Source organism: Pseudocitrobacter sp. CD920760, from assembly GCF_057782505.1.
Genome location: NZ_CM173490.1, coordinates 3376157 through 3837529 on the forward strand (window position 1 = coordinate 3376157; position 461373 = coordinate 3837529).

The following is a 461373-nucleotide window of genomic DNA, read 5'->3' on the forward strand; positions in this document are numbered from 1 at the left end:
TAACGCCAGAGCGAAGAATGCCGGTTCGAAATAAAGTGCGGTGGTACGCTTACCGCCGAACTTGATAAAATTCAGAACATAGCTGTTACTGTATATAAGATATTTCGAAATTGTCTCCATCAGGCTACTGCCACCGGAGACAATAATTTGCAGCATCTCGATGGCCGCCAGCATGACGATGACGCCAATCACCATATAAAAGCCACGTAAAATTTTGCGGTGGTTATGCGGCGAGATAACCTTAAAGCGAATACTCCACACCATGCCGACAATAATCACAATGTAGACAAACAGCATCGTCGAGGTGACGTACTTGCTGGCATCGTAAGACTGGCCGAACAGATAGTTAAACAGCGTCAGCCCGCCCCCTGCGCCGAGCGCAATCATCAGCTTTTTCAGGTTAATCAGGTCAACGTAGAGTAAAAGCAGCAGCGGCAAAAAGGTAACGATGGTTATCGGAAAGCTCTCGCCGAGCTGGGCGATTTTGACGTTAACCAGCAGGTAGATTAACGGTAGCAGCAGATAGCTACAGATTCTGATAGAACGAGACATACTCCTCCAGCATCTGTTGACCACTGTAGGCCTGACGGCTGCGGGCGCTGAATTGCGCAAGCGTGGTACCGAAAATAGCCTGCGCGATTTCCGCTTTCGGTAACTGCGCGAGACGCAGAACGTCTCTGTCATCGACCGTGCGCCCGCCCGATTTGCTCAACACTTCCTGCGCGGCATCGCTGTGGGTCGCAATCACCGGCACGCCAATCGACAGCGCCTCGCACAGGATCAGTGGATAGTTATCCACGCGTGAGCTGAACAGCAGCGCATCCATCCCGTTGAGTTTGCTCATCAACTGACGTTTATCGGTGAGGAAACCGTGATTCACCACGTTATCCGCGCTGAAGGGTGAGAATTTACCGAAGGTATGTACTTCCACGTTATCGCCGAGGGCAATCAGCGCCTGCACCAGTTGCTGATTGGTTTTCCCGTCGTAACGCAGGTCATGCGCCACCACGGCGATTTTCGGACGCTGCGCGTTTGCCGCTTTGGGCTGGAGATCGGCCAGAATGGTTTCCGTCGCCACATCGATACCGTTGTTAATCACCAGACAACGACCCGCGCCGTAAAGGCTGTTGAAGGCATCGGCCACGTGATGGCTGGGCGAAATAAAGTTGCAGCCCAGCACCAGCATCTGGCGAAACAGCGCACGTTTTTCATCAACCTGCTGATGGGCGCGATCGACCTTCACCGGCGGGTAGTTACTGAGGGTCGGACATTGCGCGCAGCCGCGCTGCCAGCCTTCACAGCCGTCGAGAAACGCGCAGCGACCGGTAACGCTCCAGTGATCGTGCAACGTCCAGACGAAAGTGACGTCGGGTTTATCCGCTTTTACACGCTGGCAGAATTTCACCACCTCTGCCAGATTCAGCCAGTAGCTGTGCAGCACATGAAAATGCAACACCACCGGTCCGGTAGTGCGCGTCACCGTGCGATACAGCCCGTTCAGATTACCGAACAGATCGCGGTTAAACAGACGAAACAGCGCCAGGTTGGCTATCGAGGTGGCGCGCGCCGTATGTTTAATCACATTCGGATAACGGTCATGGCTTTCGCTTTTTTTACCACCTTTGCCATAGCCGTAGATAAACTGCGAGTTCATTCCCAGCTGTAGCGCGCGCTGATGGAGATCCAGCGCCACGCCTGCCGCGCCGCCTTCAGCCAGGCGGACGTTAAATTGCATAATATTCATTTCAGTACCTTCACCCGTGCTTTCTCACCCACCACCAGCGCATGGTCGGGGATGTTATCCAGTACCACGCTGCCTGCGCCGATGGTGACATGATTACCAATGGTGATATTGCCGATGATCACTACGTTAGCCCCGAGTTCAACACCGTTGCCGAGAACAGGACACGCCAGGCTGTTCGGGCCACGATTACCGATAGTGACGCCGTGGCGAATGGTAAAATCATCCCCCGCCACCACGTTTTTATTGATGACTACGGCATAACCGTGGTGAATGGTGAAACGACGACCAATCGTCGCAGCGGCCTGAATTTCGTAGCCAAACAGGCACTCGGTAACGAAGCGATAGAGCAGCAACATCGGGGCGGCCCACAGATTGTTGAGCACATTTTTCTTGCGCCACACAGAGCAAAAATGCGCGATGCGATACGCCATCACCATGCAGCACGGGCGCAGGCTCCAGCTATTGGCGCGTAAATCTTCCAGCATGATTATTTCCCCCGCAGCCCGTCAGCAAGGCGTTTGCCGTTGCGGACAGAGAACAGCGTCCACAGCGTGCGCCAGTTCATGCGTTTATTGCGGATCTGATACAGCGTGAAGAGCTGGTACTTCTTACTCGCCCGGTCAAATTTGTCTTTGTGCTTGCGGTAAAAATGGAAGTAGCCGGAAAACTTTTTCGGCGAGTTGGTGATTTGCATTTCGCCGTGGTTGATGTGCAGGATCTGCGTGGCTTCTTCGATTTTCCACGGTTCGCCGTAGGCCACCACCATGCGCAGGAAGATGTCGTAATCCTGCGCCGCTTTCAGTTGCGTATCGAACAGGCACTCTTTAAAACGCCACGCCGAGCTAAACACCTGGTTGCCGACAATATTGCGTTTGTAGAACAACTTGCGGGAAAACGGCGATTTCGGGTACAGCGGCAGGCTCGCCGGCTGTGAGTAGACCTCGCCCTGGCAAAGATAGTCGTTGGCATAAAGAAAGGCGTGGGTCACCAGCTGGTGCTTTTGTTCGAGAAACACCGATAAACGGTTTGGCGTCCATTCATCGTCATCATCAATACCGGTAATAAACTGGCCTTTCGACTGCATAATGGCCTGGTTACGCACCGCGCACGCGCCGGAATTCACGTCGTTATGGATGTAGCACACACGGGGGTCGTTCAGGTCGGTGACAAACTGCTGAAGCTGTTCGTAGGATTCGGAGCAATCATCGACGATGATCATCTCCCAGTTCGGGTAATCCTGGCGCAGCACCGATTTGATGGCGCGGATTGCCAACTGCTGGCGATTCCAGGTCGGCATATAGATAGAGATCAATGGATTTTCTGTAGTCATGAGGATCCCCCGGAGAAGCAAAGTCATGGCTGACATGCCGGATGGCGACGCATTCGCGTCTTATCCGGCCTACGGGTCGAATCGTAGGCCGGGTAAGCGCAGCGCCACCCGGCACGCTGCACGTTATTTAGAATCAGATTTATATTCGTATTCGTAGTAACCGTAATCCTGATAGCCCGTCGCGCGACGGAAGATGGAGTTCAGGATCACCCCTTTCACGTCGATGCCGTTTTGCTCGAAGCGGCTGAGGCTGGTTTCCACTTCTTTCAGGGTATTTACTGCGTAGCGCGCTACCATCAGCGTGGTGCCCGCGTGGCGGCCGACAATCGCCGCATCGGTGACGGCCAGGATTGGCGGCGTATCGATAAGGATCAGGTCATAGTTAGCGCTGGCCCAGCTCATCAGTTCGCTGAATCGCTCGCTCATCAGCAGCTCCGACGGATTCGGCGGTACCTGACCGCGCGGTACCAGATCGAAGTTGTTAATCGAGGTGCGTTTCGCGCAGGACGCAATATCTGCTTTCCCCACCAGCACTTCCGACAGACCGTTATCGTTGCTGGTCCCCAGCAGTTCGTGGGTATAGCCTTTACGCATATCACAGTCGATCATCAGCACGCGCTTGCCGGTCTGGCTTATCACCGCCGCGAGGTTGGCGCAGACAAAGGTTTTACCGATTGACGGGCTCACACCGGTCATCATCAGCACCTTGTTACCTGCCTGCATCATCGCAAAGTGCAGGCTGGTACGCAGGCTACGCACCGCTTCAATCGCCAGATCCGTTGGATTACCGACTGCCAGCAGTTGGCTCTGTTTATAGCGCTTCACGCCTTTCACCGTTTTCACGCTGTCACGCGCTTTCTGCCACTCGGACAGCGGAATGCTGGCATAAACATTAATGCCGTGCTCTTCCAGCACCTGCGGGCTTTCGATACCGCGGTTAAACAGCGAGCGCAGCAGCACGCCAACGATAGAGAGCATCAGGCCAAGGATCAGACTGCCAAGAATAATCAGCGCTTTCTTCGGCTTCACCACGCCCGGCTGAGCGATCGCCGGGTCGACGATACGCACATCGCCCACGGTGCTGGCTTCGGTGATTTTCAGCTCCTGTTGTTTATTCAGCAGTTGCATGTACACCTGCTGGCCGGATTCCACATCACGCGTTAAACGCACAATTTCCTGCTGCGTTTTCGGCATCGCGGTCACCCGTTTTGACAGGCGCGCTTTCTCTTCTTCCAGCGCCCGACGTTTTTCCAGCAACGTGCGATAGGCCGGGTGAATGCGGGTGTACAGCTTAGAGATTTCCGCTTCTTTGAAGGTCAGTTCATTAAGCTGCGCGTCAATGTTGACCATCGAGTCGAGCACAGATTTCGCTTCCAGCGGCAGGTCGACAGAGTCTTTCTGCTGGCGATAGGCGTTGAGGTTGTTTTCCGCGACGTCCAGATTGTGGCGCACCACCGGCAGCTGTTTATCGAGGAAGGCGAGGCTTTTCGCCGCCTCTTCAGATTTTCGCGCCACGTTCTGTTCGAGGTAGTTACGCGCAATGCTGTCGAGGATCTTGCGGATCTGCTCTTTATCTTCCCCGGTAATGCTGAGGGTCAGCACGCCGGAATCTTTACCATCTTCCGTGACGCTCAGGCTATTTTGCAGCGAATTGATCATGCCGAGCGTGGAGAATCGCATCAGGGTAAACGAGGCGCCTTCATGGGCGGCAATCGCCGTTACCAACAGCGACACGCCGCCTTTCTCCAGCGGTTTGCCTACTTCGCCCTGAGCGCTGAAACCGTCATCATTGCTCAGCTGATAGCGTGTCGGGCTCAGCACTTCCAGCGTAAAGGTGCTTTCCGCCATCGACTGCGGGCGATTAAAGGTGGTGACTTTGACCGTTTCGTTTTTACGCCCCATCAGACGATCCCACCCCGCGCCAATCAGCGGGAAGGTGTTTTTCTCAACCGAAATATCGAGGTCAAGGTCGTCAACGGTTTTGCCCAGCACCAGGCGCGAGGTGATCATTCTGATCTCCGCGTCAGATGCCGGCGGCTTGTTGCTCAGGGCGCTGCTGATATCCTGCACCAGCGCGCTGCCCTGATTTTGTTCAATGCGCACCAGCGCATCGGCGCTGTAAATCGGCGTCGCAAAAAGGGTGTAGATGATGCCCACCAGCGTAAACACGCCGGTAATACCGAGCACCCACCATTTTGCTTCGATGACCGTGCCCACCAGGCGACCAATATCAATTTCATCACTGCCCGTGGCCTGCGGGGCTATCTGTTTTACTTTTTCTGTCATTGTTATCCCTGCTGAGCTTTCAGTGCCTGCGCCCACTGTTGAGCAGACCGGTCGAGTAACTGATATACCGCTTCAAAGGCTTCGCGGCTTTTGCGATAGGGATCGGGAATGTCGCGTTCATCATCCCAGTGCCCAAACAGCATCACCTTGCCGCGCATTTCCGGCGCGATGTCATGCAGTTTCGAGATGTGGCGGCGTTCCATTGCCAGAATCAGGTCATACTCCCGGCACATCGCGCCGGAAATTTGGCGGGCGCAATGCCCGTCAAGAGAGAGCTGATGGTCTGCTGCCACGCTCACCGCGCTGGCATCTGCCCCCTTCCCCACCAGCGCGCCCAAACCTGCGGACGCAATGGTTACCGACGGCAAATGGCTTTTCAGCAGACGCTCCCCCGTTGGGGAACGGCAAATGTTCCCCACACATACCACCAGAATTTTGTTAAACATGGCCGCTTACCAGGTGTGAATGTCTTTCGCCGTGTCCGTCATGTAGCGAACGCCACTGATGGTCGGCAACAGTTGGTTGATCAGACGGTTCCAGCGCGTCACCGGCGCGGTCGTCACGTACACAACGTCATACGGCTGCAGCACGAAGTTGGTCGCCATCACCAGAGAGGTGGCATCGGACATATCCAGCTGATAAACGTTCGCCATCTTGCCGTTGTTGCCCTCTTTGGTCGGACGGATCACGAAGATGCCGCTGGCGTTCGAGGAGGTGAGATCCAACCCTTCCGCCTGGCCCAGCGCTTCGGTGAGCGTCATGCCGCTGAAGTCCATTTTGAGGGTGCTCTGTTTCTTCACTTCGCCCATCACGAACACTTTCAGATCGTCGTTGCGTGGCACAAACAAAATGTCGCCCGGATACAGCAGTCGGTTCTGCTTCAGATCGCCGTTTTGCATCAACGCCTGAATCGAGATCCGCTCTTCACGCCCGTTATGCGTCAGCACCACGTTGCGCCAGTCGGCGACATCCGTCAGACCGCCGGCGGCATTAATCGCATCGAGGATTGTCAGCGGTACGTTGGTGATAGCCTGCTGGCCGGACTTATTCACCTGACCCGAAACATAGGTTTTCTGTGAGCGGAAAGCGGCAACATTGACATCAACCTGCGGGTCGGTGATGTAAGCGGCCAGGCGCTGGCTGACAATCTGGCGAATCTCCGAGAGCGTTTTGCCCTTCACGTCCACCTTGCCAATGTAGGGGTAGAAAATCGTGCCATCAGGCTGCACCCAGTTCCCGGTGTCGCTGGAGCTGCGGTACTGGCCTGCCGGAGTGGTGAGTTCCGGGTGATCCCAGACGGTGACGTTCAGTACGTCGCCCGGCCCCACGCGATACTGGTAATTGCTTAACTCCTGATCCAGCGATGTGTTCGGTTGCGCGACATTCGGTCGCGGGCGCAATTGTTCAATCAGTCGCGGGGTCAGCGGATAAACATTCACCATCTGGTCGATATCAAAGTCAGCGTCTTGCTGCTTAATGACATCTTTTCCGTAGGTAGACATATTGCTGCCGGGAAGGACGGTGCAACCACTCATAAAGGTTACCGACACCAATAATGGCATCAATTTTAGTTTGGATTTCATCATTGATTATTTATCACTTTGGCAGAGAAATTATCCTGTGCGAATTAAATAAACCCGAACATCTCCATTACCTGAGCATTCAGAATGCATTTAATCGTGCGTGAATATAAATGGCATATATCCTAAAAAAGATCGTATTCATCCGCAGGCTATTGACAGAATAATCGAGGCTGATTATCTCGCCTTCAGGCACGCTACCGCCCTTGGCTTTAAGCTACCAAATCACCTAAAATTCAGAATGTTAGAAATAAGTCTACATTTTCGGCAATGAATAAAGATTATTCCTGGCATAAAACTTTTCGGCTAATAAATATCTAGCGGATACGTTCCCATGCCCTTTATCATTCAATGCCGGAAGAATTGTTACAGCAATGCAAACAGCAGGCAAGGTAACGACGGCTTAAAAATAGTTTTTAAGAATAATATTAAGCGCCACAAAAACGATTTTTTAGGATTTTATTTATATTGACATAAAGTAATTATCCGCACCGCCGGAACACTATTCTCAGCTGATATTGGTTATTGTTATAATAAACTGGAGTAACAATAAGGTTTTATTACTCCCCGTTACGCAATTTTAGTCGGACAAATCTCAGGGAAACATTGCAATTTGCTCCGGCTTTATCCATGATCGAAGTGTGACAAATGTCATATGACTTAAGGTATTAAACAACGTATGGAATGGATTGCCGATCCCTCAATCTGGGCGGGTCTTATCACGCTTGTCGTCATCGAGCTCGTTCTCGGGATTGATAACCTTGTGTTTATCGCCATCCTGGCAGAAAAACTGCCTCCGGCGCAGCGCGACCGCGCACGCGTCACCGGCCTGATTCTGGCAATGCTGATGCGTCTGGTACTGCTGGCCTCGATTTCCTGGCTGGTTACGCTCACCAAACCGCTTTTTGTGTTCCGCGATTTAAGCTTCAGCGCGCGTGACCTCATTATGCTGTTCGGCGGCCTCTTCCTTCTCTTTAAAGCCACCGTCGAACTCAACGAACGGCTGGAAGGTAAAGACAGCGATAATCCCACCCAGCGGCGCGGTGCACGTTTCTGGGGCGTCGTCGCGCAAATTGTGGTGCTGGACGCGGTCTTCTCGCTCGACTCGGTCATTACGGCGGTCGGGATGGTGGATCATCTGGCGGTCATGATGGCGGCGGTGATTATTGCCATCAGCCTGATGCTGCTCGCCAGTAAAGCCCTCACCCGCTTCGTGAACAGCCACCCGACTATCGTTATTCTCTGTCTCAGCTTCCTGCTGATGATTGGTTTCAGCCTGGTCGCAGAAGGTTTTGGCTTCGCCATTCCGAAAGGCTATCTGTACGCGGCGATTGGCTTCTCGGTGATGATCGAATCCCTGAATCAGCTGGCCATCTTCAACCGCCGTCGCTTCCTGACGGCAAACCTGACGATGCGTCAGCGCACGACCGAAACGGTGATGCGCCTGCTGAGCGGGCGAAAAGAGGACGCTGAGCTGGATGCCGATAGCGCATCCATGATTGCCGACCACCGGGACGATCCTATCTTCGAGCCGCAGGAACGGATGATGATTGAGCGCGTGCTCAACCTCAACCAACGTACCGTCAGCAGTATTATGACCTCGCGCCACGATATCGAGCATATCGACCTCAGCGCCCCGGAAAGCGAAATCCGCGCGCTGCTGGAGAAAAACCAGCACACGCGTCTGGTTATCACCGGCGGCGATGATGAAGAAGAGCTGTTAGGCGTGGTACACGTGATTGATCTGCTGCAACAGTCGCTACGCAATGAGCCGCTGGACCTGCGTGCGCTTATCCGCCAGCCGCTGGTATTCCCGGAAACGCTGCCGCTGCTCTCCGCACTGGAACAGTTCCGTAGCGCCCGCACCCACTTCGCTTTCGTGGTCGATGAATTTGGTTCGGTGGAAGGCATTGTGACGCTCAGTGACGTCATGGAAACCATCGCCGGGAATCTACCAAACGAAGTGGAAGAGATTGACGCCCGCCACGATATCCAGCGCAACCCGGATGGAACCTGGACGGCGAACGGTCATATGCCGCTGGAAGATTTGGTGCAGTACATTCCGCTGCCGCTGGATGACAAACGTGAGTATCACACCATCGCCGGGCTGCTGATGGAACATTTGCAACGCGTACCAAAAGCGGGTGAAGAGGTGCAAATTGGCCCCTTCACGCTGAAAACGTTGCAGGTCGAAAGCCACCGAGTGCAAAAGGTACAGATAATCCCACCGCCGCAGGAAGAGGATGAACTGAACTACGAGGTGTAAAGTACATAAGGGCTGATTATTAATCAGCCCTTTACTCTTCTTGTCTTCTATCAATTTTCCCACACATTTCTTCTGCCCCACCGCGCACATTTGCCCTACGCTTATACACGAGCCCTTTTTCAGGTGGGCCATGACCACCGCATTCATTAATGAGATAACATTATGGAATTAAAGGATTATTATGCGATTCTGGGGGTTAAACCAACGGACGATCTGAAGACTATCAAGACCGCCTACCGCCGCCTGGCGCGCAAATACCACCCCGATGTCAGCAAAGAAAACGATGCCGAAGCCCGCTTTAAAGATCTCGCCGAAGCCTGGGAAGTGTTGAAAGACGAGCAGAAGCGCGCCGAATATGACGAGCTCTGGGCGCATCGTAACGATCCGCAGTTTGGCCGCCAGCAGCAGGGCCACGAGCAGAGCTACAACCAGCAGGATTTTGACGATATCTTCTCTTCGATGTTCGGTCAGCAGGCGCATCACGCCCGCCGCCAGCGCGCCTCGCGCGGCCAGGACCTGGAAATTGAAGTAGCGGTGTTCCTCGAAGAGACGCTGGCCGAGCAGCAGCGTACCATCAGCTATAAGGTGCCGGTGTATAACGTCTTCGGCATGGTTGAGCAGGAACTGCCGAAAACGCTGAATGTGAAAATCCCTGCGGGGGTCAGCGACGGGCAACGTATTCGCCTCAAAGGCCAGGGCACGCCGGGCGAAAATGGCGGGCCAAACGGCGACCTGTGGATGATTATTCACATCGCACCGCACCCGCTGTTTGATATCGTCGGTCACAATCTGGAGATCGTACTCCCGCTAGCGCCATGGGAAGCTGCGCTGGGTACCAAAGTCGAAGTGCCAACGCTGAAAGAGAGCATTCTGCTGACCATTCCACCGGGCAGTCAGGCCGGACAACGGCTGCGTATTAAGGGCAAAGGCCTGGTGAGTAAAACCGTCACCGGCGATCTGTTTGCGGTGATTAAAATCGTGATGCCGCCGAAACCAGATGAGAAAACGAGCGCGCTGTGGCAACAACTGGCCGAGAGTCAGGCCAGCTTCGACCCGCGTAAAACCTGGGGGAAAGCATAATGACTACCGTTACCGTAACCTTAACCGTCACTGAGTTTTGTCTGCGCACGGGGGTGTCGTCTGAAGAGCTGGATGAAATTGTCGGGCTGGGGATGATTGAACCGAACGTCTCGCAAACGCAGGAGTGGTTGTTTGATGATCATGCGGCGGTGGTGGTACATCGCGCCGTACGGCTGCGTCATGAGCTGGAACTGGACTGGCCGGGGATCGCCGTGGCGTTGACGCTGCTGGATGAGAATGCGCGACTGGCGCGGGAAAATGCACTGCTGAGGCAAAGGCTGGAGCGGTGGTAGAACGCCCCCCTCGCCCTAACCCTCTCCCACAGGGAGAGGGGACAGAGTGTGCTAATCTACATGTTCTGCGCGGGTTTTCGCCCTCTCCCTGTGGGAGAGGGCGGGGTGAGGGGTGTATGTCTTAATGACTCTCTAAAAACTGCTTCACATCCTTCCCTGACTGGCGATCTTTATTCTTATCCGCCCAGTCGCTCAGACGTCGGCGTGCTTCGCTTTGCAGATGCTTACGCAGCGCCTGATCCACCTGAAGGCTGTAATTAAGTGCCTGCCACTTGCCGTAAACACGCAGCGGAATGGCGGTCTCTTTAAGGATCTGAATCAGCGAGCTTTGTCCCTGCCAGCCGTCAACTACGCGGACGTTAAACTGCATGTCGCCCTCTTCTTTGACCAGATCCAGCGCACCCTTGCCATCAACCGCCAGCAGCGGCGATTCGCCCTGCATATCGCTCAGGGTCAGTTTGCCATGATCCAGGCTGAACGCCGTCGTCAGGTTATCAAGACGCGTGGCGCTGTCGTAGCTTTCCTGCGCTTTGACATCCGTGCTGCGCTCAACCGCCTGCTGTACCAGTTGCTGGAAGTTCAGCCCCTCCGCACGCACGTCTTTCAGAGAGATATCTGCCTTCCCTTCCCAGTTGCGACGGAAGCTCTCCGCGTCAATCGCCGTACCGGCAAACTCGCCGTCCAGCGTTAAGCGCCCGGTCAGTTCGATAGGATAATTAAAGGCTTTCAGCAAGCTGCCGATCTGGACGTTTTCAAGCTGCGGGTGGAATTCCGCCGCAGGCGTTAATTCCCGGGCATCCAGTTGGCCAGGCAGAGAGAGTTTTCCGCCGTCCAGCGTGCCTTCAAGCTGGGTAATATCCAGCAGACCACGCTTGTTGGTCGCCTGATGTGCCACATTGGTGAAGTTCATCCCGCGCCAGGTCACCTGTTTTGCTACCAGCGAAATAGCGCCATCAAAGCTTTTCAGGCCGCTGTATTGCGGAACGCTGTCGCTGTCGGCAATGACCGGGCGAGCCTGTTTTGGCGTGCTCTGAGCCTGCTGGCCACCGTTGGCGTCGGTCATGGCCGCGCTACGAGTTAACAGATTATCGAGATTGAGCTTGTCAGACTGCAGATCGAGCGTCCAAAGCGGATGGTCGCTCAATACCACGCTGCCAGAGCCGCGCAGAGAGCTGTCGTTCGCCGTAAAGTTGATGTCGCTGAAGCTCAGCGTTTTCTGCTCTTCCTGCCAGCGCGCGTTCACACTACCGGCGCCGCTGATGCCTTGAGAAGGCAGGTCGGCACCCTGAAGTTGCCAGGTAATTTGCGAGAGCTGCGCGTCCAGACGATGCGGATAATCGCCAGCTTCAATGCGCGCGGTCAGCGCCAGCGCTAAATCGCGCTGATCGCGATTGATGCGGCCAGAAAAATCGAGCGTTGCCAGATGATGTTCGTCCTGCTCCATCTCCAGACGAATATCGCGCACCGTAACCTGTTCATCATCGGCATGCTGGAACACCAGCACGCTATCGGCCACTTTGAGGCGAGAAATATCAAAAGACCAGCCGCGATCTTCCGGCACCAGCGGTAAGGTATTTTCTTTCGGTACAACGGGGGCATGTTCAGCCGGCGCGGCTTCACTTTGCGGCGTTAACTGAATCACCCCGCCCTTGAGCATCACCTGCTTGACCTGCAACTGATGCGAAAGCAGCGGCAACAGCGCCACGTCCAGACGCATGTTATCGGCGCGAACCAGCGGCTCCGTTGCTCCCGGCGCGGTGAGACGCATTCTGCCGGACAGAATGCTGAGCTGCGGCCAGACGTGCCAACGCAGCGGGCCATCCAGCTGAAGCTGATAGCCGCTGCGTGCTTCGACTTGCCGCACCATATAGCTGCGGAAGTCGTTCGGGTTGACCAAAAGAACTAACGCCGAGAGGCCGGCGATGAGCACCACCAGCAGAATCATCAGCGTCGTTAAAATACGTCTCATTGCATCCTCACCAGACCAGCTTCAACTCAGTCTTTATCGATACGACTGGCGACCGCGCCCTGCTGGTCACGGTACTTCGCATCTTCACGACGGTTGTAGGGGCGTGCAGCCGGGCCGGAAAGCGGCTCGAAGCTCAGCGCACCAATCAGCATCCCAGGGCGCAGCGCCAGCGGCAATTTACCGGAGTTATAGAATTCAAGAACGATACAACCGGACCAGCCCGGATCGATACGGTGCGCGGTCACGTGAACCATCAGGCCAAGACGCGCAAGGGAGGAACGCCCGTCAAGCCAGCCAACTAAATCCGCAGGCAGCGTGACAGATTCCAGCGTCACTGCCAGCGCCAGCTCACCCGGATGTAAATAAAACGCATCACCTTCTGCGAGAACGATCTCTTCGCTCATCACGCGATCGAGCGCCGCGCTCACTTCCGCTTTCGGGCCACTTAAATCAATATAGGCGGCAGTATGACCGCTGAAGGTACGAAATTTATTGCCCAGGCGCACATCAACCGTCGCGCCATTAATACGCTCAACGGGGGGACGCGGGTTAATCGCCAGTCGGCCGTCATCCAGCCAGGCCTCTATATCTCGGTCACACAGACGCATGCCATTCTCCTTTGGTACAACCAGCCCCCATGATGAGATGCGCGGGGGCGATTACTGCACGTTACACAATTCGCGTGAGTTATTCAAAAAACTGACTAATTTTCGCTTTCAGAATATCAATTGCAATGCGGTTTTTCCCGCCACGCGGCACGATGATATCGGCATACTGTTTGGAGGGGTCGATAAACTGCAGGAACATCGGGCGAACGGTTTTCTGATACTGCGCCATCACCGAGTCCATTGAACGGCCACGCTCGTTAACGTCGCGCTTAATACGGCGCATCAGGCAGATATCCAGCGGCGTATCGACGAAAATAGAGAAGCTCATCTCTTCACGCAGACGCGCTTCCGTCAGCAGCAGAATACCTTCAAGAATAATGACTTTTTTGGGTTCGACGTGAACCGTCTCGGCGGTGCGGGTATGTTCTACATAGCTGTAGACCGGTAATTCGATAGGTTCGCCGCGTTTAAGCATTTGCAGATGCTGCAATAAAAGGCTGTGATCCATCGCGTTAGGATGGTCATAGTTGGTCTTAACACGCTCTTCCATCGACAAATGACTTTGGTCTTTGTAGTAGCTGTCTTCGGGAATAACGCCAATATGTTCATCACCAACCTGTTCACGCAATTCGCGATACAGCGTGCTGGCGATAAGACTTTTACCCGAAGCCGATGCGCCGGCGATGCCTATGATGACGCACTGATGAGACTTATCAGTCATAAATTTTTGCGACCTGATTAACCTGGATGATAAGGAAGGACGACGCCAGAGCGTCAAACGCGGCAATTATAGGGATTTCGCGCCCGCGATACCAGTCGAATGCGCGGGATTGCGCGGGCCGACAGCGAAAAGTTCCTCTGCCGCGCGCGCAGTCGGGGTGAAAGCGTGCGTTTTCCGTTCCGTCAGGTTGCGCAAGCCCTGTCTCGGTGCTATCAATTTATGTGCTACCACCGTATAAATTATTAATGCTTTGTACTAGCATGGCGTCATCCACTATCAGATAAATCTGAAACCCGCCCAACGGCACTCTTCGCGAAAATGGTAATGAATAAAGTATCCCGGCCAGTATTCGTTGTTCCCTCTCACCCTGTGCTTCGTCTGGCCAGTCTGGGGCTGGTGACGTTTATTTTCACCCTTTTTTCGCTTGAGCTGACGCAACTTGGCACGCTTCTGGCACCGCTCTGGTTCCCAACGTCGGTCATGATGGTGGCGTTTTATCGCCACCGCCGCAGATTATGGCCCGCCATTGCCATTGCCTGTACGCTGGGTAATGTGGCGGCCTCGCTGGTGCTCTTCCCCCTGCACGAGCTAAACCTGATTTACTCCGGTATTAACATCGCGGAAGCCGCCGTGGGCGGCCTGCTGCTGCGTAAGCTGTTACCGCGCTATAACCCGCTGCAAAATCTGCATGACTGGATCCGCCTCGCCATCGGCAGCGCGCTGATCCCGCCGCTGGTCGGCGGATTGTTGGTCTATCTGCTGGTGCCGAGCGATAACCCGCTGCAATCGTTTATTGTCTGGACGCTTTCCGAAGCCATTGGCGCGCTGGCGCTGGTGCCATTAGGGCTGCTGTTTAAGCCGCATTACCTGCTGCGTCACCGCAACCCGCGCCTGCTGCTGGAAACGCTGCTAACGCTGGCCGTGACCCTCGCGCTGAGCGCGCTGTCGATGATTTATATGCCATGGCCTTATACCTGCATCATCGTATTACTGATGTGGAGCGCCGTGCGCTTACCGCGTATGGAAGCGTTTATGGTTTTTCTGTGCACGGTGATGCTGGTGTCGCTGATTATGTCGGACTCCACGCTCTCGCAGCACGTTTCCGTCGTCTATACCGTTACCAATGCGTCGTGGATGCCGTTTGTGATGATTCTGCTTCCGGCGAACGTCATGACCATGGTGATGTACGCCTTTCGCGCCGAAAGTAAGCATATCGTTGAAAGCGAAGAACGTTTTCGCAATGCGATGGAACATTCGGCCATTGGTATGGCGCTGGTGGGAACCGAAGGCCAGTGGCTACAGGTGAATAAATCCCTGTGCCATTTCCTGGGATACAGCCCGGAAGAGCTGCGCGAGATGACGTTTCAGGAACTGACTCTGCCGGAAGATTTAAATTCTGACCTGCACCAGCGCGACAGTCTGGTACGGGGTGACATCAACACCTACACCATGGAGAAGCGCTATTACACCCGTCAGGGCGAAGTGGTCTGGGCGCTGCTCGCCGTATCGTTAGTACGTAACCCGGACAGCACGCCGCTATACTTTATTGCGCAGATTGAAGACATTAACGAACTGAAAAAAACTGAGCAGATCAATCAGCGACTGATGGAACGCATTACGCTTGCCAATGAAGCGGGCGGCGTGGGTATCTGGGAATGGGATCTCAAGCCGAACAAAATCAGCTGGGATAAACGGATGTTTGAACTCTACGGTGTCCCTTCACATGTGAAACCCACCTGGCAGGTTTGGGAATCCTGCCTGGTTGAAGAAGATCGCGAAAACGCGACCCGCAAAGTGTTGAACTCGCTCAAATCCAGCTCGCCGCTGATGCTGGAGTTTCGCGTTAAGCTGAAGGGTAAAGTTCGTCATATTCGATCGCTGGCGAACCGTGTGCTGAATAAACAGGGTGAAGTGGAACGCCTGCTCGGCATTAATATTGATATGACCGAAGTGAAAGAGCTGAACGAAGCGCTGTTCCAGGAGAAAGAGCGGTTACATATCACGCTCGACTCCATCGGCGAAGCCGTCGTGTGTACCGATATCAACATGAATATCACCTTTATGAACCCGGTGGCGGAGAAAATGAGCGGCTGGACTCAGCAGGAAGCGCTAAACAAACCGCTGCTTTCTGTTCTGCATATCAGCGTCGGCGATCATGGTCCATTGATGGGGAATTTCCATACGGGCGACCTCTACCGCAGCGACATTGACGACGATTTAGTCCTGCATAGCCGACACGGCGGTAGCTTCGATATTCAGTACAGCATTACCCCCCTGAGTACCCTGAATGGCGAAAACATCGGTTCAGTGCTGGTGATTCAGGATGTCACCGAATCACGCGAGATGCTGCGTCAGCTCAGCTACAGCGCGTCACATGATGTGCTGACCCATCTGGCGAACCGGGCTAGTTTTGAAAGCCACCTTAAGCGGCATCTGCTCAACATTGATAACGCGCAGGAGCGTCATGCGCTGGTGTTTATTGACCTCGACCGCTTTAAGTCTGTGAACGATAATGCCGGTCATGCCGCCGGCGATGCCCTGCTACGCGAGATTTCAGCGCTGATGCTCAGCCTGTTACGCAAAGGCGATATTCTTGCCCGCCTTGGCGGCGATGAGTTCGGCCTGCTGCTGCCGGAGTGTAAAGAAGAGGACGCGCATGATATTGCGCAGCGCATTGTCGAAGGCGTGAATAACTACCACTTTACCTGGGAAGGCCGCGGGCACCACATCGGCGCCAGCGCGGGGATCACCTTCATCGACCGGCATAACACCAATCTAACCGACCTGCTTTCGCAGGCCGACATCGCGTGCTATGCCTCGAAAAACAATGGCCGCGGGCGCGTGACAATCTACGGTGCGCACCCGGACGCCATGCCGCGCGTCCATAACCGCTTCTCACAAAAAGAGTAACTCTTTACGGGGCCCAGCCTTCCGTATGCCAGATATGCAGCAAGGCATAAGAGCGCCAGGGGTGCCAGCGCTCGGCATAGCGGCGGATCTGCGCGGGCGTCATGCCGGGGAAACGCTGCTTGATCAAATAATCATCCGGCAAAAATACATCGCTGGCCTGCCAGCCGCGCAGGGCGAAATAGTTTGCCGTCCAGCGACCAATCCCGGGGAAGCTTTGCAGTGTTTTCATTCCCAGCTCAATATCCTCAGGCGGGTTGAGCGGCAGCTCGCCGGATAACGCAGCGCTTGCCAGATAGATAAGCGATTCTGCCCGCTTGAGCGGCATGCCCAGCGCTTTAAGCTGCTGCGGATCGGCATTCATCAACTGTTCCGGACGTGGGAAAAGGTAAAAGCCGGGAAAATCGGGCAAGGGCTCCCCCAACGCGGCGACCACTTTGCCGGTTAATTTTGCCGCCATCGCTACGCTGACCAGTTGGCCAAGTATCGCCCTGACGCCCTGCTCGAACGCATCCATCGCGCCCGGTAAGCGCAACCCTGGTCGCGCGCTCGCCAGCGTGCCAAGCGTGTCATTAATTATCTGAGTCGCACATTTAAGATCCAGCAAGTGAGAAATTCGCGTCAGGCAATGATTCGCTACCGGCAATAAGCCCTCCGAAAGCGTGACGCACAGTACCTGCCGCGTTTCATCCGGCATCATGGTGATGACGCCGCGATGCCCGTCGTATTCAAAACTGCGCGTGTAGCGACCCGCCTCAAAACGCTCAATGCCTGCCACCGCACGCGCCTGTAAAAACCCCCACATCCACGGCCAGTCGTAAGGTGCCTGCCACGATAATTCGAACATAATTTCTCCCTGGTTTGCGCCTACAGCATAGCGGCAAACCGGCTTTTGTTCCTTGCTTTCATATTCCGACTTGTCGTCAGGAAAAAATGCAAGTAAAGTCGCCCCCCTTCTTCACCGGCATGGGGATTTAAAGGTGTTTATTGGTTTTGACTACGGTACGGCAAACTGTTCAGTGGCGGTGATGCAGGAGGGAAAACCTCGCCTGTTGACCATGGAAAACGGCAGCACGCTGCTTCCTTCGATGCTCTGTGCCCCCACCCGCGAAGCGGTCAGCGAATGGCTCTACCGCCATCATCAGGTACCCGCTACCGGCGATGAAACCCAGGCGCTGCTACGCCGGGCGGTCAACTACAATCGCGATGAAGATATCGATGTACTGAGCAACAGCGTGCAGTTCGGCCTCGCCTCATTGCGCCAGTACATCGATGACCCGGAAGAGGTCTACTTCGTCAAATCGCCAAAATCCTTCCTCGGTGCAAACGGGCTAAAGCCGCAGCAGGTCGCGGTATTCGAAGATCTCGTGTGCGCGATGATACTGCATATTCGCCAGCAAGCGCAGGGTCAACTGCCGGAAAGCATTGATCAGGCGGTTATTGGCCGACCGATTAACTTCCAGGGGCTGGGCGGCGATGACGCCAACGCGCAGGCGCAGGGCATTCTGGAACGCGCGGCGAAACGCGCCGGTTTTCGCGATGTGGTATTTCAGTATGAACCCGTGGCCGCCGGGCTTGATTTTGAAGCGACGCTGGATAAAGAACAGCGCGTGCTGGTTGTCGATATTGGCGGCGGAACTACTGACTGCTCCGTATTGCTGATGGGCCCGCAGTGGCGCGAGAAACTCGACCGCGAACAAAGCCTGCTCGGCCACAGTGGTTGCCGCGTCGGCGGGAACGACCTCGACATCGCGCTGGCCTTCAAAAGCCTGATGCCGTTACTCGGTATGGGGGGCGAAACCGAAAAAGGCATCGCCCTGCCGATTCTGCCCTGGTGGAATGCCGTAGCGATTAACGACGTTCCGGCGCAGACCGATTTCTACAGCAGCGCCAATGGCCGCATGCTGCGCGACCTGGCGCGTGACGCTCGCGATGCCGAGAAAGTCGCCCTGCTCTATAAAGTGTGGCAACAGCGCCTGAGCTACCGCCTGGTGCGCTGCGCGGAAGAGAGCAAAATTGCGCTTTCTGACCGTCCGGAAGTGGCGACGACCTTACCGTTTATCAGCGATGAGCTCGCCACCGCCATCAGCCAGCAGGGGCTGGAAACGGCGCTGGACCAGCCGCTGACGCGCATTATGGAGCAGGTGCATCTGGCGCTGAACGAAAGTGCAGAGAAGCCGGATATCATCTACCTGACCGGCGGCAGCGCCCGTTCTCCGCTGATCAAAAAAGCGCTGGCGGAGCAACTGCCGGGAATTCCGATTGCCGGTGGCGATGATTTTGGCTCGGTCACCGCCGGTCTGGCCCGCTGGGCGCAGGTGGTGTTTGGTTAAGCCTTACCAGGCCATTGACTTCTTCGGGATGCAATCCTAAATTAAGGAGTGAGGGTTAGGGAGAGGTTTCCCCCTCCCCCTGGTGTCTTAGTATGCTGGGTAGCTAATCACTAAGAGAATCACCAGTATGATGACCAGTTTCATCATAACCCTTTCCTTTTTAAGGCCCCTTCTTCGGGAGGGGCTTTCCCTTTTCAGCCCCCTGCTGAACACCTTTTCTGCAATGCAGCGATTCAGGATGCACTCTAACGCAGCCTCCTTCTGCTGTGCTTCCTGCGTGTCAATTCCCCGAGCGGCCTCGCAAAGCGGTCGTGATTCGGACGATTCGTCCCGGTGTTTCATATTTCCTCCATTTTTTCCGACCATCCGGTAACTAAACTAGTATCATTCCGCGAAATGCTTCAGGACGAGAAACTCATTAAAATGAAAGGCAGTAACAAATCCCGCTGGCTGGTTGTGCTGGCATTGCTGATTGTGGCCGGCGCAGTGACAGGCTACTGGCTGATGAATCGCACACCAGAATCCGCAGGCCCGGCAGCCGCCGCTCAGGGAGAGCGTCCGGCGAGTGGCGGACGTCATGGTGGCCGCTTCGGCGCAACGCTTGCGCCGGTTCAGGCCGCGACCGCCACCCAGGAAGCCGTACCGCGTTATTTGAGCGGATTAGGTACCATCACCGCCGCCAACACCGTGACGGTGCGCAGCCGCGTGGACGGCCAGTTGATGGCGCTGCACTTTCAGGAAGGACAGCAGGTAAAAGCCGGCGATCTGCTGGCGGAAATCGACCCGAGCCAGTTTAAAGTTGCCCTCGCCCAGGCGCAGGGGCAACTGGCGAAAGACAAAGCGACGCTGGCTAACGCCCGTCGCGATCTTGCCCGTTATCAACAACTGGTGAAAACCAATCTGGTTTCGCGCCAGGAGCTCGATACACAACAGTCGCTGGTCAGCGAAACGCAGGGCACCATCAAAGCCGATGAAGCCGCCGTTGCCAGCGCGCAGCTCCAGCTCGACTGGAGCCGTATCACCGCGCCGGTAGACGGGCGCGTGGGTCTGAAACAGGTTGATATCGGCAACCAGATTTCCAGCGGCGATACCACCGGCATTGTCGTGCTCACCCAGACACACCCCATCGACCTGGTGTTCACCCTGCCGGAGAATGACATTGCGACGGTAGTCAACGCGCAGAAATCCGGTAAACCGCTGACCGTCGAAGCGTGGGATCGCACCAACAAACAGAAACTGAGCGACGGCGTATTGCTGAGCCTCGACAACCAGATTGATGCCACCACTGGCACCATCAAGCTGAAAGCGCGTTTCACCAACCAGGATGACGCCCTCTTCCCAAATCAGTTCGTTAACGCGCGGATGCTGGTGGATACCCAACAGGATGCGGTGGTGATTCCGGCTGCGGCCCTGCAAATGGGCAATGATGGACATTTCGTTTGGGTACTGAACAGCGAGAATAAAGTCAGCAAGCACACCGTGGTTCCAGGTATTCAGGACAGCCAGAAAGTGGTGATCAGCGCCGGGCTCTCCGCCGGCGATCGCGTGGTGACGGACGGTATTGACCGTCTGACCGAAGGCGCGAAAGTTGAAGTGGTGGAAGCGCACAGCGCCGCCAACGATGCAAAAGCCGCTGAACCCGCGACTGCCGCGGGCCATAAAGGAGCGCGCTCCTGATGCAAGTTTTACCGCCGAGCAATACGGGCGGCCCATCCCGCCTGTTTATCATGCGCCCGGTCGCCACCACCCTGTTGATGGTGGCGATCCTGATTGCCGGGATCATCGGCTATCGCTTCCTGCCCGTCTCGGCGTTGCCGGAAGTGGATTACCCCACCATTCAGGTGGTCACGCTCTACCCCGGCGCCAGCCCGGACGTGATGACGTCGGCCGTCACCGCGCCGCTGGAGCGCCAGTTTGGCCAGATGTCCGGCCTGAAACAGATGTCCTCCCAGAGTTCCGGCGGGGCGTCAGTGGTGACCCTTCAGTTCCAGTTAACGTTACCGCTGGATGTTGCCGAGCAGGAAGTGCAGGCCGCCATCAATGCCGCCACTAACCTGCTGCCGGATGACCTGCCTAACCCGCCGGTCTACAGCAAAGTGAACCCGGCGGACCCGCCGATTATGACGCTCGCCGTCACCTCTTCCGCCATGCCAATGACCCAGGTGGAAGACATGGTGGAAACGCGCGTGGCGCAGAAAATTTCCCAGGTTTCCGGTGTCGGGCTGGTGACGCTGGCGGGCGGTCAGCGCCCTGCCGTGCGTGTGAAACTGAACGCTCAGGCCCTTGCAGCATTAGGATTAACCAGTGAAACCGTACGCACCGCAATCACCAGCGCGAACGTTAACTCGGCCAAAGGGAGCCTCGATGGCCCGACCCGCGCGGTAACGTTATCCGCGAACGACCAGATGCAGTCAGCGGAAGAGTATCGCAAGCTGATTATCGCTTATCAGAACGGCTCCCCGGTGCGTCTGGGCGATGTTGCTACCATTGAGCAGGGTGCGGAAAACACCTGGCTTGGCGCGTGGGCCAATAATCAACACGCGATTGTGATGAACGTCCAGCGTCAGCCTGGCGCCAACATTATCTCTACCGCCGACAGCATTCGTCAGATGCTGCCGCAACTCACTGAAAGCCTGCCGAAATCAGTAAAAGTTGAAGTGTTGTCCGATCGCACCACCAATATCCGCGCCTCGGTTACCGATACTCAGTTTGAACTGATGCTCGCCATTGCGCTGGTGGTGATGATCATCTACCTGTTCCTGCGTAACGTTCCGGCGACCATCATTCCCGGCGTAGCGGTGCCGCTGTCGTTGATTGGTACCTTTGCGGTGATGGTGTTCCTTGATTTTTCCATCAACAACCTGACGCTGATGGCGCTCACCATCGCCACCGGTTTCGTGGTCGATGACGCCATTGTGGTCATCGAAAACATCTCGCGCTATATCGAGAAAGGCGAAAAACCGCTGACCGCCGCGCTGAAAGGCGCGGGCGAAATCGGCTTCACCATTATCTCCCTCACCTTCTCGCTGATTGCGGTGCTGATCCCACTGCTGTTTATGGGCGATATTGTCGGTCGTCTGTTCCGCGAATTTGCCGTGACGCTGGCGGTGGCGATACTGATTTCCGCCGTGGTTTCACTGACCCTAACGCCGATGATGTGCGCGCGCATGCTTAGCCATGAATCACTGCGCAAACAGAACCGTTTTTCCCGCGCCAGCGAACGTTTCTTTGACCGCGTCATTGCGGGTTACGGGCATATGCTGGCCCGCGTCCTGAAGCATCCGTGGCTGACGCTTAGCGTGGCGCTGGGCACCCTGGCGTTGTCGATTATTCTGTGGGTGGTTATTCCGAAAGGCTTCTTCCCGATTCAGGACAACGGCATTATTCAGGGCACACTTCAGGCTCCTCAGTCTGTCTCCTTCGCCAGCATGACGCAGCGCCAGCAGCAGGTTTCTGAAATCATTCTGAAGGACCCGGCGGTTGAAAGCCTGACGTCATACGTCGGTGTGGACGGCACCAACCCGGCGCTGAACAGCGCGCGTTTGCAAATCAACCTGAAGCCGCTGGATGAGCGTGATGACCGCGTACAGAAAGTGATTAAGCGCCTGCAACAGAATGTCGATCGCGTACCGGGTATCTCACTCTACCTGCAACCGACGCAGGATCTCACTATCGATACCACCGTGAGCCGCACGCAATACCAGTTCACGCTTCAGGCGAACTCGCTCGATGCCCTGAGCCTGTGGGTACCGCAGTTGGTCGAGCAACTGCAAACCCTGCCGCAGCTTTCGGACGTCAGCAGTGACTGGCAGGATCAGGGGCTGGTGGCATACGTTAACGTTGATCGCGATAGCGCCAGCCGTTTGGGGATTTCCATGGCGGACGTGGACAACGCGCTGTATAACGCCTTCGGCCAGCGCCTTATTTCCACTATTTATACCCAGGCCAATCAGTACCGCGTAGTGCTGGAACATGACACACAAGCCACGCCGGGGCTCGCGGCGCTGGATAACGTGCGCCTGACCAGCAGCGACGGCGGTGTGGTGCCTTTAACAGCCATCGCCAAAGTCGAGCAGCGTTTTGCCCCGCTCTCCATCAACCATCTGGACCAGTTCCCGGTCACCACCATTTCGTTCAACGTGGCGGGCGACTATTCATTGGGCGATGCCGTCGATGCGATTATGAACGCTGAAAAGACGCTCAGTTTCCCGACGGATATTCGTACCGAATTCCAGGGCAGTTCATTGGCCTTCCAGTCTGCGCTCAGCAGCACCGTCTGGCTGGTCGTCGCGGCAGTCGTGGCGATGTATATCGTGCTTGGCGTGCTGTATGAAAGCTTTATTCACCCGATTACCATCCTCTCTACCCTGCCGACCGCAGGCGTAGGGGCGTTGCTGGCGCTGATGATTGCCGGCAGCGAACTGGATGTGATCGCTATTATCGGCATTATTTTGCTAATCGGGATCGTGAAGAAAAACGCCATCATGATGATCGACTTCGCGCTGGCGGCAGAGCGTGAACAGGGCATGCCGCCGCATGAAGCTATTTATCAGGCGTGTCTGCTGCGTTTCCGTCCGATACTGATGACCACGCTCGCCGCTCTGCTCGGCGCGCTGCCGCTGATGCTGAGTACCGGCGTCGGCGCGGAACTGCGTCGCCCGTTAGGGATTGGCATGGTGGGCGGCCTGCTGGTCAGCCAGGTGCTGACGCTGTTTACCACGCCGGTCATTTATCTGCTGTTTGACCGCCTGGCGCTACATCTGAAAAAACGCTTCCCGCGACATGAGGAGGAGGCGTAAATGAAGTTTTTCGCTCTCTTCATTTACCGCCCGGTGGCGACGATTTTAATCTCTATCGCCATCACCCTCTGTGGCGTGCTGGGCTTCCGACTGCTGCCGGTGGCCCCGCTGCCGCAGGTTGATTTCCCGGTCATTATGGTCAGCGCCTCGCTGCCTGGCGCGTCGCCTGAAACCATGGCGTCGTCGGTCGCCACGCCGCTGGAGCGTTCGCTCGGGCGCATTGCCGGGGTCAGCGAAATGACCTCCAGCAGCTCGCTCGGCAGTACACGCATCATTTTGCAGTTTAATTTTGATCGCGATATCAACGGCGCCGCGCGTGATGTGCAGGCCGCAATCAATGCTGCGCAAAGCCTGTTGCCAAGCGGCATGCCCAGCCGTCCGACCTATCGTAAAGCCAACCCGTCCGATGCGCCGATCATGATCCTGACGCTGACCTCGGAGACCTACTCCCAGGGTGAGCTGTATGATTTCGCCTCGACGCAGCTGGCGCAAAGCATTGCGCAGATCGACGGCGTGGGCGATGTCGATGTCGGCGGCAGTTCTCTGCCAGCCGTGCGCGTGGGGCTAAACCCACAGGCGCTGTTTAATCAGGGCGTGTCGCTGGATGATGTGCGCACCGCCATCAGCAATGCCAACGTGCGCAAACCGCAGGGGGCGCTGGAAGATAACGCCCATCGCTGGCAGATTCAGACTAACGACGAACTGAAGACGGCGGCGGAATACCAGCCGTTAATCATCCATTACAATAACGGCGCGGCGGTGCGTCTGGGCGATGTCGCGACCGTCATCGACTCGGTGCAGGACGTGCGTAACGCCGGGATGACCAACGCTAAGCCGGCGATTTTGTTGATGATCCGCAAACTTCCGGAAGCCAACATTATCGAAACGGTGGACGCCATCCGCGCCGAACTGCCGGAGCTTCAGCAGACCATTCCGGCGGCGATTGACCTGCAAATTGCGCAGGATCGCTCGCCAACCATTCGCGCCTCTCTCGAAGAGGTCGAGCAGACGCTGGTGATTTCCGTCGCGCTGGTGATCCTGGTGGTATTCCTTTTCCTGCGATCCGGTCGCGCGACGCTGATCCCCGCCGTCGCCGTTCCCGTCTCGCTGATCGGCACCTTTGCCGCCATGTATCTGTGCGGCTTCAGCCTGAATAACCTGTCGCTGATGGCGCTCACTATCGCCACCGGATTCGTGGTGGATGACGCCATTGTGGTGCTGGAAAACATTTCGCGGCATATCGAAGCCGGGATGAAACCGATGCAGGCCGCCCTTCAGGGGAGCCGGGAAGTCGGGTTTACGGTGCTGTCGATGAGCGTGTCGCTGGTGGCCGTTTTCCTGCCGCTGTTGCTGATGGACGGGCTTCCGGGCCGCCTGTTGCGCGAGTTTGCGGTGACGTTGTCGGTGGCAATTGGTATTTCGCTGGCGGTATCGTTGACCTTAACGCCGATGATGTGCGGCTGGATGCTCAAGCGCCAGCCTGCCCATACGCCAACCCGTAATAAGGGGCTGGGGCGTTTGCTGGTTGGCCTGCAACAGGGTTATGGCAAATCCCTGCACTGGGTGCTGAAACACTCGCGAATGGTTGGTCTGGTTTTCCTCGCCACCGTTGCGCTGAACGTTTGGCTCTATATCGCCATCCCAAAAACCTTCTTCCCGGAGCAGGATACCGGCGTGCTGATGGGCGGCATTCAGGCTGACCAGAGCATCTCTTTCCAGGCGATGCGCGGAAAATTACAGGACTTCATGAAAATTATCCGTGAAGATCCGGCGGTGGACAACGTGACCGGCTTTACCGGTGGCTCGCGCGTGAACAGCGGGATGATGTTTATCACCCTGAAATCACGTGGTGAACGGCATGATTCAGCACAACAGGTTATCGACCGCCTGCGTAAGAAGCTGGCGAAAGAGCCAGGTGCTAACCTGTTTCTGGTGGCGGTGCAGGACATCCGCGTCGGCGGGCGTCAGTCCAACGCCAGCTATCAGTATACGCTGCTATCTGACGACCTGAGCGCCCTGCGCGAGTGGGAACCGAAAATTCGCAAAGCGCTGGCCGCCTTGCCGGAACTGGCGGACGTGAACTCGGATCAGGAAGACAATGGTGCAGAGATGGATCTGGTTTATGACCGGGAAACCATGTCGCGCCTCGGTATCAGCGTTCAGGCAGCCAACAGTCTGTTGAACAACGCCTTTGGTCAGCGGCAGATTTCAACCATCTATCAACCGCTTAACCAGTACAAAGTGGTGATGGAAGTCGATCCGGTCTACACCCAGGACGTCAGCGCGCTGGATAAAATGTTCGTCATTAACAACGAAGGTAAAGCCATTCCGCTTTCCTACTTCGCCAAATGGCAACCGGCTAACGCGCCGCTGTCGGTGAACCATCAGGGATTATCGGCCGCCTCGACGGTGTCGTTTAACCTGCCAACCGGGAAATCGTTGTCGGAAGCGAGCGAGGCGATTGACCGTGCGATGACTCAGCTTGGCGTGCCGTCTACGGTGCGCGGCTCGTTCGCCGGTACCGCACAGGTGTTCCAGGAAACCATGAACTCGCAGATAATTTTGATTATCGCCGCTATCGCCACCGTCTACATTGTGCTGGGGATGCTGTACGAGAGCTACGTTCACCCGCTGACTATTCTCTCCACGCTGCCCTCAGCGGGTGTCGGCGCGCTGCTGGCGCTGGAGCTGTTCAATGCCCCATTCAGCCTAATCGCGCTTATTGGGATCATGCTATTAATTGGCATCGTGAAGAAAAACGCCATTATGATGGTCGATTTTGCGCTGGACGCGCAGCGAAACGGCAATCTGTCGCCTGAAGAAGCGATTTTCCAGGCCTGCCTGCTGCGTTTTCGCCCAATTATGATGACCACTCTGGCGGCGCTGTTTGGCGCCTTACCGCTGGTGGTTTCCAGCGGCGATGGCTCGGAACTGCGCCAGCCGCTGGGGATTACCATTGTTGGTGGCCTGGTGGTCAGCCAGTTGCTGACGCTGTACACCACCCCGGTGGTTTATCTGTTTTTCGATCGTCTGCGCCTGCGTTTTTCGCGTCAATCCCGACAATCGGTGATCGAGTAAATGACAGAACTTCCCGCCAGCGTGCGCTGGCAACTGTGGATAGTGGCATTCGGCTTCTTTATGCAGTCGCTGGACACCACTATCGTCAATACCGCCCTCCCCTCTATGGCAGCAAGTCTGGGGGAGAGCCCGCTGCATATGCATATGGTGGTGGTCTCTTACGTGCTGACCGTCGCGGTAATGCTTCCCGCCTCCGGCTGGCTGGCGGACAGAGTGGGCGTGCGCAATATCTTCTTCACCGCCATTGTTCTGTTCACCGCCGGGTCGCTGTTTTGCTCACTGGCGGGTACGCTCAATGAGCTGGTAATGGCGCGCGTATTACAGGGCGTGGGCGGCGCGATGATGGTCCCCGTAGGAAGGCTCACGGTGATGAAAATCGTCCCTCGCTCACAGTATATGGCGGCGATGACCTTCGTCACTCTGCCCGGTCAGGTCGGCCCGCTGCTGGGTCCGGCGCTCGGCGGCGTTCTGGTCGAATACGCCTCCTGGCACTGGATCTTCCTGATCAACATTCCGGTCGGCATTATCGGCGGCATCGCCACCCTGATGCTGATGCCCAACTACACGCTGCAAACCCGCCGCTTTGACCTGAGCGGTTTCATTGTGCTGGCGCTGGGCATGGCGGTGCTGACGCTGGCGCTCGATGGTCAGAAAGGGCTCGGCATCTCAAGCCTGACGCTGGGGATTCTGGTCGCCGTCGGTGTTGCCTCGATTCTGTTTTATCTCTGGCACGCCAAAGGCAATGACAACGCGCTGTTTAGCCTGAAGCTATTTAATACGCCGACGTTTTCCCTTGGCCTTGCGGGTAGTTTCGCCGGGCGCATCGGTAGCGGCATGCTGCCCTTTATGACGCCGGTCTTTTTGCAGATCGGCCTTGGATTTTCGCCGTTCCACGCCGGGCTGATGATGATCCCGATGGTGCTCGGCAGCATGGGGATGAAACGTATTGTGGTACAGGTGGTTAACCGTTTTGGCTATCGCCATGTACTGGTCACCACCACGATTGGCCTCGCGCTGGTCAGCCTGTTGTTAATGGCGACAGCGCTGGCGGGCTGGTACTACGCGCTGCCGCTGGTGCTGTTTATTCAGGGGATGGTCAACTCCAGCCGCTTCTCGTCGATGAACACGCTGACGCTGAAAGATTTGCCCGATGAACATGCCAGTAGCGGCAATAGCCTGCTGTCGATGATCATGCAGCTCTCGATGAGTATCGGCGTCACCGTGGCGGGCTTACTGCTGGGGATGTTCGGCCAGCAGCATGTTGCCGCCGACAGCGCCGCCACGCACCAGGTCTTTATGTACACCTATCTGTGCATGGCGCTGATTATCGCCCTGCCCGCCCTGATTTTTGCCCGCGTACCTGACGACGTCACCAAAAACGTGGTTATCGCCCGACGAAAAAGGAGTGAACAGTGAAACTATGGCGTCCGGGGATCACCGGAAAACTTTTCCTCGCCATCTTCGCCACCTGTATCGTGCTGTTAATCACGATGCACTGGGCGGTACGCGTCAGTTTTGAACGCGGGTTTATTGATTACATCAAACACGGCAACGAGCAGCGCCTTGAACTACTGAGTGACGCGCTGGCGGAGCAGTACGCCCAGCACGGTAACTGGCGTTTTCTGCGTAATAACGATCGCTTCATCTTCCAGATTTTGCGCTCATTCGAGCATGATAATAATGATGAGCATCGCCCACCGGGCCCGCCAGGGCCCCCGGGGCCTTCCATGCCACCGCACGGCTGGCGAACACAGTTTTGGGTCGTCGATCAACGCGAACGCGTTTTGGTAGGCCCTCGTGAGCCCGTTCCGCCAGATGGCACGCGCCGTGCTATCGTTGTCGATGGTCTGGAAGTGGGCGCGGTGATTGCCTCACCAGTGGAACGCCTGACGCGTAACACGGATATTAATTTCGACGAACAGCAGCGCCGCACCAGTTGGCTGATTGTCGCGCTCTCGACGCTACTCGCCGCGCTGGCGACCTTCCCGCTGGCGCGCGGTTTGCTGGCTCCGGTGAAACGGCTGGTGGAAGGCACGCATAAACTGGCGGCGGGTGATTTCTCAACGCGCGTTGACGCGCGCGGCAGCGATGAACTCGGCAGGCTGGCGCAGGACTTCAACCAGCTCGCCAGCACGCTCGATCGCAATCAGCAGATGCGCCGCGATTTTATGGCGGATATCTCTCATGAATTGCGCACCCCGCTGGCGGTGCTGCGCGGAGAGCTGGAAGCGATTCAGGATGGCGTGCGTAAGTTCACCCCGGAATCCGTCGCCTCGTTACAGGCAGAGGTCGCCACGCTCACCAAACTGGTGAACGATCTCCATCAGTTATCGATGTCCGACGAAGGCGCGCTGGCCTACCAGAAAGCGCCTGTCGATTTGGTCTCCCTGCTGGAAATTGCCGCAGGCGCCTTCCGCGAACGTTTAGCCAGCCGCGGCTTAACGCTGCATCTCTCTTTGCCGGATAGCGCGATGGTCTTTGGCGATCGCGACCGCCTGATGCAGCTTTTCAATAACGTGCTGGAAAACAGCCTGCGCTACACCGACAGCGGCGGCGATGTGCATATTCGCGCGACGAAAACGCTACAAAACGTCGCGGTAGAGTTTGCCGACAGCGGCCCCGGCGTCAGCGATGAACAGCTCGCCATGCTGTGCGAGCGTTTTTACCGTACGGAAGGATCGCGCAACCGTGCCAGCGGCGGCTCCGGCCTGGGGCTGGCGATTTGCGTAAATATTGTTACCGCCCACGGCGGCAGGCTTGATGCCGCCCATTCGCCTTTTGGCGGGGTAAGCATTAAAGTAGAATTACCGCTGGATCGCGACACATCGAGAGAGTTATGACTGAGTTACCGATAGATGAAAACACCCCGCGCATTTTGATTGTCGAGGACGAACCCAAGCTCGGGCAGTTGCTGATTGATTATCTGTTGGCGGCCAACTACGCGCCAACGCTTATCAGCCACGGTGATCAGGTTCTGCCTTTTGTGCACGATACGCCGCCGGATCTAATCCTGCTGGATCTCATGCTGCCGGGTACCGATGGCCTGACGCTGTGCCGCGAAATCCGTCGCTTCTCAGAAGTGCCGATTGTGATGGTCACCGCCAAAATCGAAGAGATTGATCGCCTGCTGGGGCTGGAAATCGGTGCGGATGATTACATCTGCAAACCTTACAGCCCGCGTGAAGTGGTGGCGCGTGTGAAAACCATCCTGCGCCGCTGCAAACCGCGCCGCGATGTGCAGGCGCTGGACGCGCAAAGCCCGCTGATTGTCGATGAAAACCGTTTTCAGGCCTCCTGGCGCGATCGTCTGCTGGACTTAACCCCCGCAGAATTCCGCCTGCTGAAAACCCTGTCGCAGGAACCGGGAAAAGTCTTCTCGCGCGAACAGCTGCTTAACCACCTTTACGACGACTATCGCGTAGTGACTGACCGCACCATCGACAGCCATATTAAAAACCTGCGCCGCAAGCTGGAAGCGCTCGACGCCGAACAGTCGTTTATCCGCGCGGTGTATGGCGTAGGATATCGCTGGGAAGCGGATGCGTGCCGGATGGCTTAACATTTATCGCTACGCCGGGCGCAGGTGTGTTGCGTCCGGCTTTATTTCCCAATTCCACCGCGCTACTATCCCCACTAGAATTATTTGCTTTAAATGGATTTAGCATGCAATTACCCTTTGTCATATCTTTGATTTTGCTACTGTCGGCTAATGCCTATGCTGAAATAACTGATGAGCAAATTCACGCTGACTGCGCAAAAATCGACAACTATGCAAGCCAAGGGCAGGCATTGTATAAAGCGAAAAACTACCCTGCGGCGCGCAAATACTTCGAACAGCAAGCCGCATGGAGTGAAGGCTGTAAAGCTGATGATGAGAAAGCGATCGCCACGGCTTATAACAATGTCGCGCTAACCTGGATGCGCGAGAATCAATGGCGCAAAGCCCGTGCCTGGCTCATGCTTATACCGCAAGATCCCAAATCCATCTACAATTTGCATCTTATCAAAGATAAGTTTGCGGCTTTACCCTCTGATTTTTCAGCAATCAATGAATACTGGAGCTACGCGGGGAAAGCGACATGGAATACGTTCACCTTTAAACCCGCGCGGTTAACAGGCACGACGCAGGTAGATTTTCAGGGTTATTACTTTGGCATAATGGGTATTTACGTTGGGCCAAATATCGGTGAGTTTTCTGAATCTGTAACGCTGAACAATGGCACAGGCGTAATCGCATTGCGCGATGATGCAGACAATATGATTCACTGTAATAATGCTCTCAAACTTACTACAGAAACGCTTAATGTAAGCACCGATACGCCGAACGGCTGCGGCTTCGGGGCCAACGTTAGTGCAGACGGGCCTTACCTTCGTGTCGATTGAGCAGACCGGGATGGTTATGATTAAAAAACTGGTTTCCTTTTTCTGGCGCAAAGACGACGTACCGACATTAACACTAAAACGGCCAGTGGATGAAGTCGTGGAACAACTCCAGGTGATGATTGCCGATCCAGGCAATTATTTAGCGCATGATTGTGATATCAACGATACCCAGGTTCTTTGCCAGCTCACCCATCACCACAATGGATATATACGAGAAAAGGCCGTGCAATGTCTGAGGCACAAAGAGGATATTGCGGCTATAGAAGAACTATTACTTGCTGCCAATGACTGGGCAAAAGGAGTACATATCGCTGCTGCTTCCGCGTTACTTCATTTAATGAAGGATAAGAATGCAGCTGCATTTGCCGTTAATCTTCCCATGATACGTAACCTTCTCCAATGCCAGCGTTACGATCACCGTGTATTTGTAGACGAGATACTTAGATTTTTATTAACAAAAAATAACCGGCCACAATTAACGTGTTGGCTTACTTGCCCTGATAAAAAGCTCTCTCGCGCGGTATTACAAACGCTGATTGAATATGGTTACTTTAATGATGAATATTCGCTGCTTTTAATACTCGAGCAGCCCGACGTGGGTTTACGGATGCTGGCGGTCACCCACTGGCTGCAACAACAATTACCATTAAGCGAAGCAGTATTAACACGACTGTTAAAAGATCGCTGGCCGCGTATTCGACAAGCAACGTTGTTTAGCCTTAATGATCGAGCCATTGAAATTCCTCCTGCATTGCACAGCGCATTACTGCTGGATAACAATCTGTTGATCCGCCTGCGCGCTAAAAATATGCTGCAAGAAGTCATGAATGTTCCGCAATTCTGGCGTCATGCTGTCACTTCTGCGGAATATACTCCCTCACAGCAACGGGCCGCTTTATACGGACTGGATTCCATTCATGATCCCAATATTTTAAAACTGGCAGAATGGGGATTATCACAGAATGTATTTCCACTGCGTTTAGCCGCTATGCACATTCTTGCGAAAGCTAATCCTCGTTGTGGCGTCAAAGAGGCTATTCTGATCACACTGGCTAACCCGGACGCCGCCGGGCTGCGATTTATGGTTAACATCTGTGTATGGTGTCGCGTTCCGCTCACGTTCGAGGAAATACGGCAGTTGCAGGAAAACGCGCCGTCAGTTAAACATGCTTGCGCATATTGTCGGTTGTATCATAATTTGAACAAATGGGACGGTTTAATTCTTCTTCTGCAATCGCAGCACAAGCTAACTGAAGAATTTGCAGGTAAACAGCTCGCGATATGGCAACGCAATTTCAATCTTTCGGGCATTCAACCGAATGCTCCCCAGCGTCAGCAACTTCAGGCGCTTTTTACCCGCAATCCGGAACTTCACAACAGATTATGGGGTTACATTCCCTTTAAATAACATCACTGCTTGCGGGCGGATAACTCTTTATCATGCCCCGCAATCAACAATCTGATCCACCACCGTCAGATACCAGCCACGGTCATAACCGTATAGTTTGCTTAAATAAAACACCAGTCCATCGCTACCCCCTTCTGGCGCAGCTACCACACGCACGGCCCCGTACTCCATTCGACGCGCTGCGGCAATCTGCGCATCAGAAATAGTGTTTCGCGGTGAACCAAACATCTGCGTGAAGACCAAATTACGGCTGACTTTATGGTGTGTATCGCTGCTGCTAATAAAATATCCGTGCTTATTCCAGCCACGTTCACAGTCAAATTCCGGGATAGTTTTCTTATCAAACTCTTCATCTCGCGGAATATGTTCCCCTGCCGAAGGCCACGGCAAATACTCGGGAACAGGCTTTTTAAAATCAATTGACTTAAGATTTTTGACATCCATCGAAGCGCCACGCTGGAAGAGAACATACAGCCCCGTTTTTTTATCAATTTACGAGTTGATTAATTGAGCATCTTCTTGCTGAAAGCCGATAATCACCTTGCGAGCCGTCTCCTCCAGCGAAAGGCTGGCAGTAGCGGGCAGAGAAAACAGAACTAACAGACCCAGCGAGATCCCCTTCTTTAACATCCACATGTTTTAATTCCTTAGCATTCACGGTCATAAACATACTCGATTCTGATGTCAATCATACGCCAGACATCGAAAAGCTGATCACATTTACGCTGGAGCCAACCCCGCCGATTGCGCTACAATGCCCGCCCTTAAAGTGGGGGCACTCCCCCAACCGCTTCATCAGGTGACGCGGATCTGACCTGTCATCAGAACGAGAAAATCATGTTTAAACCGGAACTCCTTTCCCCGGCGGGAACGCTGAAAAATATGCGTTACGCTTTCGCTTATGGCGCAGATGCTGTTTATGCGGGCCAGCCGCGTTACTCCCTGCGCGTGCGCAACAACGAATTCAACCACGAAAATCTTCAGCTCGGCATTAACGAAGCCCACGCGCTGGGGAAAAAGTTTTATGTCGTGGTCAACATTGCACCGCATAACGCTAAGCTGAAAACCTTTATCCGTGACCTGAAGCCGGTGGTGGATATGGGGCCGGATGCGCTGATTATGTCCGATCCGGGTCTTATCATGCTGGTGCGTGAGAATTTCCCGGATATGCAGATTCACCTCTCCGTACAGGCTAACGCCGTCAACTGGGCGACGGTGAAATTCTGGCAGCAGATGGGACTTTCCCGCGTCATTCTTTCCCGCGAACTGTCGCTGGAAGAGATTGAAGAAATCCGCACCCAGGTGCCGGAAATGGAGATTGAGATCTTCGTACACGGCGCACTGTGCATGGCTTATTCTGGCCGCTGCCTGCTTTCTGGCTACATCAACAAACGCGATCCAAACCAGGGCACCTGCACCAACGCTTGTCGTTGGGAATACAACGTGCGGGAAGGCAAAGAAGATGTAGTCGGCAATATCGTGCACAAATATGAGCCGATTCCGGTGCAGAACGTTGAGCCGACGCTGGGTATCGGCGAGCCAACCGATAAAGTGTTTATGATTGAAGAAGCGCAGCGTCCGGGCGAGTACATGACCGCCTTCGAAGACGAGCACGGCACTTACATCATGAACTCGAAAGATCTGCGCGCCATCGCCCACGTTGAACGTTTGACGCAAATGGGCGTGCATTCGCTGAAAATCGAAGGCCGTACCAAATCTTATTACTACTGCGCACGTACCGCGCAGGTCTACCGTAAAGCCATCGACGATGCCGCAGCGGGTAAACCGTTCGACACCAGCCTGCTGGAAACTCTGGAAGGTCTGGCCCATCGCGGGTACACCGAAGGCTTCCTGCGTCGTCATACGCATGATGATTACCAGAATTATGAATACGGTTTCTCCGTTTCTGAACGTCAGCAGTTTGTTGGTGAATTTACCGGTCAGCGCAAAGGCGCACTGGCGGAAGTGGCGGTGAAAAACAAATTCGCTGTCGGCGATAGCCTGGAGCTGATGACCCCACAGGGCAACGTCAACTTTACGCTGGAACAGATGGTGGATGCCAAAGGTGCAGACAAACCGGTCGCACCTGGCGACGGCCACATTGTCTGGCTGCCGGTGCCGGAAGATATCGCTCTGGAGTACGCGCTGCTGATGCGCAACTTCAACGGCGAATCGACGCGTAACCCGCACAGCAAGTAGTCCATAGTGGGTAATTTCGCAAGCGAGAAGAATCTTAGAATTGGATCACATACCTAATTGTTTATTCCGGGTATTATCGCTTCGCTGAAAAACATAACCCATAAATGCTAGCTGTACCAGGAACCACCTCCTTGGCCTGCGTAATCTCCCTTACGCAGGCTAATTTTTTATCTGTCCCCTTCCTTTTCTGAAAATCAGTTCGTTCTTATCCCGCTATACTTTTTCTGCCATATACTTTTATTACGTTGATTAACGAGGAAAAAGGATGACCAACTTTCCCGCCAGCTTATTGATCCTCAACGGCAAGAGCACGGATAATCCGCAGTTGCGTCAGGCGGTTGATACCCTGCGCAAAGAAGGCGCTGAACTTCATGTTCGCGTCACCTGGGAGAAAGGCGATGCGCCGCGCTATATCCAGGAAGCGCTGCAACTTGGCGTCGCGACGGTGATTTCCGGCGGCGGCGACGGCACCATTAATGAAATCGCTACCGCGCTGATTGAGCTGAAAGACGCCAATTCTCCGGCGTTGGGGATTCTGCCCCTCGGCACCGCCAATGATTTCGCCACCAGCGTCGGTATTCCAATGGATCTGGAGAAAGCCCTGCGTCTGGCAATTTCCGGGCGCGATGTGCCGATTGATACTGCGCGCGTAAACGATAAAACCTGCTTTATTAATATGGCGACGGGGGGGTTTGGTACGCGCATTACGACCGAAACCCCGGAAAAACTGAAAGCGGCGCTGGGCGGGGTATCGTATTTGATTCACGGCTTAATGCGGATGGATACCCTCAAACCCGACCGCTGTGAAATTCGTGGTGAAAATTTCCACTGGCAGGGAGATGCGCTGGTCATTGGTATTGGGAACGGGCGTCAGGCAGGCGGCGGACAGCCACTCTGCCCTGACGCGCTGATTAATGACGGGCTGCTGGATTTACTGGTGATTACCGGGGAAGAGCTGCTGCCTGCCATTTTCACCACCATTACGCAGCAGGAAGAGAACCCGCACCTGGTGCGCGGGCGCTCTGGCTGGATAGAAATCACCTCGCCGCATTCGATGACCTTTAACCTTGACGGTGAGCCGCTTAGCGGGCAGACGTTTCGCATCGATATTTTATCGGATGCGCTCCGCGCGCGCCTGCCACCAGATTGTCAGCTGTTGCGCTAGCCTGCAAGAATGCCGGATGGCGGCTTCGCCCCCGGCATGGCTCAATACGCCGCCACCTCCCGCGCCATCTCGCGGGTGTACTGCTGGCTGGCATTAACCAACATCCGGGTATAATCCGTTTGCGCTTTCCCGGCAACCAACTCGTCAACGGTGAGCGTTTCAAGAATTTTGCCGTACTGCATCACCGCCACTTTCTGACATAAATGGGCAATGACGCCGAGGTCGTGCGTCACCATCAAATAGGTCAGCCCCGATTCCTGTTGCAGTTCCGCCAGCAGGTTCAAAATTTCCGCCTGCACCGACACATCCAGCGCCGAGGTTGGCTCATCCAGCAGTAACACCTGCGGCTCCAGAATCAACGCGCGGGCAATCGCCACGCGCTGACGTTGCCCGCCGGAGAGCTGATGCGGGTAGCGATCGCGAAAGGCGCGGTTTAACCCCACGCGATCCAGCAGCGTGTTGATTCGTCGATCGCGATCGGCGATGCCGTGGATTTGCAGCGGCTCCTCCAGAATATCGCCAATGGTATGGCGCGGATGCAGCGAACCGTACGGGTCCTGAAACACCATTTGCACCTGGCGACAACGGGTGCGGCTGATGCTGTGATCCAGCGGCTGACCGTTAATCGCCAGCGCCCCCTGCCAGTGGGTAAACAGCCCGGCGAGACACTTCAGTACCGTGGTTTTGCCCGAGCCCGACTCCCCCACCAGCCCGTAAATCTCACCCGGCCTGACGTGGAAATTGACGTCATACAGCACCTGGTTACGCTTCTCACCTTCACCAAACACCAGATTCAGGTTATTCACTTCAATCATGACGCGCTCCTTATTCCGTCAGCCAGCTGGCCTGGCGCTGCAACACCGGCAGTACCGGGCGGCGCTGATGCATATCCGGCAGCGAGTTAATCAACCCCTGCGTATAGGGATGCTGCGCCTTATCGAGATCTTTCGCGGCAATCGATTCCACCACCCGCCCGGCATACATCACCAGCACGCGGTCGCAAAAACTGCGCACCAGATTGATATCGTGGCTGATAAAAATCAGCCCTAACCCGCGTGATTTCACCAGATCGTCGAGCAATCCCAGCACCTGCAAACGCACCGAGACGTCCAGCGCCGAGGTCGGTTCATCGGCGATCACCAGTTCCGGATCGGTTATCAGCATCATGGCAATCATCACGCGCTGCCCTTGCCCGCCAGAAATTTCATGGGGATAGAGCGCGTAAACACGCTCCGGCTGGCGAATACGCACCACCTCCAGCATCTCCATCGCTTTGGCTTTCGCCTCGGCTTTACGCCCAGGATGGTGCGTCAGCCAGGCTTCAGCAATCTGATCACCCACGCACACCACCGGGTTGAGCGAATATTTCGGGTCCTGCATGATCATCGAAATTCGCTTACCGCGAATGCCGCGCATCTGCGCTTCCGTGGCATGCTGCAAATCGATATCACCAAACTGCATCCGCGCGGAGGTGATGCGGGATTTTTTCGGGTGCAGATGCAACAGCGCGCGCCCGACCGTTGATTTACCGGAACCCGATTCGCCGACAATCGCCAGCTTTTCGCGTCCCAGTTGAAAGGAGACGCCGCGCACCGCGTGGGTCACCGCCTGGCCGTTAACAAACTCGACGTGCAGGTCGCGCACATCAAGCAACGGCGTATTACATGCTGCGAGGATCGAGGATGTCACGTAAGCCATCTCCTAAGAAATTGAATGCCAGACTGTTAATCAGAATCGCCAGCCCCGGAATGGTGACTACCCACCAGCACTCCATCATGTAAGTGCGACCGCTGGAGATCATCGCCCCCCACTCCGGTTCCGGCGGTTGCGCGCCAAGGCCGAGGAAGCCGAGCCCGGCGGCGGTCAGGATAATCCCCGCCATATTCATGGTGATACGGATAATCACCGACGGCAGGCACAGCGGCACAATATGTCGCCACAGCACACGTACCGGTGAAGCGCCCTGCAAACGGACTGCCGAAATAAAATCAGCCTTACGTAGCGAGAGCGTTTCCGCACGCGCCAGGCGCGCAATCGGCGGCCAGGCGGTTAACGTTATCGCGATAACCACATGCTCCAGCCCAGGCCCCAAGGCAGCGACAAACGCCAGCGCCAGCACCAGGCTTGGGAAGGAGATAAAAATGTCGGTGACGCGCATCAGCACCATATCGACCTTGCCGCCAAAATAACCTGCCGTGACGCCGAGCAGCAGCCCCAGCGGGCCGACGGTAACCGACACCAGCAGTACGATGTAAAGCGTAATGCGCGAGCCGTACACCAGGCGACTGAAGATATCGCGGCCAAACTCGTCGGTACCAAACCAGTGCTGCGCATTGGGTGCGGTGAGCGCGTTGTTGAGATCCTGCACCAGCGGGTTGTACGGCGCGATAAGCGGCGCGAAAATCGCCACCACCAGCAGCAGGAAAATAATCCCGCCGCCAATAGCGGTCAGCGGATTACGCGCCATCTTGCCGATAAAACCACCCGTACGCTGTAACGCGCGTTTGATACGCGCCGCACCTTCACCGCCGCCTGAGCCGACGGGCGTATCCAGAGAAACGGTCATGATTTTGTCCTCGGATCAAAGAGTTGATAAAGCATGTCGGAAAGCAGGTTGAGCATCACGAAGATCACCCCGACCACCAGCACGCAGCCCATCACCGCGTTCATATCGCCCAGCAGCAGGCTGCCGGTAAGATAGGAGCCAAAACCCGGCCATGAGAAAACGGTTTCAATCAGCACTGCACCTTCCAGCAGTGAGCCGTAAGCCAGCGCGACGACGGTCAGCAGCTGTACCAGAATGTTGCGAAACGCGTGATTCCAGATGACCTGACGTTCGGTCAGCCCTTTCACACGGGCGGTGATGATGAACTCCTGCGACAATTGCGCGAGCATAAAGCTGCGGGTCATCCGGCTGATGTAGGCCAACGAGTGAAAACCGAGCAGTGCGGCGGGCAGGATCAGGTGGTTTATCGCGTTCCAGAACACCGTGCCGTTCCCCGCCAGTAACGCATCGACGGTCATTAACCCGGTACGACGCGGCACGAGACCGTCCAGACCTAAATCCACACGCCCCGCGCCGCCCACCCAGCCGAGCCAGGCATAAAACACCAGCAGTCCCATCATCCCCACCCAGAAGATAGGCGTGGAGTAGCCTGCCAGGCTGATAATTCTCACCACATAGTCGGAAACGCTGTTACGACGCGCCGCCGCCAGTACGCCCAGCGGGATGCCGAGCCCCGCGCCGACAATAATCGCCATCGTCGCCAGCTCCATGGTGGCCGGGAAGACGCGGATAATATCGTCGAGCACTGGCTTCCCGGTTAGCAATGCGTTGCCTAAATCCCCGTGCAGCAGATTGCTGAAATAGATACCAAACTGCGCCGCCAGTGACTTATCAAAGCCCAGTTGCTGATAAACCTGCTGATAGGTGCTTTGGTCCGCATCCGGTCCGACAATCGCCAGCACCGGGTCGATGGGCATCACGCGCCCGATAAAAAACGTGAGTAACAGCAGGCCGAACAGCGTAATCGCAACCTGCATCAACCGCTTAGAGAATCGCCGGGCGCGCGAGCCTGGCGCAAGTATGACCATACTCATCCTTTATCTCCTTCGCTGACTTTATAGACTTCCCGCAGAAACGTGGTGGCTGACGGGTGCGACTGGAAATCTTTGACTTCGTTACGAACCACTACCGAATCGACCATTTGCGACAGCGGTTGCAGCGCCGGGATGAGCAGATCGTAACGGGTCTGGATCGCCTGATAGTCAGCCAGCTGTTTTTGCGGGTCGCGCTCAAGCAGCGCGGTATCGATCATCTCGTTCAGCTGTTTGTCGTAAAAGCCGGTGCGCCATCCCTGGAAATTGGTCAACCGCGCTTCATCGCTGTTATCCGGGTTGTACACCAGCGCACGCAGGCTGGAGTGCGGGTGCGGTTCCATCCCACTGCCGCCGCGCCCCACCAGCAGGTCAAATTTGCGTTCGCGCATCGCGCCGTAAATCTGGTTACCGGTGCCGGTAATGATTTTGGCGTTAATACCCGCCTGCATCAGCGTGGACTGAACGGCAATCGCAATATTGAGGAATGGCTGATCGGCCAGCACGCGCAGCGTGGTGTCAAACCCCTCAGGATAACCGGCTTCCGCCAGCAGCTTTTTCGCCCGCGGGATATCAAGCTGATAGCCAGGGTCCGGCAGCGTTGATGGCATTCCGGCTTTGATGGGGCGTTGGTGCAGCACACCGTAGCCCGGCATCAACGCTTTGTTGATACCCTGATAATCAATCAGATAGCGCACCGCTTCACGCACTTTCGGGTTGGCGAAATGGGCCTCTTTCATGCTCATCGCCACGTAATACACCGTGCCTTTCTGCACAGCTTCCACCGTCAGATTGGGGTCTTTACGCAGGGCGTTGATATCGGACACGGCCATATTATTGGCAACGTCCAGATCGCCCTTTTCAATCATCAGACGCAGGGTTTGCGACTCCTGAAAATGGCGCAGCACCACCCGGCTCATCCTGGCCTCTTCGCGCCAGTAGTGCGGGTTGCGCTTCATGCGCAGCACATCTTTCGCCTGCCAGGTTTCCAGCATAAAAGGGCCTGAACCGGCTTCATTGGTAGTCAGCCAGCGATTGCCCCAATCGTTATTGGCTTCATGCTGCTGAACGGTTTTGCTATCGAGCACGCCCAGGTTGCCCAGCGCGCCGAGGGAGTAGATAACCAGCTGCGGATCGTTGGCCTTCGGCAGCGTGATTTGCACCGTGTAGGGATCGGGCGCGCTCACCTGGTTATCGATATTTTTCTTACTGAAGCCATAGGATTTCCACACCGACGCTTGCGCAAGGTTCAGGTGCAAAATTCGGCGCATCGACCACACCACATCGTCAGCCGTAAGCGGATTGCCAGAGTGGAACGTTACGCCATCCCGCAGGTGGAACGTCAGCACTTTGCCGTCCGGGCTAATATCCCAGGATTTCGCCAGCGCCGGTTTCACGTTGGTCAGCTGATTGGCATCCAGCTCCACCAGCGAGTCGTAAAGGTTAACGACAATACCCACCACCTCGTTCCCGGTCATCGCCGCCGGGTCGAGCGTCAGCAGGTTGTTCATATTCATACCAATGATGAGCTGATCGGGGGGCGTTTTCGCCAACGCCGCCCCGCTCCCCATCATCAGCGACAGCGCGAGTAAACACGCGCCCGCGAGGGAAGATTTTTTCATCTGTGTATACCGTTTGTAGGGTTGAAGTATTTTTATCTGTCAGTCGTGGCTGACGGTATTGGCTTCGATATACGCAAAATTAATGTCTTCCCCGAGACCCGGCCCCTGCGGCAGATGCACAAAGCCATCGGCGTCCATCGGATCAACAATGGCGTTCAGGTAAGCCGCTGGCTGATCGTAATCCAGGAACGGATGCAGCAGGCCGCGCTCGTACCAGCGACAGTTGCGAATCGCCCCGACCACCGCCAGGCTCGCCGCACCGTTGCCATGCACTTCGCAATCCATGCCAAAGGATTCTGCCAGCGCCGCGACCTTCATGGTTGGCGTGATGCCGCCGACGCCGTTAGCGCCCGCGCGCAAAATGTCGCAGGCTCCGGCTTTCACCCAGTCGGCGCGGCTGTGGTGCTTCCCGCCAAAGCTTTCCGGGCCAATCACCGGAATAGAGAGATTTTCCGCAAGCCAGGCATAAGACGACATGCTGTCCTCTTCCATCGGTTCTTCAAACCAGGCGAAGTTGAGTTTTTCCAGCTCTTTACCGATCCACAGCGCTTCAGTGCGGCTGTACCAGTGATAACCGTCGATCATCAGGTCAATGTCCGGACCGACGGCTTCACGCACGGCGGCGCAGGCTTTGATATCCATTTTCGGGTTCGGCGCAAAAGAAACCGGCGGCATCCAGGTGTGCAGTTTGATGGCCTTATACCCACGCGCCACCAGCGTTTCGGCAAACGCAGCGTACTCTTCCGGCGTGGAGAGCCCGCCTTTCAGATCGTCGCCGCACATGGTGCTGCCGTAGGCCGGTACTTTGTCGCGAAAGCCGCCCAGCAGTTTATACACCGGCATATTGAGTTTGCGGCCCATTAAATCCCACAGCGCCTGCTCGACAAACGACAGCGCGCGCTCGGTCAGTTGATGTGCGCTCCCGCGCTGCCAGTGCACTAAATCCTGCCAGATACGCTCGCGGTTAAACGGGTCCTGCCCGACCAACACTTTGCGGAAAAAAGTATTCACCACAAACGGGCGCACCACTTCCGGCGGCGCAAAGGAGTAGCCTTTTGTGCCGTCGTCAGCAGTAATGGTTAACATCGCCATTTTTGCCAGACTTTCCGCACCGGGGTGCGAGTGGCCTGCGCTGTCGGAAACTCGACGTGTAGGGTATTGAAATACAGTGACGTTTACAGATTCAATTTTCATTATGTGTCCTTAGTACAACAAAAAGTGGGCATTGCGGATGCCACAACCCTGTGACTTACACTTCCCGGCAAGCCGGTTTTAAGTAATTGAAAAAGCGTTTCACTGGATAATCTAAGCACAAAATATGAGACCTGCCTCGGACAAATCCCGCTAACGATTGACTGTTTTTTGGGCATAAGCACGAGGGGACGTGACTGTTTTCACAAAAGGAGGGAGAAATGTGAGGGGGATCGTTACGAGAAAAGGTAAACCCGGCGAGGCAAAAACTCGCCGGGAAAGGCATTATGCGATGGTGACTTTACCGTCCAGATATACATCCTGAACCGCGTTGATCAACTGTACGCCATCGGCCATTGATTTTTTGAAGGCTTTACGCCCCAGAATCAGACCCATACCGCCCGCGCGTTTATTGATAACCGCGGTACGCACCGCGTCGGAAAGGTCGGTTTCACCGCCCGCCGCACCGCCGGAGTTAATCAACCCGGCACGGCCCATATAGCAGTTCGCCAGTTGGTAGCGCACCAGGTCAATCGGATTCTCGCTGGTGAGTTTGCTGTAGACGCGTTCGTCCGTATAGCCAAAGTTCACCGCTTTATAGCCGCCGTTATTCTCGGCCATTTTCTGCTTCACGATATCTGCGCCGATGGTTGCTGCCAGATGATTGGCCTGACCGGTCAGGTCGGCAGAAACGTGGTAGTCCACGCCATCTTTCTTGAACGCCGGGTTACGCAGGTAGGCCCACAGCACGGTGACCATTCCCAGTTCATGGGCGCGTTCAAAGGCGGCAGAGATCTCTTCAATCTGGCGGCGAGACTCTTCGGAGCCGAAGTAGATGGTGGCGCCCACTGCAACGGCGCCCAGGTTGAATGCCTGCTCGACGCTGGCATACAGCGTCTGGTCGAAGGTGTTCGGGTAGCTCAGGGTTTCGTTGTGATTGAGCTTAACGAGGAATGGAATGCGGTGCGCGTAACGACGTGAGACAGAAGCCAGCACGCCATAGGTTGACGCCACGCAGTTACAGCCTGCTTCAATCGCCAGTTCAACGATGTTTTTCGGATCAAAATAGAGCGGGTTAGCGGCAAACGACGCACCCGCAGAGTGCTCCACGCCCTGGTCAACGGGCAGAATCGATAAGTAGCCGGTTCCGGCCAGACGTCCGGTATTATAAAGCGTCTGCATGTTTCGCAGTACAGCAGGCGGACGGTTGTTGTCCATCATCACCCGGTCAACGTAATCGTGACCCGGCAGGTAGAGTTGATCGGCTGGAATGGTCATACAACGATGCTGTAAAAGGCTGTCGGCGTCTTTGCCAAGCAATTGCGTAATATCAGTCATGGCGATGCTCCCGTAATGCCAACGTCGTGTCGGCGTGAATTTCCTGCCCGGAATTTTTGGGCAGCAATAAGTCTGGTCGTGGATACGGGAATTTTCCATTGCGCGAGCATATTTAAGCGCAATCTGCTGGCACGATTCATGGACGGTAAAGTGTTACAGAGGTCAAAGTTTCACCTTAAAGGTATTTAAAAGGTATTACATGATGGTATTGTTTCTACGTACCTTACCTGTCATGAAGGATTTAAAGATGAAAACTACAGTAAAGCTGTCGTTCATGATGTTCATTGAGTGGTTTATCTGGGGAGCATGGTTTGTTCCCCTGTGGCTATGGCTGAATAAGAGCGGATTTACAGCAGGCGAAATTGGCTGGTCTTATGCCTGTACGGCGATTGCGGCAATCCTCTCGCCGATTCTGGTCGGCTCGCTGACGGACCGTTTTTTCTCGGCACAAAAGGTTCTCGCGGTGCTGATGTTCGTTGGCGCGGTGTTGATGTATTTTGCCGCACAGCAAACCACGTTTGCCGGATTTTTCCCGCTGCTGCTCGCTTACTCACTCACCTATATGCCGACCATTGCACTGACCAACAGCATTGCCTTTGCCAACGTGCCGGACGTCGAGCGAGACTTCCCGCGCATTCGCGTCATGGGCACCATTGGCTGGATAGCCTCCGGTCTGGTTTGCGGCTTCCTGCCGCAAATGATGGGCTATAACGATATTTCACCGACCAACGTTCCTCTGTTGATCACGGCGGGTAGTTCGCTGCTGCTGGGGGTTTTCGCCTTCATGCTCCCGGACACCCCACCGAAAAGTACGGGAAAACTGGACCTCAAAGTGATGCTGGGCCTGGATGCGCTGATCCTGCTGCGCGATAAAAACTTCCTCGTCTTTTTCTTCTGCTCGTTCCTGTTCGCGATGCCGCTGGCGTTCTACTACATCTTCGCCAACGGGTATCTCACCGAAGTGGGTATGCAAAATGCGACCGGCTGGATGACGCTGGGGCAGTTCTCTGAAATCTTCTTTATGCTGGCGTTGCCGTTCTTCACCAAACGCTTTGGCATTAAAAAGGTATTATTACTTGGTCTTATCACTGCGGCAATTCGCTATGGATTCTTCGTCTACGGCGGCGCAGAGCAATACTTCACTTATGCCCTGCTGTTCCTCGGCATTTTGCTCCACGGCGTCAGCTACGATTTCTACTACGTAACCGCCTATATTTATGTCGATAAAAAAGCGCCGGTGCATATGCGCACGGCGGCGCAGGGGCTTATCACGCTCTGCTGCCAGGGTTTCGGCAGCCTGCTTGGCTATCGCCTGGGCGGCGTGATGATGGAAAAAATGTTTGCGTATAAAGAGCCGGTGAATGGGTTGACCTTCAACTGGGCGGGCATGTGGGGCTTCGGCGCCATCATGATCGCCATTATCGCCGTGCTGTTTATGATTTTCTTTCGCGAGTCGGACAAAGAGATCACCGCCATTAAGGTGCAAAACGACCCACGCGACACTGCACTGACACAAGGGGAAGTGAAATGAAAACAGAACGTATTCTTGGCGCGCTGTACGGCCAGGCATTGGGCGATGCGATGGGAATGCCTTCAGAGCTTTGGCCTCGCTCACGCGTGAAGGCGCATTTTGGCTGGATCGACCGTTTCCTGCCGGGACCCGCCGAGAACAATGCGGCCTGCTACTTTAACCGCGCGGAATTCACTGACGATACGTCGATGGCTTTGTGCCTCGCCGATGCCATTCTTGAGCGTCAGGGGAAGATCGATCCGGATCTTATTGGCCGTAATATTCTGGCCTGGGCGGAGGGCTTCGACGCGTTCAACAAAAACGTGCTGGGCCCAACCTCCAAAATTGCGCTGAACGCGATTCGTGAGGGTAAGCCTGTTAGCGAACTGGAAAACAACGGCGTCACCAACGGCGCGGCAATGCGCGTTTCGCCGCTGGGTTGCCTGCTGCCGCCGGGTAATCTCGATGATTTCATTGATGACGTGGCGCTCGCCTCCAGCCCGACGCATAAGTCCGATCTTGCGGTCGCCGGTGCGGTGGTGGTGGCCTGGGCCATCTCCCGCGCCATCGACGGCGAACGCTGGCAAACCATCGTCGATTCGCTGCCTGCCGTCGCCCGCCACGCGCAAGAAAAACGCGTGACCACCTTCAGCGCATCACTCGCCGCGCGCCTGGAGCTGGCCTTAAATATTGTCCGCAGTGCAAGCGGGACGGAATCCGCCAGCGAACAGCTTTATCAGGTGGTCGGTGCGGGAACCAGTACCATTGAATCCGTTCCGTGCGCCATCGCAATGGTCGAACTGGCGCAAGGCTGCCCCAACCGTTGTGCCATTTTATGCGCTAATCTCGGGGGTGACACCGATACGATTGGGGCAATGGCTACCGCAATTTGCGGGGCGTTAGGCGGTATATCGTCGATCGACCCGGCGCTGAAGCAGCAGCTCGACGAAGTCAATCAACTCGATTTTTCCCGCTATGCAACCGCGCTGGCGCAGTATCGCGAGCAACGGGAGGCGTTATGAATGTCGCGTCGCGTTTAACCACCTTAGGTAATCGACGTCCGATAACCGTCGTCGGCGCGGCGGTGATTGACGTGATTGCCGACGCTTATGCCCTTCCCTGGCGCGGCTGCGATATCGAACTGCAACAGCAAAGCGTCAATATTGGCGGCTGTGCGTTGAATATTGCCGTGGCACTCAAACGCCTCGGTATGCATGCCGACAATGCGCTCCCCATCGGACAGGGCGTTTGGGCCGATATCATCCGCCACAATCTGGCCCGTGAAGGTCTCACCAGCTGTATTGATGGCGTGCAGGGGGATAACGGCTGGTGTCTGGCGCTGGTTGAGCCAGACGGCGAGCGCACCTTTATGTCTTTCAGCGGTGTCGAAAATCAGTGGAATACTGACTGGCTGGAGGCGTTATCCGTGGCACCTAAAAGCCTGGTGTCGCTTTCAGGTTATCAGCTTGCGTCGCCGTGCGGCGAGTTGCTTGTCAACTGGCTTGAAAGTCTGCGAGACGTCACGCCATTTATCGATTTTGGCCCGCGCATTGCCGATATTCCTGATGCATTGATGACGCGCATTTTGGCCTGCAAGCCTGTTATTTCGCTTAATCGCCAGGAAGCCGAAATCGCCGCCGCACGCTTTAACTTACCGACGGAAACCCGGCAATTAGGTAGTGCATGGCTTGCGACGTTTGGCACACCGCTTATCGTGCGACATGATAAAGAGGGAGCATGGTATTTCAGCCACCAGGAACAGGGGCTGGCAGCACCGTTTCCTGTGACGGTCGTCGACACCATCGGCGCGGGTGACAGCCACGCAGGCGGCACGCTGGCCGGACTGGCGTCCGGCTGGACGCTCGGCGAATCCGTGTTGCTCGGAAACGCCGTCGCCTCCTGGGTGGTCGGTCACCGGGGCGGCGACTGTAGCCCAACGCGCGAAGAACTACTCCTCGCACACAAAGACATATAAATCACTGCGGCAGTGGCTGATGCTGTACTCAATCGGCCGCTGCTGCTGGTCAAGCGCAACCTGTTTAATCACCAACACCGGGATTTTTTCATCCATTCTGATATGCGACTGAAATTCAGCATCCGGCATCCGGGCGCTGACTCTTGAGCGCGTGCGCTGCGGAAAGATATGCTGGCTGCGGAAATAGTCATACAGGGAAACGCCAATCTCATCCACATCATGAATCAACTGGGCGGGAACCCAGGACTCTTCAATTGATACGGCCTCTTCATCCACATACCGAATACGCTTGAGCAGAAAAACGTCGCTTTCCGGTGCAACGGCCAGCTGTGAAGCCACCTCTTCCGGGCAAGGAACAATACGCTTATTCACCCACAGGGTATCCGGCTTTTTCCCCCGCAGCACAACCTGTTGCGAAAATCCCCGCGCTTCCTTCAGGGAATATTCGAAAATATTATTAATTTGCGTGCCGTAACCGCGGGCACGCGTGACCACGCCCTCATCTTCCAGCGTCTGCATTGCTTTGCGCACCGTGATACGCGACACGCCCGTTAACTGGCTCAGGTCACGTTCGCCCGGCAGGATATTGCCATGCTCGAGTATTCCGCTGCGTACGGCATTTTTCACCGTTTCAGCGAACTTCAGATAGAGCGGCGTGTTATCCGCCGCGGCGATACGCTCAGTAATTTGCGCAATTAGACGTGTATGTGATTGTTCCATTTATCTTTCCCTGCAATGGGCCCCGAGCCAGTATAGGTGGCACCACGTCGGAAAACTACACCTGATGCGCAAAGGAGATTCATTCGTGGCGTACCGCCCGCTGTAGCAGTGTGAAGGCCTGTTCTACCTGCGGTGGCAGCGGTGCTGCGTTGCGCATCAACGCGACGGTACGCGTGAGTTCCGGCTGCTGAAGCTGTAGCACCCTCAACTGCGGGTCGCAGAGGTGCGCAGTATAAAGCTGCGGCAAAATTGCCGCCGCCAGCCGAGAGCGTACCAGGCCGTACAGGGTTTCAATGTAATCCACGTGATAGCGAATATGCAGGTTGAGACGCTGACTCTCGTCCAGTGCCCCCACCAGCCGCTGAATATTGCCTTTGGAAAAGACGGCCACATCGCGGCCAGCAAGCTGCTGCCACGGAAGATGTGCCGATTGGGCAAGCGGATCGTCGGCATGCAGGACAGCGACAAAGGGGTCCTCCAGCACCGGGAAAACCTGTAATGCCGGAGAGACAGAACTGTCCAGCGCGCCAATGCCGAAATCCAGCTGCCCGTTCACTATCTGCGTCACTAACGCATCGTTAGTGAGATCGTGAAACTCCACCTTCAGCCGGGGAAATGCCTGCGCCAGCCGTTCAGCCACGGTCGGGAACAACAGCGAACTCACCGAGGGCACCAGGCCAATACGCAAGGTGCCGTCGCCCCCGGATTCGACAATTTGCCGCATATCGCTGAACGCCTGCTGGGCGACGTTCAGCACCCGTTCGGCATGAGGAAGAATGGCAACGCCCAGTTCCGTCAACGTCACGGCGGCGGCGGTCCGGTTAACCAGCTTACCGCCCAGCACCGTTTCAATTTGCCGCAGCGCGCTACTCAGTGCGGGCTGACTTATTGCAAGCTTACTGGCGGTGTCGGTGAAGTGGCGCAACCGGGCCAGGGTAACAAAATACTGAAGCTGCTTTAAAGAGAGTGCGGGAAGCCGTTGCCAGGGTTCAGTCATGATGGGTTTCGCATTGTTCGTTTGTCGCAGAATAACCTTTTCTTATCAGGTGATAAATTTTTTCAGCGAGGCAAACGTTTGCTATCACCTTTCACACTTCGTAAAGTAGCCCCCATATTGAATGACCGAACGATATCTATGCTTACCACTGCCTCCCCTCGCCGCCGGGCGATAGACGCCGCAAAAGGCGACGCGCCTTTCGATCTCCTGCTTACCGATGCCCGCATTGTGGATATGGTCACCGGCGAAATTCGCGAAGCGGATGTGGGTATCGTCGGTGACATGATTGCCAGCGTGCATCCGCGCGGTAGCCGAAGCGACGCCGCCGAGACGCACTCGCTGGCAGGCGCTTACCTCTCTCCAGGTTTTATCGACACCCACGTACACCTGGAAAGTTCACATCTCCTCCCCGCCCGTTACGCGGAGATTGTGCTGGCGCAGGGCACGACTGCGGTGTTTTGGGACCCCCACGAGCTGGCGAACGTGCTGGGCGTGGAAGGCGTGCGTTTTGCCATCGATGCCAGCCGCAATCTTCCGCTGCACGTGATGATTGCTGCACCGTCCAGCGTACCCTCCACGCCGGGGCTGGAGATGTCCGGGGCCGATTTCGCCGGCGCGGAGATGGAAACCATGCTCAACTGGCCGGAAGTGTGTGGCGTCGCGGAAGTAATGGATATGCACGGCGTGCTGAATGGCAGCGCGCGGATGCAGGAGATTCTTAGCTGCGGCTTACAAAGCGGTAAGCTGATTGAAGGCCACGCACGCGGGCTGAGCGGGGCCGGGTTACAGGCTTACCTCGCGGCGGGCGTGACGTCGGATCATGAACTCACCTCCGCCGAAGATGCGCTGGAAAAACTGCGCGCCGGGCTGACGCTGGAAATTCGGGGTTCGCATCCTTATCTGCTGCCGGATATCGTGGCGGCGCTGAAGACGCTCCCGCATCTCTCCTCGCAGATTACCCTCTGCACCGATGATGTGCCCCCGGATATGCTACTGGAAAAAGGCGGTATCGTGGCGCTGCTGAATCTGTTGATTGAGCATGGTTTACCCGCCGTCGATGCGCTGCGTTTCGCGACATTCAACGGTGCTTTGAGGCTTAAGCGCGATGATTTAGGGCTGATTGCCGCCGGCCGCCGCGCGGATTTGGTGGTGCTGGATTCCCTGCAAACGATTCGACCACACCAGGTCTACGTCGGCGGGAAACGTATCGCCCGCGATGGCGCAATGCTTGAACCGTTGGCGGCGGCGAGTCACCCTGCGTTGCCAGATACCATGCATCTTGCGCCGCTCAGCCCGGACGATTTCGCCCTGCGCATCGCCGACGTTGAGCATGGCGACGCGCGGCTAAAACATATTCGCGGCGCGCGTTTTACCGAATGGGGTGAAGTCGATGTGCAAATCCGCGAAGGCCGCGTCGTGCTCCCTACCGGGTTCAGTCTGATTTGGGTTCAGCATCGCCATGGTCGCCACGAGGCAAAACCGCAAATCGCCCTGCTGGAAGGATGGGGTGAACTTCAGGGGGCGATCGCCACCAGTTACTCACACGATTCGCATAACCTGGTGGTGCTGGGGCGCTGCTCGCAAGAAATGGCGCTGGCAGCCAATACCCTGATTGCCAGCGGCGGCGGGATGGCGCTGTCACAGCATGGCGAGATAGTCGCCCACGTGGCGATGCCGATTGCCGGAATGCTCTCTGACCTTCCAGCCCCTGAACTGGCGGCCGCATTCCGCAATCTGCGCGAGCGTAGCGGTGACATTGCCGACTGGCAGCCGCCGTATCGGGTATTTAAGGCCATTGAAGGCACCTGCCTTGCCTGTAACGCCGGGCCACATCTGACGGATTTGGGGCTCACCGATGGCGCAACGCGTCAGATTATCGACCCGGTTATTCACTATTCGCATCAGCAAAGGAGCGCCCACTAAATGGCCGACCACTCAATCAATACGCCTGCCTCTGAGAGCTGGCTGGAACGTTGTTTTGCCCTACGCGCTCGCGGAAGCTCTGCACGCACCGAATGTCTGGCGGGTATCACGGGGTTTCTCGCCGCCGCTTATCTGCTGGTGGTGATCCCCGGTTTGCTGGCTGCGGGCGGGATGGATAAAGGCGCGGCGACTACCGGCACCATTTTAGTGTTTGTTGTCGGCACGCTGTTGATGGCGTTTTATGCCAATCTGCCGTTTATTGTTGGCCCGGGAATTGGCGGCTCGGTATTAGTCGGTGTGTCGCTGGCCGGAAACGCCGGAATTGGCTGGCCGATTGGGCTGGGGATTGCCTGCTGGTCTGGCGTACTGTTCTTCCTGCTCACCCGTTTTGGCCTGCGTGAAGTGGTCACCCGCTCGGTGCCGCAATCCATCAAACTGGGGCTGACGGCGTCTATCGGTATTTTTGTTGCCCTGCTCGGTTTTCGTAATGCCGGATTGGTGCTGGCAAGCGCCAAAAATAACGCCTTGATGCTGGGGGATTTTCTTTCGCCGGGCGCGCTGGTGGCGCTGTGCGGGCTGTTTCTGGCGATTGCCCTGCAGGCGCGTCGTATTCCTGGCGCTATCCTGTGGGCAATTCTGTGTGCGACGCTGGTGGGTATCCCGGCGGGCGTCACGCACCTGCCATCAAGCTTTATCGCCCTGCCCCACTCATTAACTCCGGTGTTTGCGCAGGTGGATATCATTGGCGCGCTGAATATCGCTTTCCTGCCTTATCTGTTTGTCTTTTTTGCCTCAGAGTTTTTCTCAACCATGGGCACCACGCTTGCCGTCGGCGGTGAAGCGGGCCTGCTGGATGAAGAAGGCAATATGCCGCACATCAACCGCCCGTTTATGGTTGACTCCATTGCCGCCGCGCTGGGCCCGTGGGTCGGTATTCCGGCCGCGACGGCGCTGATTGAGTCTTCAGCCTCGGCGGAAGCAGGCGGTAAAACCGGCATGACTGCGCTTGCCGCCGCCATCATGTTCTTGCTGATGCTGCTGTTCACCCCCGTTGCGCTGATGATCCCCAAAGAAGCCACAGCCCCGGCGTTGATCCTGATTGGCCTGAATATGTTTAGCGGCCTGCGTAAGGTGGATTTGGCGAATTTCACCGACGGCTTACCGGTACTGATGATGGTGATGATTACGCTTATCGCCAATAGCTTCGGGACGGGTATCGCGGGTGGGTTGCTGTTCTATGTGATGATTAAAACCATTGCCGGGAAGTGGCGGGAAATCCCTCTCGGCTTATGGATTCTGGCAGTGCCGCTGGTGTATTACTTTGCCACGCTGGTGCGCCATTAATCAGGAATTCATCAAGCGCGTTTTGGTGGCGTGGTGCTGATATTTGCCGGATGCGGCGTAAACGCCTTATCCGGCCTACAAAACTTCACAAATTCAATATATTGCACACTCTCTGTAGGCCTGATAAGCGCAACGCCATCAGGCAATTTTGCATTTGTCATCCATCCAAATGCAGGTGATCACCACCAGGCGTGAAAATGGTGCACCGGGCCAATTCCACTGCCGACTTCCAGCGTATCGGCCTGCGCCAGCGCGGCAGAAAGCCAGGTTTTCGCTTCCAGCACCGTGTCGCCCCAGCAGCTATGGCGCGGACGCAGTGCTGCCAGCGCAGCCGACAGCGTACAACCCGTGCCGTGGGTGTTTTTGGTCATGACGCGTGGTGCGGTAAAACGCTGCTCGCCGTCGCGGGTGAACAGCCAGTCGGGGCTTTCCGCATCGTCAAGATGGCCGCCTTTCATAAGGACCGCGCCGCAGCCCATCGCCAGCAGCGCGCGCCCTTGTTCCAGCATTTCACGCTCATTCCGCGCATGCGGCGCATCCAGCAATGCCGCCGCTTCCGGCAGATTCGGCGTAATTAACGAGACCTGTGGCAGCAGGCGTTGACGCAGCGTTTCTACCGCCGCGGGCGATAGCAGCGCATCGCCGCTTTTGGCCAACATGACCGTATCCAGCACCACATTTTCCACCCGATGGCGCTGTAATCGCTCCGCCACGGCTTCAACGATATCAGTTTCCGCCAGCATACCGATTTTGGTGGTATCGATGCGCACATCGTTAAACACGGAATCCAGCTGCGCAGCGACAAAATCCGGTTCAATACGATAGACCGACTGCACGCCATGGGTGTTCTGCGCCACCAGCGCGGTGATCACCGAACAGCCGTATGCGCCCAATGCTGAGAAGGTTTTCAGATCCGCCTGAATGCCCGCGCCACCGCTTGGATCGGTACCGGCAATGGTTAATGCGTTAATCCGTTTCATGCCAGTGCCTCCCCATTCAGTGCATACAGCGCATCTAAAAATGCGGGGACAAAACTGCCCGGTCCGTTATCGACCGCCGCACGACCACCGGCCAGTTTCATAAAGGCGCAGGCAGAGGCAACGTTATCCAGCCTGTCGCCCGGCAGCGCACAGCTTGCCGCGACGACCGCAGACAATGCACAGCCCGTCCCCACTACCCGGGTCATCAACGGGTCGCCGCCCGTTACCGCGACAACGCGTTGTCCATCGGTGATGTAATCCACTTCGCCCGTCACCGCCACAATGGTATTGATCTGACGCGCCAGAGCCTGCGCCGCCGGTAGCGCAGCAGCGGCGGTATCGGTGGTATCCACGCCGCGCCCGCCCGCGCTCATTCCCGCCAGCGCCATAATTTCGGAGGCATTTCCCCGAATGGCGGCAGGTTTTAAGGTCAACAGGTCGTGGCAAAACTCGGTGCGCAGCGTTAACGCGCCCACGGCGACAGGGTCGAGAGTCCAGGGTTTACCCGCAGCGTTCGCACTCAACACGGCGGCTTTCATCGCCTGCGCGCGCGGCTGCGTTAGCGTGCCGACGTTTATCAATAACGCATCGGCAATGGCAGAGAACTGCGCGGCTTCCTGCGCATCAATCACCATCGCGGGGGATGCACCGAGCGCCAGCAATACGTTGGCGGTAAAGGTCTGCACGACGTCGTTAGTCATACAGTGAACAAGGGGGGCGTGATGACGAAAAAGATGTAACGAATGCGCGATTTGCGCGGGACTAAGCGGCTCTGCTTGCATGGTTTGCTCCTGCCAGAACGTCCAGAAGCAATGACCTGACGGTCTCTGACTTCCCTACGCTGGCATTATCCAGATCAGGTGGTACGGGTTTTTCTCAGCCTTCACGAAGGAAGGGCACCCCGAGTCATCAATACAACAAATTCGTGTATCGCAGCAGGTTACGGCAAGTGCCGGGTGGAAGCAAGCCGCACAAACCATTTGCATTCCCCCCCTCATCGGCCCACAATTATTCATAAAGGTGATGGCGTTCCACCTTTCCCAACCGCCCTGCTGGGGCTGATGACGCCTGGTATACCCTCTTAACATGGAGGTATGTCAGGCTGTCTGTCGTTTAAAGACCCGCTCATACCTCGCAACCTGACGAGGTTTTTTTATGCCTGTTTACAACCATGCGCTGGTGCTGATTAACAACAGTCTTGATGGCATTCCCCTGCTCGATCACGCCGCAAAAATGGCGCAGGAGAACGCGATGACGATAACCATCGCGCATATCAGCACCGATTATCGCGCCCTCAATTATGTCTCCGACAGCCTGATGGATGACGTGGTTTCGCAGGAAGTCATTCAGGCCAAAGCCCTGTTGAGCGAGCTGGCGGAATCCGTTTCCTTACCGGTACAAACGCTGGAACTGGTCACGACCCGTCGCTTTGAAGATGTCGAATCCTGTATCCGCGATCGCCGTATCGATCTGGTCATCGCCGGACATCACAATCGCCTGCTGGGCGTGCTCGCCTCCCACTCCCTTGAGTACATCAATCATCTGACGGTGGATGTGCTGATCAAACATTTAGCATAAGGATTTACGCGCGTGATGTATCGTTCATTACTGGCCGTTATTATTGGCGGCTCTACCGGGTGTGTCATTCGTTGGTGGCTGTCGATGAAACTGAACAGCCTTTTCCCCAGCCTGCCACCAGGAACGCTGGTGGTTAATCTGGTCGGTGGTTTTATTATTGGCGCGGCGCTGGCGTTCTTTTTGCGCCAGCCGCAGTTGGACCCGGCATGGAAGTTACTGATTACCACCGGGCTTTGCGGCGGGATGACGACCTTTTCCACCTTTTCGGCGGAGATCGTCACCCTTTTGCAAAATGGCAACTATCTGTGGGCGATGATTTCGGTGATGACTCACGTGGTGGGATCGCTCCTGATGACCGCTGCCGGATTCTTTTTGATGACGCTGGTTTAGCGCGCCAGCGACGCCGCCATTCTCACCCAGGTGTGGCGGCGACCGCGAACGGCCATCGAAAACGCATACAGCGCTTGCGGGTCAGCCATTCCGGCGACACCGGCATCGCCGAAGTTGTACATATCGGCGCCGCAGCGCTTACTGGCGAGTGCAATTTGCCGCACCGTTTCTTCATCTGCGCCCTCCTGGCTGCTGCTGAGCGTGGTGATGCCCACGCCACCGACGGCCTGAACCGCCGCCAGCGCAAAGGCCACCTTCTCCTCTGAGGCGCCGCGACAGCTGGCTGGCGCGGGAATCATCACGCCATCGGCACCTTCCAGAACATAGCGGGCGTACTCCTGCGGTTCGGCAAGGCCTGACGCATAAAACTTCGCCACCAGGATCATTTTATCGGTCATCGCGCGAATCTGGCGCAGTGCGTCAATGACGCGCTCAGCGGTGACGCCCGGTTTGTCATACGCCGTCAGGCAGTAAAAATCTGCCTCCTGCAGCAGCGCAAGATTATTCAGGTTACAGGCGCGAGGATCGTCCAGCGACGGATCTGCCAGCACTTCCATGCTGACGCCAATCAGTCGCCCCGTCAGCGCTTTGAAGTGGGCAAGGTTTTCACATCCCTGAATCGCCTGAGTGCGGCAATTCATTCCTTTTACCAGCAGCAGATCGCAGCCAAACGCGCAAAGCAGCTCGCCATTGGTCACTTCGCCGTACAGCGGGCTCGCCCCTGCCGCGACTTCCGCCATAATCACGCGTCCTTCAGAAGCGACAATGGCCTGCACCAGCTCGCTTGCAGCAGCCGGTTTGGCAAAATCACGGGTGCGGCAATTTAAAATCCGTTGCATATATTCTCCTTAAGATAACGCGATCAGTGACGGCGATGGCTGCTGGAACGCGCGTTCCAGAATCTCCAGATTAGTCAGCGCTTCCAGCTCGCTGACGTAGTTTGCGCATCCAGTGGTTAATGTTTCATACAGCGCGTCATAGACCCGACCATAGTCACCTTTAACCGCCGGAATAAACGCTTGCTGGCTGTTGCCCTGCTCGTCGATATAGTCAAGTACGCTAGGGTGTTCATCTGCGGCGAATAAGGGATTATCCGGCATAATATTGGCTTTCAGGCTGGTTTCCTGCTGGTCTATTTCATCGCGAATAAAGGTTCCGCGCGTACCGTGGACCAGGAATTTAGGATACGGCTTTTTCACCAGATGGCTGGTTTTAATAATGGCTTTCATATCGCCATAAATGAGCTGCGCTTCGAACGTGTCATCCGGGTTATCCGGCTGGCGCAAATGGCGCAGATGATAATAAACCTGCTGCGGGCGGCCAAATAATGCCAGCATTTGATCAAGGGTATGTACGCCAAGGCCATAAAACGCGCCGTCAAAATGCCCTCCCGGCTGGCGGTCGGCCTGCGGGCGGAAATAGTCGAAGTGGCTCTCCACCTCCACAATTGTGCCAAGCTTGCCGCTTTCAATAACCTGTTTCATGGTCAGGAAACAGCTATCAAAACGACGATTCTGGAAAGGGGTCACCAGTAGCCCTTTTTCACGCGCCAGGGCGAAGAGTGTCTTCGCTTCTTCGAGCGTGGTCGTGAACGGTTTCTCGACCAGCACATTTTTACCATGCTCAAGACAGAGTTTGGCATAGTGAAAATGGCTATCCGGATGCGTACACACCGTCACCAGGGATAGGGTTGGGTCGTTCAAAATATCTTCAACTTGTGAGGTAAACTGAATACCGGCATATTCAGGCTGCTGTTCGCGCGCGGGTACTCTGACACGGTCAAATATTCTGCTGACGTTAAACTTGTCCTTGCGCACCAGCACATAGGGCAGATGATAACGGGTTGCGCTTTTTCCAAAGCCAATAAAGGCGCTATTAATCACAATTAACCTCCTGTTAATGCTGTGTTCTGTTATTCAAAATAACAACAGCGTCCTCGATGGCGGACTTACCATCCAGCTTGCTGAAGTACTCTGCATTGATCGCCACCACCGGGCAGGCGTTGTCGATGTTCTTCATAATGGATTCCCTCATGTACACCACCTGCGGGCCTAACAGAATGAGATCGGCTTTCTGATACTCCTCTTCTATTCGGCCAATATTGATGGCGTACACGTTGAGTGCATAGCCACACGCTTCGGCATATTTGCGCATTTTGTTCGCCATGATTGAGGTGGACATCCCTTCATTGCAGGTCAAAATAATGGTTTTATTGCTCAGTACGCTTAATTCGCGGGTGTCCTCTGCGGGTGTGGGTTGTTCAGTGGATAATGAATCGACCAGCGTTTTAACTTTGGCTTCAACAATCGTTTTTTCATAGGCCATCAGGAACGGCAGATAAATCACCACGCCTAGCGCCAGTAAGGCGACCTGTAAAATAACGTTGCGGAAATCGCCGCCGGAACCTAACCAGCCGGAGAGCAGCGGCGGTACCGACCACGGCACGAAGGCCACTATTTTGGAGACCATACCCAACTGAGTGGCGAAATAGGCAATCACAAAGTTAATTTGCGGGTAGATGATGAAAGGGATCATGATCAGCGGGTTATACAACACCGGGAAACCAAAAATAACCGGCTCATTAATGTTGAATAATCCCGGCGCCAGCACCGTGCGCCCCAGTTTTTGATGGCTGGAGACTTTACTGCGCAGAAATATCGCCAGCAGCAGCGCAAGCGTGGTGCCCGTACCGCCCATATGGCCGTAGAGATCGCGAAACGGCAGCACAATAATGTGCGGCGGAATATCACCATGCGCAAACGCGGCCATATTTTCCTGCATCGCGACCAACAGCGGCGGCTCCAGAATCGGGTTAATAATGCCCGACGGGTGAATACCGAGCGAGAACAGGAAATTGGTGAGCGTCGTCAGCACCAGGAAACCCGGCAAATTGGTGGTGAGATGCACCAGCGGCGCCTGAATCAATGCCTGAATAATCTCGTGCACCTCTTTTCCCGTTCCAGCTTTAACACCCGCCGCCAGCAGCGCAAAGGCCAGCACCACCAGTATTATCGAAAACATCGACTGGAAGGACTGCGTCACCATCGGCGGCACTTCATCCCCCATGCGAATTTGCAGCCAGCGGGTTTTGGCCACCCACAGGAAAAGGTCGGTGGCGACGATAGCAGTCAAAATCGCCATAAAGATGCCGCCCGCGTTGGTCAGCGCCAGCGATATCACGCCGCTGACGGCAACCGCCGTTGTGCTGTTAACCGGTGTTAACAGCACCTGTTGCGGCATCAGCACCAGAAATGCCGCCAGGGAAACCATGGCCGGAATCATCGGCGCGGCGAATTTACGCTTGCTGGCAATACTCCAGGCGATAAGCACCACCAGCATCAGCGCCAGAATACTCATCGTTCCGTTCAGAATACGGTCGCCAATACTTCTGGCCGCCAGAAGCGCCTCACTGGAAAACCACTTTCCCATCATGCCATTAGGGTCAAGGAAAACGTAATTGACCATAATGAACAGACCCGCCAGTACCAAAAACGGCACGGTGATAATAAAGCTGTCACGCAGGCTTCGCAGGTGAACCTCGGACGCCATCTTTTGCGACACGTCCGTGATGCGCGTTAAGAGAGTCGTCGTGCTCATGACGCCGCCTGTTTGTCAGTAAGCGAAAGCGCGTGATCCAGCACCGCTTTGGCGTTAATTCGCCCGAAATCCACCGGGTTAATCGCCCCAACCGGAATTTCGTTATTGACGCGCTGGCGAATGGAGTCAAGCAGATAACTAATTTGCGGGCCCACCATAATCACATCCGCCGTGCGATAATGCCCTTCGAGCGCCGATTCAGGGATAGCCCAGGCTTTTGCATCAATATTTTCTGTTTGTGCCACTTCGTTCATTTTGTTGCACAAATAGCCAGTAGACATACCTTCATTGCAGATAAGCAGAATACTTTTCATCATTCATCCTTGTTTTCATTTATTAATGCGCCGGATTATCCTGTGCATTCAGGACTTTTTCATAAAGCATCAGGAATGGCATGTAGAGTAATACCCCCAGCACCAGAAGAATAAATTGCAAAATCACGTTACGGTAATCGCCACCGCTTGCCAGATAACCCGAAATTAAAGGTGGAACGGACCACGGTACGAAAACGACAATTTTTGATACCCAGCCCCATGCCGTCGCATAATAGGCGATGATATATAAGATGGACGGAATAAAGGTAAACGGAATCATCAGAATGGGGTTAAAAATAATCGGAAAGCCGAAGATAACCGGTTCATTAATATTAAACAGCGTGGTTGGCATCACCGTCCTCGAAAATGAACGTAGTTCTTTACGTTTACTGCGAATAAACACGGCGATAATCAGACACAACGTGATCCCCGTTCCCCCCATACGGCCATACAGATCGCTGAAGGGGCGCACAATAATATTCGGTATTTCTCGTCCTGTCGCCCACGCGTCCATATTTTGCTGCATCGCGACTAACATCGGCGCTTCCAGAATTGCACCGGTGATCCCGCCGGGGTTGATGCCCAAAGAGAAGACGAAGTTGTTGATGATATCGATAAGAATATAGGCCGGAAGGCTGGTTGCCAGGCCCAGCAACGGTTTCTGAATCCCCATGTTAATCAGCTCATGGAGTTCAACACCTGCGACAACCACCATCAGATAAGAGACAAAAGCAAACAGCAGCACGGTAATCATCACCGCAAACAGCGTGTTAAAAGATTGAATGACCGCTGGCGGTACGTTGCCTTCTATTCGAATTTGCAGATGCTTATTCTTGCTGATGCGGATAAATAATTCCGTTGCCAGCCCGCCGCAAACCAGCGCCACGAAGGTTCCGCTGGTGCCCAAAAGCGCGTAAGGGGCCGCGCTTTTAATCATCACCTCCGCCGTTGCGCCCTCGGGTGTAAAGGCGTTCACCACAGGCATAAGCACGAACAAACAACTGACGGCAACCAGCGCGGCCATCAGCGGGTTAGCAAACTGCCGGTTGCGGGCCAGGTTGTAGCTGAAGACCAGGCCAATCAGCATGCCGAGAATATTCATGGTTCCATTAACCACTTTATAACCGACCGCTTGCCAGGAGGATAACGTTGTATCGGCAACGATTCCCGATAAAATCCCGCCAGGATTAATAACCACGTTATTAATCAGAATCATCATCCCGGACAGCACTAAAAAAGGTATTAACATTATGAATGCATCGCGCATGGTGCGCAGATGTATTTGTGAACCCATCCACTGAGCTAATGAAAGTGTTTTCTTCAATAAGATATCTTTCATGGCATGTTCCTGTGTAAATGACTTAATAAATCACAACAATGAATACGCAAATCTAATTATCCATATGAATATTTTATTTATTCATTACAACTAACAGGAGCAAGAATGTCGCCGGGATAGATTCAAGTCAATGCCTTTATTTTAAAAGTAGACTACTTTTAAAATAAATGAGATCTGGATAAAAATTTAGCATCTGCGATATACTGCCGCTGACATAAAAGGAGAGATGCGTTGCGCCGATATATTGAAATATCAAATATAATCAGAGAAAGAATTAAGGATAAATTATATTTACCGGGTGAAAAGATCCCGTACGGACATCAGCTTTGCGTGGAATTCAGTTGCAGCAAAATCACGCTGAGCAACGCGCTGGATATTCTGGTCAATGAAGGTTTTATTACGCGTCAGCGCGGGCTCGGTACCGTGGTGAAAACCGCAACGCCACAGCCATTGCCGCTCGCAGGGGAAAGAAACCCGCCTATTCTCGGCGTGAGTACCATTAACGCCGCGCAGGGACATAATGTCAGCAGCCTCCTACTGGCGTTTGAAACGGCAAACCCACCACCGGATATCGCTAACCACCTGGCAATAAGCGTCGATCAGTTCGCCTGGCATTTTCGCCGCGTACGCTACATTGACGAACTGCCGCTCTCGATTGAAGAAACCTGGATACCGCTACGCATTCTGCCGGAGTTTACCCGTCAGGACGCGCAAGGCTCTGTGTATCAATACGTTGAAAAGACGCTGAAAAAAATCCCGGCCAGCAGTCATACCCAGTTTTCTTCGCTACCCAGCAATGAGGACGCACAAACCTGGCTCCGACTCACGCCAACGGAGCCGGTCAGCGTGACGCGCTCCGTGACCTATCTTAACGATGGTCAGCCGTTTGAATTCTGCGTGAGCCATTATCACTATCAGCGGTTTAACTATAACTCAGTCGTCCAGCGCCAGGGGAATTAGCCCCTGCGCTGCACCAGCGCTTCACAGCGTTCCTTCACTGCCTCATACAACAACCGCACCGCAGGCGAGAGCTGCTTGCGATGCGGACAAATCATGTTCAGCGGCACGCAGTCGCCTTCATAGTCCGGCAGCAGCAATTTCAGTCGTCCCTGAAAGACATCTTCACTGACGTCGAGCCAGGACTTATTGGCAATGCCTTCCCCGGCAATCGCCAGTCGGCGTATAACCTCCGCGTCATCGCTGATAATCGTGCCATTGACCTGCACTTCGTGGGTTTCTCCCCCGGCGGTAAGCGTCCAGCGATCGAACAATCGACCTCGCAGGACATAGGTCAGCGCATCACACTTTTCTAAATCAGCGGGCGTTGCCGGTTCGCCATTTTTGGCGATCCACTCTGGCGATGCGACCAGCACGCGGCGATTATCCGGTGCGATGGGCAGCGCGACGTACGATGCATCCTCATTGGTACCGTAGCGAAAGGCGACATCAACCGGATCTTTAAAAACATCCGTCACCTGGTCAGAGAAAAGAATGCGCAGCTTAAGCGCCGGGTGGCGCTGGCGGAACTGGCGGAAAATACCGAGCAGCAGATTTCGTCCCAAATCAGAAGGCACCGCAATTTGCAGCGTACCGCGAATTTCATCGTCGGGCGTTTGAATCTGCTGGAGCCCGGCCTGCATCGTTTCCAGCATTTGCGTGGCGTAGGGCAGCCAGGTTTCGCCCTCTGGCGTCAAGCGCAGGCTGCGCGTTGAGCGGGCGAACAGACGGATATTAAGCGCCGTCTCAAGACGCTTAATGGCGGAACTCACCTGCGCAGGCGGCAGACCGGCCTCGCGCGCCGCTTCGCTGAAACTGCTTAATGCCGCCGCGCGCACGAACAGGGTTAAATCTTCCAGCCTGAGCATTTTCACTCCTCAACGATAAGTCCTGTCACCGCGAATGGATTTTTCCGGCAAATATCACCGGATAATATCATTCTTAGAGTTTACCCAACATCACAGAGGTGGTTATGAAAGCGATTGCGATTACTCAGGCGGCTGGCGCGCACGGCAACATTGAAGCATTAGAAGAAATTACCCTGCCCGTTCCCGTAGCGGCGGGCCACGATTTGCTGGTAGAAGTAAAAGCCATCTCCGTTAACCCGGTCGATACCAAAGTGCGTGCCGGTTTTAGCGGCGACACGCCGCGCGTACTGGGCTGGGACGCCGTCGGTGTGGTGAAATCCGTTGGCGAGAACGTCACACTGTTTAAAGCTGGCGACGAAGTCTGGTACGCGGGGGCGTTAACGCGTCCTGGCAGCAACAGCGAGTTCCAGCTGGTCGATGAGCGCATTGTCGCCCTCAAGCCACGTTCGCTGGATAACGTTTCTGCTGCCGCCCTGCCATTGACCTCCATCACTGCGTGGGAACTGTTGTTCGATCGTTTAGGCATTCAGGAAAACGGAAATGAAGGCGACGTGCTGCTGATTGTCGGTGCAGCGGGCGGTGTCGGTTCCATCCTGACTCAACTGGCGCGTAAGCTCACGAAAATGATGGTGATCGGCACCGCATCGCGCCCGGAAACGCAGAAATGGGTAGCGGATGCCGGGGCGCATTACGTTATCGACCACAGCAAACCGATCGCCGAAGAACTTACCCGCATCGGTATTCCGGCAGTGACGCATGTCGCCAGCCTGACGCACACGGATAAGCACTATTTGCAGCTGATAGAAGCGCTCGCCCCACAGGGGAAACTGGCGCTGATTGACGATCCTGAAACCCTGGATGCGCGCCCGTTAAAAACCAAAAGCATCTCGATGCACTGGGAATTTATGTATACCCGCTCGATGTTTGAAACGCCGGATATGATCGCTCAGCATCAGTTACTGACCCGCGTGGCCTCGCTGATTGATAACGGAACGATCAAAACTACGCTGGGCGAGAAGTTAGGGGCAATTAACGCTGAGAATATTCGCCAGGCGCATCGCCAGCTTGAGATCGGGAAAACCATGGGCAAACTGGTGCTGGAAGGCTTCTGAGGCGGCTCTGTTACATTTTTTACTAAAAAACCTATTCTGTGATACAAAAGAGCGTCGATCTGCCTGTCAATTTTAAGAGAAAAAGGCAGACTCTACACCCTTGAGCATTCTGGTTATCGTTGGAGAAAGAATGGGTAAATATAAATTATGGCTTCTGGCTGGCCTGATGGCCGCCGGATCCGCCTTCGCCGCACCAGGTACGGGCATTCAGAAGTATGAACTAAAAGAGTTTGTCGCTGATTTCACCCACTTTAACATCGGGGACGCCGTTCCTGAGATGTACCGTACTGACCAGTACAACATCAAGCAGTGGCAGCAGCGCAATCTGCCTGCGCCAGACGCGGGAACGCACTGGACATATATGGGCGGCAACTACGTGCTGATTTCTGACACGGACGGGAAAATCAGTAAAGTTTACGACGGCGAAATCTTCTATCACCGTTAATGAAAGGGGCGCATAACCCGCCTGGGTTATGCGCCTGAACGCTTATACCGCGCGGAAGGCAATTTCGCCAGGGATCACTTCACCCTGCCAGTAGAGCTGGGCAGCGGTTAAATCCGCCAGTTGACGATAAATCAGGGTAAATTCGCTATCCGGACGATTCACCACCGTTGGCGTACCTTTATCCAGATCTTCACGCAGGCTGATGTGCAGCGGCATCTGACCCAGCAACTGGGTATGGTATTTCTCCGCCAGTTTCTCTGCGCCGCCGGTACCGAAGATAGGTTCGTGGTGACCACACTGGCTGCAAATATGCATGCTCATGTTTTCCACGATACCCAGCACCGGCACTTCCACTTTCTCGAACATCACGATGCCTTTTTTGGCGTCAATCAGCGCGATGTCCTGCGGCGTAGTGACCACTACCGCGCCGGTGACCGGAATGTTCTGTGCCAGCGTCAGCTGAATGTCACCGGTGCCCGGCGGCATATCCAGCACCAGATAATCGAGATCCGGCCATAAGGTTTCCTGCAACATCTGCATCAGCGCCTTGCTGGCCATTGGGCCGCGCCACACCATCGCGTTATCGTCGGTGACCAGATAACCAATGGAATTCGTTGCCAGACCGTGAGCCATAATCGGCGCCATATGGGTGCCGTCTGGTGAGGTCGGACGCTGATTTTCCGCGCCCAGCATGGTCGGAATTGACGGGCCGTAGATGTCAGCATCCAGAATACCGACTTTCGCCCCTTCCGCAGCCAGCGCCAGCGCCAGGTTGACGGCAGTAGACGATTTCCCAACCCCACCCTTACCGGAACTCACGGCAATGATGTTCTTCACGCCATTCACGCCCGGCTGATTTTTAACGCGCTTCAGGGTGGCGATATTGTGGGTCAGTTTCCAGTCAATGGCATTCGCACCGGTGATGCGAAGCAGGTCAGCACTGCATTGCTCTTTCAGTTCTTCAAACGCGCTGTTCCAGACAAACGGCATTTGCAGCTCAATGTGCACGGTGCCATCCAGCAGCGCCACATGATGCAGCGCCTTCAGCGTAGTGAGATTATGCTTCAATGTTGGGTGCTGAAAATTAGCCAGCGTCCCGGCAACCATCGCGCGCAGGCGCTCGGGGGATGTGGCCTGGGATTGAGAACTCATCCCGACTCCTTTGTTCTTGTGAGTAAACCTTCGTAAGCCTAGTTTACCTGAAAGGTGGTCATTCCCCCACTACAAGCGCATTTCGCGATAAAAAAGCGTGCACCGGGTATTACTCATAGTTAACGAAAATCAGTGCCGTCGCCTTAAGCGCACCCGGTTTAACCGCTTTGCGCGCATACACATAGTAGCTGGCTTCGACCGGAATCGTCATTCCCTGAGTTGAAAGCGATGTACCCCTCGCCGCAGACCACAAGTTATCGGCGCTCTCTTTTACCCCTTTCACTGTCGACATCTGGATCTGCTTTTTCCCTCCGCCCGACACGACAAAGCCCACACCGTTATCCTGGCTCCCCTGCAACACGGTTCGGCTTCCGGCTATCAGATCAGCACTGTAAAGATAAACCGACATTGCCTGCGTCGCCTGCTGATTTACCCCCACCATATTGCTGCAATACAGCGAGATATCGCCCTTGCTGCTTTTATCCATCATGCCCGAATCAGGCAGTTCAGGCAGCGACACATCGGGCAACGTGAGCGTTAAATCGCCTGCCCGACAGGTGGTCTTTTTCGGGCGATAGATAACCGTCAGGTTTTCAATATAGGAATCACCCTTCAGACTATTGGTGATGTAATTCACGCATCCGGACAAACTTAAGGATTTACAGAACCCCAGAATGATATCTATAAAGCCATTTGAATTTCCGCCGGTATTGGCCACCAACACGCCGGGAACTGAAATGGATTCTCCGCCGCTTCCCGCACTTCCCGTCGTCGCGGGCGTTAGCGTAACGGTATAAAGCAGGCTCTTCTCCGTGGTATTTGTGGTGCCAACCGCCTCAGACGTTTTATCCAGCACAATATTTAGCTTTAACGATTGTCCATTACTGAACGGGCCAATAACGCTCTCTTTCACCAGCGGAATATAGCTAATTTTATCATTCGCTGAATCACACTTAATACCCGCAAAGTGAACCGTCACCGCAGAAGTATGTTTCTGTGTAACCGGGAAAACCTCATCGACCACCACTTCCGTGGTGTGGTTGTTGGTCACTCCCGATGATTTACAGGTGGCCCAGCTCGTCTCGCTCAATAAACACAATGACATTACCGCAAATAACATTAACTTCATGGCGCGCTCCCTGCTTCAGTGACAAATATAGGTTTGGTTTTCATCCAGCGGCGGTGCAATCTTCAGCGTACAGGTGCGCCCTTGTTGTGGGTCGAGCACCACAGAGACTCCATAAGGAACCTCATTGCTGCGAATAAATAAGCGGCTTCCCTGGCCCACCAGCCCAATGTTGTGCCCGTGGCTGTCCACCACGTCATAACCGAAGGTTAACGGGGAACCATCTGCCAGCCGCGCTTTAATAAACCACGGCTTGCGCGAGTCGGTTTCAAAACGCAGCAGTGTTACCGCACCTCGCACCGGCGCCACGCGCTGGCGATTACCCAGCAGCTCGGTTTGCGTTTCACTGTCAGAGACATCCAGCATTAAATGGTTTTCACGCCAGGGCGATAAACCGTCATACACCACCGTGCCGTTGCGGTTAGTGGTACGATATTTCTGCCCATTGACGTAAGCGCCCTCAAGCCCAGGCGCGTCCAGAATGGCGACAGTTTCTGATAACCTGTTAGCCAGATTAACGCCGCCCGACCACGCCACGATGCCACCGGAAAGCGTGCCGCTGGTTTGCCGATACTGCGCAGACTGGCTGTAACTTCCGCTGACGGTCGCCACCGGGGTATTCCAGGTCAGATTCACCCCGGCAGTCGTTTCATCAGACTGACGTTGATGACTCAGGTTCGCGCTGTAACTCAGCTGATCGCGGTCGCCCGCCATTCCCGAGATCCCCGTGTTATCAGCAGCATAACCATGATTATCAAAGGTCGTCGATTGGGAAACCGACAGCTGACGGCGTGGCGTACTCACGCCATCTCCCCAGTCGAAGGGAATCGAAATAAACAGGTTAAAGCGCTTATCCGCCACATGATCCTCAGACCAGGTTCTGCTGGCCGAAAAGGTGTACGAGATCCGTTGCCAGCTATTGCTGTAGCTGAGCTGATAATCCTGGCTGCTGCCGTTACGCCCCCAATAATCACGCCACAACAGGTTCAGTGACAGGGTTCCCGCATTTTGTGGCAGCATCTGGTTAATGTTGGCGGAGAAATTATTTTTCCGACCAAAGTCGCTCTGGTAGTAATCAGCGATGTCATAGACGTCATGGCGATCGCGCGAATATGTGTCCTTGTTATTGGCCCATACGTGATCGTTAAAGGTCCTGAAGTTATAAGAAGAGTAGCGGTATGCTGCCAGACCAAAACGCGTCGCCGTTTGATTGATATATTTGTTGTACGCTATCTGATAGCTCTGCCCATTAAACTCGCCGTTATCCTGTAAACTGCGCGACTGAATCATATCCAGCGAAATTGCCCCCAGCCGCGTATTCCAGCCGGTCCCTAATGTGAACGCCTGATATTTTTGCGCCAGCATCGTGCCGCCATACAGGGTTAACACGTTGTTCAGACCATACTGATAGTTGAGCTGGATAAAATCGCTTTGCCGACTCGCGCCCTCTATTTGGCTGCGACCGGCGACAAAATCATATTTTGTCACGCCTGGCTGCAACATATTCGGCACCGCCGCGTACGGCACCAGATAATGGCTCACGGAACCATCGGCTTCTTTTACCGTCACGTCGAGATCTGCGCCGCCACCCGCCGTTTGCAAATCAGTAATCGCAAACGGGCCCGGCGGAACTTCTTTCTGGTAAACCACGAAACCATTCTGCTCGACCGTCACCAGCGCGTTACTCTGCGCAATACCCTGTACCAGAGGCGTGAAATTTTGTTTGGCGCTCGGCAGCATCTGCATGTCGCGGTAGACGCGCACGCCGCGAAAGCGCACCGCGTCGAACATGTCTGACGCGGTATACATCTCCCCGGCGCACAAAACACCGAGCACAGAAGGCAGACTGCGTTCCAGATAGAGCGTGTTACTTTTCCACTCCCCACGTGAGTCATTTACCTGGCTGTAGCTGGCATCTGAATGTAATTGCCAGCCCAGGACATTCATGCCGCTATTAAAGCGCGCGTACAGATTTTTACTGTGACCGCCATTTTTATAATCGCTATAGTACTGGCTGACATACCAGGAACTGTAAAGCGCATTAATTCCGCGATCCCAGCTATCGGGTGAAACATAACCTTGTTCACGGGCATCAATAAATGCCTGCGGAACGGTTAAGTCCAGACGAAATGTACCGATATCAAATTTATATTCACCGCCCTGCACCGCCTGTTTTATCGTGATGCACTGTGCTACAGGATTTTCTTGCTGGCTGGAAAACTTAATGCCCAGTTGTGCAAGCTGATTCAACGTTAAACAGGTGTCATCGGTTTTTTCTTGCACTGCCAGAGTATATTTTCCCTGCCACTGTTTATTAATATACACATCCAGTTCATATTCACCCGGCATCGGTTTATCGCTATTGACCTGGAAATTTGTGGTTTTCACACCCTGCATACCCCCCATCATAAAGTGGGTATCAAACGTTTCTTCGGCCTGGAGTCTGGCAGTGAATAACGAAGAGACGATGGCCAGGGCAAGCGGGGCCATCCTTAACATAACCAGCTCCTTTTAATTTATTGTTATTTTCTCAGTAAGGTAATTACCGTAATCATCTATCATCGTCAGTGTTAACACGCTGACATTTTTTATTGTCGTGGGAATGGCCTGCTGAGCTCGCGGTGCCAGCATCAGGCTCTCTTTATTTATCTTCTGATTATTCCCTGATACTTCCGTAATCGTTATCCAGTTAGCATTGTTATTTTTAATGATGATGCCCTGCGTGGTTCTCGATAACTGCAACTGCCGAAAACTGGCTTTATTCACCGGTGCAATACCTGCGGGTCGCCAGAACAGTTTGATTCTGTTTTGTGTGGCGAATTTAATGACGTTTTTCCCGGCGCTCTGCACATCGTTTGGTGGAATATCCAGCACATTGAGGAAAAAAAGGCTCTCGACATCACCCGGTAAATTCCCCTTCATTTTTTTGATTTTTAACTGTTGCCCTGATTTTGCCGCCACGCGCGACACCGGCGGTGTCAGTAAGAAAGGCACATCGATATGCTCAGGAGACTGCGCGGTGTCGCCATCGTCGATCCACGCCTGTACCAGCGACGTGCGGTCGCCCTGATTCATTATCTGTACCACGACTTCTTTTTTGTCTGCCGGATAAATCACGCGTGTGCCATAAATCACCACACCCGCCTGCACGGCCCCGCTCACCACGAATAACATCAGGACAAGTAATTTTTTCATAGAGACTCATTTTTAGCTGAGAAAGACGCGGCGGAAGATACCGCCGCGTATGATATTAATCAGAGAACACCTGCATGGTGATGCTGGAATTTACCTCACCACTTTTTACATCACCGCTGGTACGGGCATAAAACGCAGAGAAATCCAGGGTGTAAATACCGCTACTGTCTTTCACTAAGGTCATCGATTTCTGCGGGCTGATCGCCTTCGTTTCATTATTCATATGTACTTTGAAACCGACGCCGTTATCACCGCTGGTATTTTTGGTGACATCGCTGCCGCTACCGTTAAAGCCATCGACGCTGAAGGAAATTCGCGGCGCGACATTCTGGTCGCATTTGAATTTAATTTGCCCGACGGCTGAACTGGAATATGCCTTCAACTCTTCCCCGGCATTCAGCCCGGAAAAAGCCTCAACGCTGACGTCTGGCATCGTAATGGTGGCCTGATTTTTCCCGTCTTCAATTTTACAGGTCGAACCCAGTACTTTACCGTTAATCTGCAACACGCCTTCGTCGTCCGCTGCAAATACCGCAGAGCTCGCCAACAGAGAAGAGAATACGGCTATCGTCAGAATAGAATGTTTCATCATTGCGTCCTTATTTGAAATTGTGATTCTAGTGTTAAGAGGAAATTAACTCTTGAAACAAAATTCTCACATCAAAAAGGTTACAGCAATGTAATACTTTTGTTTTATTGATTTAAAACAATTTACATATAGCAATATAATTTCAACAAATAAATTAAACTAAAAAGTATTTGTAGCGTAAATTAATAAAGTTTAAAAAACAGACACTCAGATCACTCATAAAAATATAATTACAATTATCATTCATTTAAATGATCTTTATTTTTTATGATCGTGCCATTTTTTAGAGAAAGATCGCGATAATTTAAAAAATATGTTCGCAACCCACGACAAAAAAATCGGTTTAAAGAAGAGGAAATCGGAACTCTGCAACCTGCGATAGGCAGCACGCTCGCCAGGAAGCGCCGTTTTTTTAGGCAATTTTGTGCGATGCATTGATTTAGCAGGGCCTGAGACGTGCTTTGGGCTTACCAAAGGAACGCCTTTCAGGTAACATCAAAAGCCCTTTTCACTACATAAGAAGTAATGTTCATTATGACTCAAGTCGCGAAGAAAATTCTGGTAACGTGCGCTCTGCCGTACGCCAACGGCTCAATCCACCTCGGCCACATGCTGGAGCATATCCAGGCTGATGTCTGGGTCCGTTACCAGCGAATGCGCGGCCACCAGGTAAACTTCATCTGCGCGGACGATGCACACGGCACGCCGATCATGCTGAAAGCTCAGCAGCTCGGGATCACCCCAGAGCAGATGATTGCCGAAATGAGTCAGGAACATCAGACCGATTTTGCTGGCTTCAACATTAGCTACGACAACTACCACTCGACGCACAGCGACGAAAACCGCGAGCTGTCGGAGCTTATCTATGGTCGCCTGAAAGAGAACGGTTTTATCAAAAACCGCACCATCTCTCAGCTTTACGATCCGGAAAAAGGCATGTTCCTGCCGGACCGTTTTGTGAAAGGCACCTGCCCGAAATGTAAATCACCGGACCAGTACGGCGATAACTGCGAAGTGTGCGGCGCGACCTACAGCCCAACCGAGCTTATCGAGCCGAAATCGGTGGTTTCCGGTGCGACGCCGGTGATGCGTGAATCCGAACACTTCTTCTTTGATCTGCCTTCCTTCAGCGAAATGCTACAGGCGTGGACCCGCAGCGGCGCGTTGCAGGAGCAGGTGGCGAACAAAATGCAGGAGTGGTTTGAATCCGGCCTGCAACAGTGGGATATCTCCCGCGATGCGCCGTACTTCGGTTTTGAAATCCCGAATGCGCCGGGCAAATATTTCTACGTCTGGCTGGATGCGCCAATCGGCTACATGGGTTCTTTCAAAAACCTGTGTGATAAACGCGGTGACACCGTAAGCTTTGATGACTACTGGAAGAAAGACTCCGACGCCGAGCTGTATCACTTCATCGGTAAAGACATCGTTTACTTCCACAGCCTGTTCTGGCCTGCCATGCTGGAAGGCAGTAATTTCCGTAAGCCAACTAACCTGTTCGTGCACGGTTATGTGACGGTGAACGGTGCGAAGATGTCAAAATCGCGCGGCACCTTCATTAAAGCCAGCACCTGGCTGAACCACTTCGATGCCGACAGCCTGCGCTACTACTACACCGCCAAGCTCTCTTCACGCATCGATGATATTGACCTCAACCTGGAAGATTTCATCCAGCGCGTGAACGCCGATATCGTCAACAAAGTGGTTAACCTGGCATCGCGTAACGCTGGCTTTATCAGCAAGCGTTTCGATGGCGTGCTGTCTGCTGAACTGGCCGATCCTGAACTGTATAAAACCTTCACCGACGCGGCTGCCGCGATTGGCGAAGCCTGGGATAGCCGCGAGTTTGGTAAAGCGATTCGCGAAATCATGGCGCTGGCCGACGTGGCTAACCGCTACGTTGACGAGCAAGCTCCGTGGGTGGTCGCGAAACAGGAAGGCCGCGATGCCGACCTGCAGGCTATCTGCACTATGGGTCTGAACATGTTCCGCGTGCTGATGACCTGGCTGAAACCGGTGCTGCCTTCGCTGACCGAGCGCGCCGAAGCGTTCCTCAACACCACGCTTGAGTGGGATGCTATCGCCCAGCCACTGCTGTCGCACAAGGTGAACACCTTCAAAGCGCTCTACAACCGTATCGAAACCAAACAGGTTGAAGCGCTGGTTGAAGCGTCGAAAGAAGAAGTGAAAGCCGCTGCGGCACCGGTCACCGGGCCACTGGCGGACGATCCGATTCAGGAAACCATCACCTTTGACGATTTCGCCAAAGTGGATATGCGCGTGGCGCTGATTGAAAACGCGGAGTTCGTAGACGGCTCCGATAAACTGCTGCGTCTGACGCTGGATCTCGGCGGCGAGAAACGCAATGTCTTCTCCGGCATTCGTTCCGCGTACCCGGAACCTGAGGCGCTGATTGGCCGCCTGACGGTGATGGTCGCCAACCTGGCCCCACGTAAAATGCGCTTCGGCATCTCTGAAGGAATGGTGATGGCCGCAGGCCCTGGCGGGAAAGATATCTTCCTGTTAAGCCCGGACAGCGGCGCGAAACCAGGCCAGCAGGTGAAATAACCTTCCGCATAAAGCGCTGCTCCGGCAGCGCCCGGATTGCTGACAAAGTGCGCGTTGTTCTTGCCGGATGCGGCATAAACGCCTTATCCGGCCTACAAAACATCGCAAATTCAATATATTGCAGAAACCTTGTAGGCCTGATAAGCGCAGCGCATCAGGCAATGTTGCGTTTGCCATCAATCTCAGCGCTGCTCCGGCAGCGCTTTTTTTATGTATTCTGAAAAATGCCGTACTGCTATGCTTTTTTCTTTTAGCCTATATGATAATAGTTTGCATTTGCTAAAAGGAACTCTCATGCGCAAACTCCGCCCCACTCTAACACTGATTAGCCTCTGCCTTATGGGTAGCCTTATCGGCTGCGATAACAAAGACACACCCAAAGAGCCGCAGACCTATGTCCAGAGCATCGCCGCCAGCAACACGCCGGAGGAAAAAGCCACGTTCTTTAATGCCGCAAATGGCGTTGAGGTGAAAGTGACCTATTACTACAAAGGGGATGTCGTCCTGCGTCAGGACGTCGATAACAAAATGACCTACGCCAGCGCAGGCGTGAGCAACAAAGAAGAAGCGCAGCGGCGATTTGAGCAGATCAGTAACGCGTATAAGAACACGGCAGGAGTGACAGAGACCATTAATTACCAGGACGATTATGTTACAGAGAACATCACCGTTGATTACACCAAAGCGAATATTAGCGAGCTGTGTAAACTCCCGGGCACATCGTTGACCGATTGCAATGCGCAGTATCTTTCGATGCTGTTGTCCGAGAAGATGGTGCTAAAACAGGGATTTAAGAAGCAGGAGTAGGCAGGTAACGGTATTTACTATTTTATCGATTATTCGACTCAAAAAATGAGTCGAATAATCGCCGTAATCACCTCAGCAAGCGTAATTAGCTTTTCGCCGCGTGCTCACGTACCGCCAGGCCGCGCAGGAAATAACGCAGGAACTGGTCGCCGCATTCGCGGAAGTTTTTGTGGTCTGGCGCGCGCATCATGGCGGTGATTTCCGGCATCGAGACGCGGAATTTCTGCTCGGTCAGAATGGCGAGGATATCATCCGTTTTCAGGGAAAACGCGATGCGCAGCTTTTTGAGCATGATGTTGTTATTTACGCGACGTTCAACCGCCAGCGCGGGCGCGGATTCATCGCGACCGCGTTTTTCGTAAATCAGCCCGTTCAGGAAGCAGGACAGCATAATATCCGGGCAGCGTACAAACCCCTCTTCATCTTCTTTGCGCAACCAGGGTGCCAGCTGCTCGGCGGTGACCACGGTGTCGCCCAGCGCAAAAATACGCAGCAGATCTTGATTGTTCATTTTCAGGATGTAGCGCACGCTACGTAAAATATCGTTACTGACCATAGTGCCTTCGGTAATGAAAAATGCGGTCGGCTAGTTTAACACGATTTACAGGCCCAACGCCTCTTTCAGGCTTTTTAAGTAGCGGCGGCTGACCGGTACGGTTTGTCCGTTGCGCAGCAGCAGTTCGGCCTGGCCGTTGTCCTCCAGGCGAATCTCCTGCAGATGCGCCATGTTGACGAGATACTGTCGATGACAACGCAGCAGCGGTGTGCGCTGCTCCAGCGTTCTTAACGTCAGCTCGGTGAACCCCTCTTTCCCTTCGTGATTGGTGACGTAAACGCCGCTCATTCGGCTGCTGACAAACGCCACATCATCCATTTGCAACAGCCAGATGCGGCTATGCCCGGAACAGGGAATGAATTTCAGCGCCTCCTGATTCTCGGTGAGCGCGGAGATATCCTGCACATTACGTTCCTGACGCAAACGCGTGAGAGTTTTCTCCAGCCGTTTTTCTTCTATCGGCTTAAGGAGGTAATCAAACGCATGCTCTTCAAAAGCTTTAACCGCGTACTCGTCAAACGCGGTCAGAAAAACGATGTATGGACGATGTTCCGGGTCGAGCATACCGACCATCTCCAGCCCGCTGATGCGCGGCATCTGGATATCAAGGAACAGTACGTCGGGATGAAGCTTATGCACCGCGCCAATCGCTTCCACCGCGTTACCGCACTCGCCGACAATCTCGACATCCGGCTGCGCCTGCAACAGCACCCGCAGATTCTCCCGCGCCAACGGTTCATCATCGACAATCAGCACTTTAATCATGCGTTCTCCTCCAGAGGCAGCCTTAGGGTGATACGGGTGAAAATATCGGGTTCGCAGGCGACGTTGATCCCGCAGTCATCACCAAAACGCGTGCGCAGGCGCTTATCCACCAGGCTCATGCCCAGCCCACTGGCCTGCGCATCCGGTTGATACAGCCCGGCGTTGTCTTCAATCGCCAGCAAGAGGTGTTGCCCGTCACGGCTGGCGTTGATACGAATTTCGCCCACGCTCAACAACTGCGATGTGCCGTGTTTAATGGCATTCTCAACAATCGGTTGCAGCGTGAAGGCCGGAAGCCGGACATGCGCCAGCTCTTCGGGGACATGCAGTTGAACCTGCAAATTTTCCTGGAACCGCGCTTTCTCAATTTGCAGATACGCATTCACATGCTCAATTTCATCGGCCAGCGTCACAATCTCCGACGGACGTTTCAGGTTCTTGCGGAAAAAAGTCGAGAGATATTGCACCAGCTGGCTTGCCTGTTCGCTGTCGCGGCGAATCACCGCTTTCAGGGTGTTAAGCGCGTTAAACAGGAAGTGCGGGTTCACCTGCGCATGCAGCAGTTTGATTTCCGACTGGGTGAGCAGCGCTTTTTGCCGCTCATACTGCCCTGCCAGGATTTGCGCCGACAGCAGTTGGGCTATCCCCTCGCCCAGGGTGCGGTTGATGGAACTGAACAGGCGATTTTTGGCTTCATACAATTTAATGGTGCCAATAATGCGCTGGTTCTCGCCGCGCAGTGGGATCACCAGCGTTGAGCCAAGCTTACACTGCGGATGAATCGAGCAGCGATACGGCACTTCGTTACCGTCCGCATACACCACCTCGCCGGTTTCAATCGCTTTTTGGGTATAACTGGAAGAGATAGGTTTGCCGGGAAGATGGTGATCTTCCCCTATCCCGGTAAAGGCCAACAGGCGCTCACGATCGGTAATTGCCACCGCGCCAATATCCAGTTCCTTGATCAGCACCTGCGCCACCTTCATGCTGTTCTCTTCGTTAAACCCCTGGCGCAAAATCCCTTCCGTCGATGCCGCCACTTTCAGCGCAGTGGCGGAAAATGCCGAGGTGTATTTTTCAAACATTGCACGCTTGTCGAGCAGAATACGCATAAACAGCGCTGCCCCGACGGTGTTGGTCACCATCATCGGCGCGGCAATGCTTTGCACGAGGTGGAAGGCGTCCTGGAACGGACGCGCAATCAACAGAATGATCAGCATCTGTACCAGTTCGGCGAAGAAGGTGATCGCCCCGGCGGTCCACGGGCTGAAAACTTTGTCCGGGCGGCCTCGTTTCACCAGCATGCTGTGAACCAGCCCGCCCAGAAGGCCTTCAACGATGGTGGAGATCATACAGCTCAACGCTGTCATTCCACCCATTGAGTAGCGATGCAAGCCTCCGGTTAGCCCCACTAAGCCCCCTACCACCGGCCCGCCAAGCAGGCCGCCCATCACGGCGCCGATGGCGCGCGTGTTAGCGATAGAGTCTTCAATATGCAGGCCAAAATAGGTGCCGAGGATGCAGAAAATCGAGAAGGTCACGTAGCACAGCAGTTTATGCGGCAGGCGCACGGTCACCTGCATGAGCGGGATGAACAGGCGCGTTTTGCTCATCAGCCACGCTATGACCAGAAACACACACATCTGCTGAAGCAGCAGCAACACCAGATCAAATTCGTACATACCCGAAAACCACAAGACCCATGAAGCTGCGTAACATACACCGAGTGAACATAACTTTCTTTGAAGCTATGCAAAAAAAGCTGAAATAGCGGCCAAAATCACATTTTTAATCTATCCGTCGGTTAAGTAATGCCTAAAAAACCATCACCACAGGGCAAGGAGGAAAACCCGACCTACAGTTAAAAGGATATATTCATCCAGGGAGTTATCATGGCGTGGTATACGATTGGCGAGGTGGCGCAGCTGTGTGACATCAACCCGGTGACGCTCCGCGCGTGGCAGCGTCGCTATGATCTGCTTAAGCCCCAGCGTACCGACGGCGGGCACCGTTTGTTCACCGAGTCCGATATTGAACGCATCCGCGAAATTAAACGCTGGGTGGATACGGGCGTGCAGGTCAGTAAAGTCAAAAAGCTGTTGATTGATGGCAGTAAGGAGCAGCAACAGGACTGGCGGGAGCGCCAGGAGGAAGTGCTGCGCTATCTGCAAAGCGGACGCATCGATCGGTTACGCCAGTGGCTGAAAGAGAGCACGCGTCACTATCCGGCACGCACGCTGGTGAATCAACTCATCACCCCATTACGCCAGCGTCTGGCCGGTTCGCAATCGACGTTCTGCGCCATGCTGGGCATTCTGGATGGCGTGCTGATCAATACTATTGCGCTTATCCTTGCCGCATCGCGTAAAAAAACGGGCCATGATGCACTGGTGGTCGGCTGGAACGTTAACGATATCACGCCATTATGGCTGGAGGGGTGGGTCGCCTGCGAGCAGGGCTGGCGGGTTGACGTGCTGGCGCATTCTCTGCCGCAGCTGCAACCAGGCCTTTTTCCTGAGCAGACGTTGCTGGTGTGGTGCGGCGCCGTTTCCGCTCCGCAGCAGACCTTGCAGATTCAGCGCTGGCAGGAACAGGGCTACGCGATTCGTTTATGTACAAATTAATGGTTCATTAACAAGCATGCTTCGCAGTATAATCCTTTAATTAACATAAGGAGCACACTATGAAGCCAGCTAAACTTGCCGTCGTGGCGCTATTTCTGTTCATGGCCGTCAGCGGAATTGGCGGCGTGATGCTCGCCGGCTACTCATTTATTGTTCGCGGCGGTATCGGCTAAGCCTGCGGCTCACGCGTTCAAACGCGCGGTCAACGATGACCGCAGCCAGCGCCACCAGTACCGCGCCCTGCAACACATAGGCGGTATTAAAGCCGCTTAGCCCAATGATAATCGGCGTACCCAACGTGTTTGCGCCGACGGTCGAGGCGATCGTCGCCGTGCCGATGTTAATGATGACCGACGTGCGAATACCCGCCAGCATCACCGGCGCGGCCAACGGGAGTTCAACTTTCAGCAACCGCTGAACGCTGCTCATCCCCATCCCTTGCGCTACGCTGCTTACCCCGACGGGAACGGATGCCAGCCCGGCAAGTGTTCCCTGAAGAATCGGTAAAACCCCGTAGAGAATTAATGCAATAATTGCTGGCTGCTGGCCAAAACCCATCACCGGAACGGCAATCGCCAGTACGGCAACGGGCGGGAATGTTTGGCCCATTGCGGCAATGGTCTCGACCAGCGGGCGAAACTCTTTGCCCGCGTCACGCGTCACCGCAATGCCTGCGCCGGTGCCCAACACAATCGCTACCAGGCTTGAGACGCCCACCAGCCAGAAATGCGCCAACGTCAACGAGACAAAGCTTTCCTGCTGATAGAGGGGGCGTGACTGTTCCGGGAATAGCGCATGAAAAAAGGGCTCGCTGTGCGGCAAGCCGATTAAGAGCGCAAGGAAAAACAGCACAAGCCAGAGCAAAGGGTCACGCAGAAATCTCACCGTCGCCCTCCTCGCGCAGCAGATCGGCGAAGTGCAGCGCACCGCAAATCTCATCGTTTTCATTCATCACAGGAAGCACCAGACGCCGCTGTGCCACAAACTGTGATAACGCTTCACGCAGCGACATGGATACCCGCAGAGCGTCACCCGGCACCCGTTCGCCGCGACGCTGATAATCCCCGACCTGACGCAGCGAAAGCAGACGTACGCCCAGCTCGCTTTGGCCAAAGAAGGTTCGTACAAACGCATTGGCTGGCTGCGTGAGCATCTCCAGCGGCGTCCCCTGCTGTACGACTTCGCCGTTATCCATCAAAATCAGATGGTCCGCCAGGCGCAGGGCTTCATCGATATCGTGGGTCACCAGTACAATCGTGCGCCCCAGTAACTGGTGGATGCGACGCATCTCCTGCTGGAGAGCGCCACGCGTCACCGGGTCCAACGCGCCGAAGGGTTCGTCCATCAGCAACACTTCCGGATCTGCCGCCAGCGCGCGCGCCACACCGACGCGTTGCTGCTGCCCACCGGAAAGCTGATGCGGATAGCGATCGCGTAGCTCGGGCTCAAGCCCCAGCAACGCCATCAATTCATCAATACGCGCCTGGGTACGCGCTTTCGGCCACTTCAACAGCTGCGGCACGGTGGCGATGTTCTGCGCCACCGTCCAGTGAGGAAACAGGCCGATAGACTGGATGGCATAGCCCATTCGCCGCCGCAGCGCCAGCAGCGGCTGCTGGCGAATATCTTCACCGGCGAAACGGATGGTGCCGCTATCGTGAGATTCCAGGCGATTAATCATCTTCAGGGTGGTCGATTTCCCGGAGCCGGAGGTACCAATCAGCACCGTGAAGGCGCCCTCTTTGACATGCAGAGTGAGATCTTTTACCGCTGCCCGGTCGCCAAAATATTTACTGACCTGCTGAAACTCAATCACCCTGCTCTCCTTTCACTAACGCGATGCATAAACTAAACAGCGCGTCGGTAATAACCGCTAATGCCACCACCGGGATGACGCCCAGTAACACCAGATCCAGCGCACTACTGAGCAGCCCCTGAAAGACCAGGGCGCCGAAACCGCCCGCGCCAATCAACGCCGCCACAACGGCCATACCGACCGTTTGCACCGCCACCACCCGCAGGCTGCGTAATAAAACCGGCAATGCCAGCGGAAGCTGCACCTGCCAGAAACGCTGCCCGCGCCCCATGCCCATTGCCCGAGCGCTTTCCAGCACATCCTCTGGCACCTGCTGCATACCCGCCACCACGCCGCGAACCAGCGGCAACAGCGCGTAGAGCACCAGTGCAATTAAGGCAGGCGTCAGCCCGGTTCCCGCAACGCCAAGACGCGCAAGCCACGGAAACTGTTGCGCGAGGCCAGCCAGCGGCGCAATAAGCAGGCCAAACAAGGCCACGGAGGGAATGGTTTGAATGACATTAAGGATGGCAAAGACCCTGGTCTGACGCGCCGGGCGGCGCCAGCACCACAGTCCTACAGGAATGCCGATCAGAAGACCGGGCAGCAGCGTGCCAAACAACAGCACCAGGTGCTGCGAAAGCGCATCATTAAAGACATCCTGGCGATTGGCGTACTCTTTTAACAAAGAGAGATGGTCGAGCTGCCCCATCCACAGTAGCAGCAGCGGCAGTAGCCAAATCTGTATTTGCAGAATCCAGCGCCAGAGCGTGCTGAGCCGTAACCGGCGTAATGTGTCGCTACAGATAAGTAAAGCCAGCAACATCCAAAGCCAGAGCCCGCTTCCGGGTGAGGTTCGCGCAAGGGAACTTCCCGTCAACGCAAGAGAGTTTGCCACCTCTCCAACAGCCCACACCAGCAGGCTGAATAGCGCTTGCCCCAACACGAAACTTGAGATTATGGCACCACGCCCGGGTATAAAACTCAGGACAATCAGCAGCAGAGGAAATACAAACAGCCACAGAGGGCGAAACCCATCTGTCTGCCACAGCGCAAGGGATTCCCCTGAAACAAGGCGGTTAGGTGCATAGTTAACGAAAGGTAACAGCACAGCAACTGATATCAGCAGGACAAGCAGAAACTGCACGCGATTGTGGCAAGCAGGTATCGTCATCGACGCGTTCATATCCTTTTGCGGGTGGCAAGCGGCACCTTGTCTGACGGGCGTCGATCCCTCTGATGCTTATGTTCTCCCTTTATCGTCAAGCCAGCCTCCCGATCCTCTATACATGATGAGTTTTCAGTTTATACGCATTCTCAGATTTAACCTGACAAATTTGAATATTCTCTTGTCGGTGTAGTAGTTAAAATATACTAGATCTACCCAAATCCATGATTTATTAATTTACAAAACCCATAAATTAAAATCTTATCTCTGTTAGAAAAATCTTATTTTATCCGTAAAGCAGATTAACCTTTTCTTTTTTACCGCATAAAAATGTTAATTTTTCTCTACAAACAGTAAATACCGCCAACAAATGTTGCAGACGTGATATTTTTGTCTATCTAACGAACTTACCGAAACTTAAGATATCAACCGGGTACTTTACAATCTAAAATAAACAGCCAGACTTTTCACTGTTTTACCACCAAAAGGAGATGATTCTTCTTTGCATTAAGAAAAAACCTTTAATGAGTTCTAACTATGAGATTTTTATTTAACAAACAAGTAATCTTTGACGCAGATTCCGGCACCTTGTTTCTGGCTGATACCCCCGATGACGCGGTACAAATATCCAACCCAACTAAACGATTATTATTATTACTCGCATGTCATCAAGGGGAAGTTATTAATCGTGAGGTAATATTTAAAAAAGTCTGGGATGACTTTGGTATGGTTTCCAGTAATAACAACCTTAACCATTGCATCAGCAAACTGCGCCGAATACTCCGTAATCTTGGGCTGGAAGATGAGGTCATCACTACCGTACCCAAGATGGGTTTTATGTTCCATCAACAGGTCGCGGTTGAACTGCTTCCCGAACCTGAGACGAATACCCCCATTGAAATTTTTAATGATATTTCAATGAGTAAAAACAATGATTCTCCCGCAGAATCGTCTGTCGCGGCAAAAGCGCAACCCTCGTCAGGGAAAATTCAAACCCTCTCTATCATTACGCTTTTCTGCGCAATGCTTGCGCTTTGCGTGACGATTGCATTCTGGTATCAGCATCGCCCGGAAGACCGTCGGGAAATTTATATCGGCGAAGCGGGAAACTGTAATGTCCTGGTCTCCGTCCCTTTACCGAACAACACCGATACCGAGAGTTTAAAAAAGGGAATTCTGAATTACGCACAATCGTTAAACCCGCAATGTCGCAGCGATCAGTACGTATTGGTGATAAAAAGCAATACTTTCAGGGTCTACAGTAACGATCTTTCTCGCCTGTATATGATGTTATGCGGCTCACTTCGTGAGAATAAAGCGGAGGTATGCTGGAGTCTGAACGAACCCGCTTCCAGCACCAGCCATTAATTTCCCCGAAGGGCAGCACCTGGCTGCCCTTTCTTGTTTCACATCAAATTCACTACTTTCGAATCGAGAAGAGAAATGCGATCTCGATCCTGTCTGGTGCTTACCACCACAGATTTTACCTAAGTCACCTTTACTTACCGATAACATTACTTCTGGTAATCTCAGCGCATAACACCACCAGTAAGTACATTTACGCATGGTTAACAGAATATTAATCTTAATATTCACCTGTTAATAGTTAATGATTACACCACCTAGGAAATATCTTAACCTTTTAGTACATGTTACTGCCGGTTTGCAACACCTCGTTTACCCGCGTTTAAAGCTGCCCGCAGAAGCCATGGAACAAGCAATCAGGTCTACTCAGGATTAACAGGAAACGCATCATGTTGAAAAAATGTTACTTAGCTATGCTGTCAGGCTCTCTGCTGGTATCCGCCAATGCAATGGCTCTTTCAGATAACACCATCACTTTCCAGGGCGAAGTCACGGACGAAACCTGTTCTGTGGCCATTAACGGCAACCAGGCGACGCCCGTTGTACTGCTGCCAACGGTGAGCAGCGCCGATCTCGGCGCCAGTGGAGATACCGCAGGCCCGGTGACCTTTGATATCGGCCTTACCGGCTGCACCGGCGATGCCACCAACGCCACCAAGATTTCCACCGTATTCGTCGGAAACCAGGTGACCACTAACGGTAACCTGGGCAATACCGGCACCGCATCCAACGTTGAAGTACAAATTCTGGATACCAAAGGCACCGAAATTAACCTGACGGACGGGTTCACCGGTACCGGCGACCTGACGTTAGCAGCGGGCGAAAAAGAAGTGTCTGCAACCTATACCGCGCAGTACTACGCGAATGGTAAAGCGACCGCGGGTACCGTTGAAGCCACCATGCAGTACGCCGTCTCTTACCAGTAATTCTCTTCAGGGCACAGCCCAGGCTGTGCCTTTATCGACGGAAGGAATCCATGATTTCAATGCGCGTTTTTCATCGCAGTTTCCTGTGGCTGGTCGCCTTTAGCCTGAGCGGTCTTATCTCGGCCCATGCCAGCGTCACCATGCTGGGCAGCCGTATTATTTACAACGCGAAGTCTTCCTCCGTGGATGTTCAGCTCAAAAATAATGACACCTATCCCTACGTTGTGCAGACGTGGTTTGACGAAGGCAATGTCGATGCCAATCCGCAGAATAGCCATGCGGTGCCGTTTTTATCAACACCGCCGGTTTTCCGCATTCAGGCTAAGGCCGGGCAAATTGTGCGCATTGTTTACAGCGGTGCGAAACCGTTGCCGAAGGACAGAGAATCCGTCTTCTGGTTCAACTTCTTACAGGTTCCTCCGACTAACGTTGCGGGCGATCAAAAGCAAAACAAGATGCTGATCATGCTGCGTACCCGGGTGAAGCTGTTTTACCGCCCGGAAGGCCTCTCCGCGCCGGGAGATATCACCAAAAGCCTGCATGTTTCAGCCGTACGCGATGGCCGTAAAGGCTTTGGTATTCAGGTTAAAAATACATCGGCATGGTTTGCTTCAATTTCCAATATGACCGTCGAAGCAGGCGGTAGCAGGATCCCTGTCAACGTGGATATGGTCTCGCCCTTTTCCAGTGCAACATTCTGGCTGAACGGTAAAAACGCGCCTCAGCAGGGTCGGGGCAAAGTGATCCTTACTGCGATTAATGACCAGGGTGCAAGGATAAGCGAGCACTATGATGTCACGTACCCCTGATTTCCCCTTAAAGCGGCTCACATCGCTGATTGCCCTGATAGTTGCAGGCACAGCGCAGGCTGATGATTACTATTTTGATCCGGCGCTGTTTCAGGGCTCGGCGTATGGGCAAAATATCGGGCAGTTTAATCAGCAGCATATTTCTCCAGGGAATTACCTGGCGGATGTCTATGTGAATAACACGCTGGTGAAAACAGGTGTCAAAGTGACATTTGAAGATAAGGGTACCGACAGTGCGCCGGAACCCTGTCTGACGGCTTCATTGATGAAAAGCGCACAGCTCAAAACCGTGTCGGAAGACGACGAGCCCACAACTTGCAAACCGTTTACCGTCTGGGTGCCGGACGGAAGCTGGCAATTCGAGTCGTCCACTCTGCGGTTGCAGCTTGCCATTCCCATGACCGAACTGGTGCACAACCCGCGTGGCTATATCTCACCTGAAGAGTGGGATAGCGGCGCGTCAGCGATTTTTTTACGCCACAACACCAGCTATACGATTAATGAAAATACCGACAGCCACTATCGCTATCAATATTTATGGAGCGGCATTAACGCCGGCACCAATCTTGGCCTATGGCAAGTACGCCACCAGGGCAATTTTCGCTATGTCGATAATAATCAGACCGGCAGCGCCTGGCGCTATAACCGCGTGCGAACCTGGGTTCAACGCCCAATTGAGCAGCTTGAGAGCATCATGACGCTCGGTGATAGCTACACCGACAGCAGCCTGTTCGGCAGTCTGTCATTTAATGGGATTAAGCTCGCCACCGACGAAAGAATGTGGCCGCAGGGCAAACGCGGCTATGCACCAGAAGTGCGCGGTATTGCCGGCAGCAGCGCGCGAGTCATCGTCAGTCAGTTAGGCAAAACTATCTATGAAACAAATGTTCCTCCGGGGGCATTTGTCATTAACGATCTCTATAACACCCGCAATCAGGGCGATCTCCAGGTTGAAGTGATAGAAGCCAACGGCAAAACATCGACATTCACGGTGCCCTACTCAGCCGTACCCGACTCGGTTCGCCCCGGAAACTGGCACTATTCCCTCTCGATGGGGCGCGTGCGTCAGTATTACAGCGTGAATAACAACTTCTTTGAAGGCACGCTGCAACACGGCATCAATAACAACTTTACGCTCAACGCCGGGGCGCGTATCGCCAAAGAATATCAGGCATGGCTGGCTGGTGGCGTGTGGGCGACCGACCTTGGCGCATTTGGCATGAATGCCACCTGGTCAAACGCGCAGGTTGAAAATGGCGACCGTCAGCAAGGCTGGCGCAGCGAGTTAAGCTACAGCAAAACGTTTTCATCCGGCACGAATCTGGTGCTGGCGGCGTACCGCTATTCCACCAGCGGGTTTCGCGATCTCCAGGATGTGCTGGGTGTTCGTCGGGAAAACAAAAGTGGTGAAGATTACTACTCTGATACGTTGCATCAGCGCAACCGACTGTCGGCGACGGTAAGCCAGCCTTTATGGGGTTTTGGCACGCTCAACATGAGCGCCAGCACGGCGGATTATTACAATAATCAGTCGCGCATTACGCAGTTGCAGCTGGGCTACAGCAATCAGTGGCAGCGTATCAGCTACGGCTTCAACATTGCACGCCAGCGCACGTCGTGGGATTACGGGCGTTTTTATAGCAGCGTGAACGATCCCGATGACGCCAGTAGCCGGCAAAAATATACCGAAACCACCGTCTCGATGAACATTTCCATCCCACTCGACTGGGGGCAAAGCCGTTCGTCTGTCGCCATGAACTACAACCAGACGCGCCAAAGCCGCTCCTCCACCGTCTCGATGACCGGCTCCGCAGGGGAAGGCGGCGATTTTTCCTGGTCCATGTATGGCGGATATGAGCGTTATCGCGATGGCAGCACAGGCAGTTCCGCGACCTTCGGCGCGGGTGTTCAGGAAAATACCCGCATTGGCGCGCTGCGGGCCAATTATGACCAGGGGAACAACTACCGTCAGACCGGGCTGGGCGCTTCGGGCACGCTTGTGCTACATCCTGGCGGCATGACTCTCGGGCCGTACACCAGCGATACCTTTGCGCTTATTCATGCAGATGGCGCGCAGGGTGCACGCGTGCAAAACGGCCAGGGCGCGGTGGTCGACAGCTTCGGCTATGCCATTCTGCCTTCACTGGCACCGTATCGTGTCAATAACGTCAGCCTTGATACGCAACAAATGACCGCCGATGCCGAACTCACCGGCGGCAGTCAGCGCGTGGTGCCCTATTCCGGCGCTATCGCGCGGGTGAATTTCAATACTCTGAAAGGGAAAGCGGTGTTGATAAACCTTAACGCAAACAGCGGCGTTCTGCCCCCGATGGGGGCGGATGTGCTGGACAGCGAAGGCACATTGATAGGTATGGTCGGCCAGGGTGGACAAATTTACGCGCGTATTCCGGCGGCATCCGGCACGCTGCAGGTGCGCTGGGGCGATAACGTTCATCAGCGTTGCCGCGTGCCGTATCAACTCCCCGCCGATGACGAGAAACAGATAATCACCTTAAATCAACGCTGCGAGAAGGAATAACATCATGCGCGCCTGGCTTCAAATCCTGAGCATCCTCGTTGGCATTCTCTTCAGCACCTCGCTGTGGGCCACCTGCGCCCGCGTTACCAGCACAAGTTCACTCTCCGAAGCTGCCAAAAGCGCAGGCTATACGGCAGCTGACTGGACAGGGGCCTGCGATACCTGTAGCGGCAACGTGGGCCTTCCGGCAGTCATTAGCCTGAATAGCGGCAGCAACTTTCAACCGTCTGGCACACTGCTGGGTAGCGGTGTGGGGAGTTTCCTGACCGCCGCCACCAATAAGCCCTATACCGCGAATCAGATTCTGTTCCGCTGCGCCGTCGCGGATGCCGACAGTCTGTATGAGTTTTATGCCACCAACGGCGATTCTACTTATGCCGGGAAATATACCACCTCAGAGGTGGAGGGGGCCTACTACGATTATGTGAAAAACGTCGCGGTACGTATGACCAACCTCACCACCGGCGAGCCCTACAGCCGCTACTGGAAGTCGCGCAAATTCACCGCCAGCGACTGGTACAGTGACGGGACCTACATTTACATCCCGGCCAGCGCGTTCAGTAACGTGCTCTATGAGATGTTTAAAATCAACTCAACCACCTACGGCGCCGAAGGCTCTAAGCGTTATGTCGATCTCTTTACCCAACCGCGCGGTTATATCGCGTTCAAAGGGCCAGGTGTTTCAGACGCTCTGGCAAATGGCGCTGATAGCCTTTCAAATTACTCGGGCTGGCATTGGGGCTGGCCGGGCGCATGGGGCAGCTACGGCAGCGTCACCTATATTCGCGGGGCGATTTGCCAGGTCAGCGATTATCCCGCGCGCGTGCCTTTACCGACGATGAGCGTCGCTCAGCTGCAGGCCGGAAACGTCAGCCAGGCTCCGTTCAGCGTTAGCCTGCAGTGTGAATCCGGTGCGATTTCAAGTACCAGCGCCTCGACCGCCAGCGCTGCCAACGTAGCCATGGGCTTTCTGGTCAATCAGCCAGCCGCGGTGGCTGCCGCGCGAACGCTGAATCTGGTGACCTCCGGCGGTGGCCTGACATGGCTGCTGGATACCCAGTACGGCAGCAAAGGGGTCGCCTCAGGCGTGGGCATTAAGATTTATAACAGCAATGGCACGGCGCTCAATCTGCTGCCGGATCAATCCAGTATGGGCACCGGAAATACGCGGGGCTGGTACGCCTATAAAGATCTCACCACGCTGGTTTCCTCAGACACCGTGACAACGTATACCGGCGATTTCACCGCCTCTCTTGAGGCCATCAGCGGTCAAACGGTTACCGCAGGAACAGTCAATGCGCAATTACAAGTGGTGGTCAGTTTTCAGTAAGGTGGCGTTACTGCTGGCATTTTCGGCTCAGGCGATCGCCGCAGTAAACGTTGATCGCACGCGGATCGTTTTCGGCGGCAGCGACGTCGCTCGCTCGTTAAATCTCTCTAACGATGGAACGACGCCGATGGTGATTCAGGTATGGGCGGACGATGGCGATCCGGCCAGCACGCCGGATGTGAACCCTACGCCGGTGGTGGTTATTCCACCGGTCTTTAAGATGCTCCCGGGCGAGCTTCGGTCATTAAAGCTGATGCTCGCCTCTCGCCAGGGACTGGCTGAGGACAGGGAATCACTATTCTGGCTCAATATTTATCAGATTGCCCCGGATAACGCGGCAAGCGGCCGTGAAGGGCAAAAAGTGATTTTGCCGCTGCGGTTGCGCATGAAGGTATTCGTTCGCCCGGCGGGCTTGCAGCCGCCAGAAGATAAAAATGAGCGCGGGCTGCGCTTTAGCGTTAGCGGAGATACGTTACGGGTGGCGAACCCCTCCCCCTGGTATATGAGCTTATCGCTGCATCTTCCTGGCCAGCAGAAACCGACCAGTATGATGATTGCGCCTTACGGCGAAGAACAGATATCACGGCCTGCTTCCCTCCATTCAGGAAGCCATCTGGTTTATGATGTGATTTCCGATGACGGCAACTATCGCCGCTATCAGGCAAACCTTACCGCAGGCGGGTAAACGTTCAGGGCGTCATTGCAGACGCCCTGAAAAGTTATTTCACCAGCCCCTTCTCTTTCAGGTAATCCGCCGCCACTTTCTTCGCGTCGACACCCTCTACCGCAATGCGGGCGTTAAGCTGCTGAAGGGTTTTCTCATCCAGGCTTTCGAATACCGGTTTCAACCAGTTTTCCAGCTGCGGATATTCCTTCAACACCGCTTCGCGCACCACCGGCGCTGGCGCATAAATCGGCTGCACACCTTTCGGATCGCTCAGGGTAACTAATCCCAGCGCAGCCACCGGGCCATCGGTGCCGTAGGCCATCGCCGCATTCACGCCGGACGTTTGCTGGGCGGCGGCTTTAATCGTTACCGCGGTATCGCCGCCCGCCAGCGACAATAACTGTGGCTGGTTAAGTTTAAACGCGTAGGCTTTCTCAAAGGCCGGAAGCGCATCCGGGCGCTCGATAAACTCAGCGGACGCCGCAAGCTTAAAGCTTCCGCCCGTTTTCAGATAGCGGCTGAGGTCATCCAGTGAGGTGAGTTTGTTTTTATCCGCGAGATCCTGACGCACGGCAATGGTCCAGGTATTATTGGCAGGCGCAGGCGTCAGCCAGATAAGATGATTTTTCTCGCCATCGAGCTTTTTGACTTTCTCGTAACCCTGCTGAGCATTTTTCCATGCCGCATCGTTTTCATCTTTAAAGAAGAATGCGCCATTGCCGGTATATTCCGGGTAGATATCCAGCTCGCCGGAGGTGATCGCGCCGCGCACAACCGGCGTGGTGCCAAGCTGCACTTTGTTGACCGTTTTAACGTCGTGGCTTTCCAGCACCTGCAAAATGATATTTCCGAGCAGCGCCCCTTCGGTATCAATTTTCGAGCCGACTTTTACCGGAGACGCCGCCTGAAGCGGCAGGCTCACGGCTGCCAGAAATGCCAGTGAACCTGCCCAACGTTTTGTACCTGACATACTTATTCCTCATTATTTTCATGTTCCTGAGGAAAAAGCGTAGTCGATCAATCTTCTTGTGGCACCTTTAGCGGAATCGCCAGCACGCTGGCGGCGAAATAAAGTATCGCAATCACCCACAGCGTACCTTCCACGCCGAGCGGATCGACGCAGAGCGTGACGATCAGCGGCCCGGCGAAGTTGCTTAAGCCAGATCCTAAATTAAGGCAGGAAATCGCCGCGCCCTTGTTTTCCGGCAGCAGCGCGGGGATCAGCGCGCTCAGCGGGCCGAATGCGCCAAGGCCGATGGCGTAAATGGCCAGTGCGGCAAACAACGCCACCCCGCTATTACCGAACAGTACCGGGGCGTAGCATACCGCCAGCGACGCTGCGCCGCAGAGCGTGCCGGAGAAAAAGACCACGGTTTTACGCCAGCCAATGGTATCGCCCAGCCAACCGAAGAAGTATCCGGCAAAGATATTCAGCACATTAACCAGCCCCCAGATAGTCAGCCACTCCTGAATGCTGAAACCAAAGCGCGGCAGGTAAACCGGCATTAAAATTACCAACGAGAATTTACCGATATCGTTGATGGTTTTTACCAGCACTGCCAGGCGCATTTTCGGCTCGCGCGCCAGCACCATCAGCCCTTCGCCCAGCGCCGGTAAGATTTTACTATTTGACTCGCTTTCGGGCTGTGCCCGGTTAAGCACCAGCGCGCATCCGCTGCCCGCCAGCACAAAAACGAAGCCAATCAGCAAGGTGGTGGTTTCCCCACTGCGCGGGATCATAAAGCCCGAGAACCACGGCGCGACGATGGTCATGCCCACGCCAAAAGCAATCCAGAACCAGGAAACCGCCCGTCCCAGAATACGCGTTTCACAGCACTGGTTAATCCACACCAGAAACGAGTAGGCAAAAAGCGGATAAGCCACTCCGCGCAGCGCATAGCTGGCGACCATCAACGGATAGTTGCCGTTAGGCAGCGCCCAGAAGATAAACGGCACCGAGCCGATAAAATAAACCAGCGTCGCTGCCCACATCAGGCGACGAATCCCCAGCACGCCTGCGCCAATCCCGGAGAACCAGGAGACCAGCGCCACGCACAGGCCGAAGACCGACGACATCATGCTGATATCGCGCGCGTCAAAGCCGCGCTGTTGCAGCAGCGACGCCAGCCAGCTCTGCTCGATAGTCGCGCCGGTAATAAACAAAAAGACGCCAATAAAGCCCCACAGCAGCTGGCGAGGAAGGCCAATTCGCGCCCAGATGCCTTGTTGAATGTACACGCTATGTTCAGTCATAAATGCCAGTCAAAAAAGTAAGCCCGGCGCACAGTGCGCCGGGCGGGTCAATGATTACGCGTTCTTCAACTGCACCGCGTTTTCTTTCGCTTTCATCAGGCTGCGGTTTACACAGCCGACGGTGTTATCTCCCCAGCACTGCTCGTAAGGCATGCCGGTCAGCGACTCAATAACCTCTTTGGTTTCGGCGGTGACCGTCGCTTTGCTGCCACCCTGTTTCAGGCGCGCCACTTCATCGTTGAGAATCGCGTGGGTACGACCATTCACTTTGAACTGGAAGGCAGACCAGATACCCCATACGGTGAGGATCACCGGCAGGATTATCATGATGGCGAGGATCATGTTGATAGCCGATTGTGGCTGGCTTGCCTGACCGGTAACAAAGCCAGACATCTGCAACGCAACACCCACCAGGAAGATAGACAGCGCCTGAGAGGCTTTACGCAGCAGGCTCATAAAGCCCGCAAAAATCCCTTCACGACGGTTACAGGTGAGAATTTCATCCACATCCGCCACGAAGGTGTAGTTGTTCCACGGAATGGAGTAGATACCGCCGCGCGCCAGGCCCGCAATCCCCGCCGCCAGATAGAGCAGCGCCATGCTGGTTGAGCCACTGAGGTAGGTGAAGGTGAACAAGGCAAAGGCAATTAACGCCATGCTGGCCTGGGTGGCAAACGCGCGAGACGGCGAGTAGCGCAGGGTCAGCCAGGTGGCGACGCCGACGCCGAAGAATTGCAGACCATTAATCGCACTCAGCAGATTAGAGGCCACAATCGACGAGGTGGAGAGCGCAAACACCACAAAGTAGGTGAAGACGGAGTTAAAGATATCCTGCCCCACGGAACCGCCCAGATACATGCCCAGGTGAGAGCGGAATGTTTTGATTTTTAACGTAGAAACAAAGTCGTAGTAGATATTGAAAATACGCGTGGAAAGCGGCAGTTTCTCGGCGGCTTCGATGGTGCGCTCGCTCTGTTCAATCTCTTCGATAGAGCGTTCCCAGGTGCCGAAATAGACAAAGAACAACACGACCATGAACGACACGGTGAAAATCGCCCCGGCGTAGAAGAAGGAATCCGCCGAATCGGAACCAAAATAGTTAATCAGACGCCCCGGCAGAAACGCGGCGGTAAAGCCAGCAAACTGCGCGATATACATACGGGCGCTGGTCAGTTTCGACCGTTTGGTGAAATCAGAGGTCATTTCCGCCGACAGGGTATCGTACGGGATCAAAATCATCGAATAGACGATTTCAAACAGGATGTAGACCAGCAGATACATCCAGTAGTTAAAACCGTCCACCCACAGCAGGCTGTACACCGATACCAGCGGAATGCTGAGCAGCAGGAAGAAGCGGCGACGGCCGAAGCGGCGGCCCAGCCAGGTTTTGTGGAAGTTGTCGGAAATGTAGCCCATCAGCGGGCACATAATCACATCGACAATACGCGCGACCGCAAACAGCGACCCGGCCTCAATCGGCGTCAGGCCGCAGAAGGTGGTTAAGAAGAACAGCAACCAGGCGCTGACCAGCGTGAAGGCCCCCGAGCCAATCACATCCGCCAGGCCGTAACAGACATAGTTATGGAGTTTTATCTCCCTGACTTTTTTTATCATTTTTCCATCCCCTTAAACTGACATCCGGCGATAGCGGCCCCAGAGCCGCGCCGCCGCTCTGAATGCTTATTTCCCGTTCACTATCACCACGTTCTGCGAATGCCAGCCCGCCGGCAGCGGCGTCGGGCGCACAACGTTGAATTCACGCAGCACCAGCCCGGTAACGCCGTCGGCATACAGCGCCGGGAGCCCGCCAGGGTATGGCTCGACGCCCCACGCGCGCCTGGTTTCCGGGTTCACCAGGTAGGCGTTATCCAGCCCCATCCCGGTCGGTTTCGCCGGATTGCACGGTGGGCGAACATCAAAGCAGCCCTGCTCCTGCGCATCGCCCTGCACCTGCTGAAGCTGAACGCCGTTGAAAGTGATGTTGTGAATATCGCCTGCGGTTTCACTGTGCAGGTTGATTGCCCCTTCGCTGATACCGGAGAGGTTGCTGAAGGTGATGTGCTGAATCTGCCCGGCTGCAACCTGCGGGTCGCGACGGCGCGCGGAGAGGTACACCGGATCGGCTTTTCCCCAATGGCACGGATGACCGTGACGGCAATCAAACAGAATGTTGCTAAAGCTCATCTGGCTGAACGTGCCGCCATCGCGCGACACCAGACCGATGCCGCGATTAGACTCAAAAATGGTGCAGTTGCTGACGATGATGTGGCTGATATCCGCCGCCGTTTCAGTGCCCACTTTAATGGCGCAGCTTTTCGAACGAATGATGCAGTTGTTCACCACCACATGGCAGGTAGGCTGTTGCAGCGCAGACGCTTTACGGGTGGTTTTCAGGCAGATGCCGTCATCGGCAGCGCTGAAGTAACTGTCGCTGATGTGCACAAACTGGCAGCTATCGAGATCCAGCGCATCGGTATTGGAGAGCGCCAGATCGTTATCAATCGTTAAGCGATGAATGAAAATATGTTTGCAGCTCACCAGATGTGCGGTCCACATCGGCGAATCCGCCAGCGTGATATCGCACAGCCGCACCTGCTCACACCCTTCCAGCACCAGCAGACGCGGTCGCTGCGCGGCAGGCTGACGATAGCCCTGCGCATCCGCCTGCGGCGCAAACCAGGCAGCCGCATTGCCTTCCACGCGCCCTTCCCCGCTGAGGGTAATCTGTTGCTGATTGCGGGCGTACAACAGCGCCATATGTGACAACTCGGCCATAGACTGCGTCAGGTCTGCCGGGTAATCCGCCACGTTCGGGCTTGCGCGCAAGCAGGCCCCGGCTTCCAGGTGCAATGTAAAATGGGAAGGTAGCACCAGCGTGCCGGTCAACCAGATGCCGGGCGGGATGGTCAGCGTACCGCCGCCTGCCGCCGCCAGGGTATCAATCATCTGCTGCAACTGTGTCGTAACCGGACGCGTGCCGGTGTTATCGAGCCCGGCCTGTTCGAGGGAGAGTTTCATTGCGCTACCTGTTTGATTTTCGATAGCCGCATTTAACGAAGTTTTCGCCCTTCGCTCGCGCTCCGTTTCCAGGCTTTTTTACGTAATAGTGAAAATCATCACGTCCGCCGAACGGGGGAGAAATAGCTTTTGATGTCGCGCACAAAATCAACGCCACAGAGGAACGGGAAATGCGTTGAAGGTCACATTTTCATGTGCGATGAGGAATAAAAGAGCGAGCAAAATGGGGGTGACGGCAAAATGTTATTGCGGAAGGTGACGATGTTCACGGACGAGGAAAATTGACGGGAGATGGGGATTGATTTTTGGTTGATACGGTGGGTTTGCCCCTCTCCCGCTGGGAGAGGGGCAAACCCGCACAGAACAATCAGATTGGCACGATCTGTTCCCTCTCCCTACGGGAGTGTACGGTCCGGGGACATGGTAGACAGGTGTTCGGGGACATGGTGAACACTTTTTAACATCCTTTACCCATGGTGATCGACTTTTTCTTCAGGTCGATCACCCCCACTTTTGTACTGTACCACCACACTTCATAGCAGCCATCCTCCTGCGTCTCCTTCAGCCCGACCCGCTCTCCCCTGAACGCGTTGCCTGCCTTCAGACTGATACCTTTTATGCTCAGCTTCCCGCTGATATCGACCTTCCTCACCATCACCCCTTCATCATATTCCGGTGGCGTAATGCTGTCGCTGTACTGCCGCACAGACGGCTGATACCGCGAGGCCGGAACGGCCATACCCAGTGCTTCATGGGGCCGTTCAAGGTTATACACCGTACGCCAGTGGTCGAAAGCACGCTGCAGCTCACCGCTGTCTGTGAACCATTTACCCTGCAGCACTTCCGCCTTCAGGCTGCGGTGAAAACGTTCCAGCTTGCCCTGTGTCTGCGGATGATATGGCCGGGAATGCCCCACCCGGATGCCCTGGCGCATCAGCCACAACTCAAGTGCCGTCCAGGTACCGGTGTCGCCCCACGGCGAGCCGTTGTCCATCGTCATCCGGTCTGGCAGCCCGTAGCGTTCAAACACGCTGACCAGCTGCTGCTGCACGGTCTCACGGCGTTCATCGGTGCAGGGTGCCAGACACAGGGAGAAACGGGAGTGGTCATCCAGCAGGGTGAGCGGATGGCAGCGGCCCCCGCCGAAGGGGAAGTGACCCTTAAAATCCATCTGCCAGAGCCGGTTCGGCGCGTCATGTTCGAAGCGCCCTGTGGCCGGAATGCCCGGAGCCGTGCCCGGTAGCAGACCGTGACGGGCCATCAGGTTATGGACGGTGCTGAAGGCGGGCATACGGTGTCCCTGGTCTTCGAGCCAGCGCTTTATCTTGCGGGCGCCCCAGCGCTCATGACGGGCATGGGCGATGCGCAGCAGGTCAGTGATGTCGTCGGGCGAGCGGTTGGGAGAATAATGAGGCGTTCGGGGACGGTCCAGAAGACCGGATGTGCCTTCCTCAGCCCAGCGGCGAAGCCACTTGTAGCCAGTGGCGGGAGAAATGCCGTAGTGACGGCAGAGGGAACGGATGTTCGCCCCCTCTTGCGAGGCGAACAGAACAAACTCGGAACGTAATGACATGGTATCTCTCGCATCCCAGGGCATAAGCGACTCCATAAACGGGTTCTTATGCCTTAGTTGTAAGTGTCTACCATGTCCCCGAACAAGTGTTCACTATGTCCCCGGACTGTACAGGGAGAGGGTTAGGGTGAGGGCCTACTTCAGCTCAAACTCCCCCTGCTTCACGCGCGCCGAATCCACGCCGATAAAGACGTTGAATTTGCCCGGTTCTGCATCGTATTTCATGCTCTGATTCCAGAACTTCAGTGCCTCTACATCTATCGGGAAGCTGACGGTTTGCGTTTCACCCGGTTTCAGCGTCACTTTCTCAAAGCCTTTCAATTGTTTCACCGGGCGACTCATTGACGCTGTCACATCCTGCAAATACATCTGGATGACCGTCGCGCCTTCACGCTTACCGCTGTTGGTAACGTCTACGCTGGCGGTGACCTTGCCGTCGCGCGTCATTGACGGTGCTGACATTTTCACGTCAGAAACGGTGAAGGTGGTGTAGCTCAGGCCATAACCAAATGGATAAAGCGGGCCGTTGGCTTCATCGAAGTAGCGCGAGGTGTATTTGTTTGGTTTATCCGCGTTATACGGGCGACCGGTGTTGAGATGACTGTAGTAAACCGGGATCTGCCCCACTGAGCGCGGGAAGGACATCGGCAATTTACCGGACGGATTGTAATCGCCAAACAGCACGTCGGCGATGGCGTTGCCGCCTTCGGTACCGGCGAACCAGGTTTCCAGAATGGCATCAGCCTGCTGATCTTCTTTCACCAGCGCCAGCGGACGCCCGTTCATCAGCACCAGCACCAACGGTTTGCCGGTGGCTTTCAGCGCGGCAATCAGATCGCGCTGGCTTTGCGGGATTTCGATGTTGGTGCGGCTGGAGGCTTCATGCGCCATCCCCTGCGCTTCGCCCACCACGGCCACCACGACGTCGGATTGTTTCGCCGCCGCCACCGCTTCATCAATCATCGCCTGCGGGGAGCGCGGGTCAACTTTGACCGCTTCTTCATACAGGTTCAGGAAATCGACAATGCCTTTATCGTTGGTGGCGTTCGCGCCTTTGGCGTAAACCACTTTGCCCTTATCGCCCAGCGCGTTTTTAATCCCGGTGAGCACGGTCACCGACTGGTCTGCTACGCCTGCCGCCGACCAGCTACCCATCACATCGCGCTTACTGTCGGCCAGCGGGCCAACCACCGCCACGGTGCCCGATTTTTTCAGCGGCAGCGTCTCGAGACGGTTTTTCAGCAGCACCAGGCTTTCGCGCGCGACATCACGCGCATCTTTACGATGCAGACGGCTTTCGGCGTTGGTGTCCTGCGGATCAGACTCTTTCGGCCCAAGGTGGCTGTACGGGTCGTTAAACAACCCCATATCATATTTGACGTTCAGCACGTGACGCGCGGCATCGTCCAGTTCCGCCATCGTCACCTTGCCGGATTTCACCAGCCCCGGCAGGTACTTGCTGTAATATTCATCGCTCATACTCATGTTGATGCCGGACTTCAGCGCCACGCGTACCGCATCTTCCGGGTCAGAAGCCGTACCGTGTTTAATCAGTTCTTTAATCGCCCCATGATCGGAAACGGTGATGCCCTTGAAACCCCACTTATCACGCAGGATCTCTTTGAGCAGCCACGCATCCGAGGTTGCAGGCGTGCCATTCAGCGAGTTCAGCGCGACCATCACCGCACCGCTGCCCGCATCCAGCCCCGCTTTATACGGCGGCATATAGTCGTTAAACAGACGCTGCGAGCTCATATCAACGGTGTTGTACTCTTTCCCGCCCTCAACCGCGCCGTAGGCGGCGAAGTGTTTCACGCTGGTCATCACGGAATAGCGATCCGCCGGGCTTTTGCCCTGCATCGCTTCCACCATGGTTTTGCCCATGATTGAGGTCAAATAGGTATCTTCGCCAAAGCCTTCTGAAGCACGGCCCCAGCGCGGGTCGCGCGAGACGTCAACCATGGGTGCCCAGGTCATATTCAGACCATCATCCGCCGCTTCATAAGCAGACACGCGGCCAACGGTGCGCACCGCATCAAGGTTAAAGCTGGACGCCAGGCCGAGGCTTATAGGGAAGACGGTACGCTGGCCATGCAGCACGTCGTAGGCGAAGAACAGTGGAATTTTCAGGCGGCTCAGTTCCATCACCTGATCCTGCATTTTGCGGATATCCTGGCGGGTGACGGTGTTAAAGATTGCCCCAACCTGGCCTTCTTTAATCATGTCGCGGATCGCCTCTTTCGGGTTATCCGGGCCGACGCTTATCAGACGAAGCTGACCGATTTTTTCATCAACCGTCATCTTTTTGAGCAGCCCGGTAACAAACGCATCCCGCGCCTCGGGCGTCAAAGGGTGATTGCCGAACAGATCTTCCGCCAGCGCGGGTTGCAGCGCCAGGCTCACGGCGACGCCTACAGAACATAACCATTTCATGTTGTTAGTCTCTTTATTCCATGCCAGTCAATCGGCGAAAGTTGATGAAAAACCGCAGTTTGCCATAAGCCTAAACGGCTGAGGAGCAGAAAGCGAAGGTTATTCTCTGAATTTTCGAAACATTCGTACTCCCAATAAATCTGCAAAGCGCTATTCTTAGGGACGACAAATTAGTCTCACCACAAGGAGTGGAATGATGTCTGCACAAGCCACCACTGATAATAAAGCGCTAATTAACGAACTCACCCGCCTGGTCGGTCACGCTCACCTGCTGACTGACCCGGCGAAAACTGCCCGCTATCGCAAGGGCTTCCGTTCCGGTCACGGTGACGCGCTGGCCGTTGTCTTCCCCGGTTCACTGCTTGAACTGTGGCGCGTACTCAACGCCTGCGTGAACGCGGATAAAATCATTCTGATGCAGGCGGCGAACACCGGCCTGACCGAAGGTTCTACGCCAAGCGGCAACGATTATGATCGCGAGATTGTCATCATCAGTACCTTGCGTCTTGATAAGCTGCATCTGCTCGATAAAGGCGAACAGGTGCTGGCCTGGCCGGGCACCACCCTCTATTCTCTGGAGAAAGCGCTTAAGCCGCTGGGACGCGAACCACACTCTGTGATTGGTTCTTCATGCATTGGCGCCTCGGTTATCGGTGGGATCTGCAACAACTCCGGCGGCTCGCTGGTGCAGCGCGGCCCGGCGTATACCGAAATGTCGCTGTTTGCGCGTATTGACGAGAACGGTAAGCTGACGCTGGTTAACCACCTGGGCATTGATCTGGGTGAAACGCCCGAGCAGATCCTCAGTAAACTCGATGATGAACGCGTGAAAGACAGCGACGTGCGCCACGATGGCCGCCACGCGCACGATCACGATTACGTCACTCGCGTACGTGATGTTGAAGCCGACACCCCTGCCCGCTACAACGCGGACCCGGAACGCCTGTTCGAGTCATCCGGCTGCGCCGGAAAACTGGCTGTTTTTGCCGTGCGTCTGGACACCTTCCCGGCGGAAAAACGTCAGCAGGTGTTTTACATCGGCACCAATCAGCCGGACGTGCTGACGGAAATCCGTCGCCACATTCTGGCGGAATTCAAGAACCTGCCGGTGGCGGGCGAATATATGCATCGCGATATTTACGATATCGCCGAGCAGTACGGTAAAGACACCTTCCTGATGATCGATAAACTCGGCACCGACAAAATGCCGTTCTTCTTCACCCTGAAGGGGCGCACCGACGCGATGCTGGACAAAGTGTCGCTGTTCAAGCCGCACTTTACCGACCGTTTTATGCAGAAGGTCGGGCACGTCTTCCCGGCGCACCTTCCGGCGCGCATGAAACAGTGGCGCGATAAATATGAGCATCACCTGCTGCTGAAAATGGCGGGCGACGGTATTGAAGAAGCGCAGGCCTGGCTGGCGGAGTACTTTAAACAGGCGGAAGGCGGCTATTTTGTCTGTACCGCTGAAGAGGGTAGCAAAGCTTTCCTGCACCGGTTTGCAGCAGCGGGCGCGGCCATTCGCTATCAGGCGGTACACGCCGATGAAGTAGAAGACATTCTGGCGCTGGATATCGCCCTGCGTCGTAATGATACCGAGTGGTTCGAACATCTGCCGCCGGAAATCGACAGCCAGCTGGTGCATAAGCTCTACTACGGCCACTTTATGTGCCACGTATTCCATCAGGATTACATCGTCAAAAAAGGCGTGGACGCACACGAGCTGAAAGAAAAAATGCTGGTGCTGCTTCGCGAACGCGGCGCGCAGTATCCGGCGGAGCACAATGTCGGCCATCTGTACGAAGCCGCCGACACGTTAAAACGCTTTTATCGTGAAAACGATCCGACGAACAGCATGAACCCCGGCATCGGTAAAACCAGTAAACAGAAATACTGGGGTGAAGGAAAGCCGCAGAATAATCACGTTCCCGCCACAAGCGACGAGCCCTCCGTGAAATAAGAGAGACGGATTGTTATTCAGGTTCGCGCCGTATTAGAGTGAGTGAATGACGCCGGGGGAACGTTTCTCCGGCGATTTTTTTCACAAGGAATCTGAGTATGTCCGCGCGCGAAGCCGCTACTGATGTTGAAATTCGTTTAGCCCAGCCTGATGACGTCCACGCAATTTCCGCTATTTACGCCTGGCATGTGCTGAACGGGCGAGCCTCCTTTGAAGAAACCCCGCCGTCCATTGATGAAATGCGCGAACGCATGAAGAAGGTCAATGACCACGGTCTGCCGTGGCTGGTTGCGCTTTATCGCGGCGTCGTGGTTGGGTATTGCTATGCGTCACCCTATCGCCCTCGCCCGGCCTATCGTTATACGGTGGAGGAGTCGATTTATCTGGATACCTCCATGACCGGACACGGCATTGGCAGCGCGCTGCTGGGCAGGTTAATTGAGATTTGCGAGCAGGGGCCCTGGCGACAAATGCTGGCGGTGGTCGGCGATGGCCACAACAACCCGGGGTCACTGAACCTGCATAAAAAAATGGGATTTGAGATTGCCGGGCAGTTGCGCAGCGTGGGTTATAAGCTGGGTGACTGGCGGGATACGTTGATCATGCAGCGCCCGCTCAATGATGGGGATTGGACGCTGCCGGAGTAGTAGGTTCGGTGCCGGGTTTTGCCGGATGCGCTGCGCTTATCCGGCCTACGGGGCGGTGCTGGGGTTTGGTAGGCCGGATAAGGCGTAGCCGCCATCCGGCGTTACTGCGCCGAAGCCGAATAAACTTAATCTTCCTGGGTCGTCACTTTACCGTGCGCCAGGTTGCCCGCAATCTGCGACTCTTTCTGCTTTTTATAGCTCAGCGCCGCCGCAGGAACCGGCATCACTTTACCGGTTTCGACCCAGGTACGCAGACGGCTGGCGTCGGCGAAGTGGGTATATTTGCCAAACGCGTCCATCACCACCATCGCCACCGGACGTTTGTTCATCACCGTACGCATCACCAGACAGTGACCCGCCGCATTGGTGAAGCCGGTTTTGGTCAGCTGGATATTCCAGTTATCGCGATACACCAGGTGGTTGGTGTTGCGGAACGGCAGCGTGTACGCCGGGTTAGCGAAGGTCGCCATATCCTCACGCGTGGTGCTCAACTGACCAATCAGCGGATACTGTTTGGTGGCAATCAGCATTTTGGTCAGGTCGCGCGCCGTTGACACGTTGTGAATCGACAGCCCGGTCGGTTCCACATAGCGCGTGTGCGTCATCCCCAACGCTTTGGCTTTCGCGTTCATGGCGCGAATAAAGGCATCGTAACCGCCAGGATAGTGATGCGCCAGGCTTGCCGCCGCGCGGTTCTCCGACGACATCAGCGCCAGCAACAGCATATTTTTACGGCTGATTTTACTGTTCAGACGCACGCGGGAGTAGATCCCTTTCATCTCCGGCGTGTGGCTGATATCAATGCTCAGCATCTCATCGAGCGGCAGGCGCGCATCCAGCACCACCATCGCGGTCATCACTTTGGTGATGGACGCAATCGGGCGCACCAGATCCGGTTCGCTGGCGTAGATCACTTTATTGGTTTCAAGATCGACAATCATCGCGCTCCCGGAAGCAATTTCCGGGCGCGAGGCTGCGGCAGTCGCCGCCGTTTTAGCACTCGCCTGAGGCGCAAAAGGCACAGCCAGCATTAACGCCAGGCTGAGCAGGGAAACGCGAAATTTCTGCATGATGTGTTTTCTGGTGGTTATTTATGCACTGTATGGAATATGGTCGCCGCGCGCGTTAAGGCAACGCAGCGAGGTCGTCATCATAGCGCGGAGCGCAAGGCACCTACCAGAAAAGAATAGTGAATAAATGCTGCATTGCTGGCGTGAAATAATTCACACCAGCAATGCATAAGAACGGATCAGAACAAGCGGTAACCATAGCCCCACAGAATGACAGTGATCGCCAGCAGCACCTCCAGCACCAGCACGCCAATTGCCAGGGTTGAACTGGCGAAGCTCAGCCCCTCTTCCCGGTCAATATTGAGGAACGTCGGGATACCGACATAAAGCAAATAACCGGTGTAGAACAGCGCAACGGTACCAATCAGCGCACAGAGCCAGACCAACGGATAGAGCGCCACGATACCGCTCAGAAACATCGGCGTCGCCACATAACCGGCAAACACCATACAGCGCTTGAGCGACGGACGCTCCGGATAGTTACGCGCCATCCACCAGATTACGCGCCCCATCACCGCGACGCCCCCGAGCATTACCCCATAGAAAAGTACGGCCAGGATTAAACCGGTCACGGGTGACAGTTTAACCACATTGCCATCGCCGAAATTCCAGCCCAGCTGTGTTGTTCCTATAAATGCACAGATAACAGGAATCGCGGCCATCAACAGAACATGGTGCGTGTAATGGTGTGAAACGGTTTCGTTTTCACTCCGAATGACATGCATTTCTCGATCGGGATGGGAAAACAGACCCCAGACATGGTTCATAACGCCTCCTCGACACGGCTTCGTACCACGTAGCGTAAGTATAATTCACACTAATAGATTATTTATTGAGCAGACAAAAAATAACGTCGCCCCCGGCTTCGGCTCAGGGGTGTATGCTTAAAGGAGATGTTTAAAGGAAACGAAGATAACGATGGATATACCGGCTCTGATTTCACAATATGGTTATGCCGTGCTGGTGCTGGGCAGTATGGCGGAAGGCGAAACGGTGACGCTGCTGGGCGGCGTGGCGGCGCATCAGGGGTTACTGCGTTTCCCGCTGGTGGTGGTTTCCGTCGCGCTCGGCGGGATGATTGGCGATCAGGTGCTCTATTTGCTGGGCCGCCACTTTGGCGGACGCATGCTGAAGCGTTACTCGCGTCAGCACACCAAAATCCGCAAAGCGCAACGGCTGATCCAGCGTCATCCCTACCTCTTCGTCATTGGCAGCCGCTTTATGTATGGCTTTCGTATTATCGGCCCGCTACTGATTGGTGCCAGCCGTATACCACCGAAACTCTTTCTGCCGCTCAATATTTTTGGCGCGCTGCTGTGGGCGCTGATCTTCACCACCCTCGGCTATGTGGGCGGTGAAGTGATTGCGCCGTGGCTGCACGACCTCGACACCCATTTGAAACACTGGATCTGGGTTATCCTGGCCGTCGCTATCGTGCTGGCGTTACGCTGGTGGTTTAAACGCCGCACGGATAAATCATAACGCCTGATACCCGCCGCCGAGCGCAGAAGTCAGCTGGATGGAGGCATCCAGCCATTCGCCCTGCAACTTCAGAGCATTAATCTGCTCATGCAGCGCCGGCAGCTTCGCGTGGCTGTACTGCGCGTTGGAAATAATCCCTACCTTCAGCCGCGCCTGCGCAAGCGCCGCCACGCGTCCGGCATCATGTTGCACATTAGTTTGCTGCTGGTTTTTCGCGGCCAACGTTTCCATCTGGCTGGCGCACTTCGCCACCTGGTTAACGGCATCCACCACCGCTTTGTTGTAACGGGCAATGGAGTAATTATTTTCCGCGCTGGCGATATCCAGATTCGCGTTTAATCTGCCGCTGTCAAAGATGGGCAGCGTTAACCCTGCCGTGACGCCCATCTGCTGTGCGGAGTGGCGGAACAGATCGCTCAGGTGCAGAGCGTCCTGTTGCAGGAACGCCATGATGTTGATATCCGGGTAAAACGCCGCTTTCGCCGCATCGACATCGCTCAGGGTGGATTCCACCAGCCAGCGCGCTTCCTGTAAGTCCGGGCGACGTGCGAGCAGCTCGAAGCCCAGTTGCGCGGGCAATTGTGTCGCCACTGTTGGTAACGCCACCGTCTTCAACTGCAACGCCGTTGATTGCGTGTTGGTGAGCGCCATCAACCGCGCTTCAATCTCTTTCAGATCCCCGTCGATATCCGCCAGTTGCTGCCCGGTTTTACCGACGTTAATATCATTTTCAACGCCTTCCACCGAGTCGGTAATGCCCGCCTGATAGAGTTTTTTGTCCACCGACACAATCAGATTTTGTTCTTTCTGAATCTGTTCAAGCTGCTGACGAATGGCCGATTCCGTTTGCCACTGCCAGTATAGCCGCGCCACGCTGCTTGCCAGCAGTTGGCGAGTTTGCGCCATCTCGGCAATATCCGCTTTCACTTTGCCAATTCGCGCGCTCACCTGCGCGGCATCTTTTCCCCACAGGTCGATATTCCAGCCCGCGGTCAAACCAAATGTGCCGTTGGTATACCACGGGCCCGTGGTGCCCGCAGCCGGATCGTCAAAAGCAAACGGCCCCATCAGCCCTTCCGCTGACATTTTTTGGCGTTCCAGGTCAGCGGAGAAATTCACCTGCGGTCCACCGTTCGCTTCGGCCAGTTTGGCCTGCGCTTCCGCAAGTTTGATACGCTGCTGCGCGACGGCCATATCCGGCGCATCGCGCAGCGCGCGTTCAATCAGCGCGTTAAGCTGCGGGTCGTGGTAATCGTGCCACCAGGTGGATTGAGGCCAGCCGTTTTTCAGCGCCACGGGCAGCGACGAATCAATATGCGAAACGGGCAGCGTTTTTGCCAGACGCGCCTCGGTTTCATGAGATGGCGCGCAGGCGCAAAGCGTAAATATAATCGGTAAGCTTAATACCGCGAGCGTTCTGACAGAATGTTTCATGGAATTTGCGAGCGTCTGAAAAGAGGCGCAAATAATAGAGAAAATCAGGCGCTTTGCTTTAGTAACCCGTGTGGAAGAATAATCAGAAGAAAGTGATCACATCGCGTTATTTATGCATTTTATAAATACGTTAATCATGTTTTGAAATACCTTTACTGCTATTTTTTGATTCAGATCGAATTAAAGCGCGCGACTTAATATAATTTAACCGCAAACGTTGGCATAATTATTTATTACGTGAATGAATTAGAGGTTATTGATGACACAAAATATTTATGACGATCCGCACTTTTTTGCCGGTTACGCTACGCTGGAACGCTCGGTAAAAGGGTTAGACGGCGCACCGGAGTGGCCGAGTATTCAAACAATGCTGCCTGAAATTCAGGGCAAGAAGGTTGTTGATTTAGGCTGCGGCTACGGCTGGTTTTGCCGCTGGGCGCGCGATAACGGCGCTGCGAATGTGCTGGGGCTGGATGTTTCGCAGAAAATGCTCGCGAAAGCGCAGGAGATGACGTCCGGTCAACACATTACCTATCAGCGTGCTGACCTTGAAACGCTTGTTCTGCCAGCCAGCACCTTCGACCTGGCCTACAGTTCACTGGCGCTGCACTATCTAACGGATATTGACCGCTTATTCCGCACATTGCATCAGACCTTAAAGCCCGGCGGCAAACTGGTTTTCTCCGCCGAGCATCCGGTTTACACCGCGCCGGCGAATCAACAATGGGTAGTGGATAATCAGGGAAACAAGCACTGGCCGGTCAGCCAGTATCAGCAGGAAGGCGAGCGCATCAGCAACTGGTTTGCCGATGGCGTTAAGAAGCAGCACCGCAAACTCGCCACCTGGATTAATGCGTTAATTGCCGCAGGTTTCATCATTGAAGCGCTGGATGAATGGGGGCCGACGGCTGAGCAAATCGCCGCAAACCCGGCGCTGGACGAAGAGAAAGAGCGCCCGATGATTTTTATTCTGAGTGCCCGAAAAGCTTAACGCCAGCGCAGGATTTCGCGCGCCACCGAGGCGGAGTCCTGCAACGCCCGCACCGCCATAAACAGTTCTGTGGCTTCCTCGTACTCTTTACGCAGATAGCCCAACCACTGCTTGATGCGCGCCAGATGATACAGCCCGGTGTCGTCCTGTTTTTCCAGCAAACAATATTTTTGCAGCAGACGCACCACCTCCGGCCAGGGCATTCGCGGTTCGTTATACTTAATGACCCGGCTCAGGTTCGGCACGTTCAGCGCCCCACGGCCAATCATTATCGCGTCACATCCGGTCACCGCCAGGCATTGTTGCGCGCTCTCCCAGTCCCAGATTTCGCCGTTGGCGATTACCGGAATAGTCAGGCGCTGGCGAATGTCAGCAATGGCCTGCCAGTTAATACGCTCAGCCTTGTAGCCATCTTCTTTGGTACGACCGTGCACAACCAGCTCGGTTGCGCCCGCCTGCTGTACCGCATCGGCGATTTCGAACTGGCGCGCGCCGCTGTCCCAGCCCAGCCGCACTTTGACGGTAACGGGGAGATCCTCTGGCACCGCTTCACGCATCGCTTTCGCGCCGCGATAGATAAGCTCGGGATCTTTCAGCAACGTCGCCCCGCCGCCGCTGCCGTTAACCATTTTGGACGGGCAACCGCAGTTGAGGTCCACGCCCCATGAACCGAGCTCCACCGCGCGGGCGGCGTTTTCGGCCAGCCATTCGGGATACTGGCCCAGAAGCTGGATGCGCACCAGCGTGCCGCTCGAGGTGCGGCTGTGGTTACTCAGTTCCGGGCACAGTTTATGGAACGATTTTACCGGCAGCAGTTTATCCACCACGCGCAGAAATTCGGTGACGCAGAGATCGTAATCATTCACTTCGGTCAGCAGCTCACGCACCAGCGAATCGAGCACGCCTTCCATCGGCGCCAGTAAAACACGCATATTGATACCCGGTAAAAAAAGAGGCGCTATGTTAGCGCCTCTTTTCATCGGTTAAAAGCCTGTTAGCGGGGTTCGAGGCAGTTATCTTCTTTCCAGCCGTAGAGCCACTCCATCGCGCGATAGAACTCGGCCTGGGTTTTGCCTTTCCACAACAGGTTTCGCACGTGGCGCTCGACGCCTGCGGCGTGATAAATGCGCCCCATTTCGCGGGTCGACCAGACAATGCGCGCGGTGCGTGGAATACGCACGGACTCATACAGCGCGAACGCTTCCGCCGCATCGCCGTCGCATTGCGCCAGCGCTTTGCCGATAGTGACCGCATCTTCCAGCGCCATGCACGCCCCTTGCGCCATATACTGTGCTACCGGGTGTGCCGCGTCGCCCACTAACGTAATGCGATCGTTACCCCATTTTTCCACTGGCTCACGATCGGCGGTGGACCAGCGACGCCAGGACGTTGGCTTGTCGAGCATCTGGCGCGGACGCGGGTGAATACCTTTAAAGTAAGAGAGCACCTCTTCTTTACTGCCGTCCTTCACGCCCCACTCTTCCGTTTCGCGGCTGTGGAACGTCACAACCAGGTTGTACTGTTTTCCGCCGCGCAGCGGATAATGCACCAGGTGACAATGCGGGCCTGCCCACAGCACCGGGGCGTTGATGCGCAGATCGTCCGGCATATCGTTGCAGTCAATCACTGCTCGATACACCACATGTCCGGTAACGCGCGGTGTATCCTGCAGCAGGCTCTGACGCACCACGGATTTCACGCCGTCGCAGCCAATCAGAATATCTGCCGTCCAGCTATTACCTTTGTCATCAAACACGGTGACATCATGGTCGGTCTGGCGGATATCCACCACGTGCGTTGAGGTGCGATATTCCACGCACGGATGCACCATCGCCGCTTCCCACACCGTCGCATGAATATCCACACGGTGAATAACCGCATACGGGCCGCCAAAGTGGTCGCGGAACGCCTGCCCGGTTTCGATATGCACCACTTCTTCGCCGTTCACCGCGTCCATCATGGTGATATGGTCGGTAAACACCGCGCGCTGGCGGGCAACGTCGCCTACGCCCAGGCTATCCAGCGCCGAAAACGCATTCGGACCAAGCTGAATGCCCGCGCCGATTTCACCAATTTCATGCGCTCTTTCCAGTAGCATCACTTTGATACCCTGACGCGCCAGAGACAACGCGGTCGCCGCGCCGCCAATCCCGCCACCGACAATAATTGCACTCGTCACTTTTGCCATGATAACTCTCCTTATTATGCCGGGATTTTGTCCTGTTGGTTCTCGGGTGCGGCAGCGACGAACGCTGGCAGCGCGGAACAGGCTTCATACACGGCTTTACAGCGGGGATACCCGCTAAGATCGCAACCCATACGTAACGCATTGGCCCACTGCGGCACTAAGCAGCAATCGGCCAGCGTCGGCGTCTCGCCCACGCAGAATTGCCCCGACTGGCTGTGGCGCAGCAGTTGCTCCACCGCACTCAGCCCCTGCTGGACCCAGTGCGCATACCAGCGTTTTTTATCCTCTTCGCTGACCTTCAGCTCATCGCTCAGGTAGCGCAGGACGCGCATGTTGTTAATGGGGTGGATATCGCAACAAATGGCATAGACGATTTCCAGAATCCGCATCCGCGCCGGATCGTTACCCGGCAGCAGCGGGGTTTGCGGAAAATGGCGGTCCAGCCAGTCAATAATCGCCAGTGATTGCCCCAGCGATTCGCCATCGTCCGTCACCAGTGCGGGCACCAGCCCAACCGGGTTCAGCCTGCGGTACTCCAGCGCGTTTTGCTGGCCGATACGAATATTGACGCCGACGGTGTCATAATCGATTCCCTTGAGTGCCATCGCGATGCGCACCCGATAGGAGGCCGAGCTATTGAAAAAACTGTACAGCTTCATCCGTCACCTCAAACAATCTTCACGGCGATAGGCGTTAAACCATCCACGTTGCCGGTAATCGTGTCGCCCTTCACTACTGCCCCAACGCCTTCCGGCGTGCCGGTGAAAATCAGGTCGCCCGGTTGCAGCTCGAAGAAGCCCGACAGATAGCTGATGGTTTCATTCACTGACCAGATAAGATGTTTAATGTCGCTGCGCTGGTGATCTTCCCCGTTGACCTGTAACCAGATGGGCGCGTTATCGACGCCGGAAACGTCAGCGGCTTTATGCAGCGGCGAAATGGGTGCGGAGTTATCGAACGCTTTACCGATTTCCCACGGGCGGCCCATCTGGCGCATCTCCATCTGACGGTCGCGGCGCGTCATATCCAGGCCGGTCGCATAACCCCAGACGTATTCATGGGCATTTTCCAGCGGAATATCACTGCCTTTTTTGCCAATCGCCACTACCAGCTCAATTTCATAGTGATAGTTATCGGTCTGCGCCGGATATGCCAGATTCAACGTTTCGCCTGCGGCAACCGGAACAACCGCATCAGCGGGTTTGCAGAAGAAGAATGGCGGTTCGCGGTCCGGATCGAAGCCCATTTCGCGGGCATGGGCGGCGTAGTTACGGCCTACGCAATAGACGCGGCGGACCGGGAACTGTTCCTCGCTACCAACAACCGGGATCGCAACGGGGGCCTGGGGTTCAAAAACATATTTGCTCATTATTCTTCTCCTGATTAGTAGCGTGCTTCGCGGAACAGGCCCAGCGCTTCCTGAACGGGGCGGTCCGAGAAACTGAATAACACGGTCTCGTCCTGCGCATCGAACGACACGCTGTGCCAGGTTGGCACGACAAAGACATCTTTCTCTTTAAAGCTGAACACCTGATCGCCAACCGTGACCTGGCCACTGCCTTCCACCACGTGATAAATCGTGCTGTCAGTGGTGCGCGCCTGGCGGGAGCGGAAGCCCTTCGGCAACAGTTGCAGGAATGCGCCCATTGATGGCATTGGGTAGCCGCCGGTTACCGGGTTGACATAGCGCATTTTATAACCATCCCACTCATCGGCATCACCCAGCCGAGTGAGGTCGTGCAGCGCTTCTCGGCTGCGGTCATAGCGATAGTTGAAAATCGGTGATGAGTTACCGGTTTGATGGCGCAACGGCAGCATATTGGCAGCGTAGCGCGGCAGATAATCCCCCTCTTTACGGGTGACCGGCTGCTGATCTTCCGGGTAATCCTCGGCAAAACCGCAGCCAAGGTAGTTCACCAGCGGCAAGTCCAGACCATCCAGCCAGATAACCGGTTCATCCCCCGGGTTACCGTGGTCGTGCCAGCGCCATTGCGGGGTGAGGATAAAATCGCCCGGATGCATCTGGGTGCGCTCGCCATCGACGGCGGTAAACGCGCCTTTGCCTTCCACAATAAAGCGCAGTGCCGACTGGTTGTGGCGATGACTTGGGGCTACTTCCCCCGGCATAATCAGCTGTAAACCGGCGTACAGCGATGAGGTAATGGAAGACTGTCCGCGTAGGGCCGGGTTTTCCAGCACCAGCACGCGGCGTATCGCCTCTTTCGCGCCAATCAGGGAACCGCTTTCCAGCAGCAGCGGGCGAATTTCCTGGTAGCTCCAGTGGGCAGGCGCGCAGGTCGGATTTGGTGTTTGCGGCACCAGGTGATGCAGCGATTCCCACAGCGGCGTCAGGTTCTGCCCGGAAATATGCTGGTAGTATTGTTGGCGTTCATTTTTGACGTCCGGATTCATCTGGCTCATTGTTATTCTCCTTATTTATTCGCCACGCCCGCGGCAGGCAGCGTGTTGGGTACCGTTGTCGTCCGGCGAACAGCCAGGGTGAGTAGCGTCAACATGATGGCGCTAATGGCTGCCGGGACGGCAATCACGTAAAAAAGAGTGTCGAAAGAGAAGTTCATCGCCATCATCACCCCGCCGGAAAGCGAGCCGACAATCGCGCCGCAGCGCCCTACCGCGTTAGACCAGCTCACGCCTGTCGCGCGGCTTTGGGTTGGGTAAAGCATGGCGGTTAAGGCATTCAGGCCAACCTGCGAACCGCTGATGCCAATCCCGGTGCCGAAAATCGCCAGCGCCATCAGCCAGAGGCCGTTTTCGCTCAGGCCAATCATCACGATGCATACCGCACCCAGCGCGTAACTCACCGCCAGCACCCGGAAGGGGTTGAATTTGTCCATTAATACGCCGAGCAGAATTGCGCCCATCGTGCCGCCAATCTGGAACGCCGCCGTCACCCATGACGCATGTTGCAGGTCGATGCCACGATGGTTAAGCAGCGTCGGCATCCAGCTTGAGAGCAGATAGATAATCAGCAGGCTCATAAAGAACACCACCCATAGCATCAGCGTGATAGCGAGCTGACGTCCGGCGAAAAGCTGGCCAATGCTGCCTTTGTGCACCGAGGTCGGCTCATCGAGCCAGAAAGTGGTGTCGTCATAGCGCGCGTTGGTCATCTCGCCGACCAGCCGCGCGATGTGCGCCTGAGGCCGCTGACGACGCACCATCCAGCGAGGAGATTCCGGCAGCGCAACCAGTAAGTAGAAAAACAGGATCATCGGCAGCACGCCGCCAAGCACCAGAATGCCCGCCCAGCCGATCATGCCCACCAGCTGTGCGCTGACGATCCCGCCAAAGGCGGAGCCAAGCGTAAAGCCGCAGAACATCAGGGTCACCAGCGCGCCACGACGGCGTGTTGGCAGATATTCGGAGGTCATGGTGATGGTATTGGGCATTGCGCCGCCTAATCCCAGCCCGGTTAAGAAGCGCAGGATAACCAGCGTTTCCAGATCCGGCGAAAAGGCGGAGAGCAGGCTGAGGATGCCGAAAAACGCCACGCACCATTCAATGACGCGCTTACGGCCAAAACGATCGGAAAGTGGCCCGCAAAGCAGCGCCCCGGCGGTGAGGCCGAGCAAGCCAGCACCAAATAGCGGGGCCAGTTCTGCCGCCGTCAACTGCCAGTGTGCGCGGATATCGGGGGCAATAAACCCGATCGCCGCCGTGTCGAATCCATCCATCATCACCACCAGAAAACAGCAGATAATGACACGCCACTGGAGCGCGCCGATGGGGGCTGCATCAATCAGAGCTTGTAGTTCACGTCGTTGAGTCATGGTAAATGCCTCAGGTGTGTAGGGTAGATGTTGTATTTGTTGTTTGTATGTAGCAAGTTTGTGGTAATTGAAATGAGTTGTACAATGGCTTTCCGTGCAGAGTCATAACCTGGAGGTTATTGCTGATGGCAAACTGGACGCAAAAACTGAAGCTTCATCACCTGCAAATGCTGGTCGCGCTGGGCGAGCAGTGCAATCTGACCCAGGTGGCGAAAAAGATGCACATCACCCAACCCGCCCTTTCCAAGTGGCTGACACAGTTCGAGGAAGAGGTCGGGATCACACTTTTCGAGCGTCACAGCAAAGGCCTGCGCCCTTCTGAAGGGGGAAAACTACTGCTTGCGCACGCGCAACGCTTAATCAACGATCTCGAACGTTCGCAGTTTGAGATGGAACGTTTCAAACAGGGCGGCCTGGTCGGCAGCCTGAAAATCGGCTGCTCTCCGGTAGCGACCGATTGCGTCTCGCAGGCGATCTTTCCGCTACTCAAAGAGATGCCTTCCCTGCATCTGAACATCGAAGAAAAGGTAATGACGCCGCTGCTGCATGATTTGCAGTCAGGCGTGGTGGATGTGGTGGTCGGACGTATCGGTGGGCGAGCGCTGGAGCTGCCGTTGAATTATCAGGTGCTCTATACGGAACCCGTTTGCTTTGTTGCCCGCACCGATCACCCTCTCGCGGCTTACGACCGATTGAGCTGGAAGGATCTGGAACCCTGGCGCTGGATAGTCTGGCCCACCGGCACGCCCATCCGCCAGAGTATTGATAACGCCCTTGTTGATAATGGCGTGATGCTGCCGGAAAACACCATTGAATCTGCCTCAATGAACGTCAGCGTGAACCTGCTGCAAAGCAGCGATATGATTTCGATTCTTTCTTTACGGCTGGCAGAACGCTACGCCCAACAAGGGCAGCTCACGATTCTGGCGTTGCCAAAGATTGAGCAGAAAGGCAGCGTCGGCGTATTCTGGAGAAAAAACGATCAGCCCTCGCAGGCCCTGAGTCGCTTTCTTTATCATTTATCACATCCGCTTCAGTCAGATGCCTGATGTTCCGCTTGTCTATGTCAGGTATGCTCACAATTCATGATGTGATCAGTAGCACATTTCTGGCTTTAATTGTATGATGAATGCGTTCCATCAAGGGTAACCAACATGAGCAAATCGCTGAATATTATCTGGCAATACCTGCGTGCTTTCGTCCTGATATATGCCTGTTTGTATGCGGGAATTTTTATCGCCTCGCTGCTACCGATCACCATCCCCGGCAGTATTATCGGGATGCTGATTATGTTCGTTTTACTGGCACTGCAAATCCTGCCGTCGAAGTGGGTTTTGCCGGGCTGCTACATTCTCATCCGCTATATGGCGCTGCTGTTCGTGCCTATCGGCGTTGGCGTTATGCAATATTACGACCTGCTCAGCGCCCAGTTCGGCCCTATCGTCGTCTCCTGCGCGGTCAGTACGCTCGTCGTCTTCCTGGTGGTGAGCTGGAGTTCGCACATTATCCATGGTGAACGCAAAGTAGTTGGTCAAAAAGGAACTGACGAATGATGCACTATATCTGGTGGTCGTTGCCGCTGACGCTGGTGGTCTTTTTTGCCGCGCGCTGGCTGGCTGCACGGGTAAAATTTCCGCTGCTCAATCCGCTGTTAGTGGCGATGGTGGTGATTATTCCCATCCTCCTGCTGACCAGCACGCCTTACGATCACTATTTCCAGGGCAGCAAAGTGCTTAACGATCTGCTGCAACCCGCCGTCGTGGCCCTCGCCTTTCCACTGTATGAACAGCTGCACCAAATCCGCGCGCGCTGGAAATCAATTATCACTATCTGCTTTTTCGGCAGCGTAGTGGCGATGGTTACCGGTACCTCGGTGGCGCTGCTGATGGGCGCATCGCCCGAAATTGCCGCCTCTATTTTACCGAAATCGGTCACGACACCGATCGCGATGGCGGTCGGCGGCAGTATTGGCGGTATTCCAGCCATTAGCGCCGTCTGCGTGATTTTCGTCGGGATTCTGGGCGCGGTATTTGGCCATACTCTGCTGAACCTGATGCGCATTAATACCAAAGCCGCGCGTGGCCTGGCGATGGGAACAGCGTCGCACGCCCTGGGTACCGCTCGCTGCGCAGAAGTGGATTATCAGGAAGGCGCATTCAGTTCGCTGGCGCTGGTACTGTGCGGGATTATTACCTCGCTCGTGGCCCCGTTCCTGTTCCCGATAATTCTCTCTGTCGTCGGCTAAAATGCGACAGGTCACACATTTTGCAAAACGCTTGCATACGTTGCATAAATAATGAGATTTAGATCACTCATTTAAGCGTAATCGGCACGTACACTGTTTACCCTTACACTGTTACGAGGCAACGCCATGCACCCACGTTTTCAATCTGCTTTTTCGCAACTGCCTGCGGACCTGCAAACAGCCATCGCCCCCGTGCTGGCTGATGCGCACTTCTCCGCGATGCTGAGCGCCGGGCAGGTCTCATCGCTGCGTAATGCGACAGGACTGGACGAAGACGCGCTGGCTTTCGCGCTTCTGCCGCTGGCTGCCGCCTGCGCGCGCGCCGACCTTTCCCACTTCAACGTTGGCGCCATTGCGCGCGGCGTAAGCGGAACCTGGTACTTCGGCGGCAATATGGAATTTTTGGGCGCGACCATGCAGCAAACCGTCCATGCCGAACAAAGCGCTATCAGCCACGCCTGGCTGCGCGGTGAAAAAGCTCTCGCTGCGATCACCGTCAACTACACCCCTTGCGGCCACTGCCGTCAGTTTATGAATGAACTGAACAGCGGGCTGGCGCTGCGTATCAACCTGCCGGGCCGTGCGCCCCATACGCTGAAAGATTATTTGCCGGATGCGTTCGGGCCGAAAGATCTCGACATCAAAACGCTGCTGATGGATGAGCAGGACCACGGTTACCCGCTGCAAGGCGATGCGTTAACTCAGGCTGCCATTAAAGCCGCAAACAAAAGTCATACTCCATACAGCAAGTCGCCCTCCGGTGTGGCGCTGGAACTGGCCGACGGTACCATTTTTAGCGGGAGCTACGCTGAAAATGCTGCCTTCAACCCAACTCTACCGCCATTGCAGGGCGCACTGAATCTGTTAAGCCTGCATGGCTATGATTATCCTGCCATTACCCGTGCGATGCTTGCCGAACGCGCCGATGCACCGCTCATCCAGTGGGATGCGACGGTAGCGACGCTGAAAGCGTTAGGCTGCCAGAACATCGACCGCGTCCTTCTCGGTTAATCTTTCAGTGCGGGCGAAAGCCCGCAACTGGCGAATTTCCCTGCAATTAACGCGCTGATTCTTGCTCTTAAGCGACGGGTAAAGTAGCCTGAAGACTCCTTTTCACCATCATTGAGCCTTTTATGTTGAAGCGCGTGTTTTACAGCCTGTTAGTCCTGCTCGGCCTGCTGCTGTTGACCGTGTTAGGTCTCGATCGCTGGATGAGCTGGAAAACCGCGCCGTATATCTACGACGATCTGCAGGATCTCCCTTACCGCCAGGTGGGTGTCGTATTAGGCACCGCCAAGTATTACCGCAAAGGCGTGATTAACCAGTATTACCGTTATCGCATTCAGGGCGCGCTTAATGCTTATAACAGCGGCAAGGTGAACTATCTGCTGCTGAGCGGCGATAATGCGCTGCAAAGCTATAACGAGCCGATGACCATGCGCAAAGATTTCATTGCCGCCGGCGTCGACCCGGCGGATATCGTGCTCGACTACGCCGGTTTCCGTACGCTTGATTCCATCGTCCGTACGCGTAAAGTCTTCGATACCAACGATTTTATTATCATCACCCAACGCTTCCACTGCGAACGCGCGCTGTTTATCGCGCTGCATATGGGCATTCAGGCTCAGTGCTACGCTGTGCCATCGCCTAAAGATATGTGGAACGTTCGCCTGCGCGAATTTGGCGCGCGGTTTGGCGCACTGGCTGACCTGTATGTCTTCAAACGCGAACCCCGCTTTTTAGGCCCACTCATTCCGATTCCGACACAGCATGAAGTGCCGGAAGATGCGCAGGGGTATCCGGCTGTCACGCCAGAGCAATTGTTGAAATTGCAGAAGCCGTAATGTGTAGAATGTTACGCATTACCTTCCAAACCGCCCGTTAACGAGTAAATATTTACGCATTAATTGCGAAATATGGCATTAATGCGTAAAATATCACTCATTATGTCACTCGGGAGTCATCATGGAGAATTTAACGATACAGGCGTTTTTGCAACGCGAGTGGGTCGACATTGCCCAGATCTCATTCCCCCGCAGTGATGAAAACAACTGGCGAACTACCGAGTTACACTATCAGTCAGACTATGCCATTGAGTATCTTGAGTGCGACGATAACCATGCCGTATCGCTCGCTCATCCTGTGTCGCTTTTTTTCGAGGACAATGGTGCTCCAGGCTGGCTTCGTTTTCTGGATGATATTGTCCCCAGCGGCGCCAGTCGTCGCTATTGGGTTAATCGTCTCGATATCAGCGAGCTAACCACCAGCCAGCAAAATTTTATTCTGCTGAAATACGGCACGATTTCCCCGGTAGGTAATCTGCGGATTAAAGAGTCTTTGCCGGAATTCAATCCACTGGCTGAGACGCTCTGGTTTACCCTGGATGACGTTATCAACCGCGCCGCAGACTTTCTGGATTATGCCCAACAGCGTGGCGCCGCCGCCGGAGGCGCTACCGGCGCGGGTGGCGAAGCGCCGAAGCTTCTGCTGCGCTATCGCAACGATCGGCAGATATGGATTGATGCATGGCAGGACGACATCACCAATATCGACAAACACTATCTGATTAAATATCCGCGTGGTGCAAGAACAGAGGTCGACTGTAATATTTTGCGTGCAGAATATCATTATTATCACGAACTCACTGATATGGGTTTTACCACTATTCCCGTAGACGGAATGTGGATTGAAGAGGGAAGAAATTACCCCTCATTATGGCTGCCCAGGTTTGACACGTTCTACACCGAAGAAGGCAATATGGGGCGCTTTGCCATGGAATCAGTCTATTCCATGTTACAAAAAGGCCCTGGCGCTGAGCTGGATCACGAAGAAACGCTGCGCGCGATTATTCAAAAAATTAACCATAGCCATATGGCCAGCGAAGGACATTTTCACTTTGACGTTTCAGACTTTGTCATTGAATGGGTTCGACGCGATTTATTAAATATCATCTTTGGCAACAGCGATAATCATGGCCGCAACACGGCATTTATGCGCTATCAGGGCGAAATAAAACTCGCCCCGATTTATGATTTTGCCCCAATGAAAGCTGACCCGGAAGGCATTCCACGCAGCACAAAATGGGCTCCCGCGCTGGAAACCGGCGGTGAATACCATTTTGCCGCTATTGCGCAAGCGTTGGCCGATCTTGTTGAACCGGACACTTTACTGGCTGCGCTACAACACACCGCAAGACAACTTTATGGACTTGAAAATCGACTCAGACAACGCGGTGTGCCGGAACAAATCATGTCCATGCCATCGATTGGATTCAAATTTATTGCTGATAAATTACATCGCTGGGGTTTGCTATGACAGAAAAAGACAGAGACGGCGATATCAAAAAAACCATTGCCCGATTACGTGAGCAAAACCGACAACCCTATTCAACTTCAGGTGTAGCAGCACCGAGCCTACAGCCCCTGGAGGAAAAATTGCTGCGCACTCGCGTAACGGAGAATATTGAAAAAATCGATACCGCAGAGAGAAACGCGCTGATGAATGCAATCAGTTTGCAACTTCTCATGGGGAATATCACGCAGGGAGAAGCCCTGAAGCGCATGCGTATCAACCTGGTGGGAATGAAACAGGATGCTTATGCCCAGCTTGTTGGCGTATCACGTAAAACCATTTCCGATATTGAAAACAATAAAATAAATAATTCGATTGAAACACTCAATAAAGTATTCAAGCCCTTCGGCCTGCAATTAGGGCTAATCCCCACCTCGCCACAACGACTAATAAGCTTGTTGAATTCCGCAGAAAAATAAAAGCGAATATATTATTGCAAACAATAAGCAGTTATCATTTTGATAATGGTTATTGTTTGCAAGTTAGTATTAACTGCTATCCCCTGCAAACCATCACGTTATTTCCCCTATGTGTGAATAGACTCACAGAATACGCTCATCCCCAGGCATAGCCTTGCTAACAGGTTATTTTCATTTTTTATAACGTTCTTTGCGTTCGCTTTAATTTACCTAATCATTAAGGAAGATTATATGTCGCAACAAGATTATCTGGATGAGCTAATTCCGGCCTTTACGCCATTGCTGGCGATAAAGGAGGCCTCGCGTTGTTTGTTATGCCACGATGCGCCTTGCAGCCAGGGATGTCCAGCCCAAACGGACCCGGGTAAATTTATCCGCTCCATCTATTTCCGTAATTTTAAAGGCGCAGCCGAAACCATTCGTGAAAATAATGCGCTGGGTGCCGTATGCGCTCGTGTTTGCCCAACGGAGAAATTATGCCAGGCGGAATGTTCGCGTTCGGGGATCGATAAACCAATCGACATCGCCCGCCTGCAACGCTTTGTGACCGACTTTGAGCAACAAACGGGTATGCAGGTTTATCAACCGGGCAGCAAAACGCTCGGTAAAGTGGCGATTGTCGGGGCAGGCCCGGCGGGCTTACAGGCGAGCGTCACGCTCACTAATCTGGGCTATGACGTTACGCTCTTCGAAAAAGAGGCGCAGGCCGGTGGCTGGTTGCGCCACGGTATTCCGGAATTCCGTTTACCGCAGGCCGTGCTGGATAACGAAATCCAGCGCATCGCCGATATGGGCGTAACCATCAAATGCAACAGCGAAGTGGGTAAAGGCCTGACGCTGGAAGAGCTGAAAGCTCGCCACCGCGCGGTACTGTTGACCGTTGGTTTATCGCAGGGTTCTTCCCTCTCACTCTTTGATGATGCTGAAGACGTTGAAATCGCCGTCGACTTTTTACAACGCGCCAGCCGCGCGAACGGTGAAATTGCCATTCCTCAAAGTGCATTGATTATCGGCGGCGGCGACGTGGCGATGGATGTCGCCACCACGCTGAAAATGCTGGGCTGCCCTTCTGTCACCTGCGTCGCGCGCGAAACGCTGGATGAATTCCCGGCAAGCGATAAAGAGTTTACCAGCGCTCAGGCACTGGGTGTTTCCATTATTGACGGGTTCACACCGATTGGCGTTGCCGGTCATTCGGTCACCTTCCAGCACGTTAGCTTACCGGGCGAACTGAAACTGCACGCCGAGAAAATCATTCTCGCCGTCGGCCAGCATGCGCAGTTTACCGCCTTTAATCATCTGAACGTGCAGCGTAATACAGTGGAAACAACAGATTATCAGACATCTGACCCGACGCTATTTGCTGCGGGCGATATTGTTCAGGGAGATAAAACGGTGGTTTATGCGGTGAAAACCGGGAAGGAAGCCGCACAGTCCATTCACCACTATTTAGAGGGAGCGTGCTCATGTTAACGAAAGATCTTTCTGTTACCTTTTGCGGCGTTAAATTTCCTAACCCGTTCTGCCTCTCTTCTTCACCGGTCGGCAACTGCTATGAAATGTGCGCCAAGGCGTATGATACCGGCTGGGGTGGTGTGGTGTTCAAAACCATCGGCTTCTTTATTGCCAATGAAGTTTCGCCACGTTTCGATCATTTAACCAAAGAGGATACCGGCTTTATCGGCTTCAAAAATATGGAGCAGATTGCTGAGCATCCGCTGGCGGAAAACCTCGAAGCCATTCGTCGGCTGAAAGAAGATTATCCCGATAAAGTGCTGATCGCCTCGATCATGGGGGAGAACGAACAGCAGTGGCAGGATCTGGCGCATCTGGTTGAGAAAGCCGGTGCCGATATGATCGAGTGTAACTTCTCCTGCCCGCAGATGACCTCTCATGCGATGGGTAGCGATGTCGGTCAAAGCCCGGAACTGGTGGAAAAATATTGCCGCGCGGTGAAACGCGGTTCTTCCCTGCCGATGCTGGCAAAAATGACGCCGAACATTGGTGATATGTGCGACGTGGCGCTGGCGGCAAAACGCGGCGGTGCGGACGGTATCGCGGCAATCAACACCGTGAAATCGATCACTAACATCGATCTGAATCGCAAAATCGGGATGCCGGTGGTCAACGGCAAATCGAGTATTTCCGGTTATTCCGGCAAAGCGGTGAAACCGATCGCTCTGCGCTTTATTCAGCAAATGCGCATGCATCCTGAACTGCGCGATTTCCCGATCAGCGGTATCGGCGGGATAGAAACCTGGGAAGACGCAGCTGAGTTTTTACTCCTCGGCGCGGCCACGCTTCAGGTCACAACCGGCATCATGCAGTATGGCTATCGCATCGTAGAAGATATGAGCAGCGGCCTTTCGCACTACCTGGCCGATCAGGGCTTTGATTCGATCGATGAGATGTTAGGCCTGGCGAACACCAACATTGTTCCGGCGGAAGAACTGGATCGCAGCTATATCGTTTATCCGCATATTGCTGAAAATAAATGTGTTGGCTGCGGGCGCTGCTATATTTCCTGCTACGACGGCGGCCACCAGGCAATGGAATGGAACGAAGAGACCCGTACGCCGCACTGTAACACCGAGAAGTGCGTTGGCTGCCTGCTCTGCGGACATGTTTGTCCGGTAGCGTGTATCAGCCTTGGACGCGTAGAGTTCAAGCCTGGCGAGAAAGAGCACGCCGTTTCACTTTAACCTCTAAGGATGAGGACCGGCCTGTTCATGCAGGCCGGGATTAACCATGAGTACACTTGTCGCTATTGCCCTCACTACCGGTATTTTATCGGGAATTTGGGGCTGGGTCGCCGTGACATGGAGCCTGCTCAGTTGGGCAGGGTTTCTGGGTTGTACCGCCTATTTTGCCTGCCCACAGGGTGGGGTGAAAGGTCTGGGAATATCTCTGTGTACTGTAATGAGTGGTGTGTTTTGGGCAGAAGTGATTATCTACGGCAGTCAGCTATCTCCTGAGTGGGCCATGCTGGGGTATTTACTTACCGCTGTCGTGGCTTTCGTGATGTGTATTCAGGCGAAAAGTCAGTGGCTCTCTTTTGTTCCAGGCACGTTTATTGGCGCATGTTCTACCTTTGCCGCTCAGGGAGACTGGCAGGCGGTAGTCCCGTCACTTTTAGTGGGTCTGCTGTTTGGTTACGCGATGAAAAATAGCGGTTTATTACTCGCCGAACGCTGGCCAAAGCCGAAAAAATCGTAACAACTGCCAGATGGCGCGTTGCTTATCTGGCCTACAAAATCAATGCATTACCAGGATAATGTAGGCCGGGTAAGCGTAGCGCCACCCGGCAATTACAGCGTTATTTCTTACGCGCGTATTTCAGTGAATCCAGCGCCACGGCGAAGATGATAATCGCCCCTTTAATAATGTACTGCCAGTAAGGGTTAACGCCGATATAGGTCAGGCCGTAGTTGATAACCGTAAAGATAATCACACCGGTTACCACGCCAAGCACGGTACCCACGCCGCCGCTGAAGGAAACACCGCCCACCACGCAGGCTGCAATGGCATCCAGCTCATACATAAAGCCAAGGTTGTTTGTTGCCGACCCGATACGCCCCGCTTCCAGCAGGCCGCCGAAAGCATAGAACACACCCGACAGCGCATAAATCACCAGCAGGTTTACCGCCACGTTTACGCCGGAAACTTTTGCTGCCTCCGGGTTACCACCGATGGCGAAGATATTTTTACCGAAGCGGGTTTTGTTCCACAGCACCCAGACAAATGCCACGGCAATCAACGCGTAGAAGGTGATATACGACAGACGGAAACTGCCGAGCGCAATAAAGCCCTGTGCAAAGGTTGAGAAGCCGCTATCAAAGCCAGAGATCGGCGATGCGCCCACGAAGTCGTAATACAGAGAGTTAATCCCGTAAACGATAATCATGGTGCCGAGCGTGGTAATAAACGGCGTCACGTTCAGATAAGCAATGATTATGCCGTTGATCAGGCCGATAATCGCGCCAATCGCGCAAACAATCAGGATAACCAGCGCAATCGGCATGGTCGCCATTTCCGGGAAGACCTTGTTGGCGTTATCGACGGATTGCAGCAGCGTCGCGGCGATGACCGCCGCCAGCCCCACCTGGCGACCAGCGGACAGGTCGGTACCCTGAGTGACAATCAACCCCGCCACGCCGAGCGCGATAATTATACGCACAGAAGACTGGGTCAGGATGTTACTTAAGTTAAGCAAACTTAAAAACGTCGGGTCCTGGAAAATAATAATTGCCAGCAGAACCAAAAGAACGACGTAAATACCGCCCTCTTTCAGATAAGTGAGAAAGCTTTTTTTATTTAACGCACTCATGTCGAGCCCCTGATCTTAAAGGTGCAATGACGCAAGACGGAGAATTTCGTTTTGCGTTGTTGTTTTTGTTTCAACAATTCCGGCAACCAGACCGTTGCTCATTACCAGAATACGATCGGTAATACCCAGCAATTCCGGCATTTCGGATGAAATAATAATGATCCCTTTATCTTTCTTCGCCAGCTCGGCAATCAGCTGATAAATTTCAAATTTCGCGCCGACGTCAATTCCGCGGGTCGGTTCATCAAGCATTAAAATCTCAGGCTGCGTTAAGAGCCAACGGCCAATAATCACCTTTTGCTGGTTACCGCCAGAGAGCGAACCAATTTGCGTATGGTGGCCCGGCGTTTTCACGCGCATGGAATCAATGACCCATTGGGTATCGCTCTTCATGCGTGAATTATCGAGAAGCCCGACTTTGTTTTTATAATTTTTAATATTGGAAATCAGCGAGTTAAAGCCGATATCCAGATAAGCATAAATACCGGTTGAGCGACGCTCTTCGGTCACCAGTGCAAAGCCGTTATTGATGGCTTCATTGGCGTTGTGGTTATTAATTTTTTTGCCGTGCAGCGTGATGGTACCGGACGATTTTTCGCGCACGCCAAACAGCGTTTCAACGATGTCGGTACGTTTTGCCCCCACCAGCCCGGCAATACCCAGAATTTCACCTTTACGCAACTGGAATGAAATATCGCGGATGGAAGGCTGACGCAGCGAGGTCAGGTTCTGCACGTCCAGAATAACTTCACCCGGCGTATTGGAACGATCCGGGAAGCGCTGGTTCAACGAGCGGCCCACCATCATGGCGATGATTTTGTCCATATCCAGCCCTTCCAGCGGCTGGGTGGCGATCCACTGGCCATCGCGCAGAACGGTGATTTCATCACACAGCTGAAAGATCTCTTCCATTTTGTGAGAGATATACACAATGCCGCAGCCACGATCTTTCAGCTTGCGAATAATCGTAAACAGGTGATTAACTTCTTTCTCAGTCAGAGACGAAGTCGGCTCATCCATGATCACGATTTTGGCGTTATAGGAAAACGCTTTGGCGATTTCAATCATCTGCATTTGCGAAACGGACAGCGTGCCGACGCGCGCGCGCGGGTCAATATCGATATCCAGTTCATCAAAAATCGCTTTGGTGTCGCGATACATTTTTTCCTGATCGACAAACATGCCTTTTGCCGGATAACGACCCAGCCACATATTGTCCATCACGGAGCGTTGCAGTACCAGGTTCAGTTCCTGGTGCACCATTGATATACCATTTTCCAGCGCTTCTTTCGCCGAATGGAAATCAATCTCTTTGCCCTGAAAAATAATGCTACCGGAATCTTTTTGATAGATCCCAAACAGGCATTTTAATAACGTCGATTTACCGGCGCCGTTTTCCCCCATAAGCGCATGGATAGAATGCGGGCGGACCTTTAAATTGACATTATCGAGTGCTTTAACGCCTGGAAACGACTTGTTGATATGACTCATTTCCAACAAGAATTCGCCCGACGACTCTCTATTATCGCTGACCATAGTTTTACCTGGCTGCTGGTTTTTAATGGCTATTTCTACAAAATAGCCATGGTCTTAATCGGTAATAAAGGGCGTACGCACGCACGCCCAAAGAAAATAAAATTACTTGTTGGTAAATTCGCTGAGGTTTTCTTTATCTACGCCAACATACGGTACGCGAACCACTTTATTTTCGATTTTCCAGTTCGTGCCTTCCGCCGCGGCTTTACCATCAGCCAGGTTTTTCGCCAGATCGAAGGTGGCTTTTGCCTGGTTGTTAGCATCGTTCAGAACCGTACCGGCCATTGCGCCGGATTTAACCAGCGCCAGCGCTTCTGGCAATGCATCGACGCCGAAGACCGGAATGCTGCTCTTGTTGTGCGCTTTCAGCGCTTCAACTGCACCCATTGCCATCGCATCGTTGTTGGCGATAACCACTTCGATTTTGTTGGCATTCGGGCCAGAGAGCCAGGCGTCCATTTTGTCTTTCGCCTGTGCGGTATCCCACATGGCGGTATCTAACTGCAGCTGCTGGGTTTTCAGCCCTTTGTCATTCAGCTCTTTGATAACGTAGGTTGTACGCGCTTCAGCGTCCGGGTGTCCCGGTTCGCCTTTCAACAGTACGAACTGTACCTGACCATCTTTGTTCAGATCCCAGTTCGGGTTAGCCGCCCAGTGTTTGGCAATCAGATCGCCCTGGATAATGCCGGACTCTTTGGAGTCGGTACCGACGTAAAACGCTTTGTCGTAGCTGTCCAGCGCCTTACGGGAAGGTTCTTTGTTGAAGAAAACAATAGGCACATTCTGGCCACGCGCTTTCTCAATCACGGTGCCTGCCGCTGCCGGGTCAACCAGGTTAATCGCCAGCGCTTTTACGCCCTTCGCCAGCAGGACGTCAATCTGGTCGTTCTGCTTGGACTGGTCGTTCTGTGAGTCGTTCATCAGCAGCTGTACGTCCGGCGCTGCTTTGGCGTCTTTCTCGATAGCTTTGCGGACCACGGACATAAAGTTATCGTCATACTTATAAATCGTCACACCAATGCGGGTATCAGCAGCGTGCGCCGCGGCACCGAATAACATGCTTGCCATCACGGCAGACAGGGTTAACACCTTCTTATTCATGGTATCTCCGGTTTTATTATGCAGGGTAGTTCGTATGGAAAAAGTCGGCGGGCAGTGTTACCGAAACGTTACTGCACGACGAAATTTATTCTTAAGTAAAATTACTCTTCCGTGGTCGATAACGCTCCAGAGTGCGCTTTATTGCTTGTTTTCGGCTTTACTGCTATAGAAAAAGTGATTAATCACCGTGACGTAACTTTCGGCCTTTACAAACGCTGACATCATAGTCAGCGTAATGTTAATATACTGTGAAATCACTCACAGATTGAAAACGGTTACATCGGGTCATGAAATCAGTTAGTGACGGGCAGCACAGATTGCCGCTGAGCCACCGAATGACGTCGCACCAGCGTAGGCATAAAACAATGCGTTGCCGACGCATCAAGTTTTCCTGCCGCGCCCAGTAAAGCCAGTTCAGTCGCCAGTTTTGCCATGGAAACAATCGGGTAGCGAATGGTGGTGAGTTGCGGATCGGTGTAACGCGCCAGCGGAATATCATCAAACCCGATAACTGAAACCTGCTGCGGCACCGCAATACCGTTATCTTTTAGCGCAGTGAGTGCGCCAGCGGCCATATTATCGTTATAGGAAAACACCGCCGTCAGGCCCGGATTGCGCCCCAGCAGTTCAACCATTGCGGCTTCCCCGCCCTGCATATCCGGCGACCCGGTACCTATCCAGCTATCAGGTGCCGTGATGCCCTGCTCGCGTAATGCGCGTTGCCAGCCTTCACGGCGCAGGTCTTCATCTTCAATCTGATGGCTGGAGGCAAGATAACCAATGCGCTGGTGACCATGATTCAACAATGTGCGCGTCGCCATGACGGCGCCACTCACATTGTCCAGCCCCACGCAGCGATGCGCATATCCCGGCACGATGCGGTTAATCAGCACCATTCCCGGAATGTGATCCATAAAATCACCCAGCTCGCGATCGCTAAGGGCTTTTGAGTGCACAATAAGCGCGCTGCACCGCTGGCGGATCAATACCTCAATGGCATTACGCTCTTTTTCCGCTTCATGGTAGCTGTTGCCGATAAGGACATATTTTTGCTGCAACTGGGCAATGGTATCGACGGCTTTTACCAGCGCGCCAAAAAAGGGATCGGAGACGTCCATCACCACCACCCCGATGGTATCGCTCACCTGCGTCGCCAGCGCCTGCGCATTGGCGTTAGGCCGATAGCCCAGCGCCGCAACCGCTTTCATTACCGTCTCGCGCGTTTCCGGGCTGACCAGCGCGCTGTTATTCAGAACACGAGAAACCGTTGCCACCGATACGCCCGCCTGACGCGCCACGTCACGAATGGTGATCATCGCCACCGCCCTGCTGTGCATTGCTGCCATTCATAGCCAAACCCTCTGTCTGGGAAGAGCGCTATTCTGGCAATGAATGCACCAGCACTACGTGAAGGAGGTCACACGGCTGGAAACGGTTACATCCGTTTTGTTAATGATTGTGATCCAGATCGTTATCTGAATGTTTTACGTAAGGAAACACCGGAGGCGCGTGCAGTAAGCTGACGCCACAGCCATTCGAGTGGCCCCTGGCGAAAATAACGCAGCCACAGCAGCGAGAAGACAATGTTAACCAGCCAGACCGGCACGACAAATGCCAGCAGCGTCAGGCGGTCAAATTTCATAAACAGATCAAACCGATAGAACAGCGTGGTGCAGATAAGCGTTTGTAGAATGTAGTTTGAGAGCGCCATCCGCCCGACGCAGGCGATAGCGATGACCAACCTGGAGTGACAGATTTGCGGCCAGTAGCCCCACGCCAGCGCCGCATAGCCCAGCGTTTGCAGCGGCGCGCTCAGTTCGCGTGGTGCCTGTAACAGAAAAGCACACCAGCGATAATCCCAGCCCAGTTGCCACTGCGCGACAATCGCCGGCAGGTTGATCAACATGCCGATAGCAATCAGCGATGCGCCGGTGCGTCGGTAATGTCGCAGGCTAAATTGCCCTTTCAGCCAGCCGCTGCGCATCAGCGCCGCGCCCATCAGCATCATCCCCGCCAGCTGCCAGCCATACTGTGCGCCAAGCGCCAGCAGATTCGCGGACAACATATCTACCCGGTTGCTGATGGCTTCCCTGCCGCCGTTCACCTTCCAGAAGTGTTCATAAAGCAGCGTGGAGGCATCCGGCACCCAGGAGCGGCTCTGGCCCGAGTCGGCAATCAGCCCCAGCAGCACCAGCAGGCCGACGCCCACCAGATACAGCATCGCCCCGGTCTTAAACAGTGATTTCACATCGCGCGCTTCACGGATTAAACGCCAGCTGATTAATCCAACCAGCGCGTAGGCCAGCAGAATATCGCCATCCCAAAGGAGCAAACCGTGAATAAAACCGAGTAAAGCGAGCAGCGTTAACCGCGACTGGATCCAGCGTTTACCGCGGGGCAGAAGCAGTTGCAACCCGGCACCAAACAGCAGCGCAAACAGCGTGAGGAATTTGACCTGCGCAAAGAGGTCGAGCACCGCCCAGGTCCAGGCATCGCTTGAGGTGATATCGCCATACCAGGCGGGATTAAGATAGGCGGCTTTGGGCAAGCCAAAGCCGTTAATATTCAGCAGCAGGATACCGAGGATAGCCACGCCCCGCACAAAATCCAGGGTGACATTTCGTTCCATGTATCCTGCCCCGCTTAGTTGTGGTGGCGTACGGCGCGCAAGAATTCCTGACGGGTATTCTGGCTGGATTTAAACAGGCCGCCAAGCGACGTCGTGGTGGTCGCGCTGGTGGCATCGCGAATACCGCGCGCTTTCACGCAGTAATGCACCGCATCAATGGAAACCGCCACGTTGTTGGTCCCGAGCAGGGTTTGCAGCGCGGTGAGAATTTGCTGCGTCAGACGCTCCTGCACCTGTGGGCGCTGAGCGAAGAACTGCACGATACGGTTGATTTTGGACAAGCCAATCACCGACTCTTTCGGGATGTACGCCACCGTTGCTTTACCATCGATGGTCACAAAATGATGTTCACAGGTGCTGGTGAGGGTGATATCGCGCACGGTCACCATCTCATCAACCTTCATCTTGTTTTCAATGACGGTGATTTTCGGGAAATTGGCGTAATCGAGGCCAGAGAAAATCTCATCCACATACATTTTGGCAATGCGATGCGGGGTTTCCATCAGACTGTCATCACTCAGATCGAGATTCAGCAACTGCATAATCTCGGTCATATGCCCTGAAATCAGACGCTTACGGGTTTCATTATCCATTTCGCGCACCGGCGGGCGCAGCGGCGTTTCCAGTCCACGGGCCACGAGGGCTTCATGAACCAGTGCAGCTTCTTTACTCAGTGATGACATCTTTTCTTTCTCCAGCAGGTGGGGCGCTCCGCCCTTCATGGGGCAAAGTTTGCACTTATTGTGCGTGAGGCCGCGCACATAATCCAGTATTCGTAACGATAATTATTGCAATTGCTGCTGCCTTGCATGCTCCGGTCGCCATACCAGCACGCCGCCGATAAACAGCGCCAGCGCCGCGACCCCAAGCGCTGGGTCCAGGCGATGCGTAAGCCAGGTCGACAGTGCCGAGGTCATTGGGCCAACCAATTGACCTACGGCATAGCCGGTAGTCAGCAATCCGGCCATATAGCGTGAGTGACGCGGCGCCAGCTCCCGACCATATAACAGCGAAAGCTGCACCGCGCAAAGGAAGCCGCCGCCCACCAGCGCTGCGCCCAGGGCTAAGCCCGGCAAACCAGGTACCAGCCATGCGAACAACACGCCAAGCCCCTGTAACCACAATACCACCGCCAGACGGTGGTGGCTCTGCCCCACATGACGCATCGCAATACTCAGGGCGATACCGATAACCGACGCGAGGCCAAATATTGGCCAGACAAACTGCGCAAACAGGCTACCGGGAAAACGCTGCGCGGCCATTTGTGAGAGAAAGGTCGCAGGCAAAATATAGCCGAATCCTGCCAGGCTGTAGCTCCAGACCAGACGTTTAAGGTCGGCGGTGAGATGCAGCGGCTCGGGCTTTATGCCCGACGGATGCAGCGCGCCAGGACGCGGCAACCAGCGGACGACCAGTATAATCAGCACTAACGCCAGCAGGCCGTAAAGCAGCCAGCCCTGCGACGCGGCAAGCGACTGAGAGTGGATCCACACCGCCAGCAGGCCGCTGAGGGCAATCCCCGCCCCCGGCCCGGCGAACACTGCGGCGCTCAGCCCGGCATGGCCCAACTGCGCAAGACGCTCGTTGGTCCAGGCGGCGGTTAGCACCAGCGCCCAACCGCTCATACATCCCAGAATCAGGCGCAGCACACCGTGTAGCCAGGCATTATCGGCCCATGCGGAAAGCAGCGTGAACACCACCGCCCCGGCAATGCCCAGATACAGGCGCGTCTCGACGTGACGCTGCGCGCGCATGGCATCCCACGCGCCAATCAGATAGCCCAGATAGTTCATCGCCGCGACCAGCCCGGCACTGGTCAGCGTGAGCTGGTTGTCGGCAATCATTAATGGCACCTGGGGCGTAAAGGCAAACCGCCCTATCCCCATGATAACCACCAACACCGTAAAGCCGCTGAATGCGATTCGTAAGGCCATACCGCCTCAATTGTTAACAATAAGTTATACGTATGATGCGACATATCAAGACGATGCGGAAGTGAAAGTTACTCAACGGCGATGAATTATCTGTATGATGATCCCAGTATTTCTGATTTTGAATATAAGGAGCCTTGCATGGAATTGCTTGAAGAACATCGTTGTTTTGAAGGCTGGCAACAACGCTGGCGGCACGACTCCACTACGTTGAACTGCGCCATGACGTTCAGCATCTTTTTACCGCCAACGAATGGAACAACGCCGCCACCGGTACTTTACTGGCTGTCGGGTTTGACCTGTACGGACGAGAACTTTACCACTAAAGCCAACGCGCAACGCGTTGCCTCCGAGCTGGGGATGGTGCTGGTGATGCCCGATACCAGCCCGCGCGGCGCGGATGTCGCGAATGATGACGGCTATGATCTGGGCCAGGGCGCGGGTTTTTATCTGAACGCCACGCAGCAGCCGTGGGCAGCACATTTCCGGATGTATGACTACATTCGCGATGAACTGCCAGCACTGATTCAGGATAAATTTAATGTCAGCGATCGCTGTGCTATCAGCGGACACTCAATGGGCGGGCACGGCGCACTGCTGCTGGCGCTGAAGAATCCGGGCAAATATGTCAGCGCATCGGCGTTTGCACCCATTGTGAACCCCGGCAATGTGCCATGGGGTAAGAAAGCGTTTACAGCGTATCTGGGCGAGGAACAATCCGCCTGGGCGCAGTGGGACAGCTGTGCGTTGTTGCATGCCAGTCAGGCTGACGCGGCAACACCGATGCTCATCGATCAGGGCGACAGCGACCAGTTCCTGGCCGATCAATTGCAGCCTGCGGTATTCGCGGAGATCGCACGGCAAAAAGATTGGCCGCTAACCCTGCGCATTCAGCCGGGTTACGATCACAGCTACTTCTTTATTGCGTCGTTTATTGAGGATCATCTGCGCTTCCATGCGCAGTATTTGTTGAAGTAAGCGTGGATTGCCGGATGGCGCTAACGCTTATCCGGCCTACGAGTGTGTGCGGTCGGTGGATTTGCCCGGATGCACATAACCCGTAGGTCGGATAAGGCGTAGCCGCCATCCGACATTTCCGCTATCGCACCATCAGAAGCGGTAATCCACCGCCATAAAGTAGCGACGACCATCTTCGTTATAGCTGTAGTCATCACGACTCAGGTCTTTATCCCCCAGGTTCAGCACACCCGCACGCAGCTTAACGTTTTGCGTGGCCTGCCATGCGCCGCCCATGTCCCACGTCGTGTAGCCACCCGGCGTTTTCGACGTCGCGCTCACCGCACGCTGTTCACCGTTGTAACGCGCCGCCAGATAGAACGACCAGTCCTGTACCGGCGTCCAGTCTACGCGACCGTTAGCCGTATGGAACGGCAGCTCCTGCAACGGTTTATTCCCGCCATTACTGAGATCGCGACCATCGTTATAGGTGTAGTTCAGCGTCACTTTCCACTGCTCGCCAAACGGGACTTTCAGCTCGGTTTCCACACCCTGAATTCGTGCTTTATTCACGTTGTAATAGGCGAAAATTGGCTTGCCGCTGGAATCAAAGCCGACAAAGTTGGAATAGCCTGGCGCCGCGCTGACATCAGAAGTACGCGCAATGTTGATCATATCTTCCACATCGTTGCGGAAGGTGGTCACGCTACCCTGCACGCCTTCCAGCCAGCCCTCTTCCCCCTGATAGTAGAGGCCGATTTCCCAGCTTTCGCTGGTTTCGGGTTTCAGGTCAGGGCTCCCCACGATACGGCAGCCGCCACGGCAGGAGTTGGTCGTCCAGTCCGGGCTCAATTGCAGCAGCGATGGCGCTTTAAAGGCCGTTGCCCAGCCGCCTTTCACCGTGACGGTATCCGTCGCGCTATACACGAGGTACGCACGCGGGCTCCAGTGATCGCCATAGGTTTCGTGATCGTCCATACGAATACCGGTGGTCAGCGCCAGCGGTTCAAAAATACGCCACTCATCTTCAATAAACAGCGCGTACTGGCTGGCTGACGTTTCGCTGCTGGTTCCGCCGGTCAGGTTAACCGGATCTTTCAGTTTGTCGTGTCGCCACTCCCCGCCGAACGTGATCAACTGGTTGATAGCCCCCACCGGCAGCACATATTTACCGTCAATGGTGTTGCTTTCCGAGGTGATCGGGCTGCTGTTGCCGGGGTTCTTGTTATCGACTTTTTCACCGTAGAACTTCAGCTCGCTGTTACCGACATCCCAACGACCGTTATGACTCAGGGAATAGTTTTGACGCTCAAGACGGTTCTGATCCAGCGAATCTGAATTTCTGTCCTGACGGTCAAAACCGTAACCGGCGGTGATATCCTGATTATCCGTGGGTGTCCAGGCAAATTCGACGTTGGCATCGCGGCTGGTGAAACCTTCGATACGCGGCGTTTCACCGGTGGCACTGGTGGTGGACGATTCCTGCTTATCTTTCTCACGTTTGGAGAGGCTACCAAAGGCTTTCACCCCCAGTACGCCATCCACCAATGGGCCGCTGGTAAAGAACTGGCCGTTGTAAGTATCGCCGCGATCGCGGTTTTCCTGAATGGTGGTATCAGCCGTGATGCTGCCCGTCCACTTCTGACCAATTTTTTTGGTGATGATATTCACCACGCCGCCCAGCGCATCGGAGCCGTAGAGCGAAGACATCGGCCCGCGCACCACTTCGATACGCTCGATGGAATCTGCCGGGATCCAGTTCAGGTCGAAGTCGTTATGGCGGAAAACGGCATTGCGCGAATTCACGCGTTTGCCATCGATAAGAATCAGGGTGTAGCTGCTGTCGAGGCCGCGAATACTCACGCCCTGGCGGTTATCGCCTTCATTGGTGAGCTGTACGCCCGGCACTTCCTTGAGGATATCTTTCAGGTTTTGCACCGGCTTGCGTTGCAGATCTTCCTGAGTGATCACGCTGATACTGGCGGGGGCATCTTTGACGCTCTGCTCGGTTGCAGCAGCGGTGACGACCATTTGTTCGCCTTCAGTGGCGGCGGTAACCGGCAGCGCCAGTGACAAAGCGGACACGCAGAGCCCGCCCCGGACGAAGGGGTTTAACCTGAACATTCCAAATCTCCATGAGGTGAATACGTAATTATTTCAAAAGGGTATTGCTCACACTGACTGCTTCACGCTGCTGACCTTCAGCGCTTATTTTTTTATGCAGATGTGGCTGTCGCCTCTTGTCGGTCACGATTTACCGTAAGAGAGGGAGTGGCTTCATCCAGTATTAACGCGGGTGATGATAAAGAGAATGATAACAATTATCAATTAAGTTATTTAAAGTTATGTCAATATGTAATCGTTTAATTCTATCAATACGGGAATAATCTTAGGCGGGATGTAATTTAGGGTAAAAAAAAGCCCTCTTTGCGTGAAGAGGGCTTCTTAGACAGCGGCGCTAATTATTTCTTAAAGCGCTCCGGGAAGTGCATTTCGCTGTAGCGAACGAAGCGTGTTCCACGGCTCAGCTTGTAGCCGAACCAGATAATCAGGAACAGCGGGATACCGATATAGGTAGCTGCAACGCCGCCCCAGTCGATGGTATCGGCCAGGAACGCTTCATAGTTCTGGCCCAGGGTGATAATCAGGCACAGTACGAAAGCGAAGATCGGCCCCAGCGGGAAGAACCCGGAACGGTACGGCAGATCGTTAATATCGTGCCCCTGCATCACATAACCGCGACGGAAGCGATAGTGACTAATGGCAATCCCCAGCCAGGCGATGAAGCCCGTCATCCCGGAGGTATTCAGCAGCCACAGATAAACGGTCTGGTTACCGAACATAGAGGTCAGGAAGCACAGGCCCGCAATCACCGTGGTCGCGTACAGCGCATTACGCGGCACACCGCCTCTCGACAACTTAGAGAAGATGCGCGGCGCTTTACCGTCGCACGCCAGGGTGTAAAGCATACGCGTTGATGCGTACATCCCGGAGTTACCCGCAGACAGTACCGCCGTCAGGATAACGGCGTTCATCACCGCAGCCGCAGAAAGCAGACCCGCATGCTGGAAGACCAGGGTGAACGGGCTAACGCTGATGTCTTTAACATCGTTACGCAGCAGGCTCGGATCGGTGTACGGAATAATCAGGCTGATAATCAGGATCGCGAACACATAGAACAGCAGGATTCGCCAGAACACCTGACGCACCGCGCGCGGAATGTTTTTCTCCGGATCTTCAGACTCACCCGCCGCGATACCAATCAGCTCGGTGCCCTGGAAGGAGAAGCCGACAATCATTGCCACGCCGATCATCGCCGACAAGCCACCGGCAAATGGCGCATCGCCGGTTGTCCAGTTGCTCCAGCCTACTGGCTGCGAGCCCTTGAAGATGCCGACAATCATCATCACGCCCACAATGATGAAGATGATAACGGTGGCGACTTTAATCAGAGAGAACCAGTATTCCGCTTCGCCGAAGCCTTTTACGGAGATGTAGTTGAGCAGGAAAATGACGCACAGGAACAGGGCGCTCCAGATCCAGCCCGGCGTATCCGGGAACCACCAGCTCATCACCAGCTGTGCGGCCACCAGGTCAACGGCGATAGTCACAGCCCAGTTGTACCAGTAGTTCCAGCCCAGCGCGAAGCCGAAGCCTTCTTCGACATAGTTCTGGCCGTAGGTAGCGAACGAACCGGAAACCGGCATATATGCCGCCAGTTCGCCCAGACTGGTCATCAGGAAGTACACCATCAGGCCAATCAGAATGTATGAGAATAACGCCCCGCCGGGGCCTGCTGCGGAAATGGTTGCGCCTGATGCGACAAAAAGACCTGTACCGATTGAACCGCCAATGGCGATCATCGTCAGGTGACGCGCCTTGAGTTCGCGACGGAGCGCGGGCGCTTGTGTGGTTTTAGTTTCGGAAACCATTTGAAAATACTGTCCATCCAAAAATTGAGGCGCGATTGTAGCAGACGAAAAGCCTGTCTTCTGGCAGAAATGCGCAGTTATAAGAGACCTTCATGATGAACGGCCAATTATAAGTAAAGCAGCACATGCTGTTACTGGCGAGTTTCTCGCCAGCTGGCGACAGTCTATGAAATGGTGCAGTACGAGAGAAAGCGCAGTAACGCATTAGAAAGATGCTTCTGCCGATGATGAATACGCCACAGCGTGCGATTCAGCCCCGGTAACGGCACCGTCACTTCCACCAGCTTTCCGCTTTCCAGTTGTTCGGCAATCACCCGGCGTGACAGACAGCTGATGCCCAGCCCGTGGCGCACCGCATGTTTAATGGCTTCGGAGTTGCCAAGCTCCATTCCCAGGCGGAACTGCGGTAAATGCGAGAGCAGAAGATAATCGACAATTTCGCGGGTACCGGAGCCTTTCTCGCGCAAAATCCACGGCTGTGCCGACAGACGGGCGAGAGTCACCTCCCCTTCCAGTAGTGGCGAATCCGGTGCGGCAAACACCACCAGCTCATCTTCCAGCCAGGGCTCCGCCACGATATCCGCTGAATGACACGGCCCCTCGATAAAACCGATATCGACGCGAAAATCCGCCACGGCATTAATGGCATCCTGACTGTTGCCGACGCTAAGCTCAATCGGCAAATCAGGGAAATCCCGGCGATAGCGGCCGATCATTTCCGGCAAAAGATAGTTACCGATGGTGCTACTGGCGTAGACGCGGATTGCCCCGTTATCTTCGCGGAACAGTTGCTCAATTTCGGTAGCCTGCTCCAGCAATGCCAGCGCGCGCGGGTAAAGCAAACGCCCGTGCTCGTTTACCACCAACCGTTTACCGACGCGGTCGAAAAGCTGCACGCTGAGTTGCCCTTCGAGATCGGTTAACGCCGCGCTGACCGCAGACTGCGACAGCGCCAGCATCTGCGAGGCCTGGGTGGTGGAACCGCTTTTGAGTACTTCCGCGAACACTTCAAGCTGTCGCAGCGTGATATGCATATCTTTCCTGCCTGTTCAATCGGCGCTTACCAGTTATTACGATTAATTATAAATATATAATCAATTTTATCTTTAAACCAGTACGGCGTAATCTTTTGCCCAGACAAAGGAGAAGGTTATGGCAGAAATCACATTACGCGAACCTCATCGTACCGTAAGACATTATCTCCCCGGGCTGGCGCTCAGCGCGGTCATCACCGGGGCAGCACTGTGGGCCGGGAGCATTCCCGCTATTTCAGGCGCAGGCTTCAGTGCATTAACGCTGGCTATCCTGCTGGGGATGGTCATCGGTAACACGGTTTACCCTAAAATCTGGCAGCCCTGCGACGGCGGCGTCCTGTTCGCGAAACAGCACCTGCTGCGTCTCGGTATCATTCTTTATGGCTTCCGCCTGACGTTTTCGCAAATTGCTGAAGTGGGCGTCAGCGGGATTGCCACCGACGCCCTCACCCTAACCAGCACCTTTTTACTGGCCTGCTGGTTGGGTCAAAAAGTGTTTGGTCTCGATAAACACACCAGTTGGCTGATTGGCGCGGGTAGCAGTATCTGTGGCGCGGCGGCCGTACTGGCGACGGAACCGGTAGTAAAAGCAGAAGCGAGTAAAGTGACCGTGGCAGTGGCGACCGTCGTTATCTTCGGTACGCTGGCTATCTTCCTTTATCCGGCGATGTACCCGCTGCTGGCACACTGGTTCAGCCCGGAAACGTACGGCATCTATATTGGTTCAACCATGCACGAAGTGGCGCAGGTGGTTGCTGCGGGTCATGCGATTAACCCGGAAGCTGAAAACGCGGCGGTGATTTCGAAAATGCTGCGCGTGATGATGCTGGCTCCGTTCCTGCTTATCCTGGCAGCACGCGTAAAACAGCTGGCGCCGGCGGGCAGCGGCCAGAAAAGCAAAATCACTATCCCCTGGTTTGCGGTGCTGTTCATTGTGGTCGCGATTTTCAACTCCTTCCACCTGTTGCCGAAAGCCGTAGTGGATGTGCTGGTGACGCTGGATACGGTATTGCTGGCGATGGCGATGGCGGCGCTGGGCTTAACCACCCACGTGAGCGCACTGAAAAAAGCGGGTGCAAAACCGATGCTGATGGCGCTGGTGCTGTTCATCTGGTTAATCGTCGGCGGTGGCGCAATTAACCTTGCGGTCCACGCCCTGATGGCATAATCCATCACGACTTCTCCCTGTTAACCCGCTATGATTACGGTTTGCTTTCCCCTCCTCTGGCGGGTTTAACAGGAGTCGTTATGAAATACATTGGAGCGCACGTAAGCGCCTCCGGCGGCGTAGCCAACGCCGCCATTCGTGCAGCAGAATTAGAAGCGACCGCTTTCGCCCTGTTCACCAAAAATCAGCGCCAGTGGCGCGCCGCCCCCCTCACCACAGAAGTGATTGATGATTTCAAAGCGGCCTGCGAAAAATACCACTACACCGCCGCGCAGATCCTTCCCCACGACAGCTATCTGATTAACCTTGGTCATCCCGTGGAAGACGCGCTGGAAAAATCTCGCGAAGCCTTTATTGATGAGCTCAGCCGCTGCCAGCAGCTTGGCCTGACGCTGCTGAACTTCCACCCGGGCAGCCACCTGATGCAAATTGATGAAGATAAGTGTCTGGCGCGTATCGCTGAATCCATCAACATCGCGCTGGCGCAAACCGAAGGCGTGACCGCCGTGATTGAAAACACCGCCGGTCAGGGCAGTAATCTCGGTTTTAAATTCGAACATCTCGCGGCCATCATCGACGGCGTAGAAGATAAATCCCGCGTCGGCGTCTGCATTGATACCTGCCACGCCTTTGCCGCCGGTTACGATCTGCGTACCGCTGACGAATGTGCAAAAACTTTTGCCGAATTTGAACGTATCGTGGGCTTTAACTACCTGCGCGGGATGCACCTCAACGATGCGAAAAGCGCCTTCGGTAGCCGTGTTGACCGCCATAACAGCCTCGGTGAAGGCAATATCGGCCACGACGCCTTCCGTTGGATTATGCAGGACAACCGTTTTGACGGTATCCCGCTGATTCTGGAAACCACAAACCCGGATATCTGGGCGGAAGAGATTGCGTGGCTGAAGGCGCAGCAGGTTGCTGAAGAGGTGGCGTAAGCATGATTGACAGGGAGAAGCAGATCCTCAACATCCTGCGCCGTAACCCGCTTATTCAGCAAAACGAAATCGCCGACATTTTGCAGGTGAGTCGTTCACGCGTCGCGGCGCACATTATGGATCTCACGCGCAAAGGGTTAATCAAAGGTAAAGGCTACATCCTGACTGAACAGGATTACTGCGTCGTGCTGGGCGCAATCAATATGGATATTCGCGGGGTCGCTGATATCCATTATCCGCAAGCGGCCTCCCAGCCAGGCGATATTCGCTGTTCTGCCGGAGGTGTGGCACGTAATATCGCCCACAATCTGGCACTGCTGGGGCGGGATGTTCATTTACTCTCGGCGGTGGGCAGCGATTTTTATGGTGATACGTTGCTTGAGCAAACGCGTCAGGCCGGCGTGAATACCCAGAACTGCATTCGCCTGCATGGGCAAAATACCTCAACCTATTTATCCATTGCCAATCCGCAGGATGAAACGGTCCTGGCCATCAACGACACGCATTTACTTGATGCGCTAACTCCTCAACTTCTCAACGCCTCGCGGGAGCTGCTCACACATGCAGGGGTGATCCTCGTGGACTGCAATCTAACGCCACAAGCGCTGGAGTGGGTCTTTACGCTGGCCGGAAATATTCCGGTATTTGTTGATACCGTCTCAGAGTTCAAAGCGGAAAAAGTTAAAAGCTGGCTGGGCCGTATTCACACGTTAAAACCGACACGCAGAGAACTCGAGATCCTGTGGGGGAACGCTATCAATAATGATGAGCAGCTACGTTATGCTGTTAACGATTTGCACGCTCAGGGCGTACAGCGCATCGTCGTATGTCTGGAAGACGAGTCGGTCTTTTGTAGCGAAAAAGAGGGTGAAGCCTTTGCGCTGACGCCGCCTGCGCATCCGGTGGTGGACAGTTTTGGCGCTGATGATGCACTGATGGCTGGGCTGCTTTATAGCTTCCTCGACGGAACCGAGTTCAGGGACGGCGCACAATTTGCCGTTGCCTGCGCGGCCTTAGCGCGTGCCAGCATCAGTATCAACAACCCAACGCTCTCAGTGGACAACGCCTGGTATCTGCTAAAAAACAGCGCACAGTAATGTGCGCTGCTAACAGTTTTCATTACCCAAGGCTAATAAAGAAACCCGCAATGGTCGCACTCATCAGATTAGAAAGCGTTGCCGCGGCGAGCGCTCTCACGCCCAACTGCGCGATTTCCGGTGCCCGCTGCGGGGCAATTGCCGAAAAGGCCCCGACAACGACGCCAATCGAACCGAAGTTGGCAAATCCACACAGGGCAAACGAGATAATGGCAATAGTTTTAACGTCCAGAGTTCCGGCGGCCTGTAAGTAGGGTGAAAAACTCAGATAGGCGACAAACTCGTTGATTGCCAGTTTCTGCCCAATCAGGCTACCTGCAAGCGTAGCATCACTCCAGTCAACACCCATAATCCATGCCAGCGGTGCCAGCACATAGCCAAAAATCCCTTCAAGGGATGCATGATCAAAACCAAACCAACTGCCAACGCCCCCGATAATGCCGTTCAGCAACGCGATAATCGCCACAAACGCCATTACGACTGTCGCCACACCGGCGGCAATCTTCAGCCCGGTCATGGCCCCGCTCGCCGCCGCTTCAATAATGCTTTTTGGCGGTGTTTCGGTAAAGGAAAGATTCTCGAACGTTACCTGAGACGCCTCCGTCGCCGGGCTCATCAATCTGGCGAACAGTATGCCACCGGGGATTGCCATTAATGACGCAGCCAGAAGATAGTCAATGGGCACGCCCATTCCGGCGTATCCGATCAACATCGATCCGGCAATCGAGGCCATACCGCTGCAGATAGCGGTAAACAGTTCATTGCGGTTCAACTTCTCAATAAACGGCTTCACGATCGCCGGGATCTCATTCTGGCCGAGGAAAATCGTTGTTACCGCGACAAAAGATTCAACTTTGCTGATATTCAGTGCTTTCTGGAAAATACCGCCAAGAATACGGATCAGCAATCCCATTACGCCGATGTAGTAAAGCAGGCTTATCAGCGCAGTCACAAAGATAATGGCGGGCAAAACACGGAACGCAAAGACAAACCCGGCTCCATCAAAAAGCACATCCATCTTGGGCCCAACCAGTGAGCCAAAAATAAATGCACTCCCGGCATCGCTGTAGGACATCACTTTATGAACACCCATTGCCGCCTGCTCTACCAGCCATTTTCCTGGCGGGAAATAGAGCATGATGCCACCGATGGCAATCTGCAAAGCCAGCGCCGCCCCCACTGTGCGCAGACTAATCCGTTTTTTATTCACCGAGAGTAAAAACGCAATGATCAGGAGTACCGCCATTCCCAGAACACTTCTCATAATATCCATAATGAATACCCTTACCTGGTAGAAAACCTGGCACAGGCCAGGTTTTCAAAAACAGAGTGACGGGCGACAGCCTCCTGCCCGATGCTGATTTACTGCAAACGCTGATACTCTTTGGCAATTTCGCAGGCCAGAATCGCGTTATTAAAGACCAGCTGAATGTTGGATTTAAGACTATCGCCGCCGGTCAGTTCAGCAACGCGCGCCAGCAGGAACGGCGTGCTTTCTTTCCCGACAACGCCCTGCTGTTCCGCCTCGGCCACCGCGCGATCAATGGCCGAATTGATCTGCTCTTCTGGCATGGCATATGCCTGAGGGATAGGGTTGGCGATTACCAGACCACCGTTCAGGCCGGACTGCCATTTTACGGCCATCGCTCGTGCGATTTGCTCCGGTGTATCCAGACGAATACTCACCTCGAACGGGCTGGTACGACAGAAAAAGGCGGGTAACGCTTTTGTTTGATAGCCAATAAGCGGTACCCCAAATGTTTCGAGATACTCAGTTGTTAAGCCCAGATCAAGAATAGATTTCGCACCGGCACAAACCACCGCAACATTGGTATGGGCGAGTTCCTGTAAGTCGGCAGAAATATCAAAGGTATGTTCGGCACCACGGTGAACACCGCCTATCCCTCCTGTGGCAAAAACTTTAATACCAGCGAGAGCGGCAATAATCATGGTTGACGCAACGGTGGTCGCACCATTTATTCCGGCGGCCACAACAAAGGGTAAATCACGGCGACTTACTTTGGTTACGTTGTGCCCTTCACGACCTAATAATTCAATTTCCTCCTGGCTAAGCCCAACTTTCATGACTCCGCCGATAATAGCAATACTGGCAGGAACCGCACCGTGTTTGCGGATTGTCTCTTCCACTTCAATGGCTGTTTGTGCATTTTGTGGAAATGGCATTCCATGGGAAATAATCGTCGATTCCAGTGCCACGACCGGTTTGTTATCCGCAAGCGCTTGCTTAACTTCCGGTGAAACCTGTAATAAATCAGATGAAATATTTAATTCTGACATTCTTTTTTCTCCACTAAAGCTAATACGTTAGAAAACGACAATTCAGGGTTATTGGTATATTCAGAGGAGAGCGCCATTGAGGCACACCCTTGGGAAAAACGAACGGATTCAGGTAATGAAAAGCCTTCGTGCCAGCATGCAGCAAGCCCCGCCATCATGGCATCTCCGGCTCCCGTAACGTTCACGACTTGCGTTTTCAGAGGTGATGACCAGCCAGATTCACCCTGCATATCACTGTAATAAACGCCGTCGCCCCCCATACTCAGAACCAGCCGTTGTAGGCCTTGTTGGTGGAACCATGCCGCGACAGCAGGGACATCCTGGCGTGAGACAAGAGGTATCCCACTCAATGTTTCCGCTTCAAGTCGGTTCGGTTTTAAGGTATGGATGTGAGGGAGCCAGTCACGGATTTTCACGCACTTCCACGCTGATACCGGATCGACAAAAATCGGCGTTTCACCTCGATTTTCCATTATCCACGCCAGGGCCGCCTCGCTAATATTGCAATCAACAACGATGACGCGTGCCCCCCGAATAAATTCCCGATGGTGCGCCAAAAATTCTGGTGATAAGCATTCAGAGATGCTCATATCATTAATAGCAACCAGCATTTCGCCGGTATTATCGAGAAGAGAAAGATAACTGGAGGTACTTTCATCAGAAACTTTCAGGCATTTATCTACATGCACACCTGATAATTCTGTTTGCATAAGCAAAGACTTGCCATAAAAATCATCACCGACAGCCGTCAGAAGCCAGGAGCTTTTACCGAGCAGTGCAATATTATGGGCAATATTCCTACCCACGCCCCCCGGGGTAAACCTTATCTTTCCGGGATTTGAATCAGCATAATTCAATTGATTCTGCGAATATCCAGCGACATCCATGTTCGCAGAACCAATCGTAACAATATAATTATCTTCAAGCATAGAACGCCCCCGGACATATTCGTCCTTTTCATGCAGAGTTCGTTATTAACGCCATAAAACACATTCATTAAACACATGTTCACTATTGAACATATGTTTATATTGGCCAGGTATGAATGTAAAGTAAAGCTATCGACAGGAGCGTTATGGAAGAGATATGAAGTGAATCACAAATATATTAGCAATATGCGTTTTGCAGTAACAAAAGTGGGATTAAGGACACAAATATTTGAGGCATGAAAAAGGGCGAAGATAATCTCCGCCCTTTTTAACAAGAAGATAAAACCTTACGCCGCTTTCGCTACCCCTTCCGCGTCAGCGCGTTTCAGCACCGCGTAGGACAAGCCCGCCACCAGCGTACCCGCCACAATCGCCAGCAGATAACCCAGAACCGGAGTGATTGCGCCAGGGATCAGCAGAACAAACAGACCGCCGTGCGGCGCCATCAGTTTTGCGCCCACCGCCATGGAGATAGCGCCGGTGATTGCCCCGCCGACGATACAGCATGGCAGAACACGCATCGGGTCACGCGCCGCGAAAGGAATTGCCCCTTCAGAGATGAAGCACAGACCCAGCACCAGTGCCGCTTTACCACCTTCGCGCTGTCCTTTATCAAACTTGTTACGCGCAACCAGCGTGGCAACGCCCATTGCCAGCGGTGGCACCATGCCTGCGGCCATAATTGCCGCCATCGGCGCGTAGGTTTGCGTACTGAGCAGACCAACGCCGAACGCATAAGCCGCTTTGTTCACCGGGCCGCCCATGTCGGTACACATCATACCGCCGAGGATTGCGCCCAGCAGGACCGCATTCGCCGTGCCCATGGTTTGCAGCCAGTGCGTCAGGCCTGCCAGAATACCGGCAACCGGTTTACCAATCAGATAGATCATCGCCAGGCCTACGATCAGGCTGGATACCAATGGAATGATCAGAATCGGTTTCAGCGCTTCCATGCTCGGCGGCAGTTTCAGCTTCGTGCTGATGGCTTTCGCCACGTAACCGGCCAGGAAGCCTGCAATGATACCGCCGATGAAGCCAGACCCGGTGCTCACGGCTAACATACCGCCAATCAGACCCGGCGTCAGGCCAGGACGGTCAGCAATTGAGAAGGCAATGAAGCCCGCCAGCACTGGAACCATCAGGGCAAAGGCTGAACCGCCGCCGATTTGCATCAGCGCAGCCGCCAGCGTGTCTGGTACTTCGAACGCTTTGATACCAAAGGCAAAGGAGAGCGCGATACACAGGCCGCCCGCCACCACCATCGGCAGCATGTAAGAAACGCCGGTCAGCAGGTGGCGATAAGCGCCGCCGCCCTCTTTCTTGGCGCTGGCCGCAGCCTGAGTTTGACCGGTCGGTTGATACGGCTTCGCTTCGGCAACAGCTTTATCAAACTCCTGCGCCGTTTTCTTCAGCGCCAGACCGGTCGAGGTGCGATACATCGGTTTACCGGCGAACTTCGCCAGGTCCACTTCGATATCCGCCGCCACGATAACCAAATCGGCCTGCTCAACTTCTTCCGGGGTGATGGCATTGCCTGCGCCCACGGAACCACGGGTTTCAACCTTCACCCACATACCGCGTTTTTTGGCTTCAGTTTCAATCGCTTCTGCCGCCATAAAGGTGTGCGCGACACCGGTCGGGCACGCGGTTACCGCCACGATGCGTTTTACCGCGCCGGAGGTTGTCGGAGCCGCAATGGCAGGCGCTTCGTAAGGCAGCGCATGGCCTTTCGCTTCGCCCAGGAACAGTTCCGGGTGCGCGACTGCGCGATTGATATCGCCCAGATACACTTTCTTCCCGGCCAGCGCGCTGTCCGCCGGAAGAGCAGAACCCAGCACAATCACCAGTTCCGCATCGTTCGGGTTATCAATCAGTTCGAGCTTTGCTTTTTGCGCCGCCGCGCCCAGCAGGGTTTTCGCCATGTAGGCGCGAGCCTGTCCGAGTCCGGCATCAATAATCAGCAGCGTTCTCATGATTTCTCTCCTGCTGTTAATTAAACGGTTGTAAGTCAACGCGCGCCATCATGGCCGCCAGCTGGGTACGGTCGGTAATGCCGACATTGCTCTGGCTGACCGCCAGTGCCGCCACCGCCGTCGCCAGACGCAGTGTGTGCTCGCTGGATTCACGCATCAGCAGGCCGTAAATCAGGCCACCGACCATGGAATCGCCTGCACCAACGGTGCTGACCACTTCCACTGACGGCGGCTTAGCAATCCACTCACCGGACGCATTCACCCACAGCGCGCCTTCTGCGCCGAGGGAAATCACCACATGGGCGATACCTTGTTCTCGCAGGGCGTGAGCCGCGTCGATCACGTCTTTCATTTCCGGCAGCTTGCGACCGGCCCAGATTTCCAGTTCGCGACGATTCGGTTTAACCAGCCACGGTGCTGCTTTCAGGCCCGCCACCAGCGCTTCACGGCTGCTGTCGAAAATGATGCACGGGCACTGGCTGCGCAGACGCGTCATCCAGTCGGTAAACGCTTCCGGGCTGACGCCCGCTGGCAGGCTGCCGCTTACGCAAACCATGTCGAATTGACCCAGCCAGCTCAGGGAGTCGTTAACAAAACGTTCCCAGTCTGCGGCAGTCACGTCGAAACCAGAGAAGTTGAAGTCGGTGACTTCGCCGTCTTTTTCCGTCAGCTTAACGTTAATGCGGGTACGGCCCTGCACCACCTGAAAGCGGTTAGCGATTCCAAGTTCGCTGAACAGTTGCTGAAAACCGTCCTGATTGTCTTTCCCGAGGAAACCACCGACGGTGACATCGATGCCCAGATCCTTCAGCACTTTTGCAACGTTAATCCCTTTACCTGCGGCGTGCAGGCCGGTGGTACGCACCAGGTTAACTTCGCCACGTTCAATTTCTGGCGTAAAGCCAACCAGATCGTAGGCCGGATTCAGTGTGATTGTTGCAACGCGTCTGCTCATTTATGCGCCCTCCCCGAGGCCAGAGGCGATCGCCTCTCCAATTGCGTCCAGTGCCTGACGAGCATCGTCCCCCTGAGCGGTGAAGCGCAGGCGATGGCCTTTCTTCACGCCAAGTGCGACGACTTTCATCAAACTACGACCGTTCGCCGGTTTACCGCTGCCATCAAGGTTGGTGACGGTGATATCACTGCTGAACTGTTTGATTGTATTGACTAACATAGTGCCCGGACGCGCATGTAAACCATGCTCGTTGCGCACCACAAATTCTTCGCTTAATACGTCTTCCGCTGCCGCGTCGTCGCTGGTCAGCAGCGCCAGCACGGTGGCGGCATCGGCTTTCAGCAGACGTTCAGCTTTATTTTCCAGCAGCAGATTGCTCAGGCGGCTGAGCACGGCTGTCGGTTGATCGTCAGCCATTGCCACGGTAATCAACATCGCGGCCTGAGATTCGCCAACGCTGACCGGGTTAGCCGCACGACTAACCGCCACGGCGCTACGCAGGTTGCCGTTTACGCCATCGCTCAGCCAGATACCCTGACCGAGATTCAGCGGCTGTTCGTTAATAGCGTGCGCGACAAAAGCGCTATCCACCGCTCCGGCCTCTTTCAGACGCGCGGCGTTCAGCGCCTGCAACGTCACCAGGTCGTTTGCCGCAACATCCAGCGACAGGGTGTCGTTATCAAGCTTCAGCGATTCGCTCTGCTTTTCGCCCATCAGCAACGCACGCAGCTCTTCAGCGGTGGTGGCGCTTTTCAGCTGTTCAGCCACGGAATCATCGCTCAGCACGTGCGTCAGCTGACGCAGCAGACCCAGGTGTTCATCTGAGCTCGCAGCAATGCCGATAGCCACATATGCCGTTTGCCCTTCACCCCAGGTCACGCCCTGCGGAAACTGATAAACCTGGACGCCGGTTTTCAGCACCTGGTCGCGCGTGTCGGTAGTGCCGTGCGGAATAGCAATGCCGTTGCCCAAGAAAGTGGACGTTTGTTGCTCACGCGCCAGCATCCCGGCGACGTAGCCTTCCGCCACGTTGCCCGCACTGACCAGTGCTGAAGCAACCTGCCGAATAGCCTCTTCTTTATCCGCGGCCTGCTGACCGGGATGAATATCCTGAACAGATAACTGGAACATGGTTCTCCTCTCCTGCTGAATTGAATCGTTTCAGCTAACATGAGAAAAAAGGCGTCACCTTATGCCGAAATAAAGGTCAGATGACGCTGAAACGTTTCAATTGAGTCTGTCCCTTTCTTAACCAGCCTGCAAGATAAGTTGAATTTCTGATGTTTAAAGTTAGATCTACAGCACATTTTATTAGCATTAATACCACAACTGCTGACACCTTAATCAGCTGAAGTTCAGGCGTCAGCAAACGTCAGCTTGAGTGAGAATTATTTTGAAATGGCTTTTTAATTTTTATGTGCGGAATTTGATGTAGATGACTGTTCATTTTCTGAGTGGCGACGTAAACTCCCGCCTCCTGTCACGCTAGCGATTAAGAGATATGCAAAACAGTTCTGCCGCCGCCCCCCGACGTTCGTTTGATCTCACCTCATCGTCGTTTCTGATTGTTGCGTTTTTAACCGGTATCGCCGGGGCGTTGCAAACGCCGACCCTGAGCCTGTTTCTGACTAATGAAGTCCACGCGCGTCCGGCGATGGTTGGCTTCTTCTTTACCGGTAGCGCGGTCATTGGCATCCTGGTGAGCCAGTTTCTGGCCGGGCGTTCCGATCACAAAGGCGATCGCAAAAGCCTGATCGTGTTTTGCTGCCTGCTGGGCGTGCTCGCCTGCGTGCTGTTTGCCTGGAATCGTAACTACTTTGTTTTGCTGTTTGTCGGTGTTTTTCTGAGCAGCTTTGGCTCTACCGCCAACCCACAAATGTTCGCTCTTGCGCGCGAGCATGCGGATAAAACGGGGCGTGAAGCGGTCATGTTCAGCTCTATTCTGCGTGCGCAGGTGTCACTCGCCTGGGTTATTGGCCCGCCGCTGGCCTATGCGCTGGCGATGGGCTTTGGCTTTACGGTGATGTATCTCAGCGCGGCGATGGCCTTTATTGTCTGCGGTATCATCGTCTGGTTTTTACTGCCCAGCATGCATAAAGGTAAAGGCGCCACTGCCGGACACATAGAAGCGCCGCGCACTAATCGCCGCGATGCCCTGCTGCTGTTTACCATCTGCACGCTGATGTGGGGCACCAACAGTCTGTACATCATTAATATGCCGCTGTTTATTATTGAAGAGTTACATCTGCCGGAAAAACTGGCGGGCGTGATGATGGGTACGGCAGCAGGCCTCGAAATCCCAACCATGTTGATTGCCGGATATTACGCTAAACGCTTCGGTAAGCGCTTTTTAATGCGTATCGCCGCCGTAAGTGGGTTGCTGTTCTATGCCGGAATGCTGACGGTACACACACCGGTTTTACTGCTTGGTTTACAGCTTCTTAACGCAATCTACATTGGTATTCTCGCCGGTATTGGCATGCTCTATTTTCAGGATCTGATGCCGGGCCAGGCCGGTTCAGCGACGACACTGTACACCAATACCACCCGCGTAGGCTGGATCATCGCCGGGTCGCTGGCGGGCGTCGTCGCGGAAATCTGGAGTTATCACGCGGTGTTCTGGATAGCGCTGGTGATGTGTGTCATCACCAGCGGCTGTCTGATGCGTGTGAAAGACGTTTAATACTCTTTAAATGCCAGCTCAAGGCGGGCCAGCAGCGGTTTAAAGAGGTAACTCAGGAAGGTCCGCTCACCGGTTTTTATCGTGACGCTTGCCGGCATACCGGCTTTAATTTTGTAATCACCCAGCAGTTTTACGCCTTCTCGTGAGACCTGAACTTCCGCCAGGTAATACGGCTGCTGGGTGGCTTCATCAATTAAGCGATCCGCCGAAACGGTCAGCACGCGTGCAGGCACCGACGGTAATAACGCGTGGTTTAGCGCCGGAAACAGAACATCCACCATTAATCCGGGCGCCATTTTATCAATCGCGTGCACCGGTATACGCGCGTCAATTTGCAGAGGTTGCCCGGCCGCAACAATATCCATCAGATGTTCCCCAGGCTGAATCACCCCGCCGACGGTACTTACCTTCACATCCAGCACCGTGCCGTTAATCGGCGAACGAATTTCCGTATTATCCAGCTCGTGACGGGTTGAAATGCGTTCATCCTCAAGCATTGAAAGCTCTTTTTGCTTCGAGGTTAATTCAGACTCCACCTCCTGCAAGTATTCATGCCGCACCTGGTAGAGTTTGATTTTGATTTCATTTTGCTGCGACTTCAGTTTGGCGATATTTAAAATATCCTCGGATATGCTGCCTGAGATTTCCGCCGCCTCCCGCTCCAGCACCAGCATCTGGGCTTTGGGATAATAGTTTTTCTCACTCAGAGAACGAATTGCACCGAGTTCACGGCTGATAAGGCTAAACTGATGGTCGCGGAATCCTTTGACTTTGTTCAGGTTATTTATCTGCCCGACCAGGCCTTCCAGGTTTTCCTCAAGCATCGCCACTTCGTCCTGAACGGTTTTGCGCCGGGTTTCAAACAAACGCGCCTGCAGTTGGCGGGCCTCGACGAGGCGTTTACTTCCTGAGAACTGTTGAGTCAGCGATGCGTCAAGAACGATGGCTTCTAACCCATCTCGCTCCGCAAGCAGGCGTTCTTCAATGGTTTTTGCTGACAAATACTGCGCGCCCAGCGCGCTGTAGCGCATCTCCAGCGGCGTTTTATCCAACCGTACCAGCACCTGATCTTTCTTAACCGTATCGCCTTCCTTTACGTCGATAGCCGTCACGCGGCCACCGCTCAGGTGCTGGAGCGTTTTCCGGTTGCTGGATACGGTGACCGTGCCATCAGCCACCACCCCTGCATCGAGTGGCGCTTTTACCGACCACAGCAAAAAGCCGCCGACACCGAACAGTATGACCACAAGCCCTCGCAGCAACGGCGGCCAGATCCGGGTATCAACGCAGTCATCATCGTTTACGGAATTCTGCTTTTTCATTTTCAGGCCTCGCGTTGGTCGTTATTAGCAGACGGTTCAGCCATTTCAGCCACCGGTTTTAGAACGTTAGCCTGACGGAGGCTGGCAAACACCTGGTCACGGGTACCGAACTGCTGCATCGCCCCGTCGTTGAGTAACAGCACTTTGTTGACCACCCCAAGCAGCGTCGGGCGATGAGAAATAATGACCGTGGTTTGCCCCTGATTGCGTAAGGTATTAATGGCTTTAATCAGCGCGAACTCTCCGGCATCGTCGAGATTGGCATTGGGTTCGTCGAGCACGATAAACGCGGGATTGTTATACACCGCTCTCGCCAGCCCGATGCGCTGACGCTGGCCGCCGGAGAGCTGATATCCACCTACGCCAAGCGGGGTATCATAGCCCTGAGGAAAGCGGAGGATCATTTCGTGAACGCCCGCCAGCTGTGCTGCCGCGACGATCTTTTCACTGTCCATCAGCGCAAAACGCGAGATGTTTTGCGCGATGCTGCCATCAAACAGTTCGACGTCCTGAGGCAGGTAGCCTATGGCCGGGCCGAGCAGTGCTTTATCCCACTGGCAGATATCCGCACCATCAAGGCGGACTTTGCCGGATAGCGTACTCCATACGCCCACCAGCAGTTTCGCGAGCGACGTTTTACCCGAGGCCGACGGGCCGATAATCCCCAGCACCTCTCCGGCATCGAGCTGGAAGGAGATATTGCGCAGCGTCGGCGAACTCAGCCCCGGAGGCGCGGCGAACACATTTTCCACGCTGATTTTGCCCGTCGGGCGCGGCAGGGTGAGCACCGCTTTCGGCGCGGGATAACTTTTTAGTAAGGTGGTCAACTGCTGCCACGCGCCGCGAAACTGCACAAACTGTTTCCAGCTACCGATCACCTGTTCAACCGGGTTCAGCACTCGCCCGAGGATGATAGACGCGGCGATCATCAGGCCCGGTGTGATTTCACCCTTAATGACCAGTAAGGCCCCGGCCCCAAGGGCGACCGATTGCAGCAGGATACGCACAAATCGGCTCAGGCCGCTTAAGTGCGCCGTTTTATCCGCAATCTGCGTTTGCAGAACCAGCACTTTATTGTGTTGCTCCAGCCAGTGATTTTTCAGCGTGGGAAGCATACCCATGGCTTCAATCGCGTCCGCATTTTGCAGTTGCTTATTGAGCTTGCTGCTGTTATTCACCGTCAACGCGTGCGCCTGCTGAATCGCGCGTTTGGTCGAAATCTCTGAAAACAGCGTTAACGTGAACAGAATAATAATCCCTCCGGCAGAGAGATAACCCAGCAGCGGATGTACCAGAAATGCGATCAATAAATAGAAAGGCGTCCAGGGTATATCTAACAATGCAAAGAGGCTATTGCCGGATAAAAATTGGCGCACCTGATCTAATTCCGCCAGCGCCTGCGCGGGGTTATTGTCGCCAGCGGTTATTTTGCGCTTAAACGCCGCGTTAAATACCAGTTGGTTGAGATTCACATCCAGCCGATTGCCGAGGCGCACCATCACGCTGGCGCGCGCCGACTCAATCAGGCCAATGACGATATACAGACCAAATATCAGCAAGGTAAGCATTAACAGCGTGGTGGTGTTTTTGCTGACCAGCACGCGGTCGTACACCTGCAACATATAAATTGCCGGTGCCAGCATAAGCATATTAATTACACAACTAAAAAACAGCAGCAAAATAAAAGTGGACCGAGTTCCTTTCAGCGCCCTGTTCAGTTCTGATTGCGTATGCTGGCCCGACATAGTCTTCTCCTTATAACCGGTTATTATCGGATGAATGCCTTAAGCGTTATCAGAGAATAAAATCACCGACGCTCATGGTATTGGCATTCACCCCATCCAGTGTGATGACGTCGTTCCCGATGGTGATGGTGGCATCCCCGGCAACGGTCGTGACACGAACCTGATTCGCAAAGTTGGTGATGTTTAACAACCGCAGATCGATGAAATCCTGCCCACCTGCCGCATTGCTGTCGAAACCGGAGATAAGGTCGCGCCCAAAGCTTGCAGAGAAAGCAAAGGTGTCATTGCCGGCATCCCCGTTCATGGTGTCGTTTCCGGCACCGCCGTTAAGGATGTCATTACCTGCGCCGCCCGAGAGAACGTCGTTACCTGCACCACCCAGCAGCGTATCGGTACCGCCGTCGCCCTGAAGGGTATCGTTACCGTCGCCGCCGTCCAGGCGATCGGTGCCGTTCCCCCCTCGCAGCAGATCGTTACCGCCAAGCCCGGAGAGCGAATCGTTGCCATTTCCGCCGGTAATGGTGTTGGCCAGCGCGTTACCGGTTCCGGTGTAGTTCCCGTTGCCGGTGAAGACCAGTTGCTCAACGTTATCGGCCAGCACATAACTGGCGAGGCTGGTTTCCACCACGTCCGTTCCCGCATTGACACCTTCGCTGACCACGTCGCCCAGGTTATCCACAATGTAGGTATCATTACCGGTTCCACCAGACATGGTGTCGGCATCCAGCCCCCCGTTCAGCGTGTCGTCTCCGGCTTCGCCTTCCAGGATATCCCGGCCCGCGCCGCCATCGAGCGTGTCGTTTCCGGCACCGCCTATCAGCGTGTCATCGCCCCCCAGCCCTGACAGCACATCACTACCGCCCTCGCCGCGCAGAATGTCGCTTCCTGCGGTACCGGTGAGGTTGTTAGATTGATTGTTGCCAACGTTGAGATCGCCGACCACCTGCGTTGCCGCAGACGTCAGCACGACCGGCGGGTTGCCTTCGTCGTCACGGACGGTGACCACCACCTGTAGCGTCCGACCAACAACCGTCTGGGTCGGCGTATAGGTCGCGGCGGTTGCGCCATTAATGTTGACGAAGCCGTTGCCATTGCTCATTCGCCACTGGTAGCTGAAGTTACCGCCGCTTAGACCGTCAGCGTCCGCAATCCCGGAGACAATGGCGGTCAGCGTCAGGCTTTCGGTTGGCGTCAGGTCGTTAATGACCGGCAGCCCCGTGGTGGGTTGGTTGCGCGGCGTAACGGCCTGAGTGGGCGACGAGATAATCCGCTCGGCATCGCCCATGCGGTCGGTGAAGCTGGCGACGACGCGTAACTGCGCGCCCTGTAACCCGTTAGGTACACGGAATTCAGGGCCAGTCGCCTGATCTAGCCATTGCCCACCGCTCAGTGCCTGCCACGTCAGGGTGACCACGGTCGCTGCGGCAATCCCGTTACCATCACGTAAATTCGTGAGGTCGGCGCGCAGTAAATCGCCCTGCGAAGGCGTGGTGTCGCTGATGGCCAGACTCCCGGTCGCTGCCTGCGCGGTGACCCACAGTTGCTCGCCATCACCAAACTCCACTTTTTCGATGTTGAGCAGGCGGTCAACGCCATCATCGTTGACTATCCCGGCTGCGGGTGTGGCATGGTCCACTCTCAGGCTGCCATCCGCCATGCGGGTAAAGAGGTAATTACTGCTCAGGTCTCGATAAACCGCAATGTCCGTTTCCGTGCCTGCGCCTTCACGCAGAATTTCGCGCACCATCGTAATCTGGTTCGGTTTCAGGGTGCCCGCCAGCATGTAGGATTTCAGCTCGTTCAGGCTATCGGCGCTGGTGACGCCCGCCAGGCCGCTTACCGCCAGACGGACATTCAGCCAGGCGTCGCCATCGATAATGTCATCGCCAGCCTTACCCATCATCCGGTCGCTACCACCGCCGCCGAGCAGAATATCGCCGCCGTTATCCGGGTTAAACACCACCGCATTTGGATTGTTGCTCCGTGTCCCCCCGATAATGCTCTGCAACCCGCTGATGCGATCGACCCCTTCCTGAGTCAGGTTGTTTGACAACGGCACACCCTGAACAGGTGCAGTACCAATAGGTTGCTCTGTCCCGATCAGCACGTCGTTGAACTTCCAGCCTGATAGCCCTTCAACGAGGTCGAAGCGGTCTCGCAGAATAAACTCCTGCTGGTTTACGAAGATAGGAATGCCGAGATCCGAGTTCGCCCCATTAGGATCGCCCTTATGGATTGCCCAGTCGAACCCGGCCATACCGTTGTTACGCTGGATACCGGCACCCTGCACCATGATGTCGTCACCCGCTTCGCCATCGTAGTCGGTGTCGTTGCCCTGACCGTTGAGAATGTCGTGGCCGATGATGGTGCTGTTGAAGAAGAGCTCAGAGTTCTCCCCGGTAAGGCTGTCAAAGCCATCACCGCCCTCCAGCCAGTCATCGCCTTCATTACCCAGCAGGGCATCGCCGCCAGAGCCGCCAAGCACGAAGTCATTATCACGCCCGGCGAAAACTTCCTGTGCATCTTCGCCCACCGACAGGAAATCGCTGCCGCTGCCGCCAAAGATCAGATCGTTCCCGTTACCGGAGAAGATAACGTCATGGCCTGCGTCACCATGCAGGAAGTCAGCTCCGCCGATAGGCGTGTTGGTGTCGGTAATAATGTCGTTACCGTCGCCCCCGTGCACCACGTCAGCTTCATCGCCGCCGTCCAGACGGTCGTCGCCGCCATCCCCCCACAGGCTGTCAATACCTTTACCGCCGATGAGCGTGTCGTTCCCGGCTGAGCCGCCGAGCACCACGTGTCCGTCACCGGAATATTTCAGGTAAGCGCCGTCGGCGGCACCGTCACCATTCACATCCGTTGTGGCGGCACGACGCACCAGCAGCGGCGTCAGCAAATCTTTCAGCGGGTTGCCCCAGGTCGGGTCCGCATCCGTTTGCAGCGCGCGATTCACTTCGAAGATGAAGTCCGGCGTCTGGAACAGGTGAGCCGGAAGATGTGACGACCCGGCAGCGCCCAGGTCGCTGTTACGCATCACCAGCGCCGAGAAGGAGTTCGCTTCCAGCTCGTTGAGCATGTTCAGCCCCTGAGTACGGCTCAGGTAGTAGAAACGGTCACCGTCCTGCAACATCTCCATCTGGGTTTCAAAGACAAAGTTGAAGGTTGAGCCGAGCATGCCGCCAAACTCATTTTTCCGCTCTGCCAGGCCGCCAATCCAGAAATCGACATTATTCAGACCTGACTCTTTTGTCGCCCAGTCGCCGGTGCTGTTGAAGAAATCCATGGCATCGGCGGGTGGCGAGGTCGTGTCATCGCCAAAGAGCAGGAAATTCACCGCCGCGCGTTTGCCTTCAATGGTTGACGCGGCAAGGATCGACTCATGCTGACCGTAGGCCGCCATAAAGTTGATTATTGACGCCGGGTTTTTCAGGAACGAGGCAAAATCAGCCCAACTGGTATAAGGCCGCAGCTGACTGTTTCCGCTCAGTTCATAGAACTGTTCACGCGCCTGATTCAGGGTTGGCATCCCGGTTTCACGCCCACGCGCGATATTCAGCGCGCCTAAATCCAGCGGTAAACCCACCAGGTTGTTACGTAGCGCATCGGTAATAAATTCATCGATTTCGTTACCGACCTGCCGCGACATTCCGCGCACAATAGCGCCAATCGCCTGGTCGTCAGAAATGATTTGTCCGTTGAATTCATTAAACGCTACCGGGTTCAGGAAAGCCTCAATCAGGCCGACATCATCCCCCTGCATTGCCATATTGGTACGATCAACGGTTTCCGTCAGCATCGAGTGACCAAAACGGTAGACCACGTGGGCAAACTCGGCAAAAATCGCCGGGTTAATATCCGCGCTGTTCGAGAAGACAAACGGGTCGATCGCAGGCTGCACGGTACGGCCAAACTCTTCGAAAACAAGGTGCTGATACTGCATTTCCGTGGCGAAGCGCGCGGCCTGGAACAGGTATTCGCCGTTCCATTGCAGTGAATTAAGATTCGCCGGAATCGCGGTTATCTGATGATCCGGCATCAGCCACTGGTTGATGAGATCGACATCGTTGGTTGCCAGCAGCGTATTTTTGTACTCTTCCACCAAACGGTTGTGTTCGCTATGGAATACAGAGTGCACCGCCGTTAAGCCGATGTTTTCATTCCCGCGCCCGTCGCCGGTGATAAAGTGGCGGGCAAGGAGTTCGTCATCATATGTGCCTGCGACCGGCGCACCGCCAATAGCGGTATCGGCATCAGCCGTAAGCCCTGCGGTGGGTACCGCACTGTGCGCGATATCATCAAGGAAGGCGTGCCCGGTGCGCAACGTTCCCGCAGGAAGCGGCCCACCGTCTGCCTCAAACAGCCCGCCAGTGGTAACAATTTGTACCTTCCCATTTTCACTCAGGATCAAATTACCGTAGCGGTCCGTTGCCAATAATGGGACATTAAAAACATCCTGATCGGTTAATTTAATCCCCAGCAGCATTTCTGCCTGCTGTTTAACATCCGCCCAGGTCGCCAAACCACCGTTGGCACCTTCTAATAAATGACCGGTTGGAACCGGTTTCCCATCCACCATGACATATTCACGAATAAAGATTTGGTGGGAGGGATGAGAGGTATAGGTTTGGTTCTGATCAATAAAAGGCGTAGTCAGGTTAACGGTATTATGATTTTCATCAACCTGCGATCGCGTAAGAACCATGAAGTTGGTTCTGGAGCCTGGAACAAATAATGGGTCATCTTCCTGAAGCGGAATAAATACAATACCATTACCCGCTTTGGGGATTAAATCCAGACCATGGTCAAAGAATTGGCCAAAGAACGTCATCCAGCCATTAAATGCCGGAGATAAACCGATATCGGGTGAGAGGTTAGGAATGGATAAACTGCCATTATCCGATACCGTTCCGCCGCCAGGAGAACCCGAAAGTTCTTCATGCGCCTCAACCGCCGCCGGGTTAGAGTCGGTTTGATCTGAGATCAGGTTACTGATAATACGTGGATCTGCATCAATAACCGTTGCGCCATTCAACTGGGTGTAGCTGGTCAATGCGTCGGCATCCGCCCAGTTGATAGCCGTCAGCCTCGGCATGGTTTGATCGGCAGAACCATACAGTTCCTGCCCCGGCAACAGGTTGTTCCAGGAACCATCGACGGTGCGTATCCCATAGGGTAACAGAGGGCTGGAGACGAGGTCGCGCAGGAGATCGCCATTGATACTGCCATCAGCATTGGTTGCTGCTTCGGAGATCTTGATTTGCTTCAAAATAAATTCAAGATCGTGCAGTGTGACGGTGAAATCATATTGTGAGGCCATAACCATTACCTCTTTATTAAATATAAAGTTTTGCGCTTTCCCTACCGTGTTTAATGACAGGCGGAAAAAGAGCGAGCTGGAGTAGATAAAATCAATTATCTGTTTACTATTACAATTTCCCTTTTGTCATTGATGAATATCTTTTGAACCCAAGATAATAATTGAGAGGTAAGCGTTATCTCCTGAAAAAATGCTTAAGTGAAACCGTCACATTTAATCAATAAATGCGATGAAAATTAAACGTACAGGCAGACTGAAGCCTCAACAGAAGTAAGTGCGTAAAAAAACAGTCATCACGTTAATATATAAAATTGGTATCGCTCATATTAATTACCAGACTAATATAGTTGCACTTCGTTATTATTGTAATATTAAATATGAAGGCTCCCTACTTTCTTAGTATCATACTTTTTCATTAAAAAAGGGCGATTAATACTAATTTTGTCATATATCTTTCAGAGCGCTAACTCAATGAGATTGAATCATTTTTCTGGTGAATATATTAATAGATGTTGTCGAGAAATATTCTCAATACAACGGGCGGGTTAATACACGCATTCAGCCATCACAATTCGAGTTACGGCAGCGTATCTTCTTCCAGTTTGAGCAGATAAACCATCGCCTCATCACGATGCGTTTTGCACATCTCGCGCACGGGTTGCAGCCCCCCACAAACCAGAGGACGTTCCGGCATGCCAAAAATCTTACACAGATTATTATCCGCAAGCTGGATACAACGGGTATTGGCAGGCTTACCATTTGGCATGCCAGGGATCGGACTGGAGATAGACGGCGCAATGCAGCAGGCCCCACAATCCGGGCGACATTCCATAATGTAGACTCTTATCAGGGGCGCAATGGCGCGCACAGTATCACCTTTTAGCTGAAGATAGCAAAACCCTTCAATTCCTCTTGCCTGAAAGGCCCGTCGCGAGTACTTTTACGCGATATTTTTGACACCCTTGTACACAGGATAATTGCAATGCCAAGAGCGAACGAAATTAAGAAAGGTATGGTGCTGAATTACAACGGCAAATTGCTGATTGTAAAAGATATTGATATTCAGTCACCGAGCGCCCGTGGCGCTGCAACGCTGTATAAAATGCGTTTCTCCGATGTGCGCACCGGCCTGAAAGTCGAAGAGCGTTTTAAAGGCGACGATATCCTCGATACCGTTACCCTGAACCGCCGCTTTGTTGATTTCTCCTACATCGATGGTAATGAGTACGTCTTCATGGATAAAGAAGACTACACCCCATACACCTTCACCAAAGATCAGATTGAAGAAGAACTGCTGTTCATTCCTGAAGGCGGTATGCCGGATATGCAGGTTCTGCTGTGGGACGGCCAGTTGCTGGCGCTGGAACTGCCGCAGACCGTTGATCTGGAAATCGTCGAAACGTCACCGGGCATTAAAGGCGCGTCAGCAAGCGCACGCAACAAACCGGCTACGCTGACCACCGGCCTCGTTATTCAGGTTCCTGAATACCTGAGCGCGGGCGAAAAAATTCGTATCCATATTGAAGAAAAACGCTATATGGGCCGTGCGGACTAATCGCGATGGCTTCGCCTGATGCGCTTCGCTTATCAGGCCTACAACGTCGGCGCAATTCATCAAATTGTTTTCACTTGTAGGCCGGGCAAGCGCAGCGCCCCCGGCAATTATGCAAGCATCCGCATTAACGTAAAAAAGCCAGCTCAATGAGCTGGCTTTTTATATTCTGAAACCAAATTACAGCAGATCGCGGAACTTAGTCGCTTTCAGCGCCATCTCAACGCCGCGCACTTCTGCCAGCCCTTTCAGGCGGCCAATCGCCGAGTAACCTGGGTTGGTTTTCTTTTTCAGATCGTCAAGCATCTGATGGCCGTGGTCCGGACGCATCGGAATCGGACGCAAATCACCGGCGTTCTTACGACGCTGTTCTTCAGTCAGAATCGCATCAACCACCGCAACCATGTTCACATCACCCTGCAAATGCGCAGCTTCGTGGAAGGTTTTCGGGTTGTCTTCGCGGCAGGTGGAGCGCAGGTGCGTGAAGTGAATACGGTCACCGAAGGTTTCAATCATTTTCACCAGGTCGTTATCGGCGCGCACGCCATAAGAACCCGTGCACATGGTGAAGCCGTTATTGATGCTGTCGACGGTCTCTTTCAGCCACTGCATATCTTCAATGGTCGAAACGATACGCGGCAGGCCCAGGATCGGGCGCGGCGGATCGTCCGGGTGAACCGCGAGGCGCACGCCCACTTCTTCTGCAACCGGCACAATCGCACGCAGGAAGACGGCCATGTTTTCACGCAGCTGATCTTTGCTGATGTGATCGTACTCAGCCAGACGCGCACGGAACTGATCAAGGGTATAGCCCTCTTCCGCACCCGGCAGGCCAGCAATGATATTGCGGGTCAGTTTTTCAACGTCCGCAGCGGTCATGGCGTCGAAATACGCTTTTGCCTGCTGCTGCTCTTCGGCGGTGTAATCGGCTTGCGCGCCTTCACGCTTCAGGATGTGCAGCTCAAAAGCAGCAAACGCGATTTGATCGAAACGCAGCGCTTTGGAACCATCTTCCAGCGTGTATTCGAGGTCCGTACGCGTCCAGTCAAGGATCGGCATAAAGTTGTAGCACACGGTATCAATGCCGCAGGTCGCCAGGTTGCGAATACTCTGCTGATAGTTAGCAATCCAGGTTTTGTACTCGCCGGAATGCGTTTTGATATCTTCGTGAACCGGAATACTTTCAACAACAGACCAGGTCAGCCCTTTTTCCGCCAGCATCGCCTGACGTTTTTGAATTTCTTCGACCGGCCAAACCAAACCATTCGGGATGTGGTGCAGCGCCGTCACGACGCCTGTTGCGCCAGCCTGACGTACATCATCAAGGGAAACCGGATCATTTGGGCCATACCAACGCCATGTTTGTTCCATCGCCTCAACCTCTCAACTTGTTATACCAATAAAATATTCGTTAATGACGACTACCATACATGTTTATTCGTAGTGGTCAAATACGGCCCCCGCAATGATTGATCTGGCTCACATTACCCGGATAAATTCGGCACACCAATTCAATTTGTTGTCATATAACTTTACACTGGCATTGTTAATTACTGGTTAATCGGACGTGTAAACAATGAAAACAATCGCCAACAGTACGCTCCCTGAGAATGTGCAACTGCCTCATTATGATAGAAAAGCACTGCGCTCGCGGATTGTGCATTTTGGTTTCGGTGCCTTCCATCGCGCGCATCAGGCTCTGCTGACTGACCGGGTGCTTAATGCCGAAGGCGGCGATTGGGGGATCTGCGAGATCAGCCTGTTTAGCGGCGACCAGTTGATGAGCCAGCTTCGCGCGCAGGATCATCTGTTCACGGTGCTGGAAAAAAGCGGCGACGGCAATCAACCGATCGTGATTGGTGCAGTGAATGAATGTCTGAACGCCAAACTGGATTCGCTGGCGGCGATTATTGAGAAATTCTGCGAGCCGCAGGTAGCGATTGTTTCTCTGACGATCACCGAGAAAGGCTACTGCATTGACCCGGCAACCGGGCAACTGGATGTGAATCAGCCACGCATCGCGCACGATCTCGGCCATCCGCAGGAGCCCCACTCTGCGCCGGGTATCCTGGTCGAAGCCCTGCACCGCCGTCGAGAACGCGGGCTATCCGCTTTTACGGTTCTCTCCTGTGACAATATTCCGGACAACGGTCACGTGGTGAAAAACGCCGTGCTGGGCATGGCAAAACAGCGCGATCCAGCATTAGCTGAGTGGATAGCTACGCATGTCACCTTCCCCGGCACCATGGTTGATCGCATTGTTCCGGCGGCCACCGACGCGTCGCTTGCGGAAATCACCGATGAGCTGGGCGGCGTGAATGATCCCTGTGCGATCAGCTGTGAGCCGTTTATCCAGTGGGTTATTGAAGATAACTTTGTGGCGGGCCGCCCGGCATGGGAAATCGCCGGGGCTCAGCTGGTTGATGATGTGTTGCCGTGGGAAGAGATGAAGCTGCGCATGCTCAATGGCAGCCACTCGTTTCTGGCATATCTGGGTTATCTGGCGGGCTATCAGCATATCAGCGACTGCATGCAGGACGCCGATTTCCGCCTCGCGGCGCATCGTTTAATGATGACGGAGCAAGCCCCCACGCTGAAGATTACCGATGTGGACTTAGGCGCTTATGCCGACAGCCTGATTACCCGATTTAGCAACCCGGCGCTGAAGCATCGCACCTGGCAAATCGCGATGGACGGTAGCCAGAAGCTGCCTCAGCGCTTGCTGGATGGCATTCGCGTACACCTGGCGCAGGGTACCGCGTGGCCGCTGCTGGCATTAGGCGTCGCGGGCTGGATGCGCTACGTCAGCGGTATCGATGATGCGGGTGAAAAAATTGATGTCCGCGACCCGTTATCGGAGAAAATCGCCCGGATTGTTGCCAACAGCCGTGATGAAGAGCGCGTTGTCGCTCTGCTAACGCTCAGTGAAATCTTTGGCACTGACCTGCCGGGCAACGCGACATTTGTCGAAAACGTCCAGCAGGCGTGGCAGCGCCTGCTGCAAACCGGTGCGCGTCAGGCGATCATCACCACCCTGAATAGTTAACAATTTCTGCTTTTATGCGAAGAGAAATCATTTCTCTTCGCGAATTACTTCTCTTTTCATCGCCTTTTCGCCAGGATTAACGCAACCCGTAGCAACGTTGCAGATTTTTATTCTGGAGTTTTCGTGACAAAGACCAACCTGATAACCGGTTTTCTCGGTAGCGGTAAAACCACCTCCATCCTCCATCTGCTGGCCAATAAGCCCGCCGATGAGAAGTGGGCGGTGCTGGTAAATGAGTTCGGTGAAGTGGGCATTGATGGCGCGCTGCTGGCCGATAGCGGTGCGTTGCTTAAAGAGATCCCCGGCGGTTGCATGTGTTGTGTGAATGGTTTGCCGATGCAGGTGGGCCTGAATACGCTTCTGCGTCAGGGAAAGCCCGACCGCCTGCTCATTGAGCCCACCGGGCTGGGTCACCCCAAACAGATCCTCGATATTCTCACCGCTGCGGTCTATGAGCCATGGATTGACCTGCGGGCGACGCTTTGTGTGCTTGACCCGCGCCAGCTGCTGGATGAAAAAGTGGTTCTGAACGAGAACTTCCGCGACCAGCTCGCCGCCGCCGATATTATCATTGCCAATAAAGGCGATCGCGCGACTGCGGAAAGCGAGCGGGCACTGGAAAGCTGGTGGCAACAGTACGGTGGCGCGCGCCAGCGTGTGAATGCCACACAGGGTAATATTGATATCGCCCTGCTCGACCAGCCGCGCAGCAACCTCGCGGAACTTCCCACAAGCGACGCACACTCACACGCGCACCCGGAGAAAAAAGGGCTCGCCGCGCTCAGTCTGCCGGAGCATCAACGCTGGCGTCGTAGCCTGAACAGCGGTCAGGGTTATCAATCCTGCGGCTGGATTTTTGACGCCGATACCACCTTCGACACGGTGGGCATCCTTGAATGGGCGCGCCTGGCTCCCGTGCAACGCGTCAAAGCGGTCATGCGTATTCCTGAGGGGCTGGTGCGAATCAACCGCCAGGGCGCAGATCTGCACATTGAAACGCAGAGCGTCGCGCCGCCGGACAGCCGCATCGAACTGATTAATGATGCGGACGCCGACTGGAATGCACTGCAAACAACTCTGTTGAAGCTCCGTTTAGCGTGAAAGGGCTAAGGTTGCGGTCGTTGTTGAATTATGGTGATGAAAAAATGAAAACGCGATATCCGTTAATCCTGCTGCTGAACGCTGCGGGCATAGCACTCTTTTTATGCTGGTTCCTGCCGCCCAACCATGGCGTCTGGTTTAATGTTGATTCCGCTATTTTTCACTTCTTTAATCACGGCCTCGATGAGAGCCGCGTTTATCAGTGGTTCCTCGCGATTACCAACAACCGCGCCTTTGATGGCTGCTCGCTGCTGGCGATGGGTTGCCTGATGCTTAGCTTCTGGCTGAAAGAGGATGCCGCTGGCCGTCGCCGGATTATTATCATCGGCCTGGTGATGCTGCTTGCCGCGGTGATTATTAACCAGCTGGCGCAGAATTTGATGCCGGTTAAGCGCGCCAGTCCAACGCTATTTTTCCCGGACACCCATCGGGTGAGCGATTATTTGCACATTTCGACCAAGGATGCCTCGCGAGATAGTTTCCCTGGCGACCATGGCATGATGCTGCTCATTTTTTCGACATTCATGTGGCGTTATTTCGGCAGAAAAGCGTTCGCCATCGCGTTGGCTATTTTCGTGATTTTTGCCTTCCCGCGCGTAATGATTGGCGCACACTGGTTTACCGATATTGCCGTCGGTTCTCTGACGGCGGTGTTGATTGGCATTCCGTGGGTATTGATGACCCCGCTCAGCGACAAGGCAATATCGCTTTTTGAGCGCTATCTTCCGCGTCTCAATATGGCTCGCTCCGAAAATAAATAACGGACGTTATAAAATTATCATCAGGGATCGTTTTCGATCCCTGATTTATTTCTGCCGATAAATCATTCTGAATTACGTTTCCCCTCAAAAATATTCGCCTTACGAATGAGTGAGTTGCCTATTTTTCAGGCTAAATTGACACTATTTTACGCATTCACAAATTTTAACTTTCTGTATCACAATTTCTTATAAGAAATCCTGTAAAACCACTCGCAATGCCCTTGTCAATCGGGTAATCTCAATCGCGTTTGCCAATAATGAGCAATTATTCTCATAGTGAATAATTTTGTGCGCCAGTCCACAGATCTGACTTTAAAGAATTGTCTCATTGTTAGCGTGTATTTAGTCTCAGACGCGTTTGGCATTTTTTATAACGACATTGTCGTTAAGGACTTCAAGGGAAAACACATAAAATGGTCAAATCTCAACCAATTTTGAGATATATCTTGCGAGCGATTCCAGCAGTAGCAGTTGCGGTTCTGCTTTCTGCCTGTAGCACAACAAAAGACACCGCCAGGAATATGCATTCTGAGACGCATGCTGTGGGCACCAACGATGCCTCGTCACTGCAAGCCTCTCAGGATGAATTTGAATCGATGGTCCGCAACCTCGACGTGAAATCACGTTTGATGGATCAGTATGCAGGCTGGAAAGGCGTTCGTTATCGTTTAGGCGGTGACACCAAACGCGGCGTTGATTGCTCCAGCTTTGTACAGCGCACCTTCCGCGAACAATTTGGTTTAGAGCTGCCGCGTTCTACGTGGGAGCAGCAGGAAACCGGTAAATCTGTTTCTCGTAGCCAGCTTCGCACCGGCGATTTAGTCCTGTTCCGTGCAGGTTCTACCGGTCGTCATGTCGGCATCTATATCGGCAACAATCAGTTCGTTCACGCGTCTACCAGCAGCGGTGTAACGATCTCCAGCATGAATGAGCCATACTGGAAGAAGCGCTATAATGAAGCGCGCCGAGTTTTAAGCCGCTCTTAATATCACTTGCTGTCAGTATCCCTTGATTGACCGCAAGCATAAGAAAGCACTGCTCTGGCAGTGCTTTTTTTTTCCAATGATTTGGCGAAGCCGATTTAAATAACCGAGACACGCATCCTTTATGCTAAGCCGTAAAACGCTGTTAAGCCGCCGAATCTCCATCACCAGCCTGCTGGTTGGCGTGTTTTTTGCCCTGTTGGCAGGCGGAACTCAGTTTCTTGTCTCTTACCACAAACGCACTGAGCAGTTTGACAATACCATCACCGAGCTGAAGACCTATCTCAATAGCTACTTTGGCGAAGTACTCAATACTATCGATACCCTGCAACCGTTAACCATGAGCTCGTGCGAGAATGTCTCCTCCGAGCTCACCTCGCGCGCCGCCTTTAGCCTCAATATTCGCGCCTTTCTGCTGGTAAAAGAGGGCCATGCGTTTTGTTCATCGGCCACGGGTCCGCTGGATATTGCGATTAAAGATCTGGTCCCTTCTCTCGACCTTTCACAAAACCAGGCGATGGCGATTCTACCCGGCACGCCCATGATGCCCCACCGCCCGGCGTTTATTCTGTGGGACCGAAGCCCACTGTTGGCCGACCGGGGCGTATTTACCTCCATCAACGCCAATCTGATGCCGTGGATACTGAATTCTTCGAAGCAAAGCCAGTACAGTGGCGTCGCGCTGGTGATTAATGGCAACACGGCGATCTCGACCTTTAACCACCAACCCGTGCCGCTAACCAGCATTGAAAACACGCCTATTCGCCAGGCTAAAATCAACGGCGTTCCGCTGGAGATTTATCTCTATGGTAACGAAGTCGCCACGGATAATATGCTTTACTCATTGCTGCTTGGGGCGATGTGCGGCCTGCTGAGTGGGATTCTGTGTGCTTATGTAATGACGATAAGAATGCGGCCGGGTCGGGAAATTCTCTCGGCTATTACCCGAGGCCAGTTTTACGTGGTCTACCAGCCGGTGGTGCATGCCAGCGATTTACATATTGGCGGTGTAGAGGTGCTGATGCGCTGGACGCATCCGGTGGCGGGCAATATTCCACCGGACGCCTTCATCAGCTTTGCTGAAGGGCAAAACCTGATTGTCCCTCTCACCCGCCATCTTTTTGATTTGATCGCCAAAGATGCCCCCGCCCTGCAAAAAGTGCTGCCGCCCGGCGCAAAGCTTGGGATAAACATTTCGCCAAGCCATCTGCATGCCGAGAGCTTCAAGCAGGATATTCGCCATCTGCTTGCCAGCCTGCCCGAAAACTATTTCCAGGTCGTGCTGGAACTCACCGAGCGCGACATGCTCAACGAGAAACAGGCGGTGAAACTGTTTGAGTGGCTGCACGGCGAAGGCATCGAGATTGCCATTGATGATTTCGGCACCGGCCATAGCGCGCTGATTTATCTTGAGCGCTTTACGCTGGATTATCTGAAAATCGACCGCGGCTTCGTTAACGCTATAGGGATGGAAACGGTCACCTCGCCGGTGCTGGATACGGTACTGACGCTCACGCACCGTTTGAATCTGGTGACCGTCGCAGAAGGTGTGGAGACGCAGGAGCAGGCAACGTGGCTGCGCGACCACGGCGTGGATTTCCTGCAAGGCTACTGGATAAGCCAGCCGCTCACCCTCACTCAGCTTGTTGAAGCGCATAATGAGCCTGCGAAATATTTCACAAGCCGCTAAGGGTCAATTATGATTCAAGGACATCAGGAACGGATCATAAAGGGAAGGTAACCCGGTGATATTTGTGCGCATGTGTCTCGTGCTGTTGGCGCTGAGCAGTTTTTCCCTCGGCGCACAGACGATTAAAGAGAGTTACGCCTTTGCCGTGATCGGCGAGCCGAAGTATGCCATTAACTTTAATCACTTCGATTACGTCAACCCGGCTGCTCCCAAAGGCGGCACGATCACGCTCTCATCCATTGGTACCTTTGATAACTTCAACCGTTACGCACTACGCGGCAATCCTGGCGTGCGTACCGAATCGCTCTACGATGCCCTCTTCACCACCTCCGACGATGAACCGGGCAGCTATTATCCGCTGATTGCCGAAAGCGCCCGCTATGCCGATGATTACTCATGGGTAGAAGTCAGCATGAACCCGCAGGCCCGCTTTCATGATGGAACGCCCATAACCGCCCGCGACGTCGAATTTACCTTTCACAAGTTTATGACCGAAGGGGTGCCGCAATTCCGTTTGGTCTACAAAGGCACGACGGTCAAAGCCATTGCGCCGCTCACGGTACGTTTCGAATTGGGTAAACCAGGTAAAGAGGATATGTTAAGCCTCTTCTCCCTGCCGGTTATGCCAGAGAAATTCTGGCGCGACCATAAGCTAAGCGATCCGCTCTCTACCCCACCGCTCGCCAGCGGCCCCTATCGCATTACCGACTGGCGGCTGGGGCAATATATTGTCTATTCACGAGAGAAAAATTACTGGGGCGCGAATTTGCCCGTCAACCGTGGCCGCTGGAATTTCGATACGCTGCGCTACGACTATTACCTTGATGACAACGTCGCCTTTGAAGCGTTTAAGGCGGGCGCGTTCGACATGCGTAACGAAAGCAGCGCCAAAAACTGGGCCACGCGCTACATCGGCAAGAATTTCGCCAGTGGCTATATCGTTAAAGAAGCGCAAAAAAATGAGGCCGCCCAGGACACACGCTGGCTGGCATTTAATATCCAGCGCCCCGTCTTTGCCGATCGTCAGGTACGCGAAGCCATCAGCATGGCCTTTGATTTTGAATGGATGAACAAAGCGCTGTTTTATAACGCCTACAGCCGCCCTGCCAGCTATTTCCAGAATACAGAGTACGCGGCACGCCATTATCCGAATGCCGAGGAACTCACGCTACTGGCACCGATGAAAAAGGACCTTCCACCTGAAGTCTTCACCACCATTTATCAGCCTCCAGTCTCAAACGGTGATGGTGCAAACCGACAAAACCTGCTGAAAGCGGGAGATATACTCACCCACGTGGGTTGGGTGCTGAAAGACCAACAGCGGGTGAATGAAAAAACCGGCCAGCCGCTGCGCTTCGAACTGCTGGTCGCCTCTGGCGGTAATAACCAGTGGGTGCTGCCGTTCCAGCGCAATCTGAAACGCCTCGGGGTCGAGATGTCTATTCGCCAGGTGGATAACTCTCAGTTGCTCAGCCGCTTGCGTAAACGCGATTACGACATGATGCCAAGCCTGTGGCGCGCCACGCCGTGGCCCAGCTCCGACCTGCAAATTTCCTGGTCATCTGAGTACATCAACTCAACCTATAACGCGCCCGGCGTCGCCAGCCCGGTCGTTGACGCGTTGATCAATCAGATAATCCAGGCGAAAGGTGACGAGAAAAAATTGCTGCCGCTGGGTCGCGCGCTGGATCGCGTCTTAACCTGGAACTTCTACATGCTGCCGATGTGGTATATGGCGGAAGATCACGTCGCCTACTGGGATAAATTCTCGCATCCGCCGATTCGCCCACTCTATGCCAGCGGCTTTGATAACTGGTGGTATGACGTCAATAAAGCGGCGAAACTGCCGGAAGCCCGGCGTTAAGGAGAAAATATGAGCGCTTATTTGCTCCGCCGCTTATTGCTGATTATCCCGACGCTGTGGGCAATCATCACGCTTAACTTTTTTATTGTCCAGATTGCCCCCGGCGGCCCGGTCGACCAGGCCATTGCTGCCGTTGAATTCGGTAATCCGGGTGGCTTGCCCGGTACGGGCGGTGGCGGCTCCGGCGGCGGTCATGCACGCGCGGGCGTGGGGAATATCGCCGACAGCCAGTATCGCGGCGGGCGTGGCCTTGACCCGGAAGTGATCGCTGAAATTACTCAGCGCTACGGTTTTGATAAACCGCTGCACGAACGCTACTTCAAAATGCTGTGGGATTACATCCGCTTTGATTTCGGCAATAGCCTGTTTCGTAACGCCTCCGTTTTACAGTTGATGAAGGACAGCCTGCCCGTTTCGATTACGCTCGGTCTGTGGAGCACGCTGATTATTTACCTGGTGTCGATACCGCTCGGTATTCGTAAAGCAGTACAAAACGGCAGCCGTTTCGATACCTGGAGCAGCGCGTTGATTATTATTGGCTATGCCATTCCGGCGTTTCTGTTCGCTATCTTGTTGATTGTATTCTTCGCTGGCGGCAGCTATTACGACCTGTTCCCGCTACGCGGGCTGGTATCGGCTAATTTCGACACGCTTCCCTGGTATCAGAAAATCACCGACTACCTCTGGCACATCACGCTGCCGGTGCTGGCGACGGTGATTGGCGGCTTTGCGGCGCTTACCATGCTGACCAAAAACTCGTTTCTTGACGAAATTCGCAAGCAATACGTGGTCACCGCCCGCGCCAAAGGCGTGAGCGAGCACAACATCCTGTGGAAGCATATTTTTCGTAACGCCATGCTGCTGGTCATTGCCGGTTTTCCGGCCACCTTTATCAGCATGTTCTTTACCGGTTCGCTGCTGATTGAAGTGATGTTTTCCCTGAACGGGCTGGGGCTTTTGGGTTATGAGGCGACCGTCTCGCGCGACTACCCGGTGATGTTCGGCACGCTCTACATTTTCACGCTGATCGGCCTGCTGCTGAATATTGTCAGTGATATCACCTATACGCTGGTCGATCCGCGCATCGATTTTGAGGGCCGGGGATGATGCCGTTAAACCCAATTAATCAGGCGCGCTGGGCGCGCTTTCGCCATAACCGTCGCGGCTACTGGTCGCTGTGGATCTTTTTGATCGTCTTCGTATGCAGCATGTGTTCCGAACTCATCGCCAACGATCGCCCTTTGCTGGTGCAGTACAAAGGCAGCCTCTATGTGCCGCTGGTGAAAGAGTACAGTGAACAAACTTTTGGCGGCCAGTTCGCCACCGCCGCCGATTACCAGGACCCGTGGCTGCGTAAGCAGTTGCGCGAAAATGGCTGGGTGCTGTGGGCGCCGGTTCGCTACGGTGCAACAACCATTGACTTTAATACGGACCTCCCCTTCCCTTCGCCGCCCTCCTCGCAAAACTGGCTGGGCACCGACGCCAACGGCGGGGATGTGCTGGCGCGAATTCTCTACGGCACACGCATCTCGATTCTGTTTGGCCTGATGCTGACGATTTGTTCCAGCGTGATGGGCGTCGCGGCCGGCGCGATTCAGGGCTATTACGGCGGTAAAATTGACCTGTGGGGGCAACGTTTTATTGAGGTATGGTCCGGCATGCCTACGCTGTTCTTAATTATTCTGCTCTCAAGCGTCGTGCAACCGGGTTTCTGGTGGCTGCTGGCAATCACCGTCCTGTTTGGCTGGATGGCGCTGGTCGGCGTGGTGCGCGCGGAATTTTTACGCACGCGAAACTACGACTATATTCGCGCGGCGCAGGCGCTGGGCGTGAGCGATCGCAGCATTATTTTCCGCCATATGCTGCCCAATGCGATGGTCGCCACCCTCACCTTCCTGCCGTTTATTTTATGCAGCTCAATTACCACGCTAACCTCGCTGGATTTTCTCGGCTTCGGCCTGCCGCTGGGTTCGCCGTCATTAGGTGAATTGCTGTTGCAGGGCAAGAATAACCTTCAGGCCCCGTGGCTCGGCATCACGGCGTTTCTTTCCGTTGCCGTGCTGTTGTCGCTGCTGATTTTCATCGGCGAAGCGGTGCGCGACGCTTTCGATCCGAATAAGGCGGTTTAAGATGGGTCATCCTCTCCTTGAAATAGACAATCTTTCCATCGCCTTTCGCAATCAGGGCATCACGCGCACGGTAGTCAGCGATCTCTCTTTACAGATAGACGCAGGCGAAACGCTGGCGCTGGTTGGGGAATCGGGCTCGGGAAAAAGCGTCAGCGCGCTCTCCGTTTTGCGCCTGCTGCCGCAACCGCCGGTGAGCTATCCTGGCGGCGATATCCGTTTTCAGGGGCAATCTCTGCTTCATGCCAGCGAACAGACGCTGCGTGGTGTGCGCGGCAACCGTATTGCGATGATTTTTCAGGAGCCGATGGTTTCACTGAACCCGTTGCATACGCTGGAAAAACAGCTTTACGAAGTGCTCTCCCTGCACCGGGGAATGCGCAAAGAGCCCGCGCGGGCAGAAATGTTAGATTGTCTGGACAGAGTTGGCATCCGTAATGCCGCTAAACGGCTGGCGGATTATCCGCATCAGCTTTCCGGCGGCGAACGTCAACGCGTGATGATTGCGATGGCATTGCTGACGCGCCCTGACCTGTTGATTGCCGATGAACCCACCACCGCGCTGGATGTGTCGGTTCAGGCACAAATTCTCACCCTGCTGCGCGAGCTAAAACGCGAGTTAAATATGGGGCTGCTGTTTATCACCCATAACCTGAGCATTGTACGCAAGCTGGCTGACCGGGTGGCGGTCATGCAGCAGGGCCGCTGCGTTGAGCAGAATAGCGCTCAGGCGCTGTTTGCCGCGCCGGTTCACCCGTATACCCGCAAGCTGCTCGACAGCGAGCCGTCGGGCTCTCCGGTTCCTTTACCGGCGGATGCCGCCACGTTGCTGACGGTGAACGATCTCAGCGTCGAATTTCCGATTCGTAAAGGCGTCCTGCGCCGCATTGTCGATAACAATCGCGTGGTGAACAACGTAAGCTTTACCCTGCGCGCGGGCGAAACGCTGGGGCTGGTTGGGGAATCGGGTTCAGGTAAGAGCACCACGGGGCTGGCGCTACTGCGGCTTATTGCCTCCAAAGGCGAGATTCAGTTTGCCGGAGAAATGCTACAGGGCCGCAGCCGTAAGCAGCTCCTGCCGCTGCGCCATCGCATTCAGGTGGTCTTCCAGGACCCGAACTCGTCGCTTAACCCGCGTCTGAACGCGCTGCAAATCATTGAAGAAGGTTTACGGGTACACCACCCGGCATTGTCGGCAATCGATCGCGAACAACGCGTGATTCAGGCCATGCAGGAAGTGGGGTTAGATCCCGACACGCGTCAGCGCTATCCGGCGGAGTTTTCCGGCGGTCAACGTCAGCGTATCGCCATCGCGCGGGCGCTGATCCTGAAACCCGAATTGATAATTCTTGATGAACCCACGTCATCGCTCGATCGCACCGTTCAGGCGCAGATACTGGCATTATTGAAGGAATTGCAGAAGAAGTACCGGCTGGCTTATATCTTTATCAGCCACGACCTGCACGTGGTACGTTCGCTGTGCCATCAGGTGATTGTGCTGCGACAGGGAAAAGTTGTCGAACAAGGTGAGTGCCAGCGCGTTTTAGCTGCACCAGAGCAGGATTACACCCGCCAGCTCATTACGCTGAGCTGACGGTCAGAACGGATTATTGCCGGAGAACGTTTCGGCAATCGCCACGCCAAAATTTTTCAGACGACAGGTTGCGGCACACTCGTCCTGGCGTTTAACAAACAGGCACGGCTCCCCTTCACACTCAAGTACGGAGCTTTCCAGCGAGATATCCGACAACGCCTGGCTTAAGGTATGCATCACCGGCCAGGCATTATCACCGTCCGGGCTCAGCAGCTTAAGGGCCACCAGCGCATTTTCGTTGCTATCGCCACTTTGCGGAATCGGTTCAACTCTTGAACCTGCAAAACCCGCCGCCCAGCGATAGTCCTGTGGCAGTCGATGTACTATTGAAAGCTGTAATGTGGTCACGTTCTTTTCCCCGGAAGCAATTTACTTCACAATTATTTTACATCCATATTAACACATTGTTGACAAATCGTCCTACATCCAGAAAAAACGCCTGCAACTTACGGCTTGTTCATTGACTGAGTGATTATTTTTGTCGCGACAAGCGAATTGGGTGATGCTTTTCGGCGCTATATGTACCCGTTTCTGTGATCTAACACAACCTTTTTATCTACAACAATGTGACTTTTTACATTATTAGATTTTACATAAAAGAAACATACATAAGTACCATGAATAGTACTTCGGTTGATATGCATCAAAAAAAAGGGGCGAAAAATCGCCCCTTTATCAAAATGTTTGTACTACGCGCACTTTCGCCGACGGCTGGCGTAGAGCAGGAAAAAGAGCGAGCAGCTTGCACACAGCCCAATGGAGAGGATCATCGGCCAGGCGGAATTGAAGGTTGCCAGCGACAGCAGCGCGCCAATGATAGCGCCAATCCCGAAACGGAAGGTTCCGGCAAGCGACGACGCCGTACCAGCCATATGCGGGAACTCGTCGAGAATAACCGCCATCGCATTTGAGGAGACCATCGACACGCAGCCAACAAATACCGCAATGCCCAACACCAGCGACCAGAATCCGACGTCCAGCAGTGCGCACGCCACCATCCACACCGCCATGGCAAACTGCACAAACAACCCGGCGCGAAACATATTTAACGCCCCGACCCGACGCACAATGCGGCTGTTGATGGTGGTCATGATGAACAGGAAAACGATATTCAGCGCGAAGTAGTAGCCAAAATGCTGGGGCGAAACATGGTTAAGCTCAATATAAACAAACGGCCCGGCGCTCAAAAACGAGAACATTGCGGCAAAGCTAAAACCGCTCGCCAGCATGTACGAGAGCACGCGTTTATGGCGGAACAGCGACGCGAAGTTGCCCAGCACCGTGCGCATATGAAACTTCTGCCGTTTTTCAACGGGCAGCGTTTCCGCGATAAAGAACCAGATAGCCAGCGACGCCAACAGTGCAGCCGCCGCCAGTATCCAGAAGATCGCCCGCCAGCTAAACCAAACCAGCACTGCCCCACCGACCATTGGTGCCACCAACGGCGCAATCGTCGTGACCAGCATGACAAACGACATCATCCTTGAGAACTCTTCTTTCGGATAAATATCGCGCATCAGGGCGTTAATCACCACGCTCGCCGCCGCAGCCGCCAGGCCGTGGAAGAAGCGCATCACAATGAGCTGATCGATGCTTTTTGACAGCGCGCAGGCAATGGCGGCAACCGCAAAAATCAGCGTCCCGCCAAGGATAACCGGCTTGCGACCAAGGCTATCGGCCATCGGCCCGTACAGCAGCTGTCCGACAGCAAACCCCAGAATATAGGTGCTGAGGGTCATCTGCGCGCTACCGGCCGGTACGCCAAACTGTTGTGAAATAACCGGCAGCGCCGGAAGATACATATCAATAGAAAGCGGCATCAGCATGGCCAGCAGGCCAAGGATAAACACGATATTGAATGACGAAGGCTGCCTGGATGTCACAAGTTACCTCAATGTTAGCGCGGCGACAGGCCGACGCTGGCGATTTCTTCTTCGGTTAACTGACGGTATTCGCCCGGCTCAAGGTCGTCGTCGAGCGCAATCTCACCGATACGTTCGCGATGCAGCCCCACCACGTGGTTGCCCACGGCGGCGAACATACGTTTCACCTGGTGATAGCGGCCTTCGCTGATGGTCAGTCGAACCTGCGTCGGGGTAATCACTTCCAGCACCGCCGGTTTGGTAAGATCTTTCTCGTTGTGCAGCTGAACGCCTTTGGCGAACTGCTCTGCGGTATCGTCGCTGACCGGGTTTTCCAGGGTCACGAGATAGGTTTTTTCGCAGTGGTGGCGCGGTGAAGTGATGCGGTGCGACCACTGGCCGTCATCGGTCATCAGCACCAGACCGGTGGTGTCGATATCCAGACGACCGGCAGCATGCAGTTTGTGCGCCACAGGTTCATCAAGGAAATAGAGCACGGTAGGATGATCCGGGTCGTCGGTTGAGCAGACATACCCTTCCGGTTTGTTGAGCATAAAGTAGCGAGGGCCGTGCTGCTGGGCCAGAGGGTTGCCCTCGTAAGCCACCTCATGTTCAGGAAGCAGTTTAAACGCCGTATCTCGCACAATTTCGCCATCCACGGTGATGTGGTTGCCGCGGATTTGACGCCCGGCAATAGCACGGCTGACGCCGAGTTGCTGAGCGATAAACTTATCAAGTCGCATGAAAATTTTTAGCCTGTATGATGCCGGGTGTCGGGCAACGCGCCCGAAAAATGGAGTAACAACAATGATCAAGTATAACGGGGTTGTTATACCACTCAAGAGAAAAGATTCGTGGCATACTAATCGCGAGCAAAACCAATAAACGAGCCCCATGACTTTTACACTTCGCCCCTATCAGCAGGAAGCCGTCGACGCCACTCTTAACCACTTTCGCCGCCATCAGCACCCTGCCGTGATTGTGCTGCCTACCGGCGCTGGCAAAAGCCTGGTGATTGCTGAACTGGCAAGACTGGCGCGCGGGCGTGTGTTAGTACTTGCCCATGTTAAGGAGCTGGTCGCGCAGAACCACGCCAAATATTGTGCACTGGGTCTTGAGGCCGATATTTACGCGGCGGGCCTGAAGAAAAAAGAGAGCCACGGCAAAGTCGTATTTGGCAGCGTGCAGTCCGTCGCGCGTAATCTCGACCATTTCAAGAGTGAATTTTCGCTGTTGATCGTCGATGAGTGCCACCGCATCAGCGATGACGACGACAGCCAGTATCAGCAAATCCTCGCCCACCTGAAGAGCGTAAACCCAACGGTACGCCTGCTAGGGCTGACGGCCACACCCTTCCGCCTGGGAAAAGGCTGGATTTATCAGTTCCACTATCACGGTATGGTACGCGGCGACGAAAAAGCGCTTTTCCGCGACTGTATTTATGAACTGCCGCTGCGCTATATGATCAAACACGGTTATCTGACGCCACCCGAGCAGCTTGATATGCCGGTGGTACAGTACGATTTCAGCCGCCTGCAGGCTAACAGCAACGGGCTGTTCAGCGAAGTGGATCTTAATCGCGAACTGAAGCAGCAAAAACGCATTACGCCGCACATTATCAGCCAGATTGAAGAGTTTGCCCAGGACCGCAAAGGGGTGATGATTTTCGCCGCCACCGTTGAGCACGCGCGCGAAATTACCGGGCTGCTGCCCGCCAACGATGCGGCGCTGATCACCGGCGAAACACCCGGCCCGATGCGCGATGAACTCATCGACGCCTTCAAAGCGCAGAAGTTTCGCTATCTGGTGAACGTATCGGTATTAACCACCGGCTTTGACGCCCCGCATGTCGATCTTATCGCTATCCTGCGGCCAACCGAATCAGTGAGTCTTTACCAACAGATTGTCGGACGCGGCCTGCGCCTGTCACCGGGGAAAACGGACTGTCTGATTCTGGACTATGCCGGAAATCCTCACGACCTTTACGCGCCGGAAGTCGGCGCGCCAAAAGGCAAAAGTGACAACGTGCCGGTCCAGGTTTTCTGCCCCGGCTGCGGCTTTGCCAATACCTTCTGGGGCAAAACCACCGCTGACGGCACGCTGATTGAACATTTTGGCCGTCGCTGTCAGGGCTGGCTGGAAGATGAGGAAGGGCACCGGGAACAGTGCGACTACCGCTTCCGCTTCAAAAACTGCCCACAGTGTAATGCGGAAAACGATATCGCCGCCCGCCGCTGTCGGGAGTGCGACACGGTGCTGGTCGACCCGGACGATATGCTGAAAGCGGCGCTGAAGTTAAAAGATGCGCTGGTGCTGCGCTGTAGCGGCATGGTGCTTCAGGACGGCGCGGATGACAAAGGCGCGTGGCTGAAAATCACCTACTACGATGAAGACGGTGCCGATGTCAGTGAGCGCTTCCGTCTGCATACACCGGCGCAGCGAACCGCCTTTGAACAACTCTTTATTCGCCCGCATACCCGCACGCCCGGCGTGCCGCTGCGCTGGATAACGCCCGCCGATATTCTTGCCCAGCAGGCGCTGTTGCGTCATCCCGATTTTGTGGTAGCCCGTAAAAAGGGGCAGTTCTGGCAGGTGCGCGAGAAGGTTTTCGACTACGAAGGCCGCTTCCGTCGCGCCAATGAATTACGCGGTTAAACGTCCTTTTGATTGATACGACGCGCATTTAAGTATAAAATGCCGCCCGCTTTCACATCCGTGAAGCAGATCATTTACCTGCTGCTGGGTCGCCTGTAGCAGGAATAATTAAGAGAGATTTAAATGTTTACTATCAATGCAGAAGCACGTAAAGAGCAGGGTAAGGGTGCGAGCCGCCGCCTGCGCGCAGCTAACAAGTTCCCGGCTATCATCTATGGTGGCGAAGCTGCTCCGGTTGCAATCGAACTGGATCACGACAAACTGTGGAACATGCAGGACAAAGCTGAGTTTTACGCAGAAGTTGTTACCATCGTAATCGATGGCAAAGAAGAAAAAGTGAAAGTTCAGGCTGTTCAGCGTCACCCGTTCAAGCCAAAACTGTCTCACATCGACTTCGTTCGCGCGTAATCGCTGACAAGTTGTGAAAAAGCCCCGCAATGCGGGGCTTTTTTGTGGGCAGCGTTTATTTACCGCCAACGCGACGCTGAAGCTGATCGCGCAGGTTCGGCGGCGTGCCTTTAATGGTCAGCGTATCCGTTGCCGGATCCCAGAAAATGCGCTCGCCCAGCAGCAGAGAGTCGAAGTTAATCGTCAACCCGCCACCGCTACCGGCAAACTTCGTCAGCTGACGCAAAGTACTGCGGTCCGCCGGGAAGCTCTCTTCCAGTTCATAGCCTTTTTCTGCCGTAAACTCGCTAAAGCTCACTTCGCTAACGCCGGAAATCTCTTTGGAAAGTGATTCCAGTTCAATTTCTTCGCCCGCCTGCAACTGCTCGTTGCAGTAGTCGTAAACCTGCTTACGCACGGTCTGACGCTCGTTTTTATCGAGCTGTGCTTCGGCGGAGAAATCATCCAGCGCCTGCAACAAGCCGCGGTTTTGCACTTTGGCATTCAACCCTTCGCTGGCACCGAGGAAATCCATAAAGAAATCCGCGACTTTACGCCCTACTCGCCCTTTCAGGAACGTCAGGTAACGGGTCGATTCCGGGTTGGTTTCCCATTCGGTTAAATCAATACGCGCCACGATATCCGCATGATTGATATCGAGATAGTGCGTAGAGCTGATATCCAGCTGTTCGTTTACGCGCATGCTGCTGAGATTATTCAGCACCGCCACCAGCAGGTATTCCACCGCCAGATAGCGATAATGACAAAACAGCACGATGCCGCCGTCAGCAAACGGATATTTTGCCAGCTCATCGCGCAGACGACCGGTCGCCGCCCGGCTGAACGCCAGAAAATCTTCTTCGCCCTGACGCTGCAGACGCAACGCCTGCGCCAGCTCGCTTTCTTCGTTAAACAGCCCGTAGGCCTTATTTTTAGCGCTGTAGACCCGATGCAGTTCCGCCATCATCTCTTCGACGGGCGCAGTGGGCTCCAGCAGCGAATCACGCAGTACCAGTTCAAGCGTCTGCTCATCGCGTTTGATAAGCTGGTGCAGCGCAATCTGGTCGATATCCAGACTCATGTTAAACTCTCCTTTTAGATCGGGTGTATTCAACCACCCCTTAGGCTGCTGTGCAACTTGCTCTTTCTTCCAACGCCTAATCCTTTCGCCCATGAGGAAAGGATGACGTTTAAGGCGAAAAAATGCGGAAAAAATGCTGGTGCTACGGTAATATATTGCCCTTCCATATATAGACAGATTTGATTTATGCCACAACAATCCCGCTACAGTGATGAACACGTTGAACAACTGCTCAGTGAACTGGTCAACGTACTGGAACAACACAAGACTCCAACAGACCTCTCTTTGATGGTTCTGGGGAACATGGTGACGAACCTGATTAACAGCAGCGTCGCCCCGGCTCAGCGCCAGGCTATCGCCCGCTCGTTTGCTCAGGCGTTACAGTCTTCTATTAACGACGACCCGGCGCACTAAGGGATACACACAACAGTTTATGGTGACTCATCGTCAGCCCTACCGAGAAAAAGTCTCCCAGATGGTTAGCTGGGGGCACTGGTTTGCTATGTTCAACATGTTGTTGGCCATGGTGCTCGGCAGCCGCTATCTTTTTGTTGCCGACTGGCCGACAACGCTTACCGGTCGCGTTTACTCGTACCTGAGCCTTGTCGGGCATTTCAGCTTTCTGGTGTTCGCCGCCTATCTGCTGATTCTCTTTCCGCTGACGTTTATCGTCGGCTCGCAGCGCTTAATGCGGTTCCTGTCCGCGATTCTGGCGACCGCCGGAATGACGCTGCTGCTTATCGATACCGAAGTTTTCACCCGCTTCCACCTGCACCTTAATCCGGTGGTATGGGAGCTGGTTATCAACCCGGACCAAAACGAAATGGCCCGCGACTGGCAGCTGATGTTTATCAGCGTGCCGGTGATATTGCTTATCGAAATGCTGTTCGCCACCTGGAGCTGGCAAAAGCTGCGCAGCCTGATGCGCCGACGCCGCTACTTCCGCCCCGTCGCCTGGCTCTTTTTTGTGGCCTTTATCAGCTCGCATGTGATGTACATCTGGGCGGATGCCAACTTCTATCGCCCGATTACCATGCAGAAAGCGAATCTGCCGCTCTCTTATCCAATGACCGCGCGCCGCTTCCTGGAAAAACACGGCTTACTGGATGCACAGGATTACCAGCGTCGTCTGGTTGAGCAAGGCGATCCGGAAGCGGTATCGGTGCAGTATCCGCTGAGCGAACTGCGCTACCGTGATATGGGCGCGGGGCAAAACGTCCTGCTGATCACCGTCGATGGCCTGAACTATTCACGCTTCGAAAAACAGATGCCTTCTCTGGCCCAGTTCGCCGGTGAAAACGTCAACTTTACCCAGCATATGAGCTCGGGCAATACCGCAGACAACGGCACCTTTGGCCTGTTCTACGGCATTTCACCCGCTTATATGGATGGCGTGCTCTCGGCGCGTATTCCGGCGGCGCTGATAACCGCGCTGAACCAGCAGGGTTATCAGCTGGGTCTGTTCTCATCCGATGGCTTCAACAGCCCGGTTTACCGTCAGGCGCTGCTTTCGGACTTCTCGCTGCCGCCAAGTAAATCGCAAAACGACGCGCAGACGGCAAATCAGTGGATTAACTGGCTGGGCCGCTACGCGCAGGAAGAAAACCGTTGGTTCTCATGGGTATCCTTTAACGGTACCAACCTCGACGACAGTCAACAGCAAGGCTTCACCCGCCGCTATGCTGCCGCCGCCGCCGATGTCGATACACAGATTAACCGCGTGCTGAGCGCGCTGCGTGATTCTGGCAAACTGGATAGCACGGTGGTGATTATTACCGCAGGTCACGGCGTGCCGCTGGGCGATGAACGCGAGCAGTTCGACTGGTCACGCGCGCGTCTACAGGTACCATTGGTCGTCCACTGGCCGGGCACCCCGGCGCAGCGTATCGACGCCCTGACCGAGCATAAAGACGTGATGACCACCCTGATGCAGCGTCTGTTGCACGTGAGCACGCCAGCAAATGAATACTCGCAGGGGCAGGATCTCTTCAGCGCCACGCGTCGCCACGTTTGGGTAACCGCTGCGGATAACAGTACGCTGGCGATTACGACCCCGCGCTTTACCGTTGTGCTTGACCACAATGGTCATTACCAGACGTGGAACAGCGACGGCGAGAAAGAACGCGAGCAAAAACCACAGCTGAGCCTGCTGCTGCAGGTACTGACTGAGGAAAAACGATTCATCGCTAACTGATTGATTACTTATGCATCAATCGCGCATTCGCTGACTTGCAATCAGCAACGAAAAGGGTACTATTGCCTCCACGTGTCGGCACGTAGCGCAGCCTGGTAGCGCACCGTCATGGGGTGTCGGGGGTCGGAGGTTCAAATCCTCTCGTGCCGACCAAAAAGATTTTCTGATACGTTTTTAAACGTTCAGTACCCCTTAAGAGCCCGCATTCTCTCTGAGTTTGCGGGTTTTTTAATGCCTGTTTTTCGCCTCTCTTCCCAAAATGTGCCCCCGCTCACCAACTCCGCCTAATGCACGGTTTGTCCTGTTTTACGTCATTTCTGTCCGTTGACTGAAAAGGGCTTCCGGCATGATATGGAGCCTCGAGTTTCATACCAGTCCGCCAGAGGCTGGAATCACCTGCTACCCGAGGATAAAAACAATGAGCCATCAGGTCACCCTACGCTTTGAAGACGGCGCGACGCATTTGATTCAATGCCTTACCGGTGAGTCTGTCGCCGATGCGGCGCTGCGTGCAAAAATTGCTATTCCACTCGACTGTCGCGACGGCGTATGCGGCACCTGCAAAGCCACCTGTGAATCGGGCCAGTTTGCGCTCGGTGATTATGTGCCAGACGCACTCTCCGACGATGAAGCGAAAGCCGGACACGTGCTGACCTGCCAGATGCGGCCATCCAGCGACTGCGTGGTGCAGATTGCCGCTACGTCTGATGCGGCGGGTATCAGCAGCACGGCTTTTACCGGGCGTATCACCGCCTGCGAAGCGCTCTCCCCCACTGCAATTACTTTCTCGGCGGAGCTGGAAAACCGCAGTGCTCTCCGCTTCCTGCCGGGTCAGTATGTCAATGTACAGGTACCTGGCAGCACGCAAACGCGCTCCTACTCATTTAGCTCAGGCCCTTCGGCAAACGAAGTGTCCTTCCTGATCCGCAATGTTCCGCAGGGCTTAATGTCCAGCTATCTTCGCGAGCAGGCCAAACCCGGCGACGCCATTACCTTTCGCGGGCCGATGGGCAGTTTCTACCTGCGTCCCATCGAACGCCCGCTTTTATTCCTCGCGGGCGGCACGGGGCTCGCGCCGTTTTTGTCCATGTTGGATAAGATCGCTGAAGAAGGTGATATCACGCAGCCGATCCAGTTGATCTTCGGCGTCACCCACGACGAGGATCGGGTTGAACTGGCACGGCTTGAGGATTACGCCCGTCGCCTGCCGAATTTTAGCTATCTTTGCACGGTCGCCAGCCCTGAAAGTTCGTCGCCACACAAAGGCTACGTCACGCAACATATTACTGCCTCGCAGCTTAACGGCGGCGATGTCGATATTTATCTCTGCGGGCCGCCGCCGATGGTGGAGGCCGTGCGCGACTGGCTGGCCGCGGAAGGCGTGAAGCCGCGTAACTTCTATTATGAGAAGTTTGCCGGGGCCGGGCAGGTGGTGCAGACGGGGGAAGAACACATTGCTCCGGAGGACGTCGATGACACGTTTGATCTGCGTCTGGCGCTGGAGCTGGGTGCGGTACAGCTCACCCTGGGGCGCTTATCAGGCACACAGTTGCTTGAATTCCGCCGGCTGGCCGATGCGACCGCACCGTTTGTTGTCGGTAAGCGCTTTAGCGATGTCACGCGCTACGCGCAGGCCAATCATGCATTTCACCTGTTCCTGATTGAAGCATCAGGAAACGCGCCGCTGATTACCCTCTATAAGCAACTCGCGGTACAGGACTACATTGGTCGGGCACTGCGGGATGACATTGAAATCGTGGGCGATATTGTTCAGCAACATCGTGATCTGGTTAGCGCGTTTGAGTATGGTGACATCAACGCCGCGCGTGAAGTGATCGCCCAACACGCCCTTCATTCCAAAGCGACCATGAGCCGCGCGCTGGGCAAGAAATCCACGCCTGCTGCCTTAGCGCCCGCCCCGCAACCGGAGCCCGCACGCTGTCCGTTCGCAGCAATGGCTGAGCAGCCGCCCTACTCTCATGAGCTGAGCTGGCCACAAGAACTGCAACCCTTCAAAGTGGTGGACGACGGTTCGCAGGGCGATCCGTACGAACATTATCGTTGGATGCGCGAGCATGCCCCGGTGTTGCGCTGCCAGTCTGCCACCTCGGATGTCTGGTTCCTGTCGCGCTACGATGATGTCTGGCAGGCCATTCGCGACCCGAAACTCTTCTCATCAGAAGTGGTCAGCCCGCCGCCGCTCACTTTTCTGACGCTGTATGATGCGCCCGATCATACGCGCCTGCGTAAGATTGCTCAGCCCTCCTTTATGCCGCTGGCCATTGAGCCGTTTGCTGCCGAGATCGAGCGCCGCGCGGAGGTATTAATCGATGCGTTGATCGCCAAAGGCGGTGGCGATGTGGTGGAAGAGTTCGCCATTCCGCTCAGCATCGCCACCATCTCAGCGATGATCGATGTGCCGAATGAAGACGAAGAAAAGATGAAGTTCTGGTCGGACGAAACCTTCAGCTACTTCGGCCGCCTGGCGCGTAACGCCCCCGGCACCGGCACCGATGAACAAAGCGCGATGGCCTTTTTTGCCTATCTGAAAGAGGCCATGGAGCGACTTTACCTCAGTAATAGCCAGTCGATTGGTGGTCATATCGCCCGCATGTGGAAGGAGGGGTTACTCAGTGAGAAAGAGGCCAAAGAGCTGTGCGCCTTCGTCTTTATCGCCGGGCACGACACCACTACCATTCTGGTTGCGAATGCCTTTCGCATGTTCGCGGAACATCCGCATCTGGTGCAGCGTATTCGCGAAAACGAAGCGGATGCAGATAAATTTGTCGAGGAGGTGGCGCGCTATCGCGGGACGGTGCAACGCGTCAGCCGCATGACCACTGAAGCCACCACTGTGGCAGGCGTTGAGTTGCCCAAAGGGGCGGTGGTGCGATTGTTGCTCTCGTCCGCCAATCGCGACAGCCGTAAATTTGCGGCCGGCGATACGTTTAATATCGACCGTGATACCACCGGTCATTTAGGTTTTGGCAACGGGATGCATAAATGCCTCGGCCAGCCGCTGGCGAAGCTTGAAACACTGATCGCCACCCGACTGGTGGCGCGTAAAGTCTCAGCTATTGCGCTCGATCCCGCGCAGCCTATCGAGTACGTTCGTGGCAATAATCTGACCAACTCCGGGCCCGCGCATTTGTTTGTGAAGCTGCGTTAATCAGCCAGACCGGCTTTCTTGATGGAAGCCGGTTTTCTCTGCGATAACCGCCCCTGCTCTTGCAGGCGATATTCCGTGGGCCGCAGGCCGGTTTGTTTGCGGAAGAAGCGGCCAAAATAGGCTTCATCGCGAAATCCTAATTCCGCCGAGATTTGCTTGACGCTAAACGAGGAGTAGACCAGCAGACGCCGCGCTTCGTGCACCGCACGCCGATCGATGGCTTCAATCGCCGAAATACCAAATGCTTCGCGACAGATTCGCGTCAGTTGCCCGGTGGAAATTCCCATTGCCGCCGCATAATGGGCCACGGGTTGCCGCTGTCGACAACGTTCATCCAGTAAAGCACGAAAACGTTCAATCCTGGCGACCAGCGCCGCCCTTGCAGGATTGCCCGCCAGCTCCGCTTTTTCACTCAAACGCGCGATCTGCACAAACAGCGCAATGGTCAGCGCCAGCCCGGCGGTGTATTGCCAGCGCTCGCTGTTCTCCGCTTCCCGGCCAATCGCGTCAAAGAGCGTTTCAAGACGCACCCCGCGTCGATGAGCGACGTCGACGGTCAGCATCGCGGGTGTACGCACAAAGTCCAGTAAATCCGGGGCGGCAGTCAGCGCGACCGATTCGATTGCCGACTGCGCCGTGGTGATGACATGACCATCAACATCGTCGCGAAAACGAAATCCGTGTACTGCGCGAGCGGGAACGACGACCAGGCACGGTGCGTGAAAGGCCCAGACCTCGCCGTCAATGGTAGCTTCGCCGCTGCCGTGCGTAACATACAGCGTCTGAATCAGAACATCGTGGAAATGGGGCTCGATATCAAAACCAAAGCGGCTGGCGCGTGAGGGAATGCGCTCATAATGCACCATATCCAGCGACGACTGCCCGGCCTCTGCGCCATAGAGCGCGTAGTTAGGCAGCGCACGACGACGCGGCCAGTCAATTAACATAGGTCACCCGGAAGTGTGAACGAAAGACTCTTTTATAGGCAGGATTTCCGCATCCCGCCTGCCAGAGTGTCTAAAACCTCGATTCAGCCCCGTATTTCGTGAAAGACATCCTTCAGCGCCAGATGCTGCAACAGCATGATGGTTTTCCCATCCACAATTTCACCGCGCGTAATCGCCGCCAGCGCCTGTTCAAAGGGCCACTCCAGCACCTCAATGTCTTCGCCCTCTTCCTCCAGCCCACCGCCGTCACCGGTACGGTCGCGCTCGCTATATTCCGCGATGAAAAAGTAGAGTTTCTCCGTGACCGAGCCGGGGCTCATATAGGCTTCAAAAACTTTTTCCAGGTGGCTCACTTTAAAACCGGTTTCTTCTTCGGCCTCCGCCATAATCCGCGCTTCCGGCGACGCTTGATCCAGCAAACCCGCCGCCGCCTCGATCAACAAACCTGAATGGCCGTTCACCGAAACCGGGAAGCGAAACTGTCGGGTCAGCACCACGCTTTTTTTCTCGCGGTTATAGAGCAGGATGGTTGCGCCGTTGCCCCGGTCATAGACCTCGCGATTCTGCGTCTGCCAGCTACCGTCGCGGCGCTGTATATCGAAGGTGTATTTTTTCAGTACGTACCAGTTATCGGAAAGAAGCTGTTCCTGAACGTTGCGAAGGTGTGGCGTGTTATTGTGCATTTTTATTCCTCAGGTGAATGACAAAAACGATAATGTCATGCACAATCGTGCAACATCAAGAAAAAACGTGAAGAGAAATATTCATGCTCGCCAGCCAACGTAAAAAAATGATCCTCGAACTGCTTGCGCAGCATAAGCAGGTTTTATCCAGCGAATTGAGCCAAAAGTTCATGATCTCAGAGGACTCTATCCGGCGTGATTTACGGGAACTGGCGGCTGAAGGTCTGCTGCAACGCGTTCACGGTGGCGCACTGCCCGCATCAGCCGCAATAGCGCCAATCGAAACACGCAAAAACGTGCAAAACCGTTCAAAGCAGAAAGTGGCAGAAAAAGCGGTAAAACTGATACAGCCAGGTCAGGTGGTGATGATTGATGGCGGAACCACCGCACACGAACTGGTGGCGCGCATACCGCAGGATATCGCTTTTACCGTCGTCACTCACAGCCCAGGGATTGCCGTCAGTCTGGTCGATCACCCGCTGGTTGAGGTGATCGTCATCGGCGGGAGATTGTTTAAACATTCGGTTGTGACAGTGGGATCGGCAATGATCGATGCCATCAGCCATATCAATGCCGATCTGTTTTTTATGGGAGTGACGGGCATTCATGCCAGCGCAGGCTTTACCACGGGTGATTACGAAGAAGCCTGTGTGAAACGCGCCCTGTCGCAGCGCGCGGCAGAAACAGTGGTCATGGCCTCGACTGAAAAGATGAACGCCGCTTCTGCTTTTGCCATCGGCCCGCTTTCCCTTGCCAGCGCGATTATCATCGATGGGGAACCCGATGCCGCGTTACGCGAAGCCTGTGCAAAACAGCAGATAGAACTGCTTTGATCCTGACAGCGAGAAACTTCGTTTTCGGATTAATACGCAAAACAGTTCACTACTCTTAATGCAAAAATCAGTAAATGGCACTTAACATTCACGACAATGATGATAATCTTGCCGATGAACTACTGATAAAAAGGATTCACAGTGAAAAACACATTTACGCTCGCTGCTTTACTACTGACCGCTGTTTCGCTTTCTGCCACGGCGGCAGAGCAACCGCTGGAAAAAGTTGCGCCTTATCCGCAAGCGGAAAAAGGCATGAAGCGCCAGGTGATTCAGTTACCTGCGCAGCAGGACGAATCAGCGCTGAAAGTTGAGCTGATGATTGGTAAAACGCTGGAAGTCGACTGTAACCGTCACCGCCTGGGCGGCAAGCTGGAAAGCAAAACGCTGGAAGGTTGGGGTTACGACTACTATGTCTTTGATAAAGTTGGCGAGCCGGTCTCCACCATGATGGCCTGCCCGGACAAAACGAAGACCAAACAGTTTGTTGCGGCGTATCTCGGTGACGACGGCATGTTGCGTTACAACAGCAAACTGCCGATCGTGGTCTACACCCCGGATAACGTGGAAGTTAAATACCGCGTCTGGAAAGCCGAAGAAGAAGTTCATAACGCTGTAGAGCGTTAATAAAGTGGCCATGTTGATGCCAGATGCGGCGTGAACGCCTTATCCGGCCTACAAAATCATGCAAATTCAATACATTGCAGTTTTTATGTAGGCCTGATAAGCATAGCGCATCAGGCATTGGCAATCTGCAAGAAGCCCCGACATTCGGGGCTTTTTATCATTTACAGCGCAATATCCGCCATCTCATTCACCACCACCGGCTGCGATTTAGTCTGCGGTTGCGGGGTAGGATCGGCATCACGAACCGGCACGTAGCTCAGTTCCAGCACTTCACTGGTGTGCGCCAGAGTCTCTTCAATCGCCTGCGGATGTTCGTTCAGGCGCGAGCCGTAAGTCGGCACTACGGCTTTGATTTTCGCCTGCCAGGCTGCGGTCTGCATTTTCTCATGGAACACTTTTTCCAGCAGTTGCAGCATGATAGGCGCTGCAGTAGAAGCACCCGGCGACGCACCGAGCAGTGCCGCTACGGTACCTTCATCGTCGCTCACCACTTCTGTGCCCAGACGCAGAACCCCGCCTTTCTGTGCATCACGTTTGATAATCTGCACGCGCTGCCCCGCCTGCCACAAGCGCCAGTCGCCTTTCTGCGCCATCGGATAGTATTCACGCAGCGCGGCGTGACGATCTTTGTCCTTTTGCAGCACCTGGCTGACCAGATATTTCACCAGATCGAAGTTGTCCATTCCGACGTTGATCATCGGCATGATGTTCGATTTGTTGATCGACGCCAGCAGATCCCACAGCGAACCGTTTTTCAGGAAACGCGTTGAGAAGGTCGCGAACGGCCCGAACAGAATGACGCGTTTACCGTCAATCACGCGGGTATCGATATGCGGCACCGACATCGGCGGCGCGCCAACATCGGCCTGACCATACACTTTCGCCAGATGATGATTCACCACGTCCGGGTTTTCGCACACCAGGAACTGGCCGCCAACCGGGAAGCCGGCATACTCTTTCGCCTGCGGAATTTTGGTCTGTTGCAGCAGTTTCAACGCCGCGCCACCCGCGCCGATAAAGATAAATTTGGCTTTAATCGTGCGTTTCGCGTGGCTGTTATTGGCATCGGAAACGGTGATGGTCCAGCTCTTGTCTGCATTCTGACGGAAACGACGCACCACCGTATTGAGTTGCAGATTGAAGTTTTTATGCGCCTGCAACGAGGAAATCAGCTGGCGGGTGATCTCGCCGTAGTTCACATCGGTACCGGCTTCGGTGCGCGTCGCGGCGATCTTCTGCTGCGGATCGCGCCCTTCCATCACCAGCGGCGCCCACTCTTTAATCTGTTGATGATCTTCTGAGTAGCGCATACCGCGGAACAGTGGATTCTGCTGCAGCGCACGGTAGCGCGCGCGCAGGAAGTTGACGTTCGCATCGCCCCAGACAAAGCTCATGTGCGGAACGGTATTAATAAAGGATTTCGGCTGCGTGAGAACGCCGCGTTTCACCTGATGCGCCCAGAACTGACGAGAAACCTGGAACGCTTCGTTGATGTCGATAGCTTTTTCAATGCTGACGGAACCATCCGCTTTCTGCGGCGTATAGTTGAGCTCCATCAGCGCGGAGTGGCCGGTGCCTGCGTTGTTCCAGCCGTTGGAACTCTCTTCCGCGACGCTTTCCATTTGCTCGACCATGGTGATCGACCAGTTCGGTTCCAGCTCTTGCAGCCAGGTACCCAGCGTAGCGCTCATAATACCACCACCGATCAACAAAACATCCGTCTCGTGTATAACGCGGGAGTTGGTTTTGGCCACATCAGAAGCAGTATCGGAACCCGCTTTCTGTGCATTGGGTACAGCTGTCTTTTTCTTCATTGTAGGGAGGCCTTACTTGAGATGCGATTTGTTACACGCAGGTAAAAACAATTCGTGGGTATACGGTATCACCAGCAACATAAAATTTAAATATTGTTTAAATTTTAAGTTGTGTTTTGAGACCTGTTATCAAAATGTTTAATAAATGTATACGTCAATTAAATTTTTGTATTGGCATTCTGTGACATAGAGCGGTAAACTGCTCCGTTTTGTGATAAATAGCACGAAAGTACGGCTTATAGAAAACCGGCTATCGATAACCAATGAAGATCCCATGTCAGACACCCCTTTTGCTCCCCAGGATGGCCGCATCCTTTCCGTAATGCGCTCGCCCAAACTGCTGCTGCGCGAAACGCTGGCTGGCGTCATTACCGCACTGGCACTGATCCCCGAAGTTATCTCCTTTTCCGTGATTGCTGGCGTCGATCCCAAAGTCAGTTTGATCGCCTCGGTGGTGCTGTGCCTGGCGATGTCATTTCTCGGCGGGCGTCCGGCGATGGTGACTGCCGCTGCCGGTTCTGTGGCGCTGGTCATCGGGCCGATGGTGCATCAACACGGCGTCGGTTACATTCTGCCCGCCGTGGTGATGGCTGGCGTGATTCAAATTCTGTTCGGCCTGTGCGGTATGGCACGGTTGATGCGGTTTATTCCGCAGCCGGTGATGACCGGTTTTGTCAACGCGCTAGGGGTGCTGATCTTCTTCGCCCAGGTGCCGCATTTCTGGAGCCGTAATCCGCTGATTATCGCGCTCTTCGTCGCGACCCTGCTGATTGTGCTGTGGGCACCGCGGGTGATTAAGAGCGTGCCATCACCGCTGATTGCCATCGTGCTGTTAACCCTTTTCACCATCACCAGCGGCCAGCTACTGCCCACCGTTGGCGATGAAGGTTCGATGAGCGGCGGCCTGCCCGGCCTGACGCAGTTACTGGTGCCGATGAATCTCGACACCCTGAACATCATCTGGCCCTGCGCGCTGAGCATTGCGTTTGTCGGGTTAATGGAGTCGTTGCTGACGGCAAAGCTGGTCGATGATTTGACCGCGACGCCGTCAAACAAAGCGCGCGAAAGCGCCGGGCTTGGCATCGCCAACATTCTGGCCGGTTTTTATGGCGGCATCGCGGGCTGTGCGATGATTGGTCAGACGATTGTCAACGTCGAGATGGGGAAAGGCCGTAGCCGCGTTTCAACAATCATGGCAGGCCTCGTGCTGCTGCTGTTGGTGACGGCGTTAAGCAAGGTTATGGCTGACATTCCAATGTCGGTACTGGCCGGAATTATGGTGATTGTGGCGTTCAAAACCTTTAGCTGGCACAGCGTCCAGCCTGCAACGCTGAAACGCGCCCCGTGGCCGGAGACCATGGTGATGGTGATAACGGTCGCGGCAACCGTCAGCACCGGCAACCTGGCGATTGGCGTGCTGGCGGGCGTGGTCAGCATGGCGCTGATCCCTGCCCGCCTGAAAGAAAAGCTTGCGGTTAAAGCAGAAAAATCGTCGCCAGCCCAAGGAAAATAAAGAAGCCGCCGGTGTCGGTGATTGCGGTGATCATTACGCTGGAGCCTACCGCCGGGTCGCGGCCAAACTTCACCATGATCATCGGGATCAGTACGCCCATTAGCGCCGCAACCAGCAGGTTCAATACCATCGCCAGCGTCATCACCGCACCCAGGTGCGGGTCGCTGTAGAGCAGCCAGGTGACGCAGCCCATGATCCCGCCCCACACCAGGCCATTAATCAACGCCACGCCCATTTCACGCAGGATCAGAAACGAGAAGTTACCCGGCTGGATCTGCTGTAGCGCCAGCGCGCGCACGATCATGGTAATGGTCTGGTTCCCGGTGTTACCGCCAATTCCTGCGACGATCGGCATCAACGACGCCAGCGCCACCAGTTGTGAGATGGTATGTTCGAAGCCATCGATGACGCGCGAAGCAATAAATGCGGTGCAGAGGTTGATCGCCAGCCACGCCCAACGGGTTTTCACCGCTTTGGTCACTGGCGCAAACACGTCCTCTTCGGCACTCAGGCCACCCATGCGACGCAGATCGCTATCCGTTTCTTCGTAAACCACGTCAACGATCTCATCGATGGTCAAACGTCCCATCAGTTTGCCCTGCTGATCGATAACCGCGGCGCTGACCAGGTTGTCACGTTCGAAGGTACGGGCCACCTTTTCCGACTCTTCTTCCGGGTGGAAAGCCACCGGTTCGGATTCCATTACCGCTTCAACGGTGCTTTGTGCCGGGCTGAGCAAAATGGTGGTCAATTCCAGCTCGCCAACCAGCGTCATATCCCGCCGCGTGACGAACAGTTTATCGGTGTTTTCCGGCATTTTTCCGAGCCGCCGCAGGTAGCGCTGGACGGTCGCCAGCGTCACTTCCGGGCGTACGGTAATGACTTCGAACTCCATGATCGAGCCAACGCGATCGTGGGCATAGTTCATCACCTGACGCACGCGGGCGCGCTCGGACGGCGGGAGTGTTGCCAGCAGGCGTCCGGTTAAATCGCGCGGCAGATGCTGAACCAGGTAAATCTGTTCATCGATGTCCAGGGTTTGCAGTGCATCGAGCAACGCCCGGTCGCTCATATCGTCAATGAGGTCGTCCCAGACGTTCTCCGATGCTTCAAGCAACACTTTGCCGCGCTTGTCATCTTCCACCACGTTCCATAACGCGTGACGCTCATCGGAGGGCAATGCCTCCAGAACGTCCGCCAGGTCCGGGCCAGGAAGATGTGCCACCAGCGCGCTGACTTCCGCGAGGTCGTCAATCAGGGTGCTCTCATCATACTGCTCGGCGAGCGTCAGTTTGCCCAGCAGAACGGAGGTAATGGCTTTATCGGTGGTTAATAGCCAGATAAGACGCGCGCGCTCTTCATCACGCAGCTTCGCGCTGTTTTTCATTATTGCGGACATTGCCGGTCATCCTTTCGGTCATCTGAATGCCCGGCAGGTAGGCCGGGAGCATTAAGCATAGCGTGGAGAAATGTAAATAATAATAAACAGCATTTTAATACCCATAAAAAAAGCGGCGAATGCCGCTTTTTTCATCAGGTTATGCCGTTCGGGCGACCGCATCGCGCGAGGCGGCATCGCGTTCCTCACCGGTCAACTCACTCAGTTGACCATCGCGCATCTCCAGCAGACGATCGGCATGGATGAAGTAGTGGTCGTCGTGGCTGATAGCAAAGACCGTTTTACCCATCTGTTGCATCAGCGGAAGCAATATTTGGTAGAACTCACGGCGGAAGTGCGGATCCTGATCGGCGGCCCACTCATCCAGCATAATGATGTCTCGCTCTTCCGCTAATGCCAGCAGCAGCGCCACGCGCTTCTTTTGCCCTTTCGAGAGTTTAAGGTCAAGGATTTTGCCGTTTTCCAGCTTCACCTTATGCCCCATTTTCAGCTGTTCCAGCCACTTATCCACCAGCGCCGGGTCGGCCTGTTTTCCTTCCGGCCCCAGCAACTGGTCAAACAGCCAGACGTCAGTGAAGACCGCTGAGAACAGCTTACGGTAATCTTCCGGTTTGTCCGCCGCCAGCGGTTTGCCATCCAGCAGAATCTGCCCTTTAACCGGTTGATAGAGCCCGGTAAGCAGCATCGCCAGCGTCGATTTACCGCTGCCGTTGCCGCCAATCAGGAACACCAGTTCACCGCGATGGAGCGTCAGATTGATCGGGCCCACGGCGAAGGTGTTGTCTTCATAGTGAAACTCCACATCGCGCAGTTCAAGCGTTTGCCAGTTTGGATACGCTTTCGGCACAGGGAACTCCGCCTGGTAAGGTGCAAGCGAGAAGGTGTTGAGCTTTTTGAACGCCACCTGGGCGCTGAGCAACGTCGGCAGCGCGCCTACGGCCGATAACAGCGGCGTGCGCAGGAATAGCAGCGTTAGCGAGTAGGTCGCCGCCACGGCGGTATCCGCCCAGCCCAGACTGTTCGCCATCCAGAAGACCAGGCCGATGGCGCCCAGCATCATAATGTTCGACCAGTTCACGGCGCTCAGGTGGAAGGTGTCGGCGCGCACGATATGGTGACGGTAGCTTTTCGCGTCCGGAATATAGAGCTGATTAAAGACATACTCTGCGCGTTCCCGGTTGAGGGTGAGCTCTTTGCGCCCTTCCAGCACGGTCTGATAATCCTGATACAGCGCATCTTCCGTCTCACGCAGAATCGCCATATGTTTGTAGACCCGCGCCACCAGCACAAACCCGCCCCAGATGGTCAGCGCCATCCACAGTGCGGTCACCAGCAGCATTTTGGTCGACAGAAATGCCAGGTAAGCGGCGGAGCCAAAGGTCAGGATAATCCCCTGCACCAGTTCCGGCAGACGGACGAAAGCGATGGTGATCGCCCGCACATCGCTGGTCAGGCCCGCCAGCAGCGCCGCGCTGCCGAGTTTTTCGATGCGTTCAACCTGGGTGTCCAGAATACGTTTAATGAATTCGCTGCGCAGACGGTAAACAAAGTGATGTCCGAGCGTGGTCAGCGCCAGCTGCGAACCCAGCGTAACCGCCATCAGCAATAGCAGCAGCCCGAGAAACTCTGGCAGCACTGTCAGTGACATATCTACCGTAGTGATTAAACGCAGGTTAATGAAGGCAATCAGCCCAATCCCCAACGCCGCGCTCAGTAAACTCAGCGCCATAACGGCAATAAATGGCCAGCGGTACTGGCGCCAGACAAGCAGGAGAAGTTCCATAAAACAGCAACCCGGAAAATAAAAACAGCGTGCAGTGTAAACTGCCGTACGAGTACATCAAGAATAATTCTTATTTTTATTCTTTATTACCTGCATGACGAAAGGTGAGGTTATAGCGCAGTGGGCCAACCTGTGGATGGTGACCCGGTTTGAGCGGCAGAATGCCATGATAAAAGAGGCGCGATTCGCCGCCCCACACCACCACATCGCCATGTTCCAGCAACACGCGCTGGAGCGGATCGTTACGCTTCAGGCCGCCAAACTGGAACACAGCGGGCAAGCCCAGCGAAACCGACACAATCGGCGCGCTCAGCGTAGCTTCGTCTTTATCCTGATGAAGCGACAGTTTCGCGCCCGGAAGGTAGCGGTTAATCAGGCAGGCGTCCGGCGAAAAATCGGCATAGCCCGCCAGCGTCGCCGCCTCCAGCGCCAGGCTGCGGAACACATCCGGCATTGACGGCCAGGATTTGCCCGTCAGCGGATCGCGCGGCGTGTAGCAGTAACCGTGCAGATCGGTGCTCCAGCCCAGCGGGCCGCAGTTGGTCATCGCCACCGACATGGTATAGCCGCCGGGCGTCACCATCTGGCGAAACGGTGACAACGCGGCAACCTGTTCAATCGCCGCCAGCAATTCGCTGGCCTGGCTTAACGCCTGGCGACGAAGGATGATGGCGCCCGCCGCCAGCGGTTCCTGCCAGGGGGCTTCATCAGCAAAGAGATCGAGCATTATTTCCCTCCGGCATTTTTCTCATCCGCCAGCAGCGCCGCTTTGCGCCCCACGCCCCAGCGGTATCCCGACAGGCTACCATCTTCACGCACCACCCGATGGCACGGAATAACGATCGCCAGTTTGTTCGCCGCGCAGGCACCGGCCACCGCACGCACGGCTTTCGGGTTGCCAATGGCGGTGGCAATTTGCTGATAGCTGCGCGTTTCACCCAGCGGAATCGCGCGCAATGCCTGCCAGACTTGCTGCTGAAAGGCGGTGCCGCGAATATCCAGCGGCAAATTCAGCGGCAACTGTTGATCATCCAGCCGCCTCACCACCTCATGAATTTGCTGATGAAAAGCCGGGCTGCCCTGCTGCGATTGCGCCGAGGGGAAAAGTTGCTGAAGCTCTGTCGTCAGCTGTGCATCGCTATCGCCCAACAGCACGGCGCAGATGCCACGCGTGCTCAGCGCTATCAGGCAACGTCCGAAACGGCAATCTTCCAGCGCATAATGGATAATGGCCTCTTCACCACCGCGTCGATACTGTTTTGCCGTCATACCCAGAAGCCGATCGGCATGGCGATAGTAGCTGCTGCTGTCCGGAAAACCGGCATTGAGTACGGCATGGGTCACCGCCTCGCCTTCCGCCAGCGCTTCACGCAGGCGCCGGGCGCGCCACGCTTGCTGCCACGCTTTTGGCGTGACGCCGGTGACCGACTTAAACAAACGGTGGAAATGGTAGGGACTGACAGCTACCGCCTCGGCTAGCGTGTCCAGGGTAACGGGCGCATCCTGTTCGAGCATTCGGCAGGCTATCGCCACTTTGTTCACTTTTTGCAACTGGGGATCGAGCGTATCCGGCTGGCAGCGTTTACAGGGGCGAAAACCTGCCTGCAGCGCCGCATCAGCATCAGCATAAAATTGCACATTCTGGCGCAACGCATGGCGCGCTTTGCAGGAGGGGCGACAAAAAATACCGGTGGTGCGGACCGCAAAGACAAACTGCCCGTCGGCTCCGGCATCGCGCTCAAGCACCGCCTGCCAGCGGCGCTCATCAGTATGGAAAGTGTGAGATGTCATATCAGGCTCCTCCAGTAAGTGTACGACGACTTTGCCCTGGAGGAGACAGCAAAAAACCGGCAATCTTGCTTTTTAATTTTTACCGTTCACCAGAAACGCTTTGAACTGCGGCGACATCCAGGTGGTGAAGTTATCACCCTCTTTCATGATCATATACACCGCCAGCCCCTGCTCGCGCACCACTTCTTTGGCTTTTTCCGGGCCGAGAACCATCAGGCCGGTATCCCAGGCATCGGCTTCCAGCGCCGTCGGCGCAATCACCGTCACGGAAACCAGTTTATGGGTAATGGGTCGGCCAGTTTGTGGGTCGATGACATGAGAGATTCGCTGACCGTCCAGCTCATAATAGTTACGGTAGCTGCCGGACGTGCTGATCCCGTGACCGTTGATATCGACAATCGCCTGGACGGCGTTCTCTTTATCAGTCGGTTTTTGAATCGCCACGCGCCACGGGCGGCCTTCCGCATTCATGCCGCGGCTCGACAGCGCGCCGCCAACGGACACCAGATAGCGCGAGATCCCCTCCTGTCCCATCAGGCGCGCAAGATGATCCGCCGCATACCCTTCGCCAACGGTCGAGAGATCAACATAGAGTTCAGGGAGATCTTTTTGCAGATACTGGCGACCTGCGGTATTAATCACCGTAAGGTGTTGTAAGCCGGTTTTGGCTTTTGCCGCATCGATTTGTTCCTGCGTCGGCGTACTGACTGGCTGTTTATCCGGGCCAAAGCCCCACAGATTCACCAGCGGGCCCACGGTAATATCCATCGCGCCCTGGGTTTTTTGCCCGATACGCAGGGATTCGGTAACGATATCCGCCATGGCTTCGGTGACCGGCCACGGCGCGGTGCTGGAAGAGAGGTTAAAGCGCATCAGCGCGGAGTCGTTTTTCCACGTCGAGAGCAGCTGGTCGTCGCCATCAAGCTGTGTCTGGATTTTTTCGCGCAGTTCATCGGCGCGTTTTTTATCGATATCCACCACGCTCACGCGCCAGAAGGTGCCCATTGTCTTGCCTTCGAGCACCGTTGCGGTTTCTTTTGACGGCGTGGCAGTACTGGCATTATCGCAGCCAGCAAGCAGTAACGCGACGCTCACCAGGGCCGCACGTAAGATATTCATTTCCATCCGGTATTATTTCTCCTGCAATGCGCGCAAGAGTACACCAATTCGCTTAAACAGGGCATAAAAAAAGGAGCCTTTCGGCTCCTTTCATGTGGATTCTCAGTCGATTAGAACTGGTAAACCAGACCCAGTGCTACGACGTCATCGGTAGAGATGCCAGCAGCGCGGGTGAAGGTGTTGTCATCCAGCAGGTTGATTTTGTAATCAACATAGGTAGACATGTTTTTGTTGAAGTAGTAGGTCGCACCAACATCAACATATTTAACCAGATCCTGGTCGCCGAAGTCGCGGCCACCAGCAGCTACGAGGTCTTTGCCTTTAGACTGCAGGTAAGCAACGGACGGACGCAGACCGAAGTCGAACTGGTACTGTGCAACCACTTCGAAGTTCTGCGCTTTATCAGCGTAGCCACCGAAGTTCGTGTCATTGTTAACTTTGCCGAAGCGAGTTGCGTTGTAAGTCTGGGTGTACTGCGCGGCCAGATAGATGTTGTTCGCATCATATTTCAGACCACCGGTGTAGGTAGTCGCTTTGTCACCACGACCAAAGGCCGGGTTGGTGTTCTGAGCATCAGTACGTTTAGAGCTGGCAATCGCACCACCCACGCTGAAGCCTTCGCCGATGTCATAAGACAGGGAGCCGCCGAAGCCGTCACCGTTCTGTTTCAGATCGCCACGACCGTTGTTAGTCGTACCTTCGCCGCTTACGCTGCCGTTTTTACCCTGGTACTGCAGAGCAAAGTTCAGGCCATCAACCAGACCGAAGAAGTCAGTGTTACGGTAGGTTGCAACGCCGTTAGCACGAGACTGCAGGAAGTTGTCAGAACCGTAGGTGTCGCCGCCGAATTCCGGCAGAACGTCGGTCCATGAAGTGATGTCGTAAACAACGCCGTAGTTACGACCGTAGTCGAAGGAACCTGCATCACCGAAGCGCAGACCGGCGAATGCCAGACGAGTCCACGCCTGATCGCTGGAATCTTCAGTATTGTTCGCCTGAACGTTGTATTCCCACTGGCCGTAACCGGTCAGTTGGTCCTGGATCTGCGTTTCGCCTTTAACGCCGATACGCATGTAGGTCTGGTCGCCGTCTACGCCGTTGTCATCGGAGAAGTAGTGCAGACCGTCGATTTTACCGTACAGATCTAATTTGTTGCCGTCTTTGTTATAAATTTCAGCCGCATTTGCTGCGCCCGCTACCAGCAGTGCTGGTACCAGGAGGGACAGTACTTTAACTTTCATGTTAATAACCCTCTGTTATATGCCTTTTTATATGCCACTGCTTACTGGTCAACCCTCATTAACCAGTCGGCAAACCCATTGTGCTGCAAAATGCAGAATAATCCAACACCAAAATGATACTAAAACCTTAAAGGTGTTTCATTTATCCATATAGGTGTTTCAAAATGTAAATTCTACGGAACTTTTTTTCGCACAAATGGGTAAGAAAAATAGCACGGATAAACAAAGAGTTTTGAAATAGTCTTTCATAATCAATGAATTAAAATTGGTTACAGGTATAGCACTGAATGGTAAAACAAAAGTTTCACCCGCAACTAAAATAGATATCGCTATCATCATTAACTTTATTTATTACCGTCATTCAGTTCTGAATGTCTGTTTACCCCTATTTCCACCGGATGCATCGCATCCGGTTTTTTTTACCTTTCTTTACGTAACTTTAATCCCCACATGCTAACTCTCGTGAATTATAACGTTCATTAATTAATCATCCGCAAAATCCATAACAAATTACTAACATAATTTTCACGTGATAATTTCTTGTTAATTCATGCTGTTTTTACCTAACGCAAACGCGGTTTTACCTCTCCATCGCCTTTTTATTCCTCGCATTTTTCTCCCTTTCAGGAGCTGAAAACCGCTGAAGTATGGCAATTGGCACAGTTCCCTTTATACTGCCTGCTGTACTCTCGCCTGTTACAGAGAATTTGACGTGGGTTCGCCGCGCAAAACAGGTTAAGACGTCCCACGCTCACCTATGTCTGAGCATATTCTCATTCAGATGCCGTTATGATGGGTTACACACGCCAATGAGTCAGTCTGACAAGAAAACGTCCGGTAAATTTTCCCTGCTGCCGGGCAGCATCACCCGCTTCTTCCTGTTAATGATCATCGTATTGCTGGTAACGATGGGTGTGATGATTCAGAGCGCGGTTAACGCGTGGCTGAAGGACAAAAGCTATCAGATAGTCGACATGACCCATGCCGTGCATAAGCGCATTGATACCTGGCGTTATGCGACCTGGCAGATTTACGACAACATTGCCGCCGCCCCCTCTAGCGCCACGTCCAGCGAAGGGTTACAGGAAACGCGTCTTAAACAGGACGTCTATTATCTGGAAAAGCCGCGACGTAAAACCGAGGCGCTGATTTTCGGCTCCCACGACAGTTCGACGCTGGAAATTACTCAGCGCATGTCCACCTATCTCGATACACTGTGGGGCGCGGAAACCATCCCATGGTCGATGTATTACCTGAACGGCCAGGATAACAGCCTGATCCTTATTTCTACGCTGCCGTTAAAAGATCTCTCTTCCGGATTCAAAGAATCTACGGTGGGTAGCATCGTCGATTCGCGCCGCGCCGAGATGCTCCAGCAGGCAAATACGCTGGACGAACGTGAAACCTTCTCTTCCCTGCGCCGTCTGGCGTGGCAAAACGGCCACTACTTCACTTTGCGCACCACCTTTAACCAGCCGGGACATCTTGCGACGGTAGTGGCATTTGACCTGCCGATTAACGATCTTGTGCCACCAGCGATGTCTCTCGACAGTTTCCGCCTCGAACAGGACCCGTCGCAGAACGCCCTGCGAAGCCAGGATAAAGAGCCCAGTGATAGCGTCGCGATTAACTTCAACAGCTCGCGTATTGAGATCTCTTCATCGCTGAATTCGACCGGCATGCGTCTGGTGTGGCAGGTCCCGTTTGGCACGCTGTTGCTGGATACCTTCCAGAACATCATGCTACCGCTGCTGCTGAATATCGGCCTGCTGGCGCTGGCGCTGTTCGGTTACTCCACGTTCCGCCATCAGACGGGCCGCAAAAGCGCAGCTACCGCGCCGGTGTCTGGCGCCAATAACGAACTGCGTTTACTGCGCGCTATCAATGAAGAGATTGTGTCGCTGCTGCCGCTGGGGCTGCTGGTGCACGATCAGGAATCGAACCGTACGTTAATTAGCAATAAAATTGCCGATCATCTGTTGCCGCACCTTAACCTGCAAAATATCACCAGCATGGCGGATCAGCATCAGGGCGTGATTCAGGCCACCATTAATAATGAACTGTACGAAATTCGCCAGTTCCGCAGTCAGGTCTCACCACGGATGCAGATCTTCATTATTCGCGATCAAGACCGCGAAGTGCTGGTGAATAAGAAGCTCAAGCAGGCGCAGCGTCTGTATGAGAAAAATCAGCAGGGCCGCGCGGCCTTTATGCAAAATATCAGCGACACCTTAAAGCAACCGATCAAAACGCTGGCCGCCGAGGCCGCCGCGATAGACACCACTGAAAGCCAGAAGCTGGCGAATAATGCCGACCTGCTGGTCCGTCTGGTTGATGAAATCCAGCTCGCCAATATGCTGGAGAATGACAGCTGGAAAGGCGCATCCACGCTCTTCTCGCTCCAGGATTTGATTGATGAAGTAGTGCCTGAAGTCCTGCCCGCAATCAAACGTAAAGGCCTGCAACTACTAATCAACAATCAGCTTCCGGCCAAAGAGCAGCGTCACGGCGATCGCGATGCCTTGCGCCGTATTCTGTTACTGCTGATTCAGTACGCGGTAACCACGACTCAGATTGGCAAAATCACGCTGGAAGTGAATGCCGATGAGTCTGCGGGCGAGCGCCTGACCTTCCGCATTCTGGATACCGGCAACGGCGTATCACACGGTGAAATTGATAACCTGCATTTCCCGTATCTGAACGACACCCAGTCCGATCGTTACGGTAAAGCTAACGCCCTCACCTTCTGGCTGTGTGACCAACTGGCACGCAAGCTGGGCGGGCATCTGAATATTAAAGCGCGCGAATCGTTGGGTACCCGCTACTCGCTGCACGTAAAAATGGCACCGCGCGAAGAGGACAGCGAGCAGGAAGAGCGCCTGCTGGACGACGTGGTTGCCATGGTGGATATCACCTCAAACGAGATTCGCACCATCGTGACGCGTCAGCTGGAAAGCTGGGGGGCGACCTGCATCACGCCGGACGAAAGGGCGACGAGTCAAGAATTTGATATCTTTTTAACAGATAATCCGTCTAATCTTACTGCTTCGGGCTTGCTTTTAAGCGATGATGAAGCTGGGATACGCAAAATTGGCCCTGGCCAACTGCGTGTTAACTTTAATATCAGTAATGCTATGCAGGACGCTGTCCTTCAGCTTATTGAAGAGCAACTGGCACAGGAAGAGGTAACGGAATCACCTCTTGGCGGCGATGAAAACGCCGAGCTTCAGGCCAGCGGCTATTATGCGCTGTTTGTTGATACGGTACCGGAAGATGTTAGCAGGCTGTATACTGAATGCGACGCGCGTGATTTTGCCGCGTTGGCACAGACAGCCCACCGCCTGAAGGGGGTGTTTGCTATGCTTAACCTGGTTCCTGGCAAGCAGTTGTGTGAAACGCTTGAGCATGTCATTCGTGAGAAAGATGCTCCGGCCATAGAAAAATATGTCAGCGACATTGACGCCTACGTCAAGAGCTTGCTGTAGCAAGGTAGCCTTTATTATGAACAATATGAACGTAATTATTGCCGATGATCATCCGATAGTTCTGTTTGGTATTCGCAAATCACTGGAACAGATCGAATGGGTCAACGTTGTCGGCGAATTTGAAGACTCCACCGCGCTGATTAACAATTTACCGAAACTGGATGCACATGTCCTGATCACCGACCTTTCCATGCCGGGTGACAAATATGGCGATGGGATCACGCTTATCAAATACATTAAGCGTCATTTCCCGGGTATTTCCATTATCGTTCTGACCATGAATAACAACCCGGCTATTCTGAGCGCCGTGCTGGATCTGGATATCGAAGGTATTGTCCTGAAACAGGGTGCGCCGACCGACCTGCCTAAAGCGCTGGCCGCGTTGCAAAAAGGGAAGAAATTCACCCCGGAAAGCGTCTCTCGCCTGCTGGAGAAAATCAGCGCGGGCGGTTATGGCGACAAACGTTTGTCACCAAAAGAGAGCGAAGTGTTGCGCCTGTTTGCAGAAGGCTTCCTGGTGACCGAGATTGCCAAGAAACTGAATCGCAGTATCAAGACCATCAGTAGCCAGAAGAAATCAGCGATGATGAAACTGGGTGTGGAAAACGATATTGCTCTGCTGAACTATCTCTCCTCTGTCACGCTTTCCCCGACAGATAAAGAGTAATGCTCTAAGAATGAATCCCCCGGCCAGCCGGGGGATTTTTTTATCTTATGATTCCCGCGTTTTTCTCACCCGCGCCGCATAGACCGCCAGTGTTTGCTTCAGCACATCCAGCGTCACCGGTTTTGACAGGCAGCTATCCATCCCTGACTCCAGGCAGCGCTGTTTCTCTTCCGCCAGTGCGTTGGCGGTAACGCCGACAACCGGCAGCGTCAGGCCAAGCTGACGGATACGCTGCGTTAAACGATAGCCATCCATGTTCGGCATGTTCACGTCGCTGAGCACAATATCAATATGATTTTTGCTCAGCACATTGAGCGCATCGACACCGTCATTCGCCGTCATACACTGATAACCCAGCGTACCCAGTTGATCCGCCAGCAGGCGACGGTTGATCGGGTGATCGTCCACCACGAGGATCATCATATCGTCGTTGCTATCCACAGCCACTTCGTGCGCCGATGACGACTCCGCGTGATCCGCATTGCCCACTTTAATCCGGTAAATACGCCCCAGCAGGGTCATTAACTCGTGCGGGGAAACAATACTGTGCACCCATTCGCCCGGCGCTCGTTCGAGAGGAATGCCGATATGGCGACGACAGAAGATCACCGCCGCCCTGCCCGCCCACGGTTTCTCCAGATCATCGTCCGTGATCAGCAAATCATCCTGTGCCGGTTCTTCACCTTCGTAGCGCTGCACGTCCACGCCGTGCCATGTCAGCAACGTTTCAATAAACTGATACAGAGATTCGTTGCGAATCGCCAGCCAGCAGCGTTTTTGCGCCAGCGCGTCAATCACCAGCGGCGCGGCATTCTGCGCGCCGTACAGCGGAATACGCACCGTAAACTGACTGCCCATGCCCGGTTCTGTATCGACGGCAATATCACCGTCCATCATGTTGATGAGCTTCTCACAAATCGCCAGCCCCAGCCCGGTGCCCTGGAAGTTGCGCTGCACGCCGGTTCCGACCTGGAAGAACGGGTCAAACAGGCGTACCACCTCTTTCGCCGGAATACCCACGCCGGTATCACGGATGCTGATACTCAGGTAATCACCTTCACGTTTAAGATGCAAAATGATGCAGCCAATATCGGTAAACTTGATGGCATTACTCAGGATATTGGAGATAACCTGCTGCAAACGCATCGGGTCGCCAAGCATCTGCGGCGGCACATTGGGCTCGATAAAGCAGTACATTCCGACCCGTTTACGCACCACCAGCGGCAGGTAGTTGGCGGTAATGTGGTTCATCACCTCTTTCGGCGAGAACTCGCGCGGCTCGATTTTTAGCTGTTCAGATTCAATTTTCGAGAAATCGAGAATGTCGCTGATGATCTTCAGCAACAGGCTCGAGGAGTTGTTCATCGCCGTCACCAGACGCCCGACGCCTTTCGGTAACTCTTTGGTTTGCAACAAATCAAGGTTACCGATGATGCCATACAGCGGCGTACGCAGTTCGTGACTGACGGTGGCAAGGAACATCGATTTCGACTGGCTGGCCTGCTCCGCCGCCTGCGCCATCTCCTGCAACGACTCTTCCATTTTGACGCGCGAGCTGACGTCTACCAACACACAAATTGCCACGTTTTCATTGCGATAGCGCGAATGCACAAAGCTGATTTGCAGGTTGGTATTGTTACTGGTTAGCACATCGACAAAGTTAACCTGCTGGCCGCAGATAATCTGCGTTAAGCGCTGCCGGTCTTCGTGCGTCAGCATATTCAGGTAGTTATGCGCCAGTTCGTTACTCAGAATATTGGTGCCGTCCTGGGTGCGCAGAATACAGATCCCGACCGGCGCCGAGGCAACGATTTTACGGTTGAACTGCTCATGCTCTTCCAGACGTTGGGCATCTGACTCGGCAGGAATAAATATCCGCCGCTCGTACATTCTCGCCATGGTGAACAGCGCTATCCCGGTCAGGATATTAAGCAGCACGGCGTTGAGGATCAGCATGCGGATGCGCTCAAGCACCAAATCCACCGGTACGGAGTAGACAATGCTCAGCGACGACGGCGGCAGATTCTTTTTCAGCACCAGTTCGCGGAAGCCACTGCTGTAGCCAAACCACGCACGCTCCTGCATCCAGCGCTGATCGATGCGCAGCTTGCTGTCCGGCCCGGTGAGGGAGATCAGCGAATCGCCGTTTTCATCAAGAATGGTGACACCAATCGGTAAACTCCCCGGCGTGAAGAAGTTTTCCATACGGATGGTTTGTTCAACGCCCAGCAACGCCTGCAAACGGTTTGCCAGATACACGGGCGTTAAGGCATAGAAATAGCCGACACCCGGTCGCGGCCCCTGGCTTATCCAGAACAGATTACTGCCGCTCTCATCCTGCGGCGCACTGCGGTACTTCACAATGCGGTCATGCAGGGTTTTCAGCGCCTGGTTACGTTCAATCGGCATATCCCGCAGGCCAAAGTTCGCCATGCACAGGTTTTCACTGCCAATTAAAAACACACGGTTGAGATCGTAGGCGGCGGAGAAATTGTCGCGCCAGTAACGCAGGAACCAGGAAAGCGACTCCAGCGAGCCGCGCCACGCATCGTCCAGCGCGGAACAATCTGAATCGGCAAACAGAGGCTCGAAGTCCGGGACTTCAGTATTATCTTTTATCGACGCGGGAGGCAGCACGCCGTTGGTTGCCGTAAGACGGTTTTCGGCAATGTACTTCAGTTCTTTGATGACATCCGACGTACGCTGGATATAGCGCTGCGCCTGATCGGAACTCAGGTTAAATTCCTGACGTATCTCTGACTCTTTCTGATGCAAGGCATTCACGATATAGAAAACCGATGCGAGGGCAATCAGCAACCAGAGTAGCAGCGCCAGCGCCCGGAACAGGTAGCGTGAGACTTTAAGCGTCGTACGAAAGGAGACAAGATATTTCAAAGGGGCGAAACTCCGCCATCAAAGGCTAACAGGATGTGGTTAAGGTAACGGTAAAACCCATTTGCCGCAACGCAGAAAAAAGGCCGGTTTATAACCGGCCTTTATTGTTGCGTCTCACGATTTACTCGTCAGCGTCGTCCGCTACGTCGTCATCGGTGTCCGTTTCCGGTGCGATTTCATCGTCACCTTCTGCGGCGCTGCCGTCGATGGCGTCGAGTTCTTCGTCATCAACCGGTTCAGCCACACGTTGCAGACCCACTACGTTTTCATCTTCCGCAGTACGGATGAGGATAACGCCCTGGGTGTTACGACCGACAATGCTCACTTCGGAAACACGCGTACGCACCAGCGTACCGGCATCAGTGATCATCATGATCTGATCGCAATCGTCAACCTGCACCGCGCCCACAACGGAACCATTACGCTCGGTCACTTTGATCGAGATAACGCCCTGTGTCGCACGTGACTTGGTCGGATACTCTTCCGCCGCAGAACGTTTACCGTAACCGTTCTGGGTGACGGTCAGGATTGCGCCTTCGCCACGCGGAATGATCAGAGAAACGACCTTGTCCTCACCTGCCAGTTTAATGCCGCGTACACCGGTCGCCGTACGACCCATGGCGCGGACGGCGTCTTCTTTGAAGCGCACCACTTTACCGGCAGCAGAGAACAGCATGACTTCATCAGAACCGGACGTCAGGTCAACGCCAATCAGTTCGTCGCCTTCGTTCAGGTTCACGGCGATGATACCGGCAGAACGCGGACGGCTGAACTCGGTCAGCGCCGTTTTCTTCACGGTACCGCTGGCGGTCGCCATAAAGACGTTCACGCCCTCTTCGTACTCGCGTACCGGCAGAATAGCGGTGATACGTTCGTCGGCTTCCAGCGGCAGCAGGTTGACGATCGGACGGCCACGCGCGCCTCGGCTGGCTTCCGGCAACTGATAAACCTTCATCCAGTACAAACGACCACGGCTGGAGAAGCAGAGGATCGTGTCATGGGTGTTGGCCACCAGCAGGCGGTCGATAAAGTCTTCTTCTTTAATACGTGCTGCTGATTTGCCTTTACCGCCACGACGCTGTGCTTCGTAATCGGTAAGCGGCTGATATTTCACGTAGCCCTGATGAGACAGAGTCACAACAACATCTTCCTGGCTGATCAGGTCTTCGATGTTGATGTCAGCGGTGTTCGCGGTGATTTCAGTACGACGGTTATCGCCAAACTGTTCACGCACCAGCTCCAGCTCTTCGCGGATCACTTCCATCAGACGATCGGCGCTGCCCAGAATGTGCAGCAGTTCGGCGATCTGTTCCAGCAGCTCTTTGTATTCGTCGAGCAGTTTTTCATGCTCCAGGCCGGTCAGTTTCTGCAGACGCAGATCCAGAATGGCCTGTGCCTGCTGTTCGGTCAGGTAATATTTACCGTCACGTACGCCGAATTCCGGCTCCAGCCACTCAGGACGCGCCGCGTCATCACCCGCACGTTCCAGCATCGCGGCAACGTTGCCCAGATCCCACGGCTGTGCGACCAGGCCTGCTTTTGCTTCAGCAGGCGTCGGCGCACGACGGATCAGTTCAATGATCGGGTCGATGTTCGCCAGCGCAACAGCCAGCGCTTCAAGGATGTGCGCACGGTCGCGCGCTTTACGCAGTTCGAAAATGGTACGACGCGTCACCACTTCACGACGGTGACGTACGAACGCGGAAAGAATATCTTTCAGGTTCATGATCTTCGGCTGACCATGGTGCAGTGCCACCATGTTGATACCGAAGGAAACCTGTAGCTGAGTCTGGGAGTAGAGGTTGTTAAGAACCACTTCGCCCACCGCATCGCGTTTCACTTCAATCACGATGCGCATACCGTCTTTATCAGACTCGTCACGCAGCGCGCTGATGCCTTCCACGCGTTTGTCTTTTACCAGCTCGGCGATTTTCTCGATCAGGCGTGCTTTGTTCACCTGATACGGAATTTCGTGCACGATGATGGTTTCGCGGTTGGTTTTCGCGTCAGTTTCCACTTCCGCGCGGGCGCGAATGTAAATTTTGCCACGACCGGTACGGTAGGCTTCTTCAATACCGCGACGACCATTGATGATGGCCGCTGTAGGGAAGTCCGGACCCGGAATGTGCTCCATCAGACCTTCGATGGTGATGTCTTCATCATCGATATAGGCCAGACAGCCGTTGATCACTTCCGTGAGGTTGTGTGGCGGAATGTTCGTCGCCATACCTACTGCGATACCGGAAGAACCGTTCACCAGCAGGTTAGGAATTTTAGTTGGCATGACGTCCGGAATTTTTTCCGTGCCGTCATAGTTATCCACGAAGTCTACCGTCTCTTTTTCGAGATCGGCCATCAGCTCATGGGCAATTTTCGCCAGACGGATTTCCGTATAACGCATTGCCGCCGCGGAGTCGCCGTCGATAGAACCGAAGTTACCCTGGCCGTCAACCAGCATGTAACGCAGTGAAAACGGCTGCGCCATACGGACGATGGTGTCATACACCGCGGAATCACCATGGGGATGGTATTTACCGATTACGTCACCAACGACACGGGCAGATTTTTTGTAGGCTTTGTTCCAGTCATTGCCCAATACGTTCATGGCGTAAAGTACGCGACGGTGTACCGGCTTCAGGCCATCTCGGACATCCGGCAGCGCACGGCCAACAATGACCGACATCGCGTAATCCAGATAGGAGCTCTTCAGCTCTTCCTCAATGTTGACCGGTGTAATTTCTCTCGCAAGGTCGCTCATCTAACCGCTATCCCTCTACTGTATCCCGGATTCAAAGGTCGCAAATTATAACACAACCGCGTAAAGACAGGTAAACCTATAGCGTTCTGCCAGAGCTTTATTCGCGTCGTTGTGCTGATATACTCGCGGTAATAATGAAATAAGGACCAGGAGTGCCCATGAATGCCGAAAAAAACACGTTAGCGCCCAACGTTGACCACGACGAAATCGCCAAATTTGAAGCCGTGGCTTCGCGCTGGTGGGATCTGGAAGGCGAGTTTAAACCGCTGCATCGGATCAACCCGCTGCGTCTGGGCTATATCGCCGAACGCGCTGACGGCCTTTTCGGCAAGAAAGTGCTGGATGTCGGCTGCGGCGGCGGCATCCTTGCCGAGAGCATGGCGCGCGAAGGCGCACAAGTCACCGGCCTGGATATGGGCTTCGAACCGTTACAGGTCGCGCGTTTGCACTCGCTGGAGTCTGGCATTCACGTCGATTACGTGCAGGAAACCGTGGAAGAACACGCGGCAAAACATGCGCAGCAATACGATGTTGTCACCTGCATGGAGATGCTGGAGCACGTGCCGGACCCGCAATCCGTCGTAAAAGCCTGCGCGCAACTGGTGAAACCGGGCGGTCATGTTTTCTTCTCCACCTTGAACCGCAACGGCAAATCCTGGCTGATGGCGGTGATCGGCGCGGAATACATCCTGAAGATGGTACCGAAAGGCACGCACGATATTAAGAAGTTTATCAAGCCCGCCGAACTGCTGAGCTGGGTCGATGAAACCGACCTGCGCGAACAGCATATGATCGGCCTGCACTACAACCCGCTGACCAACACCTTTAAGCTGGCCCCGGGCGTCGATGTGAATTACATGGTGCATACCAAAAATAAATAGTTGTCTGCCCGCGCCTGCGCGCGGGCCTTTTACCACTTCGCCGTAAACGAAAGATACCCCGCCGTCTGTGAGAAATCCTGCGTTCCCTTTTGCCACGCCACATTGGCGCGTAGCGACATGCGCGGGCTGAGCGCCGCCTGAATCCCCATTTTGACTTCACCGCGCGTATCGCCTGCCTCATCGGTTATCGTACTGCCATCTTCATCCAGCGTGGCCGCGTGCGGCTCGCGGAGATAATTGACATCAAGCGTCGGGATTATGTGCAGTGCGTTCGTCGAAGGAACACGCCATTCGCTGTGCAGACCCAGCCGCATTTGCACATCATCGCCCTGCGCCTGCGTAACCCGAGAGTGGTTGCTGGCGGTGAAATCCGCCTGCTTCACCCCCTGATAAATCACCTGCGCCTGCGGCTCAAGCAGAAAACCGTTGCCCAGCGGCCATTGATAGCCGCCTTCCAGCGAGGCCAGTACGCCGTTGCTGTGGTAGCGATCTTCCCCGGCCTGTGATTCAGACACCTGGTTATCAAACCACGCGTACTGCAACCAGCTGTCGAGCCACACGCCCTGCCGGTTAAAACCATGCTGCAACCAGGTTGCGGTGATGCCCAGGCCATAACCGTGGTTGCTGTTATCGGCGTGGGTTTGGGTGACCGTTGAGCGGCTTTCGCCCTGGTTATCGCTATAACCGCCGACCACGCCCAGCATCCACCGGCCATCTTCCCCCGTGAGCCGCGTTAAGATATTGCCGCTGAGCTGTACCGTAGAAAAATCCTCATGCTGCGCCAGCTGGTCGGCGAGCGTGCTGTCACGGCGACCTCCGACTACCCGCACATGCAGCGGTTGCCCATCCGCGCCCGCATGGTCGCGACGCTCCATCACAAACGCCTGATTTGCCGCGCGCAGGTTGTTCATATACCCCCCCGTTTTGGCATTGAGCACGGGTTCAAATGCGGGTGTTGGATCCGGCGTTGGGTCTGGATCCGGATCGGGAGGAGAAGGTGGTGCCGGGGGCGACGGCGGTGCGGGAGGATCTGGCGGCGTGGGCGGCGCAGGTGGTTCTGGTGGCGCGGGCGGGGCAATCTGCTGGGAGCGCAGATACCAGTCATTGTTATCTTCCACAAGGCTATAGTCGTACGCGCCCATATTGATATAGCCATTGCCCGCCAGGCTAAACTGCGCCGCATTCTGATAACTGCCAGAATCGGCCGTAAAATCGACCACTTTAATTCCTGTCGCCGTCGGCTGCCCTATGCCGGAAACCGGATCAATCACCACCGTCGTAGTGCCGGAGGTGTTACCGTTAAGCACCAGCATATCGCTGGCTGAATCATCACCATCCAGTTCGCTGTCCATCTCCAGCGTGCCGCCGCCGATATAATCACCGTTGACCGTCAGCGTATCGCCCGCCGTACCGTTCGCCATGCTGATGGTTCCCGTGGTATTGGTCAGATTGCCGTTCACCGTCACACCGGCCAGATTGGTGACGCTGTCGGTCTGGAGATTCGTGTCTAACGTACCGCTCAGCGTTACGCCGTCAGTGGCATTCACCAGCGTCCCCGTGCCGCTAAATATCGAGGCATCTAACGCGCTGGCGGTATCCTGATCGTTAAGGCGAAGCACGGTACCGTCGGTAATGTCGATGGTTCCGGCGGAAGTCGTGTCAATAGATTGCACATTCTGATCCATCCCGGTTTCAAAGGTCGCGCCCTCGCCGACCCACAGCGATGACGCATAGGGAATGATGTCTACCGCATCGCCTTTCAGTGTTCCGTCTTCCACCCGCACCGCCGACGTCGCCGTGCCGCTGGCGGTCAGTTCGAGTGTCCCAGTGCCGGTTTTGGTGAACGTGCTGGTGCTATCCTGCTGTGCGCCCGTACTGTCGGCCATCAGCCCGCCCCACTGGGTATCCACGCCGTCTTCCACGCGAACTTCTCCATCGGCGCGCATTTCGATATTGCGCGCATGACCCGCGGTTGCTGAGCGGGTATCGACATCGGCGGTCACATCCATTTCGCTGTGCTGCTGAGGGTTGGTAAAAATCAGTGAGCGGTTGTAATCGGTATTGCCCAGTTGTGTGTTATCGCTGACCTCAAGAATGCCCGAGGCAATTTGCGTATCACCCAAATAGGTATTGTCGTTCGCCAGGCTCACGCGCTGGTCGCTGGCATTAATCACCACGTAAACACTGTCGCCAGCAATTTGCGTGTTCTCACCGCCGCTGATATCCACCACATCGTTTTGACCGATCACCGTACCGCCGCTGCCGCTGATTGCCAGGCCATCATTGGCGGTATTTTCGCCGTCATAGGTAGCGTAATCAGAGAGATCCAGCACGCCGCCGTTTAAGACAATCGACTGAGGATCAGCCTGCATGGCCTGCAAATCGTTTTGATCGCCCACCAGAGAAAGCACGCCGTTATCTTCCACCACTACATCGCCGGTTAAGGCCATTGCCGCTGCGCCTGCCAGGGTATAGCTACCGTTTTGCGCGACGGTTAACTGCCCCGCACCTTCGATTGTGCCGCGGAATACGCCGCTGTTGACGGTGACATTTCCGCCCTCATCAATATGCAGCACGCCATTTTCAAACCCGGTCAGCGAGTGGACAAACGTCTGCTGCGTATTCCCCACATTCAATTCGGCCTGATTGTCGGCGTTAAGCGGAGTGCCTATTTGCAGCCCATAGCAATTCTGCGGATCGCTTTGACAATGGGTATCTCCGACATTCATGAGTGAATTATCGCGCCCTAACGTGACTTCCCCATTCTGGATAGTCATTTCACCGGTAAAATCGTTATTATCGGCATTGAGCACCAGTTCACCCGCACCGGTTTTGGTAATAAGCCCGGTGCCCGCAATCGAATCTATCGCACCGTCATTGGCGACGTCGCCAATCACCATGGTTTTATTAGCTGCAATATCAAAATCCACGCTGCTGTTGCCAACATACAGGAAACCGCCCGCTGCCATTGAGGCGCTGCCGCTATATCCCTGTGCACTATTATTGTCATTTATCAGTACGCCCCCATTTTGCTGGTAACTTTCATCCAGTGAGATATCAATAATGTAGGGGTCACTCCCACTGTTGGTATAAATTGCACCGCCTTCCCCTTCAGCAATATTATTAGTAAAGCGGGTATTATTAATGACAGTTACACCAGAAAGATGCGATTTATCACTTTCATTATCCGTAACGTCCAGCGCACCACCATCGCCATCACTATAAGTGGTTGATGTATAGGCCTGATTATTATCAAATACATCATCGCTAAAATAGTTGCTGTTATTAATAGAATAAATTGCCCCACCTTTGCCATCGTTGGCAATATTCCCGGTGAAGAGCGTATTTGTGGCAATCAGATCCGCATCGCCGCTATCGTTCGTGCCCCCGGAATAGATAGCCCCGCCATAACCGCCCGCAATATTATTACTGAAGATCACATGGTCAAGGTCAATCGTCGCGTTTTCTTTAGCGAAAATCGCCCCACCATTATTATATTCTCCGCTCACATGGTTGTTGGCAAAGAGTGTCATTCCATTATTATTTTTCGGTGAGGCGCTGAAGCTCGCCCCTCCGGCAAGAAAAACCGCCCCGCCGCTGGTATTTTCATTCGCATTCTGGAAGATGAGCCATTGGTCATCGGCTACGAGCCAGTTCGCACTGCCTCCCGAGAGGCTCTGGCGGCTGGCCTGACAACTGGTGATGACCTGGTCTCCCTGGCATGTCTGCACCGCCTGCGCCTGTATCGCTGGCCAGGCCAGCACAGGGGGCAGTATCAGCAGGTATCCTTTCCTTCTAAAAACTCGCTGTTTTTTATTTCGCATAATCCAAAACCGATGGGTCAATACAGAAAATCATTTAAAATCTAACTCGGAAATAAGCGAAACACAGATTTGTAAAAATAATAACGACTACAATAAGAATTACCGCACAACATTTAATTCTATTAAAAAAGAAATTAAGCAAATCTACACCGGAGAACGCAAAAGTCGAAAATAATATATGCAATTTTAATGTGCAGATTTCTTTTGCTCCGACAGTCAAACAAAATAAACATCTTGTTAACATTTGCTGTTTAAGTAAACGGCTGATGAAAAATAACACACGCTTACATACGTTCATATTATGAACAACGGTAATGAGCATCACTTTTTCGCATCGAAAACAGGTTAAAAATCAATTTTAGTGATGCATAATGAACAGGCATTAAATCGACTGGATCAATAAGCTGTGTTATTCAGGCGTTCAAGAAATCATCGAACAGATATTTTTAACAAATTTTTCTCTTCCCATTGACTTTCCTGAACACCTTGTGTGACCTAAGTTGCGCCGGAGCCCGTTTTCTCCCCCTGACTTATCCACAATGTTATGCACTTGCAAGACACCCATTTTCACACTATCTTGCAGTAAATCGTAAACACACCCCCTATATATAGTGTTCGCCGTGACGTACCTCACTACAGGTTGTTCAGGCGGAACTATTGCGGAGATAACTCAAACAGGTACTACATACATGAATCAGAGTCTGCTGGTGACTAAGCGTGATGGCCGTACTGAGCGCATCAACCTGGACAAGCTCCATCGCGTGCTCGACTGGGCGGCTGAAGGTCTGGAAAACGTCTCTATCTCTCAGGTTGAACTGCGTTCTCACATCCAGTTCTATGACGGGATCAAAACTTCCGATATCCATGAAACCATCATCAAAGCCGCAGCCGACCTGATCTCCCGCGACGCCCCGGATTACCAGTACCTGGCCGCGCGCCTGGCGATTTTCCACCTGCGTAAAAAAGCCTACGGCCAGTTTGAGCCGCCGAAGCTGTTCGACCACGTACTGAAAATGGTTGAGCTGGGTAAATACGACAATCATCTGCTGGAAGACTATACGGAAGAAGAGTTCAAGCAGATGGACTCGTTCATTGTTCACGACCGTGACATGACCTTCTCTTACGCTGCCGTCAAACAGCTGGAAGGCAAATACCTGGTACAGAACCGCGTCACCGGCGAAATCTACGAGAGCGCGCAGTTCCTTTATATTCTGGTTGCCGCGTGCCTGTTCTCGAACTACCCGCGCGACACCCGCTTGAGCTACGTGAAACGCTTCTATGATGCGGTCTCCACGTTCAAAATCTCGCTGCCGACGCCGATTATGTCCGGCGTGCGTACCCCGACTCGCCAGTTCAGCTCCTGCGTGCTGATCGAGTGCGGCGACAGCCTGGATTCCATCAACGCCACCTCCAGCGCGATTGTGAAATACGTTTCCCAGCGTGCCGGTATCGGTATCAACGCCGGTCGTATCCGTGCGCTGGGTAGCCCGATTCGTGGCGGCGAGGCCTTCCACACTGGCTGTATCCCGTTCTACAAACACTTCCAGACGGCAGTAAAATCCTGCTCTCAGGGCGGCGTGCGCGGCGGTGCGGCAACGCTGTTCTACCCGATGTGGCATCTGGAAGTGGAAAGCCTGCTGGTACTGAAAAACAACCGTGGCGTCGAAGGCAACCGCGTTCGTCACATGGACTACGGCGTACAGATCAACAAACTGATGTACACCCGTCTGCTGAAAGGCGGCGACATCACGCTGTTCAGCCCGTCCGACGTCCCTGGCCTGTATGATGCGTTCTTCGCCGATCAGGACGAGTTCGAGCGCCTGTACGTGCAGTATGAAAACGACGACAGCATCCGCAAACAGCGCGTGAAAGCGGTTGAACTGTTCTCGCTGATGATGCAGGAACGTGCTTCTACCGGCCGTATCTATATTCAGAACGTTGACCACTGCAACACCCACAGCCCGTTTGACCCGGCGATTGCGCCAGTGCGCCAGTCTAACCTGTGCCTGGAAATCGCGCTGCCGACCAAACCGCTGAACGACGTTAACGACGAAAACGGTGAAATCGCCCTGTGTACGCTCTCTGCGTTCAACCTGGGTGCGATTAAAGATCTCAGCGAGCTGGAAGAACTGGCTGTGCTGGCAGTGCGTGCGCTGGATGCGCTGCTCGATTATCAGGATTACCCGATTCTGGCGGCCAAACGCGGCGCGATGGGCCGTCGTACGCTGGGTATTGGCGTCATCAACTTTGCGTACTGGCTGGCGAAGAACGGTAAACGTTACTCCGACGGCAGCGCCAACAATCTGACGCACGAAACCTTCGAAGCGATTCAGTACTACCTGCTGAAAGCCTCTAACGAGCTGGCTATCGAACAGGGCGCGTGCCCGTGGTTCAACGAAACCACCTACGCCAAAGGTATTCTGCCGATCGATACCTATAAGAAAGATCTGGATGCGATCGCCAACGAGCCGCTGCATCTGGACTGGGAAGCGCTTCGCGAGTCTATTAAGGCCCACGGCCTGCGTAACTCCACGCTCTCTGCCCTGATGCCATCCGAGACATCGTCGCAGATTTCCAACGCCACCAACGGCATTGAACCGCCGCGCGGCTACGTCAGCATCAAAGCGTCGAAAGACGGTATCCTGCGTCAGGTTGTGCCGGACTACGAACACCTGCACGACGCATATGAACTGCTGTGGGATATGCCGAACAACGACGGCTACCTGCAACTGGTGGGCATCATGCAGAAATTTATCGATCAATCGATTTCTGCTAACACCAACTATGACCCGTCACGCTTCCCCTCAGGGAAAGTGCCGATGCAACAGTTGCTGAAAGACCTGCTCACCGCCTATAAATTTGGCGTGAAAACCCTGTACTATCAGAACACCCGCGACGGGGCTGAAGATGCACAGGATGACCTGGTGCCGTCTATTCAGGACGATGGCTGCGAAAGCGGCGCGTGTAAGATCTGATAATTATATTCCCCTCACCCCGGCCCTCTCCCTGAGGGAGAGGGTGAAAAACGCACCGAGCCATTCCCTCTCCCTCCGGGAGAGGGTTAGGGTGAGGGGGCATTAAAACCACAGGACACATTCATGGCATATACCACCTTTTCACAGACGAAAAATGACCAGCTCAAAGAGCCGATGTTCTTCGGCCAACCGGTCAACGTGGCCCGCTACGATCAGCAAAAATACGACATCTTTGAAAAGCTGATTGAAAAGCAGCTCTCCTTCTTCTGGCGTCCGGAAGAGGTTGACGTCTCCCGCGACCGCATCGATTATCAGGCGCTGCCGGAGCACGAAAAACATATTTTCATCAGCAACCTGAAATATCAGACCCTGCTCGACTCCATTCAGGGCCGTAGCCCGAACGTCGCGCTGCTGCCGCTGATTTCTATTCCGGAGCTGGAAACCTGGGTAGAAACCTGGGCGTTTTCTGAAACCATCCACTCCCGCTCTTACACCCATATCATCCGCAATATCGTCAACGACCCGGCGATTGTGTTTGATGACATTGTGACTAACGAGCAGATTCAGAAACGCGCGGAAGGCATCTCCAGCTACTACGACGAACTGATCGAGATGACCAGCTACTGGCATCTGCTGGGCGAAGGCACGCATTCCGTGAACGGTAAAACCGTCACCGTCAGCCTGCGCGAACTGAAGAAAAAACTCTACCTGTGCCTGATGAGCGTTAACGCGCTGGAAGCGATTCGCTTCTACGTCAGCTTCGCCTGCTCCTTCGCCTTTGCGGAACGTGAACTGATGGAAGGCAACGCCAAAATCATTCGCCTGATCGCCCGCGATGAAGCGCTGCACCTGACCGGCACTCAGCATATGCTGAATCTGCTGCGCAGCGGCGTCGATGATCCGGAAATGGCTGAAATCGCCGAAGAGTGCAAACAGGAGTGTTATGACCTGTTCGTGCAGGCAGCCCTTCAGGAGAAAGAGTGGGCAGATTATCTGTTCCGCGACGGTTCGATGATCGGCCTGAACAAAGATATTCTCTGCCAGTACGTGGAATACATCACCAACATCCGCATGCAGGCGGTAGGTCTTGATCTACCTTTCCAGACGCGCTCTAACCCGATCCCGTGGATCAACACCTGGCTGGTGTCCGATAACGTACAGGTTGCACCGCAGGAAGTGGAAGTCAGTTCTTATCTGGTCGGCCAGATAGACTCTGAAGTCAATACTGACGACCTGAGTGATTTCCAGCTCTGATGAGCCGCGTTATCCTTCGCATCTCTGGCACACAACTGCTGTGCCAGGATGAACACCCTTCCCTGCTGGCCGCGCTGGAATCCCACAATGTTGAGGTTGAGTATCAGTGCCGTGAAGGCTACTGCGGCTCATGCCGCACGCGTCTGGTTGCAGGCCAGGTTGACTGGCTGACGGAACCGCTGGCGTTCATCCAGCCCGGCGAGATTTTGCCCTGCTGTTGCCGGGCGAAGGGTGATATTGAGATAGAAATGTAAATGGCCGCCCCTTGGGCGGCCATTTCATTACAGCGCGTAATAGTACGCTTTCACCTTCTCCCAGTCCGCTTTCGGAATCGGATCAAGGTATTTCTCCAGCTGTGCGAAATCATGACGAATCGCTTTTTCGCGGCTCAGGCGACGACGGCTTTTCTCCAGATCGAGGAAGCCCGCTTCCACCGTCCCTTCGGTTTTCACATAGATATGACGCACATAGCAGCAACCGTGTTGACGATTCACGCTGTGCATCTTTTTGAAGGCCACGGCAACGGCTTTCAGCATGGCTTCACGCACATCGTCCGGGAATGGCGTGACCGCATGCTGGTGATACCAGTCACCGATGCAGATAAAACCTTTCATATCTTCAGTTACCAGCAGCGCGCGCCACTCGCCCTCAATCTTCATCGCTTTGCCGTAAACGATCTTCGGCACGATAACGCCCGCTTTTTCCAGATCTTTAATCACTGCGATTTCACGCACAATGGTCGGGCGACCAAACGGATAACGCACCGAGCGGAACAGGTGCTGCGTCATACGCTTCACGTACAGTTTTTTACCATCACGCTCTACACACTGGACGCCACTCATTCCGTTTCGGCGGTAGTTCGGCTCTTCAACCCAGTCGCCTTCTGTTGCCCACCACTGATTAAATTCATCCAGCCCAGTTGATACTGCCATGACTTGCCTCGCCCGTTAACGCTTAAGAATATGCAAAGGAATAATCATATATTACCTTCGGCAAAGTTTTTAGCGTTTATCCGGCATTGCTGTGCAAATCAATCTGGCGTTTAACGTTTGTTTTCATCTGCGCACCATAGATGCCCCCGGCAATAACCACCAGCACCGCGCCACAAAGATAAATTGCACGATAGCCGCAGCCTTCCGCCATCATTCCCATAACGAAAGCCCCCAACGCCAGACCGGCATCCATTGCATTGAAAAACAAGGAGTTGGCGACACCAATTTTATGCGGTTCGACAGAACTGATAATTTGCGTCTGAAATACCGGCGTCACGGAACCATAGCCAATCCCAATAAGCGCCCCGGAAAAAATCATCATCGCGCTGCCATTAACGTAGCCCAGCACCACTAACCCCACGGCGAAAAAGGCAAGGCACGGATAAACCACGCACTTAGGCCCTTTCTTATCACAGATATTTCCGGTGAAGGTTCGGCAAATCATCAGGAAAATAGCGTAGCACAGCAGGAAATTACTGGCAGCAGACATCAGGTCGAGTTCACGTGCGTAGAGAGCCAGAAAAGCCGACACGCCCGCATACGAGAAGGTCATGAAGAAGGTCACCAGCGCGAACGGCAGCGCGGCGCGATCGAACATCGCCGCAAAGCCTATTTTCGGTTTCGCGCCATCCGCATGCTGAAGCACCGCCGGTACGTTCATGGTGAACGACAAAATAATGCCCACCGCCGCCACGCCTGCGCACAAACCAAACGCCGCGTTATACATCTGATGCTGCGCCAGGTTCAGCCCCACCCACGGGCCGACGACCATCGCCAGCCCCATTGCTAATGAGAAAAAGCTGATGCCCTCGCCACGTCGGGAGGCCGGTATCAGCCGTGCGGAAATGGTCCCTTTTACCGTAGTGATCACCCCAAAGGTGATACCATGAAGCACGCGAATAAAAAGCAACGCTTCAATCGACTGGCAAAAAGGATACAACGCACTGACGATAAAAAAGGCCAGAGAGGAGAGCACCAGAATTTTTTTGTTCGAAAATTTGCCGACCCACTGCCCGGAAAATGGGCGAATGACGATCGCGGCAGCTAAAAAGAAGGTAACCAGCAGGCCTGCTTTGCTCGCCGAAGCATGTAGTTGATCGGCGATATAAAGCGGTAATAGCGTAAGCAGCACATAGAAGACAAAAAAGATAATAAAGCTAATTATTGTTATCGCCCAAAAATCCTTCGTCCATAATTTTTCTTTCATATCCTGATAACCAAATAAATAGCATTTATGAATTATAAAAAAACATTCACAAAACAAATATATAAAGCATTAACGCCGTTTTGTGACACCGTGAAGAGAACCTATTTTAGGCGCGCTTTATTCTATTAGTAAAATTCATTGCTTTAATAATCAACAGTAGTAAAAACTAATGACAATAACCCAAATGACCGCGCTCCTCGCGGTGCTGGATTACGGCGGTTTTACCGAAGCGGGAAAACGCCTGTTTATGACCCAATCGGCGGTAAGCCAGGCCATCTCAGCTATCGAAGATGAGTTGCAGGTAAAAATCTTTATTCGCCAACGCGCGCGTGCCATTCGCCTGACGCCCGTGGGCGAGCGTATCGTCAGTCACTTTCGCAACGTGATGCAGGAAGTCAGCACCATCAAAGAAATTGCCGCGCTGGAAAAAACGCAGCCGGTAAGCTGGCTACATATTGGCTGTTTTCCCAGCGCCTGCGCCTGTATTCTTCCACCGATTGTCCGTTATTTCACGAAGCATCATCCGCATATTCATATTATTCCCCACGAAGCAAACGGCCCGGAAATTATTGATGCCGTACGCGCCGGAGAATTTAGCGCCGGGCTGGTGCATTTTCCGGTCACCTCGCTCTACTCTCACGCCGTCTACAAAGATAAATTCACCGTCGTCGTGCCCGCCGATCATCCTTTTGCCGCGCGAACCGCTCTTACCCTGGAAGACCTTGTGAATCAGCCGCTGATTATCAGTAAAGGGCGCTATGAGTTGACCATTATGTCGTTATTTCAGGCACGAAATATCACCCCGCAAATTCGCTACGAATTTAATCATCCCGGTACGGCAATCATTTTTATTCGCCAGGGATTAGGGATTGCCTTATTACCGGAATTGACCTTAAAGGCGGTAGAACACACGCTCTGTTCCGTGCCTCTGGAACCCGATTTTTATCGCCATATTTCGCTTATCGCCCAAACGCCCCCCACCGAAGGAAGCCCGGTACAGTTGTTGAGCGATTGTCTGCAAAACCTGGTCGAAAGCCGCGCATTCTGACACCAATAAATGCTCGAAAACGAAAACAATAAGTTTGAATGTGCGCAGCATCAAACAAATTCCCTACAAATTATGGCCTACTGAAGACAAGGATATTGTTATGTAGGGGCAGGAGAATGCAGCAATCAAGGGAGTACGATGCGATTATCATCGGCGGTGGCGCAACCGGTGCGGGAATTGCTCGCGACTGCGCGCTACGTGGTCTCAGGGTAGTATTGGTCGAACGCCACGACATCGCCACCGGCGCGACCGGGCGTAACCACGGTCTGCTTCACAGCGGCGCACGCTATGCCGTCACCGATAGCGAATCGGCCCGGGAATGCATCAGCGAAAACCGCATTCTGAAACATATCGCCCGCCACTGTATCGAACCCACCGGCGGGCTGTTTATCACCCTACCGGAAGACAACCTCGACTTTCAGGCCACCTTTTTACAAGCCTGCGCCAGCGCAGGTATTGACGCGCAGGCGATTGACCCGCAGGAAGCGCGACGCATTGAGCCGGGCGTTAACCCGGCGCTGACAGGCGCGGTAAAAGTCCCGGATGGCACGGTTGATCCCTTCCGTCTGACAGCAGCCAACATGCTGGATGCGCGCGAACACGGCGCTGACATCCTCACCGGGCATGAAGTCATCGGGCTTATTCGCGACGGCGCGAACGTGCGCGGCGTGCGGTTGCACGATCGTCAAACGCAGGAAACGCGTGAGCTCCACGCGCAGGTGGTGGTCAACGCCGCCGGGATCTGGGGGCAACGCATCGCCGAATATGCCGACCTGAGCATCCGTATGTTCCCGGCCAAAGGGTCGCTGCTCATTCTCGATCATCGTATCAACCAGCACGTAATTAACCGCTGCCGCAAGCCTGCGGATGCCGATATTCTGGTGCCAGGCGATACCATTTCGCTGATTGGCACCACCTCCATGCACATCGATTACGACGAAATTGACGACAACCGCGTTACCGCGCAGGAAGTCGATACATTGATCCGCGAAGGCGAAAAACTGGCACCGCGCATGGGCAGCACGCGTATTCTGCGCGCTTACTCGGGGGTACGCCCGTTAGTTGCCTGCGATGATGACCCGACCGGGCGCAACGTCAGCCGTGGCATTGTCTTGTTCGATCACGCGCAGCGCGACGGCATGGAAGGTTTCATAACCATCACCGGCGGCAAACTGATGACCTATCGCCTGATGGCCGAATGGGCCACCGATGCGGTATGTCGCAAAGTGGGCAACACGACATCGTGTACCACCGCCGCTACCCCACTGCCCGGCTCGCGTGAAAGCCAGGAGAAAACACTCCAGCGCATCATCTCGTTGCCTGCGCCGCTACGCGGTTCCGTGATTTATCGCCACGGTGACCGCACGCCGGGCTGGATCGGCGACAACCGTCTGCATCGTAGCCTGGTGTGCGAATGCGAAGCCGTTACGGCAGGCGAAGTACAATACGCGGTAGAAAACCTGAATGTGCGCAATTTGCTCGATCTGCGTCGCCGCACCCGCGTCGGCATGGGTACCTGCCAGGGCGAACTGTGCGCCTGCCGAGCGGCGGGGCTGCTGCCACGTTTTCACGCGACCGATGCCAGCCAGTCGCTAAAACAGCTGTCGGATTTCCTCAATGAGCGCTGGAAAGGCGTGCAGCCAATTGCCTGGGGTGATGCGCTGCGCGAAAGCGAACTGACACGCTGGGTCTATCAGGGATTGTGCGGGCTGCAAAAGGAGCATCAGGATGAAATTTGATACGGTTATCATCGGCGGCGGTCTGGCCGGGTTACTGTGCGGGTTAAAGCTGCAGTCACAAGGCCTGCGCTGCGCCATTGTCAGCCGCGGGCAAAGTGCGCTGAACTTCGCATCGGGTTCGCTGGATCTCCTCAGCACGTTGCCCGACGGGCAGCCCGTAGAGGATATTCAACTCGGACTGGAAGCATTAACGCGGCAAGCTCCGGAACATCCTTACAACAAGGTAGGCTGCGAAAACGTCCTGTCGTACGCCCGTCAGGCGCAGGTGCTGCTCAGTGATTGTGGCATCGATTTTCAGGGCGACGCCGGGCAGTCGCATCAGCGAGTTACCCCGCTGGGCCTGTTGCGTAGCGCCTGGCTTAGCCCTCGTGAAACGCCACTCTTCCCGCCAGCGGCCAGTAAAGTCCGCGTTGTGGGGATAACCGGTTTTCTCGATTTTCAGGCACCCCTTGCCGCTGAATCATTACGCAAACAGGGACTTAACGTCGATACGGTTGAAATCGACCTGCCACAGCTGGATGTGCTGCGCGAAAACGCCAGCGAATTCCGCGCGGCAAACATCGCTCGCCTGCTCGACCAGCCGGAACAGTGGCAACCGTTGTACGATGCGCTCGCTCCGCTGGCGGAAGGTTACGATGCCCTGTGGCTTCCGGCCTGCTTTGGCGCCAGCGATAGCCAGCTGTATGACTGGCTCTGCGCAACGCTCAGCTGTGCACTACATCTGTTGCCGACGCTGCCGCCATCCGTACCCGGCATGCGTTTGCAGGCGCAGCTTCAACGGCAATTTATCCGCGCGGGTGGCGTCTGGATGCCGGGCGATGAAGTGCAAAAGGTGACGCTGGAAAATCAACTTGCCACCGCCGTCTGGACGCGTAATCACGCCGACATTCCCCTGCGCGCACGTTATGTCGTGCTGGCGAGCGGCAGTTTCTTCAGTAATGGGTTAATCGCCAACCGTGAAACGATTCGCGAACCAGTGCTTAATCTTGACGTGATGCAGGCGGCCACCCGCGCATTATGGTATCGCCCGGATGTCTTTGACCCTCAGCCATGGCAGCAGTTTGGCGTCGCGACCGATGCAACGCTGCGTCCGGCCATTGCCGGCCAGCGGCTGGAAAATCTGTTTGTGATTGGTTCAGTGCTGGGCGGCTGCGATGCCATCGCTCAGGGCTGTGGCGGCGGCGTTTGTGCGGTGACGGCGCTCCATGCCGCGCAGCAAATCACCCTGCTGACGGGAGGTGAAGCATGAGTAGCGGCCAGTTCGAGAATTGCATCAAATGTACCGCCTGCACCACGGCCTGCCCGGTAAGCCGGGTGAATCCGCGCTATCCGGGGCCGAAACAGGCGGGCCCTGACGGCGAGAGGCTGCGCCTGAAAGACGGCGCGTTGTACGATGAGGCGCTGAAATATTGTATCAACTGCAAACGCTGCGAAGTGGCGTGCCCGTCTGATGTCAAAATTGGCGATATCATCCAGCGCGCCCGCGCGCGCTATGACGTCACCCCACCGTCGCTGCGTAACCGCATACTGAGCCATACGGACCTTATGGGGCAGATGTCCACGCCGTTTGCGCCGCTGGTGAATGCGGCAACGGGGCTGAAGCCCGTGCGTCATCTGCTTGATGCAGCGCTAAAAATTGATCATCGCCGCACGCTGCCGAAATACTCCTTCGGCACCTTCCGCCGCTGGTATCGCAGCGTGGCAAAACAGCAGGCGCAGTTTGCCGAGCAGGTGGCATTTTTCCATGGCTGCTACGTCAACTACAACCATCCGCAATTGGGCAAAGATCTAATTAAGGTGCTGAATGCGCTGGGAACAGGCGTCCAGCTATTGAGCAAAGAGAAATGTTGCGGCGTGCCGTTGATTGCTAACGGTTTTACCGATAAGGCGCGCAAGCAGGCGCAAAGCAACCTCGCGTCACTGCGCGAGGCCATTGAGGATAAATCGCTGCCCGTGATCGCAACCTCCTCTACCTGCACATTTACGCTGCGCGATGAATATCCGCATCTGCTAAATGTCGATAACGGCGGCCTGCGTGAGCATATCGACCTTGCCACACGCTGGCTGTGGCGGAAGCTGGATGAAGGGAAAACGCTGCCGCTTAAACCGTTGCCGCTGAAGGTGGTGTATCACACGCCGTGTCATATGGAGAAAATGGGCTGGACGCTCTACACCCTGGAACTGCTGCGGCAAATCCCAGGGCTGGAGCTAACAGTGCTCGATTCCCAGTGCTGTGGCATTGCGGGCACCTATGGCTTTAAGTCGGAGAATTACCCCACCTCGCAGGCCGTCGGCGCGCCGCTGTTCCGCCAGATTGAGGAAAGCGGCGCGGATATCGTGGTGACCGATTGCGAAACCTGTAAATGGCAAATCGAGATGTCGACCAGCAAGCGCTGCGAGCATCCGATTACCCTGCTGGCACAAGCGCTATCGGCATAAGCAATTCCGCCTGCACAACGCCTGATGCGCTTCGCTTATCAGGCCTACCGGTTTATGCGAAATCTGTAGGCCGGATAAGGCGTAGCCGCATCCGGCAATGCCACGCAGCTACACTTTCAGCGTTTCCACCACTTCAATCCAGCCGTGCTCGCTGGCGACATCCATCCCGTTAAGCCAGCGGCGTAGCATGTTCATCGCCATCATGGCGCAAACCTGCTGGCGCACAACCAGGCTGTGACGCGTGGTGTTGAACTTCACGCGCAGCGCCCAGGTACCTTCTGCGGTGGAGAGCGCAAAGTTCAGATGCTCGTTTTCAAGACCGGTCACCGACAGCGCTACGCCAGCAAAATGGTTTTCGCGGCGCTCTTCCGCCCACCGTGCCGTTTGCGCCAGCGTCTCTTCCTGCGATGGAATCACCTCACTGGCCAGCAGCGGCGCACCCGCGCGTTGCAGCTCCAGCGCCAGCAGCCCGCCGGTGAACTGTTCGCTCAGCGTCAGGCTCAGTTGCTTATCCTGCAATGCGCGGGCAAGCTGTTTTGGCAAACCTTCGGTGCCTTCAAAAATCAGGCTGTCGCCCGCCACCTTTTTCACTTCCGGCCACAGGGCTTCCATTGCCTGACGTTCGCTCGCCGGGCCAGTCAGCTTGAGTTCAATAATCGGCATCGATGAACGATAGCCCATCGATACGCCCGCAGGCAGCGTCAGGTGATCGAGACTTTGCGCGAGATCGCTTTCCGAACGCCCGAACGTGGTGAGTCGCAAACACAGCGGCGGCTCAGGGATATCAAAACGTGCGCGCAGGCGTGGCAAAATTTCTTGCTGAACCATCACCTTAAATTCAGACGGCACGCCAGGGGTGAAGAAAATCAGGCAACGGTTGAGCTTAACGGCAAAACCGCAGGCCGTACCCACCGGGTTATCAATAAACTCGGCGCTGGCAGGAATTTCCGCCTGTTTGCGATTGCTCGGCGCCATCACGCGGCCACGCTCTTTGAAAAATTTCTCCATCTGAGCCAGCCACGGTTCATGCAGCACCAGCGATTCGCCTTTCGCCGTTGCGGCAGCAAGCGCGCTTAAATCATCGCTGGTCGGCCCTAAACCGCCGTTAACAATCAGGACATCAGCCTGCGTGCTGCGCTCGCGCAGAATCGACACCAGGTCATCGAGTTTGTCGCCCACCGTGTTACGCCGGGAAAGCGGTAAACCTTGTTCAAATAAGAAATCAGCAAGCCAGGCCGCATTGGTATCAACAATTTGCCCGTATAAGACTTCGTCGCCCGTAGACAGCATCTCTACGTTTATCATCGCTTTCTCCAGTAAAAGAGGACGATTTACTATAGCGCAAGGCGAGGAATAAAAACGAGAAAACTGGCGCGGCTGAGTGCCGCGCCGGGGAGAATCAGAAGTTAGCGCTGACGCCGACGTAAGGGCCATCCGCGACGGCGCTGTCGCGATTGCCATCTTTGCCGGCGAGGTTGATATAGCGGTATCCCGCTTCCACGCTCAACGGGCGCATAATCATAAAGCGACCGCCCGCGTTGGCTTCTTCGTAGTCTTTTACGCCGCTGGACAGCGAATCCGGCGAGTAGTAATACTCACCAAACAGATGGAAGCGTTCGCCGATTTGCCACTGTAACCCGCCGCCAACCGCCGCCGCGTAACCATCATCACCGTAGTTCGGGCTCAGATAAACACCTTTGCCGCCCGCTGTTGCCATAAACGGCCCTAATGGAATGTTCACTCCCAACGCCGCACCCACGATATCGCCGTGATCGTCGTTATGCGCCCAGTTACCGCTCAGCGCAAGGCCCGTCGATTCGGTGCCAAAGCCGACGCCAAGGTTGGTATATTCTTCGCCAGCCTGGCCGCTAACGCTGATTGCATTTGCCGCAACCGGGAGCAACAGCATCCCCATCAGGCCAAATAGTATGCTCTTTTTCATTTTAATCCTTTCCCGCAAGCACAGTGTGAATCACCAAAAAATCAGGCGAATTGTACTGCTGAATATCGCCAAATCCATGAACTAAAAGGGCGATCACTCTTCAAATTGTAACTAATTGCGACATGAAAGTATCACTCAAGGTGAGGGAATGCTGACCTTAATACGATCTTTTCTCTCGTTCCGGAGAAGCCTCGCAAATTACTGACGATTATCAACGTACAATAGAATTAACTCCGTCTTATATAAGGATTTACTTATGCGTCAAAGAACGATTGTATGCCCGCTCATTCAAAATAATGGCGCCTGGTTACTGTGCAAAATGGCGGACGATCGTGGCGTCTTCCCCGGTCAGTGGGCGCTTTCGGGTGGCGGCGTAGAGCCCGGCGAGAAAATTGAAGAGGCGCTACGTCGCGAAATTCGCGAAGAACTCGGGGAAAAACTGGTGTTAAGCCACATTACACCGTGGACCTTTAGCGACGACGTGCGCACCAAAACTTACGCCGATGGCCATCAGGAAGAGATTTATATGATTTACCTGATTTTCGACTGCGTCAGCGCCAACCGTGAGATTGTGCTGAACGATGAGTTTCAGGACTACGCGTGGGTAAAACCGGAAGATCTTGCGAGCTACGATCTGAACGTCGCCACTCGCAAGACATTGACGCTGAAAGGGTTACTTTAATTTTTGCGCAACCCACTCTCGCAACTGATGGCGAGAGACCTTAATCCCGCTATTTTTCATCGTTTCCGGTAACCGCAGCCAGCGGCACGGTTGCTGGAAGCCCGCCAGTTGATCTTTCGCCCAACCCGCCAGTACAGAAAGGTCGACATCGCTTTCGCTATCCACTACCGCGACCGGGCGCTGCCCAAACTCAGGATCATCCACAGGAACGATAAACACCTGCGAGACCGCAGGATGCGCCACAATGACCCGCTCCACGGCTTCAGGTTGGATACCTTCCCCGCCGCTAAAGAAGAGGTTATCCATGCGCCCGACAATATAGAGCTTACCGTCGCGAATTTCGCCACGATCGCGCGTGGCAAACCAACCTTCGGCATTCACCAGCGGCACAAGCGCGCCATCGCGCCAGTAGCCCGAGGCCATACTTTGCGCGCGCAGCCAGACTTCACCCTTCACCAGTTTGAGCTCACGCCCGGCAAGCGGCGTTCCCACATCATCGCCGCCGTTGGCTTCACGCGCACAAACCGTCGAGGCAAATTCGGTAAGTCCGTAGCCACAGAAGGTACGGATCCCCATCGCGCTTGCCTGTTTGGTCAGGTCGGCAGGAATGGCCGCGCCGCCCAACAGCACGGCTTTCAGCGACAGCGGCTGTTCATCATTCAACAAGCGCCAAAGCTGAGTCGGCACGAGTGAGGCATGTGTACATCCGTGTAGTGCCTGGGCGAGTGGTCGCTCGCTCACCGCCATCTGCGCGCCAGAATAGAGCCAGCGCCAGAAAATCCCTTGCCCGGAGACATGGAACAGCGGCAACGACAAAAGCCAGCATTCATCCGGCGAAAATGGAATCAAACTTAACACGCCCTGCGCGCTGGCAAGGTGCGCCGCGCAGGTGTGCACCGCCGCTTTTGGCAGGCCCGTGGAGCCCGAGGTGAGAGTCATCGAGGCCAGGCGTTCAGGCCGCCAGCCAACATCGTGATAACCCGGGGATTCTCGCAGCGTGAGGCGTGGCAGTGAATCGGCAATCTCACTGTTTTCCAGGTTGAGCACGTGACGCAGCGTTAACCCCGGCAGTAAGGCGTTAATCAGCGAGGTGGGAAGACGCGGGTTAAGCGGTAAAACACGCGCCCCGCACTGTAACAATGCCAGCCAGGCCAGCACCGTTTCCCCCCGGTTGCGCGCACACAGCGCTACGCCGTCACCATCGCGTACGCCCTGCGCCTGAAAACCGGCGGCCAGCGCGTCGATTCGCTCACACAACTGCGTCCAGTGAAGCGTCTCATTGTCGAGGCGCAGCGCAGACGCAACGCCCCGCTGCTCTCGCCAGTAACGCCAGGGCCAGGTAGAAAAACTCACAGCAACGGCTCCAGCGACAGCATATCCAGGCACGGCAGCGGGTTATCCGGCCAGCGGCGAATCAGCTGCGCCTGCATCAGATTGAGGGTATCAAGGCCCGGGATCGTATTCGGCGTCAGCCAGGCCGCAATGCGCGCCAGCTGCGTCAGGCCAAGGCTCGACTCAATGGAAGAGCTGATGACCGCCGTCAAACCCAGCGCGTGCGCCGCCGCCACTTGCGCCTGCACTTTTTGCAGGCTACCGGTGAGAGTCGGTTTAATCACCACCGCGCGCACGCCAGGCTCGGCTTCGAAGCGGAAATCGTCATCGCGCAGGCTTTCATCCCACGCGATAGCAATCCCCGTTTCCGCAGCAAACGCGCGCGAATCATCGCGTGTTTTACACGGTTCTTCGAGAAACGCGATGCGATCGCGGAATGCCGGGTTGACGTATTTGGCAAACTGCTGCGCTTTTAGCGGCGTCCAGGCGCGATTGGCATCCAGCCGCAGCTGCAAATCAGGGATCGCTTCCAGCAGCAGATTCACCACCATGCCGTCTCGCACGGCCTCATACAGTCCGACTTTCACCTTCGCCACTTTTTCGCCGGGCATGTCAGCCAGCGCCAGCACCAGTTCATCCGGGTCGCCAGTGCACAGCGGCGCGGCACGATAATCCACCGTCGTCGGCAGCGTGTCGTCCAGTTCCGCCAGCGCACAGCTAATGCCAAACGCCGCCGAGGGCAGTTCCGGCAACGGGGTCTCAGCACCCTGTCGCCAGTTTTGCACCCAGCCCAGCAAAGCGGATTGCGCCTCGTCCAGCGTTTCACGGCTGAAGCCCGGCAGCGGGGAGATTTCTCCCCAGCCTTCGCGCTCACCGTCACGCAGCCAGACAAACAATCCGTCGCGGGTTTTTAGCCGCCGTTCGCGCAGTACCACGCCCGCGTCCATTGGTACCTGCCAGCGGTAAACCTGCGCGTGTCGCATTACGGGTTCCGTTTAAATTTGCTGAAATCAGGCTGGCGTTTCTGGTTAAACGCGTTGCGCCCTTCCTGACCTTCTTCGGTCATGTAGAACAGCATCGTGGCGTTACCCGCCAGTTCCTGCAGACCCGCCTGACCATCACAGTCGGCGTTCAGTGCAGCTTTCAGGCAGCGCAGCGCCATTGGGCTGTTTTGCAGCATTTCGCGACACCAGCGAATGGTCTCTTTTTCGAGGTCAGCCAGCGGCACAACGGTGTTGACCAGACCCATATCCAGCGCTTCCTGAGCATTGTACTGACGGCACAGGAACCAGATTTCACGCGCTTTTTTCTGCCCTACGATACGCGCCATGTAGGATGCGCCCCAGCCGCCGTCGAAGGAGCCCACTTTCGGGCCCGTCTGACCGAAGATGGCGTTTTCTGCCGCAATCGTCAGGTCACACATCATATGCAGTACGTGACCGCCGCCGATGGAATAGCCTGCCACCATCGCGACTACCGGTTTCGGGCAGGTGCGGATCTGGCGCTGGAAATCGAGTACGTTCAGATGGTGCGTGCCTGCATCATCCTGGTATCCGCCGTAGTCGCCGCGCACTTTCTGATCGCCACCGGAACAGAACGCTTTGTCGCCTTCGCCAGTCAGGACAATCACCCCGATATTGTCGTCATAGCGCGCATCCGCCAGCGCCTGAATCATCTCTTTAACGGTCAGCGGACGGAAGGCGTTACGCACCCGCGGACGGTTGATGGTAATTTTGGCAATGCCGTCAGCGGATTTCTGGTAACGAATGTCGGTGTAGCCTTCAGAACAGTCTTGCCATTCAATCGGCGCGTAAAGCATAGCTTCATCAGGATAGATCATAGTGTGTCCTATAGTCAGAGATGCACAATCTGCGCCAGACACGCCACCACGCCCTCGGGGTTTTCCCGATGCGCGTTGTGTCCGGCATTACGAATTACATGGCAAGGCGCGGCAAGCTCATCGGCAATGGCCCTGAATTTGCTGTCGCGTTCGCCGCAGAGATACCAGAATGGGAAGTGACGATCGCGCAGGGCATCGCGCAGATCGTCCTGCACGCTTAACGACGTTGCTAATAGCATAGCCGCCAGCGCGCTGCCGTCATTGTTTTGGCGTAGCGCCACCAGCGCGTCGCGCTGCGCAGGCGTCAGGCTGGCAAAGACCGGCTGCCGATACCAGGCGTCAAACACCTGGTTCAGCGGTTCACGGGCAAAACGCTGCGCCCAGCGGCTGTCCGATTGCCAGCGCTGCGCGCGTTGTTCTGCGCTTTGCAGCCCCGGATGACTGCCTTCAACCACCACGCCCAGCAATCCTTCCCGCTGATGCTGGCAGGCAAACGTCATCGCAATGCGTCCGCCCAGCGAGTAACCCACCAGCCAGTAGTTGAGAATGTTGTAACTAAGTAGCGTCGCCTGGAGCGCCGCGCAGACGTCGGCGAAATGGGTTACCCGGCAATCGGCAGAACCGCCGTGACCGGGCAAATCAATATAAAGCCGCGAGGCGCGTGGGAACGCCTCGCCTACCGTTTGCCACTCACGGCAATCACCGGAGAAACCGTGCAGGAATACCAGCCACGGTTGCCCGGCATCACCTTCGCGCGCAACGGCATTTAACATCATAGATGACTGACCTGCGCCAGCAGCTGTTGCAAAGTTTGCGCGCCATCGGTGTCGTTCACCACCAGTTCAATTACCGTGGTGGCGGGCGTACGCCAGGCTTTATCGAGCGCGGCTTCAAGCGCGGCCCAGTCCTGCGGCTGATGATAATTCAGGCCAAACATTTTCGCCGCATGTTCAAAATGCACATTCTGTGGCATGGCGTAGAAGCGTTCACGCTCCTCCACCGGAGTGGGCAGCAGCGAGAAAATCTGCCCGCCGTTGTTGTTCACCACGATGAGTACGAAAGGCGCGGAAACCTGGCGCAGCAGCGCAAGCGCGTTGAGGTCATATAACGCGGAGAGGTCGCCCACAATCGCCAGGGTTGATTTGGCGCTGGCGCGCTGCACGCCCGCCGCCGTTGAGATCAAACCGTCGATACCGCTGGCCCCGCGATTGCTGTAGACCGGATATCCGGCAGGCAGCTGGCTTAGCGCGTCAATCAAACGGACCACCAGACTGTTGCCGACAAAAAGCTGCCCCTGCTGCGGCAAATAATGGCGGATGCGGTGCGCCAACTGCGCTTCACCGAAGGTTTCGCTGATGGCACGCACGCTCTCCCATGCCTGCTCAGCAAGACGCGGGATCGCTGTACACCATGGCGTGCGTTTTTCTGCCGGATGCAGTTCCAGCCAATGGTCAATTTCGCCCACCAGTCGGCGACCACGATGATGTGCCGGGTCTAACCGCCCGGTGAGATTATCCACCAGCCAGTACTCCTCCGGCTCACAGGCCTGCTGCCACTGCAACAGGCGTTTGCCCGTCAAACTGCTGCCAATCTGCACCACAATTTGCGCCTGCGCCAGTTCACTCACTGCCGCCGCATTACCCAGCCACAAATCCGCGCAGGGCAACGGTTGGCCGGTTTGCGAAAGGACATCGCCAATCAGCGGCCAGCCGAGCGTTTTCGCCCATTCGGCAACCTTTTTACCCTCTTCGGCGCTCATGCGCCCGGCAACCACAACGCCGCGTTTTTGCCGCCAGAAGAACCAGTCGCGCTGCTTATTGCTTTCAAGATGCAGCGATTCGCGCAGCCAGGGTTTGTCTTCCTGCCACCACTTGCCCAGCGCCTGCTGCCAGTCGAGTCCCGTGTCGTCCATTTCGCCATACAGCGGCTCAGCGAACGGGCAGTTAATGTGTACGCCGCCCGCATGGAGCGAGCCCAACGCATGATCAATCGAAGAGACCAGCCAGCGAGCCGGAATATCCTGGCTCGGACGCGGCAGAGAAAGCGTTTCAGAGGGATGTGAAGCAAACATGCCCGGCTGACGAATCGCCTGATTCGCCCCACAGTCAATCAGCTCCGGCGGCCTGTCGGCGGTCAGAAGTATGATTTTTTCCCCGGTGAGCCCGGCTTCAATCAGCGCCGGATAGAGATTCGCCACCGCAGTTCCTGAGGTAACAATCACCGCGACCGGCTGGCGACTGACCTTCGCCAGCCCTAACGCCAGATGGCCCAGCCCACGCTCATCAAAATGCGTGTGATGAATAAATGTACGGTTTTCAGCGGCCGCCAGGGTAAGCGGTGTGGAACGTGACCCCGGAGCGATGCAGATATGGCGCACGCCGTGACGGGTTAAAGCTTCAAGGATCACCGCCGCCCAGCGTCGGTTGAAAGCGCTTACTGACATATGTTTGTCCGGTATCAATATTGCGACTCAGTATAAATAATACGAAACAATGAGATTTTGATATGAGTCGTTAATGTTCTACTCAGAGAACAATAAAGAACGCAGCCCCGCTGCTTTATTATCTATTTCCTGCCATTCCGAATCGGCCTGCGAACCGGCGACAATTCCTGCGCCCGCATACAGGCGCACCGTGTTACCACTCACTTTTGCCGAACGCAGCGTGACGCAAAACTCGCTCTGACGGCGGCTGATATAGCCCGCCGAGCCCGCGTACCATTCCCGCGAGAACGGCTCAAAGCAATCAATAAAATCGAAGGCCTGCGCACGCGGTAAGCCAGACACGGCAGCAGTGGGTTGCAGCTGCATCAGACAGCGGTAATCATTCGCTTCCTTCAGCTTAGCCTGGATAATGCGGCGTAAATGCTGAACTTTTCTCAAGCGGACCGTTTCCGCAGGCAGGATATCCAGCGTATCGACGTACCCCTGCAAACGCGCACAGATGTCGTCCACCACCAGCATGTTCTCACGCTGGTTTTTGTCGTCATTCATTAGCCAGTCGGCCAGATGCTGCGCCTGAGCCGGGTCAGAATGGCTGGCGACGGTCCCCGCCAGCGCTTCAGTGACCAGATCGAGACCACGCCTGCGCCACAGCCGTTCCGGGGACGAGCCGAAAAAGGCCTGCTGTGCGTCAAACGCCATAAAGAAGTGATAGCAGTTGAGATTTACCCGGCGGCTGGCGGCCATTAATGCGCCGGCATCGGGCGGTGTCGTGAACGTGAGATCGGTGGCGCGCGCCAGCACGACTTTATCGAGCTCGCCGTCGGCGATGGCACGCGTAGCCTGTTCAATCAGCCCGCGCCATCCGGCTTCACCCGGACGATGGATCTCGCTTTCCAGCGTCAGCGCGGAGGTATGACAGACGCTTTGTGACGACAGCTGCGCAATAAACGCTTTCGCTGCCACGGCGTCTGCCTGCAACGAGGTGTCGCTCGCGAGGTTTACTCTTAACGACGCATGTCCGCCCTCACGACGCCACTCCAGACGCGGCAAAAAAAGTGCTCTCTGCCTGTCATCAAAGCTATTCAGGCCACAAATACGAATATCATCAGCATCATAGCGAGCTAAATATTCTTCGGCCTGAGCCAGTGAGGAAAACGACACGGCTGCGCCAAGGGCAGCAAGTTCATCAGCGCCACTGCGCTGCTGCCACCAGAATTGCGGCCAGATGGCCTGCGCATTCAACCAGCAAAGCGGGTCGAATGCGTCAGTTAACGGGAATGGGATCTCGATAATTCGCGTGCCGGGTGTAGCGGGAAAATCGTCCGACAGAGAGTCAGCCAGACTCTTTAGCGCAGCAGAAACGGATAGCACGCGAACCTCCCTATTCTAAAAACCGTACATTATACGGGGTACTGGTTATAAAAAGCAGTACCCATGATTAGGGAGTGTGATTTTGCTCAGCGACGGGTCAATAAAAGACCTAACACCAGCCCGACCGCTGCACCTACGCCAATACCCTGCCACGGTTTTTCGTGCACATAGTCGTCGGCGCGATACACCGCTTTTTTCGCCCGGTAATAGTAAGTGTCAGAAGCATGGCTCACGCGGGATTTAACATCATGCAGCGCATTTTCCGCACGGGCTTTCAGCTCGACGTATTTCTGGTCAGCGGGATCGCCGGAAGAACGAAGCACCTCTTCCAGGGTATCGCTCAGCAGAGTCAGGTCGTCGTCAATATGTGTTTCATTAACCATAGTTTATCTCCATGTTTGCTAAACCTGTGGGATAACTATAGTCAACGCTTGCCGGTTACGCCTGCCCGACCTCGCGCGCCATCCCGACGTGCGGAATACCATCTTCGTCGTAAACATCGGTGACCGGAATAAAACCAAAGTGGCGATAAAAATTCTGCAGATGCGCCTGCGCGCCCAGATACAGCGCGTGTTCCGGCCAGTGTTGCGCGCAACTTGCTAACGCGCGTTCCATCAGTTGATAACCCACTTTTTCCCCACGAACGGCAGGGCTGACAATCACCCGACCAATAGAAACGGGGGAAAAATCATCTTCACTTTTCAGAAGTCTCGCATATGCCACCAGCGTATCGCCCTGCCAGCCGAGAAGATGACGGTTCTCGCCAACCAGATCATCGCCATCGATGTCCTGATAGACACAAGCCTGCTCAACCACAAAAACTTCACAGCGTAATTGAAGCAGTGCGTACAGCTGCGGGACGGTTAAATCAGAATGGTGCAAATCTTGCCACTGAATCATGGTAGGCTCCTTAATCGTTATTGTTTTTATTACCGCCATGGGAGCGGCGTTATGCAACTGACTTTTTTGGGAACATCCGCTGGCGTACCGACCCGGACGCGCAACGTCACCGCCATTCTGCTGCATCATCAGCATCCAACGCAACCGGCAGTCTGGCTGTTTGACTGCGGCGAGGGCACGCAGCATCAACTGCTGGAAACCACGCTGCATCCGGGAAAAATCGACCGCATCTTCATCACCCATTTGCATGGCGATCATCTGTTTGGCCTGCCGGGGCTGCTGTGCAGTCGTTCAATGGCGGGCAATATGAACCCGGTAACGCTATACGGGCCAAAAGGTTTACGCGAGTTTGTTGAAACCGCGCTGCGCCTGAGCGGCTCATGGACTGACTATCCAATGGAAGTCGTCGAGGTGAGCGCCGGTTTTGTGATGGACGATGGTCTGCGAAAGGTTACGGCCTATCAGCTTAATCACCCGGTTGAGTGCTATGGCTATCGGGTTGAAGAGCATGAAAAACCGGGCGCACTCGATGCAAAAGCCTTGATTAACGCAGGCGTGAAGCCGGGGCCGCTGTTCCAGCAGCTTAAGGACGGGCTGCGCGTGACGCTGGAAGATGGCCGCGTGATTGATGGTCGCGACTATCTCTCTCCCAACACGCCGGGTAAAACGCTGGCGATTTTTGGCGATACGGCACCCTGCGAGGGCGCGTCCGCACTGGCACACGGGGTGGATATGATGGTGCATGAAACCACCCTGGAAACGGCGATGGAAGAGAAAGCCAACAGCCGTGGGCACTCATCAACGCGTCAGGCCGCCGAACTGGCGCGCGATGCGGGCGTGGGGCGTTTGGTTATTACGCACGTCAGTTCACGCTATGACGCCGAAGGATGCAGGCGAATGCTGGCAGAGTGCCGGGATATTTTTCCGGCCAGCGAAATGGCGGAGGATTTTACCGTCATTACGCTGTAATCGTGACGGGGGCGAAACCGCCCCCTTCGTTCAGCGCGACAGCCCTGCGGTGAGATCCACCAGCCGGATAAACTCCGCCCGGTAACCTTTTTCATCCGTACCTTTAGCCCGCTCCGCCCAGCCTGCAATCTGCTGCCAGGACGTTTTTGCCAGTTCATCAGAACCGCGCAGTTTTTGCCCGTAAGCGGCCACGGCTGAGAGAAAACGCATATCCGTAGAGGCCATCTCAAAGCTGTTTTGTAACGACGTCGCCATCACCGGCTGGCTCATCAAACGGCTGGTTTCGCCCTGCGGTGCTTTGTAGCGCAACTTCACCCACAGCAGTTCATTCTCTTTGCCGGTGGCGGCTTTCGCGGGCGTGTTGCCATAACGCAGCGCATCCACCGAACCTTTTTGCCCGGCTAACGTCAGTTCAAACAGCACGGTGACGTGTTTACCCGCGCCGATATCGCCGGCATCTACCGCATCGTTATTGAAATCTTCATCGCGCAGCTGGCGTTTTTCGTAGCCGATCTGGCGATATTCAATCACCTGCGCCGGGTTAAACTCGATTTGCGCTTTGACGTCTTTAGCGACCGTGGCCAGCGTTTGTTGCATCTCCTGACCCAGCACCTTTTGCGCTTCCGATAACGAGTCGAGATAGCTGTAGTTGCCGTTGCCCACATCGGCAATTTTCACCATCATCGCGTCATTGACGTTGTCGTCACCCACGCCAAGCGTGGAAAGCGTAATGCCGGTATCGCGCTCTTTTTTCACCAGCGCTTCAATGGCTTTCGGGTCGTCGATGCCGACGTTAAAATCGCCATCCGTCGCCAGCAGAATACGGTTAACGCCGCCCTCGATGAAACCTTTTTGCGCCTGCTCGTAGGCCATTTGAAGCCCGGCGCCGCCGTTGGTGCTGCCACCAGCGCTGAGATCGTTAATCGCATGAATAATGGTTTGTTTCTCCGACCCGGAGGTCGCTGACAGCAAGACTTCGGAAGAACCTGCATAGGTGACGATAGAGACGCGATCCTGCGGGCGCAGGTCATTGACCATCATTTTAAGCGCCGATTGAATCAGCGGCAGTCGGCCATCCCCTTCCATCGAACCGGAGGTATCAATCAAGAAAACCAGATTGGCGGCGGGACGCTCGCTGCTGGCTAACTCTTTCGCGGCAATATCCAGACGTAATAAGGTGTGTTGTTCATTCCACGGAGCGGGAGTGAGTTCGTACTGAACGGTGAAAGGATGAGAAACAGGTTCGCAGCCGGAGGTAATTTCAATATGAACGCCGCGCTCTGCGGAATTCTGTCCCTCCTGACACCCAAAAGCAGTTTTATCATTCGGGCGTTTGCTCAAGGGAAAATAATTCAGCATCTCTTCAACCCGCACGGCATCCGGGTTAGGCAATTGCCCCTGGTTCAGAAAACGACGCACATTCGCATAGCTGGCCGTATCCACATCGAGGCTAAACGTCGCCAGTGGAGATTGTGCGACCTGTTTTACCGGATTGTCGTCGTAATGGGTGTAGCGAGAGGTATCGAACTGTGCAGAGGCGCCAGATACTGACCCCATCAAGGTATAACCTGACATCGAACCCGATGTATAAGCGGGCCCATGAGAACAACCGCTGAGGGTTAAACTACATATTGATATTATTAATAGTTTATTCTTGTACATATAAAATCCTTTTTAAATAAAACAACACCTAAATCATAAAATATACCCAGCATTATATCTGATACAGTTAATTATCACTCAAGCCCTATCTTGCGGATTATTCCTGGAGAGGATGGAAGTTATGAATGATAAACACCTTCACATTCATTGCATGAATGATAAAAAATAACATTTCACGGCACCCTTTAAAGAGATAAGATTCAGCACTAAATAAAATACAGCCACATTGAAAAACATGAAAAAAGCACGCTGGGTGCAGATAATATTTATATCGATAGTGATATTGGTGAGTTTTATATTTGCTGTTTATCAGCCATGGGTTTCTCCATTGCCCACATTGACACAACATGCCAGCCCTGACAGGCTGGAAAAAGATGTTCGCTACCTGTCGGAAACGCTCTATCCACGTGGTTTTGATAACACCGAACATCTCAATACCGCTGCGAAATATATTCGCGAAACATTCCAGCGTAGCGGCGCATCGGTGAGCGAGCAGAATGTTCCGATCGTCGGCGGACCTTACAAAAACATCATCGCCCGTTATGGTTCGCAGCAAGGGCCGCTTATCATCATTGGCGCGCACTATGATGCTGCGGTCGCCATGGAGGGCGAGCAAACACGCTGGACGCCCGGCGCTGATGATAACGCCAGTGGGGTTGCCGGGTTACTGGAACTGGCGCGCCTGCTCGGGCAGCAGGCCCCCACTGCGAGCGTTGAGCTGGTTGCCTATGCCTCAGAAGAACCGCCCTTCTTTCGCAGTGATGAAATGGGCAGCGCCGTACATGCCGCGTCACTCACCCGCCCGGTAAAGCTAATGGTGGCGCTGGAGATGATTGGCTTTTATGACGACGCGCCCGACAGCCAGCGTTATCCCCTCGCTGGGCTGAGCTGGCTGTACCCTGGTCGCGGCAATTTCATTGCCGTTGTCGGTAGAATGCAGGATATTAGCGCCGTACGTCAGGTAAAGGCCGGTTTATTATCAGTTAAAACATTACCCGTATATTCCATCAACGCACCGTCATTTGTTCCCGGCATCGACTTTTCGGATCATCTTAACTACTGGCAGCGAGGTATTCCGGCAGTGATGATTACCGACACGGCGTTTTTCCGAAATACCGAGTACCATTTAAAGGGCGATACCGCGGATAGGTTGGATTATGAGCGGATGGCGCAGGTGGTGGATGGGGTTTTACCCTTATTGACTCATCACCGTTAAGCATCGCTTAAAAAGTAGCGATAACTAAAATCATCAATAAACTCTAAACTTGCATCACGATGTCGGAAATAGCGCAGTTCTCTTTTGCGGCTGATTTTACGCACACCTAAATTCAGGCCATATGTCGCGATGGTGACATCAGCGCGATGCTGGTTTTCAGATGCGACCAACGGATTAGGCTCCAGGTCACCCGTAATATAGTTCACCATAAAGTAATCACCAAAAACGTAGCCAGGTTGGTCGCCAACTAATAATGCTGCATCATAGTCGTCCCTCTTTTGCGCCTGACACGTATCGCAACACGGATAGAGATTCTCCCATTGATAAGCTAGCCGATAAAATTGCTTTCGGGATTTAGGTTTAAAATGTTCGAGCGTCATGCGACTTTCAGCGCCTAAGCTTCCTCCATCACAAAAGGCGCAATGCCCTTGCGTCATCTCGTAAAGTTTCTGTTTGGTTAGCGAATAACGAAATTCAGAAAACCATTTGAATCGATAGCGTTGATTACGTAGTTTTCGCGCTTCGTAATGACGTCCCAGGCGTTCCCAGCAATCGGTAAGATAATTCGGGCATTGGCTGCGGTGAAATGCGTACATTTAATCTCCCGTATATTTTGCCAATATCCGTTGCATCTGGCGCAGTTCCATTGTTACCAGGGCATTAAGCTCTTCACCTTTAGCCTGTAAAAGCGCGGCCAGCTGCATAACGGCATCTTTATTATTCTTATCTACAATATGTTTTCGAATTGCCTGTTTAAATTCGGCAAGCTGGTACTCGGTTTCTACGTCAAACTCCTCATTGATATCAAATACTTCAGACAGGATAAGTTGATAGCTTTTCCCCGCAGATGAATTCATGGCGGTAATTAATTCCATTGACCCCGAATCCTTACACAGATCGTAGCGTTGCTCTGGCAGTCGATATACCCAGGCATCTTCTACCGAGCCCACCACAAACGGAGAGTACGTTGAGACAAAAACCTGCGCGTTAGGTAAGAGCGTTTGAATTGCCGGTAAAATGCGACGTTGCCAGCCAGGGTGAAGATGGATATCGACTTCATCGAGAAAGAGAATAATAGGTTGCGAAAAAATATCGCGCGGCACACGCCACGGAACGGATTCGAGACGCAATGCTAAATCGGCAATCCAGGAGATGATGGACTTCAGGCCATCGGGTAGAACATCATATTCAATGCTCTCGCCTTCGAGCTCAACTTTTACGCTCAGCGGCGAACGTTCTAAACGAAATGATATCGTGAGCCCCGAGACATTTTTCACAAACCGGCAAATCCTTAATAAGGATTCATCATAAATTTCAGCCTCACTTTCTGCTAAATCCAGGCGCGCCAGCGCGGCCTTGGTTCGATTATTGGCAATCCACTTTGCCAGAACAGCAGGCCTGACCGTTGCATCGAAAGATAAAGCATCTTCAAATGGCGAAATAGCGAGTTCTTCGATCTTTGACGTATGCAGTTTTTCTCTGTTCGAACGCTGCCCTGAGTAGGCAAACGCGGCGAAATCTACATATGCCTCTACAGGCCAATGTTCGCTCTGGGAAATCATCCTGTATGACGTAAGGAGGCTCAGTTCATCACCAACAATCGCTATTTTTCGCGTAGCGCGTTCTTCCCCGGCAGAGATAACAGCACGCTCTTCGCAGAAACGACACACAACGGATGCCTTACGGCTACGGAATCGCTGATGGAGAGGTGAAAGATTGGGTGAGGCGTGATCAAAAATGCCAGCAAGCGCATACAGCATGGTGCTTTTGCCACATCCGTTGGGCCCGGTAAAAATATGAATTTCCGCTTTTTTCGCTTCGTGACCGGAACGACTCCCCTCGGGGAATTCAATATGGGTGTGCTCGAAAACGCCGGTATCTCTAAGCGTTACACTCTCAATTCGGTATCGTTGTTCCATCGTTCAATCCCTGAATCACTCTCCATGAACACATACTACACTCACTGTCACATCTGTAATCACCATGCGCTCTTTTCTGCGTAATCCCTCGCAGTTCCATACATAAAAAAACCGCCGAAATCGGCGGTTTTTTCACATCAACACTCAACCTTACATCAGCGGCATCGCCATCTGCACCAGGTCGATTAACGGCTGCGGCCAGACGCCCAGCACCAGTACCAGCAGTGCGGAAACCAATACCACGATACCGCCCGCGCTGTACTGCCAGTTCGACGGCGCATCGCGGTTCAGCTGTTCCGGCGCATGCAGGTACAGGCTTACCGCCACACGCAGGTAGTAGTAGAGGCCAATTGCCGAACCGACTACCACCGCGCCAACCAGCCACCACAGGTGAGTTTGCACACCGACGGCCAGTACGTAGAACTTACCGATAAAGCCCAACGTCATCGGGATACCGGCCAGCGACAGCATCATCACCGTCATCACCGCAGAGAGAATCGGGCGATGCCAGAACAGGCCACGGTAGGAGAAGAGAGATTCTGCGTCCGGGCCACGGTACGGGCTGGACATCAGACTCACTACGCCGAACGCGCCGAGGCTGCTGAACAGGTAACCGGCCAGATACACGCCAACCGCTTCCATCGACATTTCGCCGCTTTGCAGCGCAATCAGCGCCACCAGCAGATAGCCGAGGTGAGAGATAGAAGAGTAACCGAGCAGACGTTTAATGTTGGTCTGGCTCAGGGCCATCAGGTTACCAAAGATGATGGAGGCAAAGGCAATCAGGCCCAGCACAATGCGTACCGCTTCGCTGTCGCCCACTGGCGCGTAGAGGAACAGACGCATCACCACGCCGAAGATAGCGATTTTGCTCGCCGTCGCCAGGAAGGTGGAAACCGGGGCTGGCGCGCCCTGGTAGACGTCTGGCGTCCACAGGTGGAACGGCACCAGAGAGAGTTTAAAGCCAAGGCCAACGATCATCATGCCCAGACCCGCCAGCAGCAGCGGTTCATGCAGCATGTTATCCGCCAGGCTCTTACCGAGCGCGACGAACGACAGATTGCCAGAGTTGGCGTAAACCAGCGCCATACCGAACAGCAGGAAAGATGATGCAGCGGCAGACAGAATGGTGTACTTGATACTCGCTTCCAGCGAACGTTTCTGACGGAAAGCGTAGCCAATCAAACCGAACAGCGGCAGCGAGATCAGCTCAATACCCAGGAACAGCGCGGCCAGGTGATTGGCGTTCGCCAGCAGAATGCCACCCAGTGCGGCAATCAGCACCAGCAGGTAGAATTCTTCTTTGTTATCCGGGTAGCCTTCCAGCCATGGGTAAGCAAACGTACAGGTCGCGAGGCTCGCCAGCAGCACCATACCGGTGTAGAGCATGGCGTAGCCGTCGACGCGCATCAGCGGCGTCACATCCATTGCGCCCGCCTGGCCAACAAACCAGAGCGAAACCAGCGCCGCGTTAAGCCCGATAACCGCAAGCGTAGCGTTGAGGAAGTGATTGCGTCGCCACGCAATGGAGAGCATCACAACCACCACCGTCAAGCCGACGATCAGCAGCGGTAACAGCGCGATCAGTTGTTGTGGAGTTATTGTCATGGCGAATTACGGCCTTGTAGTTGAAACAGAATTAACAAACCACTGCTGAATGTTGCCCATCGCAGAGTGTGACGTGTCCAGAATCGGCTGAGGATAGAAGCCCAGCAGAACCAGCAGCACGACCAGCAGAAGAATGATGAACAGTTCACGCAGCGACATCCCTGGCAGCTCTTTGGCCGCGATTTCACTCTTCGCTTTACCGAAGTAAGCGCGGTGCAGCATCGCCAGCGAGTAAACGGAAGCGAAGACCAGACCGAATGTCGAGATGACGGTGATCAGCGGCACGACATGGAAGCTGCCGAACAGAATCATGAATTCACCGACGAAGTTACCGGTGCCCGGCATCCCCAGCGTCGCCACAGCGAAGAACAGGGAACAGGCTGGCAACCACTTAATTTTGCTCCACAGGCCGCCCATCATACGCATGTCGCGGGTATGCAGACGCTCGTAAAGCTGGCCACACAGGATGAAGAGACCCGCCGCCGACAGACCGTGAGCAATCATCTGAATCACCGCGCCCTGGTAGGCCAGCTGGCTGCCGGTATAGATAGCAATCAGCACGAAGCCCATGTGGGAAACGGAGGTGTACGCAATCAGACGCTTGATATCGTACTGGGTGAAAGCCATCCACGCGCCGTAGAAGATACCAATCACGCCCAGCCACATGGCGATTGGCGCGAACTCGGCAGAGGCATTCGGGAACAGCGGCAGTGCAAAACGCAGCAGACCGTAGGCCGCGGTTTTCAGCAAAATCCCCGCGAGGTCAACGGAACCAGCGGTCGGAGCCTGAGAGTGCGCATCCGGCAGCCAGCCGTGCAGTGGAACCACCGGCATTTTCACCGCGAAGGCGATGAAGAAACCCAGCATCAGCAGGTATTCCACGCCGTGGGACATCGGGGTTTTCAGCAGGTCTTCGTAATTGAAGGTCCAGACGCCGGTCGCATTATGGTGCACAAAGACCAGCGCCAGAATCGCAATCAGCATCACCAGACCACTCGCCTGGGTATAGATGAAGAATTTGGTCGCGGCCGTGATACGCGTTTTACCGTCGGACGCCTTATGGCCCCAAAGCGCGATCAGGAAGTACATCGGTACCAGCATCATCTCCCAGAAGAAGAAGAACAGGAACATGTCGATGGCGAGGAACACGCCGATAACGCCGCCCAGGATCCACATCAGGTTGAGGTGGAAAAAGCCCTGATATTTCTGGATTTCATTCCACGAGCAGAGTACCGCCAGCACGCCCAGCAGGCCGGTCAGCACCACCATCAGCAGCGACAGTCCGTCGATAGCCAGATGGATAGTGATACCGAAGCGTGGGATCCACGGCAGGATAAACTCAGACTGCCACTGCGGCAGGCCGGTGGATTGCGTCAGTGAGTAACCGCCTTGCAGCCACAGTTGCAGGCCAAGTGCGAGCGTCAATCCCATGGTAATCAGCGCAATCCAGCGCGGCATCTTCACGCCAAAGCGTTCAGTCTGCCAGCACAGGAAGCCGCCGATAAAGGGAATCAGTATTAGCCAGGGTAATAACATGGCGATCTTTATTCCTTGTTAAAGTCCTATCAAGGACCGATTTTCAACGAATTCGACAAATTTCACGGTTGAGTGCGGTTTGTGGTGTCGGGTGGCGCTAACGCTTACCCGACCTACGGAACCCTGTAGGCCCGGTAAGCGCAGCGCCACCGGGCAAAACCGCATTCGTCAAACTCAACGCAATACCATCAGCAGCGCCAACACAACCACGGCACCAATGCTCATGGAAGCCACATACCAACGCAGATAACCGTTCTCACTCAACACCAGCCCTTTGCCCGCAACGCGAGAAAGAATGGCCGGAATGTTCATCATGGCGTTCATCGGGTCGCGCTTCAGCAGCCACGCAATACCCAGGAACGGTTTAACAAACACTTTGTCGTAGAGCCAGTCGAAGCCCCAGGCGTTATACCACCATGTTCCCAGCAGACGGCCAGGGCCGCTGTTGGCAATCGACGTCACCAGAGTCCGTTTGCCCAGCCACAGCCATGCGGCAATCAGGATGCCCGCAATCGCCACCACACCGGAGGTAATTTCCAGCGTCAGTACGCGGCCATGTTCGAGCTCGGCAGTATCCGGCAGTACACCCTGCAGCGGCGGAACAATCAGCGCGCCAACAAAGGTGGAGAGGATCATCAGCACAATCAGCGGCAGGTGGTGGGTGATCCCCTTCCCTGCGTGAGCGTGAATTTGTTCTTTTCCGTGGAAGACGATGAAAATCATACGGAAGGTGTAAAGCGAGGTCATGAACGCGCCGACCAGGCCCGCCACCATCAGGTTGATATGACCATTCGCCATCGCACCCGCCAGAATCTCATCCTTACTGAAGAAGCCTGCGGTAATCAGCGGCAGCGCGGAGAGCGCAGCACCACCAATCAGGAAGCAGGCGTACACCAGCGGAATGGATTTACGCAGGCCGCCCATCTTAAAGATGTTCTGTTCGTGGTGGCAGGCCAGGATAACCGAGCCGGACGCCAGGAACAGCAGCGCTTTAAAGAAGGCGTGCGTCATCAGGTGGAAAATCGCCGCATCCCACGCCTGAACGCCCAGCGCCAGGAACATGTAGCCAATCTGGCTCATGGTGGAATAGGCGAGTACGCGTTTGATGTCGGTTTGCACCAGCGCGGCAAAGCCTGCCAGCACCAGCGTGACCGCACCCACGATACCGACCAGATGCAGAATTTCCGGGGTCATCAGGAACAGACCGTGGGTACGCGCAATCAGGTAGACACCGGCGGTGACCATCGTTGCGGCGTGGATCAGCGCGGAGACAGGCGTCGGGCCCGCCATCGCATCTGCAAGCCATGTTTGCAACGGCAGCTGTGCCGATTTACCGACCGCGCCACCCAGCAGCATCAGCGTCGCCCAGGTGAGCATGTTGTTGCCCGCCTCGAAGTGCGCCGGCGCCAGTTCCACCATTTCGCGGAAGTTCAGGGTGCCCAGTTCGTTGTAGAGAATAAACAGCGCGAAGGCGAGGAAGACGTCACCCACGCGGGTCACGACAAACGCTTTCATCGCCGCCGCGCCATTCTTCGGATCGGTGTAGTAGAAACCGATCAGCAGATAGGAACAGAGGCCCACGCCTTCCCAGCCGAGATACATCAACAGCAGGTTATCGGCCAGCACCAGAACCACCATGCTGGCGATAAACAGGTTGGTGTAGGCGAAGAAGCGGGAGTACCCCTCTTCACCGCGCATGTACCAGGAGGCGAACATGTGGATCAGGAAGCCAACGCCCGTCACGACCGAGAGCATGGTCAGCGACAGGCCGTCCAGCACGAGGTTGAAACCGATGTTGAAATCGCCCACTGACATCCAGGTCCACAGCGGAACGCTGAGCGCCTGTTTGCCGTTATTAAAGAAATCGACGCCGACAATCGCGGTCACCAGCGCCGCCAGGCCAATTGAACCCACGCCCACGGTGGCGGAAAGGTTTTCCGACCAACGACCACGGGAGAAGGCCAGCAGAACAAAGCCAATCAATGGCAGAATAATGGTTAAGGCAAGCATATTCATCCGCGCAACTCACTTACTGAATCGATATTCAGGTTCTGGCGGCGACGATGGAGCTGCAGCAGCAGCGCCAGGCCAATACTCGCCTCCGCAGCCGCAAGGCTGATAGCGAGGATATACATCACCTGACCATCGGTCTGGCCCCAGTAGCTTCCGGCGACCACAAAGGCCAGCGCGGAGGCGTTAATCATGATTTCCAGCCCAATCAGCATAAACAGCAGGTTGCGGCGGATAACCAGACCGGTTAAGCCCAGAACGAAGAGGATCGCGGCGAGGATCAGTCCATGTGTTAAGGGGATCATGCGTGCTCCTCCGGTTTTCTTTTCGCGCTGTCGTTCGGACGGTTGCTGATAAGCTCACCCGGACGATCTTCACGGCCAATGTGGAAGGCGACAACCAGGCCTGCCAGCAACAGCATGGACGCCAGTTCAACCGCCAGAACGTACGGGCCAAACAGGGCGATACCGACTTCTTTCGCACTGATTGGGTTGCCGTCGATGCCCTGGTCGTTAAGGCCCAGAATGGCATACACCATCACCGCCAGCAGAACGGCGGAGAGAATCGCCGGGCCAATCCAGATTTGCGGCTTCAGCCACTCGCGTTCCTGGGCAATTTCTGCCCCACCGAGGTTCAGCATCATCACCACAAACACGAACAGCACCATGATGGCCCCGGCGTAAACGATGATCTCCAGCGCCCCGGCGAAGTACGCGCCCAGTGAGAAGAAGACGCCTGCGATAGCCAGCAGCGAAATAATCAGGTACAGCAAGGCGTGTACCGGATTAGTGTGCGTAATAACCCGCAACGTCGCGAGGATGGCGATAAGGCCACAGATATAAAAAGCGAATTCCATTGCCCCTCTCCTTAAGGTAACAGGCTCTTGACGTCGATAGGCTTGGCTTCGTTCTCTGCTTCGCCTTTATCTTTGCCGTCGATTGCCATACCCGCCATCCGGTAGAAGTTATATTCCGGGTATTTACCCGGGCCGGAAATCAGCAGATCCTCTTTCTCGTACACCAGATCCTGACGTTTGTATTCGCCCAGCTCGAAGTCCGGGGTTAACTGAATCGCCGTGGTCGGGCACGCTTCTTCGCACAGGCCGCAGAAAATACAGCGTGAGAAGTTGATGCGGAAAAACTCCGGATACCAGCGGCCATCTTTGGTTTCTGCTTTTTGCAGCGAGATACAGCCTACCGGGCAGGCTACCGCACACAGGTTACAGGCCACACAGCGCTCTTCGCCGTCCGGGTCGCGCGTCAGCACGATACGGCCACGATAGCGCGGCGGCAGATAAACCGGCTCTTCCGGGTACATTTGCGTTTCGCGTTTGGCGAACGCATGCAGGCCGATCATCCAGATACTGCGTACCTGGGTGCCGAAACCTACCAATAATTCTTTTAAGGTCATGGTCTATTCGCCCCTTATGGCTGCTGCCAGAGAATGACAGCCGCCGTTACCAGCAAGTTGATTAGCGTCAGCGGCAGGCAAATTTTCCAGCCGAAGGACATTACCTGGTCATAACGCGGACGCGGTAATGAGGCGCGAATCAAAATGAACATCATCATGAAGAACGCGGTTTTGATCGCGAACCAGATGAACGGCGGTAAGAACGGGCCTTGCCAGCCACCGAAGAACAGGGTCACCATCATGGCCGAAATGGTCACGATACCGATGTATTCCCCCACGAAGAACAGACCGAATTTCATACCGGAATATTCAATGTGGTAACCATCGGCCAGTTCCTGCTCGGCTTCGGGTTGGTCAAACGGGTGACGGTGACACACCGCCACGCCCGCGATTGCGAAGGTCACAAAACCAAAGAACTGCGGGATCACGTTCCAGATGTCGGCCTGGTTGTTGACGATGTCGGTCATGTTGAATGAACCGGCCTGCGCCACCACGCCCATCAGGGAGAGTCCGAGGAACACTTCATAGCTCAGCGTCTGGGCAGAGGCACGCATCGCGCCCAGCAGTGAGTATTTGTTGTTGCTCGACCAGCCTGCGAACAGCACGGCGTAAACCGCCAGCCCTGCCATCATCAGGAAGAACAGAATACCGATGTTCAGGTCAGCCACCACCCACGTCGGGCTCACTGGCACAATCGCAAACGCCAGCAGCAGCGAGGTAAAGGCAATCATCGGTGCCAGGGTAAAGATGACGCGGTCCGAGAATTTCGGGATCCAGTCCTCTTTAAAGAACATCTTGATCATGTCCGCCACCAGCTGGAGCGAGCCGCCCCAGCCTACACGGTTCGGCCCGTAACGGTTCTGGAACAGACCGAGCAGACGACGTTCGCCGAAGCTCATGAATGCGCCGCAGGTGACAACCACCAGCAGGATGACCACCGCCTTGAGAATAGTGAGCAGGATCTCGATCAGATCCGGTGTTAACCAACTCATTGCTGTGCCTCCTGCAGATTTTCAAGACGTCCACCAGCCAGCACTGGCGCGATGCCAGGTAACCCCATCGGTAAGCCAACCTGCCCTGCCGTCAGACCTTCGGAAATCACCAGCGGCAGGGTGACGGTTTGACCGTCATAGCCGAAGGCGATTTTCGCACCAGCGTTAACGCCAAGTTTCGCCGCATCCGCCGGGTTAAGGGCGATATACGGTTGCGGCATACGCGTCTGGAAGACCGGGGAACGTTGTGACATCTCATCGCTACCGAACAGGTGGTAGTACGGCGCGATACGCCATTTACCTTCTTCCACCTGGAAGCTTGCCGGAACGGTGGTGAAGTAATCGAGACCGTTTTCAGACGCTTCAATCAGACGCACGCCCGGATCGCCGTGACGCAGATGACCACCCACCTCGGCCTGGAACTTGTTCCATGCCTGCGGGGAGTTCCAGCCCGGTGCCCATGCAAACGGAATTTGCGAGCGCGGCGCGCCTGGCTGGTTGTTCCCTTCCATTGAGAAGGCGAACATGGTGTCTTTATCCTGCGGCTGACGCGGTTCGTGCACGCTGATATTGGCGCGCATCGCGGTACGACCACTGTAACGGTGCGGTTCACGCGCCAGTTTCTGGCCGCGAATACGGAAGGTCGCGTCCGGCGCAGCATCTTTGATGCCAGCCAGCTGTGGCAGTTTTTCGACCACCGCGTCGATGACGTGGTCAAGCTGCGTCCAGTCTACTTCACGGCTCTGCACCGTACTGTGCAGGGAGTGCAGCCAGCGCCAGCTTTCCAGCATCACGGTGTTGCTGTCGTAGTACGCCGGGTCATAAACCTGGAAGAAGCGCTGTGCGCGGCCTTCGTTGTTGATGACCGTACCATCGCTTTCGGCAAAACTTGCCGCAGGCAGCACCAGGTGCGCTTTTTCCATAATTGCCGTGCGTTGATGATCAATCACCATCACCAGCGGCGCTTTGGAGAGTGCGGCATCCACACGGCTGGCGGAAGCGTGACGATGCAGGTCGTTTTCCAGCACGATAACCGCATCTGCCGCGCCGCTTTCCAGCTCGTTCAGTGCATCATCAAGAGAGCCGCCGCCAATCATGCCGAGCCCCATGCTGTTCACCGCGCGGGCAACCATGGTGATGCCAACGTCAGAGCCACGGGTTTTCAGTGCTTTCGCAACGTTTGCTGCCGCCTGAATGACGTCCGCGCTTCCGGCGTTGGTGCCGGAAATAATCAGCGGTTTCTTCGCGCCAGCCAGCGCCTGAACCACGACGTCAATTTTGTTCTGCAGGTCGCGATCGATACCGTCTACCGCCGGAGCGCTGTTATCCAGGGCGTGGGCGATAGCGAAACCGAAGCGCGCCTGATCTTCAACCGGTGCGCGATAGGTCCACGCGGCAATGTCATCCAGACGGGTGTTATCAACGTTGGTGACAAACAGCGGGTGCTTCGCGCGCTGGCCGATGTTGAGGATTGCCGCAATCTGCCAGTCAGCCACTTTCTGCGCCGCCGCCATTTCGCGTGCTTTACCTTTCACCGCCTGACGAACAGAGAGCGCCACGCGTGCGCCGGTCTGGGTAATGTCTTCGCCCAGAATCAGCACCGCATCGTAAGACTCAATTTCACGCAGCGCAGGTGTATGCACACCGCCGTCACGCAGCACGGTCAGTGCCAGTTGCAAACGTTCCTGCTCCGCTTTCGCGATGCCGGTATAGAAGTTTTCCGCACCGACCAGTTCACGCAGCGCGAAGTTGCTTTCCACGCTGGCGCGCGGGGAGCCGATACCAATCACTTTCTTCGACTGACGCAGAATATCCGCCGCACCCTGCATCGCCTGCTCGGCGTTGAGGGTGATGACGTCGCTACCGCGCAGCTGCACCGGCTGACGTGGACGGTCTTTCAGGTTCACGTAGCCATAGCCGAAACGACCACGGTCGCAGAGGAAGTAGTGGTTAACAGTACCGTTGTAACGGTTTTCGATACGACGCAGTTCACCGTAGCGCTCGCCCGGGCTGGTGTTACAGCCAATCGAACATTGCTGGCAGATGCTCGGCGCAAACTGCATGTCCCATTTACGGTTGTAACGCTCGGAGTGCGTTTTGTCGGTGAATACGCCGGTCGGGCAAATTTCGACCAGGTTGCCGGAGAATTCGCTCTCCAGGGTACCGTCTTCCGGACGACCAAAGTAGACGTTGTCGTGTGCGCCATACACGCCCAGGTCGGTACCGTCCGCATAATCTTTGTAGTAACGCACGCAGCGGTAGCAGGCGATGCAGCGGTTCATTTCGTGAGAGATGAACGGCCCCAGGTCCTGATTGCGGTGGGTACGCTTGGTGAAACGGTAGCGACGGAAGCTGTGGCCGGTCATCACGGTCATATCCTGAAGGTGGCAGTTACCGCCCTCTTCACAGACCGGACAGTCGTGCGGGTGGTTGGTCATCAACCACTCGACCACGCTTTCACGGAACTGCTTCGCTTCGTCGTCATCAATAGAGATAAAGGTGCCATCGGTGGCCGGTGTCATACAGGACATCACCAGGCGGCCACGAGTGTCTTCCGCGTTTTGGTATTGCTTCACCGCACACTGGCGGCAAGCGCCGACGCTGCCCAGCGCCGGATGCCAGCAAAAGTACGGAATATCAAGGCCGAGGGAGAGACACGCCTGTAGCAGGTTGTCCGCCCCGTTGACCTCATATTCTTTGCCGTCTACATGAATTGTAGCCATTAGCATGCTTCCAGTTGGCCCAGTCAGAGACTGAGCGTTAATCGAAATTCTCTGTTTTACCAGCGCGTCTTGAGCAGGTTCGGCTGAATCCCATGGATCGCATGGGTATTGCTGAACTGCTGCTTGATGCCCGCTTCAAATTCTTCGCGGAAATATTTAATCGCGCTCTGTAACGGTTCTACCGCGCCAGGTGCGTGCGCACAGAATGTTTTACCTGGGCCCAGGAATCGACACAGTTGCTCAAGTGTCTCGATATCGCCCGGCTGGCCTTCGCCTTTTTCCAGCGCGCGCAGAATTTTCACGCTCCACGGTAGGCCATCACGGCATGGCGTACACCAGCCGCACGACTCACGGGCGAAGAACTCTTCCAGGTTACGCACCAGGCCAACCATGCCAATTTCGTGGTCAACGGCCATCGCCAGCGCCGTACCCAGACGGCTGCCCGCTTTACCAATGCTTTCGAACTCCATTGGCAGGTCAAGATGCGCTTCGGTGAGGAAGTCAGTTCCCGCACCGCCTGGCTGCCAGGCTTTGAATTTCAGGCCATCGCGCATGCCGCCCGCGTAATCTTCGAGGATTTCACGCGCGGTGGTGCCGAACGGCAGTTCCCACAGGCCCGGATTTTTCACCCGACCGGAGAAGCCCATCAGCTTGGTACCCGCATCTTTGCTTGTAGAGATGTTCTGGTACCACTCCACGCCGTTGGCGAGAATAGCGGGAACGTTGCACAGGGTTTCCACGTTGTTAACGCAGGTCGGTTTGCCCCATGCGCCAGAGGTCGCCGGGAATGGCGGCTTCGAGCGTGGGTTGGCGCGACGACCTTCGAGGGAGTTGATCAGCGCGGTTTCTTCACCGCAGATGTAACGCCCTGCCCCGGTATGCACGAACAGTTCAAAATCAAACCCGGTGCCGAGGATGTTTTTGCCAAGCAGACCGGCTTCGGTTGCTTCGGCAATCGCGCGGCGCAGATGCACCGCCGCTTCAACATATTCACCGCGCAGGAAGATGTAGCCGCGATACGCTTTCAGCGCAAACGCGGAAATGAGCATGCCTTCCACCAGCAGGTGCGGCAGTTGCTCCATCAGCAGACGGTCTTTATAGGTGCCCGGCTCCATTTCATCGGCGTTACACAGCAGGTAACGGATGTTCATGGATTCGTCTTTCGGCATCAGGCTCCACTTCAGGCCAGTGGAAAAGCCTGCGCCGCCGCGCCCTTTCAGGCCTGCGTCTTTCACCTGATTGACGATTTCATCCGGGGAAAGCCCCAGCAACGCTTTACGCGCGCCTTCATAGCCGTTTTTGCTACGGTATTCGTCCAGCCAGACCGGCTGTTTGTCATCACGCAGACGCCAGGTCAGCGGATGCGTTTCGGGAGTACGGATAACGTTTTTCATTTATACCGCTCCAGTAGTTCAGGAATGGCTTCCGGCGTCAGATGGCTGTGAGTATCCTCATCAATCATCATGTTCGGCCCTTTGTCGCAGTTCCCCAGGCAGCAGGTCGGCAGCAGCGTAAAGCGACCGTCAAAGGTCGTCTGCCCCGGTTTGATGTTAAGCTTTTGCTCCAGCGCCGCCTGGATACCCTGGTAACCCGTGATGTGACACACCACGCTGTCGCAGTAGCGGATCACGTGACGGCCCACCGGCTGGCGGAAGATCTGGCTGTAGAACGTTGCCACGCCTTCGACGTCGCTTGCCGGAATACCCAGCACATCGGCAATCGCGTGGATCGCGCCGTCCGGCACCCAGCCACGCTGTTTCTGAACGATTTTCAGCGCTTCGATGGACGCCGCACGCGGGTCTTCGTAGTGGTGCTTCTCGTGCTCAATAGCTTCACGCTCTGCCGCACTCAGCTCAAAAGCCTCGGTTTGTGGTTGTTGATTCTCGTGCATAATTAGCGGTCCACGTCTGACATAACAAAATCGATACTACCCAGATAGACGATAAGGTCTGATACCAGGCTGCCACGAATAGCCGACGGGATCTGCTGCAGGTGCGCATAGCTCGGCGTGCGGATACGGGTGCGGTAGCTCATGGTGCTGCCGTCGCTGGTCAGGTAGTAACTGTTAATACCCTTGGTCGCTTCCACCATCTGGAACGATTCCTGCGCCGGCATGACCGGGCCCCAGGAAACCTGCAGGAAGTGGGTGATCAGGGTTTCGATATGTTGCAGCGTGCGCTCTTTCGGCGGCGGCGTGGTCAGCGGGTGATCCGCTTTGAACGGGCCTTCCGGCATGTTGTCGAGGCACTGCTGAAGAATACGCAGGCTCTGGCGCAGCTCTTCCACTTTCAGCATCACGCGGGTGTAGCAGTCAGAAACGCCACCGCCGGTCGGGATTTCAAAGTCGAAGTTTTCATAGCCAGAATACGGACGCCATTTACGCACGTCGAAGCCGATACCGGTGGCGCGCAGGCCAGCACCGGTGGTGCCCCACTCCAGCGCTTCTTTCGCGGTATAGGCAGCAACGCCTTTAGAGCGGCCAATCAGGATAGTGTTACGCAGCGCGGCTTTCTCGTAAGAGTCGAGACGCTTCGGCATCCACTCAAGGAACTCACGCAGCAGGCGATCCCAACCTTTCGGCAGGTCGTGCGCTACGCCGCCGATGCGGAACCATGCCGGGTGCATACGGAAACCGGTAATCGCTTCCACCAGATCGTAGATTTTCTGACGATCGGTAAAGGCAAAGAATACCGGCGTCATCGCGCCGACGTCCTGAATAAACGTAGAGATATACAGCAGGTGGCTGTTGATGCGGAACAGTTCGGAGAGCATCACGCGAATAACGTTCACGCGATCCGGCGTGGTGATCCCCGCCAGCTTCTCAACGGCCAGCACGTACGGCATTTCGTTGACGCAACCACCGAGGTATTCGATACGGTCGGTATACGGAATGTAGCTGTGCCAGGACTGGCGCTCGCCCATTTTCTCCGCGCCACGGTGGTGGTAACCCACGTCAGGCACGCAGTCAACGATCTCTTCGCCATCAAGCTGCAGGATAATACGGAATGCACCGTGCGCAGACGGGTGGTTCGGGCCGAGGTTGAGGAACATAAAGTCCTCGTTTTCGGTACCGCGCTTCATGCCCCACTCTTCCGGTTTAAAGGTCAGCGCTTCCATTTCGAGGTCCTGCTTGGCTTTAGTCAGCTCAAACGGATCGAATTCGGTGGCGCGCGCCGGATAATCTTTACGCAGCGGGTGGCCTTCCCAGGTGTTCGGCATCATGATGCGACGCAGATTCGGGTGGCCGTTAAAGGTAATGCCAAACATCTCCCAGGTTTCACGCTCATACCAGTTGGCGTTCGGGAAGAGTTTGGTGAAGGTCGGCACGTTCAGATCGTTTTCAGACAGCGCCACCTTGAGCATGATATCGCTGTTGCGATCGATAGAAATCAGGTGGTAGAAAACGGAGAAATCCGCCGCGGGTAAACCCTGGCGGTGCGTGCGAAGACGTTCGTCCATGCCGTGTAAATCAAACAGCATGACGTAAGGCTTAGGCAGTTTCTTCAGGAAGTCGCCGACTTCCAGCAGCTGTTCGCGCTTGACCCAAACGACGGGAACCCCGGTGCGGGTCGCCTGAACGGTAAAAGCATCCGGCCCAAAACGGTTGCGCAGTTCGCCGATGACCGGATCATCAAGGTGATCGCGGGTTTGCCAAACGGCTGCGTCATGCGCGGTTAAATCGGTCATATTGTTCACCATTGCAAAAGGTCCGTGGTGACTGCTGACGAGGCTTCGCGTTGTAGTAGATTGATTTGCGAAGTTTTTATCCCGCCCGCAGGCGCAAATTAAATCTCGTCAGGCGTGCGCAGATTCGTCACTGCAATTCGTTCGCCGCGTTTACGCTCGCGTTCCGACTGCATGTTGGCGCGATAAACGCCCTGATCGCCCACCACCCACGACAGCGGGCGGCGCTCTTTGCCGATAGACTCTTGCAGCAGCATCAGTGCCTGCATATAGGCTTCCGGACGCGGCGGGCAGCCCGGGATGTAAACATCAACCGGAATAAACTTATCAACGCCCTGCACGACAGAGTAAATGTCGTACATGCCGCCAGAGTTCGCGCAGGCGCCCATTGAGATAACCCACTTAGGTTCCAGCATCTGTTCATACAGGCGCTGAATAACCGGGGCCATCTTGGTGAAGCAGGTTCCCGCTACCACCATCAGGTCAGCCTGACGCGGGGAAGCACGCAGAACTTCCGCACCGAAACGCGCCACGTCATGCACCGCAGTGAAAGACGTCACCATCTCAACGTAGCAGCAAGAAAGACCAAAGTTGTATGGCCAGATTGAGTTTTTGCGACCCCAGTTGACCATATCGTGCATCGCGTGTTCGAGCTTGCCCATATACACGCTTTTGTTAACTTCCTGCTCCAGGGGATCGGTAACAATCTCCTGTTTTTGCAGGGGATAACGGTCGTTCTCACCGTTAGGATCTATGCGGGTGAGCGTATAATCCATCTTATTGCCTCGCTTTTACTGCGTATTACGGTTAGTGACGCTGTCAGTATCGGAGTTCACCAGGGTGCGGCGAGAACGCGCAGGCGTCCAGTCAAGTGCGCCAACACGAACGAGGTAAACCAGACCAGCCAGTAGCACCAAAATGAAAATTGCGGCTTCGATAAACCCTACCCAGCCACTTTCGCGGATAGAGGTTGACCAGGCGAAAAGGTAGAGCGCTTCCACGTCGAAGATGACGAAGAACATGGCGACCAGATAGAACTTCGCGGACATGCGCAGGCGTGCGGTACCCACAGAGTCGATACCCGATTCAAACGGCGTGTTTTTACTTCTTGCGCGCGCGCGACCGCCAAGATACCAACCGCCAACCAGCATGAGGCAGCACAGGCCAACGGCGATGAGCAGAAAGATAGCAAATGCCCAGTGATGAGCGATGATTTCAGTGGATGTTGACATACGCAAAGCTTTACCAAATAGGTAGCATAACCACTTCTGCTCTTACCGGCAGATGGACGCTACATCGATTCATGGGGAGGATTAAAAAACCAGCAAAACGGCCAGAATCAAAGCATAGACCGAAAAAATTTGAGGTTTTTTACTCCTTTCGATAACCTTTTGTCAACTTTAACAAAGGTTTCATCACATTAATTTACATCAATTCCATTTCATTAACATTACGTGCCCTTTGCGGCATTTCGACTCATGTCACCCTCCGGATTGAGTGCTGGTGAATCGTGTCCGTTTAAGAACAATAACAATTAGTACCCTTCTATTTTGACAGGAATTTCACACGATTCCTCCCCCTCTGGAGGAGTATTTTCTTGATCTAAGACACGGTTCTGTTAATTCGACCTGAAAAACAGCAACAAAACACCCGGTTTTTTAACATTAGCAGGATATGTTAAAAGTGGATCACAATTGCCCGAATTTACGGCAAGTAATCACTTAATTAACTGATTGTATTACGAATAGTAAAAAGCATTAATTGCAAAAAGCATTAGCGCCGGCGAAAAAAAAGCCACTGGCTCATTTTCGCTGGCCAGTGACTCTTTTTTACACTTACATTTTGTTACCAGTTTTCTACAAGGTTGTTACTCAATAACCTCGTCATCAGCATGGGAATTATCTCCCCCTTCCAGGGTATAGACAGTGCTCTGTGTCCATGGTTTGATGCTCGTCTCAACCGACTGGAAGATCATCTGCATTAATTCATTTGGATTCTGCACGTTACAGCTTAGTAAATATTCGGTATCTGGCAACACCGGCATTTTGTCGGCTCTTCCCAGCACGCGCAGTTCCGGGCTCATCATCTCTACCGGCCTTGCGGTAACGCCAAGCCCCGCCTTCACCGCAGCGCGTACCGCTGACGGTGTAGAGGCCACATACGCCAGACGCCACGGCACATTTGCCGCATCCAGGGTGGAGATAATCATATCGCGGAACGGGCTCGGATCATCAAGCAACACCAATGGTACGGGCTCTCCCGGACGCAGGGCGAACTCTGCGGCGCAGTACCAGTGCGTCGGCGAGGTACGTAACACCGTCGAGTGGAACGCGTCGATCCGGTGCGTGGTGAGTACCAGATCAACCTCGTTCTTATGGAGCATGTCCGCCATGTCCGCGTGTCGCTTAACACGCACATCCAGCCCAAGCTTCGGCCAGGCGGAGCTAATACGGTTGAGCAGGAATGGCAGGATGGTATCCGCTGACTCATCGGACGAACCAATCGTCAGTTGCCCCTGAAGCGTACTGAACATCAGCGATGTACAGGCTTCATCATTAAAGCGCAGGATTTTACGTGCATAGCCTAAGAGCTGGATACCGTGTTCGGTCAGCAGTTTATTACGGCCATGACGGGCAAAAAGTTCTTTGCCAACAAGTTGTTCAAGCCGCTGCATTTGCTGGCTAACGGCGGATTGGGTGCGACAAACGGCTGCTGCTGCTGCGGCAAAAGTGCTCAAATCGGCGACCGCAACAAATGTTCTCAGCAGATCGAGGTCGAGGTTCAGTATCGGACGATTTGCATTTATCATATTTATTCACTTACAGGTCGCTAAGGCTAACCTGCCTTGTTGATGCCGCGCTCTAAAATCAGGCTCATCCTTTTAAAAGCCCATCCTTCGGCATGATGCAACCGAATGACTGCCTGACGGAGCGGTATTACATTAAAATTGTCTGCCTCCCATCGGGTGACAGTCCCCTCTGCGATAAAGTGTTTATCTTCAGGTGTGAGACTATTGTTCTCAGTACCTTTGTGTGAGCTCTTTCAAAATCCGGTTGTCTGGCCAGTCGATATAATGCTGACTACCCAATAATACCGGAGGGAAACAAATGATTAAAAAGTGTTTAATAACATCACGTTGTCTGTTTGCAGCGATAATCACTCACAAGTATGATGAATGAATGTCCGCGATAACATCATTATCCTAACCTAAAACCATTATATTTATAAGTATTAATAAGTAAGATCTTTAGGCAAAAATTCCATTAAAATCAAAATGCTTTAATAAAACTAACAATTCTTAATGATTACTTTGCAATTTAAAATAAAACATTAATGACCGGCAGAGGTGTTCATTAACAATGATTAACATTGAATTCACAGAGAAATGTATTAGCCATGATGTATATGTTTCATGAATTCATTCACAATTAATATTACTAAAGCATTGCTAAAGTATATCGCGGCACTTTTTTCGCCTGACTTAACTGTTTTGTTTTTAATCAGTTAAAACAACTGAAAATCAACAAGCAACCAACACAAGACGCTATAAAACAATAAATTAACAATACATACAATCGGCATTGTCGCTGAATTTTAGATAAAAAGAATGTGCTGCGACATTAAAACTGACAAAATCTTCTCCTGTTGACCCTTCAAAACACCGGTGATGCGGAGTACATTATTCCAAGCTGACTTCCATGGCTGGGAGTGGCGATAACAGCTAAAAAGGTTAAAGGTTCATGTCCCCCATCGAAAAATCCAGCAAGTTAGACAACGTCTGTTACGACATCCGTGGCCCGGTTCTGAAAGAGGCCAAACGCCTTGAAGAAGAAGGCAACAAAGTTCTGAAGCTCAACATCGGCAACCCGGCCCCCTTCGGGTTTGACGCGCCGGATGAAATCCTGGTCGATGTGATCCGCAACCTGCCAACAGCGCAAGGTTATTGCGACTCCAAAGGGCTCTACTCCGCCCGTAAAGCTATCATGCAACACTACCAGGCACGCGGCATGCGCGATGTGACGGTAGAAGATATTTATATCGGCAATGGCGTATCTGAACTGATTGTGCAGGCCATGCAGGCATTGCTGAACAGCGGCGATGAAATGCTGGTGCCGGCACCGGATTACCCGTTATGGACAGCAGCAGTCTCGCTTTCCGGCGGCAATGCGGTGCACTATCTGTGCGATGAATCTGCAGGCTGGTTCCCGGACCTCGACGATATTCGCGCCAAAATCACCCCGCGAACCCGCGGCATTGTGATCATCAACCCGAACAACCCAACCGGGGCGGTCTATTCCAAAGAGCTGCTGTTGGAAATCGTCGAGCTCGCCCGCGAACATAACCTGATCATCTTCGCTGACGAAATCTATGATAAGATCCTCTACGATCACGCCCAGCACCACTCTATCGCCGCGCTGGCCCCAGACTTACTGACCGTGACCTTTAACGGCCTGTCAAAAACCTATCGCGTGGCGGGCTTCCGTCAGGGCTGGATGGTACTGAACGGGCCGAAAAAACATGCGAAAGGTTATATTGAAGGGCTGGAAATGCTGGCCTCAATGCGCCTGTGCGCCAACGTTCCGGCGCAGCACGCCATCCAGACGGCGCTGGGCGGGTATCAGAGTATCAGCGAGTTTATCGTACCGGGCGGTCGTTTATATGAGCAGCGTAACCGCGCGTGGGAACTGATTAACGAGATCCCTGGCGTCTCGTGCGTGAAGCCTAACGGCGCGCTCTACATGTTCCCGAAAATCGATGCTAAACGCTTTAACATTCACGATGATCAGAAAATGGTGCTCGATTTCCTGTTGCAGGAAAAAGTGCTGCTGGTTCAGGGAACGGCGTTTAACTGGCCGTGGCCGGACCATGTGCGTATCGTCACACTGCCGCGCATCGACGACCTCGAGATGTCAATTACCCGCTTTGGCCGCTTCCTGTCGGGCTATCGTCAGGCGTAAGGCGTTGGCCGGATTTGCATCCGGCCCGCATCTCAGCGCACAATGACCCTTACTGATGTAACCGAGTAAGGGTCGCTATGAATCAGAGTCATTTTTTTGCCCACCTCTCCCGCCTCAAATTAATCAACCGCTGGCCATTGATGCGCAACGTGCGCACGGAAAACGTCTCTGAACACAGCTTGCAGGTGGCGATGGTTGCCCACGCGCTGGCCGCGATTAAAAATCGTAAATTTGGCGGACAGGTTAACGCCGAGCGCATCGCATTGCTGGCGATGTATCACGACGCATCGGAAGTGCTTACCGGCGACTTACCGACACCGGTGAAATACTTCAATTCGCAAATCGCCCAGGAATATAAAGCTATCGAAAAGATTGCCCAGCAGAAGCTGGTCGAGATGGTGCCGGAGGAGTTGCAGGATATCTTTGCACCGCTGATCGATGAACATCAATATAGCGAGGAAGAGAAATCGCTGGTTAAACAGGCCGATGCGTTGTGTGCGTATTTGAAATGCCTGGAAGAGTTATCGGCCGGGAATAACGAGTTTTTGCTGGCAAAAGGTCGGCTGGAGAAAACGCTGTCAGAACGGCGTAGCGAAGAGATGGACTACTTTATGGACGTGTTTGTGCCGAGCTTCCATTTGTCGCTGGACGAGATCAGTACCGATTCGCCGCTGTAGTGCGGTCTGTTGTTGCCGGATGGCGCTGGCGCTTATCCGGCCTACAGGTGCATCCAACATTATCAACCCGCGTAGGCCGGATAAGGCGAAGCCGCCATCCGGCTTTACCGCCACTCAAAACGGGAACAATACCGGTATCAGCAGCACGCTGACAATCATCACCAGAATGGTGAACGGAACCCCGATTTTCACGAAATCACTGAAGCTATATTTCCCCGGCCCCAGCACCAGCGTGTTCACCGGTGATGATACCGGCGTCATAAAGGCCGCAGAGGCCGCCATCGCCACTACCATGGCGAACGGATAAGGTGAAACGCCCATCGATTTCGCTGTCGCCAGCGCAATCGGCGCCATCAATACCGCCGTTGCCGTGTTGGAAATAAACAGCCCGATAGTGGCGCACATCACGAACAGACAGCCCAGCATCAGGTAAGGTCCCTGCCCGCCGCCGATATCCATCAGCCCTTTCACTACCAAATCAACGCCGCCGGTTTTTTGCAATGCCAGCGCGAACGGCATCATCCCCACAATCAAAATGATGCTCGGCCAGTGAATGGATTTATACGCGCTTTGCGCATCAATACAGCGGAATTTACCCATCAGCAGGCAGGCTATAATCGCCGCAATCGGGTTAGGTATTTCATCTGTGAGCATCAAAGCAACCATCAGCACCAGACAGAAAATCGCATGCGGAGCCTGGCTATGCGCTGGCGAAGCGTCGCTCACTTCAACCGGCAGGTTAAGCACCACGAAATCGCGCCCTTTCTGCGCCAGCTGATTGATGAGTTTCCAGTTTCCCACCACCAGCACGATATCGCCAAGTTCCAGCGGGATGTCTACCACCGAGCCGTCCAGCGCTTCGCCGTTACGTTTCATCCCAACGACGTTCAGACCATAACGGGTACGAAACGCTATTTCGCGCACCGTTTTCCCCAGCAGTTCCGATTCCGGGATCAGCGAGACTTCCGCCATCCCTACATCGAGCGCCTGATCGGCAAAGTATTCACCGCGCAGCACCATTGGCTCAAGCATCTGTTCGGCGCAAAACTCACGCAGGTCCACGTCTGCCGCCGACATGTCGATCAGCAGCACATCGCGCGCGCGGAATTCAGAGACCCCGTTAACGTTCACAATCACCCGGCGAAAACGACGCCAGCGTTCCACGCCGATAACGTTCGCGCCGTAGCGTTCACGCAGCTTCAGGTCATCGAGTCGCTGGCCAATCATTGGCGAGCCGGGGCGAATCGCCAGGCGGCGCGCACGCCCCGTTAAGCGATAAGCTTTGATGAGATCGCGAAACGAGCTGCGTTTGCCGCCATCGCGTGACGATGACGGGTCTTCGCCTTTGAACATAAAGCGCATCAGCAGCATATAAACGATGCCGAGCAGCAGCACGACCAGGCCAATCGGCGTGACGCTGAAGAAGCCAAAGCCGTGCAGCCCTTCGCGGAGTAATTCACTGTTGACCACCAGGTTCGGTGGCGTCGCCACCAGCGTCATCATACCGCTGATAAGCCCGGCAAAACTGAGCGGCATCATCAGGCGCGACGGCGAGATATTCATACGCATCGACACGCTGAGGACGACGGGAATAAAGATAGCCACCACGCCGGTTGAGCTCATAAACGCACCGAGACCGGCGACGGTGAGCATCAGATAGACCAGCATCTTGGTTTCGCTGCTGCCGGCAACCTGCACCAGCCACGCGCCCATCTTGGTGGCGACGCCGGTACGCACCAGGCCATCGCCGATGATAAACAGGGCGGCAATCAGAATAACGTTGGGATCGCTAAAACCTGAAAAGGCTTCGCTGAGGGTTAAGGTGCCACTTAGTACGAAGGCCACGATGACCAACAGTGCGATAGCATCCATGCGCACTTTGCCCATCGCGAACAGCACAACCGCGATAGCCAGTAGAGAGAGCACCCAAATCAATTCACCGTTCAAAACACATCCTTGTCAGAAAGATAAGTGATAAGTGGTTATATCATGGCAGAAAAAAGCCCCGTGTATGCGGGGCTAAATCATAAGTTTATGCTTTTAACGTCACATCAACGGTGCCGTCGGGCTGTTTAGCAATATTGAGCACATCAAGCGTCGTCAGCACAAAATCGGCTTCGTTAAGACGTGGCGCATCTGCCGGCACGTTAACCGCTATCACATGACACCCTGCCGCCAGACCGGAGAGCACGCCTGCCGCCGCATCTTCCACGACGGTACAATCCTGCGGGGCGAGCCCTAACAGCTCCGCGCCAAGCAGATACGCATCCGGCTCTGGCTTGCCGCGTTTCACGCGCTCGGCGGTGACAAAGACTTCCGGCATCGGCAGCCCCGCCGCTTTGTGGCGCGCATGAGCAACCGGAATCGAGCCCGACGTCACAATCGCCCACGGAATGTGGTTCGCGTTCAGCGTTTCGAGCAACTCAAGCGCGCCTGGCAGTGCAATCACGCCGTCCGTATCGCTGGCTTCAATCTGCTCAAGGCGGGTGAACTCGGCCTGGATCGCCTCTTCAGATTGCCCCGGCATAAAGTGGCGCAGCGAGGTGATCGCTTGTTTACCGTGGATAAAACCGAGGATCTCATCGTGCGGTATCCCGAAACGATCGCCCCAACTGCACCATGAGCGTTCCACGACCGGCAGAGAATCCACCAGCGTACCGTCCAGATCAAACAGAAAACCTTTACACTGCACAGGCGCCTCCATCAGGCGTTGATGATTTGATTAATTTCGTTGCTGCTCAGGTGGTACTGGCGCGGGCAGGAGTGCCAGACGTTCAGCATGCGCTGATATTTTTCCCACATTGGGGTCTGGGCGTTAAAGCCGTGCGTTCCTGCGTCGAAATGGGTATAGCGGCCTTCCACATTAACCATGAAGCGGACATAGCTCAGGAAGCGGGCTTCGGTTGCCGCGTCAAAACCAAGGAAGGTGACGCGACGTTCATCGATAGTGTCGGCGTCTTTCAGGTTGGTCCATGAAACGTGCAGCGCGTGATACATCTCCATGATGTCGATAACAATGCGGCAGGTTTCTTCTTTTAACTCACCGAAGTCGCGATCCAGTTCGCGCATTTGCAGGCCAAAACCGCGCTCGATGATGGTCTGCAGACGGCGATAGCGTTCCGCGTTATCGGGATCAAGCATCGTCATCATTTTGTATTGATTAGACAAAATCAGACGTTGAGCATGGGTCATTTCCATTTTTACGACTCCTGTTGCGCTTTGCAGCATAAAAAAAGACACAAACGTTGTGCCTTCTTTTATATGCGTTTTTGATGGTTAATTACAAATCATCAAGGAAAGTTTTATCCAGTTGTTTGAAGGCGCGCTTAAGCGTGTCAGCCAGCGCCTGGTAATCAGGCTTGCCTTCTACCGGGGCGAGCGCTTGCCCGGCCTCCTGTAATTTTCCGCGCACTTCGTAGAACCACTGCAAGGTGGACGGCGGCAGCGGCGTAACGGAGCGTTTCCCCAACCACCATAGCCCCTGCATCGGCAGGCTCAGGGCAAACAGCGCGGTGGCGACGGCCGGGCCAAGTTGCCCACCCAGGGCAATTTGCCAGCACAGGGTAAAGACCGCTACCGGCGGCATAAAGCGGATTGCGTGGCGGGTGATACGGATCGCGCGGTTTTCGATAAACACCGGCGCAAGGCGTTTTTCCAGCGGCCACGTCTTAGAGTAGTGCTGCCCCCGGCGGAACAAACTAAAAAAACTGACCGAGCGATTTTCGGGCGTCGACATGGCTTACCTCAACTTCACATATAAAAATTAAAAAATTCGTGCAAATCCACAACTGGGTATGACAACGTTCAAAACATTTTGGCATAAACCCTGCAATCGGGTATCCTGTGCCAGCCTGAGATGAGGGCTAGTCTATCTCGTCCAGTCCGTCAAATTATCGCATATTCTGCCATTGGCTGAAAAATATGCAAAATGACTTAGAATCAATATGTATTTCTTCCATCCTGCCTCAAAATCGATTCAGGCATGATGTTAATCATAAATGTCAGTCTCATCCTGCGCTACGCTTTGTGACTCCTGACGTTTTTTTAGCCACGTATCATAAATAGGTACTTCCATGTCGAGTAAGTTAGTACTGGTTCTGAACTGCGGTAGCTCCTCACTGAAATTTGCCATCATCGATGCACTGAACGGTGACGAGTACCTCTCTGGTTTGGCCGAATGTTTCCATCTTCCTGAAGCACGTATCAAATGGAAAATGGACGGCAGCAAACAAGAAGCGGCTTTAGGTGCAGGCGCCGCTCACAGTGAAGCGCTGAACTTTATCGTTAACACTATTCTGGCACAAAAACCAGAACTGTCTGCACAGCTGACTGCGATTGGTCACCGTATCGTACACGGCGGCGAGAAGTACACCAGCTCCGTTGTTATCGACGAATCCGTCATTCAGGGCATCAAAGACTCTGCCTCTTTTGCTCCGCTGCACAACCCGGCTCACCTGATCGGTATCGCCGAAGCGCTGAAATCCTTCCCGAATCTGAAAGACAAAAACGTGGCTGTATTCGATACCGCGTTCCATCAGACCATGTCGGAAGAATCTTACCTTTATGCTCTGCCGTACAGCCTGTACAAAGAGCACGGCGTTCGTCGCTATGGCGCGCACGGCACCAGCCACTTCTTCGTGACTCAGGAAGCGGCCAAAATGCTGAACAAACCGGTTGAAGAACTGAACATCATTACCTGCCACCTGGGCAACGGTGGTTCTGTTTCTGCAATCCGTAACGGCAAATGCGTTGACACCTCTATGGGTCTGACTCCGCTGGAAGGTCTGGTTATGGGTACGCGCTCTGGCGATATCGACCCGGCTATCATCTTCCACCTGCACGACACCCTGGGCATGAGCGTTGACGCTATCAACAAAATGCTGACCAAAGAGTCTGGCCTGCTGGGTCTGACCGAAGTCACCAGCGACTGCCGTTATGTTGAAGACAACTACAAAGAGAAAGCTGACGCTAAACGTGCAATGGACGTTTACTGCCACCGTCTGGCGAAATACATCGGTTCTTACACTGCACTGATGGACGGTCGTCTGGACGCGGTTGTCTTCACCGGTGGTATCGGTGAAAACGCTGCAATGGTTCGCGAACTCTCCCTGGGTAAACTGGGCGTTCTGGGCTTCGAAGTTGATCACGAACGTAACCTGGCTGCTCGTTTCGGTAAATCTGGCTTCATCAACAAAGAAGGCACCCGCCCTGCTGTTGTGATCCCGACCAACGAAGAGCTGGTTATCGCGCAAGACGCCTGCCGTCTGACCGCCTGATTCCACACCGCCAGCAATGCTGGCGGTGCTGTTTTGTGCCCGCCAAAATCGGCGGCAACGAGCAAAAGAGGATAAACCGTGTCCCGTATTATCATGCTTATTCCTACCGGAACCAGCGTCGGCCTGACCAGCGTCAGCCTGGGCGTCATCCGTGCTATGGAACGTAAAGGCGTTCGTCTGAGCGTCTTCAAACCTATCGCTCAACCGCGTACCGGTGGCGATGCGCCAGACCAGACCACCACTATCGTGCGTGCGAACTCTGCTATCCCGGCGGCTGAACCGCTGAAGATGAGCCACGTTGAGTCTCTGCTGTCCAGCAATCAGAAAGATGTGCTGATGGAAGAGATCATCGCTAACTACCACGCGAACACCAAAGACGCGGAAGTGGTTCTGGTTGAAGGTCTGGTTCCGACTCGCAAACATCAGTTTGCCCAGTCTCTGAACTATGAAATTGCTAAAACGCTGAATGCCGAAATCGTCTTTGTAATGTCCCAGGGTACTGATACCCAGGAACAGATCAACGAACGCATTGAGCTGACCCGCAGCAGCTTCGGCGGCGCGAAAAACACCAACATCACCGGCGTTATCGTTAACAAACTGAATGCCCCGGTTGATGAGCAGGGCCGTACTCGCCCGGATCTGTCTGAGATCTTCGACGATTCCACCACTGCAAAAGTGATTAAAGTCGATCCTGCTAAATTGAGCTCTGCCAGCTCTCTGCCGGTTCTGGGCGCGATTCCGTGGAGTTTCGATCTGATCGCGACGCGCGCAATCGACATGGCGCGTCACCTGAATGCGACCATCATCAACGAAGGCGATATCAACACCCGCCGCGTGAAATCCGTGACCTTCTGTGCACGTAGCATTCCGCACATGCTGGAACACTTCCGTCCGGGTTCACTGCTGGTGACCTCCGCTGACCGTCCTGACGTTCTGGTTGCCGCTTGCCTGGCAGCAATGAACGGCGTGGAGATCGGCGCACTGGTTCTGACCGGCGGCTATGAAATGGACGCGCGTATCAGCAAACTGTGTGAACGTGCCTTCGCGACCGGCCTGCCGGTATTCATGGTGAACACCAACACCTGGCAGACCTCTCTGAGCCTGCAGAGCTTCAACCTGGAAGTCCCGGTTGACGATCACGAGCGTATTGAGAAAGTTCAGGAATACGTTGCTAACTACATCAACGCAGACTGGATCGAGTCTCTGACTGCGACCTCCGAGCGCAGCCGTCGTCTGTCTCCGCCAGCGTTCCGTTATCAGCTGACCGAGCTGGCGCGTAAAGCGGGTAAACGTGTTGTTCTGCCGGAAGGCGACGAACCACGTACCGTAAAAGCAGCCGCTATCTGTGCTGAACGTGGTATCGCAACCTGCGTGCTGCTGGGTAACCCGGATGACATCAACCGCGTTGCTGCTGCACAGGGCGTTGAACTGGGCGCTGGCGTAGAAATCGTTGACCCGGATGTGGTTCGCGAAAGCTATGTTGCTCGTCTGGTTGAACTGCGTAAAAACAAAGGGATGACCGAAACCGTTGCCCGCGAACAGCTGGAAGACAACGTGGTTCTCGGCACCCTGATGCTGGAACAGGACGACGTTGACGGTCTGGTTTCCGGTGCGGTTCACACCACTGCGAACACCATCCGTCCGCCGCTGCAGCTGATCAAAACTGCGCCGGGCAGCTCTCTGGTTTCCTCTGTGTTCTTCATGCTGCTGCCGGAACAGGTTTATGTTTACGGTGACTGCGCGATCAACCCAGACCCGACTGCTGAACAGCTGGCAGAAATCGCGATTCAGTCCGCTGATTCCGCTACTGCTTTCGGTATCGAACCGCGCGTAGCGATGCTCTCCTACTCCACCGGTACCTCTGGTGCAGGTAGTGATGTAGAGAAAGTTCGCGAAGCGACTCGTCTGGCGCAGGAAAAACGTCCTGACCTGATGATCGACGGCCCGCTGCAGTATGACGCCGCCGTTATGGCTGACGTTGCGAAATCTAAAGCGCCGAACTCTCCGGTTGCTGGTCGCGCTACCGTGTTCATCTTCCCGGATCTGAACACCGGTAACACCACCTACAAAGCGGTACAGCGTTCTGCCGACCTGATCTCCATCGGGCCGATGCTGCAAGGCATGCGCAAACCGGTTAACGACCTGTCCCGTGGCGCGCTGGTTGACGATATCGTCTACACCATCGCTTTGACCGCGATTCAGTCGTCTCAGCAGGACTAATACAGCCTGCCGCCCCTTCACCGGGGCGAAAAAAAATCCAGGGGGTTAAACCTCTGGATTTTTTTATGGGCGCGATACGCCATCACATTTTCAGCACGCTACTCTTTGTCAGCAGTTTCCGGTTCGTGTGACTGATTCTTCGCATTGCGACTCATCCACAGCGCCAGCGCTTTTAGCGAGTCTGCGGTAAATTCGTCACAGCGCGCGGTGATCTCTTCCGGCGTCAGCCAGCACACTTCGCTGACCTCTTCTTCCTGCAACGCAAACGGCCCGTGAGAAACACAGCTGAACAGGCTTCCCCAGACGCGGCAGTGCTTATCTTCAAAGTAAAACTGTCCATGGTCGGCAAACGGCACACCAGCAATGCCCAGCTCTTCTTCTGCTTCGCGACGCGCTGAGTCGAGCATCTGCTCATCAGACTGCACCACACCGCCTGCCGTCGCATCCAGCAAGCCAGGTTGGTAATCTTTGGTATCGGTGCGACGCTGCACCAGTATTTTCCCCATACCGTCATGAACGACAATGTAGGTAGCGCGATGACGCAGACACTGAGCCCGCATCTGTTCACGGCTGGCCTGCGCGATAACCTCATTGTCTTCGTTGACGATATCTACCCATTCCGTGCTTGCCAAATGATTCTGCTCGACCATCAGAAAAGTTTCTCCAGGAGCGCTCTTGCGGCGCATTTTACGTTTGTCGGCTAAATTACGGGTTAATCACAACCTCTGCAATAACCTGTTGATCATTGAGTGCGAAAACTTGCAGTTTATCGCCGTCCAGCATGCCGTAACTGGCGACATTACCGCCTTTCGGAATGCTGGCCGAGCCGGGGTTAAACAGGAAAATCTCGCCGCGCTTCTCGGCAACCGGGAGATGCGTATGCCCGGAGACCAACACATCACCTGCCGCCAGCGGCGGAAGGTTATCGGGGCCATAGAGATGACCATGCGTCAAAAACAGACGCTGATTTTCAGTCAGGATCTGCTGCCAGGGCGCGGTGATGGGAAAGTGCAACAGCATCTGGTCCACTTCGCTGTCGCAGTTGCCGCGAACGGCAATAATCTGGCTCGCCAGCGGGTTGAGGCGTTCGGCTACCTGCGCCGGTGCGTAGCCCTCAGGCAATGCATTACGCGGCCCGTGATAGAGGATATCGCCAAGGATAACCAACCAGCGGGCACCGCTTTGTGCAAAGAGTGACAATACGCGTTCAGTCGCGGGCAGAGAACCATGAATATCCGATGCAAACATCAGCTTCATTTATCAAATCTCCACACATGAAAACCGTACTATCATAATGGATTCCGTGCGCGTTTTCAGCCTGCGCGTTTCGCTGAAAGCGCAACGTAGCGCAGAACCGAAGAACGTTGCCACTGGAACTCGGCGTAGTCGGCAAGCGCCTGCGGAACATCATCTCCATTCAGCACCAGGCGATTAAGCATCAGCGCCAGATCCGTATCCGCGATACACCATTCACCAAACAAATTTTGCTGCCCGTGAGCCAGTAACGCGCTCGCCGTGTCAAACAGTTTAGCGGCGCTTGCTTCTCCCGCGCGGGTTAATGGCGGTTTTTTTACACCCGCAAATACCACATCCGTCGATCGTTCTTCGCGAATCGGCATCAGGTCGCTGCGCAACCATGCCTGAATCTGCCGCGCCCTGGCGCGTTTTTGCATATCATGCGGATAAAGTCTCTCCCACTGCGGCGGGGCAAAACGTTCATCAAGATATTCGGTGATTGCCGATGACTCGCTCAGCTGGAACTCGTCGATTTCCAGCAAGGGTACGCGTCGCGTCTGACCATAGCCTTTCCAGCCTGACTGAAGATGTTCGCCGTTATTCAGCGACACGGTTTTTAGCGTGAACGGCAGGCTTTTTTCCTGCAGCGCCACGTAAACGGACAAAACATAAGGCGAGAAAAAATCGGAATCGGACCAAAGGGTAATTGCAGGGGTGCTCATAATATACTCACTGTCTGATAGCGATAAATCAACATATCCTGTCTTTTCATGCTTGTCACTTATCGCCGCCATGAGGATTTTGCATGTCAGCCCCGAGTCGATACTTGAGCCTATACTGTAGAAATCAACCCGCCAAAAATCGGAGAGACGATGATAGATCTCTACTATGCGCCCACCCCGAACGGCCACAAAATTACGCTTTTCCTTGAAGAGGCTGAACTGCCCTATCGCTTGATTCGCGTCGATATCAATAAAGGCGAGCAGTTTAAGCCGCAATTTCTCGATATTTCACCGAATAACAAAATCCCGGCCATTGTTGATCATCAGCCGGAGGACGGCGGCGCCCCATTTAGCCTGTTTGAATCCGGGGCCATCCTTCTCTATCTGGCAGAAAAATCCGGCAAGTTGCTGAGCGGCGAACTGCGCGAGCGCCACACGACGTTACAGTGGTTGTTCTGGCAGGTCGGCGGCCTGGGCCCGATGCTGGGGCAAAACCATCACTTTAATCACTTCGCCCCGCAACCCGTTCCCTACGCCATTGAGCGATACCAGGTGGAAACCCAGCGCCTGTATAGCGTGCTGAATCAACGCCTTGCCAGTCACCCGTGGATTGCAGGCGATCACTACAGCATTGCCGATATCGCCTGCTGGCCGTGGGTAAATTCCCACGTGCGGCAACGTATCGATCTTGCCACCTACCCGGCGGTGCAAAACTGGTTTGAGCGCATCCGCCAGCGGCCAGCAACCGCGCGGGCCATGCAGCAGGCGCAGCCCCATTAAGTGGCCGATTGCTTTCGTGTATGATGGCTGGGACAACTATAAAAGGGAGTAATCTGCAATGTCTCAGCCAGACGCTATTATCCGCATCAAAAACCTTCGCCTGCGCACCTTCATCGGGATTAAAGACGAAGAGATAGCCAACCGACAGGATGTGGTTATCAATATCGAAATCCGCTATCCGGCGGACCGGGCACGCAACAGCGAAGATATTAACGATGCGCTGAACTACCGCACGATCACCAAAAATATCATTAGCCACATTGAGGGTAACCGCTTCTCACTGCTGGAGAAATTAACTCAGGATGTGCTCGATATCGCACGTGAACATCACTGGGTCACCTATGCTGAAGTTGAGGTCGATAAACTTCACGCGCTGCGTTACGCCGACTCCGTTTCCATTGCTATGAGCTGGCAACGTTAAGCGCTTCCTGACGGAGGTGGCATGAAGATTCTGATTACCGGAGGAACCGGGCTGATTGGCGGCCATTTAATTCCGCGCCTGCTGGAGCTGGGTCATGCGGTGACCGTGGTTACCCGCAGCCCGGATAAAGCCCGGCAGCGTTTTGGCTCGCGCGTTGAGGTCTGGAAGGGGCTTGACGACAAGCGCACGCTCGATGGCATTGATGCCGTCATCAATCTGGCGGGCGAGCCGATCGCCGATAAGCGCTGGACCGATACGCAAAAACAACGGCTGTGCGAAAGTCGCTGGCATATCACGGAAAAGATTAGCGCATTAATTCAGGCCAGCGAAATGCCGCCTGAAGTGCTGATATCCGGCTCTGCGGCGGGGTATTATGGCGATCTCGGTGAAGTTGTGGTGACCGAAGAAGAACCGCCGCACAATGAATTTACCCACAAGCTCTGTGCGAAGTGGGAACAGATCGCCTGCACCGCGCAAAGCGACCGTACCCGCGTTTGTCTGCTACGCACCGGGGTCGTGCTGGCCGCGAAAGGCGGTATTCTCGGCAAAATGCTGCCACCGTTCAAACTTGGGCTCGGCGGGCCAATCGGTAGCGGCCGACAATATCTGGCGTGGATCCACATCGACGATATGGTCAACGGCATTTTGTGGTTGCTCGATAATCCGCTGCGCGGGCCGTTCAATATGGTTTCCCCCTACCCGGTCCACAATGAACAATTCGCCCATTCCCTCGGGCACGCATTACATCGCCCCGCCATTCTTCGCGTACCCGCCACGGCCATTCGTCTGCTGATGGGGGAATCGTCGGTACTGGTGCTGGGCGGGCAACGCGCCCTGCCAAAACGGCTGGAAGAGAGCGGTTTTGTCTTCCGCTGGCACGATCTCGATGAAGCGCTAAAGGATCTTTTAGCCTGAAACAGGGCACTCCTGTAAACGGGAGTGCTTTCCTGAAGGCGCCTCGCATAACGTCACTTTGCCTGGTTAACGACTTTCATCAACGTGAGGTCGCTTCCAACATCGTCAAAAAAGCTCTGTCATAACCCTCCCGTGATTATTTTACATCACAATAATGTTGACGAACGTCAACACCCTCTTCATACTCACGGGACCTCGCTGATGAAGGAACATCCAGATAAACATATCAGAGCAGCAATCCACTACGCGTTGGAACAAGATTGGATATTTGTCGCTGGCGGTAAAAGCGCCCACTGTTTTGGCAGATTGAAATGCGGCACTCCCAAACATCAGGAACATATGATGAGCATCTGGTCTACACCTGCCGTACCCGTACACCACGCACACCAAATTATCCGTATGGTGGAAAGGTGTAAGCCAGGCGTGATACTCATCCGAAACAACACAAAGGAGCAGTGAACAATGCCACTCTTTAATTTCACGTTAACGCTCTCGGGCGTCAACGCCAGCACACCCGGCCTTGAGGATGCGTTATATGCAGCAGGCTGCCAGGATGCGCTAGTCTGTTTTTACGGCACTTCGGTCTATCTTGAATTTGACCGTGAAAGCCCCTCGCTGGATGCTGCCATTCTATCCGCCATTCGTGACATCGAATCATCCACCTCGCTACATGCTCGTGTGGAGTCCGTCGATTCTGCGCTGGTTGGCTTAAGTGATATCGCCGGATTAACCGGGCTGACGCGCCAGGCAGTTGCACTTTTAAAGGAAGGTGCGCGTGGTAGCGGTAATTTCCCAGGGCCTGTACAACGCGTGAAAGGTAACTCCCCGCTCTGGCGCTGGAGCAGCATCGTTGACTGGCTGGTCTCTGAAGCACGCATTTCCGCAGATTCCCCGCTGGTCACGCAGGCACACATCATGGATAGCCTGAACCTTGCGCTACAGCTTCGAGCCTCACTGGAAAGCCAGACGGTACTCAACTATTACCATGGTCTTAGCAATCACCACGCTGCACTCAAGAGCCTGTAATCCCACACGTTGAGGTGTTAAGGTAATCGCTTCTTTACCCGTTATGGCATTGAATATGATTACCCTCACCACGCCGCGTCTGCTGCTCTCATCCTTCAACGAATCTGACTGGCCTTTTTTCCTGCGACTCCGCCAGGATCCTCAGGTGATGCGTTATATGGGGGATGTATTGAGTGACGCCGCGCTGCGAACGGTTTTCGATGCGCGCTGCGCCGATAGTGGCGTATTCGTTCTGCGTGAAAACAGCGGTGAGCCAATCGGTGATATTGGCTTACGTATCAGCAGTAAAAACCCACATGAAGCAGATGTCGGCTATGCGCTGTTGCCGTGTGCGCAGGGGAAAGGCTATGCACGCGAAGCCCTGAGCGCTATCTGCCAGTACGGGTTTACTGAACTGGGTGTGAATGCCATTAATGCCTGGGTGCTGGGCGAGAACCGCAGTTCTTCGCGCCTGCTGGAAAAACAGGGGTTTGTGCGCATTCAGGTACTGGAAAATGCCTATCATCTGAACGGTATTGACTACGACGACTGGGTCTATCGGCTGGAACGTCCGCACGAATAGCCCGGAGGAGCGCCGGGCTGAAAAGATTACTTCAGCGAACCTTTGAGGAACTGCTGCAAACGCGGGCTTTGCGGGTTATCGAACAGTTGTTCAGGTTTACCCTCTTCCTCAATTTTTCCCTGATGCAGGAAGATAACGTGTGACGAAACGTGACGAGCAAAGCCCATTTCGTGCGTCACCACCACCATGGTTTTCCCCTCTTCCGCCAGTTGCTGCATGATACGCAGCACCTCGCCCACCAGCTCCGGGTCCAGCGCGGAGGTCGGCTCATCAAACAGCAGGACTTCCGGCTCCATCGCCAATGCGCGGGCAATCGAAACACGCTGCTGCTGGCCGCCGGAAAGATGCACCGGATATTTCGCCTGCTGACGCGCGTCGATGCCCACCTTCGCGAGATATTTTTCCGCTCGCTCGCGCGCTTCCTGCTTGCTCAGGCCCAGCACCTGAATTGGCGCTTCCATCACGTTCTCCAGCACCGTCATGTGGCTCCAGAGATTAAAATGCTGGAAGACCATCGTCAGACGGGTACGCAGCAGCCGCAGCTGATTTTTGTCAGCGACTTTCAACTGACCGTCTTTATCACGCACCAGCCCGATATTCTGGCCGCTCACCACAATCGTGCCTTCGCTTGGTTTTTCGAGGAAGTTAATGCAGCGCAGAAAAGTACTTTTCCCCGACCCGGACGAGCCAATAATACTGATCACATCCCCGGCGTCCGCCTTCAGTGATACCCCTTTCAGCACCTCGTGTTCGCCGTAGTGCTTATGCAGATCGATTACGTTTAATTTATTCTCAGGCATCGTGTTCTCAGTGCGAAGAAGAAGGTTTTACATGCTGCAACCAGCGTTTTTCCGCTTTGCGGAACAGAGAGATCAGCACATACGAGATAATCAGATAAAGCACCGCCGCAATCCCAAATGCCGTAAACGGCTGATAAGTGGCAGAGTTGATATCCCGGGCAATCTTCAGTAAGTCCGGCACGGTGGCGGTGAATGCCAGCGCCGTCGAGTGCAGCATCAGAATCACTTCATTGCTGTAAGCCGGCAGCGCAATACGCAGCGCCGACGGTAAAATAATGCAGCGGTAAAGCTTAAAGGAGGAGAAACCATAGGCGCGCGCCGCTTCAATTTCACCCGCCGGCACCGCGCGAATCGCGCCCGCGAAAATCTCGGTAGTATAAGCGCAGGTATTCAGCGTTAGCGCCAGCACCGTACAGTTCAGGCCGCTACGGAAAAAAGCGTTCAGCAGCTCGGTGCCTTTCACGATTTCGAGCGTATACATGCCAGAGTAGAACACCAGCAGCTGTACATACAGCGGCGTGCCGCGAAAAATATAGGTAAACAGCCACACCGGGAATTTGATGTATTTATTGCTGGAGACGCGGGCAATGGCGAGAAACAGCGCCAGAATTCCACCCATCACCACCGAAGAAATCAGCAGCCACAGCGTAATGGCGACGCCGGTGAAGCGATAACCATCCGTCCACAGCAGGGATTGCCAGTATTCCTGAATAATCTCGATCACAGGTCAGCCCTCTTCACGCCCACGGAGTAACGGCGTTCGAGCAACAGCAGCACACCATTGGAAACGGTTGTAAATACCAGATAAATCAGGCCACAGACGATGGCGAAATAGAAAGGTTCCCAGGTACTTTTCCCGGCCAGCTGCGTGGCTTTCACCACATCTTCCAGCCCCAGCAGCGACACCAGCGCTGTCGATTTGAGAATAACCTGCCAGTTGTTGCCAATCCCCGGTAGCGCGTAACGCATCATCGCCGGGAACAGAATGCGGCGAAACGTCTGCCCGCCGGTAAAGCCAAAGGCCGTCGCCGCTTCGATGTGCCCTTTCGGCACCGCCATAAACGCGCCGCGGAAGGTCTCGGTAAAATAGGCGCCGTAGATAAACCCAAGCGTAATAATACCGGCGATCATTGGGTCGATGTCGAACTGGCTCAAGCCGAGTGAATCGGTCACCACGTTCAGCGCCATCTGCAACCCATAGAAAATCAATAACATCAGCACGAGATCTGGCACGCCACGAATCAACGTCGTATAGCCTTCAAATATCAGCGCCATCACGCGATTATTGGAAAGCTTTGCGCCAGCCCCAACCAGGCCGATAAGCACCGCCAGTACCACCGAACTGATTGCCAGCTCGAGGGTCACCAGCGCGCCCTGAAAAATGACTTGTGAAAACCCGTAAAGCATTCAGCCTGTCCTGTCTTATTATCACCGTCGCCCCATTCTGAGGCGGGGCGACGGGTGGTCAGCGAAGGTTATTCGCCGTATACGTTAAAATCGAAGTACTTTTTCGCCAGCTTGTCATACGTGCCGTCAGCACGCATTTCAGCAAACGCTTTATTCAGCGCTTCACGCAGTTCATTGTCGTCTTTACGCAAGCCCATACCGGTGCCCACGCCAAACAGTTTTTCATCTTTGATGGACGGGCCACCAAATGCGTAATCTTTACCAATCGGTTGTTTCAGGAAACCTTCGCTTGCCGCGACTTCATCCTGGAAAGCAGCGTCAATGCGGCCTGCGGTCAGGTCGGAGTAGATGTTGTCCTGACCCTGATAAGAGACAATCTCAACCCCTTTTGCCGCCCAGTGTTCATTCCCGTAGGTTTCCTGGGTAGTGCCCTGCAATACACCGACACGTTTGCCTTTCAGGGTGGCGAGATCAGGCGTTACCGGAGAGCCTTTTTTCACAACCAGGCGAGAGTCTGCTGCATAAAGTTTGTCGGTAAACGCGATTTCCTGCTGACGTTTTTCGGTGATCGACAGCGAAGACATAATGGCATCGATTTTCTTCGCTTTCAGAGACGGGATCAGCGCGTCCAGCGGGTTCTCAACGAAGGTACATTGTGTCTGGATACGCTTACACAGCTCTTTTGCCAGATCGATATCAAAACCAATCAATTCACCCTTCGCATTCTTTGATTCAAACGGTGCATAGGTTGGGTCGGTGCCAATTCGTACTTTTTGTGGGATTGCTGCGAAAACACTCGAAGCGCTTGAAAGCGCCAATACCAGAGAAAAAGATAACGCCAGCTTTTTCATAATTATCCTCGACTGCCTTTGATTTCTGCGGGTTTGTCCAAAAAATCCTGAGCAGTTATCGTGCCACTTTTCAGCCCAGAATGGCAAAGCATTCTGCCCTGTCTGTTGGCTTTTTTCTCACTAAAAATGCGTATTTATGCAGGAATGCACCACTTTTGTGCACGGAGTGCACAGCTTCGAAACATTGGCAGCGTCAATGCACCATTTAAGTGCATTGACGCTGCCGGGGAAATTAATCCCCGTAGACGTTGAAGTTAAAGTACTTCTTCGCCATCTTGTCGTACGTGCCATCGGCGCGGAGTTCAGAAAGCGCTTTATCAAACGCCTGCTTCAGCTCAGCGTCATCTTTACGTAATCCAACGCCCGTGCCGTCGCCAAAGAATTTTTTGTCCTTCACGGAAGGCCCGGCGAAGTCAAAATCTTTCCCGGCAGGCTGTTTGAGGAAACCTTCGCTGGCGGCCACTTCATCCTGCAAAGCGGCATCCAGACGCCCCGCGGCCAGGTCGGAATAAATCAGATCCTGGTTCTGGTAAGCGACGACATCAACGCCTTTGCTGCGCCAGTTTTGGTTAGCGTACGCTTCCTGAGTCGAGCCCTGCAATACGCCGACGTGCTTACCTTTCAACGAATCCAGCGTTGGCTGAATAGGCGAACCTTTTGCAGCAATCAGACGTGAATCTGCCGCGTAGAGCTTGTCGGAGAAGGCAATCTCCTGCTGTCGTTTTTCGGTGATAGAGAGAGAAGAGATAATTGCGTCGATTTTCTTCGCTTTCATGGAGGGGATCAGGGCATCAAAATCACTGCCGACCCAGGAACACTTCACCTGCATGCGTTTACACATTTCATTACCCAGATCGATATCAAAGCCGATGAAATCGCCTTTGGCATCTTTCGAGGAAAACGGCGCATAGGTGGTGTCAGTGCCGATGCGGATACTTTGCGGCAGCGCGGCGAACGCGCTGGACACGCTGCCAAGACCGAGCAGTAAAGAGAGAGCCAGAACCGTCTTCTTCATACATACCCCTTTAAAAATCGTGATGCAGTGAGCTGCTATCTAATAGGTTGTGTTGTGTGTTGCAGACCAACAGTGCAGCTTTTATGCCATCTTTATCGTCAGCGCTGACTTTGACGTTAAATTTGTTAATAAAAAGATGCAATATGGTAACAAGATAGGAAGATAGCAGTTCGGACACATAATCCGCAGCAGTAAAACGCAAAATACGTGATTAAATATCGAGGATTTGATCGGCGTTACAAAATCGCCCTGCAACAGGGCGAAAAGCACAGATTAGCACCACATTGGTGCAGCTCAGGCACCTTGCCAGCGGGTAAAGAGATCCTGCGGCAGGTCGATATTGAAGAGATCGAGAACGCGGTTAACTGTTTGATTTATAATATCATCAATGGTTTGCGGCCGATGATAAAACGCCGGAACAGGCGGCATAATCACCGCGCCAATTTCGGCGGCCTGAGTCATTAAGCGCAGATGCCCCAGATGCAACGGTGTTTCCCGCACGCAGAGCACCAGCGGGCGACGCTCTTTGAGCACCACATCCGCCGCGCGGGTCAGCAGCCCGTCGGTATAACTGTTCACAATGCCGGAAAGGGTTTTCATCGAACACGGCAGAATCACCATGCCCATGGTTTTGAAGGACCCTGATGAAATGCTGGCGGCGATATCGCGCGCATCGTGCACGACATCAGCAAAGGCCTGCACATCGCGCAACGAGAGATCCGTTTCCAGCGAAAGGGTTTGCCGCGCGGCCTGGCTCATCACCAGATGCGTTTCAATATCAGGCACGTCGCGTAAAACCTGAAGCAGGCGTACGCCATAAATTGCGCCGCTGGCACCGGATATTCCAATAATAAGTCGTTTCACTGTGACTGCCCTTTTTGCGTAATGCTGCAACTTTGCCGAATTATTGTCTGCCGTGCAACTATGCGCCATTAACCGAACTTTCACGCACCACCAGTTTTACTGGCAGGAGCATATTCCTGTCGCTCTCATCATTAAGCAATAAGCGGAAAGCATCGCGGCCCAGTTCACGCTTGTCGATAGCCACGGTAGTTAACGGGGGATAAGCCCAGGCTGCAGCGTCAATATCATCAAAACCAACAATCGCGATATCCTGCGGTACGCGTACGCCCCGACGCGCGCATTCCCGCATCGCGACCAGCGCCGCCACGTCGTTGTAGGCAAAGATGGCATCGGGCGGTTCGGGCAAAGCCAACAGCTTTTCCATCCCATTCACCAGCGCATCTTCGATATCTTTAACCGGAGGAACTTCAATTCTGTAGTCAGAAGGAACGGTTAACCCGGCATCAAAAAGCGCCTGCTGATAGCCCTCCACTCGCTGGCGAATACTGTAGTGCCCCTGCGAATTACCTAAAAACGCAACACGGTGTCGGCCTTGCTCAATCAAATGACGCGTGGCGATAAACCCTCCATGAAAATTATCAGGGTTCACGCAGGGAAAATCAGCCGCCCATAAATCAACCAGCACCACCGGTAAGGTGATTTTGCTAAGCTCTGCCAGAATTTCAGGCTCCAGATACCCGGCCCCCATCACTGCATCCGGCTGATGCAACTGAATTACTTCAGCAAGCGCATCGTCCGGCCCAACGGGCTGAAAACTCATGGCAATGTCATTTTCGCGACAGGCATCGGCAACGCCGAGCATGACGTTCGAATAAAACGGCAGCGCGCTGGCGATATTATGTTGACGATGGAGCAGAAACAACAGTCGCTTAATACGCCCGCCACGTAGTCGCGTAAAGTCATAGCCCTGCGCTTCGGCAATTGCCAGAATGCGCTGACGTGTTTCTTCAGCAAGGCCAGATTGCCCTTTCAGCGCGCGGGATACCGCGGCAATAGAGACACCGCTTGCTGCCGCGATATCCTTGATTCGTGTTTTTTTTACCATCCCTCTCTTTTGCCGCCTTTCGCCATCCGTTGTTCATTTAGCGTTTCAGTATAAGTGTTTTTACTAAAAAACAATCGTTAATTCTTCAAAATGCGAGCGATTAGCAAGCCCGCCAACGACCATTCCAGCCCTCAAAAGTGACTCAAATCACATTTAATTATCTATTTCTAGTAAAAAACAGATCAGATTCACATTGAAAACATCTCATCATTTACGTCCTAGCCTCATCAGCCCTACTCTAAAAATCGCACTATTTTTACTAAAAAACTGTCAGAGATGCGCCGTAATGACTGTTTAGCCAATAGAAACTGCTAACACTTATGGAGATTGATTATGGCTACTGCCGATAATCTGGATGGTGATGTACTCAGGAGAGAGGATGCCGGAGAGACGCTCTCAACACGCGAAAAAATCGGCTATGGATTAGGTGATGCGGGCGGGCACTGTATCTCCGATTTAATCAGCGGCTTTCTGCTCTTTTTTTACACCGATATATTTGGTTTAAGCCCCGCTATCGTTGGGGCAATGTTCCTGATCTTGCGTATTTTCGATGCCATCTCTGACCCGGTGATGGGCGTCATCGCGGACCGCACACATAGCCGCTGGGGCCGCTTCCGCCCCTGGCAGTTATGGATTGCGGTGCCATTAGGCGTTATTGGCATTCTTACCTTCACCGTTCCTGAGATGGGCCCGAATATGAAAATCGCCTGGGCATTCGGTACCTATTTCCTGCTCTCTGTGGGCTATACCGCCATCAACGTCCCGTACTGTGCGTTGATAAATGCAATGACCAATCGCCACGACCAGGTGATGACCTGTCAATCCTGGCGCTTTGTATTAAGCGGCATTGCTGGTTTTCTTGTCGCCGTTGGCTTGCCGTGGATGGTGGAATTTTTCGGCAAGGGGAATCTGGCAAAAGGCTATCAATACGGCGTCACTGTTATCTGTACGGTCGGCGTGGTGATGTTTCTTCTGTGCTTTTTCTGGGTGAAGGAACGCGTACCGCTTTCACTTGCCGGAAAATTTACGTTGCGTCAGCACCTGCAAGGCTTATGGAAGAACGACCAGTTACTGCTGATGCTGGTGATGTCCTTTCTGCTGGTGAATATTCTGTGCATTCGCGGCGGCGGTTATATGTACTTTATCTCGTACGCGCTGGAAGGCAGCGCCGGGTTTATGTCGCTGTTTTTCGCGGTGGTGACCATTGCGGCCATTCTTGGCGCCATTGTGGTTAACCCGCTCTCCCGCCGCATCGACATGGTGAAGCTCTATTTTTACACCAATCTGGTGCTGGTCGCCTTTGGCGTCATGATGTGGTTCCTGCCAACCGGAGCGCAGCATCAAACGTTGTGGTTAGGCTGCATTTTGATCAACAACATCGTTCTGGGATTCACCCTGCCCCTGCACTTTTCCATTATGGCTTTCGCCGACGACTACGGCGAATGGAAAAATGGCGTCCGTTCTTCGGGTATGAATTTTGCCTTTAACCTCTTTTTTATCAAGCTCTCCTGGGCCTCTTCCGGCGGAATTATCAGCCTGATTCTCATCATGGTCGCTTATCAACCTGGGCTTGAAAATCAGACTGCGGCGTCAATTCAGGGTATCACCGCGCTGCAAAGCCTCGCGCCCGCCATTTTCCATCTGGTACTGGCGTTATGCCTGCTCAAGTGCCGTTTGAATGGCCCTATGATGCAGCGCATTTCCACCGATCTTCATCAACGTCATTCACAGTTATCCTGAGGAATAGAAAATGCACGCTGAAGTGATAGAAGCACCTTTGAATCACATCACCATTACTGACCCATTTCTTGGAGAGTATCAAAGACTTATCCGCGATGTGGTTATCCCTTATCAATGGCAGGCGCTTAACGATGCCATTCCGGAAGCGGAACCCAGCCATGCGTTGGCTAACTATCGCATTGCCGCAGGAATGCAGAAGGGCGAATTCTACGTCATGGTTTTTCAGGATAGTGACGTCACGAAATGGTTGGAAGCCGTTGCCTGGTCATTGTCACAGAAACCCGATTCGGCGCTTGAACAAACGGCGGATGACGTTATTGAATTACTGGCTCAGGCACAATGTGAAGACGGCTATCTTAATACCTGGTACAGCGTGAAGGAGCCTGGCCTGCGCTGGACAAACGTTGCGGAGTGTCATGAGCTTTATTGTGCGGGTCATCTGTTCGAGGCAGCAGTCGCCTTTTATCAGGCGACCGGGAAGCGTCGTCTACTGGAAATCGCCTGTCGCTTTGCCGACCATATCGACACGGTTTTTGGCCCTAATGAAGGTCAACGACGCGGATACCCAGGACACCCGGAAATTGAACTTGCGCTGATGAGACTCTACGAAGTCACGCTGGATAACCGCTATAAAGAGCTGGCTCGCTTCTTCCTTGAAGAGCGTGGAAAACAGCCCTACTACTACGATATTGAATTTGAGAAGCGTGGCGGAACCTGGCACTGGAATGACTGGGGTGACGCGTGGATGGTGAAAGACAAAGCATACACCCACGCGCATAAACCGCTCAACGAGCAGCATCAAGCCGTCGGCCATGCCGTACGTTCTGTTTATTTGATGACGGGATTGGCCCATCTCGCACGCATGACTCACGACGAAGAAAAACGCCAAACTTGCCTGCGGATCTGGAACAATATGGTACACAAGCGCATGTATATCACCGGAGGCATTGGTTCGCAGGCCGTGGGTGAAGCGTTCACCAGCGATTACGATCTGCCCTCAGATACCGCCTACGCCGAAAGCTGCGCCTCCATCGGCCTGATGATGTTCGCCCGTCGAATGCTGGAGATGGAAGGCGACGCCCAGTATTCCGACGTCATGGAACGCGCATTTTACAATACCGTGCTCGGCGGTATGGCGCTGGATGGTAAACACTTCTTCTACGTTAACCCGCTGGAAACGCAGCCCAAAAGCATAGCCTGCAACCATGTGTACGATCATATCAAACCAGTACGTCAGCGCTGGTTCGGCTGCGCCTGCTGCCCGCCCAATATCGCCCGCACGCTGGTCGCTATCGGACATTATCTTTTCACTCCGCGTAAAGATGCGCTGTTTATCAACATCTATGCGGGGAGCAAAGCACGGTTTGAAATTGAAGGGAAATCGCTGCAACTGCGTATAGACGGCAACTATCCGTGGGAAGAACGGGTGACCATAACCTTCGATAATGCGACACCAGTTGCGCATACGCTCGCCCTGCGCCTTCCGGAATGGTGCGAAAACCCAACTGTTCAGGTTAACGGTGAACGAGCGCAGGGAGAGGTCATTAAAGGGTATCTTCACGTCCATCGCCACTGGCAAAAGGGAGACTGCATAACGCTCACCTTACCGATGACGATCATGCGTGTATACGCCAATCCTCGGGTCCGCCACACTGCCGGGAAAGTCGCTATACAGCGTGGGCCGCTGGTTTACTGTCTGGAAGAAGCAGATAACGGGGCGGACTTGCACAACCTTAATTTGCCGCAAGGCGCTGAATTTCGTCTCAAGCAAGGTATCGGTGTACTGAAAGGAAAAGTGCTGCTTCAGACTGAAGGCACCCGACTGGCGACGCCCTCAGAAGGCGAAGCGTTGTATCACTTTAACCATCGACGCACTGCCCTTCAGCCGCAAACGCTCACCTTTATACCGTGGTTCAGTTGGGCAAATCGTGGCGAAGGTGAAATGCGTATTTGGCTAAACGAACAAGCGTAATGGTTAGACAGGCGTTCCCATAAGGGAACGCCTCAGATAGCGGACAAAGTGCGCTTTGTTCTTGCCGGATGCGGCGTAAGCGCCTTATCCGGCCTACAAAACAGTGCAAATTTAATAAATTGCAGAAACGCTGTAGGCCTGATAGGCGCAGCGCATCAGGCAATGTTGCGTTTGTCATCAGTCTCAGGCATTCCCACACGGGAGCGCCTTAGGCTACCGTTTCGTCATACTCCATCTGCCGCAGCGCTGCCAGCGTCGCCTGCGCTTCGGCTTCATCAATAATGCTCATGGCAAACCCCACGTGCACCAGCACCCACTGCCCAACGAGGTCGGCGGTGTCGCCTTCGCAGATAAGCGCAATATTCACATCGCGCTTCACGCCACAGACTTCCACCTGCGCGAGCTGGTGAATATCTTCACCCACGGCCAGCACCTGGCCCGGTACGCCAATACACATAATTAACTCCGGTTATTCCACTTCAATACTTTTTACCCGCAACGAATCGCCCGTATCGACGCGCAAATTCGCACCATCACACTGCGGGCAGCGCGCATCATGCTGGGTGATTTCAACCGCGCGGCTGCAATCCCAGCACCAGGCCTGTGCGGGTCGGTACTCAATATGCAATTCACAGCCTTGCGCGACAGTGTGCTGACAGACGATATCAAAGCTGAAACGCACGGCGCTCTCTTCCACGCAGGAGAGCGCGCCGATCTCCAGCCATACGCCCGTCACGCGGTTAACACCGTGCTGCTCGGCCTGCTGCTGGATGATTTCCACCGCGCTCTGGCACAGCGACAGCTCATGCATCCGCCACGCTCCGACGGCCAAACAACAGCGAGCGACGACTTGCCATACTCGGCGCATCCGGGTTGCTCACCGCAAGGGAAAGCAGCATCCGCGCACAATCATCCACAAGCCGCAGCCCCTCATCCACCGAAAGCGCTTTAGGCAGCGGCGACAGCAGCGAGCATGAAAGATATTGCGAAACGCCTTCCAGCTCACTCACAGTGAAGGTCATGGTACCGTAAGGCAGTTGCAGCCCCAGTTTTTCACTGACGGTGCGACGCGGCCAGCGTTGGTCCGGGCCAGGGAAAATAACTGCGCTCAGCATCCACGGAGTGATAACGCAGCCCGTCCACTGCCCTTCAAATACCGTGAAGTTCGACACGGAAACGGGCATTGCTGGGTGGAGAAACGCCAGGTCATGCATCGAACGACGAGCCACCTCTTCAAACGCCGCCTGCACCAATAACTGCGGCGACGTTGAGAAACCGCTGATCTCTTCAGACATGCGTTTCCTCCCGGACAACTACTTCAACACCCGATTCGCGCAGCGCCATCAGCACCTGCTCCAGCGCGGGCGTGATCATCGCCTCTACGGTTGGCGTTAAACCGATATGGGGCTCAAGGGATTCAGGGATAACGCCTACCAGGGTGAGTTTTTTCGGAAACTCCCCTGTGAAGCGCAGGGCCGACAGAACGTCGGCCAGCCCAAGCTGATGCGGGGAGATTTTATTGGTAAACAGCGCCGGAACTTCATCGTCGCGCAGCACCATGATCGTGCCCGGCGCATTTTTGCGTGAGACAATAGCATCGGCGATAATCAGATGATCGCGGTCGGCCATATCGCCCAGCAGCTCCATGCCTGCCGTGCCGCCGTCGAGTACCTCGACGTAATCCGGCAGGATATAACGCTGCTCCAGCGCTTCCACAATACGCACGCCGATAGCCTCATCGGTGAGCAAAATGTTGCCTACGCCTAAGACTAAAATCCGCATCACAGCACCTTCACCGCGACAACATCGTTGCCGTCGGCGTCCACAACATGCACCGCGCAGGACATGCACGGGTCGAAGGAGTGAATCGTGCGCACCACTTCCAGCGGTTTTTCCGGATCGGCGACCGGCGTACCCACCAGCGAACGTTCATACGGGCCGACTTCGTCGTTGAAGTTACGCGGGCCGGAGTTCCAGGTAGAGGGTACAACCGCCTGATAGTTGCTGATAATGCCGTCTTTGATCACCATCCAGTGTGACAGCATACCGCGCGGTGCCTCGAGGAAGCCGACGCCTTTAAACTCACCCGTTGCCGGAATATTCGGTTTCACAAAGGTGGTATGGTCACCCTTGCCGATGTTCGTCACCAGCGCGCTGTACTGATGCTGAAGAATATGTTGCAGTTCGCAGCAATGAACGGTACGCCCGATGATGCGACCAAGTGTTGAGTGCAGTTGTTCAACGCCCAGCGTTTTACCCGTCAGCTTAGTGTAAATGGCGATGATTTCGTTGAGCTTCGCGTGTGTTGATTCGCGTTTTGCCGCCAGTTTGCACAGCATATTCGCCAGCGGCCCCACTTCGACGGTTTTACCGTAGAAGGTCGGCGCTTTCACCCATGAGTATTTCCCGTCGTCTGACCAGCCGGTATAGTTCGGCACGGTGGTGCCCTCCCACGGCGCCTGCGGTGCTTCGTCTTTATACCACGCGTGCTTCGCGCTCTCCTGAATCCCTTTAATCAGGAACTCATCAGACTGCGAACTGATAGGGCGATAGGTCGAGAGGTCACTGTTGGTGATATAGCCGCCCGGGAAGAGGAAGCTGCCGTTTTTACCGTCGGTCGGGAATTCCGGCGTTGCCAGATAGTTCACCGCTCCGCGACCACGCTCCAGCCATTCCGGATAAAACGCCGCAATGACCGCCGTATCAACTTTATAAACCTGCTCAACGAAATCGCTCAGCTTATCGATAAAGGATTTGATGTACATCAGGCGTTCAAGGTTCAGCACGCCCAGGCCATCAAGGTTGATAGGGTTCGCTACCCCGCCGACGGCGAGGTTCTGAATGTGCGGTGATTTACCGCCCAGCAGCGCCACCACGCGGTTCGCGTCGCGCTGGCACTCCAGCGCCTGTAAATAGTGCGCAACAGCAATCAGGTTTACTTCCGGCGGCAGTTTCATCGCCGGGTGCCCCCAATAGCCGTTGGCGAAAATCCCTAACTGACCGCTGGCCACCAGGTCCTTGATTTTATTCTGAACTTTGGTGAACTCTTCCGCACTGTTCAGGTGCCAGCTCGATACGCCGGTCAGCATCGCCGAGGCTTTCGCCGGGTCGGCTTTCAGGGCTGACGTGATATCCACCCAGTCGAGCGCCGAGAGCTGATAAAAGTGCACAATATGGTCATGCGTGGTGTGCGCCGCCAGGATGATATTGCGGATATGCTGGGCATTCACCGGCACATCAATTTTCAGCGCGCTCTCCGCCGCACGCACGGAGGCAATCGCATGCGTGGTGGTACACACGCCGCAAATACGCTGCACAATCATCCAGGCATCGCGGGGGTCGCGATTTTGGACAATCTCTTCCATGCCGCGCCACATAGTGCCGGACGCCCAGGCCTTAGACACCACCCCATTTTCAATTTCGCAGTCGATGCGCAGGTGCCCTTCAATTCGGGTTACCGGGTCAATCGTAATTCTCTGGCTCATGCTTTGCTCGCCTCATGACGCTTGTTGTCGTTTTGTTTTAAAGGGGGAAGTATCGGCAACAGACGAATGAGCAGGATGTATGCACAAATCTCAATTGCCACAAAACCCATAGAAATCAGCAGTTCTTCCCAGGTTGGGAAGTAGTGGTAGCCGCCACCGGGGTTGAATGCCACCAGCGAATAGGAGATACGCCAGGTCGCACAGCCCAGCAGCGCACTCAGTGCGGACAGGTAAAGCATGCGCGAATCATTGCGCAGTTTCCCGACGCGCAGTACCACCAGCGGGAAGAGCATCAGCAGCGCTTCCAGCCAGAACAGGAAGGAGTAGAAATCACCCGCAAAGGCATACGACAGTTTGTGGCGATAAATCAGCTCACCGACGCGCAATACCAGGAACAACGCAAGCAATACGCTGGCGGTATTCATCAGCTTCACAAACAGCGATTTCTCATCCGGCCCTCTTCCCCGTAGCCCGGTTTGCACCAGCGAACCTTCAAACACCACAATGGCGAAGCCCATGATGAAAGCGGTCAGAACCGAGAAGAGCGGCAGCATCTCGTAGCTTTGCCACAGTGGATGCACTTTATAGCCTGCCGAGATCATCAATGACCCCATGGAAGACTGGTGCATTGTCGGCAGCAGCGCGCCGAGCGCAATGATGAAGAACATCAGTTTATTGAGGAACTTCAGCGGCACCTTCCAGCCCATACGTTCCAGCAGCGCGGGCGCGAACTCCAGTGCCATGACGCCGATATAGATGGTCATACAGACGGCGGTTTCAAATAGCACCGAGTTAACGTTAAAGTGCCCCGGAATGTAAAAGTACGGCAGGTTCCAGTAACGCCCAACGTCGATGGTGATCGACAGGCCACCGAGCGAGTAGCCAAACAGGCTGGCCAGCAGCGCCGGACGCACCAGCGGGTGATAACGCCCTTTGTTGAAGACATATACCGCCCAGGCCAGCGCCCAACCGCCGCAGGCAAAGCCGGTGCCGATCAACAAATCGAAGGCGATCCAGATCCCCCACGGGTATCCACCGTTAAGATCGGAAACAGAACCCAATCCCCAGATCAGACGTTTGACGATCATGATCAGGCACAGCACAGCCAGCGGAGCGAAAATAATGATCGGCTTGCTGATAATTTTCCCGCCCAGCGGTTTTGGATCATGACTCATGATCGTCTCCTCCATCGTGAGGGCCGCTTTTGGTATTGCGACGCACCAGCACGGTTAACCCCGCGAGCAACGCAAGCGGCAGCATCATGCCTTTATAAACGGTGTGTTGTACGTGTTCAGAACGCGCCCCGGTAGAGAGCTCATCCAGCTTCGGTAAGCCCAGATTCTCATAAGGTACACCGGTCAACACCAGCACCTGCGTTCCGCCGCCCTCTTTCTCACCGTAAAGGTGTGGATGGTAGTTCGGTACCGTATGCAGGTAGGTATCCCCTGTTTTCAGGGTCTGACGCGGGTAGTGGTATTCGCTTCCTGGCTTCAGGGCCAGACGTTTTTTCGCCTCCGCCATCAACTCTTCGCGTGTGCCAAAAATCACCGCGCCCGCCGGACAAACGGAGACGCAGCCGGGCAATCCGCCTTTATCTAAACGTTCAACGCCCTTCTGATTACACAGTTCACATTTGTGAATCGCGCCAAACGGGTTGTTGTAATCGTATTTCGGCACGTTATAGGGGCAGGCGACCATGCAGTAACGGCAGCCGGTGCAGACATCTTTGTTGTAATGCACAATGCCGGTTTTCGGGTCTTTTCTCAGCGCCTGAACCGGGCAAACGGAGACACAGTTCGGGTCTACACAGTGCATGCACTGCTTTTTGATGTAGGCGTAGCCGTTCTCTTCGCTGTCTTTGTTAACCCCCGTTCCGCTACGCCACACCTGAATGATGTTATTGGTATAGGGCGAAAGTTTGTCGTTGTTGGACCAGGTTTGTTCGCCCTGCGGGTTGCGTGCCGGGAAGTTGATATTCTGGCACTCGGTCACGCAGGCCTGGCAGCCGACACAAAGCGTTGAGTCGTATAACATCCCCAACGAACCAGGAATGGGCGGACGGTTTTCCGCCGCCTGAGCCACGGAAGGGGCAGCCCCCAGCAGCAAGGCGCCGCCGGAGGCAGCTTTAATAAAGTTTCTTCTGTTCACGGTTATTCTCCCCGTGAGTCAGTGTTATCTTTCTTCTGCTGACGCCCCAGCTCGCGAACGGCCATCACGCTGACGCCCGCCACCAGGCCAACCACGCCTCCCAGTAAACCCACGGCGCCCGCTGAAATCTCGCCGCCCTCTTTCAGGTCTACATCGGGTTTTTCCGCGCGCGGTGTTTGATTTTCAACCGTTGCCAGTTGGTGGATACCTTTGTGGAAACCGACGCCCTCTTCGTTACAGCCGTAACACGGATGACCAATCGCCACCGGCCACACGCCGCCAACATCGCAGAATTGCAGCGTTGAGCAGTTGCCGTACGTTTCCGGCCCTTTGCAGCCCAGGTGGTACAGACACCAGCCCTGGCGGTGACCTTCATCGCCAAACTCTTTCGCAAAGCGCCCGGCATCAAAGTGCGGACGGCGTTCGCAGTGTTCGTGGATCAGGCGACCATAGGCGAAGGTTGGGCGATTTTTGGCATCCAGCTTCGGCGGTTTACCAAAGGTGATGATATGCGCGACGGTCGCGAGGAAGTTGTGCGGGTTGGGCGGGCAGCCAGGAATGTTGATTATCGTTTTGCCCGGCAAGGCTTCCTGAAGCCCTACCGCGCCGGTCGGGTTAACGCCCGCCGCCGCCACGCCGCCCCAGGCCGCGCAGGAGCCAATCGCAATAATTGCCGCTGCCCCTTCTGCCGCTTTGCGGATATGGTCGATAATCGGCTCACCGGCGACCATGCAATAAATACCGTTATCTTTTAACGGGATCGAGCCATCGACCACCAGCACGTACTGACCTTTATATTTCTCAAGGGCGTTGTGCTTGTTCTCTTCAACCTGATGGCCGAAGGCGGCGGAGAGTACTTCGTGGTATTCCAGAGAGATAGTCTCCAGCACGAGGTTTTCGACGGTTGGGTGGGTAGCGCGGAGCAGAGATTCCGTGCATCCGGTACACTCCTGCGCGCCAATCCAGATAACCGGCGGACGCTGCGGGCGGGTGATTGATTCGGCCATCTCGGCGGCCGCTTTACTACTGAGCCCCATCGTGGCGGCCAGCGCTGCACAAAGCTTCATAAAATCACGGCGGTTAACGCCATGAGAAGTGCTGAGGGTGTTATCTCCAGTCATCTTGTTGTTATTCCGTAACGAAGACTTGGGTTTCTCCTGCACCTCTCGCAGGTTGCAAAAGGCGCACCATTGACCACATTTATTTTATGGTTATTGGCAGCATACTACTCCGCCATATAGACAAAACGAAGGGTCGAGAGGGTTTTGTAACCAATGAAAGCAGTTTTTCTTACCACCCCATTAACCCCTAATTGGCATTATCCACATATTAAAAATGGTTAATGGGCGCTACTATAAAATTTATGGCAGTGATGTTTATCCGGTTTGTTCACACTATTGAAAAACGGATTCTGAAAAATGTGAGGAAGGCGAAATTACTGCGAAAAGAGAGGGATAGGATTGGGGGTACAGAAAAGAAAACGCCAGGTTTCCCTGGCGTTAGACGCGTTAACCTTCGTTATGCATCTCTAAGTTTTCCACTTCGTTCTGCAACTGCACCGCTTTGGCGTCGTCGTTACGCAGGGAATCGAGATAATCGAGGTACTGCTGATCGACATCTTTGGTGACGTAAATCCCGTTAAACACCGAACACTCAAACTGCTGAATATCCGGGTTTTCTGCACGTACCGCGTCGATCAGATCGTCCAGATCCTGGAAGATAAGACCATCTGCGCCAATGATCTGGCGGATTTCGTCAACTTCACGACCGTGGGCAATCAGCTCGGTGGCGGTTGGCATGTCGATACCGTACACGTTCGGGAAGCGAATTTCCGGTGCGGCTGACGCCAGATACACCTTCTTCGCCCCTGCTTCACGCGCCATCTCGATAATCTGCTCTGAGGTGGTGCCGCGCACGATGGAGTCATCAACCAGCAGGACGTTTTTATCGCGGAACTCGGCACGGTTAGCGTTCAGCTTACGGCGTACGGATTTACGACGCAGCTGCTGGCCCGGCATGATAAAGGTACGGCCAACGTAGCGGTTTTTCACGAAACCCTGACGATACGGTTTACCCAGAATACGCGCAATTTCCAGCGCGATATCGCAGGACGTTTCCGGAATCGGGATCACCACATCGATGTCCAGATCTTCCCACTCGCGGGCAATCTTTTCACCGAGTTTGGTGCCCATATTTACACGCGCGCTGTAAACGGAAATCTTATCGATAAAGGAGTCCGGACGCGCGAAATAGACGTACTCGAACAGACACGGGTTGCTGACCGGGTTGTCCGCGCACTGGCGGGTGAAGAGCTGGCCCTTCTCGGTAATGTACACCGCTTCGCCCGGCGCGACATCGCGCAGGAACTCAAAGCCCAGGGTATCGAGCGCCACACTTTCGGAAGCAACCATATATTCCGTACGGCCATCGCCGATATCGCGTTTGCCCAGCACCAGCGGACGGATACCGTTCGGGTCGCGGAAGGCGACCATGCCGTGACCGATAATCATCGCCACGCAGGCGTAAGCGCCACGGATTTGGCGGTTAGTCGCGGCAATCGCGGCGAAGATGTTATCGGCTTCCAGCGGATAATGGCGGAAATTGTCGAGTTCGCTGGCGAAGATATTCAGCAGGATCTCGGAATCAGAGGTGGTGTTGATGTGGCGGCGCTTCTCTTCGAACAGTTTTTGACGCAGTTCGTGCGCGTTGGTCAGGTTGCCGTTATGGGCAAGCGTAATGCCATACGGGGAGTTGACGTAGAAAGGCTGCGCCTCAGACGCGCTGGAGCTGCCAGCGGTTGGGTAGCGCACGTGGCCAATCCCCATATTGCCCTGCATACGCTGCATATGGCGAGCTTCAAAGACATCGCTGACCAGCCCGTTTGCCTTGCGTAAACGGAAGCAGTTGTTCGCATCAATGGTGATGATGCCCGCGGCATCCTGTCCACGATGCTGCAGCACCGTTAACGCATCATAAATCGACTGGTTGACCGGCATAACACCGGCGATACCGACAATACCGCACATACGTCTTTTCCTCGTTAAGCCACATCTCAGGACTTATGTCCTGGGCAAGAAACTTGACGAGCTTTGCAGATAGTCAAAGAACCATCTGATGATGAAACTGAACTGCGGGATAAGCTGCGATTTATGCCAGTCTTCGCTTTTCGCAACGCCCGTAAAGGTATCGAGGAAGAACAGAATGGCGGCGACGATTAACACCCCGCGCAGTGCACCAAAGCAGATGCCCAACACTCTGTCCGTTCCCGACAAACCGGTTTTTTCCACCAGTTGACCGATAACGTAGTTAACGATAGCGCCGACGATAAGCGTCGCGATAAACAGTACCGCGATAGCAATCCCGTTGCGAACCAGTTCATCATCAAAGCCCGTGAACCAGACGGACAGGTAAGTGTAGTAATGACTCGCGACAAAGAAGGCACAGCCCCATGTCACCAGCGATAACGCTTCACGAACAAAGCCACGGATAAGGCTAACCAGACAGGAAAAACCTATTACCGCGATAATGGCGTAATCAATCCAGACCATATGTGTCCCACGATGCTACGCCCTGTCATCCGGTTCGGGGCGCATTCTAACAGAAAAAGAAAACGTTTGCGTAGGGATTTCCTTTCCCTGCGAAAATAAAAAAGGCGCTGAAAAAATGTTCAACGCCATCGCTTATGGAGGGGGTTTTTAATCCCCTCACCCCGGCCCTCTCCCTCAGGGAGAGGGAGAAAGCACGCACCGAACTTTACATCGTGCTCGATCGGTTCCCTCTCCCTGAGGGAGAGGGTTAGGGTGAGGGGTCGCCTTTAATTCGGCGAATACCCCATCACCACCCCGCTCAGCCCGGAAAGCTGCTTAAGCTCGCTAAGCGAGCCTTTCAGCTTATCTTTCGACGCGTCAGGCCCCACCAGGATGCGGGTAATTTTACCCTGAACCGGCGTGGAAGGCGACGTGTAGACGCGATAGCCCGCACCGCGAAGCGACGCGACAATCTCATTTACTTTGTCGGCGTTTTTCAACGCGCCAAGCTGCACAACGTACGCCTTCCCTTCCGGGGCCGTTTTTTCAGCTGGCGTCGGTTTGGCTGGCGGCGTTTCGGTCGCGGCGGCGATTTGCTCGCTGGCGACATCACGCGTTGGCTGCGGCTTCGGTTTCGGCGGTTCAACCGGTTTTGGTTTTGGCTTCGGTTGTTCCACCGGTTCCGGCGCAGGATCGATGCCATTATTGTTTGCTGCGGCAAAACGCCCCGGATCGAGCGACGGTGCTGCCGCATCGCCCGCCCTCACCTCTTCCGCCGCGCCTTCCGGCGGCTGCGCAGGCAGCGCCTGCGTCGCCGTCGGCAGCATATCGGGCTCATCCCGGTCGCCCGGTTTTGGCACCAACGGGATCGCGGCAAACTCATCCTGGTAGTGTTTTTTCTGCCCGTCGAGCAGCCCTGGCAGCACGATGACGCCCAGCGCTACCAGCACAATTGTCCCGACTAAGCGGTTCTGAAACTTACTTGCCACCGGTTCTCCCCGCGTCTAACTCTTCCATTACATGCGCTACCGTGTGGAATGAACCACACACCAGCACCGTATCTTCTGGCCCGGCATCGGCCATTGCCGCGTGCCACGCCTGCGCCACGCTGGCGTAGACGGTTCCTGCGCGTAAGTGTTTCACCAGCTCTTCAGCGGTGGCCCCGCGCGGCCCTTCTAAAGGCGCACAATACCAGCTATCGACAATACCTTCCAGACACGCCAGCGTACCGGCGATATCCTTATCATGCAGCATACCAATAACCGCCAGAACGCGCCCGGTCAGCGGCTCAGATTTGAGACGCCCGGCGAGATACGCGGCAGCATGCGGGTTATGGGCGACGTCCAGAATCACGCGCGGCGAGGTCTGGATAGTCTGAAAGCGTCCCGGCAGAATCGCGCTGGCTATGCCTTCACGAATGGCCTGCTCGCTGACGTTCAGTCCACTGGCCCGCAGTGCCGCCAGCGCAGTGGCGGCGTTCGGCTGCGGCACCTGTGGCAACGGCAATGTGTTCAGGCGGCCTGTCGCATCGCTAAACCACCAGTTTTCAGCGTCCACGCCATACTGCCAGGCAATATCACGTTGTAACAGCTGTGCGCCCTTTTCACGCGCCACATCAGCAATTGTTGTCGGCATATCCGGTTCACCCACAACCGCCGGACGCCCGGTACGGAAGATACCGGCTTTTTCACGGCCAATACTTTCGCGATCCGGCCCCAGCCAGTCGGTGTGATCCAGCGCGATGCTGGTAATGACCGCCACGTCCGGGTCCACCAGATTCGTCGCATCCAGTCGTCCGCCCAGCCCCACTTCAAGGATAACCACATCCAGCCCGGCCTGTTTAAACAACCACAGCGCCGACAACGTGCCATATTCGAAATAGCTCAAAGAGATTTCGCCACGCGCCTGCTCAATAGCGGCAAACGACGCCGTATGCGCGCTTTCTGCGAGTTCCGCGCCCTGCACGCGTACGCGTTCGGTATAACGCACCAGATGCGGAGAACTGTAAACGCCGACCTTGAAGCCCGCCGCCGTCAGTATCGCTTCCAGCGTCCGACAGGTGGTCCCTTTGCCGTTGGTTCCGGCAACGGTAAAAACAAATGGCGCTGGCTTTTGCACATTCAGCCGGGCAGCCACCTCGCCCACGCGTTCCAGACCGAGGTCGATAGTTTTGGTGTGGAGGTGTTCCAGATAAGAAAGCCACGTAGCCAGGGGCGACGTGGCCTGAGGAATAAGTTTGTTGTCCATGGTGCCCGCGATTTCTTTAACGGTGATGAGAAGCAAAAAGGGCAGCGCCGTCTGGCCCTGCCCTTTGCATTATCAGGCCTCTGGTTCCTGATCCGGTACCGGCGGTACCACCACACTTTCGTGGGCTTCATCCGGATGTGGCGCCGGAAGATTCATGAGCTTCGCCAGGATGCTCGCCAGTTTCAGGCGCATTTCCGGACGACGAACAATCATATCGATTGCCCCTTTCTCAATCAGGAACTCACTGCGCTGGAATCCCGGCGGCAGTTTTTCACGAACGGTTTGTTCGATTACACGCGGGCCGGCAAAGCCGATCAGCGCTTTCGGTTCAGCGATGTTCAGGTCGCCCAGCATCGCGAAGCTCGCCGATACGCCGCCCATGGTTGGGTCGGTCAGTACGGAGATGTACGGCAGACCGCGTTCCTGCATTTTCGCCAGCGCCGCAGAGGTTTTCGCCATCTGCATCAGCGACATCAGCGCTTCCTGCATACGCGCACCGCCGGATGCGGAGAAGCAAATCAGCGGGCAGTTATCTTCCAGTGCCTGCTCAACCGCACGGACAAAACGCGCGCCGACCACGGAGCCCATCGAACCGCCCATAAAGGCGAATTCGAATGCCGCAGCCACCACTGGCATTTCGTGCAGTGTGCCTTTCATGACCACCAGCGCATCTTTCTCGCCCGTTTCTTTCTGAGCAGACGCCAGACGGTCTTTGTATTTTTTGGAGTCACGGAACTTCAGCACGTCTTTGGGCTCAAGCTCGCTTCCCAGTTCCACCAGTGAACCTTCATCCAGCAGGCTATGCAGGCGATTACGCGCTGACATACGCATGTGGTGGTCACACTTAGGGCAAACCTCCAGGTTACGCTCCAGCTCGGCGCGGTACAGAACCTGCCCACAGCTGTCGCACTTGGTCCATACACCCTCAGGAATGCTCGCTTTGCGTGTAGGGGTGATGTTGCTTTTAATTCGTTCAATCCAGCTCATTGATAACCTTTCTGCCTGAACCTGGTCGATGCCAGTTTTGTCATAAGGGGCGCATGATGCCATTTTTGCCCCTTACAGACCATGAATGTTGCACATTAAAACATAACAGCCCGAAACTTTGGACAAAAAAGTGGTCGAACCGCGAATTCGCGCTTACTTCGCTTGTTTTGCCGCCGCGCGACGATGGCGCACAATCTCGATAATTCCCGGCAAAATAGAGACCACAATAATGCCGACAATCAATAACTTAAGATTATCCTGAATCATCGGAATCGTGCCAAAGAAGTAGCCTGCATAGGTGAACAGCAGTACCCACAGCACCGCGCCAATCACGTTATACGCCGCGAAATGACGATAGGACATGTGCCCCATCCCGGCGACAAACGGTGCGAAGGTGCGCACAATCGGTACGAATCGCGCCAGAATAATCGTTTTTCCGCCGTGTTTTTCGTAAAACTGGTGTGTTTTATCCAGGTAGCTGCGGCGGAAAATTTTCGAGTTCGGGTTACTAAATAGCTTCTCACCAAACAGTCGCCCTATCGTGTAATTCACCGCGTCACCGGCAATCGCGGCAACCAACATTAATGCCACCATCAGATGGACGTTAATGTCGTTGGTGCCCAGAGAGGCCAGTGCCCCGGCGACGAACAGCAGGGAATCTCCCGGTAAAAACGGCGTAACAACCAGGCCTGTTTCACAAAAGAGAATTAAAAACAGAATGGCATAAACCCACACGCCGTATTGCGCGACGAGCTCTGCCAGATGCACATCAATATGTAGAATAAAATCAATGAGAAAGTGAATCAGATCCATAATTGTCTTCAGCCTTTGTGAACTGCTCTCAGTCCGCTAAAAATAGCGGCCCCATGGGTACGCGCGGCAGGTCAAAACGTTCCGGGTAATCAACAGATACCAGATACAAACCTTCCGCTTTCGCCGTTGCTGCCGCCAGCGTTCTGTCTTTTGCGGCTAACAACTCAGCAATCCAGCTCTCTGGCTGGTTTTGGGCGCCGACTTCCATCAAGCTGCCGACGATATTCCTTACCATATGATGCACAAAGGCATTGGCTTTGATATCCACCACCACATACGCGCCATAGCGAGCAACATTAATATGCATAATATTGCGCCACGGCGTGCGTGACTGGCACTGCACCGCGCGGAACGAGGTGAAATCGTTCTCGCCCAGCAAACACTGGGCGGCACGGTGCATCCGTGCTTCATCCAGCGGTTGATGATAGTGGGTCACCCCCTGACTCATCACCGCCGGACGCAACCGATGATTGTAGATGATGTAGCGATAACGGCGAGCCGTGGCGCTAAAACGTGCATGAAAATCTTCCGGCACATGTTTCACCCAACGCACGGCAATGTCACCAGGTAAATTCGCATTTACACCCAATGTCCATGCCGCGTCTTTGCGATCGGCGGTGGTTTCAAAATGCACTACCTGCCCGGTACCATGTACGCCGGAATCAGTCCGCCCGGCACAAAACACGGTAATCGGTTCATTGGCCACCTGCGTGAGCGCCTTTTCCAGCTTCTCCTGCACGCTGCGTACTTCATTCTGACGCTGCCAGCCATAATATTTGCTGCCGTCATACTCGATGCCCAGCGCAATTTTATAGACGGGCTGTTGCTGCACTTCCGACATTAGTACATATACTCCTGCACTAATTTTTCAGCGATTTTCACCGCCATCAGCGCGCCGCCAAAGCGAACGTTATCGGCGACCGACCAGAACTGTACCTGTTCCGGCATACCGTAGTCATTGCGCACACAACCGATAGAAAGATGCGCGCTGCCGGAAGCATCGTTCACCTGCGTCGGGAATTCATTCTCTTCAGAAAGCACGACATCTTCGCCACGAGCGAAAGCATCACGGGCTTCGTCGGCTGCCAGCGGACGCATGGCTTCGAATCCGACCATTTGTGCATGACCATAGAAGACCGGCGACTGAACGCAGTTAGCGGAGATAATCAGGCCCTCGTCTTGCAAAATTTTGCGCGTCTGATCGACGATTCTCTGCTCTTCACGCACGATACCTTCACGATTTGGCAGCAGCGGCAGCATGTTGAACGCCAGCTGGCGACCGAAGAAATCGTCATCATCAATCGGAATGCCGTTGAGCAGTTTTGCACTCTGCCCCGCCAGCGCATCGACGGCTTTCTTGCCGTGAGCCGATGCGGAAAGCAGGCACGTCACGTTGATACGCGCCAGACCGCCCTGGTCGATCAGCGGTTTCAGCGCGGCCAGCAGCTGGCTTGTCTGGCTGTCCGGTACGGCAACCAGGTTCCGGTTACGATAATCGGCCAGCACAAACGGGTTCACTTCCGGCACCACCAGCGGCACGTCTGGTTCAAGCGCGAACAGTCCGCTCAAATCGATAACCAGGCAGCCTGAGTTAGTGGCTTCTTCCACGTAAGTGGACGTGGCTTCCACGCCCGCCGCAAAGAACGCGAGTTGAACCTGCGTCCAGTCGAATTCCGCCGCATCCTGAACGCGCACGGTTTTCCCGCCAAAGCGCAGAGATTCCCCGGCGCTTTCGCTTCGCGCCAGCGCATAGAGCTCACCTACCGGGAACTCTCGCTCCGCCAGTGTTTCAAGCAGGGCTTCCCCAACGGCGCCCGTTGCGCCCAGTACGGCAATATTCCAGCCTTCAGACATGGTGATTTACTCCAGAAATAGCGACGTGCCTCGCCGACAGGCAAGGCACAAAAGAAATAATCTTAACGAATTGGGTGATGCACAGCGTTAAACCCGAGCTTTTTCAAAAGAGTAGCCGCATCTGCGTCATCGCACTGGACATACAGTGACGACCACTCGCGGCGCTCAAGGTAATTCTTACGCAGCTTGTCGAATTCACCCGGAATGCCCGCTACTTTTCGCAGCGGCGCATCATCGCGGCGCACATCATACACCAAATGCACCAGCCTTTTCAGCGTTGGCTGATCGAGCTTACCGTGCAAGGTGATGCGGCCGAATTCTGGCGGCGGCAGCAGCGTATCCAGCGCCACCTGCTGCGCCTGACCGATAAACTTGCTATAGGCTTCAAACACCAGGGTGGTGCCGCGCGCTTTGCCTTCCAGCGTATAGCCCGCAATGTGTGATGTGCCGATATCCACCTTATCGAGCAGCGCCAGATTGAGATCCGGTTCTGGCTCCCAGACGTCGAGCACAACGCTCAGGTCCTGACCGGCTTCAAGGCATTTTAACAAGGCTGCGTTATCCACCACCGGGCCACGGCAGGCGTTAATTAAAATCGCCCCCGGTTTCAGGCGGCGAATCAGCGCGTCATCCGCCAGGTGCAGCGACTTATACGGGCCATCTTTAAACAGTGGCGTATGGAAGGTCAGAATATCGGCTTCCTGTACCAGTTCATCCAGCGTACGGAAATCACCTTCGTCGCCGTTATCGGCACGTGGCGGATCGCACAGCAGCGTGCGTACACCTAACGCTTCCAGGCGTTTTTGCAGGCGTCCGCCCACATTACCGACGCCTACAATCCCGACCGTACGGTCAGTAAGCGTGAAACCGTCACGCTCAGCGAGATACAGCAGCGAGGAGAAAACATATTCCACTACCGCAATGGCATTACAGCCAGGAGCTGCGGAAAAACCAATGCCCGCCTGCGCAAGCCACGCCTGATCGACATGGTCCGTACCCGCGGTCGCCGTGCCAACAAATTTGATCGACTGATTCGCCAGCAGGGTCTCGTTCACCTTCGTGACGGATCGCACCATCAGCGCGTCGGCGCCCGCCAGTTCCGCAACCGGAATGGGGCGTCCAGGAACAGCCTTCACCTCACCCAAACGGCTGAAGAGCTCACGGGCGTAGGGCATATTTTCATCAACAAGGATTTTCACGTTACGGTACCTGTCTGAGAACGAGAGTTAACCGGGGAAGTGTGCCATAATCTGGCCGCCAGGCATACTCGACTTCCTGGTTAAGTAAAGCAATAAGGTTAAGGATAAATCATGACGCAACCCATTTCAGGTATGCCCTCGCGCCCTCCGGGGGAAGGCACTGCCACCCCTTCCGTCGCAGGGGAACAACCGCTCTCCACGCAGCAGCGCACGGTACTTGAACGCCTCATCACGCGCCTTATGGCGTTGACCTCACAAACGAATGCGCAGGTGTGGGCTGGCGTGCGTCACGATTTGGGGTTGAAGAACGACGCCCCGCTGGTGTCGCGTAATTTTCCTGCCGCCGAGCAGAACCTGAATCAGCGCCTCGAAACGGCGCAGCAGAATCTCAGCACCCGACAAACCCTTTCACAGCTGACGGAACTGTTGAATCACGGTAATAATCGCCAGGCGGTCAGCGATTTCATTCGCCAACAGTACGGGCAAACCGCGCTGAGCCAGTTGACGCCCGACCAACTGAAAAACGTGTTACAGCTGCTGCAAAACGGTCAACTGTCGATTCCGCAACCGCAGCAGCGTCCGGCGACCGATCGCCCATTGCAGCCAGCCGAGCACAATACGCTGAATCAGCTGGTGACCAAACTTGCCGCGGCCACGGGCGAGTCGAGCAAGATTATCTGGCAGTCGATGCTGGAGCTTTCCGGCGTGAAAACCGGCGAGTTGATTCCGGCCAAGCATTTTACGGCACTGGCGACCTGGTTACAGGCCCGTCAAACGCTAAGCACCCAGCCCGCGCCGACGCTCAATGCGTTGCAGGCCGCGCTCAAACAGCCGATGGAGCCGCACGAATGGCAGGCCCTGAAGGATTACGGTCAGCAAAACTGGAACATTACGCCACAGACGGTGCTGACGATGACGCAGGTGCAAACGCTGCTGAATCAGCTGTTCCTTAAGCGCGTCGAGCGTTCGCAGGACACGCTGGATGTGCGATATGTGCAGCCTATCACCAGTCCGTTCGCACCGCTTATTGAGGCGTATAAAGCTGCCTCTGCGCGCCCTGGCCTGATGCTGATTGTCGTCATCGTGGTGATGGCGCTGTTATGGATGGTGCTTTAAGCCTGCAATGACAACAGGCGAATGATGGTGGTCATCACCGCGTCATCATCATTCGTTCCGGTAATAAAATTCGCCGCCCGTTTCGTTTCCTCAAAGCCGTTACGCATCGCAAAGCTCCACGTCGCCCGGGTCATCAGTTCGATATCGTTCAGGCCGTCGCCGAACACCAGCGTCTCTTCGGCGCTAACCTTCAGCTGCTTTTGCAGGATCTCGACCGTGTGGCCTTTGTGAACGCCCGCATCGGCGATGTCGATCCACGCATCTTCAGAGACCACAATGTAAGCTTTATCGAACCAGGGCGCGAGATGCGGTTTGATTTGTGGGCAACGGCCTTTAATATCAAACACCGAAATTTTCACGAAGTCGTGCTGCACCTGGGAAAAATCAGCAACCTGCGTGACTTTCGCATAAGACATTTTCACTTTCTGCAGCATATCTGGTGAGACGGACTCACGCACAAATGCCCCCACCGGCGTACAGGCGATAATCACGACCTCAGGGTTTACCGCCTCCACGCAGGCAATCATTTCGCGCCCCAGCGCGTTGGCAATGAGTGACTGGTAAACATATTCACCCTGATGTTTGATGCGCGTGGCGCTATCGCCCAGAATCCAGAAATCGCGAGCCTGGTCGCCAAACAACTCTTCCACACGTTCACACTGCTTGCCGGTACAGAGCGCAAACGCCACGCCCTGAGCCTGCATCATCTTTCTGACTGTTGGAAACAGCGGACGATTGTAATCGCCATGGCTGTTGAGAAACGTGCCGTCGAGATCGGTGATAATCAGTTTAATCATGTTTACCTCGTAAAAGTGCGCTTCGGTTAATTCTCAGATTGATTCGCCGCCGACATATTCACTTTATTCGCGGCAATCACGAACGGCAGATATACCAGCGTAGAGACGCCTAAACACAATACCCCGACAAATAAGGCCAGCCAGTTTCCGCCTGACGCAAAGAAAGCAATTAAAGGGCCGGGCGTGGTCCACGGCACGGCGTAGGCCATCGGCGGAATAAACTCCATCACAATAAAGAAATAACCAATCAGGGAATTAATAAACGGAACCAGTACAAACGGAATAATCAGAATGGGGTTAAGCACAACGGGCAAACCAAACATAACCGGTTCGTTGATATTGAACAGGCCAGGCACAAAGGCCATTTTGGCCATATCGCGATAATCCTGACGCCGTGAGGCAATAAATATCGCCAGCAACAGACCGAGCGTCATGCCCGAGCCGCCGCAGTTGGCGAACGCATCGTTAATGCCCACCCACGTAATCGGATATGGCGCACCCCAGGTCGTGCCGTGCGATGCGGCATATGAGAGGTTCTCCAGATTCGCTTCCGAGAAAATCGTTTCGCGAATGGCCGCCACCGTATTCGGCCCATGGATGCCGATCACCCACAGGAAATTAGAGACCAGACCAAGAATTAACACGGTGACAATATTGGTTCCCATATCCTTGAGAGGAGCCTGAATCAGGGTGTAGATCAGATCGTTAAGCCCGTTAGGAGAGATTTTAGTCAGCAGATAGTTCATGACAGAAAAGAGGATCATCACGAAAAATATCGGCAGTAAGACTTTAAACGACCGCGCCACCGCAGGCGGCACCGCGTCCGGCATTGCGATGGTCACTTTCGGGTTGCGCGCCAGCCGACAAAAGATCTCACTGGCAATCAGCGCGACAATCACCGCCACAAAAAGCCCCTGCGGCCCGAGAAATTTCGTGGTCAGGTAAGTCTGCCCATCAATCACTTTATAAGGCGTATAAACCACAAAAAACGCGCCAATCGCGGTAAGCCCGCACAGCAGATCGTCCTGGCGATACTGAATAGCAATATTTCGCGCCACCAGGAAAGTGATCAGGATCGACATGATACTGACCGAACCGTTCATGACCGGCGTAAATATTTGCTGTGCGTCGGCCAGATTGGGAAACAGCGCACCCAGATGCAGCAGGCTGGCAATAAAACCGTCGGGCGAAAGAATGGCAAAGTTGATTAAAATGATGAGCGAACTGGCCATCACGATGGGGAACGATAAAATAAATGCGTCCCGAATGGCGGAAACATGGATCTGCGAATTTAATTTGATCGCAACCGGAACCAGGACCTTTTCCATCCCGCGCTCAAAGCTGTCCATTAGACTCATACTGAATCCTTTGTTATTGATGAGTAGTCTGTTATTTCCTTGCCTGTTCGCTTTCCCGGCGAGAGCAATTGACGGGAACTGTAATCAGGATTACGTTTTTCAACTACTTAATGGATCACAGTTAGCAGTCAGAAAGATGTTCAAAAACAAGGATAAAGATGAACGTCACGGGGTAAATTGAACAATTCATTTAACTAACCCTATGTTTTTAAATCAAACACAGAGGTTCAAAAGTGGTTCATAAAGAGATTACCCGGCAGCTTAAGGCCAAAATCAACAGCCCGCTCTACAGCGTGGGCGACCTTCTTCCGGCGGAAAAAACCTTAGCCGTGCAGTACGGCATCTCGCGCAACACGCTGCGTAAGGCGCTGAAGGAACTGGAAGATCAAGGTCTCATTGAGCGTCGGCACGGCGCGGGAACCTGGATCCGCAATAAACATTTTCAGGCGTCGGTCACCCACCTCGACAGCTTTACCGAAATTGCACGCAATGAAGGGAAGACGCCGTCCAGTCAGATTTTACGCTTCGAGCTGCAAACCCCTTCGGCGGAGATTGCCAAAAGTCTGCAACTGGAGGACGGCGAGCAGGTTTATTACGCCAAAAGGCTGCGTTTTATTGATAACGTGGCGATGCAGATGGAAGAAACCTGGCTTTCCGCCAGTCGTTTTCCTGACCTGACGCTGGCGCACATGAAGACATCGAAATTTGCCTATATCGAGAATATTTGCGGGATCCGTATACACGGCTGCTATGAGTCAATCGTCCCGGCACTGCCCTCCCCTGAGCTGGCGCAGTTACTGCAAATCAGCCAGCAGGACCCCATCATCAAAATGCACACGCAGGCGATCGACGAACAGCACAATCCCATCGACTATTCGATTCTGTACACCAATATGTTTGAGTTTCAGGTGAAGTATTTTCTGCCGCGCAAAGCGGGTATCAGCCCTCAGGAATAGAGGGCTGAGGAACACCATTACTTACTTTTTACGAAACGCGACGAGCGTCACCACAATGCCCAGCAGCGCCGAAATCGCCCCGGCGAGAAAGACGGAAGGATATCCCGCCATTGTCGCCAGCATCCCCGCCAGCGGGCCGGAGACACCGAGCGCGATATCCTGAAATGCCGCATAGCCGCCTAACGCTGTGCCGCGCACCTGCGGCGGTACACGCTTGACGACTTCGACGCCCAGCGCCGGGAAAATCAGCGAACAACCTGCGCCGGTCAGTGCCGCACCGGCGAGCGCCATCCATGCATCTGGTGCCTGCCACAGCAGCGCCAGGCCCACCGTTTCAACCAGCAGCGAGCCTACCGCCACCTTCACGCCGCCGAAACGGTCAGGCATCCAGCCAAACAGAATACGCACCAGCACAAACGCGCCGCCGAAGGCCGTTAAGGTGAAACCCGCCATCGCCCAGCCGTTGCTGGCAAAGTAAAGCGACACAAAAGTACCGATCACCGCAAAGCCCACGCCCTGCAACGCCAGGCCCAGACCCGGCTGCCAGATAAGCCCAATGACGCTCCACAGCGAAGGCCGCTCGCCTGCGTTAGCGGGCACTTTGCGTACGCTGCCGTTAAAGGCCCACGCCGCCACGGGCAACAGCATCGTCACCACGGCAAGCGTGGCAAAACTGTAATGGCTGTTGAGGAAAAGCCCCAACGGCGCACCGACCGCCAGCGCGCCAAAAATCGCCATCCCGTTCCACGACATCACCTTCCCGGAGCGTTTTGGGCCAACCAGCCCCATGCCCCAGGTGAGTGTTCCGGTTAGCAACTGGCTTTCACCAAAGCCCAGAATCAAACGGCCCACAATCAGGAGGCCAAACTTCACCATCGCATCGACGGGCAGCAGTGCCGCCGCCAGCCAGGCCGCTCCGGCCAGCGCACAGGCGGCCATTCCCTGAAGCGCCGAACGCTTCGCACCGTACTGATCGGCCAAACGCCCGGCATAGCCGCGCGTTAACACGGTGGCAAGAAACTGAATACCCACGGCGATACCAACCATGGTATTGCCATACCCCAGTTCCTGATGCACAAATAGCGGAATAACAGGCAGCGGAATGCCGACGGTCAGATAGGTGAGAAAAACGGCAAATGCGATACGGAACAGCGATCCGTTACCGGAAGATGCTGGAACAGATTGAGAAACTTCAGACATGCTTTACTCCAGAATGCAGAGTAAGGCGGGGAATAAGACCACGCCTCCTCCACCTGATAATCAGGGTGTCGGCGCGTTGATTGACGTTAAACGCTTACGCACTCACCAAAGAGTGTTGAGCGAAGATTTTGCTTTTTTAACAGCACGTTGTCAACGATTTATACACCGGCTAACGACGCCTGTGCCCTATGAATTTTAATAGCATTATGCGTATATGACAAAAATGATTATTAATCACCATGGCCATATAGGATAATTAACATTGTTCCTTTACTGATTAATTTTATTCATTATTTAAATAAAACGGATTTATTTATATGCTTAAACAATACATCAATTATAAAAAATTATCATTACCCGCAATAATAATTTCATCATTATTAATTAATGCTTGTGATAACAAAGAAGATAATAGCACCAAAGCAGAAGCCAGCGCGCAACAATACGCGCAAGAAGCACAGAAAAAGGCGCATGAGCAGTCACTGTTTTTCTATGATAAAGCGGAAATGAAAAAAGCGGTTGATAACATCAAGGCTCAGGGAGGGCCGACACTCTCAATTATTGAAGTGAAATTTTCTAAAGACGGATACTCATTTATCCGCCAAAGCGCCAGCGATCCTAATAAAGTTGAAAGCTATGGCTTTAGCAATGGGAAGTGGGGAGGCCCGGCACCCGTTGAGTTAACGATTCTTGGCAGCGGAGGCGTTACGGAAGAACAACGAAATAATGCATTAAAAAATGCGCTTTTCCGTTTCGATACGATCGATTTCAGCGTGGTACCCGAACGAATTCAGGAAGCATTAAAACGTGCTAACGCCAGCGGTATTGCCAGCCTGACTGAAGACGATGATATTGTTGTCACAGCAGGAATCGAATTTAGCGGTGAATTTGCTTATAAAATCATCATTAGCCCCGATGAGAGTGGGCAAAGCAAAGGTTACAGCATAATGACCCTAAACAAAGATGGTTCGATTGCAAACTATGAGACTCAAAAACCTTACGATCCACAAGAAGAGGTCGAGAAAGCACGTCAGCTTACCGAACAGTCAAAGCAGGACACGAATAAACGCCCGCCAGCAATGACGCAACAGATGCAGGATATGCAGAAAAAATTTCAAAAATAGCTGAACTCCCCGGAAGCGAGTCACGCACGTGGTTCGCTTCATACTTATCTATTACGCCCTGTCTTAAATAAACTTTTACAATAACATCACCAGCATCGCCCAGCTGTTATTCAGCGCATGGAGCGCCATCGGCATAATTAAGCCGCGGTTGTTAATCCTCACCACGCATAAAATGGCCGAGAAAATGAACAGGTAGATAAAGGAGATCATCGAGTGATATTGCGCATGAATGGCGCTAAACAGCAGCGATGTGCCCACAATCCCCCAAAATTTAGCCGCTTTTCCCCAGCCAATGCTGCTGTTGAGCACCAGCCCGCGGAAAATGATCTCCTCACTGATGGGAGCACAAATGCACACGGAAATCGCCGTCATCCATTTTACAAACCGCGTCTGCGTGGTGAGCGTTTCGGTCCAGGTTTCAGGTTCAGAGAAATGACCGTAGATAACCATTAGCACCGTGAGCGCCAGGAAGGGCGCAATAAAATCTCGCAGTGAGAATTTGCCGAGATACAGCAAGGAATAACGTGAGGAGTAGCCCTTCCAGAGCAAAAGCGAGACCGGCAGCAAAATAACCGCATGCATAAAGCTCATCGCCAGCCCTGAGCGATATAACGACATCATGCCTGTAATTAACCAGATAAACCAGGAGCTAAAAAACCAGATGGCGAATGCGATCAGGCATACCGCACTATGCATCATTCTGACTGATGAATCTCTCATCATCTATTCGCAATCCATGTTGATCATCGCCCATAAAAAAACTGGCCAACAAGTGGCCAGTTTTTCATTCTTTTCGCAGAAGAACGCGTTACGCTTTCAGCTTACGCATCACCAGCGTTGCGTTGGTACCGCCGAAGCCGAAGCTGTTGGACATAACGGTAGTCAATTCACGCTCGGTCGGTTCGGTAACGATGTTCAGACCAGCAGCCTGCTCGTCCAGCTCTTCAATGTTGATGCTTGGCGCGATAAAGCCATGTTCCAGCATCAGCAGAGAGTAGATAGCTTCCTGCACGCCAGCCGCACCCAGAGAGTGACCGGTCATGGCTTTGGTTGCGGAGATAGCCGGGCTGTTATTACCAAACACTTCCTGGATAGCGCCCAGTTCTTTCACGTCGCCAACCGGCGTAGAAGTTCCGTGGGAGTTCAGGTAGTCGATTGGCGTATCAACGCCGTTCATCGCCATCTTCATGCAACGCACTGCGCCTTCGCCAGACGGAGCAACCATGTCAGCGCCATCAGACGTTGCGCCGTAGCCCACGATTTCTGCATAGATATGCGCGCCGCGCGCCAGAGCGTGTTCCAGCTCTTCTACGACAACCATACCGCCGCCGCCCGCGATGATGAAGCCATCACGGTGTGCGTCATACGTACGGGACGCTTTTTCCGGCGTCTCGTTGAATTTAGTGGACAGTGCGCCCATTGCGTCGAACTCACAGGCCATTTCCCAGCCCAGCTCTTCGCCGCCGCCTGCAAACACGATATCCTGTTTGCCCAGTTGAATTTGTTCTACCGCATTACCAATACAGTGCGCGGAAGTGGCACACGCAGAGCTGATAGAGTAGTTCACACCGTGAATTTTAAACGGTGTTGCCAGGCACGCGGAAACCGCAGAACCCATGGCTTTGGTCACCACGTAAGGGCCGACCGCTTTCAGGCCACGCGGGCTACGCATTGCGTCAGCGCCGAATACCTGCGCTTTGGAGGAGCCACCGGAACCTGCAATCAGTCCCACACGCGGGTTGTTCTGATAATCTTCAGCTTTCAGACCAGAGTCTTCAACGGCTTGCTGCATAGAGAGGTAAGCGTAGATAGAGGCATCGTTCATGAAACGGACCACTTTGCGGTCGATAAGACCGGTGGTGTCCAGTTTGACGTTACCCCATACGTGGCTACGCATACCAGAATCTTTGAACTCTTGAGAGAAAGTGATCCCCGAGCGTCCTTCACGCAGAGATGCCAGGACTTCCTGCTGGTTGCTACCGATGCTGGAAACGATGCCCAGGCCAGTAATCACTGCACGTTTCATTCATAACCTCTGTAAGTCATCACTATTTTAAAGTTTCGAGAGGCAAGATAGCGTACACTTGTACGCCGAACAAGTCCGATCAGCCAATTTATGCATAAATTTGCGCCTTCCGGCACGCATCGCTAAGATCGGCGGACTCCTTGCCGCACGAGTAACTTACGTGAAACAAAACGCCATACAATCTGCCAACCTCGAATTCAACAGTGAGGGTACACCTGTTTCCCGAGATTTCGACGACGTCTACTTCTCCAATGACAATGGTCTGGAAGAAACGCGCTACGTCTTTCTGGGGGGTAACCAGTTAGAGGCACGCTTCCCTACCCATCCGCATCCTCTGTTTGTGGTAGCGGAAAGCGGGTTTGGAACCGGGCTCAACTTCCTGACGCTTTGGCAGGCTTTCGATGCCTTCCGCCTCGCCAACCCTGAGGCGACGCTGCAACGGCTGCATTTTGTCAGCTTTGAAAAATTCCCACTCACCGCCGGCGACCTGCGCCTGGCGCATCAGCACTGGCCGGAACTGACGCCGTGGGCGGAACAGCTTCAGGCCCAGTGGCCGCTGCCGCTGGCGGGCTGCCACCGTTTATTGCTCGACGGCGGACGGGTGACGCTCGATTTATGGTTCGGCGATATCAACGAACTGACTGACCAACTGGATGATTCGTTCAATCAGCAGGTAGATGCCTGGTTCCTTGACGGTTTTGCCCCGGCGAAAAACCCGGATATGTGGACTCCGCAGCTCTTTTCCGCGATGGCGCGCCTGGCCCGGCCCGGCGGCACGCTGGCTACGTTCACCTCGGCGGGTTTTGTCCGTCGCGGGTTGCAGGACGCCGGTTTTACGATGCATAAAACCAAAGGCTTTGGCCGCAAGCGTGAGATGCTGGTCGGTGAAATGACGCAGCCGAACGCACTTCCCGCGCGTGCGCCGTGGTTTGCCCGCACCGGCGCCAGCACGCGTGAAACCGCGATTATCGGCGGCGGTATCGCCAGCGCCCTGCTCTCACTGGCCCTACTGAGACGCGGCTGGCAGGTGACGCTTTACTGTGCCGACGATGCCCCGGCACAGGGCGCATCCGGTAATCGTCAGGGGGCGCTGTATCCGTTGTTGAGCGCGCACGATCCCGCGCTGGAAACGTTCTTCCCGGCAGCGTTCACCTTCGCACGTCGGCTTTATGATTCGCTCCCGGTGGCATTTGATCATCAGTGGTGCGGCGTTACCCAGCTTGGCTGGGATGAAAAAAGTCAGCAGAAAATCGACCAGATGCTGTTGCTGGAGCTGCCTGAAGCATTGGCACACGCGGTGAGCGCGCAGGACGTTGCCGAAAGTATCGGCGTAGAAACAGGCTGCGGCGGCATTCAGTATCCGGCGGGCGGCTGGCTCTCTCCGGCACAGCTCACGGCAGGCGTATTGGCGCTGGCCCGGCAACAAGGGCTGGTCGTGCACTGGAACAGATCCCTCGTCTCGCTTGAACAGCAGGATGGTGCCTGGCAACTGAATTTTAATCATAGTGAAAGCGCCCGCGCCGCGAGCGTGGTGCTGGCGACCGGGCATAATATTAACCAGCTACCACAAACCGCAGCGTTGCCTGTGTACGCTGTAGGCGGACAGGTAAGCCATATTCCCACGGGCCCTTCGCTGGCGCAGCTTCGCCAGGTGCTGTGCTATGACGGTTACCTGACGCCGCAAAACCCGGCCAATCAGCATCACTGCATTGGCGCAAGCTACCATCGTGGCGAACGAGAGATGACCTTTAACGAGGAAGACCAGCAGCATAATCGTCAGCGATTGATCAACTGTTTCCCCGATGCCGAATGGGCGAAAGAGGTCGATGTCAGCGCCAACGAGGCGCGTGTTGGCGTGCGTTGCGCCACGCGCGATCATCTGCCGATGCTCGGCAATGTGCCTGATTACGACGCCACGCTGGCGCAATATGCTCAACTGCTTGAGGAGCAGGAAACCGCAGTCACGGCCCCGGTTTATCCAAATCTGTTTATGCTGGGTGGGCTTGGGTCTCGCGGATTATGTACCGCGCCGTTATCAGCGGAAGTGCTGGCATCGCAGATGAGCAATGAACCGTTGCCGCTGGATGCCCGGACATTATCGGCGTTGAATCCGAACCGGTTGTGGGTGAGGAAGTTATTGAAGGGGAAGCAGGTTAAGTAAGTGCGGCGTGTGTTGCCCGGTGGCGCTGCGCTTACCGGGCCTACATCGCTGCGATAATTACTGCTGCGCTTTCTGGAACAGCGTCTCCCACATTCCCAGCACCAGAGCCTGGTCGCGCGGTGACAGTTCGCCCGCCTGAATCGCTTTCTCCAGGCTGCGGGTCACGTTATGCGACACGGCATCAGCAGTATGATCGTCGCCCTCTTCCAGCTCGGCAACCGCCAGCGTCAGGTGACCACGCAGATAACCGCTGGCAAACAGTTCATCGTCGCTGGCGTGCTCCACCATGTCATCAATTAACGCCAGAATGCGTGATTCAAACTCGGCGATCATCTTCTTTCCTCTTTTTGAACGTGGCGTTAGTTAAGATCTTCCGGCCACGGAAATTGTTCTGCCGCGAGCGGCGGCGTCTGATAATAGTTTTGTAATGCGTTGATAAATCTGGCCGGGCGTGCAGGAATGCCCTTCTCCAGATATTCCATCACCTGCGCATGCACGCGGCGCTGAAAAACGATGCGGTCCGGCTCGAAGTCGCCTTCCAGATTGTCGCAGCTCACGTTAAACGGATAGCCTGCCGCCACGCAGAACAGCCAGTCAAAAGCCTGTGGTTTCACTTCCACATCTTCAAACTGCCCCTGTGTTTTGGCATCGCGCCCGTCCGGGCAGTACCAGTAACCGAAATCGACCTGTTCACGGCGCGCCTTTCCGGCGATGCACCAGTGCGAAATCTCGTGCAACGCGCTGGCGTAAAAGCCGTGGGCGAAGACGATGCGGTTATAGGGCGCATCGGCATCAGCAGGAAGATAGATCGGTTCGTCGTCGCCTTTAATCAGACGGGTATTAAAATCATCGGCAAAACAGCCATCGAAAATAGCGATCAGCTGCTGCGCGTTATGCGTTGCGTTCATTAATTAATTCATCCCTAACCACTGAAGGATTTCCTGTCCATGGCTGTCGTACAGAAGTTTGGCGCTCATCACCGCCGAGACGATGACAATCATCGGGCGAATAAGCGATTGTCCTTTGCTGAGAACCAGCCGTGACCCCACTCGAGCGCCGAAGAACTGGCCGACCATCATCACGAAGCCGGTTGCCCAGATAACTTTGCCGCCCAGAATAAACAGTAGCAGCCCGCCAACGTTTGACGTGGCGTTCAGTACTTTCGCATGGGCGGTCGATTTGGCGAGGTTAAAACCCGCCAGAGTGACAAACGCCAGTGCGTAGAAAGAGCCCGCGCCGGGGCCAAAGAAGCCGTCATAAAAACCGACGCAGCCGCCCGCCACCAGGGCAAACGGCAGGCCATGCAGACGACGCGCGCGGTCGCCTTCGCCAATTTTCGGCATCAGCAGGAAATACAGCCCAATACCAATAACCAGCAGCGGTAAAATCTGGCGCAGCACATCCGCTTTCACATACTGAACCAGCAGCGCGCCAGCCATTGAACCGATAAAGGTCATCAGGATATTGAGCTTCTGATCGGCCAGGTTCACCACCTTCTGGCGGACAAAGTAGAGCGACGCGGAAAGCGAGCCGCCGCAGGCCTGTAATTTGTTGGTTGCCAGCGCCTGTGCAGGCGACATCCCCGCCGCCATCAGCGCGGGAACGGTGAGTAAACCGCCGCCGCCCGCTAAAGAATCGATAAACCCGGCCAGCGCGGCGATAAAAAACAGCACCGCCAGCATGAGGGGTGAGACTGTGAATATCTCAACAAAACTGTCCATCAGAGTACGTGCTCATCCAGTAACGCCTGGCAGGAAGGCGGTAATGGCGGCGGCGTCTTCTTCACAGGTTTGGTGGCGCCCGGTTTGGGCGGTTCGAACCAGCTTTGTAACTCCGCACCGCAACCGTCACCTGCCGGCGGCAAAGCTTGATCTTCACATTCAAGGCTGTTCGCCGGGCAACGCAGACGCACGTGCATATGCGCACGATGCTGGAACCACGGACGAACTTTACGTAACCAGTCGCGATCGCTCCCCGCTTCCAGGCAAAGCTGTTGCTTAATTGCCGGGTTCACAAAGATACGCGTGACTTCGCTGTCCTGCGCGGCAAGCTTAATCAGGTTGCCAATTTCCGGCTGCCAGACGCGCGAATTGATGCTTTTACCATCTGCTGCAACCAGATCCAGCGCCTGCGGTTTCAGCAGCTGCGCCGACGTCCAGCGGGTTTTCGGCAGTTGCAGGAAGATATCGACATCCAGACCGCTCTGGTGGCTGGCGTGACCGCCGTTAAAACGCCCACCGGCAGGCATGCCCATATCGCCAATCAACACCGTTCCCATGCCGTTGTTCTGCACCTGCTGACTGAGGCGCTGAATAAAGCGCACCAGATCCGGGTGGCCGAAATAGCGACGCTGATCGGTGCGCATCACCTGATACGTACTGGATTGCAGCGGCAACCCTTCTGCTCCAACGATACAACCATTCGCAAACGCGCCGATTGACTGCGCGCTTCCGGGGATCGGCTGAACAACTTTTTGCCACGGCGTTGCCGCCAGGCTGGCGGTGCTGGCCACGATGGCCAGCAGAGCGAGAACGGTTTTTTTCATGATTACCAGCGTGGAAGAGTGGTCGTCACATCGGCGTTTTGCGCGCGTTGACGCATAAAGTGATCCATCAGAACAATGGCCAGCATCGCTTCCGCGATAGGCACCGCTCGAATACCGACGCACGGGTCGTGGCGGCCTTTGGTGATCATCTCAACTTCTTCACCAAAGCGGTTGAGCGTTTTACCCGGCACGGTAATGCTGGAGGTCGGTTTCAGGGCAATGTTCGCGACGATCTGCTGACCGCTGCTGATCCCGCCCAGAATGCCGCCCGCGTGGTTGCTCTGGAAACCATCTTTGGTGATTTCGTCGCGGTTTTCACTGCCGCGCAGTTTTACCACCTCAAAACCGTCGCCGATTTCCACGCCTTTCACCGCGTTGATGCTCATCAGTGCGTGCGCGATATCGGCATCCAGGCGGTCAAAGACCGGCTCGCCAAAGCCCGCAGGCACGCCATCGGCAACCACGGTGACTTTCGCCCCGATTGAGTCGCCCTCTTTTTTCAGGCCACGCATCAGTTCATCCAGCGCGTCGATTTTGTCCGGGTCCGGGCAGAAAAACGGGTTCTGCTCAACCTGATCCCAGTCTTTAATCGCCAAAGGAATCTCACCCATTTGAGTCAGACACGCACGGATTTGAATACCGAATTTTGTCGCGAGGAATTTTTTGGCAATGGCGCCAGCCGCCACGCGCATCGCGGTTTCACGAGCAGAAGAACGGCCACCGCCGCGATAGTCGCGCAGGCCATATTTCTGTTCATAGGTGTAATCAGCATGCCCTGGGCGGAACACATCTTTGATAGCGCCGTAATCCTGCGAGCGCTGATCGGTATTTTCAATCAGCAGGCCAATGCTGGTACCGGTGGTCACGCCTTCAAATACGCCGGAGAGGATTTTCACCTGGTCCGGCTCGCGGCGCTGGGTGGTGTAGCGCGAGGTGCCCGGGCGACGACGGTCGAGGTCGTGCTGCAAATCTGCTTCCGTTAACGGGATGCCTGGCGGCACGCCATCGACAATACAGCCAAGTGCCAGACCATGCGACTCACCGAAGGTGGTTACGCGAAAGAGTTGTCCAATTGTATTTCCTGCCATCACGGCTCCGCTGTCGTTGTTGTGTTGTTGCGTGCTGGATTAATCTTTGTAAATCGCGAAATGATCGCGGGCAGCCACCAGCTGCGCTTTGGTCAGCATGAAGACGCCGTCACCGCCGTTATCAAACTCCAGCCAGGTAAACGGTACGTCCGGGTACTGCTCCATGAGATGCACCATGCTGTTGCCAACTTCACAAATCAGCACGCCATCGTCCGCAAGGTAATCCGGCGCGCAGGCCAGAATGCGGCGCGTCAGCTTCAGCCCATCCGTACCCGATGCGAGGCCCAGCTCTGGCTCGAAACGGTATTCGCTCGGCAGATCGGACATGTCTTCAGCATCGACGTACGGTGGGTTAGTGACGATTAAATCGTACTGCAACTTCGGCAGGTCGCGGAAGAGGTCTGAGCGAATCGGCGTGACGTTGTGGATCATGCCGTGTTCTTCAATATTTTGTTCGGCGACGGCCAGGGCATCCAGCGAAATATCCACGGCATCCACTTCTGCTTCCGGGAAGGCATAGGCGCTGGCAATCGCGATGCAGCCGCTGCCGGTGCACATATCGAGGATGTGCTGCGGCTGATGATTGATAAGCCCGGCGAACTTATTGTTGATTAATTCGCCAATCGGCGAGCGCGGCACCAGCACGCGTTCATCGACGTAAAATTCATGGCCGCAGAACCAGGCTTTGTTGGTCAGATACGCGACCGGAATACGCTCGTTGACGCGGCGAATCACGCGTTCCACGATGCGATGCTTTTCACTGGAGGTCAGGCGCGCGCTGCGCATGTCTTCCGGGATATCCAGCGGCAGATAGAGTGAAGGCAGAACCAGCTGTACGGCTTCATCCCACGGGTTATCGGTGCCGTGGCCGTACCAGATGTTCGCCGCGCTAAAACGGCTCACCGCCCAGCGCAGCATGTCCTGAATGGTTTGCAGCTCATTGACCGCTTCATCGACAAAAATCTTATCCACATTATTCTCCAGGGCATGCGTCGGGGTAAATTCGGCGGCTAGTTTGCCACGAAGACGCCGATAAATCAGCATTCTTGCGCAGGCGACAGGGGAAAAAACCGTTTTCACTGCCAACCGCCGCATTCAAAAGGTAAACTAACGGAAATGCCAGATGAGAAGAATCGATGAAAAAGAAAGCATCACTTAGCGAGGAGGATCAGGCGCTGTTTCAGCAACTGATGACGGGGACGCGCAAAATTAAGCAGGACACCATTGTCCATCGCCCGTTACGTAAGAAAGTGAGTGAAGTGCCGGTGAAACGGCTGATTCAGGAGCAGGTGGACAACAGCCACTATTTTTCCGACGAGTTTCAACCGCTGCTGAATAGCGAAGGGCCGGTAAGGTACGTGCGAGAAGGCGTCAGCAATTTCGAGCTGAAAAAACTGCGCCGTGGCGATTACTCCCCGGAGCTGTTTCTGGATTTGCACGGGTTGACGCAACAACAGGCCAAGCAGGAGCTGGGCGCGCTGATTGCCGCCTGTCGCCGCGAACATGTGTTTTGCGCCTGTGTGATGCACGGGCACGGAAAGCATATTCTTAAACAGCAAACGCCGCTGTGGCTGGCGCAGCATCCGCACGTCATGGCATTTCATCAGGCATCGAAAGAGTATGGCGGAGACGCCGCGCTGCTGGTGCTGATTGAAGTGGAAGAGTGGCTACCGCCGGAGTTGCCGTAGGCGCAAAGCGTTGCCGGATGGCGACTCGGGTATACCTGTAGGCCGGATAAGCGCAAGCGCCATCCGGCACAACATCAGGCAGGATCTTAAATCGCTTTCGCCATTTTCAGATTGCAGGGGCTCATTTGCCATTTGAAAACGCCCAGCCCGTCAGCTTCCAGCGTGACGCAGGCGATTGCAGAGGTGGTGAACATTGGCGGCGTTTCGCCAGGGCAGAGTTCAGAGACCAGGTAGCCAACCAGTGGCAGATGGGATATCACCAGCACGGACGCGACACCCTCGTTCGCCAGCGCTTGCAGATACGCGCCGACGAGGCCGATATCGCCGCATGGTGTCAGTTCAGGCAGCACTTCGACATCTTCAGGCAGGTGCATGCACTCCCCTACCACATCAAGAGTCTGCTCCGCACGCAGGAACGGGCTAACCAGAACACGTTCAATATCCACTTTTTGGCCTTTCAGCCAGGTTGCCATCTGACGGGATTCATCACAACCACATCCCGTAAGAGGACGAACCGAGTCACTGGCTGCTTCAAGAGCAGCGTCGCCGTGACGCATAATAAAAACTTGCATATTGCACCGCTTTTGTTAAACAGAAGCACCGATCAATATCGCAGGCAACGAGACCTGCGATGTTTCGGTAGCCGGGCATTGTGCCTGATCCATCCAATGAATGAAACGCTGTCTTTTACCTTAATGGCGTAAGTATAGTCAATCTTTGTTTACAAAATAACCAGAACTGACCGGGACAACGTCACTCGCCGAAAGATATACCTTTGACCTCAAGCCTGTAAGCCAGTTTCCACGGGAGACCAAAAAGTTTCTCCCCGCTCTGCCATAGCGACTAATGCCTCGCATGGCGTAAAACGTGGACCGTACTGCGTCGTCAGTCGTTGCAATCTGGCAACCACTTCACCCGCGCCCAACGAATCCATGTAACGGAACGGGCCACCTAAGAACGGTGGAAAACCAATGCCAAACACCGCGCCAATGTCGCCATCGCGCGCGCTGCGGATTACGCGTTCATCAAAGCAGCGCGCCGCTTCGTTGAGCATCAGCAACACGCAGCGTTCGGCTATCTGTTGCGGCGAAAGCTGGCTGTTACGCGACGCCATTCCCGGCAACGAATAAATTGCGCTATCCGGCTGTTTCTTGCTTGTACGCCCTTTTGCACCATAAAGATAGAATCCACGACCGTTTTTTCTGCCTTTGCGATCGTCGTTCAAAATCGCTGAAATAAGCGTTGCAGGGGCGCTGAAACGATCCCCATACGCCGCTTCCAGTACCGGCATAATTTTGGTGCCTGTATCAATTCCCACCTCATCCAAAAGCTGGATGGGCCCAACGGGAAAACCGAATTTAACCAGAGCATTATCAATATCTTCGATGCGTTCGCCGTCGGTCAGCATGCGCATCGCCTCGTTAATGTACGGCGCTAAAATACGGTTTACATAGAACCCAGCGCGATCGGCCACCACAATCGGCATTTTCCCCTGTTTCTTCGCAAGCTTCACCGTGGTGGCGATAGTCTGCTCAGAGGTTGTCGCGTGGGGGATAACCTCCACCAGCGGCATTTTTTCGACCGGGCTGAAAAAGTGCAGGCCGATGACCTGTTCAGGCCGTTGCGCCTGGGCGGCAATATCGCCAATCGGCAGCGACGACGTATTCGACGCAAAGACCGTATGCGGCGCGCACTGCTGCTCGACTTCACTGACCATCTTCTGTTTCAGCACCAGATCTTCAAACACCGCCTCAATGACCAGATCCCGATGCGCAAATCCGCGATAATCGGTCGATCCGGAAATCAACGCCAGCTGGCTATCACGCTCATTAGCCTTGATATGGCGGCGACGCACCTTGTTATCAAGCAGCTCCCAGCTGTACTTCAACGCATGGTTGATGCCCTTAGCATTGATGTCTTTGATACGTACCGGAAGTTTGCCTTTGGTCGCGGTCACGAAGGCGATCCCCCCGCCCATCAGGCCGCCGCCTAAGATCCCCACCGCACGCAATGGTCCGGCCTCGACGCTGGCACCCGGATCTTTTTTGATCTCCGTACTGGCGAAGAAAATATGCCGCAGCGCTTTAGACTGTGAGGTCATCGCCAGCTCGCCAAACGCGCGCGCTTCCGCGTCATAGCCGCTGCTGGTACCCTGCGCCAGCCCGGTTTCAATCACTTCCAGAATCTTTTTGGTCGCCGGATAGTTACCGTGCGTTTTCTGCTCGGTTTTCTTTCCGGCAAGCGTAAACAGAATATTGCGCCCCAGGGGGCCTGCGAGAATGCGCTCTTTTACCGGCAGATGGCGTGAGCGTGATGGCGCTTGCTTTGCCAGCTCAACCGCGGCTTCCAGCAAGATGGTCTGCGGCACCACGTCATCCACCAGCCCAACCTTCAGCGCCTGACGCGCGCGCAGTTGCTTCCCCGTCAGGATCATATCCAGCGCCGTACTCACGCCAACCAGGCGCGGCAATCGCTGGGTACCGCCAGAGCCCGGCAGCAGACCAAGCTGCACTTCCGGTAACCCAAGCACCGTTTTAGGATCGTCAGAACAGACGCGCCCGTGACAGGCAAGCGCCAGCTCCAGCCCGCCGCCAAGGCACGCCCCGTGAATGGCGGCGATCACCGGGAGAGACAAGCCGTTCAGCTCCGCCATGATCTGCTGCCCCTGCCGCGCCAGCCCTTCGGCTTCCTGCGCGCTGGCACAGTTGCCAATCATGTTGATATCGGCCCCGGCAATAAAGTTGTCAGGCTTGGCAGAGGTAATCACCACGCCCTGAAGCGCTTTGTTGTCGCGAATTTGCTTGAGGATAGCCCGCACCTGCGTGCCAAACTCAGCCTTCAGGGTATTCATTTTCTCGTCCGGCACATCGATGGTAATTATGGCGACGTTATCCGGGCGAACGGTGAGAGAAAATGCGGATATTGTCGTCATTATTCAGCCTCCAGTACCATTGCCGCGCCCAAACCACCCGCCGCACAGGCGGTGACCAGGCCAAAACCGCCTCCCCGGCGGCGTAACTCATTGAGCGTTTGCGTGATCATTCGCGCGCCAGTGGCGGCAAAGGGGTGCCCATAGGCTATCGATCCGCCCAGAACGTTGAATTTGCTTTCGTCAATCTCACCGGTGGCCTGAGCACGCCCCAGCACGTCGCGGGCAAACCGATCGCTTGCGAGGCACTGAATATTCGCCAGCGTTTGTGCGGCAAACGCTTCATGCATATCAAACAACGTTAAATCTGCGAGGGTGAGGCCCGCACGATCGAGCGCCAGCGGCGTGGCCCATGCCGGGCCGAGCAGCATATCCTGCTGCACCTCAATGGCGGTAAACGCGTAGCTGCGCAGATAGCCCAGCGGCGTTAAGCCCAGCTCGCGGGCACGCGATTCGGTCATTAATATCACCGCCGCCGCGCCATCGGTCAGCGGCGTACTGTTGGCCGCCGTGACCGAACCATGTTTACGGTCGAATGCCGGGCGCAGTTTGGCGTAATCCGCCAGCGTCGAGGTGCCGCGTATGTTGTTGTCCTGCTCCAGCGGGTCGCGGAACGGCGGCGCGTAGGCCGTCATTACTTCATCCGCCAGTTTGCCTTCCGCCCACGCCTGTGCTGCCAGTTGATGCGAGCGATGTGCCAGCGCATCCTGCTGTTCACGCGTGATGTGGTACGTCTTCGCCATCTGTTCAGCCGTATCGCCCATCCGCAGGCCGGTAGAATACTCCGCAACCGCCGGGGGGACCGGCATCAGGTCGCGCAGCTTAAGGCGGGAAAAGAGTTTCAGACGCTGCCCAAGCGTACGCGCTTTATTGGCATCCACCAGCGTTCGCGCCAGCTTTTTGCTGACGCCAATCGGCAGCACGGAAGAGGAATCCGCCCCGCCCGCAATACCCGCGCGAATAGTCCCTGCCATCAGGCTTTCGGCCACGTTGGCGACCGCCTGAAAACTGGTAGCGCAGGCGCGACTAACGCTGTAGGCATCCGTATGCACGTTCATCCCCGTACCGAGGACAATTTCGCGGGCAATGTTTGGCGCTTCTGGCATCTGAACAACCTGGCCGAAGACCAGTTGTTCGATCATTTCAGGGGGAATTTCGCTACGCGCCAGCATTTCGCCCACGACCATTTTGCCGAGGTCAATCGCCGGTACGCCGTGAAAGGCGGTGGCCTGACGGGCAAATGGGGTACGTAAACCACTGACAATGGCAATGCGATCGCCCTGACGGGTGATAAGCGGTAATGCCTGACTCATAAAACTCCCCTGTTAAAAGATAAAACCAAAGTGGTCGGACCTGATAACAGTCTTAACTAATTTTTTACATTAAGCCAATCGGAGAGAGAGAAAAATGGGAGCTAAAACACACTGGAGGGGGAAAAGAAAACGCCCCTGCATCGCAGAGGCGTTTGGGAAGGATTAACGCAGACCCAGCTGGAAGATCAGCGTTTCTGCTTCGCAGGCAAAAACAAAATCGATATCCATCTGTACGCCGCCCTCAACGTCTTTGAAGACCGGGGTGATGACGCACGGATCGGATTCAACGCCACGCGCGCGTTCAGTCAGCGCAGCGAGTGTTTCTTCAGCTTCAGCGCGAGTTGCAAAAACGCGGCTATAGGAGGCTGTGCAATCGGAGTTGTCCATGATGGTACCAACATCCATACAGCAGCAAACCGGGGTTTCATCAGCACTGCATTTACTCATTGTAGATTTCCTCTGTATATGCACGCGAAGGTGCCAGATAAACGATGCCGTTATTTTACGCTCCCCGGAAAGCTCCCTCCAGTTGTTAATTATGCCAATTGAGATAAGTGACCGAAATCACACTTAAAAATGATCTAAAACAAAAATCACCCAAACAGATGAAGCTCGACCTCACCAAATTTGCTAACCAGATCCCGTTTCGGTGATCATCTACGTAAAATCTGAGAAACAATATTGCAACATCACATCTGGTCAGACCTATACTCTCGTCACTGGTCTGATTTCTCTGACGTAGTCCAGCCCCTACACTTCGCGCTTCTGTTACTACATGTAACATTTTTTGTATAAAAATAACTCAATGAGGTTATGGTCATGAGCCAGAAAACCCGGTTTACAAAGTCTGCTCTCGCAGTCGCAGTGGCACTCGTTTCTACCCACGCCTGGTCTGCAGGCTTCCAGCTTAATGAGTTTTCTTCCTCTGGTCTGGGCCGCGCCTATTCCGGTGAAGGTGCCATCGCTGACGATGCAGGCAACGCCAGCCGTAACCCCGCGCTGATTATGATGTTTGATCGCCCGACGTTTTCTGCCGGTGCGGTTTATATTGACCCGGATGTGAACGTTTCAGGCCGTTCGCCAACCGGCAACAGTCTGAAAGCGGATAACATTGCGCCTACCGCATGGGTACCAAACGTTCACTTCGTGATGCCTATCAACGATCAGTTCGGTTGGGGGGCTTCCGTAACCTCTAACTATGGTCTGGCAACTGAGTTTAACGACACCTATGCCGCTGGCGCATACGGTGGTACGACTGACCTGCAAACCGTGAACCTGAATCTGAGCGGCGCATACCGCCTCAGCAGTCAGTGGAGCTTCGGGGCCGGTGTTAACGCTGTTTATGCCCGTGCAAAGATCGACCGCTATGCGGGTGATTTAGGTCAGATCGTTGCAGGCTCTGGCGTGCTTCCTCCGGCTCTGGCAGGCCAGGTAGGCCAGATCCCGGCGGATACTAAAATCGCACACCTGAAGGGTGACGAGTGGGGCTTTGGCTGGAATGCCGGTATTCTGTTCGAACTGGATAAGAATAACCGTTACGGCTTCACCTATCGTTCTGAAGTGAAAATCGACTTTGATGGCGATTATAAGAGCGACCTGCCGTCCGCATATAACCAAATCCTCGGTAATTTCGGCCTTCCGGCAGGCACCAATGGCAGCACCACCAACGGTTCTCTGACGCTGAATCTGCCAGAAATGTGGGAAATCTCCGGTTACAACCGTGTGGCTCCGCAGTGGGCTATCCACTATAGCGCAACCTACACCAGCTGGAGCCAGTTCGAAGAACTGAAAGCAACCAACAGCAGCGGCACGCTGTTCCAGAAAGACGAGAACTTTAAAGACGCATGGCGCCTGGCGCTGGGTACCACCTATTACTATGACGATAACTGGACCTTCCGTACCGGTATCGCCTTCGATGATAGCCCGGTTCCGTCTAACTATCGTTCAATCTCTATTCCGGATCAGGACCGCCTGTGGCTGAGCGCCGGTACGACCTATGCGCTTAATGAAGATGCGTCTGTTGATGTGGGCGTATCCTACATGCACGGACAGAGCGTTAAATTCCAGGAAGGTCCGTACACCTTTAAATCTGAAGGTAAAGCCTGGCTGTTCGGTACCAACTTCAACTACCGCTTCTAAGTTTTCCCCAATAAAAAAGGTGAGCCTCAGTGCTCACCTTTTCTTTATCTATACCCTGCGATTTATTCAGAATCGATATCTTTCAAATCATCCTTAATCGCCTGGGCGTTCGGATTTTCTTCCGGTTTCAGCTTACCGCCGTTGGCGATAAAGTCGTGGCGCTGGAAGTAAGCTTCACGTACCAGAATGTACGGGTCAGAGGACTGACGCAGCAGGCCATCGGAGTCGAGCAACTGAGCTCGCGTTTCCACACCTTCCACCGCCCATTTACCGATAGACATGGGCCAGGTCAGCCAGGAGAGCACCGGATACAGCGTATCGGCCATATCGCCCCCCTCATCACGCAGGGTGAAACTTCCGTAGAACGGCAGTTGCATATACGGGCCGTAACCGACGCCATAGTGCCCCAGCGTACTGCCGAAGCGGTGCGGTTCTACGCGCTGCAGTTTCGGGTTTGCCATACCGGCCACATCAATAAAGCCGCCCATCCCCAGAATGGTGTTCAGGAAGAAGCGCGTGAAGTGCACCATCCCCTGGTAGGGATCGCCCTGCAGGAAGTAGTTAGCCATCACGGCAGGCTCTTCCAGGTTGCTGGTAAAGTTACCCAGGCCGGTACGCGCGGGCTGTGGAACATAGTCGCGCCACGCAACGGCCACCGGACGCAGCACATAAGGGTCCAGCACGTTAAAGTTGAAGTTGTACATCGAGCGGTTAAAACCTTCCAGAGGGTCTGACCGCCCTTGCTGTTCAGTGCCGGAACTCGCACACCCGACAAGCAGTGTGGTGCCCAGCGCAACCGCCGACAGGCGAAGCTTCATAAGTGTCTCCCTGTTAATTATGGCTATCGCTGATTGCCATCCATGACGGAACGCATGAGTGTCCGCCTGTTTAGGTGTGAGCGATTGTAACAGCACGTCGAATGATGTCTATATTCGCGGTCTCGTTGCTCTAATTTTAGCCTGGTAACCGCCGCATTGTGCATATCTATTCTACCGAAGCCGTTGACATTAAACGTTACCATTCTTGTCATTTCAGAATAACTCCCGACCTGACTGTTACAAAAACCGCTACGCTTTAACAGGTTTGTGTACAGAAAAGGACAACGCGATGGATAACCTCAAAGACGATAAAATTGACGGTCACAGCGACGAGCTGGAAGTCGAAAGCGAAGAGAAGCAAAGCGGGAAGAAAATTGAGATAGACGAAGAGCGTCTTCCCTCGCGCGCGATGGCTATCCACGAGCATATCCGCCAGGACGGCGAAAAAGAGCTGGAGCGCGACGCCATGGCGCTGCTGTGGTCCGCCATCGCCGCCGGGCTTTCAATGGGGGCATCGCTGCTGGCAAAAGGCATTTTTCACGTCCAGCTGGACGGCGTGCCCGGTAGTTTTCTGCTGGAGAATCTCGGCTACACCTTCGGCTTCATTATTGTCATCATGGCGCGCCAGCAGCTTTTCACAGAGAACACTGTCACCGCGGTTCTGCCGGTCATGCAAAAACCGACAACCGGTAATTTCGGCCTGTTGATGCGCCTGTGGGGCATCGTGCTTTTTGGCAACGTGCTGGGCACCGGCGTGGCGGCATGGGCATTCGAGTATATGCCGATATTTGATGAAGAGACGCGCGACGCGTTTGTCAAAATCGGTATGGACGTGATGAAAAACAGCCCCACCGAGATGTTTGCCAATGCCATTATTTCCGGCTGGCTTATCGCAACGATGGTATGGATGTTCCCCGCCGCCGGTGCGGCGAAAATCGTGGTCATTATTCTGATGACCTGGCTTATCGCACTGGGCGACACCACCCATATCGTGGTCGGTTCGGTCGAGATCCTCTATCTGGTCTTCAACGGCACCGTGCACTGGAGCGAATTCTTCTGGCCTTTCGCCCTGCCAACCCTTGCCGGCAACATTTGCGGCGGCACCTTTATCTTCGCGCTGATGAGCCACGCACAAATTCGCAATGATATGAGTAACAAGCGCAAGGAAGAGGCAAAACAGCGCGATAGCCAGCAAAAAATGTCGAAAAAACAGCGCTAAATGGCGATGCTTTGAGCAGTTAAGCGGCACGAGACTTACCCGGCAGGGCAAAAAACGCTATGCTCGTGCCGCTTCGTCCCCTTAGTTAAATGGATATAACGAGCCCCTCCTAAGGGCTAGTTGCAGGTTCGATTCCTGCAGGGGACACCATGTATCCCCCCGCCTGCCATCATTTTCGTTCCACTACATCTTGTAATGCTCTTTACTCAGGCCATGCTTTTTCATTCGCAGATACAGCTTTTTGCGCGGAATTTGCAAATACTCTGCGACTTCGTTAATTCTTCCCTGATGAATATTCAACGCCTCAGTAATGATCTGCCGTTCAATTTCGTCAATGCGCCGATCCAGTGGCGTCGGTTCACTGACATGCATGTGAGGATTAGCCACTTCCGCCAGCGGCAAAACGCCAACCGCAAATAATTCAGCAGCATTTGCCAGTTCACGGATATTATTTGACCACCCTCTGCGCAACATTCTTTTCAGGATTTCGGCCCCTACTTCGGGAACAGGATGATTTAGCCGCTGGCAGGCCTTGTTTAAATAGTAATGAAATAGAGGCTCTATATCGTCCAGGCGCTGTGATAAGGGCTGACAGACAATTTGCGTCATGGCGAAACAGTAATAAAGCTCAGCAACGATATTATTGGCGGCGGCTAACTCAACCAGAGAAGAGTGGCTGATACCAATCAAACGGAACGGACGTTGTTCCAGACTTTGAAGCTGCGCAAGTTGATATTGTTGCTCGCGACTCAGATTCTCAGGACGACTCAAAACCAGCGTGCCACCGTAAGCCTGTGCAACGATCTCCTGAAACAGAGTCTTATTTTCTGGCATCACTTCATGACAGATGAACGGCCCGTCTGCATTGCGCCCTAACTGATGGAGATAACGCGCACCGGTCATACGCCCGGTTCCCGCTTCTCCATGAAACCAGACGGCAATGTCCGTTTCGCTGAGTTGTTCAAGACGCTGTCGGAAGCGTTGCGTCCATTCGCTGCGCCCTACCACCTCAACCTGTAATCTTTGTTGGTGGCGTAAACGGCGGGCGATAACCGACTTCCGATGACGTAGCGCGATATCAACCAGAGTCAGTAATTTTCCGGGTTCTACGGGTTTTTGCAGGAAGTCCCAGGCCCCCTTTTTCACCGCCTCTACGGCCATTGGGACATCGCCATGACCGGTAATCAGTAAGATGGGCAACTGTTTATCATCACGATGCAGCAGCGTCATTAAATCGATGCCAGAGCATCCCGGCATACAGACATCGCTGAGCACAATCCCTGGCCAGTCTTTCTGAATCCATTGCTGTGCATCCAGCGGGTTATTACACACAAAAATGCGGTAACCCGCCTGTTCAAGCAGAAGAGTATAGGCATCCAGCACATCAGCATCATCATCGATCAGCAGAATGGAAAAATCGTTACTCGACATCGCTTACTTCCATTATTTTGAATTCCAGCACCACGCAGGCATTTTTTGTTACGGTCGATGCCAGACGCAGCTCTCCCCCCATTTGCGTCATGAGCGAGACGCAAATCGATAAACCAATGCCCAGCCCAACATCTTTACTGGTCGTAAAAGGCTTCAACAGCGTCGGCAGCAAATATTCGGGCCACCCAGGGCCATTATCGGCAATAAACACACAGAGTGTGTTTCCCTCTGTTTGCCAGCTTACGGTAATTTCCGCGCCGCCAGGACACGCATCAAGGGCGTTCGCCAGAACGTTCACCAGAACTTGTTGCAGGCGAACGTCTTCCCCGGACACCCATGCATTTCTCTCGGGCAGATTCATTACTGCTTGCTGCGGTTTATGGCGCATAGCGAGTAATTCCCAGGCTGCATTAAAGGTCTGCGTCAAGTCGACGGGTTTTAGCGCAATATCCTGATCCGCTCGCCGCGTGAATTGCCGCAATGACCGTATGATGGCGCCAATCCGGCTGACCAGCCCCTCTCCTTTAAGCAAGGTTGTCTTGGCCTGATCGGTCTGCCCCATATCGATAGCACGGCCCGCAGTATACAAATACATCGATAACGCATTCAGTGGCTGATTAATTTCATGCGCAAGCGTAGTCATCGTTTGCCCGACCATCGCCAGTTTTGCCGTCTGAATCAGTTCATCCTGCGTTGAGCGTAAATCCTGTTCGATGGCTTTTCGCTCGGTAATTTCCTGCTCCAGTTGCCGTTTTTGCGAATTTAACAGGCCAAGCGTATGACGCAGTAAACCGGCAATGCGCCCAAGTTCATCCCGGCCATATACAGGGATATCCGTGGTGGTTGTGCCCAAACCAATTTGAACAACCGCCTGATTCAGCGCGGTAAACCGCTTAACCAGTCGCGATCGAATAAAATAATGGTTTAATGCCCATGCCAGCAACAGCGCGAGAAATGTCGCCACCAGAATTAGTCCGCCGCTCACGCGAACAATCTGTTCCATTCGCTGATTAAACCGTTGCATTTGCTGATGGCTATTACCGAGCTGTGTCTCAAGCAATATTCGAAATCGCCCCAGCGTTGCTTCACGGGTATGGCTGACATCGATAAGCGCTTTTTGCGCGGCGACGTAATCACGCATGGTATTAGGCATATTGTTCTTCACCATGCCGATTTCCAGCAGCTCATCGATAGTTTGTCGCAGCGTAATGGTGCTGGGCCAGTCATCCAGCGCACGGATATTTTCATCTGCCGTTTTCTTGAGGTTTTCAAGATAACGAATATGTGTCTCGACCAACATCCCGTCGTCATTCCCGGATTTCAGTTCGTTTAAGCGGTCACGCAGATCGTCAACAATCTGATTTTCAATTCGCGAGAGCGTATAGACCTGCTGTTGCTCATTTTGCACTTCCCGAGAACGCTTCAGGTATTGTGTGGTATCGCCCTGGCGTGTTTCTATTTGATCGAGCAATGTTCCCTGCTGCCAGGTAAAATCCTGCACCAGCGAATTAAGTTCGGTCGTAAAATCATCATGCAGCCAATCAATTCTGGCGGAGAGCTCACTCACTTTTTCACGCACCAGGAACATGTTATAGAGCGCCCTGTCCAGTTCGGATAACAATTTCCGGCTGTCCTGCAAAATCATCGATAGCTGCTGATGCTCCTCGGGCGTCAGGCCCTGGCTGAGCCGCTCAATTTTATCTAATTGCTGGATAATCTGCTTTCGCAGCTGTAAACGTACCGTGGTGTTGGGCGCCAGTAAAAACTCGTTTAACTGATCGACGGCCAGATTTAAGCTTCCCTCAATCTGAAAAGCAGAATGAATACGCGGAAAATACTCATCAAGTGAATAACGGATCTGCGAACTTTGTTCATGCCATGAGTAAAGACTAACGCTGCTGACAATCAGGGTAAGAAGCGCCCCCATTAAAAAAGCGCCACGTAGGCTATTACTGATGCTCATTTGCCGCAAACGTTGCAGAAGCGACCTACCCTTCATTTCAGCTCTTCCAGTTTATTGATTGCCTGGCGTTGGTTATTCAGAAACCAAGGCTGCCACTCCATCATTTGTTGCTCTGCAAAACTTTTATTATCGAACTGTGCCAGCCAGGCTTCATTTTCACTGCTCGCAGGATCAACCGGCACGCGGGTAAGCAGCGAACGAATTTCAGGCAAGGGACGTTTAAGTCGCGCTTCTGCACTGTGTAGCGCTCGCCAGGCATCTTTTAATTGCGCGAGACGAAAGCTAATCGCCGTATCAAACATGCGCTGCACCAACTGCTGACGTTTCAGTATCAGGCGATAGTTCAACGGCGGCTGATTCATCAACACGGCCTGCTGCGCGGCTCTTGGGTTCCCGGAACTCAACGGCGTAACCGGATATTTCCCGGTGTTGGCGTCTGCGAGGATGCGCTGACCTTCGGGGCTGAGCAGGTAACGCATGAAACGCCTGGCTTCCCCCGCATGCTGGCTTTTCTTAAGCACAGCCACATAGGTAGGCGAGACCGCCGACTGTGGGAAATAGCTAAACGTCAGATGCGGATCGTTTAACAGCAAATTGGCATAGTTATCAATAACCGGCCCGGCGACGCCGAGCCCGCTCTTAATTTTATCGGCAACGCCAAAACTTCTCGATGAAATCGTCACTAAATTGCCGGCGCTCGCCAGTAGCGTTTCCCAGCCCTGCGCCCAGCCTTTTTGCTGCAACAGCGCTTCAATCATCAAATGGTTGGTATCCGATCTGGACGGGCTACTCATCAGCAAAGCCCCCTGGTAGCGCGGATGCATCAAATCATCCCAATCTGCGGGAGCGGGAAGATGACGTGCAGCCAGTGCCGAACGGTTAATCAACAGGCCAAATCCCGAAATCGCAACGGCAACGGAGGTGGAACGAATCGATTCTGGCACCAGGCGCTGACTGTTCTGTGGAATTTCTTCCAGTGGTGCAAGCTTTTGATGTTCCTGAAGATGCTGTAGCAGCATTGGTGAGGAGGTCAGAATAAGATCGACATTCTCAGCGTTAGACGTATCCAGCAATTGCTCCAGAGAAGCGCTGGTACGGTTGAGTGTGCGAATAGTCACGGCGTCGGGCTGTGTTTGCCAGCGCTGAATAATCCACGCGGTAGCACCGGGTGAAAATGTTGTCGCCATCACCAGTTCGCCATGTTGTGCCAGCACCGGCCTGGAAAGCAGAATCAGCGATAACAAAACGCCAATTTTGCAGAGTGTTTTGACCCGGTGACAAAACACGATTGTGATCCCTCTCATAAATCTCAATTTCCCGCGAAATAAAAATTGTGGCAAAACTTACCCGTTTTCAATTATCCGTAACGACTGCGACGAACACGGAGATATCTTCGCAAGCATTGATGAACCGTAATAAGGATACCAGATGATGGTTGCGGAATATGTTAATAGCCGCACAAGACGAAGATAAATCTGATATCAAAAAGAATAACAGGTCATTCACTCATAAATAATTGAGTCAAAAACATCCAGCCAGCCCGTTAATTTGAGTCATTTTTGACACATTACATGAACTTGAAGACACACGGTAATTACCGCACTCTTTCTGTCGATTACTCCTGCTGTCTATATCAATTAAAAGTACAGGTGACGACATGTTATCAATATTTAAAACAGGACAATCCGCAGACAAAGTTCCTGCGGAGAAAGTTCAGGCAACCTATAATCGATACCGGATGCAAGCATTGCTTAGCGTATTTTTGGGCTATCTGGCATATTATATAGTACGTAATAACTTCACTCTCTCGACGCCCTATTTAAAAGAGCAATTAGATCTCAGCGCAACCCAGATCGGTTTACTCAGCAGCTGTATGCTTATTGCCTACGGCATCAGTAAGGGCGTGATGAGTAGTCTGGCAGATAAAGCCAGCCCGAAAGTATTTATGGCTGCGGGTCTGGTGCTGTGCGCCATCGTCAACGTAGGCCTGGGTTTCAGCACCGCTTTCTGGATTTTCGCCGCTTTGGTTATTCTTAATGGTCTGTTTCAGGGGATGGGCGTTGGCCCCTCTTTTATTACTATTGCCAACTGGTTCCCTCGTCGGGAACGCGGGCGCGTAGGGGCGTTCTGGAATATTTCTCATAACGTGGGCGGTGGTATTGTCGCACCAATCGTTGGGGCCGGATTTGCTATTCTGGGCAGCGAGCACTGGCAAAGCGCCAGCTATATTGTCCCGGCCTGCGTGGCCGTCGTTTTTGCAGTAGTGGTGCTGGCTCTGGGTAAAGGTTCTCCGCGTAAGGAAGGTCTTCCCGCGCTGGAAGAGATGATGCCGGAAGAAAAAGTGGTACTGAAAACTCGCCATACGGTAAACGCGCCAGAGAATATGACCGCGTTCCAGATATTCTGCACCTACGTCCTGCGCAACAAAAATGCATGGTACGTCTCACTGGTGGATGTCTTCGTCTATATGGTGCGATTCGGTATGATCAGTTGGCTGCCAATTTATCTGCTAACGGTCAAACACTTCTCCAAAGAACAAATGAGCATCGCGTTCCTGTTTTTTGAATGGGCCGCTATCCCCTCTACGCTCCTGGCCGGGTGGTTATCCGATAAGCTCTTTAAAGGGCGGCGTATGCCACTGGCGATGATCTGCATGGCGCTGATTTTCGTTTGCCTGATTGGCTACTGGAAAAGTGAATCTCTGCTGATGGTGACTGTTTTTGCCGCCATCGTGGGCTGTCTGATTTATGTCCCGCAATTTCTTGCTTCGGTGCAAACAATGGAAATTGTGCCCAGCTTTGCCGTGGGCTCCGCTGTCGGTTTGCGTGGTTTTATGAGCTACATCTTTGGCGCCTCACTGGGTACCAGTCTGTTTGGCGTGATGGTCGATAAAATGGGATGGCACGGTGGCTTTTATCTGCTGATGGGTGGGATTGTCTGCTGTATTTTGTTCTGCTACTTGTCACATCGCGGCGCGCTGGAGCTCGAACAGCAGCGTAAAAAAGACGCCGAGGAAGCGTCCTCTCTTCAACTCGCTGACGCCTGATTTCATGCACCTTGCAGGGAGGCTTCCTTACGGCTCCCTGCATTGTCCTTTCTGCCCCGCCACCTCTATTTGTTATACATTTAATGCTCATAAGTTTTACATTTATCTTACAAATAAATAAACTTCCTTACGTTGTAGGCGCAGGCACTTCCCCTTCGGATTACCCACCATAACAACAGGATCTCAGGCGGCTAACGTCCTTAGCAGGATGATGCGCCAGCCCACTGAGCAAAAATGCTTCAAACGACTGACTTTGTATGGGATGCACAATGGACGAACAAAAAAGCAGAGGTGGAGGCGTGTTCTTTACGCTCTACCGCTTACTCTTCGTATTGCTCAGTGTTGGCACTGGGCTGTTTTTAACCATCTGGGGCGGTAAGCTCCTGTCGCTGGGCGGCAGCGCCTGGTATCTGGTCGCCGGTCTGGCGTATCTGATTATCGGGGCAGGCTACCTGCTGCGCCGTAAATTTGCCCTCCCCCTTTCCATTATTACCTTTGTCCTTACCCTTATCTGGGCGCTCTATGAAGTGCAATTCAGTTACTGGGGTCTGATTCCACGTCTGGTGGTTCCCGCACTCTTATTAATGCTCGCCCTGTGGCTCACCACCACGTTGCCCGTTCAGCGTTCATCGGTGCGTGCGGCTAACCGCAGCGCAACGGTGATCTTTGTCGCGCTGCTGGCAACACTGGTCTCGGCGTTTTTCCCGCACGGTGGCATTCATAATGGTGTTGTCGATACCCACGCAGGCAAAGAACCCACTCTGGCATCAAAAAGTGACAACTGGGAATTCTTTGGCCGCGATGCCTCCGGTACGCGTTATGCACCCTACACGGATATCACCCCGGAGAATGTAAAAGATCTGAAAGTGGCGTGGACGTATCACACCGGGCGTCGCTTAACCGGCCCGGGTATCGGGGTAGACGAAAATACGCCTCTGCAAATTGGCGATACGCTTTATTCCTGTACTCCGCTGAACGTGGTAACGGCTATTGATGCCGACACCGGTAAAGCCCGCTGGCGCTTTGATCCGCACGCGCAGACCGCCGAACACGTGACCTGTCGCGGTGTGGGTTATTACGATGCGCAGAACGATGATTCGCTGAGCGCAGAAGAAAAATCCAGCCCGGCGCTTCAGCAATGCCCGCAGCGTATTATCATCTCGACCGTCGATGCCCGTCTGATTGCCCTGAATGCCAAAACCGGCGAGCTGTGCGACAGCTTTGGCAACAAAGGCAGCGTCGATCTGAAACAGGGTATGGGCGACACGGAAAACAGTAAGCGCTATCACCCGACGTCTATTCCGATGATCATGGGGCACATTGCCGTGATTGGCGGCTGGGTGCGCGATATCGTGCACGGTGAGCCTTCCGGCGTCGTGCGTGCGTATGATGTGCGTACAGGGGATGTGGTCTGGGCCTGGGATGTCGGCCAGCCGGAAAACATTACTGACCCGGAAAAAGCACGTGCCTATACGCTGGAAACGCCTAACGTCTGGACGGTACCCGGCTTTGATAAAGAGTTGAATCTGGTTTATCTGCCAACCGGTAACGGCCCGCCGGATTACTGGGGCGGCGACCGCAACGAAGCTAAAGAGAAATACGGTTCGTCTGTGGTGGCAGTCGACGCCAGTACCGGTGAAACCAAATGGGTCTTCCAGACCGTTCACCATGATATCTGGGACTACGATTTACCGTCTCAGCCCGTTCTGTTCCACATGAAGAACGAAAAAGGCGAAGAAATTCCGGTACTGATACAGACCACCAAAACCGGGCAAATCTACGTTCTCGACCGCCGTACCGGGAAACCGGTCACCAAAGTGGAAGAGATTCCGGTACCGCATCAGGGCGCGGAAGGCGAACGTCTTTCCACCACTCAGCCGTTCTCTACGGGTATGCCGCAGTTAGGCGTTGACCCGCTGACCGAGAAATCGATGTGGGGCGTCACGCCGTTCGATCAGCTGATCTGTCGTATCGACTTTAAAGAATCGACCTATCTGGGCATGTTCACCCCACCGTCGGAAAAACCGTATATCGAATGGCCAAGCCTGCTGGGCGGCATGAACTGGGGCGGCATCACTATCGATGAACGTACCGGCACGCTGTTCGTCAACGATATGCGTATGCCGCTGCGGATGTCTCTGGTGCGCCAGCAAGATATGGCGAAATACCACGTCTCAACCGACGAAGTCCCGGGCTTTATGGGCACTGTACGTCCGCAGGTCGCTGGCCCTTACGGCGGTGTGCGTATCGATATTCTGCAATCTGCGCTGGGCGTGCCGTGTAATACTCCGCCGTTTGGCACCATGAGCGCGATTGACCTGAATACGCGCCAACTGGTGTGGCAGGTTCCGATGGGTTCAGTGGAAGATACCGGCCCGCTGGGGATGAAAACCGGCATGCACATTCCGCTGGGAATGCCAACGCTGGGCGGCCCAACCTCCACCGCTTCTGGCCTGGTCTTCTTTGCCGGCACGCAGGATAACTACCTGCGTGCACTCGACTCCTCAACCGGGAAAGAGCTATGGCGCGCCCGTCTGCCGGTTGGTGCCGTTGCCGCACCGCTGATTTATAAATCACCGAAAACCGGTAAAGAGTATGTCGTTATTTCCGCAGGTGGCGCCAGCCACTCACCGGATGTAGGCGATGACATTATCGCTTATGCGCTGGAAGATTAAGTTCTGACAGCAAAAGGCCGAAGAGTTAATTCCCTCTTCGGCCTTTTTATTTGACTAAATTTTTCTAACAACTTCTTAAATTTTTCTGCCTTTAATCCGCCACAATAGTTTGCCACTATGCTATCCGGGTTCTTTTGCCCAAATTTCTGTTTTTATTCTTCTGGGTTCACTTAATAAGGACTGTTCTATGCTCAACGCGTTAACACAACGGTTCGATCATCCGGATGGCGCTAAGCTCTTACTACGCCTGACATTCAGTGCTTTGCTTCTGTTTCATGGTATTCATAAAGCCTTACCGGGCGGCGATCTGGGCTTTATTCAGGACCTGTTGATGAAAGCCGGGTTACCGGGTTTTATTGCCTGGGGCGTTTTTATTGGTGAAATTCTTTGCCCGATTCTGATTATTCTCGGCATCTTCACTCGCTGGGCGGCAATTATTGTTTCGTTCACCATGTTGACCGCAGTGGCGCTGGCAAACGGTACGCAAATATTCGCACTGGCACCCACAGGCGCGTGGATTATTGAAAGCGCTGCGTTCTATTTCCTGCTGGGTATTGTGATTTTTTTACTCGGTGGCGGGCGTTACAGCGTGATGTCGAATCCTGATTATCGTTAAGCCGTAAATTGCCTGATGCGCTACGCTTATCAGGCCTATAAGGTTCCTTGCAATATATTGAATTTACATGACTTTGTAGGCCGGATAAGGCATTTACGCCGCATCCGGCAAGAACAAAGCGCATGTTGTCAGCAATTTGCGCCGACTGCGTTAATTTACTCTTTCACGCGTAACCGCTTCCCGCGTTCCTCTTCGCTGTTCTGCGTCGCCGCCACCAGCGTAAAATCAAAGTTCACTTCCGTATGCGGCTGGTGAATGCCACGCTCGTAGGCCACCGCTTCGTCGTCCACTTTCACCGGGTCAGCAATCAGCCCATCGCGGGTGGCGAAAGCAAAATCATCCCACAGGTACGCATCGCCATTGAGGTTAATTTGCGTAGTCAGGTGTTTATAACCCGGCGCGGATACAAAGAAGTGAATATGCGCCGGGCGATTGCCGTGACGGCCTAAACCGTTGAGCAGTTTCTGCGTCGGGCCATCCGGCGGGCAGCCGTAACCGCACGGCACAATGCTGCGTACCGCATAGTGACCGTTGGCGTCGGTCAGCACGCGGCGGCGCAGGTTGTATTCGCTCTGAGATTGATCAAAGAACGAATAACCACCCAACGTGTTGGCGTGCCAGATATCCACAACGGCATCCGCCACCGGACGCCCCTGCTTATCCTTCACCACGCCCTGTAACCACATGATTTCACCCTGCTCTTTGCCATCATCCATGCGGGCAAAACCTTCACTCAGCGGCGCATTCGCCACGTACAGCGGCCCTTCGATGGTGCGCGGGGTACCTGTTTCATTGCCTGCCGCCGCCTCTTTTTCATCGGCGCGAATGTCGAGGTAGTGCTCCAGCCCCAGCCCCGCCGCCAGCAGCGCCGCTTCTTTGCGTTCGCCCAGCTCGTTGAGATAGTTCACCACCAGCCAGAACTCTTCGTCGGTGATATCAAATTTTTTAATGGTCTGGCAGAGATCGCCCAGCAGGTGATGCATGATCTCCTTAAAGCGCTCGTTCCCCTGTTGAGAGAGAAAACCGCTGCTGACGGCGAGTAATTTTTCCACTTCTGATGTCGTTACCGGATTCACTGACATTGCTTAGACCTCATTGTAGGGTAAGGTTTTTGTAGGTTGACTCAGGACAGGTGTTTCCTGCGAAGGCAGGCTCCACAACGCAATCCACGCCAGTAGCGCATAGACAATCAACAACAGCGATACCGGCCAGGCGGCGTCAAATTCGATTAACAGTGCGACGGCGAGCATCGGCCCCAGCCCGCCGGAAAAGATAGATCCCACTTCATGCCCCAGCGCCAGGCCGGAGTAACGCACACGCACCGGGAACAGATCGCTCATAATGCACGGCTGCGTGCCGATCATCGCCCCGTGACACACCGGTAAACCAAGGAACATCGCCAGCATTATCCAGCTATATTCGCCGGTCGAAACCAGCCAGAAGAACGGGAAAGCCATCACCAGCAGGCCAATCACGCCGATGTAATAGACGCGTTTCAGGCCGATACGATCGGAGAGCGCGCCCCAGAACAGAATCGAGAAGAATTCAATCAACATCGCCAGCGTCACCGCGCTGATAATAATGCTCGTAGAGATGCCAATATGTTTGGCGTACACCACCGAGAAGGTGAAGAAGATATAGGATGCGCCGTTCTCCGGCAGACGCAGGGCAATCGCCTGCATCAGCGCTTTTGGATGGTCGCGCAGCAGCACCAGCAACGGAATTTTTTCATGTTTATCTTCCGGTTTAGCCTGGCTGAACGCCTCACTTTCACGGATGTTTTTGCGGATATAGACGCCGACCAGAAAAATCAGCAGGCTCAGCAGGAACGGCACGCGCCAGCCCCAGCTCATAAAATCGGATTCCGGCAGTTTCTGCACCAGATAGAATGCGAATGCCGAGAGCACAAAGCCGCCGGAAACGCCCATCTGGCTCCAGGCGGTAAAGAAGCCGCGCCTTGAAGCCGGGGCATTTTCGCTCAGCATCAACACGCCGCCGCCCCACTCGCCGCCGGATGCCACGCCCTGCAAAAAGCGCAGCGTGATCAGACAAATCGGCGCCCAGATGCCAATCTGGCTATAAACCGGCAGCAGGCCGATGACGAAGGTTGTCGCGCCCATCAGCGTTAACGTCATGATTAACGTCATCTTACGGCTGTAGCGATCGCCTAAATGACCGAAAGCAATCCCCCCGAGCGGGCGCGCCAGGAAGCCGACCGCAAAGCCGGAAAACGCCAGTAATGTGCCCTGTAGCGGATCGCCGCCGACCGGGAAAAAGAGCGGGCCGAAGACCAGCGCCGCCGCCGTGCCATAGAGAAAGAAGTCATACCATTCCAGCGCATTGCCCAGAACGGAGGCGATCACCAGTTTACGCATTTGCTTTGGGTCGTGCGGTGCTGCTGCGGTATTGCTCATAAGCCAGGCTCCTCAATGGGTTAGGCTTTCACCTCAATATCGCCGCCTACCGTATGGTAACGACGGTTAAAATAGACCAGCCCGCGCGGCTGCTCGCTGATGCGAATCGCCTGCACCTGGCAATAAAATACCGTGTGGCTGCCCACTTCATGGCAGTCGTCAATCACGCAGTCGAAGCTGGCGACGGCGGAACTGAGCACCGGCGCGCCGCTCGCCATCACCTGCCAGCGGTCGTAAGCGAAACGCTCTTCGGAACGCAGGGTCGCATTGGCGAAAATGCCCGATAACTCCTGATGCGCGCCGGAAAGCACGTTCACGCACAGTGCACCGTTTTGCTTGAAGTGCGCGTTGGCAAAAGAGTTGCGGTTCATACACACCAGCAGGGTCGGCGGTTGATCCGTGACGCTACACACGGCAGAGGCGGTAAAGCCAAATTTCCCCGCCGGGCCATCGGTGGTGATCACCGACACCGCGCTGCCCAGTTGCGCCATCGCATTACGAAACTCGGTCTGCAAATTCATGCTGAAATCCTCAGAGATCGATAATCAGACGGGCGCTTTTCGCCCGGGAACAACAGAGCAGGATCTGGTCGCCATCGGCTTTCTCCTCGTCTGTCAGATAGCTGTCGCGGTGATCCGGCTCGCCCTCAATCACATCCGTCAGGCAACTGCCGCAAATCCCCTGCTTACAGGAGACGCACACCTTCAATCCCGCCTGCGCCAGCGCCTCGACAATGGTCTGGTTTTCCAGCACCCGCACGGTAATCCCGCTGGTGGCGGCGACCACGTCGAACGCCTTTCCGCTCACTTCAACTTCCGCGCTGAAGCACTCCTGATGAACGTTTTCAGCCGCATACCCGGCGGCGTTTGCCTGCTCGCTCACCGCCTCCATCAGCCGCGTCGGGCCGCAAACATAGACATGGGTGTTAGCCGGTACATCACTTAACACCGCTGGCAAATCAATGCGTTGTTCATCACTGAAATGCAGCCATACGCGATCCGCCCACGGCGCTTTTTCCAGTTCGGCAACAAACGCCGCCTGCGGGCGCGAACGGGCGCAGTAATGCAGCGAAAACGCGCGCCCGGCGGCGTGCAGCTCCGCCGCCATCGCCAGCATCGGCGTGATACCAATCCCGCCGCCGATCAGCAGGCTGTGCGCCGCGCGCGCATCAAGGGCAAACAGATTGCGCGGCAGGCTCACCGTTACCGATTCGCCTTCCTGAAGCGCGTGTGCCGCCAGCGATCCGCCTTTCGACTGGCTATCTTTGAGGATGCCCAGTTGATAGCAGTAGCGATCTGCCGGATCGCCGCAGAGTGAATACGGGCGCACCAGATCGTCGGTCAGATGCAGGTCGATGTGCGCCCCGGCGGTGAACGCAGGCAGTTCAGCGCCGGTTGCGTAGGCAAGCGTCAGCAGGACGACTTCCCCCTGTAACTCGCGCTTAATAATGTGCAGTGTCAGCATGGCGACTCCTTAACGCATGAACAGACCGCCGTTGATGTCCCAGGTCGCCCCGGTGACAAACGCCGCCTGCGGTGAAGCCAGCAGCGCCACGGCCTGAGCGACAAATTCGGCATCGCCCAACTTACCCACCGGGATCATCTGTAACAGCCCGGCCATTTTCTCTTCCGGCACCAGCGCGTGAACGGACGGGAGATCCATCGGCCCCGGCGCGATGGCATTCACCGTTACGCCGGATTTCCCCAGCTCGCGGGCGAAGATTTTGGTCAGCGTCAGGATGCCGCCTTTCGATGCCGCGTAATGCGCCCCGGAGGCCGTGCCGCCGTTCTGCCCGGCGAGCGACGCCAGGTTGATAATTCGCCCGTAACCTTTCTTCGCGAAGTAGCGCCCAATCGTCTGGCAGCCGACAAACGTGCCGCGCAGATTGGTGGAGATCACCCGGTCAAACTCTTCAACGTCAATCTCCATCACCGGCGTCGCCAGGGTCAGCGCGGCATTGTTTACCAGCACCTCCAGGCTGCCGAAGCGGGTTTCAATCGCCTGTAGCGCCTGCTCAAACGCCTGCGGCTGGCGGATATCCAGTTCCAGCGCCAGCACGTGGCCTGCGCCGTTATCGAGTTTCTCCGCCGCCTGTTGCGCGCGCGCCAGACTCACGTCCGAGAGCACCACCTGATACCCCTGCGACAACAGATGCGTGGCGATGACGTTGCCCAGCCCGGCGGCCGCGCCGGTGACTAATACGGTTTGCGTCATAACGCGCTCCTTACAGGATGTAGCCGATGCTGTGCAGCACATCGTCGCTGTTGATAAGACGGATCACCTTTTGCTTAATCAGCAGCCGGTCGCCCTGCGATTGCAGGTGCCAGGTGATATCCGCCGCGTAGTGTCGGCTGTAGCCTTTGCGGTGTTCCCACAGCGACTGCGCGCCGCGCACCACAATTTCGTCACCCTCGCCTTCCAGCAAACGGAAGCGCGAGAGCGTGCGCAACGTGCGGGCGCGCGGCGTGGTGGAGATTGACTCACCGCTGTAAAGGCGCTTCACCCGACGCTCACGCATTTCGTGATCGTCGCAGGCGTAGTTGAGGGTATTTTTGAAATCGGTCTCCTGTGAGTCGATTGGCACGATGTACAGGCCGTCGCGCTGCCACAGTTCCAGCCAGGCATTAAACTCGCCCTGATCGAGCAAGTCGCCTTCGAGATTGATAATTTCCATTGCGGAAATCAGAACCGTATCTGGCGTCATTATTCCGCCTCCGTCATCAGTTTTTTCCACTGTTGATACGCCGCGCGCATCCCGGTTTCGGCGCTCACGTCGCTGCGCAGGCCGTCATCGCTGCGGTACTCGCCCGCCAGCCCGCGGTTGAGCATGATCCACAGGTCGTTGCCCGCCGTCGCCCCGCGCTGTACGCGTTCCCACGCCTCGGAATCATCCGGCGTACCAAAGCCCATCGGGCCCTGGAAATGTTCATGCAGACGCAGACGTGCCTGGTTGGCAATTTCCGGTCCGCCGTCCATGGTGATCACCGCATGATGAATTTCGGTTTCGTTCACCGAAACGGGTTGCAGCACACGGAAGAACGCCATTGAACAGGCAATATTGGGGAAAATGTTGAGGTTAAAGCCGGAACCGCCGACGGCACGCACAATGCGACGTACCTGATCTTCATCGTGGTCTTTACGCAATTCGTCGGCCAGCGCAATAAAGCGCTCCGGGATAGGCGCATCGAGATTGGCTTCCAGATCCACCAGTTCCGGGATCATCACCATCACGCTGTGGCCGTTGCCGAGATCTTCCACATAGCCGCTACCGTCAACGAAGTTGAGCATCTCTTCGGTCTGCTTATCGACCGAACTTAAAAACGAGCGGTGAACGACCGGGAAGTGGTAGCCGTCGGTGGTATTTTCCAGTTGGATCTTCCAGTTGCCGGGGAAACGGAAACGGTGCGCCGGGCCGGTTTTAATCGGATAACCCGCGCCCTGCTTCATAAACAGATCCATCCACTTTTTCGCCGCGCCGAGGAAATCTTCCAGCGGTTCGATGTGCTCATTAAAGGTGGCGAAGATCATGCCGGCGTACTGTTCGGTACGCAGCGACACCAGCCCCAGCTCGCCTTTTTCCAGTTGATCGGCATAGCTTTCCGGGTGCGGCACGCCGCGCAGGCTGCCGTCCAGCGCGTAGCCCCAGCCGTGGTACGGGCAGACAAAACTGTTGGTTTTACCGGTGCGATGTTCGCACACGGTGGCGGCGCGGTGGCGGCAACGGTTGAGCAACGTGTGTACGTTGCCTTTGCGGTCGCGCACGACGATCACCGGCTGCGTGCCGATCTCGGTAGTTTTGAAACTCCCGGTTTCCGGGATTTCGCTGGTATGCGCCACCCATACCCAGGTTTTGCTGAAGATCCTGTCCAGCTCAAGGTTGAACAGGGTCTCGGAATTATAAAGTGAGGTATGCACCCGGTCAGACTGCACCAGCGCGGCGATTTCCGCGCAGTCGGGAACATTGGCTTCGATATTTTTTACGGGGATCTGGTTATCACACTGCATCGCTCGACTCTCTATTTATTGTCAGGTACAGGCAGCACATCTGCGGCGTGCCAGTGGTCAACTGGCCTGCTGAACAGATTGCGCGTCGTGAAATGGTGCATCCGCATCACACCTGCTTCGCGGCGAAACTCCACGTTCAGTTCCGCCGCATTGAGATGCGATCCTCCGGCGGTAAAACTGGAGGTTTGCAGCATCAGCCAGCGCCCGAAAAGCAGGCCATCCGGCTGCTGGATGAGGGCTTCCGAGCACAAAAAATGGGCGTTCATCGCAAAATGCGCGGGCGTTTTGACGTATCCGGCCATCATGCTTTCAATGGCGTTGCGTCCGACATGCCTGCCAAGGCGTGTGGCATACGGTTCGCCCACGCCTTCCCAGCAGGCATTGGTGGTAAACAGCGCGCCAATCGCCCGCACGGTCGCCGGGGTTTCAAGCTGGTCGCACAGGCGCATATAGTTGCTGATGCATACCCGTGCGTCCTGCTGGTCTTCAAGCTGTTGCAAACGCTGCGCATCCTGTGAGTTCATCACCCGCTCCTTAACCCTGAATAATCAGTTCGCGGCCCACGCGCGCTTCAATCTTGCAGTACTTCCACAGCTTGCTTTCACCGACCGGCGTGGTGCGGAACAGGTTGCAGACCGCCGCCACGTTTTCCAGGGTGTCGGCATCCGCCAGCACGTAGGTGGTCCACGGCGCGGTGGTCGAGGGGCCGACCATCAACTGGTCATCATCCATGTTGCCGATGACGCGGATGCCCGGCGTCTCTTCCATGCCTTTCATCATCACGCCGAATGCGCCCCACACCTGTTTGGCTTCTGCCGGAGTCGCATCGAAAAAGTTCTGGTTCACACCGATACAAAACAGCACGCGTAATTTGTTCTGGCTCATTTGTTGCTCCTTTCAGAAATTCAGAGATAACCCGGCAGCGGTTTGCCGCCGAAAAAGACCGTACCGGCGTTCAGGTACGAGAGGTCGCCCATAAAGGCATGTTGGGTAATCACCATCGTGTCGCGCACATAACGCTGGAGCGGGCTGGTCATAGTGACGCCGCCCATCCCGTTAAGCGCCAGCGCCTGACGGGCAACGTCTGCCGCCACACGGGTGACGTGCGTAGAGGAAAGACGCAGGGCGTTGACCTGCTGCTGGCTCGGCTCATTACCGACCAGCAGACGCTGCCAGACGTCATCAATGGCCTCGTAAAACCAGGCACGCGCCGAGCGGAGTTCTGCTTCGCAGCGGGCGATTTGCATCTGCGCCTGCGGTCGGTCGGCCAGGCGCGGCGCGCCGGTGACAGACTGCTGACGATGGGCAATCTGATAGATTTCATTGAGTGCCGCGCGGGCCACACCCAGCGCCACAACGGACAGCACCTGCGTGGCGAGCGACAGCACTGGATAGCGATACAGCGCGCCTTCCAGATTCAGCGCCCCGCCGCGAATAAAGGTCCACTCCTGCGGCACATACGCGTCATCCACCAGCAAATCATGGCTGCCGGTTCCCGCCAGCCCGACCGTATCCCACACCGGGTCGATATGAATGCTTTCGCGCGGCAGCACCGCCATGCGCGGAAGCATGTTCTCCCCTTCTGGCTGAATGCCGACGCCAAACACCGATGCGCCCATACTGCCGCTGGCAAAGCACCAGCGACCGCTTACGCGATAGCCGCCATCGGCCAGTTGCGCTTTGTGGGTCGGGTAAATGCCCCCCGCAAACACCACATCGGGGCCATCGCGATAGAGTTCTTTCAGGGTATCCGGCGGCAGCGCGCCGAGATAAAACGGGCTCATACCAAAACTGGCAACCCAGCCTGCCGAGCCATCTGCGGTGGCGATTTGCTCAATCAGTTCGCAAAACTGCGCCGGAGAACACTCGTCGCCGCCGTAGATTTTCGGCACCAGCGCACGGTAGACGCCTACCTGTTTAAAGCGGCTGATGATGTCGTCTGAAACATGGCGCTGGCGCTCGAAATCGGCGCTGCGCGCGGTCACTTCGGTCAATAACGGAACAAGCTCTTCACGGACGTGTACGACGGACATAGCTGACTCCCGATTAACGTGGGCGGGCGGCAAAAAGGTGCACGATGCCGCAACGCCGAAAGGCATTGAGTGGTCGGTTCGACGGTTTTATGGCGCGGTGAGCGTCAGAGGCGGCGGTGCATCAGCCATTCAGCGGCCTGGACGAGAAGCCCCTCTTCGCCAAAGCCCGCCACCAGTTGCAGCGCGACGGGTCGGCCCTGAAGTTCGCCCATCGGCAGCGATAGCGCCGGATGACCGCTGAGATTGAAGGGGCGCACCAGCCGCGTCAGATTCACCACGCTAAGCGGATCTTCCGCCTCTTCCAGCGTCGGCGGCAGTTCCGGCAGCGTCGCCAGCGCCAGTAGCGGTGTGTCTTCCAGCAGGGCATTCACCTGAGCGGTGAACTGCGCGCGCACGTTTTCCGCGCTGGCGAGCTGGTCGCTGGTGATGGATTCACCCGCCTGAATTCGGCTGGCAACGTCCGGGGAGACCGCGTGGCTCGCCAGCAGCGCGTTAAACGCCAGCCAGTTTTCGCGGTTGATGATGGTCAGCCCGGCACGATGCGCTTCGCCCAGCAGCGGTAACGTCACGCTGTTTGCGGCGATGCCCAACGCTTCCAGCGCATCCACCAGCAGCGCGTCAATGTCCGGCTGCGCGGCAAAGATAAAACCGATGGCGGGCAGAGACTCTAGTGGCGCATCAACCGGTAGCGCCACGCGGGCCAGCACTTCACGCAGAATGCGCGGTTCGCGGGCAAAAATACCCACGCAATCGAGTGAGCTGTAGGCAGGTAATACGCCCTGGCGGCTGAGCACGCCATAGCCCGGTTTTAACCCCAGCACGCCGCAGCAGGCGGCGGGCATTCGGACCGAACCACCGGTGTCGGTACCGAGGGCGAAATCGACATCGCCATTGGCGACGACGGTTGCGGAGCCGCTCGACGAACCGCCGGGGATAAGCGTAGGGTATTGAGGATTAACGGGCGTGCCGCTCCACGGGTTGATCCCGGTGACGCCAAACGCCAGTTCGTGCAGGGTAGTTTTGCCCGTCAGCTGGCAGCCGCTGTTGAGCAGCACCTTGACGATGCGGGCATGCTGCTTCGCTTTCGGCGCATCGGCCAACGCCGGGCATCCGGCGCGGGTCGGGTGACCGGCGATATCCAGCGTATCTTTGACGGCGAACCGTAGTTCACCTGCGCCAAGCGTAAACTGCTCGACGTAACCATTGCTCTCAAAAACTGGCTTCATGATTGACACCTTGACCAGAAAAAGTGAATCACATTCAGGCGAACAGTCATCGCTGTTTTTTTACCCTGAATGGCGATAAATCAATCATGAGAGATTTACGTGAATATTCAAGTAATATTTCACGTTATTTTTACAATCCGATAACGCAAATATAACCATTTATTCACTATGGCTATTGCGTTATGTTGATGAATTGCCGCAGAAAAAGGAGGGAAACGCACCAAAGTCGCCGTGAAAACTCAGGGCGACAGATAAGAATTAACGATAGGATTTACAGGGAGTTATAAGAAAAGTTTAGCGCGATCACAAATCTTAACGATCGCTCTCTGAGGCTACAGTTCGTTAAGGTTTCCCAGCACTTTTGACAGCGACAGGTTCATTTTTTCCACCTGCGCGGGCGTCATTCCCTTGAACCCTTTTTCGAAAACTTTCTGCGCCAGGCGGTGCGCTTCTTCAATTTTCGCCTTTCCGGCAGGCGTGAGCATCACCTCCGTCACCCGGGCATCCTGTTCGCTGCTGGCGGTGGTCACCATTCCATCGTCACGCAGGCGGCCGACGATTTTGGTGACGGTCGGCATTTTTGCCATCGCATATTCAGAAATTTGCGAGATGCTGGCCTTGCCGTACTGATGGGTAATCATCATCACCCGAAAGCGCGAAACGTCGAGCTGCACCTTTTTCAACGTCACTTCCATCACCTGGGTGTAGCGCGCATAGACGTTAACAATCCAGTAGAACGGGAACTCTTCACGATGAAAAGCCGCATCCGCGCTCTTCACATCCGCTGTTTTTTTGATTGAACTCATGAGCTTCCTTAGTCAAAAGACGTCGATACGCTGAGTATACCGGGTTATAAGTTCACGCTATAGCATCATCGCGCATTCGCTCTGTCATGAATGTTCTAAAACCCACCTTATGATTCACAAAACGCCACACAGATAACAATTCCGTCTCATTTTTTACGGATTCCATTGACACCTTATCACGCTGTTACCTATACGTTAGCGCACGTGTTCGGATGGCCTCTGTCAATAAAACATTCTGAGCATGATAAATATTCGCCTGCTAACAAAATAATATTACATTGCAATGTGGAGCCCGACATGAATGATTCTTCGAGCGTATTATCGCCGCCTTCCGATACGCAGGATACACTGGACCCGCGGCAACAAGCGGTGATTAAAAAGTTATTCCGCCGATTAATTGTTTTCTTATTTATTTTATTTGTTTTCTCTTACCTCGATCGCATTAATATTGGTTTTGCCGGTTTAACGATGGGCAAAGATTTAGGTTTAACCAGTACCATGTTTGGCCTGGCCACCACCCTGTTTTATGTGATGTATGTGATTTGCGGGATCCCCAGCAATATTATGTTAGGGATTGTCGGCGCCCGACGCTGGATTGCAGTGCTGATGGTGGTATGGGGAATTGCCTCCACGGCGACCATGTTTGCTACCGGGCCAAATAGCCTGTATGTATTGCGAATGCTGGTTGGGATCGCCGAAGCGGGCTTCCTGCCAGGGCTGCTGCTCTATTTAACCTACTGGTTCCCTTCCCAGTATCGCGCCCGCGCTAACGCCTTGTTTATGATAGCGATGCCGGTAACCATGGCGTTGGGTTCGCTGGCATCAGGCTATATTTTGAATATGGATGGGTTATTAAACCTGAAGGGTTGGCAGTGGTTATTTTTACTGGAAGGTTTCCCGTCCGTATTATTAGGCCTGGTGGTCTGGTTCTGGCTGGATGACTCTCCGGCGAAAGCCAAATGGCTGACCGACGATGATAAAGCCTGTCTGAATGAAATGCTGGAAGCCGATAAACGCGCGGTTCAACAATCACAACAGGGGATCAGCAGCGGAATGGTGTCGCAGCGCAGCATGCTGCGGGAGTTATTTACGCCGGTCATTATGCTCTACACGCTGGCTTATTTTTGCCTGACGAATACCCTGAGTGCATTAAGCGTCTGGACGCCGCTTATTCTGCGCAGTTTTAATCAGGAGAGTAATAACATCACCATTGGATTACTCAGCGCCATTCCGCAGGTGTGTACTATTGTTGGCATGGTTTGGTGGAGTAAGCGTTCCGACCGGTTGAATGAGCGGAAAATCCACACGCTGCTGCCTTATCTTTTTGCCGCCGCGGGCTGGATACTGACGGCAACCAGTAGCAACCCGATGCTGCAATTCAGCGGTATCGTGATGGCATCCGCCGGGGCATTTGCCGCGATGGTGATTTTCTGGACCACGCCAGATCAATCCATCTCAATTCAGGCGCGCGCGCTGGGGATTGCGGTGATTAACGCCACCGGGATGACCGGCGCGGCACTGGGGCCACTGCTGATGGGCTGGATGAAAGATATCACCGGTAGCTTCAACGCCGGGATCTATATGGTCGCCGCATTCCTCGTGCTCGGCGCGGTAGTAATTGCCTTCATTCCGATGAAAAAAATGGCGCAAAAAAAGAGTCTGGCGCTGTAAAAAATCGCCCGATGACAACGCCAAACCGTAGGCCGGGCAAGGCGTAGCCGCCTCCCGGCAATTCACCTGCACAATGCCTGATGGCGCTGCGCTTATCAGGCCTACCGGCTTACCCGGTAACCTGGGTCACGCCCTGGGGCCGGGGGAAAATATTAACAACACACCGGCAAACAAACTCATCACCCCGGCAAAGGAGAGCCATGAGAAGGTTTCATGCCAGCCGGGTAACACTATCGCTGCGCCCCAGACCAGCACATAGCTCAGGCTCATCAGCGCATAGGCACGGGAAAGGGGCAGCCGCTGCAAAGCTAAAAACCAGCAGATCATTGATACCAGATACCCCGCCAGCCCAGCCACCAGCGGCAACGTTCCTGGCTGGAGTGTCAGAAGATGGTTGCAAAACAGCCGCAGGGACGCCACAGGCGGCAGTTGTACCATGGCATAGCGCAGCGCCAGCTGGGATGCGCTGACGATAACCACGCTCAATAATGCCCAGATAACGCCCATCACGCCTTCCCTCCCAGCAACAGAATACCCAGAATAATCAACGCAATGCCTGTCCAGTGCCGCGTGGTCACCGTTTCGCGCCAGATAAATTTTGCGGCGAGCGTCACCCAGACAAAGTTCAGGCTTAACATGGGATATGCCAGGCTCACCGGCACGTGTTGCAGCACAACAAGCCAGAACAGCATCCCTGCGCCGAGCATTCCGACGGCAAGCGCCAGCCACAGCAGCCGCAGTTTTTTGCCTGCGGAATGTGCAGCCTGTTTCTGACACAACTGCCCGGCACTGCTCAACAGGCTTGCCAGTAACAGCAGAACGACCGTTGTCACTGCGGGAAATACTCCAGATAAATAATGCGTGGCATTACGTAGACGTTATCCGCTTTAGGCAGGTCGAAATCCTCCACGGTTTGCCCACTGTTGACCTGCAACACCAGAGATATCCTCCCCTGCTGGCGATGCGCCGCCAGCCAGTCATTGAACGCTTCACGAGGGATAAAACGATCTTTAGCATCCGGATAGCCAAGCCCATAGCGCAACTCGCCTCTTCCGCCATAAAGCAGAATATCCGCGCGTTTCAGCTCCCAGGCTAATCCTGCCGCCAGCCCGACGTTATTGGTTAACACATAGCGGCTGGGTTGCAGATCTTCGCTCAGAATATCAATCATAAACTGCGGCTGCTTGCTGGCAACAACCCGGTCAGGAATCGCGTAACCGCACAGCAGAGCCAGCAGCAGCGGACAACAGGCGGCCAGCAGTGTTCCCTGTCGCCCATTTTTCAATGACATCCATCCCATCAATGCCCAAAAACCAAACGCCACCAGCGCCAGCATGCTTTTATAAAGCTCAATGTAGGGCCAGATGGGATGTTTCATCCATCCCCAGGGAGAGACAAGAAACGCCGCAAGCGCGCCGCAGACACCAACCGCCAGGTTGATGATGCCGTTAGCCCGCATAACCAATGGCGTGGCGTCACGGACATAACGCGCCATCAAAATCGCCAGCGGTGCGAAGCAAGGCAAAATGTAGGTGGGGAGTTTTCCTTTGGCGATGCTGAAAAACAGAAACGGCATCACTACCCAGCCCAACAGATAAAAAAGCCCTTTCTCGGTTTTACGCCCTCGCCACCCCTGCTTCAGCGCGCCCGGCAGCAACGCCAGCCACGGCAAACACCCGGCGATAACAAATGGCACGTAATACCAGAATGGCGCTTTATGCTGGGCATCGCTGCGCGCGAAACGCTGGATATGCTCCACCCAGAAGAAATAGCGCCAGAAATCCGGCTCGCGAGAGGCAATGGTTAACCCCCAGGGCAGTACCGTTAATATGCAAACTGCGATAGAGAGCCAACCCCAGGTCAGCACTTCCCGCCAGCGTTTTTCCGCAATAACCCAAGGAAGCACGCCTAAAACCGGTACCGCCAGCGCAAGAAATCCTTTGGTCATCACGCCCATCCCACAGGCAAAACCCAGCAGCAGATAGCCACCGATTTTTTCCGCACGAATACGCGCGTTCGCCCCGTACCAGAAGCCACACATGCCCAGCACCAGCCACAGGGTGATCATTGGGTCCAGCACCGCGTAGGTGCCGATGCCATAGACCAGGAACATCGTCAGGAAGATAACCGTGGAAAGGATTGCAACGCGTTTATCGCGCCACAGCATCCAGGCCATCCAGGCAACTAATAATCCGGTCAGGGTGATCGACAATACGCCGCCAAAGCGAACGGCAAAGTTGTTATGCCCGAACAACCATTGACCGATGTTATTGATCCAGTATCCGGCGACCGGCTTTTCGAAATAACGTAATCCCAGAAAATGCGGTACCGCCCAGTTACCGGACGCCAGCATCTCGCGGCTAATTTCCGCGTAGCGTGTTTCATCTGGCTGCCAGAGCAATCGGCCATTTAGCGGAATGAGATAGTAAAGCGCATACAAACACGCCAGTAGCGCGGCATAAAAACGAGGCTTCATCGCGACGATTCCCTAATATGTTCCACACCCAACCAGCCTTCCCGGCCAGCAATTTCACCACGTTCTATGCTTCCCACGGGCAGCCTGCTAATGTCATCAGGCAGAAGCTGGCTCAGGGGGCAAAAGTGAATATCGTTTTCACGCGCCAGGGTGAGTAACGCATCAAACTGCGCGGCGAACGCAATGCCTTCCACTTCGGCATGAATGGTGTAAACCGGCACGCCTTTATCCTGACGAATACGTTTAATCAGATAATTGTTGAACGCTTCTGCACTCACTTCGCGGCCAACCACTTCATCCCAGGTGGGAAGCGTTACCGGGATCTGCACCGTTCCGAGCGTGCCATTTTCAAGTCGTGGACGGAAAGGACGATGGCCACGGCAGTCGCTGTTATAGAGGAAATTAAACGGCTCTTTGGCCGTCACAACGCGGCTATCGGCTCGCCAACCCGCCACTGCCGAGCACGACACCGCAGCCCCGAGAATACGCTCCAGTTCGACTAACCCGCGCCCAATCTCATGAACCAGCGTTTTGTTGTCCCAACGCCCGCTTCTGGCTTGCCATGCATGATGATCCCACGCGTGTAGCCCCACTTCGTGAAAAGCCGCTGCCTCTCGAATTATTGCTTCATTACCCGCACCAATCTCACGTCCGGGCCAGGCAGTGCCCGCCAATAAAATATCCCAGCCATACAGCGAGGCCGCGCGCGAGCGCAGCATCTTCCATAAGAACTGAGGTTTTATCAACCGCCAGAGGTGCCTGCCCATGTTGTCAGGCCCGACGCTAAAAAAGAAGCTGGCCCGCACGCCGTGTCGCGCAAGCACAGAAAGCAGTTGAGGAACCCCATAACGGGTTCCTCTGAAGGTATCGACATCGATGCGTAAGCCGACTTTTTTCATGATGGTTCATCACCACCTAATTCGACGGTGCGCAGGAAGAAGTCCAGCGTCTCCTCCACCGTTTGTTGCATCGCAATGCCCGGTTGCCAGTTCAGGCAGCGTCGGGCGTTACGAATGCTCGGTTTACGGTGTTCAACATCCTGATAGCCTTTACCGTAGTAATCGCTGCTTTCCACATCACGGAATCCGGCGAACGGCGGGAAGTGCTGACGCAGCGGGTGACGCTCAAAACAGTCAAGCAGCATCTCCGCCAGCTCTTTGATACTGGCTTCGTTATCGGGATTACCGATGTTGATGATTTGCCCATCGCAGCGGTTATCTTCGTTTTCGATAATCCGGTAGAGCGCCTCAATACCATCGCTGATATCAGTAAAGCAGCGTTTCTGGCTGCCGCCTTCGATCAGTTTAATGGGCGATCCTTCCACCAGATTCAGGATCAACTGCGTGATGGCGCGCGAACTGCCGATACGGGCGGCATTCAGGTTATCAAGGCGCGGCCCCATCCAGTTGAACGGGCGGAACAGAGTGAATTTCAGCCCCGATTTTTCGCCGTAAGCCCAGATAACACGGTCGAGCAGTTGCTTGGAAACCGAGTAAATCCAGCGCTGGCGGTTGATAGGCCCCACCACCAGATTAGAGTTATCTTCGTCGAAATCTTTATCCGTACACATGCCGTACACTTCCGACGTTGACGGGAAGACGATGCGTTTGTTGTACTTCACACAGTCGCGCACAATCTTGAGATTCTCTTCAAAATCAAGTTCAAAGACGCGCAGCGGGTTGCGGGTATACTCAATCGGCGTGGCAATCGCCACCAGCGGTAACACCACATCACATTTTTTAATGTGGTACTCAATCCATTCTGAGTGGATGCTGATATCGCCCTCAACAAAGTGAAAACGCGGGCAATCCATAAAACGACCGATGGCGTCAGAACCAATATCCAGGCCGTAAATTTCGTAGCGATCGTCCTTCAGCAAGCGTTCGGTAAGGTGATTACCGATAAACCCGTTCACGCCAAGAATCAGCACACGTGTACGGCGTTTCAACGCCACTACCGGCTTACTGTTCAGCAATGCGCCCGTCACCAGCCCCAGCGACTGGGCCAGTTGCGCGCCCTGCATGTAGACGCCCTTCTCAGTCTGCCCGGTTTGGATCTCCAGCGCCCCTTCGCCGCAGGCGACAATCAACGGCGAGACCGAGAGTACGGTGCCCGCGCGTGCGGTCACGGCTTGCGGGTGGACGCGTGATTTCCAGACAATAAATTTAGTTTGCCCAACAAAGCTGAACGCCCCAGGCCAGGGATCGGAGACGGCGCGAACCAGGTTATGTAGCGCGTACGCGGTTTTTTCCCACTCCAGACGCCCATCTTCCGGCGTGCGGCGACCGACGTAAGTGGCCTGATTTTCATCCTGCTTACGCTCATGGGTTCGGTTTTCGCGGATTTGTACCAGCGCATCATGCAACAGCGTCTGCGAAGCTGCGCACAGTTTGCGATGCAGACTCAGCGCGTTATCGTTTTCGGCGATAATCACTTTCTGTTGCGCGACAATATCCCCCGCATCCGCGCGTTTCACCATGCGATGCAGCGTGACGCCGGTCTCTTGCTCCCCATTGACCAGCACCCAGTTTAACGGCGCACGTCCACGGTATTTGGGCAGCAACGAACCATGCAGGTTAAACCCGCCTTTAGGCGCAAGGCTGAGGATGGCATCACTCAGCAGGTGACGATAATAGAAGGAGAAAATGACCTCCGGGGCCATCGCGCGAATACGGTCAATCCACAGCGGATGATTCACATCATCGGGCGCATAGACCGCAATCCCCTGCTCCGCCGCCAGTCGCGCCACGGAGCCAAAAAAGTGATTCTCCTGCGCATTATCCGGGTGAGTAAAAATCGCCGCGATGTCATACCCCGCGTCAAGCAACGCCTGAACACCCGTACATCCCATATCGTGATAGGCAAAAACCACTGCTTTCATTGCTGATTTTCCTCTTCTGCTGCCGTTTCAGGCTGACGTATAACGCGTTGAATAAAGTAACGAGGGCGTGCGCGGACATCGTTGTAAATTCGGCCAATGTACTCACCCAACAGCCCCATGCCGACAAACTGTGCGCCGATAAACATGAACAGCACGGCAAAGAGCATAAAGACCCCTTCCGCCGCCCACTGCGGGCCAAACATCAGGCGCAGCAGCACAAGCAGCACCGAGAAGCCGAATCCCAGTAGCGCAATCACGCTGCCCACGACGCTCAACAGGCGCAGCGGCGTCGTCGTCAGGCAGGTCACCAGGTCGTACATCAGGTTGATAAGCCGCATAAAGCTGTATTTTGAATCGCCAAACTCGCGCTCGGCATGATGCACCGGGATCTCAATCGCTCGCCGGGCAAAGGTGTTCGCCAGAATGGGAATAAAGGTACTGCGCTCGTGACAGTTGAGCATCGCATCGACAATATGGCGGCGATAGGCGCGCAGCATGCAACCGTAGTCGCCCATCGCTTTGCCGGTGGTACGCTGGATCAGGCGGTTAATCATCTTCGACGCCGTTTTGCGAAACAGCGTGTCCTGGCGGTTTTGCCGCACCGTACCGACCACGTCATAGCCCTCGTCGGCTTTTTCGACCAGCCGGGGGATCTCTTCCGGTGGGTTTTGCAAATCCGCATCCAGCGTGATAATCAGATCGCCCGTCACATGACTGAAACCGGCCATAATGGCGGAGTGCTGCCCATAGTTACGGTTAAGCAGGACCGCCACCACATGGCTGCCCGGCATTTCCGCCGCGTCGCACAGCATGCGGGCAGAGTTATCGCTACTGCCGTCGTCCACCAGCAGGATTTCATAGTCGCGATGCAGTAAGGCGCAGGCCGCATCAGTACGGCGAATTAACTCAGGCAAACTCTCCTGCTCGTTGTAGACCGGAATCACCACCGACACTTTTTTTATCTGCGTAACATCAAACATCTCAACGTCCTGCCAGTTGATGGAGTGCCGCAATAACGCGGGTTGTGTCGTCATGAGTCATATCCGGGAAAAGAGGAAGGGAGCAAATACGCGCGCTGTTCCACTCGGTATTGGGCAGCGCGAGATTGGGGTAACGCTCGCGATAATATTTTTGCGTGTGTGCCGCGCGGAAATGCAGCCCGGTGCCGATGCCCCTCGCTTTTAGCTGTTCCATTAATGCGTCACGGCTGATACCGCAGTGGTTTTCGTCAACGCGGATAATAAACAGGTGCCAGGCATGCTGATGCGGCCAGCCCGGAAGGGCAAGCGGCTGAAAGGGCGTATCGGCAAGCTCGCGTAAATAACGTTGCGCGATGTCGCGACGCTTTTGATTGGCCTGCGGTAATTTCGCCAGTTGCACTAAAGCCAGCGCCGCGTTGATATCGGCGAGGTTATATTTGTAACCGGGCGAAAGTACTTCCGCCTGCGGGGCGCGGCCGTGGGTTTGTCGGTCGAATGCATCCACGCCCAGGCCATGAAATTTCAGGCTGCGGATCTGCCGGGCAAGGTTTTCGTCATCGGTGACAACCAGCCCGCCCTCGGCGCAGGTCATGTTTTTAATGGCGTGAAACGAGAAAATAGCCGTGCCCTTCCCGCCCACGTGCTGGCCTTTATAGAACGTACCTGCGGCATGAGCCGCATCTTCGATAACCGCAATACCGTGGCGATGCGCCACGGCATAAACGGTGTCGATATCCACCGGCGCGCCTGCATAATGCACCGGCACAATCGCTTTGGTTCGCGGGGTAATCGCGGCTTCAATGGCCTCTGGCGTCACCATTAGCGTGTCGCGATCGACGTCGATCATCACCGGCGTAGCGCCCAGCAACTCAATCATATTGAGCGTGGAAACCCAGGTCAGCGACGGAGTAATAACTTCATCACCCGGCCCTACCCCAAGCGCCATCAGGGTGACGTGCATTCCGGCGGTGGCCGAACTGACGGCGATGGCAAATCGATTGCCCGTTAGCGTGCAGAATGCCTCTTCAAGCGCCTGATTTTGTGGCCCGGTCGTTATCCAGCCTGACTGTAAGACGGCTTTTATCGCCTGAAACTCCTCATCCCCCATGGAAGGACGGGAAAACGGTAAAAAATCATCCATTTTGAACACTCGCTGACGTAGCCCGAAACGATGCCCCACGGTGCATGGCATAACATGCAACATTCTTTATTGGGGATGAAAGATTCAGGATAGTTCGCTTGTATTAGCGCAACATTAAGAAAATGAAATATTCATGGTAATAATTTGCAACCAATGGAATTAAATGGTAACCTTTTGATATCTATAGAAATTTAAACCCTGATGTATTCTTTGTTTTTACATGGTTTTTTTGAATATTACAATTGGTGAGCCCGATCACTATTTATAGCGTGACAAATCTAGTTTCTCACACTCATTTACCGTATGTTTAGGCTCTTGCCCTGGTGGGCTGTGCTAATATACGAACACACAAATTATCTGGGGATATATGCATGGAATGGCAGGTCATTGACATCTCAAAAACTGAAAAACAGGATATTTTTTCAGTGGTCACCCAGTGCGGCAAAATTAAAACCATTACTAAAATCAAATCGGCCTTCAGCATTAACAAAGGTGATGTTCTTACGCCAACGCTTAATGCGACTTACTACATTAATAACAATAAAAACCGCACCCTTGAGATTCTCTCTTCTGTCTGCTTTTCCACCGAAGCGTGGGCCGCGTTAAAGTTGCGATAGGGCAATATGACAGAGTTGAGAATAATTCTTAAAAAGCTGCAACTGCTCTGCAATATTTGTTAGCAACTCATCCCCTATCAATCAGTAATTCCTTTCCCTCCGCATGCCATGACAGGCTATGATTAGCACAGCCAGTACTCTTATTTGAATTGAGGCAATGTCATGGATAAAGAACTTCTCGACGCCGGATACCGGGTCTACACCGGTGAAAAGATCGACGTCTATTTTAACACCACCCTGTGCCAGCACTCGGGCAACTGCGTGCGTGGCAACAGCAAGCTCTTCAATTTGAAGCGCAAACCGTGGATTATGCCCGATAATGTAGAGAGCACCGTGGTGCAACAGGTCATCGATACCTGCCCGAGCGGCGCGCTGAAATACCGTACCAAATAACCCATAGCGAGAAAAAAATGGAAATTCTGGAAGGTAACAACCGTTTTTACGTTAACGATGCTGACGGTAATCAACTGGCCGAAGTGGTTTTCGTTCCCACCGGCGAGCACCTCAGTATTATTGAGCATACCGATGTAGACCCAAGCCTGAAGGGTCAGGGCGTCGGCAAGAAACTGGTGGCAAAAGTGGTGGAAAAAATGCGTAACGAGAATCGCAAAATTATTCCGCTGTGCCCCTTCGCTAAACACGAATTTGATACCACCCCGGAATACGCCGATATTCGCGCCTAATGTACAGCGCTCTGCGGAGCGCTGCCCTTCATTGCCCCCGACACAGATCGCAAAAAAAAGAAAAACTCCCCGTAATGAAATCAAAACCTCGTTTTAGTTGACTGATATCAACTTTGTAAACTTTCCGTTACGGTAAAAAGCCCGTCCCGTATAAGAAAAGTCCTACATAATCCTATGAAAAAATTGTTTTTTATTGCTGCACTGACGACACTGACCTCCCCTGCTCTGGCGCTTAATTTCAACTCGACAGCACTGAAGCTGAAATGCCCCTCGCGTGGGCTAATCGAAATCACGCTGCATGCCTTTGGTCACATCTCCGAGTTGTGGAAGGGACATTATTACGTGGGCTCAGGACATGAGGTACATAACGGTACGGAATATTTCAAATTCAGTAACGGCGATACCTTAATGCATCATCCAAAGAGCGATAAATTCATGTTCTATTTTGCGAAGAGCCATACGCTGAAGGCCTGCCAAAAACTGTCTGAACAGCCGATTAAGGTCGCCTTCAATTAAGAGAAGAGCGACGAAACGGCAGCGGATGTTTCCGCCGTTTCGCCACTATTTTCAGTAGCCTAAGCAGCGAAATCGCCGGATGCGGCTGCGCCTTATCCGGCCTACGGTTCGGCGTTTCCATCGGGTATTGTGCGGCCTAATTGTCGGGTGGCGGCTGCGCCTTACCCGACCTACGGCCACGATGCAGGTAGGCCCGATAAGAGAAGCGCCATCGGGCATTGTGAGGTGCGCTATCAGGCATGGCTTTCCTGTAACAACGTCTTAATCGCTGCTTCCTGCTCGGCATAATTCCCTTCACCAAAGAAGGTATACCGCAGCTGCCCGCGCGCATCAAACAGGTAGTGTGCGGGCCAGTACTGGTTGCCGAACGCATTCCAGATGCGGTAGTTATTATCCAACACCACAGGGTAGCTCAACCGCCATTTTTTCACCGCTGACGTTACCGCATCCACTGGTTTCTCATGGGGATATTCAGGCGTATGTACGCCGACTACCGTCAGGCCTGGGTATTTCTGCGACCATTCGCGAACGTGAGGCAACGTGTGCTGGCAGTTGATGCAGTCAAAGGTCCAGAAATCGACCAGTACCACCTTCCCTTTCAGCGAATCGGCTGACAGCGGCGCGCTATTGATCCACGCCGTTCCGCCCGTCAGTGGCGGGAGCTGACTGCTGGGTGTGGTATCAACAACCGGCTGCAAATGTACGGATTGTTCAGGCAGCAAGCCCACCAGACGCTGTTCCAGCTGTTGCGAAAACGCACTGGCCCCCTGAAGCACGCTGGTGGTACAGGTGGCAATCAGCGCCACCGACGCCAGCATTGCGACACCCGCGCCCTGGCGCAGACGTTCCACCACCGCCGTTTTTGCCCGCAGCCAGTGCATCACCCGTTTACCGCCAAACCACAACAGGGCCAGCATCGCCGCGCAGCCGCTCCCGTAGGCTGCCAGCAATACGCTGCTGGAAACGCTGCTCCCCTGAAGCAAACTCAGGCTGAGAATGGCCCCCAGCACCGGCCCGGCGCAGGGGGCCCACAGCAGGCCGGTGGCAAATCCGGCCAGCAGCGCGGCAACGAGCCCGCGATTATGGTTGCTTTGATCGTTCACCTGATTGCCCAGCCGCACCACCGGCTTCGCCAGCCACTGCGCCACGCGTGGGAATATCAGCGAAAGCGCGACCGCGCTCATAAACAGTAACGCCAGCCAGCGCCCGACGGTGGCGACCTGAGCCACCCAGGCACTGGCCACGGTCACCAGCGATGACACCAGGGTAAACATCAGCACCATCCCGGTTAACATCGCCGCCAGATGGCGTTTCTGCCCTTTCACGCTGGCAAATAAAAACGGAATAACAGGCAGCGTACAGGGGCTTAACAGCGTCAGCATGCCGCCGACAAACGCAATGATAATAGCCATATCTCACCTCACCTTTAGGTTGCCTGGGTATCAGGCGGTGAGACGATTTAACCGCGTCGATGTGTGCGGGGTGTGTCGGCAAAACGCCGTTTTGTCTCGTTAGTTGTCGAGGGAGGAAGTGGATACAGAAGGATACAAAACACGCGGCAAACGCAGGATAACCACCAGACCGCCCTCACTGTGGTTGCGTAAACTCAGTTGCCCGTGAAGCTGCGTCGCCAGTTGGGCCGCGATCGCCAGCCCCAGCCCGGTACCGCCCGTGTGGCGATTGCGCGAATTTTCAATACGGTAGAAAGGTTGTAGCACCGCATCCTGCTCGGCCTCATCAATACCGGGGCCGTTATCCCGCACCTGAATTTCCAGCCACTGCGCATCATGCAAAAGCAGATGAACCTGCGCTTCACTGCCGTACTTCAGCGCATTATCAAGCAGATTGGTCATGATGCGCCTTAGTGCCTGCGGTCGGGTCTCCAGCGGAGAAATCGTTGGGGCAGGCAAGAAGGTGACGGCCTGGCCGGTGTCCGTGTAGTCGCAAACGAGGGTGTCGAGGAAGGCATTGAGATCGAGCCGATGCGTGGGCTCCAGCAAGGGTTCAGCGCTTCTGGCATACGCTATGCCCTCGCGTACCAGCCGCGTCATATTCTCGAGATCCTGCATGAGCTTATCGCGCAGCATCGGCTCCTCGCTCATCTCCACGCGCAGTTTCATCCGCGTGATGGGCGTTTGCAGGTCGTGGGAAATCGCGGCGAGAATTTGCGTGCGTTCTTTTAAATAACGCTGGATACGCGCCTGCATCGCATTAAATGCGCGGGCCGCCTGCGCCACTTCCCGTGGGCCCCGATCGTCCATTATTCGCGGCTGTGTCGCAGCAGGCTCTAAGGTTTCCACCGCGCGGGTAAACCGCGAAAGCGGGCGAATCACCTGACGTACCGCCAGCCAGGCGCAGAGTAAAAGCAGCAACGGCTGGATAACCAGCACCACCGGCAGCCAGCGCGCCAGCGCGGGCAACTGCGGGCGCAGGTCTATCGTCAGCGGGGAACCATCACGTAAACGCAGATGCGCCTGAATATGCTCGCGCGGGCCAGGAATGGCGCTCATCGTCAACGCGTATTGCCCGCCGAGCGCCTCCTGAAGCGACGCCACAATCGAGCGCGAGCGCCAGCTGTCAGGTACGGGGCCCGGCTCGCCGGCATCGGTTTGATAGTGATAGTTGCCTCGCGCCAGCCGGGGAAGCCACGCGGCGCGTTCGTCTGCCGGAAGGCGGTCAAGAATCGCCACGCTGGTCGCCACGTCATAACCCAGGTTATCGAGCATCACCGTGCGTGCGCTGCTCATACGCTCATACAGCAGCAGGGAAAGCGTCAGGCCGTTCGCCAGTAAAAGCCCGGCCAGCACCAGCAGTACCAGCCGATACAGCAGCGTTTTCGGCCAAAACCTCACTGACGAATCTCCACCGGCATCGCCAGCACATAGCCTTCGCTGCGCACGGTTTTGATGTAAGCGGGCTCGCGCGCGTCATCGCTCAGCCGCTGGCGCAAGCGGCTGACCAGCAGGTCGATGGAGCGTTCAAATAACTCCGCATCACGCCCCTGAGTAAGGCTTAATAACTGGTCCCGGTTCAGGACACGCTGCGGGTGATCGAGAAAAACCCGCAGCAGGCGATACTCCGCCCCGCTGAGCGCAACAACCAGACCGTCATCATCAATCAAATGGCGAGCGGCGGTATCCAGTTGCCAGCGGCCAAAGGCAATCAGCCGCCCGGCATCGGTGATTTGCAAATTCGGCGGCAAAGCCCGATAGCGACGCAAAATAGCTTTAATCCGCGCCAGCAGTTCACGCGCGACAAACGGTTTCACCAGATAATCATCCGCGCCCATCTCAAGGCCGAGGATCCGGTCCGCGTCGTCGCTGCGGGCGGTGAGCATCAGCACCGGCAGATTTTGATAGCGATCGCTGCGCAATTCACGGCACAACGTCAGCCCGTCATCGCCCGGCATCATGACGTCCAGCACCACCAGATCCACCTGGTGGTTTGCCAGATATGCCCGCATCGCCTTCCCGTTGGCGGCTCCCGTCGCGCGATAGCCCGCGCTATTAAGGTAGTCGACAACCAGCTCTCGAATATCGCTGTCGTCATCGACCACCAGCACCGTGTCGATATGTTCCATCGCGGCTCCGTTACAGTTTATCGGCGTCGACCACCGCCTGAGTGAACGCCACCGGGTCTTCCTGTGGCGGGTTATGACCGACATTCGCGCCAAACGTGCGGTGCTCATACTTTCCGGTAAAACGGGCGGCATAGGTTTTAGGGTCCGGATGCGGCGCGCCGTTGTTTCCGCCTTCAATGGTGATGGTTGGCACGGTGATAGCCGGAAGCGTCGCCAGTTTTTGCTCGTATTTATCGTACTTCGCTTCACCCTTTTCGAGCCCTAAACGCCAGCGATAGTTGCTGATAGTGACCGCAACGTGGTCCGGGTTATCCAGCGAGGCGGCGCTGGTGGCAAAGGTTTTATCGCTAAACTTCCAGCCTGGTGATGCCTGTTGCCAAATGAGCTTCGCAAAATCATGGGTATTTTTCGCATAACCCGCTTCGCCACGCGGGGTGGCAAAATAGAACTGATACCACCACAGCAGCTCTGCCTGCGGCGGCAACGGTTGCTCACCAATTTTCTGGCTGCTGATCAGATAGCCGCTCACCGACACCAGCGATTTCACCCGCTCCGGCCACAGTGCGGCGACGATATCCGCCGTGCGCGCCCCCCAGTCAAACCCGGCAACGTCCGCCTGCTTAATGTTCAGCGCATCCATCAGCGCCACAATATCCGCCGCCATTGCCGACGGCTGGCCGTTACGCGGCGCAGTGTCAGAGATAAAACGCGTCGTGCCATAGCCGCGCAGATGCGGAACGATCACCCTAAAGCCTTTGCTGGCGAGGGCCGGAGCCACCTCTGCGTAACTGTGAATATCGTAGGGCCAGCCGTGCAGCAGTATCACCGGCTGCCCGTCACGCGGGCCAATATCGACGTAGCCGATATTCACATCACCGGCGTTAATCTGGTGGATGTTATTGAACTCGCTGGCGTAATTATCAGCTGCCAATACCGGAAGTACAGGCGTCAACAACATAGCGAGCAGAAGAGCAGATTTTACCGTTTTGTTTTTTAAAAATTGAACCGGGAGGGCCGACGTATTCATTTTTTACTCCTGCGCATGGGCATGGATAAAGGATCGATAAAAAAGCAAAAACGATAGTTAGCGAAGGAATTATAGTGAGTAAATTCTAACCAGCCGGGACTATTTCTTTTCGCCCTATCGCCTGACTATCAAAACAGCCGTATGTGTCGGGGATATTCCGCCGCGCCCCCTTTTTGCCTGCCTCTGTATCTCCATTTACGCCAGATACAGTGTGATACACAGTGACGAAAAATCAGTCTTGACGCTCAGGGGCGTTGAGGAGGAGATTAAGCGAGGCAAGGTGGTCATTTTTTAACCTCTCACAAAAGGTGTCGCGTAATGACTCAATCACTGGCAGGAAAAAAGGCTCTGGTTATCGGCGGCTCGCGCGGTATTGGCGAAGCGATTGTCCGCAGGCTTAGCGATGAAGGCGCAACCGTCGCCTTCACCTGGGTGTCGTCCGGCGAGCGCGTGCAGCAGCAGGTAGATAATTACCGGCAGCAGGGAAAAGCGGTGCAGGCGTTTCAGGCCGACAGCGGCGATGCGGCGAAGCTAACAGAAGCCGTAAACCAGGCGGCTCAGGCGCTGGGCGGGCTGGATATTCTGGTCTATAACGCGGGCGTTCTGCGGATGGGCGATATCGCGACGTTTTCGCTGGAGGATTTCGACCTGAGCTACAACATTAACGTGCGCGGGCCGTTTGTCGCAGTGCAGGCGGCGTTGCCGCATTTTCAGTCCGGTGGGCGAATTATCACGATCGGCAGTATCGTCAGCAGCGCAGGCCGGGGGCCAGGCTCCACGGTGTACGGCGTGACCAAAGCCGCCGTCGCCCGTATGGTGCGCGGGCTGGCCTGGGACTTGAGCGAACGCAAAATTACGGTGAATGATGTTCAGCCGGGGCCGGTGGCGACGGATATGAACCCACTCGACGGGGAACATGCGGAGTACTTAATCAACGCCAACCCCATGAAGCGTTTTGGCGAACCGCATGAAGTCGCTAATCTGGTCGCCTGGATCGCTGGGCCGGAATCATCATACGTGAACGGCGCGTGTATAGCGGTGGATGGCGGGTTAACGGCCTAAAACATGCCCGGTGGCGCTACGCTTACCGGGCCTACGGACGGATGTTTTTGTAGGCCGGGTAAGCGTAGCGCCACCCGGCAAAAAAAGCAGGCAGCAACGGTGAATCAAACCTGATGCTGGCTAATAATGGTTTGCAGCGTAGCCTTCAGCGCCTGGCTACGCTCGTGGCCCAGCAATTCCAGCACCTGAGCCTCGAAGCGCGCAGCTTCGCCGTTAAGCGCCTCCACCAGCTTCCGTCCTGACTCGGTGACGTTCACCAGGCTTAAACGACGGTCGCCGCCATCAACCTCGCAACGTTCCACCTGCTGTTGTTTCTCCAGCCGATGGAGCAACCGGGTGATGGTGGGTTGTTTGCTGACGGTTTTTAACGCCAGTTCGCTCACGCTGGTCGGCCCGTTGCCCTCCAGCACGGAGAGTACGCGCCATTCCAGCACCGACAGACCGTGTGATTCCACCACCGGGTGAAATTCGGACGAGACCACCATCCACGCCTGACCCAGCAGGGCGGGTAAATAACCGTTGATAAAGTTCATAGCTGCTCCGTGATGTTTGGGTACGTGTTTTTCCCCCTCACCCTAACCCTCTCCCTCAAGGGAGAGGGAACTGACCGCGCCAGAGGTTAAGTATGTGCGTTTTTCTCCCTCTCCCTGTGGGAGAGGGCCGGGGTGAGGGCATCAGCGAGCACATTCCCCACCTTATCAGAACCGCCCTGACAGCAGCGATCCAAACCCCGGCACGCGGGTGTCAAGGCGCAGGCGGTTAAGCATCATCCAGGTTGTCGCGACGGAAGATGACAGTACCGGTAGCCCCACCCGGTCTTCAATCAACTGTATCGACCCCAGCGACGGCATCTGAACGCACGCTGAGGCCACAATCGCATCAACGTTGGTATTCAGCCGCTTCGTTATCTCTACCGGCGCAAGCGGGTCCTGACGCCCCACCGCCAGGTTATCGGGGATCTCCAGCGAAATGCTGTCTACCACCTCAATGCCTTCATTTTCAATATAGTCGATCACCATTTGCGTCAGCGGTTTCATATACGGCGTCAGAATCGACACACGCTTCGCCCCCACCGCTCGTAACCCTTCCACCAGCGCGCCCGCACTGGTGATAACCGGCGAAGGATGACCATTTTCGACCGTGCGGCTGTGCAGGCGTTCTTCGGAAATACGATGATAGCCTTTGCCCATGCTCATGATCGCCACCAGGCAGGCGTAGCCCAGCACATCCACCGCGGCGTCGGAGAGTTCCAGCGCGCAGCGGTCGCTGTCGGCATCCATATTAGACAACTCTTCTTTGGTGACGTGTTTCATGCGCATCCGGCTGGAATGAAACGTAAAACGCTCCGCCGCAATCGCTTCTCTGGCGCGCAAGATTGCGGGGATTTCCGTCTCCATGGTGGTGTTAGAAGACGGGACAATCTGCCCGATTCGGTAAGTTTTTGCAGTCTGCATTAGCGTGACTCCGAAGGCGGCTCGGCCGCGTCGTTGAATTCATTGAGGTCGAGGCTGCTTTCCAGGCTATCGCTGAAGGTGACGGCGTTCATCGCCCGGCGATTGACCTGCAAGTCAAAGATATCGAAGCGGTTGTAATGCCCGGTAATGTCATGCATCTGGCGCGGCTGAATGCAGCGATTGAGGTCGATGTCGGCGTAGACAATTCCCTCCTCATCAATCAGCGGCTCGCCAATCACCCGCCCGTCCGGGCCAATCACGCCGGAAAATGCGCTGTTGCGACGCGCCAGCAGTTCGCGCGATTCCGGGTGGCTTTGCGCCATCGCCTCAATGATCTCTTCGCTAATCGTAGAGCAGGCAATCACGGTGAACACTTTGCCTTCAAAACAGTGCGCCGAGGCGCGCAGGCGAATGGCTTCTGCCATGTCGTAATCTTTCGGCGCGACAGGCAGCGCGATGTAACTGGCGACGTGTACCAGTTCGCCCTGCGCCAGCAGCGAGAAACGCGCCAGCGTATTGGTATTCTCACCGCAGGCCAGCGCGCCCAGCGGGCCGATACTGGTTTTATGCACCCGTAATGAAGAAGCATCACCGTTGGCCCAGGTGAGTTTCTCCGCCCAGGTCGGCACCAGCTTGCGATGGCGGCCAATAATTTTGCCTTCGTCGTTAATCGTCACCAGCGTGTTGAACAGCGTGCCAATACTTTGTGGATGACGCTCATTGACACCGATCACCACGTTAACCCGATGACGCGCGGCGGCCTGAGCAATTTTGCGGATTTCCGGCCCCGGCACTTCAATCGCGCTGCGGCACAATTTTTCAAACCACGGGCTACCCTCTACCGGGTTCATCACCCAGCTCCAGTAGGGATAACCGGCGATAAACACCTCCGGGAAGGCGACCAGCGTCGCGCCGTTTCCGGCGGCTTGCGCAATCAGGCGGCACGCTTTATCCACCGTCGCGTCAGTATCCAGAAATATCGGCGAGGCCTGCACCGCAGCGGCGGTAAATTTTTGCAATTCCAGCATGCTAACCCCCTTTAGACCGCGACAACCGGATGACGCAGGCTGCCAATCAGCTCCACGTCCGCGTCAATCACATCACCCGGCCATACCCACTCCTGCGGGCTGCGCCCTGCGCCCACCCCTTCCGGCGTGCCGGTCGCGATAATGTCGCCCGGTTCCAGGGTGATGCCTTTGCTGATATCGGCAATCAGCGTCGGAATTTTGAACAGCATATGGCGTGTATTGGAGCTTTGTTTGGTGACGCCGTTAACCCGCAGGCTCAGGTTCAGGTTGTGCGGATCGGCAATCTCATCGGCCGTAACAATGCACGGGCCAAACGGCGCGAACGTGTCCTGTCCTTTGGAGTAGATCCACTGTCCGGCGCGGCGACAGTCGCGGGCGCTCATGTCGATCATCAGGCTGTAGCCGAAAACATAATTTAACGCCTGCGCTTCGCTGACGCGTTTGGCGCGAGAGCCGATAATCACCGCCAGCTCCACTTCCCAGTCCAGTTGTTGAGTGATCTCCGCGTTGTGCTCAATGGCGTCGTCAGGGCCGATAATGGAGGTCGGCGGTTTGGAGAAAATCACCGGCTCTGTTGGCAGTTCGCGTGAGGTGTCCAGGGTGCGGCTGGATTCCGCGACATGCTCAACGTAGTTCAGGCCAATACCGAAAATGTTTTTACGCGGACGCGGGATCGGCGCCAGCACCTTCACGTTCACCAGCGGCAAGGCGCTGCCCACCGGCCAGTTGCCCTCATAAGATTTCAGCAGCGACGTCCCCGCACGCACCGCGACCGGGCCGAGGTCAATAAAATCGAGCATATTGTCCGGGAGAGAACTCCCGCTATGCTGCGCCAGTTTGGCCAGATCAACCACATAATCGCCCACGATGGCACCCAGACGGCCCGCTCCGGCCACTTCACTACGGTAAGTAATCAGACGCATTATTTGTTCTCCTCAGACAAAAGGGGTTGATGGCCGTCGTTCTCCAACAGCGCTTCTTCGTAATAGAGTCCCAGTGACTGCATCACCGGCAGATCGTTAAAGCAGAACAGGCAGGCGTCATCGCTCTGCGACAGGTTCACGTGCTCATGGAACGCCCAGGACGGCACGCAGAAGATGTCGCGCTCCTGCCAGTCAAAGCGTTGCCCGTCGATAATCGAGTAGCCGTGACCTTTCGCGACCTGATACATAAAGCTACCCGTGTGGCGGTGCGCCCTGCCCACAAATCCGGGGCGCAGACGCTGCATACTCGCGCCAATCGTCGGCATCACGTGGCCGCCCGTCACCGGGTTGGTGTAGTGCATCAGCACGTCGTCATAAGGCGTGCCATCACTCACGCGAGAGGCGCGGCACAGCGCGTCATAGGTAGGCCCCCACTGATATTTAAACAGCGGCGAGTAAGGTTTATCCCAGCCAATATTGTGCGGCCGCAGCGCCGCCGCGCCCCACAGCGCGACATGGTCATCCACCGGCGCAGTCACCTGTTGATGCATCTCCGGGTGCACTTTGTAGAACCCGGCTTCCATGGCATTAACCAGCGGAATATCCAGCCCGTCCTGCCAGATGCAGGGCAGACCATCGGCCTCTACGCCGTGTTCGTGCCACGTGCCGTTTGGCGTCAACACAAAGTCATTCGCCTCCAGCGGCATCTTGTGGCCTTCAACGATGGTGTACGCGCCGCGTCCTTCCATGATGAAGCGCAGCGCCGAGGAGGAGTGCGCATGGGCCGACGCCGCTTCACCGGGATGCATCACCTGCAAGCCGGAATAAAGCCAGCCCACGGCGGCCGCTACGTCCTGGCGACCGGGGTTATTCAGATAGATAACCCGACGCCCCGCCTTTTCGGGCGTCACCAGTTCAACCGAACGCAGCACGTGTTCGCGCAATTCACGGTAGCGCCACAGCACCGGCACCGACGATGATTTCGGCTGCCAGGGTTCAATCTTGTTGGCGACAGTCCACAGCGCACCGGTTTTCAGTTGAGAAAGCTGCCGGTAATAGGCCACCAGCTCCGGGGTATCGGCGACATCTGCGCGTCCGGCGATGCTTTCACGGTGGTTTTCATGTTTCATGATGATTTCCCCTGAGGCGCTAATGCGCGTTGCAGAACGTCCTGACCGTAGTGATATGCCGGGTGCCAGTTAACCTGCGCCCAGCCGTAGCGCGCGCACTCGCGCTGTAACCAGTTAGCATCCGCCAGCATCGGGCGGCCGATGGCGCACAGGTCCGCGCGCCCGGAGGCGATGATGCCATTCACCTGATCGGCATCGCTGATTGCGCCAACCGCCATCGTGGCGATCCCACCTTCGTTACGCAGGCGGTCAGCCATCGGCGTCTGGAACATGCGTCCGTAAACCGGCTTCTGTTCAACAGAAACCTCACCGGAGGAGCAGGTAATCATGTCGGCTCCGGCCTCACGGAACATCCGCGCCATCACAACGGCGTCATCAACGGTTGTACCGCCAGCCACCCAGTCGGTCGTGGAAAGACGCACGGAAATCGGCAGATGACTCGGCCACGCGCTGCGTACCGCCTGAAAAACCGCCAGCGGGAAGCGCAGGCGATTTTCCAGCGTGCCGCCGTAGTCGTCTGTACGCTGGTTGGTTAATGGCGAGATAAAACTGGAGAGCAGCGAACCGTGTCCAGCCTGGATCTCCAGCCAGTCAAACCCGGCGCTGACTGCGCGATGCGTCGCCGCGACAAACCGGGCGATAATCTCCTGAAGCTGCTGCGCTGTGGCTTCTGCGGGCGTGTGAGAAACGCCATCGAGATACGGCAGCGCCGAGGCTGAAATCAGCGGCCAGTTGTTTTCCACCAGCGGATAATCGGCTTTTTCGACACCGCCGCGCGTGGAACCTCGTCGCCCGGCATGGCCTAACTGAACGCCGATTTTTGCAGCACTGTGTTGATGCACAAAATCGGTAATTTGCCGCCACGCGCTGGCCTGCTCGTCATTCCACAGCCCCGGACATCCCGGCGTCATGCGGCCCTCTGCCGAGACGGCGGTCGTTTCGGTCAGTACCAGCCCCGCCCCGCCCAGCGCACGGCTGCCAAGATGCATCTGGTGAAACGCGCCCGGTACGCCGTTGTTCGCCTGATACAGCAACACCGGCGAGACCACTACGCGGTTATTCAGCGTTACGCCACGCACCTGATACGGCGTAAGCAACGGTGGGGTTGCCGGTTCTTTTGCCAGCCACTGTTCGTACTGCGCCAGCCATTGCGGATCGCGCAGGCGCAGGTTCTCGTGCGAAATGCGCTGGGAGCGGGTCAACAGCGAATAGGCAAACTGCGGCGGCGCCAGATTTTCATAGCGACTGACATTTTCAAACCATTCGGTGGAGTTACGCGCCGCGTTCTGGATCTTCAGCACTTCAACGCTGCGTACCGCTTCGTAGTGCGCCAGCCCCGGACGCAGCGCGCCATCGTGCTGCTTCAGGCTGTTCGCAAGTTCAATGGCATCTTCCAGCGCCAGCTTGGTGCCGGAGCCAATGGAGAAGTGCGCCGAGTGCGCCGCGTCGCCCATCAGAACAATCGGCACCTCTTTTTTCTTGTTTTGCGTCCAGTGCACCCAGTGGTGGCAAATCACGCGCGGGAAGCGGATCCAGATCGCCGCGCCGCGCAGGTGTGAAGCATTCGACATCAGCGAGTGTCCGTCCAGCCAGGGCGCAAACAGCTTTTCGCAGTAGGCAATGCCCTCTTCCTGACTCATGGTGTCCAGACCGGCGGCCTGCCATGTCTCCTCGGTGGTTTCGACGATAAAGGTCGATAGCCCCGGTTCAAACTGATAGGCATGAACCTGGAACCAGCCATGCGGCGATTCGGCAAATAAAAAGGTAAAGGCTTCAAATACTTTGCGCGTGCCAAGCCAGACAAAACGGCATTGGCGATTATCGATATCCGGCTGGAAAACCTCCTGATAGCGAGTACGCACGCGGCTGTGAATGCCGTCTGAGGCAATCACTAAATCCGCCTGATAACGCGCGGCCAGCGCCTGGTCATCCTCCACCAGCGTATCGAACACCAGTTCCACGCCCAGCGCCTGGCAGCGTTCCTGCAAAATATTGAGCAGTTTTTTGCGCCCGATACCGATAAACCCGTGACCGCCGCTGCGGTTCACCGTGTCTTTAAAATGGATTTCAATATCATCCCAGCGGCTGAACTGCGCGGTGATTTGTTCCGCACTCACCGGGTCAGCCTGTCGCAGGTTCTCCAGCGTCGCATCAGAGAACACCACGCCCCAGCCGAACGTGTCGAACGGGCGATTACGCTCCACCACTACGATGTGGTTAGCCGGATTTTGTAATTTCATCAACAGGCCAAAATAGAGCCCCGCCGGGCCACCGCCGATACAGACAATGTTCATTGACTCTCTCCTGGTGCTTGCAGCGCCGCCAGCAGCGCGGCCGGAATATCAATTGCGCGATGGGTCTCCAGCGAAGTTGTGACCAGCGTTTGCGTCACCTGCATTCGCAACTCGCCCGTCAGGCTGGTGCAACTGAGCGCCAGTTTCAGCGAACGGGTGCCGAGGTGGATCACTTCCAGTTGCAGCACAACCTTGTCGCCCATTCGGCTTACGGCTTTGAAATCCGCCTCCAGATGGACCGTCGGCAGGCCGAAACGCTGCTCGCCGATATAACCAGCAAAGCCTTCAGGCAGCAGTTCATCCACCCACTGCTCCAGCAGATCGTTGAACATGACGAAGTACTGCGGATAGAACACAATCCCCGCCGGGTCGCACTCAGAAAAGCGGATACGATGCTGGCGAGTAAAGGTAGTCGCACTCATATAATCTCCTTAGTTCAGAGCCAGACGCTGCTGGCACTCGCGCAGCTTGTCGCCATGTTCATCGGCCAGTGCCGCATCACGCAGTTCGCGCAGCGTGGCCGGAGCAAGATGCGACGCGTGGCGCTCCACAATGTCTATCAGGGTTTGGTAGTTACGCAGGCCGCGCGCGTGGGTGTCGCCATAGCCCTTCACCAGCCGCTGGCACTGGACAATTTCCAGCGCCAGCGCAGGGTTGAAGGCCGCCGCGCGCACCACGTATTGCAGCCAGCTTTCGATGCGAGCATTTTCCCGCTGATAACGCAGGGTGAGACGGCGGCCGCGACGCCAGCGCGAGAGCATCCAAAGCAGCAAATAGCCGCGCAGAGAACTGGTGTTCACCACGCGTCCTTTGCGGGTCACGCTGCCCAGCAGGCGGTTGCAGATACCCGGCTTCAGCAGCCAGCGCCCCATTCCGACAGGCAAGGTTTCGCACACCTCTTCCAGCCGGGGGTGCATATATTCGTTAATGCTCAGGAGTTGCTTCTCATCGAGACGCACCTCTTCCCGCACGCGCGCAAAGCGGGTGGCGCGAATTTTGAGATCCGCCACACGGATGGTGTCCTCCCACGACATCCAGAGGGCGAGATGGCGCGCGGCTTCCCGCAGCAGCACATCACCCTGGCCGCCGGGTTGTTCAGAAAGCTGTTTCAGGCGGTCAAGATAGAGATCGGCGTAGCGCACATCCTGATAATCCAGCAGACGGCGCACGCCTTCGATGGCAGTGGCGCGCGCGGCGTCAGGCAGTTCGCGGGTGATGCGGTCGAGCAGCGCCGCAACCTGCGGGCTGGTCGGCGCGGGTTCGTTGAGGGTTATCACGGCATCAGCATCTTCCAGCCCTGACGCCGCCACGCCACGGGCGAAAGCGCGCAGGCTCGGCTTCACGCCAACGCCGCCGCGGGTGATGGTCTCTTCAAATTGCGCCTGACTGAACGGCAGCACGCCGGAACCGCACAGCGCGCCGAACAACACGGCGCTGATCACGCTACCGCTCTCTTCCGCCACTTTCGCCATATCAAAACGGACAAACTGTTTTGCCGCATTGCTGGCATGCCGGATGAGCGAGTCGCTATTGACGCGGCCATCGCCCATCGCCGTTTTTTCGCCGATGGCGTAGACGCGGTGGGTTGATGCAATCAGCGTGGTGCGTTCTGGCGTCACCAGCCCGCGCTGCACGGCGCGCCCCGCTTCCATCAATTCAGACGCCAGCACCACATCAACATCGCCCGGCATCGGCATCAGCGCCAGCACCGGCGGCTGGGCGAGATTGTCGTGAAGCCCCGGAAAAAGCTCCACGTAATAAATCGTCGCCCCGGTGCGCTGGGCAACGCCTGGCACGGAAGTGGTCTGGGCAAAATAGCCGTTCTCTTCCCCGAGATTGACAATCCAGTCGGCAAGTACCCCGCCGCCTTCACCGCCCATCGCCAGGATGGCTATTTTAATCGGTTGTAATACGGGCATTTTTGGCTCCTCAGAAACTGAAACGCGCGATGCGGCGAGCATCCCGACGCTGCAACCAGCCGATCAGCGGGCGACGAATCGCCTCCATCAGCCGCTCACGCAGGCGCGGATATGAAATAATGCGCGCACGGTAGAATGACGGGCAGAGCACCGCCGCATGCGACACTTCCCCGCACAAACCGCAGCCCACACAACTGTTTACCACCGTCGCCACCGGGTCAGTGCGCAACGGATCGGGATTCGGTTTTACCGATAACGACGGGCAGCCGGAAAGGCGGATGCAGGAGTGGTCGCCGGTGCAGGTATCCGGGTCAACGCCAAAGCGCTCACGCACCACGCGCTGTTGATTCTCCAGCGCTTTGCGCACCTGCTGTTTTTCCCGACGCTGGCGGTTAAGCATGCATTCGCTCTGGGCTATCAACACCTTCGGCCCCGGCGTCTGCGTGGTGAGCGCTTCACGCAGGGTGGCGGTCATCGCCTTCAGGTCATAGGTACGACGAAGGGTCTTCACCCACTTCACGCCCACGCCTTTCACTGCGTTTTCAATCGCATGCCCGGTGCTACGGGTGGCGTTCTCTGCGGTGGAAGAGAGGATGTCCTGCCCGCCCGTCGCCGAGGTATAGCTGTTATCGACGACGATGGTCAGGTTGTTGCTCTGGTTAAAGACGCTGTTGGCGATACCGCTGGTCAGGCCGTTGTGCCAAAAGCCGCCGTCTCCCATCACCGCAATGGCGCGTTTGCCGTCTTTGGTGTTCAGCGCCGCCGCGCCTGCCCCGCCGAGGCCGTAGCCCATCGTGGTATTGCCGAGGTTAAACGGCGGTAAAATGGAAAACAGGTGACAGCCAATATCAGCACTGATGTGATGTGGGCCTAACTCGCGTTCGACCAGTTTCATGGCAGTAAAGATCGGGCGTTCCGGGCAACCGGTGCAAAATCCCGGTGGGCGGGCATGAATGGCATCCGCCAGCGCCGGTTCCGGGGCTGCGTTGACCACATCCGGCACGACGCTTGCCAGAGGAATTCGCACCTGAAACGCCGCGGCTTTGACCTCTGGCGCCAGGCGACCATAGCGCTCAAGGAACGCCCGCAGCCCGGCCTGCACGGTGGCAGTGTTGTATTCGCCCGCCAGCGGCAGTAGATCCTTACCGTGCAGTTTGGTCTCCAGCCCCAGCGTGCGCAGAATCAAAGAGAGGTTCTGTTCGACAAAGTTCGGCTGCCCCTCTTCCAGCACCAGCACCGCACGTTTGTTGCGGCAGAACTGTTCCAGTTCTTCATCCACCAGCGGATAGGCCACGTTCATCACGTACAGCGGAATTTTGCTGTTGCCAAACACATCTGCCAGGCCAAGCTGATTGAGCGCGCGGATCAGGGTGTTGTAGTTCCCGCCCTGAAGGGCGATGCCAATATCGTCAGCGTCGGCAGAGAAAAACTCGTTGAGCTGGCGTTCGCGGATGAAACGCACCGCCGCAGGCCAGCGCTGATGGATTTTCTCTTTTTCGTGCAGGAAGCTGGCCGGCGGCAGCACAATGCGGCTCAGATCGCGCTGCGGGTTTTCCAGCGCCTCTTTTACCGTGTACGCCGGGGCGCGGTTTTCTGAGGTAATGAACTGGCCGTGAACGTGACAGGAGCGAATACGCATTTGCAGCATCACCGGCGTGTTGCTCGCTTCCGACAGTTCAAAACCATCTTTCACCGCCTGCACGATTGAAGGCAGGTTCGGGCGAGGGTCGAGCAGCCACATCTGCGATTTCATGGCAAACGCGTGGCTGCGTTCCTGCATAATTGACGAGCCGTCACCGTAATCTTCGCCCACGATAATCAGCGCCCCGCCCAGCACGCCGCCGGAAGAGAGATTCGCCAGCGCGTCAGAGGCGACGTTGGTGCCAACGGTGGCCTTAAACGTCACCGCGCCGCGCAATGGATAGTTGACCGACGCCGCAAGCGTTGCCGCGGCAGTCGCTTCACTGGCGCTGTTTTCAAAGCGGATACCGTACTGGTCGAGGATTGGCTGCGCATCGGCCAGTACGTCCATCAGGTGGGAAATCGGCGCGCCCTGATAGCCAGCGACGTAGGAGACGCCAGATTCCAGCAACGCTTTAGTGACCGCCAGAATTCCCTCGCCGCTAAATACGGAACCGGCGGGTAAATTCAGCTTTTTCACCTCTTCTGCAAACGAACGTTCAGCCATCTCAACCTCGCTTTCATTTTTGTAATCTGTCTGAGTTAGTTGTAAGCAAGGGGATGGCGGGCGGCAATCCATGATTAGTCATGGAATTGTCTTTTGTGCGGAAGGTGGATAGGGATTGCAGGGAGGGGATAAAAAGGGGGTCAGGCGCAGCATTTGCGCCTGACCCATAGCACTGTCTATTTTCTCGTTGGCAACAACATCACCATCACTGCCGCCAGCAAACACACCAGCGCAAACGCGCCAAAGTTCCACGACAGCGATAATCCGCTACTGGCGATCCACGCGCCAAACAGTGGGCCGCTCATCGCGCCGATTCGCGCGAAACTGAGCGCCCATCCCGTCGCGGAGGCACGGCTGGCCCCCGGATACCAGGTGGCCAGTAAGCCCGTCAAAATGAGCGATGCCGAAATGCTCCCCAGCCCGGCCAGCGCGGTGAGCAAAATGTTAATCGCCAGCGAATGCTTGAACATCAGCGCACAAATACCGACAGCGCCGACCAGGTAAGAAATAGCCACCGCTCGCCGCGCGCCAATACGGTCAGCAATGCGCCCGAGCACTAAGCCGCCGATAGCGGAGGAGAGGCTAAACACCACCAGAAACAGCAGGCTGGGGCCGAGCGCGTAGCCGCTTTTGCGCATAATCGTTGGCAGCCAGGTATTTAGCCCATAAACCAGTAACATGCCGCAGAAGAGTGCTATCCAGAAACAGGCGGTGGCGCGCAGGTAATCGCGGGAAAACAGCAGCGTCACGGTTTTACGCCAGCCCTCCTGCTGAGGTTTGTGTCTTTCCGGTTCTGGCATGGGCACGCCCAGCCGGGCAGAGAGCGCTCGCGCTTCGTCCATGCGACCACGGCTGACCAGATACTCCAGCGACTCCGGCAACAGTCGCGCCATTGGCCATAATGCCAGCAGTGGTAAAGCACCGACGCCGATTACGCTGCGCCAGCCAAAATGCGGGATCAGCCACATCGCCACCAGCGCCGAACACAAAATACCGAGCGAGTAGCCGGAATACATGATGCCGTAGTTATAGCTGCGCCGCTCAGGCGGCGAGTACTCTACCGTCATCGCCGCCGCAATCGGGATCACCCCGCCCAGCCCCAGGCCGCCGATAAAGCGCGAGACGCCAAACAGCAGCGGCGTCGGCGCCCAGGTGGTCGCCATCATCGACAGGGAAAAGAGCGCCACGCAGGCCAGCAGCATTCGCCGCCGCCCCAGTCGCTCACTGAGAGATCCCGCCAGAAACGCGCCGAAAAACATACCGATAATGGCGTAACTACTGAGCGCCCCCAGTTCCAGCGGCGTTAAACCCCAACGGGCATCTTCCGCCATACTCGAGAGTACGGCGCCCATCACCCCGACATCATAACCTTCGAACAAAATACTCAACCAACACACCAGTAAAACCCGGCGGGTCACCGCATAAGGGCGAACCGCATCTTTAGTCATGGCAATCGTCATGGCGAACTCCGGTTATTTGACACGCTATCAGCGATATGCAATCGCGCGAGCAAGATCAATCGTTCACCGCAGAACCCGATGTGATATCTGCACAGGGTGGATAGCCACAGCAGAAGATGGCGTTTATGCATTTTTTACCCATAAGCAAAACAAAATGATCTATGTCTCGTTATCAGAATCTCCTGTGACACAAACAAAAAAAGCGAGCTAACGTATAAGCGTAATTAGTTACATGATTGTTCATATATTGTTATGAATAAGTTGATTCAAGCAACGCGATGGCGTATGACGGCAAACAATCAACTCACAGCGTTCCCCTTTAACTTTTGCTATTGAGGAGTCTGTTATGTTGATCAACGAAATCGCCTCACCGCGTCTTTCTGCCGCCCTTAGCCATCTCAATGCCTCATCGAGCCTGCTGTTTGCCTCGGCATCGCTGGAACAGGCCGCCGGGATCGTCGGGCGTATTTTTAAGCCTTGCCAGGTCGATCTGGTGGATCGCGGTGCGCGCGCCGATGTTCGTATGCACCACATCGCAATGGGGGAAATCTCGCTTAATCGCCTGCGTTATAGCTCGCGGGTCGATATCGCTCCGGCACAGCTAAAAGATTTTTTTCTGGTACAGATGCCGCTGCACGGCCACGCAACCATCATCAGTGAAGGGCAAGAAATCATTTCCACGCCGCAGCTGGCAACGGTGATTAACCCGGAAGACGTGACTCGCATGCGCTGGGAGCCAGGCAACGATCAATTTCTGCTGCGCATCTCTCGCTCACTGCTCGAAAGCACCCTGATGGGGCAACTCGGGCAGCCGCTGAACGGACCGCTGCGTTTTGACAGCGCTTTTCGCTGGCAGGAAAACCCCGCCTGGTGCGCGTTAATCGGTTATCTGATGGAATGCGCCAGCCAGGGGTTAGATCTGGATAAGCACCGTTTAATTCGCCAGCAAATTGAGCAACTGGTCGCCACCACCCTGCTTAATAGCCATCGGCATAATTACCAACACCCCGGACAACAAAAGCGAGCAGCCATTCGTCCTTCGCATGTGCGCCGGGTTCAGGAGTACATTCACGCCCACGCTCACGAAACCTTAAGTGCTGAGATGCTGGCAGAAATTGGTGGCGTGAGTTTGCGCGGGCTCTATGCCGGATTTAAAAATTTTCTTGGCGTCAGCCCCATGCAGTATCTGCGTGATACGCGAATGGAACGCGTGCGGGCGGAACTGCTGACAGGGGAAGTAAACAATGTTACCGGTGTGGCGTTACGTTGGGGATTTGCCCACATGGGGCGTTTTAGCGCAGAGTACAAATCACGCTTTGGCGAGACGCCCAGCCAGAGTATGCGTAAACGCTGACCGGGCGACAGATTATTCCGCCACCAGCGCAAGGACGCGCAGTGGGCTTCCGGAGCCTTCTTCAATTTTGAGCGGTGCCGCAATAATCACCGCACCACGCGTCGGCAACTGGTCAAGATTGGTCAGGCATTGCAGGCCATATTTGTTCGCACCATGCATTAACGTATGACAAGGATAAGGTACCGGCCAGCCGTAGGATTGTCCGGCATCGGTGTTAATGGTTTCAACGCCAAAACCGCGCACGTTACGTTGATGAATCAACCATTCAACCGTTTCCTGGGATGGGCCAGGCGTATGTGCCCCATCTTCACGCATGTTGAGAAATGCCTGCGCGTCATTCGCTTTCTTTGACCATCCGGTACGAAACAGCAGCCATGCTCCCGCTGGAATTACACCGTACTGCTCTTCCCAGCTTTTGAGATAATCCACGGTCAGCACCCAGTCCGGGTTTTCCGCCACTTCACGGCTGGCATCTACCACCACGGCCGGGCCGATAAAGGCGGTAGGGTCGATGGTATCAACGGTGTTTTGCGCGTGTTCACGGCCACTGATCCAGTGGGCTGGCGCATCAAAGTGCGTGCCTGTATGTTCGCTACAGCTAAAGTTGTTCCAGTACCAGCCCGGCCCTTTCTCATCGTACTGCGAGATGGCCTCTTTTTTGAAACCCTGCGCCTGGCCAAACTGCTCGGGCAATTGCAGCGTCGGGAAGCGTTCACTCAGCGTCTGGGTCAGATCGATAATGCGGATCGCTCCCTGAGCGATACCGTTGGAAAGTGCTGCCAGTATAGCGGTCGTCATCTACGGTCACCTGTTCAATGCGTTATGATTATTAACAAACAAGTAACATTGTAGGAGGCCTGCTTCAGGCAACTATCCAATTACTGAAGCCACTATCCGCATTGCGAAAAAAAGATTACGCGGTGGATAATTGCTGTTTAAACGCCCCCAGCAGCGTATAGAGATGCGCTTTTTCCGCCTCTGGCAGGCCGCTCATCAGCTCGTTCAGCCAGCGCTGGTGCGCCTTCGCCATCTGGTCGAATTGCTTTTTGCCCGTCGCGGTTATCTTCACCCGACAAGAGCGGCGGTCGCTGGGATCATAGACCCGTGCCGCCATGCCCTCTTTCTCCAGGCTGTCCGCCAGCCCGGTGACGTTACCGCCCGTCACCAGCATCAGCCGGGAAAGTTCGCCCATTTTTATCCCATCCGGGAAACGATCCAGCTGCGCCAGCATATCGAAGCGCGGCAGCGTGCTGGCGAACTGTTCGCGCATGCGCTGGCGTAATTCTGTCTCAATAAGATTGACGCAGGAGAGCAGGCGCAACCACAGTTTTACATCCATGGCGCCATCCAGTTGTGGGATATTTAACGCGTTTGCGTCCATCACAAACTCCTCTGTTTTTACCCGTTTCGATAACGATTTGCTCTTGTGACATTTCTCACACCTGAGCAATTATTCACCAAAGCCCCTCTGGACATTTTTATTTTAAACCTAAAATATTCATGTGTGAAATACATAATCCTCACGTGTTTATCGTTGACGTTCACTTACCTGACAGGAGCCATACCATGGCGGAAATAAAAGCAAACCGTATGTTCAACAACAATAAGTTTAAGCTGGGTTTCTTTGCATCCAACTGCTCCGGCGGAATGGCCGTGACAAAAGTCGGGGAGCGCTGGGATAACTCGTGGGAAAACAACCTGAAAATGGCGCAGCTTGCCGACGAAGCCGGTCTGGAATTCCTGCTGCCTATCGCCCGCTGGATTGGCTACGGCGGCGAAACCAACTTCCATGGCAACGTGCTGGAAACCACCACCTGGGCTTCCGCGTTGCTGGCCGCCACGCGCCACATCAGCGTATTTACCACCGTACACACCTCGTTTAACCATCCGGTGGTGGTGGCAAAACAACTGGCGACGATGGATCACATCGGCCAGGGACGCGCCGGGTTGAACGTGGTTTGTGGCTGGAACCGCCCGGAGTACGAAGCGCTGGGCGGCGACCTCCCCTACGATCACGAGAGCCGTTACGCCTTCGGCCAGGAGTGGTTCGAAGTGATTCAGAAACTGTGGCGCGAGGAGAAACCATTCGACTGGGATGGCCACTATTTCAGGCTCAAGCAGACCTATAGTCTGCCGCATCCACTGCGCAAAGATGTGCCGATTTTTAACGCTGCCGGCTCCGGGGAAGGACGCAAATTTGCTGTACGTAATGCTGACTTCCTGTTTACGTCAGCCATCAGCCTGGACCGTTCTGCCAAAGAAATTGCTGAAATTAAGCAGCAGGCAGCCAATGTGGTACGTAAGCATCCGTTAAACCTGTTGACCTTCTCCTATGTCGTATGTCGCCCAACCCGCGAAGAGGCAGAGGCGTACCATCAACACTATTCGCAGTCACACGCAGACTGGGCGGCGGTGGACAATATCATTCGTCTGATGTTTGAAAACGCGGAGTCTTTCCCGAAAGACCAGCTGCAACTTATTCGCGATCGATTCTCCGCCGGACACGGAGGTTATCCGCTGGTGGGGACACCGGACGATGTCGCCGACGGGCTGGAAAAACTCTATCACGCCGGATTCTCGGGAACGACCCTCGCTTTTGTTAACTACGCTGAAGACTTCCCCTATTTCCGCGACGAAGTGTTGCCGCGCCTGGAAGCGCGCGGCCTGCGCGAACCGTTTGACCCAGCGTATCGCAAACCCGATGCGGAGGAAGCGGCATGACACTGTCGTTAACGCCCGAGGATTTTAAGCTGGGAATGCGCCAGCTCACGCTGCCGGTCGCGGTAATCACCGTGAATTCCGATGCACAACGCAACGGATTGACCGCCTCGTCATTTTGTTCCGTAAGCGTCGATCCGCCGCGCATATTGGTGTGCGTCGGTAAAGCCGCCAGCGCCCACCAGCAACTTGCCGTCGGTGAAGGTATTGGGGTGAACGTTCTGGCACCAGAGCAACTGGAGCACGCCATGCGCTTTGCCAGCAAAGCCTTTCACGGCGAGCAGCGTTTCTGCGAGGGCAACTGGTATCCGCTGAAAACCGGCGCGCCGGTACTGGAAGGTACCGCGGTTAGTTTTGACTGTGTAGTGGATCAGATAATCGACGATACAACACACAGCATCGTAACCGCGACGGTAGTGGCTGTGGAGAAGAGCGATACCCAATGTTTGTTATATCGTAATGGTGCGCCGGTCGTGGCGTAGACTGCGTATTACCGCAACCTCTCCCGGGCGGAGAGGTTGTCTTAAGGAGTACTCTCTTCCGTTTTTTCCCGTCTTTATGAATTCTGAAAAATTTCTCTTAGGGTTCGTTTCCCGCTGCGGTTCAACTACTTTGGAGGTTGCGTTTCAGGGATAACGTCAACCGGAGGGAAGTATGGAAAAAACATCCCCGATACAGGAGAAGGTCAGTTGGGTGGGTTATCTCGCCTTTTTTATGACCGTCATTTTCTTTTCAGGCTTTTTTTCGAAATCCACCGAATGGTGGCGAGTATTTGATTTTACCGTGCTGAACGGCACGTTTGGCGCGGTGAACAGCGCCGGGCAGAACGTCGTGTCGTTTCGCGGAACAGGCGGGACGGGGGCGAAGGACGGTTTTCTCTTTGCCCTTGAACTGGCGCCTTCGGTGATTTTATCGCTTGGCATTATTTCCGTTACCGAAGGGTTAGGCGGATTACGCGCCGCGCAGCAGCTCATGACGCCCATCCTCAGGCCTATTCTTGGCGTGCCGGGTATTTGCTCGCTGGCGTTGATTGCCAACCTGCAAAACACCGATGCCGCTGCGGGGATGACCAAAGAACTGGCGGAGGAAGGTGCGATCAGCGACCAGGAACGCGCAATATTCGCCACCTTTCAGACCAGCGGCAGCGCCATTATTACTAACTATTTTTCCTCTGGCGCGGCGCTGTTTACCGTAATCACTGTTCCCGTAATCACCCCTCTGGCGGTGATTCTGGTATTTAAGTTTGTCGGCGCAAACCTGTTGCGGTTGTGGATCGCGCAAATCGAAAGCCGTCAGCGCAAGGAGGCCGTGGATGAGCACGCACGCCCGTAAGAACGTGATGGATCTGTTTGTCGAGGGTGCCCGGCGCGGTTTCACCATCGCCACTACCAGCCTGTTACCCAACGTGGTAATGGCATTTGTAATTATTCAGGCGCTGAAAGTCACTGGCTTGCTGGATATTGTGGGCAAGGTTTTCGAACCGGTGATGGGGCTGTGGGGACTCCCCGGTGAAGCGGCGGCCGTGCTGCTAGCCTCGGTGATGAGTATGGGCGGCGGCATCGGCGTTTGCGCGAGTCTGGTGGTTTCGGGCGCGCTAAACGGCCATGATGCGACGGTGTTGCTTCCCGCGATCTATCTGATGGGTAACCCGGTGCAGAATACCGGGCGCTGCCTGGGCACGGCGGGGGTTAACCCGAAATATTATCCGCACATCATCACCATTTGTGTCATTAACGCCCTGCTTTCTATCTGGGTAATGCAAGTGATTGTATAAGAGAGGTTTTACATGGAAATCACCCTACCCGGACTGCGTCTGTTTAAGCAAGCGCATCTCTATGCGCCGGACTGCCTCGGCGTGCAGGATTTTCTGGTCGCCGGGGGAAAAATTGTCGCTATCGCCCCGGAGATTGACGCCAGCGGGCTGCCAGGCTGCGAGGTCATTAATCTGCAACAGGCGATTGTCTGCCCCGGTTTTATTGACCAGCACGTGCATCTGATTGGCGGCGGTGGTGAAGCCGGGCCGCATACGCGTACGCCGGAAGTGCGGCTGTCGAAGCTGGTCGAAGCGGGCATTACGTCCGTTGTCGGTCTGCTGGGTACCGATGGCATCACCCGCCATCCGGAATCGCTGCTGGCGAAAACCCGGGCGCTGGAAAATGAAGGCATTAGCGCATGGATGCTGACGGGCGCGTACTCCCTGCCCTCGCCAACCATCACCGGCGGCGTGGATCGCGATGTGGCGCTCATCGATAAGGTGATTGGCGTGAAATGCGCGATTTCCGATCACCGCTCCTCCGCACCGGGAAATGAGCAACTTGCCAATATGGCGGCGCTCGCGCGCGTCGGTGGTTTGCTGGGCGAAAAAGCAGGCATTAGCGTATTTCATATGGGCAACAGCCCGCGCGGGCTTGCGCCGCTGGAGGCCATCCTGCAACACGCCGATGTGCCGATTAACAAGCTGCTGCCCACTCACGTTAACCGCGCTGAGCCGCTGTTTGCACAGGCGAAAGCGTTCGCGCTGCAAGGCGGCTATATCGATATCACCAGCAGCATTGAGACACCCATTGATGCAGCAACCGCCATCGCCAGCGCCCTTCGCGACGGTGTACCGCTCGCGCGCATGACGGTGAGTTCTGACGGTAACGGTAGCCAGCCGGTGTTTAATGCCGAAGGAAAACTGACGGGAATTGGCGTCGCGGGATTCGAATCGTTGTTATGTACGCTTCAACAACTGGTTCATCGCCATCAGCTTCCACTGGAACAGGCCCTGCGCCCGTTCACGCAAACCGTCGCCGAATTTCTCGGTTTTGCACATAAAGGGCAGCTGGCAGAGGGTTGCGATGCCGATTTTATTATCTTCACGGCAGGCTTACATATCGACGAGGTCTGGGCGAAAGGAAAAATGCTGGTGCGTAACGGCTATGCCTGCGTGAAAGGAACGTTTGAGTGATGTCATACAGGCGGGAGATGCACAGTCTCCCGCCTGAGTTTCAGACAAAATTAACCATTAAATCAATGTGGTTTACTTAGAGTGCATCCCAAAAAAAGCCCGTCGCTGAAAGGCAATATATTACCGTAAGAAATTAATGTGTCGTCGATCCACGACAGTTGTAAGTAACTAAAAATTAATAAAAAAATCTCACTTGTCACCTCCTAAAATTAAGCGTACATTAGCGCCATCTGGAGCAGTGATGCACCGAATTCTGAGGTGATGCCAATGTGCGTCAGCTCACAATGTCACAACAGGACATGTTTTCGTTAGAGCGTATAAACGTGAAATACGCGGAGAGATGAGTCGTGAAATATTTATTTATGGGTGTGTCGTTTATGGTCATCGTTTGGGCCGGTACATTTGCCCTGATGATCTAACCAAGAATGTAAAAAAAACAGGAGCCTTTTGGCTCCTGTTTGCGTTTTATCAGTCAGTGTTTTCCGCCGTGTGCTTCGTGCCGGAAGGCAGCAGGCCATCGGCGCGGAACATCGCTTTAATGCCCCTTACCGCCTGACGAATACGGTCACGGTTTTCAATCAGTGCAAAGCGTACGTGGGTATCGCCGTAATCACCGAAACCAATGCCCGGCGACACGCACACTTTCGCGTCCTGAAGCAGCTTTTTGGCAAACTCCAGCGAGCCCATCGCGGCATACGGTTCCGGGATTTTCGCCCATACATACATTGACGCTTTCGGGCACTCGACCATCCAGCCCGCTTCATGCAACCCTTTCACCAGCACGTCACGGCGACGTTTATACTGTGCGGCAATATCGCGCACGCACTGCTGATCGCCTTCCAGCGCCGCAATAGCCGCGACCTGCAACGGCGTAAAGGTACCGTAGTCGTGATAGCTTTTAATCCTGGCCAGCGCGTTAACCAGCGTTTTGTTTCCGACCATAAAGCCGATGCGCCAGCCCGCCATGTTGTAGCTTTTCGACAGGGTGAAGAATTCAACCGCGACATCGCGCGCACCCGGTACCTGCATAATCGACGGCACTTTCCAGCCATCGTAGACGATGTCGGCGTAAGCGAGGTCGTGCACCACCAGCACATCATAGCGTTTCGCCAGCGCAACCACTTTTTCGAAGAATTCCAGCTCAACACACTGGGCTGTCGGGTTCGACGGGAAGCCTAAAATCATCATTTTCGGCTTCGGGTAACTTTCACGAATGGCACGTTCCAGTTCGTTAAAGAAGTCGACGCCTTCCACCAGCGGCACCGAGCGCACCTGCGCGCCGGCAATCACCGCGCCGTAAATGTGAATCGGATAGCTGGGATTCGGCACCAGCACCGTATCGCCATGATCGAGCGTGGCCAGCATCAGGTGCGCCAGCCCCTCTTTCGAACCGATGGTAACAATCGCTTCGCTTTCCGGGTCAATTTCAACGTCGTAGCGGTCCTGATACCAGCGCGAAATGGCACGACGCAGACGCGGGATGCCGCGCGAGGTTGAGTAGCCGTGCGTATCCGGACGCTGGGCGACGGTACAGAGTTTTTCGACAATATGCGGCGGAGTCGCACCGTCCGGGTTACCCATGCTGAAATCGATAATGTCTTCGCCGCGCCGACGCGCAGCCATTTTCAGTTCAGCGGTAATATTGAAAACATACGGGGGTAAGCGATCGATACGCGTAAAACGGCGTTCAGGACTGAATTCAGCCATAGGTTCCTCAGATTCACGTTAGCGCCCGGACCGTCCGAGCGACGCTGCCACGACAGTGGCGTGTTTAGAAAATAGCCTGAAAAAAAACCGTCTGTCGAGGGGTAAGACAAAAAATAGTTCTGGGTACAAAAAGAGGAAGTTTAAAAATATAAAAATTCTACCTGCGTTCACAATGGGATTTTTAACAACATTTAATTAACTTAATTTTATCCTGTTGTTCTCATGAGAAATTCTTAATAATCCCCTTTTCCCCGTTGATTAGCCGATTATCGATTAATCCCCTTTTAATTTTGTGGATTACGAATTTTCATCCTCCTATCCAGACAACTGGTCATCTGGCGCGGGGTTTCTTATCATAAGACTTTCCTGATAAACCCGGCGTTCCCATGCACGAAATTTTCAACATGCTGCTGGCGGTGTTCGACCGCGCAGCGCTGATGCTGATCTGCCTGTTTTTCCTGATCCGCATCCGCCTCTTCCGCGAACTGCTGCACAAAACGGCCCACACCCCGAAAGAGTTGCTTGCCGTGAGCGCGATCTTCTCACTGTTCGCCCTGTTCAGCACCTGGTCCGGCGTACCGGTTGAAGGCTCGCTGGTCAACGTGCGTATTATCGCGGTAATGTCCGGCGGCATTCTGTTTGGGCCCTGGGTCGGCGCCATCGTCGGGCTGATTGCCGGGGTACACCGCTATCTGATTGATATTGGTGGCGTTACTGCCGTGCCTTGTTTCATTACCAGTATTATTGCCGGGCTGCTTTCGGGCTGGATCAACGTCAAAATCCCTAAAGCGCAACACTGGCGCATCGGTATTCTGGCCGGGATGCTGTGTGAAACGCTGACCATGATTCTGGTGATTGTCTGGGCGCCAACCACCGCCCTGGGTATCGATATTGTCTCTAAAATCGGTATTCCAATGATTCTTGGCAGCGTCTGTATCGGCTTTATCGTACTGCTGGTGCAGAGCGTGGAGGGGGAAAAAGAGGCCAGCGCCGCGCGGCAGGCCAAGCTGGCGCTCGATATCGCCAACAAAACGCTGCCGCTGTTCCGCCATGTAAACAGTGAATCCCTGCGGCAGGTGTGTGACATCATCCGCAACGATATCCACGCCGATGCGGTGGCGATTACCAATACTGACCATGTGCTGGCGTATGTCGGCGTCGGGGAAAATAACTATCGCGATCAGGACGATATTGTTAGCCCAACCACCTTCGAGGCGATTACCAGCGGAAAAATCATTATTAAAAACAATGATGAGGCTTATCGCACGCCGGAAATTCACTCGATGCTGGTGATTCCCTTGTGGGAGAAAGGCGTAGTGACCGGGACGCTGAAAATCTACTACTGCCACGCGCACCAGATTACTTCATCCTTGCAGGAGATGGCGGTTGGACTGTCGCAGATTATCTCGACGCAGCTGGAGGTCTCGCGCGCCGAGCAGCTCCGGGAAATGGCAAATAAGGCAGAGCTGCGCGCCCTGCAAAGCAAGATTAATCCCCATTTTCTGTTTAACGCGCTGAACGCGATTTCGTCCTCCATTCGCCTGAATCCGGACACCGCGCGCCAGTTGATTTTTAATCTGTCCCGCTATCTGCGCTATAACATTGAATTGAAAGACGATGAGCAGATTGATATCCGCAAAGAGCTGTATCAAATCAAAGATTACATCGCCATTGAGCAGGCGCGGTTTGGCGATAAGCTGACGGTTATCTACGATATCGATGATGAGGTGAATTGCGTGATCCCAAGCCTGCTGATTCAGCCGCTGGTCGAAAATGCCATCGTCCACGGCATCCAGCCCTGTAAGGGTAAGGGCGTGGTCACCATTAGTATCACCGAAAGCGGCAACCGCGTGCGCATCAGCGTGCGTGACACCGGGCACGGCATTGACCCACAGGTCATCGCCCGCGTTGAGGCCAATGAAATGCCAGGCAATAAAATTGGTCTGCTGAACGTTCATCACCGGGTAAAATTGTTGTATGGCGAGGGGCTGCACATCCGCCGTCTGGAGCCAGGCACGGAAATCGCCTTTTACGTTCCCAACGCGCGCACGCCGGTAACGGCTCCCGCCACTCTGCTGCCGTTATAGGGAGAAAAAATGAAAGTAATCATTGTTGAAGACGAGATTCTGGCGCAACAGGAACTGACCTGGCTGATAAAAGAACACAGCCAGATGGAGATTGTCGGCACGTTTGACGACGGCCTCGACGTGCTGCGTTTTTTACAGCACAACAAAGTGGACGCCATCTTCCTTGATATTAATATTCCTTCGCTGGATGGCGTGCTGCTGGCACAAAGCATCAGCCAGTTTGCCCATAAGCCGTTTATCGTGTTTATCACCGCGTGGAAGGAACATGCGGTAGAGGCGTTCGAGCTGGAGGCGTTTGATTACATTCTTAAGCCTTACCAGGAATCACGTATTATCAGCATGTTGCAGAAACTGGAAAGCGCCTGGCAACAGCAAGCGGGCGGCAGTACCGCGATGCCGGGAACGACTGCGCGCGAAAACGACACCATCAATCTGATTAAAGATGAGCGCATTATCGTTACCAGCATCAACGATATTTACTACGCCGAAGCGCACGAGAAAATGACCTTCGTGTACACCAAACGCGAGTCGTACGTGATGCCCATGAACATCACTGAGTTTTGCAGCAAGCTTCCGGCCACTCACTTCTTCCGCTGCCATCGATCGTATTGTGTGAATCTGGATAAGATCCGCGAGATTGAGCCGTGGTTTAATAACACCTATATCCTGCGCCTGCGCGACCTTGATTTTCAGGTGCCCGTCAGCCGCAGCAAGGTGAAAGAGTTTCGTCAGTTGATGCATTTGTAAGGATACCGGGTGAGCGAGCATCACCCGGTATAAGAAAGGTATTACAGAATTTGCCCCAGCGTCTGGCGCAGGTGCGCCCCGGAGCCCAGCAGGCCTGGATTATCGTGAACAATCAGATAGACCGGGATATCCTGCACGTAGGCTTTGAAACGGCCTTTATCTTCAAAACCGCCACGGAAGCCGGACGCTTTAAAGAATTCGAGGAAGCGCGGCACGATGCCGCCCGCGATATAGACACCGCCAAAGGTGCCGAGCGTCAGCGCCAGATTGCCGCCGAATCGCCCCATGATGACGCAGAACAGCGACAGCGCGCGGCGACAGTCGATGCAGGAATCTTCCAGCGCACGCTGAGTGATGTCTTTCGGCTGCAAGTTTTCCGGCAGACGGCCATCAGATTTCACAATTGCGCGATACAGATTGACCAGCCCCGGCCCGGAAAGCACGCGTTCCGCAGAAACGTGGCCGATTTCCGCCCGCAGCTCCTCAAGGATAATCCCCTCTTCTTCGCTGTTCGGCGCGAAATCCACGTGACCGCCCTCGCCCGGCAGGCTGACCCAACGTTTATCAACGTGAACCAGATGCGCCACGCCTAACCCGGTGCCGGCGCCATAAACCGCAATCGGTTTGCCCTCTACGGGTTCCGCGCCGCCGAACTGAATCAGGTGCTCTTTTTTCAGCATCGGGATAGCCATCGACACGGCGGTGAAATCATTAATAATTTCCAGGTGCGCAAAGCCGAGATTCTTCTTCATTTCAGCAATGGAGAAGGCCCAGGTATGGTTGGTCATCGCCACCCAGTCGCCGGTGATCGGGCAGGCGATGGCGATGCAGGCGTCTTCCACTTGCACATTGTGTTCTTTGAGATAGACGCGGACCACCGCTTCGAGGCTTGGATAATCCAGGCCTGAGTAGGTCTTCGCCTGCGAGATTTCGCCCGTGGCGAGGTCACATAACGCTAAACGCGCGTTGGTGCCCCCGACGTCTCCTGTTAATGCAAACTTTGTCATTCCGTTACGGCTCCGCTAAAGTCAGGATAATTCTTTATCACAGAGTAAATTCAAGGCGCTGTAACAACAATGACGATTGTGTGAGCACCCCAGGATTATCGATCTACGTCACATAATTTTATGTATCAACCTTAAGGATATCTCTGTTTCGCCGTATCGTTTCAGCATCTATTGCGCTGAAGGCATTTACAGAACCCGGCAAAGTGATGCCAGCTTTTAGCCAAAAGGAAATCATCATGCTCCATCCGCGAGCCCGCACGATGTTATTACTCGCCATTCCGGCGATGGTTATTGGTGTTGCCGCCAGCCTGATGTTAATTGTGGTGATGAAACTCGCCTCCGTATTGCAGCACCTGCTGTGGAGCACCCTCCCCGGCGCATTAGGCGTCTCTTGGGATTCACCGTGGTGGATAATACTTGTACTGACGTTGACCGGCCTGGCGGTAGGCCTGGTGATTCGCTTTAGCCCAGGTCACGCGGGGCCCGACCCGGCGACAGAACCCTTAATTGGCGTGCCCGTCGCGCCCTACTGCTTGCCGGGGTTGATTCTCGCATTGGTGCTGGGCCTGGCAGGCGGCGTTAGCCTCGGCCCGGAGCATCCGATTATGTCGGTGAATATCGCGCTCGCCGTGGTGCTCGGCGCACGCTTTTTCCCGCGCGTCAGTTCCCTTGAATGGACAATCCTTGCCGCCGCAGGCACCATCGGCGCGCTGTTTGGCACGCCGGTCGCCGCGGCACTGATTTTCTCGCAAACCCTGAATGGCAATAACGACGCGCCACTGTGGGATCGCCTGTTTGCGCCGCTACTGGCGGCGGCTGCCGGGGCGCTCACCACCAGCCTCTTCTTCCAGCCACACTTTTCGCTGCCGATTCCCCATTATCAGCAGATGCGGATAATCGATATTTTCAGCGGTGCGGTGGTTGCGGCGATCGCCATTGCGGTGGGCATGGTGGCGGTATGGTGTCTGCCCCGTCTGCACGCCCTGATGCATCGCTTAAAACATCCGGTTCTGGTTCTCAGCGCCGGTGGTTTTTTGCTGGGCCTGCTGGGGATTATCGGCGGGCCTATTACGCTGTTTAAAGGGCTCGACGAAATGCAGCAGCTCGCCTTTAGCCAGACGCTGACCAGCAGTGATTTTATGCTGATTGCCGCCGTGAAGCTGGCGGCGCTGGTGATTGCCTCGGCCAGCGGTTTTCGTGGTGGCCGTATCTTCCCGGCGGTATTTGTCGCCGTGGCGCTCGGTCTGATGTTGCACGCTCACGTCGATGCCGTTCCAGCGGCAATTACCGTTTCCTGCGCGATTCTGGGGCTGGTGCTGGTCGTCACGCGTGATGGCTGGCTGAGTCTGTTTATGGCCGCGGTGGTCGTGCCGGATACCACGCTTTTACCGCTATTGTGTATTGTGATGCTGCCCGCCTGGCTCCTGCTGGCGGGCAAGCCGATGATGATGGTTCCGCGTAAAGACAAACCCTAGCCTTTACTGTTGCGCGTCTCGAGCGCCTGAGTGACGGCACGAAGCAGGTCAGGAATGTCCTGCTTCGGCAGCACCACTTCCACCAGCGTTAAGCGTTCAATTTGCGCGGTTTTCGCCAGTACCTCGTCCAGTTGAACGCTTTCGGTTACGCGCCAGCACTGGGCCTGGCTGTCGAGGTTCAGCGCCTGCGGCAGCTGCGTCCAGTTCCACAAACTGATGTCGTTATAGCGCGCTTCGGGGCCATGGATCGCCCGCTCCACCGTATAGCCATCATTGTTCAGCAGCAGAATTAACGGTCGCAGGCCGTCGCGCAACATTGAACCCAGTTCCTGAATCGTCAGCTGGGCTGCGCCATCGCCGACAATCAGCACCACGCGTCTTTCCGGGCGAGCGGTTTGCGCGCCAAACGCGGCGGGTAGCGTGAAACCGATTGAGCCCCACAGCGGTTGCACAATCAGTGAAGCATCGCTGGGTAGCTTAAGGGCCGCTACGCCAAACGCCGCGGTCCCCTGATCGCCCAGAATAATGTCGCCTGGCTGGAGATGTTTTTGCAGCGTTTGCCAGAAGCGCGCCTGTGTTAACTCGCCCGCTTTTCCGGGGGCAAGCGGCGCCATGCAGCGTGTTTCCGTGCGCCATTTCGCCGATAGCTCATGGCTCACGGCAATCAACGCCTGCGTCGCCTGCGCCATCGGAATCCCGCTGAACCAGCGATCGCCGACACGCGCGGCAAACGGTTGAATTGAAATCGATTTTTTGTCCGGAATTTTGTGGGTAAAGCCTGCTGTAGTGGTATCCGTGAAACGCGTGCCGATACACAGAATCGCCTCCGCGTCCTCTATCGATTCGCGCGTTTGCGATAAACTCGCCACACCGCTGTATATACCCACGAAGCCCGGTTGCTGCTCATCAAACAAACCCTTGCCCATTAACAACGAGGCGTGAGGAATCGGTGTCTGCGCCATCCAGTCGCGCAGCGTTTCTTGCAGGCCAAAGCGCAGCGCGAGAAAGTCCGCCAGCAGAGAGACCCGACGACAGGGTTGCAGCAGGTCGCGGACGGCTCGCGTAAAGCGTTCAATCTGGCCGTCGTTGATGGCTGTATCGGTAAGCGTAAGCGCGTTTACCGGACGACTGGTCGGCGCTTTTGCCACGTCGGCGGGCAGAGAGAGATAGCCCGGACGGCGATGTTTGATCATTTCAGTCAATACGCGGTCGATCTCATCCGTCGCATTGCGGACGGTTAACACGCCCTGCGCCACGGAAATCGGGGCGCTCATCTGCCGAAAATGGTCGAATTTTCCGTCGCCCAGCGTATGGTGCAGAAGCTCCTGACGCTGTTGCGACCCGGTACAGGGTGCACCCACAATGTGCAGCACCGGCACATATTCGGCGAAGCTTCCCGCTACGCCGTTTAACGCACTCAACTCTCCTACGCCATAAGTCGTCAACAATGCGCCGCAACCCTGAACGCGTGCATAGCCATCGGCGGCATAAGCGGCATTGAGTTCATTGGCGCAGCCAACCCAGCGCAGCGCAGGATGCGCAATCACATGGTCGAGGAATTGCAGGTTGTAATCTCCCGGCACGCCAAACAGATGGTCCACGCCGCAGTCCGCGAGGCGATCCAGTAGATAATCCGCAACAGTGTAAGACGTTTGCATGATAAGTACCCTTTAGCCACTTGCTCATCTCTGAGTATTGAAGAAGCGGTTCGCCTGTCCAGACAGATACGAAAATGCTATTGGAAAGTAAAATTTACAGCGAAAGGGAGTATACGGCGGCGGCAACAATGCGTAGTGTAAACGTATACACTACTGATGCTTTGCGGAGGAACTTATGGTTTATCAGGCAGATCCGTCACGCTACAACACGATGGAATATCGTCGTTGCGGCGCAAGCGGGCTGAAACTTCCCGCCATTTCGCTGGGCTTATGGCATAACTTTGGCGACGCCACGTTAATCGAAACCAGCAGGCAGCTGCTGCGCCATGCCTTTGACCTCGGCATTACCCATTTTGATTTAGCCAACAACTATGGGCCACCGCCGGGCTCGGCGGAGAGTAATTTTGGCCGCATTCTGCGGGAAGACTTTTTACCCTGGCGCGATGAGCTGATTATCTCCAGCAAAGCGGGCTACACCATGTGGGATGGGCCTTATGGCGACTGGGGATCGCGTAAATATCTGGTCGCCAGCCTCGATCAAAGCCTGAAACGCATGGGGCTGGATTACGTGGATATTTTTTATCATCACCGTCCGGATCCGGATACGCCGCTGGCGGAAACTATGCGTGCGCTGGATCACATCGTACGTCAGGGCAAAGCGCTGTACATCGGACTTTCCAACTACCCGGCTGACCGTGCGAAAGAGGCCCTTGCGATTCTTAACGATCTGGGCACTCCCTGCCTGATCCACCAGCCAAAATATTCCATGTTTGAACGCTGGGTGGAAGATGGGCTGCTCGATCTGCTGAAGCAGGAAGGCGTTGGCAGCATCGCTTTTTCACCGTTAGCGGGCGGGCAGCTTACGGATCGCTATCTCAATGGTATTCCGACAGATTCCCGTGCCGCCAGCGGCAGCCGTTTTCTTAATCCGGATCAACTGACGGATGAGAAACTCGCGAAGGTTCGCCAGTTAAATGAGATAGCCATGCAACGTGGGCAGAAATTGTCGCAAATGGCGCTGGCCTGGGTATTACGTGACGACAAAGTGACATCGGTACTGATTGGCGCCAGTAAAACGGCGCAACTGGATGACGCCGTTGGCATGCTGAATAACGGGCACTTCAGCGCTGAAGAGCGGGCCGCCATAGACGCGATTTTGCAATAGCGCAAATTAGCAGCACTTTTAGCAAAAAGTGCTGCCCTTTACGATTTAGGAGTTACCCCGATGATACGGATATTTACTTGTTCGTAATATAGGGTTAACAGGCCGGGCAAGGCCCGATCGTGAAGGAGATAAACTATGTTCAGGTCACTGATTCTGGCTGCAGTATTGATGGCCTCAGCAGCACCAATGATTGCTAACGCTGGTGAAATCACCCTGCTGCCATCAATAAAATTACAAATTGGCGATCGTGATAATTACGGTAACTACTGGGACGGCGGCCGCTGGCGTGACCGGGGTTACTGGCACGATCACTATCAATGGCGCGATCGCGGCTGGCATCGTCACGATAACGGCAGACATCGCGGTTGGGATAATCGCCGGGCTTATGAGCGCGGTTATCACGATGGCCGCCATGACGGGCGAGGACGTGGTCACGGACATGGGCACGGGAAGCATCATTAATTTCCCCCAACGCTAATGACTTTAAAAAGGGTTTCTGTATATCAGGAACCCTTTTTTTATGGTCAAATCCTGCGCTTTTTATTCATCACTATTTGCCCTTGAGCAAAAAGGTGCTCAACGTATCTTAGCGTGACGGTATTTCACGTCAGGATTACTATCATGAATGCACATTTTAGAGATGAAATTCAGACATTCGGTCGTTCACTGTTATTACCTATTGCCGTACTGGCTCCGGTTGGCATGGTAATGGGCATTAGTTCTGCTTTAGGTCAGAGCTATATGATCGATAAGCTGCCTTTTTTAGGTAATGACATATTCAAAGCCGTTTTATCTTCCCTGGGATTAATCAGCAGTGTGATATTTAATAATATCCCACTGCTTTTCGCGATGGGCGTCGCGTACGGCATGTCGAAGAAAGAAAAAGGGATTGCCGTATTTGCCTCCGTGGCGGCGTATCTGACATTGCTTATCGCCATGCATGTGCATTTAAAACTGGCCGGTGACCTGGCTAAAGGCGACCTTTCGCTTGCAGGCCAGGGGATGATTTTAGGGATCCAAACGCTGAAGATTGAGGCGCTGGGCGGAATTATCGCGGGTCTTCTGGCAGCGAAAATAACCGACCGTTTTTACCGCTTACAGCTGCCGCTGGCGTTTGCTTTTTTTAGCGGTAAAAAGTCAGTGGCTATTTTGACCATCGCCTTCGCGATCCCGGTGGGCTTAATCATTCCGTTCATCTGGGAGCTTTTTACCGCCGGCATGCGCGCCGTCTCAACCATTATGATGGCACCGAACGTCGGCGCAGGAATTTATATGACGCTTAACCGCCTGCTCATTCCCTTCGGCCTGCAGCATGTGCTCAGCTCCACCGTGCGCTTCACCGCCGCTGGCGGCACCTATCTTATTGACGGGCAAACTTACGTCGGAATTCTGCCCGCAATGAATAAGATTCTCTTCGACCTTGGCCCTGCCCATCCGGCCTGGAAAGAATTTATGCCCACACTGACCAGCTATCTCGCTTCCGGGCAAATGTTAACCACTCTGTTTCGTGTGCCGGCAATTGGCCTTGCCATGTACCACACCGCCTATTTCAAAAATAAAAAATTCGCCAAGGGGATGATTCTCACCGTGGTATTAACGGCGATGCTCGGCAATATTACCGAACCGCTTGAATTTTCCTTCCTGTTCATCGCACCAAAACTGTTTATTGTGTATGCCGTACTGTGCGGTTTATTGACTATACCGCTGCAATTACTGGACGTATCTATTGGTTATATTCGCGGTACTGTTTTTGACTTCGGCATTTTTGGTTTGATGTACGAGCACACGCAGTGGCTGAATTTAATTCTGCTGGGTATGGTTAACTTTGTCGTGTTCTATTTTGTATTTCGCTTCGCGATTAGCAAGTTCGATATTAAAACGCCGGGGCGTGAGAGTGAAACGACCGACAGCACCCTGCTGAATAATAAAGAATACGATAAAGTCGCCGAACTGGTGATTCAGGGGCTCGGCGGTAAAGAGAATATCAAACGCGTTGAGAACTGCGTTTCTCGTTTACGCATCGATTTGAGCGATCAGAAGAAAATTGATATGGCATTGCTGAAAGATTCCGGCGCGCTGGGGACATTTATTCCCTCCAGCAACCACATCCACGTGGTCTTTGGCCCACATGTTGAGTTTGTCCGTAACGCGGTAGATGACCGTCTCGCGGGCGCGAATTAAAAACAAGGAGAGAATAATGCGCGCACTCTATGATTCAAAAAGCAAAACGCTTGACGATCGCGGTCTGAAAACATGGCTTAGCCAACAGGCGCGAGTGCAATCCTGGCTGGACGTTGAGGCCGCGCTGGCCCTGGCTCAGGCGGAGCATGGTGTGATCCCCGCCAGCGCGGCTGAAAATATTGCCGCCAATTGCCGGGTTGAACGCATCGATCTACTGGAGATGGATCGCCTGCTGCGTGAAATTGGCCACGGTTTTGTGCCGGTGCTGAAAGTGCTGGTGAAAGCCTGTGACAGTGAAAGCGGAAAATACGTTCATTACGGCGTGACAACACAGAATATCCAGCAAACCGCACAGCTCTCTCTGGCGAAGCAGTTCGATGCGCAAATACAGACATTCCTACGCGATATTTTACACAACCTCGCCGCTATGGCGCGCGCGCATCACGATACGCTCATGGCGGGCCGCACCCACGGGAAACACGCATTGCCCATTACCTGGGGCTACAAAGTTGCGGTGTGGATTGAAGAGCTTCTGAGCGCGCAAGAACGAATGCGCGAAGCCGAAAAGCGAATTTTTACGGTGATGATGGGGGGTGCCGTTGGCGCCTTTCACGCTACGGGCGAGACCGGACGGAAAGTTCAGGAGAGCGTTGCCCGGCGGCTCGGCATGCATTCAATGGCAATACCTTCAAGAAATTCACGCGTGTACCGCATGGAGTACATCAGCAATTTGTGCTTGCTGGCCACAACCCTGCATAAGATAGCGGAAGAGGTCTATCAAACCTCTGGTGAGGAGTTTGGCGAAGTGTCGGAGGCCTTTACCAAAGGCACCGTCGGTAGCAGCACAATGCCGCAAAAAGTAAACCCGAAACTGGCCAAAGGGATTATCGGTAATGCGCAGAAGCTGTATTCCGTGCTGACCTCCTGTCTCTATGTCACCTCACGCCCTTTCGAAGCAGACAGCTCCGCCTATTTTATTTTTGATGCCAATATTCAGGAGAGTATGGAGTGCATCACTGAGATAGTCATGCGTGCCGAGGAGCTGACGCGCACACTGGTGATTCATCGTGAACGGATGCAGCAAAATGCGCAGTTAACGCATGGACTCATTAACAGCGAGAAAATCATGATGCAACTGGTGGAGAAACTGGGCAAAGATGCCGCCCACGAGCGCGTCTATCAACTGGCGATGCGCAGTACCCACGAATCGCTGCCCTATGCAGACGTTTTACGTCAGGATTATGTCATACGTGAGCATTTCAGCGATGAAGAGATAGCGGCGCTGCTCGATCCGGCGCATTACCTCGGCCTTTGTTCGCAAATTGCGCGGGAAGCCGCCGACCGTGTCGATGCGCTTAAATAAAGATGTCGCCATAGCGAAATTCGAGAAACGCTTTTAACGCTTCCGGGCTCATGCCTTGTACCTGCCGCACAAATGTGTCGGCAGGTATTTTCTGACGCGCGGGGAGTAAACCGCGTTCACGTAACAGCCTGAAATCTTCCTGCGTCAGCCAGAAATTCACTTTCACGCATTCCAGTTCCGCATAGCGCAGATGATTGGAGATTTTGTTGGTGAATGTGATGAGCAGATCAAATGCCTCCTGCTTCAGGAGGTCTATTTCATTAATGTTTACGCATGCCACAACATCAATGTGAAACCGTGAGAGCAGCACTTCCCGAAAGTAACCCACTTTGCTTTCTGAGGAATTTGTGACGATGATTACGCGTTTTTTCGCGTCACTCACTACGCTATTTCTCAGTTCATATTTCTTGATAATCAGGATCAGCGTCGCCAGATGGACAGGCGAAAAAGAGACCTGCCACAGATGCTCAATCTCTTCTAACGCCTGCCGCACCTGTAGCCATAAGTCAGGGTACCGCCCTTCAACACCGTGTAATTTTTTATCATCAAACCACAGCCGCAGCGTGTTCTGAATAATTGCGGCATAAATGAAGTTATAGAGTTCAGCAAACCAGGCGTGAGGGCTATGAATGGTAACGTTCAGCTTGCGCGCCAGTATCGTACACACTCGTCTCACGCAGTGAACCAGCGCCGCATCATAAAGCGTAAAGGGACGGTACGTCAGCGTAAGTGAGGCAATCAACATATCCAGGCAGGCGTTTTCCGCGTCACTGTCCAGCGCCTGATAGGGATAAGTTGTCAGGAACCGGACTGTCTCCGCGGGCGTAATCCTGTGTCCCCGCTTACTACGATGCAGCCCCAGGCTAAGATAAACCAGCAAATACTTTCTGCCGTTATAACCGGGGCGGATTATTGGGCTAATGACGCGGGAATAGCACTCTGCCGCCTGAACGATCTCTTCTGCGCATTCATCAAGAAATTGTTCAGCAATGGCCCGATTCGCTGGCTCGTTCGCCTGATGCGCCACTAACCGATGATTCGCGCCTATCTCAACGGTTTTTACTATCGCGATGCACGCAGCGACACGCAGACGAAATTCATTACCGACCAGCCGCGAACCTTTACGAGGAACGCTTACCAGTGACAGCGCGTGAACCTGCAACTGACGCTGTATCAGCGGGTTATCGTTCTTCACCGTTCCGGCGCTAACGTTAAACTTTTTGTAGTACTCGTTTTTGTTCACCACATCGTGCAGGCAAAGTGCAACCAACAGGCAGCTTACGCGCTCTTCAGGCGTGGTGATATAGCGGCTGAACTGTACACGCTGCAAAAATTCGATGTATTCCCGATAACCAATGCGGGTGGTAATGAATTGATTATCCTGATGAAGCTGGACGTGTTCCGGCAGAAGATCGTTAATCTCCTTCATCGTGCGCTTGAGTGTAGAGAGGGTTTTACCAAAACGCTGCACGGCAGCATCGATGGCAAGCGGCGAGTTATCCTGGAGATATTTGAGAAAAGCGAGATCGAAGTGATTCATGGATGCGCACCGATTAACAAGGCGCATCCATCCTATGGGAAATGCGTAAGCAAAACCGTGACCTGTCGCGGGCCACGGGTTTTATGCTAGAGCCCCAGCAGCGTCCCCACCAGCAACCAGCCGTTCAGCGCAACCACCAGACCCACAATCAGCCAACCGGTGCGTCTTACCAGTGCGGAGTTTACCAACTCACCCATCAGTTTTTGATTACTGGTAAAGACCAGCAGCGGTACCAGTGCCAGCGCAATCCCGAAGCTCAGCAGCACCTGGCTCATCACCAGAATGCGGGTAGGATCCATGCCCATCAGAATCACGATGAACGACGGTAGCATGGTGACGGAGCGGCGCACCCACAGCGGTATGTGGAAGCGAATGAAGCCCTGCATCACGACCTGCCCTGCCAGCGTGCCAACTACGGTAGAGGAGAGCCCGGCGGCAATCAGGCTCAGGCCAAAGATAGTGGCGGCTGAATGACTGAGCAACGGTTCCAGCGTCAGGTACGCCTGGTCGAGATCCGCAATTCCGGTATGCCCGTGGAAGTGAAACGCGGCGGCAGCGGTCGCCATCATCGCGAGGTTAACGAATCCGGCAATGGTCATGGCTATCGCCACATCCCAGCGCGTAGCGTTATAGCGTTCACGCGCGCTACCGCCGTGCAGATTTTGTGTCAGCGATGAGTGCAGGTAAATCACGTGCGGCATGATGGTCGCACCCAGCACGCCCGCCGCGAGAAATACGGCTTCCGAGGTGGGCAGAGAAGGAATAATCATCCCTTTTGCCAGTGGGGCCAGCGCAGGTTGCGAGAAAATCAGTTCGACGATGTAGGCTGCGGCGACAAACAGCAGCAGCCCGCCGATCACTTTCTCCAGCGGTTTTTGCCCACGCCGTTGCAGCATCAGGATCAGGAACGTCGCAATCCCGGTTAATACCGCGCCCTGAAGCAGCGAGATCCCCAGGATCAGCTTAAAGCCGATCGCCGCGCCGATAAATTCCGCGAGATCGGTCGCCATGGCGATGATCTCGGCCTGTACCCAGTAAAACCACACGACCGGTCTCGGGTAATGGTCGCGAATCTGTTCCGCCAGGTTTTTGCCCGTGGCGATACCGAGCTTGGCAGAAAGCACCTGAATCAGCATCGCCATCAGGTTGGCCCATACCACCACCCACAAAAGCTGATAGCCGAAGCTGGCCCCGGCCTGAATGTTGGTCGCAAAGTTACCCGGATCGATGTAGCCGATGGCGGCAATAAATGCGGGCCCCATCAGCGCAAGCCTCATCCGGCGCGCTGTACGACTGCTGTTGTTACTTGCCACGCGACTGTCTGTCATTCTCTGCCTCAAAAACATAGCCTTTGCTATGTTTCATGCTACCAAAATGAGAATGATTATCAAGTTCATTTAAAAAGGTGATAATGATTGCTCTGATAGCCGAAACCGATAGTCGGGCTGGAGGTTGGGAAGGTTTGGTATACGCTTATTGTGAGGTTAGTACATTATACAATCTTTAAACACATTTACTTAACATAATAAAAATGTATGTTCGATCACTCTTTTTGAGATTGCTCACAGGTTCTGAATATAGTGCGACTTTGATCTCGTTTTATTTAGTTACGTTACATAGAATGTGCAAGAAAATTAAACCTGCCTCATATTTGGAGCAAATATGGACCGCGTTCTTCATTTCGTCCTGGCGCTTGGCGTTGTGGCGATTTTAGCGTTGCTGGTCAGCCATGACCGCAAAAAAATTCGAATTCGTTATGTAATTCAATTACTTGTCATTGAAGTCTTACTGGCATGGTTCTTCCTGAACTCCAACGTCGGTCTGGGCTTCGTGAAAGGCTTTTCCGAAATGTTCGAAAAACTGCTCGGATTCGCCAACGAAGGCACCAACTTCGTCTTCGGGAGCATGAACGATCAAGGCCTGGCATTCTTCTTCCTGAAAGTCCTGTGCCCTATCGTCTTCATCTCTGCGCTTATCGGTATTCTGCAACACATTCGCGTGCTGCCGATTGTTATCCGGGCGATTGGTTTCGTGCTCTCCAAAGTCAACGGCATGGGCAAACTGGAATCGTTCAACGCCGTGAGCTCGCTGATTCTGGGTCAGTCTGAGAACTTTATCGCCTATAAAGATATTCTCGGCAAAATGTCCCGCAACCGCATGTACACCATGGCGGCAACGGCAATGTCTACCGTGTCGATGTCTATCGTCGGTGCCTACATGACAATGTTGGACCCGAAATATGTGGTGGCGGCGCTGGTTCTGAACATGTTCAGCACCTTTATCGTCCTCTCTATCATCAACCCATACCGCGTTGATGCCAGCGAAGAAAACATCCAGATGTCTAACCTGCACGAAGGTCAGAGCTTCTTCGAAATGCTGGGTGAATACATTCTGGCTGGTTTCAAAGTAGCGATTATCGTTGCGGCGATGCTGATTGGCTTTATCGCGCTGATTGCAGGTCTGAACGCCCTGTTTGCTGCCGTTCTGGGTATTTCCTTCCAGGGCATCCTGGGCTACATCTTCTACCCGATTGCGTGGGTGATGGGTGTACCGGCCAGCGAAGCGCTGCAGGTAGGCAGTATCATGGCGACCAAACTGGTCTCTAACGAATTCGTCGCGATGATGGACCTGCAGAAAGTGGCGTCTACGCTCTCTCCGCGCGCAGTCGGTATCATCTCCGTGTTCCTGGTTTCCTTCGCGAACTTCTCTTCTATCGGTATCATCGCCGGGGCGATTAAAGGCCTGAACGAAGAGCAAGGTAACGTGGTTTCTCGCTTCGGCCTGAAACTGGTTTACGGTTCTACGCTGGTGAGCGTGCTGTCTGCGTCTATCGCGGCGCTGGTGCTGTAACGCCAGGCTGCGTCTACAAGACGTAAAAAAACGGGACGATAATCGTCCCGTTTTTTATTTCTTCAGTTCACTGAGCGGCTCAGGTTTACCCAGCAAATAGCCTTGCAGATAATCCACACCCAGCTCGAATAACTTCTCTTTCTGTTCCTGCGTTTCGACGTACTCAGCCACCAGCGTCAGACTCTTCACTTTCGCCATGTCGCAAATCGACTTCACGATCAGCTGGTCCATCTTGTCGCTGACGATATCGCGCACAAAGCAACCGTCAATCTTGACGATATCCGCTTCCAGACGCTTGAGGCGCTCATAGTTAGCGTACCCGGTACCAAAGTCATCAATGGCAATCAGACAGCCATAGGCGCTGAGCTGGCGAATATTATGCAGACTGTTTTCCGAGTCTGAGAACGCCTGCTCTTCCGTAACCTCGATGGTAATAGCCCCGGGCGTTACCCGATAGCGTTTCAGCAGCCGAATAATTTCATCCGCCGCGCCTTTCTGCATCAGGGTAAACGGCATCAGATTGATTGAAAAACGATGCCCCGGATAGTGCTTCATCTTGCTCAGCAGCGTTTCCACTACCTGCATATCAAAGCGGTAGCTCAGGTTAAACTGGGTGATAATCGGGATAAATTTATCCGGTGTAATCAGCTCGCCGTCGCACTGTAGCCGGCTAAGAATCTCATGGTAACCCTCGCCGTTTTTATCGACGATAGGTTGCGCATAGAGAAGAATACCGCCATGCGCCAGCGCACGTTTAACCCGGTTTAGCATCATGACACGCTCGGTCGTGAAGCCGGAAATGGCCTCTTCCCGGCTATCCAGCGCCAGCACCTGGTGCGAGCTGCACGCCTGTTCAGAGAGCCAGCTCAGTTGCCCCAGCGTATGGTGCAGCTGGTTTTCTTCTTTGCCGTCAATGACGCCCCAGGACGCGCCAAATTCCAGGTCGATTACATTGTTATTCCAGCTAATCTTGTGATTATTCAGGAACTCAACAATGTGCGTCAGGCGCGCTTCGGTCTCCGGGCCGGTCAGCACCAGCAGCAGTTCGTTGCCGGGGATCTGAAAGAGTTTTTCATCACTCGTCAGCAACGGTTGTAAATTTCGGGTGATCGCACGCTTACAGTGAATACGCATCATCATGCCGTAGTGACGGCTTAAAAACTCAAGATTATCGATGCGCAGACAGCACACCGTTGCCTGCTGGTTCTCCTTTAACCACGACTCAAACTCGCGCAAATTCGGCAGGCCGGTTAATGGATCGATCAGCGCCTGATCGTGCCATTTACGCTTCAACGCTTCGCCTCGCGCGTAAATCTGTACCATATACAGAATACAAATCGTGAACGAGATCAACACGGACAAAACAAAAGCAACCGAGTAGGCACTCAGCACCCCAAACAGGAAATGCTTGTTATTCAGCACCAGCAGGAATGCTGACACAGACCAAATCAGAACGATAAGTACGCCGCTTAAGCGGCTGATTCCTGAGAAGAACAGGATAAAGATAATCGGCACCAGATAACCGGCAATGTACTCCGTCTCATAAGGCGAACACAGTACGGTTAACAAAACGACCAGCCCGAGAATCCAATACAGCACAAAAGTTCGATTCTGCGACGTCAGGCAAGCGACCACATGACGACGCCAGAAGGCTCTGGCGTAGCGCGGGTTAAGGATCATCCGCATTGGATAATAGAAAAGCGGCGTAAATATCAGGGACGCACAAATGAGACTTTGCACATCTACAACGCCATAAACCAACGAATGGGTGCCAAAGTAGCTGGAGACGCTTACCGGAAAATCAAGGTAGTGGCCAACCAGGTACATGATGCCTTTGATGATCGCCGGCGCGACAAAGCCAATCCAGAAGACGACTGCGCCCATATGGTGGCTGGGTAATCCGTACCGCCACCGTCGGCCAACGCTCCAGCGCAACATCACCGATGAAATCAGCACGCCCAGCAACTGACAGGTGAGTAAGACGACAGCCTGGAAAAGCGTGAGATTAACGACGAAATTATTGACCACAAAAAAACTTATGATCAAAGGAATAACGGCATGACGACCGAACAGGAGAACGATAGCAAACGCTGCGCTAAGCGGTAACCAGGCAAGATAAGCTTCAGTACCATCAATAACGGCTTTAGGCGAGACAAAGCGAGCAAAGGGAATTGCGATTAAAGAGAGAGCTAATGCTACAAAAAACTTGCGCGACAAAATATCTGTATTAAATCTCATTAGTATTCAGAACTGCATCCTTGTCGGTACACCTATAACCCAGACTGATACTATGGGCATTATTCGAGCGAATCAAGGTGCTAAAGGAGGAAATTCCGACTAAACAAGGCGGAATACGAATATTGTTGCGGCTGGTTTAGGAACAGTATAGACAAACAAAAAACCCCCGCCACAGGCGAGGGTCTGAATTTGGTGGAGCTAAGCGGGATCGAACCGCTGACCTCTTGCATGCCATGCAAGCGCTCTCCCAGCTGAGCTATAGCCCCAACGGTGCTTTTACGTTCCAAACCTGATGGGAGCAGGATTTGGTGGAGCTAAGCGGGATCGAACCGCTGACCTCTTGCATGCCATGCAAGCGCTCTCCCAGCTGAGCTATAGCCCCAACGTAAAGCGTGTCGTGTTGACGGGCGGCATAATATGAATTCCATTGCGAGGTGTCAACGGCAAAATGCTGTGTGGCAAGCTAATCGCTGAAAAAGCAGACAGATGAATAACATTCCGAGCACGCTCGCAGAGAGAAGTTAAACCTGTCACGCTTTCTAATAAAAGGATGCTATAACATGAACTCGTAATTCCCACACTGCGATTCAGGAAATAGCATGCTCAAGGAACGAATGACACCGGAAGAAATCGCCCACCTGACTGGCTACAGCCGACAAACCGTTAATAAATGGGTGCGCAAGGAAGGATGGCAAACCTCGCCCCGTCCCGGCGTCCAGGGAGGAAAGGCCCGTCTGGTCCATATTAACGATCAGGTCAGGGAATTTATCTATAGCGCGCAACGCGCATCCGACACCACCGCGACTTACACCACGCAGAGTGTGAATGACAATGCGTTTCACGGCCTGTTGCTGAATCTGGCGCAGGAAATGACGCTTGAAGAGCAGCGACAGTTAACCTCTTTACTGTTGCGTGAAGGGATCAGCGGCCTGCTGCAACGTTTGGGTATCCGTGGCGCATAATCGTGATGAAAAGACTCAAAGATAAAATGTCTACCGAAGAGCTGGCGCGCTGTCTGGGAATGACGCGTCAGACAATCAACCGCTGGATCCGCGAACAACACTGGCAAACCGAGCCGATGCCGGGCGTGAAAGGCGGCCGGGCAAGGTTGATACACATCACGCAGCAGGTGAGAGACTTTCTGGCGAATACGCCTGCCCTGCTCCACGTTGATGAAGCCGACGCGCAAATGAATGAACCGGCGAAAAGCTACTCGACTAACGAAGCGGACGTTATCTGGCAGCAGATCAGCGACACCTTACAGGTGATGACGCCAGATGAGATGGAAAAGCTGAATGTTTTACTGCGTCGTGAAGGCATATGTGGGTTTATGTCGCGGCTTGGGTTGAGCGAAACACAGGCGTAAAAAAACGGGCTTTCGCCCGTTTTTTATTACTGCTGGCTTTCGCGCTCAGCAATAAAGCCCAGCGCTTTGTTGATGCGCTCGATGCTACGGTTTTTACCAATCGCGTGAACGGTCACGTCCAGCGCGGGCGATTGACCCGCACCCGTTACGGCTACGCGCAGTGGCATCCCCACTTTACCCATGCCCACTTCCAGCTCATCGGCGGTCGCCTGAATTGCGTGGTGAACATTTTCTGCCGTCCAGTCGGTGATAGCAGACAGTTTATCGCGCACTACTTCCAGCGGCTGACGCGCTACCGGACGCAGGTGTTTTTTCGCCGCATCCGCGTCGAACTCAGCGAAATCTTCATAGAAGTAACGGCAGCTCTGCGCCATCTCTTTCAGCGTTTTGCAACGCTCGCCCAGCAGTTTCACCAGCTCAGACAGCTGTGGACCCACGCGGGTGTCGATATTTTCCTGCTCAATATGCCACTGCAGATGCGTTGCAACATATTCAGCTGGCAGATTATTGATGTAGTGATGGTTCAGCCACTGCAGTTTTTCAGTGTTGAAGGCGCTGGCTGATTTACTTACGGCGTTCAGCGCGAAGAATTTGATCATCTCTTCACGGGTGAAGATTTCCTGATCGCCGTGAGACCAACCTAAACGCACCAGATAGTTCAGCAGCGCTTCCGGCAGGTAGCCATCATCACGATACTGCATCACACTTACTGCGCCGTGACGTTTAGAGAGTTTTTTACCGTCATCACCGTTGATCATCGATACGTGTGCGTAAACCGGCACCGGTGCATTCAGCGCTTTCAGGATGTTGATCTGACGCGGCGTGTTGTTGATATGGTCTTCACCACGGATCACGTGGGTGATTTCCATATCCCAGTCGTCCACCACAACGCAGAAGTTGTAGGTTGGAGAGCCATCGGTACGGCGGATGATCAGATCGTCCAGCTCCTGGTTACTGAATTCGATCGGGCCGCGGATCTGGTCATCAAAGATAACCGAACCTTCCTGCGGGTTCGCGAAACGTACCACGCACGGCTCATCGTCAGCATGATGTTCATGGCTGTGGCGGCAACGGCCGTCATAACGCGGCTTTTCGCCGTTCGCCATCTGCTCTTCACGCAGCGCTTCCAGACGTTCTTTGGAGCAGTAGCATTTATACGCCGTGCCCGCTTCCAGCATTTCGTCGATAACCGTGTTGTAGCGATCGAAACGTTTAGTCTGATAGTACGGACCTTCGTCCCATTCCAGATTCAGCCAGTTCATACCATCCATAATGGCTTCAATAGCTTCCGGCGTGGAGCGCTCGAGATCGGTGTCTTCAATACGCAGCACAAACTCACCGTCGTGATTACGTGCAAAAAGCCAGGAGTAAAGAGCAGTACGAGCACCGCCGACGTGCAGATAGCCTGTCGGGCTGGGCGCGAAGCGAGTTTTGATTTTCATTAAATGGCCTTACGTTTATTAAAGATGCCGACAACCGGCAAAACCTGGAACTGAGAAGGGCAATATTCTATCACTCCTGGCTGATTCCTCAATCTTCATCCCTCATCACGGTCAAAGTTAGTCGTTTTTGTATAGAAATCATGCATGAGCGCATAAAACCCCACCGCATTGTTTAATTTTACGACGAACAAACAAATTCTTTAGAAAATGCGTTGACTCATTTTCAACTCTCCCTATAATGCGACTCCACACAGCGGGGGTGATTAGCTCAGCTGGGAGAGCACCTCCCTTACAAGGAGGGGGTCGGCGGTTCGATCCCGTCATCACCCACCAACTACTTTATGTAGTCTCCGCCGTGTAGCAAGAAATTGAGAAGTGGGTGATTAGCTCAGCTGGGAGAGCACCTCCCTTACAAGGAGGGGGTCGGCGGTTCGATCCCGTCATCACCCACCACTTTCTCGCCAGCTGGATTTCTTGCAAAAATGTGAAGTACCGAAGTGGGTGATTAGCTCAGCTGGGAGAGCACCTCCCTTACAAGGAGGGGGTCGGCGGTTCGATCCCGTCATCACCCACCACTTCGGGTCGTTAGCTCAGTTGGTAGAGCAGTTGACTTTTAATCAATTGGTCGCAGGTTCGAATCCTGCACGACCCACCAATGTAAAAAAGCGCCCTAAAGGCGCTTTTTTGCTATCTGCGGTTTGCAAAATTGCCTGATGGGGCTTCACTTATCAGGCCGACGATTTCCGGCAAATGCCGTGCCCAACCACTCACCTACTGCGTCAACGCCGCCAGCAGCTTCACCAATGCTGACGTAACCTGCTGTGTTTCATAAACAATATACAAATCTGCCGGTATACGCTCTTTAAGAGGTCGAAAAACCACGCCGGGCCAGTTCATTTGCGCATAGCTGTCCGCTATCAACGTGATACCAATCCCCATGCTGATCATCGCCAATACCGTTTGCGGCTCATTGACTTCGCGCACGATGATCGGGGTAAATCCGGCCTGTTGGCAGACTCGCTGTAGAAAAGCCCAGTCGGTATGAACAGGCGGCATCGTGACAAAATATTCATCGCGAAGCGCAGCCAGAGGTACTGAGGTATAACCGGCGAGATGATGCTCTTCCGGCATCGCCACCAAAAATGCCGATTCATGTAAACGTTTACTGGTGAATCCCTGCGGCAATTCAGTCGCCATCCGCCAGATGCCCGCATCAAGTTCACGACGTTCCAGGAGCGCCATTTGCATGGCGGGCATCTTTTCGCGAAAAAGAACCTCAACGTTCGGATTATCCTTCAAAAATCGACGCATTGTCGGCCGCATCCTTCCCCACATTGCCGTTCCCACAACGCCGAGTTCAATCCGCCCTGCTTCTCCTCGACCAATCTGTTCCACCCGCGCTAATACCTGATTGGCATTTGCCAGTAGTCTGCGCGACTCTTCCATTAATATTTTTCCGGCATGCGTGAGCGCCACGCTGCGTGAATGGCGAACAAAGAGCAGCGTACCCAGTTGGTTTTCCAGCTCTTTAATATGAATACTGAGTGGAGGTTGCGACATATTCAGACGGGCCGCAGCCCGTCCAAAATGGAGCTCTTCAGCAACGGCGAGAAAATAACGTAACAGCTTTAAATCTGTACGGTAAACACGTTCCATAATGAGAGCCCGAAGGAGTCTGAAAATTAACCTGAGCGTACCATACTCGTCAGGAAATAAAAAACTGCACCACCTGATAACCAATATACATAAACACTATAGATAAAATACCGGGTAAAACATTCGGGACCGGAATGGGTAATCGTAACAACGTAAAAAACACCCCAAGACCTAAACCCACACCGGAAGAGAATAATATTTCTTTCACTCAATATCCTTCATTATAAAAGCAGGCCCACAGCGGGGCCTGCGGACAACGACTAATGTATAACGGAAGCACTGACCTTATCGGGCTGGTGCTTATATTTAAAACCGATGGAAAAAATAATGGCCAGCAATAATGCATATGCAGCAAATACCAGCCAAATAGTATGCCAATCCTTCACGCCATCTACCGAGAAGTAATCTACCGCCATCCCGCTCAGAATGGATCCTACCCATGCCCCTACCCCGTTCACCATGGTCATAAACAGCCCCTGAGCACTGGCACGAATGCTGGAATCAACCTCCTGTTCGACAAACACAGAGCCAGAAATGTTGAAGAAGTCAAACGCGCAGCCGTAGACGATCATCGACAACAGAAGCAGGATAAAACCGGTTGGCGAGGGATCGCCGTAAGCAAAAAATCCAAAACGCAGCGTCCAGGCAATCATGCTCATCAACATGACTGTTTTGATACCAAAACGTTTTAAAAAGAACGGAATAGTCAGAATGAAACCCACTTCCGCCATTTGCGATACCGACAGCAAAATAGAGGGATACTTCACCACAAAACTGTCTGCAAATTCCGGATTGCGGGCAAAATCATGCAGGAACGGGTTGCCAAAAACGTTGGTTATTTGCAGCACCGCGCCCAGCATCATGGCGAACAGAAAGAAGATAGCCATGCGTGGATTTTTGAACAACACAAAGGCATCCAGCCCCAGCTTGCTGGCAAGAGAGGATGTCGATTTTTTCTCAGCAACCGGAATTTTAGGCAGCGTTAGCGCGTAAGCCGACAGCAGCAGAGACGCACCGGACGCAATGTAGAGCTGCAAGCTGCTCAGTTCCAGATGCAGTAGACTTACCGTCCACATCGCAATGATGAACCCCACCGTGCCATAAACACGAATAGGCGGAAACGCGGTGACGGGATCGAGCCCCGCCTGCGCGAGGCAGGAATAGGACACGCTATTCGATAATGCAATCGTCGGCATAAACGCCATCGCGTTTACCAACATCACCCAGAACATCGTATCCGGATCGCTGACAGCTGCCGCGTAAAACAGCACACCTGCGCATACCAGATGGCACAGCATATAGGCCCGTTCCGCACGCAGCCATTTATCCGCAATGATGCCCATAACACCCGGCATAATGATTGCGGCGATCCCTTTTGAGCTATAGACCATCCCGACGTTTGCGCCAGTAAAATGGAGGGTATTAATCATGTAAGAACCGAGGGTAACCAGCCAGCTCCCCCAGATAAAATATTGCAAAAAGGACATTACCTTTAAGCGCATGGCGATGCTCATAATCGTTTCCTTATCGCATCATATGGCCTCACGCGGAGGCCGTTTCTTGTTGTTTTAATCAGGCAATTTTGCGCAGAAAGCCGCAGATAAGATTGATGAAGTTCTGCCGTGAGAGTTCGGCCGCCGCCAGCGTTTGGGCATGAGAGAGTTTGACGTCGCTCAAACCTTCCGCCATGTTGGTGATAGCCGATACGGCAACAACTTTCAGTTCGCAATGGCGCGCAGAAATCACCTCCGGCACAACGGACATCCCCACGACATCGCCGCCGATAATCTGCATCATGCGAATCTCCGCCGCCGTTTCGAAATTTGGCCCCGGATAGGAGACGAACACGCCTTCAGTCAGCGGGAAACCTTCCTCACTGGCCACCTGTTGCAACAGCGCGCGATAGTCCGCGTCGTAAGCGTTAGCCAGCGAGAAAAAGCGTTCGCCAAAGCGTTCATCGTTGGGGCCCGTCATTGGCGTACCCGGCATAGTATTAATATGATCTTTTAGTGCGACCAGGCTGCCGGCGCCAACTTCAGGGCGAAGCGAGCCCGCAGCATTGGTGCAGAACAACAGTTCGCAACCCAGAAGCTTAAAGGTACGAATCGCGTCGGTCATAATGGTCATCCCGCGCCCTTCATAGAAATGACCGCGACCTTTCATACAGGCAACCGGCACCCCCTGAAGATGCCCCAGTACCAACTCGCCCGCATGTCCGTGGACGGTACTTACCGGAAAGCCCGGCAATTTTTCGTAAGAAATGGCAACGGCGTTCTCAATCTGGTCCGCCAGCGCGCCCAGCCCGGAACCTAAAATAAATGCCACACGGGGTGTGAAGTCTGGTTTATACGCGCGAATGATATCCACGCAATACATAGGGTTATGAGAAAAATGAGCCTGATGCATAAGAATCCTTCTTCTGTAGGGTAAAAGATGACGCCTTTTTATAGCGAGATCGTCACCGCCCTGACCAATACACTTTTCACGCAAAATCAATAGTCATTCGATATCGATATATTTATATCTTTTCACTATCAATCTGCAGGAAAAACAGTATTGGCGCCCTTTCCCCATCTGCATTAACAATATGCTGTTTTAATAAATCACGTTTATTAAGCACTCTACTAATAACGATCGGCATAGGGATATATGCTATGAAAAGACATCTTTTAACTCTGACTCTCTCTTCTTTATTAGCCGTACCCGTAATCTCCCACGCAGAATTTAAAGGTGGGTTCGCAGATATCGGTTTTCATTACCTTGACTGGTCCAGCCGGACAACGGAAAAATCCTCAACCAAATCGCATAAAGATGATTTTGGTTATCTCGAACTGGAAGGCGGCGCTAATTTTAGCTGGGGAGAAACCTACGGTTTCTTTGATTGGGAAAACTTTTATAACGGTCGTCACGATAAACCAGGAAGTGAGCAGCGCTATACCTTTAAAAATACCAACCGCATTTATCTCGGGGATACCGGATTTAACCTCTACCTGCACGCGTATGGCACCTACGGCTCGGCAAATCGGGTAAATTTCCACGACGATATGTTCCTGTACGGTTTTGGCTACAACTTCACCGGCAACGGTTGGTGGTTCAAGCCTTTCTTTGCCAAACGCTATACGGACCAAACCTATTACACGGGTGATAACGGCTACGTAGCCGGTTGGGTTGCGGGTTACAGCTTTACACTGGGCAGCGAGAAATTCACTCTTACCAACTGGAACGAGTACGAGTTTGACCGTGATGCTACCTATGCAGCGGGTAACGGCGGTAAAGAGGGGCTGAACGGCGCCGTTGCACTATGGTGGAATGCAACATCACACATCACCACAGGGATTCAGTACCGTTATGCAGATGACAAACTGGGCGAAGATTTTTATCAGGATGCGATAATCTACTCCATCAAATTTAACTTCTGATCCTTTTTCTGCCGGCGCGTCCGGCAGAAATTATGCGCTCTAAATCCGATACAACGGATTACCTTCGCGCCCCGCCATTAAGGCACAGCCTTCATCACGCACCACGTCCCATAATGCTTCCGCGGCAGTTGAAAGCGACCGGTTTTTCCTGCGAGCCAGCATCAGCTGGCGTTCCACCACCGGCGTGATACGCTTCACCACCAGCGGGCTGCCCTCGGGTAACGGCAGCGCCAGCGCCGGAAGAATGCTGATGCCAATACCAGCAGCCACCATCGGGAACAGCGTCGCCGGGTGGCCAATCTCCTGCACGATATCCGCCTGAATACCGTTGCGCGCCAGCGCGGCATCAATCAACGGCCGGCTGCCTGAAGCGTAATCCTGTAACACCAGTTTTGCCCCCTGTAGCGCCTGCCAGGGCACATAATCATGGGCTGCCAGCGGATGCTCGCGATGACAAAGCAGGAAAAACGGCTCGGAAAGAATCGCTTCACACTGCAGATCGCCCACTGCACCTGGATCGATGACGATGCCAAAATCCACATCGCCCTGACGAATGCTCTCCATTACCCACTGCTGGGGACGATCGTGCAGGACAAACTGAATATCCGGATAGCGGCGATGGCTTTCGGCAATGCATTGCGGAATAAGATGCGCGGAAATGGTCTGGCTGGCAGCAACGCGGACTTTGCCACTCAGCTGTTGTCCCATACGCCCGGCGTCGCGCAGGGTGCTGTTCAGTTCATCCAGCAGTCGCTCCAGACGCAAAGCCAGCTGTTGCCCCGCCTCAGTGAGCACCACTTCGCGCGTCGTTCTGTCCAGCAAACGAACGCCGGTATGCTGCTCCAGCTCCTTCACGCTGTGACTCACCGCCGACTGGCTCAGGCCGATACGCTCTCCCGCACGGCTGAAACTTTTCTCCTGCGCCACCGTGACGAAAACCTTTAATTGCTTTAGCGAGTAATTCATCTATTTTCTTCATGAATGGATGCAATAAATCAATTTTATTTCTCAAAATGAAAGAAGCACAATAGCGCCATCGATTTTCAGGAGTCTTTATGAAACTTTTTCGTATTCTTGATCCGTTTACGCTGACCCTCATTACCGTGGTCCTGCTGGCCTCTTTCTTCCCGGCTCGCGGTGAGTTTGTGCCTTTTTTTGAACATCTGACCACCGCCGCGATTGCGCTACTGTTCTTTATGCACGGTGCAAAATTGTCTCGCGAAGCGATTATTGCTGGGGGCAGCCACTGGCGATTGCATCTGTGGGTGATGTGTAGCACCTTTATTCTCTTCCCGGTGCTGGGAGTGCTGCTGGTGTGGTGGTCGCCGGTGGCGGTGGACCCGGCGTTGTATACCGGTTTTCTCTATCTGTGTATTCTGCCGGCAACCGTACAGTCAGCCATCGCATTTACATCGCTTGCGGGCGGGAACGTTGCGGCAGCGGTCTGTTCTGCGTCAGCCTCCAGCCTGCTGGGGATTTTCCTCTCGCCGTTGCTGGTCGGCCTGCTGATGAACATGCACGGCGCGGAAGGCAGCTTTGAGCAGGTCGGCAAAATCATGCTGCAACTGCTGTTGCCATTCGTGCTTGGGCATCTTTCTCGCCCGTGGACCGGCGCATTTGTCGCGAAGCATAAAAAGTGGATTGGCAAAACCGACCAGACCTCCATTCTGTTAGTGGTTTACTCGGCGTTCAGCGAAGCGGTGGTGAACGGTATCTGGCACAAAGTGGGGCTGGGTTCGCTGCTGTTTATCGTGGTAGTGAGCATTATCTTGCTGGCGATTGTGATTGCCGTGAACGTACTGGTCGCACGTAAAGCAGGCTTTAATAAAGCGGATGAAATCACGATTGTTTTCTGCGGCTCGAAGAAAAGCCTGGCGAACGGGATACCGATGGCGAACATCCTGTTCCCGACATCGGTTATCGGCATGATGGTACTGCCGCTGATGATATTCCATCAAATCCAGTTGATGGTGTGCGCGGTACTGGCGCGTCGCTACAAACAGCAGGCAGAAAAATTGCAGGCCGAAGAGCAGGCCCGCGCGGCCAGGACATCCGACGCTTAACGCTTCAGGGGCTGCACCAGCTGGGTCAGCCCCTCGGTTTTGATCAGCAGCGTTAAGGCCATCAGCTCGCCCAGATGCCCGGCAGGAAATTGATCCTTACGGGCAAACCAGAGCAGATACTCTTCCGGGACGTCAATCAACCGACGTCCCTTATATTTACCAAACGGCATTTCCGTATTGGCGATTTCAATGAGCTGCGCCTTATCCATATCAGGCGCCTAACAGCCGTAGCATCTCGGCTTCATCAATCACCTCAATCCCCAGCTCCTGCGCTTTCGCAAGCTTAGAACCCGCAGCCTCTCCGGCGATGACCAGGTCGGTTTTCTTCGACACGCTTCCCGCAACTTTTGCGCCAAGTTCCACCAAACGCGCCTTTGCATCATCGCGCGACATCTGGCTCAGGCTGCCGGTCAGAACAACCGTTTTCCCGGCAAACGGGCTGTCGATGTCTTCAGCATTGATAGCCACCGCCGCAGGCCAGTTCACGCCCTCTTTCAGTAACTGCTGAATGACGTCGCGATTGCTCTCTTCAGCAAAGAAGTTGAAGACATGCGTGGCAACCACAATGCCGACATCCGGCACTTTTTGCAGCTCTTCAATCGATGCGGCTTCCAGCGCCTCAAGGGTGCCGAAATAGCCCGCCAGGCCAGCTGCCGTGGCTTCACCCACTTCGCGGATACCGAGTGCGTAGAGGAAGCGTGCAAAGGTGGTGTTTTTCGCTTTTTCCAGCGCGTTGACCACATTTTGCGCCGATTTCGGCCCCATGCGATCGAGCCCGGTCAGCTTGCCTGCGGTTAACGTGAACAGATCGGCAGGCGTATGGACGTACTCTTTTTCCACCAACTGGTCGATGATTTTATCGCCCATGCCGTCAACATCCAGCGCGCGGCGGGAGACAAAGTGCTTCAGCGACTCTTTACGCTGCGCCCCGCAAATCAGGCCGCCAGTACAGCGCGCCACCGCTTCGCCTTCCACACGCTCGACGTCAGACTGACAAACCGGGCAATGGGTCGGGAAAACAATTTCCTGCGTCTCTTCCGGGCGCTCAGAGAGCACCACATTCACCACCTGCGGGATAACATCCCCGGCGCGGCGAATCACCACTTTATCGCCAATACGTAACCCAAGACGTTCGATTTCATCGGCATTATGCAGCGTGGCATTGCTCACCAGCACGCCCGCGACCTGCACCGGTTCAAGGCGTGCAACCGGGGTGATTGCCCCGGTACGACCCACCTGGAATTCTACGTCGCGCACAAAGGTCATTTGTTCCTGCGCCGGGAATTTAAAAGCCACGGCCCAGCGTGGGGCACGCGCGACAAAGCCCAGTTGTTCCTGCAATGCCAGCGAGTCGACTTTAATCACCACGCCATCGATATCAAAACCGAGCGTTGGGCGGTCTTCTTCAACCTTGTGATAGTAAGCGAGCACTTCCTCCGGGGAGTTGCAGCGTTTTACGCGATCGCTCACCGGTAAACCCCAGGCTTTAAACTGTTGCAGACGCCCCATATGGCTGGCGGGCAGTTCGCCGCCCTCCAGAATACCAACGCCGTAGCAGAAGAAAGTAAGTGGTCGCTTCGCCGTAATACGTGGGTCAAGCTGACGCAGCGAACCCGCTGCCGCATTACGCGGGTTGGCAAATAATTTGCCGCCGGTACGTCGCGCGTCATCATTGATTTTTTCAAATCCCGCCTGCGGCAGGAACACTTCGCCACGCACTTCGAGGCGCGCCGGGATATTGTCTCCGCGCAGTTTTAACGGGATCGCGCGAATGGTGCGCACGTTAGCGGTGATATCTTCCCCGGTGGTACCGTCGCCGCGCGTCGCCGCCTGCACCATGACGCCGTTTTCATAAAGAATACTCACCGCCAGGCCATCCAGCTTCAGCTCACAGCAATAGACCAGCGCGTCGCTGCTTTTCAGTCGATCCTGCACGCGCTTGTTAAAGGCAAGGAAGCTCTCTTCATCAAACACGTTATCCAGCGACAGCATAGGCACTTCGTGACGCACCTGGCTGAACGCGGCCAGCGGCGATGCGCCCACGCGTTGCGTCGGCGAATCTGGCGTAATCAGTTCGGGATGTTGCGCCTCAAGCTCGCGCAGTTCGCGCATCAGGCGATCGTACTCGGCGTCCGGCAGTTCCGGCGCATCCATAACGTGGTAGAGATATTCATGATGGCGAAGCGTGGTTCGCAGTTCATTCAGTTGTTGTTCGATCGGTTCCATATCACACCATCAATGATAAAAAACCCCCGACAGGCGGGGGTTCAGGGAGAGTTGATAAAACGCCAGCCGTTATCAGGCGTTCGATTCCAGCACGTCGCGAATGCGGTCCTGGTATTCGCGCAGTTTCTGCGGCGTCATCATCCGACGTTGATCGTCCAGCACCACACCGCCCACTTCATCGGCAATGTACTGTGCCGATTGCAACATCAGCTTGAAGTTTTGCAGTGCATCGCCGTAAGCCGGTACCTGCATAAAGATAGTGATGCCTGGCGTCGCCATATCAGCCATATTTTCAGGGTCGAAGGTGCCGGGTTTAAGCATATTCGCCAGGCTGAAAAGCGCAGGGCCGCTGCCGTCAGGGCTTAAGTGGCGATGGAAAATATTCATATCGCCAAATTTGAACCCGGCCTGCTGAATACTGTTCAGCAGCAGCTCGCCGTTGATTTCGGTGCCCTGGTGTGCGGAGACGTTCATTACGATGACCGTCTCTTTACGCTCAGGCTTCGCAGGCGCTTCTTCAACCGGCTTAGGCTCTGGCTGCTGTACAGCGGCTGGCGCAGGTTGCGCGGCCTGAGGTTCTGGCGCGGCAGGCTGTGGCGGAGCAACCGGTTGAGGCTGCGGCGCGGCGGGCTGCACCGGCTGAGGTGCGGCAACAGGCTGCGGCTGCGAATGAGGTTGTGGCTGATGAACCGGCTGTGGCTGCGCATGCGGCGGCTGGACAGACGGTTGCTGCACGCGCGGCTGTTGAGGCTGCGGTGCGGATGGCCGGGCAGGCTCCTCGTGGCGCACAGGCTGTTGTACCTGACGCTCATAAGGGGGCTGGTACTGGTGCGAAGGCGCCTGATGAGGTGCGTCATGCTCCCCTGCTACGCCCGGGGCGTGATTGACCTTGTGGACACGAACTTCGCCCACGCCTTCATCACTATCATCGAAGCCATCATCAGACTCGTCGTCTTCACGAGACTTCATGCGTTTTAGTGGGCGATCGCGGAACATTGACGAGCGCTCTTTACGGCTGGTCCAGAAACCATGAACCAGAAGAGCGAGTATGGCGATCGCGCCAACAATGATTAATATCAGACGCAAATCCTGCATCATTATATTCTCTGTTGTTCTAACACCTTGCCACCACGGCAAACATTTACTCCCTAAGAGTATTTGCCCAACACGTCAAGTGCAAGTGCGCGCATGACATTCCCCGCAGAAAGATAACCTAAATCGTGCTTTTTGCTGTTTTTTCGAACATTTCCTAACTGGTCATTCCCTGACAACCCGATAATATACGCAGGTAATTTCGTAGCTGTCAGACACAGGAGCATTTGCTGACCATGGTTTCATCATCCACCCCTTCCCCGCGCAGCGGTCTCTACTATTTCTCGCAGGGCTGGAAACTGATCGGGTTACCCGGCATTCGCCGGTTCGTTATTTTACCGTTGCTGGTCAACATTGTACTGATGGGAGGCGCGTTCTGGTGGCTATTCAGTAAGCTCGGCGAGTGGATCCCCTCGCTGATGGGGCGAATCCCTGACTGGCTGCAATGGCTGAGCTACCTGCTATGGCCGGTGGCGGTGATTTCGATTTTGCTGGTGTTCGGCTACTTCTTCTCGACCATCGCGAACTGGATTGCCGCGCCGTTTAATGGCCTGCTGGCGGAACAGCTGGAAGCGCGTCTGACCGGCGCGACGCCGCCAGATACTGGCGTGCTGGGCGTAGTAAAGGATGTGCCGCGCATAATGAAGCGTGAGTGGCAAAAGCTGGCGTGGTATCTGCCGCGCGCGCTGGTGCTGTTGGTGCTCTATTTCATCCCCGGCATCGGGCAGACCGTCGCGCCGGTATTATGGTTCCTGTTCAGCGCATGGATGCTGGCGATTCAGTACTGCGATTATCCGTTCGACAACCATAAAGTGCCGTTTAAAACGATGCGCGCGTCTCTGCGCGAGCGCAAAGTGCTGAACATGCAGTTCGGCGCGCTGGCGAGTCTGTTCACTATGATCCCGGTGTTAAACCTGGTCATCATCCCGGTCGCCATCTGCGGCGCAACGGCGATGTGGGTCGATTGTTATCGCGATAAACACGCAATGTGGAAGTAACCGTTTCAGGCGCTCGCACCCGTGAGCGCCGTTATGCTTTCCTTATTCCATCCTGGCAGCCATTATTTCCCTTCTGAATATAGATATGCTAATTACTTACTTCCGCAGAATCTTTAAGCAGGTATGCTGGGGCAGTACCCCAAATTTCATACAGTTAAGGACAGGCCATGAGTAAGATTTTTGAAGATAACTCGCTGACTATCGGTCACACGCCGCTGGTTCGACTGAACCGCATCGGTAACGGACGCATTCTGGCGAAGGTAGAATCACGCAACCCAAGCTTCAGCGTTAAGTGCCGTATCGGTGCCAACATGATTTGGGATGCAGAAAAACGTGGCGTGCTGAAACCGGGCGTAGAACTGGTTGAACCGACCAGCGGTAACACCGGTATCGCGCTGGCCTATGTCGCCGCCGCACGTGGCTACAAACTGACGCTGACCATGCCGGAAACCATGAGTATTGAACGTCGCAAGCTACTCAAAGCGCTGGGTGCAAACCTTGTGCTGACGGAAGGCGCGAAAGGCATGAAGGGCGCGATTCAAAAAGCAGAAGAAATTGTCGCCAGCGATCCGGAAAAATTCCTGCTGCTGCAGCAATTCAGCAACCCGGCGAACCCGGAAATTCACGAAAAGACCACTGGCCCGGAAATCTGGGAAGACACCGATGGTCAGGTTGACGTATTTATCGCCGGTGTTGGTACTGGCGGTACGTTGACCGGCGTGTCGCGTTACATTAAAGGCACAAAAGGCAAAACCGACTTGATTTCCGTCGCGGTTGAACCGACCGACTCCCCGGTCATTGCTCAGGCGTTGGCGGGTGAAGAGATCAAACCGGGCCCGCACAAAATTCAGGGTATCGGCGCCGGTTTCATCCCTGGCAACCTCGACTTGAAACTGGTTGATAAAGTTGTTGCTATCACCAATGAAGAAGCCATTTCCACCGCACGTCGTCTGATGGAAGAAGAAGGTATTCTGGCAGGCATCTCTTCCGGCGCAGCCGTTGCGGCAGCGTTGAAACTTCAGGAAGATGAAACCTTTACCAATAAGAATATTGTGGTTATCCTACCGTCATCGGGTGAGCGTTATCTGAGCACTGCATTGTTTGCCGATCTCTTCACAGAGAAGGAACTGCAACAGTAGTGCCAGCATGTTAAATGCGCGTAAAAAAGCACCCTTTTGGGTGCTTTTTTGTGGCACGCATCAAACTTTTACCCCCCCTGCCATTGCTTCACCGCATCAGGTCTGGTATTTAACATTCAGATTTATTTTGATGCGCGAAATTATTCATTTCCGGATTTGCACAAGCTGAATCGATTTTATGATTTGGTTCAAATCTCGCTTTCGCGGCATAATGTTTAATGTTAAGCGAAGCGCCGAAGGCCAGAAGCGCACGAATCGGAAACGGTTGTACCGATTCCGGCGCTCAGAATCGTGACATCGCTGATTACTACAGGCTAAAGTCAGGCCGCCAGGCTAGACTTTAGTTCCACAACACTAAACCTATAAGTTGGGGAAATATAATGTTCCAGCAAGAAGTTACCATTACCGCTCCGAACGGTCTGCATACCCGCCCTGCTGCTCAGTTTGTTAAAGAAGCGAAAGGCTTCACTTCTGAGATCACTGTGACCTCCAACGGCAAAAGCGCCAGCGCCAAAAGCCTGTTCAAACTGCAGACTCTGGGCCTGACTCAGGGCACCGTTGTGACCCTGTCCGCTGAAGGTGAAGACGAACAAAAAGCAGTTGAGCATCTCGTTAAGCTGATGGCTGAACTCGAGTAAGTTCCAGAGTTCTTTTTCATATCAGTCACAAGTAAGGTAGGGTTATGATTTCAGGCATTTTAGCATCCCCGGGTATCGCTTTCGGTAAAGCACTGCTGCTGAAAGAAGATGAGATTGTCATCGACCGGAAAAAAATTTCTGCCGATAAGGTTGATCAGGAAGTTGAGCGTTTTCTGGCTGGTCGCGCCAAGGCGTCGGCACAGTTAGAAGCCATCAAGACTAAAGCTGGCGAAACTTTCGGTGAAGAAAAAGAAGCTATCTTCGAAGGGCACATCATGCTGCTCGAAGATGAAGAGCTGGAGCAGGAAATCATAGCCCTGGTTAAAGATAAGCACATGACTGCTGACGCAGCGGCTCATGAGGTTATCGAAGGTCAGGCGACTGCCCTGGAAGAACTGGATGATGAATATCTGAAAGAGCGTGCGGCTGACGTACGTGACATCGGTAAGCGCCTGCTGCGCAACATCCTGGGTCTGGCAATTATCGACCTGAGCGCAATTCAGGACGAAGTTATCCTGGTTGCTGCTGACCTGACCCCGTCCGAAACCGCACAGCTGAATCTGAACAAGGTGCTGGGCTTTATCACTGACGTCGGTGGCCGTACTTCTCACACATCTATCATGGCGCGTTCTCTGGAACTGCCTGCGATTGTGGGTACCGGTAGCGTCACCTCTCAGGTGAAAAACGACGACTATCTGATTCTGGATGCCGTAAACAACCAGGTTTACGTCAACCCGACCAACGAAGAGATCGAAAAACTGCGCGCCGTTCAGGAGCAGGTTGCTTCTGAAAAAGCTGAACTGGCAAAACTGAAAGATCTGCCGGCTATCACCCTTGATGGTCACCAGGTTGAAGTTTGCGCCAACATCGGTACCGTGCGTGACGTCGAAGGCGCTGAGCGCAATGGCGCAGAAGGCGTTGGTCTCTATCGTACTGAATTCCTGTTCATGGACCGTGACGCGCTGCCAACTGAAGAAGAACAGTTCGCTGCGTACAAAGCCGTTGCTGAAGCGTGTGGCTCTCAGGCGGTTATCGTCCGTACCATGGACATCGGTGGCGACAAAGAGCTGCCGTACATGAACTTCCCGAAAGAAGAGAACCCGTTCCTGGGCTGGCGTGCCGTGCGTATCGCAATGGATCGTAAAGAGATCCTGCGTGACCAGGTTCGCGCCATCCTGCGTGCGTCCGCTTTCGGTAAACTGCGCATCATGTTCCCGATGATCATCTCTGTTGAAGAAGTACGCGCCCTGCGCAAAGAGATCGAAATCTACAAACAGGAACTGCGCGACGAAGGTAAAGCATTTGATGAGTCCATCGAGATTGGCGTAATGGTGGAAACACCGGCTGCGGCAACGATTGCTCGTCATTTAGCCAAAGAAGTTGATTTCTTTAGTATCGGTACCAATGATTTAACCCAGTACACTCTGGCAGTTGACCGTGGTAATGATATGATTTCACATCTTTACCAACCAATGTCACCGTCCGTCCTTACGCTGATCAAGCAGGTTATTGATGCTTCTCATGCTGAAGGTAAATGGACTGGCATGTGTGGTGAGCTTGCAGGCGACGAACGTGCTACACTTCTGTTGCTGGGTATGGGTCTGGACGAATTCTCAATGAGCGCCATTTCTATCCCACGCATTAAGAAGATCATTCGTAACACGAACTTCGAAGATGCGAAGGTATTAGCAGAGCAAGCTCTTGCTCAACCGACAACGGACGAGTTAATGGCGCTGGTTAACAAGTTCATTGAAGAAAAAACAATCTGCTAATCCACGAGTTCGGCCCAATTACTGCTTAGGAGAAGATCATGGGTTTGTTCGACAAATTGAAATCTCTGGTTTCTGACGACAAAAAAGACACCGGTACTATTGAGATTATTGCACCGCTCTCTGGCGAGATCGTTAACATTGAAGACGTGCCGGATGTAGTTTTTGCTGAAAAAATCGTTGGCGACGGTATTGCCATCAAACCAACTGGCAACAAAATGGTTGCGCCGGTTGATGGGACTATCGGCAAGATTTTTGAAACCAACCATGCCTTCTCTATCGAATCCGATAGCGGCATCGAGCTGTTCGTTCACTTCGGTATCGACACCGTTGAACTGAAAGGCGAAGGTTTCAAACGTATCGCTGAAGAAGGCCAACGTGTGAAAGTCGGCGACCCGGTTATCGAATTCGATCTGCCGCTGCTGGAAGAGAAAGCCAAGTCTACCCTGACTCCGGTTGTTATCTCCAACATGGACGAGATCAAAGAGCTGATCAAACTGTCCGGTAGCGTAACTGTGGGTGAAACCCCGGTTATTCGCATCAAGAAGTAATTCTTGCTGAACTGAAAAAGGCGCCGAAAGGCGCCTTTTTTGTCTCTGTTATCCCTTTACTGGCTCGCTGACGTATACTTCCAGTTCATCAGACAAAAATGGATGGCAGATGAAAGCGGTCGGCACAAAACTCAGAACGTTCACCACCCTTTTCTGCGTGCTGATAATCCTCGTGGGTGGCGCAGTGTTAACCTGGTTTCAGGTGATTGGCGCGGAGCTTGAGCAGACCGCCCTGGTGGCGAAAAAGACCGTGCAAAAAATCGATACGCTGCTGAATGCCTCCCGACAGGCCGCCACAAAAGCGCATCCTCTGCTTTCACAACCCTGCACCGCCCAAACGCGTACCGAACTTGAGCGGTTGGTGGTTTCTGTTCCGCATATCCGCATCATCAATCTTTATAAAGATAAGACCCTGTTCTGCTCTTCCTATAATGATGCCAACGCTATCAATATGAATTATGCGGCACATATCGCGCAGGAACTGACCATCATTGATGATAAGACCATCTCGCCTGGTGATAAGGTGATTGTGCTGCAAACGGCATATCCGGAAGGGATGATTACCTCAAGCTTCAGTGGCCAGTGGCTGACCGAGGTACTGGAACTGTTGAGCAATCAGCGACCGCTGACGTTACATATTGGCGATACGGTAATGCGGCAAAACGCAAAAACGGTTCCGGACGATAACGCCAGGCATGTCATTGTGCAGTCAGATAAATTCCCCTATTCCGTCGACTATCCGGCCTGGAAGACGGTTCCCGTTTCGTTGTATCTGCAACAGGGCTGGCTGTCGTTACTGCTGACGCTGTGCCTGGCGCTGATCGTCGGGGTGGTGCTGTGGCGACATATTCTTCATCGCCCTACGCTGTATGAAAATCTTGAGCGTGCCATCGCTGAAGGGGAAATCGTCCCATGGTATCAACCGGTCATCCACAGTGGCTCAGGGAAATTCTACGGCGTGGAAGTGCTTGCGCGCTGGGTGACGCCTTCTGGCGAAATTATCTCGCCCGATAGTTTTATTCCGCTTGCTGAAGAGAGCGGGCTTATTGTGCCGTTGACACGCAAATTAATGGCGCTGGCCGGTGATGAACTGCCTTCCCTGCTTGAGACACGGCCCCTGCCTTTCCACGTGAGTTTTAATTTCACCGCATCACATATTCAGACGCCCAACTTTATCGACGAGTGTCGTGCATTTCTGAAACGCTTCCCGGAAAACAGTATTCGCCTCACCGCAGAAATCACCGAGCGTGAACCGTTTGAGAAGGTGAATGAGCTAAAAGAAACGCTCATATTTCTCGAAAGCCGCAGCGTGACCATCGCGCTGGATGATTTTGGTACCGGTTATTCCAATCTGAATTTACTCACCGGGTTGCCGGTCGGTCTGATTAAAATCGATAAGCTGTTTGTGAACGGGATTTCCAGCGCTACGGATTCCACCAAACTGATTGATTGTGTTATCGATATGGCAAAATCGCTGGGGATGAAAATTATCGTTGAAGGCGTGGAAACGGAATATCAGGTAGCATATCTGACGCATAAACAGGTCGATTACTTTCAGGGTTACTACTTCTCAAAACCCCTTCCCGTAAGCGAACTGGCTACCGTGGTAAAACAAACGTATCGCATTCCGCAGCTTGAAGAGATTTCCCACGCCTGACGACGTGGGAAACGTTTTACAGCGGGGGGAGCATCAGCTCATGACACTCGTGCTCGTGAGTCCAGGTCATGACCTGCAACACGCGATTGGCCGCGCGTTCCGCCGCATCGCCAAGCGATGCGCCTTCCAGCAGACGGCTCACCAACTCAGCACAGAACAGGTCGCCGGTGCCTTTCAGATCAGTGACAATTCTCGGATGCTCGATGACGCGAATATCCTCTGCCGTCACCGCCACCACCGAGATAGCCTCAGGATTTTTCGACGGCGCACTGGTGATAATCACCCATTTTAAGGTATCTGAAAGCAGACTGCGCGCAGCCAGAATCGCCTCTTCCAGGGTATGACACGGCATATCGCTCAACATCTGCAACTCGAACAGATTCGGCGTAATGCCCTGCGCCTGCGGCAATAAATGCTGGCGATACGCGAGAGGAATCTCCGCCTTCACATACATCCCGCTGTCGATGTCGCCGATAACCGGGTCGACCAACACAAAAATATCAGGGTGTGTTTGACGAATCGTCGCCAGCCAATCGGCCAGCAGAGCAATCTGTTCCGCGCTACCCATATAGCCGGTGGTTACCGCTTTTAGGGTTTGCAGCGCATTACGTTCTTCCAGCGCCAGCAAATACCCCCGGAACCATTCAGCCGGGATCACCCCGCCATAGAACGTGTCGTAATGCGGCGTATTGCTGAACAAAACCGTCGGCACCGCCATGACCTGCCAGCCGTGCTGTTTGATGGCCGGCACCGCAATACTGTTGCCCACGCTGCCATAAATAACCTGAGACTGCACGGCAACGATATCCGCCTGCAATGCCTGGCGCGTGTCGCTAAACAGCACCGATTGTATGTCGTCTTGCTGGTCCATTATTTCTCCTCCCGCTGGACGGCGGGTCATGCGCTATCCACTCTTGGTTCTATGTTATGCCAGTCAGCGACAAAGGTCGATCACCCGCACGGGTTTTCATGCAGATAACTGAAAATTCAAAAATGAAGAAACCATCACAAATTCAATGAGAAACCAGACAATTTAACCACGGTTTCTCACAGCCCACATATACTGAATATCACTACGATTAATACGGTGAACCACGCCAACCCACGAGGCCCATCGCGATGACCCAGGTACAGACCCAAATCAAGGCCGTTATCGAAGCCTGTGACCAGGCCATTTCGCAGGAAGATTACGACACACTGATGAACTACTACGCCGAGGACGCTACGCTTGTGGTGAAGCCGGAGATGATTGTGAAAGGCAAAGTGAATATTCATAAAGCGTTTATCGCCATCGCCGACTTCTTCCAGCATCGCCTGGTTGTCACGCAGGGAAAGATGGAGATTATTGAAGGCGGCGACACGGCGCTGGTGATTATGGAAACCCGGCTGGATATTCCAACGGAAGACGGCGGCAGCACTCAGGTCACCAGGCGGGCAACCTATGTGTTTGCCCACCGCGATGAGCGCTGGCTTTGTACCATCGACAATTCCTACGGGACGGATTTACTGAACAGTAAAACCGCCTGAGACCTCATTTTCGGAATTTATTGCCCCATTAATCGCTCGCAAAGCTAAATTGCGCCGCGCTTTCGCGAGCACACTAGCGCCAGATTTGTCACTCACATGGAACGTTACATCGATGAAAAAAATTCTCTGCGCGCTGGTCGCTCTGCTGCTTACGCTTCCTGCGTGGGCCAAACTCAACGCCCATGAAGAAGCCCGCATCAATGCAATGCTTGAAGCGCTGTCGCAGCAAAAAGAGTTGGTCTTTGTGCGCAATGGCGATGAGCATACCTGCGACGAAGCGGTGTCTCATCTGAAGTTGAAGCTCGGCAACACGCGCAACCGCATTGATACCGCCGAGCAGTTTATTGATAAGGTGGCCTCGTCGTCATCGATTACCGGGAAACCGTATATCGTGAAGATTCCCGGTAAAATCGATGAGAACGCACAGCCTTACCTGCATGCGCTGATTGCGCAGACGGATAAAACAGTGCCTGCGGAAGGGAATTAATACGCTTTGGCAAGCACCGTTACAGGAGGTAACATGAAACAATGCTTTGTTTATAATGATGAAAAATCGAATAAATTCTGGTGGATAGATTACGAAGGAGACAGTTTAGCTGTCAACTATGGCAAGGTAGGTAGTATTGGTAAATTCCAGACAAAAGAGTTCGATAATGAAGAACAGTGTCTGAAAGAAGCCAGTAAATTGATTGCCGCAAAAAAGAAGAAAGGCTACCTCGAAGATCCAAACTTTAACTTCATGGATCGCTACTATTTTGATGATGAAGAAATAGGGTTGCATGTTAAAACGTCACACCCAAACTTCCAGTACCATTTTACTGATCCACTTTATATGTGTTGCTGGGATGAAGAATCTCCTTTTGGCAGCGATGAAGGTGCTGATGCTCTAAACGATCTTGAAAATAGCCTCCGTAAAAAGCCGGATCTGGACTGTGCTGATTTCCCTCAAATGTTAATTGAAACTATGTGGGGTATGAAGTACATCGCTATGGAAAGTATTCTTGAAGAGGATGTTCGTGCGCAATTATTAGCCGATGAAATGAACACCATCCAGAGCAATATGATTACCTACGCGACTGCATTCGGTCAGATTAAAGTCATGGGTAAAATCTCCCATAAACTCAAAAAGATGGGACTCAATGCGCTAGCGCGTCACCAGCTTACCGCAAAAATTCTTCAATGGGGTGACGGTCAGGACTCACCCATACTTCAGAAAATGATTGACGATCTGACCGCTTTTCCACACGACAATTAAATACTCTATTTGCCGGCAGCAACAACTGTTGGCAAAGTGCACTCTGTTTATGCCGGATGCGGCGTAAACGCCTTATCCGGCCTACAAAATCGTGCTAATTCAATCTATTGCATAAATCTCGTAGGCCTGATAAGCGTAGCGCATCAGGCAGTTTTACGTTTGTCATCAGTCTCAAATGCTATTAATCCTTAAATCCCTAAGCCCTGGCTAAAGTGCTCTTCCCCAAACACCCCGGTAGAAAGGTAGCGATCGCCGCGATCGCAGATGATCGCCACCACTACCGCGCCGGGGTTGGCTTTTGCCACGCGAATTGCGCCAGCGACCGCACCGCCGGAGCTCACGCCGCAGAAAATCCCTTCCCGTACCGCCAGTTCGCGCATGGTGTTTTCCGCATCGCGCTGGTGAATATCCACCACCTCATCCACTAATGAGGCATTGAAAATCCCCGGCATATACTCTGCCGGCCAGCGGCGAATGCCCGGAATACTACTGCCTTCTTCCGGCTGCAGGCCAACAATCGTCACCGGTTTGGATTGTTCGCGCATAAAGCGCGACACGCCGGTGATAGTGCCGGTTGTTCCCATGCTGGAGACAAAATGGGTAATGCGCCCGCCGGTTTGCTGCCAGATTTCCGGCCCTGTGGTGGTGTAATGCGCATAAGGGTTATCGGGATTATTGAACTGATCGAGCAGCTTGCCTTCACCGCGATTCGCCATTTCGAGCGCCAAATCGCGTGCACCTTCCATGCCCTGCTCTTTGGTGACCAGAATCAGTTCCGCACCGTAGGCACGCATCGCTGCACGGCGTTCCTGGCTCATGTTGTCGGGCATCAGCAATTTCATGCGATAGCCTTTCAGCGCGGCGATCATTGCCAGCGCAATGCCGGTGTTACCACTGGTGGCTTCAATCAGGACATCGCCCGGTTTGATTTCTCCGCGCTTTTCCGCCTCGACAATCATCGATAGCGCGGCACGATCTTTTACCGAACCTGCCGGGTTATTGCCTTCCAGCTTCACCCACACTTCACTGCCGTTATCCGGCCCCAGACGTTGTAATTTGACCAGCGGCGTATTGCCGATGGTTTGTTCTAATGTGTTCACGTTTTCTGCCCAAGAAAAAGCCGGGTGGCGCTTCGCTTACCCGGCCTACAAAACCACGACATACGCTGTAGGCCCGGTAAGCGAAGCGCCACCGGGCGATAAACCTGCAAATTAACCTATCAGGCCGTTTCCGCCAGAGCAAGCGTCTCATGAGACTCAACACGCTCGTCGCCGTTATACAGTCGCGCATGTTGCAGCCCGACGAACAAACGATCGCCGCGCACTGGCGCGTCATCCCCGCGCATCACCACGGTCAGCGGGTCTTCATACCACCCCAGCGGCTGCACAACTAATTGGGTGTAGTGGCCTTTCGGGCTGGCTTCCAGCACCTGGACCGGCAGTGGCGATTCAAGGCTGGTGCGGCGGCTGATATCCACTTCCCACGGGCGCAGGAAGAGATCCACCGGCCCCTGATACGCAGGCGTGTAGCCCAGCGGCCAGCGATGTGCGCCAACGTGGAACTGCCCACCGCGAATGGTGCCACGCAGGCGGTTCACTTCGCCCATAAACTCGAGCACAAAACGGGTCGCCGGTTCGCGCCAGACCTGATCCGGTTCATCGGCCTGTTCGATATTGCCCTGGCTCATCACCACCACGCGGTTGGCGACTTCCATCGCTTCTTCCTGGTCGTGGGTAACGAACACGCTGGTGAATTTCAGTTCTTCATGCAGTTGACGCAGCCAGCGACGCAGCTCTTTACGCACCTGCGCATCCAGCGCGCCAAACGGTTCATCGAGCAGCAGAATTTGCGGTTCCACAGCCAGCGCACGCGCCAGTGCCACACGCTGTTTCTGCCCGCCGGAAAGCTGCGCCGGATAACGATCCGCCAGATGGGCAAGCTGGACCATCTCCAGCAATTTTGTCACTTTCGCTTTGATCGCCGCCGCATTCGGGCGCTCGCGACGCGGTAGCACCGTCAGGCCAAAAGCGATATTGTCGAATACCGTCATATGGCGAAACAACGCGTAATGCTGGAACACGAAACCGACTTTACGGTCGCGCGCGTGCAGGCGGCTGACGTCGGTGCCGTGGAAGCGAATATGCCCGCTGGTTTGATGCTCCAGCCCGGCAATAATGCGCAGCAGCGTGGTTTTTCCGGAACCGGACGGCCCCAGCAACGCGACCATCTGACCAGAAGGAATATCCAGTGAGATATCGTTCAGCACCTGGGTGCGACCAAAAGACTTCTTAATATTGGCAATCTCAATGCTCATGATGTTCCTCCTGCTGCGCGCGTTTTTCCTGATTTTCCAGGCGCCACTGCAACATACTCTTTAAAAACAGGGTGATAATCGCCATCAGCGTCAACAACGCGGCGGCGGTAAAGGAGCCGACGGTGTTGTAGTCCTGCTCCAGCAATTCAATCTGTAACGGCAGCGACAGGGTTTCGCCGCGAATCGAGCCGGAAACCACCGATACCGCGCCAAACTCGCCAATCGCGCGGGCGTTGGTCAGCACCACGCCGTAAAGCAGCGCCCAGCGAATATTCGGTAATGTGACGCGACGGAACATCTGCCAGCCGGACGCGCCAAGCAAAATCGCCGCTTCGTCCTCCTGGCTGCCCTGGCTTAACATCACCGGCACCAGCTCGCGCACTACAAACGGGCAGGTGACAAAAATCGTCACCAGCACCATTCCCGGCCAGGAGAACATAATTTGCAGATTATGCTCGTCGAGCCAACCGCCCAGCGGGCCGTTGGAGCCGTAGAACAGCAGATAGACCAGACCGGCAACCACCGGTGACACGGCAAACGGAATGTCCAGCAGCGTCAGCAGCAACTGGCGTCCCGGGAAGTTAAAGCGCGTCACCAGCCAGGCCAGCAGAATGCCGAACACCAGGTTTACCGGTACGGCAATCAGCGCAATCATCACCGTTAGCCAGATGGCGTGCAGCATGTCCGGGTCGGCCAGATTCTGTAAAACCGGCATCAACCCTTTGCTGAACGCCTGCACGAAGATGTAAATCATCGGCACCAGCAGGATGAACGCCGAAACCAGCATCCCGATGCCAATCAGAAACCATTTGCCCCAGTTAATCGGGCGCGCGTCATAACGCTTCAACTGTGTCACTTCCGCCATTAATGACCTACCACACGCCGACCAAAGCGACTTTGCAGAGTGTTAATTGAGAACAGCAGCAGCAGGGATGCCGCGAGGATCACCGAGGCAATCGCGCTCGCTGCCGGGTAATCAAACTCCTGTAAGCGAACAAAAATCATCAGCGACGTCACTTCTGTTTTCCAGGCGATGTTCCCGGCGATAAATATCACCGCGCCAAACTCACCAAGACTACGGGTAAACGACAGCGCCACGCCCGCCACCAGCGCCGGAGAAAGTTCCGGCAGCACCACTTTGCAGAAACTCTGCCAGCGCGTTGCGCCAAGCGTTTCTGCCGCTTCTTCATATTCCGGGCCTAACTCTTCCAGCACCGGCTGCACGGTACGCACCACAAACGGAATGCTGGTAAAGGCCATCGCCACCGCAATCCCGAGCCAGGTGTAGGTGACTTTGATATCAAACTTCGCCAGCCATTCACCGTAAAAACCGTTCACGGAAAAGAGCGAGGCCAGCGTCAAACCGGCCACTGCCGTTGGCAGCGCAAAGGGTAAATCCATCAGCGCATCAAGCAGCGTGCGGCCAGGGAAGCGATAACGGGTTAAAATCCACGCCATCAGCAGGCCGAAAACACCGTTAAAAATCGACGCGACAAACGCCGACAGCAGCGTCACTTTATAGGCCGCGACCACCTGCGGATTGGTGATCACCTCCCAGTACTGCGCCCAGCTCATCTCAGAAAGCTGCATCACCAGCGCGGAGAGCGGCAGTAGCAATATCAGGCACACAAACAGCAGACTGGTGCCGAGGCTCAGGGTAAAGCCCGGCAACACGCGTCGTGAAGAAACTGCAAACATTACTTACGCCCCGCCGCTAACAGCTTGTCTAACTCGCCGCCGCTGGTGAAGTGGGTTTTCATCACTTCCGGCCAGGAGCCAAATTTGTCTTCCACGCGGAACAATTCGGTCTGCGGGAATTTATCTTTCAGTTTGTCCATGACTTCCGGGTTATTCACGCGGTAGTAATAGTCGGTGATGATGGTTTGCGCCTGCGGGCTGTAGAGCCAGTTCAGGTAGGCTTTGGCGGCTTTTTCCGTACCGTTGGCCTGCACGTTCTTATCGACCCACGCCACCGGGAATTCCGCCAGAATGTTGGTTTTCGGAATCACCACTTCAAATCCCTGCGCTTCATACTGTTTACGGATGTTGTTCACTTCCGATTCGAAGCTGATCAGCACATCGCCCAGGCCGCGCTCGGCAAAAGTGGTGGTCGCGCCACGACCGCCGGTATCGAACACTTCAACGTTTTTCAGGAACTGGGTCATAAACTGTTCGGTTTTGGCTTTATCGCCACCGTCAGCTTTATCCGCTGCGCCCCACGCGGCTAAATAGGTGTAACGCGCGTTACCGGAGGTTTTCGGGTTCGGGAAAATCAGCTTCACGTCGGAGCGCACCAGGTCGTTCCAGTCGTGGATATTCTTCGGGTTGCCCTTACGCACCAGGAAACCCATGGTGGAGTAGAACGGTGAGCTATTATTCGGCAGGCGCGACTGCCAGTCCGCCGGGATCAGCTTGCCTTTGTCATGCAGGATTTGTACGTCGGTCACCTGGTTATAAGTTACAACGTCTGCTTTTAAGCCCTGCAAAATCGCCAGCGCCTGTTTTGATGACCCGGCATGAGATTGTTTTATCGTCAGTTTGTCGCCGCCGTTATCTTTGGCCCATTGTTGCTCAAACGGCGGATTCAGGGCTGCAAACAGCTCGCGAGAGACGTCATAAGAACTGTTCAGCAACTCAGTTGCCTGCGCCTGTGCGACCAGCAACATGGAAGCTGCCAGCGTCAGGTATCCTTTTTTCAGTAAGTTAACGGCCATTGCGCACCCTTGTCGTGTGATGATTCTCTAAGCATCAGTGTATTTATAACGGGTGTGAAAGGAGTAACGGTTTTATATACCGTTTGGTGATTTGGAAGTTTAAAAGGGAATAAGGCTTTTAGCCTCTCCACAGGATGTGAAGAGGCGAGTAGTCAGAGTCAGATACCGACGCTGACGCTTTCCGGCAGCGTACTGCCGCCGTCGATGACATTCTGCGTACCGGTCAGGTAGCTCGACTCATCAGAGGCGAGGAATGCCGCCAGTTCGCCGACTTCCAGCGGGTTCGCCAGACGACGCAGCGGAATGGCTTTCGCCATCTCCGTCAGCACCGATTCCGGGTCTTCCGGGTTCGACTGACGCGCGATGCTTTCCGCCATTGGCGTGCGTACATAGCCCGGGCAAATGGCATTCACGCGAATACCCGACTGCGCGTATTCCACCGCCAACGATTTGGTTAAGCCAATGATCGCCGCTTTCGACATCGCGTAAGCCGTTTCACCAGGGTCAGCGACCATATCACCGGTGACCGATGACATCATCACGATACGCCCATCACCGCGCGCCACCATATCCGGCAATACGGCTCGCGTGACGTTCCAGACGCCTTTGATATTCACATCAATGTGGAAATCACGATCTTCTTCGCTCATTTCGAGGAAGCTGCCTAAGCGGCAGACACCCGCGTTATTAACCAGAATATCGATTTTATTTTCCCGCTCTTTAGCCTGCGCAATGGCCGCCTGAACAGCAGCGAAGTCGCGCACGTCGGCCTTAACGACCGTACAGCGATAGCCACGTCCGGCCAGATCGTAGGCCAGTTTTTCAAGCTCATCGGAAATATCCAGCAGGATCAGGTTCGCGCCATGGCGGGCAAAGGTTCTGGCGATGCCTTCGCCGATACCCTGATACGCGCCCGTAATCAATGCTGTTTTGCCCGTGAGTTTACCCATTTCAATGTTCTCCCTTTTGAAGATAGAGCCTTACACTCCATTAACAATGAAAATACATTAAAAACAAATGAATACTGCGGAACAGCTCACTAATTAGGGTAAATCTCAGGTAAAAAAATCCCCGCAGGCGCGGGGATTAGCAGATAGGCCTGATAAGCGTAGCGCCATCAGGCATTGTGCAGGCGCTTTGCCGGGTGGCGGCTGGCGCCTTACCCGGCCTACAAAGTCCGTGCGGCCTGTAGGCCTGATAAGCGTAGCGCCATCAGGCGACGCTTAAAGTGCCAGCAAACGATCCAGCGACGGCGCGAAGTAGTAGCCGCCGGTAACCGGTTTGGTGAAGCGCAGCATCGCGTCACGTTTACCGTCGGTGTCGCCGAACATGCTCAGCAGTTGCTGTTCGATGTTGTGCAGACGCGCGCAGTAAGAGCAGAAATAGAGGCCGTGAGTGCCGCTGGCGGTGCCGTACGGCAGGCTCTGGCGAACAATTTTCAGCCCTTTGCCGTCTTCTTTCAGGTCAACGCGGCTCAGGTGAGAGGTCACCGGACGATCGTCGCCGTCGATCTCTTCGTTGGCTTCTTTGGTACGGCCAATCATCATTTCCTGATCCGGAATGCTCATGCGGTTCAGCTGTTTAAGGTTATGTTCCCAACGCTGAACAAACACATAGCTGCCGCCCGCATCGACGCCGTCTTTAATGACCGCCACTTCGCGACGCGTTTCTTCACCTGCCGGGTTTTCCGTACCATCGACAAAGCCGCTCAGGTCACGTTCTTCCACCCAACGGAAACCGTGGATCTCTTCCTGTACATCAATGCTGTCGCCAAAGGCTTCAACCGCCGCCTGCGCAACCGAGAAGTTAACATCCTGGCGTAAAGAGAGAATGTGGATCAGCACATCAAATTGGGTTGCTGGCGCGAGGCCCTTGCCGTAGCCCGGGAAATCTTTCAGCTCTTCCGCACCCACGCCGCCGCTCAGTTCGCGCCACACTTTCGGGCCGAAGGCAACAACTGCGCCTAAATGCGCATCGGGGAATTTAGCCTGAAAACCAGCCAGTTTATCGGCAAAATTTTTGCTGCACTGACGAAGGGCGTTTACATCCCCTTTCACATTGGCTTCAATCCAAATCGCCGCGCGGCAATGTTCCGGCAAAATGCCGCTCTGAACCTGAGACATCGCTCCTCCTTCACAAAAATGCCACGACATCGTGGCATTCAATTTATGAGGGCTATTGTACGCGTTTTTTCAGCACGAAGGATTAACCTTGCGCAAAATTAACGACGCCAGACGATCTTCTTCAGCGTCCAGTTTTTCAGCGCGTCATCGGACGGCATTAAATCCTGCGGGCCGCTCCATTCGCCGGTGAAGAGATAGCTAATATGCTGGCTGCCTTCGGCTTTACATTCAACGCCCGCGCTGTCATCACCGGTGGCTTTCTGGCAGTGCCCGTAAGCTTTGCTGTAGATATCACTAAAGGTCGAGCCAATTTCCACGCCGCTGTCGGTTTTGATGGCGCTATCCAGCACGTCAATGCGGCTTACGCTGCCGTTTTCGCCGTTCACCACCAATGCCAGCTTGTCGCCATTCAACGCTTCGAAGTAACGCACGATGGTACCGTTATCGGTTTTCATCCCGCTGCGCAGGCGATAATCGCCGCCCAGCGCGTCGTTAATCGCCTGTTCATCCAGCGCGGTGGTACTGGTGATTCCGCCGACGCCCTGCTCCGTGACTTCGGTCGAAGAACCAAACCAGTTCCACGGATTTGCCGCAGACCAGTTCACCGAAGAGAGCGTGGAACAGCCGGTTAAGGCCAGCGGCAGGGCACATACAAGTAAACGCAGCGATTTCATCTCTAAGTCCTTTCTTATTTGTTCAACGCCTGTTGGAGTGTGCTCTCGGCAAAAAGTGCACTTTATTCTGTAATTTCCCGGAAACAGGCGCGCAATCGGGGATTGGTCATCAACCACCAGAGCGCAAACAGGTCGATGAGCACCAGGCTCAGGCCAATACCGGAAAGCGGTTCGCCCTGAAGCCAGAGCCAGGGTTGCCAGACCAGCAGTACGCCCTGGGCGATAATCAACAGCGGACGCAGCGCGCGCCAGCAACGAGGAAAATGCTGCCGTCTGCCGCTCATCAGGAAAGCGAGCACCGCCGGTACGCCGGGCAGCAGACCGAGCCAGAAGTTATCGTGATCGGGATAAAACAGCCCAAGCAGCGCGCCGCCCTGCTCGCGCGATGCGCCAGCAATCACAAACAATACCCATGTTCGGGCCTGTAGCAAAAGTACAAGCCAGAACAGGAAAGGTAAACGCAGGCGGCCATGATGGTCGTAATCGGAAGGGAAAAACTCAGTACTCTTCATCTTCAATCAGGCGCTTACCTAAATTCAGCACGTCGCTGTGCTCGTAGCCCAGCCGTTCATACATGCCCAGCACCACGTCGTTATCTTCGCGGATCATAATCTGGATTTTCGGGCAGCCGCGCGCAATCAGCTTTTTCTCGAGACGATTGAGCAGCGCATTGGCAATGCCGCGCCCGCGAAATTCCGGGTGCACGCCAAGGTAGTAGGCCGAGCCGCGATGGCCGTCATAGCCGCCCATCACCGTGCCCACCACTTCGCCATTTACTTCTGCCACCAGAAACAAGCTGACGTCGTGATGCACTTTGCGTTCGATATCCATTTCAGGATCGTTCCATGGGCGCAGCAGATCGCATCGCTCCCACAGGGTGATGACCTCTTCGAAATCGGCCTGGCGAAAAACGCGTATCTCCATGGTATCCCTGCCCCTTCTCGGGTTTAAAAACAGTGATTATGGCGTGATCGTCCGAATTAGCCAATATCTGGCGAAAATAGCGCAAAAAAATGCCATAATGCCGCTTCGTCACGTATTGAAATGAAAAGTAAAACAATTCTAATCTTCAGTTGTCGTAACGGGAAACGCGATACGATATAACATCTGGAACACTATTTTTTACAACTCAGGCCGAATGAGCACTTTTAAACCTTTAAAATCACTTGCTTCGCGCCGCCAGGTGCTGAAAGCCGGACTGGCAGCACTGACGTTGTCAGGAATATCCCAGGCGACCGCCAAAGAGGCGCCGTTAAAAACCAGCAACGGGCACAGTAAACCTGCGGCGAAAAAATCGGGTAAACGCATCGTGGTTCTCGACCCCGGTCACGGCGGTATTGATACCGGTGCGATTGGCCGCAACGGTTCGAAAGAGAAACACGTGGTGCTGGCGATTGCCAAAAACGTGCGTTCCATTCTGCGCAGTCAGGGCATTGACGCGCGCTTAACCCGTTCCGGCGATACCTTTATTCCGCTGTACGACCGGGTAGAGATCGCCCACAAACACGGCGCGGACCTTTTTATGTCGATTCACGCAGACGGCTTTACCAACCCATCTGCCGCCGGAGCGTCTGTGTTTGCGCTTTCCAACCGTGGCGCGAGTAGTGCAATGGCAAAATACCTCTCCGACCGTGAAAACCGGGCGGATGAAGTGGCGGGCAAAAAAGCCACGGATAAAGATCACCTGCTCCAGCAGGTCCTGTTCGATTTGGTGCAAACCGATACCATCAAGAACAGCCTGACGCTGGGCTCGCATATCCTGAAAAAGATTAAGCCGGTGCATAGACTGCACAGTAAAGGCACTGAACAGGCCGCATTTGTGGTACTGAAATCGCCGTCCATTCCGTCGGTACTGGTTGAGACCTCGTTCATCACCAACCCGGAAGAGGAACGTCTGCTGGGCACCACGGCATTTCGTCAGAAAATCGCCAACGCGATCGCGTCGGGTATCGTCAGCTATTTCCACTGGTTCGATAACCAGAAAGCCCACGCCAGGAAGCGCTAATGACCGTTGATGCAAACCAGGTAAAAGCCTTTTTACTGCAATTGCAGGACGGTATCTGCCAGCAACTCTCTGCGCTGGACGGTGGTGCGTTTATTGAAGACAGCTGGCAGCGCGATGCGGGCGGCGGCGGTCGCAGCCGCGTGCTGCGCGACGGCGATATCTTCGAACAGGCGGGCGTTAACTTCTCGCATGTTCACGGTGATGCGATGCCTGCATCGGCTACCGCACACCGCCCGGAACTCGCCGGGCGCAGCTTCGAAGCGATGGGCGTATCGCTGGTGGTGCATCCGCGCAACCCGTATGTTCCAACCAGCCATGCCAACGTGCGTTTCTTTATCGCTGAAAAACCGGGCGCTGACCCGGTGTGGTGGTTTGGCGGCGGCTTCGATTTAACCCCGTTTTACGGTTTCGAAGAAGATGCCATTCACTGGCACCGTACCGCACGTGATCTGTGCCAGCCCTTCGGAGAAGACGTTTATCCGCGCTATAAAAAATGGTGCGACGATTACTTCTTCATTAAGCACCGCAACGAGCAGCGCGGCATTGGCGGGCTGTTCTTTGACGATCTGAATACGCCGGATTTCGCCAGCTGTTTTGCCTTTATGCAGGCGGTCGGCAACGGTTTTACCGACGCGTATTTACCGATCGTTAAGCGACGCAAAGCCGCAATCTGGGGCGAGCGAGAGCGTAATTTCCAGCTTTACCGCCGTGGCCGCTACGTCGAATTTAATCTGGTCTGGGATCGCGGCACGCTGTTTGGTTTACAAACCGGCGGGCGCACTGAATCCATTTTGATGTCGATGCCGCCGCTGGTGCGCTGGGAATATGATTATCAGCCGCAAGCAGGCAGCCCGGAAGCGGCACTGAGCGAGTTCATTAAGGTCAGGGATTGGGTGTAATTGCCTGCACTTACCCTGTAGGCCGGATAAGACGCAACGCGTCGCCATCCGGCACACAGGCCGCACATTACGCCCACTGACACATCCGCTGATGCAGCGTCAGCGACGGCTTCTCGGCAAACAGTTGCTGGTAGTCCGTCGCAAATTGCCCCAGATGCCAGAATCCCCACTGCATTGCCGCGTCTTTCACCGTCATGCTTTTCGACCACGGGCTAATTAACTCTCTGCGCACGGCATTCAGGCGGATGCGCTTCAGCCAGGCGTTCGGGCCAATGCCTAAAATAGTATGAAACGCGTTTTGCAACGTACGACGGCTTACATGGAGTTGGTTACATAAATCAAGCACCGTCAGCGGCTCGGACATATTCTCCAGCACGTATTCCCGCGCGCGCGCCAGCAGCCGACGATAGCTCTGATGGCTGATACTCTCCGCCGTCATAATGGGCTGCGCCTCTTCCAGCAGCATCCCCATCGCCAGCAGCAGGTTATCGCCTAACATTTTGCGCACTGCGGGACGTTGCAGCGTTTCCGGGTCGGCGCTGAAGGTTGCCAGCGCCTGTTGCACAAAGCCCCACAGCGCGGCTTTATGCTGTTCTTTGACTTCCAGCGCCGACTGGTTGCGCAGCATATGCAACACCCTTTCCGGGTTATGCAGGAAATTGGCCTGGCGGGCAATCACATCTTCAGAAAGCACAATACCGAGGATGGTATAGTCATCCGGCGTGCTCAGTTCAAACTCCGTGCCGCCCGGACGCGTGGCGATTTCAGCGCTGCCGATACATTGCGAACCGATAAACCCCTGCTCACCGCGCGTGGCGGGAATGCCAAACCAGAAGGAATTTGGCCACACCAGGCATGACTGGCGCAGCGCCAGGCCGGTATATTCACGGAACACCTGAATATCATCCAGCAGAATTTCCGTGAACTCACCGCGAAATTTCCCCGGATGCAGTTGATCGTAGATCTGCTGCCAGGCGGTTATCGTCAACGCATGTTCATAGACATCCGTCGTCAGCCGCTGATGAACGTTATCCACTTCAACCTTTGGCGTCAGCTTAACGTTATCGGGTAACGCTTCATGATAAAGATGGTGCAAATCTGCGGTACGAGTCTTTTTCATGATCTGCATGCCGGAAGCGCTTTTGCACTTCCGGCACCTCCGGCGGGTTAATTTTTGACGCGATAGCGGCTACTGCGTTTACGCAACGCACCATCAGAAAAGAGCTGTTCCAGCACATTTCTGGCCTGTTCAAGCGGCCAGTCGAAGTGTGCCGCCACCTCACCTGCGGTCATTCCCTGACGTGCGTTTGCCAGCAGCGCCATTAGCGCGTCGGCAGATTCAGCCTCCAGCACGGGCGCTTCAGGCGCTTTTACCGGTTGCGTCGGCTGGCGGGTAAATCGGCCAATCAGCCACTGGGTATCCTCTTCCGGCCTGCCGATTTCCTTGCGGCTGATAACGAGACCGGTGCGCATTGCTGCTGCATACCCCGCATCGAGCGCGGCGCGACACGCCGCCAGGTCACCTTCCACCACCAGCGTTAGCCGGCCTGGGTCAAGCACCTGGTGACTCAGCAGGCGTACGTTGGCGGCTTTCAGCATCGCATCAGCCGCATCAACCGCCGCGACCATCCCCTCTACTTCCAGTAATCCCAGGGCGTTGATCATCCGCTACCTCCGTTACGCACGCTGGATAGGGTTGCGTGCAATATCCAGTACCGCATCGGTAAAGGCATTACAGGCAGCTTTACACGCGGCCTGGCTGCCCGTTAAGAATGCGGCGGAATAGTTCGTTTCCGACGGCGGCGGGACGTAGGTTACCAGTTGCACATCCGCCGATTTCAGCGCGGCATCAATGCCATAGGTGGCTTCCAGCGGTGGCGCGACCAGATACGCAATCGGGTCGCCCAGCGTGCATCCCGCCGTCGAGGAGAGATATGAACCGGTGCGCGATACCACGTGCGCCAGGAATGCGGTGTTTTCCGCATCGTTAGCCCACTGGAACGCTGCGCCGTTTTCAATATTGGCAACCATCGCGTCCAGACCGGCGCGAACTTCCGCCGGGTTCGGGCCGCCCAGCATAATCAGCACTTCACCGGCAGTCGGTGACGGGCCGTGCGCCGCCCCGGCGTACAGCGAGCGACCATAAACCACTTCAACCATCGCCTGTTTTGTCGCTTCGTCAGCGGCAATATACGTTACGTCATCAGAATCTGCCGTGATGAGTCCGAGACTACGTATATGTGGCGGTAATTTAAGTTCACGGGCGAACTCCGCGTTAACAGAGGCAATCACCCGCATGGCGGTGACGGACGGTCGAATCAAATCTAAAGCTGGCATGATGCCTCCTTAACGGGTCATATTGATGCCGGATGCTTTCTGCTCCAGCATACGTTTCGCCAAATCCACAATTACCGCCGCCGCTTCGACCGGTGGGGTACCGCCCTGATGAATATTGGAAATACAGGTTCTGTCGGCTTCCACGGTGGTTGCCACGCGCGGTGAGTAAACGGCATAGCAGGAGAGACTTTCTGACTGCCCCAGCCCCGGACGTTCGCCCACCAGCAGAATCACCACTTTCGCGCCGAGAAGCTCGCCAATCTGATCCTCAATCTTCACGCGCCCGTAGCGTACGAAGAACGGCGTGCCCACTTTCAGCCCGGCCTGTTTCAGGCCCGCCAGCAGCGGCGGCAGGATCTCTTCATAGTTGGCGGTGATGGCATCGGTAGAAAGGCCATCAGAGACCACCACCTGCACATCAGGGTTAGCGGCACACTGGGCTTTTAATGCTTCAACGGCTTCCGCACACAGACGGCGGCCCAGATCCGGGCGCGTCAGATACAGGTTTTTGTCGCTAATTTCAGAACGGACTTCCAGCAGCCCCTGCGCTTTCACCCACTCTTCCGGAACCTCTTTCAGCACCGTATCTTTAGAGCGCGAGTGGTCGGCCAGGAAACGCAGCAGCGCCTGTGTACGCGGGCGCGGGCCAGCGCGACCGGTACAAACGCGCGCCGCCGTGCTGCGACGCAGTTCCGTCAGGACGTCCGCGCGATGCGGGTTTTCAACGCCAATCCATGCTTTCGCTTCCGGCGAGCCTAAATCGAGCGAGCAGCTTTCCGTGGACGCAGGCGTCGCGCAGGTAATAGTGCTGCACTTCACTTCCGCTGGCGCGGCATCCGCCTGCCCCATTGACGCCATCACGCTGCGTACAATTTCTTCAATCTGTTTTTGATCCATGATGTGTTATCTCCGCGTCATCAGAAGAACAGTGACGGATCGCCCGCCCGTTTGGTCAGGCGACCGTTTGCCATAATGCCCATGCTCTCCAGCCAGCGTTCAAACTCCGGCGACGGACGCAAATTCAGCAACTGGCGTACGGTGGCGGTATCGTGGAAGGCGGTGGTCTGGTAGTTGAGCATGATGTCATCGCCTAGCGGCATCCCCATGATGTAGTTGCAGCCTGCGGTGGCGAGCAGGATCATCAGGTTTTCGTTGAGGTTCTGATCAGCGTCAGCGTGGTTGGTGTAGCAGCAGTCACAGCCCATAGAGATGCCGCTCAGCTTGCCCATAAAGTGATCTTCTAAGCCCGCACGGATAATCTGCCGGTCGTTGTAGAGATACTCCGGCCCAATAAAACCGACCACGGTGTTGACGATAAACGGATCGTAATGGCGCGCCAGCCCGTAGTTACGCGCTTCCATCGTCACCTGGTCAGCGCCGAAGTTAGCGCCAGCGGACAACGCCGAACCTTGCCCGGTTTCGAAGTAGAGGCAGTTTTCCCCGGCGATACGGTTGAACTCCGCGCCCACTGCGCGTGCTTCATCGAGCATCGCCAGCTCTACGCCAAACTCTTTCAGCCCTTTCTCGCTGCCGCAAATACTCTGGAAGATCAGCCCGCCAGGCGCGCCGCGACGAATCGCTTCGATCTGGGTGGTGACGTGCGCCAGCACGCAACCCTGGGTTGGAATATTGAATTTGTCGATTACGCCGTAGATGGTGTCCAGCACGCGGCTTAAGTTTTCCACGTCGTCCGTCACCGGGTTGACGCCGATCACCGCATCGCCCACCCCGAAGGAAAGCCCTTCGTAGATTTGCGCGGCGATACTCTGCACGTCATCACGGGTATCGTTCGGCTGCAAACGGGCGCTAAAAGTGCCTGGAATACCGATGGTGGTATTGGCCTTTTTGATAATCGGCATTTTCTTTGCGCCGTAGATCAGGTCCGCGTTTGAGCAAATCTTCGCTACCGCCGCGACCACTTCCGAGGTCAGCCCTTTGCGGGTAAAGGCAATGTCATCCACGCTGGTTTCATCACTGAGCACATGTTCGCGCAGTTCGCTGATGCTCCAGTTTTTAATCTGGTTGTAGGCCGTTTCATTGACGTCGTCCTGAATCAGCCGCGTGACGCAGTCTTCTTCATAGGCAATCACCGGGTTATTGCGGATATCCGCCACGGTCATTTCCGACAACACCTGCTTTGCCGCCACCCGCTCCTGCGAGCTTGCCGCCGCAACCCCCGCCAGCACATCCCCCGAACGCAGTTCGTTGGCCTTCGCCAGCACCTCTTTTACATCCTTGAATTGATAAACATTGCCGAACAATGTGGTCTTTAGTTTCATAAGTCGTTCCCTCAGGAAGGAAATGCGAGTGATTTCACCGTCACCGGCACAACCGATCCGCCAAAAAGAGGCGTACCAATGTCGATATAGTCCCCCGCGCGGACGGAAACTTCGTCAATCACCGCCAGCGGGAGTTGCTGTAATTGCGGGCGTAACAACATGCCCAGAGCCTTACCAAAGTCCTGCTCGGCCACCACCAGCAGGGGATGTGGATTCGGAAAACGCGCGACGAATTGGGTCAACGCGTCGATGACCGTCAGTAATGCGGCATAACGCACGGGAAGCCCGGCGGGTAGCGCCAGCACGTATGCGTCTGTTTGGGGACAAAGATCGAGCTGCGCCAATGCCTGCTGCCAGGCATCAACCAGGTTCGATTCAGTCTGTGGGATGGCCACCGGCAGATTGCGTATCGGCAAATCAACGCCATCCAGCCAAATTGTGCTGCCGGAAAGCGATAGCGTATGCGCGCCCGCACCAATCACCGTAGCGCGCACGGTTTGCGCCGGAAACTGCACGTTCATCTCACGCAGACGCGGCTGTTCGTGCAGTGCCGTCGCCAGCAGCGGGCCAATATCGGAAAAGCAAAACGGGTCGGCAGGCTGATGGCGATAACACTCACCCACACCGCCGGAAAGGGTGATAACGTCCGGTTTCACATCTGCGGGCAGAAGGCCGGTTTGCATCAACTGCTGCGCAAGCGCAGAGAGCGTGCCGCTCACCACTTCCACAATAAGATCAGCCATCCGCCGGGTAACCTGCCCAAGCTGTGCGCCAGTAAGCCCGCAGGCGTCGGTTCCCTTGCCAAAAAGGTCATCGACAATCATCTGCCCCGGCTTGTGGGCGTATACCACCCGGCCCTGGCTATCCGTTTCCAGCAGACGTCCGCCGATGTTCAGGCAGGCGGTACCGCTCACCTTTCCCGCTTCAAAGAGCGCATAGTTTGACGTACCGCCGCCAATATCAATATTCAACACCCGGCACATCCGTTGTTCCGACAGGGTTTGCGCCCCGGCGCCGTGCCCGGCAATCACCGATTCCAGATGCGGCCCGGCGCTGGCCACCACAAAATCGCCCAGCGACTGGGAAAGCGTCATGACCGCTGGGCGCGCATTGCGGGTTTTCGCACTCTCGCCAGTGATGATAATGGCCCCGGAATCAACGCTTTCCGGCGCAATGCCCGCAGCCTGATATTGCTCAAGGATTAAAGTTTTCAGCTCCGCTTCTTTTAATCCGCCCTGTTTATCGACAGGGGTAAAGAACACCGGGCTTTGCCAGCTAATTTCGCGTTTGATGAATTCGTAACGCGGCACCTGCGACACTGCCGCACGGTTAACCAGTTCCAGGCGAGAGAAAATCACCTGGGTGGTGGTGGTGCCGATATCGATACCGACGCTCAGTAGCTGGCGAGTGTTCACGATTGTGCCTCCGCTTCGGTTTTCACCTGTGCTGCGTCATCTTTCGGCACCAGCATCATTGCCACGCCAATCGCCGTGACGCCGCCAATCAGCTTGCCGACAATCATCGGGAAGATCATCGCGTTCATGTTAGCCGCCGCAAAACCTAAGTGATCGCCCAGAGCGAACGCCGCAGAGACCGCGAAGGCGCAGTTGATCACTTTGCCGCGGGTGTCCATCTGCTTCATCATGCCGAACATCGGAATATTGTTGGCAAGCGTTGCCACCATGCCCGCTGCCGCAATGTTATTCACATTCAGAAGCTTACCGACGCTCATCAGCGGTTTTTCAAACCAGCGGGTTAGCAGCAGCACCATCGGGTACGCCCCCAACAGCACGCAGGAGATAGAACCGATAACTTCAATGGCACGCATCACTTCGCCAGGTTTATCGCCAGGCGCCATAAAGATAGGATCAAGGCCTGGAATAAGTTCCCAGCCAAGCAGGAATTTCACCACCGCCGCGGCAAGGCCAATCGTAATCAGCGCGACGAGGAATTTGGCGAAGATCTGGAAGCCGTTGATCATTTTTTCCGGGATGAACTTCAGCCCCAACGCCACCAGCACCGCGACAATTAATACCGGGATCATGTTCATCAGGATCAACGCGAAGGTGAATTCCACCGGCTGACCGTTGATCTGCACGCCGGAATACATGGCGATTAAGCCACCCGCGATACAGCCGATGGGGATGGTGACGATCCCGGCCAGCACGCCAAGCGCCAGGTAACGACGGTCGGAAGGTTCGATAATGCCGAGCGCCACGGGAATGGAGAACACAATCGTCGGCCCCATCATCGAGCCCAGAATCAAACCTGAGTATAGCCACGCCGCCACATCGCCGCCCGCCAGCTCTTTAGCGAGGAAGAAGCCGCCCATATCGCACGCCAGCAGCGTTCCGGCGAACATTGACGGGTTAGCGCCAAGCATTTCATACAGCGGGATAATGACCGGGCCCAGCACGTGCGCCAGCACCGGTGCCAGCGCGGTCATACCGACCATCGCCAGACCCAGCGCGCCCATGGCCATAAAGCCCTCTTCGAACTGGCCGCCGGAACCTTCAATACTCTTGCCAAATTTACCGAGGAAACGTGCAGAACCGCCAAACTGCGACAGGATCCTGTCCACGGCGGCAATCAGCATAAAGAACATCATGATGTACATGATGATTTCGTTAATTCCCATAAAGTCATCTCCATTTTCAGGTGGTTTCGTAGGCCTGATAAGCGCAGCGCCATCAGGCAATGCTGCGGCTAATACGCCGGATGGCGGTGCAAGCACCTTATCCGGCCTTGTATCTTGAACTGGTAGCTGATTAGCTATCAGCTACATGAAACGGGAGAAGCTTGTATCCGGCCTGAAGACATCGATCTTTCGACGTAGCTTAAGCCTCCCGTTTCACCTTTCACGTCACTCAAAATCCGAACGGTAACCAGAAGCTCTGACTTCGTATGTACAAGGCTGGAATGACGTGTTGGCTCAGGTGAAAGGAGATTCTCGATGTGTACTCTCGGTATTGATGTCAGTAAAAATAAAATCGATGTTTGTCTGCTTACTGCCGGTCCCGGCGGCAAAAAAAAACACAAAGTTCTGACCAATGAACCCGACGTCTCCAGCAAAGTTATCGACTGGCTGAGCGCACAAAAATGCGTTCCGGAAAGTGTGACGGTCGTGCTGGAAGCGACGGGTATCTACCATGAAAATCTGGCATATGGCCTGCATGAAGCCGGTGTCAGAGTCTGCATGGCTAATCCCTATCGTGTTCGTGAATTTGCCAGCGGGATGGGTATTCTCAACAAGAATGATGCTGTGGATGCCTTCGTTCTGGCCTGTTATGGCGAGCTGAAACACCCGAATGCCTGGGTTCCACCTTCGCCCGAAGTCCGCAAGCTGAGGGCGCTGCTGCGCCAGCGGGATGCCCTGAAAGAGGATGTTCAGCGCACGGTGAACCGGCTGGAAAAAGCGAATTCCACAACCACTCCGCAGGAGGTCATCCGTTCACTTGAGCGGACGAAAAGCTGGCTGAGCGATGAACTGGCCCGGATAGAAAAACTCATAACCGATCATACAGATAACGATCCGGGGTTGAAGGCTGATCTTGATTTACTGAAATCGATCAAGGGCGTTAAAGATCAGGTCGGGCGGGAGATGCTGGCACTGCTGAAAGACGGGACGTTCAAAAGCGCCTCACAGGTCGCGGCTTATCTGGGTATCACGCCGGTAGAGAAAACGTCGGGGAGTTCGGTACGTGGCAGACCCCATATGTCAAAGACAGGGCCGTCGGAAGTACGGGCTAAGCTGTATGTTGCAGCGCTGAGCGCGTGCCGCTGGAACAAACAGGCAAAAGCTGTTTATGAACGACTGGTCGCAAAGGGTAAAGCCAAAAAAGCCGCACTGGGAGCGGTTATGCGCAAACTGGTGCATTTATGCTTCGGAGTGTTAAAAACGCGGCTTCTCTGGGACGAAAATTATGCAGCTACCGCTTGACGTTCAAGACGGTAGCTACGTCCTGGTATGCTTTAGTGCGCTGCCGCGTACAGGCCGACAATCTGTTCCTGGCTCACGGTGCGCGGGTTGCTGCGCAGACAAATATCGTCCAGCGCGCCCTGCGCCCAGGCGTTGTAATGCGCAGGTGTCGCGCCAACATCGCCCAGCCGTTTGTCGATCCCTACTTCCGCAATCAGCTCGCTTACCGCGTTAATGGCGTCGCGATCGTCCGATTTTTTATTTCTCAGCGCCCGGCCAATCTGGCTAAACCGTTCGCGGCACACCATTCGGTTGAATTCCATCACCGTGGGCAGCAGCATGGCATTCGCCAAACCATGAGGAATGTGCAGCGTCGCCCCTGGCTGATGCGCCATCGCATGGCATAACCCCAGCCCGGCGCTGGAAAACGCCATTCCCGCCATACATGAAGCCAGCAGCATGCTCTCGCGTGCCGCCAGGTCATGCCCGTAGCCCACCGCTTTAGGCAGCGATTGCGCGATCATCGCCATTGCGCCAATCGCCAGGCTGTCGGTAAACGGCGAGGCATTCAGCGCGCTATAGGCTTCAATCGCATGGGTCAAGGCATCGATACCGGTCATTGCGGTGATATGCGACGGAATGCCCTCTGTCAGCGCGGCATCCAGAATCGCCACATCCGGCATCAGGGAAGCATGCGCCAGCACCTGCTTGCGCCCGGTCGCGGTGTCGATAATCACGGTTACGTTAGTGGTTTCGGAGCCGGTACCTGCCGTGGTTGGAATGGCCAGCAACGGCAGGCGCGGTTTCAAAACGCGAGTTTCCGATACCTCTGCCAGCGTGCTATCCGGGTTAGTCACCAGCAGCGCAACGGCTTTCGCCGCATCCAGCACCGAACCGCCGCCGAAGGCAATAACACCGTCGCCGCCAGATTCACGTAACTGCGCAACTGCCGCGCAAACATCCGTAATACAGGGCTCGCCCACCGGGCACGGCCAAATTGTGGTGGCTATCCCTTTAACGGCCAGGCTACGCGTCAGCGCGGCGGTCATTCCCGCCTGATGCAAAAAGCTATCGACCATCACGAACAGATGCTTCAGCCCGCGTGTCTGCGCTTCTTGCCCACAGCTGCTCACCGCCCCAAGGCCGCAGAGCGTCACTGGCGGGACGCTGAACGTTTTCATGCGTTGCAGATTCAGGGTATCGAATGCCTGAAAGAGCGCCGTCTGCAATTCACTTTGCATAGATCCCCTCCGCTTTCTCGCGCCCGCTGCTGGCAATCGCCAGCGGGGTCATAAACAGGCTGTGCTGCGGGAGATGCACCCGTAATTCCGGGAAGCGCTTGCGAAACAAATCAGCCACGCCCGGTTGCATACACGAACCGCCTGCCAGCCATAAATCGGTTATCCCCTGCCCTTCGATATGTCGGGCGACAATCTCCGCCATCTTTTCGTACACCGGCTTCACCACCGGCCAAATCTCCTGCGCATTGCTGCGCTTGTACTGCTCCGCCTCTTCCAGCGGAACGCGGCGGTTGCCCGCGAGCGTCAGGGAGATGTGGTGCCCGCCGGTAGCTTCATCGACGGAATAGACAACCTTGCCCTGTTTGACGATGGCGATTCCGGTAGTCCCGCCACCAATATCCACCACACTGGCGTTATCCAGCCGAAGCAGGTCTGCCACCGCGGTCGGTTCGTCCAGTACATGACTCACCTCCAGGCCCGCAGACTCCAGCACGTTGATAGAAATACGCGCGTCAGTGCCCGGCGGAAAAGAGGTCGCCGCGTGGGTGAAGCGACAGCCAAACTGCTGCTCAAGCGACGCGAGATGGCGGCGAACAATCGTCACCGCGCCGAAGAAATCCCAGACGATGCCGTCGCGCACAACGTCAGCCCAATCAAGACAAACGGCGACCGGCAGCCCCTCGAGGTCAACCACCATCGACACCACATCGCAGGTGCCCAGATCCACGCCCAGCCACAGCGGTGAGTCGCTGACAGCCGGGGTTTGCTGGCACAAGCGAGCGGCGTGTTGCAGGCGCGGGGTGAGCCACAGTTCGTCGAAGGCCATCTCGTTTTCCTTATACGATGCGGAATGCGTCTACCAGCACGCAGCGACGCAGGCGCACGAAGGTCCGCGCGCTGGTCACGCCTTCACCGGTAGGCGTGGTAATGGTCATGGTGGTCCAGCCTTCCCCGCCCAATCCGAGCCCGGCAATACACGGCCCGTTTTTGACGAAAATACTGGTATCAATGGCATTCGCCATCTGGTTCATGTTGTCGATATTGCGCGAGTGCATCGCGGCCGTGTGATGGCAGCCGCCTTCAAGGACCACCGCCAGCGCAATAGCTTCCGCCACGTTGGCGACGCGCACGACAGGCAGCACCGGCATCATCAGTTCGGTCACGGCAAACGGATGCGCAGCCGACGTTTCCACAAACAGCAACCGCGTCTGTTCCGGCACCTTCAGGCCAATCGCCGCTGCGATTTTTGCTGCGTCGCGCCCGACCCAGTCACGGCTGACGGAGCCTTTTCCGCGTTCGTCGATTTTGTTCAGCAATACAGGCTGGAGTTGCTCCGCCTGCGCGGTCGTCAGCCTGACCGCGTGCTCACCTTCCATCAGGCGCATCAGTTCGTCCGCCACGCTATCGACCACAATCAGCACTTTTTCATCAGCGCAGATGATGTTGTTATCAAAAGACGCGCCTTTGACGATGGACTGTGCAGCACGCGCAAGATCAGCCGTCTCATCCACCACCACCGGCGGATTTCCCGCCCCGGCGGCAATCAGGCGTTTATTGGTATGTTTACGCGCCGCCTCAACGACCGCCTCACCGCCCGTCACCACCAGCAGGCCGATGCCGGGATATTTGAACAATCGCTGTGCGGTTTCGATATCCGGATTGGCGACGGTCACCAGCAGGTTTTCCGGGCCGCCCGCAGCAACAACCGCCTGATTAAGCAGCGCAATAGCGCGTTGCGAAACGCCTTTCGCCGCCGGATGTGGGGCAAATACGACGCTGTTGCCCGCTGCAATCAGGCTTATCGCGTTATTAATCACCGTGGCCGCCGGGTTGGTGGACGGCGTCACCGATGCCACCACGCCCCACGGCGCGTTTTCTATCAGCGTCAGGCCGTTATCACCCGTCAGCACCTGTGGAGATAAACACTCCACGCCCGGCGTGCCGCGCGCCTGCGCCACATTTTTGGCAAATTTATCGTCGATGCGGCCCATGCCCGTCTCGTTGACGGCAAGCTCCGCTAATTCTCTGGCGTGTTTTTCACCCGCCTCGCGGATGGCGTGAATCGCCAGTTGGCGCATTGCCACGCTCTTCAGCCCCTGTTGGGCGATTTTTGCCGCCGCAACGGCGTCATCCAGGGAGGCAAAGACGCCCATTTCATGAACGTCGGCAACAGGCTGACTGCTGTCTTTCATTTTCAGCAGCACGGCTTTTACCACCTGTTCAATATCCTGTTGATTCATGATTTCTGCCCTATTTATGGAAAGTCACCTTACCGCCAGCCACCACTTCATCGACAATGCCGATAACGCACAGATCCACCGGCGACAATTCGCTGTGATGCGCCTGACGGGCAGAGCTGCCGCTGACCAGCAGCACCCACTCACCGGTTCCCGCACCGATATTGTCGATGGCGACAGCGCACTGTCCGTCGGGATTTCCCTGGGCATCGATCATTTCCACCATCAGCAATTTGTCATGTGCCAGTCCCTGATGGCGTACGGTACAAACGATTTGTCCTGTGACGACTGCCAGTTTCATACCCGCCTCCGTGGGTGAGATTTGCCGGATGGCGCTTCGCTTTTTCGGCCTGCGATGAATGCGCCATCCCGCACCGAGCCATTAAATATTGTTGCTGTCGCCCTTGAAGCTGATCGGGAACACTTCTTCCAGATCGCCGTGCGGACGTGGGATCACGTGCACAGACACCAGCTCACCAATACGCTGCGCTGCCGCCGCGCCGGCATCCGTTGCGGCTTTGCAGGCTGCAACATCACCACGAACCATGGCAGTACACAGGCCGCCGCCAATCTGCTTCACGCCGACCAGTTTCACGCGTGCCGCTTTAACCATGGCATCAGAAGCCTCAATCAGTGCAACCAGGCCCCGGGTTTCAATCATTCCTAATGCTTCCATTGTGTTTTCCTCTCATTTAAGGGGTCCAGAACGGGACCGTTCATTCAACCAGCGTTTGTGAGCGACTCTCGCAGCTCACGTCAGTCTGGCGCGGCACGGCTGCCACCAACGCCAGTTCAATAATTTCCTGTACGCTACAGCCTCGGGATAGGTCATGAAGCGGCGCGGCAAGCCCCTGAATCAGCGGCCCTACGGCGCGATAGCCCCCCAACCGCTGGGCGATTTTGTAGCCAATATTGCCCGCTTCCAGCGATGGAAAAACCATCACGTTGGCCTTTCCCTGCAACGGGCTGGCAGGCGCTTTTTGCGCGGCAACATCCGGGACGAAGGCGGCGTCAAACTGTAATTCACCATCCACCGCCAACTGCGGCGCACGTTCGCGGACAATCGCCGTCGCCTGCTGAACGTTAGCCACGCAGGGATGACGCGCGCTGCCGTTCGTTGAAAAAGAGAGCATCGCCACGCGGGGTTCTTCACCGGATATCGCCCGCCAGGTTTCGGCGCTGGCAAGCGCGATATCCGCCAGCTGCGCCGCCGTCGGCTGCGGCACAACGCTGCAATCGGCGAATCCTAAGGCTGGCCCGCGGTACTGCGGCAGCATCAGAAAAAGCGAAGAGAGCGTTTTGCAGCCCGGCTGTAAGCCGATAATACGAAGCCCGGCCCGCAGTACATTCGCGGTCGAAGAGAGGTTGCCGGCAATGCACACATCCGCACTGCCCGCACTCACCATCGCGGCCGCGAACATCAGCGGCTCGCATAATTTTTCCACGGCATCCGGCGGGGTTTTCTCGCCTGCGCGCGCCAGCCAACGCTCGGCAAAAGCTTCACGCATCGGCAAATTGCCGTTCGGGTCGATAACCTGAATACCGTCCATCGGGACACGGTGGCTGAGGGCAAATTGCCGCAGTTCAAACGGACTGGCGACCAGAATGGGGTATGCCAGCTTCTGCTGATGCAGAGAGTTCGCGGCTTTCAGCACGCGGATATCCAGCGCATCCGGGAACACCACGCGGGCAGGCGCGCGTAAGGCCGACTGGCGAGCGCGTTCAATAATCATTGCGCGCCTCCCAGCCGTTGCTGAATTTGATTTACGGTTAGCGGGTGCTTTGCCACGCTCAGGATCATCATCACGTAAACCGCGCTGGAGAGCCGGTTCAGCGCCTGCAAAATATCCGGGCGCAACACGTCAAAACCACGGGTGATAAACACCTGCGCGGCAAGCGTTTCGGTTTCACGCACTTTGGTGCGCAGTAAATTAAGCAGCGCGGCATCGCGGCCATGGCTGGCTTCCGGCACCAGATGATCGTGGTCGAGATAACGTAGCGGCTGGTGCGAAAGACGGTGCAGTTCCTCTTCGTTAAGCCCGACGATACTCTGCATCGCCAGCGGCTCATCCAGCGCATCCGCACGCATAATGTTGCCCAGACGCGAACGAATATCCGCAAGCCACGGCTGCCAGGCTTCCGCCAGTTCAACCTGTAGCCATACCGCCAGGGCGATGGTGCTGTCGAGCGCCGCACGAAACGCGAGGCGCGGGTCGCTTTTGGCAACCATTTTGTCGGCGGTCAGATGCGTGAGCGTGTCCGGTTTTTTTTCTACCGGCTGACGGCACAGCTCGCAGCACGCCTGCGGGTAGCTGTCGCTGCTGGTTAAACCGTGTACCGGCTGCGGTTGCTGCTGTTCGTCATCAACAAACAGGCTTCCCTGTTCATCGAGAAATTTGATGCGCAGATGACGGCTTTCCAGCAGCTCGCGAGCCGATGGCGTCAGGCGACTGTCCGCAGGGAGATGGATCTCTGCGCCTTCGCTGAGCGTATGATTCGCTCTGAGCCACGCTTCAGTGATGAAATCTTTCATAACGATTGCCAGTTCGCAGGCCAGGCAACGTAAAGGAATCGCACGGTCGAGGGCGTGCCGAACTCAATGCTGGAGCCTTTCGGGATAAACATCACATCCCCGGCTTTGGCAATCATGGTTTCGCCTGCATGACGAACGTGCAGCTCGCCCTCCAGTACCATGTCAACTTCATCGTAGTTCAGCGTCCACGGGAAAAAGGCGTTGTCCCACTGCATAAACCCGGCGGCCATGCTACTACCGTCTTGCTCCGTCACCAGATCCGTTAAGCCCACGCAGTGCGGTTCCGCCCCGTCGAAGCGGCCAAACCTGACGCTACTCCCGTCAATCACCTTCACGCCGCCCTTGCCGGTCACGGATTTGAAGCTCGGCTGCATGGTGCTCTGCTCCAGCGACTGCTTCTCCTTCATCACCTTATCCATCAGCTGTGTGACCAGGCTTTCGGTAAACTGCCCGGCGGGCAACTGCGCAATAATGGCTGCGCGAATGCGTTGGCTGTCACTCTGCGGCTCAATCGTAGACGGCGCGGTTTGCTCGTCGCATTCACGAATGGCAATGCCGAGCTGGTCAGTCACTTCCCGCGCTTCAGGCGTGATAATGCTGGCACGCAGCACAACGGCGAGTTCTTTTGCGCCATCCGCATGGGCTGCACGAATATCGTTAGCGGTAATGAGTTTTTTCACCTGCCCCTTCCTCCTGTTCGGTAAGCTCGGCCAGATAATCGATCAGGCTCTGCACGCTGTGTGGATCGTGGCTGTTGAGCTCGAAAATTGGCGCCTGAAATCCTGCTGCCTGCAAAAGCTGGCGGGTAAACGCCACGTCCGCTCCGGGCAGATCCGTTTTACTGATCACTGCGATATGCCGCTTACGCGCGCCGATATCTAATAACCCGACGGGTAATCGACTCTCTTTATCGTCTGCGGCGTGAATATAAATAAGCGTTTCGACATCCTGTAACGACGTTATTAGCGCGTGATACCAGCGTGGATGGCTGAAATATTCACCCGGCGTATCAATATCGCCGTTGTCGTTAAATTCCACGGCCTGCGTTTTACGTGCCAGCGCGTAATTTCCCTGCAACGCGTTAAAGAGCGTGGTTTTCCCTGCACCGACAGCGCCCACGAAAGCAATGCGTTTCATCGCCACTCCGTATTAGCTTTTTGTCAGGCTACACAGCGTGTAATTTAATAAACGCCCCAGGCCTGCGACCGTCTGCAATAAGGCCTCTTCCACCGCGCCAACGGAGCCGTAGATAACCAGTGCGCCGCTAAATCTGTCGAGAAAACCGATGTGGACATCTGCGGCTTTCATCGCTAAGTCACCGGCAATCATGGCGGTTTCGCCGGGCGTGAGCGTCATAATGCCGATGGCACCCGCCTCGGGAACGCCAATTTTTTTGGCCAGTTCTTCGCCCGGATGCGCAATAAGATGCGCCAGCGTGACCTGTTTCCCCGGTACAAATTCCTGAATAATGCGTTCTTTATCCATGACTCGCCGCCTCCGCTAAAACGTGCCTCATCGTGGCAATTTTTCGGCAGAGTAAATAACAAAATTCGGCAAGGAGATTTAAAAGGAGAGGTAGATCACTAAGAATGGAAATAAAAAAGGCGCGGAGATATTTCCGCGCCTGATATTAATTAAATCGCTTACAGCGGCTGAGTCTGCGCCTCAACTACCGCCAGCGCCACCATATTCACAATGCGACGCACAGAGGCAATCGGCGTCAGAATATGGACCGGTTTCGCCACGCCCATCAATACCGGGCCGACGGTCACGCCTTCAGAACTGGAGACGCGCAGCAGGTTATAACTGATACGCGCAGCTTCCATATTCGGCATCACCAGAATGTTTGCCGAGCCTTTCAGCGGGCTGTCCGGCATGCGGTCAGCGCGGATGCTTTCCACCAGCGCGGCATCACCGTGCATTTCACCGTCAATCATCAGCTCCGGCGCACGCTCTTTCACCAGCGCCAGCGCCTCACGCATTTTGCTGGCTGACGGGCAGTCAGACGAACCAAAGTTCGAGTGAGACAGCAGCGCCACGCGCGGTTCGATACCGAAGCGACGCACGCTTTCCGCCGCCATCAACGCGATTTCCGCCAGTTGTTCCGGCGTCGGATCGTTGTTGACGTAGGTATCGGCAATAAAGGTGTTGCCGCTTGGCAGCAGCAGGGCGTTCATCGCACCGGCGGTATGCACGCCATCGCGATAGCCAAACAGCGGCTGAATCACGCCGTAATGCTCGTGATAGTCGCCGATGGTACCGCAGATCAGCGCATCCGCTTCGCCGCGATGCACCATGATCGCGCCAATCACCGTGGTGTTGCTGATCACCGCACGCTGTGCCTGTTCCGGGCTGATGCCGCGGCGTTTCATCAGGTTATAGTACTCATTCCAGTACTCTTTAAAGCGCGGGTCAGATTCATTGTTGACGATTTCGAAATCGACGCCCGGTTTGATTTGCAGGCCCAGTTTCTGGACGCGCATTTCGATGACGCTCGGACGACCGATCAGAATCGGTTTCGCCAGCCCCAGCGTAATCAGCTCCTGCGTGGCGTGCAGCACGCGCGTGTCTTCACCTTCCGCCAGCACCACGCGTTTCGGCTCTTTACGCGCCTGGGAGAAAATCGGCTTCATGAACAGGTTGGTTTTGTAGACAAACTCGCTCAGTTTTTCAACGTAGGCGTCGAAGTCGGCAATCGGACGCGTCGCCACGCCGGAGTCCATCGCCGCTTTGGCGACAGCCGGGGCGATCTTGACGATCAGGCGCGGATCGAACGGTTTTGGAATGATGTACTCTGCGCCAAAGCTCAGATCCTGATCACCATAGGCTGATGCCACCACTTCGCTCTGTTCCGCGTGCGCCAGTTCGGCAATCGCGTGCACCGCTGCCAGCTTCATCTCTTCGTTGATCGCCGTCGCGCCAACGTCCAGCGCACCACGGAAGATGAACGGGAAACAAAGCACGTTGTTGACCTGGTTCGGATAGTCCGAACGACCGGTACAGATAATCGCATCCGGGCGCACTTCTTTTGCCAGCGGCGGCAGAATTTCCGGCTCCGGGTTTGCCAGCGCGAGGATCATTGGCGCGCGCGCCATTTTCTTCACCATCTCCTGGGTCAGCACTTTTGGCCCAGAGCAGCCAAGGAAAATGTCCGCATCAGCAATCACGTCATCCAGCGTGCGCTTACCGTCATCGTCCACCGCGTAAGCCGCTTTGGTTTCCGCCATATTGGCTTCGCGGTTTTTATAGATGACGCCTTTAGAGTCGCAGACCACGATATTGTGTTTCTGCATCCCCAACGCCACCAGCAGGTTCATACAGGCGATTGCCGCCGCGCCCGCGCCGGACACCACCATGCGCACATCAGAGATATTCTTCTCAACCACGCGCAGGCCGTTGAGGATAGCCGCCGTGCTGATAATCGCCGTGCCGTGCTGATCGTCATGGAACACCGGAATGTTCATACGTTCGCGCAGTTTCTGCTCGATGTAGAAGCACTCAGGCGCTTTGATATCTTCGAGGTTGATGCCGCCGAAAGTCGGCTCCAGCGCCGCGACCACATCGATAAATTTGTCGGGGTCGAGTTCATCCACTTCGATATCGAACACATCAATACCGGCGAATTTTTTAAACAGGACGCCCTTACCTTCCATCACCGGTTTACCGGCCAGTGCGCCAATATTACCGAGGCCAAGCACCGCCGTACCGTTAGACACCACCGCCACCAGGTTGCCACGGGCGGTGTATTTGTACGCGGCTAGCGGGTCCTTCTCAATTTCCAGACACGGCGCGGCAACACCCGGTGAATAGGCCAGCGCCAGATCGCGCTGCGTCGCCAGCGGTTTTGTCGGAGAGACCTGAATTTTCCCCGGAACCGGGAATTCGTGGAAATCGAGGGCACTTTGTTTTAACTGCTCGTCCATTTGGGGTTCCTTTCACGTATCGAACTAAAAAGTGATGCGCCACGGTCTGGCTGGTGGGTTCACATTGTTATTGGTATATGAGGAACATGTTACCAAGTATCGAAAACAATGCTATGCCTGTCTGCTATGCTTTTTTGTTATGCATCTCATAACTTATCAAGATCGCCACTTTTGCTAAGGAGTCGTTAATGTCACGAAGAGATCTCGCTAATGCCATCCGTGCCCTGAGTATGGATGCCGTTCAGAAAGCCAATTCCGGACACCCTGGCGCACCAATGGGCATGGCGGATATTGCTGAAGTCCTGTGGAACGACTTCATGAAACATAACCCCACGGACCCAACGTGGTATGACCGCGATCGCTTTATTCTCTCTAATGGCCACGCCTCGATGCTGCTCTATAGCCTGCTGCACCTGAGCGGTTACGACCTGCCGATTGAAGAGCTGAAAAATTTCCGCCAGCTGCATTCCAAAACGCCAGGCCACCCGGAGATTGGCTATACGCCAGGCGTTGAAACCACCACCGGGCCACTCGGCCAGGGGCTGGCGAACGCGGTCGGTCTGGCTATCGCCGAACGCACGCTGGCCGCACAGTTTAACCAGCCGGGGCATGAGATTGTCGATCACTATACTTACGTATTTATGGGCGATGGCTGCCTGATGGAGGGGATTTCGCACGAAGTGAGTTCCCTTGCCGGGACGCTGGGGCTGGGCAAACTGATCGGTTTTTATGATAGCAACGGGATTTCGATTGATGGTGAAACCAAAGGCTGGTTCACCGACGATACGGCGAAACGCTTCGAGGCTTATCACTGGCACGTGATACATGAAATCGACGGACACGATCCGCAGGCGGTGAAAAAAGCGATTGAAGAGGCGCAGAGCGTTAAGGATAAACCGTCGCTGATTATCTGCCGCACGGTTATCGGTTTCGGCTCGCCGAATAAAGCCGGTAAAGAGGAAGCGCACGGCGCGGCGCTGGGCGCGGAAGAAGTCGCGCTGGCGCGTAAACAGCTAGGCTGGAACCACCCGCCGTTTGAAATTCCAAAAGAGATTTACAAAAAGTGGGATGCCCGTGAGCGCGGTGAGAAAGAACAACAGAGCTGGAAAGAGAAGCTCGCCGCCTATCAAAAGGCGCACCCGGAACTGGCGGCGGAGTTTATCCGTCGCATGAGCGGTGGCTTACCGGAAAACTGGGCGAGTACCGTGCAGGCGTACATCGAGAAAATGCAGTCGGAGCCGGCGAAAATCGCCAGCCGTAAAGCCTCGCAAAATACCCTTAATGCCTATGGCCCGATTCTGCCGGAGCTGCTGGGCGGCTCGGCGGATCTCGCGCCCAGTAATTTAACGATTTGGTCCGGCTCGAAATCGCTGAAAGAGGATCTCGCGGGTAACTATATTCACTATGGCGTGCGTGAGTTTGGCATGACCGCTATTGCTAACGGTATCGCTCACCACGGCGGCTTTGTGCCCTACACCGCCACCTTCCTGATGTTTGTGGAGTACGCGCGTAACGCCGCGCGGATGGCGGCGCTGATGAAGGCACGGCAGATTATGGTTTATACCCATGACTCCATCGGCCTTGGCGAAGATGGCCCGACGCACCAGGCGGTGGAGCAGCTTGCCAGCCTGCGTCTCACGCCAAACTTCAGCACCTGGCGTCCGTGCGATCAGGTGGAAACCGCGGTGGCGTGGAAGGCCGCGGTGGAGCGCCACCACGGCCCAACGGCGCTCATTCTTTCCCGACAAAACCTGGCGCAAATGGAACGCACGCCAGAGCAGGTTCAGGAAATCGCGCGTGGCGGTTATGTGCTGAAGGATGCGGGCGGTAAGCCGGACCTGATTCTGATTGCCACCGGCTCAGAAGTGGAAATCACCGTACTGGCGGCAGAAAAGCTGCGTGCGGATGGGGTGAACGTGCGGGTGGTTTCATTGCCTTCGACGGATACCTTCGATGCGCAGGATGAGGAGTACCGTGAATCAGTCTTACCTTCCGGCGTCAGCGCCCGCGTCGCAGTCGAAGCAGGCATTGCCGATTACTGGTACAAATATGTCGGCCTGAAAGGGGCGATTGTCGGGATGACCGGCTATGGCGAATCGGCGCCTGCGGAAAAACTGTTCCCGTACTTTGGCTTTACGGTTGAGAATATTGTCGAGAAGGCAAAAGCGGTATTGAAGAAGCGTTAGGTTATGGTGCAAGTGCCTGATGCGCTTCGCTTATCAGGCCTACGAGCGAATGTTATTACGAACGGTGTTTTGTAGGCCGGATAAGGCGCAGCCGCATCCGGCAATTCCCTGCCCCCTACCCGGTGATCCACTGGGTAGGCCACGCATCGGCCCCCTGCCAGTTATCGCACTCCGGCTGCCCCGCATAGCGCACTAAACGGAAACGCTGCCCATCGTAGCGCCAGCGGGTTTGCACGCCGCAGTCGCCCAGTCCGCGCCCTTTCTCAAGGGTGATAAGCTCTCGCGTATTTTCATTAAAGGTCAGGTTCATCAACTCGACGTCACGGTTGTCCTGCCCGGAAGGCAGGAACGGCAGACGCAAACGCACCGGATGCGAGGCATGGGGCTTTTTACGCGACACCAGCCAAGCACGGTAAATCGTGTTATAGGCGCCGGATTCACAACTGATCATCATCAGCGCTTTATCATCGGTAAGTGCGGTAACCCACACTTCGCGACGCAGCGGATCCAGCGAGCACTGGGTATTGTTCATCCGCCAGGTGCCATAATCGAGCAGATCGTTATATTCATCGCGGGTGAGCGGCGTCGGCGTCGGGTTGACTTTAGCAACGGTTTTCAGCGGTGGCGCTGGGGGAACGCTCAGCGGTGGTTCATCGCCCTTTCGCACCCACGCCGTTTCGCTGCCAACGCGTTTTTGCTGTGAATCGATAAACAGCAGTGCGGCTTTAAGCCCTTTCAGGGAAATCACCTGGACCCCTTTTTGCAGGGTTATCGCCTGCGCATCCTGTACCTGTTGCAAAAACGCATCTATCGTCGCGCTATCTTCCGTGGCGAGAAGCTTTGGCTGAACCTTCCAGTGCTCTTCCCCACGCTGGAGCGGCTTGTCATCCAGCAGCAGCCGCGGCGCAATCGGCGGCACGGCGGCAACCGGATTGACCAGACCGCCCAGTTCGATACGCAGCGCAGCGTCCATATGCGCGCCCGCACTGCGGCTGAGGGTCATCACCAGGCCGTGATGCAGGCCGACGTTACGCGTGACGCAGAAATTCTGATTATTGCAGGTGACCAGCCAGTCAGAAAAAACCTGCTGGACAGGAGACGCCCACGTCAGAGACGTTGGGAGCAGCCACAGAAACAATAAGAGAAGAACGCGATAGCGCATGAACGGTACAACCCCAGAAGAAAAAAACATCAGTTAACCGGGGTATCTTCAACGGCATAGCCGCTGCGCTCAATCGGATTTGTCGGATTGATTCATATAAAATACATAATTATTTCTTTAGTAAAATCAATCCATTAAACCGGAAGATTGCAAATACTGTAACAAGATCACCGTCTTACCGTCGCAGATTTCACCTCGCGTGATCATCGCCAGCGCCTCAGTGAAGGGGATTTCCAGCACTTCAATGTCTTCATCATCGACGCCGCCGCCCGCGCTGCGGCGCTGATTATCATCATATTCGCCAATAAAGAAGTGAGCGATTTCCGTGACGCCGCCTGGGGACATATAGAGCTGGAACACTTTGCGCACCTCGCCGACCTGATAGCCCGTCTCTTCTATCGCCTCTTTGCGGATGCACACTTCCGGCTCGTCATTATCCAGCAGGCCAGCACAGGTTTCGATTAATCGCCCGTCAGCGTTGCCGTTGACCCAGGTGGCGACGCGGAACTGGCGCACCAGCACCACGTTCTTTTTGCGCGGATTGTAGAGCAGAATGGTGGCGCCGTTACCCCGGTCATAAACTTCACGTTTATGCCGGATAACTTCGCCATTTTTGCGGGTTAAATCGTAGGTAATATTGCGCAGAATAAAGTAGTTATCGGAGAGGACTTTATCTTTAATCAGTTCAATCTTAAATGACATACGGGCTCCACAACGCGATTCGAAGCGAACCATACTACGCCGTGGAGCCCGTTTTGTCGTTAATGTACGCCGTGCGTTTTCACGCCTAACCAGTCAATAATCCCTTGCGCAGCATGACGGCCCTCTGCCATCGCGGTCACCACCAGATCGGCTCCACGCACCGCATCACCACCGGCAAACACTTTCGGATTAGTCGTCTGATAACGATAGCGGCTTTCGACATTCGCACGGATGCGTCCCCAGTCATCCACCTCTACGCCCTGGGCACTCAGCCACGGCATGCTATGTGGATGGAAACCAAACGCCATAATGACCGCATCGGCAGGCATGACAAACTCGCTGCCCTCAATCGGTACCGGGCGACGGCGTCCCTGGCTGTCGGGCTCGCCCATCGCGGTGCGGATGAAACGAATCCCGTTCACCTTGCCCGCTTTATCCAGTTCGAGCGTCAGCGGCTGAACGTTGAATTCAAATTCCGCCCCCTCTTCCCGGGCGTTTTTCACTTCTTTCCTGGAGCCAGGCATGTTGGCTTCGTCACGACGATAAGCGCAGGTTACCTTCGCTGCGCCGTGACGCAGCGCGGTGCGCACACAGTCCATCGCCGTATCGCCGCCGCCCAGCACCACCACATTTAACCCGGCGGTGTTGATGAAAGGCTCGTTTGGCAGTTCGTTCAGCCCCATGACATTTTTGGTGTTGGCGATCAGGAAAGGCAGTGCGTCATACACGCCAGGCGCATCTTCGTTGGCTAAATTGGCTTTCATCGAGCGGTAAGTGCCCACGCCGACAAAGACCGCATCGTACTCTTCCAGCAGGTCGTTCATCGTCACGTCTTTACCGATTTCACAGTTCAGCTCAAAGCGAATGCCCATCGCGGTAAAGATTTCGCGGCGGCGTGCCAGCAGCGATTTATCCAGCTTGAAGGACGGAATGCCGAAGGTCAGCAGGCCGCCGATTTCCGGATGGCGGTCAAACACCACCGGCTCCACGCCCTGACGCACCAGGAGATCCGCACAGGCCAGCCCTGCCGGGCCCGCGCCGATAATCGCTACGCGTTTACCACTTGCCACTACCGGGCCCACTTCAGGTCGCCAGCCCTTCGCCAGCGCCTGGTCGGTAATATAGCGTTCAAGGTTGCCAATGGTGACCGCGCCGTGTTCGTCACGCACGGTGCAGGCGCCTTCGCAGAGACGGTCCTGCGGGCAGACGCGTCCGGTAATTTCCGGCAGGGGGTTAGTCTGATGCGACAGCGCCACCGCCGCGTCAATATCGCCGGCCTTTACCCGGTCAATCCACTGTGGAATATGATTGTGCAGCGGGCAGGTCCATTCGCAGATACTGTGCTCGCCGCAGGTCAGGCAGCGCGAAGAAGCCTGCTGAGCCTGATTTTCACTGAGCGGCAGGTAGATTTCCGCGAAGCCGGTTTTGCGCGCGTCAATCGCCAGTTTATCGGCTTCACCACGCGCGGGCGTTTGCGCCATCTGCTGGCGTTTACTGAGCGTGATGGAGTGCTGACCTGCACTTTCGCTGTGCCACGGCTGGGCATCGCGACAGGCCGCCTGCATGCGGCGGTTTTTCGACATATCGGCCAGACGCTGCGGGCTTACCAGCGCCAGCGCATCCGCCGGGCAGTTTTCCACGCAGGCCGGGCCGCCATCACGCCCGTCGCAAAGGTCACATTTTTGCGCATTGGCCTTTACCCGGCCATCGGCAGCGGGCGTCAGGACAATCTGCATGGTGCCAAACGGGCACGCGACGGCGCAGGATTTACAGCCGATACATTTGCTTTGGTCAACCAGGATTGCATCATCGCGTTGACTGATAGCGCCATTCGGGCAGCTTCGTGCGCACGGCGCATCTTCGCAATGGCGGCAGGTTACCGCGCTCCGCTGCGTCTGATTTTTGAAGACGGTGATGCGCGGTTGAAAACGCGCAGGCGTTAAGACATGCTGTTCATGGTTATGCGACATTACGCAGGCAACTTCACATGCCCGACAGCCAATGCATTTTTGGCTGTCAGCCATTATAAAACGGTTCATAGCGTCCCTCTGTCCGGGTTATATAAGCTTTATATTTATAAGGTCTATTTATTAGCCGAGGAGCTATGCAGCAGGCAATGTCCATTTGCCCAGGAATGACGACTATTTATCACTATGCTGTGGCAGATCAAAAAATTTCATCTTAAATGAAATTACGTTTCATTCAGTTAATGGCAAGATCCCTGCTGAAAACTTCTTGTAACGTGACCGTAATAATCTTGACGAAATGCCTGTCTATGCAGAAAAGCGGCATGATAATTTACACTATCTCCTTAATTTCTCCACGATTGCCGGGAGCCTTGCGGCTAGAGTGTTCCGAGCATTGGCGTCATTAAAAATACGTATAACGAGGTCTCTTCCTGATGGCGAATTTCTTCATCGATCGCCCCATTTTTGCCTGGGTACTGGCAATCCTGTTATGTCTGACGGGAACCCTGGCTATTTTTTCATTGCCGGTTGAGCAATATCCCGATCTTGCGCCGCCGAACGTGCGCATCACCGCCAACTATCCGGGGGCGTCCGCGCAGACGCTGGAGAACACCGTCACCCAGGTTATCGAGCAGAACATGACCGGCCTCGATAACCTGATGTACATGTCATCACAAAGTAGCGCTACCGGGCAGGCGAGCGTGACGCTCAGCTTCCTTGCGGGTACCGATCCTGATGAAGCCGTCCAGCAGGTGCAAAACCAGCTGCAATCGGCGCTACGTAAACTGCCGCAGGCGGTGCAAACTCAGGGCGTCACGGTACGTAAAACCGGTGATACCAACATTCTGACCATCGCTTTCGTCTCCACTGACGGCAGCATGGATAAACAGGATATTGCTGACTACGTCGCCAGTAATATTCAGGAGCCACTCAGTCGCGTGAACGGCGTGGGCGATATTGATGCCTACGGTTCGCAATACTCCATGCGTATCTGGCTGGACCCCGCCAAACTCAATAGTTTCCAGCTCACCACCAAAGACGTTACCGATGCGATTTCCTCACAAAACGCCCAGGTCGCCGTCGGTCAGTTGGGGGGAACGCCTTCTGTTGATAAGCAGGCGCTGAACGCCACCATTAACGCGCAGTCGCTGCTGCAAACGCCGCAGCAGTTCCGCGATATCACGCTGCGCGTTAACCAGGACGGTTCCGTCGTCACACTCGGCGATGTGGCTGAAGTGGAAATGGGCGCGGAAAAATATGATTATCTGAGCCGTTTTAACCGCAATGCCGCCTCGGGCCTCGGGGTGAAACTCGCGTCCGGTGCCAACGAAATGGCAACCGCGGAACGGGTTATCGCGCGCCTGGATGAACTCAAAGAGTATTTTCCGCGCGGGCTGGAATACAAAGTGGCCTATGAAACGACCTCGTTCGTTAAAGCCTCCATCACCGATGTGGTAAAAACCCTGCTGGAAGCCATTCTGTTGGTGTTCCTGGTGATGTACCTGTTCCTGCAAAACTTCCGTGCGACGCTTATCCCGACCATCGCCGTTCCGGTGGTGTTAATGGGTACCTTCGCCACGCTCTACGCCTTCGATTACAGTATCAACACCCTCACCATGTTCGCGATGGTGCTGGCGATCGGCCTGCTGGTGGATGATGCCATCGTGGTGGTCGAGAACGTCGAACGCATCATGAGCGAAGAAGGGCTGACGCCACGGCAGGCAACGCGTAAATCGATGGGGCAAATTCAGGGCGCGCTGGTCGGCATTGCAATGGTGCTCTCGGCGGTATTCATCCCGATGGCGTTTTTCGGTGGCACCACGGGGGCCATCTACCGTCAGTTCTCGATTACGATTGTCGCGGCGATGGTACTTTCGGTGCTGGTGGCGATGATCCTCACCCCTGCCCTGTGCGCAACGTTGTTGAAGCCCATTCATAAAGGGGAATCCCAGCATACGAAGAAAGGTTTCTTCGGCTGGTTTAACCGCGTCTTTGATACCAGCTCGCGTCGTTATGAATCGGGCGTGGCAAAAATTCTGCACCGCAGCCTGCGCTGGATTGTGATTTATGTCCTGCTGCTGGGCGGCATGGTGTTCCTGTTCCTGCGTCTGCCGACCTCTTTCCTGCCGCAAGAAGATCGCGGCATGTTCACCACCTCTGTGCAGTTGCCCAGCGGCGCGACACAGCAGCAAACGCTGAAAGTGGTGCAGAAAGTAGAGGACTACTTCTTCGCCAACGAGAAAGATAACGTCACCTCGATTTTCGCCACCATCGGTTCCGGCCCTGGCGGTAACGGGCAAAACGTGGCGCGTATGTTTGTGCGCCTGAAGGACTGGGACGATCGCGACGCCAAAACCGGTACCTCCTTCGCCATTATTGAGCGTGCGACCAAAGCGTTTAACAAGATCAATGAAGCCCGCGTTTTTGCCAGCAGCCCGCCAGCCATTAGCGGTCTGGGCAGTTCCGCCGGGTTTGATATGGAGCTTCAGGACCATGCGGGAGCCGGCCACGATGCGCTGATGTCAGCGCGTGACCAGTTGCTGGAAATGGCGGCCAAAAATCCGGAACTGACGCGCGTGCGCCACAACGGCCTTGATGATAGCCCGCAGTTGCAGGTTGATATCGACCAGCGTAAAGCGCAGGCGCTTGGCGTGTCGATTGATGATATCAACGACACTCTGCAAACCGCGTGGGGCTCAAGCTATGTGAACGACTTTATGGATCGCGGACGCGTGAAGAAAGTCTACGTTCAGTCGGCGGCGAAATACCGCATGCTGCCGGAAGATATCAACCTGTGGTATGTGCGTAACCAGTCCGGTCAGATGGTGCCATTCTCCGCCTTTGCGACCTCGCGCTGGGAAACCGGCTCACCGCGTCTGGAACGTTACAACGGTTATTCGGCGCTGGAGATTGTCGGTGAAGCCGCTCCGGGCGTCAGTACCGGGACGGCAATGGATATCATGGAAAATCTGGTGCGCCAGCTTCCGGCGGGCTTTGGCCTCGAATGGACGGCGATGTCCTATCAGGAACGGCTCTCCGGCGCGCAGGCTCCGGCGCTCTATGCTATCTCATTGCTGGTGGTGTTCCTCTGTCTGGCCGCGCTGTATGAGAGCTGGTCGGTACCGTTCTCGGTGATGCTGGTAGTTCCGCTGGGGGTTATCGGCGCGCTGCTGGCAACCTGGATGCGCGGGCTGGAGAACGACGTCTACTTCCAGGTGGGGCTGTTGACCGTTATTGGGCTATCGGCGAAGAACGCCATACTGATTGTCGAATTTGCTAACGAGCGAAATCAGGAAGGGGAAGACCTGCTTCAGGCAACGCTGGATGCCTGCCGTCAGCGTCTGCGCCCGATTCTGATGACCTCGCTGGCGTTCATCTTCGGTGTACTGCCAATGGCCACCAGCACCGGCGCGGGCTCTGGCGGACAGCACGCCGTGGGTACCGGCGTGATGGGCGGGATGATTTCCGCAACGGTTCTCGCTATCTTCTTCGTGCCGTTGTTCTTTGTGCTGGTACGCCGTCGTTTCCCGTTGAAAGAGAAGCCCGAGTAACCCCTTATCGCAGCCAACAAAAAAGGCGACTGGTCAGTCGCCTTTTTATTTGTACATCCGTACATATAATGAGAAGAAGAACAGCGCGCCCTTAACTCACAATGCTGGAATCATTTACGAAGCATAACTTCGATAAAATCTTTCCAGTTCCCCAGTTCACGTTCAATCATAACAGCCTCTCTTATTATTATGCTTATCTTACGTGGAATTTTATGGCCTGTGAAGATCGTTTACCCTATTGCTATGATTGTTGCCTCCAGGACTGCTTTCACTTCTTGCGGTAACTATGGGCCCGCTGAATATAAAATTATGTGATGCACAGCAACATTTTGAAATAGTTTACCCGCACCGCATTTAATGGAGAAAAACAGACGTCAGAAGCTGTTATAACGGCCATAGTGGTAGAGCCGGGGCGTGATTCCCCCTCATCAGAAGCCCGCTTTTTTCCGTTCATCTTCCCAGCCAATAACTTACCTTCCCTGCTTTCGGCAAAAATAGTATGCATCTCCAGTGAAATTTTATTCATCAGCCTTTGGAAATCACGCTGAATTAATTGATAATACGGATTGCTAAGATTATTCCGTGTATATTTGTTCTCTCATTAAACCTGCTAATTGATAAAAATAAGGACGCCAATACATGATCACCCTTTATGGAATAAAAAATTGTGACACCATAAAAAAAGCCCGTCGCTGGCTGGATGAACACCAGGTCACCTATCGCTTTCATGATTATCGCGCCGATGGATTAACGGCAGAATTATTAGCCACCTTTATAAATGAACTGGGTTGGGAGGCGCTGCTCAATACGCGTGGCACCACCTGGCGCAAACTGGATGAATCCGTTCGCGCCGGTGTCAACAACGCGGATAGCGCAGCGGCGCTAATGCTCGAAATGCCAGCAATCATCAAGCGCCCATTGCTCTGCGCGCCCGCACAGCCTATGCTGCTGGGTTTTAGTGATGAACGTTACAGCCAGTGGCTTGCCGACATCGCTCCGGCAGCCGGTCAATAAACCGCCTGTCAGCAACAGCACACTCGGTACGAAGCACGCAAACTGACTTCGTACCGATGAAGAAAACACGCAAACATCAGCAGTTAATCAATGAGGTGTAGTCTATGTCTTGCCCGGTCATTGAGCTGGCTCAGCAGCTTATTCGCCGCCCTTCCCTTAGCCCCGATGATGCGGGCTGCCAGGCGCTAATGATTGAACGCCTGCGCGCAGCGGGTTTTACCATTGAACACATGGATTTTGGCGATACGCAGAATTTCTGGGCGTGGCGCGGTCAGGGAGAGACGCTGGCTTTTGCCGGTCATACAGATGTCGTACCTTCCGGCGATGCCGATCGCTGGATCAACCCGCCCTTCGAACCGACCATCCGCGACGGCATGCTGTTTGGCCGCGGTGCGGCAGATATGAAAGGTTCACTGGCCGCCATGGTGGTTGCCGCCGAACGTTTTGTCGCGCAGAACCCGAATCATCAGGGACGACTGGCGTTTCTGATCACCTCCGATGAAGAAGCCAGCGCCACAAATGGCACGGTGAAAGTCGTTGACGCATTAATGGCGCGCCACGAGCGTCTGGATTACTGCCTGGTGGGTGAACCGTCGAGCACCGAAGTGGTGGGCGACGTGGTGAAAAACGGTCGTCGCGGTTCGATGACCTGTAACCTGACGATCCACGGCGTTCAGGGCCACGTGGCCTATCCGCATCTGGCCGATAACCCGGTTCACCGCGCCGCGCCGTGGCTCAACGAACTGGTGGCAGTTGAGTGGGATCAGGGTAACGAATTCTTCCCGCCGACCAGCATGCAGGTGGCGAACATTCAGGCCGGTACCGGCAGCAACAACGTGATTCCGGGCGATCTGTTCGTACAATTTAACTTCCGTTTCAGCACCGAACTGACCGATGAAATGATCAAGGAGCACGTGATTGCCCTGCTGGAAAAACATCAGCTGCGCTACAGCGTTGAATGGTGGATTTCCGGGCAGCCGTTCCTGACCGAACGCGGTAAACTGGTCGACGCGGTGGTCAACGCCATTGCGCACTATAATGAAATTAAACCGCAACTGTTGACGACGGGCGGCACTTCGGATGGTCGATTTATCGCCAGAATGGGCGCACAGGTGGTGGAACTGGGTCCAGTCAACGCCACCATTCATAAAATCAATGAATGTGTGAACGCTGCCGATTTGCAACTGCTGGCGCGGATGTATCAGCGCATTATGGAACAGCTTGTCGCCTGACAACACATTTAAGAGGTAACGCACATGGATTGGCTGTCAAAATACTGGTGGATTCTGGTACTGGTGTTTCTGGTTGGTGTGATGATCAACGTGATTAAAGATCTCAACCGCGTCGATCACAAAAAATTCCTCGCCAATAAGCCGGATCTTCCTCCCCATCGCGATAACAACGCGAAGTGGGACGAAGACGACGATTGGCCGAAGCACGATCAGTCGAAAAAACCGTAATAACAAACGGGCCGGAAATCCGGCCCGTTTTGTTTTAAAGCATCTCAATGAGATCGTCATTCTTCGGCGTACTGCCGCTTAACGCTTCATCGAAGTAATGTTTCGGAATGGTGTAGCGCAGATGATCGAGCGCGAACTGCATACTGTGTTCGTCAATCGCATGCCCCAGATCCTCTACGATATCCAGCGTTACATCTCCGCCTGCTGCCAGTAAGGCTTCCTGACCCGCCACCGCGTGCGCAAGGTCGATAACCCGGTCTTCACCACCGTGAATCAAATGCACCGTCGTCGTTGTCGATGCGGTTTCAGGCAGCGTCGCATAACGGCCATTAAAAGCAATAACACGGGACGCCAGATTGGGTTCCGCTTTGACGCTCTCCAGCGACATAATCGCGCCTTGCGAGAAACCAATTAATGCGGTTGCCAGTGGGCCGACGCCGCTCTGCTTTTGCCAGTAGCGTACAGTTTCGATAAAGGTTGGCATAATCGCATCAACACGCGCCTGACGATTCTCTTCGGTTACGCCCTGCACAGAGAACCACTGACGCGCCGGAGCCGGGCCACAAGGCTCTGCGCCGCCGATGCTTACAATGAGCGCATCAGGAAACAGCGGCGCGAACCAACTGCCAATTTGCCCCATTGCCACCGGGTTATCACCCACGCCATGGAACAACAGCAGCAGCTGTTGCGCGGGTTTAGCGGGGCTTTGAACGACAAAATGATCGTGTTTCATGGCTATCTCCTTTGTTGCCGCTCAGTTTACGCTGGCCGGCAAGAATGACCATGCCATTTAACTGAATGAGATAGTTAAAAAAATTGCACCTGCTTTATCCGTTCACGAAGCTGTTCGGTTCGCGCGTGATTAAGCCCAAACATCGCCTGGGCGGCCTCTTCCCGTAGTCGGATAAGCA

At 54.7% G+C, this 461373-nt stretch carries 406 protein-coding genes, 8 tRNA genes, 3 pseudogenes and 2 riboswitches (2 of these 419 only partly in view); of the genes and pseudogenes, 156 read left to right on the forward strand and 261 right to left on the reverse strand.

The features are described from left to right. The 7 genes from wcaD to AC1MKH_RS15965 form a co-directional block, all read right to left on the reverse strand. Positions 1–552 carry the start of a colanic acid polymerase WcaD gene (wcaD, locus tag AC1MKH_RS15935; protein WP_276220466.1) on the reverse strand. 672 nt of this gene lie to the left of the window's left edge, so 552 of the gene's 1224 nt are visible here — the first part of the coding sequence; the start codon lies at positions 550–552; the stop codon falls past the left edge of the window. Next, positions 527–1744 carry a colanic acid biosynthesis glycosyltransferase WcaC gene (gene wcaC, locus AC1MKH_RS15940; protein ID WP_276220467.1) on the reverse strand — a complete coding sequence of 406 codons (1218 nt, stop codon included), beginning with the start codon at positions 1742–1744 and terminating at the stop codon, positions 527–529. Before wcaC ends, wcaD begins: the two co-directional genes overlap by 26 nt. Further along, the gene (wcaB, locus tag AC1MKH_RS15945; RefSeq protein ID WP_276220468.1) at positions 1741–2229 is read right to left on the reverse strand and encodes a colanic acid biosynthesis acetyltransferase WcaB; all 489 of its coding nucleotides are present in this window, start codon (positions 2227–2229) and stop codon (positions 1741–1743) included. The genes wcaC and wcaB overlap by 4 nt, the downstream gene beginning before the upstream one ends. Positions 2230–2231: 2 nt before the next feature. Further along, positions 2232–3074, reverse strand: a complete 843-nt coding sequence (wcaA, locus tag AC1MKH_RS15950) for a colanic acid biosynthesis glycosyltransferase WcaA (protein ID WP_276220469.1) — start codon at positions 3072–3074, stop codon at positions 2232–2234. Between the two features lie 123 nt (positions 3075–3197). Further along, positions 3198–5360 carry a tyrosine-protein kinase Wzc gene (gene wzc, locus AC1MKH_RS15955; RefSeq protein WP_276220470.1) on the reverse strand — a complete coding sequence of 721 codons (2163 nt, stop codon included), beginning with the start codon at positions 5358–5360 and terminating at the stop codon, positions 3198–3200. 2 nt (positions 5361–5362) lie between these two features. Further along, positions 5363–5806 carry a low molecular weight protein-tyrosine-phosphatase Wzb gene (gene wzb, locus AC1MKH_RS15960; protein ID WP_149462384.1) on the reverse strand — a complete coding sequence of 148 codons (444 nt, stop codon included), beginning with the start codon at positions 5804–5806 and terminating at the stop codon, positions 5363–5365. A gap of 6 nt (positions 5807–5812) precedes the next feature. After that, complete coding sequence (locus AC1MKH_RS15965) at positions 5813–6946, reverse strand: polysaccharide export protein (protein WP_276220471.1); 1134 nt, start codon at positions 6944–6946, stop codon at positions 5813–5815. A 673-nt stretch (positions 6947–7619) separates the two neighbouring features. Here AC1MKH_RS15965 and AC1MKH_RS15970 point away from each other — a divergent pair. The 3 genes from AC1MKH_RS15970 to cbpM all read left to right on the forward strand — a co-directional run bounded on the left by AC1MKH_RS15970 (position 7620) and on the right by cbpM (position 10579). Next, complete coding sequence (locus AC1MKH_RS15970) at positions 7620–9206, forward strand: TerC family protein (protein WP_276220472.1); 1587 nt, start codon at positions 7620–7622, stop codon at positions 9204–9206. Positions 9207–9368: 162 nt separating this feature from the next. Beyond that, on the forward strand, positions 9369–10286 hold the full coding sequence (gene cbpA, locus AC1MKH_RS15975; protein WP_276220473.1) for a curved DNA-binding protein: 918 nt from the start codon (positions 9369–9371) through the stop codon (positions 10284–10286). Then, positions 10286–10579, forward strand: a complete 294-nt coding sequence (gene cbpM, locus AC1MKH_RS15980) for a chaperone modulator CbpM (protein WP_276220474.1) — start codon at positions 10286–10288, stop codon at positions 10577–10579. Before cbpA ends, cbpM begins: the two co-directional genes overlap by 1 nt. A 121-nt stretch (positions 10580–10700) precedes the next feature. Here cbpM and asmA read toward each other — a convergent pair whose 3' ends face one another. From asmA to udk, 3 genes are all read right to left on the reverse strand, one after another. Then, entirely contained in the window at positions 10701–12548 is a 1848-nt protein-coding gene (gene asmA, locus AC1MKH_RS15985) for an outer membrane assembly protein AsmA (protein ID WP_276220475.1), read from the reverse strand. Positions 12549–12574: 26 nt separating this feature from the next. Beyond that, positions 12575–13156, reverse strand: a complete 582-nt coding sequence (gene dcd / locus AC1MKH_RS15990) for a dCTP deaminase (protein WP_276220476.1) — start codon at positions 13154–13156, stop codon at positions 12575–12577. A gap of 79 nt (positions 13157–13235) precedes the next feature. Beyond that, entirely contained in the window at positions 13236–13877 is a 642-nt protein-coding gene (udk, locus tag AC1MKH_RS15995; protein WP_015963820.1) for a uridine kinase, read from the reverse strand. Between the two features lie 324 nt (positions 13878–14201). Here udk and AC1MKH_RS16000 point away from each other — a divergent pair. Further along, positions 14202–16730 (forward strand): annotated as a pseudogene (locus tag AC1MKH_RS16000) (diguanylate cyclase); the annotation flags it as partial. Between the two features lie 61 nt (positions 16731–16791). On the opposite strand, the gene alkA reads toward AC1MKH_RS16000, so the two are convergent. Next, a complete protein-coding gene (alkA, locus tag AC1MKH_RS16005) occupies positions 16792–17631 on the reverse strand; it encodes a DNA-3-methyladenine glycosylase 2 (protein ID WP_276220478.1) in 840 nt (279 codons plus the stop codon). A gap of 133 nt (positions 17632–17764) precedes the next feature. On the opposite strand from alkA, the gene yegD reads away from it, so the two are divergent. Next, positions 17765–19117: a molecular chaperone gene (gene yegD, locus AC1MKH_RS16010; RefSeq protein ID WP_276220479.1), complete on the forward strand. Its 1353-nt coding sequence runs from the start codon at positions 17765–17767 to the stop codon at positions 19115–19117. An 87-nt stretch (positions 19118–19204) separates the two neighbouring features. Here the strand turns inward: yegD and AC1MKH_RS16015 are convergent, their stop codons facing one another. Continuing rightward, the gene (locus tag AC1MKH_RS16015) at positions 19205–19264 is read right to left on the reverse strand and encodes a type I toxin-antitoxin system Ibs family toxin (protein WP_126440999.1); all 60 of its coding nucleotides are present in this window, start codon (positions 19262–19264) and stop codon (positions 19205–19207) included. Between the two features lie 276 nt (positions 19265–19540). Between AC1MKH_RS16015 and AC1MKH_RS16020 the strand changes: the two genes are divergently transcribed. The 8 genes from AC1MKH_RS16020 (at position 19541) to AC1MKH_RS16055 (ending at position 32785) form a co-directional block, all read left to right on the forward strand. After that, the gene (locus tag AC1MKH_RS16020; RefSeq protein ID WP_276220480.1) at positions 19541–20794 is read left to right on the forward strand and encodes an MdtA/MuxA family multidrug efflux RND transporter periplasmic adaptor subunit; all 1254 of its coding nucleotides are present in this window, start codon (positions 19541–19543) and stop codon (positions 20792–20794) included. Beyond that, complete coding sequence (locus tag AC1MKH_RS16025; protein ID WP_276220481.1) at positions 20794–23916, forward strand: MdtB/MuxB family multidrug efflux RND transporter permease subunit; 3123 nt, start codon at positions 20794–20796, stop codon at positions 23914–23916. Before AC1MKH_RS16020 ends, AC1MKH_RS16025 begins: the two co-directional genes overlap by 1 nt. Continuing rightward, entirely contained in the window at positions 23917–26994 is a 3078-nt protein-coding gene (gene mdtC / locus AC1MKH_RS16030; RefSeq protein WP_327621870.1) for a multidrug efflux RND transporter permease subunit MdtC, read from the forward strand. Then, positions 26995–28410, forward strand: coding sequence for an MFS transporter (gene mdtD / locus AC1MKH_RS16035; protein ID WP_327621871.1), 1416 nt, complete (start codon positions 26995–26997; stop codon positions 28408–28410). Then, positions 28407–29834 carry an envelope stress sensor histidine kinase BaeS gene (gene baeS / locus AC1MKH_RS16040; RefSeq protein WP_276220484.1) on the forward strand — a complete coding sequence of 476 codons (1428 nt, stop codon included), beginning with the start codon at positions 28407–28409 and terminating at the stop codon, positions 29832–29834. The genes mdtD and baeS overlap by 4 nt, the downstream gene beginning before the upstream one ends. Then, positions 29831–30553, forward strand: a complete 723-nt coding sequence (gene baeR / locus AC1MKH_RS16045; RefSeq protein WP_015963811.1) for an envelope stress response regulator BaeR — start codon at positions 29831–29833, stop codon at positions 30551–30553. Before baeS ends, baeR begins: the two co-directional genes overlap by 4 nt. 104 nt (positions 30554–30657) lie before the next feature. Next, complete coding sequence (locus AC1MKH_RS16050; protein WP_276220534.1) at positions 30658–31377, forward strand: tetratricopeptide repeat protein; 720 nt, start codon at positions 30658–30660, stop codon at positions 31375–31377. 115 nt (positions 31378–31492) lie between these two features. Continuing rightward, positions 31493–32785 carry a HEAT repeat domain-containing protein gene (locus AC1MKH_RS16055; protein ID WP_442961928.1) on the forward strand — a complete coding sequence of 431 codons (1293 nt, stop codon included), beginning with the start codon at positions 31493–31495 and terminating at the stop codon, positions 32783–32785. 30 nt (positions 32786–32815) lie between these two features. Here the strand turns inward: AC1MKH_RS16055 and AC1MKH_RS16060 are convergent, their stop codons facing one another. After that, a complete protein-coding gene (locus AC1MKH_RS16060; RefSeq protein WP_276220486.1) occupies positions 32816–33229 on the reverse strand; it encodes a hypothetical protein in 414 nt (137 codons plus the stop codon). A gap of 48 nt (positions 33230–33277) precedes the next feature. After that, on the reverse strand, positions 33278–33421 hold the full coding sequence (locus tag AC1MKH_RS16065; RefSeq protein WP_276220487.1) for a hypothetical protein: 144 nt from the start codon (positions 33419–33421) through the stop codon (positions 33278–33280). A 201-nt stretch (positions 33422–33622) separates the two neighbouring features. Here AC1MKH_RS16065 and trhP point away from each other — a divergent pair, with 201 nt between their 5' ends. Both trhP and yegS read left to right on the forward strand, forming a co-directional pair. Next, a complete protein-coding gene (gene trhP, locus AC1MKH_RS16070; protein WP_276220488.1) occupies positions 33623–34984 on the forward strand; it encodes a prephenate-dependent tRNA uridine(34) hydroxylase TrhP in 1362 nt (453 codons plus the stop codon). A gap of 265 nt (positions 34985–35249) precedes the next feature. Further along, the gene (gene yegS, locus AC1MKH_RS16075; protein ID WP_276220489.1) at positions 35250–36149 is read left to right on the forward strand and encodes a lipid kinase YegS; all 900 of its coding nucleotides are present in this window, start codon (positions 35250–35252) and stop codon (positions 36147–36149) included. Positions 36150–36190: 41 nt separating this feature from the next. Here the strand turns inward: yegS and AC1MKH_RS16080 are convergent, their stop codons facing one another. From AC1MKH_RS16080 to fbaB, 7 genes are all read right to left on the reverse strand, one after another. Then, positions 36191–36964: an ABC transporter ATP-binding protein gene (locus AC1MKH_RS16080; RefSeq protein ID WP_276220490.1), complete on the reverse strand. Its 774-nt coding sequence runs from the start codon at positions 36962–36964 to the stop codon at positions 36191–36193. 10 nt (positions 36965–36974) lie between these two features. After that, positions 36975–37838 (reverse strand): ABC transporter ATP-binding protein, encoded by an 864-nt coding sequence (locus AC1MKH_RS16085; protein WP_276220535.1) that lies wholly within the window; start codon positions 37836–37838, stop codon positions 36975–36977. After that, complete coding sequence (locus tag AC1MKH_RS16090; RefSeq protein ID WP_276220491.1) at positions 37810–38715, reverse strand: ABC transporter permease; 906 nt, start codon at positions 38713–38715, stop codon at positions 37810–37812. The genes AC1MKH_RS16085 and AC1MKH_RS16090 overlap by 29 nt, the downstream gene beginning before the upstream one ends. Next, positions 38712–39749, reverse strand: coding sequence for an ABC transporter permease (locus tag AC1MKH_RS16095; protein ID WP_189622822.1), 1038 nt, complete (start codon positions 39747–39749; stop codon positions 38712–38714). Before AC1MKH_RS16095 ends, AC1MKH_RS16090 begins: the two co-directional genes overlap by 4 nt. After that, positions 39746–41368, reverse strand: a complete 1623-nt coding sequence (locus AC1MKH_RS16100) for an ABC transporter substrate-binding protein (RefSeq protein ID WP_276220492.1) — start codon at positions 41366–41368, stop codon at positions 39746–39748. Before AC1MKH_RS16100 ends, AC1MKH_RS16095 begins: the two co-directional genes overlap by 4 nt. A 39-nt stretch (positions 41369–41407) precedes the next feature. Then, positions 41408–42562 (reverse strand): mandelate racemase family protein, encoded by a 1155-nt coding sequence (locus AC1MKH_RS16105; protein ID WP_276220493.1) that lies wholly within the window; start codon positions 42560–42562, stop codon positions 41408–41410. A 282-nt stretch (positions 42563–42844) separates the two neighbouring features. Then, positions 42845–43897 carry a class I fructose-bisphosphate aldolase gene (gene fbaB / locus AC1MKH_RS16110; protein WP_149462408.1) on the reverse strand — a complete coding sequence of 351 codons (1053 nt, stop codon included), beginning with the start codon at positions 43895–43897 and terminating at the stop codon, positions 42845–42847. A 247-nt stretch (positions 43898–44144) separates the two neighbouring features. Here fbaB and AC1MKH_RS16115 point away from each other — a divergent pair, with 247 nt between their 5' ends. Genes AC1MKH_RS16115 through AC1MKH_RS16125 form a run of 3 tightly spaced genes read left to right on the forward strand, consistent with a single transcriptional unit; the run spans position 44145 to position 47382 of the window. After that, positions 44145–45428, forward strand: a complete 1284-nt coding sequence (locus tag AC1MKH_RS16115; protein WP_276220494.1) for a nucleoside permease — start codon at positions 44145–44147, stop codon at positions 45426–45428. After that, a complete protein-coding gene (locus AC1MKH_RS16120) occupies positions 45425–46429 on the forward strand; it encodes an ADP-ribosylglycohydrolase family protein (protein WP_276220495.1) in 1005 nt (334 codons plus the stop codon). Before AC1MKH_RS16115 ends, AC1MKH_RS16120 begins: the two co-directional genes overlap by 4 nt. After that, entirely contained in the window at positions 46426–47382 is a 957-nt protein-coding gene (locus AC1MKH_RS16125) for a PfkB family carbohydrate kinase (protein WP_276220496.1), read from the forward strand. The genes AC1MKH_RS16120 and AC1MKH_RS16125 overlap by 4 nt, the downstream gene beginning before the upstream one ends. Here the strand turns inward: AC1MKH_RS16125 and AC1MKH_RS16130 are convergent. Beyond that, positions 47356–48102 carry a GntR family transcriptional regulator gene (locus AC1MKH_RS16130; RefSeq protein WP_015963798.1) on the reverse strand — a complete coding sequence of 249 codons (747 nt, stop codon included), beginning with the start codon at positions 48100–48102 and terminating at the stop codon, positions 47356–47358. The two genes, AC1MKH_RS16125 and AC1MKH_RS16130, sit on opposite strands and share 27 nt — an antisense overlap. A 79-nt stretch (positions 48103–48181) precedes the next feature. Next, complete coding sequence (locus AC1MKH_RS16135) at positions 48182–49099, reverse strand: LysR family transcriptional regulator (protein WP_276220497.1); 918 nt, start codon at positions 49097–49099, stop codon at positions 48182–48184. Between the two features lie 138 nt (positions 49100–49237). Between AC1MKH_RS16135 and AC1MKH_RS16140 the strand changes: the two genes are divergently transcribed. Both AC1MKH_RS16140 and AC1MKH_RS16145 read left to right on the forward strand, forming a co-directional pair. After that, the gene (locus tag AC1MKH_RS16140) at positions 49238–51022 is read left to right on the forward strand and encodes an adenine deaminase (RefSeq protein ID WP_276220498.1); all 1785 of its coding nucleotides are present in this window, start codon (positions 49238–49240) and stop codon (positions 51020–51022) included. Continuing rightward, the gene (locus tag AC1MKH_RS16145) at positions 51023–52366 is read left to right on the forward strand and encodes an NCS2 family permease (protein ID WP_253897544.1); all 1344 of its coding nucleotides are present in this window, start codon (positions 51023–51025) and stop codon (positions 52364–52366) included. Positions 52367–52545: 179 nt separating this feature from the next. Here AC1MKH_RS16145 and thiD read toward each other — a convergent pair whose 3' ends face one another. After that, positions 52546–53346 carry a bifunctional hydroxymethylpyrimidine kinase/phosphomethylpyrimidine kinase gene (thiD, locus tag AC1MKH_RS16150; RefSeq protein ID WP_276220499.1) on the reverse strand — a complete coding sequence of 267 codons (801 nt, stop codon included), beginning with the start codon at positions 53344–53346 and terminating at the stop codon, positions 52546–52548. Next, on the reverse strand, positions 53343–54128 hold the full coding sequence (gene thiM / locus AC1MKH_RS16155) for a hydroxyethylthiazole kinase (protein ID WP_276220500.1): 786 nt from the start codon (positions 54126–54128) through the stop codon (positions 53343–53345). Before thiM ends, thiD begins: the two co-directional genes overlap by 4 nt. 34 nt (positions 54129–54162) lie before the next feature. Then, positions 54163–54260: riboswitch (TPP riboswitch) on the reverse strand. Positions 54261–54356: 96 nt separating this feature from the next. Further along, positions 54357–54424, forward strand: a riboswitch (Fluoride riboswitch). Positions 54425–54501: 77 nt separating this feature from the next. Here thiM and AC1MKH_RS16160 point away from each other — a divergent pair. Together AC1MKH_RS16160 and crcB are read left to right on the forward strand one after the other, a co-directional pair. Further along, entirely contained in the window at positions 54502–54924 is a 423-nt protein-coding gene (locus tag AC1MKH_RS16160) for a universal stress protein (RefSeq protein ID WP_276220501.1), read from the forward strand. 15 nt (positions 54925–54939) lie between these two features. Further along, a complete protein-coding gene (gene crcB / locus AC1MKH_RS16165; protein ID WP_149462419.1) occupies positions 54940–55314 on the forward strand; it encodes a fluoride efflux transporter CrcB in 375 nt (124 codons plus the stop codon). On the opposite strand, the gene AC1MKH_RS16170 is transcribed toward crcB, so the two are convergent. The 5 genes from AC1MKH_RS16170 to AC1MKH_RS16190 are packed head-to-tail and all read right to left on the reverse strand — an operon-like array spanning position 55311 to position 60564. Continuing rightward, positions 55311–56153: a DUF7916 family protein gene (locus AC1MKH_RS16170; protein WP_276220502.1), complete on the reverse strand. Its 843-nt coding sequence runs from the start codon at positions 56151–56153 to the stop codon at positions 55311–55313. The two genes, crcB and AC1MKH_RS16170, sit on opposite strands and share 4 nt — an antisense overlap. 9 nt (positions 56154–56162) lie before the next feature. Continuing rightward, the gene (locus AC1MKH_RS16175; protein WP_276220536.1) at positions 56163–57200 is read right to left on the reverse strand and encodes an oxidoreductase; all 1038 of its coding nucleotides are present in this window, start codon (positions 57198–57200) and stop codon (positions 56163–56165) included. Positions 57201–57210: 10 nt separating this feature from the next. Continuing rightward, on the reverse strand, positions 57211–58911 hold the full coding sequence (locus tag AC1MKH_RS16180; RefSeq protein WP_276220503.1) for a PTS transporter subunit EIIC: 1701 nt from the start codon (positions 58909–58911) through the stop codon (positions 57211–57213). Continuing rightward, entirely contained in the window at positions 58908–59228 is a 321-nt protein-coding gene (locus AC1MKH_RS16185; protein ID WP_144052236.1) for a PTS sugar transporter subunit IIB, read from the reverse strand. Before AC1MKH_RS16185 ends, AC1MKH_RS16180 begins: the two co-directional genes overlap by 4 nt. A 19-nt stretch (positions 59229–59247) precedes the next feature. Continuing rightward, positions 59248–60564, reverse strand: a complete 1317-nt coding sequence (locus AC1MKH_RS16190) for a PTS sugar transporter subunit IIC (RefSeq protein WP_276220504.1) — start codon at positions 60562–60564, stop codon at positions 59248–59250. A gap of 231 nt (positions 60565–60795) precedes the next feature. Here AC1MKH_RS16190 and AC1MKH_RS16195 point away from each other — a divergent pair, with 231 nt between their 5' ends. Beyond that, the gene (locus AC1MKH_RS16195; protein ID WP_276220505.1) at positions 60796–61524 is read left to right on the forward strand and encodes a GntR family transcriptional regulator; all 729 of its coding nucleotides are present in this window, start codon (positions 60796–60798) and stop codon (positions 61522–61524) included. Here the strand turns inward: AC1MKH_RS16195 and AC1MKH_RS16200 are convergent. Beyond that, positions 61521–62429 carry a LysR family transcriptional regulator gene (locus tag AC1MKH_RS16200; protein WP_276220506.1) on the reverse strand — a complete coding sequence of 303 codons (909 nt, stop codon included), beginning with the start codon at positions 62427–62429 and terminating at the stop codon, positions 61521–61523. The two genes, AC1MKH_RS16195 and AC1MKH_RS16200, sit on opposite strands and share 4 nt — an antisense overlap. Positions 62430–62533: 104 nt before the next feature. Between AC1MKH_RS16200 and AC1MKH_RS16205 the strand changes: the two genes are divergently transcribed. Continuing rightward, positions 62534–63541 carry a zinc-binding alcohol dehydrogenase family protein gene (locus AC1MKH_RS16205; RefSeq protein ID WP_276220507.1) on the forward strand — a complete coding sequence of 336 codons (1008 nt, stop codon included), beginning with the start codon at positions 62534–62536 and terminating at the stop codon, positions 63539–63541. A gap of 130 nt (positions 63542–63671) precedes the next feature. Then, positions 63672–63986 carry an RcnB family protein gene (locus AC1MKH_RS16210; RefSeq protein WP_015963781.1) on the forward strand — a complete coding sequence of 105 codons (315 nt, stop codon included), beginning with the start codon at positions 63672–63674 and terminating at the stop codon, positions 63984–63986. Positions 63987–64028: 42 nt separating this feature from the next. Here AC1MKH_RS16210 and apbC read toward each other — a convergent pair whose 3' ends face one another. The 5 genes from apbC to yehD all read right to left on the reverse strand — a co-directional run bounded on the left by apbC (position 64029) and on the right by yehD (position 70051). Beyond that, positions 64029–65138, reverse strand: coding sequence for an iron-sulfur cluster carrier protein ApbC (gene apbC / locus AC1MKH_RS16215; protein ID WP_276220508.1), 1110 nt, complete (start codon positions 65136–65138; stop codon positions 64029–64031). Positions 65139–65247: 109 nt separating this feature from the next. Next, a complete protein-coding gene (locus AC1MKH_RS16220) occupies positions 65248–66267 on the reverse strand; it encodes a fimbrial protein (RefSeq protein WP_276220509.1) in 1020 nt (339 codons plus the stop codon). A gap of 15 nt (positions 66268–66282) precedes the next feature. Continuing rightward, complete coding sequence (locus AC1MKH_RS16225; RefSeq protein WP_276220510.1) at positions 66283–68763, reverse strand: fimbrial biogenesis outer membrane usher protein; 2481 nt, start codon at positions 68761–68763, stop codon at positions 66283–66285. Positions 68764–68775: 12 nt separating this feature from the next. Continuing rightward, complete coding sequence (locus tag AC1MKH_RS16230) at positions 68776–69459, reverse strand: fimbria/pilus periplasmic chaperone (RefSeq protein WP_276220511.1); 684 nt, start codon at positions 69457–69459, stop codon at positions 68776–68778. A gap of 55 nt (positions 69460–69514) precedes the next feature. Beyond that, complete coding sequence (yehD, locus tag AC1MKH_RS16235) at positions 69515–70051, reverse strand: fimbrial protein YehD (protein ID WP_276220512.1); 537 nt, start codon at positions 70049–70051, stop codon at positions 69515–69517. A gap of 531 nt (positions 70052–70582) precedes the next feature. Here yehD and metG point away from each other — a divergent pair. Beyond that, entirely contained in the window at positions 70583–72616 is a 2034-nt protein-coding gene (gene metG, locus AC1MKH_RS16240) for a methionine--tRNA ligase (RefSeq protein WP_276220513.1), read from the forward strand. A 294-nt stretch (positions 72617–72910) separates the two neighbouring features. Next, a complete protein-coding gene (locus AC1MKH_RS16245; protein ID WP_276220514.1) occupies positions 72911–73423 on the forward strand; it encodes a YehR family lipoprotein in 513 nt (170 codons plus the stop codon). Positions 73424–73508: 85 nt separating this feature from the next. On the opposite strand, the gene AC1MKH_RS16250 is transcribed toward AC1MKH_RS16245, so the two are convergent. Genes AC1MKH_RS16250 through AC1MKH_RS16260 form a run of 3 tightly spaced genes read right to left on the reverse strand, consistent with a single transcriptional unit; the run spans position 73509 to position 76426 of the window. Beyond that, positions 73509–73979 (reverse strand): YehS family protein, encoded by a 471-nt coding sequence (locus AC1MKH_RS16250; RefSeq protein ID WP_149462426.1) that lies wholly within the window; start codon positions 73977–73979, stop codon positions 73509–73511. A gap of 45 nt (positions 73980–74024) precedes the next feature. Beyond that, entirely contained in the window at positions 74025–74744 is a 720-nt protein-coding gene (gene btsR / locus AC1MKH_RS16255; RefSeq protein ID WP_015963776.1) for a two-component system response regulator BtsR, read from the reverse strand. Continuing rightward, a complete protein-coding gene (locus tag AC1MKH_RS16260) occupies positions 74741–76426 on the reverse strand; it encodes a sensor histidine kinase (RefSeq protein ID WP_276220515.1) in 1686 nt (561 codons plus the stop codon). The genes btsR and AC1MKH_RS16260 overlap by 4 nt, the downstream gene beginning before the upstream one ends. 210 nt (positions 76427–76636) lie before the next feature. Here AC1MKH_RS16260 and AC1MKH_RS16265 point away from each other — a divergent pair, with 210 nt between their 5' ends. After that, positions 76637–77368, forward strand: coding sequence for a MerR family transcriptional regulator (locus AC1MKH_RS16265; protein WP_276220516.1), 732 nt, complete (start codon positions 76637–76639; stop codon positions 77366–77368). 59 nt (positions 77369–77427) lie between these two features. Next, positions 77428–77541: a protein YohO gene (locus AC1MKH_RS16270; protein ID WP_015963773.1), complete on the forward strand. Its 114-nt coding sequence runs from the start codon at positions 77428–77430 to the stop codon at positions 77539–77541. Here the strand turns inward: AC1MKH_RS16270 and AC1MKH_RS16275 are convergent. Genes AC1MKH_RS16275 through AC1MKH_RS16285 form a run of 3 tightly spaced genes read right to left on the reverse strand, consistent with a single transcriptional unit; the run spans position 77516 to position 80337 of the window. Next, on the reverse strand, positions 77516–78253 hold the full coding sequence (locus tag AC1MKH_RS16275; protein ID WP_276220517.1) for an ABC transporter permease: 738 nt from the start codon (positions 78251–78253) through the stop codon (positions 77516–77518). The two genes, AC1MKH_RS16270 and AC1MKH_RS16275, sit on opposite strands and share 26 nt — an antisense overlap. Further along, positions 78237–79184: an ABC transporter ATP-binding protein gene (locus AC1MKH_RS16280; protein ID WP_276220518.1), complete on the reverse strand. Its 948-nt coding sequence runs from the start codon at positions 79182–79184 to the stop codon at positions 78237–78239. Before AC1MKH_RS16280 ends, AC1MKH_RS16275 begins: the two co-directional genes overlap by 17 nt. Next, positions 79177–80337, reverse strand: coding sequence for an ABC transporter permease (locus AC1MKH_RS16285; protein ID WP_276220519.1), 1161 nt, complete (start codon positions 80335–80337; stop codon positions 79177–79179). The genes AC1MKH_RS16280 and AC1MKH_RS16285 overlap by 8 nt, the downstream gene beginning before the upstream one ends. Positions 80338–80868: 531 nt before the next feature. Between AC1MKH_RS16285 and AC1MKH_RS16290 the strand changes: the two genes are divergently transcribed. From AC1MKH_RS16290 to AC1MKH_RS16315, 6 genes are all read left to right on the forward strand, one after another. Further along, positions 80869–81699, forward strand: a complete 831-nt coding sequence (locus AC1MKH_RS16290; protein WP_276220520.1) for a winged helix-turn-helix domain-containing protein — start codon at positions 80869–80871, stop codon at positions 81697–81699. 386 nt (positions 81700–82085) lie between these two features. Next, positions 82086–82622, forward strand: coding sequence for a fimbrial protein (locus AC1MKH_RS16295; RefSeq protein ID WP_276220521.1), 537 nt, complete (start codon positions 82086–82088; stop codon positions 82620–82622). A gap of 53 nt (positions 82623–82675) precedes the next feature. Then, positions 82676–83431, forward strand: coding sequence for a fimbria/pilus periplasmic chaperone (locus AC1MKH_RS16300; RefSeq protein WP_442961929.1), 756 nt, complete (start codon positions 82676–82678; stop codon positions 83429–83431). Next, the gene (locus tag AC1MKH_RS16305) at positions 83415–85970 is read left to right on the forward strand and encodes a fimbrial outer membrane usher protein (RefSeq protein WP_276220537.1); all 2556 of its coding nucleotides are present in this window, start codon (positions 83415–83417) and stop codon (positions 85968–85970) included. The genes AC1MKH_RS16300 and AC1MKH_RS16305 overlap by 17 nt, the downstream gene beginning before the upstream one ends. A gap of 4 nt (positions 85971–85974) precedes the next feature. After that, positions 85975–87300 carry a fimbrial usher protein StbD gene (gene stbD / locus AC1MKH_RS16310; protein WP_276220523.1) on the forward strand — a complete coding sequence of 442 codons (1326 nt, stop codon included), beginning with the start codon at positions 85975–85977 and terminating at the stop codon, positions 87298–87300. After that, positions 87266–87985 (forward strand): fimbrial assembly chaperone, encoded by a 720-nt coding sequence (locus AC1MKH_RS16315; RefSeq protein WP_276220524.1) that lies wholly within the window; start codon positions 87266–87268, stop codon positions 87983–87985. The genes stbD and AC1MKH_RS16315 overlap by 35 nt, the downstream gene beginning before the upstream one ends. A gap of 34 nt (positions 87986–88019) precedes the next feature. Here the strand turns inward: AC1MKH_RS16315 and osmF are convergent, their stop codons facing one another. The 6 genes from osmF to bglX all read right to left on the reverse strand — a co-directional run bounded on the left by osmF (position 88020) and on the right by bglX (position 97244). Next, positions 88020–88937 (reverse strand): glycine betaine ABC transporter substrate-binding protein OsmF, encoded by a 918-nt coding sequence (gene osmF, locus AC1MKH_RS16320; protein ID WP_276220525.1) that lies wholly within the window; start codon positions 88935–88937, stop codon positions 88020–88022. A gap of 47 nt (positions 88938–88984) precedes the next feature. Further along, the gene (locus AC1MKH_RS16325) at positions 88985–90220 is read right to left on the reverse strand and encodes an MFS transporter (protein ID WP_276220526.1); all 1236 of its coding nucleotides are present in this window, start codon (positions 90218–90220) and stop codon (positions 88985–88987) included. A gap of 54 nt (positions 90221–90274) precedes the next feature. Further along, positions 90275–91834, reverse strand: coding sequence for an MFS transporter (locus AC1MKH_RS16330; protein ID WP_276220527.1), 1560 nt, complete (start codon positions 91832–91834; stop codon positions 90275–90277). Positions 91835–91900: 66 nt separating this feature from the next. Further along, the gene (locus tag AC1MKH_RS16335) at positions 91901–93238 is read right to left on the reverse strand and encodes a glycoside hydrolase family 28 protein (protein ID WP_276220528.1); all 1338 of its coding nucleotides are present in this window, start codon (positions 93236–93238) and stop codon (positions 91901–91903) included. A 457-nt stretch (positions 93239–93695) separates the two neighbouring features. After that, positions 93696–94835, reverse strand: coding sequence for an IS481 family transposase (locus AC1MKH_RS16340; RefSeq protein ID WP_442961959.1), 1140 nt, complete (start codon positions 94833–94835; stop codon positions 93696–93698). 111 nt (positions 94836–94946) lie between these two features. Then, positions 94947–97244, reverse strand: a complete 2298-nt coding sequence (bglX, locus tag AC1MKH_RS16345) for a beta-glucosidase BglX (protein WP_276219849.1) — start codon at positions 97242–97244, stop codon at positions 94947–94949. Positions 97245–97440: 196 nt separating this feature from the next. Here bglX and dld point away from each other — a divergent pair, with 196 nt between their 5' ends. Beyond that, positions 97441–99204: a D-lactate dehydrogenase gene (gene dld / locus AC1MKH_RS16350; RefSeq protein ID WP_276219860.1), complete on the forward strand. Its 1764-nt coding sequence runs from the start codon at positions 97441–97443 to the stop codon at positions 99202–99204. Positions 99205–99302: 98 nt separating this feature from the next. Beyond that, a complete protein-coding gene (locus AC1MKH_RS16355; protein ID WP_276219848.1) occupies positions 99303–99851 on the forward strand; it encodes a GNAT family N-acetyltransferase in 549 nt (182 codons plus the stop codon). Positions 99852–99976: 125 nt separating this feature from the next. On the opposite strand, the gene pbpG is transcribed toward AC1MKH_RS16355, so the two are convergent. Continuing rightward, positions 99977–100921, reverse strand: coding sequence for a D-alanyl-D-alanine endopeptidase (gene pbpG / locus AC1MKH_RS16360; protein ID WP_276219847.1), 945 nt, complete (start codon positions 100919–100921; stop codon positions 99977–99979). A 179-nt stretch (positions 100922–101100) separates the two neighbouring features. Continuing rightward, positions 101101–101688 carry a Yip1 family protein gene (locus AC1MKH_RS16365; RefSeq protein WP_015963755.1) on the reverse strand — a complete coding sequence of 196 codons (588 nt, stop codon included), beginning with the start codon at positions 101686–101688 and terminating at the stop codon, positions 101101–101103. Between the two features lie 151 nt (positions 101689–101839). On the opposite strand from AC1MKH_RS16365, the gene AC1MKH_RS16370 reads away from it, so the two are divergent. Further along, positions 101840–102403, forward strand: coding sequence for a DedA family protein (locus tag AC1MKH_RS16370; RefSeq protein WP_276219846.1), 564 nt, complete (start codon positions 101840–101842; stop codon positions 102401–102403). Here the strand turns inward: AC1MKH_RS16370 and mdtQ are convergent. Next, positions 102398–103837, reverse strand: coding sequence for a multidrug resistance outer membrane protein MdtQ (gene mdtQ, locus AC1MKH_RS16375; protein WP_276219845.1), 1440 nt, complete (start codon positions 103835–103837; stop codon positions 102398–102400). The genes AC1MKH_RS16370 and mdtQ overlap by 6 nt on opposite strands. A gap of 259 nt (positions 103838–104096) precedes the next feature. Between mdtQ and AC1MKH_RS16380 the strand changes: the two genes are divergently transcribed. Continuing rightward, the gene (locus AC1MKH_RS16380; RefSeq protein WP_276219844.1) at positions 104097–104828 is read left to right on the forward strand and encodes a class I SAM-dependent methyltransferase; all 732 of its coding nucleotides are present in this window, start codon (positions 104097–104099) and stop codon (positions 104826–104828) included. Here AC1MKH_RS16380 and dusC read toward each other — a convergent pair. The 6 genes from dusC to mhbT all read right to left on the reverse strand — a co-directional run bounded on the left by dusC (position 104825) and on the right by mhbT (position 110807). Beyond that, entirely contained in the window at positions 104825–105760 is a 936-nt protein-coding gene (gene dusC / locus AC1MKH_RS16385) for a tRNA dihydrouridine(16) synthase DusC (RefSeq protein ID WP_276219843.1), read from the reverse strand. The two genes, AC1MKH_RS16380 and dusC, sit on opposite strands and share 4 nt — an antisense overlap. Positions 105761–105822: 62 nt before the next feature. Next, a complete protein-coding gene (locus AC1MKH_RS16390) occupies positions 105823–107016 on the reverse strand; it encodes a 3-hydroxybenzoate 6-monooxygenase (RefSeq protein ID WP_276219842.1) in 1194 nt (397 codons plus the stop codon). Between the two features lie 14 nt (positions 107017–107030). Next, positions 107031–107675 carry a maleylacetoacetate isomerase gene (gene maiA, locus AC1MKH_RS16395; RefSeq protein WP_276219841.1) on the reverse strand — a complete coding sequence of 215 codons (645 nt, stop codon included), beginning with the start codon at positions 107673–107675 and terminating at the stop codon, positions 107031–107033. Positions 107676–107683: 8 nt separating this feature from the next. Then, complete coding sequence (locus AC1MKH_RS16400) at positions 107684–108385, reverse strand: fumarylacetoacetate hydrolase family protein (protein ID WP_276219840.1); 702 nt, start codon at positions 108383–108385, stop codon at positions 107684–107686. Between the two features lie 14 nt (positions 108386–108399). Beyond that, positions 108400–109437, reverse strand: coding sequence for a gentisate 1,2-dioxygenase (gtdA, locus tag AC1MKH_RS16405; protein WP_276219839.1), 1038 nt, complete (start codon positions 109435–109437; stop codon positions 108400–108402). 11 nt (positions 109438–109448) lie between these two features. Beyond that, entirely contained in the window at positions 109449–110807 is a 1359-nt protein-coding gene (gene mhbT / locus AC1MKH_RS16410; protein WP_276219838.1) for a 3-hydroxybenzoate transporter MhbT, read from the reverse strand. A 125-nt stretch (positions 110808–110932) separates the two neighbouring features. On the opposite strand from mhbT, the gene AC1MKH_RS16415 reads away from it, so the two are divergent. The 10 genes from AC1MKH_RS16415 to AC1MKH_RS16460 all read left to right on the forward strand — a co-directional run bounded on the left by AC1MKH_RS16415 (position 110933) and on the right by AC1MKH_RS16460 (position 120038). Next, entirely contained in the window at positions 110933–111856 is a 924-nt protein-coding gene (locus AC1MKH_RS16415; RefSeq protein WP_015963745.1) for a LysR substrate-binding domain-containing protein, read from the forward strand. A 105-nt stretch (positions 111857–111961) separates the two neighbouring features. Beyond that, positions 111962–112360 carry a CidA/LrgA family protein gene (locus AC1MKH_RS16420; protein ID WP_149462463.1) on the forward strand — a complete coding sequence of 133 codons (399 nt, stop codon included), beginning with the start codon at positions 111962–111964 and terminating at the stop codon, positions 112358–112360. After that, on the forward strand, positions 112357–113052 hold the full coding sequence (locus AC1MKH_RS16425; protein WP_276219837.1) for a CidB/LrgB family autolysis modulator: 696 nt from the start codon (positions 112357–112359) through the stop codon (positions 113050–113052). Before AC1MKH_RS16420 ends, AC1MKH_RS16425 begins: the two co-directional genes overlap by 4 nt. A 126-nt stretch (positions 113053–113178) precedes the next feature. Beyond that, entirely contained in the window at positions 113179–114063 is an 885-nt protein-coding gene (gene cdd, locus AC1MKH_RS16430) for a cytidine deaminase (protein WP_276219836.1), read from the forward strand. A 122-nt stretch (positions 114064–114185) separates the two neighbouring features. Then, positions 114186–114896, forward strand: coding sequence for an outer membrane permeability protein SanA (gene sanA, locus AC1MKH_RS16435; RefSeq protein WP_015963741.1), 711 nt, complete (start codon positions 114186–114188; stop codon positions 114894–114896). A 121-nt stretch (positions 114897–115017) separates the two neighbouring features. Continuing rightward, positions 115018–116367: a type II toxin-antitoxin system HipA family toxin gene (locus tag AC1MKH_RS16440; protein WP_276219835.1), complete on the forward strand. Its 1350-nt coding sequence runs from the start codon at positions 115018–115020 to the stop codon at positions 116365–116367. Then, on the forward strand, positions 116364–116822 hold the full coding sequence (locus AC1MKH_RS16445) for a helix-turn-helix transcriptional regulator (protein ID WP_276219834.1): 459 nt from the start codon (positions 116364–116366) through the stop codon (positions 116820–116822). The genes AC1MKH_RS16440 and AC1MKH_RS16445 overlap by 4 nt, the downstream gene beginning before the upstream one ends. A 231-nt stretch (positions 116823–117053) precedes the next feature. Beyond that, a complete protein-coding gene (locus tag AC1MKH_RS16450) occupies positions 117054–118295 on the forward strand; it encodes an NAD(P)-dependent oxidoreductase (protein ID WP_276219833.1) in 1242 nt (413 codons plus the stop codon). Then, positions 118289–119524, forward strand: coding sequence for an NAD-dependent dihydropyrimidine dehydrogenase subunit PreA (preA, locus tag AC1MKH_RS16455; RefSeq protein WP_276219832.1), 1236 nt, complete (start codon positions 118289–118291; stop codon positions 119522–119524). Before AC1MKH_RS16450 ends, preA begins: the two co-directional genes overlap by 7 nt. Before the next feature lie 46 nt (positions 119525–119570). Next, the gene (locus tag AC1MKH_RS16460; RefSeq protein ID WP_276219831.1) at positions 119571–120038 is read left to right on the forward strand and encodes a DUF1097 domain-containing protein; all 468 of its coding nucleotides are present in this window, start codon (positions 119571–119573) and stop codon (positions 120036–120038) included. A gap of 100 nt (positions 120039–120138) precedes the next feature. Here AC1MKH_RS16460 and mglC read toward each other — a convergent pair whose 3' ends face one another. The 7 genes from mglC to AC1MKH_RS16495 all read right to left on the reverse strand — a co-directional run bounded on the left by mglC (position 120139) and on the right by AC1MKH_RS16495 (position 128349). Next, positions 120139–121149: a galactose/methyl galactoside ABC transporter permease MglC gene (mglC, locus tag AC1MKH_RS16465; RefSeq protein WP_015963738.1), complete on the reverse strand. Its 1011-nt coding sequence runs from the start codon at positions 121147–121149 to the stop codon at positions 120139–120141. A 15-nt stretch (positions 121150–121164) separates the two neighbouring features. After that, a complete protein-coding gene (gene mglA, locus AC1MKH_RS16470) occupies positions 121165–122685 on the reverse strand; it encodes a galactose/methyl galactoside ABC transporter ATP-binding protein MglA (RefSeq protein ID WP_276219830.1) in 1521 nt (506 codons plus the stop codon). 102 nt (positions 122686–122787) lie between these two features. After that, positions 122788–123786, reverse strand: coding sequence for a galactose/glucose ABC transporter substrate-binding protein MglB (mglB, locus tag AC1MKH_RS16475; RefSeq protein WP_276219829.1), 999 nt, complete (start codon positions 123784–123786; stop codon positions 122788–122790). Between the two features lie 293 nt (positions 123787–124079). Continuing rightward, positions 124080–125102: an HTH-type transcriptional regulator GalS gene (galS, locus tag AC1MKH_RS16480; protein ID WP_276219859.1), complete on the reverse strand. Its 1023-nt coding sequence runs from the start codon at positions 125100–125102 to the stop codon at positions 124080–124082. Positions 125103–125257: 155 nt separating this feature from the next. Beyond that, a complete protein-coding gene (gene yeiB / locus AC1MKH_RS16485; protein ID WP_276219828.1) occupies positions 125258–126415 on the reverse strand; it encodes a DUF418 domain-containing protein YeiB in 1158 nt (385 codons plus the stop codon). A 14-nt stretch (positions 126416–126429) separates the two neighbouring features. Continuing rightward, a complete protein-coding gene (folE, locus tag AC1MKH_RS16490; RefSeq protein ID WP_041686408.1) occupies positions 126430–127098 on the reverse strand; it encodes a GTP cyclohydrolase I FolE in 669 nt (222 codons plus the stop codon). Between the two features lie 102 nt (positions 127099–127200). After that, positions 127201–128349, reverse strand: a complete 1149-nt coding sequence (locus AC1MKH_RS16495; RefSeq protein ID WP_276219827.1) for a YbfB/YjiJ family MFS transporter — start codon at positions 128347–128349, stop codon at positions 127201–127203. 138 nt (positions 128350–128487) lie between these two features. Here AC1MKH_RS16495 and fghA point away from each other — a divergent pair, with 138 nt between their 5' ends. Then, positions 128488–129324 carry an S-formylglutathione hydrolase gene (gene fghA / locus AC1MKH_RS16500; RefSeq protein ID WP_276219826.1) on the forward strand — a complete coding sequence of 279 codons (837 nt, stop codon included), beginning with the start codon at positions 128488–128490 and terminating at the stop codon, positions 129322–129324. A gap of 132 nt (positions 129325–129456) precedes the next feature. On the opposite strand, the gene cirA is transcribed toward fghA, so the two are convergent. The 3 genes from cirA to yieE form a co-directional block, all read right to left on the reverse strand. Further along, on the reverse strand, positions 129457–131427 hold the full coding sequence (gene cirA, locus AC1MKH_RS16505) for a catecholate siderophore receptor CirA (RefSeq protein ID WP_276219825.1): 1971 nt from the start codon (positions 131425–131427) through the stop codon (positions 129457–129459). Positions 131428–131765: 338 nt separating this feature from the next. Further along, entirely contained in the window at positions 131766–133235 is a 1470-nt protein-coding gene (gene lysP / locus AC1MKH_RS16510; RefSeq protein ID WP_276219824.1) for a lysine-specific permease, read from the reverse strand. Between the two features lie 164 nt (positions 133236–133399). Next, a complete protein-coding gene (gene yieE, locus AC1MKH_RS16515; RefSeq protein ID WP_276219823.1) occupies positions 133400–134269 on the reverse strand; it encodes a DNA-binding transcriptional regulator YeiE in 870 nt (289 codons plus the stop codon). Positions 134270–134387: 118 nt separating this feature from the next. On the opposite strand from yieE, the gene AC1MKH_RS16520 reads away from it, so the two are divergent. From AC1MKH_RS16520 to AC1MKH_RS16530, 3 genes are all read left to right on the forward strand, one after another. Further along, positions 134388–135437, forward strand: a complete 1050-nt coding sequence (locus AC1MKH_RS16520; RefSeq protein ID WP_276219822.1) for a YeiH family protein — start codon at positions 134388–134390, stop codon at positions 135435–135437. A gap of 80 nt (positions 135438–135517) precedes the next feature. Next, positions 135518–136375 carry a deoxyribonuclease IV gene (gene nfo / locus AC1MKH_RS16525; protein ID WP_276219821.1) on the forward strand — a complete coding sequence of 286 codons (858 nt, stop codon included), beginning with the start codon at positions 135518–135520 and terminating at the stop codon, positions 136373–136375. 2 nt (positions 136376–136377) lie between these two features. After that, a complete protein-coding gene (locus tag AC1MKH_RS16530) occupies positions 136378–137472 on the forward strand; it encodes a sugar kinase (RefSeq protein WP_276219820.1) in 1095 nt (364 codons plus the stop codon). 22 nt (positions 137473–137494) lie between these two features. On the opposite strand, the gene AC1MKH_RS16535 is transcribed toward AC1MKH_RS16530, so the two are convergent. The 6 genes from AC1MKH_RS16535 to fruB form a co-directional block, all read right to left on the reverse strand. Continuing rightward, positions 137495–138745, reverse strand: a complete 1251-nt coding sequence (locus tag AC1MKH_RS16535) for a NupC/NupG family nucleoside CNT transporter (protein WP_276219819.1) — start codon at positions 138743–138745, stop codon at positions 137495–137497. A gap of 89 nt (positions 138746–138834) precedes the next feature. Continuing rightward, the gene (locus AC1MKH_RS16540) at positions 138835–139770 is read right to left on the reverse strand and encodes a pseudouridine-5'-phosphate glycosidase (protein ID WP_276219818.1); all 936 of its coding nucleotides are present in this window, start codon (positions 139768–139770) and stop codon (positions 138835–138837) included. Further along, positions 139758–140699 (reverse strand): pseudouridine kinase, encoded by a 942-nt coding sequence (locus AC1MKH_RS16545; protein WP_276219817.1) that lies wholly within the window; start codon positions 140697–140699, stop codon positions 139758–139760. The genes AC1MKH_RS16540 and AC1MKH_RS16545 overlap by 13 nt, the downstream gene beginning before the upstream one ends. 287 nt (positions 140700–140986) lie before the next feature. After that, positions 140987–142672 (reverse strand): PTS fructose transporter subunit IIBC, encoded by a 1686-nt coding sequence (gene fruA, locus AC1MKH_RS16550; protein WP_276219816.1) that lies wholly within the window; start codon positions 142670–142672, stop codon positions 140987–140989. A gap of 16 nt (positions 142673–142688) precedes the next feature. Continuing rightward, positions 142689–143627, reverse strand: a complete 939-nt coding sequence (gene fruK / locus AC1MKH_RS16555; protein ID WP_015963724.1) for a 1-phosphofructokinase — start codon at positions 143625–143627, stop codon at positions 142689–142691. Continuing rightward, positions 143628–144758, reverse strand: coding sequence for a fused PTS fructose transporter subunit IIA/HPr protein (gene fruB / locus AC1MKH_RS16560; RefSeq protein WP_231826724.1), 1131 nt, complete (start codon positions 144756–144758; stop codon positions 143628–143630). 370 nt (positions 144759–145128) lie between these two features. On the opposite strand from fruB, the gene setB reads away from it, so the two are divergent. Beyond that, positions 145129–146310, forward strand: coding sequence for a sugar efflux transporter SetB (gene setB, locus AC1MKH_RS16565; protein ID WP_276219815.1), 1182 nt, complete (start codon positions 145129–145131; stop codon positions 146308–146310). Here the strand turns inward: setB and AC1MKH_RS16570 are convergent. From AC1MKH_RS16570 to AC1MKH_RS16585, 4 genes are all read right to left on the reverse strand, one after another. Then, complete coding sequence (locus AC1MKH_RS16570; protein WP_276219814.1) at positions 146307–147632, reverse strand: HlyD family type I secretion periplasmic adaptor subunit; 1326 nt, start codon at positions 147630–147632, stop codon at positions 146307–146309. The two genes, setB and AC1MKH_RS16570, sit on opposite strands and share 4 nt — an antisense overlap. 2 nt (positions 147633–147634) lie before the next feature. After that, a complete protein-coding gene (locus tag AC1MKH_RS16575; protein ID WP_327621830.1) occupies positions 147635–149377 on the reverse strand; it encodes a type I secretion system permease/ATPase in 1743 nt (580 codons plus the stop codon). Positions 149378–149426: 49 nt separating this feature from the next. After that, on the reverse strand, positions 149427–154697 hold the full coding sequence (locus AC1MKH_RS16580; RefSeq protein ID WP_276219812.1) for a peroxidase family protein: 5271 nt from the start codon (positions 154695–154697) through the stop codon (positions 149427–149429). Positions 154698–155274: 577 nt separating this feature from the next. Then, complete coding sequence (locus AC1MKH_RS16585) at positions 155275–155529, reverse strand: YkgJ family cysteine cluster protein (RefSeq protein ID WP_276219858.1); 255 nt, start codon at positions 155527–155529, stop codon at positions 155275–155277. A gap of 150 nt (positions 155530–155679) precedes the next feature. Here AC1MKH_RS16585 and yeiP point away from each other — a divergent pair, with 150 nt between their 5' ends. After that, positions 155680–156252, forward strand: coding sequence for an elongation factor P-like protein YeiP (gene yeiP / locus AC1MKH_RS16590; RefSeq protein ID WP_276219811.1), 573 nt, complete (start codon positions 155680–155682; stop codon positions 156250–156252). 177 nt (positions 156253–156429) lie between these two features. Here the strand turns inward: yeiP and uxuA are convergent, their stop codons facing one another. Beyond that, on the reverse strand, positions 156430–157620 hold the full coding sequence (gene uxuA / locus AC1MKH_RS16595; RefSeq protein WP_276219810.1) for a mannonate dehydratase: 1191 nt from the start codon (positions 157618–157620) through the stop codon (positions 156430–156432). A 205-nt stretch (positions 157621–157825) separates the two neighbouring features. Here uxuA and AC1MKH_RS16600 point away from each other — a divergent pair, with 205 nt between their 5' ends. The 9 genes from AC1MKH_RS16600 to yejF all read left to right on the forward strand — a co-directional run bounded on the left by AC1MKH_RS16600 (position 157826) and on the right by yejF (position 169414). Beyond that, a complete protein-coding gene (locus tag AC1MKH_RS16600; protein WP_327621831.1) occupies positions 157826–159295 on the forward strand; it encodes a mannitol dehydrogenase family protein in 1470 nt (489 codons plus the stop codon). Between the two features lie 123 nt (positions 159296–159418). Next, on the forward strand, positions 159419–160396 hold the full coding sequence (locus tag AC1MKH_RS16605) for a CobW family GTP-binding protein (RefSeq protein ID WP_276219808.1): 978 nt from the start codon (positions 159419–159421) through the stop codon (positions 160394–160396). A gap of 44 nt (positions 160397–160440) precedes the next feature. Then, entirely contained in the window at positions 160441–161157 is a 717-nt protein-coding gene (locus AC1MKH_RS16610) for a phosphatase PAP2 family protein (protein WP_276219807.1), read from the forward strand. A 413-nt stretch (positions 161158–161570) separates the two neighbouring features. Continuing rightward, entirely contained in the window at positions 161571–162143 is a 573-nt protein-coding gene (mepS, locus tag AC1MKH_RS16615) for a bifunctional murein DD-endopeptidase/murein LD-carboxypeptidase (RefSeq protein ID WP_108473642.1), read from the forward strand. 121 nt (positions 162144–162264) lie between these two features. Further along, complete coding sequence (locus AC1MKH_RS16620) at positions 162265–163830, forward strand: cyclic di-GMP phosphodiesterase (protein ID WP_276219806.1); 1566 nt, start codon at positions 162265–162267, stop codon at positions 163828–163830. A gap of 70 nt (positions 163831–163900) precedes the next feature. Next, complete coding sequence (locus tag AC1MKH_RS16625) at positions 163901–165694, forward strand: extracellular solute-binding protein (protein WP_442961897.1); 1794 nt, start codon at positions 163901–163903, stop codon at positions 165692–165694. Between the two features lie 9 nt (positions 165695–165703). Continuing rightward, positions 165704–166801: a microcin C ABC transporter permease YejB gene (locus AC1MKH_RS16630; protein WP_276219805.1), complete on the forward strand. Its 1098-nt coding sequence runs from the start codon at positions 165704–165706 to the stop codon at positions 166799–166801. After that, complete coding sequence (locus AC1MKH_RS16635) at positions 166798–167823, forward strand: microcin C ABC transporter permease (protein WP_276219804.1); 1026 nt, start codon at positions 166798–166800, stop codon at positions 167821–167823. Before AC1MKH_RS16630 ends, AC1MKH_RS16635 begins: the two co-directional genes overlap by 4 nt. Position 167824: 1 nt before the next feature. Further along, complete coding sequence (gene yejF / locus AC1MKH_RS16640; RefSeq protein WP_276219803.1) at positions 167825–169414, forward strand: microcin C ABC transporter ATP-binding protein YejF; 1590 nt, start codon at positions 167825–167827, stop codon at positions 169412–169414. A gap of 3 nt (positions 169415–169417) precedes the next feature. Here yejF and AC1MKH_RS16645 read toward each other — a convergent pair whose 3' ends face one another. The 3 genes from AC1MKH_RS16645 to rsuA all read right to left on the reverse strand — a co-directional run bounded on the left by AC1MKH_RS16645 (position 169418) and on the right by rsuA (position 172019). Then, entirely contained in the window at positions 169418–169762 is a 345-nt protein-coding gene (locus tag AC1MKH_RS16645; RefSeq protein ID WP_015963709.1) for a YejG family protein, read from the reverse strand. A gap of 341 nt (positions 169763–170103) precedes the next feature. Continuing rightward, the gene (locus tag AC1MKH_RS16650) at positions 170104–171297 is read right to left on the reverse strand and encodes a Bcr/CflA family multidrug efflux MFS transporter (protein ID WP_276219802.1); all 1194 of its coding nucleotides are present in this window, start codon (positions 171295–171297) and stop codon (positions 170104–170106) included. 14 nt (positions 171298–171311) lie between these two features. After that, positions 171312–172019, reverse strand: a complete 708-nt coding sequence (gene rsuA, locus AC1MKH_RS16655; protein ID WP_276219801.1) for a 16S rRNA pseudouridine(516) synthase RsuA — start codon at positions 172017–172019, stop codon at positions 171312–171314. A gap of 151 nt (positions 172020–172170) precedes the next feature. Here rsuA and radD point away from each other — a divergent pair, with 151 nt between their 5' ends. Further along, on the forward strand, positions 172171–173931 hold the full coding sequence (radD, locus tag AC1MKH_RS16660) for a DNA repair helicase RadD (RefSeq protein ID WP_276219800.1): 1761 nt from the start codon (positions 172171–172173) through the stop codon (positions 173929–173931). Between the two features lie 123 nt (positions 173932–174054). Beyond that, on the forward strand, positions 174055–174339 hold the full coding sequence (rplY, locus tag AC1MKH_RS16665) for a 50S ribosomal protein L25 (protein WP_276219799.1): 285 nt from the start codon (positions 174055–174057) through the stop codon (positions 174337–174339). Positions 174340–174394: 55 nt separating this feature from the next. Here rplY and yejK read toward each other — a convergent pair whose 3' ends face one another. Further along, on the reverse strand, positions 174395–175399 hold the full coding sequence (gene yejK, locus AC1MKH_RS16670) for a nucleoid-associated protein YejK (RefSeq protein WP_015963704.1): 1005 nt from the start codon (positions 175397–175399) through the stop codon (positions 174395–174397). Positions 175400–175585: 186 nt separating this feature from the next. Here yejK and AC1MKH_RS16675 point away from each other — a divergent pair, with 186 nt between their 5' ends. The 5 genes and pseudogenes from AC1MKH_RS16675 (at position 175586) to AC1MKH_RS16695 (ending at position 180762) form a co-directional block, all read left to right on the forward strand. Next, positions 175586–175813 (forward strand): YejL family protein, encoded by a 228-nt coding sequence (locus tag AC1MKH_RS16675; RefSeq protein WP_108473632.1) that lies wholly within the window; start codon positions 175586–175588, stop codon positions 175811–175813. 19 nt (positions 175814–175832) lie between these two features. Continuing rightward, the gene (yejM, locus tag AC1MKH_RS16680) at positions 175833–177593 is read left to right on the forward strand and encodes an LPS biosynthesis-modulating metalloenzyme YejM (RefSeq protein WP_276219798.1); all 1761 of its coding nucleotides are present in this window, start codon (positions 175833–175835) and stop codon (positions 177591–177593) included. A 76-nt stretch (positions 177594–177669) separates the two neighbouring features. Next, positions 177670–177746: transfer RNA gene (locus AC1MKH_RS16685), tRNA-Pro, on the forward strand. A 265-nt stretch (positions 177747–178011) separates the two neighbouring features. Next, positions 178012–179007 (forward strand): annotated as a pseudogene (gene benC, locus AC1MKH_RS16690) (benzoate 1,2-dioxygenase electron transfer component BenC); the annotation flags it as partial. 18 nt (positions 179008–179025) lie between these two features. Next, the gene (locus tag AC1MKH_RS16695; protein ID WP_442961898.1) at positions 179026–180762 is read left to right on the forward strand and encodes a cytochrome P450; all 1737 of its coding nucleotides are present in this window, start codon (positions 179026–179028) and stop codon (positions 180760–180762) included. Here AC1MKH_RS16695 and AC1MKH_RS16700 read toward each other — a convergent pair. Beyond that, complete coding sequence (locus AC1MKH_RS16700) at positions 180759–181709, reverse strand: helix-turn-helix domain-containing protein (RefSeq protein WP_276219797.1); 951 nt, start codon at positions 181707–181709, stop codon at positions 180759–180761. The two genes, AC1MKH_RS16695 and AC1MKH_RS16700, sit on opposite strands and share 4 nt — an antisense overlap. A gap of 83 nt (positions 181710–181792) precedes the next feature. Further along, complete coding sequence (locus AC1MKH_RS16705) at positions 181793–182392, reverse strand: NUDIX domain-containing protein (RefSeq protein WP_276219796.1); 600 nt, start codon at positions 182390–182392, stop codon at positions 181793–181795. A gap of 83 nt (positions 182393–182475) precedes the next feature. On the opposite strand from AC1MKH_RS16705, the gene AC1MKH_RS16710 reads away from it, so the two are divergent. Both AC1MKH_RS16710 and eco read left to right on the forward strand, forming a co-directional pair. Further along, positions 182476–183225, forward strand: coding sequence for a DeoR/GlpR family DNA-binding transcription regulator (locus AC1MKH_RS16710; protein ID WP_276219795.1), 750 nt, complete (start codon positions 182476–182478; stop codon positions 183223–183225). A 141-nt stretch (positions 183226–183366) separates the two neighbouring features. Then, the gene (gene eco, locus AC1MKH_RS16715) at positions 183367–183852 is read left to right on the forward strand and encodes a serine protease inhibitor ecotin (protein WP_015963697.1); all 486 of its coding nucleotides are present in this window, start codon (positions 183367–183369) and stop codon (positions 183850–183852) included. 161 nt (positions 183853–184013) lie between these two features. Here the strand turns inward: eco and mqo are convergent, their stop codons facing one another. Further along, the gene (gene mqo / locus AC1MKH_RS16720; protein WP_276219794.1) at positions 184014–185666 is read right to left on the reverse strand and encodes a malate dehydrogenase (quinone); all 1653 of its coding nucleotides are present in this window, start codon (positions 185664–185666) and stop codon (positions 184014–184016) included. Between the two features lie 274 nt (positions 185667–185940). On the opposite strand from mqo, the gene AC1MKH_RS16725 reads away from it, so the two are divergent. Continuing rightward, positions 185941–187179, forward strand: coding sequence for a SulP family inorganic anion transporter (locus AC1MKH_RS16725; protein ID WP_276219793.1), 1239 nt, complete (start codon positions 185941–185943; stop codon positions 187177–187179). On the opposite strand, the gene mgtE is transcribed toward AC1MKH_RS16725, so the two are convergent. From mgtE to AC1MKH_RS16755, 6 genes are all read right to left on the reverse strand, one after another. After that, entirely contained in the window at positions 187142–188578 is a 1437-nt protein-coding gene (mgtE, locus tag AC1MKH_RS16730) for a magnesium transporter (RefSeq protein WP_108473624.1), read from the reverse strand. The two genes, AC1MKH_RS16725 and mgtE, sit on opposite strands and share 38 nt — an antisense overlap. A 139-nt stretch (positions 188579–188717) precedes the next feature. After that, on the reverse strand, positions 188718–190361 hold the full coding sequence (locus AC1MKH_RS16735) for a multidrug ABC transporter permease/ATP-binding protein (RefSeq protein WP_276219792.1): 1644 nt from the start codon (positions 190359–190361) through the stop codon (positions 188718–188720). A 76-nt stretch (positions 190362–190437) separates the two neighbouring features. Then, positions 190438–191088: a DNA oxidative demethylase AlkB gene (alkB, locus tag AC1MKH_RS16740; protein WP_276219791.1), complete on the reverse strand. Its 651-nt coding sequence runs from the start codon at positions 191086–191088 to the stop codon at positions 190438–190440. Then, on the reverse strand, positions 191088–192152 hold the full coding sequence (gene ada, locus AC1MKH_RS16745; protein WP_276219790.1) for a bifunctional DNA-binding transcriptional regulator/O6-methylguanine-DNA methyltransferase Ada: 1065 nt from the start codon (positions 192150–192152) through the stop codon (positions 191088–191090). Before ada ends, alkB begins: the two co-directional genes overlap by 1 nt. A 72-nt stretch (positions 192153–192224) precedes the next feature. Further along, entirely contained in the window at positions 192225–193277 is a 1053-nt protein-coding gene (apbE, locus tag AC1MKH_RS16750) for an FAD:protein FMN transferase ApbE (protein ID WP_276219789.1), read from the reverse strand. Positions 193278–193381: 104 nt separating this feature from the next. Next, a complete protein-coding gene (locus tag AC1MKH_RS16755) occupies positions 193382–194512 on the reverse strand; it encodes a porin OmpC (RefSeq protein ID WP_276219788.1) in 1131 nt (376 codons plus the stop codon). An 809-nt stretch (positions 194513–195321) separates the two neighbouring features. Here AC1MKH_RS16755 and rcsD point away from each other — a divergent pair. Continuing rightward, positions 195322–197997, forward strand: coding sequence for a phosphotransferase RcsD (gene rcsD / locus AC1MKH_RS16760; RefSeq protein ID WP_276219787.1), 2676 nt, complete (start codon positions 195322–195324; stop codon positions 197995–197997). Between the two features lie 16 nt (positions 197998–198013). Then, a complete protein-coding gene (rcsB, locus tag AC1MKH_RS16765; protein WP_015963687.1) occupies positions 198014–198664 on the forward strand; it encodes a response regulator transcription factor RcsB in 651 nt (216 codons plus the stop codon). Positions 198665–198709: 45 nt separating this feature from the next. Here rcsB and rcsC read toward each other — a convergent pair whose 3' ends face one another. Next, entirely contained in the window at positions 198710–201559 is a 2850-nt protein-coding gene (gene rcsC, locus AC1MKH_RS16770) for a two-component system sensor histidine kinase RcsC (RefSeq protein WP_276219786.1), read from the reverse strand. 121 nt (positions 201560–201680) lie between these two features. Further along, a complete protein-coding gene (gene gyrA / locus AC1MKH_RS16775; protein WP_327621833.1) occupies positions 201681–204317 on the reverse strand; it encodes a DNA topoisomerase (ATP-hydrolyzing) subunit A in 2637 nt (878 codons plus the stop codon). Between the two features lie 158 nt (positions 204318–204475). Here gyrA and ubiG point away from each other — a divergent pair, with 158 nt between their 5' ends. Further along, positions 204476–205198 (forward strand): bifunctional 2-polyprenyl-6-hydroxyphenol methylase/3-demethylubiquinol 3-O-methyltransferase UbiG, encoded by a 723-nt coding sequence (gene ubiG / locus AC1MKH_RS16780; protein WP_276219784.1) that lies wholly within the window; start codon positions 204476–204478, stop codon positions 205196–205198. A 29-nt stretch (positions 205199–205227) separates the two neighbouring features. Here the strand turns inward: ubiG and yfaL are convergent, their stop codons facing one another. Beyond that, the gene (gene yfaL, locus AC1MKH_RS16785; RefSeq protein WP_276219783.1) at positions 205228–209022 is read right to left on the reverse strand and encodes an AIDA-I family autotransporter adhesin YfaL/EhaC; all 3795 of its coding nucleotides are present in this window, start codon (positions 209020–209022) and stop codon (positions 205228–205230) included. 689 nt (positions 209023–209711) lie between these two features. Between yfaL and nrdA the strand changes: the two genes are divergently transcribed. From nrdA to yfaE, 3 genes are all read left to right on the forward strand, one after another. Continuing rightward, positions 209712–211997 (forward strand): class 1a ribonucleoside-diphosphate reductase subunit alpha, encoded by a 2286-nt coding sequence (gene nrdA / locus AC1MKH_RS16790; RefSeq protein WP_276219782.1) that lies wholly within the window; start codon positions 209712–209714, stop codon positions 211995–211997. 123 nt (positions 211998–212120) lie between these two features. Beyond that, entirely contained in the window at positions 212121–213251 is a 1131-nt protein-coding gene (nrdB, locus tag AC1MKH_RS16795; RefSeq protein WP_015963681.1) for a class Ia ribonucleoside-diphosphate reductase subunit beta, read from the forward strand. Then, positions 213251–213505: a class I ribonucleotide reductase maintenance protein YfaE gene (gene yfaE, locus AC1MKH_RS16800; protein ID WP_015963680.1), complete on the forward strand. Its 255-nt coding sequence runs from the start codon at positions 213251–213253 to the stop codon at positions 213503–213505. Before nrdB ends, yfaE begins: the two co-directional genes overlap by 1 nt. A 27-nt stretch (positions 213506–213532) precedes the next feature. Here the strand turns inward: yfaE and inaA are convergent, their stop codons facing one another. Together inaA and AC1MKH_RS16810 are read right to left on the reverse strand one after the other, a co-directional pair. Continuing rightward, positions 213533–214183, reverse strand: a complete 651-nt coding sequence (inaA, locus tag AC1MKH_RS16805) for a lipopolysaccharide kinase InaA (protein WP_276219781.1) — start codon at positions 214181–214183, stop codon at positions 213533–213535. A 76-nt stretch (positions 214184–214259) separates the two neighbouring features. Continuing rightward, positions 214260–215450 carry an MFS transporter gene (locus AC1MKH_RS16810; protein WP_276219780.1) on the reverse strand — a complete coding sequence of 397 codons (1191 nt, stop codon included), beginning with the start codon at positions 215448–215450 and terminating at the stop codon, positions 214260–214262. A 169-nt stretch (positions 215451–215619) separates the two neighbouring features. Here AC1MKH_RS16810 and AC1MKH_RS16815 point away from each other — a divergent pair, with 169 nt between their 5' ends. The 4 genes from AC1MKH_RS16815 to glpC all read left to right on the forward strand — a co-directional run bounded on the left by AC1MKH_RS16815 (position 215620) and on the right by glpC (position 220676). Continuing rightward, on the forward strand, positions 215620–216498 hold the full coding sequence (locus AC1MKH_RS16815; protein ID WP_276219779.1) for a LysR family transcriptional regulator: 879 nt from the start codon (positions 215620–215622) through the stop codon (positions 216496–216498). A 116-nt stretch (positions 216499–216614) separates the two neighbouring features. Then, on the forward strand, positions 216615–218237 hold the full coding sequence (glpA, locus tag AC1MKH_RS16820) for an anaerobic glycerol-3-phosphate dehydrogenase subunit A (RefSeq protein WP_276219778.1): 1623 nt from the start codon (positions 216615–216617) through the stop codon (positions 218235–218237). After that, positions 218227–219486 (forward strand): glycerol-3-phosphate dehydrogenase subunit GlpB, encoded by a 1260-nt coding sequence (gene glpB, locus AC1MKH_RS16825; RefSeq protein WP_276219777.1) that lies wholly within the window; start codon positions 218227–218229, stop codon positions 219484–219486. The genes glpA and glpB overlap by 11 nt, the downstream gene beginning before the upstream one ends. Next, positions 219483–220676, forward strand: a complete 1194-nt coding sequence (gene glpC / locus AC1MKH_RS16830; protein ID WP_276219776.1) for an anaerobic glycerol-3-phosphate dehydrogenase subunit GlpC — start codon at positions 219483–219485, stop codon at positions 220674–220676. The genes glpB and glpC overlap by 4 nt, the downstream gene beginning before the upstream one ends. 108 nt (positions 220677–220784) lie before the next feature. On the opposite strand, the gene AC1MKH_RS16835 is transcribed toward glpC, so the two are convergent. Further along, a complete protein-coding gene (locus AC1MKH_RS16835) occupies positions 220785–221981 on the reverse strand; it encodes a nicotinamide mononucleotide deamidase-related protein YfaY (RefSeq protein ID WP_276219775.1) in 1197 nt (398 codons plus the stop codon). Between the two features lie 94 nt (positions 221982–222075). Next, positions 222076–222618: a YfaZ family outer membrane protein gene (locus tag AC1MKH_RS16840; protein ID WP_231826680.1), complete on the reverse strand. Its 543-nt coding sequence runs from the start codon at positions 222616–222618 to the stop codon at positions 222076–222078. 256 nt (positions 222619–222874) lie between these two features. On the opposite strand from AC1MKH_RS16840, the gene nudI reads away from it, so the two are divergent. Next, on the forward strand, positions 222875–223300 hold the full coding sequence (gene nudI, locus AC1MKH_RS16845; RefSeq protein ID WP_276219774.1) for a nucleoside triphosphatase NudI: 426 nt from the start codon (positions 222875–222877) through the stop codon (positions 223298–223300). Here the strand turns inward: nudI and menE are convergent. The 8 genes from menE to AC1MKH_RS16885 all read right to left on the reverse strand — a co-directional run bounded on the left by menE (position 223292) and on the right by AC1MKH_RS16885 (position 231186). After that, on the reverse strand, positions 223292–224653 hold the full coding sequence (gene menE, locus AC1MKH_RS16850; protein WP_276219773.1) for an o-succinylbenzoate--CoA ligase: 1362 nt from the start codon (positions 224651–224653) through the stop codon (positions 223292–223294). The two genes, nudI and menE, sit on opposite strands and share 9 nt — an antisense overlap. Then, the gene (gene menC, locus AC1MKH_RS16855; RefSeq protein WP_276219772.1) at positions 224650–225615 is read right to left on the reverse strand and encodes an o-succinylbenzoate synthase; all 966 of its coding nucleotides are present in this window, start codon (positions 225613–225615) and stop codon (positions 224650–224652) included. Before menC ends, menE begins: the two co-directional genes overlap by 4 nt. Next, positions 225615–226472, reverse strand: a complete 858-nt coding sequence (gene menB / locus AC1MKH_RS16860) for a 1,4-dihydroxy-2-naphthoyl-CoA synthase (RefSeq protein WP_276219771.1) — start codon at positions 226470–226472, stop codon at positions 225615–225617. The genes menC and menB overlap by 1 nt, the downstream gene beginning before the upstream one ends. A 14-nt stretch (positions 226473–226486) precedes the next feature. After that, entirely contained in the window at positions 226487–227248 is a 762-nt protein-coding gene (gene menH / locus AC1MKH_RS16865) for a 2-succinyl-6-hydroxy-2,4-cyclohexadiene-1-carboxylate synthase (RefSeq protein ID WP_276219770.1), read from the reverse strand. After that, positions 227245–228915: a 2-succinyl-5-enolpyruvyl-6-hydroxy-3-cyclohexene-1-carboxylic-acid synthase gene (gene menD / locus AC1MKH_RS16870; protein WP_276219769.1), complete on the reverse strand. Its 1671-nt coding sequence runs from the start codon at positions 228913–228915 to the stop codon at positions 227245–227247. The genes menH and menD overlap by 4 nt, the downstream gene beginning before the upstream one ends. A 78-nt stretch (positions 228916–228993) precedes the next feature. Further along, a complete protein-coding gene (gene menF / locus AC1MKH_RS16875) occupies positions 228994–230286 on the reverse strand; it encodes an isochorismate synthase MenF (protein ID WP_276219768.1) in 1293 nt (430 codons plus the stop codon). 86 nt (positions 230287–230372) lie between these two features. Further along, positions 230373–230669: a stress response protein ElaB gene (gene elaB / locus AC1MKH_RS16880; protein ID WP_015963665.1), complete on the reverse strand. Its 297-nt coding sequence runs from the start codon at positions 230667–230669 to the stop codon at positions 230373–230375. A 55-nt stretch (positions 230670–230724) separates the two neighbouring features. Then, entirely contained in the window at positions 230725–231186 is a 462-nt protein-coding gene (locus AC1MKH_RS16885) for a GNAT family N-acetyltransferase (protein WP_276219767.1), read from the reverse strand. A gap of 51 nt (positions 231187–231237) precedes the next feature. Here AC1MKH_RS16885 and rbn point away from each other — a divergent pair, with 51 nt between their 5' ends. Further along, positions 231238–232155 carry a ribonuclease BN gene (rbn, locus tag AC1MKH_RS16890; protein ID WP_276219766.1) on the forward strand — a complete coding sequence of 306 codons (918 nt, stop codon included), beginning with the start codon at positions 231238–231240 and terminating at the stop codon, positions 232153–232155. A 30-nt stretch (positions 232156–232185) separates the two neighbouring features. Here the strand turns inward: rbn and AC1MKH_RS16895 are convergent. Next, positions 232186–233676, reverse strand: a pseudogene (locus AC1MKH_RS16895) (vWA domain-containing protein); the annotation flags it as partial. Positions 233677–234052: 376 nt separating this feature from the next. On the opposite strand from AC1MKH_RS16895, the gene AC1MKH_RS16900 reads away from it, so the two are divergent. Then, positions 234053–235033: a M28 family peptidase gene (locus tag AC1MKH_RS16900; RefSeq protein ID WP_276219764.1), complete on the forward strand. Its 981-nt coding sequence runs from the start codon at positions 234053–234055 to the stop codon at positions 235031–235033. Here AC1MKH_RS16900 and AC1MKH_RS16905 read toward each other — a convergent pair. The 16 genes from AC1MKH_RS16905 to lrhA form a co-directional block, all read right to left on the reverse strand. Then, complete coding sequence (locus tag AC1MKH_RS16905; RefSeq protein ID WP_276219763.1) at positions 235030–235629, reverse strand: HNH endonuclease family protein; 600 nt, start codon at positions 235627–235629, stop codon at positions 235030–235032. The two genes, AC1MKH_RS16900 and AC1MKH_RS16905, sit on opposite strands and share 4 nt — an antisense overlap. Beyond that, entirely contained in the window at positions 235630–236952 is a 1323-nt protein-coding gene (locus tag AC1MKH_RS16910) for an AAA family ATPase (RefSeq protein ID WP_276219762.1), read from the reverse strand. It lies immediately after the preceding gene. 150 nt (positions 236953–237102) lie between these two features. Continuing rightward, complete coding sequence (nuoN, locus tag AC1MKH_RS16915; protein WP_015963662.1) at positions 237103–238560, reverse strand: NADH-quinone oxidoreductase subunit NuoN; 1458 nt, start codon at positions 238558–238560, stop codon at positions 237103–237105. A gap of 6 nt (positions 238561–238566) precedes the next feature. Further along, positions 238567–240096, reverse strand: a complete 1530-nt coding sequence (nuoM, locus tag AC1MKH_RS16920) for an NADH-quinone oxidoreductase subunit M (RefSeq protein WP_276219761.1) — start codon at positions 240094–240096, stop codon at positions 238567–238569. A 174-nt stretch (positions 240097–240270) separates the two neighbouring features. Further along, positions 240271–242112: an NADH-quinone oxidoreductase subunit L gene (nuoL, locus tag AC1MKH_RS16925; protein ID WP_276219760.1), complete on the reverse strand. Its 1842-nt coding sequence runs from the start codon at positions 242110–242112 to the stop codon at positions 240271–240273. Further along, on the reverse strand, positions 242109–242411 hold the full coding sequence (gene nuoK / locus AC1MKH_RS16930) for an NADH-quinone oxidoreductase subunit NuoK (protein WP_003861496.1): 303 nt from the start codon (positions 242409–242411) through the stop codon (positions 242109–242111). The genes nuoL and nuoK overlap by 4 nt, the downstream gene beginning before the upstream one ends. Next, entirely contained in the window at positions 242408–242962 is a 555-nt protein-coding gene (nuoJ, locus tag AC1MKH_RS16935; protein ID WP_015963659.1) for an NADH-quinone oxidoreductase subunit J, read from the reverse strand. Before nuoJ ends, nuoK begins: the two co-directional genes overlap by 4 nt. 11 nt (positions 242963–242973) lie before the next feature. Beyond that, a complete protein-coding gene (gene nuoI / locus AC1MKH_RS16940; RefSeq protein WP_000172742.1) occupies positions 242974–243516 on the reverse strand; it encodes an NADH-quinone oxidoreductase subunit NuoI in 543 nt (180 codons plus the stop codon). 14 nt (positions 243517–243530) lie between these two features. After that, positions 243531–244508, reverse strand: coding sequence for an NADH-quinone oxidoreductase subunit NuoH (nuoH, locus tag AC1MKH_RS16945; protein ID WP_015963658.1), 978 nt, complete (start codon positions 244506–244508; stop codon positions 243531–243533). Continuing rightward, positions 244505–247231, reverse strand: a complete 2727-nt coding sequence (gene nuoG / locus AC1MKH_RS16950; protein WP_276219759.1) for an NADH-quinone oxidoreductase subunit NuoG — start codon at positions 247229–247231, stop codon at positions 244505–244507. Before nuoG ends, nuoH begins: the two co-directional genes overlap by 4 nt. A 56-nt stretch (positions 247232–247287) precedes the next feature. Next, positions 247288–248625, reverse strand: a complete 1338-nt coding sequence (nuoF, locus tag AC1MKH_RS16955) for an NADH-quinone oxidoreductase subunit NuoF (RefSeq protein WP_276219758.1) — start codon at positions 248623–248625, stop codon at positions 247288–247290. Then, positions 248622–249122 carry an NADH-quinone oxidoreductase subunit NuoE gene (nuoE, locus tag AC1MKH_RS16960; protein WP_015963655.1) on the reverse strand — a complete coding sequence of 167 codons (501 nt, stop codon included), beginning with the start codon at positions 249120–249122 and terminating at the stop codon, positions 248622–248624. The genes nuoF and nuoE overlap by 4 nt, the downstream gene beginning before the upstream one ends. A 2-nt stretch (positions 249123–249124) precedes the next feature. Next, positions 249125–250930, reverse strand: coding sequence for an NADH-quinone oxidoreductase subunit C/D (nuoC, locus tag AC1MKH_RS16965; RefSeq protein WP_276219757.1), 1806 nt, complete (start codon positions 250928–250930; stop codon positions 249125–249127). 86 nt (positions 250931–251016) lie between these two features. Further along, the gene (gene nuoB / locus AC1MKH_RS16970; protein ID WP_015963653.1) at positions 251017–251691 is read right to left on the reverse strand and encodes an NADH-quinone oxidoreductase subunit NuoB; all 675 of its coding nucleotides are present in this window, start codon (positions 251689–251691) and stop codon (positions 251017–251019) included. 15 nt (positions 251692–251706) lie between these two features. After that, positions 251707–252153 (reverse strand): NADH-quinone oxidoreductase subunit NuoA, encoded by a 447-nt coding sequence (gene nuoA / locus AC1MKH_RS16975; protein ID WP_276219756.1) that lies wholly within the window; start codon positions 252151–252153, stop codon positions 251707–251709. 629 nt (positions 252154–252782) lie between these two features. Continuing rightward, positions 252783–253724, reverse strand: coding sequence for a transcriptional regulator LrhA (gene lrhA / locus AC1MKH_RS16980; RefSeq protein ID WP_015963651.1), 942 nt, complete (start codon positions 253722–253724; stop codon positions 252783–252785). A 931-nt stretch (positions 253725–254655) separates the two neighbouring features. On the opposite strand from lrhA, the gene alaA reads away from it, so the two are divergent. Together alaA and yfbR are read left to right on the forward strand one after the other, a co-directional pair. Continuing rightward, complete coding sequence (alaA, locus tag AC1MKH_RS16985) at positions 254656–255873, forward strand: alanine transaminase AlaA (protein WP_015963650.1); 1218 nt, start codon at positions 254656–254658, stop codon at positions 255871–255873. A 77-nt stretch (positions 255874–255950) separates the two neighbouring features. Next, on the forward strand, positions 255951–256550 hold the full coding sequence (gene yfbR, locus AC1MKH_RS16990) for a 5'-deoxynucleotidase (protein WP_276219755.1): 600 nt from the start codon (positions 255951–255953) through the stop codon (positions 256548–256550). A gap of 114 nt (positions 256551–256664) precedes the next feature. Here the strand turns inward: yfbR and AC1MKH_RS16995 are convergent, their stop codons facing one another. The 4 genes from AC1MKH_RS16995 to yfbV all read right to left on the reverse strand — a co-directional run bounded on the left by AC1MKH_RS16995 (position 256665) and on the right by yfbV (position 260286). Then, a complete protein-coding gene (locus AC1MKH_RS16995; RefSeq protein WP_015963648.1) occupies positions 256665–258497 on the reverse strand; it encodes an SLC13 family permease in 1833 nt (610 codons plus the stop codon). Positions 258498–258582: 85 nt separating this feature from the next. After that, complete coding sequence (locus AC1MKH_RS17000) at positions 258583–259242, reverse strand: sugar phosphatase (protein ID WP_276219754.1); 660 nt, start codon at positions 259240–259242, stop codon at positions 258583–258585. A gap of 11 nt (positions 259243–259253) precedes the next feature. After that, on the reverse strand, positions 259254–259748 hold the full coding sequence (locus AC1MKH_RS17005) for a YfbU family protein (protein ID WP_149462008.1): 495 nt from the start codon (positions 259746–259748) through the stop codon (positions 259254–259256). Between the two features lie 82 nt (positions 259749–259830). Then, the gene (gene yfbV, locus AC1MKH_RS17010) at positions 259831–260286 is read right to left on the reverse strand and encodes a terminus macrodomain insulation protein YfbV (RefSeq protein WP_108473586.1); all 456 of its coding nucleotides are present in this window, start codon (positions 260284–260286) and stop codon (positions 259831–259833) included. Between the two features lie 337 nt (positions 260287–260623). Here yfbV and ackA point away from each other — a divergent pair, with 337 nt between their 5' ends. Beyond that, on the forward strand, positions 260624–261826 hold the full coding sequence (ackA, locus tag AC1MKH_RS17015) for an acetate kinase (RefSeq protein WP_276219753.1): 1203 nt from the start codon (positions 260624–260626) through the stop codon (positions 261824–261826). A 78-nt stretch (positions 261827–261904) separates the two neighbouring features. Continuing rightward, complete coding sequence (gene pta / locus AC1MKH_RS17020; RefSeq protein WP_276219752.1) at positions 261905–264046, forward strand: phosphate acetyltransferase; 2142 nt, start codon at positions 261905–261907, stop codon at positions 264044–264046. A 98-nt stretch (positions 264047–264144) separates the two neighbouring features. Here pta (AC1MKH_RS17020) and yfcD read toward each other — a convergent pair whose 3' ends face one another. From yfcD to yfcF, 3 genes are read right to left on the reverse strand one after another with little or no spacing between them, the layout of a single operon-like run. Further along, positions 264145–264696 (reverse strand): NUDIX hydrolase YfcD, encoded by a 552-nt coding sequence (gene yfcD / locus AC1MKH_RS17025; protein WP_108473583.1) that lies wholly within the window; start codon positions 264694–264696, stop codon positions 264145–264147. A gap of 55 nt (positions 264697–264751) precedes the next feature. After that, on the reverse strand, positions 264752–265303 hold the full coding sequence (gene yfcE / locus AC1MKH_RS17030; protein ID WP_276219751.1) for a phosphodiesterase: 552 nt from the start codon (positions 265301–265303) through the stop codon (positions 264752–264754). 56 nt (positions 265304–265359) lie between these two features. Next, the gene (yfcF, locus tag AC1MKH_RS17035; protein ID WP_276219750.1) at positions 265360–266004 is read right to left on the reverse strand and encodes a glutathione transferase; all 645 of its coding nucleotides are present in this window, start codon (positions 266002–266004) and stop codon (positions 265360–265362) included. Positions 266005–266154: 150 nt separating this feature from the next. Between yfcF and yfcG the strand changes: the two genes are divergently transcribed. The 6 genes from yfcG (at position 266155) to AC1MKH_RS17065 (ending at position 269708) form a co-directional block, all read left to right on the forward strand. Then, positions 266155–266784 (forward strand): GSH-dependent disulfide bond oxidoreductase, encoded by a 630-nt coding sequence (yfcG, locus tag AC1MKH_RS17040; RefSeq protein ID WP_276219749.1) that lies wholly within the window; start codon positions 266155–266157, stop codon positions 266782–266784. A gap of 58 nt (positions 266785–266842) precedes the next feature. Beyond that, positions 266843–267205 (forward strand): dihydroneopterin triphosphate 2'-epimerase, encoded by a 363-nt coding sequence (gene folX / locus AC1MKH_RS17045; RefSeq protein WP_015963638.1) that lies wholly within the window; start codon positions 266843–266845, stop codon positions 267203–267205. Between the two features lie 21 nt (positions 267206–267226). Beyond that, entirely contained in the window at positions 267227–268120 is an 894-nt protein-coding gene (locus AC1MKH_RS17050; protein ID WP_276219748.1) for a TIGR01777 family oxidoreductase, read from the forward strand. A gap of 201 nt (positions 268121–268321) precedes the next feature. Then, on the forward strand, positions 268322–268579 hold the full coding sequence (locus AC1MKH_RS17055; protein WP_276219747.1) for a hypothetical protein: 258 nt from the start codon (positions 268322–268324) through the stop codon (positions 268577–268579). 3 nt (positions 268580–268582) lie between these two features. Next, positions 268583–269146 (forward strand): helix-turn-helix transcriptional regulator, encoded by a 564-nt coding sequence (locus tag AC1MKH_RS17060; RefSeq protein WP_276219746.1) that lies wholly within the window; start codon positions 268583–268585, stop codon positions 269144–269146. A gap of 55 nt (positions 269147–269201) precedes the next feature. Next, positions 269202–269708 (forward strand): GNAT family N-acetyltransferase, encoded by a 507-nt coding sequence (locus tag AC1MKH_RS17065; RefSeq protein WP_276219745.1) that lies wholly within the window; start codon positions 269202–269204, stop codon positions 269706–269708. A 26-nt stretch (positions 269709–269734) separates the two neighbouring features. On the opposite strand, the gene hisP is transcribed toward AC1MKH_RS17065, so the two are convergent. The 7 genes from hisP to AC1MKH_RS17100 all read right to left on the reverse strand — a co-directional run bounded on the left by hisP (position 269735) and on the right by AC1MKH_RS17100 (position 275690). Then, a complete protein-coding gene (hisP, locus tag AC1MKH_RS17070) occupies positions 269735–270508 on the reverse strand; it encodes a histidine ABC transporter ATP-binding protein HisP (RefSeq protein WP_276219744.1) in 774 nt (257 codons plus the stop codon). A gap of 7 nt (positions 270509–270515) precedes the next feature. Next, the gene (locus AC1MKH_RS17075; protein ID WP_015963633.1) at positions 270516–271232 is read right to left on the reverse strand and encodes an ABC transporter permease; all 717 of its coding nucleotides are present in this window, start codon (positions 271230–271232) and stop codon (positions 270516–270518) included. Next, positions 271229–271915 carry a histidine ABC transporter permease HisQ gene (locus AC1MKH_RS17080; RefSeq protein ID WP_015963632.1) on the reverse strand — a complete coding sequence of 229 codons (687 nt, stop codon included), beginning with the start codon at positions 271913–271915 and terminating at the stop codon, positions 271229–271231. Before AC1MKH_RS17080 ends, AC1MKH_RS17075 begins: the two co-directional genes overlap by 4 nt. Positions 271916–271983: 68 nt before the next feature. Continuing rightward, the gene (hisJ, locus tag AC1MKH_RS17085) at positions 271984–272766 is read right to left on the reverse strand and encodes a histidine ABC transporter substrate-binding protein HisJ (RefSeq protein WP_276219743.1); all 783 of its coding nucleotides are present in this window, start codon (positions 272764–272766) and stop codon (positions 271984–271986) included. Between the two features lie 232 nt (positions 272767–272998). Beyond that, the gene (gene argT, locus AC1MKH_RS17090) at positions 272999–273781 is read right to left on the reverse strand and encodes a lysine/arginine/ornithine ABC transporter substrate-binding protein ArgT (RefSeq protein ID WP_276219742.1); all 783 of its coding nucleotides are present in this window, start codon (positions 273779–273781) and stop codon (positions 272999–273001) included. A 294-nt stretch (positions 273782–274075) separates the two neighbouring features. After that, a complete protein-coding gene (locus AC1MKH_RS17095) occupies positions 274076–274645 on the reverse strand; it encodes a UbiX family flavin prenyltransferase (RefSeq protein WP_276219741.1) in 570 nt (189 codons plus the stop codon). 58 nt (positions 274646–274703) lie between these two features. Further along, positions 274704–275690, reverse strand: coding sequence for a LacI family DNA-binding transcriptional regulator (locus AC1MKH_RS17100; RefSeq protein WP_276219740.1), 987 nt, complete (start codon positions 275688–275690; stop codon positions 274704–274706). 333 nt (positions 275691–276023) lie between these two features. Between AC1MKH_RS17100 and AC1MKH_RS17105 the strand changes: the two genes are divergently transcribed. Then, the gene (locus AC1MKH_RS17105; protein ID WP_276219739.1) at positions 276024–277430 is read left to right on the forward strand and encodes an MFS transporter; all 1407 of its coding nucleotides are present in this window, start codon (positions 276024–276026) and stop codon (positions 277428–277430) included. A 10-nt stretch (positions 277431–277440) separates the two neighbouring features. Continuing rightward, a complete protein-coding gene (locus AC1MKH_RS17110; protein WP_327621835.1) occupies positions 277441–279402 on the forward strand; it encodes a glycoside hydrolase family 127 protein in 1962 nt (653 codons plus the stop codon). A 208-nt stretch (positions 279403–279610) separates the two neighbouring features. Here AC1MKH_RS17110 and hybG read toward each other — a convergent pair whose 3' ends face one another. From hybG to pdxB, 17 genes are all read right to left on the reverse strand, one after another. Continuing rightward, positions 279611–279859 carry a hydrogenase maturation factor HybG gene (hybG, locus tag AC1MKH_RS17115; RefSeq protein ID WP_149461992.1) on the reverse strand — a complete coding sequence of 83 codons (249 nt, stop codon included), beginning with the start codon at positions 279857–279859 and terminating at the stop codon, positions 279611–279613. 12 nt (positions 279860–279871) lie between these two features. After that, positions 279872–280213, reverse strand: a complete 342-nt coding sequence (hypA, locus tag AC1MKH_RS17120) for a hydrogenase maturation nickel metallochaperone HypA (RefSeq protein ID WP_276219737.1) — start codon at positions 280211–280213, stop codon at positions 279872–279874. After that, positions 280206–280697 (reverse strand): hydrogenase-2 assembly chaperone, encoded by a 492-nt coding sequence (gene hybE, locus AC1MKH_RS17125; protein WP_276219736.1) that lies wholly within the window; start codon positions 280695–280697, stop codon positions 280206–280208. The genes hypA and hybE overlap by 8 nt, the downstream gene beginning before the upstream one ends. Continuing rightward, positions 280690–281184, reverse strand: a complete 495-nt coding sequence (locus AC1MKH_RS17130) for a HyaD/HybD family hydrogenase maturation endopeptidase (RefSeq protein ID WP_276219735.1) — start codon at positions 281182–281184, stop codon at positions 280690–280692. The genes hybE and AC1MKH_RS17130 overlap by 8 nt, the downstream gene beginning before the upstream one ends. After that, the gene (hybC, locus tag AC1MKH_RS17135; protein WP_276219734.1) at positions 281184–282887 is read right to left on the reverse strand and encodes a hydrogenase 2 large subunit; all 1704 of its coding nucleotides are present in this window, start codon (positions 282885–282887) and stop codon (positions 281184–281186) included. The genes AC1MKH_RS17130 and hybC overlap by 1 nt, the downstream gene beginning before the upstream one ends. After that, entirely contained in the window at positions 282884–284062 is a 1179-nt protein-coding gene (gene hybB, locus AC1MKH_RS17140; RefSeq protein WP_108473566.1) for a Ni/Fe-hydrogenase cytochrome b subunit, read from the reverse strand. Before hybB ends, hybC begins: the two co-directional genes overlap by 4 nt. Then, the gene (gene hybA, locus AC1MKH_RS17145; RefSeq protein ID WP_276219733.1) at positions 284052–285035 is read right to left on the reverse strand and encodes a hydrogenase 2 operon protein HybA; all 984 of its coding nucleotides are present in this window, start codon (positions 285033–285035) and stop codon (positions 284052–284054) included. The genes hybB and hybA overlap by 11 nt, the downstream gene beginning before the upstream one ends. Positions 285036–285037: 2 nt before the next feature. Beyond that, the gene (gene hybO, locus AC1MKH_RS17150; protein WP_015963621.1) at positions 285038–286156 is read right to left on the reverse strand and encodes a hydrogenase 2 small subunit; all 1119 of its coding nucleotides are present in this window, start codon (positions 286154–286156) and stop codon (positions 285038–285040) included. A gap of 387 nt (positions 286157–286543) precedes the next feature. Further along, on the reverse strand, positions 286544–288061 hold the full coding sequence (gene purF / locus AC1MKH_RS17155) for an amidophosphoribosyltransferase (protein WP_276219732.1): 1518 nt from the start codon (positions 288059–288061) through the stop codon (positions 286544–286546). Positions 288062–288094: 33 nt separating this feature from the next. After that, positions 288095–288583: a colicin V production protein gene (gene cvpA / locus AC1MKH_RS17160; protein ID WP_015963619.1), complete on the reverse strand. Its 489-nt coding sequence runs from the start codon at positions 288581–288583 to the stop codon at positions 288095–288097. A 266-nt stretch (positions 288584–288849) separates the two neighbouring features. Next, positions 288850–289551 carry a cell division protein DedD gene (gene dedD, locus AC1MKH_RS17165; protein ID WP_276219731.1) on the reverse strand — a complete coding sequence of 234 codons (702 nt, stop codon included), beginning with the start codon at positions 289549–289551 and terminating at the stop codon, positions 288850–288852. Further along, positions 289541–290809, reverse strand: a complete 1269-nt coding sequence (gene folC, locus AC1MKH_RS17170; protein ID WP_276219730.1) for a bifunctional tetrahydrofolate synthase/dihydrofolate synthase — start codon at positions 290807–290809, stop codon at positions 289541–289543. The genes dedD and folC overlap by 11 nt, the downstream gene beginning before the upstream one ends. A 72-nt stretch (positions 290810–290881) precedes the next feature. Continuing rightward, a complete protein-coding gene (gene accD / locus AC1MKH_RS17175) occupies positions 290882–291796 on the reverse strand; it encodes an acetyl-CoA carboxylase, carboxyltransferase subunit beta (protein WP_231828311.1) in 915 nt (304 codons plus the stop codon). A gap of 153 nt (positions 291797–291949) precedes the next feature. Further along, the gene (locus tag AC1MKH_RS17180; RefSeq protein ID WP_276219729.1) at positions 291950–292609 is read right to left on the reverse strand and encodes a DedA family protein; all 660 of its coding nucleotides are present in this window, start codon (positions 292607–292609) and stop codon (positions 291950–291952) included. A gap of 28 nt (positions 292610–292637) precedes the next feature. After that, the gene (gene truA / locus AC1MKH_RS17185; protein WP_015963614.1) at positions 292638–293450 is read right to left on the reverse strand and encodes a tRNA pseudouridine(38-40) synthase TruA; all 813 of its coding nucleotides are present in this window, start codon (positions 293448–293450) and stop codon (positions 292638–292640) included. Beyond that, positions 293450–294463, reverse strand: a complete 1014-nt coding sequence (locus tag AC1MKH_RS17190; RefSeq protein ID WP_276219728.1) for an aspartate-semialdehyde dehydrogenase — start codon at positions 294461–294463, stop codon at positions 293450–293452. Before AC1MKH_RS17190 ends, truA begins: the two co-directional genes overlap by 1 nt. Before the next feature lie 62 nt (positions 294464–294525). Continuing rightward, positions 294526–295662 carry a 4-phosphoerythronate dehydrogenase PdxB gene (pdxB, locus tag AC1MKH_RS17195; RefSeq protein WP_276219727.1) on the reverse strand — a complete coding sequence of 379 codons (1137 nt, stop codon included), beginning with the start codon at positions 295660–295662 and terminating at the stop codon, positions 294526–294528. Positions 295663–295773: 111 nt separating this feature from the next. Here pdxB and flk point away from each other — a divergent pair, with 111 nt between their 5' ends. Further along, a complete protein-coding gene (gene flk, locus AC1MKH_RS17200) occupies positions 295774–296778 on the forward strand; it encodes a flagella biosynthesis regulator Flk (RefSeq protein WP_276219726.1) in 1005 nt (334 codons plus the stop codon). Here the strand turns inward: flk and AC1MKH_RS17205 are convergent. Continuing rightward, on the reverse strand, positions 296775–297575 hold the full coding sequence (locus AC1MKH_RS17205) for an HAD-IIB family hydrolase (protein WP_276219725.1): 801 nt from the start codon (positions 297573–297575) through the stop codon (positions 296775–296777). The two genes, flk and AC1MKH_RS17205, sit on opposite strands and share 4 nt — an antisense overlap. Before the next feature lie 26 nt (positions 297576–297601). Further along, positions 297602–298933 (reverse strand): PTS sugar transporter subunit IIC, encoded by a 1332-nt coding sequence (locus AC1MKH_RS17210; RefSeq protein ID WP_276219724.1) that lies wholly within the window; start codon positions 298931–298933, stop codon positions 297602–297604. 233 nt (positions 298934–299166) lie between these two features. On the opposite strand from AC1MKH_RS17210, the gene AC1MKH_RS17215 reads away from it, so the two are divergent. After that, the gene (locus AC1MKH_RS17215) at positions 299167–299889 is read left to right on the forward strand and encodes a GntR family transcriptional regulator (protein WP_276219723.1); all 723 of its coding nucleotides are present in this window, start codon (positions 299167–299169) and stop codon (positions 299887–299889) included. Positions 299890–299910: 21 nt separating this feature from the next. Here the strand turns inward: AC1MKH_RS17215 and AC1MKH_RS17220 are convergent, their stop codons facing one another. Continuing rightward, on the reverse strand, positions 299911–301089 hold the full coding sequence (locus tag AC1MKH_RS17220; protein WP_276219722.1) for an MFS transporter: 1179 nt from the start codon (positions 301087–301089) through the stop codon (positions 299911–299913). A 317-nt stretch (positions 301090–301406) separates the two neighbouring features. Here AC1MKH_RS17220 and AC1MKH_RS17225 point away from each other — a divergent pair, with 317 nt between their 5' ends. Then, on the forward strand, positions 301407–302213 hold the full coding sequence (locus tag AC1MKH_RS17225) for a lipoprotein EnvF (protein ID WP_276219720.1): 807 nt from the start codon (positions 301407–301409) through the stop codon (positions 302211–302213). Between the two features lie 75 nt (positions 302214–302288). Here AC1MKH_RS17225 and AC1MKH_RS17230 read toward each other — a convergent pair whose 3' ends face one another. Together AC1MKH_RS17230 and fabB are read right to left on the reverse strand one after the other, a co-directional pair. Further along, on the reverse strand, positions 302289–302834 hold the full coding sequence (locus AC1MKH_RS17230) for a CPBP family intramembrane glutamic endopeptidase (protein ID WP_488450939.1): 546 nt from the start codon (positions 302832–302834) through the stop codon (positions 302289–302291). Positions 302835–303021: 187 nt separating this feature from the next. Next, a complete protein-coding gene (fabB, locus tag AC1MKH_RS17235; RefSeq protein WP_276219716.1) occupies positions 303022–304239 on the reverse strand; it encodes a beta-ketoacyl-ACP synthase I in 1218 nt (405 codons plus the stop codon). A gap of 160 nt (positions 304240–304399) precedes the next feature. On the opposite strand from fabB, the gene mnmC reads away from it, so the two are divergent. Next, complete coding sequence (gene mnmC, locus AC1MKH_RS17240; RefSeq protein WP_276219714.1) at positions 304400–306400, forward strand: bifunctional tRNA (5-methylaminomethyl-2-thiouridine)(34)-methyltransferase MnmC2/FAD-dependent 5-carboxymethylaminomethyl-2-thiouridine(34) oxidoreductase MnmC1; 2001 nt, start codon at positions 304400–304402, stop codon at positions 306398–306400. Between the two features lie 57 nt (positions 306401–306457). On the opposite strand, the gene AC1MKH_RS17245 is transcribed toward mnmC, so the two are convergent. The 6 genes from AC1MKH_RS17245 to prmB are packed head-to-tail and all read right to left on the reverse strand — an operon-like array spanning position 306458 to position 311005. Beyond that, entirely contained in the window at positions 306458–306733 is a 276-nt protein-coding gene (locus AC1MKH_RS17245) for a YfcL family protein (protein ID WP_108473553.1), read from the reverse strand. A 26-nt stretch (positions 306734–306759) separates the two neighbouring features. Further along, positions 306760–307308, reverse strand: a complete 549-nt coding sequence (locus AC1MKH_RS17250; protein ID WP_276219711.1) for an elongation factor P hydroxylase — start codon at positions 307306–307308, stop codon at positions 306760–306762. 3 nt (positions 307309–307311) lie between these two features. Beyond that, a complete protein-coding gene (locus AC1MKH_RS17255; protein ID WP_276219709.1) occupies positions 307312–308121 on the reverse strand; it encodes a sulfite exporter TauE/SafE family protein in 810 nt (269 codons plus the stop codon). Beyond that, entirely contained in the window at positions 308121–308945 is an 825-nt protein-coding gene (mepA, locus tag AC1MKH_RS17260; protein ID WP_276219707.1) for a penicillin-insensitive murein endopeptidase, read from the reverse strand. Before mepA ends, AC1MKH_RS17255 begins: the two co-directional genes overlap by 1 nt. Before the next feature lie 2 nt (positions 308946–308947). Then, positions 308948–310033 carry a chorismate synthase gene (aroC, locus tag AC1MKH_RS17265; protein ID WP_276219705.1) on the reverse strand — a complete coding sequence of 362 codons (1086 nt, stop codon included), beginning with the start codon at positions 310031–310033 and terminating at the stop codon, positions 308948–308950. 39 nt (positions 310034–310072) lie between these two features. After that, the gene (gene prmB, locus AC1MKH_RS17270; RefSeq protein WP_276219704.1) at positions 310073–311005 is read right to left on the reverse strand and encodes a 50S ribosomal protein L3 N(5)-glutamine methyltransferase; all 933 of its coding nucleotides are present in this window, start codon (positions 311003–311005) and stop codon (positions 310073–310075) included. A 164-nt stretch (positions 311006–311169) separates the two neighbouring features. Here prmB and smrB point away from each other — a divergent pair, with 164 nt between their 5' ends. Then, on the forward strand, positions 311170–311721 hold the full coding sequence (gene smrB, locus AC1MKH_RS17275; RefSeq protein ID WP_276219702.1) for an endonuclease SmrB: 552 nt from the start codon (positions 311170–311172) through the stop codon (positions 311719–311721). A gap of 86 nt (positions 311722–311807) precedes the next feature. On the opposite strand, the gene sixA is transcribed toward smrB, so the two are convergent. The 4 genes from sixA to AC1MKH_RS17295 form a co-directional block, all read right to left on the reverse strand. After that, a complete protein-coding gene (sixA, locus tag AC1MKH_RS17280) occupies positions 311808–312293 on the reverse strand; it encodes a phosphohistidine phosphatase SixA (RefSeq protein WP_149461970.1) in 486 nt (161 codons plus the stop codon). A gap of 209 nt (positions 312294–312502) precedes the next feature. Beyond that, positions 312503–314653 (reverse strand): fatty acid oxidation complex subunit alpha FadJ, encoded by a 2151-nt coding sequence (gene fadJ, locus AC1MKH_RS17285; RefSeq protein ID WP_276219698.1) that lies wholly within the window; start codon positions 314651–314653, stop codon positions 312503–312505. Next, positions 314653–315963, reverse strand: coding sequence for an acetyl-CoA C-acyltransferase FadI (gene fadI, locus AC1MKH_RS17290; protein ID WP_276219695.1), 1311 nt, complete (start codon positions 315961–315963; stop codon positions 314653–314655). Before fadI ends, fadJ begins: the two co-directional genes overlap by 1 nt. 162 nt (positions 315964–316125) lie before the next feature. Beyond that, the gene (locus AC1MKH_RS17295) at positions 316126–316410 is read right to left on the reverse strand and encodes a YfcZ/YiiS family protein (RefSeq protein ID WP_015963594.1); all 285 of its coding nucleotides are present in this window, start codon (positions 316408–316410) and stop codon (positions 316126–316128) included. A 366-nt stretch (positions 316411–316776) separates the two neighbouring features. On the opposite strand from AC1MKH_RS17295, the gene fadL reads away from it, so the two are divergent. Continuing rightward, complete coding sequence (fadL, locus tag AC1MKH_RS17300) at positions 316777–318102, forward strand: long-chain fatty acid transporter FadL (protein WP_488450943.1); 1326 nt, start codon at positions 316777–316779, stop codon at positions 318100–318102. A gap of 62 nt (positions 318103–318164) precedes the next feature. Here the strand turns inward: fadL and mlaA are convergent, their stop codons facing one another. Continuing rightward, the gene (mlaA, locus tag AC1MKH_RS17305; RefSeq protein ID WP_231826616.1) at positions 318165–318920 is read right to left on the reverse strand and encodes a phospholipid-binding lipoprotein MlaA; all 756 of its coding nucleotides are present in this window, start codon (positions 318918–318920) and stop codon (positions 318165–318167) included. 289 nt (positions 318921–319209) lie between these two features. Here mlaA and AC1MKH_RS17310 point away from each other — a divergent pair, with 289 nt between their 5' ends. Both AC1MKH_RS17310 and AC1MKH_RS17315 read left to right on the forward strand, forming a co-directional pair. After that, the gene (locus AC1MKH_RS17310; protein WP_276219690.1) at positions 319210–320139 is read left to right on the forward strand and encodes a formate/nitrite transporter family protein; all 930 of its coding nucleotides are present in this window, start codon (positions 319210–319212) and stop codon (positions 320137–320139) included. A gap of 75 nt (positions 320140–320214) precedes the next feature. After that, positions 320215–320289, forward strand: a tRNA-Arg gene (locus AC1MKH_RS17315). Between the two features lie 33 nt (positions 320290–320322). Here AC1MKH_RS17315 and pgtA read toward each other — a convergent pair. Genes pgtA through pgtC form a run of 3 tightly spaced genes read right to left on the reverse strand, consistent with a single transcriptional unit; the run spans position 320323 to position 324777 of the window. Beyond that, positions 320323–321570 (reverse strand): two-component system response regulator PgtA, encoded by a 1248-nt coding sequence (pgtA, locus tag AC1MKH_RS17320; protein ID WP_276219688.1) that lies wholly within the window; start codon positions 321568–321570, stop codon positions 320323–320325. Beyond that, on the reverse strand, positions 321560–323569 hold the full coding sequence (gene pgtB, locus AC1MKH_RS17325) for a two-component system sensor histidine kinase PgtB (protein WP_327621836.1): 2010 nt from the start codon (positions 323567–323569) through the stop codon (positions 321560–321562). Before pgtB ends, pgtA begins: the two co-directional genes overlap by 11 nt. Then, positions 323566–324777, reverse strand: coding sequence for a phosphoglycerate transport regulator PgtC (pgtC, locus tag AC1MKH_RS17330; RefSeq protein ID WP_276219855.1), 1212 nt, complete (start codon positions 324775–324777; stop codon positions 323566–323568). Before pgtC ends, pgtB begins: the two co-directional genes overlap by 4 nt. A gap of 413 nt (positions 324778–325190) precedes the next feature. On the opposite strand from pgtC, the gene pgtP reads away from it, so the two are divergent. From pgtP to AC1MKH_RS17345, 3 genes are all read left to right on the forward strand, one after another. Continuing rightward, on the forward strand, positions 325191–326579 hold the full coding sequence (gene pgtP / locus AC1MKH_RS17335) for a phosphoglycerate transporter PgtP (protein WP_276219684.1): 1389 nt from the start codon (positions 325191–325193) through the stop codon (positions 326577–326579). 269 nt (positions 326580–326848) lie between these two features. Then, on the forward strand, positions 326849–329254 hold the full coding sequence (locus AC1MKH_RS17340) for a membrane-bound PQQ-dependent dehydrogenase, glucose/quinate/shikimate family (protein ID WP_276219682.1): 2406 nt from the start codon (positions 326849–326851) through the stop codon (positions 329252–329254). Between the two features lie 187 nt (positions 329255–329441). Further along, the gene (locus tag AC1MKH_RS17345) at positions 329442–329870 is read left to right on the forward strand and encodes a DoxX family protein (protein WP_276219681.1); all 429 of its coding nucleotides are present in this window, start codon (positions 329442–329444) and stop codon (positions 329868–329870) included. A 155-nt stretch (positions 329871–330025) separates the two neighbouring features. Here the strand turns inward: AC1MKH_RS17345 and catA are convergent, their stop codons facing one another. From catA to AC1MKH_RS17405, 12 genes are all read right to left on the reverse strand, one after another. Then, positions 330026–330952 carry a catechol 1,2-dioxygenase gene (gene catA / locus AC1MKH_RS17350; RefSeq protein WP_276219679.1) on the reverse strand — a complete coding sequence of 309 codons (927 nt, stop codon included), beginning with the start codon at positions 330950–330952 and terminating at the stop codon, positions 330026–330028. Between the two features lie 3 nt (positions 330953–330955). Then, complete coding sequence (locus AC1MKH_RS17355; RefSeq protein ID WP_276219676.1) at positions 330956–332284, reverse strand: MFS transporter; 1329 nt, start codon at positions 332282–332284, stop codon at positions 330956–330958. A gap of 20 nt (positions 332285–332304) precedes the next feature. Continuing rightward, on the reverse strand, positions 332305–332805 hold the full coding sequence (locus tag AC1MKH_RS17360; protein WP_015963582.1) for a flavin reductase: 501 nt from the start codon (positions 332803–332805) through the stop codon (positions 332305–332307). A 10-nt stretch (positions 332806–332815) separates the two neighbouring features. Further along, positions 332816–333748 (reverse strand): PDR/VanB family oxidoreductase, encoded by a 933-nt coding sequence (locus AC1MKH_RS17365; RefSeq protein WP_276219674.1) that lies wholly within the window; start codon positions 333746–333748, stop codon positions 332816–332818. 9 nt (positions 333749–333757) lie between these two features. Beyond that, positions 333758–334498 (reverse strand): SDR family NAD(P)-dependent oxidoreductase, encoded by a 741-nt coding sequence (locus tag AC1MKH_RS17370; protein WP_276219672.1) that lies wholly within the window; start codon positions 334496–334498, stop codon positions 333758–333760. A gap of 10 nt (positions 334499–334508) precedes the next feature. Next, the gene (locus tag AC1MKH_RS17375; RefSeq protein ID WP_276219670.1) at positions 334509–334988 is read right to left on the reverse strand and encodes an aromatic-ring-hydroxylating dioxygenase subunit beta; all 480 of its coding nucleotides are present in this window, start codon (positions 334986–334988) and stop codon (positions 334509–334511) included. Further along, the gene (locus tag AC1MKH_RS17380) at positions 334988–336289 is read right to left on the reverse strand and encodes an aromatic ring-hydroxylating oxygenase subunit alpha (RefSeq protein ID WP_276219668.1); all 1302 of its coding nucleotides are present in this window, start codon (positions 336287–336289) and stop codon (positions 334988–334990) included. Before AC1MKH_RS17380 ends, AC1MKH_RS17375 begins: the two co-directional genes overlap by 1 nt. An 11-nt stretch (positions 336290–336300) precedes the next feature. After that, positions 336301–336813, reverse strand: coding sequence for a nuclear transport factor 2 family protein (locus AC1MKH_RS17385; RefSeq protein ID WP_001088016.1), 513 nt, complete (start codon positions 336811–336813; stop codon positions 336301–336303). Between the two features lie 10 nt (positions 336814–336823). Further along, positions 336824–337174, reverse strand: coding sequence for an IacB protein (locus tag AC1MKH_RS17390; RefSeq protein WP_249896045.1), 351 nt, complete (start codon positions 337172–337174; stop codon positions 336824–336826). A 20-nt stretch (positions 337175–337194) separates the two neighbouring features. Beyond that, on the reverse strand, positions 337195–338322 hold the full coding sequence (locus AC1MKH_RS17395; protein ID WP_276219664.1) for an acyl-CoA dehydrogenase family protein: 1128 nt from the start codon (positions 338320–338322) through the stop codon (positions 337195–337197). 104 nt (positions 338323–338426) lie between these two features. Further along, on the reverse strand, positions 338427–339548 hold the full coding sequence (locus tag AC1MKH_RS17400) for an amidase (protein ID WP_276219662.1): 1122 nt from the start codon (positions 339546–339548) through the stop codon (positions 338427–338429). Between the two features lie 332 nt (positions 339549–339880). Further along, positions 339881–340354 carry a MarR family winged helix-turn-helix transcriptional regulator gene (locus AC1MKH_RS17405; protein ID WP_149461940.1) on the reverse strand — a complete coding sequence of 158 codons (474 nt, stop codon included), beginning with the start codon at positions 340352–340354 and terminating at the stop codon, positions 339881–339883. 297 nt (positions 340355–340651) lie between these two features. Here AC1MKH_RS17405 and hpaX point away from each other — a divergent pair, with 297 nt between their 5' ends. After that, a complete protein-coding gene (gene hpaX / locus AC1MKH_RS17410; RefSeq protein ID WP_276219659.1) occupies positions 340652–342025 on the forward strand; it encodes a 4-hydroxyphenylacetate permease in 1374 nt (457 codons plus the stop codon). Positions 342026–342151: 126 nt separating this feature from the next. Here the strand turns inward: hpaX and arnF are convergent, their stop codons facing one another. Genes arnF through arnB form a run of 7 tightly spaced genes read right to left on the reverse strand, consistent with a single transcriptional unit; the run spans position 342152 to position 349503 of the window. Then, entirely contained in the window at positions 342152–342532 is a 381-nt protein-coding gene (gene arnF, locus AC1MKH_RS17415) for a 4-amino-4-deoxy-L-arabinose-phosphoundecaprenol flippase subunit ArnF (protein ID WP_276219657.1), read from the reverse strand. Then, positions 342532–342858: a 4-amino-4-deoxy-L-arabinose-phosphoundecaprenol flippase subunit ArnE gene (gene arnE, locus AC1MKH_RS17420; RefSeq protein ID WP_276219655.1), complete on the reverse strand. Its 327-nt coding sequence runs from the start codon at positions 342856–342858 to the stop codon at positions 342532–342534. Before arnE ends, arnF begins: the two co-directional genes overlap by 1 nt. After that, a complete protein-coding gene (gene arnT, locus AC1MKH_RS17425; protein ID WP_276219653.1) occupies positions 342855–344501 on the reverse strand; it encodes a lipid IV(A) 4-amino-4-deoxy-L-arabinosyltransferase in 1647 nt (548 codons plus the stop codon). The genes arnE and arnT overlap by 4 nt, the downstream gene beginning before the upstream one ends. Next, positions 344498–345400 (reverse strand): 4-deoxy-4-formamido-L-arabinose-phosphoundecaprenol deformylase, encoded by a 903-nt coding sequence (arnD, locus tag AC1MKH_RS17430; protein WP_276219651.1) that lies wholly within the window; start codon positions 345398–345400, stop codon positions 344498–344500. Before arnD ends, arnT begins: the two co-directional genes overlap by 4 nt. Continuing rightward, positions 345397–347382 carry a bifunctional UDP-4-amino-4-deoxy-L-arabinose formyltransferase/UDP-glucuronic acid oxidase ArnA gene (gene arnA / locus AC1MKH_RS17435; protein ID WP_276219649.1) on the reverse strand — a complete coding sequence of 662 codons (1986 nt, stop codon included), beginning with the start codon at positions 347380–347382 and terminating at the stop codon, positions 345397–345399. The genes arnD and arnA overlap by 4 nt, the downstream gene beginning before the upstream one ends. Continuing rightward, positions 347379–348362, reverse strand: a complete 984-nt coding sequence (gene arnC / locus AC1MKH_RS17440; RefSeq protein ID WP_276219854.1) for an undecaprenyl-phosphate 4-deoxy-4-formamido-L-arabinose transferase — start codon at positions 348360–348362, stop codon at positions 347379–347381. Before arnC ends, arnA begins: the two co-directional genes overlap by 4 nt. A gap of 1 nt (position 348363) precedes the next feature. Then, positions 348364–349503 carry a UDP-4-amino-4-deoxy-L-arabinose aminotransferase gene (arnB, locus tag AC1MKH_RS17445; protein WP_276219647.1) on the reverse strand — a complete coding sequence of 380 codons (1140 nt, stop codon included), beginning with the start codon at positions 349501–349503 and terminating at the stop codon, positions 348364–348366. 371 nt (positions 349504–349874) lie between these two features. Between arnB and AC1MKH_RS17450 the strand changes: the two genes are divergently transcribed. From AC1MKH_RS17450 to AC1MKH_RS17465, 4 genes are all read left to right on the forward strand, one after another. Further along, positions 349875–350120, forward strand: coding sequence for a histidine kinase (locus AC1MKH_RS17450; protein WP_276219644.1), 246 nt, complete (start codon positions 349875–349877; stop codon positions 350118–350120). Positions 350121–350282: 162 nt separating this feature from the next. After that, entirely contained in the window at positions 350283–350513 is a 231-nt protein-coding gene (gene yjdI / locus AC1MKH_RS17455) for a 4Fe-4S mono-cluster protein YjdI (RefSeq protein ID WP_015963563.1), read from the forward strand. A 17-nt stretch (positions 350514–350530) separates the two neighbouring features. Continuing rightward, positions 350531–350803, forward strand: coding sequence for a GNAT family N-acetyltransferase (locus tag AC1MKH_RS17460; RefSeq protein WP_015963562.1), 273 nt, complete (start codon positions 350531–350533; stop codon positions 350801–350803). Positions 350804–350977: 174 nt separating this feature from the next. Further along, positions 350978–351319, forward strand: coding sequence for a hypothetical protein (locus tag AC1MKH_RS17465; RefSeq protein WP_276219640.1), 342 nt, complete (start codon positions 350978–350980; stop codon positions 351317–351319). Positions 351320–351552: 233 nt separating this feature from the next. Here the strand turns inward: AC1MKH_RS17465 and AC1MKH_RS17470 are convergent, their stop codons facing one another. From AC1MKH_RS17470 to AC1MKH_RS17485, 4 genes are all read right to left on the reverse strand, one after another. Next, positions 351553–352731, reverse strand: a complete 1179-nt coding sequence (locus AC1MKH_RS17470) for a cytochrome c biogenesis protein DipZ (protein WP_276219638.1) — start codon at positions 352729–352731, stop codon at positions 351553–351555. Positions 352732–352830: 99 nt separating this feature from the next. Further along, complete coding sequence (locus AC1MKH_RS17475; RefSeq protein ID WP_276219636.1) at positions 352831–354171, reverse strand: ATP-binding protein; 1341 nt, start codon at positions 354169–354171, stop codon at positions 352831–352833. Then, complete coding sequence (locus AC1MKH_RS17480) at positions 354168–354899, reverse strand: response regulator (RefSeq protein ID WP_276219633.1); 732 nt, start codon at positions 354897–354899, stop codon at positions 354168–354170. The genes AC1MKH_RS17475 and AC1MKH_RS17480 overlap by 4 nt, the downstream gene beginning before the upstream one ends. A gap of 10 nt (positions 354900–354909) precedes the next feature. Next, entirely contained in the window at positions 354910–355926 is a 1017-nt protein-coding gene (locus AC1MKH_RS17485) for an alpha/beta fold hydrolase (protein ID WP_442961894.1), read from the reverse strand. 318 nt (positions 355927–356244) lie between these two features. Here AC1MKH_RS17485 and AC1MKH_RS17490 point away from each other — a divergent pair, with 318 nt between their 5' ends. Next, positions 356245–356988, forward strand: a complete 744-nt coding sequence (locus AC1MKH_RS17490; protein WP_276219631.1) for an SDR family NAD(P)-dependent oxidoreductase — start codon at positions 356245–356247, stop codon at positions 356986–356988. A 104-nt stretch (positions 356989–357092) separates the two neighbouring features. On the opposite strand, the gene AC1MKH_RS17495 is transcribed toward AC1MKH_RS17490, so the two are convergent. The 10 genes from AC1MKH_RS17495 to AC1MKH_RS17540 all read right to left on the reverse strand — a co-directional run bounded on the left by AC1MKH_RS17495 (position 357093) and on the right by AC1MKH_RS17540 (position 369384). After that, positions 357093–357521 (reverse strand): MarR family winged helix-turn-helix transcriptional regulator, encoded by a 429-nt coding sequence (locus AC1MKH_RS17495; protein ID WP_276219630.1) that lies wholly within the window; start codon positions 357519–357521, stop codon positions 357093–357095. A gap of 165 nt (positions 357522–357686) precedes the next feature. After that, positions 357687–358442, reverse strand: coding sequence for a maleate cis-trans isomerase family protein (locus AC1MKH_RS17500; protein WP_276219628.1), 756 nt, complete (start codon positions 358440–358442; stop codon positions 357687–357689). Further along, the gene (locus tag AC1MKH_RS17505) at positions 358442–359470 is read right to left on the reverse strand and encodes a carbon-nitrogen hydrolase family protein (RefSeq protein WP_276219626.1); all 1029 of its coding nucleotides are present in this window, start codon (positions 359468–359470) and stop codon (positions 358442–358444) included. Before AC1MKH_RS17505 ends, AC1MKH_RS17500 begins: the two co-directional genes overlap by 1 nt. Before the next feature lie 11 nt (positions 359471–359481). Then, positions 359482–360393, reverse strand: a complete 912-nt coding sequence (locus AC1MKH_RS17510; protein WP_276219624.1) for a fumarylacetoacetate hydrolase family protein — start codon at positions 360391–360393, stop codon at positions 359482–359484. Next, positions 360393–361523, reverse strand: coding sequence for a cupin domain-containing protein (locus tag AC1MKH_RS17515; protein ID WP_276219622.1), 1131 nt, complete (start codon positions 361521–361523; stop codon positions 360393–360395). Before AC1MKH_RS17515 ends, AC1MKH_RS17510 begins: the two co-directional genes overlap by 1 nt. After that, positions 361520–363817 carry a bifunctional salicylyl-CoA 5-hydroxylase/oxidoreductase gene (locus tag AC1MKH_RS17520; RefSeq protein ID WP_276219620.1) on the reverse strand — a complete coding sequence of 766 codons (2298 nt, stop codon included), beginning with the start codon at positions 363815–363817 and terminating at the stop codon, positions 361520–361522. The genes AC1MKH_RS17515 and AC1MKH_RS17520 overlap by 4 nt, the downstream gene beginning before the upstream one ends. Beyond that, positions 363814–364239 carry an acyl-CoA thioesterase gene (locus AC1MKH_RS17525; RefSeq protein WP_276219619.1) on the reverse strand — a complete coding sequence of 142 codons (426 nt, stop codon included), beginning with the start codon at positions 364237–364239 and terminating at the stop codon, positions 363814–363816. Before AC1MKH_RS17525 ends, AC1MKH_RS17520 begins: the two co-directional genes overlap by 4 nt. Positions 364240–364248: 9 nt before the next feature. Continuing rightward, the gene (locus tag AC1MKH_RS17530) at positions 364249–365736 is read right to left on the reverse strand and encodes an indolepyruvate oxidoreductase subunit beta family protein (RefSeq protein WP_276219617.1); all 1488 of its coding nucleotides are present in this window, start codon (positions 365734–365736) and stop codon (positions 364249–364251) included. 10 nt (positions 365737–365746) lie between these two features. Continuing rightward, positions 365747–367924, reverse strand: coding sequence for an indolepyruvate ferredoxin oxidoreductase subunit alpha (locus AC1MKH_RS17535; RefSeq protein ID WP_276219615.1), 2178 nt, complete (start codon positions 367922–367924; stop codon positions 365747–365749). A gap of 176 nt (positions 367925–368100) precedes the next feature. Beyond that, positions 368101–369384, reverse strand: a complete 1284-nt coding sequence (locus tag AC1MKH_RS17540; RefSeq protein ID WP_276219613.1) for an MFS transporter — start codon at positions 369382–369384, stop codon at positions 368101–368103. Positions 369385–369730: 346 nt separating this feature from the next. On the opposite strand from AC1MKH_RS17540, the gene AC1MKH_RS17545 reads away from it, so the two are divergent. After that, positions 369731–370738, forward strand: a complete 1008-nt coding sequence (locus AC1MKH_RS17545; protein ID WP_276219610.1) for an AraC family transcriptional regulator — start codon at positions 369731–369733, stop codon at positions 370736–370738. Positions 370739–370750: 12 nt separating this feature from the next. Here AC1MKH_RS17545 and AC1MKH_RS17550 read toward each other — a convergent pair whose 3' ends face one another. Further along, positions 370751–371536, reverse strand: coding sequence for a cyclase family protein (locus AC1MKH_RS17550; RefSeq protein ID WP_276219609.1), 786 nt, complete (start codon positions 371534–371536; stop codon positions 370751–370753). A 115-nt stretch (positions 371537–371651) separates the two neighbouring features. Further along, positions 371652–372119, reverse strand: a complete 468-nt coding sequence (locus AC1MKH_RS17555; RefSeq protein ID WP_276219607.1) for a MarR family winged helix-turn-helix transcriptional regulator — start codon at positions 372117–372119, stop codon at positions 371652–371654. Between the two features lie 185 nt (positions 372120–372304). Between AC1MKH_RS17555 and AC1MKH_RS17560 the strand changes: the two genes are divergently transcribed. From AC1MKH_RS17560 to ypdK, 6 genes are all read left to right on the forward strand, one after another. Continuing rightward, positions 372305–373459: an LLM class flavin-dependent oxidoreductase gene (locus AC1MKH_RS17560; protein WP_276219604.1), complete on the forward strand. Its 1155-nt coding sequence runs from the start codon at positions 372305–372307 to the stop codon at positions 373457–373459. Then, a complete protein-coding gene (locus tag AC1MKH_RS17565) occupies positions 373456–373938 on the forward strand; it encodes a flavin reductase family protein (protein WP_276219603.1) in 483 nt (160 codons plus the stop codon). The genes AC1MKH_RS17560 and AC1MKH_RS17565 overlap by 4 nt, the downstream gene beginning before the upstream one ends. Positions 373939–374110: 172 nt before the next feature. After that, positions 374111–374788 (forward strand): nucleoside recognition domain-containing protein, encoded by a 678-nt coding sequence (locus AC1MKH_RS17570; protein WP_276219601.1) that lies wholly within the window; start codon positions 374111–374113, stop codon positions 374786–374788. Beyond that, positions 374769–375230: a YjiG family protein gene (locus tag AC1MKH_RS17575; RefSeq protein WP_276219599.1), complete on the forward strand. Its 462-nt coding sequence runs from the start codon at positions 374769–374771 to the stop codon at positions 375228–375230. Before AC1MKH_RS17570 ends, AC1MKH_RS17575 begins: the two co-directional genes overlap by 20 nt. A gap of 12 nt (positions 375231–375242) precedes the next feature. Then, positions 375243–376406, forward strand: coding sequence for a beta-aspartyl-peptidase (gene iadA, locus AC1MKH_RS17580; RefSeq protein ID WP_276219597.1), 1164 nt, complete (start codon positions 375243–375245; stop codon positions 376404–376406). Between the two features lie 347 nt (positions 376407–376753). Next, positions 376754–376825, forward strand: coding sequence for a membrane protein YpdK (ypdK, locus tag AC1MKH_RS17585; RefSeq protein WP_108473772.1), 72 nt, complete (start codon positions 376754–376756; stop codon positions 376823–376825). A 49-nt stretch (positions 376826–376874) separates the two neighbouring features. On the opposite strand, the gene alaC is transcribed toward ypdK, so the two are convergent. After that, complete coding sequence (gene alaC / locus AC1MKH_RS17590; protein WP_276219595.1) at positions 376875–378113, reverse strand: alanine transaminase; 1239 nt, start codon at positions 378111–378113, stop codon at positions 376875–376877. 386 nt (positions 378114–378499) lie between these two features. On the opposite strand from alaC, the gene AC1MKH_RS17595 reads away from it, so the two are divergent. Together AC1MKH_RS17595 and AC1MKH_RS17600 are read left to right on the forward strand one after the other, a co-directional pair. Continuing rightward, positions 378500–380200 (forward strand): sensor histidine kinase, encoded by a 1701-nt coding sequence (locus tag AC1MKH_RS17595; protein WP_276219593.1) that lies wholly within the window; start codon positions 378500–378502, stop codon positions 380198–380200. Positions 380201–380209: 9 nt separating this feature from the next. Next, positions 380210–380947, forward strand: coding sequence for a LytR/AlgR family response regulator transcription factor (locus AC1MKH_RS17600; RefSeq protein WP_276219591.1), 738 nt, complete (start codon positions 380210–380212; stop codon positions 380945–380947). Positions 380948–380988: 41 nt separating this feature from the next. On the opposite strand, the gene glk is transcribed toward AC1MKH_RS17600, so the two are convergent. Further along, a complete protein-coding gene (glk, locus tag AC1MKH_RS17605; RefSeq protein WP_276219589.1) occupies positions 380989–381954 on the reverse strand; it encodes a glucokinase in 966 nt (321 codons plus the stop codon). Positions 381955–382190: 236 nt separating this feature from the next. Between glk and AC1MKH_RS17610 the strand changes: the two genes are divergently transcribed. Further along, positions 382191–383429 (forward strand): ion channel protein, encoded by a 1239-nt coding sequence (locus AC1MKH_RS17610; RefSeq protein ID WP_276219587.1) that lies wholly within the window; start codon positions 382191–382193, stop codon positions 383427–383429. Here AC1MKH_RS17610 and AC1MKH_RS17615 read toward each other — a convergent pair. Beyond that, positions 383426–385087 carry an alpha-keto acid decarboxylase family protein gene (locus tag AC1MKH_RS17615; RefSeq protein WP_276219585.1) on the reverse strand — a complete coding sequence of 554 codons (1662 nt, stop codon included), beginning with the start codon at positions 385085–385087 and terminating at the stop codon, positions 383426–383428. The two genes, AC1MKH_RS17610 and AC1MKH_RS17615, sit on opposite strands and share 4 nt — an antisense overlap. Before the next feature lie 175 nt (positions 385088–385262). Here AC1MKH_RS17615 and mgrA point away from each other — a divergent pair, with 175 nt between their 5' ends. The 4 genes from mgrA to AC1MKH_RS17635 all read left to right on the forward strand — a co-directional run bounded on the left by mgrA (position 385263) and on the right by AC1MKH_RS17635 (position 389796). Next, positions 385263–386252, forward strand: coding sequence for an L-glyceraldehyde 3-phosphate reductase (gene mgrA / locus AC1MKH_RS17620; RefSeq protein ID WP_276219582.1), 990 nt, complete (start codon positions 385263–385265; stop codon positions 386250–386252). Between the two features lie 135 nt (positions 386253–386387). Continuing rightward, positions 386388–386714, forward strand: coding sequence for a DUF2502 domain-containing protein (locus AC1MKH_RS17625; protein WP_276219580.1), 327 nt, complete (start codon positions 386388–386390; stop codon positions 386712–386714). Between the two features lie 159 nt (positions 386715–386873). Next, positions 386874–388433 (forward strand): PTS transporter subunit EIIC, encoded by a 1560-nt coding sequence (locus AC1MKH_RS17630; RefSeq protein WP_276219578.1) that lies wholly within the window; start codon positions 386874–386876, stop codon positions 388431–388433. A gap of 16 nt (positions 388434–388449) precedes the next feature. Then, complete coding sequence (locus tag AC1MKH_RS17635) at positions 388450–389796, forward strand: class-II fumarase/aspartase family protein (RefSeq protein WP_276219576.1); 1347 nt, start codon at positions 388450–388452, stop codon at positions 389794–389796. Here AC1MKH_RS17635 and AC1MKH_RS17640 read toward each other — a convergent pair. From AC1MKH_RS17640 to AC1MKH_RS17650, 3 genes are all read right to left on the reverse strand, one after another. Then, complete coding sequence (locus tag AC1MKH_RS17640) at positions 389789–391336, reverse strand: BglG family transcription antiterminator (protein WP_276219574.1); 1548 nt, start codon at positions 391334–391336, stop codon at positions 389789–389791. The genes AC1MKH_RS17635 and AC1MKH_RS17640 overlap by 8 nt on opposite strands. A gap of 86 nt (positions 391337–391422) precedes the next feature. Then, entirely contained in the window at positions 391423–392664 is a 1242-nt protein-coding gene (locus AC1MKH_RS17645; RefSeq protein ID WP_276219572.1) for an Nramp family divalent metal transporter, read from the reverse strand. Further along, complete coding sequence (locus AC1MKH_RS17650) at positions 392639–392701, reverse strand: hypothetical protein (RefSeq protein ID WP_436650122.1); 63 nt, start codon at positions 392699–392701, stop codon at positions 392639–392641. The genes AC1MKH_RS17645 and AC1MKH_RS17650 overlap by 26 nt, the downstream gene beginning before the upstream one ends. A gap of 297 nt (positions 392702–392998) precedes the next feature. Between AC1MKH_RS17650 and nupC the strand changes: the two genes are divergently transcribed. Next, on the forward strand, positions 392999–394186 hold the full coding sequence (gene nupC / locus AC1MKH_RS17655; RefSeq protein WP_276219570.1) for a nucleoside permease NupC: 1188 nt from the start codon (positions 392999–393001) through the stop codon (positions 394184–394186). A gap of 54 nt (positions 394187–394240) precedes the next feature. Here nupC and AC1MKH_RS17660 read toward each other — a convergent pair whose 3' ends face one another. From AC1MKH_RS17660 to AC1MKH_RS17670, 3 genes are all read right to left on the reverse strand, one after another. Further along, positions 394241–396424, reverse strand: a complete 2184-nt coding sequence (locus tag AC1MKH_RS17660) for a sensor domain-containing phosphodiesterase (protein WP_276219569.1) — start codon at positions 396422–396424, stop codon at positions 394241–394243. Between the two features lie 190 nt (positions 396425–396614). Then, positions 396615–396690, reverse strand: a tRNA-Ala gene (locus tag AC1MKH_RS17665). Between the two features lie 40 nt (positions 396691–396730). Next, positions 396731–396806, reverse strand: a tRNA-Ala gene (locus AC1MKH_RS17670). A gap of 217 nt (positions 396807–397023) precedes the next feature. Here AC1MKH_RS17670 and AC1MKH_RS17675 point away from each other — a divergent pair. Further along, entirely contained in the window at positions 397024–397386 is a 363-nt protein-coding gene (locus AC1MKH_RS17675; protein ID WP_015963529.1) for a YfeC-like transcriptional regulator, read from the forward strand. A 5-nt stretch (positions 397387–397391) separates the two neighbouring features. Further along, positions 397392–397790: a YfeC-like transcriptional regulator gene (locus AC1MKH_RS17680; protein WP_276219566.1), complete on the forward strand. Its 399-nt coding sequence runs from the start codon at positions 397392–397394 to the stop codon at positions 397788–397790. Positions 397791–397816: 26 nt separating this feature from the next. Here AC1MKH_RS17680 and gltX read toward each other — a convergent pair whose 3' ends face one another. Next, positions 397817–399232, reverse strand: coding sequence for a glutamate--tRNA ligase (gene gltX, locus AC1MKH_RS17685; protein WP_276219564.1), 1416 nt, complete (start codon positions 399230–399232; stop codon positions 397817–397819). A 257-nt stretch (positions 399233–399489) separates the two neighbouring features. Between gltX and AC1MKH_RS17690 the strand changes: the two genes are divergently transcribed. The 4 genes from AC1MKH_RS17690 to AC1MKH_RS17705 all read left to right on the forward strand — a co-directional run bounded on the left by AC1MKH_RS17690 (position 399490) and on the right by AC1MKH_RS17705 (position 399887). After that, a tRNA-Val gene (locus tag AC1MKH_RS17690) sits at positions 399490–399565 on the forward strand. Between the two features lie 44 nt (positions 399566–399609). Then, positions 399610–399685 (forward strand) — tRNA-Val (locus AC1MKH_RS17695). Between the two features lie 46 nt (positions 399686–399731). After that, positions 399732–399807: transfer RNA gene (locus AC1MKH_RS17700), tRNA-Val, on the forward strand. A 4-nt stretch (positions 399808–399811) separates the two neighbouring features. Then, positions 399812–399887 (forward strand) — tRNA-Lys (locus AC1MKH_RS17705). Positions 399888–400003: 116 nt separating this feature from the next. Here AC1MKH_RS17705 and AC1MKH_RS17710 read toward each other — a convergent pair. The 4 genes from AC1MKH_RS17710 to xapA are packed head-to-tail and all read right to left on the reverse strand — an operon-like array spanning position 400004 to position 403294. Continuing rightward, a complete protein-coding gene (locus AC1MKH_RS17710; RefSeq protein WP_276219562.1) occupies positions 400004–400888 on the reverse strand; it encodes a LysR family transcriptional regulator in 885 nt (294 codons plus the stop codon). A gap of 49 nt (positions 400889–400937) precedes the next feature. Beyond that, a complete protein-coding gene (locus AC1MKH_RS17715; RefSeq protein ID WP_276219560.1) occupies positions 400938–401096 on the reverse strand; it encodes a XapX domain-containing protein in 159 nt (52 codons plus the stop codon). 52 nt (positions 401097–401148) lie between these two features. Then, complete coding sequence (gene xapB, locus AC1MKH_RS17720; RefSeq protein ID WP_276219558.1) at positions 401149–402402, reverse strand: xanthosine/proton symporter XapB; 1254 nt, start codon at positions 402400–402402, stop codon at positions 401149–401151. Between the two features lie 58 nt (positions 402403–402460). Further along, a complete protein-coding gene (gene xapA / locus AC1MKH_RS17725; protein WP_276219556.1) occupies positions 402461–403294 on the reverse strand; it encodes a xanthosine phosphorylase in 834 nt (277 codons plus the stop codon). A 248-nt stretch (positions 403295–403542) separates the two neighbouring features. On the opposite strand from xapA, the gene AC1MKH_RS17730 reads away from it, so the two are divergent. Further along, the gene (locus AC1MKH_RS17730) at positions 403543–404307 is read left to right on the forward strand and encodes a nucleoside-specific channel-forming Tsx family protein (protein WP_276219555.1); all 765 of its coding nucleotides are present in this window, start codon (positions 403543–403545) and stop codon (positions 404305–404307) included. Between the two features lie 39 nt (positions 404308–404346). On the opposite strand, the gene AC1MKH_RS17735 is transcribed toward AC1MKH_RS17730, so the two are convergent. Beyond that, complete coding sequence (locus AC1MKH_RS17735; protein ID WP_276219553.1) at positions 404347–405273, reverse strand: LysR family transcriptional regulator; 927 nt, start codon at positions 405271–405273, stop codon at positions 404347–404349. An 89-nt stretch (positions 405274–405362) separates the two neighbouring features. Here AC1MKH_RS17735 and AC1MKH_RS17740 point away from each other — a divergent pair, with 89 nt between their 5' ends. Beyond that, positions 405363–406370: a bile acid:sodium symporter family protein gene (locus AC1MKH_RS17740; protein WP_276219552.1), complete on the forward strand. Its 1008-nt coding sequence runs from the start codon at positions 405363–405365 to the stop codon at positions 406368–406370. Here AC1MKH_RS17740 and AC1MKH_RS17745 read toward each other — a convergent pair. The 3 genes from AC1MKH_RS17745 to zipA all read right to left on the reverse strand — a co-directional run bounded on the left by AC1MKH_RS17745 (position 406367) and on the right by zipA (position 409694). Beyond that, positions 406367–406579, reverse strand: coding sequence for a DUF3820 family protein (locus tag AC1MKH_RS17745; protein WP_015963519.1), 213 nt, complete (start codon positions 406577–406579; stop codon positions 406367–406369). The genes AC1MKH_RS17740 and AC1MKH_RS17745 overlap by 4 nt on opposite strands. 1 nt (position 406580) lies before the next feature. Beyond that, a complete protein-coding gene (ligA, locus tag AC1MKH_RS17750) occupies positions 406581–408596 on the reverse strand; it encodes an NAD-dependent DNA ligase LigA (RefSeq protein ID WP_276219548.1) in 2016 nt (671 codons plus the stop codon). A 72-nt stretch (positions 408597–408668) separates the two neighbouring features. Next, positions 408669–409694 carry a cell division protein ZipA gene (zipA, locus tag AC1MKH_RS17755; protein WP_276219546.1) on the reverse strand — a complete coding sequence of 342 codons (1026 nt, stop codon included), beginning with the start codon at positions 409692–409694 and terminating at the stop codon, positions 408669–408671. Positions 409695–409924: 230 nt separating this feature from the next. On the opposite strand from zipA, the gene cysZ reads away from it, so the two are divergent. The 6 genes from cysZ to AC1MKH_RS17785 all read left to right on the forward strand — a co-directional run bounded on the left by cysZ (position 409925) and on the right by AC1MKH_RS17785 (position 416440). Next, on the forward strand, positions 409925–410686 hold the full coding sequence (cysZ, locus tag AC1MKH_RS17760; RefSeq protein WP_327621837.1) for a sulfate transporter CysZ: 762 nt from the start codon (positions 409925–409927) through the stop codon (positions 410684–410686). 167 nt (positions 410687–410853) lie between these two features. Beyond that, complete coding sequence (gene cysK / locus AC1MKH_RS17765) at positions 410854–411825, forward strand: cysteine synthase A (RefSeq protein WP_015963515.1); 972 nt, start codon at positions 410854–410856, stop codon at positions 411823–411825. A gap of 380 nt (positions 411826–412205) precedes the next feature. Then, positions 412206–412463, forward strand: a complete 258-nt coding sequence (gene ptsH / locus AC1MKH_RS17770) for a phosphocarrier protein Hpr (RefSeq protein WP_002913505.1) — start codon at positions 412206–412208, stop codon at positions 412461–412463. A gap of 44 nt (positions 412464–412507) precedes the next feature. Beyond that, positions 412508–414235, forward strand: a complete 1728-nt coding sequence (ptsI, locus tag AC1MKH_RS17775; protein WP_276219534.1) for a phosphoenolpyruvate-protein phosphotransferase PtsI — start codon at positions 412508–412510, stop codon at positions 414233–414235. Positions 414236–414273: 38 nt separating this feature from the next. Next, positions 414274–414783 (forward strand): PTS glucose transporter subunit IIA, encoded by a 510-nt coding sequence (gene crr, locus AC1MKH_RS17780; RefSeq protein ID WP_008803873.1) that lies wholly within the window; start codon positions 414274–414276, stop codon positions 414781–414783. A gap of 109 nt (positions 414784–414892) precedes the next feature. Next, positions 414893–416440 carry an EAL domain-containing protein gene (locus tag AC1MKH_RS17785; RefSeq protein ID WP_276219531.1) on the forward strand — a complete coding sequence of 516 codons (1548 nt, stop codon included), beginning with the start codon at positions 414893–414895 and terminating at the stop codon, positions 416438–416440. Between the two features lie 16 nt (positions 416441–416456). Here AC1MKH_RS17785 and pdxK read toward each other — a convergent pair whose 3' ends face one another. Further along, on the reverse strand, positions 416457–417311 hold the full coding sequence (gene pdxK / locus AC1MKH_RS17790; RefSeq protein ID WP_276219530.1) for a pyridoxine/pyridoxal/pyridoxamine kinase: 855 nt from the start codon (positions 417309–417311) through the stop codon (positions 416457–416459). A gap of 248 nt (positions 417312–417559) precedes the next feature. Here pdxK and AC1MKH_RS17795 point away from each other — a divergent pair, with 248 nt between their 5' ends. The 3 genes from AC1MKH_RS17795 to AC1MKH_RS17805 all read left to right on the forward strand — a co-directional run bounded on the left by AC1MKH_RS17795 (position 417560) and on the right by AC1MKH_RS17805 (position 419222). After that, positions 417560–417967, forward strand: coding sequence for a YybH family protein (locus AC1MKH_RS17795; protein ID WP_276219528.1), 408 nt, complete (start codon positions 417560–417562; stop codon positions 417965–417967). A gap of 112 nt (positions 417968–418079) precedes the next feature. Next, positions 418080–418454 carry a YfeK family protein gene (locus AC1MKH_RS17800; protein ID WP_276219526.1) on the forward strand — a complete coding sequence of 125 codons (375 nt, stop codon included), beginning with the start codon at positions 418080–418082 and terminating at the stop codon, positions 418452–418454. Between the two features lie 33 nt (positions 418455–418487). Further along, on the forward strand, positions 418488–419222 hold the full coding sequence (locus AC1MKH_RS17805) for a WGR domain-containing protein (RefSeq protein ID WP_276219524.1): 735 nt from the start codon (positions 418488–418490) through the stop codon (positions 419220–419222). Between the two features lie 188 nt (positions 419223–419410). On the opposite strand, the gene cysM is transcribed toward AC1MKH_RS17805, so the two are convergent. From cysM to AC1MKH_RS17855, 10 genes are all read right to left on the reverse strand, one after another. After that, positions 419411–420322: a cysteine synthase B gene (cysM, locus tag AC1MKH_RS17810; protein ID WP_276219522.1), complete on the reverse strand. Its 912-nt coding sequence runs from the start codon at positions 420320–420322 to the stop codon at positions 419411–419413. A 119-nt stretch (positions 420323–420441) separates the two neighbouring features. Next, positions 420442–421536, reverse strand: a complete 1095-nt coding sequence (gene cysA / locus AC1MKH_RS17815; RefSeq protein ID WP_276219520.1) for a sulfate/thiosulfate ABC transporter ATP-binding protein CysA — start codon at positions 421534–421536, stop codon at positions 420442–420444. Beyond that, positions 421526–422401, reverse strand: a complete 876-nt coding sequence (gene cysW / locus AC1MKH_RS17820; protein ID WP_000852686.1) for a sulfate/thiosulfate ABC transporter permease CysW — start codon at positions 422399–422401, stop codon at positions 421526–421528. Before cysW ends, cysA begins: the two co-directional genes overlap by 11 nt. Next, a complete protein-coding gene (gene cysT / locus AC1MKH_RS17825; RefSeq protein WP_000458420.1) occupies positions 422401–423234 on the reverse strand; it encodes a sulfate/thiosulfate ABC transporter permease CysT in 834 nt (277 codons plus the stop codon). Before cysT ends, cysW begins: the two co-directional genes overlap by 1 nt. Continuing rightward, positions 423234–424250, reverse strand: a complete 1017-nt coding sequence (gene cysP, locus AC1MKH_RS17830; protein ID WP_108473456.1) for a thiosulfate/sulfate ABC transporter substrate-binding protein CysP — start codon at positions 424248–424250, stop codon at positions 423234–423236. The genes cysT and cysP overlap by 1 nt, the downstream gene beginning before the upstream one ends. Before the next feature lie 158 nt (positions 424251–424408). Beyond that, entirely contained in the window at positions 424409–425200 is a 792-nt protein-coding gene (gene ucpA, locus AC1MKH_RS17835; RefSeq protein ID WP_015963504.1) for an SDR family oxidoreductase UcpA, read from the reverse strand. Between the two features lie 273 nt (positions 425201–425473). Next, positions 425474–426373: a Dyp-type peroxidase gene (locus AC1MKH_RS17840; protein ID WP_276219510.1), complete on the reverse strand. Its 900-nt coding sequence runs from the start codon at positions 426371–426373 to the stop codon at positions 425474–425476. A 98-nt stretch (positions 426374–426471) separates the two neighbouring features. Beyond that, complete coding sequence (locus AC1MKH_RS17845) at positions 426472–427047, reverse strand: RpoE-regulated lipoprotein (RefSeq protein WP_276219508.1); 576 nt, start codon at positions 427045–427047, stop codon at positions 426472–426474. A gap of 62 nt (positions 427048–427109) precedes the next feature. Beyond that, complete coding sequence (locus AC1MKH_RS17850; RefSeq protein WP_276219506.1) at positions 427110–427559, reverse strand: DUF2919 domain-containing protein; 450 nt, start codon at positions 427557–427559, stop codon at positions 427110–427112. Next, positions 427546–427971, reverse strand: a complete 426-nt coding sequence (locus AC1MKH_RS17855) for a GNAT family acetyltransferase (RefSeq protein ID WP_015963500.1) — start codon at positions 427969–427971, stop codon at positions 427546–427548. The genes AC1MKH_RS17850 and AC1MKH_RS17855 overlap by 14 nt, the downstream gene beginning before the upstream one ends. A 214-nt stretch (positions 427972–428185) precedes the next feature. On the opposite strand from AC1MKH_RS17855, the gene amiA reads away from it, so the two are divergent. Both amiA and hemF read left to right on the forward strand, forming a co-directional pair. After that, positions 428186–429052, forward strand: a complete 867-nt coding sequence (gene amiA, locus AC1MKH_RS17860; RefSeq protein WP_276219502.1) for an N-acetylmuramoyl-L-alanine amidase AmiA — start codon at positions 428186–428188, stop codon at positions 429050–429052. Further along, the gene (gene hemF / locus AC1MKH_RS17865) at positions 429052–429951 is read left to right on the forward strand and encodes an oxygen-dependent coproporphyrinogen oxidase (RefSeq protein WP_276219500.1); all 900 of its coding nucleotides are present in this window, start codon (positions 429052–429054) and stop codon (positions 429949–429951) included. The genes amiA and hemF overlap by 1 nt, the downstream gene beginning before the upstream one ends. A 67-nt stretch (positions 429952–430018) precedes the next feature. Here hemF and eutR read toward each other — a convergent pair whose 3' ends face one another. From eutR to eutH, 7 genes are read right to left on the reverse strand one after another with little or no spacing between them, the layout of a single operon-like run. After that, positions 430019–431071, reverse strand: a complete 1053-nt coding sequence (eutR, locus tag AC1MKH_RS17870) for an HTH-type transcriptional regulator EutR (RefSeq protein ID WP_276219499.1) — start codon at positions 431069–431071, stop codon at positions 430019–430021. 47 nt (positions 431072–431118) lie between these two features. Then, positions 431119–431616 carry an ethanolamine utilization microcompartment protein EutK gene (gene eutK / locus AC1MKH_RS17875; RefSeq protein ID WP_276219497.1) on the reverse strand — a complete coding sequence of 166 codons (498 nt, stop codon included), beginning with the start codon at positions 431614–431616 and terminating at the stop codon, positions 431119–431121. 12 nt (positions 431617–431628) lie between these two features. After that, positions 431629–432288: an ethanolamine utilization microcompartment protein EutL gene (gene eutL, locus AC1MKH_RS17880; RefSeq protein ID WP_253897910.1), complete on the reverse strand. Its 660-nt coding sequence runs from the start codon at positions 432286–432288 to the stop codon at positions 431629–431631. A 9-nt stretch (positions 432289–432297) separates the two neighbouring features. Further along, positions 432298–433185, reverse strand: coding sequence for an ethanolamine ammonia-lyase subunit EutC (gene eutC / locus AC1MKH_RS17885; RefSeq protein ID WP_276219494.1), 888 nt, complete (start codon positions 433183–433185; stop codon positions 432298–432300). Between the two features lie 20 nt (positions 433186–433205). Beyond that, positions 433206–434567, reverse strand: a complete 1362-nt coding sequence (eutB, locus tag AC1MKH_RS17890) for an ethanolamine ammonia-lyase subunit alpha (RefSeq protein ID WP_276219493.1) — start codon at positions 434565–434567, stop codon at positions 433206–433208. Between the two features lie 11 nt (positions 434568–434578). Further along, a complete protein-coding gene (gene eutA / locus AC1MKH_RS17895; protein WP_327621838.1) occupies positions 434579–435982 on the reverse strand; it encodes an ethanolamine ammonia-lyase reactivating factor EutA in 1404 nt (467 codons plus the stop codon). Next, entirely contained in the window at positions 435979–437205 is a 1227-nt protein-coding gene (gene eutH, locus AC1MKH_RS17900) for an ethanolamine utilization protein EutH (RefSeq protein ID WP_015963491.1), read from the reverse strand. Before eutH ends, eutA begins: the two co-directional genes overlap by 4 nt. A gap of 315 nt (positions 437206–437520) precedes the next feature. Between eutH and AC1MKH_RS17905 the strand changes: the two genes are divergently transcribed. Continuing rightward, entirely contained in the window at positions 437521–438507 is a 987-nt protein-coding gene (locus AC1MKH_RS17905; RefSeq protein ID WP_488450733.1) for an IS110 family RNA-guided transposase, read from the forward strand. A 32-nt stretch (positions 438508–438539) separates the two neighbouring features. Here the strand turns inward: AC1MKH_RS17905 and eutG are convergent, their stop codons facing one another. From eutG to maeB, 11 genes are all read right to left on the reverse strand, one after another. Then, complete coding sequence (eutG, locus tag AC1MKH_RS17910) at positions 438540–439727, reverse strand: ethanolamine utilization ethanol dehydrogenase EutG (protein WP_276219489.1); 1188 nt, start codon at positions 439725–439727, stop codon at positions 438540–438542. Next, positions 439717–440553, reverse strand: coding sequence for an ethanolamine utilization protein EutJ (gene eutJ, locus AC1MKH_RS17915; protein WP_327621897.1), 837 nt, complete (start codon positions 440551–440553; stop codon positions 439717–439719). The genes eutG and eutJ overlap by 11 nt, the downstream gene beginning before the upstream one ends. Before the next feature lie 10 nt (positions 440554–440563). Beyond that, positions 440564–441967, reverse strand: coding sequence for an aldehyde dehydrogenase family protein (locus AC1MKH_RS17920; RefSeq protein WP_327621898.1), 1404 nt, complete (start codon positions 441965–441967; stop codon positions 440564–440566). Between the two features lie 10 nt (positions 441968–441977). Then, positions 441978–442265: an ethanolamine utilization microcompartment protein EutN gene (eutN, locus tag AC1MKH_RS17925; RefSeq protein WP_015963487.1), complete on the reverse strand. Its 288-nt coding sequence runs from the start codon at positions 442263–442265 to the stop codon at positions 441978–441980. A gap of 81 nt (positions 442266–442346) precedes the next feature. Then, the gene (eutM, locus tag AC1MKH_RS17930; RefSeq protein WP_015963486.1) at positions 442347–442640 is read right to left on the reverse strand and encodes an ethanolamine utilization microcompartment protein EutM; all 294 of its coding nucleotides are present in this window, start codon (positions 442638–442640) and stop codon (positions 442347–442349) included. Positions 442641–442680: 40 nt separating this feature from the next. Further along, a complete protein-coding gene (pta, locus tag AC1MKH_RS17935; RefSeq protein ID WP_276219481.1) occupies positions 442681–443697 on the reverse strand; it encodes a phosphate acetyltransferase in 1017 nt (338 codons plus the stop codon). Then, a complete protein-coding gene (eutT, locus tag AC1MKH_RS17940) occupies positions 443694–444497 on the reverse strand; it encodes an ethanolamine utilization cob(I)yrinic acid a,c-diamide adenosyltransferase EutT (protein WP_276219479.1) in 804 nt (267 codons plus the stop codon). The genes pta (AC1MKH_RS17935) and eutT overlap by 4 nt, the downstream gene beginning before the upstream one ends. After that, positions 444494–445177 carry an ethanolamine utilization acetate kinase EutQ gene (eutQ, locus tag AC1MKH_RS17945; RefSeq protein WP_327621899.1) on the reverse strand — a complete coding sequence of 228 codons (684 nt, stop codon included), beginning with the start codon at positions 445175–445177 and terminating at the stop codon, positions 444494–444496. The genes eutT and eutQ overlap by 4 nt, the downstream gene beginning before the upstream one ends. After that, positions 445155–445634 carry an ethanolamine utilization acetate kinase EutP gene (gene eutP / locus AC1MKH_RS17950; protein WP_276219474.1) on the reverse strand — a complete coding sequence of 160 codons (480 nt, stop codon included), beginning with the start codon at positions 445632–445634 and terminating at the stop codon, positions 445155–445157. Before eutP ends, eutQ begins: the two co-directional genes overlap by 23 nt. Before the next feature lie 12 nt (positions 445635–445646). After that, positions 445647–445982, reverse strand: coding sequence for an ethanolamine utilization microcompartment protein EutS (eutS, locus tag AC1MKH_RS17955; protein WP_015963481.1), 336 nt, complete (start codon positions 445980–445982; stop codon positions 445647–445649). Positions 445983–446140: 158 nt separating this feature from the next. Beyond that, positions 446141–448420 (reverse strand): NADP-dependent oxaloacetate-decarboxylating malate dehydrogenase, encoded by a 2280-nt coding sequence (gene maeB / locus AC1MKH_RS17960; RefSeq protein ID WP_276219472.1) that lies wholly within the window; start codon positions 448418–448420, stop codon positions 446141–446143. A gap of 188 nt (positions 448421–448608) precedes the next feature. On the opposite strand from maeB, the gene tkt reads away from it, so the two are divergent. Then, entirely contained in the window at positions 448609–450606 is a 1998-nt protein-coding gene (gene tkt, locus AC1MKH_RS17965) for a transketolase (protein WP_276219470.1), read from the forward strand. A gap of 115 nt (positions 450607–450721) precedes the next feature. On the opposite strand, the gene AC1MKH_RS17970 is transcribed toward tkt, so the two are convergent. The 3 genes from AC1MKH_RS17970 to aegA all read right to left on the reverse strand — a co-directional run bounded on the left by AC1MKH_RS17970 (position 450722) and on the right by aegA (position 454509). Next, entirely contained in the window at positions 450722–451768 is a 1047-nt protein-coding gene (locus tag AC1MKH_RS17970) for a DUF1176 domain-containing protein (RefSeq protein ID WP_276219852.1), read from the reverse strand. A gap of 126 nt (positions 451769–451894) precedes the next feature. Beyond that, entirely contained in the window at positions 451895–452470 is a 576-nt protein-coding gene (gene nudK, locus AC1MKH_RS17975; RefSeq protein WP_276219468.1) for a GDP-mannose pyrophosphatase NudK, read from the reverse strand. Between the two features lie 59 nt (positions 452471–452529). Then, complete coding sequence (gene aegA / locus AC1MKH_RS17980) at positions 452530–454509, reverse strand: formate-dependent uric acid utilization protein AegA (RefSeq protein WP_276219466.1); 1980 nt, start codon at positions 454507–454509, stop codon at positions 452530–452532. 362 nt (positions 454510–454871) lie between these two features. Between aegA and acrD the strand changes: the two genes are divergently transcribed. Further along, positions 454872–457988 carry a multidrug efflux RND transporter permease AcrD gene (gene acrD / locus AC1MKH_RS17985; protein WP_231826544.1) on the forward strand — a complete coding sequence of 1039 codons (3117 nt, stop codon included), beginning with the start codon at positions 454872–454874 and terminating at the stop codon, positions 457986–457988. Positions 457989–458098: 110 nt separating this feature from the next. Here the strand turns inward: acrD and ypfM are convergent, their stop codons facing one another. Then, positions 458099–458158, reverse strand: a complete 60-nt coding sequence (gene ypfM, locus AC1MKH_RS17990) for a protein YpfM (protein WP_001386977.1) — start codon at positions 458156–458158, stop codon at positions 458099–458101. 469 nt (positions 458159–458627) lie between these two features. Here ypfM and AC1MKH_RS17995 point away from each other — a divergent pair, with 469 nt between their 5' ends. From AC1MKH_RS17995 to AC1MKH_RS18005, 3 genes are all read left to right on the forward strand, one after another. Further along, entirely contained in the window at positions 458628–459002 is a 375-nt protein-coding gene (locus AC1MKH_RS17995) for an ArsC family reductase (protein ID WP_276219463.1), read from the forward strand. Between the two features lie 104 nt (positions 459003–459106). After that, complete coding sequence (gene dapE / locus AC1MKH_RS18000; RefSeq protein WP_276219461.1) at positions 459107–460234, forward strand: succinyl-diaminopimelate desuccinylase; 1128 nt, start codon at positions 459107–459109, stop codon at positions 460232–460234. 24 nt (positions 460235–460258) lie between these two features. After that, entirely contained in the window at positions 460259–460462 is a 204-nt protein-coding gene (locus tag AC1MKH_RS18005) for a YpfN family protein (RefSeq protein ID WP_276219460.1), read from the forward strand. 34 nt (positions 460463–460496) lie between these two features. On the opposite strand, the gene ypfH is transcribed toward AC1MKH_RS18005, so the two are convergent. Together ypfH and AC1MKH_RS18015 are read right to left on the reverse strand one after the other, a co-directional pair. Then, positions 460497–461195 (reverse strand): esterase, encoded by a 699-nt coding sequence (gene ypfH, locus AC1MKH_RS18010; protein ID WP_015963471.1) that lies wholly within the window; start codon positions 461193–461195, stop codon positions 460497–460499. A 74-nt stretch (positions 461196–461269) separates the two neighbouring features. After that, positions 461270–461373 carry the final stretch of a tRNA(Met) cytidine acetyltransferase TmcA gene (locus AC1MKH_RS18015; protein ID WP_276219851.1) on the reverse strand. The gene runs 1906 nt beyond the window's last position, so the window shows 104 of its 2010 coding nt (coding positions 1907–2010); the start codon falls outside the window, past its right edge; it ends in the stop codon at positions 461270–461272.

Bases quoted from the DNA above. Each gene is read 5' to 3' on its own strand.
- wcaC (WP_276220467.1), bottom strand. From the start codon at position 1,744: ATGAATATTATGCAATTTAACGTCCGCCTGGCTGAAGGCGGCGCGGCA.
- wcaB (WP_276220468.1), bottom strand. From the start codon at position 2,229: ATGCTGGAAGATTTACGCGCCAATAGCTGGAGCCTGCGCCCGTGCTGC.
- wcaA (WP_276220469.1), bottom strand. From the start codon at position 3,074: ATGACTACAGAAAATCCATTGATCTCTATCTATATGCCGACCTGGAAT.
- wzc (WP_276220470.1), bottom strand. From the start codon at position 5,360: ATGACAGAAAAAGTAAAACAGATAGCCCCGCAGGCCACGGGCAGTGAT.
- wzb (WP_149462384.1), bottom strand. From the start codon at position 5,806: ATGTTTAACAAAATTCTGGTGGTATGTGTGGGGAACATTTGCCGTTCC.
- AC1MKH_RS15965 (WP_276220471.1), bottom strand. From the start codon at position 6,946: ATGATGAAATCCAAACTAAAATTGATGCCATTATTGGTGTCGGTAACC.
- AC1MKH_RS15970 (WP_276220472.1), top strand. From the start codon at position 7,620: ATGGAATGGATTGCCGATCCCTCAATCTGGGCGGGTCTTATCACGCTT.
- cbpA (WP_276220473.1), top strand. From the start codon at position 9,369: ATGGAATTAAAGGATTATTATGCGATTCTGGGGGTTAAACCAACGGAC.
- cbpM (WP_276220474.1), top strand. From the start codon at position 10,286: ATGACTACCGTTACCGTAACCTTAACCGTCACTGAGTTTTGTCTGCGC.
- asmA (WP_276220475.1), bottom strand. From the start codon at position 12,548: ATGAGACGTATTTTAACGACGCTGATGATTCTGCTGGTGGTGCTCATC.
- dcd (WP_276220476.1), bottom strand. From the start codon at position 13,156: ATGCGTCTGTGTGACCGAGATATAGAGGCCTGGCTGGATGACGGCCGA.
- udk (WP_015963820.1), bottom strand. From the start codon at position 13,877: ATGACTGATAAGTCTCATCAGTGCGTCATCATAGGCATCGCCGGCGCA.
- alkA (WP_276220478.1), bottom strand. From the start codon at position 17,631: ATGTTCGAATTATCGTGGCAGGCACCTTACGACTGGCCGTGGATGTGG.
- AC1MKH_RS16020 (WP_276220480.1), top strand. From the start codon at position 19,541: ATGAAAGGCAGTAACAAATCCCGCTGGCTGGTTGTGCTGGCATTGCTG.
- AC1MKH_RS16025 (WP_276220481.1), top strand. From the start codon at position 20,794: ATGCAAGTTTTACCGCCGAGCAATACGGGCGGCCCATCCCGCCTGTTT.
- mdtC (WP_327621870.1), top strand. From the start codon at position 23,917: ATGAAGTTTTTCGCTCTCTTCATTTACCGCCCGGTGGCGACGATTTTA.
- mdtD (WP_327621871.1), top strand. From the start codon at position 26,995: ATGACAGAACTTCCCGCCAGCGTGCGCTGGCAACTGTGGATAGTGGCA.
- baeR (WP_015963811.1), top strand. From the start codon at position 29,831: ATGACTGAGTTACCGATAGATGAAAACACCCCGCGCATTTTGATTGTC.
- AC1MKH_RS16050 (WP_276220534.1), top strand. From the start codon at position 30,658: ATGCAATTACCCTTTGTCATATCTTTGATTTTGCTACTGTCGGCTAAT.
- AC1MKH_RS16055 (WP_442961928.1), top strand. From the start codon at position 31,493: ATGATTGCCGATCCAGGCAATTATTTAGCGCATGATTGTGATATCAAC.
- AC1MKH_RS16060 (WP_276220486.1), bottom strand. From the start codon at position 33,229: ATGGATGTCAAAAATCTTAAGTCAATTGATTTTAAAAAGCCTGTTCCC.
- AC1MKH_RS16065 (WP_276220487.1), bottom strand. From the start codon at position 33,421: ATGTGGATGTTAAAGAAGGGGATCTCGCTGGGTCTGTTAGTTCTGTTT.
- trhP (WP_276220488.1), top strand. From the start codon at position 33,623: ATGTTTAAACCGGAACTCCTTTCCCCGGCGGGAACGCTGAAAAATATG.
- yegS (WP_276220489.1), top strand. From the start codon at position 35,250: ATGACCAACTTTCCCGCCAGCTTATTGATCCTCAACGGCAAGAGCACG.
- AC1MKH_RS16080 (WP_276220490.1), bottom strand. From the start codon at position 36,964: ATGATTGAAGTGAATAACCTGAATCTGGTGTTTGGTGAAGGTGAGAAG.
- AC1MKH_RS16090 (WP_276220491.1), bottom strand. From the start codon at position 38,715: ATGACCGTTTCTCTGGATACGCCCGTCGGCTCAGGCGGCGGTGAAGGT.
- AC1MKH_RS16095 (WP_189622822.1), bottom strand. From the start codon at position 39,749: ATGAGTATGGTCATACTTGCGCCAGGCTCGCGCGCCCGGCGATTCTCT.
- AC1MKH_RS16100 (WP_276220492.1), bottom strand. From the start codon at position 41,368: ATGAAAAAATCTTCCCTCGCGGGCGCGTGTTTACTCGCGCTGTCGCTG.
- AC1MKH_RS16105 (WP_276220493.1), bottom strand. From the start codon at position 42,562: ATGAAAATTGAATCTGTAAACGTCACTGTATTTCAATACCCTACACGT.
- fbaB (WP_149462408.1), bottom strand. From the start codon at position 43,897: ATGACTGATATTACGCAATTGCTTGGCAAAGACGCCGACAGCCTTTTA.
- AC1MKH_RS16115 (WP_276220494.1), top strand. From the start codon at position 44,145: ATGAAAACTACAGTAAAGCTGTCGTTCATGATGTTCATTGAGTGGTTT.
- AC1MKH_RS16120 (WP_276220495.1), top strand. From the start codon at position 45,425: ATGAAAACAGAACGTATTCTTGGCGCGCTGTACGGCCAGGCATTGGGC.
- AC1MKH_RS16125 (WP_276220496.1), top strand. From the start codon at position 46,426: ATGAATGTCGCGTCGCGTTTAACCACCTTAGGTAATCGACGTCCGATA.
- AC1MKH_RS16130 (WP_015963798.1), bottom strand. From the start codon at position 48,102: ATGGAACAATCACATACACGTCTAATTGCGCAAATTACTGAGCGTATC.
- AC1MKH_RS16135 (WP_276220497.1), bottom strand. From the start codon at position 49,099: ATGACTGAACCCTGGCAACGGCTTCCCGCACTCTCTTTAAAGCAGCTT.
- AC1MKH_RS16140 (WP_276220498.1), top strand. From the start codon at position 49,238: ATGCTTACCACTGCCTCCCCTCGCCGCCGGGCGATAGACGCCGCAAAA.
- AC1MKH_RS16145 (WP_253897544.1), top strand. From the start codon at position 51,023: ATGGCCGACCACTCAATCAATACGCCTGCCTCTGAGAGCTGGCTGGAA.
- thiD (WP_276220499.1), bottom strand. From the start codon at position 53,346: ATGAAACGGATTAACGCATTAACCATTGCCGGTACCGATCCAAGCGGT.
- thiM (WP_276220500.1), bottom strand. From the start codon at position 54,128: ATGCAAGCAGAGCCGCTTAGTCCCGCGCAAATCGCGCATTCGTTACAT.
- AC1MKH_RS16160 (WP_276220501.1), top strand. From the start codon at position 54,502: ATGCCTGTTTACAACCATGCGCTGGTGCTGATTAACAACAGTCTTGAT.
- crcB (WP_149462419.1), top strand. From the start codon at position 54,940: ATGTATCGTTCATTACTGGCCGTTATTATTGGCGGCTCTACCGGGTGT.
- AC1MKH_RS16170 (WP_276220502.1), bottom strand. From the start codon at position 56,153: ATGCAACGGATTTTAAATTGCCGCACCCGTGATTTTGCCAAACCGGCT.
- AC1MKH_RS16180 (WP_276220503.1), bottom strand. From the start codon at position 58,911: ATGAGCACGACGACTCTCTTAACGCGCATCACGGACGTGTCGCAAAAG.
- AC1MKH_RS16185 (WP_144052236.1), bottom strand. From the start codon at position 59,228: ATGATGAAAAGTATTCTGCTTATCTGCAATGAAGGTATGTCTACTGGC.
- AC1MKH_RS16190 (WP_276220504.1), bottom strand. From the start codon at position 60,564: ATGAAAGATATCTTATTGAAGAAAACACTTTCATTAGCTCAGTGGATG.
- AC1MKH_RS16200 (WP_276220506.1), bottom strand. From the start codon at position 62,429: ATGCTCAGGCTGGAAGATTTAACCCTGTTCGTGCGCGCGGCGGCATTA.
- AC1MKH_RS16205 (WP_276220507.1), top strand. From the start codon at position 62,534: ATGAAAGCGATTGCGATTACTCAGGCGGCTGGCGCGCACGGCAACATT.
- AC1MKH_RS16210 (WP_015963781.1), top strand. From the start codon at position 63,672: ATGGGTAAATATAAATTATGGCTTCTGGCTGGCCTGATGGCCGCCGGA.
- apbC (WP_276220508.1), bottom strand. From the start codon at position 65,138: ATGAGTTCTCAATCCCAGGCCACATCCCCCGAGCGCCTGCGCGCGATG.
- AC1MKH_RS16220 (WP_276220509.1), bottom strand. From the start codon at position 66,267: ATGAAGTTAATGTTATTTGCGGTAATGTCATTGTGTTTATTGAGCGAG.
- AC1MKH_RS16225 (WP_276220510.1), bottom strand. From the start codon at position 68,763: ATGTTAAGGATGGCCCCGCTTGCCCTGGCCATCGTCTCTTCGTTATTC.
- AC1MKH_RS16230 (WP_276220511.1), bottom strand. From the start codon at position 69,459: ATGAAAAAATTACTTGTCCTGATGTTATTCGTGGTGAGCGGGGCCGTG.
- yehD (WP_276220512.1), bottom strand. From the start codon at position 70,051: ATGATGAAACATTCTATTCTGACGATAGCCGTATTCTCTTCTCTGTTG.
- metG (WP_276220513.1), top strand. From the start codon at position 70,583: ATGACTCAAGTCGCGAAGAAAATTCTGGTAACGTGCGCTCTGCCGTAC.
- AC1MKH_RS16245 (WP_276220514.1), top strand. From the start codon at position 72,911: ATGCGCAAACTCCGCCCCACTCTAACACTGATTAGCCTCTGCCTTATG.
- AC1MKH_RS16250 (WP_149462426.1), bottom strand. From the start codon at position 73,979: ATGGTCAGTAACGATATTTTACGTAGCGTGCGCTACATCCTGAAAATG.
- btsR (WP_015963776.1), bottom strand. From the start codon at position 74,744: ATGATTAAAGTGCTGATTGTCGATGATGAACCGTTGGCGCGGGAGAAT.
- AC1MKH_RS16260 (WP_276220515.1), bottom strand. From the start codon at position 76,426: ATGTACGAATTTGATCTGGTGTTGCTGCTGCTTCAGCAGATGTGTGTG.
- AC1MKH_RS16265 (WP_276220516.1), top strand. From the start codon at position 76,637: ATGGCGTGGTATACGATTGGCGAGGTGGCGCAGCTGTGTGACATCAAC.
- AC1MKH_RS16270 (WP_015963773.1), top strand. From the start codon at position 77,428: ATGAAGCCAGCTAAACTTGCCGTCGTGGCGCTATTTCTGTTCATGGCC.
- AC1MKH_RS16285 (WP_276220519.1), bottom strand. From the start codon at position 80,337: ATGACGATACCTGCTTGCCACAATCGCGTGCAGTTTCTGCTTGTCCTG.
- AC1MKH_RS16290 (WP_276220520.1), top strand. From the start codon at position 80,869: ATGAGATTTTTATTTAACAAACAAGTAATCTTTGACGCAGATTCCGGC.
- AC1MKH_RS16295 (WP_276220521.1), top strand. From the start codon at position 82,086: ATGTTGAAAAAATGTTACTTAGCTATGCTGTCAGGCTCTCTGCTGGTA.
- AC1MKH_RS16305 (WP_276220537.1), top strand. From the start codon at position 83,415: ATGTCACGTACCCCTGATTTCCCCTTAAAGCGGCTCACATCGCTGATT.
- stbD (WP_276220523.1), top strand. From the start codon at position 85,975: ATGCGCGCCTGGCTTCAAATCCTGAGCATCCTCGTTGGCATTCTCTTC.
- AC1MKH_RS16315 (WP_276220524.1), top strand. From the start codon at position 87,266: ATGCGCAATTACAAGTGGTGGTCAGTTTTCAGTAAGGTGGCGTTACTG.
- osmF (WP_276220525.1), bottom strand. From the start codon at position 88,937: ATGTCAGGTACAAAACGTTGGGCAGGTTCACTGGCATTTCTGGCAGCC.
- AC1MKH_RS16325 (WP_276220526.1), bottom strand. From the start codon at position 90,220: ATGACTGAACATAGCGTGTACATTCAACAAGGCATCTGGGCGCGAATT.
- AC1MKH_RS16330 (WP_276220527.1), bottom strand. From the start codon at position 91,834: ATGATAAAAAAAGTCAGGGAGATAAAACTCCATAACTATGTCTGTTAC.
- AC1MKH_RS16335 (WP_276220528.1), bottom strand. From the start codon at position 93,238: ATGAAACTCTCCCTCGAACAGGCCGGGCTCGATAACACCGGCACGCGT.
- AC1MKH_RS16340 (WP_442961959.1), bottom strand. From the start codon at position 94,835: ATGCCCTGGGATGCGAGAGATACCATGTCATTACGTTCCGAGTTTGTT.
- bglX (WP_276219849.1), bottom strand. From the start codon at position 97,244: ATGAAATGGTTATGTTCTGTAGGCGTCGCCGTGAGCCTGGCGCTGCAA.
- dld (WP_276219860.1), top strand. From the start codon at position 97,441: ATGTCTGCACAAGCCACCACTGATAATAAAGCGCTAATTAACGAACTC.
- AC1MKH_RS16355 (WP_276219848.1), top strand. From the start codon at position 99,303: ATGTCCGCGCGCGAAGCCGCTACTGATGTTGAAATTCGTTTAGCCCAG.
- pbpG (WP_276219847.1), bottom strand. From the start codon at position 100,921: ATGCAGAAATTTCGCGTTTCCCTGCTCAGCCTGGCGTTAATGCTGGCT.
- AC1MKH_RS16365 (WP_015963755.1), bottom strand. From the start codon at position 101,688: ATGAACCATGTCTGGGGTCTGTTTTCCCATCCCGATCGAGAAATGCAT.
- AC1MKH_RS16370 (WP_276219846.1), top strand. From the start codon at position 101,840: ATGGATATACCGGCTCTGATTTCACAATATGGTTATGCCGTGCTGGTG.
- mdtQ (WP_276219845.1), bottom strand. From the start codon at position 103,837: ATGAAACATTCTGTCAGAACGCTCGCGGTATTAAGCTTACCGATTATA.
- AC1MKH_RS16380 (WP_276219844.1), top strand. From the start codon at position 104,097: ATGACACAAAATATTTATGACGATCCGCACTTTTTTGCCGGTTACGCT.
- dusC (WP_276219843.1), bottom strand. From the start codon at position 105,760: ATGCGTGTTTTACTGGCGCCGATGGAAGGCGTGCTCGATTCGCTGGTG.
- AC1MKH_RS16390 (WP_276219842.1), bottom strand. From the start codon at position 107,016: ATGGCAAAAGTGACGAGTGCAATTATTGTCGGTGGCGGGATTGGCGGC.
- maiA (WP_276219841.1), bottom strand. From the start codon at position 107,675: ATGAAGCTGTACAGTTTTTTCAATAGCTCGGCCTCCTATCGGGTGCGC.
- AC1MKH_RS16400 (WP_276219840.1), bottom strand. From the start codon at position 108,385: ATGAGCAAATATGTTTTTGAACCCCAGGCCCCCGTTGCGATCCCGGTT.
- gtdA (WP_276219839.1), bottom strand. From the start codon at position 109,437: ATGAGCCAGATGAATCCGGACGTCAAAAATGAACGCCAACAATACTAC.
- mhbT (WP_276219838.1), bottom strand. From the start codon at position 110,807: ATGACTCAACGACGTGAACTACAAGCTCTGATTGATGCAGCCCCCATC.
- AC1MKH_RS16415 (WP_015963745.1), top strand. From the start codon at position 110,933: ATGGCAAACTGGACGCAAAAACTGAAGCTTCATCACCTGCAAATGCTG.
- AC1MKH_RS16420 (WP_149462463.1), top strand. From the start codon at position 111,962: ATGAGCAAATCGCTGAATATTATCTGGCAATACCTGCGTGCTTTCGTC.
- AC1MKH_RS16425 (WP_276219837.1), top strand. From the start codon at position 112,357: ATGATGCACTATATCTGGTGGTCGTTGCCGCTGACGCTGGTGGTCTTT.
- cdd (WP_276219836.1), top strand. From the start codon at position 113,179: ATGCACCCACGTTTTCAATCTGCTTTTTCGCAACTGCCTGCGGACCTG.
- sanA (WP_015963741.1), top strand. From the start codon at position 114,186: ATGTTGAAGCGCGTGTTTTACAGCCTGTTAGTCCTGCTCGGCCTGCTG.
- AC1MKH_RS16440 (WP_276219835.1), top strand. From the start codon at position 115,018: ATGGAGAATTTAACGATACAGGCGTTTTTGCAACGCGAGTGGGTCGAC.
- AC1MKH_RS16445 (WP_276219834.1), top strand. From the start codon at position 116,364: ATGACAGAAAAAGACAGAGACGGCGATATCAAAAAAACCATTGCCCGA.
- AC1MKH_RS16450 (WP_276219833.1), top strand. From the start codon at position 117,054: ATGTCGCAACAAGATTATCTGGATGAGCTAATTCCGGCCTTTACGCCA.
- preA (WP_276219832.1), top strand. From the start codon at position 118,289: ATGTTAACGAAAGATCTTTCTGTTACCTTTTGCGGCGTTAAATTTCCT.
- AC1MKH_RS16460 (WP_276219831.1), top strand. From the start codon at position 119,571: ATGAGTACACTTGTCGCTATTGCCCTCACTACCGGTATTTTATCGGGA.
- mglC (WP_015963738.1), bottom strand. From the start codon at position 121,149: ATGAGTGCGTTAAATAAAAAAAGCTTTCTCACTTATCTGAAAGAGGGC.
- mglA (WP_276219830.1), bottom strand. From the start codon at position 122,685: ATGGTCAGCGATAATAGAGAGTCGTCGGGCGAATTCTTGTTGGAAATG.
- mglB (WP_276219829.1), bottom strand. From the start codon at position 123,786: ATGAATAAGAAGGTGTTAACCCTGTCTGCCGTGATGGCAAGCATGTTA.
- galS (WP_276219859.1), bottom strand. From the start codon at position 125,102: ATGATCACCATTCGTGACGTGGCGCGTCAGGCGGGCGTATCGGTGGCA.
- yeiB (WP_276219828.1), bottom strand. From the start codon at position 126,415: ATGGAACGAAATGTCACCCTGGATTTTGTGCGGGGCGTGGCTATCCTC.
- folE (WP_041686408.1), bottom strand. From the start codon at position 127,098: ATGTCATCACTGAGTAAAGAAGCTGCACTGGTTCATGAAGCCCTCGTG.
- AC1MKH_RS16495 (WP_276219827.1), bottom strand. From the start codon at position 128,349: ATGGCCTTACGAATCGCATTCAGCGGCTTTACGGTGTTGGTGGTTATC.
- fghA (WP_276219826.1), top strand. From the start codon at position 128,488: ATGGAATTGCTTGAAGAACATCGTTGTTTTGAAGGCTGGCAACAACGC.
- cirA (WP_276219825.1), bottom strand. From the start codon at position 131,427: ATGTTCAGGTTAAACCCCTTCGTCCGGGGCGGGCTCTGCGTGTCCGCT.
- lysP (WP_276219824.1), bottom strand. From the start codon at position 133,235: ATGGTTTCCGAAACTAAAACCACACAAGCGCCCGCGCTCCGTCGCGAA.
- yieE (WP_276219823.1), bottom strand. From the start codon at position 134,269: ATGCATATCACGCTGCGACAGCTTGAAGTGTTCGCGGAAGTACTCAAA.
- AC1MKH_RS16520 (WP_276219822.1), top strand. From the start codon at position 134,388: ATGGCAGAAATCACATTACGCGAACCTCATCGTACCGTAAGACATTAT.
- nfo (WP_276219821.1), top strand. From the start codon at position 135,518: ATGAAATACATTGGAGCGCACGTAAGCGCCTCCGGCGGCGTAGCCAAC.
- AC1MKH_RS16530 (WP_276219820.1), top strand. From the start codon at position 136,378: ATGATTGACAGGGAGAAGCAGATCCTCAACATCCTGCGCCGTAACCCG.
- AC1MKH_RS16535 (WP_276219819.1), bottom strand. From the start codon at position 138,745: ATGGATATTATGAGAAGTGTTCTGGGAATGGCGGTACTCCTGATCATT.
- AC1MKH_RS16540 (WP_276219818.1), bottom strand. From the start codon at position 139,770: ATGTCAGAATTAAATATTTCATCTGATTTATTACAGGTTTCACCGGAA.
- AC1MKH_RS16545 (WP_276219817.1), bottom strand. From the start codon at position 140,699: ATGCTTGAAGATAATTATATTGTTACGATTGGTTCTGCGAACATGGAT.
- fruA (WP_276219816.1), bottom strand. From the start codon at position 142,672: ATGAGAACGCTGCTGATTATTGATGCCGGACTCGGACAGGCTCGCGCC.
- fruK (WP_015963724.1), bottom strand. From the start codon at position 143,627: ATGAGCAGACGCGTTGCAACAATCACACTGAATCCGGCCTACGATCTG.
- fruB (WP_231826724.1), bottom strand. From the start codon at position 144,758: ATGTTCCAGTTATCTGTTCAGGATATTCATCCCGGTCAGCAGGCCGCG.
- setB (WP_276219815.1), top strand. From the start codon at position 145,129: ATGCAAAACAGTTCTGCCGCCGCCCCCCGACGTTCGTTTGATCTCACC.
- AC1MKH_RS16570 (WP_276219814.1), bottom strand. From the start codon at position 147,632: ATGAAAAAGCAGAATTCCGTAAACGATGATGACTGCGTTGATACCCGG.
- AC1MKH_RS16575 (WP_327621830.1), bottom strand. From the start codon at position 149,377: ATGTCGGGCCAGCATACGCAATCAGAACTGAACAGGGCGCTGAAAGGA.
- AC1MKH_RS16580 (WP_276219812.1), bottom strand. From the start codon at position 154,697: ATGGCCTCACAATATGATTTCACCGTCACACTGCACGATCTTGAATTT.
- AC1MKH_RS16585 (WP_276219858.1), bottom strand. From the start codon at position 155,529: ATGGAATGTCGCCCGGATTGTGGGGCCTGCTGCATTGCGCCGTCTATC.
- yeiP (WP_276219811.1), top strand. From the start codon at position 155,680: ATGCCAAGAGCGAACGAAATTAAGAAAGGTATGGTGCTGAATTACAAC.
- uxuA (WP_276219810.1), bottom strand. From the start codon at position 157,620: ATGGAACAAACATGGCGTTGGTATGGCCCAAATGATCCGGTTTCCCTT.
- AC1MKH_RS16600 (WP_327621831.1), top strand. From the start codon at position 157,826: ATGAAAACAATCGCCAACAGTACGCTCCCTGAGAATGTGCAACTGCCT.
- AC1MKH_RS16610 (WP_276219807.1), top strand. From the start codon at position 160,441: ATGAAAACGCGATATCCGTTAATCCTGCTGCTGAACGCTGCGGGCATA.
- mepS (WP_108473642.1), top strand. From the start codon at position 161,571: ATGGTCAAATCTCAACCAATTTTGAGATATATCTTGCGAGCGATTCCA.
- AC1MKH_RS16620 (WP_276219806.1), top strand. From the start codon at position 162,265: ATGCTAAGCCGTAAAACGCTGTTAAGCCGCCGAATCTCCATCACCAGC.
- AC1MKH_RS16625 (WP_442961897.1), top strand. From the start codon at position 163,901: ATGTGTCTCGTGCTGTTGGCGCTGAGCAGTTTTTCCCTCGGCGCACAG.
- AC1MKH_RS16630 (WP_276219805.1), top strand. From the start codon at position 165,704: ATGAGCGCTTATTTGCTCCGCCGCTTATTGCTGATTATCCCGACGCTG.
- AC1MKH_RS16635 (WP_276219804.1), top strand. From the start codon at position 166,798: ATGATGCCGTTAAACCCAATTAATCAGGCGCGCTGGGCGCGCTTTCGC.
- yejF (WP_276219803.1), top strand. From the start codon at position 167,825: ATGGGTCATCCTCTCCTTGAAATAGACAATCTTTCCATCGCCTTTCGC.
- rsuA (WP_276219801.1), bottom strand. From the start codon at position 172,019: ATGCGACTTGATAAGTTTATCGCTCAGCAACTCGGCGTCAGCCGTGCT.
- radD (WP_276219800.1), top strand. From the start codon at position 172,171: ATGACTTTTACACTTCGCCCCTATCAGCAGGAAGCCGTCGACGCCACT.
- rplY (WP_276219799.1), top strand. From the start codon at position 174,055: ATGTTTACTATCAATGCAGAAGCACGTAAAGAGCAGGGTAAGGGTGCG.
- yejK (WP_015963704.1), bottom strand. From the start codon at position 175,399: ATGAGTCTGGATATCGACCAGATTGCGCTGCACCAGCTTATCAAACGC.
- AC1MKH_RS16675 (WP_108473632.1), top strand. From the start codon at position 175,586: ATGCCACAACAATCCCGCTACAGTGATGAACACGTTGAACAACTGCTC.
- yejM (WP_276219798.1), top strand. From the start codon at position 175,833: ATGGTGACTCATCGTCAGCCCTACCGAGAAAAAGTCTCCCAGATGGTT.
- AC1MKH_RS16700 (WP_276219797.1), bottom strand. From the start codon at position 181,709: ATGTTAATTGACTGGCCGCGTCGTCGTGCGCTGCCTAACTACGCGCTC.
- AC1MKH_RS16705 (WP_276219796.1), bottom strand. From the start codon at position 182,392: ATGCACAATAACACGCCACACCTTCGCAACGTTCAGGAACAGCTTCTT.
- AC1MKH_RS16710 (WP_276219795.1), top strand. From the start codon at position 182,476: ATGCTCGCCAGCCAACGTAAAAAAATGATCCTCGAACTGCTTGCGCAG.
- mqo (WP_276219794.1), bottom strand. From the start codon at position 185,666: ATGAAGAAAAAGACAGCTGTACCCAATGCACAGAAAGCGGGTTCCGAT.
- AC1MKH_RS16725 (WP_276219793.1), top strand. From the start codon at position 185,941: ATGTCAGACACCCCTTTTGCTCCCCAGGATGGCCGCATCCTTTCCGTA.
- mgtE (WP_108473624.1), bottom strand. From the start codon at position 188,578: ATGTCCGCAATAATGAAAAACAGCGCGAAGCTGCGTGATGAAGAGCGC.
- AC1MKH_RS16735 (WP_276219792.1), bottom strand. From the start codon at position 190,361: ATGGAACTTCTCCTGCTTGTCTGGCGCCAGTACCGCTGGCCATTTATT.
- alkB (WP_276219791.1), bottom strand. From the start codon at position 191,088: ATGCTCGATCTCTTTGCTGATGAAGCCCCCTGGCAGGAACCGCTGGCG.
- ada (WP_276219790.1), bottom strand. From the start codon at position 192,152: ATGACATCTCACACTTTCCATACTGATGAGCGCCGCTGGCAGGCGGTG.
- apbE (WP_276219789.1), bottom strand. From the start codon at position 193,277: ATGGAAATGAATATCTTACGTGCGGCCCTGGTGAGCGTCGCGTTACTG.
- AC1MKH_RS16755 (WP_276219788.1), bottom strand. From the start codon at position 194,512: ATGAAAGTTAAAGTACTGTCCCTCCTGGTACCAGCACTGCTGGTAGCG.
- rcsD (WP_276219787.1), top strand. From the start codon at position 195,322: ATGAGTCAGTCTGACAAGAAAACGTCCGGTAAATTTTCCCTGCTGCCG.
- rcsB (WP_015963687.1), top strand. From the start codon at position 198,014: ATGAACAATATGAACGTAATTATTGCCGATGATCATCCGATAGTTCTG.
- gyrA (WP_327621833.1), bottom strand. From the start codon at position 204,317: ATGAGCGACCTTGCGAGAGAAATTACACCGGTCAACATTGAGGAAGAG.
- ubiG (WP_276219784.1), top strand. From the start codon at position 204,476: ATGAATGCCGAAAAAAACACGTTAGCGCCCAACGTTGACCACGACGAA.
- yfaL (WP_276219783.1), bottom strand. From the start codon at position 209,022: ATGCGAAATAAAAAACAGCGAGTTTTTAGAAGGAAAGGATACCTGCTG.
- nrdA (WP_276219782.1), top strand. From the start codon at position 209,712: ATGAATCAGAGTCTGCTGGTGACTAAGCGTGATGGCCGTACTGAGCGC.
- nrdB (WP_015963681.1), top strand. From the start codon at position 212,121: ATGGCATATACCACCTTTTCACAGACGAAAAATGACCAGCTCAAAGAG.
- yfaE (WP_015963680.1), top strand. From the start codon at position 213,251: ATGAGCCGCGTTATCCTTCGCATCTCTGGCACACAACTGCTGTGCCAG.
- inaA (WP_276219781.1), bottom strand. From the start codon at position 214,183: ATGGCAGTATCAACTGGGCTGGATGAATTTAATCAGTGGTGGGCAACA.
- AC1MKH_RS16810 (WP_276219780.1), bottom strand. From the start codon at position 215,450: ATGAAAGAAAAATTATGGACGAAGGATTTTTGGGCGATAACAATAATT.
- AC1MKH_RS16815 (WP_276219779.1), top strand. From the start codon at position 215,620: ATGACAATAACCCAAATGACCGCGCTCCTCGCGGTGCTGGATTACGGC.
- glpA (WP_276219778.1), top strand. From the start codon at position 216,615: ATGCAGCAATCAAGGGAGTACGATGCGATTATCATCGGCGGTGGCGCA.
- glpB (WP_276219777.1), top strand. From the start codon at position 218,227: ATGAAATTTGATACGGTTATCATCGGCGGCGGTCTGGCCGGGTTACTG.
- glpC (WP_276219776.1), top strand. From the start codon at position 219,483: ATGAGTAGCGGCCAGTTCGAGAATTGCATCAAATGTACCGCCTGCACC.
- AC1MKH_RS16835 (WP_276219775.1), bottom strand. From the start codon at position 221,981: ATGATAAACGTAGAGATGCTGTCTACGGGCGACGAAGTCTTATACGGG.
- AC1MKH_RS16840 (WP_231826680.1), bottom strand. From the start codon at position 222,618: ATGAAAAAGAGCATACTATTTGGCCTGATGGGGATGCTGTTGCTCCCG.
- nudI (WP_276219774.1), top strand. From the start codon at position 222,875: ATGCGTCAAAGAACGATTGTATGCCCGCTCATTCAAAATAATGGCGCC.
- menC (WP_276219772.1), bottom strand. From the start codon at position 225,615: ATGCGACACGCGCAGGTTTACCGCTGGCAGGTACCAATGGACGCGGGC.
- menB (WP_276219771.1), bottom strand. From the start codon at position 226,472: ATGATCTATCCTGATGAAGCTATGCTTTACGCGCCGATTGAATGGCAA.
- menH (WP_276219770.1), bottom strand. From the start codon at position 227,248: ATGATGTTAAATGCCGTTGCGCGCGAAGGTGATGCCGGGCAACCGTGG.
- menD (WP_276219769.1), bottom strand. From the start codon at position 228,915: ATGTCAGTAAGCGCTTTCAACCGACGCTGGGCGGCGGTGATCCTTGAA.
- elaB (WP_015963665.1), bottom strand. From the start codon at position 230,669: ATGGTTAATGAAACACATATTGACGACGACCTGACTCTGCTGAGCGAT.
- AC1MKH_RS16885 (WP_276219767.1), bottom strand. From the start codon at position 231,186: ATGATTCAGTGGCAAGATTTGCACCATTCTGATTTAACCGTCCCGCAG.
- rbn (WP_276219766.1), top strand. From the start codon at position 231,238: ATGCAACTGACTTTTTTGGGAACATCCGCTGGCGTACCGACCCGGACG.
- AC1MKH_RS16900 (WP_276219764.1), top strand. From the start codon at position 234,053: ATGAAAAAAGCACGCTGGGTGCAGATAATATTTATATCGATAGTGATA.
- AC1MKH_RS16905 (WP_276219763.1), bottom strand. From the start codon at position 235,629: ATGTACGCATTTCACCGCAGCCAATGCCCGAATTATCTTACCGATTGC.
- AC1MKH_RS16910 (WP_276219762.1), bottom strand. From the start codon at position 236,952: ATGGAACAACGATACCGAATTGAGAGTGTAACGCTTAGAGATACCGGC.
- nuoN (WP_015963662.1), bottom strand. From the start codon at position 238,560: ATGACAATAACTCCACAACAACTGATCGCGCTGTTACCGCTGCTGATC.
- nuoM (WP_276219761.1), bottom strand. From the start codon at position 240,096: ATGTTATTACCCTGGCTAATACTGATTCCCTTTATCGGCGGCTTCCTG.
- nuoL (WP_276219760.1), bottom strand. From the start codon at position 242,112: ATGAATATGCTTGCCTTAACCATTATTCTGCCATTGATTGGCTTTGTT.
- nuoK (WP_003861496.1), bottom strand. From the start codon at position 242,411: ATGATCCCCTTAACACATGGACTGATCCTCGCCGCGATCCTCTTCGTT.
- nuoJ (WP_015963659.1), bottom strand. From the start codon at position 242,962: ATGGAATTCGCTTTTTATATCTGTGGCCTTATCGCCATCCTCGCGACG.
- nuoI (WP_000172742.1), bottom strand. From the start codon at position 243,516: ATGACCTTAAAAGAATTATTGGTAGGTTTCGGCACCCAGGTACGCAGT.
- nuoH (WP_015963658.1), bottom strand. From the start codon at position 244,508: ATGAGTTGGTTAACACCGGATCTGATCGAGATCCTGCTCACTATTCTC.
- nuoG (WP_276219759.1), bottom strand. From the start codon at position 247,231: ATGGCTACAATTCATGTAGACGGCAAAGAATATGAGGTCAACGGGGCG.
- nuoF (WP_276219758.1), bottom strand. From the start codon at position 248,625: ATGAAAAACGTTATCCGTACTCCCGAAACGCATCCGCTGACCTGGCGT.
- nuoE (WP_015963655.1), bottom strand. From the start codon at position 249,122: ATGCACGAGAATCAACAACCACAAACCGAGGCTTTTGAGCTGAGTGCG.
- nuoC (WP_276219757.1), bottom strand. From the start codon at position 250,930: ATGGTGAACAATATGACCGATTTAACCGCGCATGACGCAGCCGTTTGG.
- nuoB (WP_015963653.1), bottom strand. From the start codon at position 251,691: ATGGATTATACGCTCACCCGCATAGATCCTAACGGTGAGAACGACCGT.
- lrhA (WP_015963651.1), bottom strand. From the start codon at position 253,724: ATGATAAATGCAAATCGTCCGATACTGAACCTCGACCTCGATCTGCTG.
- alaA (WP_015963650.1), top strand. From the start codon at position 254,656: ATGTCCCCCATCGAAAAATCCAGCAAGTTAGACAACGTCTGTTACGAC.
- yfbR (WP_276219755.1), top strand. From the start codon at position 255,951: ATGAATCAGAGTCATTTTTTTGCCCACCTCTCCCGCCTCAAATTAATC.
- AC1MKH_RS17005 (WP_149462008.1), bottom strand. From the start codon at position 259,748: ATGGAAATGACCCATGCTCAACGTCTGATTTTGTCTAATCAATACAAA.
- yfbV (WP_108473586.1), bottom strand. From the start codon at position 260,286: ATGTCGACGCCCGAAAATCGCTCGGTCAGTTTTTTTAGTTTGTTCCGC.
- ackA (WP_276219753.1), top strand. From the start codon at position 260,624: ATGTCGAGTAAGTTAGTACTGGTTCTGAACTGCGGTAGCTCCTCACTG.
- yfcD (WP_108473583.1), bottom strand. From the start codon at position 264,696: ATGGTCGAGCAGAATCATTTGGCAAGCACGGAATGGGTAGATATCGTC.
- yfcE (WP_276219751.1), bottom strand. From the start codon at position 265,303: ATGAAGCTGATGTTTGCATCGGATATTCATGGTTCTCTGCCCGCGACT.
- yfcF (WP_276219750.1), bottom strand. From the start codon at position 266,004: ATGAGCACCCCTGCAATTACCCTTTGGTCCGATTCCGATTTTTTCTCG.
- yfcG (WP_276219749.1), top strand. From the start codon at position 266,155: ATGATAGATCTCTACTATGCGCCCACCCCGAACGGCCACAAAATTACG.
- folX (WP_015963638.1), top strand. From the start codon at position 266,843: ATGTCTCAGCCAGACGCTATTATCCGCATCAAAAACCTTCGCCTGCGC.
- AC1MKH_RS17050 (WP_276219748.1), top strand. From the start codon at position 267,227: ATGAAGATTCTGATTACCGGAGGAACCGGGCTGATTGGCGGCCATTTA.
- AC1MKH_RS17055 (WP_276219747.1), top strand. From the start codon at position 268,322: ATGAAGGAACATCCAGATAAACATATCAGAGCAGCAATCCACTACGCG.
- AC1MKH_RS17060 (WP_276219746.1), top strand. From the start codon at position 268,583: ATGCCACTCTTTAATTTCACGTTAACGCTCTCGGGCGTCAACGCCAGC.
- AC1MKH_RS17065 (WP_276219745.1), top strand. From the start codon at position 269,202: ATGATTACCCTCACCACGCCGCGTCTGCTGCTCTCATCCTTCAACGAA.
- hisP (WP_276219744.1), bottom strand. From the start codon at position 270,508: ATGCCTGAGAATAAATTAAACGTAATCGATCTGCATAAGCACTACGGC.
- AC1MKH_RS17080 (WP_015963632.1), bottom strand. From the start codon at position 271,915: ATGCTTTACGGGTTTTCACAAGTCATTTTTCAGGGCGCGCTGGTGACC.
- hisJ (WP_276219743.1), bottom strand. From the start codon at position 272,766: ATGAAAAAGCTGGCGTTATCTTTTTCTCTGGTATTGGCGCTTTCAAGC.
- argT (WP_276219742.1), bottom strand. From the start codon at position 273,781: ATGAAGAAGACGGTTCTGGCTCTCTCTTTACTGCTCGGTCTTGGCAGC.
- AC1MKH_RS17100 (WP_276219740.1), bottom strand. From the start codon at position 275,690: ATGGTAAAAAAAACACGAATCAAGGATATCGCGGCAGCAAGCGGTGTC.
- AC1MKH_RS17105 (WP_276219739.1), top strand. From the start codon at position 276,024: ATGGCTACTGCCGATAATCTGGATGGTGATGTACTCAGGAGAGAGGAT.
- AC1MKH_RS17110 (WP_327621835.1), top strand. From the start codon at position 277,441: ATGCACGCTGAAGTGATAGAAGCACCTTTGAATCACATCACCATTACT.
- hybG (WP_149461992.1), bottom strand. From the start codon at position 279,859: ATGTGTATTGGCGTACCGGGCCAGGTGCTGGCCGTGGGTGAAGATATT.
- hypA (WP_276219737.1), bottom strand. From the start codon at position 280,213: ATGCATGAGCTGTCGCTGTGCCAGAGCGCGGTGGAAATCATCCAGCAG.
- hybE (WP_276219736.1), bottom strand. From the start codon at position 280,697: ATGTCTGAAGAGATCAGCGGTTTCTCAACGTCGCCGCAGTTATTGGTG.
- AC1MKH_RS17130 (WP_276219735.1), bottom strand. From the start codon at position 281,184: ATGCGGATTTTAGTCTTAGGCGTAGGCAACATTTTGCTCACCGATGAG.
- hybC (WP_276219734.1), bottom strand. From the start codon at position 282,887: ATGAGCCAGAGAATTACGATTGACCCGGTAACCCGAATTGAAGGGCAC.
- hybB (WP_108473566.1), bottom strand. From the start codon at position 284,062: ATGAGTCATGATCCAAAACCGCTGGGCGGGAAAATTATCAGCAAGCCG.
- hybO (WP_015963621.1), bottom strand. From the start codon at position 286,156: ATGACTGGAGATAACACCCTCAGCACTTCTCATGGCGTTAACCGCCGT.
- purF (WP_276219732.1), bottom strand. From the start codon at position 288,061: ATGTGCGGTATTGTCGGTATCGCCGGTGTTATGCCGGTCAACCAGTCG.
- cvpA (WP_015963619.1), bottom strand. From the start codon at position 288,583: ATGGTCTGGATTGATTACGCCATTATCGCGGTAATAGGTTTTTCCTGT.
- folC (WP_276219730.1), bottom strand. From the start codon at position 290,809: ATGGACAACAAACTTATTCCTCAGGCCACGTCGCCCCTGGCTACGTGG.
- accD (WP_231828311.1), bottom strand. From the start codon at position 291,796: ATGAGCTGGATTGAACGAATTAAAAGCAACATCACCCCTACACGCAAA.
- AC1MKH_RS17180 (WP_276219729.1), bottom strand. From the start codon at position 292,609: ATGGATCTGATTCACTTTCTCATTGATTTTATTCTACATATTGATGTG.
- truA (WP_015963614.1), bottom strand. From the start codon at position 293,450: ATGTCGGAAGTGCAGCAACAGCCCGTCTATAAAATTGCGCTGGGCATC.
- AC1MKH_RS17190 (WP_276219728.1), bottom strand. From the start codon at position 294,463: ATGTCTGAAGGCTGGAATATTGCCGTACTGGGCGCAACGGGCGCCGTT.
- flk (WP_276219726.1), top strand. From the start codon at position 295,774: ATGACGCAACCCATTTCAGGTATGCCCTCGCGCCCTCCGGGGGAAGGC.
- AC1MKH_RS17205 (WP_276219725.1), bottom strand. From the start codon at position 297,575: ATGATTAAACTGATTATCACCGATCTCGACGGCACGTTTCTCAACAGC.
- AC1MKH_RS17210 (WP_276219724.1), bottom strand. From the start codon at position 298,933: ATGAGTCTAATGGACAGCTTTGAGCGCGGGATGGAAAAGGTCCTGGTT.
- AC1MKH_RS17220 (WP_276219722.1), bottom strand. From the start codon at position 301,089: ATGTCTGAAGTTTCTCAATCTGTTCCAGCATCTTCCGGTAACGGATCG.
- AC1MKH_RS17225 (WP_276219720.1), top strand. From the start codon at position 301,407: ATGCTTAAACAATACATCAATTATAAAAAATTATCATTACCCGCAATA.
- AC1MKH_RS17230 (WP_488450939.1), bottom strand. From the start codon at position 302,834: ATGATGTCGTTATATCGCTCAGGGCTGGCGATGAGCTTTATGCATGCG.
- fabB (WP_276219716.1), bottom strand. From the start codon at position 304,239: ATGAAACGTGCAGTGATTACTGGCCTGGGCATCGTTTCCAGCATCGGT.
- AC1MKH_RS17245 (WP_108473553.1), bottom strand. From the start codon at position 306,733: ATGATCGCCGAGTTTGAATCACGCATTCTGGCGTTAATTGATGACATG.
- AC1MKH_RS17250 (WP_276219711.1), bottom strand. From the start codon at position 307,308: ATGAACGCAACGCATAACGCGCAGCAGCTGATCGCTATTTTCGATGGC.
- AC1MKH_RS17255 (WP_276219709.1), bottom strand. From the start codon at position 308,121: ATGGACAGTTTTGTTGAGATATTCACAGTCTCACCCCTCATGCTGGCG.
- mepA (WP_276219707.1), bottom strand. From the start codon at position 308,945: ATGAAAAAAACCGTTCTCGCTCTGCTGGCCATCGTGGCCAGCACCGCC.
- aroC (WP_276219705.1), bottom strand. From the start codon at position 310,033: ATGGCAGGAAATACAATTGGACAACTCTTTCGCGTAACCACCTTCGGT.
- smrB (WP_276219702.1), top strand. From the start codon at position 311,170: ATGAAAAAGAAAGCATCACTTAGCGAGGAGGATCAGGCGCTGTTTCAG.
- sixA (WP_149461970.1), bottom strand. From the start codon at position 312,293: ATGCAAGTTTTTATTATGCGTCACGGCGACGCTGCTCTTGAAGCAGCC.
- fadJ (WP_276219698.1), bottom strand. From the start codon at position 314,653: ATGACGACAATATCCGCATTTTCTCTCACCGTTCGCCCGGATAACGTC.
- fadI (WP_276219695.1), bottom strand. From the start codon at position 315,963: ATGAGTCAGGCATTACCGCTTATCACCCGTCAGGGCGATCGCATTGCC.
- AC1MKH_RS17295 (WP_015963594.1), bottom strand. From the start codon at position 316,410: ATGAGTAAATGCAGTGCTGATGAAACCCCGGTTTGCTGCTGTATGGAT.
- fadL (WP_488450943.1), top strand. From the start codon at position 316,777: ATGGTCATGAGCCAGAAAACCCGGTTTACAAAGTCTGCTCTCGCAGTC.
- mlaA (WP_231826616.1), bottom strand. From the start codon at position 318,920: ATGAAGCTTCGCCTGTCGGCGGTTGCGCTGGGCACCACACTGCTTGTC.
- AC1MKH_RS17310 (WP_276219690.1), top strand. From the start codon at position 319,210: ATGGATAACCTCAAAGACGATAAAATTGACGGTCACAGCGACGAGCTG.
- pgtA (WP_276219688.1), bottom strand. From the start codon at position 321,570: ATGTCGAGTAACGATTTTTCCATTCTGCTGATCGATGATGATGCTGAT.
- pgtB (WP_327621836.1), bottom strand. From the start codon at position 323,569: ATGAAGGGTAGGTCGCTTCTGCAACGTTTGCGGCAAATGAGCATCAGT.
- pgtP (WP_276219684.1), top strand. From the start codon at position 325,191: ATGTTATCAATATTTAAAACAGGACAATCCGCAGACAAAGTTCCTGCG.
- AC1MKH_RS17340 (WP_276219682.1), top strand. From the start codon at position 326,849: ATGGACGAACAAAAAAGCAGAGGTGGAGGCGTGTTCTTTACGCTCTAC.
- AC1MKH_RS17345 (WP_276219681.1), top strand. From the start codon at position 329,442: ATGCTCAACGCGTTAACACAACGGTTCGATCATCCGGATGGCGCTAAG.
- catA (WP_276219679.1), bottom strand. From the start codon at position 330,952: ATGTCAGTGAATCCGGTAACGACATCAGAAGTGGAAAAATTACTCGCC.
- AC1MKH_RS17355 (WP_276219676.1), bottom strand. From the start codon at position 332,284: ATGAGCAATACCGCAGCAGCACCGCACGACCCAAAGCAAATGCGTAAA.
- AC1MKH_RS17360 (WP_015963582.1), bottom strand. From the start codon at position 332,805: ATGAATTTGCAGACCGAGTTTCGTAATGCGATGGCGCAACTGGGCAGC.
- AC1MKH_RS17365 (WP_276219674.1), bottom strand. From the start codon at position 333,748: ATGCTGACACTGCACATTATTAAGCGCGAGTTACAGGGGGAAGTCGTC.
- AC1MKH_RS17370 (WP_276219672.1), bottom strand. From the start codon at position 334,498: ATGACGCAAACCGTATTAGTCACCGGCGCGGCCGCCGGGCTGGGCAAC.
- AC1MKH_RS17375 (WP_276219670.1), bottom strand. From the start codon at position 334,988: ATGACGCCAGATACGGTTCTGATTTCCGCAATGGAAATTATCAATCTC.
- AC1MKH_RS17380 (WP_276219668.1), bottom strand. From the start codon at position 336,289: ATGCAGTGTGATAACCAGATCCCCGTAAAAAATATCGAAGCCAATGTT.
- AC1MKH_RS17385 (WP_001088016.1), bottom strand. From the start codon at position 336,813: ATGAACTCACAGGATGCGCAGCGTTTGCAACAGCTTGAAGACCAGCAG.
- AC1MKH_RS17390 (WP_249896045.1), bottom strand. From the start codon at position 337,174: ATGAGCCAGAACAAATTACGCGTGCTGTTTTGTATCGGTGTGAACCAG.
- AC1MKH_RS17395 (WP_276219664.1), bottom strand. From the start codon at position 338,322: ATGTCCGTCGTACACGTCCGTGAAGAGCTTGTTCCGTTATTGACCGAA.
- AC1MKH_RS17400 (WP_276219662.1), bottom strand. From the start codon at position 339,548: ATGAAGCCAGTTTTTGAGAGCAATGGTTACGTCGAGCAGTTTACGCTT.
- AC1MKH_RS17405 (WP_149461940.1), bottom strand. From the start codon at position 340,354: ATGAGTTCAATCAAAAAAACAGCGGATGTGAAGAGCGCGGATGCGGCT.
- hpaX (WP_276219659.1), top strand. From the start codon at position 340,652: ATGAATGATTCTTCGAGCGTATTATCGCCGCCTTCCGATACGCAGGAT.
- arnF (WP_276219657.1), bottom strand. From the start codon at position 342,532: ATGGGCGTTATCTGGGCATTATTGAGCGTGGTTATCGTCAGCGCATCC.
- arnT (WP_276219653.1), bottom strand. From the start codon at position 344,501: ATGAAGCCTCGTTTTTATGCCGCGCTACTGGCGTGTTTGTATGCGCTT.
- arnD (WP_276219651.1), bottom strand. From the start codon at position 345,400: ATGAAAAAAGTCGGCTTACGCATCGATGTCGATACCTTCAGAGGAACC.
- arnA (WP_276219649.1), bottom strand. From the start codon at position 347,382: ATGAAAGCAGTGGTTTTTGCCTATCACGATATGGGATGTACGGGTGTT.
- arnC (WP_276219854.1), bottom strand. From the start codon at position 348,362: ATGTTTGATGTTACGCAGATAAAAAAAGTGTCGGTGGTGATTCCGGTC.
- arnB (WP_276219647.1), bottom strand. From the start codon at position 349,503: ATGGATGATTTTTTACCGTTTTCCCGTCCTTCCATGGGGGATGAGGAG.
- AC1MKH_RS17450 (WP_276219644.1), top strand. From the start codon at position 349,875: ATGGAATGGCAGGTCATTGACATCTCAAAAACTGAAAAACAGGATATT.
- yjdI (WP_015963563.1), top strand. From the start codon at position 350,283: ATGGATAAAGAACTTCTCGACGCCGGATACCGGGTCTACACCGGTGAA.
- AC1MKH_RS17460 (WP_015963562.1), top strand. From the start codon at position 350,531: ATGGAAATTCTGGAAGGTAACAACCGTTTTTACGTTAACGATGCTGAC.
- AC1MKH_RS17465 (WP_276219640.1), top strand. From the start codon at position 350,978: ATGAAAAAATTGTTTTTTATTGCTGCACTGACGACACTGACCTCCCCT.
- AC1MKH_RS17470 (WP_276219638.1), bottom strand. From the start codon at position 352,731: ATGGCTATTATCATTGCGTTTGTCGGCGGCATGCTGACGCTGTTAAGC.
- AC1MKH_RS17480 (WP_276219633.1), bottom strand. From the start codon at position 354,899: ATGGAACATATCGACACGGTGCTGGTGGTCGATGACGACAGCGATATT.
- AC1MKH_RS17485 (WP_442961894.1), bottom strand. From the start codon at position 355,926: ATGAATACGTCGGCCCTCCCGGTTCAATTTTTAAAAAACAAAACGGTA.
- AC1MKH_RS17490 (WP_276219631.1), top strand. From the start codon at position 356,245: ATGACTCAATCACTGGCAGGAAAAAAGGCTCTGGTTATCGGCGGCTCG.
- AC1MKH_RS17495 (WP_276219630.1), bottom strand. From the start codon at position 357,521: ATGAACTTTATCAACGGTTATTTACCCGCCCTGCTGGGTCAGGCGTGG.
- AC1MKH_RS17500 (WP_276219628.1), bottom strand. From the start codon at position 358,442: ATGCAGACTGCAAAAACTTACCGAATCGGGCAGATTGTCCCGTCTTCT.
- AC1MKH_RS17505 (WP_276219626.1), bottom strand. From the start codon at position 359,470: ATGCTGGAATTGCAAAAATTTACCGCCGCTGCGGTGCAGGCCTCGCCG.
- AC1MKH_RS17510 (WP_276219624.1), bottom strand. From the start codon at position 360,393: ATGCGTCTGATTACTTACCGTAGTGAAGTGGCCGGAGCGGGCCGTCTG.
- AC1MKH_RS17515 (WP_276219622.1), bottom strand. From the start codon at position 361,523: ATGAAACATGAAAACCACCGTGAAAGCATCGCCGGACGCGCAGATGTC.
- AC1MKH_RS17520 (WP_276219620.1), bottom strand. From the start codon at position 363,817: ATGAACATTGTCTGTATCGGCGGTGGCCCGGCGGGGCTCTATTTTGGC.
- AC1MKH_RS17525 (WP_276219619.1), bottom strand. From the start codon at position 364,239: ATGAGTGCGACTACCTTTACTCGCCAGCATCGTATCCGCTTTTCTGAG.
- AC1MKH_RS17530 (WP_276219617.1), bottom strand. From the start codon at position 365,736: ATGCCCGTATTACAACCGATTAAAATAGCCATCCTGGCGATGGGCGGT.
- AC1MKH_RS17535 (WP_276219615.1), bottom strand. From the start codon at position 367,924: ATGGCTGAACGTTCGTTTGCAGAAGAGGTGAAAAAGCTGAATTTACCC.
- AC1MKH_RS17540 (WP_276219613.1), bottom strand. From the start codon at position 369,384: ATGACGATTGCCATGACTAAAGATGCGGTTCGCCCTTATGCGGTGACC.
- AC1MKH_RS17545 (WP_276219610.1), top strand. From the start codon at position 369,731: ATGTTGATCAACGAAATCGCCTCACCGCGTCTTTCTGCCGCCCTTAGC.
- AC1MKH_RS17550 (WP_276219609.1), bottom strand. From the start codon at position 371,536: ATGACGACCGCTATACTGGCAGCACTTTCCAACGGTATCGCTCAGGGA.
- AC1MKH_RS17555 (WP_276219607.1), bottom strand. From the start codon at position 372,119: ATGGACGCAAACGCGTTAAATATCCCACAACTGGATGGCGCCATGGAT.
- AC1MKH_RS17560 (WP_276219604.1), top strand. From the start codon at position 372,305: ATGGCGGAAATAAAAGCAAACCGTATGTTCAACAACAATAAGTTTAAG.
- AC1MKH_RS17565 (WP_276219603.1), top strand. From the start codon at position 373,456: ATGACACTGTCGTTAACGCCCGAGGATTTTAAGCTGGGAATGCGCCAG.
- AC1MKH_RS17570 (WP_276219601.1), top strand. From the start codon at position 374,111: ATGGAAAAAACATCCCCGATACAGGAGAAGGTCAGTTGGGTGGGTTAT.
- AC1MKH_RS17575 (WP_276219599.1), top strand. From the start codon at position 374,769: ATGAGCACGCACGCCCGTAAGAACGTGATGGATCTGTTTGTCGAGGGT.
- iadA (WP_276219597.1), top strand. From the start codon at position 375,243: ATGGAAATCACCCTACCCGGACTGCGTCTGTTTAAGCAAGCGCATCTC.
- alaC (WP_276219595.1), bottom strand. From the start codon at position 378,113: ATGGCTGAATTCAGTCCTGAACGCCGTTTTACGCGTATCGATCGCTTA.
- AC1MKH_RS17595 (WP_276219593.1), top strand. From the start codon at position 378,500: ATGCACGAAATTTTCAACATGCTGCTGGCGGTGTTCGACCGCGCAGCG.
- AC1MKH_RS17600 (WP_276219591.1), top strand. From the start codon at position 380,210: ATGAAAGTAATCATTGTTGAAGACGAGATTCTGGCGCAACAGGAACTG.
- glk (WP_276219589.1), bottom strand. From the start codon at position 381,954: ATGACAAAGTTTGCATTAACAGGAGACGTCGGGGGCACCAACGCGCGT.
- AC1MKH_RS17610 (WP_276219587.1), top strand. From the start codon at position 382,191: ATGCTCCATCCGCGAGCCCGCACGATGTTATTACTCGCCATTCCGGCG.
- AC1MKH_RS17615 (WP_276219585.1), bottom strand. From the start codon at position 385,087: ATGCAAACGTCTTACACTGTTGCGGATTATCTACTGGATCGCCTCGCG.
- mgrA (WP_276219582.1), top strand. From the start codon at position 385,263: ATGGTTTATCAGGCAGATCCGTCACGCTACAACACGATGGAATATCGT.
- AC1MKH_RS17625 (WP_276219580.1), top strand. From the start codon at position 386,388: ATGTTCAGGTCACTGATTCTGGCTGCAGTATTGATGGCCTCAGCAGCA.
- AC1MKH_RS17630 (WP_276219578.1), top strand. From the start codon at position 386,874: ATGAATGCACATTTTAGAGATGAAATTCAGACATTCGGTCGTTCACTG.
- AC1MKH_RS17635 (WP_276219576.1), top strand. From the start codon at position 388,450: ATGCGCGCACTCTATGATTCAAAAAGCAAAACGCTTGACGATCGCGGT.
- AC1MKH_RS17640 (WP_276219574.1), bottom strand. From the start codon at position 391,336: ATGAATCACTTCGATCTCGCTTTTCTCAAATATCTCCAGGATAACTCG.
- AC1MKH_RS17645 (WP_276219572.1), bottom strand. From the start codon at position 392,664: ATGACAGACAGTCGCGTGGCAAGTAACAACAGCAGTCGTACAGCGCGC.
- nupC (WP_276219570.1), top strand. From the start codon at position 392,999: ATGGACCGCGTTCTTCATTTCGTCCTGGCGCTTGGCGTTGTGGCGATT.
- AC1MKH_RS17660 (WP_276219569.1), bottom strand. From the start codon at position 396,424: ATGAGATTTAATACAGATATTTTGTCGCGCAAGTTTTTTGTAGCATTA.
- AC1MKH_RS17675 (WP_015963529.1), top strand. From the start codon at position 397,024: ATGCTCAAGGAACGAATGACACCGGAAGAAATCGCCCACCTGACTGGC.
- AC1MKH_RS17680 (WP_276219566.1), top strand. From the start codon at position 397,392: ATGAAAAGACTCAAAGATAAAATGTCTACCGAAGAGCTGGCGCGCTGT.
- gltX (WP_276219564.1), bottom strand. From the start codon at position 399,232: ATGAAAATCAAAACTCGCTTCGCGCCCAGCCCGACAGGCTATCTGCAC.
- AC1MKH_RS17710 (WP_276219562.1), bottom strand. From the start codon at position 400,888: ATGGAACGTGTTTACCGTACAGATTTAAAGCTGTTACGTTATTTTCTC.
- xapB (WP_276219558.1), bottom strand. From the start codon at position 402,402: ATGAGCATCGCCATGCGCTTAAAGGTAATGTCCTTTTTGCAATATTTT.
- xapA (WP_276219556.1), bottom strand. From the start codon at position 403,294: ATGCATCAGGCTCATTTTTCTCATAACCCTATGTATTGCGTGGATATC.
- AC1MKH_RS17730 (WP_276219555.1), top strand. From the start codon at position 403,543: ATGAAAAGACATCTTTTAACTCTGACTCTCTCTTCTTTATTAGCCGTA.
- AC1MKH_RS17735 (WP_276219553.1), bottom strand. From the start codon at position 405,273: ATGAATTACTCGCTAAAGCAATTAAAGGTTTTCGTCACGGTGGCGCAG.
- AC1MKH_RS17740 (WP_276219552.1), top strand. From the start codon at position 405,363: ATGAAACTTTTTCGTATTCTTGATCCGTTTACGCTGACCCTCATTACC.
- AC1MKH_RS17745 (WP_015963519.1), bottom strand. From the start codon at position 406,579: ATGGATAAGGCGCAGCTCATTGAAATCGCCAATACGGAAATGCCGTTT.
- ligA (WP_276219548.1), bottom strand. From the start codon at position 408,596: ATGGAACCGATCGAACAACAACTGAATGAACTGCGAACCACGCTTCGC.
- zipA (WP_276219546.1), bottom strand. From the start codon at position 409,694: ATGATGCAGGATTTGCGTCTGATATTAATCATTGTTGGCGCGATCGCC.
- cysZ (WP_327621837.1), top strand. From the start codon at position 409,925: ATGGTTTCATCATCCACCCCTTCCCCGCGCAGCGGTCTCTACTATTTC.
- cysK (WP_015963515.1), top strand. From the start codon at position 410,854: ATGAGTAAGATTTTTGAAGATAACTCGCTGACTATCGGTCACACGCCG.
- ptsH (WP_002913505.1), top strand. From the start codon at position 412,206: ATGTTCCAGCAAGAAGTTACCATTACCGCTCCGAACGGTCTGCATACC.
- ptsI (WP_276219534.1), top strand. From the start codon at position 412,508: ATGATTTCAGGCATTTTAGCATCCCCGGGTATCGCTTTCGGTAAAGCA.
- crr (WP_008803873.1), top strand. From the start codon at position 414,274: ATGGGTTTGTTCGACAAATTGAAATCTCTGGTTTCTGACGACAAAAAA.
- AC1MKH_RS17785 (WP_276219531.1), top strand. From the start codon at position 414,893: ATGAAAGCGGTCGGCACAAAACTCAGAACGTTCACCACCCTTTTCTGC.
- pdxK (WP_276219530.1), bottom strand. From the start codon at position 417,311: ATGGACCAGCAAGACGACATACAATCGGTGCTGTTTAGCGACACGCGC.
- AC1MKH_RS17795 (WP_276219528.1), top strand. From the start codon at position 417,560: ATGACCCAGGTACAGACCCAAATCAAGGCCGTTATCGAAGCCTGTGAC.
- AC1MKH_RS17800 (WP_276219526.1), top strand. From the start codon at position 418,080: ATGAAAAAAATTCTCTGCGCGCTGGTCGCTCTGCTGCTTACGCTTCCT.
- AC1MKH_RS17805 (WP_276219524.1), top strand. From the start codon at position 418,488: ATGAAACAATGCTTTGTTTATAATGATGAAAAATCGAATAAATTCTGG.
- cysA (WP_276219520.1), bottom strand. From the start codon at position 421,536: ATGAGCATTGAGATTGCCAATATTAAGAAGTCTTTTGGTCGCACCCAG.
- cysW (WP_000852686.1), bottom strand. From the start codon at position 422,401: ATGGCGGAAGTGACACAGTTGAAGCGTTATGACGCGCGCCCGATTAAC.
- cysT (WP_000458420.1), bottom strand. From the start codon at position 423,234: ATGTTTGCAGTTTCTTCACGACGCGTGTTGCCGGGCTTTACCCTGAGC.
- cysP (WP_108473456.1), bottom strand. From the start codon at position 424,250: ATGGCCGTTAACTTACTGAAAAAAGGATACCTGACGCTGGCAGCTTCC.
- ucpA (WP_015963504.1), bottom strand. From the start codon at position 425,200: ATGGGTAAACTCACGGGCAAAACAGCATTGATTACGGGCGCGTATCAG.
- AC1MKH_RS17840 (WP_276219510.1), bottom strand. From the start codon at position 426,373: ATGTCTCAGGTTCAGAGCGGCATTTTGCCGGAACATTGCCGCGCGGCG.
- AC1MKH_RS17845 (WP_276219508.1), bottom strand. From the start codon at position 427,047: ATGAAATCGCTGCGTTTACTTGTATGTGCCCTGCCGCTGGCCTTAACC.
- AC1MKH_RS17850 (WP_276219506.1), bottom strand. From the start codon at position 427,559: ATGAAGAGTACTGAGTTTTTCCCTTCCGATTACGACCATCATGGCCGC.
- AC1MKH_RS17855 (WP_015963500.1), bottom strand. From the start codon at position 427,971: ATGGAGATACGCGTTTTTCGCCAGGCCGATTTCGAAGAGGTCATCACC.
- amiA (WP_276219502.1), top strand. From the start codon at position 428,186: ATGAGCACTTTTAAACCTTTAAAATCACTTGCTTCGCGCCGCCAGGTG.
- hemF (WP_276219500.1), top strand. From the start codon at position 429,052: ATGACCGTTGATGCAAACCAGGTAAAAGCCTTTTTACTGCAATTGCAG.
- eutR (WP_276219499.1), bottom strand. From the start codon at position 431,071: ATGAAAAAGACTCGTACCGCAGATTTGCACCATCTTTATCATGAAGCG.
- eutK (WP_276219497.1), bottom strand. From the start codon at position 431,616: ATGATCAACGCCCTGGGATTACTGGAAGTAGAGGGGATGGTCGCGGCG.
- eutL (WP_253897910.1), bottom strand. From the start codon at position 432,288: ATGCCAGCTTTAGATTTGATTCGACCGTCCGTCACCGCCATGCGGGTG.
- eutC (WP_276219494.1), bottom strand. From the start codon at position 433,185: ATGGATCAAAAACAGATTGAAGAAATTGTACGCAGCGTGATGGCGTCA.
- eutB (WP_276219493.1), bottom strand. From the start codon at position 434,567: ATGAAACTAAAGACCACATTGTTCGGCAATGTTTATCAATTCAAGGAT.
- eutH (WP_015963491.1), bottom strand. From the start codon at position 437,205: ATGGGAATTAACGAAATCATCATGTACATCATGATGTTCTTTATGCTG.
- AC1MKH_RS17905 (WP_488450733.1), top strand. From the start codon at position 437,521: ATGTGTACTCTCGGTATTGATGTCAGTAAAAATAAAATCGATGTTTGT.
- eutG (WP_276219489.1), bottom strand. From the start codon at position 439,727: ATGCAAAGTGAATTGCAGACGGCGCTCTTTCAGGCATTCGATACCCTG.
- eutJ (WP_327621897.1), bottom strand. From the start codon at position 440,553: ATGGCCTTCGACGAACTGTGGCTCACCCCGCGCCTGCAACACGCCGCT.
- AC1MKH_RS17920 (WP_327621898.1), bottom strand. From the start codon at position 441,967: ATGAATCAACAGGATATTGAACAGGTGGTAAAAGCCGTGCTGCTGAAA.
- eutN (WP_015963487.1), bottom strand. From the start codon at position 442,265: ATGAAACTGGCAGTCGTCACAGGACAAATCGTTTGTACCGTACGCCAT.
- eutM (WP_015963486.1), bottom strand. From the start codon at position 442,640: ATGGAAGCATTAGGAATGATTGAAACCCGGGGCCTGGTTGCACTGATT.
- pta (WP_276219481.1), bottom strand. From the start codon at position 443,697: ATGATTATTGAACGCGCTCGCCAGTCGGCCTTACGCGCGCCTGCCCGC.
- eutT (WP_276219479.1), bottom strand. From the start codon at position 444,497: ATGAAAGATTTCATCACTGAAGCGTGGCTCAGAGCGAATCATACGCTC.
- eutP (WP_276219474.1), bottom strand. From the start codon at position 445,634: ATGAAACGCATTGCTTTCGTGGGCGCTGTCGGTGCAGGGAAAACCACG.
- eutS (WP_015963481.1), bottom strand. From the start codon at position 445,982: ATGGATAAAGAACGCATTATTCAGGAATTTGTACCGGGGAAACAGGTC.
- maeB (WP_276219472.1), bottom strand. From the start codon at position 448,420: ATGGACGAGCAGTTAAAACAAAGTGCCCTCGATTTCCACGAATTCCCG.
- tkt (WP_276219470.1), top strand. From the start codon at position 448,609: ATGTCACGAAGAGATCTCGCTAATGCCATCCGTGCCCTGAGTATGGAT.
- AC1MKH_RS17970 (WP_276219852.1), bottom strand. From the start codon at position 451,768: ATGCGCTATCGCGTTCTTCTCTTATTGTTTCTGTGGCTGCTCCCAACG.
- nudK (WP_276219468.1), bottom strand. From the start codon at position 452,470: ATGTCATTTAAGATTGAACTGATTAAAGATAAAGTCCTCTCCGATAAC.
- aegA (WP_276219466.1), bottom strand. From the start codon at position 454,509: ATGAACCGTTTTATAATGGCTGACAGCCAAAAATGCATTGGCTGTCGG.
- acrD (WP_231826544.1), top strand. From the start codon at position 454,872: ATGGCGAATTTCTTCATCGATCGCCCCATTTTTGCCTGGGTACTGGCA.
- AC1MKH_RS17995 (WP_276219463.1), top strand. From the start codon at position 458,628: ATGATCACCCTTTATGGAATAAAAAATTGTGACACCATAAAAAAAGCC.
- dapE (WP_276219461.1), top strand. From the start codon at position 459,107: ATGTCTTGCCCGGTCATTGAGCTGGCTCAGCAGCTTATTCGCCGCCCT.
- AC1MKH_RS18005 (WP_276219460.1), top strand. From the start codon at position 460,259: ATGGATTGGCTGTCAAAATACTGGTGGATTCTGGTACTGGTGTTTCTG.
- ypfH (WP_015963471.1), bottom strand. From the start codon at position 461,195: ATGAAACACGATCATTTTGTCGTTCAAAGCCCCGCTAAACCCGCGCAA.